The sequence below is a fragment of the Aureimonas phyllosphaerae genome (assembly GCF_047943035.1).
In the GTDB taxonomy this organism is placed as follows: Bacteria; Pseudomonadota; Alphaproteobacteria; order Rhizobiales; family Rhizobiaceae; genus Aureimonas; species Aureimonas phyllosphaerae.
Genome location: NZ_CP181348.1, coordinates 225197 through 677224 on the forward strand (window position 1 = coordinate 225197; position 452028 = coordinate 677224).

Annotated in this window: 382 protein-coding genes, 2 tRNA genes, 3 rRNA genes and 16 pseudogenes (2 of these 403 only partly in view); 190 read left to right on the top strand and 213 right to left on the bottom strand. The window is 68.4% G+C overall.

All coding sequences use genetic code 11. The features are described from left to right. The 4 genes from ACLNGM_RS01040 to ACLNGM_RS01055 form a co-directional block, all read left to right on the top strand. Positions 1–278: the 3' end of an FAD-dependent oxidoreductase gene (locus ACLNGM_RS01040; RefSeq protein WP_416356825.1), read on the top strand. 2632 nt of this gene lie to the left of the window's left edge; the window shows 278 of its 2910 coding nt (coding positions 2633–2910); its start codon lies beyond the left edge, outside the window; the stop codon is at positions 276–278. Next, positions 275–1003: an amino acid ABC transporter ATP-binding protein gene (locus ACLNGM_RS01045; protein ID WP_416356826.1), complete on the top strand. Its 729-nt coding sequence runs from the start codon at positions 275–277 to the stop codon at positions 1001–1003. Before ACLNGM_RS01040 ends, ACLNGM_RS01045 begins: the two co-directional genes overlap by 4 nt. Positions 1004–1047: 44 nt before the next feature. Next, entirely contained in the window at positions 1048–1461 is a 414-nt protein-coding gene (locus ACLNGM_RS01050) for a DUF3830 family protein (protein WP_416356827.1), read from the top strand. 84 nt (positions 1462–1545) lie between these two features. After that, entirely contained in the window at positions 1546–2868 is a 1323-nt protein-coding gene (locus ACLNGM_RS01055) for a M20 family metallopeptidase (protein WP_416356828.1), read from the top strand. Between the two features lie 42 nt (positions 2869–2910). Here the strand turns inward: ACLNGM_RS01055 and ACLNGM_RS01060 are convergent, their stop codons facing one another. From ACLNGM_RS01060 to ACLNGM_RS01070, 3 genes are read right to left on the bottom strand one after another with little or no spacing between them, the layout of a single operon-like run. After that, positions 2911–3264, bottom strand: coding sequence for a hypothetical protein (locus ACLNGM_RS01060; RefSeq protein WP_416356829.1), 354 nt, complete (start codon positions 3262–3264; stop codon positions 2911–2913). Continuing rightward, the gene (locus ACLNGM_RS01065) at positions 3257–4651 is read right to left on the bottom strand and encodes an acyclic terpene utilization AtuA family protein (protein WP_416356830.1); all 1395 of its coding nucleotides are present in this window, start codon (positions 4649–4651) and stop codon (positions 3257–3259) included. The genes ACLNGM_RS01060 and ACLNGM_RS01065 overlap by 8 nt, the downstream gene beginning before the upstream one ends. Further along, positions 4651–5940 (bottom strand): CitMHS family transporter, encoded by a 1290-nt coding sequence (locus tag ACLNGM_RS01070; protein WP_090965676.1) that lies wholly within the window; start codon positions 5938–5940, stop codon positions 4651–4653. The genes ACLNGM_RS01065 and ACLNGM_RS01070 overlap by 1 nt, the downstream gene beginning before the upstream one ends. A gap of 91 nt (positions 5941–6031) precedes the next feature. Here ACLNGM_RS01070 and ACLNGM_RS01075 point away from each other — a divergent pair, with 91 nt between their 5' ends. Next, positions 6032–6931: a LysR family transcriptional regulator gene (locus tag ACLNGM_RS01075; RefSeq protein ID WP_416356831.1), complete on the top strand. Its 900-nt coding sequence runs from the start codon at positions 6032–6034 to the stop codon at positions 6929–6931. Positions 6932–6990: 59 nt separating this feature from the next. Here the strand turns inward: ACLNGM_RS01075 and ACLNGM_RS01080 are convergent, their stop codons facing one another. Beyond that, on the bottom strand, positions 6991–8481 hold the full coding sequence (locus ACLNGM_RS01080) for an MDR family MFS transporter (RefSeq protein ID WP_416356832.1): 1491 nt from the start codon (positions 8479–8481) through the stop codon (positions 6991–6993). A gap of 314 nt (positions 8482–8795) precedes the next feature. Continuing rightward, positions 8796–9683 (bottom strand): LysR substrate-binding domain-containing protein, encoded by an 888-nt coding sequence (locus ACLNGM_RS01085; RefSeq protein ID WP_416356833.1) that lies wholly within the window; start codon positions 9681–9683, stop codon positions 8796–8798. Positions 9684–9787: 104 nt separating this feature from the next. On the opposite strand from ACLNGM_RS01085, the pseudogene ACLNGM_RS01090 reads away from it, so the two are divergent. From ACLNGM_RS01090 to ACLNGM_RS01100, 3 genes and pseudogenes are all read left to right on the top strand, one after another. Further along, positions 9788–9862, top strand: a pseudogene (locus tag ACLNGM_RS01090) (tautomerase family protein); the annotation flags it as partial. 100 nt (positions 9863–9962) lie between these two features. Continuing rightward, entirely contained in the window at positions 9963–10184 is a 222-nt protein-coding gene (locus ACLNGM_RS01095) for a tautomerase family protein (protein WP_416358530.1), read from the top strand. Between the two features lie 144 nt (positions 10185–10328). Further along, positions 10329–11219, top strand: a complete 891-nt coding sequence (locus ACLNGM_RS01100; RefSeq protein ID WP_416356834.1) for an SDR family oxidoreductase — start codon at positions 10329–10331, stop codon at positions 11217–11219. Between the two features lie 178 nt (positions 11220–11397). Here the strand turns inward: ACLNGM_RS01100 and ACLNGM_RS01105 are convergent, their stop codons facing one another. After that, entirely contained in the window at positions 11398–11649 is a 252-nt protein-coding gene (locus ACLNGM_RS01105) for a hypothetical protein (protein ID WP_090965667.1), read from the bottom strand. Then, positions 11646–12593, bottom strand: a complete 948-nt coding sequence (locus ACLNGM_RS01110) for a dihydrodipicolinate synthase family protein (protein WP_416356835.1) — start codon at positions 12591–12593, stop codon at positions 11646–11648. The genes ACLNGM_RS01105 and ACLNGM_RS01110 overlap by 4 nt, the downstream gene beginning before the upstream one ends. 409 nt (positions 12594–13002) lie before the next feature. On the opposite strand from ACLNGM_RS01110, the gene ACLNGM_RS01115 reads away from it, so the two are divergent. From ACLNGM_RS01115 to ACLNGM_RS01140, 6 genes are all read left to right on the top strand, one after another. Further along, the gene (locus tag ACLNGM_RS01115) at positions 13003–13965 is read left to right on the top strand and encodes a metallophosphoesterase (protein WP_416356836.1); all 963 of its coding nucleotides are present in this window, start codon (positions 13003–13005) and stop codon (positions 13963–13965) included. A 392-nt stretch (positions 13966–14357) separates the two neighbouring features. Continuing rightward, positions 14358–15341 (top strand): ABC transporter permease, encoded by a 984-nt coding sequence (locus ACLNGM_RS01120; RefSeq protein WP_416356837.1) that lies wholly within the window; start codon positions 14358–14360, stop codon positions 15339–15341. Between the two features lie 82 nt (positions 15342–15423). Beyond that, positions 15424–16422 (top strand): substrate-binding domain-containing protein, encoded by a 999-nt coding sequence (locus tag ACLNGM_RS01125; protein WP_090965659.1) that lies wholly within the window; start codon positions 15424–15426, stop codon positions 16420–16422. Between the two features lie 80 nt (positions 16423–16502). Next, entirely contained in the window at positions 16503–18074 is a 1572-nt protein-coding gene (locus ACLNGM_RS01130) for a sugar ABC transporter ATP-binding protein (protein ID WP_416356838.1), read from the top strand. Further along, complete coding sequence (locus ACLNGM_RS01135; RefSeq protein ID WP_416356839.1) at positions 18071–19096, top strand: ABC transporter permease; 1026 nt, start codon at positions 18071–18073, stop codon at positions 19094–19096. Before ACLNGM_RS01130 ends, ACLNGM_RS01135 begins: the two co-directional genes overlap by 4 nt. A gap of 41 nt (positions 19097–19137) precedes the next feature. Further along, a complete protein-coding gene (locus tag ACLNGM_RS01140; protein ID WP_416356840.1) occupies positions 19138–20097 on the top strand; it encodes a carbohydrate kinase family protein in 960 nt (319 codons plus the stop codon). Between the two features lie 66 nt (positions 20098–20163). Here ACLNGM_RS01140 and ACLNGM_RS01145 read toward each other — a convergent pair whose 3' ends face one another. Next, entirely contained in the window at positions 20164–21747 is a 1584-nt protein-coding gene (locus ACLNGM_RS01145; RefSeq protein WP_416356841.1) for a Na+/H+ antiporter, read from the bottom strand. Between the two features lie 241 nt (positions 21748–21988). Beyond that, a complete protein-coding gene (locus tag ACLNGM_RS01150; RefSeq protein WP_416356842.1) occupies positions 21989–22342 on the bottom strand; it encodes a winged helix-turn-helix transcriptional regulator in 354 nt (117 codons plus the stop codon). A gap of 86 nt (positions 22343–22428) precedes the next feature. Here ACLNGM_RS01150 and ACLNGM_RS01155 point away from each other — a divergent pair, with 86 nt between their 5' ends. Then, positions 22429–23178: an SDR family oxidoreductase gene (locus ACLNGM_RS01155; RefSeq protein ID WP_416356843.1), complete on the top strand. Its 750-nt coding sequence runs from the start codon at positions 22429–22431 to the stop codon at positions 23176–23178. A gap of 65 nt (positions 23179–23243) precedes the next feature. Here the strand turns inward: ACLNGM_RS01155 and ACLNGM_RS01160 are convergent, their stop codons facing one another. Further along, positions 23244–24302, bottom strand: a complete 1059-nt coding sequence (locus tag ACLNGM_RS01160; RefSeq protein WP_416356844.1) for an alanine racemase — start codon at positions 24300–24302, stop codon at positions 23244–23246. A gap of 142 nt (positions 24303–24444) precedes the next feature. On the opposite strand from ACLNGM_RS01160, the gene ACLNGM_RS01165 reads away from it, so the two are divergent. The 20 genes from ACLNGM_RS01165 to ACLNGM_RS01260 all read left to right on the top strand — a co-directional run bounded on the left by ACLNGM_RS01165 (position 24445) and on the right by ACLNGM_RS01260 (position 46397). Beyond that, complete coding sequence (locus ACLNGM_RS01165; protein WP_416358531.1) at positions 24445–25251, top strand: transporter substrate-binding domain-containing protein; 807 nt, start codon at positions 24445–24447, stop codon at positions 25249–25251. Between the two features lie 66 nt (positions 25252–25317). Further along, a complete protein-coding gene (locus tag ACLNGM_RS01170) occupies positions 25318–25980 on the top strand; it encodes an amino acid ABC transporter permease (protein WP_090965642.1) in 663 nt (220 codons plus the stop codon). Positions 25981–25986: 6 nt separating this feature from the next. Then, positions 25987–26649 carry an amino acid ABC transporter permease gene (locus ACLNGM_RS01175; RefSeq protein WP_416356845.1) on the top strand — a complete coding sequence of 221 codons (663 nt, stop codon included), beginning with the start codon at positions 25987–25989 and terminating at the stop codon, positions 26647–26649. Positions 26650–26660: 11 nt separating this feature from the next. Continuing rightward, positions 26661–27431 carry an amino acid ABC transporter ATP-binding protein gene (locus ACLNGM_RS01180; RefSeq protein ID WP_416356846.1) on the top strand — a complete coding sequence of 257 codons (771 nt, stop codon included), beginning with the start codon at positions 26661–26663 and terminating at the stop codon, positions 27429–27431. 19 nt (positions 27432–27450) lie between these two features. Continuing rightward, the gene (locus tag ACLNGM_RS01185) at positions 27451–27834 is read left to right on the top strand and encodes a RidA family protein (RefSeq protein ID WP_055887409.1); all 384 of its coding nucleotides are present in this window, start codon (positions 27451–27453) and stop codon (positions 27832–27834) included. A 35-nt stretch (positions 27835–27869) separates the two neighbouring features. Continuing rightward, positions 27870–28640, top strand: a complete 771-nt coding sequence (locus ACLNGM_RS01190; protein ID WP_416358532.1) for an IclR family transcriptional regulator — start codon at positions 27870–27872, stop codon at positions 28638–28640. A gap of 89 nt (positions 28641–28729) precedes the next feature. Next, positions 28730–29449: a class II aldolase/adducin family protein gene (locus ACLNGM_RS01195; protein ID WP_416356847.1), complete on the top strand. Its 720-nt coding sequence runs from the start codon at positions 28730–28732 to the stop codon at positions 29447–29449. A 381-nt stretch (positions 29450–29830) separates the two neighbouring features. Beyond that, positions 29831–30844, top strand: a complete 1014-nt coding sequence (locus ACLNGM_RS01200; RefSeq protein WP_416356848.1) for a helix-turn-helix domain-containing protein — start codon at positions 29831–29833, stop codon at positions 30842–30844. 237 nt (positions 30845–31081) lie between these two features. Further along, entirely contained in the window at positions 31082–33106 is a 2025-nt protein-coding gene (locus ACLNGM_RS01205; RefSeq protein WP_416356849.1) for a hydantoinase/oxoprolinase family protein, read from the top strand. Between the two features lie 5 nt (positions 33107–33111). Continuing rightward, positions 33112–35073 (top strand): hydantoinase B/oxoprolinase family protein, encoded by a 1962-nt coding sequence (locus tag ACLNGM_RS01210; protein WP_416356850.1) that lies wholly within the window; start codon positions 33112–33114, stop codon positions 35071–35073. 77 nt (positions 35074–35150) lie between these two features. Continuing rightward, positions 35151–36224 (top strand): TMAO reductase system periplasmic protein TorT, encoded by a 1074-nt coding sequence (gene torT, locus ACLNGM_RS01215; RefSeq protein ID WP_416356851.1) that lies wholly within the window; start codon positions 35151–35153, stop codon positions 36222–36224. 24 nt (positions 36225–36248) lie between these two features. Next, positions 36249–37790 carry a sugar ABC transporter ATP-binding protein gene (locus tag ACLNGM_RS01220; RefSeq protein ID WP_416356852.1) on the top strand — a complete coding sequence of 514 codons (1542 nt, stop codon included), beginning with the start codon at positions 36249–36251 and terminating at the stop codon, positions 37788–37790. Further along, entirely contained in the window at positions 37787–38782 is a 996-nt protein-coding gene (locus ACLNGM_RS01225) for an ABC transporter permease (protein ID WP_416356853.1), read from the top strand. Before ACLNGM_RS01220 ends, ACLNGM_RS01225 begins: the two co-directional genes overlap by 4 nt. After that, on the top strand, positions 38775–39788 hold the full coding sequence (locus ACLNGM_RS01230) for an ABC transporter permease (protein WP_416356854.1): 1014 nt from the start codon (positions 38775–38777) through the stop codon (positions 39786–39788). The genes ACLNGM_RS01225 and ACLNGM_RS01230 overlap by 8 nt, the downstream gene beginning before the upstream one ends. A 125-nt stretch (positions 39789–39913) precedes the next feature. Further along, positions 39914–40747, top strand: a complete 834-nt coding sequence (locus ACLNGM_RS01235) for an FAD binding domain-containing protein (protein WP_090965622.1) — start codon at positions 39914–39916, stop codon at positions 40745–40747. Beyond that, positions 40744–41232: a (2Fe-2S)-binding protein gene (locus ACLNGM_RS01240; protein ID WP_090965620.1), complete on the top strand. Its 489-nt coding sequence runs from the start codon at positions 40744–40746 to the stop codon at positions 41230–41232. Before ACLNGM_RS01235 ends, ACLNGM_RS01240 begins: the two co-directional genes overlap by 4 nt. Then, the gene (locus ACLNGM_RS01245; protein WP_416356855.1) at positions 41225–43570 is read left to right on the top strand and encodes a xanthine dehydrogenase family protein molybdopterin-binding subunit; all 2346 of its coding nucleotides are present in this window, start codon (positions 41225–41227) and stop codon (positions 43568–43570) included. The genes ACLNGM_RS01240 and ACLNGM_RS01245 overlap by 8 nt, the downstream gene beginning before the upstream one ends. A gap of 9 nt (positions 43571–43579) precedes the next feature. Next, complete coding sequence (locus ACLNGM_RS01250) at positions 43580–44299, top strand: LamB/YcsF family protein (RefSeq protein ID WP_416356856.1); 720 nt, start codon at positions 43580–43582, stop codon at positions 44297–44299. Between the two features lie 53 nt (positions 44300–44352). Then, complete coding sequence (locus ACLNGM_RS01255) at positions 44353–45735, top strand: aspartate aminotransferase family protein (RefSeq protein WP_416356857.1); 1383 nt, start codon at positions 44353–44355, stop codon at positions 45733–45735. Continuing rightward, a complete protein-coding gene (locus tag ACLNGM_RS01260) occupies positions 45732–46397 on the top strand; it encodes a nuclear transport factor 2 family protein (protein WP_416356858.1) in 666 nt (221 codons plus the stop codon). The genes ACLNGM_RS01255 and ACLNGM_RS01260 overlap by 4 nt, the downstream gene beginning before the upstream one ends. A 102-nt stretch (positions 46398–46499) precedes the next feature. Here ACLNGM_RS01260 and ACLNGM_RS01265 read toward each other — a convergent pair whose 3' ends face one another. The 10 genes from ACLNGM_RS01265 to ACLNGM_RS01310 all read right to left on the bottom strand — a co-directional run bounded on the left by ACLNGM_RS01265 (position 46500) and on the right by ACLNGM_RS01310 (position 55629). After that, positions 46500–47693, bottom strand: coding sequence for an ABC transporter substrate-binding protein (locus ACLNGM_RS01265; RefSeq protein WP_416356859.1), 1194 nt, complete (start codon positions 47691–47693; stop codon positions 46500–46502). A gap of 43 nt (positions 47694–47736) precedes the next feature. Further along, positions 47737–48825: a branched-chain amino acid ABC transporter permease gene (locus ACLNGM_RS01270; protein ID WP_416356860.1), complete on the bottom strand. Its 1089-nt coding sequence runs from the start codon at positions 48823–48825 to the stop codon at positions 47737–47739. 4 nt (positions 48826–48829) lie between these two features. After that, complete coding sequence (locus ACLNGM_RS01275; RefSeq protein ID WP_416356861.1) at positions 48830–49735, bottom strand: branched-chain amino acid ABC transporter permease; 906 nt, start codon at positions 49733–49735, stop codon at positions 48830–48832. A gap of 2 nt (positions 49736–49737) precedes the next feature. Beyond that, positions 49738–50472, bottom strand: coding sequence for an ABC transporter ATP-binding protein (locus ACLNGM_RS01280; RefSeq protein ID WP_090962745.1), 735 nt, complete (start codon positions 50470–50472; stop codon positions 49738–49740). Next, positions 50469–51227, bottom strand: coding sequence for an ABC transporter ATP-binding protein (locus ACLNGM_RS01285; RefSeq protein WP_416356862.1), 759 nt, complete (start codon positions 51225–51227; stop codon positions 50469–50471). The genes ACLNGM_RS01280 and ACLNGM_RS01285 overlap by 4 nt, the downstream gene beginning before the upstream one ends. A 188-nt stretch (positions 51228–51415) precedes the next feature. After that, positions 51416–52387 carry a biotin-dependent carboxyltransferase family protein gene (locus ACLNGM_RS01290; protein WP_416356863.1) on the bottom strand — a complete coding sequence of 324 codons (972 nt, stop codon included), beginning with the start codon at positions 52385–52387 and terminating at the stop codon, positions 51416–51418. Next, the gene (locus ACLNGM_RS01295) at positions 52377–53252 is read right to left on the bottom strand and encodes a 5-oxoprolinase subunit B family protein (RefSeq protein WP_416356864.1); all 876 of its coding nucleotides are present in this window, start codon (positions 53250–53252) and stop codon (positions 52377–52379) included. Before ACLNGM_RS01295 ends, ACLNGM_RS01290 begins: the two co-directional genes overlap by 11 nt. Positions 53253–53263: 11 nt before the next feature. After that, the gene (locus tag ACLNGM_RS01300; protein ID WP_416356865.1) at positions 53264–54628 is read right to left on the bottom strand and encodes an acetyl-CoA carboxylase biotin carboxylase subunit; all 1365 of its coding nucleotides are present in this window, start codon (positions 54626–54628) and stop codon (positions 53264–53266) included. Then, positions 54628–54861 carry an acetyl-CoA carboxylase gene (locus ACLNGM_RS01305; protein WP_090962735.1) on the bottom strand — a complete coding sequence of 78 codons (234 nt, stop codon included), beginning with the start codon at positions 54859–54861 and terminating at the stop codon, positions 54628–54630. Before ACLNGM_RS01305 ends, ACLNGM_RS01300 begins: the two co-directional genes overlap by 1 nt. A 45-nt stretch (positions 54862–54906) precedes the next feature. Further along, the gene (locus ACLNGM_RS01310) at positions 54907–55629 is read right to left on the bottom strand and encodes a LamB/YcsF family protein (RefSeq protein ID WP_416356866.1); all 723 of its coding nucleotides are present in this window, start codon (positions 55627–55629) and stop codon (positions 54907–54909) included. Positions 55630–55762: 133 nt separating this feature from the next. Here ACLNGM_RS01310 and ACLNGM_RS01315 point away from each other — a divergent pair, with 133 nt between their 5' ends. Then, positions 55763–56668, top strand: coding sequence for a LysR family transcriptional regulator (locus ACLNGM_RS01315; protein ID WP_416356867.1), 906 nt, complete (start codon positions 55763–55765; stop codon positions 56666–56668). Between the two features lie 18 nt (positions 56669–56686). Here the strand turns inward: ACLNGM_RS01315 and ACLNGM_RS01320 are convergent, their stop codons facing one another. Further along, on the bottom strand, positions 56687–57445 hold the full coding sequence (locus ACLNGM_RS01320; protein WP_416356868.1) for a Crp/Fnr family transcriptional regulator: 759 nt from the start codon (positions 57443–57445) through the stop codon (positions 56687–56689). 313 nt (positions 57446–57758) lie between these two features. Here ACLNGM_RS01320 and ACLNGM_RS01325 point away from each other — a divergent pair, with 313 nt between their 5' ends. From ACLNGM_RS01325 to ACLNGM_RS01350, 6 genes are all read left to right on the top strand, one after another. Beyond that, on the top strand, positions 57759–58847 hold the full coding sequence (locus ACLNGM_RS01325; RefSeq protein WP_416356869.1) for a glycosyltransferase: 1089 nt from the start codon (positions 57759–57761) through the stop codon (positions 58845–58847). Next, positions 58837–59934 (top strand): acyl-CoA dehydrogenase family protein, encoded by a 1098-nt coding sequence (locus tag ACLNGM_RS01330; protein ID WP_416356870.1) that lies wholly within the window; start codon positions 58837–58839, stop codon positions 59932–59934. The genes ACLNGM_RS01325 and ACLNGM_RS01330 overlap by 11 nt, the downstream gene beginning before the upstream one ends. Continuing rightward, the gene (locus tag ACLNGM_RS01335; RefSeq protein WP_416356871.1) at positions 59931–60641 is read left to right on the top strand and encodes a PIG-L deacetylase family protein; all 711 of its coding nucleotides are present in this window, start codon (positions 59931–59933) and stop codon (positions 60639–60641) included. Before ACLNGM_RS01330 ends, ACLNGM_RS01335 begins: the two co-directional genes overlap by 4 nt. Then, positions 60638–61258, top strand: coding sequence for a class I SAM-dependent methyltransferase (locus ACLNGM_RS01340; protein ID WP_416356872.1), 621 nt, complete (start codon positions 60638–60640; stop codon positions 61256–61258). The genes ACLNGM_RS01335 and ACLNGM_RS01340 overlap by 4 nt, the downstream gene beginning before the upstream one ends. A gap of 292 nt (positions 61259–61550) precedes the next feature. Beyond that, positions 61551–62324, top strand: a complete 774-nt coding sequence (locus tag ACLNGM_RS01345; RefSeq protein WP_416356873.1) for a phosphodiester glycosidase family protein — start codon at positions 61551–61553, stop codon at positions 62322–62324. 101 nt (positions 62325–62425) lie between these two features. Continuing rightward, a complete protein-coding gene (locus ACLNGM_RS01350; RefSeq protein ID WP_416356874.1) occupies positions 62426–63964 on the top strand; it encodes a cryptochrome/photolyase family protein in 1539 nt (512 codons plus the stop codon). Between the two features lie 13 nt (positions 63965–63977). Here ACLNGM_RS01350 and ACLNGM_RS01355 read toward each other — a convergent pair whose 3' ends face one another. Continuing rightward, on the bottom strand, positions 63978–64907 hold the full coding sequence (locus tag ACLNGM_RS01355; protein ID WP_416356875.1) for a LysR family transcriptional regulator: 930 nt from the start codon (positions 64905–64907) through the stop codon (positions 63978–63980). A 132-nt stretch (positions 64908–65039) separates the two neighbouring features. Here ACLNGM_RS01355 and ACLNGM_RS01360 point away from each other — a divergent pair, with 132 nt between their 5' ends. From ACLNGM_RS01360 to ACLNGM_RS01390, 7 genes are read left to right on the top strand one after another with little or no spacing between them, the layout of a single operon-like run. Continuing rightward, the gene (locus ACLNGM_RS01360; RefSeq protein ID WP_416356876.1) at positions 65040–66224 is read left to right on the top strand and encodes an aminotransferase; all 1185 of its coding nucleotides are present in this window, start codon (positions 65040–65042) and stop codon (positions 66222–66224) included. Next, entirely contained in the window at positions 66221–67273 is a 1053-nt protein-coding gene (speB, locus tag ACLNGM_RS01365) for an agmatinase (RefSeq protein ID WP_055890406.1), read from the top strand. The genes ACLNGM_RS01360 and speB overlap by 4 nt, the downstream gene beginning before the upstream one ends. Positions 67274–67299: 26 nt before the next feature. Further along, complete coding sequence (locus ACLNGM_RS01370) at positions 67300–68385, top strand: ABC transporter substrate-binding protein (protein ID WP_055890409.1); 1086 nt, start codon at positions 67300–67302, stop codon at positions 68383–68385. A 46-nt stretch (positions 68386–68431) separates the two neighbouring features. Then, positions 68432–69469, top strand: coding sequence for an ABC transporter ATP-binding protein (locus ACLNGM_RS01375; RefSeq protein ID WP_055890411.1), 1038 nt, complete (start codon positions 68432–68434; stop codon positions 69467–69469). Next, positions 69466–70326 (top strand): ABC transporter permease, encoded by an 861-nt coding sequence (locus ACLNGM_RS01380; protein ID WP_416356877.1) that lies wholly within the window; start codon positions 69466–69468, stop codon positions 70324–70326. The genes ACLNGM_RS01375 and ACLNGM_RS01380 overlap by 4 nt, the downstream gene beginning before the upstream one ends. After that, the gene (locus tag ACLNGM_RS01385) at positions 70323–71105 is read left to right on the top strand and encodes an ABC transporter permease (protein WP_416356878.1); all 783 of its coding nucleotides are present in this window, start codon (positions 70323–70325) and stop codon (positions 71103–71105) included. The genes ACLNGM_RS01380 and ACLNGM_RS01385 overlap by 4 nt, the downstream gene beginning before the upstream one ends. Further along, a complete protein-coding gene (locus ACLNGM_RS01390) occupies positions 71105–71890 on the top strand; it encodes a nitrilase-related carbon-nitrogen hydrolase (protein ID WP_416356879.1) in 786 nt (261 codons plus the stop codon). Before ACLNGM_RS01385 ends, ACLNGM_RS01390 begins: the two co-directional genes overlap by 1 nt. On the opposite strand, the gene ACLNGM_RS01395 is transcribed toward ACLNGM_RS01390, so the two are convergent. From ACLNGM_RS01395 to ACLNGM_RS01425, 7 genes are all read right to left on the bottom strand, one after another. After that, complete coding sequence (locus ACLNGM_RS01395) at positions 71857–72726, bottom strand: amidohydrolase family protein (protein ID WP_416356880.1); 870 nt, start codon at positions 72724–72726, stop codon at positions 71857–71859. The genes ACLNGM_RS01390 and ACLNGM_RS01395 overlap by 34 nt on opposite strands. Then, entirely contained in the window at positions 72723–73145 is a 423-nt protein-coding gene (locus ACLNGM_RS01400; protein WP_416356881.1) for an RbsD/FucU family protein, read from the bottom strand. The genes ACLNGM_RS01395 and ACLNGM_RS01400 overlap by 4 nt, the downstream gene beginning before the upstream one ends. A gap of 12 nt (positions 73146–73157) precedes the next feature. After that, the gene (locus ACLNGM_RS01405) at positions 73158–74141 is read right to left on the bottom strand and encodes an ABC transporter permease (RefSeq protein WP_416356882.1); all 984 of its coding nucleotides are present in this window, start codon (positions 74139–74141) and stop codon (positions 73158–73160) included. Between the two features lie 8 nt (positions 74142–74149). After that, positions 74150–75142, bottom strand: coding sequence for an ABC transporter permease (locus ACLNGM_RS01410; protein WP_416356883.1), 993 nt, complete (start codon positions 75140–75142; stop codon positions 74150–74152). Next, positions 75139–76650 carry a sugar ABC transporter ATP-binding protein gene (locus tag ACLNGM_RS01415; RefSeq protein ID WP_416356884.1) on the bottom strand — a complete coding sequence of 504 codons (1512 nt, stop codon included), beginning with the start codon at positions 76648–76650 and terminating at the stop codon, positions 75139–75141. The genes ACLNGM_RS01410 and ACLNGM_RS01415 overlap by 4 nt, the downstream gene beginning before the upstream one ends. A 68-nt stretch (positions 76651–76718) precedes the next feature. Then, positions 76719–77744 (bottom strand): sugar ABC transporter substrate-binding protein, encoded by a 1026-nt coding sequence (locus tag ACLNGM_RS01420; protein WP_090962697.1) that lies wholly within the window; start codon positions 77742–77744, stop codon positions 76719–76721. Positions 77745–77813: 69 nt separating this feature from the next. After that, entirely contained in the window at positions 77814–78926 is a 1113-nt protein-coding gene (locus ACLNGM_RS01425) for an iron-containing alcohol dehydrogenase (RefSeq protein ID WP_416356885.1), read from the bottom strand. Between the two features lie 416 nt (positions 78927–79342). Here ACLNGM_RS01425 and ACLNGM_RS01430 point away from each other — a divergent pair, with 416 nt between their 5' ends. The 13 genes from ACLNGM_RS01430 (at position 79343) to ACLNGM_RS01490 (ending at position 91827) form a co-directional block, all read left to right on the top strand. Continuing rightward, positions 79343–79975 (top strand): GntR family transcriptional regulator, encoded by a 633-nt coding sequence (locus ACLNGM_RS01430; protein WP_416356886.1) that lies wholly within the window; start codon positions 79343–79345, stop codon positions 79973–79975. Further along, positions 79975–80133: a hypothetical protein gene (locus ACLNGM_RS01435; RefSeq protein ID WP_416356887.1), complete on the top strand. Its 159-nt coding sequence runs from the start codon at positions 79975–79977 to the stop codon at positions 80131–80133. The genes ACLNGM_RS01430 and ACLNGM_RS01435 overlap by 1 nt, the downstream gene beginning before the upstream one ends. A gap of 63 nt (positions 80134–80196) precedes the next feature. Beyond that, positions 80197–81771: a GMC family oxidoreductase gene (locus tag ACLNGM_RS01440; RefSeq protein WP_416356888.1), complete on the top strand. Its 1575-nt coding sequence runs from the start codon at positions 80197–80199 to the stop codon at positions 81769–81771. Positions 81772–81816: 45 nt separating this feature from the next. Further along, the gene (locus ACLNGM_RS01445; RefSeq protein WP_416356889.1) at positions 81817–82611 is read left to right on the top strand and encodes an SDR family NAD(P)-dependent oxidoreductase; all 795 of its coding nucleotides are present in this window, start codon (positions 81817–81819) and stop codon (positions 82609–82611) included. Positions 82612–82634: 23 nt separating this feature from the next. Next, positions 82635–83768: a glycerol dehydrogenase gene (locus ACLNGM_RS01450; protein WP_416356890.1), complete on the top strand. Its 1134-nt coding sequence runs from the start codon at positions 82635–82637 to the stop codon at positions 83766–83768. Positions 83769–83903: 135 nt separating this feature from the next. Beyond that, entirely contained in the window at positions 83904–84062 is a 159-nt protein-coding gene (locus ACLNGM_RS01455; RefSeq protein WP_416356891.1) for a hypothetical protein, read from the top strand. Between the two features lie 57 nt (positions 84063–84119). Next, complete coding sequence (locus ACLNGM_RS01460; RefSeq protein ID WP_416356892.1) at positions 84120–85013, top strand: LysR family transcriptional regulator; 894 nt, start codon at positions 84120–84122, stop codon at positions 85011–85013. Positions 85014–85137: 124 nt separating this feature from the next. Then, positions 85138–86277: an isovaleryl-CoA dehydrogenase gene (locus tag ACLNGM_RS01465; protein ID WP_416358533.1), complete on the top strand. Its 1140-nt coding sequence runs from the start codon at positions 85138–85140 to the stop codon at positions 86275–86277. A gap of 7 nt (positions 86278–86284) precedes the next feature. Beyond that, positions 86285–87880 (top strand): carboxyl transferase domain-containing protein, encoded by a 1596-nt coding sequence (locus ACLNGM_RS01470; RefSeq protein ID WP_416356893.1) that lies wholly within the window; start codon positions 86285–86287, stop codon positions 87878–87880. A gap of 2 nt (positions 87881–87882) precedes the next feature. Beyond that, positions 87883–89736 carry an acetyl/propionyl/methylcrotonyl-CoA carboxylase subunit alpha gene (locus tag ACLNGM_RS01475; RefSeq protein ID WP_416356894.1) on the top strand — a complete coding sequence of 618 codons (1854 nt, stop codon included), beginning with the start codon at positions 87883–87885 and terminating at the stop codon, positions 89734–89736. Continuing rightward, positions 89736–90191 (top strand): MaoC family dehydratase, encoded by a 456-nt coding sequence (locus ACLNGM_RS01480; RefSeq protein WP_416356895.1) that lies wholly within the window; start codon positions 89736–89738, stop codon positions 90189–90191. The genes ACLNGM_RS01475 and ACLNGM_RS01480 overlap by 1 nt, the downstream gene beginning before the upstream one ends. Beyond that, complete coding sequence (locus ACLNGM_RS01485; RefSeq protein ID WP_416356896.1) at positions 90188–91039, top strand: HpcH/HpaI aldolase/citrate lyase family protein; 852 nt, start codon at positions 90188–90190, stop codon at positions 91037–91039. The genes ACLNGM_RS01480 and ACLNGM_RS01485 overlap by 4 nt, the downstream gene beginning before the upstream one ends. Then, positions 91036–91827 (top strand): thioesterase family protein, encoded by a 792-nt coding sequence (locus tag ACLNGM_RS01490; RefSeq protein WP_416356897.1) that lies wholly within the window; start codon positions 91036–91038, stop codon positions 91825–91827. Before ACLNGM_RS01485 ends, ACLNGM_RS01490 begins: the two co-directional genes overlap by 4 nt. A gap of 8 nt (positions 91828–91835) precedes the next feature. Here ACLNGM_RS01490 and ACLNGM_RS01495 read toward each other — a convergent pair whose 3' ends face one another. From ACLNGM_RS01495 to ACLNGM_RS01525, 7 genes are read right to left on the bottom strand one after another with little or no spacing between them, the layout of a single operon-like run. Continuing rightward, entirely contained in the window at positions 91836–93068 is a 1233-nt protein-coding gene (locus ACLNGM_RS01495; RefSeq protein ID WP_416356898.1) for a phenylacetate--CoA ligase family protein, read from the bottom strand. Positions 93069–93091: 23 nt separating this feature from the next. Next, positions 93092–93883 carry an ABC transporter ATP-binding protein gene (locus ACLNGM_RS01500; RefSeq protein WP_416356899.1) on the bottom strand — a complete coding sequence of 264 codons (792 nt, stop codon included), beginning with the start codon at positions 93881–93883 and terminating at the stop codon, positions 93092–93094. Between the two features lie 3 nt (positions 93884–93886). After that, positions 93887–95131 (bottom strand): ABC transporter substrate-binding protein, encoded by a 1245-nt coding sequence (locus ACLNGM_RS01505; protein WP_416356900.1) that lies wholly within the window; start codon positions 95129–95131, stop codon positions 93887–93889. A 37-nt stretch (positions 95132–95168) separates the two neighbouring features. Then, positions 95169–96242 carry a branched-chain amino acid ABC transporter permease gene (locus tag ACLNGM_RS01510; RefSeq protein ID WP_416356901.1) on the bottom strand — a complete coding sequence of 358 codons (1074 nt, stop codon included), beginning with the start codon at positions 96240–96242 and terminating at the stop codon, positions 95169–95171. A 3-nt stretch (positions 96243–96245) separates the two neighbouring features. Continuing rightward, positions 96246–97124 carry a branched-chain amino acid ABC transporter permease gene (locus ACLNGM_RS01515; RefSeq protein WP_416356902.1) on the bottom strand — a complete coding sequence of 293 codons (879 nt, stop codon included), beginning with the start codon at positions 97122–97124 and terminating at the stop codon, positions 96246–96248. Further along, a complete protein-coding gene (locus ACLNGM_RS01520) occupies positions 97121–99088 on the bottom strand; it encodes an AMP-dependent synthetase/ligase (protein ID WP_416356903.1) in 1968 nt (655 codons plus the stop codon). Before ACLNGM_RS01520 ends, ACLNGM_RS01515 begins: the two co-directional genes overlap by 4 nt. Next, complete coding sequence (locus ACLNGM_RS01525) at positions 99078–99914, bottom strand: ABC transporter ATP-binding protein (RefSeq protein ID WP_416356904.1); 837 nt, start codon at positions 99912–99914, stop codon at positions 99078–99080. The genes ACLNGM_RS01520 and ACLNGM_RS01525 overlap by 11 nt, the downstream gene beginning before the upstream one ends. A gap of 139 nt (positions 99915–100053) precedes the next feature. On the opposite strand from ACLNGM_RS01525, the gene ACLNGM_RS01530 reads away from it, so the two are divergent. Further along, on the top strand, positions 100054–100950 hold the full coding sequence (locus ACLNGM_RS01530) for a LysR family transcriptional regulator (RefSeq protein ID WP_416356905.1): 897 nt from the start codon (positions 100054–100056) through the stop codon (positions 100948–100950). Here ACLNGM_RS01530 and ACLNGM_RS01535 read toward each other — a convergent pair. From ACLNGM_RS01535 to tkt, 3 genes are read right to left on the bottom strand one after another with little or no spacing between them, the layout of a single operon-like run. Next, the gene (locus ACLNGM_RS01535; RefSeq protein ID WP_416356906.1) at positions 100947–101783 is read right to left on the bottom strand and encodes a Cof-type HAD-IIB family hydrolase; all 837 of its coding nucleotides are present in this window, start codon (positions 101781–101783) and stop codon (positions 100947–100949) included. The genes ACLNGM_RS01530 and ACLNGM_RS01535 overlap by 4 nt on opposite strands. 1 nt (position 101784) lies before the next feature. After that, positions 101785–102762 carry a phosphogluconate dehydrogenase (NAD(+)-dependent, decarboxylating) gene (gene gnd, locus ACLNGM_RS01540; protein ID WP_416356907.1) on the bottom strand — a complete coding sequence of 326 codons (978 nt, stop codon included), beginning with the start codon at positions 102760–102762 and terminating at the stop codon, positions 101785–101787. 49 nt (positions 102763–102811) lie between these two features. Next, entirely contained in the window at positions 102812–104908 is a 2097-nt protein-coding gene (gene tkt / locus ACLNGM_RS01545; protein ID WP_416356908.1) for a transketolase, read from the bottom strand. A gap of 353 nt (positions 104909–105261) precedes the next feature. On the opposite strand from tkt, the gene exbB reads away from it, so the two are divergent. From exbB to ACLNGM_RS01560, 3 genes are read left to right on the top strand one after another with little or no spacing between them, the layout of a single operon-like run. After that, the gene (exbB, locus tag ACLNGM_RS01550; RefSeq protein WP_416356909.1) at positions 105262–106293 is read left to right on the top strand and encodes a tonB-system energizer ExbB; all 1032 of its coding nucleotides are present in this window, start codon (positions 105262–105264) and stop codon (positions 106291–106293) included. Between the two features lie 6 nt (positions 106294–106299). Continuing rightward, a complete protein-coding gene (gene exbD, locus ACLNGM_RS01555; RefSeq protein ID WP_416356910.1) occupies positions 106300–106755 on the top strand; it encodes a TonB system transport protein ExbD in 456 nt (151 codons plus the stop codon). Further along, entirely contained in the window at positions 106752–107699 is a 948-nt protein-coding gene (locus ACLNGM_RS01560) for an energy transducer TonB family protein (RefSeq protein WP_416356911.1), read from the top strand. The genes exbD and ACLNGM_RS01560 overlap by 4 nt, the downstream gene beginning before the upstream one ends. A gap of 56 nt (positions 107700–107755) precedes the next feature. Here the strand turns inward: ACLNGM_RS01560 and ACLNGM_RS01565 are convergent, their stop codons facing one another. After that, positions 107756–108244 carry a lysozyme inhibitor LprI family protein gene (locus ACLNGM_RS01565; protein ID WP_416356912.1) on the bottom strand — a complete coding sequence of 163 codons (489 nt, stop codon included), beginning with the start codon at positions 108242–108244 and terminating at the stop codon, positions 107756–107758. A gap of 34 nt (positions 108245–108278) precedes the next feature. Next, complete coding sequence (locus ACLNGM_RS01570; RefSeq protein ID WP_416356913.1) at positions 108279–109610, bottom strand: NAD(P)H-dependent oxidoreductase; 1332 nt, start codon at positions 109608–109610, stop codon at positions 108279–108281. A 180-nt stretch (positions 109611–109790) separates the two neighbouring features. Here ACLNGM_RS01570 and ACLNGM_RS01575 point away from each other — a divergent pair, with 180 nt between their 5' ends. The 5 genes from ACLNGM_RS01575 (at position 109791) to ACLNGM_RS01595 (ending at position 116299) form a co-directional block, all read left to right on the top strand. Next, positions 109791–110465 carry a response regulator transcription factor gene (locus tag ACLNGM_RS01575; RefSeq protein WP_090962644.1) on the top strand — a complete coding sequence of 225 codons (675 nt, stop codon included), beginning with the start codon at positions 109791–109793 and terminating at the stop codon, positions 110463–110465. Beyond that, complete coding sequence (locus ACLNGM_RS01580) at positions 110455–112908, top strand: extracellular solute-binding protein (protein WP_416356914.1); 2454 nt, start codon at positions 110455–110457, stop codon at positions 112906–112908. Before ACLNGM_RS01575 ends, ACLNGM_RS01580 begins: the two co-directional genes overlap by 11 nt. A gap of 243 nt (positions 112909–113151) precedes the next feature. Further along, the gene (locus ACLNGM_RS01585) at positions 113152–114102 is read left to right on the top strand and encodes a Bug family tripartite tricarboxylate transporter substrate binding protein (RefSeq protein WP_090962641.1); all 951 of its coding nucleotides are present in this window, start codon (positions 113152–113154) and stop codon (positions 114100–114102) included. Continuing rightward, positions 114102–114590, top strand: coding sequence for a tripartite tricarboxylate transporter TctB family protein (locus ACLNGM_RS01590; protein ID WP_090962638.1), 489 nt, complete (start codon positions 114102–114104; stop codon positions 114588–114590). Before ACLNGM_RS01585 ends, ACLNGM_RS01590 begins: the two co-directional genes overlap by 1 nt. Positions 114591–114688: 98 nt before the next feature. Beyond that, on the top strand, positions 114689–116299 hold the full coding sequence (locus tag ACLNGM_RS01595; RefSeq protein WP_416356915.1) for a tripartite tricarboxylate transporter permease: 1611 nt from the start codon (positions 114689–114691) through the stop codon (positions 116297–116299). A gap of 86 nt (positions 116300–116385) precedes the next feature. On the opposite strand, the gene ACLNGM_RS01600 is transcribed toward ACLNGM_RS01595, so the two are convergent. Further along, the gene (locus ACLNGM_RS01600; protein ID WP_416356916.1) at positions 116386–116565 is read right to left on the bottom strand and encodes a hypothetical protein; all 180 of its coding nucleotides are present in this window, start codon (positions 116563–116565) and stop codon (positions 116386–116388) included. Between the two features lie 225 nt (positions 116566–116790). Here ACLNGM_RS01600 and ACLNGM_RS01605 point away from each other — a divergent pair, with 225 nt between their 5' ends. Continuing rightward, positions 116791–118791, top strand: coding sequence for an AI-2E family transporter (locus ACLNGM_RS01605; RefSeq protein WP_416356917.1), 2001 nt, complete (start codon positions 116791–116793; stop codon positions 118789–118791). Positions 118792–119044: 253 nt separating this feature from the next. Here ACLNGM_RS01605 and glgX (ACLNGM_RS01610) read toward each other — a convergent pair whose 3' ends face one another. Then, positions 119045–121315 (bottom strand): glycogen debranching protein GlgX, encoded by a 2271-nt coding sequence (glgX, locus tag ACLNGM_RS01610; protein ID WP_416358534.1) that lies wholly within the window; start codon positions 121313–121315, stop codon positions 119045–119047. 144 nt (positions 121316–121459) lie between these two features. Here glgX (ACLNGM_RS01610) and ACLNGM_RS01615 point away from each other — a divergent pair, with 144 nt between their 5' ends. After that, positions 121460–121888: a CBS domain-containing protein gene (locus tag ACLNGM_RS01615; protein WP_416356918.1), complete on the top strand. Its 429-nt coding sequence runs from the start codon at positions 121460–121462 to the stop codon at positions 121886–121888. Here ACLNGM_RS01615 and ACLNGM_RS01620 read toward each other — a convergent pair. The 3 genes from ACLNGM_RS01620 to ACLNGM_RS01630 are packed head-to-tail and all read right to left on the bottom strand — an operon-like array spanning position 121866 to position 126210. Continuing rightward, a complete protein-coding gene (locus ACLNGM_RS01620; RefSeq protein WP_416356919.1) occupies positions 121866–122453 on the bottom strand; it encodes a DUF533 domain-containing protein in 588 nt (195 codons plus the stop codon). The genes ACLNGM_RS01615 and ACLNGM_RS01620 overlap by 23 nt on opposite strands. Further along, the gene (locus ACLNGM_RS01625) at positions 122450–122833 is read right to left on the bottom strand and encodes a response regulator (protein ID WP_090962627.1); all 384 of its coding nucleotides are present in this window, start codon (positions 122831–122833) and stop codon (positions 122450–122452) included. The genes ACLNGM_RS01620 and ACLNGM_RS01625 overlap by 4 nt, the downstream gene beginning before the upstream one ends. Continuing rightward, a complete protein-coding gene (locus ACLNGM_RS01630; protein ID WP_416356920.1) occupies positions 122830–126210 on the bottom strand; it encodes a response regulator in 3381 nt (1126 codons plus the stop codon). The genes ACLNGM_RS01625 and ACLNGM_RS01630 overlap by 4 nt, the downstream gene beginning before the upstream one ends. A 140-nt stretch (positions 126211–126350) precedes the next feature. Here ACLNGM_RS01630 and ACLNGM_RS01635 point away from each other — a divergent pair, with 140 nt between their 5' ends. Further along, complete coding sequence (locus ACLNGM_RS01635; protein WP_090962621.1) at positions 126351–128120, top strand: SLC13 family permease; 1770 nt, start codon at positions 126351–126353, stop codon at positions 128118–128120. Between the two features lie 4 nt (positions 128121–128124). Here ACLNGM_RS01635 and ACLNGM_RS01640 read toward each other — a convergent pair whose 3' ends face one another. From ACLNGM_RS01640 to fni, 9 genes are all read right to left on the bottom strand, one after another. Continuing rightward, complete coding sequence (locus ACLNGM_RS01640) at positions 128125–129579, bottom strand: alkaline phosphatase D family protein (RefSeq protein ID WP_416356921.1); 1455 nt, start codon at positions 129577–129579, stop codon at positions 128125–128127. 88 nt (positions 129580–129667) lie between these two features. Continuing rightward, positions 129668–130789, bottom strand: coding sequence for an ABC transporter ATP-binding protein (locus ACLNGM_RS01645; protein WP_416356922.1), 1122 nt, complete (start codon positions 130787–130789; stop codon positions 129668–129670). Further along, positions 130786–131601, bottom strand: a complete 816-nt coding sequence (locus ACLNGM_RS01650; protein ID WP_416356923.1) for an ABC transporter permease — start codon at positions 131599–131601, stop codon at positions 130786–130788. The genes ACLNGM_RS01645 and ACLNGM_RS01650 overlap by 4 nt, the downstream gene beginning before the upstream one ends. Next, positions 131598–132488, bottom strand: coding sequence for an ABC transporter permease (locus ACLNGM_RS01655; protein ID WP_416358535.1), 891 nt, complete (start codon positions 132486–132488; stop codon positions 131598–131600). Before ACLNGM_RS01655 ends, ACLNGM_RS01650 begins: the two co-directional genes overlap by 4 nt. Before the next feature lie 123 nt (positions 132489–132611). Further along, entirely contained in the window at positions 132612–133637 is a 1026-nt protein-coding gene (locus ACLNGM_RS01660; protein ID WP_416358536.1) for an ABC transporter substrate-binding protein, read from the bottom strand. A gap of 363 nt (positions 133638–134000) precedes the next feature. Further along, a complete protein-coding gene (locus tag ACLNGM_RS01665) occupies positions 134001–135059 on the bottom strand; it encodes a TerC family protein (protein WP_210284080.1) in 1059 nt (352 codons plus the stop codon). Between the two features lie 281 nt (positions 135060–135340). After that, a complete protein-coding gene (gene rpe / locus ACLNGM_RS01670; RefSeq protein WP_416356924.1) occupies positions 135341–136012 on the bottom strand; it encodes a ribulose-phosphate 3-epimerase in 672 nt (223 codons plus the stop codon). A 1-nt stretch (position 136013) separates the two neighbouring features. Next, positions 136014–137057, bottom strand: a complete 1044-nt coding sequence (locus ACLNGM_RS01675; protein ID WP_416356925.1) for a class 1 fructose-bisphosphatase — start codon at positions 137055–137057, stop codon at positions 136014–136016. A gap of 73 nt (positions 137058–137130) precedes the next feature. Further along, a complete protein-coding gene (fni, locus tag ACLNGM_RS01680; RefSeq protein ID WP_416356926.1) occupies positions 137131–138174 on the bottom strand; it encodes a type 2 isopentenyl-diphosphate Delta-isomerase in 1044 nt (347 codons plus the stop codon). Between the two features lie 204 nt (positions 138175–138378). Between fni and ACLNGM_RS01685 the strand changes: the two genes are divergently transcribed. Next, positions 138379–139314 (top strand): polyprenyl synthetase family protein, encoded by a 936-nt coding sequence (locus ACLNGM_RS01685; RefSeq protein ID WP_090962598.1) that lies wholly within the window; start codon positions 138379–138381, stop codon positions 139312–139314. 120 nt (positions 139315–139434) lie between these two features. Further along, positions 139435–141438, top strand: a complete 2004-nt coding sequence (locus ACLNGM_RS01690; RefSeq protein WP_416356927.1) for a putative bifunctional diguanylate cyclase/phosphodiesterase — start codon at positions 139435–139437, stop codon at positions 141436–141438. A gap of 10 nt (positions 141439–141448) precedes the next feature. On the opposite strand, the gene ACLNGM_RS01695 is transcribed toward ACLNGM_RS01690, so the two are convergent. The 4 genes from ACLNGM_RS01695 to ACLNGM_RS01710 are packed head-to-tail and all read right to left on the bottom strand — an operon-like array spanning position 141449 to position 146286. Further along, on the bottom strand, positions 141449–142375 hold the full coding sequence (locus tag ACLNGM_RS01695; RefSeq protein WP_416356928.1) for a phytoene/squalene synthase family protein: 927 nt from the start codon (positions 142373–142375) through the stop codon (positions 141449–141451). After that, positions 142362–143864 (bottom strand): phytoene desaturase, encoded by a 1503-nt coding sequence (locus ACLNGM_RS01700; protein ID WP_416356929.1) that lies wholly within the window; start codon positions 143862–143864, stop codon positions 142362–142364. The genes ACLNGM_RS01695 and ACLNGM_RS01700 overlap by 14 nt, the downstream gene beginning before the upstream one ends. Further along, positions 143861–145024 (bottom strand): lycopene beta-cyclase CrtY, encoded by a 1164-nt coding sequence (gene crtY, locus ACLNGM_RS01705; protein ID WP_416356930.1) that lies wholly within the window; start codon positions 145022–145024, stop codon positions 143861–143863. Before crtY ends, ACLNGM_RS01700 begins: the two co-directional genes overlap by 4 nt. Beyond that, positions 145021–146286 carry a nucleotide disphospho-sugar-binding domain-containing protein gene (locus tag ACLNGM_RS01710; RefSeq protein WP_416356931.1) on the bottom strand — a complete coding sequence of 422 codons (1266 nt, stop codon included), beginning with the start codon at positions 146284–146286 and terminating at the stop codon, positions 145021–145023. The genes crtY and ACLNGM_RS01710 overlap by 4 nt, the downstream gene beginning before the upstream one ends. Positions 146287–146425: 139 nt before the next feature. Here ACLNGM_RS01710 and ACLNGM_RS01715 point away from each other — a divergent pair, with 139 nt between their 5' ends. Continuing rightward, on the top strand, positions 146426–147007 hold the full coding sequence (locus ACLNGM_RS01715; protein ID WP_416356932.1) for a DUF2585 family protein: 582 nt from the start codon (positions 146426–146428) through the stop codon (positions 147005–147007). A 3-nt stretch (positions 147008–147010) separates the two neighbouring features. Here the strand turns inward: ACLNGM_RS01715 and ACLNGM_RS01720 are convergent, their stop codons facing one another. The 5 genes from ACLNGM_RS01720 to ACLNGM_RS01740 all read right to left on the bottom strand — a co-directional run bounded on the left by ACLNGM_RS01720 (position 147011) and on the right by ACLNGM_RS01740 (position 152935). Next, positions 147011–147535 (bottom strand): GNAT family N-acetyltransferase, encoded by a 525-nt coding sequence (locus ACLNGM_RS01720; RefSeq protein WP_090962580.1) that lies wholly within the window; start codon positions 147533–147535, stop codon positions 147011–147013. Positions 147536–147589: 54 nt separating this feature from the next. Then, on the bottom strand, positions 147590–149056 hold the full coding sequence (locus ACLNGM_RS01725) for a helicase HerA domain-containing protein (RefSeq protein ID WP_416358537.1): 1467 nt from the start codon (positions 149054–149056) through the stop codon (positions 147590–147592). Between the two features lie 186 nt (positions 149057–149242). Beyond that, positions 149243–149941, bottom strand: coding sequence for a D-lyxose/D-mannose family sugar isomerase (locus tag ACLNGM_RS01730; RefSeq protein ID WP_416356933.1), 699 nt, complete (start codon positions 149939–149941; stop codon positions 149243–149245). 277 nt (positions 149942–150218) lie between these two features. Further along, positions 150219–151697, bottom strand: a complete 1479-nt coding sequence (locus tag ACLNGM_RS01735) for a UdgX family uracil-DNA binding protein (RefSeq protein ID WP_416356934.1) — start codon at positions 151695–151697, stop codon at positions 150219–150221. Continuing rightward, positions 151697–152935 carry a putative DNA modification/repair radical SAM protein gene (locus ACLNGM_RS01740; RefSeq protein ID WP_416356935.1) on the bottom strand — a complete coding sequence of 413 codons (1239 nt, stop codon included), beginning with the start codon at positions 152933–152935 and terminating at the stop codon, positions 151697–151699. The genes ACLNGM_RS01735 and ACLNGM_RS01740 overlap by 1 nt, the downstream gene beginning before the upstream one ends. Positions 152936–153158: 223 nt before the next feature. Between ACLNGM_RS01740 and ACLNGM_RS01745 the strand changes: the two genes are divergently transcribed. Further along, complete coding sequence (locus ACLNGM_RS01745; RefSeq protein WP_090962564.1) at positions 153159–153608, top strand: BA14K family protein; 450 nt, start codon at positions 153159–153161, stop codon at positions 153606–153608. A gap of 204 nt (positions 153609–153812) precedes the next feature. After that, the gene (locus ACLNGM_RS01750) at positions 153813–154256 is read left to right on the top strand and encodes a BA14K family protein (RefSeq protein WP_416356936.1); all 444 of its coding nucleotides are present in this window, start codon (positions 153813–153815) and stop codon (positions 154254–154256) included. Positions 154257–154328: 72 nt separating this feature from the next. Here ACLNGM_RS01750 and ACLNGM_RS01755 read toward each other — a convergent pair whose 3' ends face one another. The 3 genes from ACLNGM_RS01755 to ACLNGM_RS01765 all read right to left on the bottom strand — a co-directional run bounded on the left by ACLNGM_RS01755 (position 154329) and on the right by ACLNGM_RS01765 (position 158073). After that, the gene (locus ACLNGM_RS01755; RefSeq protein WP_416356937.1) at positions 154329–155132 is read right to left on the bottom strand and encodes an FAD binding domain-containing protein; all 804 of its coding nucleotides are present in this window, start codon (positions 155130–155132) and stop codon (positions 154329–154331) included. A 10-nt stretch (positions 155133–155142) separates the two neighbouring features. Continuing rightward, positions 155143–157497, bottom strand: a complete 2355-nt coding sequence (locus ACLNGM_RS01760; RefSeq protein ID WP_416356938.1) for a xanthine dehydrogenase family protein molybdopterin-binding subunit — start codon at positions 157495–157497, stop codon at positions 155143–155145. 75 nt (positions 157498–157572) lie between these two features. After that, entirely contained in the window at positions 157573–158073 is a 501-nt protein-coding gene (locus ACLNGM_RS01765) for a (2Fe-2S)-binding protein (protein ID WP_416356939.1), read from the bottom strand. Positions 158074–158562: 489 nt separating this feature from the next. Here ACLNGM_RS01765 and ACLNGM_RS01770 point away from each other — a divergent pair, with 489 nt between their 5' ends. From ACLNGM_RS01770 to ACLNGM_RS01825, 12 genes are all read left to right on the top strand, one after another. After that, positions 158563–160524 (top strand): autotransporter assembly complex protein TamA, encoded by a 1962-nt coding sequence (locus ACLNGM_RS01770; RefSeq protein ID WP_416356940.1) that lies wholly within the window; start codon positions 158563–158565, stop codon positions 160522–160524. Continuing rightward, positions 160525–165897, top strand: coding sequence for a translocation/assembly module TamB domain-containing protein (locus ACLNGM_RS01775; protein WP_416356941.1), 5373 nt, complete (start codon positions 160525–160527; stop codon positions 165895–165897). A 76-nt stretch (positions 165898–165973) separates the two neighbouring features. Beyond that, the gene (locus ACLNGM_RS01780) at positions 165974–166201 is read left to right on the top strand and encodes a hypothetical protein (RefSeq protein WP_090962544.1); all 228 of its coding nucleotides are present in this window, start codon (positions 165974–165976) and stop codon (positions 166199–166201) included. Between the two features lie 200 nt (positions 166202–166401). Then, complete coding sequence (gene pgi / locus ACLNGM_RS01785) at positions 166402–168051, top strand: glucose-6-phosphate isomerase (protein ID WP_416356942.1); 1650 nt, start codon at positions 166402–166404, stop codon at positions 168049–168051. Between the two features lie 8 nt (positions 168052–168059). After that, a complete protein-coding gene (locus ACLNGM_RS01790) occupies positions 168060–170552 on the top strand; it encodes a glycogen/starch/alpha-glucan phosphorylase (RefSeq protein WP_416356943.1) in 2493 nt (830 codons plus the stop codon). Between the two features lie 231 nt (positions 170553–170783). Then, positions 170784–172052, top strand: a complete 1269-nt coding sequence (gene glgC / locus ACLNGM_RS01795) for a glucose-1-phosphate adenylyltransferase (RefSeq protein WP_416356944.1) — start codon at positions 170784–170786, stop codon at positions 172050–172052. Then, the gene (gene glgA / locus ACLNGM_RS01800; RefSeq protein WP_416356945.1) at positions 172049–173494 is read left to right on the top strand and encodes a glycogen synthase GlgA; all 1446 of its coding nucleotides are present in this window, start codon (positions 172049–172051) and stop codon (positions 173492–173494) included. Before glgC ends, glgA begins: the two co-directional genes overlap by 4 nt. Beyond that, entirely contained in the window at positions 173494–175122 is a 1629-nt protein-coding gene (locus ACLNGM_RS01805) for an alpha-D-glucose phosphate-specific phosphoglucomutase (RefSeq protein ID WP_416356946.1), read from the top strand. Before glgA ends, ACLNGM_RS01805 begins: the two co-directional genes overlap by 1 nt. Beyond that, positions 175119–175709 carry a DUF2585 domain-containing protein gene (locus ACLNGM_RS01810; protein ID WP_416358538.1) on the top strand — a complete coding sequence of 197 codons (591 nt, stop codon included), beginning with the start codon at positions 175119–175121 and terminating at the stop codon, positions 175707–175709. The genes ACLNGM_RS01805 and ACLNGM_RS01810 overlap by 4 nt, the downstream gene beginning before the upstream one ends. Positions 175710–175724: 15 nt before the next feature. Continuing rightward, complete coding sequence (glgX, locus tag ACLNGM_RS01815) at positions 175725–177743, top strand: glycogen debranching protein GlgX (protein WP_416356947.1); 2019 nt, start codon at positions 175725–175727, stop codon at positions 177741–177743. Positions 177744–177815: 72 nt separating this feature from the next. Continuing rightward, positions 177816–179645 (top strand): DNA mismatch repair endonuclease MutL, encoded by a 1830-nt coding sequence (gene mutL, locus ACLNGM_RS01820; RefSeq protein ID WP_416356948.1) that lies wholly within the window; start codon positions 177816–177818, stop codon positions 179643–179645. A 60-nt stretch (positions 179646–179705) separates the two neighbouring features. Continuing rightward, complete coding sequence (locus tag ACLNGM_RS01825) at positions 179706–179921, top strand: DUF2093 domain-containing protein (protein WP_416356949.1); 216 nt, start codon at positions 179706–179708, stop codon at positions 179919–179921. On the opposite strand, the gene lpxK is transcribed toward ACLNGM_RS01825, so the two are convergent. The 6 genes from lpxK to ACLNGM_RS01855 are packed head-to-tail and all read right to left on the bottom strand — an operon-like array spanning position 179864 to position 185469. Further along, positions 179864–180949: a tetraacyldisaccharide 4'-kinase gene (gene lpxK, locus ACLNGM_RS01830; RefSeq protein ID WP_416356950.1), complete on the bottom strand. Its 1086-nt coding sequence runs from the start codon at positions 180947–180949 to the stop codon at positions 179864–179866. The two genes, ACLNGM_RS01825 and lpxK, sit on opposite strands and share 58 nt — an antisense overlap. Then, a complete protein-coding gene (locus ACLNGM_RS01835; protein WP_416356951.1) occupies positions 180946–182268 on the bottom strand; it encodes a 3-deoxy-D-manno-octulosonic acid transferase in 1323 nt (440 codons plus the stop codon). Before ACLNGM_RS01835 ends, lpxK begins: the two co-directional genes overlap by 4 nt. After that, a complete protein-coding gene (locus tag ACLNGM_RS01840) occupies positions 182265–183035 on the bottom strand; it encodes a lysophospholipid acyltransferase family protein (RefSeq protein WP_416356952.1) in 771 nt (256 codons plus the stop codon). The genes ACLNGM_RS01835 and ACLNGM_RS01840 overlap by 4 nt, the downstream gene beginning before the upstream one ends. Before the next feature lie 21 nt (positions 183036–183056). Beyond that, positions 183057–183293, bottom strand: coding sequence for a DUF4170 domain-containing protein (locus ACLNGM_RS01845; protein ID WP_416356953.1), 237 nt, complete (start codon positions 183291–183293; stop codon positions 183057–183059). Positions 183294–183343: 50 nt separating this feature from the next. Continuing rightward, complete coding sequence (locus ACLNGM_RS01850) at positions 183344–184129, bottom strand: 3'(2'),5'-bisphosphate nucleotidase CysQ (protein WP_416356954.1); 786 nt, start codon at positions 184127–184129, stop codon at positions 183344–183346. Between the two features lie 2 nt (positions 184130–184131). Then, a complete protein-coding gene (locus ACLNGM_RS01855; RefSeq protein WP_416356955.1) occupies positions 184132–185469 on the bottom strand; it encodes a TldD/PmbA family protein in 1338 nt (445 codons plus the stop codon). A gap of 117 nt (positions 185470–185586) precedes the next feature. On the opposite strand from ACLNGM_RS01855, the gene ACLNGM_RS01860 reads away from it, so the two are divergent. After that, the gene (locus tag ACLNGM_RS01860) at positions 185587–187425 is read left to right on the top strand and encodes a monovalent cation:proton antiporter-2 (CPA2) family protein (RefSeq protein ID WP_416356956.1); all 1839 of its coding nucleotides are present in this window, start codon (positions 185587–185589) and stop codon (positions 187423–187425) included. Positions 187426–187466: 41 nt separating this feature from the next. Here ACLNGM_RS01860 and ACLNGM_RS01865 read toward each other — a convergent pair whose 3' ends face one another. Next, on the bottom strand, positions 187467–187691 hold the full coding sequence (locus ACLNGM_RS01865) for a DUF2945 domain-containing protein (protein ID WP_090962506.1): 225 nt from the start codon (positions 187689–187691) through the stop codon (positions 187467–187469). Between the two features lie 170 nt (positions 187692–187861). On the opposite strand from ACLNGM_RS01865, the gene ACLNGM_RS01870 reads away from it, so the two are divergent. Beyond that, positions 187862–188905 (top strand): DNA topoisomerase IB, encoded by a 1044-nt coding sequence (locus ACLNGM_RS01870; RefSeq protein ID WP_416356957.1) that lies wholly within the window; start codon positions 187862–187864, stop codon positions 188903–188905. Here ACLNGM_RS01870 and ACLNGM_RS01875 read toward each other — a convergent pair. From ACLNGM_RS01875 to ACLNGM_RS01895, 5 genes are all read right to left on the bottom strand, one after another. Then, on the bottom strand, positions 188871–189788 hold the full coding sequence (locus tag ACLNGM_RS01875; protein WP_416356958.1) for a patatin-like phospholipase family protein: 918 nt from the start codon (positions 189786–189788) through the stop codon (positions 188871–188873). The genes ACLNGM_RS01870 and ACLNGM_RS01875 overlap by 35 nt on opposite strands. 8 nt (positions 189789–189796) lie before the next feature. Then, positions 189797–191128: a M16 family metallopeptidase gene (locus ACLNGM_RS01880; RefSeq protein ID WP_090962500.1), complete on the bottom strand. Its 1332-nt coding sequence runs from the start codon at positions 191126–191128 to the stop codon at positions 189797–189799. Between the two features lie 26 nt (positions 191129–191154). Beyond that, positions 191155–192681 carry a M16 family metallopeptidase gene (locus ACLNGM_RS01885; RefSeq protein WP_416356959.1) on the bottom strand — a complete coding sequence of 509 codons (1527 nt, stop codon included), beginning with the start codon at positions 192679–192681 and terminating at the stop codon, positions 191155–191157. A gap of 143 nt (positions 192682–192824) precedes the next feature. After that, entirely contained in the window at positions 192825–193382 is a 558-nt protein-coding gene (locus tag ACLNGM_RS01890) for an RsmD family RNA methyltransferase (protein ID WP_416356960.1), read from the bottom strand. Positions 193383–193394: 12 nt separating this feature from the next. Continuing rightward, a complete protein-coding gene (locus tag ACLNGM_RS01895; RefSeq protein WP_416356961.1) occupies positions 193395–195791 on the bottom strand; it encodes a pseudouridine synthase in 2397 nt (798 codons plus the stop codon). A 68-nt stretch (positions 195792–195859) separates the two neighbouring features. On the opposite strand from ACLNGM_RS01895, the gene ACLNGM_RS01900 reads away from it, so the two are divergent. Next, positions 195860–196309: a nucleoside deaminase gene (locus ACLNGM_RS01900; protein WP_244545948.1), complete on the top strand. Its 450-nt coding sequence runs from the start codon at positions 195860–195862 to the stop codon at positions 196307–196309. A 7-nt stretch (positions 196310–196316) separates the two neighbouring features. Here ACLNGM_RS01900 and ACLNGM_RS01905 read toward each other — a convergent pair whose 3' ends face one another. From ACLNGM_RS01905 to ACLNGM_RS01920, 4 genes are all read right to left on the bottom strand, one after another. Continuing rightward, positions 196317–196988, bottom strand: a complete 672-nt coding sequence (locus tag ACLNGM_RS01905) for a hypothetical protein (RefSeq protein WP_090962491.1) — start codon at positions 196986–196988, stop codon at positions 196317–196319. 180 nt (positions 196989–197168) lie between these two features. After that, positions 197169–200207: an isoleucine--tRNA ligase gene (ileS, locus tag ACLNGM_RS01910; RefSeq protein WP_416356962.1), complete on the bottom strand. Its 3039-nt coding sequence runs from the start codon at positions 200205–200207 to the stop codon at positions 197169–197171. Between the two features lie 290 nt (positions 200208–200497). Next, positions 200498–201478: a bifunctional riboflavin kinase/FAD synthetase gene (locus ACLNGM_RS01915; protein WP_090962485.1), complete on the bottom strand. Its 981-nt coding sequence runs from the start codon at positions 201476–201478 to the stop codon at positions 200498–200500. Next, positions 201475–202314, bottom strand: a complete 840-nt coding sequence (locus ACLNGM_RS01920) for a TIGR01459 family HAD-type hydrolase (RefSeq protein ID WP_416356963.1) — start codon at positions 202312–202314, stop codon at positions 201475–201477. Before ACLNGM_RS01920 ends, ACLNGM_RS01915 begins: the two co-directional genes overlap by 4 nt. Positions 202315–202556: 242 nt before the next feature. Here ACLNGM_RS01920 and groES point away from each other — a divergent pair, with 242 nt between their 5' ends. Both groES and groL read left to right on the top strand, forming a co-directional pair. Next, a complete protein-coding gene (gene groES / locus ACLNGM_RS01925; protein ID WP_019996686.1) occupies positions 202557–202853 on the top strand; it encodes a co-chaperone GroES in 297 nt (98 codons plus the stop codon). A 73-nt stretch (positions 202854–202926) separates the two neighbouring features. Then, positions 202927–204579, top strand: coding sequence for a chaperonin GroEL (gene groL, locus ACLNGM_RS01930; RefSeq protein WP_090962480.1), 1653 nt, complete (start codon positions 202927–202929; stop codon positions 204577–204579). Between the two features lie 199 nt (positions 204580–204778). On the opposite strand, the gene ACLNGM_RS01935 is transcribed toward groL, so the two are convergent. Next, positions 204779–205243, bottom strand: a complete 465-nt coding sequence (locus tag ACLNGM_RS01935; protein ID WP_416356964.1) for a DUF29 domain-containing protein — start codon at positions 205241–205243, stop codon at positions 204779–204781. A 128-nt stretch (positions 205244–205371) separates the two neighbouring features. On the opposite strand from ACLNGM_RS01935, the gene ACLNGM_RS01940 reads away from it, so the two are divergent. The 3 genes from ACLNGM_RS01940 to fumC all read left to right on the top strand — a co-directional run bounded on the left by ACLNGM_RS01940 (position 205372) and on the right by fumC (position 207962). After that, positions 205372–206142, top strand: coding sequence for a sulfite exporter TauE/SafE family protein (locus ACLNGM_RS01940; RefSeq protein WP_416356965.1), 771 nt, complete (start codon positions 205372–205374; stop codon positions 206140–206142). An 89-nt stretch (positions 206143–206231) separates the two neighbouring features. Then, positions 206232–206426, top strand: a complete 195-nt coding sequence (locus tag ACLNGM_RS01945) for a CsbD family protein (protein WP_055890594.1) — start codon at positions 206232–206234, stop codon at positions 206424–206426. A 144-nt stretch (positions 206427–206570) separates the two neighbouring features. After that, positions 206571–207962 (top strand): class II fumarate hydratase, encoded by a 1392-nt coding sequence (gene fumC / locus ACLNGM_RS01950; RefSeq protein WP_416356966.1) that lies wholly within the window; start codon positions 206571–206573, stop codon positions 207960–207962. A gap of 53 nt (positions 207963–208015) precedes the next feature. On the opposite strand, the gene ACLNGM_RS01955 is transcribed toward fumC, so the two are convergent. Beyond that, complete coding sequence (locus ACLNGM_RS01955) at positions 208016–210001, bottom strand: BCCT family transporter (protein WP_416356967.1); 1986 nt, start codon at positions 209999–210001, stop codon at positions 208016–208018. Between the two features lie 293 nt (positions 210002–210294). Between ACLNGM_RS01955 and ACLNGM_RS01960 the strand changes: the two genes are divergently transcribed. Then, positions 210295–210681: a DoxX family protein gene (locus tag ACLNGM_RS01960; protein WP_055890599.1), complete on the top strand. Its 387-nt coding sequence runs from the start codon at positions 210295–210297 to the stop codon at positions 210679–210681. A gap of 61 nt (positions 210682–210742) precedes the next feature. On the opposite strand, the gene hisG is transcribed toward ACLNGM_RS01960, so the two are convergent. The 4 genes from hisG to ACLNGM_RS01980 all read right to left on the bottom strand — a co-directional run bounded on the left by hisG (position 210743) and on the right by ACLNGM_RS01980 (position 214860). Beyond that, positions 210743–211432, bottom strand: coding sequence for an ATP phosphoribosyltransferase (gene hisG, locus ACLNGM_RS01965; protein ID WP_090962466.1), 690 nt, complete (start codon positions 211430–211432; stop codon positions 210743–210745). After that, positions 211429–212601: an ATP phosphoribosyltransferase regulatory subunit gene (locus ACLNGM_RS01970; protein ID WP_416356968.1), complete on the bottom strand. Its 1173-nt coding sequence runs from the start codon at positions 212599–212601 to the stop codon at positions 211429–211431. Before ACLNGM_RS01970 ends, hisG begins: the two co-directional genes overlap by 4 nt. Positions 212602–212605: 4 nt before the next feature. Beyond that, positions 212606–214108 carry a histidine--tRNA ligase gene (gene hisS, locus ACLNGM_RS01975; RefSeq protein WP_416356969.1) on the bottom strand — a complete coding sequence of 501 codons (1503 nt, stop codon included), beginning with the start codon at positions 214106–214108 and terminating at the stop codon, positions 212606–212608. A gap of 110 nt (positions 214109–214218) precedes the next feature. Next, a complete protein-coding gene (locus ACLNGM_RS01980; RefSeq protein WP_416356970.1) occupies positions 214219–214860 on the bottom strand; it encodes a DNA-3-methyladenine glycosylase I in 642 nt (213 codons plus the stop codon). 157 nt (positions 214861–215017) lie between these two features. Here ACLNGM_RS01980 and ACLNGM_RS01985 point away from each other — a divergent pair, with 157 nt between their 5' ends. From ACLNGM_RS01985 to ACLNGM_RS01995, 3 genes are all read left to right on the top strand, one after another. Next, on the top strand, positions 215018–215731 hold the full coding sequence (locus ACLNGM_RS01985; RefSeq protein WP_416356971.1) for a DUF2927 domain-containing protein: 714 nt from the start codon (positions 215018–215020) through the stop codon (positions 215729–215731). A 168-nt stretch (positions 215732–215899) separates the two neighbouring features. Beyond that, a complete protein-coding gene (locus ACLNGM_RS01990) occupies positions 215900–216778 on the top strand; it encodes a L,D-transpeptidase (protein WP_416356972.1) in 879 nt (292 codons plus the stop codon). Between the two features lie 119 nt (positions 216779–216897). Further along, positions 216898–217641 (top strand): L,D-transpeptidase, encoded by a 744-nt coding sequence (locus ACLNGM_RS01995; protein ID WP_416356973.1) that lies wholly within the window; start codon positions 216898–216900, stop codon positions 217639–217641. Between the two features lie 57 nt (positions 217642–217698). Here the strand turns inward: ACLNGM_RS01995 and glcF are convergent, their stop codons facing one another. Genes glcF through ACLNGM_RS02020 form a run of 5 tightly spaced genes read right to left on the bottom strand, consistent with a single transcriptional unit; the run spans position 217699 to position 222364 of the window. Then, positions 217699–219021 (bottom strand): glycolate oxidase subunit GlcF, encoded by a 1323-nt coding sequence (glcF, locus tag ACLNGM_RS02000; RefSeq protein ID WP_416356974.1) that lies wholly within the window; start codon positions 219019–219021, stop codon positions 217699–217701. A gap of 11 nt (positions 219022–219032) precedes the next feature. Further along, positions 219033–219395, bottom strand: coding sequence for a DUF5615 family PIN-like protein (locus ACLNGM_RS02005; RefSeq protein ID WP_416356975.1), 363 nt, complete (start codon positions 219393–219395; stop codon positions 219033–219035). Beyond that, on the bottom strand, positions 219395–219637 hold the full coding sequence (locus ACLNGM_RS02010; RefSeq protein WP_416356976.1) for a DUF433 domain-containing protein: 243 nt from the start codon (positions 219635–219637) through the stop codon (positions 219395–219397). Before ACLNGM_RS02010 ends, ACLNGM_RS02005 begins: the two co-directional genes overlap by 1 nt. A gap of 1 nt (position 219638) precedes the next feature. Further along, positions 219639–220871: a glycolate oxidase subunit GlcE gene (gene glcE, locus ACLNGM_RS02015; protein ID WP_416356977.1), complete on the bottom strand. Its 1233-nt coding sequence runs from the start codon at positions 220869–220871 to the stop codon at positions 219639–219641. Beyond that, positions 220871–222364: an FAD-linked oxidase C-terminal domain-containing protein gene (locus tag ACLNGM_RS02020; RefSeq protein ID WP_416356978.1), complete on the bottom strand. Its 1494-nt coding sequence runs from the start codon at positions 222362–222364 to the stop codon at positions 220871–220873. Before ACLNGM_RS02020 ends, glcE begins: the two co-directional genes overlap by 1 nt. A gap of 128 nt (positions 222365–222492) precedes the next feature. On the opposite strand from ACLNGM_RS02020, the gene ACLNGM_RS02025 reads away from it, so the two are divergent. Then, positions 222493–223026: an O-acetyl-ADP-ribose deacetylase gene (locus tag ACLNGM_RS02025; protein WP_416356979.1), complete on the top strand. Its 534-nt coding sequence runs from the start codon at positions 222493–222495 to the stop codon at positions 223024–223026. On the opposite strand, the gene ACLNGM_RS02030 is transcribed toward ACLNGM_RS02025, so the two are convergent. Both ACLNGM_RS02030 and ACLNGM_RS02035 read right to left on the bottom strand, forming a co-directional pair. Then, a complete protein-coding gene (locus tag ACLNGM_RS02030; protein ID WP_416356980.1) occupies positions 222993–224036 on the bottom strand; it encodes a phosphatase PAP2 family protein in 1044 nt (347 codons plus the stop codon). The genes ACLNGM_RS02025 and ACLNGM_RS02030 overlap by 34 nt on opposite strands. Before the next feature lie 316 nt (positions 224037–224352). Then, entirely contained in the window at positions 224353–225150 is a 798-nt protein-coding gene (locus ACLNGM_RS02035; protein ID WP_416356981.1) for an SDR family NAD(P)-dependent oxidoreductase, read from the bottom strand. Between the two features lie 154 nt (positions 225151–225304). Between ACLNGM_RS02035 and ACLNGM_RS02040 the strand changes: the two genes are divergently transcribed. From ACLNGM_RS02040 to ACLNGM_RS02055, 4 genes are all read left to right on the top strand, one after another. Then, positions 225305–226051 carry a 16S rRNA (uracil(1498)-N(3))-methyltransferase gene (locus tag ACLNGM_RS02040; RefSeq protein ID WP_416356982.1) on the top strand — a complete coding sequence of 249 codons (747 nt, stop codon included), beginning with the start codon at positions 225305–225307 and terminating at the stop codon, positions 226049–226051. Positions 226052–226169: 118 nt separating this feature from the next. Next, positions 226170–227543, top strand: a complete 1374-nt coding sequence (locus ACLNGM_RS02045) for a glutamate--cysteine ligase (protein ID WP_416356983.1) — start codon at positions 226170–226172, stop codon at positions 227541–227543. 113 nt (positions 227544–227656) lie between these two features. Further along, positions 227657–228499 carry a hypothetical protein gene (locus ACLNGM_RS02050; protein ID WP_416356984.1) on the top strand — a complete coding sequence of 281 codons (843 nt, stop codon included), beginning with the start codon at positions 227657–227659 and terminating at the stop codon, positions 228497–228499. Positions 228500–228643: 144 nt separating this feature from the next. Beyond that, the gene (locus tag ACLNGM_RS02055; RefSeq protein ID WP_090962431.1) at positions 228644–229957 is read left to right on the top strand and encodes a hemolysin family protein; all 1314 of its coding nucleotides are present in this window, start codon (positions 228644–228646) and stop codon (positions 229955–229957) included. A gap of 82 nt (positions 229958–230039) precedes the next feature. On the opposite strand, the gene ACLNGM_RS02060 is transcribed toward ACLNGM_RS02055, so the two are convergent. Beyond that, the gene (locus tag ACLNGM_RS02060) at positions 230040–230324 is read right to left on the bottom strand and encodes a DUF1127 domain-containing protein (RefSeq protein WP_416356985.1); all 285 of its coding nucleotides are present in this window, start codon (positions 230322–230324) and stop codon (positions 230040–230042) included. Between the two features lie 186 nt (positions 230325–230510). Here ACLNGM_RS02060 and ACLNGM_RS02065 point away from each other — a divergent pair, with 186 nt between their 5' ends. The 3 genes from ACLNGM_RS02065 to ACLNGM_RS02075 all read left to right on the top strand — a co-directional run bounded on the left by ACLNGM_RS02065 (position 230511) and on the right by ACLNGM_RS02075 (position 233745). Further along, positions 230511–231464, top strand: coding sequence for a LysR family transcriptional regulator (locus ACLNGM_RS02065; protein ID WP_090962427.1), 954 nt, complete (start codon positions 230511–230513; stop codon positions 231462–231464). After that, positions 231458–233077, top strand: coding sequence for an exodeoxyribonuclease VII large subunit (xseA, locus tag ACLNGM_RS02070; RefSeq protein WP_090962425.1), 1620 nt, complete (start codon positions 231458–231460; stop codon positions 233075–233077). The genes ACLNGM_RS02065 and xseA overlap by 7 nt, the downstream gene beginning before the upstream one ends. 200 nt (positions 233078–233277) lie before the next feature. Continuing rightward, entirely contained in the window at positions 233278–233745 is a 468-nt protein-coding gene (locus tag ACLNGM_RS02075; RefSeq protein ID WP_416356986.1) for a hypothetical protein, read from the top strand. Between the two features lie 21 nt (positions 233746–233766). Here ACLNGM_RS02075 and ACLNGM_RS02080 read toward each other — a convergent pair whose 3' ends face one another. After that, complete coding sequence (locus tag ACLNGM_RS02080) at positions 233767–234822, bottom strand: NAD(P)-dependent alcohol dehydrogenase (protein ID WP_416356987.1); 1056 nt, start codon at positions 234820–234822, stop codon at positions 233767–233769. Positions 234823–235016: 194 nt separating this feature from the next. Here ACLNGM_RS02080 and ACLNGM_RS02085 point away from each other — a divergent pair, with 194 nt between their 5' ends. Continuing rightward, the gene (locus tag ACLNGM_RS02085; RefSeq protein WP_416356988.1) at positions 235017–236384 is read left to right on the top strand and encodes an alpha/beta fold hydrolase; all 1368 of its coding nucleotides are present in this window, start codon (positions 235017–235019) and stop codon (positions 236382–236384) included. Next, positions 236381–237928: a GMC family oxidoreductase gene (locus tag ACLNGM_RS02090; RefSeq protein WP_416356989.1), complete on the top strand. Its 1548-nt coding sequence runs from the start codon at positions 236381–236383 to the stop codon at positions 237926–237928. The genes ACLNGM_RS02085 and ACLNGM_RS02090 overlap by 4 nt, the downstream gene beginning before the upstream one ends. Here ACLNGM_RS02090 and ACLNGM_RS02095 read toward each other — a convergent pair whose 3' ends face one another. Beyond that, positions 237929–239269, bottom strand: coding sequence for an aspartate aminotransferase family protein (locus ACLNGM_RS02095; protein ID WP_416356990.1), 1341 nt, complete (start codon positions 239267–239269; stop codon positions 237929–237931). 146 nt (positions 239270–239415) lie between these two features. Here ACLNGM_RS02095 and ACLNGM_RS02100 point away from each other — a divergent pair, with 146 nt between their 5' ends. Further along, on the top strand, positions 239416–239967 hold the full coding sequence (locus ACLNGM_RS02100; RefSeq protein ID WP_416356991.1) for a cupin domain-containing protein: 552 nt from the start codon (positions 239416–239418) through the stop codon (positions 239965–239967). Between the two features lie 9 nt (positions 239968–239976). Here the strand turns inward: ACLNGM_RS02100 and ACLNGM_RS02105 are convergent, their stop codons facing one another. Beyond that, complete coding sequence (locus ACLNGM_RS02105) at positions 239977–241431, bottom strand: NAD-dependent succinate-semialdehyde dehydrogenase (RefSeq protein ID WP_416356992.1); 1455 nt, start codon at positions 241429–241431, stop codon at positions 239977–239979. Between the two features lie 285 nt (positions 241432–241716). On the opposite strand from ACLNGM_RS02105, the gene ACLNGM_RS02110 reads away from it, so the two are divergent. The 3 genes from ACLNGM_RS02110 (at position 241717) to ACLNGM_RS02120 (ending at position 244725) form a co-directional block, all read left to right on the top strand. Beyond that, positions 241717–243120 (top strand): MFS transporter, encoded by a 1404-nt coding sequence (locus ACLNGM_RS02110; protein ID WP_416356993.1) that lies wholly within the window; start codon positions 241717–241719, stop codon positions 243118–243120. An 81-nt stretch (positions 243121–243201) separates the two neighbouring features. Beyond that, complete coding sequence (locus ACLNGM_RS02115) at positions 243202–244467, top strand: arsenic transporter (protein WP_416356994.1); 1266 nt, start codon at positions 243202–243204, stop codon at positions 244465–244467. Between the two features lie 78 nt (positions 244468–244545). Then, positions 244546–244725, top strand: coding sequence for a hypothetical protein (locus tag ACLNGM_RS02120; protein WP_090962407.1), 180 nt, complete (start codon positions 244546–244548; stop codon positions 244723–244725). Between the two features lie 12 nt (positions 244726–244737). Here the strand turns inward: ACLNGM_RS02120 and ACLNGM_RS02125 are convergent, their stop codons facing one another. After that, positions 244738–245232 (bottom strand): ferritin-like domain-containing protein, encoded by a 495-nt coding sequence (locus tag ACLNGM_RS02125; protein WP_416356995.1) that lies wholly within the window; start codon positions 245230–245232, stop codon positions 244738–244740. Positions 245233–245435: 203 nt separating this feature from the next. Here ACLNGM_RS02125 and ACLNGM_RS02130 point away from each other — a divergent pair, with 203 nt between their 5' ends. Then, entirely contained in the window at positions 245436–246281 is an 846-nt protein-coding gene (locus ACLNGM_RS02130) for a type 1 glutamine amidotransferase (protein ID WP_244545945.1), read from the top strand. 63 nt (positions 246282–246344) lie between these two features. Further along, the gene (locus tag ACLNGM_RS02135) at positions 246345–246650 is read left to right on the top strand and encodes a hypothetical protein (RefSeq protein ID WP_090962401.1); all 306 of its coding nucleotides are present in this window, start codon (positions 246345–246347) and stop codon (positions 246648–246650) included. 9 nt (positions 246651–246659) lie between these two features. Here ACLNGM_RS02135 and ACLNGM_RS02140 read toward each other — a convergent pair whose 3' ends face one another. Together ACLNGM_RS02140 and ACLNGM_RS02145 are read right to left on the bottom strand one after the other, a co-directional pair. Then, positions 246660–247901, bottom strand: a complete 1242-nt coding sequence (locus ACLNGM_RS02140; protein WP_416356996.1) for a glycerate kinase type-2 family protein — start codon at positions 247899–247901, stop codon at positions 246660–246662. After that, entirely contained in the window at positions 247888–248499 is a 612-nt protein-coding gene (locus tag ACLNGM_RS02145; RefSeq protein ID WP_416356997.1) for a TetR/AcrR family transcriptional regulator, read from the bottom strand. Before ACLNGM_RS02145 ends, ACLNGM_RS02140 begins: the two co-directional genes overlap by 14 nt. A 173-nt stretch (positions 248500–248672) precedes the next feature. Between ACLNGM_RS02145 and ACLNGM_RS02150 the strand changes: the two genes are divergently transcribed. From ACLNGM_RS02150 to ACLNGM_RS02165, 4 genes are all read left to right on the top strand, one after another. Further along, complete coding sequence (locus tag ACLNGM_RS02150; RefSeq protein WP_090962395.1) at positions 248673–249170, top strand: (2Fe-2S)-binding protein; 498 nt, start codon at positions 248673–248675, stop codon at positions 249168–249170. Next, the gene (locus ACLNGM_RS02155; protein ID WP_090962394.1) at positions 249167–250225 is read left to right on the top strand and encodes an FAD binding domain-containing protein; all 1059 of its coding nucleotides are present in this window, start codon (positions 249167–249169) and stop codon (positions 250223–250225) included. The genes ACLNGM_RS02150 and ACLNGM_RS02155 overlap by 4 nt, the downstream gene beginning before the upstream one ends. Continuing rightward, the gene (locus tag ACLNGM_RS02160; protein WP_416356998.1) at positions 250218–252473 is read left to right on the top strand and encodes a xanthine dehydrogenase family protein molybdopterin-binding subunit; all 2256 of its coding nucleotides are present in this window, start codon (positions 250218–250220) and stop codon (positions 252471–252473) included. Before ACLNGM_RS02155 ends, ACLNGM_RS02160 begins: the two co-directional genes overlap by 8 nt. A 77-nt stretch (positions 252474–252550) precedes the next feature. Then, entirely contained in the window at positions 252551–253036 is a 486-nt protein-coding gene (locus ACLNGM_RS02165) for an MgtC/SapB family protein (protein ID WP_416356999.1), read from the top strand. 3 nt (positions 253037–253039) lie between these two features. Here ACLNGM_RS02165 and ACLNGM_RS02170 read toward each other — a convergent pair whose 3' ends face one another. The 8 genes from ACLNGM_RS02170 to ACLNGM_RS02205 form a co-directional block, all read right to left on the bottom strand. After that, positions 253040–254032, bottom strand: a complete 993-nt coding sequence (locus ACLNGM_RS02170; RefSeq protein WP_416358539.1) for an MBL fold metallo-hydrolase — start codon at positions 254030–254032, stop codon at positions 253040–253042. A gap of 360 nt (positions 254033–254392) precedes the next feature. After that, entirely contained in the window at positions 254393–254773 is a 381-nt protein-coding gene (locus ACLNGM_RS02175; protein ID WP_244545944.1) for a response regulator, read from the bottom strand. Beyond that, positions 254766–258236 (bottom strand): CheR family methyltransferase, encoded by a 3471-nt coding sequence (locus tag ACLNGM_RS02180; protein WP_416357000.1) that lies wholly within the window; start codon positions 258234–258236, stop codon positions 254766–254768. Before ACLNGM_RS02180 ends, ACLNGM_RS02175 begins: the two co-directional genes overlap by 8 nt. Next, complete coding sequence (locus tag ACLNGM_RS02185) at positions 258229–258777, bottom strand: PAS domain-containing protein (RefSeq protein ID WP_416357001.1); 549 nt, start codon at positions 258775–258777, stop codon at positions 258229–258231. Before ACLNGM_RS02185 ends, ACLNGM_RS02180 begins: the two co-directional genes overlap by 8 nt. A gap of 557 nt (positions 258778–259334) precedes the next feature. Further along, positions 259335–261551: an AAA family ATPase gene (locus ACLNGM_RS02190; RefSeq protein ID WP_416357002.1), complete on the bottom strand. Its 2217-nt coding sequence runs from the start codon at positions 261549–261551 to the stop codon at positions 259335–259337. Next, entirely contained in the window at positions 261551–261841 is a 291-nt protein-coding gene (locus ACLNGM_RS02195; protein ID WP_416357003.1) for a hypothetical protein, read from the bottom strand. The genes ACLNGM_RS02190 and ACLNGM_RS02195 overlap by 1 nt, the downstream gene beginning before the upstream one ends. A 23-nt stretch (positions 261842–261864) precedes the next feature. After that, positions 261865–262755 carry a hypothetical protein gene (locus ACLNGM_RS02200; protein ID WP_416357004.1) on the bottom strand — a complete coding sequence of 297 codons (891 nt, stop codon included), beginning with the start codon at positions 262753–262755 and terminating at the stop codon, positions 261865–261867. A 256-nt stretch (positions 262756–263011) separates the two neighbouring features. Then, positions 263012–263197: a hypothetical protein gene (locus ACLNGM_RS02205; RefSeq protein ID WP_416357005.1), complete on the bottom strand. Its 186-nt coding sequence runs from the start codon at positions 263195–263197 to the stop codon at positions 263012–263014. Positions 263198–263428: 231 nt separating this feature from the next. On the opposite strand from ACLNGM_RS02205, the gene ACLNGM_RS02210 reads away from it, so the two are divergent. Beyond that, positions 263429–265468 (top strand): calcium-binding protein, encoded by a 2040-nt coding sequence (locus tag ACLNGM_RS02210; protein ID WP_416357006.1) that lies wholly within the window; start codon positions 263429–263431, stop codon positions 265466–265468. Positions 265469–265618: 150 nt separating this feature from the next. On the opposite strand, the pseudogene ACLNGM_RS02215 reads toward ACLNGM_RS02210, so the two are convergent. Continuing rightward, positions 265619–266530 (bottom strand): annotated as a pseudogene (locus tag ACLNGM_RS02215) (IS481 family transposase); the annotation flags it as partial. 21 nt (positions 266531–266551) lie between these two features. After that, positions 266552–267772: an IS3 family transposase gene (locus ACLNGM_RS02220; RefSeq protein ID WP_416358540.1), complete on the bottom strand. Its 1221-nt coding sequence runs from the start codon at positions 267770–267772 to the stop codon at positions 266552–266554. Between the two features lie 260 nt (positions 267773–268032). On the opposite strand from ACLNGM_RS02220, the pseudogene ACLNGM_RS02225 reads away from it, so the two are divergent. Continuing rightward, positions 268033–268305, top strand: a pseudogene (locus ACLNGM_RS02225) (transposase); the annotation flags it as partial. A 225-nt stretch (positions 268306–268530) separates the two neighbouring features. Here ACLNGM_RS02225 and ACLNGM_RS02230 read toward each other — a convergent pair. Continuing rightward, positions 268531–269547 (bottom strand): IS110 family transposase, encoded by a 1017-nt coding sequence (locus ACLNGM_RS02230; protein ID WP_416357007.1) that lies wholly within the window; start codon positions 269545–269547, stop codon positions 268531–268533. 72 nt (positions 269548–269619) lie between these two features. On the opposite strand from ACLNGM_RS02230, the pseudogene ACLNGM_RS02235 reads away from it, so the two are divergent. Further along, positions 269620–270552, top strand: a pseudogene (locus ACLNGM_RS02235) (IS3 family transposase); the annotation flags it as partial. 426 nt (positions 270553–270978) lie between these two features. After that, positions 270979–271254 carry a hypothetical protein gene (locus ACLNGM_RS02240; RefSeq protein WP_416357008.1) on the top strand — a complete coding sequence of 92 codons (276 nt, stop codon included), beginning with the start codon at positions 270979–270981 and terminating at the stop codon, positions 271252–271254. Between the two features lie 173 nt (positions 271255–271427). Here the strand turns inward: ACLNGM_RS02240 and ACLNGM_RS02245 are convergent. Beyond that, positions 271428–272086 (bottom strand): annotated as a pseudogene (locus tag ACLNGM_RS02245) (IS3 family transposase); the annotation flags it as partial. Positions 272087–272138: 52 nt separating this feature from the next. On the opposite strand from ACLNGM_RS02245, the pseudogene ACLNGM_RS02250 reads away from it, so the two are divergent. The 3 genes and pseudogenes from ACLNGM_RS02250 to ACLNGM_RS02260 all read left to right on the top strand — a co-directional run. Beyond that, a pseudogene (locus ACLNGM_RS02250) lies at positions 272139–272616 on the top strand (transposase); the annotation flags it as partial. A 124-nt stretch (positions 272617–272740) separates the two neighbouring features. Then, positions 272741–273184, top strand: a pseudogene (locus ACLNGM_RS02255) (integrase core domain-containing protein); the annotation flags it as partial. A gap of 528 nt (positions 273185–273712) precedes the next feature. After that, entirely contained in the window at positions 273713–274078 is a 366-nt protein-coding gene (locus ACLNGM_RS02260) for a VanZ family protein (RefSeq protein ID WP_416357009.1), read from the top strand. A gap of 776 nt (positions 274079–274854) precedes the next feature. Here the strand turns inward: ACLNGM_RS02260 and ACLNGM_RS02265 are convergent. Further along, positions 274855–276083, bottom strand: a protein-coding gene (locus ACLNGM_RS02265; protein ID WP_416357010.1) for an IS3 family transposase whose coding sequence is annotated in 2 segments (ribosomal slippage) — positions 274855–275735 and positions 275735–276083 — 1230 coding nt in all. Because the reading frame shifts where the segments join, the coding sequence is not laid out codon by codon here. Positions 276084–277304: 1221 nt separating this feature from the next. On the opposite strand from ACLNGM_RS02265, the gene ACLNGM_RS02270 reads away from it, so the two are divergent. Together ACLNGM_RS02270 and ACLNGM_RS02275 are read left to right on the top strand one after the other, a co-directional pair. Next, positions 277305–277520: a hypothetical protein gene (locus ACLNGM_RS02270; RefSeq protein ID WP_416357011.1), complete on the top strand. Its 216-nt coding sequence runs from the start codon at positions 277305–277307 to the stop codon at positions 277518–277520. A 568-nt stretch (positions 277521–278088) separates the two neighbouring features. Then, positions 278089–279423: pseudogene (locus ACLNGM_RS02275) on the top strand (IS701 family transposase). A gap of 1111 nt (positions 279424–280534) precedes the next feature. Here the strand turns inward: ACLNGM_RS02275 and ACLNGM_RS02280 are convergent. The 3 genes and pseudogenes from ACLNGM_RS02280 to ACLNGM_RS02290 form a co-directional block, all read right to left on the bottom strand. After that, a pseudogene (locus ACLNGM_RS02280) lies at positions 280535–280762 on the bottom strand (transposase); the annotation flags it as partial. Between the two features lie 171 nt (positions 280763–280933). Continuing rightward, the gene (locus tag ACLNGM_RS02285; protein ID WP_416357012.1) at positions 280934–282376 is read right to left on the bottom strand and encodes an oligosaccharide flippase family protein; all 1443 of its coding nucleotides are present in this window, start codon (positions 282374–282376) and stop codon (positions 280934–280936) included. A 135-nt stretch (positions 282377–282511) separates the two neighbouring features. Beyond that, positions 282512–282769 carry a hypothetical protein gene (locus ACLNGM_RS02290; protein WP_416357013.1) on the bottom strand — a complete coding sequence of 86 codons (258 nt, stop codon included), beginning with the start codon at positions 282767–282769 and terminating at the stop codon, positions 282512–282514. A 119-nt stretch (positions 282770–282888) separates the two neighbouring features. On the opposite strand from ACLNGM_RS02290, the gene ACLNGM_RS02295 reads away from it, so the two are divergent. Continuing rightward, positions 282889–283829 (top strand): IS630 family transposase gene (locus ACLNGM_RS02295; RefSeq protein ID WP_416357014.1). Its coding sequence is split into 2 segments (ribosomal slippage): positions 282889–283222 and positions 283222–283829, totalling 942 coding nucleotides; the frame shifts between segments, so codons are not numbered across the junction. A 1181-nt stretch (positions 283830–285010) separates the two neighbouring features. Here ACLNGM_RS02295 and ACLNGM_RS02300 read toward each other — a convergent pair. Together ACLNGM_RS02300 and ACLNGM_RS02305 are read right to left on the bottom strand one after the other, a co-directional pair. Further along, positions 285011–285463: pseudogene (locus tag ACLNGM_RS02300) on the bottom strand (integrase core domain-containing protein); the annotation flags it as partial. Between the two features lie 33 nt (positions 285464–285496). Beyond that, positions 285497–286665, bottom strand: a protein-coding gene (locus tag ACLNGM_RS02305; protein WP_416357015.1) for an IS3 family transposase whose coding sequence is annotated in 2 segments (ribosomal slippage) — positions 285497–286401 and positions 286401–286665 — 1170 coding nt in all. Because the reading frame shifts where the segments join, the coding sequence is not laid out codon by codon here. A 64-nt stretch (positions 286666–286729) separates the two neighbouring features. Here ACLNGM_RS02305 and ACLNGM_RS02310 point away from each other — a divergent pair. Together ACLNGM_RS02310 and ACLNGM_RS02315 are read left to right on the top strand one after the other, a co-directional pair. Continuing rightward, positions 286730–287272 (top strand): annotated as a pseudogene (locus ACLNGM_RS02310) (integrase core domain-containing protein); the annotation flags it as partial. Positions 287273–287285: 13 nt separating this feature from the next. Then, positions 287286–287924: pseudogene (locus tag ACLNGM_RS02315) on the top strand (IS5 family transposase); the annotation flags it as partial. 54 nt (positions 287925–287978) lie between these two features. On the opposite strand, the gene ACLNGM_RS02320 reads toward ACLNGM_RS02315, so the two are convergent. The 3 genes from ACLNGM_RS02320 to ACLNGM_RS02330 all read right to left on the bottom strand — a co-directional run bounded on the left by ACLNGM_RS02320 (position 287979) and on the right by ACLNGM_RS02330 (position 290560). Beyond that, positions 287979–289619, bottom strand: coding sequence for a pilus assembly protein TadG-related protein (locus tag ACLNGM_RS02320; protein WP_416357016.1), 1641 nt, complete (start codon positions 289617–289619; stop codon positions 287979–287981). After that, positions 289619–290056: a TadE/TadG family type IV pilus assembly protein gene (locus ACLNGM_RS02325; RefSeq protein ID WP_416357017.1), complete on the bottom strand. Its 438-nt coding sequence runs from the start codon at positions 290054–290056 to the stop codon at positions 289619–289621. Before ACLNGM_RS02325 ends, ACLNGM_RS02320 begins: the two co-directional genes overlap by 1 nt. Positions 290057–290245: 189 nt before the next feature. Then, positions 290246–290560: a helix-turn-helix domain-containing protein gene (locus ACLNGM_RS02330; RefSeq protein WP_416357018.1), complete on the bottom strand. Its 315-nt coding sequence runs from the start codon at positions 290558–290560 to the stop codon at positions 290246–290248. A 230-nt stretch (positions 290561–290790) separates the two neighbouring features. On the opposite strand from ACLNGM_RS02330, the gene ACLNGM_RS02335 reads away from it, so the two are divergent. Together ACLNGM_RS02335 and ACLNGM_RS02340 are read left to right on the top strand one after the other, a co-directional pair. Beyond that, positions 290791–291327 (top strand): PAS domain-containing protein, encoded by a 537-nt coding sequence (locus tag ACLNGM_RS02335; protein WP_416357019.1) that lies wholly within the window; start codon positions 290791–290793, stop codon positions 291325–291327. Between the two features lie 209 nt (positions 291328–291536). Further along, the gene (locus ACLNGM_RS02340) at positions 291537–291803 is read left to right on the top strand and encodes a hypothetical protein (protein WP_416357020.1); all 267 of its coding nucleotides are present in this window, start codon (positions 291537–291539) and stop codon (positions 291801–291803) included. 555 nt (positions 291804–292358) lie between these two features. On the opposite strand, the gene ACLNGM_RS02345 is transcribed toward ACLNGM_RS02340, so the two are convergent. From ACLNGM_RS02345 to ACLNGM_RS02355, 3 genes are all read right to left on the bottom strand, one after another. Next, the gene (locus tag ACLNGM_RS02345) at positions 292359–293774 is read right to left on the bottom strand and encodes an HD-GYP domain-containing protein (RefSeq protein WP_416357021.1); all 1416 of its coding nucleotides are present in this window, start codon (positions 293772–293774) and stop codon (positions 292359–292361) included. 328 nt (positions 293775–294102) lie between these two features. After that, entirely contained in the window at positions 294103–294987 is an 885-nt protein-coding gene (locus ACLNGM_RS02350) for a diguanylate cyclase domain-containing protein (RefSeq protein WP_416357022.1), read from the bottom strand. A gap of 217 nt (positions 294988–295204) precedes the next feature. Beyond that, positions 295205–295384: a hypothetical protein gene (locus ACLNGM_RS02355; RefSeq protein WP_416357023.1), complete on the bottom strand. Its 180-nt coding sequence runs from the start codon at positions 295382–295384 to the stop codon at positions 295205–295207. A gap of 162 nt (positions 295385–295546) precedes the next feature. Here ACLNGM_RS02355 and ACLNGM_RS02360 point away from each other — a divergent pair, with 162 nt between their 5' ends. Together ACLNGM_RS02360 and ACLNGM_RS02365 are read left to right on the top strand one after the other, a co-directional pair. Then, a complete protein-coding gene (locus tag ACLNGM_RS02360) occupies positions 295547–295690 on the top strand; it encodes a hypothetical protein (protein WP_416357024.1) in 144 nt (47 codons plus the stop codon). A gap of 110 nt (positions 295691–295800) precedes the next feature. Beyond that, the gene (locus ACLNGM_RS02365) at positions 295801–295977 is read left to right on the top strand and encodes a hypothetical protein (RefSeq protein ID WP_416357025.1); all 177 of its coding nucleotides are present in this window, start codon (positions 295801–295803) and stop codon (positions 295975–295977) included. Positions 295978–296400: 423 nt separating this feature from the next. Here ACLNGM_RS02365 and ACLNGM_RS02370 read toward each other — a convergent pair whose 3' ends face one another. From ACLNGM_RS02370 to ACLNGM_RS02390, 5 genes and pseudogenes are all read right to left on the bottom strand, one after another. After that, positions 296401–296673 (bottom strand): hypothetical protein, encoded by a 273-nt coding sequence (locus ACLNGM_RS02370; protein ID WP_416357026.1) that lies wholly within the window; start codon positions 296671–296673, stop codon positions 296401–296403. A gap of 103 nt (positions 296674–296776) precedes the next feature. Continuing rightward, positions 296777–298332 (bottom strand): annotated as a pseudogene (locus ACLNGM_RS02375) (ISL3 family transposase). A 384-nt stretch (positions 298333–298716) separates the two neighbouring features. Continuing rightward, positions 298717–298950: pseudogene (locus tag ACLNGM_RS02380) on the bottom strand (IS3 family transposase); the annotation flags it as partial. A gap of 15 nt (positions 298951–298965) precedes the next feature. Further along, positions 298966–299157, bottom strand: a complete 192-nt coding sequence (locus ACLNGM_RS02385) for a transposase (RefSeq protein ID WP_416358541.1) — start codon at positions 299155–299157, stop codon at positions 298966–298968. Between the two features lie 496 nt (positions 299158–299653). Further along, entirely contained in the window at positions 299654–300715 is a 1062-nt protein-coding gene (locus ACLNGM_RS02390; RefSeq protein ID WP_416357027.1) for a hypothetical protein, read from the bottom strand. 89 nt (positions 300716–300804) lie between these two features. Here ACLNGM_RS02390 and ACLNGM_RS02395 point away from each other — a divergent pair, with 89 nt between their 5' ends. The 3 genes and pseudogenes from ACLNGM_RS02395 to ACLNGM_RS02405 all read left to right on the top strand — a co-directional run bounded on the left by ACLNGM_RS02395 (position 300805) and on the right by ACLNGM_RS02405 (position 305746). Further along, positions 300805–303144 carry a helix-turn-helix domain-containing protein gene (locus ACLNGM_RS02395; protein ID WP_416357028.1) on the top strand — a complete coding sequence of 780 codons (2340 nt, stop codon included), beginning with the start codon at positions 300805–300807 and terminating at the stop codon, positions 303142–303144. 204 nt (positions 303145–303348) lie between these two features. Then, positions 303349–304555 (top strand): annotated as a pseudogene (locus ACLNGM_RS02400) (IS3 family transposase); the annotation flags it as partial. Positions 304556–304646: 91 nt separating this feature from the next. Next, positions 304647–305746 (top strand): IS3 family transposase gene (locus ACLNGM_RS02405; RefSeq protein ID WP_416356741.1). Its coding sequence is split into 2 segments (ribosomal slippage): positions 304647–304908 and positions 304908–305746, totalling 1101 coding nucleotides; the frame shifts between segments, so codons are not numbered across the junction. Between the two features lie 125 nt (positions 305747–305871). On the opposite strand, the gene ACLNGM_RS02410 is transcribed toward ACLNGM_RS02405, so the two are convergent. Continuing rightward, positions 305872–306801: a hypothetical protein gene (locus ACLNGM_RS02410; protein WP_416357029.1), complete on the bottom strand. Its 930-nt coding sequence runs from the start codon at positions 306799–306801 to the stop codon at positions 305872–305874. Positions 306802–307170: 369 nt separating this feature from the next. Between ACLNGM_RS02410 and ACLNGM_RS02415 the strand changes: the two genes are divergently transcribed. Continuing rightward, positions 307171–308256 (top strand): glycosyltransferase family 4 protein, encoded by a 1086-nt coding sequence (locus ACLNGM_RS02415; protein ID WP_416357030.1) that lies wholly within the window; start codon positions 307171–307173, stop codon positions 308254–308256. A gap of 31 nt (positions 308257–308287) precedes the next feature. Here the strand turns inward: ACLNGM_RS02415 and ACLNGM_RS02420 are convergent, their stop codons facing one another. After that, on the bottom strand, positions 308288–311038 hold the full coding sequence (locus ACLNGM_RS02420) for a M10 family metallopeptidase C-terminal domain-containing protein (RefSeq protein WP_416357031.1): 2751 nt from the start codon (positions 311036–311038) through the stop codon (positions 308288–308290). Positions 311039–311367: 329 nt separating this feature from the next. On the opposite strand from ACLNGM_RS02420, the gene ACLNGM_RS02425 reads away from it, so the two are divergent. Together ACLNGM_RS02425 and ACLNGM_RS02430 are read left to right on the top strand one after the other, a co-directional pair. Continuing rightward, positions 311368–312555 carry a polysaccharide pyruvyl transferase family protein gene (locus ACLNGM_RS02425; protein WP_416357032.1) on the top strand — a complete coding sequence of 396 codons (1188 nt, stop codon included), beginning with the start codon at positions 311368–311370 and terminating at the stop codon, positions 312553–312555. Positions 312556–312879: 324 nt separating this feature from the next. Further along, positions 312880–314037 (top strand): glycosyltransferase family 4 protein, encoded by a 1158-nt coding sequence (locus ACLNGM_RS02430; protein WP_416357033.1) that lies wholly within the window; start codon positions 312880–312882, stop codon positions 314035–314037. 199 nt (positions 314038–314236) lie between these two features. On the opposite strand, the gene ACLNGM_RS02435 is transcribed toward ACLNGM_RS02430, so the two are convergent. From ACLNGM_RS02435 to ACLNGM_RS02470, 8 genes are all read right to left on the bottom strand, one after another. After that, on the bottom strand, positions 314237–314800 hold the full coding sequence (locus ACLNGM_RS02435) for a hypothetical protein (RefSeq protein WP_416357034.1): 564 nt from the start codon (positions 314798–314800) through the stop codon (positions 314237–314239). 976 nt (positions 314801–315776) lie between these two features. Further along, positions 315777–318032 (bottom strand): polysaccharide biosynthesis tyrosine autokinase, encoded by a 2256-nt coding sequence (locus ACLNGM_RS02440; RefSeq protein WP_416357035.1) that lies wholly within the window; start codon positions 318030–318032, stop codon positions 315777–315779. Positions 318033–318190: 158 nt separating this feature from the next. Next, positions 318191–318706 (bottom strand): hypothetical protein, encoded by a 516-nt coding sequence (locus ACLNGM_RS02445; RefSeq protein ID WP_416357036.1) that lies wholly within the window; start codon positions 318704–318706, stop codon positions 318191–318193. Positions 318707–318791: 85 nt separating this feature from the next. Beyond that, the gene (locus ACLNGM_RS02450) at positions 318792–320036 is read right to left on the bottom strand and encodes a glycosyltransferase family 4 protein (RefSeq protein ID WP_416357037.1); all 1245 of its coding nucleotides are present in this window, start codon (positions 320034–320036) and stop codon (positions 318792–318794) included. Continuing rightward, positions 320033–321076: a polysaccharide pyruvyl transferase family protein gene (locus ACLNGM_RS02455; RefSeq protein ID WP_416357038.1), complete on the bottom strand. Its 1044-nt coding sequence runs from the start codon at positions 321074–321076 to the stop codon at positions 320033–320035. Before ACLNGM_RS02455 ends, ACLNGM_RS02450 begins: the two co-directional genes overlap by 4 nt. 960 nt (positions 321077–322036) lie before the next feature. Further along, complete coding sequence (locus tag ACLNGM_RS02460) at positions 322037–325825, bottom strand: S8 family serine peptidase (protein WP_416357039.1); 3789 nt, start codon at positions 325823–325825, stop codon at positions 322037–322039. 218 nt (positions 325826–326043) lie between these two features. Continuing rightward, positions 326044–327552 (bottom strand): lipopolysaccharide biosynthesis protein, encoded by a 1509-nt coding sequence (locus ACLNGM_RS02465; protein ID WP_416357040.1) that lies wholly within the window; start codon positions 327550–327552, stop codon positions 326044–326046. A 404-nt stretch (positions 327553–327956) separates the two neighbouring features. Beyond that, entirely contained in the window at positions 327957–328970 is a 1014-nt protein-coding gene (locus tag ACLNGM_RS02470) for an acyltransferase family protein (protein ID WP_416357041.1), read from the bottom strand. Positions 328971–329398: 428 nt separating this feature from the next. On the opposite strand from ACLNGM_RS02470, the gene ACLNGM_RS02475 reads away from it, so the two are divergent. The 6 genes from ACLNGM_RS02475 (at position 329399) to ACLNGM_RS02500 (ending at position 332588) form a co-directional block, all read left to right on the top strand. Beyond that, the gene (locus ACLNGM_RS02475; protein WP_416357042.1) at positions 329399–329530 is read left to right on the top strand and encodes a hypothetical protein; all 132 of its coding nucleotides are present in this window, start codon (positions 329399–329401) and stop codon (positions 329528–329530) included. 16 nt (positions 329531–329546) lie between these two features. Then, positions 329547–330089, top strand: coding sequence for a hypothetical protein (locus ACLNGM_RS02480; protein ID WP_416357043.1), 543 nt, complete (start codon positions 329547–329549; stop codon positions 330087–330089). Continuing rightward, entirely contained in the window at positions 330086–330265 is a 180-nt protein-coding gene (locus ACLNGM_RS02485; protein WP_416357044.1) for a KTSC domain-containing protein, read from the top strand. The genes ACLNGM_RS02480 and ACLNGM_RS02485 overlap by 4 nt, the downstream gene beginning before the upstream one ends. A gap of 126 nt (positions 330266–330391) precedes the next feature. Further along, on the top strand, positions 330392–330634 hold the full coding sequence (locus tag ACLNGM_RS02490; RefSeq protein ID WP_416357045.1) for a hypothetical protein: 243 nt from the start codon (positions 330392–330394) through the stop codon (positions 330632–330634). A 520-nt stretch (positions 330635–331154) separates the two neighbouring features. Beyond that, a complete protein-coding gene (locus ACLNGM_RS02495; RefSeq protein WP_416357046.1) occupies positions 331155–331325 on the top strand; it encodes a hypothetical protein in 171 nt (56 codons plus the stop codon). Positions 331326–331532: 207 nt separating this feature from the next. Then, positions 331533–332588 carry a sulfotransferase gene (locus ACLNGM_RS02500; protein ID WP_416357047.1) on the top strand — a complete coding sequence of 352 codons (1056 nt, stop codon included), beginning with the start codon at positions 331533–331535 and terminating at the stop codon, positions 332586–332588. Positions 332589–332761: 173 nt separating this feature from the next. Here ACLNGM_RS02500 and ACLNGM_RS02505 read toward each other — a convergent pair whose 3' ends face one another. From ACLNGM_RS02505 to ACLNGM_RS02540, 8 genes are all read right to left on the bottom strand, one after another. Then, entirely contained in the window at positions 332762–335332 is a 2571-nt protein-coding gene (locus ACLNGM_RS02505; RefSeq protein WP_416357048.1) for a VCBS domain-containing protein, read from the bottom strand. Between the two features lie 1105 nt (positions 335333–336437). After that, positions 336438–337856, bottom strand: coding sequence for an HlyD family type I secretion periplasmic adaptor subunit (locus ACLNGM_RS02510; RefSeq protein WP_416357049.1), 1419 nt, complete (start codon positions 337854–337856; stop codon positions 336438–336440). 8 nt (positions 337857–337864) lie between these two features. Further along, complete coding sequence (locus ACLNGM_RS02515; protein WP_416357050.1) at positions 337865–338140, bottom strand: hypothetical protein; 276 nt, start codon at positions 338138–338140, stop codon at positions 337865–337867. Between the two features lie 45 nt (positions 338141–338185). Then, positions 338186–339589 (bottom strand): type I secretion system permease/ATPase, encoded by a 1404-nt coding sequence (locus ACLNGM_RS02520; RefSeq protein WP_416357051.1) that lies wholly within the window; start codon positions 339587–339589, stop codon positions 338186–338188. 226 nt (positions 339590–339815) lie between these two features. Further along, positions 339816–341294, bottom strand: coding sequence for a hypothetical protein (locus tag ACLNGM_RS02525; protein ID WP_416357052.1), 1479 nt, complete (start codon positions 341292–341294; stop codon positions 339816–339818). Positions 341295–341453: 159 nt separating this feature from the next. Then, on the bottom strand, positions 341454–342563 hold the full coding sequence (locus ACLNGM_RS02530) for a glycosyltransferase (protein WP_416358542.1): 1110 nt from the start codon (positions 342561–342563) through the stop codon (positions 341454–341456). Between the two features lie 119 nt (positions 342564–342682). After that, a complete protein-coding gene (locus ACLNGM_RS02535; protein WP_416357053.1) occupies positions 342683–343987 on the bottom strand; it encodes a polysaccharide biosynthesis/export family protein in 1305 nt (434 codons plus the stop codon). 131 nt (positions 343988–344118) lie between these two features. Continuing rightward, positions 344119–344988, bottom strand: a complete 870-nt coding sequence (locus tag ACLNGM_RS02540; RefSeq protein ID WP_416357054.1) for a glycosyltransferase family 2 protein — start codon at positions 344986–344988, stop codon at positions 344119–344121. 330 nt (positions 344989–345318) lie between these two features. Between ACLNGM_RS02540 and ACLNGM_RS02545 the strand changes: the two genes are divergently transcribed. From ACLNGM_RS02545 to ACLNGM_RS02555, 3 genes and pseudogenes are all read left to right on the top strand, one after another. Next, positions 345319–346041, top strand: a complete 723-nt coding sequence (locus tag ACLNGM_RS02545) for a metallophosphoesterase (RefSeq protein WP_416357055.1) — start codon at positions 345319–345321, stop codon at positions 346039–346041. Between the two features lie 491 nt (positions 346042–346532). Beyond that, the gene (locus ACLNGM_RS02550; protein ID WP_416358543.1) at positions 346533–347345 is read left to right on the top strand and encodes an IS5 family transposase; all 813 of its coding nucleotides are present in this window, start codon (positions 346533–346535) and stop codon (positions 347343–347345) included. 77 nt (positions 347346–347422) lie between these two features. Beyond that, positions 347423–347737 (top strand): annotated as a pseudogene (locus tag ACLNGM_RS02555) (IS481 family transposase); the annotation flags it as partial. 29 nt (positions 347738–347766) lie between these two features. On the opposite strand, the gene ACLNGM_RS02560 reads toward ACLNGM_RS02555, so the two are convergent. From ACLNGM_RS02560 to ACLNGM_RS02575, 4 genes are read right to left on the bottom strand one after another with little or no spacing between them, the layout of a single operon-like run. After that, entirely contained in the window at positions 347767–348204 is a 438-nt protein-coding gene (locus tag ACLNGM_RS02560) for a transposase (protein WP_416357056.1), read from the bottom strand. 60 nt (positions 348205–348264) lie between these two features. Further along, positions 348265–348387: a hypothetical protein gene (locus ACLNGM_RS02565; protein WP_416357057.1), complete on the bottom strand. Its 123-nt coding sequence runs from the start codon at positions 348385–348387 to the stop codon at positions 348265–348267. Positions 348388–348416: 29 nt separating this feature from the next. Continuing rightward, complete coding sequence (locus tag ACLNGM_RS02570) at positions 348417–348563, bottom strand: hypothetical protein (RefSeq protein WP_416357058.1); 147 nt, start codon at positions 348561–348563, stop codon at positions 348417–348419. Next, positions 348563–348913, bottom strand: coding sequence for a transposase (locus tag ACLNGM_RS02575; RefSeq protein ID WP_416357059.1), 351 nt, complete (start codon positions 348911–348913; stop codon positions 348563–348565). Before ACLNGM_RS02575 ends, ACLNGM_RS02570 begins: the two co-directional genes overlap by 1 nt. Before the next feature lie 308 nt (positions 348914–349221). Here ACLNGM_RS02575 and ACLNGM_RS02580 point away from each other — a divergent pair, with 308 nt between their 5' ends. The 4 genes from ACLNGM_RS02580 (at position 349222) to ACLNGM_RS02595 (ending at position 353370) form a co-directional block, all read left to right on the top strand. Then, the gene (locus ACLNGM_RS02580) at positions 349222–349428 is read left to right on the top strand and encodes a hypothetical protein (protein ID WP_416357060.1); all 207 of its coding nucleotides are present in this window, start codon (positions 349222–349224) and stop codon (positions 349426–349428) included. Between the two features lie 24 nt (positions 349429–349452). Continuing rightward, on the top strand, positions 349453–350886 hold the full coding sequence (locus ACLNGM_RS02585) for a mannose-1-phosphate guanylyltransferase/mannose-6-phosphate isomerase (RefSeq protein ID WP_416357061.1): 1434 nt from the start codon (positions 349453–349455) through the stop codon (positions 350884–350886). A gap of 51 nt (positions 350887–350937) precedes the next feature. After that, positions 350938–352356: a phosphomannomutase gene (locus ACLNGM_RS02590; RefSeq protein ID WP_416357062.1), complete on the top strand. Its 1419-nt coding sequence runs from the start codon at positions 350938–350940 to the stop codon at positions 352354–352356. A 198-nt stretch (positions 352357–352554) separates the two neighbouring features. Continuing rightward, entirely contained in the window at positions 352555–353370 is an 816-nt protein-coding gene (locus ACLNGM_RS02595) for an N-acetylmuramic acid 6-phosphate etherase (protein WP_416357063.1), read from the top strand. A gap of 5 nt (positions 353371–353375) precedes the next feature. Here the strand turns inward: ACLNGM_RS02595 and ACLNGM_RS02600 are convergent, their stop codons facing one another. Both ACLNGM_RS02600 and ACLNGM_RS02605 read right to left on the bottom strand, forming a co-directional pair. Then, complete coding sequence (locus ACLNGM_RS02600; RefSeq protein WP_416357064.1) at positions 353376–354665, bottom strand: GNAT family N-acetyltransferase; 1290 nt, start codon at positions 354663–354665, stop codon at positions 353376–353378. A gap of 137 nt (positions 354666–354802) precedes the next feature. Then, positions 354803–355351, bottom strand: a complete 549-nt coding sequence (locus ACLNGM_RS02605; RefSeq protein ID WP_416357065.1) for a DUF924 family protein — start codon at positions 355349–355351, stop codon at positions 354803–354805. Between the two features lie 29 nt (positions 355352–355380). On the opposite strand from ACLNGM_RS02605, the gene ACLNGM_RS02610 reads away from it, so the two are divergent. Further along, positions 355381–355668: a sulfurtransferase TusA family protein gene (locus ACLNGM_RS02610; protein ID WP_416357066.1), complete on the top strand. Its 288-nt coding sequence runs from the start codon at positions 355381–355383 to the stop codon at positions 355666–355668. Here ACLNGM_RS02610 and ACLNGM_RS02615 read toward each other — a convergent pair. Then, a complete protein-coding gene (locus tag ACLNGM_RS02615; RefSeq protein ID WP_416357067.1) occupies positions 355665–356792 on the bottom strand; it encodes a CobW family GTP-binding protein in 1128 nt (375 codons plus the stop codon). The two genes, ACLNGM_RS02610 and ACLNGM_RS02615, sit on opposite strands and share 4 nt — an antisense overlap. Continuing rightward, positions 356789–358012, bottom strand: coding sequence for a D-alanyl-D-alanine carboxypeptidase family protein (locus ACLNGM_RS02620; RefSeq protein ID WP_416357068.1), 1224 nt, complete (start codon positions 358010–358012; stop codon positions 356789–356791). The genes ACLNGM_RS02615 and ACLNGM_RS02620 overlap by 4 nt, the downstream gene beginning before the upstream one ends. 135 nt (positions 358013–358147) lie before the next feature. On the opposite strand from ACLNGM_RS02620, the gene ACLNGM_RS02625 reads away from it, so the two are divergent. Further along, positions 358148–359314: a M20 aminoacylase family protein gene (locus ACLNGM_RS02625; protein WP_416357069.1), complete on the top strand. Its 1167-nt coding sequence runs from the start codon at positions 358148–358150 to the stop codon at positions 359312–359314. Positions 359315–359333: 19 nt separating this feature from the next. Here ACLNGM_RS02625 and ACLNGM_RS02630 read toward each other — a convergent pair whose 3' ends face one another. From ACLNGM_RS02630 to ACLNGM_RS02650, 5 genes are all read right to left on the bottom strand, one after another. Then, positions 359334–359705: a helix-turn-helix domain-containing protein gene (locus tag ACLNGM_RS02630; protein WP_244546090.1), complete on the bottom strand. Its 372-nt coding sequence runs from the start codon at positions 359703–359705 to the stop codon at positions 359334–359336. 165 nt (positions 359706–359870) lie between these two features. Further along, positions 359871–361214, bottom strand: coding sequence for an O-antigen ligase family protein (locus ACLNGM_RS02635; RefSeq protein ID WP_416357070.1), 1344 nt, complete (start codon positions 361212–361214; stop codon positions 359871–359873). Between the two features lie 66 nt (positions 361215–361280). Next, a complete protein-coding gene (locus ACLNGM_RS02640; protein WP_416357071.1) occupies positions 361281–361481 on the bottom strand; it encodes a hypothetical protein in 201 nt (66 codons plus the stop codon). A gap of 73 nt (positions 361482–361554) precedes the next feature. Continuing rightward, positions 361555–361809 carry a hypothetical protein gene (locus ACLNGM_RS02645; protein ID WP_416357072.1) on the bottom strand — a complete coding sequence of 85 codons (255 nt, stop codon included), beginning with the start codon at positions 361807–361809 and terminating at the stop codon, positions 361555–361557. A 169-nt stretch (positions 361810–361978) separates the two neighbouring features. Further along, entirely contained in the window at positions 361979–365461 is a 3483-nt protein-coding gene (locus tag ACLNGM_RS02650) for an indolepyruvate ferredoxin oxidoreductase family protein (RefSeq protein ID WP_416357073.1), read from the bottom strand. Positions 365462–365527: 66 nt separating this feature from the next. Here ACLNGM_RS02650 and ACLNGM_RS02655 point away from each other — a divergent pair, with 66 nt between their 5' ends. Next, a complete protein-coding gene (locus ACLNGM_RS02655) occupies positions 365528–366088 on the top strand; it encodes a hypothetical protein (protein WP_416357074.1) in 561 nt (186 codons plus the stop codon). Positions 366089–366163: 75 nt separating this feature from the next. On the opposite strand, the gene rrf is transcribed toward ACLNGM_RS02655, so the two are convergent. The 6 genes from rrf to ACLNGM_RS02685 form a co-directional block, all read right to left on the bottom strand. Continuing rightward, a 5S ribosomal RNA gene (gene rrf, locus ACLNGM_RS02660) occupies positions 366164–366278 on the bottom strand. A gap of 156 nt (positions 366279–366434) precedes the next feature. Next, positions 366435–369267 (bottom strand): 23S ribosomal RNA (locus ACLNGM_RS02665). Between the two features lie 522 nt (positions 369268–369789). Then, positions 369790–369865 (bottom strand) — tRNA-Ala (locus ACLNGM_RS02670). 71 nt (positions 369866–369936) lie between these two features. After that, positions 369937–370013: transfer RNA gene (locus tag ACLNGM_RS02675), tRNA-Ile, on the bottom strand. A gap of 258 nt (positions 370014–370271) precedes the next feature. Further along, positions 370272–371752 (bottom strand): 16S ribosomal RNA (locus ACLNGM_RS02680). Together the 16S, 23S and 5S rRNA genes with 2 tRNA genes alongside form the textbook arrangement of a ribosomal RNA operon. 458 nt (positions 371753–372210) lie before the next feature. Next, positions 372211–372420 carry a hypothetical protein gene (locus ACLNGM_RS02685; RefSeq protein ID WP_139224702.1) on the bottom strand — a complete coding sequence of 70 codons (210 nt, stop codon included), beginning with the start codon at positions 372418–372420 and terminating at the stop codon, positions 372211–372213. Positions 372421–372768: 348 nt separating this feature from the next. Here ACLNGM_RS02685 and ACLNGM_RS02690 point away from each other — a divergent pair, with 348 nt between their 5' ends. Further along, positions 372769–374700, top strand: coding sequence for a M23 family metallopeptidase (locus ACLNGM_RS02690; RefSeq protein ID WP_416357075.1), 1932 nt, complete (start codon positions 372769–372771; stop codon positions 374698–374700). A gap of 55 nt (positions 374701–374755) precedes the next feature. Here ACLNGM_RS02690 and mgrA read toward each other — a convergent pair whose 3' ends face one another. The 3 genes from mgrA to ACLNGM_RS02705 form a co-directional block, all read right to left on the bottom strand. Continuing rightward, complete coding sequence (gene mgrA / locus ACLNGM_RS02695; RefSeq protein WP_416357076.1) at positions 374756–375796, bottom strand: L-glyceraldehyde 3-phosphate reductase; 1041 nt, start codon at positions 375794–375796, stop codon at positions 374756–374758. A gap of 128 nt (positions 375797–375924) precedes the next feature. Next, positions 375925–376860 (bottom strand): extensin family protein, encoded by a 936-nt coding sequence (locus ACLNGM_RS02700; RefSeq protein ID WP_416357077.1) that lies wholly within the window; start codon positions 376858–376860, stop codon positions 375925–375927. 25 nt (positions 376861–376885) lie between these two features. Beyond that, entirely contained in the window at positions 376886–378265 is a 1380-nt protein-coding gene (locus ACLNGM_RS02705) for a L,D-transpeptidase family protein (RefSeq protein ID WP_416357078.1), read from the bottom strand. A 216-nt stretch (positions 378266–378481) separates the two neighbouring features. On the opposite strand from ACLNGM_RS02705, the gene ACLNGM_RS02710 reads away from it, so the two are divergent. Next, complete coding sequence (locus ACLNGM_RS02710) at positions 378482–378868, top strand: PRC-barrel domain-containing protein (protein WP_175526914.1); 387 nt, start codon at positions 378482–378484, stop codon at positions 378866–378868. A gap of 74 nt (positions 378869–378942) precedes the next feature. Here the strand turns inward: ACLNGM_RS02710 and clpB are convergent, their stop codons facing one another. Further along, positions 378943–381558: an ATP-dependent chaperone ClpB gene (clpB, locus tag ACLNGM_RS02715; protein ID WP_416357079.1), complete on the bottom strand. Its 2616-nt coding sequence runs from the start codon at positions 381556–381558 to the stop codon at positions 378943–378945. A 339-nt stretch (positions 381559–381897) separates the two neighbouring features. Between clpB and ACLNGM_RS02720 the strand changes: the two genes are divergently transcribed. Further along, positions 381898–382620 (top strand): transferase, encoded by a 723-nt coding sequence (locus tag ACLNGM_RS02720; protein WP_416357080.1) that lies wholly within the window; start codon positions 381898–381900, stop codon positions 382618–382620. Here the strand turns inward: ACLNGM_RS02720 and ACLNGM_RS02725 are convergent. Then, positions 382617–383084 carry a hypothetical protein gene (locus ACLNGM_RS02725; protein ID WP_416357081.1) on the bottom strand — a complete coding sequence of 156 codons (468 nt, stop codon included), beginning with the start codon at positions 383082–383084 and terminating at the stop codon, positions 382617–382619. The genes ACLNGM_RS02720 and ACLNGM_RS02725 overlap by 4 nt on opposite strands. 164 nt (positions 383085–383248) lie before the next feature. Here ACLNGM_RS02725 and ACLNGM_RS02730 point away from each other — a divergent pair, with 164 nt between their 5' ends. Continuing rightward, positions 383249–385519: a putative bifunctional diguanylate cyclase/phosphodiesterase gene (locus ACLNGM_RS02730; RefSeq protein ID WP_416357082.1), complete on the top strand. Its 2271-nt coding sequence runs from the start codon at positions 383249–383251 to the stop codon at positions 385517–385519. 93 nt (positions 385520–385612) lie between these two features. Beyond that, positions 385613–386368: a hypothetical protein gene (locus tag ACLNGM_RS02735; protein WP_416357083.1), complete on the top strand. Its 756-nt coding sequence runs from the start codon at positions 385613–385615 to the stop codon at positions 386366–386368. An 18-nt stretch (positions 386369–386386) separates the two neighbouring features. Here ACLNGM_RS02735 and fdhD read toward each other — a convergent pair whose 3' ends face one another. From fdhD to ACLNGM_RS02750, 3 genes are read right to left on the bottom strand one after another with little or no spacing between them, the layout of a single operon-like run. Further along, positions 386387–387223 (bottom strand): formate dehydrogenase accessory sulfurtransferase FdhD, encoded by an 837-nt coding sequence (fdhD, locus tag ACLNGM_RS02740; protein WP_416357084.1) that lies wholly within the window; start codon positions 387221–387223, stop codon positions 386387–386389. Between the two features lie 29 nt (positions 387224–387252). Then, a complete protein-coding gene (locus ACLNGM_RS02745; RefSeq protein ID WP_416357085.1) occupies positions 387253–388017 on the bottom strand; it encodes an anti-sigma factor domain-containing protein in 765 nt (254 codons plus the stop codon). Next, the gene (locus tag ACLNGM_RS02750; protein ID WP_416357086.1) at positions 388014–388583 is read right to left on the bottom strand and encodes a sigma-70 family RNA polymerase sigma factor; all 570 of its coding nucleotides are present in this window, start codon (positions 388581–388583) and stop codon (positions 388014–388016) included. Before ACLNGM_RS02750 ends, ACLNGM_RS02745 begins: the two co-directional genes overlap by 4 nt. Positions 388584–388670: 87 nt before the next feature. On the opposite strand from ACLNGM_RS02750, the gene ACLNGM_RS02755 reads away from it, so the two are divergent. Both ACLNGM_RS02755 and ACLNGM_RS02760 read left to right on the top strand, forming a co-directional pair. After that, complete coding sequence (locus tag ACLNGM_RS02755; RefSeq protein ID WP_416357087.1) at positions 388671–389033, top strand: DUF427 domain-containing protein; 363 nt, start codon at positions 388671–388673, stop codon at positions 389031–389033. 80 nt (positions 389034–389113) lie between these two features. Next, on the top strand, positions 389114–389548 hold the full coding sequence (locus tag ACLNGM_RS02760; protein WP_090965764.1) for a DUF1236 domain-containing protein: 435 nt from the start codon (positions 389114–389116) through the stop codon (positions 389546–389548). A 63-nt stretch (positions 389549–389611) separates the two neighbouring features. Here ACLNGM_RS02760 and ACLNGM_RS02765 read toward each other — a convergent pair whose 3' ends face one another. The 4 genes from ACLNGM_RS02765 to ACLNGM_RS02780 are packed head-to-tail and all read right to left on the bottom strand — an operon-like array spanning position 389612 to position 395944. Further along, a complete protein-coding gene (locus ACLNGM_RS02765; RefSeq protein WP_416357088.1) occupies positions 389612–389896 on the bottom strand; it encodes a SelT/SelW/SelH family protein in 285 nt (94 codons plus the stop codon). 36 nt (positions 389897–389932) lie between these two features. After that, positions 389933–393433 (bottom strand): error-prone DNA polymerase, encoded by a 3501-nt coding sequence (locus tag ACLNGM_RS02770; RefSeq protein ID WP_416357089.1) that lies wholly within the window; start codon positions 393431–393433, stop codon positions 389933–389935. Further along, the gene (locus ACLNGM_RS02775; protein ID WP_416358373.1) at positions 393430–395034 is read right to left on the bottom strand and encodes a Y-family DNA polymerase; all 1605 of its coding nucleotides are present in this window, start codon (positions 395032–395034) and stop codon (positions 393430–393432) included. The genes ACLNGM_RS02770 and ACLNGM_RS02775 overlap by 4 nt, the downstream gene beginning before the upstream one ends. Next, the gene (locus ACLNGM_RS02780; protein WP_416357090.1) at positions 395003–395944 is read right to left on the bottom strand and encodes an ImuA family protein; all 942 of its coding nucleotides are present in this window, start codon (positions 395942–395944) and stop codon (positions 395003–395005) included. The genes ACLNGM_RS02775 and ACLNGM_RS02780 overlap by 32 nt, the downstream gene beginning before the upstream one ends. 377 nt (positions 395945–396321) lie before the next feature. Between ACLNGM_RS02780 and ACLNGM_RS02785 the strand changes: the two genes are divergently transcribed. From ACLNGM_RS02785 to ACLNGM_RS02795, 3 genes are read left to right on the top strand one after another with little or no spacing between them, the layout of a single operon-like run. Continuing rightward, on the top strand, positions 396322–396990 hold the full coding sequence (locus ACLNGM_RS02785; protein ID WP_090965772.1) for a L,D-transpeptidase: 669 nt from the start codon (positions 396322–396324) through the stop codon (positions 396988–396990). Between the two features lie 44 nt (positions 396991–397034). Further along, the gene (locus ACLNGM_RS02790; RefSeq protein WP_090965774.1) at positions 397035–397457 is read left to right on the top strand and encodes a metallopeptidase family protein; all 423 of its coding nucleotides are present in this window, start codon (positions 397035–397037) and stop codon (positions 397455–397457) included. Between the two features lie 30 nt (positions 397458–397487). After that, complete coding sequence (locus ACLNGM_RS02795; RefSeq protein ID WP_416357091.1) at positions 397488–398348, top strand: MOSC domain-containing protein; 861 nt, start codon at positions 397488–397490, stop codon at positions 398346–398348. 75 nt (positions 398349–398423) lie between these two features. Here the strand turns inward: ACLNGM_RS02795 and ACLNGM_RS02800 are convergent, their stop codons facing one another. From ACLNGM_RS02800 to ACLNGM_RS02860, 13 genes are all read right to left on the bottom strand, one after another. Then, positions 398424–399746 carry a PQQ-dependent sugar dehydrogenase gene (locus ACLNGM_RS02800; RefSeq protein ID WP_416357092.1) on the bottom strand — a complete coding sequence of 441 codons (1323 nt, stop codon included), beginning with the start codon at positions 399744–399746 and terminating at the stop codon, positions 398424–398426. A gap of 147 nt (positions 399747–399893) precedes the next feature. Beyond that, the gene (gndA, locus tag ACLNGM_RS02805) at positions 399894–401321 is read right to left on the bottom strand and encodes an NADP-dependent phosphogluconate dehydrogenase (RefSeq protein ID WP_416357093.1); all 1428 of its coding nucleotides are present in this window, start codon (positions 401319–401321) and stop codon (positions 399894–399896) included. Positions 401322–401414: 93 nt separating this feature from the next. Next, on the bottom strand, positions 401415–402257 hold the full coding sequence (gene fghA / locus ACLNGM_RS02810; protein ID WP_416357094.1) for an S-formylglutathione hydrolase: 843 nt from the start codon (positions 402255–402257) through the stop codon (positions 401415–401417). 21 nt (positions 402258–402278) lie between these two features. Continuing rightward, positions 402279–402695: a GNAT family N-acetyltransferase gene (locus ACLNGM_RS02815; protein ID WP_416357095.1), complete on the bottom strand. Its 417-nt coding sequence runs from the start codon at positions 402693–402695 to the stop codon at positions 402279–402281. Positions 402696–402739: 44 nt separating this feature from the next. Next, a complete protein-coding gene (locus ACLNGM_RS02820) occupies positions 402740–403852 on the bottom strand; it encodes an S-(hydroxymethyl)glutathione dehydrogenase/class III alcohol dehydrogenase (protein ID WP_416357096.1) in 1113 nt (370 codons plus the stop codon). A gap of 77 nt (positions 403853–403929) precedes the next feature. Then, positions 403930–404814, bottom strand: a complete 885-nt coding sequence (locus ACLNGM_RS02825) for a BadF/BadG/BcrA/BcrD ATPase family protein (RefSeq protein ID WP_090965785.1) — start codon at positions 404812–404814, stop codon at positions 403930–403932. Positions 404815–404923: 109 nt separating this feature from the next. Then, a complete protein-coding gene (locus ACLNGM_RS02830; protein ID WP_416357097.1) occupies positions 404924–406189 on the bottom strand; it encodes a c-type cytochrome in 1266 nt (421 codons plus the stop codon). Next, on the bottom strand, positions 406186–406833 hold the full coding sequence (locus ACLNGM_RS02835) for a cytochrome c oxidase assembly protein (RefSeq protein WP_416357098.1): 648 nt from the start codon (positions 406831–406833) through the stop codon (positions 406186–406188). Before ACLNGM_RS02835 ends, ACLNGM_RS02830 begins: the two co-directional genes overlap by 4 nt. Further along, on the bottom strand, positions 406830–407210 hold the full coding sequence (locus ACLNGM_RS02840; protein ID WP_416357099.1) for a hypothetical protein: 381 nt from the start codon (positions 407208–407210) through the stop codon (positions 406830–406832). The genes ACLNGM_RS02835 and ACLNGM_RS02840 overlap by 4 nt, the downstream gene beginning before the upstream one ends. Continuing rightward, the gene (gene ctaD, locus ACLNGM_RS02845; protein WP_416358374.1) at positions 407210–409750 is read right to left on the bottom strand and encodes a cytochrome c oxidase subunit I; all 2541 of its coding nucleotides are present in this window, start codon (positions 409748–409750) and stop codon (positions 407210–407212) included. The genes ACLNGM_RS02840 and ctaD overlap by 1 nt, the downstream gene beginning before the upstream one ends. A gap of 23 nt (positions 409751–409773) precedes the next feature. Beyond that, entirely contained in the window at positions 409774–410784 is a 1011-nt protein-coding gene (locus ACLNGM_RS02850) for a cytochrome c oxidase subunit II (RefSeq protein WP_416357100.1), read from the bottom strand. 227 nt (positions 410785–411011) lie between these two features. Beyond that, positions 411012–411197 (bottom strand): Rmf/CrpP family protein, encoded by a 186-nt coding sequence (locus tag ACLNGM_RS02855; protein WP_055885364.1) that lies wholly within the window; start codon positions 411195–411197, stop codon positions 411012–411014. Positions 411198–411275: 78 nt separating this feature from the next. After that, positions 411276–411545 carry a hypothetical protein gene (locus ACLNGM_RS02860; RefSeq protein WP_090965798.1) on the bottom strand — a complete coding sequence of 90 codons (270 nt, stop codon included), beginning with the start codon at positions 411543–411545 and terminating at the stop codon, positions 411276–411278. Between the two features lie 185 nt (positions 411546–411730). On the opposite strand from ACLNGM_RS02860, the gene ACLNGM_RS02865 reads away from it, so the two are divergent. From ACLNGM_RS02865 to ACLNGM_RS02875, 3 genes are read left to right on the top strand one after another with little or no spacing between them, the layout of a single operon-like run. After that, the gene (locus ACLNGM_RS02865) at positions 411731–412552 is read left to right on the top strand and encodes a (Fe-S)-binding protein (RefSeq protein WP_416357101.1); all 822 of its coding nucleotides are present in this window, start codon (positions 411731–411733) and stop codon (positions 412550–412552) included. Beyond that, on the top strand, positions 412549–413994 hold the full coding sequence (locus tag ACLNGM_RS02870) for a LutB/LldF family L-lactate oxidation iron-sulfur protein (RefSeq protein ID WP_416357102.1): 1446 nt from the start codon (positions 412549–412551) through the stop codon (positions 413992–413994). The genes ACLNGM_RS02865 and ACLNGM_RS02870 overlap by 4 nt, the downstream gene beginning before the upstream one ends. Beyond that, the gene (locus ACLNGM_RS02875) at positions 413991–414632 is read left to right on the top strand and encodes a LutC/YkgG family protein (protein ID WP_416357103.1); all 642 of its coding nucleotides are present in this window, start codon (positions 413991–413993) and stop codon (positions 414630–414632) included. Before ACLNGM_RS02870 ends, ACLNGM_RS02875 begins: the two co-directional genes overlap by 4 nt. A gap of 19 nt (positions 414633–414651) precedes the next feature. Here the strand turns inward: ACLNGM_RS02875 and ACLNGM_RS02880 are convergent, their stop codons facing one another. Next, positions 414652–415038: a response regulator gene (locus ACLNGM_RS02880; RefSeq protein ID WP_416357104.1), complete on the bottom strand. Its 387-nt coding sequence runs from the start codon at positions 415036–415038 to the stop codon at positions 414652–414654. Between the two features lie 98 nt (positions 415039–415136). On the opposite strand from ACLNGM_RS02880, the gene ACLNGM_RS02885 reads away from it, so the two are divergent. From ACLNGM_RS02885 to ACLNGM_RS02895, 3 genes are read left to right on the top strand one after another with little or no spacing between them, the layout of a single operon-like run. Then, on the top strand, positions 415137–416765 hold the full coding sequence (locus tag ACLNGM_RS02885; protein ID WP_416357105.1) for a histidine kinase famiy protein: 1629 nt from the start codon (positions 415137–415139) through the stop codon (positions 416763–416765). 52 nt (positions 416766–416817) lie between these two features. Then, positions 416818–418212: an anthranilate synthase component I family protein gene (locus ACLNGM_RS02890; RefSeq protein WP_416357106.1), complete on the top strand. Its 1395-nt coding sequence runs from the start codon at positions 416818–416820 to the stop codon at positions 418210–418212. Beyond that, complete coding sequence (locus ACLNGM_RS02895) at positions 418209–418808, top strand: anthranilate synthase component II (protein WP_416357107.1); 600 nt, start codon at positions 418209–418211, stop codon at positions 418806–418808. The genes ACLNGM_RS02890 and ACLNGM_RS02895 overlap by 4 nt, the downstream gene beginning before the upstream one ends. Here the strand turns inward: ACLNGM_RS02895 and ACLNGM_RS02900 are convergent. Beyond that, the gene (locus tag ACLNGM_RS02900; protein WP_090965814.1) at positions 418793–419032 is read right to left on the bottom strand and encodes a hypothetical protein; all 240 of its coding nucleotides are present in this window, start codon (positions 419030–419032) and stop codon (positions 418793–418795) included. The two genes, ACLNGM_RS02895 and ACLNGM_RS02900, sit on opposite strands and share 16 nt — an antisense overlap. A 152-nt stretch (positions 419033–419184) precedes the next feature. On the opposite strand from ACLNGM_RS02900, the gene ACLNGM_RS02905 reads away from it, so the two are divergent. Then, positions 419185–419382 carry a hypothetical protein gene (locus ACLNGM_RS02905; RefSeq protein ID WP_416357108.1) on the top strand — a complete coding sequence of 66 codons (198 nt, stop codon included), beginning with the start codon at positions 419185–419187 and terminating at the stop codon, positions 419380–419382. A 28-nt stretch (positions 419383–419410) separates the two neighbouring features. Beyond that, positions 419411–419668 carry a hypothetical protein gene (locus ACLNGM_RS02910; RefSeq protein WP_416357109.1) on the top strand — a complete coding sequence of 86 codons (258 nt, stop codon included), beginning with the start codon at positions 419411–419413 and terminating at the stop codon, positions 419666–419668. Between the two features lie 40 nt (positions 419669–419708). Here ACLNGM_RS02910 and ACLNGM_RS02915 read toward each other — a convergent pair whose 3' ends face one another. Together ACLNGM_RS02915 and ACLNGM_RS02920 are read right to left on the bottom strand one after the other, a co-directional pair. Continuing rightward, positions 419709–420500: an endonuclease III domain-containing protein gene (locus ACLNGM_RS02915; RefSeq protein WP_416357110.1), complete on the bottom strand. Its 792-nt coding sequence runs from the start codon at positions 420498–420500 to the stop codon at positions 419709–419711. A 66-nt stretch (positions 420501–420566) separates the two neighbouring features. Continuing rightward, a complete protein-coding gene (locus tag ACLNGM_RS02920; RefSeq protein ID WP_416357111.1) occupies positions 420567–421448 on the bottom strand; it encodes a LysR family transcriptional regulator in 882 nt (293 codons plus the stop codon). Between the two features lie 122 nt (positions 421449–421570). Here ACLNGM_RS02920 and ACLNGM_RS02925 point away from each other — a divergent pair, with 122 nt between their 5' ends. The 5 genes from ACLNGM_RS02925 to ACLNGM_RS02945 all read left to right on the top strand — a co-directional run bounded on the left by ACLNGM_RS02925 (position 421571) and on the right by ACLNGM_RS02945 (position 427573). After that, entirely contained in the window at positions 421571–422512 is a 942-nt protein-coding gene (locus ACLNGM_RS02925; protein ID WP_416357112.1) for a VOC family protein, read from the top strand. Positions 422513–422568: 56 nt separating this feature from the next. Beyond that, on the top strand, positions 422569–423192 hold the full coding sequence (locus ACLNGM_RS02930) for an alpha/beta hydrolase (RefSeq protein ID WP_416357113.1): 624 nt from the start codon (positions 422569–422571) through the stop codon (positions 423190–423192). A gap of 70 nt (positions 423193–423262) precedes the next feature. Beyond that, positions 423263–423991 (top strand): ABC transporter ATP-binding protein, encoded by a 729-nt coding sequence (locus ACLNGM_RS02935; RefSeq protein WP_416357114.1) that lies wholly within the window; start codon positions 423263–423265, stop codon positions 423989–423991. Beyond that, positions 423984–426509 carry an FtsX-like permease family protein gene (locus tag ACLNGM_RS02940; protein WP_416357115.1) on the top strand — a complete coding sequence of 842 codons (2526 nt, stop codon included), beginning with the start codon at positions 423984–423986 and terminating at the stop codon, positions 426507–426509. Before ACLNGM_RS02935 ends, ACLNGM_RS02940 begins: the two co-directional genes overlap by 8 nt. After that, complete coding sequence (locus ACLNGM_RS02945; RefSeq protein WP_416357116.1) at positions 426509–427573, top strand: lipocalin-like domain-containing protein; 1065 nt, start codon at positions 426509–426511, stop codon at positions 427571–427573. Before ACLNGM_RS02940 ends, ACLNGM_RS02945 begins: the two co-directional genes overlap by 1 nt. A gap of 123 nt (positions 427574–427696) precedes the next feature. Here the strand turns inward: ACLNGM_RS02945 and ACLNGM_RS02950 are convergent, their stop codons facing one another. Both ACLNGM_RS02950 and ACLNGM_RS02955 read right to left on the bottom strand, forming a co-directional pair. After that, on the bottom strand, positions 427697–428338 hold the full coding sequence (locus tag ACLNGM_RS02950) for a 3-oxoacid CoA-transferase subunit B (protein ID WP_416357117.1): 642 nt from the start codon (positions 428336–428338) through the stop codon (positions 427697–427699). Then, positions 428338–429018 (bottom strand): CoA transferase subunit A, encoded by a 681-nt coding sequence (locus ACLNGM_RS02955; RefSeq protein ID WP_416358375.1) that lies wholly within the window; start codon positions 429016–429018, stop codon positions 428338–428340. The genes ACLNGM_RS02950 and ACLNGM_RS02955 overlap by 1 nt, the downstream gene beginning before the upstream one ends. A gap of 152 nt (positions 429019–429170) precedes the next feature. Between ACLNGM_RS02955 and ACLNGM_RS02960 the strand changes: the two genes are divergently transcribed. From ACLNGM_RS02960 to ACLNGM_RS02970, 3 genes are all read left to right on the top strand, one after another. Then, complete coding sequence (locus ACLNGM_RS02960) at positions 429171–429743, top strand: helix-turn-helix transcriptional regulator (RefSeq protein WP_416357118.1); 573 nt, start codon at positions 429171–429173, stop codon at positions 429741–429743. A 138-nt stretch (positions 429744–429881) separates the two neighbouring features. Then, positions 429882–430508: a ribonuclease D gene (locus tag ACLNGM_RS02965; RefSeq protein ID WP_090965835.1), complete on the top strand. Its 627-nt coding sequence runs from the start codon at positions 429882–429884 to the stop codon at positions 430506–430508. Positions 430509–430760: 252 nt separating this feature from the next. Beyond that, positions 430761–431054 carry an ATPase inhibitor subunit zeta gene (locus ACLNGM_RS02970; protein ID WP_416358376.1) on the top strand — a complete coding sequence of 98 codons (294 nt, stop codon included), beginning with the start codon at positions 430761–430763 and terminating at the stop codon, positions 431052–431054. Positions 431055–431076: 22 nt separating this feature from the next. Here the strand turns inward: ACLNGM_RS02970 and ACLNGM_RS02975 are convergent, their stop codons facing one another. Genes ACLNGM_RS02975 through ACLNGM_RS02995 form a run of 5 tightly spaced genes read right to left on the bottom strand, consistent with a single transcriptional unit; the run spans position 431077 to position 437304 of the window. Continuing rightward, complete coding sequence (locus tag ACLNGM_RS02975) at positions 431077–432810, bottom strand: acetyl/propionyl/methylcrotonyl-CoA carboxylase subunit alpha (RefSeq protein ID WP_416357119.1); 1734 nt, start codon at positions 432808–432810, stop codon at positions 431077–431079. Then, entirely contained in the window at positions 432807–434429 is a 1623-nt protein-coding gene (locus tag ACLNGM_RS02980; protein WP_416357120.1) for a carboxyltransferase domain-containing protein, read from the bottom strand. The genes ACLNGM_RS02975 and ACLNGM_RS02980 overlap by 4 nt, the downstream gene beginning before the upstream one ends. Positions 434430–434438: 9 nt before the next feature. Then, on the bottom strand, positions 434439–435242 hold the full coding sequence (locus tag ACLNGM_RS02985; RefSeq protein ID WP_416357121.1) for a putative hydro-lyase: 804 nt from the start codon (positions 435240–435242) through the stop codon (positions 434439–434441). After that, positions 435239–436018, bottom strand: a complete 780-nt coding sequence (locus ACLNGM_RS02990; protein WP_416357122.1) for a LamB/YcsF family protein — start codon at positions 436016–436018, stop codon at positions 435239–435241. Before ACLNGM_RS02990 ends, ACLNGM_RS02985 begins: the two co-directional genes overlap by 4 nt. A 17-nt stretch (positions 436019–436035) precedes the next feature. Beyond that, positions 436036–437304, bottom strand: a complete 1269-nt coding sequence (locus ACLNGM_RS02995) for an NRAMP family divalent metal transporter (RefSeq protein ID WP_416357123.1) — start codon at positions 437302–437304, stop codon at positions 436036–436038. A 337-nt stretch (positions 437305–437641) separates the two neighbouring features. On the opposite strand from ACLNGM_RS02995, the gene ACLNGM_RS03000 reads away from it, so the two are divergent. Both ACLNGM_RS03000 and ACLNGM_RS03005 read left to right on the top strand, forming a co-directional pair. Next, positions 437642–438316 (top strand): GntR family transcriptional regulator, encoded by a 675-nt coding sequence (locus tag ACLNGM_RS03000; RefSeq protein WP_416357124.1) that lies wholly within the window; start codon positions 437642–437644, stop codon positions 438314–438316. A gap of 166 nt (positions 438317–438482) precedes the next feature. After that, positions 438483–439490: an SDR family oxidoreductase gene (locus ACLNGM_RS03005; protein WP_416357125.1), complete on the top strand. Its 1008-nt coding sequence runs from the start codon at positions 438483–438485 to the stop codon at positions 439488–439490. Positions 439491–439594: 104 nt separating this feature from the next. Here ACLNGM_RS03005 and ACLNGM_RS03010 read toward each other — a convergent pair whose 3' ends face one another. From ACLNGM_RS03010 to ACLNGM_RS03045, 8 genes are all read right to left on the bottom strand, one after another. Next, positions 439595–441583 carry a methyl-accepting chemotaxis protein gene (locus ACLNGM_RS03010; RefSeq protein ID WP_416357126.1) on the bottom strand — a complete coding sequence of 663 codons (1989 nt, stop codon included), beginning with the start codon at positions 441581–441583 and terminating at the stop codon, positions 439595–439597. Positions 441584–441732: 149 nt separating this feature from the next. After that, positions 441733–442410, bottom strand: a complete 678-nt coding sequence (locus ACLNGM_RS03015) for a response regulator (protein WP_416357127.1) — start codon at positions 442408–442410, stop codon at positions 441733–441735. Then, positions 442407–445076, bottom strand: a complete 2670-nt coding sequence (locus tag ACLNGM_RS03020) for a DUF4118 domain-containing protein (protein ID WP_416357128.1) — start codon at positions 445074–445076, stop codon at positions 442407–442409. Before ACLNGM_RS03020 ends, ACLNGM_RS03015 begins: the two co-directional genes overlap by 4 nt. A 71-nt stretch (positions 445077–445147) precedes the next feature. Further along, complete coding sequence (gene kdpC / locus ACLNGM_RS03025; RefSeq protein ID WP_416357129.1) at positions 445148–445771, bottom strand: potassium-transporting ATPase subunit KdpC; 624 nt, start codon at positions 445769–445771, stop codon at positions 445148–445150. Between the two features lie 22 nt (positions 445772–445793). Then, a complete protein-coding gene (kdpB, locus tag ACLNGM_RS03030) occupies positions 445794–447848 on the bottom strand; it encodes a potassium-transporting ATPase subunit KdpB (RefSeq protein ID WP_416357130.1) in 2055 nt (684 codons plus the stop codon). A gap of 115 nt (positions 447849–447963) precedes the next feature. Continuing rightward, a complete protein-coding gene (gene kdpA, locus ACLNGM_RS03035) occupies positions 447964–449673 on the bottom strand; it encodes a potassium-transporting ATPase subunit KdpA (protein WP_416357131.1) in 1710 nt (569 codons plus the stop codon). 25 nt (positions 449674–449698) lie between these two features. Further along, positions 449699–449785, bottom strand: a complete 87-nt coding sequence (kdpF, locus tag ACLNGM_RS03040) for a K(+)-transporting ATPase subunit F (protein ID WP_416358377.1) — start codon at positions 449783–449785, stop codon at positions 449699–449701. Between the two features lie 179 nt (positions 449786–449964). After that, a complete protein-coding gene (locus ACLNGM_RS03045) occupies positions 449965–450864 on the bottom strand; it encodes a LysR family transcriptional regulator (protein ID WP_416357132.1) in 900 nt (299 codons plus the stop codon). A gap of 96 nt (positions 450865–450960) precedes the next feature. On the opposite strand from ACLNGM_RS03045, the gene ACLNGM_RS03050 reads away from it, so the two are divergent. Next, positions 450961–452028: the 5' portion of an aldo/keto reductase gene (locus ACLNGM_RS03050; protein ID WP_416357133.1), read on the top strand. It continues 24 nt past the right edge of the window; the window shows 1068 of its 1092 coding nt (coding positions 1–1068); it begins with the start codon at positions 450961–450963; its stop codon lies off the right edge, out of view.

Genomic DNA, 452028 nt, shown 5'->3' on the forward strand with positions numbered 1-452028 from the left:
GCTTGGAGGGCAACCTCTGGGTGGCGCAGCACGTCGTGCCTGCGCTTCGCAAGGCGCATGTCATCCGGAGCTGGGCGGCGATGAACATCAACATCGACGGCGCGCCGATCCTCGGCGAGCACCCCGACGCCCCCGGCTTCTTCAACGCCGTCACATCCAACGGCTACACCCTCGGGCCGCTCGTTGGCCGCATCACCGCCGATCTCGTGGCCGGAAGGCCCGCGACGCACGACATCGGCCCCTTCTCCGTCACGCGCTTCGCGAAAGGCCGCCCATGATCGAGATCCAAGGCGTCAACAAGTTCTACGGGAAGTTCCAGGTCCTCAAGAACTGCAGCACCCATGTCGCCAAGGGGGAGGTGGTCGTCGTCTGCGGCCCGTCGGGGTCGGGCAAGTCGACCCTCATCAAGTGCGTCAACGGGCTCGAGGGCTTCGACGAGGGCTCGATCCGGGTCCAGGGCATCGAGGTCGGCGACCCGAAGACCGACCTGCCGAACCTGCGCACGCGAATCGGCATGGTGTTCCAGAACTTCGAGCTGTTCCCGCACCTGTCGATCATCGAGAACCTGACGATCGCGCAGGAGATGGTCCTCCAGCGCACGCCCGACGTCGCGAAGGCCAAGGGATTGGCGCTGCTCGACCGGGTGGGGCTCGCCGACCACGCGGCCAAGTATCCCGGCCAGTTGTCGGGCGGCCAGCAGCAGCGCGTGGCGATCGCCCGCGCCCTGGCGATGGACCCGATGGCCATGCTCTTCGACGAGCCGACCTCCGCGCTCGACCCCGAAATGATCGCCGAAGTCCTCGACGTCATGGTCGGTCTCGCCCGCGAAGGCATGACCATGATGTGCGTGACCCACGAGATGGGCTTTGCCCGAAACGTCGCGACGCGGGTCGTCTTCATCGACCAGGGCGAGATCGTCGAGGACCGGCCGACCGAGGCCTTCTTTTCCGACGTCACCAATCCGAGGACGCAGACCTTCCTCGGCAAGATCCTGCGGCACTGAGCGACTCGTCCGCGCCGCGGCCCACCCTCAATCAGGACACATCCATGAGCGAGCTTATCGTCGAGATCGACGGCCACGCCTTTCCCGCGCGCTTCGAGACCGAGGCCGCCCCCCGGACCGTGGCGGCCTTTCGCGACCTCCTTCCCTATTCCGAACGCGTCATCCACGTGCGCTGGTCGGGCGAAGCCTGCTGGATCCCGCTCGGCGACAAGGACTTCGGCCTGCCGTACGAGAACGCGACCAGCCATCCCCATCCCGGCCAGATGATCCTTTATCCCGGCGGCGTGTCGGAGACCGAGATCCTTCTCGCCTACGGCCCGGTCGCCTTCGCGTCCAAGGCGGGGCCGCTGGCCGGCAACCATTTCCTGACGATCATCGACAAGCTGGACGCGCTGGCCGAACTCGGCCGCGGCACCTTGTGGACCGGCGCAAAGCCGATCCGTTTCCATCTGACGTGAGCGACAGAGGATGGAGCGGCAGCCGGGAGCGCCCGAACGGGCTGGCCGCCGCCCCATTCATCGTCCGACAGGGAGCCGCAATCGATGACGACCCTGGAAGCCGCGGCGTCCCGCGAGATCCCCCTTTCCCCGGCGGAACTCGACCTCCTGATGCGGCTTGTCGCGGCGGCGGGCGACGAGGCGACCTTCACCGGTCTCGTCGCGGAGCGAATGGAAGCCGTGGGCTGCGCGGTCGAGCCTCTCGTCTACGATCCGCAGGCCGTTCCGCTGATCGAGGAGTTCGCCTCCGGGGTGGATACCGCCGCCGGCGAACAGACATGCCTGATCGGGCGGATCGCCCCGTCGACGGCCGCGGACGGTGCCAGAAGCCTTCTCCTTTTCGCCCATCCCGACGTGGAAGCCTTCCAGGCGGATCACGGCTGGTCGCATGATCCCCGCGAGCCACGCGTCGAGAACGGCCGGCTGATCGGATGGGGCGTTGCCGACGACATCGCCGGGATCGTGATCATGCTGGCCTCGCTCGCTCGATTGCACGCCCGCGGCTGGACCCCGCCCGCGCCGGTCACCCTCGTTTCATCGCCCTCGAAGCGGCATCGTCGCGGGATCGCGGCAGCGCTCGCCGCCGGCCTTTCGGCGGATGCGGCGATCTACCTGCACCCGGCGGAATCGGGTGCCGGCCTCGACGAGATCAAGGCCTTCGCACCGGGGCAGATCGAGTTCGCGGTGGAGATCGCGGGGCGTCTCCCGCAGACGGACGAGCCGTCGCATGCGGCTTTCGCCCATCTGGCCCATCACCCGCTCGATGCGATGCGGGCCGTCCTCGACGCCCTCGCCTCGCTCGACCGCGCGCGAGGGAAAAGCGTCCAGCACCCGCTCCTGCAGGCGGCGGTCGGCCGCTCCACCAACCTCCTGGTGACGCGGATCGAGGCCGGGTCGGCCGGCGCCTCCGCGCGCATCCCCGCCTCGTGCCGGATCGCAGCGGTTCTGTCGCTGGTGCCGGGTGAGACCCTGGCGGAGGCGAAGGCGCTGGTGGAGGATGCCGTATCGGGCGCTTGGCAGGGCCTTCGATGGCCCGAGGCCACGCGGCCCGACGTGACATGGCTCTCCGGGGTTTCGGCCGCCGAAACCGACGTCGACGGCCCCCTCTACCGACTGGTCCGGGCGACGTTGCTGGAGGCCGGCGCGAATCCGAGGGTGAACCCGCTCCATACATCGAGCGACATCCGCAACCCGCTCGTCCAGCGCTCCATCCCGACGGTCGGCTACGGTCCGAGATGCGGCGATCTCACCATGGCGAAGGGGGTCGGCGAATGGGTCGACCTCGCGGATCTCTCCCGCGCGATCGATGTGACGGCCTCGGTCGTCGAGGCCTGGTGCGAGGCGCCGTCCAGCACGACGCAGCCATGATGCCGCGCGAGGGTCCTGTCGGAATGGCCGAATGGCCGTCCGTCACTCAGGCGACAAACGGATCCGCTCGACCGGGCGCTCTGCCGGCGGCAAGGGCGCGGACAGGAGCTGGAACGACAGGGACTTGCCGTGGCCGTCGAGCCCGAGGCTCGCATTGACGCCGCCCTCCAGCACGCCGTCGAGGACGAAGTTGAAGGCAGCCAGCCGCGGTAGTTCGTAGCGCACGATCCGCGTCGGCTGCCGCGCGGCGAAGACCCCGGCGACGAAGGCTTCCGTCACCACTTGCCGCAGGCGCTCGTAGTCCGCGGGATCGCGGCAGATCACCGCGATGTTGGCGCGGTTTCCCTTGTCGCCCGACCGGGCGTGGGCGAGGGATCGCAGCGTCGTCTCAGCCATGGTGCGGCTCCAGGATCTCCATACGGGGCTCGACGCGCTCGCGCTCCACGAGGCAGGACGCGCTGGCGACACGGTGGGTGAGGCGCGTGCGGATGCCCGCGCCGCCGCCCGGACCCGCGCAGTAGAGCGCCCGAACCTCGTGCAGGAGTTCCTCCGGTCCGGCGCGGTCGGGCGAGGCGGCGGCGAGGCGGACGCGGACGTCCTCGCAAGGCGAAACCGCAAGGGTCGGTCCGAGCGCCGCGGGACCGGCCGGGTGAAAGAGGCTGGCGACACCGATCGCATCGGCGCGCACAAGAAGATCCGGCCAGCGCCGCGCCATCCGCGCCTGCACGACCTCGATCGCCAGAGCCGCCCGGCGCGCGGCGTTCGCGCCGGCATAGGAAATCTCGCCTTCCGCCAGATGCCCGCCATCGACGCACACCGTCGCCTTCAGCCGCTCGGGCCTCGGCCGCCCGCGCGCGCCGGCCACCCTTACCCGGTCCTTGCCGACGACCTCGATCCCGACCTCGGTGAGGTCGAGGACGACGTCGGGGGTGAGATAGGCCGCGGGATCGTGGATCTCGTAGAGAAGCTGTTCGGTGACGGTCTCGCGGTCGACGCGCCCACCCGTTCCCGGCGGCTTGGTCAGCGTGATCGCGCCGTCGGAAAGGATTTCCGCGATGGGGTAGCCGACCTCGGCAAGGTTCGGGACGTCCGCCATCCCGGGGTCGGCGAAGTATCCGCCCGTGACCTGCGAGCCGCATTCGAGGAGGTGACCGGCGAGCGTTCCGGCGGCCAGGCGATCCCAGTCGTCGAGCCGCCAGCCGAAGGCATGGATCAGCGGCCCGAGCGCCAGCGACGGATCGGCGACGCGTCCCGCGACGACGACGTCGGCACCGGCGTCGAGGCCCTCGGCGATCGCTTCGGCGCCGATATAGGCGTTGGCCGAGACGATCCCGGCGGCATCGGCGAGGAGGTCGCCGTCCATCTCGCGCGCCCTCAGTTCCGCGTGCGAGAAGGCGCCGGAGATGTCGTCGCCCTCGACCACGGCGATCCGGATGTCGGGGTGGCCGAGTTCGGCCGCGAGGCGGCGGATGATCCGCGCGCCGCCCCGGGGGTTGGCGGCCCCGAAATTGCCGACGATACGGATGCCCGACGCCAGGCATTCGGCCAGCACGGGCCGAAGGAAGCGCTCGATCGCCTCGCTCGCGCCGGCCTCCGGGTCCTGCCGGCGCCGGAGCTGCGCCAGCGCCAGCGTGCGCTCGGCCAGCGTCTCGTAGAGCAGGAAGCGGGGCCCTTCGTGGCGGGCCAGTTCGCGCACGACGGGGAGGCCGGCATCCGAGCGATCGTCGGCAAAGCCGGATGCGCAGCCGATCCGCACGAGGGAAGGAAGGTCTGCGTCCGACATCAGATGGCTCCGGTGATCCAGGCGACGGCGGCCATGATCAGCGTCGTCGCGAAGGCCCATTTGAAGATGAAGCGCTGGTGCGCGCCAAGCGTGACGCCCGACAGGCCGATGAGGATGAAGGTCGAGGCGGTGAGCGGGCTGAGCGGGAAGCCCGTCGTCATCTGCCCGAGGATGGCGGCGCGTCCGACCTCGATGCCCTCGTGGCCGAGCGCCTCGGCGGTCTGGGCGAAGACCGGCAGCATTCCGAAGTAGAAGGCGTCCGGCGTGAAGGCGAGGCTGAGCGGCATGCTCGCGACGGCGACGACCTGCGGCAGGTAGGGCGCCATGCCGTTCGGCACCACGGCGACGAGCGAGGTCGCCATCGCCTCGATCATGCCGGTCCCCTGGAGGATACCGGTGAAGATGCCGGCGGCGAAGATCATGGTGGTGACGGTCACGACGCTGTCGGCATGCGCCACCAGCCGCTCGCGCTGGGCCTCCCAGCTCGGATAGTTCACGAGAAGCGCCACCGCGAAACCGATGATGAAGATCACGGCGAGCGGCAGGACATGCGTGAAGAGCATGACGAGAAGCACGAGCGTCAGCGCGACGTTGAACCAGAAGAGGTGGGGCCGCAGAGCCGCCGCGTCCTCCGCCGTCTCGGTGACGTGGGCGCCCGCGTCGAAGCTGTCGGCGACGCCGAGGCGGCGGCGCTCCTTCAGCCCGAGATAGGCCGCCACCAGGAAGACCCAGGCCAGGCCGACCAGCATCGCGGGGATCACGGGCTGGAAGATGTCCTGCGAACTCGTGCCGAGGACGCTCATCGCGCGGGCGGTCGGTCCGCCCCAGGGCAGGATGTTCATCGTGCCGGCCGCCAGCGCGACGATGCCCGGCAGCACCAGCGGGTTCATGCGCATGTGCCGGTGGATCGGCAGGAGTGCCGTGATCGAGATCAGGAAGGTCGTCGCGCCGTCGCCGTCGAGAGCGACCAGCATCGGCAGCGCCGCCGAGACGAGGCAGAGCCGCACCGGATCGCCGCGCACCAGCGACACGAGGCCGAGGATCATCGGCTTGAAGATCCCGGTGCCCATCATCAGGCCGAAATACAGGACCGCGAACATGATCATGATGCCGGTCGGCGCGACCCGCACGATCCCGTCCATCATCATCTTGCCGAGGTCGGCGCCGAAGCCGCCGAGAAGCCCCGCCGCGAGCGGCACGAGAACGAGGCCGACGAGCACGGACAGGCGTCCGCTCAAGGTGATCGCCAGGAAAACGGCGATCGTGCCAAAGCCGAGCACGGCAAGCATGAATTCCTCCCAAGGCCTTCTCCCGAGGCCGGTCGGCAAGTTCGCACCCGCCGACTTGTGCGTAAATTGAATTCGGTTCATGCATCGATGCATGAAGCGTATCGATCTCTCGCCCTTCGAGCTTCAGGTCTTCCTGGTTCTCGTCGAGACCGGCAGTTTCCGGGCGGTCGCCCATCACTTCGCTCTGTCGCAGCCAGCGGTCAGCCGGGCGGTCGCGCGCATCGAACAGCGGATCGGAGCGAGGCTTTTCGACCGGACGAGCCGGTCGGTGGCCCTGACGCCGCAGGGCGAGGCGCTGCTGCCGATCGCCCGGCGCGTGATCCACGACCTCACGACCTCGCTGGACGAGATCACGCAGTCGCTGTCGGCGATCGGCGGCCATGTCGCGATCGCCGCCCTGCCCTCGATTGCCTCGGCCATCCTGCCGCCGCTCTTCGCGCGGCTGCGCCGCGACGACCCCGAGATCCGGCTCTCGATCATCGATACGCTGCTCGACGGGGTCACCGGCGCGGTGGCTCAAGGGGAGGTCGATTTCGGCATTGCCGTCGAGCCGTCGCGGCGATTGCCCGATCTCGTCTTCGAACCCCTGACGACGGATCGCTTCGTGGCCGTCCTGTCCGCTCGCCATGCACTTATCAGCCTGCCGGACCTCTCATGGGCCGATCTGGCGACGCATCCCGTCGTCGCCATGAGAAGCCTGACCTCGGTGCGCCAGCTGACGGACGAAGGGTTCGCATCCGCCGGCTGCGCGGTGGTGCCGGCGTTCGAGGTCTCGCATCTCGCCTCGGCCGGCGCGCTCGTCGCGGCGGGGCTCGGCGTCACGGCCCTGCCGGAACTCGCGCTCAAGGCGTTCGACACGGAAGGGATCGTCACGCGCCCGCTGACCGCACCGGTGGTCCACCGCGCGATCTGTCTCGTGCAGCGGCGAGGACGAACGCTGTCGCCGACGGCGGCCCTGGTTCGCCAGCGGCTGCTGATGCTCGCGCCTTGAGGCTGCGACGCACTCTCGCCCGGCGCAGTCCGACCGAGCGCACCTCCGTCATGCGGCCGCTAGCGACCGTGCTCGAGCGCCTCGCTCGTCTCGGCGGCCGGACGCTTCACCGTCTCGGCGACGCGGCCGTGGCCGCTGATCTCGCGGCCGGCATCGGCGGAGAAGCGCAGGTTCCAGACCGTCGCCAGAAGCGAGATCGCCACCACGACCGCGAAGGCCACCGAGAAGTCGGACAGTTCTGGTGCGGCCTGGCCCTGCACACCCATCGAGCCGTGCAGGGCAAGCGCCGCCACGCAGATGCCGAGCGACAGCATCAGCTGCTGGAAGGTCGTGTAGAAGCTCGTCGCCGAACTCATCTGCGCCGGCGAGATCCGGTCGTAGGCCACCGTGTTGTAGGCGGTGAACTGGAACGACATGGAGAAGCCGCAGCAAACCAGCACCCCGAAGATCGCGGGCAGCGGCCAGTCCGGACGGAAGAAGGCGCAGGTGCCGTAGAGAAGCGCGGCGAGGATCCCGTTGACCACGAGCGCCTGGCGGAAGCCGAAGCGCCGCAGGATCCGAGGCGCCAGCGCCTTCATCATCAGCGAGCCGATCGCGGTCGCGATCGTGACGAGGCCGCTCGTCGCCGCCGAGAGCCCGAAGCCGAGCTGCATCATCAGCGGCAGGAGGAACGGCTGCGCCCCTTGCGTGATGCGGGTCAGCGATCCCGCGATCACCGAGGTGCCGAAGGACGGCACGCGCATCAGCGCGGGATCGAGGATCGGCGCGGCATGGCGCCGGGCATGGTGGAGATACGCCGCGCCCGCCACGAGGCCGACCGCAACGAGCGCGAGCGCCAGCATCCCCTCGCTGTCGCGGCTCGCCGTCTCGAAGCCGAACAGGAGCGAGCCGAGCGAGATGCCCGAGAGGATCATGCCGACGCCGTCGAACGGGCCGGTGCGCTCGCCCTTGGTTTCGTCGATGAAGAGACTGACGAGCACCATTCCGACGAGGCCGACCGGCACGTTGATGTAGAAGATCCAGCGCCAGTCCGCATAGGTGACGATGAAGCCGCCGACCGGCGGCCCGAGGATCGGGCCGATGAGGGCGGGCACGAGAAGCCAAGACATGGCCGAGACGAGATCGCGCCGCTCCACCGAGCGCAGGAGCACGAGGCGCCCGACCGGCATCATCATCGCACCGCCGAGCCCCTGGAGGAGACGCGCGGCGACGAGGAACCCGAGCGAGGGCGCCAGTGCGCAGAGGACCGATCCCGCGACGAAGACGCCGATGGCGGCCCGGAACACGGTGCGCGAGCCCCAGCGATCGGCCACCGCCCCGCTGACAGGAATGAAGACCGCGAGGCTGATGAGGTAGGAGGTGAGCGCGATGCTCATCGACGGCGCGCCGACGCCGAAGTCCCGCGCCATCGTCGGCAGCGCCGTGGCGAGGATGGTGGCGTCGAGCTGCTCCATGAACATGGCGCTGGCGACGATGAGGGCGATGGTGCGGAAATTGCGCCGGGCGGGCACGGCATCGGCAAGGCCGATGGCGGAAGACGGGACGGACATGGAAATCGAAACGAACGCTTCACGGGCGGCGACGAGCCGGGCCGCCGGGCGGCGTGATACCTTCGATGGGAATCGCAAGGGAGACATACGGTGTCGATCGACCGTTGGCCACCCCTTCCCCGTTCACAATGGTCGCGCTGCGGGGCCTGAACGGTGGGAACCCGCCTGGAACGCTCTCGCAGGAAAAGCGCGGTTTCCGGCCCGTCCCTTTCGGTCTCGGCGCCGTCCCTTCGCAAAGGGGGCTTCGCGCGCCTTCGACCTGCGGATGTCGGCCCTTCCATCCCCGCGTTCCGACGAAACGACGGCGACGACGATCAGACGGTCTTCAGCCGTTCCGCGATCACCCCGAGGACAATCTCGGCCAGCGCGCTCACGGTCGGATCCTCTTCGCTCTCCGCGCGCACCAGCGTCAGGGAGACGGCTGGAAGCGCCGGGAGACCCGATTCGGTGGGGTCGAGCGCGACGAGCCCGTCCGGCAGGCCGATGCGGGTGCGCATCGTGATGCCGAGGCCCGCGGACGCGGCGGCCCAGAGACCCGACAGACTGGGACTGGATACGGCGATCCGCCAGGGCAGGCCGGCTTGATCGAGAGCCCCGATGGCGGGATCGCGAAACGAGCACGGGGATTCGAACGCAACGAGCGGGACGGGCTCGCCCCGAGCGATGCGGCCGAGCCGCCAGTCGCGGCGCCCGATCCAGACGGTGGGGATCTCCGCGATTGGCGTGAGATGCGGTGCGTCGATCGAGGCGCCCCAGGCCAGCGACAGGTCCAGTTCCCCCTGCCGCGTCTTGTCCACGAGGGCATGGACCTTCTCGACCACGATCTCCACCAGGACGTTCGAATGGACGCGGGAGAACCGGCCGAGGACCTCGGGCAGCCAAGCCTCGGCAAAGTCCTGCGGCAGTCCGAGACGGACACGCCCAGCGAGTTCCGAACGACGCAGGCTGTCGATCGCCTCGTCGTTGAGGTCGAGGATGCGGCGTGCATAGCTGAGGAGCCGCTCCCCGGCGTCGGTCAGCGCCAGGCCCCTGCCGGCTCTCGTCACCAGTGGCTGCCCCACCTGTTCCTCGAGCTTGCGAAGCTGGGCGCTGACGGCCGATTGCGACCGCCCCACGCGATCGGCCGCGCGCGCGAAGCTGCCGAGCTCGAAGCCAAGGACGAAGGTGCGGAGCGCGTCGATGTCGAGATGGGGACGGACCACGTCGCTTCACTCATTCCGAACGGTTGGTGCGAAACTTCCAAATAGTCGATCGATCACGGCAGGAATAGACGTGGAAACCGATAAATCGCCCTTTGGAGCCCGACATGCCTCTCGTTCGCATCAGCCTTTTCCACGGCCGCTCGCCCGAAGCGGTCCGCAGCATCGCCGACGGCGTTCACGCGGCCCTCGTCGAGGCCTACGGCGTCCCCGAGGACGACCGCTTCCAGATCATCGAGCAACGCGCCGGGCGAGATCATCTACAGCCCGAACTATCTCGGCATCCAGCGCACGGACGGGATCGTCATCGTCCATGTGGTGGCCAGCAACTGGCGCGACACCGCGCAGAAGACGGCCTTCTACCAGGCCGTCGTCGACAGGCTGGCCGCCGATCCCGGCGTCCGCCGCGAAGACGTCCAGATCGTCATCAGCCCGAACGACAAGCCCGACTGGTCCTTCGGCAACGGCCTCGCGCCCTATGTCACCGTCTCGGCGGACAGCTGACCGTCACCGGGCGGGAACCGCCGCGCGCGTCGTTCCGACAGTGACGACCGCGTGCCTCGGCCGGGCGCCTCTCTCCCACGCCGTCGTTCGACGCCCTCGCATTCCTGCGACCGCCTTGCGGCCAGCGGCACGAAGGAGATCCTCATGCACCTATTCCTCACCGGAGCGAACGGCTGGATCGGCTCGGCGATCGCCGACGGCCTGATCGAGGCCGGGCATTCCGTCACCGGACTGGTCCGGTCCCGCGACAAGGCGGAGGCTCTGGCACGAAAGGGGATCCAGCCCCTCGTGGGAGGGCTGGCCGATCATGACGTGTTGCGGGCCGGAGCGTCCGCGAGCGACGGCATCATCCACACCGCCTTCGGCCTCGACCTGTCGAAGATCGCGGAACTGGCCGAGGAGGAGCGCCGCGCGATCGAGACCTTCGGCGAGGTGTTCCGGGGCTCCAGCCGCCCCGTGATCGTCACCGGCGGCGTTCTCCTGATGCCGAGGGGAGAGGTCTTCGACGAAAGCGCCCGGCCGCCCGTCGATCCGGCCTTCCCCCGCGCATCCGAGCAGACGGCCTTCACGCTCGCCGAGCGCGGCATCCACGCCTCCGTCGTCCGCAACCCGCGCTCCGTGCACGGGCAGGGCGAGCGCCACGGTTTCGTGCCGATGCTGGCCGCCGTGGCGCGGCGCACGGGCGTCTCCGCCTATGTCGAGGACGGAAGCAATCTCTGGCCCGCGGTCCATCGCCTGGACGCCGCGCGCGTCTATCGGCTTGCGCTGGAGCGCGGCGCCCGCGGAGAGGCCTTCCATGCCATTGCCGAGGAGGGCGTCCCGTTCAGGCAGATCGCCGAGGCGATCGGCCGGCAGGTCGGCGTCCCGGCCCGGTCCCTGTCGCCAGGGGAGGCCGAGGACCACTTCGGCGGCCTCGCGGTCTGGGTCGCCGGTCATGGACCGGCCTCCTCGGCCCGGACGAGAAAGGCGCTCGGCTGGGAGCCGAGGGAGATCGGCCTCGTCGCCGACATCGAGCGTCGGACCTACTCGGACTGACAATCGCACGCTCTCGAAACCCGCGCCGGAGCGGTCCGAAGCCGATCGGCCGGACGTCGGCCCTCGGCCGCGAGCCGGAAAAACCCGGCCGCCAGTTCATTCGGGATGACGGGTCGAGGATGCGGGGAGACCATTCAGGCTGGAAACGAGCATCCTCCTGCCCGATCGTCCGCCTCGGTCACGATGCCAACAGCCGGATCGCAGGTGCGGCTGCGACCTCGGCGGCGTCCCCGGGCGGCGTGTAGCAGATGTGGCGCGCCACCTCCTCCAGCGCGCGGCGTTCGCGCCGCGCGAACTCCAGCGCCGCCTCGCGCGAGACGAAGATGCCGCCGCAGCAGTTGCAGGGGCCCTCGACGATCCAGCTCCCGTGCCCGCCCGGACGCAGCGTGAACGCCAAGGGGTCGGGTTCGATCTTCGACACCGCGCTCATCGGGCGGCCTCCAGGCCGGCCACATGCAGCATGGGAACGCGCGGCGGGATCGCCTCCATCGTGTCCCTGACGCACGCCGCCTGACGGCGCGCGTCCCGGCACAGGGTGTGAAGCGGCAACCGGACGGTCGTCTCGCACCCGACGCTCTCGTGCAGCAGTTCCTTCAAGGCCGCGACGCCCTCGGCCTCGACGAGATCGACGAGCGGGCGAAGGCGGGACTGGAATTCGCGCGCCAAGGCGCCGTCGTTGCCCCGGATCGCATCCCACAGACCGACGACCAGCGTCGGCGCGACGTTCGCGACCGCGCTGAACAGGCCGTCCGCCCCGAGAAGGCCGCTGGCCGCTGCCGTCGGCTCGTGTCCTGCCAGGAAGGCGACACCGTCGCGGGCCCTTGCCATGCACTCGACATGCAAGGGGTTGGCGGAATGGTCGATGATCGCCGCGACGTTGGCGATCTCGGTCAGTTCCGCCATCTGGCATGACGACAGGTGAACCTTGGTTGCGGCCTCGTCGAACTCGAGGAACAGCGGCAGCTCCGTCGCGGACGCGACCGCCTGGACGTGCGCTCGAATTCCGGCGAACGAGGGCTTGTTGTAGAAGGGCATGACGAGGACGAGGCCGTCCGCGCCCGTCCTCTCGGCATCATAGGCGAGCGCGATCGAAGCGGCCGTGCTCGGCGTGCCGACATGGGCGAGAATGGACATCCGCCCCTTTGCCGATACCGCCGCCTCGATCACCTCGATGCGCTCGGCGCGGCTGAGGTTGGAGCCCTCGCCCGCCCAGCCGGCGACCGCGACGGCCGATACGCCGCTGCGGGCCTGCCAGCGCGTGAGCGCGGCGACGCGGAACATGTCCACTTCGGTGAACAGGCCGACGTCGGAATCGAAGTCGGACTTGAAGGGCGTGATCAGTGAGGTCACCACGCCGGAGAATGCGGAACCCATCGAAGGAGCTCGCTCCCGTTGTTTCGATGGGCGGAATGTCGTCCCAACCGCATAAAGGATCGATACGAGTTTTCGGCCGGTCGGCACCTGTCTCCAATTCCGTCCGAACGGATGGGCATCTCGAGAAGCCTGTCCGCCGATGCTCCGGCCCCGCCCCCCCCCGGGACGAGGCGACGGATCCGGCCGTTCGTTTCCGATGGTCCATCGCGGCGTCGGCTGGCGCAATCGGCGTCGCCCCCCCCGGTGGCCGGCCCGGAGCGGCGGCCGAGGTCGGCAGACCCGAGCTGCCGCCGCGCCCCATCTCGTCCGACCGCGTCATCGCTTCTGGCCACACGCCGCCCCGCCGTTCTAAAAGGTCGCCAGGGCATGGTCCTGCCCGCATCGTTTCTCCCGGTTGGCGTGGGTTCGCATGCCGTTTCTGACCCGTCGCCGCTTTCTTCGAACGCTCGGCCTCGGCGCCCTCGCGACGGGCGCGCTGGGCTCCTATGCCTTCGCGCTCGAGCCGATGTGGCGGTTGAGCGTCGCACGATACGCGTTCACGCCGCCCGGCTGGCCGAGGGGGCTTCGCCTGCGTCTGGCGCTCGTGGCGGACGTCCATGCCTGCCACCCCTGGATGCGGCCGGACCGCATCTCGGACATCGTCGATCGGACCAACGAGCTCGCGCCCGACGTGACGCTCCTTCTCGGCGACTATTCGGTCGGCATGCGCCGGTTCAAGACGGCCGATGTCCACCCGTCCGTCTGGGCGTCGATCCTGGCCGGGCTCCGGGCGCCGCTCGGGCGCTACGCGGTCCTCGGCAACCACGACTGGTGGGAGGACGAGGCGGCGCAGCAGCGAGGGCACGGACCCACATTCGGGCAGGACGCGCTGGAGCGGGCGGGCCTGCCTGTCCTGGAGAACCAGGCCGTCCGCCTGTCCAAGGACGGCCATCCGTTCTGGATCGCCGGCCTTGGGGACCAGCTCGCTCTTCTGCCCAAACGCCAGTACGGCCGCAGCGCCTGGCGGGGCGTCGATGACCTGCCGGCGACGCTGGCCGCCGTCACGGACGATGCGCCCGTGATCCTGATGGCGCATGAGCCGGACGTGTTTCCGGACGTACGGGCAGCGACGCGTCCGGTTGCCCTGACCGTGTCCGGCCATACGCATGGCGGCCAGATCCGGCTCCTCGGGCACTCGCCCGTGGTGCCCTCGCGATACGCCAATCGCTATGCCTACGGCCATGTGGTCGAGCCGCGATCCGACGGCCGCGACGCTCACCTCGTCGTGTCGGGAGGGCTCGGATGTTCCATCGCGCCGGTCCGGTTCGGGGTGCCGCCCGAGATCGTGGTGATCGACCTCGGGGACGACCACCCGCCCTCCGCAGGCGTGTAGCGCACGCCCGGAAAACGCCTGGCGGACAGCACCGCCGTTTGAGCGCGCGGCCGATGGTCGGCTCGAAAGCGGCGTCGGTCCGAAGCTTCTCGGCAGAACCCTGTTCCGCCACGCCAAGCCCTCCGCCATCGGGCATCCTTGGACAGGGCCTCGTCGGCTGCAATCGAAGGGCACGGTGCGTTTCGCAGGTCGCACGACGGCTTGCACCGGACGTCGTTCGGCTGACACCGACCGCCCGCTTGCCGGCTCGGCGAAAACATGTCGCTGACACCTGAGTCGAATTGACATTCGCCATAACCTTCGCGACAAATGTCAAAAATCGAAACGTGGGGAGGCCGGTTCGCTCAGCGAGTCGGTGACGTTTCGAGCCAGGATCGTACGGGAGGTGCGATTTGCTTCGCAGTTTCGACCGGCAGAGCGTCTTTCTCGGCCTGCTCAACGTCGCCCTTTTGACGGCGGGCGCGTGGCTGGCCGGCGCCAACTTCATCGACAGCTACAATCTCCAGTCGATGGCGGCGCAGGTCCCCGAACTCGGCCTCCTCGCCTTCGGGGTGATGCTCGCCATGACCTCGGGCAACGGCGGCATCGATCTGTCCGGTATCGCGCTTGCCAACCTGTCGGGCATCGCGGCCCTGATGCTGGCCAAGCTGTTCGTGGCGCCCGACGTGGCGCCGAACCTCTTCTCGTGGAGTTTCGCCGGTTTCGCGCTCGCGATCGGCCTCGTCGGCGGCCTCGCCAACGGGCTGGTGATCGCCTACGGCCGCCTGACCCCGCTGATCGCGACCCTCGGCACGCAGCTCCTCTTCACCGGCATCGCGGTGTTTCTGACCAACGGCTCGGCCTTGAGCCTCGGCTACATCCCGCCGCTCGACGACTTCGGCAACTCCCCGATCCTCGGCATGCCGATCTGCTTTGCCCTCTTCCTCGTCGTCGCTGCCGTGATCGCCTTCGTTCTGCGCTTCACGCCCTTCGGCGTTCGCCTGATGCTTCTCGGAAGCAACCCGAAGGCCGCCCGCTACGGCGGCATCGCGGAACACCGGATGATCGTCCTGACCTACACCGCGAGCGGCCTTCTGTCGGCGATCGCCGGTATCGTCATCGCAGCCCGCAACGCATCGGTGAAGTGGGACTACGGCGGCTCCTACGTCCTGATCGCGATCCTGATCGCGGTCATGGGCGGCGTGAAGCCGGAGGGAGGCTACGGGAAGGTCGGCTGCGTGCTTCTGGCCGCCACGGCCCTCCAGATCCTGTCGAGCCTCTTCAACTTCATGGACATCTCGAACTTCTTCAGGGACCTCGCCTGGGGCGTCCTGCTCCTCGCGCTCCTGGCCTTCGCCAGGTTCGATTTCGGCGCTTGGCTTCGGCCGAGCCGCTGAAGACACGCAGACCGCGCGGTTTTTCGGCGGGAGAAGGCCGGGAAACCGCGCTCGCATTAGCACATCCAACGGGAGGATCCGCATGACCACACTCCGCAAGCTCGCCGCCTGCACGGCGCTCGGCCTCGCCCTCGGGGCGGGTGCCGCCGCGGCCCAAGACAAGCCGACCATCGTCACCGTCGTGAAGGTGACCGGCGAGAACTGGTTCACCCGCATGAACCAGGGCGTCGACGCCTACGGCGCCGAGCACTCGAACGTCGCGACGAGCCAGGTCGGTCCGGCCAAGGCTGACGCCGCCCAGCAGGGCCGCATCATCGAGGATCTCGTCGCCAAGAACGTCTCGGCCATCGCCGTCGTACCGATGGATCCCTCCGCGCTCGAAGGCGTGCTGCGCCGCGCCGAGCAGCGTGGGATCAAGGTGATCACCCACGAGGGCGACAGCCTCGTCAACACCGCGGTCGACATCGAGGCCTTCGACAACAAGGCCTTCGGCACGCGCATCAACGAGAAGCTCGCGGCCTGCATGGGCCAGTCCGGCAAGTGGACGAGCTTCGTCGGCTCGCTCGGCAGCCTGACGCACAACCAGTGGGTGGATGCGGGCGCCGAGAACGCCAAGAAGTATTCCGGCATGGAACTCGTGGCCGCCAAGAACGAGTCCTTCAACGACGCCAACAAGGCCTACGAGAAGGCCAAGGAGATCCTGCGCCGCTATCCCGACATCAAGGGCTTCCAGGGCTCGTCCGCGATCGACGTGATCGGCATCGGCCGCGCGGTGGAAGAGGCCGGGCTCCAGGACAAGACCTGCGTCTACGGCCTCGGCCTGCCCAAGGACACCGGCCCCTATCTCGACACCGGCGCGGTCGACGAGATCTTCTTCTGGGACCCGAAGGATGCCGGCTACGTCATGAACGTCGTCGCCAACATGGTGCTCGACGGCAAGGAAGTGACCGACGGGATGGACCTCGGCGTGCCCGGCTACAACAAGGTGTCGGTGAAGAAGGGGCCCGGCAAGGGCGTTATCGTCCAAGGCGAGGCCTGGGTCGACGTCGATAAGGCCTCCTACAAGAACTATCCGTTCTAAGCCGCGGCGCGAGCGTCGCGTCCGATCGCTCCGGGGCCGTCCTGGCCCCGGAGCACGACCGCCTTCATCAGGATCCCATCATGTCCGTCGTTCCAGCGCCGCTCACGGTCGACGCCGCCCCTCCGCTCCTAGAGATCCGGGGCGTGCGCAAATCCTTCGGCGGCGTTCATGCACTGAAGGCGGTCGACCTCGTGATCGAAGCAGGCCGCGTCTACCATCTCATGGGCGAGAACGGCTGCGGCAAGAGCACGCTGATCAAGATCATCTCGGGCGCGCAGGCCGCGGATGAAGGCCAGATCCTGGTCGACGGCAAGGCGACGGGCGACCGGGCCGGAGACATCGGACCGATCGGCGCGCTGCGCGCCGGGATCGAGACGGTCTACCAGGACCTGTCCCTCCTGCCGAACCTTTCGGTCGCCGAGAACATCGCCTTCACGGGTCAGCTCGTGGCCGCCGACGGGCATCTTGCGCGCCGCCTCGATACGAGAGCCCTCTTCGACACGGCGCGCGCCGCGCTCGCCAAGGTGCAGCTGCCGACCGACCGCGAGTTCCTGACCCGGCGAACCGACACGCTGCCGCTCGCCGTGCGCCAGCTCGTCGCCATCGCCCGCGCGATCGCCGCCGATGCCCGGCTCGTCATCATGGACGAGCCGACGACCTCGCTGACGCGCCAGGAGGTCGACAATCTCCTGCGGGTCGTCGAACGGCTGCGCGCGGGCGGCGTCGCCGTGCTGTTCGTCACCCACAAGCTCGAGGAGTGCAAGGCGATCGGCGGGCGCGCCATCATCATGCGCGACGGGCGCAAGGTCGCCGAGCTCGACGTCGCGGACCATTCCAAGGCCGAGTTCATGCACTGGATGACGGGGCGCGAGATCAGCGAGGCGCGCTACCGCTCCGAGCCGACCCTCGGCGCGACACGTCTCGAGGTCGAGGCGCTCGGGTCGGACGCGTTCCACGACGTGTCCTTCTCGCTCCGGCGCGGCGAGATCCTCGGCTTCACGGGCCTTGCCGATTCCGGGCGCAACGAACTCGCGCTGGCGCTGGCGGGTGTCCGCCCGGCCCGCACCGGGCGCATCCGGCTCGACGGCGCCGCGATCGAGATCGGCACGCCGAGCGAGGCCATCGAGGCCGGCATCGGCTACGTGCCGGAGGACCGCCTCACCGAAGGGCTGTTTCTCGAGAAGTCCATCGAGGAGAACATCACCCTGCCGGTGCTGGAGCGCCTGCGCGGCGCGCTCGGCATCATCAGCGGCCGACGCGCCCGCAGGCTCGCGGAGGCCACGGTGGCCGACCTCCAGGTGGCGACACCGAGCGTCGATCTCCCGGTCCAGTCGCTCTCGGGCGGCAACCAGCAGCGCGTCCTGATCGGCCGCTGGCTGACGATCGAGCCGCGCCTCTTGATCCTCCACGGTCCCACCGTCGGCGTCGACGTCGGGTCGAAGGACACGATCTTCCGCATCATCCAGCGGCTCGCCGATCGCGGCATGGCCGTCATCATCATCAGCGACGACCTGCCCGAGCTTCTGCAGAACTGCGACCGGATCGCGGTCATGCGGCAGGGGGCGATCGTGGCCGAGCGACCGGCCGAGGCATGGAGCGAGGAGACGATCTATCGTGCGCTTGCCTCGGCGGGAGAGGGCAGCCAGCCATGACCGACATCGCCTCGACCCCGCCCGCCACGGTGCCTCCCCTCCATTCGCGCCTGTGGGAGCGGATGGTGCGCCGCCCGGAACTCTTCACGCTGGTCCTCGTGATCCTCACCTGCATCGCGGTGACGATCGCCAATCCGGACTTCCTGCAGGTCAACAACCTGTTCGATGTCCTGCGCGCCTCGGTCGTTCGCGGGCTCTTCGCCCTCGGGGTGCTGGTGGTGCTGGCGGCCGGCGGCATCGACGTGTCGTTCACCGCGATCGCCGCGCTCATGATGTACGCGCTGACGATGCTGGCGACGAACCATGTGCCGGACATGCCGCTTGCGGTGTTCTTCCTGCTGGCCGCAGGTGGTGGCGCGCTTCTGGGCGCGGCCAACGGCCTTCTCGTCCATACGCTTCGCGCGCCCTCGCTGATCGTCACGATCGGCACGCAGTACATCATCCGCAGCTTCCTTCTGACCTTTGTCGGGACCGCGCTGTTCATGAACATCCCGACCGCCATGGACGCCTTCGGCCGGGCCTCCCTCTACACCCACACGGCACCGGGCGGCGGCATTTCGCTTCTGCCGGCGACGGTTCTCGTCCTGCTGGTGGCCTCGGTCGTGACCTGGTTCATCCTGGAGCGCACGCTGATGGGTCGCGCGGTGTTCGCTGTCGGCGGCAATCCGGGCATCGCGGAGCGGCTCGGCATCAGCCTGTTCCGGGTGCGCGTGTTCGTCTTCGCCTATGCCGGGCTCCTGGCGGGGATCGCAGGCGTCGTCCACGTCGCCTCCAACCGCCTCGCCAATCCGTTCGATCTGGCCGGCATGGAGATCGACGTCATCGCCGCCGTGGTACTGGGCGGTGCGCGCATCACCGGCGGCTCCGGCAGCGTCGCCGGCACGCTGCTCGGCGTCTTCCTGATCACGCTGGTCAGCAACGTCCTGATCTTCGTCGGTATTCCGAGCACGCTGCAACTCGCCATCGTCGGCGGCTTCATCCTCCTCGCCGGCACGATCTTCGCGCTCGGTCAGCGCGACTGAACGCGCCTCATCCTCGTCCTCCCGCCCTCGAAGGGACCCCCATGTCGCACGACGTTTCCGTCATCGGTCTCTACATCCTCGACGTCCTCGGGCGCCCGGTGGACGCCATTCCGCCCGGCGGGCAGGTCGATTTCATCGACGAGATCCGGCTGACGGTGGCGGGCACGGCGGGCGGCACGGTGGTGGACCTCGCCAAGCTGGGCCTGAACTGCCTCGCCGTCGGCGCGGTCGGCGACGACGAGAAGGCGGATTTCGTCCTCTCGACGCTCCGGCGCTTCGGCGTCGACACGTCCGCCATGCAGCGGCTTTCGGGCGTGCCGACCTCGGCGACCATCCTCAACATCCGGCGCGACGGCAGCCGCCCGGCCCTTCATGCGCGCGGCGCCTCCGATCATTTCGAGGTGGCCGACGCGGCGCTCGACGCCGTGCTCGCGCCGCCGATCGTCCATCTCGGCGGCACCGGCCTCCTCGCAAGGCTCGACGGCGAGCCGAGCGCGCGGCTCCTCGCGGAGGCGAAGCGGCGCGGCCGGACCGTCACCTTCGATCTCCTGGGTGCGGGACCACAGACCCTCTCGCTCATCGAGCCGCTCCTGCCCCACATCGACTATTTCATGCCCTCGATCGAGGAAGCGCGCGACATTTCGGGCACCGCCGACGTGCGGGGCGCCGCCGCGTTCTTTCTCGATCGGGGCGTGGGGCAATGCGTCTTCACGCTCGGCGGCGACGGTGCCTGCTTCGTTTCGGCTGGCGGCGAAAGCGTCCGCCAGCCCGCCTTTGCGATCGAGGTCGTCGACACGACGGGTTGCGGCGACGCGTTCGACGCCGGCTTCATCACAGCGCTTCACCACCGGATGGACGTCGCGACCGCCCTCGCCTTCGCACAGGCCTCTGCCGCCCTCGTCGCGACCGGCCTCGGCTCGGATGCCGGCATCCGCTCGTTCGAAGATACGCTCGCCTTCATGAACGAGACACCGCGCCGGGACGCCGACGGACCGGTCTGAGAGGGCAAGGCGGCGACGGAGGGTCACCACGCCGACGCTCTTCACGCCCGGGACCCCGGACATGACTCATCCCCTCGCGGCGATGGCGCCGAGTTCCTCGAGGTCGAGGTCGCGCTCGAGGTCGTGCATCGTCTCGTCGTCGATCTGCTGCGTCCGGTGCAGCCGGATAAGTTCGGCGCGCCCCGCCGCGACGGCTGCGAGGATGACGTCGAAATGCGCGCCGATGCTCTCCTGGCGCTCGTCCATCGAGCCCTGGAACTCGGTCGAGATCGTCGCCCGGCGCCGGTAGCTGTCGAGAAGGCGCGGGTGAAGGAGCGTGCCGTCGTCGGAATAGGCGCGGCGCTCGACCGCCACCAGCTGCGCCCGCAGCATGGCGGCCTCGGCCGCGAAGAGGTCGAGCGGCGGATGGGCCCGCTCGTCCTCCCGCAGGCCCGCCCAGCGGATCACCAGACCGAGCGTCGTGCCCTGCACGAGCACGGTCGCGATGATCGCGGCAAAGGCGATCACCAGCATCAGGTCGCGCTCGGGCATGGTCTCGGGCAGGCTGAGCGCGACCGCGAGCGTGACCACCCCGCGCATGCCGGCCCAGCTCGCGACGGTCGCGGCCCGTGCGCCGAGCGGTTCGGCGGCGCGCCGGCCCGAGCGCTTCAGCTGCTTCAGGACGGCGTCGCCCGCGAACACATAGGCGAAGCGCGCGAGCGTCATGGCGGCGATCACCGCCGCGGCCGGCACCGCCATGTCCTGCCAGACGACGCCGATGCCGCCCACCCGCTCGAGCACCCCGCGCAGCGACAGGCCGATCAGAATGAAGACGGCCGCCTCCATCAGGAAGATCAGCGTCTGCCAGAAGGCCACCCCGCGCAGCCGCACGCTCGCGGTGAAGATCGTGTGCTGGTACCAGCCGCAGACGAGGCCGGCCGTCACCGTGGCGATGACACCCGAGACATGCAGCACCTCGCCCGCGATGTAGCTGACCCAGCAGACGAGGACGGAGGCGGCGATCATCAGGTAGTCGTCGCCGAGGCGTCGCAGCAGGAGCACCCAGATGGCCCCGATCGCGCCGCCGACGAGAAGGCCGCCCCCGACCAGGAACGCGAAGCTGCCAAGGGCCTCGCCAAGGCTGAACGTGCCCGTCAGCGTGGCGGCGACGGCGAAGCGGAAGAGAACGAGACCGGTCGCGTCGTTGAGAAGGCTCTCGCCCTCCAGAAGCGTGCCGAGCCGCCGCGGCAGCTTGACGCGCTGGAGAACCGCGCGCGCCGACACGGCGTCCGGCGGCGAGACGATGGCGCCGAGCGCGACGCAGGCCGCCCAGGGCAGGTCCGACACGACGATTTTGGCCGCCAGCGCCACGGCTGCCGCCGTGAACAAGACCGCGCCGACCGCCAGCGAGGCGATGCCCGCCAGGTGCCGACGGAAGGGGGCCAGCGCCGTGAACCAGGCTCCGTCCATCAGGAGCGGCGGCAGGAAGACGACGAGCACGAGCTCCGGGTCGAGCTCGACCTGCGGCAGTCCGGGCAGGAAGGCCAGGGTGCCCCCACCCACCATCAGCGCCACCGCCGGCGGCAGCGACAGGCGTTGCGCAACGTAGTGCAGCACCAGGACCGCCACGAACATCGCGACGATGAGTTCGAAGAGTTCAACGGGGTGCATCGAAATCCCGCGCGGTCGAGGAACAACTCGCGACATCCTTGCTGCAAAGCCGCGGGAATCGCCAGTGGACAGGCGGCGGGAGCCGGACAATCCACGGCTGAAGGCGCGGCGCCGGGCGCGCCAGCCGAACGTCGACGAGGTCGCGACAAAGATCCCCGCCCGCGACCGGATGCGGTCCAGCCCTGCCCTTTTCGCCTGACCGCGGTCGATGGGCGACTGCCACGGCCCCGGCGAGCGAGCGTCAGGCGGCCGGCGCGGATGCCGCCGCAAGGCGGCTTTCCACCGCGGCGCGATGGCGCGTTCCCCAGTCGCAGAGCGACATCAACGCCGCGACGAGCGTCAGGCCGAAGGGGGTGATCGTGTAGTCGACCCGGGGCGGCACCTCCCGGTAGTCGCGCCGCACCAGGACGCCCGCGCCCTCGAGGTCGCGCAGCTGCTGGATCAGCACCTTCTCGCTGATCCCCTCCACCAGCCGCTTGAGATCGCCGAATCGCCGGGGCCCGTTCTGGAGATGGTAGAGCACCAGCGGCTTCCACTTCCCGCCGACGACGGCCAGGGCGACGTCGAGACCACACTCGGAACTTCCCGCCGCCATCGCTTCCCTCGCTTACCTTTATGTCAGTACTAAATAAAACATCTGCGCCCGTCCACATCGCATCCGTCCAACGACAGGAGAACGAGATGGGCAGGCTGGACGGCAAGATCGCGGTCATCACGGGGGCCAACAGCGGCATCGGACTGGCGAGCGCCAGGCGTTTTGCCGAGGAGGGCGCTCGCGTCTTCATGACGGGCCGGCGGCAGGAGGAACTCGACCGGGCGGTGGCCGACGTCGGGCATGGCGCGCGCGGCATCCGGGGCGACATCGCCGACATGGGCGACCTCGACCGCCTCTTCGAGGCGGTCGGGGCGGACGCCGGTCGGATCGACGTCCTGTTCGCCAATGCGGGCGGCGGCGAGTTCGCCGCACTGCCCGACGCGACGGAGGCGCATTTCGATCGCACCTTCGCGATCAACGTGAAGGGCACTTTCTTCACGGTCCAGAAGGCCCTTCCGCTCCTTGCCGACGGCGCCTCGGTGATCCTGACCGGCTCCACCGCCGCGACCACCGGCATTCCGGCCTTCAGCGTCTACGCCGCCACCAAAGCCGCGATCCGCAGTTTCGCGCGCGGCTGGATCGTCGACCTCGCGCCGCGCGGCATCCGCGTGAACGTCCTCGTTCCCGGCGCGACCTCGACCCCTGGCTGGCACGCCCTTGCGCCGGGCGAGGAGGCTAACAAGGCCTTTGCCGCCGCATCCGAAGCGGCCTCGCCGCTCGGGCGCATGGGGCGGCCGGAGGAGATCGCCAACGCCGCGCTGTTCCTGGCGTCCGACGAGAGCAGCTTCGTCACGGGGAGCGAGCTGTTTGCCGACGGTGGCGCCGCGCAGATCTGACCGAAGCGCAATCGGCGTCCCGTCCGGCCGCGGCCCGACGGGACGCCCGCAAGGCGCAGGCCGCGTCAGGTCACCCGCCCTCTGGCGGTGACGGGCCACGGCTCCAGCGTGCCGTCCGGCAGGCGGACATGGACGGCGTCCATCATGTTGGTGACGACGCAGGCATGGTTCGGGACGATCTCCACCCGGTCGCCGACCGCGAGCGCGAGAGCTCCCTTGCCGGTGAGGCGGCCGTGCTCTTCCGACAACTGGTCGATCGCGACGTCCGGCAGCCCGACCACCATCCCGTAGCCGCCGAGGCCGAGGAGGTCGGAGGTCAGGACCTTCGACCCGGCGTCGATGATCGCGCGATCGGGCGTCGGCTTCGAGACGACGGTGGCGACGACGCGCAGCGCGCAGTCGGCAAGCTCGGCCGCACCGCGCGCGACCAGCGAGCGGTCGTTGTAGACATAGGTTCCCGGCCGGTACTCGGTGACGACGCCGTCGCTCGCGACCTGCCAGAGGTCGGGCGTGCCGCCGGACGTGACCACCGGCACCGTCAACCCTTCCGCCTCGATCGCGGCCTTGGCCTCGGCGAGGAAGGCGGCGGCGGCACCCCGTCCGCCGGCGAGTGGATAGGTCATCAGGCCGCCGAAGGCGAGGCCGGGCGCTCTCGCGATGCGCTGCGCGAGGCGTGCCGCGTCGGCCGGCGTCTGCACGCCGCACCGTCCCCCGCCGGTGTCGCACTCGACGAGAACGGCGAGGGGTCGCGGCTCGGCCGCGAAGGTGGCGGCAAGGCCGTCCACCACCGCGTCGCTGTCGGCGACGGTCGACAGGCGCACGCGCTGCGCAAGAGCCTTCAGCCGCTCGAGCTTGGCCGGACCGAGGACGGGATAGGTGAGAAGCACATCGGGGATCGCGGGGTCCTCGTCGAGGAGGGCCTCCACCTCGCCGATCTTCTGGCAGGTGATGCCGACCGCCCCGGCGTCGAGCTGCGCGCGCGCCAGCCGGGCGAGCTTGTGTGTCTTGATATGGGGCCGGATGGCCAGCCCAAGCGCCGCCAGATGGGCCTGCGCCCGGGCGATGTTTCGCAGCGCGGTGTCGAGATCGATCACCACCGCCGGTGTCTCCGGTTCGCCTGTCACGATCCCTCCCGCAAGCCTGTTGACAAATATCGAGGCATGTCCACTGATAAGGCAATCCGCTGTTGCGGTCAAATGTTCATTACAACGGACATCAGCTCTGGAGGGAATGGCAATGCGTGTGAAGGCTGTAGTTCTGGGGCTTATGGCGACGGCCACCGTCGCACTTCTCCCCGCGGGCGCCGAGGCCGCCAAGCTCGACGACGTTCTGGCACGCGGCACGCTCGTGGTCGGCACCGGCTCGACCAACGCGCCCTGGCATTTCAAGGACGCGTCCGACACGCTGCAGGGCTTCGACGTCGACATGGCCAAGATCGTCGCCAAGGCGCTCTTCGGCGACGCGGAGAAGGTCGAGTTCGTCAACCAGTCGTCGGACGCCCGCATCCCCAACATCACCACGGGCAAGGTCGACATGACCTGCCAGTTCATGACCGTGACCGGCGAGCGCGCCCAGCAGGTCAACTTCACCATCCCCTACTATCGCGAGGGCGTCGGCCTGATGCTGAAGGAGGGCAGCCAGTATGCCGACTACAACGCGCTGAAGGCGGCCGGTTCGTCGGTCACCATCGCGGTCCTCCAGAACGTCTACGCCGAGGAACTCGTCCACAAGGCCTTGCCGGAGGCGACCGTCGACCAGTACGAGGCGCAGGACCTTCTCTATCAGGCGCTCCAATCCGGCCGCGCGGATGCCGCGGCCACCGACCAGTCCTCGATCGCCTGGTACGTCACGCAGAACCCAGGCCAGTACAAGGACGCCGGCTACGGCTGGAGCCCGCAGACCTATGCCTGCGCCGTCGCCAAGGGCGACCAGGACTGGCTGAACTTCGTCAACACCGCGCTGCACGAGGCGATGACCGGCGTCGAGTTCGACACCTATGCCGCCTCGTTCAAGAAGTGGTTCGGCAAGGATCTGCCGCCCCCGGCGATCGGCTTCCCGGTCGAGTTCAAGTGATATCCGACGGTCCGGGCCACTGCGCCCGGACCGCCTCGCGCCCCACGCCCCAAACGAGCGATCCCGATGGGATACACCCTCAACTTCGACGCCGTCTGGCGGAACTTCGACGACCTCCTGTGGGGGCTCGGCCTCAGCCTCGGTCTCGCGGTCGTCGCGATCGGCATCGGCTGCGCCCTCGGGCTCGTGCTCGCCTTCGGCCGGGTCAGCCGGTCGCGGGCGCTGCGGATGCCGGCGGGCGCCTACGTGACGCTGTTCCGCAACCTGCCGCTTCTCGTGATCGTCCTGTTCTCGTTCTTCGCGCTGCCCCAGCTCGGTCTTCGCCTGTCGAAGCAGAGCTCGTTCGTCCTCGCTCTCGCACTCTACTCGGCGGCCTACCTTGCCGAGGTGTTCCGCGGCGGCCTCCTCGGCGTGCCGAAGGGCCTGCGCGAGGCAGGGCTCGCGATCGGCCTGACCGAGGGGCAGATCCGTCGCCGCATCGTCCTGCCGGTGATGCTGCGCGCCGTCCTACCGGCGCTGGGCTCGACCTTCATCGGCCTCTTCAAGGACACCTCGCTCGCCGCCGCGATCGCCGTGCCCGAACTCACCTTCGAGGCGCGCAAGATCAACGTCGAGACCTTCCGCGTCATCGAGACGTGGATCGTGGCGAGCGGGCTCTACATCGCGACCTGCTCGATCCTCGCCGCCCTCCTGCGCCGCGTCGAGGCGCGGCTCGCCGTGTCGAGGTAAGCTGCCGTGACCGCTCCTCCCACCTTCCTCGAGATCGTCTGGCTGGCGCGCTGGCCGCTCCTCTACGGCCTCGGCACCACGGTCGCCATCTCGGCGCTCGCCATCCTCGGCGGCACCGTCATCGGAACCCTTCTCGGCCTCGCGCTGACCTACGGCAACCGCGCCGCGCGCCTCCTCGCGCGCATCTATACCGATGTGATCCGCGGCACGCCGGTCCTCGTCCTGGTGCTCGCGAGCTTCTACATCCTCGGCACCGTCGGGCTCGACCTCTCGGCCTTCCAGGCCGGCGTCCTCGCGCTGACGCTGTTCTGCGCCTCGCATGTCGGCGAGATCACGCGCGGCGCCCTCGAGACCATTCACAAGGGCCAGACCGAGGCGGCCAAGGCGATCGGCCTCACCTTCGGCCAGACCTTCCGCTACGTGCTCGGGCCGCAGGCGCTGCGCCTCGCCCTGCCGCCGCTGATCAACACGGCGGCCGAGATGGTGAAGGCCTCGACGCTCCTCTCGGTGATCGGCGTCGCCGAGCTTCTCCTGCGCACGCAGGAGGTCATCAGCCGCGCCTTCCACAGCCTCGAGTTCTATCTCCTCGCCGGCCTTCTCTACTTCCTCGTCAATTTCGCCATCGAGCGTCTCGGCCGCTACGTCGAGCGCCGCGTGAGCGTCGCGTGAAAGGCGCCCCGATGACCGCGAACCTTCTGGAAATCCGGGACCTTCGCAAGAGCTACGGCCCGCTCGAGGTCCTGAAAGGGGTCGACTGCGACGTGCGCTCGGGCGAGGTGATCTCGATCATCGGCTCGTCGGGTTCCGGCAAGACGACCATGCTGCGCTGCGTCAACATGCTGGAGGAGTTCGAGGGCGGCTCGATCCGCATCGACGGCGAGGAGATCGGCTTCTCCACCGAGAGCGGCCAGCGCCGGCGCAAGAGCGAGCGGGAGATCGCCCGCCAGCGCGCGCTGACCGGCATGGCCTTCCAGCAGTTCAACCTCTTCCCGCACATGACCGCGCTCGAGAACGTCACGCTCGGCCTGACGCTGGTGCGACGGATGGGTCGGGACGAGGCACGCGCGCTCGGCGAGACCTGGCTCGACCGCGTCGGCCTCCTGGCTCGCAAGGACCAGTATCCGGCGAAACTTTCCGGCGGCCAGCAGCAGCGCGTGGCGATCGCGCGCGCCATCGCCATGAGCCCGCGCCTGATGCTGTTCGACGAGGTCACCTCCGCCCTCGACCCCGAGCTCGTCGCCGAGGTGCTTGCCGTCGTGCGCTCGCTCGCCGAGGACGGCATGACGATGCTCCTCGTCACCCACGAGATGCGCTTCGCCTACGAGGTCTCGAGCCGCGTCATCTTCATGAACGGCGGGCGCATCGGCGAAGAGGGGGACCCGCGCGAGATGTTCGCGTCCCCCAAGACCGAGCGCCTTGCCGCCTTCCTCCAGTCTTCCCGCTTCAACTGACAGAACAGGACACGCACGCATGACTCTCAAGCGCTATGGTGCCGGCGAGACCGGCGCCGGCGGCAAGCCGCTGCCCTTCGCCCGTGCGGTGGAAGCCGACGGCTGGCTCTATGTGTCCGGCCAGGTGGCCATGGAGAACGGCGAGATCGTGCCGGGCGGCATCGTCCAGCAGACGAAGAAGACGATGGAGAACGTCATCGCCATCCTCACCGAGGCGGGCTACGGGCTGGAGGACGTGGTGCGCGTCGGCGTCTGGCTCGACGACCCCCGGGACTTCTGGAGCTTCAACGGCGTCTATGCCGAATATTTCGGCGCGACGCCGCCGGCTAGGGCCTGCGTGCAGTCGTCGATGATGGTCGACTGCAAGGTCGAGATTGACTGCGTCGCCTTCAAGCGGAAATAAGCCGCGGGAGGCTTTTGAGCATCGGGGGCGAGAGGATGGACGTGCGCGTGGAGGAGACCGTCAACCGCCGGGCGCGCGGGCTCGACCGGGCCTTCGACATCCTCGACGCCCTGCGCGAGGCGGGCCGCCCGCTCCGCCCCAACGAGATCGCGGCCGCGATGGGCGCGCCGCGGTCGACGATCTACGAAGTCGTCGCGGCGCTCGTGAAGCTCGATGTCCTGGAAGCCGCCGACGCCGAGGGGCGCGTCTTCCTCGGCCGGCGCCTGTTCCTCTACGGGCAGGCCTACGGCCACCACTCCGACATGCCGAGCCGCGTGGCGATGGTGCTCGACCGTCTCGCGGCGGAGACGCAGGAGACCGCGCAGTTCTGCCTCCTCGACGGCAACAAGTACACGGTCGCCATGATGCGCGAAGGCTCGCGGCCCTTCCGCATCTCGTCGAGCGTCGGCGAGCGCACGCCCATTCCCTGGACGGCGTCCGGCCGCCTGCTCCTTGGCCATCTCGGCGAGGACGAGATCCGCGCCTTCGTGCCGCCGGCGGACTTCCAGCTCCCCTCGGGCGACTGGCTCGCACCGGCCGAGTTCGCGCGGCAGGCCCACAAGGCCGTCGCGGACGGCTATTTCACCTTCGATTCCATCGTCGACAGCTACACCCACTGCTTCGCCGTGCCGATCCGCCGGCCGGACGGAACGGCGGCGGCGACGCTCTGCCTCGTCGCGCCGAAGGCCGATGCCCTGCGCAACCATGCCGATTATCTGGCTCGGCTCGGCGCGGCCGCGGTGTCGCTCGAACCCTTCTTCGCCTGAGCCGCCGGGCGGCGCCCGCGCCGCTGGCGGCGGACACTCGGGCGGTGTAGGCCCTGATGCAACCTTCGCCGAGCCCCGGGAGACGCCTCATGACCCTTCGAACCGACGACGCCCTTCGCGAGGAGATGGTCGCGACCTGCCGCCGCATGAACGAGAGCGGCATCAACCAGGGCACCGCGGGCAACCTGTCGGTGCGCAACGCGGCGGGCTTCCTCATCACCCCGACCTCGCTGCCCTACGATCTCATGCAGCCGGGCGACCTCGTGCAGATGCACTTCGACGGCCGCTACGAAGGCCCCCGGCGCCCGTCGTCGGAATGGCGCTTCCACCGCGACATCCTCGCCGCCCGCCCCGACGTCGACTGCGTCCTCCACTGCCATTCCGTCTACGCCACGACGCTCGCCGTCCACCACAAGGAGATCCCGAGCTTCCACTACATGACCGCGGTCGCCGGCGGCACGACGATCCGCTGCTCGCGCTATGCGACCTTCGGGACGCAGGCGCTGTCGGACGCCGCGCTGGAAGCCTTGGAGGACCGGATGGCCTGCCTTCTCGGCCAGCACGGGCAGATCGCGCTCGGGCGCACCATGGCGGGCGCGCTGGCGCTGGCGATCGAGGTCGAGACGCTGTCGCGCCTCTATGTCCAGGCACGCATCCTCGGCGAGCCGCCGGTCCTCCCCGACGACGAGATGGCGCGCGTCATCCAGCAGATGAAGAACATGAGCTACGGCCAGGCCCCCGATCTCGACGGGGTGAACGACACGCCGAGCGCGACGGCCGGCGACGATCGCCCGGCGGCGAAGGCCTGAGGGGCGCGAGACCCTCCACGACGCGCGCGGCTGGCTGGATCCGGTCGGCCCGCCGCGTGGCCTCGGCCGTCGGGACCGGGGCTTCCTCATCCCCTGCCGTGCGAGAACCCCGCGCCCTGCCGCCGGGTGCATGACCGTCCCGCGAACCCCTGCCCTCGAATCACGCCGCCTGACGCAATCGTGGGCAGCGCGCCCCGGCGGACGGCGCGCCGAGGCGGATGCGCCAGCGTGCCAACGCCACGCCGTCATATGATATATCGCCTGCATCGCCGGGCTTCCCGCCCGCCTCGCCTGCCATCACCTTGATTTGGCACGCTTCCTGCTTTGCGATCCTGAACGGGCATTCGCCGCGTGGGGTCTTCAAACGCCGCGCGAATGGTGATGAACTGGCCGCCTCCGGACCGCGAGGCCGGCTGGAACCGGATGGGGATGCGTGCGATGCGATTGACCTATTCCACCGATCAGGCCCCGGGCGGCCAGCGCAAGCAGTTCTGGCAGGATGCGGTCTCGCGCACCTACTTCCCGCTCGATATCCAGTTCCGCAACGCGCAGGAGTTTTCCGGCGACCTCGACTTCTGGTCGCTCGGCCAGGTCTCGATCTCGCGCAACCACTGCGACGGGCTGCTCTACCGGCGGCAGGAGCGTCACCTCGTCTCGGAGCGCGAGGAAAGCTACCTGATCACGGTGCCCGACATCGCCGAGATCCGCTTCGCGCAGGACAACCAGGACGTCACCTGCCGGCCCGGCCAGTTCCTGATCGAGCGCAGCCACCTGCCCTACGAGTTCAGCCATCGCGAGCGGGCCGCGCTCTGGGTGATGAAGGTGCCGAGCGCGCTCCTTCGCTCGCGCATCCCCCGGCCCGAGCGGCTGGCGACGCTCCAGTTCGACGCCAGCCGCTCGGTCGGCGCTCTCTTCGTCGACATGCTGCGCATGACCGCGCCGCGGCTCGACGAGATGGACGAGGCGGCGCGAAGCCTGATGGGCGCCCATCTCGTCGACCTCCTCGCCATGGCGGTGGAGGCCGACCAGCGCGTCCTGTCGGGCTCGTCATCGTCGGTGCGCAACGCTCACCTTCATCGCGCCGAGCACTTCATCCGCTCGCACCTGCGCGAGACCGACCTGTCGCCGCAGCGCATCGCGGACGGCTGCGGCATCTCGCTGCGCTACCTCCACCAGCTCTTCGAGGCGGAGCGCACGACGGTCTGCGCCCATATCCGCACCCAGCGCCTCCTGATGTGCGACGCGCTCCTGAGGGACCCGCAGAACGGACGCCGCGCGATTTCCGAGATCGCCTACGAATGGGGCTTCGGCGATCAGGCGCAGTTCAGCCGCAACTACCGCGCCCAGTTCGGCTGCAGTCCGAGCCAGGCCCGGACGACGGCGCTGAAGGGCTGATCAGCGATAGTGCAGCGCACAAAGACGCCCAAGCTTTGTGCGGCCGATGCTCTCAGGCGCAAGGACTGATGCGCTCTCCGACAAGAGCGGGCACGCGAAAGCCCCTTTAATCCCCCCGCAACCTTTCGAAAAACCACCGACCGTCCTTGTCGAACGGGCGCGGATCGCACCGATCCGCCGCGCCATCGGGCACGCCTGTGCCGACATGAACGGTCGAAGCCTTGGGGATGGGCCGCCTTGCAGAATCTTCGCGTCGCCGTCGATGTCGGCGGCACCTTCACCGACATCTGCATCATGGACGAGGACACCGGCCTCATCCGCATCGAGAAGACGTCGTCCACCAAGGACCCGATCGAGGGGATCCTCGGCGGCGTCGGCAAGGCCGGCATCGATCTGTCCAAGGTGGCGCTCTTCAGCCACGGCACCACCGTCGCGACCAACGCGCTGATCACCCGTCGCCTGCCGCGCACCGCCATGGTCTGCAGCGCGGGCTTTCGCGACGTTCTCGAGATCCGCCGCGCCAACAAGGAAGATCTCTGGGACGTCTACAAGGACGTCGTGAAGCCCTACATCCCGCGCCGCGACCGGCTGACGGTGCCCGAGCGCGTCGACAGCGCCGGTACGGTCGTCGAGCCGCTGGACGAGGCGGCCGCGCGCGAGGTCGCGCGCATTCTCAAGAAGCGCGGCGTCGAGGCGATCGCGGTCTGCTTCATGAACGCCTACCTGAACGGCGACCACGAGCGCCGCATGCGCGAGATCCTGCTCGAGGCCATGCCCGACGTGCCGGTCTCGATCTCCTCGCAGGTGCTGCCGGAGATCTTCGAGCACGAGCGCTTCTCGACCACGGTCGCCAACGCCGCAGTCTCGCCGGTCGTCGTCAGCTACACGACGCGGCTCGGCGAGGAACTGGCGTCGGGCGGCTACACCCGCGACCTCCTCCTTCTCCACACCGGCGGCGGCGTGATGACGCCGGCGAGCGTCAAGGACTATGCCGCGCGGCTTGCGGGCTCAGGCATCGCGGCCGGCGCCATCGCGTCCCGCCACATCGCCTCGCTCTGCGGCTTCCCGAACTCGATCGGCCTCGACATGGGCGGCACATCCACCGACGTCTCGCTCGCCTACGAGGGCCAGTCGCGTGTCACCAAAGACTGGTACATCGAGTTCGGCTACCCCATCCGCTTCTCCTCGATCGAGGTGCTGACGATCGGGGCCGGCGGCGGCTCGCTTGCCTGGACCGACGAGGCGGGATCGCTTCGCAACGGCCCGCAGTCGGCCGGCGCCTTTCCCGGTCCTGCCTGCTACGGCAACGGCAACCGCCAGCCGACCAACACCGATGCCAACGTCACGCTCGGGCGCCTCGGCACGAGTCTCGCCGGCGGCAAGGTGCAGCTCGATCCCGCCCTCGCCCGCGAAGCGGTCGAGGACGGCGTCGCCAAGCCCTTCGGCCTGTCGGCCGAGGAAGCGTCGGATGCGATCCTGCGCGTCGCCAACGCCAACATGTCGGACGCCGTGCGCCTGATCTCGATCAGCCGCGGCTACGACCCGCGAGACTTCGCCCTCGTCGCCTTCGGCGGGGCCGGTGCGCTGCACGGGGTGGACGTCGCGCGCGAGCTCGCGATCCCCGCCGTGATCGTCCCGCCGAACCCCGGCGTCACCTCGGCGCTCGGCTGCCTCCTCGTCGACATGCAGCACGATTTCTCGGAAAACTGCATGGTGGAGGGCACTGAAGCCGAGCCCGCCGATATCGAGGCGCGCTTTGCCCGGATCGAGCGCGAGGCCCTCGACCGGCTGACGCACGAGGGCGTCGCGGAAGGCGACATCGTCCTCCAGCGCTCGATCGACATGATGTATCGCGGACAGTGGCGCTCGCTCGCGGTCTCCGTGCCGAGCCCGATCACCTCGATCGAGGCGCTGGTCGCCGACTTCCACCGCGAACACCAGCGCGAGTACAACTTCCGCCGCGACGACGCGCCGGTCTCGTTCTTCCGCGTCAACGTCAAGGCGATCGGCGTCGTGCCGAAGGCCGAACTCGCCGTCCACGAGCCGACGGGCGAGACCCCCGATCCCGTGTCGCGCCGCACCGTCTGGTTCGACAACGCACCGCACGACACGCCGGTCTTCCAGCGCGACGACCTGCCCTGCGGCTTCTCGTTCCGGGGCCCGGCGATCGTCGAGCAGGTGGACTCGACCGTCGTCGTGCCGCCCGGCTCGCTCGCCGAGGTCGACAAATTCCTGAACATCATCATCCGCGTGAAGGGCTGAACGAGATGGCCAGCGAACAGACGCTCGACCCTGTGACCTTCGAGGTCCTCAAGAACTCCTTCATCACCAGCGTCGACCAGATGGGCGAGCAGGTGCTGCGGACCTGCTACTCCTTCGTGATCTACAACCACGACTTCTCCTCGGCGCTGCACGATGCCGACGGCGAATGCGCGGCGCAGGGCAACCAGGACATCGCCGTCCACGTCGGCACCCTGCACTTCACCTGCAAGGACGTCATGCGCGCCTTCGAGGGCGACATGCACGACGGCGACGTCTTCGCCATCAACGACCCCTATGCCGGCGGCACGCATTTCTCGGACGTGCGCCTCATCCGCCCGATCTTCTCGGGCGGCGAGATCATCGCCTATGCCCAGTCCAACGGCCACTGGTCGGACATGGGCGGCTCGGTGCCGGGCTCCTTCGACGTCACGGCGCGCGACATGTTCCGCGAGGGCCTGCGCATCACGCCGGTCCGGCTCTACGACAAGGGCGTGTTCCGGCGCGACGTCGCCAACATGATCGCCTCCAACACGCGCGATCCGGCCTCGATCATCGGCGACATCCAGGCGCAGGCCCAGGGCACCGCCGTCTGCGCGCGCGAGATCCTGCGCCTCGTCGAGAAGTACGGGCGCGAGACCGTGAAGACGGGCCTTGCCGAAGTGCAGGACTATGTCGAACGGGCCGTGCGCCAGCGCATCGCGGCGCTCCCCGACGGCACCTGGGAGACGGTCGACTACATCGACCGCGACCCGGCCGGCGGCGAGGGCATGATCCCGATCCGCATCAAGATGACGATCCGGGGCGATAAGGCCTATTACGACTTCTCGGGCAGCCACCCGACCATCGCCTCGATCTACAACTCGGCCTTCGGCGCGACCTTCTCGGCGGTCGCGGCCGGCATGAAGACCTTCTTCCCCGACCTGCCGCTGAATTCCGGTTTCTACCGCGCCTTTGAGCTGACGGTGCCCGAGGGCTCGATCGTCGACGCCAAGTGGCCGGTGGCGGTCACCGGCTTCCTGATGCCCTTCGAGAAGATCATGAACTCGATCTACGAGATGTGGTCGGAGCTGATGCCCGAGCGCGCGCTCGCCTGCACCTTCAATCTCGAATACTTGCTCACCGGCGGGCGCGACGCCCGCTCCCCGGACAAGCCGATCTTCATGTTCTACGACTGGCTTCCCGGCGGCTGGGGCGGGCGCAACGGCAAGGACGGCGCCAACGTCACCACCTCGTGCTTCGGCACCGGCATGATGGCGCAGCCGATCGAGGGCCAGGAGCGCACGACGCCCATCCTGATGACCGAGTGCCAGATCCAGACCGATTCCGCCGGTCCCGGCGAATGGCGCGGCGGCGTCGGCGTCCTCAAGGGCTCCAAGATGCTGCAGTCCGAGGACACGGTGATCTCCTACATCTGCGACCGCGAGCGGGCGATCGTCTGGGGCATCGAAGGGGGCCTGCCCTCGATCCCGCACGGGCTGACGCTGAAGCGGGTCGGCACCGAGGAGACCGTGCGCCTCGGCACGATCTTCTCCGACGTGTCGCTCAAGGAGGGCGACCACTTCTGGCGACCCACCGGCGGCGGCGGCGGCTTCGGCGATCCGTTGAAGCGCGATCCCGCCCATGTCCTCGAGGACGTCGTCGACGACTACGTGTCGGTGAAGCGGGCCGCCAGCGACTACGGCGTCGTGATCCGCACGATCGACGCCGAACTTTGCGAGTACGAGATCGACGAGGCCGGCACGCAAGCCCTTCGCGCCGAGATCGCCAAGAGCCGCGTCGAGTGGGCCCGTGAAGACCCCGAAGCGATCGCCGGGAGGTTCCGGGCCGGCGAGATCGACATGATGGACGTGATCCGCCGCCACGCCGTGATCCTCCACTGGGGCACGGGCGAACTCCTGCCCGAGTCCACCCGGCAGTTCCGCGAGAGCTTCGAGCGCCGCTCGGTCGCCAAGTGGGCCGCCGCCTGACGAGACATGCCCGAACGGGCGGGGCCGGACGGCCCCGTCCCTCCCTCTCTCCTCCCGAAGCCTGAAGGATCGATGCCATGACGCCTTTTCAAGCCATGACCCGCGCACTCGGGCTTGCGACCGGCCTGTCGCTCGCCGCGCTCTCCCCCGCTTCGGCGCAGGAGAGCTGGTTCCCGATGAAGATCTTCGATTCCTCCTCCGGCACGCCGACCCCGGCCGAGTACACGCCGGTGGGCAAGGCCGAGAAACCCTACAATCTCTGCGTCCTCTTCCCGCACATGAAGGACAGCTTCTGGGTCGCGGTCGCCTACGGCGTCGTGAAACAGGCCGAGGCCGCCAACGTCAACATGACGCTCTACGAGGCGGGCGGCTACGAGAACCTGCCGCGCCAGCTCTCGCAGTTCGACGACTGCCTCGCGAGCGGCGCGGACGCCATCATCGTCGGCGCGATCTCCGGCGCGGGCCTCGCGCAGAAGTTCGACGAGGCCAAGGCCAAGGGCGTGCCGGTGATCGGCGTCGTCAATCCGGTGCCGATCGAGAAGCTGCCGGCCGCCAACTTCGTCGACTTCGCGGCGATGGGCGGGGTGACCGCCAAGGGCCTTCTGGCGAGCCTCGGCTCGGGCGAGACGGCGAATGTCGTCACCTTCCCCGGCCCCGCGGGCTCAGGGTGGGCGGAAAGCTTCAACGAGGGCTTCAAGAAGGAGGTCGCCGGCAACGCCAACGTCAAGATCCTGGACGAGAAGTTCGGCGACTCGGGCGTCGCCGTCCAGCTCCAGCTGATCCAGGACGCGCTCCAGACCTATCCCGACATGAACGTCATCTGGGGCACCGCGCCGACGGCGGAGGCCGCGATCGGCGCGGTGGCCGAGGCTGGCCGCACCGACATGAAGATCATCTCCTCCTACGAGAACCAGGCGATGCTCGACGCGCTGAACCGCGGCGACATCCTGGCCTTCGCCACCCAGTATCCTGTCGGCGAAGGCGCGATCGGCATCGACCAGGCGATCCGCCTCATCGAGAAGAAGCCGGTGGTCAAGCTCGTCCAGCCGGAAGCCGCCGTCATCGACAAGACCACGGTGCCGAACGTCAAGATGGACCTCGTCCTCGCCCCCGCCGACTGGACCCCGGTCTATTCGGTCAAGGCGAAGTAGGACCCGCGCGACATGGAGAACGGCATGGAGCGAGCCCACGCGCCCGCCGGACATGGGGAGCCCCTGCTTCGCCTGTCCGGCATCACCAAGCGCTTCACGGGCGTCCTCGCCCTCGACGGCGTCGATCTCGACGTGCGCGCGGGCGAGCTCCATGTCCTCTTCGGCGAGAACGGTGCCGGCAAGTCGACGCTGATCAACGTCATCTCCGGCACCTTCCCGCCCGACGCCGGCTCCTTCCGCTTCAACGGCGAGGAGATCGGCCGTCTCTCTCCGCACCGGGCGCGCCAGATCGGCATCAGCCCGGTGTTCCAGGAGTTCTCGCTGGTGCCGAGCCTCACGGTTGAGGAAAACCTCTTCCTCGGCCGCGAGGCGTCGAGCGCCGGCGTCCTGAAGTCGGGCGCCATGCGCCGGCGCGCGCGCGAACTGATCGACGAGCTCGGCTTCGACCTCGACCCGGGCGCGCGGGTCGACGACCTGTCGCGCGCCCACCAGCAGATGGCCGAGATCGCCAAAGCCCTCCTTGGCAACGTGAGGCTCCTCATCCTCGACGAGCCGACCGCCTCGCTCACCGAGCGCGAGACGGGACGGCTCTTCGAGCTGATCGCGCGGCTGAAGCGCGAGGGCGTCGGCATCATCTACGTCTCGCACCGGATGCGCGAGATCCGCACCCTTGCCGACCGCGTCACGGTGCTGCGCGACGGCCGCCATATCAAGACGCTGGATGCCGCCACGGTGACCGACGGCGAACTCGTCGAGCTGATGACCGGGCGTCGCATCGACGTCCTGTTTCCCGCCATCACCCACGCGCCCGGCGCGATGGCGCTCGATGTGGAGAACCTGTCCACCGCGGATGGCACGGTGGCCGGCGTCAACTTCCACGCGCGGGCCGGCGAGATCACCGGGATCGCCGGGCTCGTCGGCTGCGGCAAGTCGGAGTTGGTGCGTGCGGTCTACGGGCTCGAGCCGATCGCGGGCGGTCGCATCCGCCTGCATGGCAAGCCCTATGATCCCCCCTCCCCGCGCGCGAGCCTGCGCCGCGGCGCCGCCTACTTTCCCGCCAACCGCGTGGCCGAGGGCCTCGCCCTGTCGCGGCCGATCCGCGAGAACGCCTCCATGACGGCGCTCGACCTGCCGCGCTTCGCGCGCGCCGGCATCCTGAAGCGCCGGGCCGAGCGGGCGCTGGTCGGCCCGATCATGGAGCGGCTGAAGCTGCGTCCGGCGGGCATCGAGCGGGCGGTCGGCAACCTGTCCGGCGGCAACCGGCAGAAGGTGATGCTCGGCCGCGCCCTGACGCGCGAGCTGACGGTCTTCCTGTTCGACGAGCCGAGCGTCGGCATCGACGTCGGCGCCAAGCTCGAGGTCTACGACTTCATGAAGCGTCTCGTGGAAGCCGGGGCTGCGGTGGTGGTCGTGTCGTCCGAACTGCCGGAGGTGCTGGCCCTGTCGAACCGGCTCTACGTCATGCACCACGGCCGGATCGCCGCCGAGCTCGAGGGCCCCGACAAGACCGAGACCAACGTCCTTGCGAGCTTCTTCCGCGAGCAGCGCGCGGGAGCGGCCGCATGAGCGCGATCGCCGCCCGCCGCCCCGGCGGCCTCACCCTTCGCATCGGCATGCTGCCGGTCGCGCTCCTTCTCCTCGTCGTCGCCATGTCGCTGGTCTCGCCGCAGTTCTACGGGCCCGCCAACGTCCTCAACATCCTGCGCAACGCCTCCTTCCTGACGATCGTGGCGCTCGGCCAGGCGATCGTCATCATCGCCGGTGGCTTCGACCTGTCGGTCGGCGCCGTGGTGGCGCTGGCAAGCGTCGTCACCGCCAAGGTCATGGGATGGGCGGCCGGCATTTTCCCCGGAAACGATGCGGCGATCGTCGCGATCGGCGTGGCGGCCGGCCTCGGCTCGGGGCTCGTTGTGGGCCTCGTCAACGGCCTGTGCGTCTCGCGCCTCAAGGTGTCCGGCTTCGTGGTCACGCTCGGCACCATGTCGGCTACGGCCGGCGTCGGGCTGATGATCACGAGTGGCATCCCCGTCTACGGCATGCCAGACGGCTTCGTGAAAGGCTTCGGCCGCGGACAGGCCTTCGGCCTGCCCTACGCTGTCTTCATCGCGCTCGCGGTCCTCCTCGTCATGGTCTTCGTGCAGCGGCGCACGCTGTTCGGGCGCTATGTCCATGCGATCGGCGGCAATCCGGACGCCGCCGTCGTGTCGGGCGTCTCGATCGGACGCCATGTCGTCGGCACTTATGCGCTGTCGGGCGTCTTCGCGGCGGGTGCCGGCATCCTCTACACGGCGCTCGTCGGCTCCGGCCAGGCGAGCTTCGGCGGCGACCGGATGATGCTGCAGTCGATCGCGGCGGCCGTGATCGGCGGCGTGTCGCTGCGCGGCGGCGTCGGCCGGGTCGAGATCGTCGCCCTGTCGGCGCTGTTCCTGACGACGCTCGGCAACGCGCTCAACCTCCTTCATGTCGACGCCCGCCTGCAGCCGGTCTTCCTTGGGCTCATCATGGTGGCGGCGGTGGCGGTCGAGGAACTCGGACGACGGAGAAAGCCGCGTGTCTGACGCATCAAGCTCGCCCACCCTCGCGATGGCCGCCCCGTCCGACGCCCCTACACTGCGGCAGCGGCTCTGGCAGGCGGCCCTGCCGATCGCCCTCGTCGTCCTTCTTCTCGGCTTCTCGGCGGTCGATGCGCGGGTGCTCGGCCCGGCCAATCTCCTCAACGTCGCGCAGCAGACGAGCTACCTCGCCCTCTTCGCCATGGCGCAGACCGTGGTGATCCTGACGCGCGGCTTCGACCTGTCGCTCGGGCCGACGGTCTCGATGGTTTCGGTCGCCTCCGCCATGGCGCTGGCGGCCGCGGCGGCGGCCGGCCTGTCGCCGGTCGCGGTGCTCGTTCTCGGCCTCCTTGCGGGCCTCGGCATCGGCCTTGCGGCCGGCGCCTTCAACGGCATCGTCGTCGCGTTCCTCGGCGTCAGCCCCTTCGTCGCGACGCTCGGCTCCTACAACGTCGCCATCGGCGTCGCGACGACGATCTCCGGCGGCCGGCCGGTGCAGGGCGTGCCGGACCTCTTCTCCGACATGCTCTACCGCGGCAGCGTCTTCGGCGTGCCGGCGGCGATCGCGATCGCGATCCTCGTCGCGCTTCTTCTCCATCTCGTCCTGACCGGCACTGTCTTCGGTCGCTCGCTCTATCTCGTCGGCACCAATCCGCGCGCGGCCGCCGTCGCTGGCCTGCCGGTGAAGCGCATCCTCGCCCTCGCCTATCTCCTGTGCTCAGGCCTTGCCGCCCTCGGCGCCCTGATGATGACGGCGCGCACCGGATCGGGCGAGCCGAACCTCGGCGGCTCGCTCTCGCTCCAGGCGATCGCGGCGGCCGTGGTCGGCGGCACGAGCCTAGCCGGCGGGCGCGGCGGCGTCGGCACGGCGGTGCTCGGCGCGCTCTTCGTCACCATCCTGTCGAACGGCATGAACCTGACGCGGATCGACGGCTACGTGCAGATGATCGTGCTCGGGGTCATCGTGATCCTCGGCGTGGTCCTGGACCGGGCGCGCCTGTCCGGGCGGTGACACACGCCAGCGTTTTCGGTTTTTCCGATAAGCCAATCAAGGAAGTCGTATTTCACAAGGGCAATGCCTCCGGCGCACAGTCGAAGGCGACGCCCAGGACGGAAGCGGACGAAAGGGGCCCCGCCATGTTGAACACGCCGCAGCGGCATGTCGTCTTCGCCGACAGTCTCGACGGTGCGATCGAGGCGCTGGCTCGGGGCGCGAGCGTCATGGGGGGCGGAACCTGGATGATGCGCGCCGAGCGGCGGGGCGATCCCCTGCCCGCCTCCGTCGTCCTTCTCGACCGCATCCCCGCGCTCACCGAAGTGATGGTGACCGACAGCGCCGTCACGCTCGGCGCCGGCCTCAGCCATGCGGCGGTCGCGAGCGCGCTGAGAGGACTTTCGGGCCTCGAGGGCGTCGTCGCCGCGGCGTCGGGTTCCGCCAACCCGGCGATCCGCCATGCCGCGACGCTCGGCGGCAATCTGGCGACCGCCGATTTCCCTGCCGCCGACCTCGCCCCGGCGCTGCTGGCGCAGGGCGCCGAGGTCGAACTGGCCGCGAGCGGCGGCCCGCGGCGCCTGCCCCTCGACGCGTTCCTCGTCGATCGACCGGCGCATCTTGCCGACGCCATCCTCACCCGCGTCCACCTGCCGCGCGAGGCCGTCATGAGCGCCCATGCCCGCCTGCCCCTCAGAAAGGCCGGCGACTATCCGGTGGCGATCGTCTCCATCGCGCGCCGGGCCGACTGTACGCTGCGCATCGCGGTCGGCTCGGTCGAACCCGTCGCGCGTCGCTGGACGGCGCTGGAGGCGGCGATCGGCGCTCGGCCGGTCTCGCCCGACGAGGGCGCGCGTCTTGCCGCCGCGCATATGGATTTCGAGGGCCGCGACGGCGTCGAGGCCGAGGGCTGGTATCGCGTCACCGTCCTGCCCGCGCTGGTGAAGCGAGCGCTGGACGCGTTGGAGGCCCGGCCATGAGCGTTCGTTTCGAGCTGAACGGCGAGCCCTGCGGCTTTGCCGGCGATCCGCTCACCCCGCTCGTCGACGTCCTGCGCGGCGAGCGCTTCCTGACCGGCACCAAGGCCGTCTGCCGCGAGGGCTTCTGCGGCGCCTGCACCGTCCATGTCGACGGCGAGGCGCGCATGTCCTGCCTCGTTCCGATGGCCGGACTGGCCGGCCGGCGCGTCACCACGATCGAGGGGCTCGTCCCGCCGGGTGCCGCCCATCCGCTTCAGGCCGCCTTCGAGGCCGCCGACGTCGTCCAGTGCGGCATGTGCTTTCCCGGCATGGTCATGAGCCTGTCGGCCGCCTTCCGCGACCGGCCGCCCGCGAGCCGCGACGAGGTGAAGGCGGCGATGACCGGCAACATCTGCCGCTGCACCGGCTACGAGCGCATCGTCGATGCGGTGCTGGCGGGCCTCGCCCCGACGAATGCCTCAGGCGCAGGAGGCTCCGATGTCTGATCCGGCCGCCGTCATGGACCTGCCGCGGCGCGACGCGGGCGACAAGCTGCGCGGACGCACGAAATACACGATCGACCGGGTGAGCCCCGACACGCTCCATGCCGCGCTCCTGCGCGCCGAGGTGCCGGCCGGCCGCATCCTGCGGCTCGACGTCTCCGCGGCGCTCGCCATGCCCGGGGTGCGCGCCGTTGCCACGGGTCGCGATGCGCCCGGCCTCTACGGCATCGGCATCGCCGATCACCCGCTCCTTGCCGTCGACGCGATCCGCTACCACGGCGAGCCGATCGCGGCCGTCGCCGCCGAAACGGCGGCGCAGGCGCGTGCCGCCGTCGCGGCGATCGTCCTCGAGGTCGAGCCGCTCCCCCCGGTCCTCACCATGGCCGAGGCGCTCGAGCCCGGCGCGCGGCTCGTGCACGAGGGCTGGCGCGACTACGACGTCCTCACGGAAGGCGCGGCGCGCGGCGGCAACGTCGCCTGGGAGGCGCGGACCGTGCGCGGCGATGTCGAGGCGGCCTTCGCGCGGGACGACGTGAGCGTGATCGAGAGCCGCTTCACGGTCGGACGGCAGAGCCATGTTCCCTTCGAGCCACGCGTCGCCATCGGCACCTGGGAGGATGGGCGAGCCCATATCCAGACCTCGACGCAGGTGCCCTGGACGGTGCGCGGCGTCACCGGCCGGGCGCTCGGCCTCGGGCCGGGCCAGGTGCGCGTCACCGTTCCCCCCGTCGGCGGCGGCTTCGGTCTGAAGTTCGACGCGACGATCGAGCCGATCACCGCGCTCCTCGCCCGGATGAGCGGGCGCAGCGTGGTCCTTGAGAACTCGCGCCAGGAGGAGATGGCGACCTGCCTCTGCCGCGAGAACGCCGAGATCGTGATCCGCTCGGCAGTGACGCGAGAGGGCGAGATCGCCGGGCGCGAGGCCGTGGTCCTGATGGACTGCGGGGCCTATGGCGGCGAGCAGGTGTTCCTGACCACGATGACGGCCCACACGCTCGGCGGCAACTACCGCGTCGGCGCGATGCGGCTCGCGAGCCGCGCCGTCTACACCAACACGCCGCCGAACGGCGCCTTCCGGGCCTGCAACGGCGTCTACAACACGTTCGCGCTGGAGCGGCACACCGACGAGATCTGCGAGGCGCTCGGGTTCGATCCGCTGGCGTTCCGCCGGCAGAACGTCGTCGGCGACGGCGATCTCGGCGCCACCGGCCAGCGCTTCGAGGGCGACGTGCTGGCCCCGATGATCGACCGGATGGAGGCGCTGCGCGCCAGGACCGGCACGGCGGAGGCGCGGGCCGATGGCCGTCTCTACGGCATGGCGACCGTCGTCGGCACCTGGTTCGTCTTCACCGGCCCCTCGGCCGCCACGGTCCACCTCAACACGGACGGCGGCGCGGTGCTCGTCACCTCCGGCGTCGAGATCGGGTCCGGCACCATGGTGCAGGCGCTGCCGCAGATCGTGGCGGGCGAGCTCGGGCTCGATCCGGCCTCCGTCGTGGTGCGCGAGGCCGACACGGACGCCGCGGGCCTCGATGTCGGCGTCGGCGGCGGGCGCACCACGGTCTCGATCGGGGCGGCCAGCGTCTCGGCCTGTGCCGAGGTGCGCGAGAAGCTCCTGAAGACGGCCGCGGAGATGCTTCAGTCGCGCCCCGAGGACCTCGTGCTCGAACAGGGACGCGTCGCCATCCGCGGCCGGCCGGGTTCGGGCACCACGATCGCGGCCGTGGTCGCCCACGCGCACTGGACCACCGGCCCGATCAGCGGCTCGGGCGCCTTCACCGCGGCGGGAACGCCGGCCATGTCCGGCTGCGCGATGGGGCACTTCATCGACGCGCTCGATATTCCGGTCTTCGTGGTGCACGAGGCCGAGGTCGCGGTGGACCCCGACACCGGCCATGTCGAGGTTCTGGCCTATCGCGTGGTGCAGGACGTCGGCCGGGCGCTCAACCCCCGCGCCATCCTCGGACAGGTCCAGGGCGGCGTCGTGCAGGGTCTCGGCTATGCGCTCCACGAGGAGGTCACGATCACCGCGGACGGGCGGATCGCACAGGACGGTTTCGAGACCTATCGCGTGCCGCTCGCGGGCGACGCGGTGCCGGTCGCCGTCGATCTCTTCGAGGGCGCGCCCTCGATCGGGCCGCTCGGCACCAAGGGCGCAGGCGAGGTGCCGATCCTCGGCGTCGGCGCGGCGATCGCCTGCGCGGTCGCGCGCGCGACGGGCAAGCCCGTGCAGCGCCTGCCGCTGACGCCGCCGCGTGTCCTCAAGCTCCTGCACGGCCGCGAGCCCGCGCCGGCGCTCGATCACATCGCCCGCGACTTCCGCGACAACATCCTCGCCTGAGAGCCTCGTATGGTCACCCTGAACTGCGACATGGGCGAAAGCTACGGCAACTGGCGCTTCGGCGACGACGAGGGGATCATGCCCCGGATCGACTGCGCCAACATCGCCTGCGGCTTCCACGCCTCGGACCCGATGACCATGCTGCGGACGGTGCGCCTCGCGCTCCGGCTCGGCAAGCGCGTCGGCGCCCATCCCTCCCTGCCCGACCGCGAGGGGTTCGGCCGGCGCGAGATGAAGCTGCAGCCGGACGAACTCACCGCCGCCTTCCTCTACCAGATCGGGGCGCTGGCCGGCATCCTGCGCGCCGAGGGCGGCACGCTCACGCACGTCAAGCCGCACGGCATCGTCTACGGGATGGCGGCGCGCGACCTCGAGACGGCAAGCGCCATCGCGCGCGCCGTCCAGCCCTTCGGCGTGCCGCTCTTCGGCCTTGCCGGAACCCATCACGAGACGGCGGCCGCCGAGCTCGGCGTTCCCTTCGAGGGCGAGTTCTTCCCCGACCTCGCCTACGGGCCGGACGGCGGGCTGCTCATCCCGCGGGTGCAGAGCGAGATCGACCTCGCCCTCGTCGAGGCGCGCATGCGCCGCGCGCTCCGGGACGGGCAGCTCGAGACGTCGGACGGGACGTTGCGGCCGGTCCGCTTCGAGACCGTGTGCATGCATTCCGACCCGCCCAATGCCCGCGACGTCGCCGCCGTGCTGCGGCGCGTGATCGACGAACACGGGTAAAGCGCCCCGGCAGCGCTTAGCCCTTCCCTCCCGACCTGAAACCCGGTGACCCCATGGACACGCTTTCGAACTCGCTGGCTGCGGCCGACATGGCGCACACTTTGCATCCGAACACGAACCTTCGCGCGCACGAGGCGCAGGGGCCGATGGTGATACAGCGCGGCGAGGGCATCCGCGTCTTCGACGACAAGGGCAAGGAGTACATCGAGGGGCTGGCCGGCCTCTGGTCGGTCGGCGCCGGCTTCTCGCAGAAGCGCCTCGCGGACGTCGCCTACGCCCAGATGCTGAAGCTGCCCTACTACCACACGTTCACCCACAAATCGAACGAGCCCTCGATCCGGCTGGCCGAGAAGCTCGCCGAGATCACGCCGGGGCCGCTGACGCGCGCCTTCTTCACCTCGTCAGGGTCCGAGGCCAACGACACGATCGTCAAGATGGTCTGGTACCGCTCCAACGCGATGGGCCGGCCGGAGAAGAAGAAGTTCCTCGCCCGCACAAAGGCCTATCACGGCATCACCATCGCGTCGGGCTCGCTGACGGGTCTGCCGGTCAACCACCGCGACTTCGACCTGCCGGCGATCCCGGTGCGCCATCTCACCTGCCCGCACTACTGGCGCTTCGGCCAGGAGGGCGAGAGCGAGGCGGTGTTCACCGAGCGGCTGCTCGCCGAACTCGAGGCCGTGATCGCGGAAGAGGGCGCCGACACGATCGCCGCCTTCATCGGCGAGCCGCTGATGGCGGCCGGCGGCGTGATGCCGCCGCCCGCCGGCTACTGGGAGGGTGTCGAGCGCATCTGCCGGGCGAACGACATCCTTCTCGTCGCCGACGAGGTGATCTGCGGCTTCGGGCGGCTCGGCACGCCGTTCGGCTGCCAGAAGTACGGCTTCACGCCCGACATCATGACGCTGTCGAAGCAGATCACCTCCTCCTACATGCCGCTCGCGGCCGTCATGATCTCGGACCATGTCTACGCGCCGATCGCCGACAACTCGGCCAAGGTCGGCGTCTTCGGGCACGGCTTCACGGCGTCCGGCCATCCGGTCTCGACGGCCGTCGGGCTCGAGAACCTTGCCATCATGGAGGAGCAGGACTGGGCGGGGAACGCGGCGCGGCTGGAGGCGCAGTTCCAGGGCGGCCTTCGCTCGTTCGCCGATCATCCGCTGGTCGGCGAGGCGCGCGGCGACGGGCTGATCGGGGCGCTGGAGCTCGTGGCCGACAAGGCGACGAAGCGTCCCTTCGAGACGGTGGGCGCGGTCGGGCGCATGGCCGCAGTGATCGGCCACGACGAGGGGCTCATCTTCCGCGCCATCGGCGACCAGCTGGCGCTCTGCCCGCCGATGATCGTCACCGCCGACGACATCGACGAGATCATGGCCCGCATGGGACGAACGCTCGCGCGGCTGACCGACGCCGCGCACAAGGAGGGACTGCTGTGAGCCGGGCCAAGGCCGAGCCCGTCGTCCATATCGACGACGGGCGGTTCCGCGTCACGGAATGGCGGTTCCAGCCGGGCGCCGAGACCGGCTGGCACATCCACGGGCACGACTACGTCATCGTCCCCCTCACCGACGGACGCCTCGATCTCGGCCTGCCAGACGGCGGAGCGGCGAGCGCCGAGCTTCGGCAGGGCGTGCCCTATTCCCGGCGCACCGGGGTCGCCCACAACGTCGTCAACGGTGGCGACGGGCCCCTTTCCTTCCTGGAGGTCGAGGCGGTGGACAGCGACCTGTCGGCGCGCCGCCTCGCCGTGCTCGACCGATTCATGGCCGCCTGGAACGCCCACGACGTCGAGGCGCTGATGGCCTGCATGGCGGACGCCTGCGCCTTCCACGGCTCGGCGGGACCGGGACCGGACGGCGCGCGGCATGAGGGCCGCGACGCGGTGCGCGCCGCCTATGCCGCCCTGTTCGCGTCCTTCCCCGATGCGGCGTGGACGCGAGGGGCCCATGCCGTCTCCGGCGATAGGGGTCTCTCGTCCTGGCGCTTCGTCGGAACGTCGGCGGCGGGCGCGCGTGTCGAGGTCGACGGCTGCGACATCTTCCACTTCGACGGCGAGCTGATCTCGCTGAAGGATTCCTACCGCAAGAACCGGACCTGACGGCCGCTCGGCATCGGGCGGACGAAAAAGGCCCCGGCCGCATCGCGCGGCCGGGGCCTTTTTCGGTCGTCGGGGCGCCGTCCGAGGACGGCGCCCTCATCCTTACTTCATGATCGCGTCCATCGGCACGGGCTCGGACAGGGTCCACTTGCCGACGACGCCGGGCTTCCCCTTCTCGACGTCGACCACGAGATAGGTCGCGCTGTTCTGGTGGTGCAGCTCGGAGGTGAAGGTGCGCGGTCCGAAGAGGGTCGGCTCGTCCTTCATCTTCTCGAGTTCGGCCACCACGGCCTCGGCGTCGGTGGAGCCGGCGCGCTCGACGGCCTTCGCCCAGACGTCCACCATCACGTAGCCTGGATAGGCGTACTGGCTGGACGGGTCGGCGCCGGTCTTCTCCTTGAAGGCAGCGTTGAACTTCTTGACGTCCGGGTTCGGGTCGTCGCCGTAGATCGAGCCTTGGACCGGGATGAAGAAGTTCGACAGGTCGGGCACCGCGGGCAGCCAGTAGCTGCCGTCCATGCCCGAGCCGGTCAGGATCATCGAGTTGATGCCGGCCGCCCGGATCTGCTTCACCGCCGAGACGCCGCCCGGCATCATGGTGCAGAGCATGATCGCGTCGGGCTCCTTGGGCAGCGACTTGATGCGCGTGATCTGCGCGGCGATCGAGGCGTCCTCGTTCTTGAACGTGTCCTCGCCGACGAGCTTGGCCCCTTGCGCCTCGAGCTTGGGCATCATCCAGTCGAAGCCGTCGCAGATGCCCTTGTTGTAGACGGTCCAGGTGTCGAGGAGCTTGTAGAAGTCCTTGGCCCCCTTCTCCTTGAAGGCCCATTCCGACATCGCCGCGCCTTGTACCGGGGCGAGCACCGAGGCCGAGAAGGAGAGCGGGCCGACGCCCTGGATGCCGGCCTTGACGGACTCGGCGCACAGGAAGAACGACACCTTGCCGGCGTCCTCGGCGGCGAGCGCGGCGGGCGAGCCGAAGTCGTAGTCGCAGGAAACGACCACGAGGTCGGCGCCGTCGTCGATGACGGTCAGGCCCGCCTTGGCGCCCTCGGCGCGGTCGGATTTGGTGTCGGCCTTCACCACCTCGATCTGCTTGCCGAGGAGGCCACCGGCCTTGTTGATCTCGTCGATGCGGATGAGCGCCGCGTCGGTCGCCGGCTTGTCGTAGGCCTCCATGAAGCCGGACTCGGCCGTGGCGAAGCCGATCTTGATCGTGTCGTCGGCCGCAAAGGCCGGCGCGGTGAGAGTCACCGAGGCCAGGGCGGCTGCGACAAGGTGCTGGGTCTTTGTCATGCACGTCTCCTTTGCTGGACCGTCCGGCGTCATGCCGGCGGGATCAGATGTTGCGGGACTTTCGACGAAGCGTGATCTCGGCCCGGCCGAAGAGGCCGGCCGGCCGGAGCGCGAGGATCACGATCATGATGATGCCGAGGGCGATCTCCTGAAGGCCCTTCGGCAGAGCGATCTCGGTGCCGCCGACCGACACGCCCGCCTCGAACCAGCGCAGGATCTGGATCAGGGCGGAGAGGATGACGGTGCCGAGAACGGCTCCCGTCAGGCTGTTCATGCCGCCGACGACGAGCATCGACAGCGTGATGAAGGTGAGGCCGAGATAGAAGGTGTCGGGCGTGACGACGCCGACGGAATGGGCCATCAGCGCGCCGCCCATGCCCATCACCGCGCCCGAGATGGTGAAGGCGACGAGGCGCTCACGCGGGATGTCGACGCCCGACGCGCTGGCCGCCGTCGGCTCGTCGCGCGCGGCCCGGAGCGCCAGCCCCGAGCGCGAGATCGCGTGCGCCCAGGCGACGAAGACCGCGACCACGGCGCCGACGAGATAGGGCCAGAGGGTACGCACGATCGGAATGCCGACCACCGACGAGGTGCCGCCCGTTACTGAATCCCAGTTGGCGTAGATCGTGTTGATCATGGCGAGTACCGCGAAGGTCGCGATCGAGGCGGCAATGCCCGACAGGCGCATCAGCACCCGGCCGAAGACGAGGGCCGCCAGGCCCGCAAAGAGCGCCGCGATCGCCGCCGACTGCCAGTAGGGCAGACGCGCGGAGAGGATGAGGTCGGGCAGGCCCGGCAGCGCACTCGCCTTCATCACCGGATTGATGGTGAGCCAGGCCGCCATGTAGCCGCCGAGGCACGCGAAGCCGACATGGCCGAAGGACAGGACGCCGGAATTGCCGATGAAGATGTAGAGGCCGACCACGAAGATGACGCGCACGAAGACGTCGATCACCGTCTGGTTGAAGGGCCGCGAGCCGGTCCAGACCGTGGCCGCCGCGATGGCGATGAGGATCAGCGACAGAAGGATCGGCGTCAGGATCGTGCGCCCGGCGAGCGCGAAGCGCGCGGGCTTGCGCGCCTCACCGAGAGAGGCGGCCGCCATGGGGAGCGATGCGGAGGGCGTGGTCATGGGATCAGACCCTTTCCTTGGTGCCGCGCGCGGCGATCAGCCCTTGCGGGCGGAACAGGAGCACGAGGATCACGGCGGCGTAGACGAAGGCGTCGCGGAAGGCGCGGGCGTCGAGCGGCAGGGCGACCTGCATGACCACCGACGCGGCGCCGAGGAGGAAGCCCGCGAGCACCGCGCCCGCGAGACTCCCGAGCCCGCCGATCACCGTGGCGATGAAGGCCATCAGCATCAGCGAGGCGCCCATCTGGATGTCGACGGTGCCGGTCTGCGAGCCGAAGATCAGGCCGATCGCGGCGGCGAGCGCGCCCGACAGGGCGAAGGCCCCCATGATCACGCGGTTGGCCTTCACGCCCAGCATGCGGGCCATCGAGAAGTTCTCGGCCGCCGCGCGCATCTCCAGGCCGAAGCGCGTGCGGCGCAGGAAGAGGGTGAGGCCGACGAGGATCGCGACGGTCGCGAGGATCGTGATGAGCTGGAGGAGCGGCAGGCGGGCGCCGAGGATCTCGACGGGCTGGGACAGGCCCGGCAGCAGCGAGATCGACTTCGGCCGGCTCGTGAAGAGCATCAGGAGGAAGTAGCGGATCACGAAGCCGAGCGCGAAGGAGGCGATCATCATCGTGGCGGGGCTGGCGTGCCGGAAGCGCCGGAAGACGACGATCTCGCACAGGACCGAAAGCCCGGCGCCGACGAGCAGCACGAAGGGCACGAGGAGATACCAGGGCAGCTGGCCGGCGAAGACGACCGCCATCGCATCCGTCGAGGGCCAGAGCAGCGCGAAGATCGAGAAGGCGATGACGTCGCCATGGGCGAAGTTGACGAGGCGCATGACGCCGAAGATCAGCGCGATGCCGAGCGCGCCGAGGGCGTAGAGGGAGCCGAGCGAGAGCGCGTCGAAGACGACCTGCAGCATGATCAGTGCTCCTCGTAGCCGAAATAGGCGGCCTTGATGGCCTCGCTGTCGCCAAGCTCGCGCGCGTCGCCGTCGAGAAGGACGCGCCCGCCGCGCATCAGGATCATCCGCCCGCCGACCATCACCGCGCGGGTGGAGCTCTGCTCGACGACGAGGAGCGTCAGGGACCGCTCGCGCTGCAACGCGATCAGCCGCTCGTAGACCTGGTCGGTGATGTTGGGCGCGAGCCCGAGCGAGGGCTCGTCGATGGCGATGAGCTTCGGGCCCGTCATCAGGGCGCGGCCGATGACCAGCATCTGCTGCTGGCCGCCGGACAGGAGGCCGGCCTGCTGGTGGCGGCGCTCCTTCAGGATCGGGAACGTCGCGTAGACCGCCTCGAGCTCGGCCGCCGCCCGCGCCTTGGCGCCGGGGTCCCTGGCGCGCATGCCGGTGCCGACCATGAGGTTCTCCTCGATGGTGAGCGAGCCGAACACCTCGCGCCCTTCCGGCACCATGGAGACGCCGAGGCGCGCGATGCCTTCCGGCTTCTCGGCGGTGATGTCGGTGCCGGCGAGCCGGATCGTGCCCTCGGCGGGCCGGGTGACGCCCGCGATCGCCCGCATCAGCGAGGACTTGCCGGCGCCGTTCGGGCCGGTGACGAAGAGGATCTCGCCTTCGTCGAGCGAGAAGGACACCTCGCGCACGGCGGTGAGGCGTCCGTAGCGGATGGTGATGCCGGAGAGTTCGAGAAGGCTCACGGGGCGATCTCCAGCGCTTCGACGGGAACCGGGGCATCGGCGGCGGTGCCCATGTAGGCGTGGCGCACCTTCTCGCTGGCGCGGATGGCGGCTGGCGGCCCCTCCTCGATCACGGCGCCCGAATCCAGCACCACGATGTGCTCGCACAGGCCGAGAACCAGCCCGACATTGTGCTCGATGAGAAGGACGCCGCAGCCGAGATCGGCCGCGATGCGCCGGATCAGCGCCGAGAGCTCGGACGCCTCCGGCCCGCTCATGCCGGCCGCCGGCTCGTCGAGGAGGACGAAGGCCGGGCGGCCCATCAGCGCGCGCCCGATCGCGACGCGCCGCTCGTCGGTGTAGGGCAGCGTGCCGGCGATGCGGGACCCGAGCGCCGCGATGCCCATCCACTCGAGCATCGCCTCGGCTTCAGCGACCGCCTGACGGCGCGACAGGCCGAGCCCGACGCCGGTCACCTCGAGATTGTCGATCACCGGAAGATCACGAAACAGGCGCCCGCCCTGGAAGGTGCGCGCGATGCCGCGACGGCGGACCTGGAAGGGCTTGAGGCCGGACAAGCTCGCGCCGTCGAGCTGCACGGCGCCGCCCGTCGGCGCCTGGAAGCCGGTCAGCACGTTGACGAGCGTCGTCTTGCCGGCGCCGTTCGGCCCGATCAGGCCGGTGATGCGCCCCGGCACGATCTCGAGATCCACCGCCGACAGGGCCTTCAGCCCGGCAAAGGCGACGGAGACGGAATCCGCCCTCAAGCTTCGCATGCGCCATTCCCTTTCTCTCGCGATGGAAGGGCGCGACGCCCGGCCGGAAGGCCGGACCGTCGGCAATTCGCCAAGGCCCCCTTCGAACCGGCCGAGCGGGCCGGTCACTGCGGACGCCCGGCCGCGGCCGGACATCCCTCGTGGAGCTCCCCGCGCCGGCCCCCACCGGCGCGCCTCTCGGCAGGCGCTCAGCCCGCGACGTGATCCCTGGCGCGCTGGAGCGCCGTCCTGGCGTCGGCCCGCGCCGCCAGCGCCTCGTCCATCGTCACCGGCTGGAACCGGGCGGGCGTGTGCGGCTGGAGCTGCGCGATCAGGTCCATGTCGGCCGAGATCACGACGCCGAGCATCATGTAGCCGCCGCCCGAGACCGCATCGCGGTGGAGCACGATCGGCTCGGTGCCGCTCGGCACCTGGACGGAGCCATAAGGGTAGCAGGCGTCGACGATGTTGGACGGATCGGACCCGGCGCCGAAGGGCTGCTCGCGCTCCACGAACTCCAGCGGCGCCCCGCCGCGGAAGCGATAGCCGATGCGATCGGCCTCCGGGGCGACCTTCCAGGTATCCTCGAAGAAGCGCTGGCCGGCGGCTTCCGTGATGCGGTGCCAATAGATGCCGGGCAGCATGCGAAGCTCCGCCGGGTTGGCGGGCGCGCGCCGAAGATGGGCGGGCAGGCTGCGTCCCGTGGTGTTCGGCCCCTTGCCGACCGGCAGGACGTCGCCGGCCTTGATCGCCCGGCCCTCGAATCCACCGAGCGCGCCGAGGACGTAGGTCGTGCGCGAGCCGAGCACGACCGGCACGTCGATGCCACCGGAGATCGCGATATAGGCGCGCGCGCCCCCTTTCAGGAAGCCGAAGGACAGGCGGTCGCCCGCCTTCACGGGGAAGCTTTCCCAGGTCGGGCGCTCCTCGCCGTTGACCTTGGGCGGCAGCTCCCCGCCGGTGACGGCGACCGAGGCGTCCTCGGTGAACTCGAGCTCGGGCCCCATGAAGGTGGCCTCGAGCAGCGCCGCGTTCGCGTCGTTGCCGACGAGGAGATTGGCGATCACCGTCGCGAAGCGGTCCATGCCGCCGCCTTCCGGGATGCCGAGATGGTAGTAGCCGGGGCGGCCGAGGTCCTGGACGGTGGTGGCGAGACCCGGCGCAATGACGTTAACGCCCATCGAGAAGCTCCATCAGCTTGGCGTTGGTGCCCGCGATGTCGCGGTTGAACTTGGCGAGGTTGAAGCGGCAGGGACGGATCTTCGGCGCGAAGGTGTTGGCCTCGATCGCCTCCAGCGTCGCGTCGTATTCGGCCCGGTCGATCGCCTTGAACTTCACGATGTCGCCCGGCTTGAAGAGGCACATCTCGTCCCGGAGGTAGTTCACCTGTCGCGTCGGATCGTAGATCGGGGCCGGCGTCACGCCGTACATCTGGTAGCCGCCTGCCCCGCGCACCGAGTAGATGGCGGCAAAGCACCCGCCATGGCCGATGGTGAGCTTGGGCGTATCGGTGCGGGGCCGCAGGTATTTCGGCGCCTCGATCTGCCGTTGGCGTTCGACCATCTGGTAGAGCCAGGGCAGGCCCGCCACGAACCCGACCATGGAGACGAACCAGGGCTGGCCGGAATAGGCCGCGATGAACTCCTCGACGGTGGCGTAGCCGTTGATGCGCGCGGAATATTCGAGGTCGGTCGAGGACGGGTCCTGGTGCCGCTCGCGGAACCGCTGGCCGGTCTCGTGCGTCCAGGGGTCCTGGAAATAGACCGGCAGCTCGATGATGCGCGTCTCCAGCGTCTCGTCGGACTGGGCTGCCGCCGCCTCGAAGGACTGGAGCTCCTTCAGGAGGTCCTGCGGGCTGATCTTGTCGGGATCGAAGCGGATCTGGAAGCTGGCATTGGCCGGGCAGATCTCGGTGACGCCGGGAATCCTGGCGTCGCGCACGGCCTTGGTCATCGACAGGCCGGTGAAGAAGGAAGCGAGCGACATCTCTTCGGAGACTTCCCCGAAGATGTGTTCGTCGCCGCCGAAGCTGAAGCGTATCGACATCGATCCTCCCGTCAGGCGCCGAGCGCCGCCGAATTGTCGGTGAGCCAGCCTTCCAGCCAGCGGGTGTGCACGTCCCCGGCCCGGACGGCCGGATCGGCGGCGAGCGCCAGGAACAGGGGCTTGGTGGTCTTCAGGCCGCCGATCTCGGTCTCGCGGAGCGCCCGGACCAGCCGGTCGATCGCCGCCTCGCGCGTTTCGCCGTGGACGATAAGCTTGGCGAGAAGCGAGTCGTAGAAGGGCGGCACCCCGTAGCCGGGGTAGAGCATCGAATCGAACCGCACGCCGGGCCCGCCGGGAATACGAAGCGTTTCGACGGTTCCGGGGAACGGCGCGAAGTCGCGCGCGGGGTCCTCGGCGTTGAGGCGCACCTCGATCGCGTGGCCCTTCACCGCGACGTCCGCCTGCTTCAGCCGCAGCGGCTCGCCGCCCGCGATCCGCAGCATCTCGGCCACGAGGTCGATGCCGGTGATCGCTTCCGTCACCGGATGCTCCACCTGGATGCGGGTGTTCATCTCGATGAAGTAGAAGCGGTCGGCCGCGTCGTCGTAGAGATACTCGACCGTTCCGGCGCCGGAATAGTTGACGGCCTTTGCGAGCGCGACGGCCGAGGCGCAGAGCTCCTCGCGCAGCGCGGGCGACAAGGCGCGCGAGGGCGCCTCCTCCCAGACCTTCTGGCGGCGGCGCTGCAGCGAGCACTCGCGCTCGAAGCAGTGGATCGCATCCCGGCCGTCGGCGAGCACCTGCACCTCGATATGCCGGGCGCGGCCGATCACCTTCTCCATGTAGAGGCCGCCGTCGCCGAAGGCGGCGAGCGCCTCGGCCTCGGCCTGCGGAAACGCCTGGTCGAACTCGGCCTGGCTATTGGCGATGCGGATGCCGCGTCCGCCGCCGCCTGCCGCCGCCTTGATCATCACCGGGAAGCCGGTCTCGGCCAGCACCTCGCGCGCCGCCTCGATCCCCTCGACACGGCCCTTGGAGCCCGGCACCACCGGAACGCCCGCCCTCGCGGCGGCCTCCCGCGCGGACACCTTGTCGCCCATCAGGCGGATCGCATCCCCGGACGGCCCGACGAAGACGAGGCCCGCGGCCGTCACCGCGTCGGAGAACTCGGCGTTCTCGGCCAGGAAGCCATAGCCCGGATGAACGCTGTCGCAGCCTGTGTCCGCCGCCGCCTTCAGGAGCGCCGGAATGCTGAGATAGGACTTCTTGGGCGCCGGCGGCCCGATCGCGACGGCCTCGTCGGCAAGCTGCACATGAAGCGCGTCTGCGTCGGCCGCCGAGTGGACGGCGACCGTCGCGATGCCGAGATCCTTCGCGGCCCGGATGATGCGCACCGCGATCTCCCCGCGGTTGGCGACGAGGAGCTTGCCGATCATCAGTCGAGGTCCGCGAGCGGCGCGCCGGCCATCACCGGCTCCTCGTTGTCGGCGACGAAGCGCACGTTCTCGCCGGCGACCTCCGAGCGCACCTCGTGGAACGACTTCATGACCTCGACGAGGCCGATGACGTCGCCGACCGCCACCGCGTCGCCGTCGGCCTTGTAGGGCGGCTTGTCGGGCGAGGCGCTGCGATAGAACGTGCCGGGAAGCGGCGAGAGGATCTGCGGCATGTCAGGAACTCCGGGGAACGGGGGTTCGGGCGAAGGCTTGCAAGTTCAATGCCAGGAGGCGATCGCGGCGCGGACGGCGCGCGCGATGTCGACGGCGTTGGGCGTGTCGGAATGGACGCAGATCGTCTCGGCCTTGGCGGGGAAGCGGCTGCCGTCGCTGGCGGTGCCCTCCTCCTCGCGCAGCGCGCGCAGGCAGTACTCGGCCATCAGCGCCGGGTCCTTGGCGTCGTGCTCGCGCGTCACGATCAGCTTGCCGCCGGGCGCATAGTCGAGGTCGGCATAGAATTCATGCACGAAGGGGATGCCGCGCGCCTGGTAGACGGTCTCGTGCAGGGTGCCGGTCATGCCGAAGAGCGGCACCCCGAACACCGCCGCCGCGTCGCAGATGCCGTGCGCGACCTCCGCCTGCCGGGCGGCCATGCCGTAGAGGCTGCCGTGCGGCTTGATGTGGTTCAGCACCATGCCCTCGGCGTCGAGAAAGCCCTTCAGCGCGCCGGTCTGGTAGATCACGAGATTGGCGACCTCATCACGGCTGAGCTTCATCTCGCGTCGGCCGAAGCCCGCGAGATCGGGAAGCGAGGGATGGGCGCCGACCTTCACGCCGTTTTCCTTGGCGCGGCGCACCGTCTTGCGCATATGGTCGGGGTCCGAGGCGTGGAACCCGCAGGCGACGTTGGCGACGTCGATCAGCGGCATCAGCCCGGCGTCGTCGCCGAGGACGTAGAGGCCGAAGCCCTCGCCCATGTCGCAGTTGAGTGTGACCCCCATCGTCTCCCCCGCCTTCGCAACTGCCAAAATTTTGGCGTTGCAATTTTTTTGCGCAACTTCGGTTTGTTGTGAAATAGTCATTTTTTGAAAATGATATCGAAAAAACCGATACGTTGGTCGGGCAAGGGTTTCGATGACCATCACCTTGAGACAGCTCGACTATTTCATCGCCACCGCCGACAGCGGGCAGGTCAGCCATGCGGCCGTTGAGCTCAACATCTCGCAGTCGGCGGTGACGGCCGCCGTCAAGTCGCTCGAGATCGAGCTCGGCGTGAAGCTCTTCGAGCGCACCCATTCCGGTGTGCGGCTGACGATGGAGGGCACGCGCTTCCTGGAGCGGGCCCGCGCCATCACCGGCGCCGTCGCCGCCGCGCTCCAGAGCCCGCTTCGCGACCGAGAGGGCCAAGCCGGAACGTTGCGCCTCGGCATGACCTACACGGTGGTCGGCTATTTCATGTCACGGTACTACGCGCGCTTCCGAAAGCTCTATCCGCAGATCGAGGTGGAGGTGGCCGAGCTGCCGCGCGACGCGCTGGAGGCGGGCGTCGTCGACGGCGACGTCGACATGGCGGTGATGCTGGTCTCCAATCTCGCGCGCACTGGCGAAATCGACTGCGAGACCCTGGTGCGCTCGCGCCGCCGCCTGTGGCTGCCGGCCGACCACCATCTCCTGACGAGGCCCGCGATCACCCTCTCCGACGTCGCCGCCGAAAACTACGTGATGCTGACCGTGGACGAGGCCAAGACCACCGCCGTCCGCTACTGGGACGCCGCCGGCCTCCAGCCGCGACCCGTCCTCACCACCGCCTCCGTCGAGGCGGTGCGCTCGCTGGTGGCGTCGGGCATGGGCGTCACCATCCTGTCCGACATGGTCTACCGGCCGTGGTCGCTGGAGGGCCAGCGCATCGAGGTGCGCTCGCTGGTGGAGCCGATCCCCAGCATGGACGTCGGCCTTGCCTGGGCCCGCGCGCGCGAAATCCCGCCGCAGGCGGCCGTGTTTCGCGCCTTCATGTCGGTGACGATGGGCGGCGGCGGTTGAAGGCGCCGATCCCGACGATCAGCCGGTCGCCGCCAACGAGGCGTCCTTCTCCTCAAGGTGCAGGAACGCACCGTCGAACTGGCCGAGACGCGACAGCGAATTCCAGTTCAGGACGTCGACGTGCCCCTTTTCCATGCGGATGAGTTCGCGCGCGCGCAGCGCCTGCATCGCCTTGTTGATGCTGACGAGGGTCAGCCCGAGGACGTCGCCGATCAGCTGCTGCGACAGGGCGAGATCGAAGCCGCCGTCGTCGGCCAGCCCCACCGCCTTGTGCCGCAGATACATCTCGCACAGGAAGTGGGCGAGGCGCGCCTCGGCTTCCAGCTGGCCGTTGCGGAAGATTGCGGCACGATGAAGCGCCGCGTCGATCAGGCTCTCGCGCCACAGGGACGAGGCGAGCAGCGGCGAGGCATCGCAGACGCGGCGAAGCTCGGCATGCGGCACGAAGGCGATGCGCGAGGGCACCACCGTCTCGAGGTCGTGGTCCATGTGCGGCACCTGCAGGCTCTGCAGGTCGGGCATGTCGCCGGGCACGTGGATCGACAGGATCTGCCGCTGGCCCTCGACCGTGTAGCGGGCGCGCGCCAGAAGCCCCTGCAGGATGAGGCACGAGTGCTTCGGCTTGTCCCCCTCGCGCACGAAGCTGCGGCGGGCCGGCATGTCCTCGACGCGCCAGGGGAGGCTGGCGAGAAGCTCGCGCTCCGCCGCACCGAACGGCTTGTGGGCGCCGAGGCGCAACTGCAGGAGGCGCAGGGCATCGTCGTTTGCGGGGATCATCTCCGGCTCCTCACGAAATGATCGGGCTCGGGCCTGTATGTAGCCGACTGCGGAGGCTTGCGACAGCGCTGTTTCGACTGCGGCGAACACGAGATCGCAGCTCCGCTTCCCGCCACGGCGCGCTCGTCTTCTGTGACGCCACCCGGTGGCGAAACAGCCCCGGACGCGAGGTCGATAGCCGCACAGATCTTAGGGGCGACGGGAAACATTCGCCCGTCTACGCACCCAAAACCTCTGTCCCACCCCAAAGCTAACGCCACCTCAAGGATAAGGATCCGCGCCCCATCGCGGCCGATGGAAGGAGCGTTGCCGGATGACGGATTTCCCTGCCGCCGTTTCCTGGCAACCCGTGGTCGCCGTTCCCGTGCGCAACGAGGCGCGGCGGATCGCGGCGCTGCTTCGCGCCCTGGACGGCCAGTCGTGGGCCCGGACCGCCGGCACCGTGCCCGTGGTCCTCGTCCTCAACAACTGCACGGACGGCACGCGGGCCGTCTGCGAGAAGGCCCTGTCCGCTCTCGGGCGTTTGCGAGCCGAGGTGATCGACGTCGACCTGCCCAGCGCGAGCGCCCATGTCGGCACGGCGCGGCGCATGGCGATGGACCGCGCCGCCGATCTGTGCGCGCCGGGCGTCGGCATCGTCCTGACGACGGATGCCGACGCCGTGCCCGACCACGACTGGATCGCGGCCAGCGTGCGCGCGTTCGCCCGCGGCGCGGACCTCGTCGGCGGCAAGCTGACGGGCAACCGCGAGGAGGAGGAACGCCTCGGTCCTGCTTTCAACGCGCGGGCGGGCGCGGCGGCAGCCTATGCCACGCATTGCGATCGCCTCGCGGCGCTGATCGACCCGCTCGAACACGATCCGTGGCCCCGCCACGCCGACCATACGGGGGGAAGCCTTGCCATCCGCGCCGATCTCTACCGCGCCCTCGGCGGCCTGCCGCCCCTGCCGCGGCGCGAGGACCTTGCCCTCGTCAATCTGGCCCGCGCCGCCGGAGCGAAGCTCGTGCACCCGCTCGACGTGCGCGTCGAGGTGTCGGCGCGCCTTATCGGTCGGGCGCAAGGGGGCATGGCCGACTGTCTCAAGGCCTGGATGCGTGCCGAGAGCGAGGGGCGTCCCCACCTCGTGGAGGCGCCGGCGCGGGTCGAGCGCCGCCTGACGCGACGCCGGGCGGTCCGCGATCTCGCCGCCCTCGCCGGCCCCGCGCGCGATGCGGCGGCCCGCGCGCTCGGCCTCGACCCGCAGGCATTCAACGAAGCACCCCGCGATCACGCGGGGGCCTGGGCCGTGGAGCGCTTCGCGCCGGACGAACCGGACGCCGAGGCGCTCGTGCCCGTCGGCGAGGCGATCGCGACGATCCTCGGCATGATCGCCGTTCGCGAGGGAGCGATGCGTGCGGCCTGACCGCTTCGAGGCCGGCGAGACCGGCGACGACCTCCCCCGCGCCATCGCGGCGGACGCGGCCCTGCGCGACCGCGACGGCGCGTTTCCAGAGCGCTCCTTCGAGGCCCTGCGCAGCGCGGGCCTCGTCGCCGAACCGCCGCTGGGGGATGGGGAGATCGGCACGCTCCTGCGCGTGCTGGCGACGGTCGGCCGCGCGGACCTGCCGGTCGGGCGGATCTTCGAAGGCCACGTCAACGCCCTCGCACTGATGCGCCGGCACGGCACACCGGCCCAGCGCGCGCATTTCGATGCGCTGGCGCGCGACGGCGGCCTCTATGGCGTCTGGAACACCGACAAGCCGGACGACCCGCTGCGGCTCGATGGCGGGCGGCTGCGGGGCGCCAAGACCTATGCCTCAGGCGTCGACGGCCTGTCGCATGCGATCGTCACGGTCAGCGAGCCTCAGGGACGGGTGATGATCGCCGTGCCGCTCGCCGGGCTCCCGGTCGACCGGTCCTGGTGGCAACCGATGGGCATGCGCGCGTCGGGGAGCCACGTGGTCGATTTCACCGGGCTCGAGGTCACGCCCGACATGATCCTCGGCGTTCCCGACGCCTATCTCGAAGCGCCGTGGTTCTTTGCCGGCGCGATCCGTTTCGTGGCGGTGCAGGTCGGGGGCATGCACGCCGTCTTCGATGCCGCGGTCGCCCATCTCCGGGCAAGCGGCCGGATCGGCGATCCTTACCAGGCGCAACGCGTGGCCCGGATGGGCGCGGCGGTGGAAGGCGGCTACGGCTGGCTCGACCGGGCCGCCGCCGAATGGGACGCGGTGGCCGCCGGCAGGGCCCCGCCCGAGCCGCTCGTCGCCACGGCAAACGCCGCGCGCGGCGCGGTCGAGGCGGCGGCGCTCGGCGTGCTCGAAGAGGCCGAGCGTGGGGTCGGCGCCGCCGGCCTGATCGCGCCCCATCCGCTGGAGCGCCTCATGCGCGACCTTCGCACCTATCTGCGCCAGCCCAATCCCGACGGCGCGCTGGCCGGCCTCGGCGCGGCGATCGCCGACGGCCGCTGGGAGCCCGGCCGGCGTTTCGATGCCGGGCCATGCCGATGACCGAGGTTCTCGACCCCCGCGCGCTCGACGCCCGGCGCGTCATCGTGGTGGCGCCCCATCCCGACGACGAAGCGCTCGGCTGCGGCGGCCTCGTCTGGCACCTCGCGCGCCTCGGCCGCCTCGTCCACGTCCTGTTCGTGACCGACGGCGGCGCCTCGCACCTCCACTCGCCGACCTGGCCGCGCGCGAGACTGGCCGCGACGCGGGAGGCGGAGGCGGAAGCCGCCCTTTGCGAACTCGGCCTCGACGCGGCCGCGCGCACGTTCCTGCGCCTGCCCGACGCGGACATGCCCCTGCCGGGATCACCCGGCGACGCGGCGGCGCTTCGGGACGTCACGGCTCTCATGCGGGAGGTCGCGCCCGACCTCGTGCTCCTGCCCTGGCGGCGCGACCCGCACCGCGACCACCGCGACGCCTGGAGCCTCGTCACCCGCGCGCTGAGCGAGGCCGGGATGGCGCCCGCAACGCTGGAATACGCGATCTGGCTCGACGAGATCGGGGCGGCGGACGACCATCCCCGCCCCGGCGAGATGGAGCGCGTCGGCTTCGCGATCGGGGATGCGCTGCCGGCCAAGCGACGGGCCGTGGCCGCGCATCGCAGCCAGTGCGGCGCACTCATCCACGACGATCCGACAGCCTTCAGCCTGACGAAGGCGACCATCGAGCGCCTGACCGGCCCCGTGGAATTCTACTGGCGCCCGCTGTGACGAAGGCGATCGACCTTGCCGGCTTCGAGGCGAAATTCCGCGCCCTCAGCGATCCATGGGACTACCGGACCTCGCACTTCGAGGCGGTGAAGCGCGCCGTGCTCATCCGCGCCTGTGGGGCGGGCAAGCTCGGGCGCGGCCTCGAAATCGCCTGCGCGATCGGCGAGACCTCGCGGGCGCTCGCCTCGCGGTGCCTGACGCTGATCGCCACCGACGGCGCGCCGACGGCGCTCGCGACCGCGCAAGCCCTGACACCCCCCAACCTGCGGATCGACTACCGCCAAGCCGTCCTGCCGGCGGGGGTACCGCCGGGTCCGTTCGATCTCATCGTGGTGTCGGAGATCGCCTACTATCTTTCGGCCCGCGATCTCGACCGGCTGGCGGAACGCCTCGCCGGCACCTTGGCGCCGGGCGGCCGGATCGTGGTGCTGCACCACGTCGTCGCCTTCGACGACACCGCGCAGCCGCCGGCGCTTGCGCAAGACCGACTGTGCCGCCGGCTGGCGGCGCGCCTGACGCGCGTTCACGCGTGCCGCCACGGGCGATACGCGGTCGCGGTCTTCCGCCGGCCGCGCGCCGGATCTCGGGGAACCGGCCTTCGCAGGCCCGCCGGCTGATCAGGGCGGGTTGGACAATCCGTCCAGCTTACAGACCGCCGGGCGCGTGCTTTGAGGACGCCGCGGACGCCCGGCAGCATCCGGCCCGCTTCTTCGGAGACCTCCCATGACCAAAGCCCCGAACCTTCCCTTCATTCTCCTCGTCGCCGGCATTCTCGTTTTCGGCGCGGCCGTTCCCGCGACGGTGCTCTTGGGGCTCTGACGCGGGCCGGAGGGAACGCCTGCGATCCATGTTGCCCCGCCTGATGGCATCGGGCATGGATCAGCTCCAGACGCAGGCGGGAGTTCGGACATGCTGAGACGAGTGGCGGCGATCGGCCTCGTGTGTCAGGCGCTCTGGCTCCAGCCCGCAACGGCCGAGGAGGCCGGGGGTCCCTGCGCCCCCGACGCGTTCGAGGACGCACGCTATCTCGTCTGCACGGTGGACCCGGCCGCATCCGACCTTCGCCTGTTCTGGCGCGGCGCGGACGAGGCCCCGTTCCGCCGCTTCGAGCGTGTCGCGCAATCGCTGGAGGCCGAAGGGCACCGGCTCGTCTTTGCCGTCAATGCCGGCATGTACGACACGGACTTCTCGCCGATCGGCCTCTATGTCGAGAACGGACGCGAACTCCGACCGCTCGACCGGACGGTGATGACCGGCTCGCCCGGCAGCATTCCGAACTTCTACAAGCAGCCGAACGGCGTCTTCTTCCTTGGTGAGGCGGGCGCGGGCATCCTTTCGAGCGACGCCTTCGAGACGCAGCGCCCCGCGGTTCGCTTCGCCACCCAGTCCGGCCCGATGCTGGTGATCGGCGGGGCGCTGCACCCGGCTCTCATTCCCGGCTCCAGCGATCGCACGCGGCGCAGCGGCGTCGGCGTGTGCGCGAACGGCGCGGTACGCGTCGCGATCAGCGAGGGCCGCGTCAACTTCCACGACTTCGCGCGGCTGTTCCGCGACCATCTCGGCTGCCCCGACGCCCTCTTCCTCGACGGCGGCAACGGCACGGGGCTTTACGATCCCGCGCAGGGGCGCGACGACACGTCGTGGCACGGCGGCTACGGCCCGATGCTCGGGCTGGTGCGCTGATCCCCAACCCTCATGCGGCCTTGCGGCGCGGACGGGTTGAAGGGGACGCGGTTGCGGTCATCTAGCGGTGACCGCCGCCGTCCGAGGATCCCGCCGCCCCGATGACCATGATCCGCTTCGTTCTCGGCGACCAGCTGTCGCGCAACCTGTCGAGCCTGTCGGACTTGGCAGAAGGCGACATCGTGCTGATGGCGGAGGTCGACGACGAGGCGACCTATGTGCGCCATCACCAGCGCAAGATCGCCTTCCTGTTCGCCGCCATGCGCCACTTCGCGGCCGAACTGGAAGCGGACGGCGTCCACGTCGACTACCTCCGCCTCGACGGCAAGCGGAAGGCCGCGAGCTTCGGCGAGGCGCTTAGCGATGCCATCGCCCGCCACAAGGCAAGTCGCGTCGTCGTCACCGAGCCCGGCGAATGGCGCGTCCTCGAGATGATGAAGGGATGGGAGGCCGCGTTCGGCGTCCCCGTCGAAATCCGCCCCGACGACCGCTTCCTGTGCTCGCACGAGGCGTTCGAAACCTTCGCCGGGGACCGGTCGTCGCTCCTGATGGAGGCGTTCTATCGCGGCATGCGCGAGCGCACCGGCTACCTGATGGGCGCGAACGGCAAGCCGGAGGGCGGCCGCTGGAACTTCGACGCCGAGAACCGCAAGCCGCTGCCCAAACGCATCATCGTTCCCCGGCGGCCGCATTTCGAGCCGGACGAGACGACTCAAGGGGTGCTGGCGCTGGTCGCGCGCCGCTTCGGCAACCATTTCGGCTCGCTCGCCGACTTCGACTACCCGGTGACGCGAAGCGATGCGAAGCGCTACCTCGCGTGGTTCGCCGACAAGGCGCTGCCGGACTTCGGCGCCTACGAGGACGCGATGCGCCAGGGCGAGCCTCTTCTCTTTCACTCCCACCTGTCGGCGCTGATCAACTGCGGCCTTCTCGATCCGCGGGAATGCTGCGAGGCGGCGGAGGCCGCCTATCGCGCGGGCACGGTGCCGCTCAATGCCGCGGAGGGCTTCATCCGCCAGATCATCGGCTGGCGCGAGTTCGTGCGCGGCGTCTACTGGCGCGAGATGCCGGGCTACGGGGCGCGCAATGCGCTCGAGGCGACGCGCCCGCTGCCGGACTTCTTCTGGACCGCCGACACGGACATGAACTGCCTGAAGCAGTCGATCGGCGAGACCGCGGCCAACGCCTATGCCCACCACATCCAGCGCCTGATGGTGATCGGCAACTTCTGCCTGCTGGCCGGGCTCGACCCGGTGGAGGTGCAGGAATGGTATCTCCTCGTCTATCACGACGCCTACGAATGGGTGGAGATGCCGAACGTCGTCGGCATGATCCTCTATGCCGACGACGGCGTCTTCGCCACGAAGCCCTATGCCGCGTCGGGCAACTACATCAACAAGATGTCGAACTACTGCGGCCATTGCCGCTACGATGTGAAGCAGCGCACCGGCGAGGACGCCTGCCCGTTCAACTACCTCTACTGGGACTTCATCGCCCGCCACCGCGAGCGCTTCGAGGACAATCCGCGCATGAGCCGGACGGTCTATACGCTCGGGCATATGGACGAGGCGAAGATCGAGGCGATGCGCGGCGACGCCGCCCGCTTCCTCGACGCGCTCCAGCCCTATCGCGAAACTTGAGCGACGGCGCCCGTCACGCGCTGGGCGGCCACGCCGTCTCGATGCTGGCGAGAAACGCGGCGAGCACGTCGCTGCCGCGCCGCGCACGCGGCGTGTAGAGCTCGAACAGGCAGACATAGCCGACATCGCCCGGCCGGATGCGGCGCATGCGACCGGCGGCAAGATCGGCCTCGGCGGCATGATGCGGCAGGAAGCCGATGAAGCGGCCGGTGCGGATCAGGATGAGTTCGGGCTCGATCTGCTGCACGGTCGCCTCGATGCGCCAGCGGATGCGGCGCATACCGTCCTCCTCGCGCCAGTAGCCGCGATGGACATAGGGCGCGGCGGCCAGCACCTCGTCGGTCAGCTCGACGTCGGGACGCTCGAAGAACGGGTGGCCGGCGCCGCAGTAGAGGCCGTGGCTCTCCTCGTAGAGCGGGCGGTAGTCGAGCCCTTCGACGCGCGAGCGATGGCTGCCGATGCCGCAATGGTAGAGCCCTTCGGCGACCTTCGGCTGGATGTCCTGCGGCCGCTCCTGCACCAGCACCAGCCGCACGTCCGGCGCCGTGCGGCCAAAGGCGGCGATCACCTCGGTGATACGGTTGGCGGGATCGCTCGCGACCGAATCGAGGATGGCGACGCGAAGCTCGCCCCGCAGTTCCCCCTTCAGGGCCGCGACGTCGGCGGCGAAATCGCCGAGCGCCTGCGCGAGGCGACGCGAGGCCTCGTGCACGGCCTGGCCGCGCTCCGTCAGCCGGAAGCCGCCGCGCCCGCGCTGGCAGAGCGAGAAGCCGATGCGCTCCTCGAGCGCGGTCATGTGGTTGCTGATCGTCGACTGCCCGATGTTGAGTTCGGCCTCGGCGCCGGCATAGCCGCCGCCGCGCACCACGGCGTCGAACACCTGGAGAAGGCGAAGGTCACTTCCCGAGACACGCAGCGAAGCCGCCCTTCCATGGACAAACATCAAGGTGAACCTTGATAGAAGCCTATGGCGCGGGCGTCGATCCCGATCCTATGGTCAACAACACGCCACCGCCTCGATGTGATCATTCCGCATGCATACGGTCTCCCGCCTCCATTCGACGAAATGCCCGGCATGACGGCGGCGACGACGCGTCTCGCCCGTGTCGCGGTGCCGCCGATCGCGCAGGCGGGACGCTGGGCCGCGCTGTACGACGGCGCCCATGGGCCGCTCATCGACTGCAGCCAGGCGGTTCCGAACCGGCCGCCGCCGCCCGAACTCGCCGCGCGCCTCGCCGAGGCGGCGGGGGCGCCCGCGCAGGCCCGCTACGGCGACATTCTCGGCGATCCCGCGCTTCGCCGGGCCTATGCGGCGCATGTCTCGGAGCGCTACGGAACCCCGATCGACCCCTCGCAAGTCGCCATCACCAGCGGCTGCAACCAGGCCTTCTTCGCCACCATGGTCGCGCTGGCGGGCGCGGGCGACGCGGTGATCCTGCCGACGCCCTGGTACTTCAACCACCAGATGACGCTGGAGATGCTCGGCATCGAGCCACGTCCGCTGCCGCTCGACGCCGCCACGGGCTTCCTGCCCGATCCGGACGCTCTCGAGGCGATGATCGACGCGCGCACGCGCGCTGTCGTCCTCGTCTCGCCCAACAATCCGACCGGCGCCGTCTATCCGGACGCGCTGCTCGCCCGCATCCTCGAGATCGCGGCCCGCTCCGGCGTGACGCTCGTTCTCGACGAGACCTATCGCGACTTCCTGGACGGCGAGGCGCGCCCGCACACGCTGTTCGCGGCGCCGGAGGCGAAAGACCATCTCGTCGCGCTCTATTCCTTCTCCAAGAGCTACGCGATCCCCGGCCACCGCGTCGGCGCGCTGATCGCGGGCGCCGCCCTGATGGCCGACATCGAGAAGGTGATCGACTGCATCCAGATCTGCGCCCCGCGCCCGGCGCAGGCGGCGCTCCCCTGGGCGATCGAGGCGCTCGGCGACTATCGCCGCGCCAGCGCCGCCGCCATCGCCGAGAGGGCCGCCGCGTTCCGTGAGGCGTTCGCGGGTCTTGCCGGCTGGCGCATCCGGCAGATCGGCGCCTACTTCGCCTTCGTCGAACACCCGTTCGCGGGCAGGCCCTCGGCCGTCGTCGCCGAGCGCCTCGCGCGCGAGTTCGGCATCGTCACCCTGCCCGGCTCGTTCTTCGGGCCCGGCCAAGACCGGTTCCTGCGCATCGCCTTCGCCAATGTCGAGGCGCCGTCGATCGCCGAGATCGCCCGCCGCCTCGCCCTCGTTCCCGACGCACTGGACGCCCCCGCATGACCCTCGATCTCGAAGCCCTGCGCGCCCGCTTCGGCGGCGACAACGAACGCCGCATCTACGACGAGGGCTTCGCCCGCGTCGCCTCGAAGCTCTTCGATCCGAAGGGCACGCGCGTCGCCCCGTTCGCCGGCGTGCCGACGCTGCTCGACGCGCCGCACCGGCCGACCGACTGGTCGGCGCCGGACTTTTCCGGCCTCGACGTCGCGCTTCTCGGCGTGCCGATGGATCTCGGCGTCACCAACCGCAACGGCTGCCGCTTCGGGCCGCGGGCGCTGCGCACCATCGAGCGCGTCGGGCCCTACAACCACGTCCTGAAGACGATGCCGACGCTGGACCTTGCCGTCGCCGACATCGGCGACGTGCCCTTCCGCTCGCGCTTCGACCTCGCCACCTCGCACGAGGACATCGAGGCGACGCTGGCCAAGATCGCGGGCGCCGGCGTCATCCCGCTCTCGGTCGGCGGCGACCATTCGATCTCGCTGCCGATCCTTCGCGCGCTCGGGCGGGAGCGGCCCGTCGCGATGATCCACATCGACGCCCACTGCGACACGAGCGGCCCCTTCGACGGCTGCAAGTTCCACCACGGCGGGCCGTTCCGCCAGGCGGTGCTCGACGGCGTGCTCGATCCCACGCGCACCATTCAGATCGGCATCCGCGGCTCGTCCGACTACCTCTGGGAGTTCTCGACCGAGTCCGGCATGACCGTGATCCACGCCGAGGAGATCACGGAGCTCGGCATTCCCCGAATCGTCGAGATGGCGAAGCGGACGGTCGGCGACGCGCCGGTGTATCTCTCCTTCGACATCGACAGCCTCGACCCGGCCTTCGCGCCCGGCACCGGCACGCCCGAGATCGGCGGCCTGTCGACGCGCGAAGCGCAGAGCCTCCTGCGCGGGCTCGCCGGCATCCGCCTCGTCGGCGGCGACCTCGTCGAGGTCGCGCCGCAATACGACGCCACCACCAACACCGCCCATGCCGGCGCCCAGATGCTGTTCGAGATCCTGAGCCTCGTGCCCTTCTCGCCCGGCCGCGCCGGCGTCCCATCCTGACGATCCACCGAACGGAGACACGCGACATGACGACTTCCATCGCCCATCCGACCCGCCGCACGGTGCTTCTGGGCGCGGCCGCCGGCGCCGCGACGCTGGCCATGCCCGGCATCCTGCGCGCGCAGGACCGCTCGCTGAAGGTCGGCGTCTACGGCGGCTACTTCAAGGATTCCTTCGACGAGAACGTCTTCCCCGCCTTCACGAAGGCGACGGGCATCGCGGTGGAGGGCATCGCCGAGCCGACGGGCGAGGCTTGGCTCGTGCAGCTGGAGCAGGCGGCGCGCGCCAACATCGCGCCGGCCGACGTGTCGATGATCAGCCAGGTCGCCATGCGCAAGGGCCTGTCGACCGAGCTCTGGGCGCCGCTCGACCTCGCGCGCATCAAGAACGCCAAGGACATCCTGCCGCCGTTCCTCGTGAAGTACCCGGACGAGCGGGTAGCCGGCGTCGGCGCCGTCGCGTGGTACATCAACCTCGTCACCAATACCGAGGCCTACCCGACCGCACCCGACAGTTGGGCCGCCTTCTGGGATCCGGCGAACGAGGGCAAGCTCGGCCTTCTCGCCCTCGTCTCGAACTCGTTCCTCCTCGAGGTGACGGCCAAGACCTTCTTCGGCGGCACTGAGGTGCTCGACACCGAGGAAGGCATCCTCAAGGTGATGGACAAGCTGGCCGAGGTGAAGCCGAACGTGCAGCTCTGGTATCGCGACGAGGCGCAGTTCGAGGCGGCACTGAAGTCGGGCGAGATCCCGATGGGCCAGTACTACCACGACGTGACGGGCCTTGCGGCCTCCAAGGGCGCGCCGGTCCGCTCCACCTTCCCGAAGGAAGGCGGCATCTCGGATTCGGGCTGCTGGGCCGTCAGCAAGGCCTCGACGAAGCTCGACATCGCGCACGAGTTCATCGACTACATGACCCAGCCCGCGACGCAGGCGCTGCTCGCCCGCAAGGTCGGCACCGCGCCGGTGATCCAGCGCTCGCTCCTCGACCTGACGGACGCCGAGTTCGCGGCCGTCTCCTCCACCTCCGAGCCGATCGTGCCGCGCTACGACCTCTACGTGTCGAAGGCCGACTGGCTGAACCAGAAGTGGACCGAGCTGATCGTCGGCTGAGCGCGCCCGGCGCCCGCCTCACCCCGTCTCAGGAGTTTTCCAGCCCATGACCGCACTCGTGCTCTCCGGCGTGACGAAGCGCTACGGCGCGGCGACCGCCGTGGACGCCGTCGACCTCACGATCCCGGAGGGCACGTTCGTGTGTCTTCTGGGGCCGTCGGGCTGCGGCAAGACCACGCTGATGCGCATGATCGCCGGGCTGGAGACGCCGACCGCCGGCGACATCCGCTTCGGATCAGAGACGATCACCCATGTCCCGGTCCACAAGCGGGGCTTCGGCATGGTGTTCCAGTCGCTGGCGCTGTTCCCGCACCTGACGGTGGGCGACAACATCGCCTATCCCTTGCGCCTTCGGGGGACAAGCCGCGGCGCGGCGGAAGCGCGCGTGCGCGAACTTCTCGACCTCGTGCGCCTGCCCGGCGTCGAGGGCCGGGCGATCACGCAGCTTTCGGGCGGCCAGCGCCAGCGCGTGGCGATCGCCCGCGCGCTCGCCGTCGCGCCGCGCCTCTTCCTCCTCGACGAGCCGCTGTCGGCGCTCGACGCCAAGCTGCGCGAGGCCATGCAGGTGGAACTGCGCCTCCTGCAGGAGCGGCTCGGCATCACCACGATCGTCGTCACCCACGACCAGCGCGAGGCGATGACCATGGCCGATCAGGTCGTCGTCATGCAGAACGGCCGGGTGCTGCAGATGGACCGGCCGATCGAGGTCTATCGTCGACCGGCAACGCCGTTCGTCGCGGACTTTCTCGGCCAGACCAACCTCCTGGAAGCGCGCCGCGAGGCCGGCGGCGCGCGCCTTGCGTCGGGCGCCCTCCTGCCGGGTCTCGCCCTGCCGGGCGAGGCCGCGCTCGTGTCGGTGCGACCCGAGGACGTCGTCCTACTGCCCGAGGGCGACGGGCCGATCGCAGCCCGGGTCGAGTTCGTGCGCGACATGGGCTCGGCGGTCGAGATCTACCTGCGCTCGGGCGACCAGCGCATCATCGCGCACCGCGAGGCCGGCGCCGACGTGCCGCCCGCCGGCACGCCCGTATCGCTGACGCTGAAGCCCGGCACTGCGACCGTCTTTCCCGCCGGGGCCGCATGAGCGCGGCCACGTCCCGCCCCGCCGGCGGTCAGGGCGCCCTCGTCTTTCCCGGCCTGATGCTCGGCGCCTTCTTCGTCGTGCCGTTCGGCCTGATGATCGCCGTCTCGTTCTTCCAGCGCGTCCAGGGCGGATTCTACGAGCCGGTTCTGACCTCCGACAACTACGTACGCTTCCTGTCGCTGTTCTTCGGCGAAATCCTCCTCTTCTCGCTCGGCCTGTCGGCGCTGGTCGCGCTGATCTGCCTCGTGATCGGCGCGCCCTTCACCTATCTCCTGTCGCGCCTGCCCCGGCGCTCGCAGGTGCCCTGGCTGGTCGCGTTGCTCGCCGTCCTGTCCCTCTCCGAGGTGATCATCGGCTTTTCCTGGTCGACGCTCCTGTCGCGCACGGCCGGCATCTCCAACCTCCTCGTCGCGATCGGCCTGATGAAGACGCCCGCCGCCTTCACGCCGAGCTTTGCCGCCGTCCTTCTCGGCATGTCCTACCAGGCGCTGCCCTACTGCGTGCTGGTGCTCTACCCGTCCTTCTCGCGCCTCGACCCCTCGCTCGGAGAAGCCGCCGAAACGCTCGGCGCCTCGCCGGTGCGCGCCTTCCTCACCGTGATCCTGCCGGCGCTGCGCGGGGCGCTGGCCGCGACCTTCGTCGTCGTCTTCGTGTTCGCGCTCGGCTCCTACCTCCTGCCGCAGCTTCTCGGCCGGCCGCAGCACTGGACGCTGTCCGTCCTCATCACCGACCAGGCGATCTACCAGTCCAACATGCCGTTCGCCGCGGCGATGGCCGTGTTCCTGGTGCTGGCCAGCATCCTCCTCGTGTCGCTGACGGCGCTGTTCGGGGCGCGCCGCGTCGGGAGCGCGACATGAGCCGCCTGTTCCTCGCGCTGGTCGCCCTCTTCCTTGCCGCGCCCGTCGCGATCATCGCGGGCGTGTCGGTCAACGCGCAGCAGAGTCTCGTCTTCCCGACGAAGGGCCTGTCGCTGCGCTGGTATCAGGCGATCTTCACCGACCCGGACTGGCGCGGAGCGCTGTTCACGTCCGTTTCCATCGCGGTGCTGGCGGCGGCGCTCGCCGTCCTCATCGCCCTGCCGATCGCCTACGCCCTGTGGCGGCGGGCGACGCTTCCCGGCCGCATCGTGCAGCTTCTGGGCGTCTCGCCCTTCGTGCTGCCGCCGGTGATCACCGGGCTCGGCGCGCTCGCCTTCTGGTCGACCGTCGGCTTCTACGGCTCGTCCTTCACCGTCGTCGTCAGCCACGCGATCTTCTTCACCAGCCTGCCGCTCGTGACGCTGACGCTCGGCTTCTCCTCGATCGACCGCGAGATCGTGGAAGCCGCCCGCACGATGGGCGCCAGCGAGGCGGCGGTGCGGCGGACGATCGTCCTGCCGATGATCCGGCCCTACCTCGTGTCGGGCTTCGCCTTCGCCTTCGTGCTCTCGCTCAACGAATACATCATCGCCTACATGACGGTCGGCTTCACGATGGAGACCGTGCCGATCAAGATCTTCAACGCCCTTCGCTACGGCTACACGCCGGTGATGGCGTCGATCTCGGTGCTGTTCGTGGCGCTCGCAGCGCTCGTCTTCGGCCTCGTCGCGCGGTTCGGCGACTTGCCAAAACTGCTCGGCGCCTGGGAGCGCCGCTGATGCGTCTTGCCCTCTTCCAGCTCGATGCGGCGGCGGCCCGCTCTGGGGCAGACGGCCTCCTCGGGATCGACCGGTGCCTCGCCCGGGCGCGCGAGGCCGGCGCCGATCTCGCCCACCTGCCCGAACTCGCCCTGCCCGGCTACGGCGCCGGCGCGCAGGCGCTGCGGGCGGAGGCCGAGCGGGCGGCGGAGACGATCGCGCGCCTTCAGGAACGGGTCGAGGAGACCCGCGTCGCGCTGGCGCTCGGGCTCCCCGTCGCGGACGGCCCGGTGGTGCGCAACGCCGCCGTGTTCCTGCGGCCCGGCGAGGCGCCGGTCGTCTATGCCAAGCGCTTCCTCTACGGGGACTACGAGCGCAGCGCCTTTTCGCCTGGCACGGCCATATCCCCGGTCGTCGCCTTCGCGGGCTTCCGGGTCGGGCTTCTCGTCTGCTTCGACGTCGAGTTTCCCGAGACCGTGCGGGCGCTGGCACAGGCCGGCGCGGACCTCGTCCTCGTGCCGACGGCGCTGCCGGCGGGCGAGGGCGCGCGCTTCATCGCCCGCAGCCTCGTGCCGACGCGCGCCTTCGAGAACAGCGTGTTCCTGTCCTATGCCGACTGGTGCGGACAAGACGGAACGTTCGCCTATCAGGGCCTGTCGGTGATCGCCGGGCCGGACGGCACGGCGCTGGCGCGGGGCGGCGAGGCGCAAGCCGAGATGCTCGTCGCCGACCTCGACCCCGCCGCCTTCGCGGGGCCGCGGGCCGCCAACAACTATCTCGGCGAACTCGCCGACTCCACGCCGTAGAAGCGCGCGGCGTTGCCGCCGAAGATCTTGTCCATGTCCTCCGGCCCGAAGCGGCGGCCGAGCAGCGCGCGCGCCGCGTGGGCGACCTCGCCGTATTCGGCGGCCAGCGTCGCAACCGGCCAGTCCGAGCCGAACAGGAGCCGGTCCGCGCCGAAGCACGCGGCGACGTGGTCGACGTAAGGGGCGAGATCGTCCATCGCCCAGTCGGCCTTCGCCTCCGTCACCATGCCGGACACCTTGCACGAAACGTTCGGGAAGGCGGCGATGCGGGTGATGTCGTCACGCCAGGGATCGAGATCGCCGGCCGCGATCGGCGGCTTCGACAGATGGTCGACGACGGCCCGGAGGCCCGGCACCGCCGCCAGCGCCTCGGCCACATGGGGCAGATGCTTCGGGAAGGTCAGGACATCGAAGGCAAGGCCGCTGTCGGCGACGCGGCGCAGATTGTCGAGGACGCGCGGGCGCAGGATGAAGGCGTCGTCGTCGAGCCCCTGGAGCATCGGCCGCAGCCCGACGAATTTCGGCTGCGCGCGGTAGTGTGCGAGACGCTCGGCAAAGCCGTCCGCATCCATGTCGAGCCAGCCGACGACGCCCGCCACGAAGGGCGTTGCGGCGGCGATCTCGAGGAGAAAGTCCGTTTCGGCCTCCGTCTCGGCCGCCTGGACGAGGATCGTCCGGTCGATGCCGGCGCGGCGCAGGAGCGGCGCGAGGTCCTCCGGCATGAAGTCGCGCAGGAGCGGCTTCACATGCTCGCCCATCCAGCCGTAGTCACCGCGCGAGACGCGCCAGAAATGCTGGTGGCTGTCGATCGTGACCGGACGGGCGACGGATGTCATGGACGCAGCACTCCCTTGCGTAGCAGGACATTACCATACAGCCGCCGCTCGCCGCTGGCGATCACGGCATAGGCGCGGCGGGTGCGCTCGACGAACTCGGCCGGATCGATCTCGGCGATCGTGACGCGGCGTCCCTCCGCCTTGTCGGCGCTCGCCTGGAAGGCGTCGTACATCGGGCGCGTCTCGGGCGGCGCCCTCATCACCGCCATCGGGTCCTCGACGAAGTCGTCGAGCGGGAAGACGGAGAGGATCGCCTCGACGAGGTCGGTCGCGCTCGTGCCCGGCAGGTCGACGAGGCGCTGGGCGACGTTGGCCGCGCCGAAATTGGCGTCGGCGATGACGATCTCGTTGCCGTGGCCCATGTCGTCGAGGATCGCGAGGAGCTGGCCGTTGAGAAGCGGGTCGATATTCTTCAGCATGGATGTCTTCTTTCAGAGATGGGCGCGGGTCTTGCGGCGGGTCCAGACGACGAGGGCGACGCCGGCGATGAGGAGCGCGGCGCGCACGATCTGGCGTTGCGAGTCGGTCCAGCCGAGAAGCGCCGCGCCGGACAGGAGGACGGCGAGCAGCACGACGCCGACCAAGGTGCCGATCACGTTCGGCTTGCCCATCTTCAGCGCCATGCCGCCGAGCAGCACCGCGGTCAGCCCGTCGATGAAATAGGACGTGCCGATATAGGGCTGGCCGGACGAGAGGTCGGCGGCGAGAAGAGCACCCGCTACGGCCGACAGCGTGCCCGACAGGACGTAGAGCATCATCAGGATGCGGCTGGCGCGCACGCCCGCCTCCACCACGGCCCGGCGGTTCTGCTCCATCGCGTAGATGTAATGGCCGAAGGTCGTGCGATCCTGCAGCACCCAGGCGACGGCATAGAGCACGGCGACGACGATCGCGATCACCGGCACGATGCCGAGATCGGCGTCGACGATCGGCCCGACGAAGCCCGTCGTCGCCATCGGGATCGAGGTGCCCTTGCCGATCGCCGCCGCGATGGAACCGGCGAGACCGCCGGTCGCGATGGTGATGACGAGGGCGGGCAGGCCCATGCCGGCGACGAGAAAGCCGTTGAGGAGGCCGACGACGATGCCCGCACTGAGCGCCGCCACAACTGCCACCGGCCAGCCGAAACCGGACGAGACGAGCCCGGCGATGATCATGGTGGAGAGCGCGGCGACCGACATGAAGCTGACGTCGATCTCGCCGGCCGCGATGATCCAGGTGAGTCCGAGGAACATCACGGCCGAGATCGAGGCCGAACGCAGGATGTCGGTGACGTTGCCGGCGCTCGCAAAGCTCGGCCGCAGCCAGGAGAAGACGACGACGAGGATCGCAAGCAGGAAGAACAGGCCGTAGCGCACCACGAAGCGTCTGACGTCGAAGCCGGCGGCCGGCACGGGGCGGGAGGCGGTGGGCATGACGGCGCTCATGAACGGGCCTCGCGGAAGGCGGGTTTGCCGGCGTCCCGGAAGCGGCGGAAGCCTTCCGCGATCTTCGGGTCGAAGAGCGCGATGGCACTGATGAGGACGATCGAGACGATGGCGTCGGAGTAGTAGTAGGGGACCGCGAGCAGCGTGAAGCCGTTCAGCATCGCCGACATCAGGAGCGTGCCCGCGACGGTGGCGGGAACCGATGCCGCTCCGAAGAGGGCGGCGCCGAGATAGACCGCGGCATAGGCCGGCATCAGGAGCTGCGCGCCCGCCGTCACGTTGGCCGCGCCCGACGAAGCGACGAGGAGCGTGATCGCCAGGCACGAGAGCATGCCCGACAGCGCGAAGGCCGCCAAGACGTAGAGCCTGACGCGGATGCCGGAGAAGATCGCGGAGGTGCGGTTTTCGCCGGTCGCGTAGAAGGCCCGCCCGAAGCGCGAGCCGTGCAGCACGACGGCCGACAGGAGGGCCGCGAGGGCGAGAATCGCGACCGGCGCGTCGAGGCCGAGATACTTCGCGTCGTTGAGATCGAGGATCCCCGACGAGAAGAAGTTCTTCGAGAGCGATGTGCCGTTGGAATAGAAGTAGGAGAGGCCGACGGCCGCCCCGCCGGTCGCGATCGTCGCCACGATGTCGGGCAGGCGAAGGTAGGCGACCGCAAAGCCGTTGACGAGACCGCAGAGGAGCCCGACGGCGAGCGCGCCGGCGACGCCCATGCCCAAACCGTAGCGACCCGCGATCAGCCAGCCGAGCGTCATGGCGCCGAGCGAGGCGACGCCGGGAAACGACAGGTCGAACTGGCGCACCACGATCACGAAGGTGAGGCCGAGTGCGGCGAGCCCCTGCACCGCCATGTGGCGGAAGAGGCCGTGGAGGTTGCCGGCCGAGAGATAGGCCGGGCTAAGGCTCGCGAAGACCGCGGCGACGACGCCGAGCAAGACTGCAAAGGCGAGGATGCGCGGGACGAGCGGATTGGTGCGTCGTGTCATGCTGCGCGCGCTCCCATGATGCCGGCGGCGAGAAGTTGGTCGCGAGTGGGTTCAATGCCACCCGGCGCGATGGGGCGGCCCTTGTAGAGGGCGAGAACCCGGTCGGCGAGGCCGTGGACCTCGTCGCAGTCCGACGACACGACGATCACGGCGGCGCGCTGCGAGAGCTCGCGCATCAGGGCATAGAGCTTGGCGCGCGCGCCGATGTCGACGCCGACCGTCGGCTCGGCGAAGATATAGATGTCGGCGTCGCGGAAGAGGCCCTTGGCGATGACGATCTTCTGCTGGTTGCCGCCCGAGAAGGCGCTGACCGGACGATCCAGCTCGAAGGGCTGGAGGCCGACGTCGCGCGCCAGCCGCTCGCTCGCCTGCCGGTTGGCACGCATGCGCAGGAGGCCGCCAACCCAGGAGGCACGGCCGAGATGGGCGACGGTGGTGTTGAAGACGACGTCCTTGGTCATCGTCAGCCCTTCCGTCCGCCGGTCACCCGGGACGAGGAAGATGCCGGCGGCAAGACCGTCATGAGGTCCGCGGAAGGCCCGCTTCCCGCCCTTCACAATGAGTTCGCCCGCATCGTGGCGCATCGCGCCGTAGAGCACCTTGGAGAGTTCGTCGACGCCCGAGCCGACGAGACCGAAGATGCCGAGGATCTCGCCGCGCCGCGCGACGAGGTCGACGCCGGAGAAATGGGCGCCGCAGCCAAGGCCCTTCGCCTCGAGGAGCACGTCGCCGTCGGAGCGGCCGTCGCGAGCGGGATAGAGGTCGCCGGCCGCCTCGTCGAGCATCAGCTCGGGGATCGAGACGCCCGTGCGGCGCGCCTCACGAACTGTCATCGTCGCGACGTTGCGCCCGCCGCGAAACACGGTGAACCGGTCGGCGATCTCGTAGACCTCCTCCAGCCGGTGGGTGATGTAGATGATCGAGATGCCGCCCGCCTGAAGCGCCCGCATCATCTGGAAGAGCGAGGCCTTCTCGCGCTCGGTCAGCGTCGAGGTCGGCTCGTCAAGGATCAGGATCTTGATATGGTCGTGGCGCAGGGCGTGGAGGATCGCGACGATCTCGCGGTCCACCGCCGGCATCTCGCCGACCCGCACGTCGAGATCGATCTCGATCGGGAAGCGGACGAGAAGCTTCTGCGCCTTTTCGCGCATCGCGGCGCGGTTCATGCGGCGGAAGAGCCCGGGCGAGGCGCCCTCGCCGCCGAGGAAGATGTTCTCGACGCCGGTGCAGTCGGACACGAGTTCGGGATGCTGCTGGACGGTGGCGACGCCTGCCTCGATCGCCGCGCGCGGGGTGCCCAGCTCGACCGCCTCGCCGTCGATCGTGATCGTGCCTTCGTCCTTCACGTAGACGCCGGAGAGGATCTTGATCAGCGTCGACTTGCCCGCACCGTTGATGCCGAGCAGCGCGTGGATCTCGCCCCGGTCGAGATCGAAATCGACGCCGCCGAGCGCCTGCACTGGCCCGAACCGCTTGGCGATACCGCTCATGGTCAGGATCTTCGACATGGCCTCCCCTCCTCTTGCGCGGGAAGGACGGGCTTGACGCCCGTCCTCCCTCGATCCGTCGGCGTCGATCAGAGGACGCGGTTCCAGCCGAGCTTGGCGGCCTCGCCGGGCTGGTCGTAGGTGTCGGGAATGTCGATGTCGGCGAGGCTTTCCTGCGTCACCGCGTAGGACGGAGTGATGACGAAGCGCGGCGCCTTGCGCCCGGCGATCACCTCATGCGCGAAGAACGCGTTCATGTAGGCCATCTCGTAGAAGCTCTGCGCCATGGTGAGGGCAAAGGGCGAGCCGGCCTGGATGTATTCGAAGGACTGCGCACCGCCGTCGATGCCGGTGATGAAGACGTCGCGGCCCGACGCCTTGATGGCGAGCGTGCCCTCGGACGCCGCGCCGTCCCAGGCGCACCAGATGGCGTCGAGCTCGGGATTGGCGGTGAGGATGTTGTCGACCACCTGGCGCGGCGTCGTCGTGCCGCCGAGCGCGAAGGCGATCTCGGACACGACCTGGATATCGGGATAGCGCGTGAAGATCGATTTCGCGCCGAGCGTGCGCTGGTCCCAGGATTCGTTCGAGGGCAGGCAGACCATCGCGACCTTGCCCTTCCCCTTCAGGCGGTCGGCGATGTACTGCGCGCCGTAGGAGCCGAGGCCGAAATTGTTCGACATGGCGGTGGAGGTCACCGTCGTGTTGGGCACGTAGCTGTCGCCGCAGAAGATCGGGATGCCGGAGGCGACGGCGGCCTGCACGGCCGGGGCGATCGCGGCGGCGTCGGCGGGCGTGATGAAGATCGCGGCGGGCTTCGACGCCACGAAGGCGGCGATCTGGTCGGCCTGCTTCTTCACGTCGTAGTTGGCGTCGGCGATGGTCAGCGTGCCGCCGAGGCGCTTCACGGCGTCCTCGTAGCCGGCCACGATGTGGCGGCCCGATTCCCAGACCGTCCAGCCGAGCGAGGCGCAGAACTGCGCGTCCTGCGCGAAGGCGAAGTTCGGCCGGGCGAGCGCTGTGGCCACCGTCAACGCGGCGGCCCCGCTCAGGAACCCGCGGCGCGTCAGGCGCAGACGGGCCGCTTCCGGGCTGTTATCGTCGAAGTCGGTCATGTCGGTCCTCCCAGTGATGGATGAACGGAGCGGCCCCCCGCCGCTCCGATAGGCATGGCGCCGGCCGCCTCAGGCGGACTGGCGAAGCAGTTCGAGGTAGTCCTCGCGCGTCGGGATGCGCGGATTGGTGCCGTGGCAATGGTCCTTCAGCGCCTCGCCGGCGACGCGCTCCATCATCTCGTCGGTGACGCCCATGGCGCGAAGGCCGGACGGCATGCCGATGTCGCGCACGAGGCTGGCGATCACCGCGTCCGGCTCGCCGCCGAGGGTGCCCGCCAGCACCTGCCACTTCTCCCCGATCGTCTCGCGGTTGAACCGGAGGACCGCGGGCATCAGGACAGCGTTCAGCGTGCCGTGGTGGAGGTTCAACTCGCGCACCGCGCCGAGCGGATGGGTCAGCGCGTGCACCGCGCCGAGGCCCTTCTGGAAGGCCATCGCGCCCTCCAGCGCGCACATCATCATCTCCCAGCGGGCGCGGGCGTCGGAGCCGTCGCGCACGGCCTGCCGGATCGCCCCCATGCCGCGCTTCAGCCCGTCAAGCGCGATGGCGTCGGCGGGCGGGTTGACGGACGGTGCCATGAAGGTCTCGAGGCAGTGCGAGATCGCGTCCATGCCGGTCGCCGCCGTCAGAAACGGCGGCAGGCCGTAGGTCAGTTCGGGGTCGCAGAGTGCGACCGAGGGCAGCATGTGCGGCGAGACGATGCCGAGCTTGCGCCCTTCGGCCGTGATGATGACGGCGGCGCGACCGACCTCGGAGCCGGTGCCCGACGTCGTCGGGACGGCGACCAGCGGGCAGATCCGGCCGTGGATCCGGGCGGCTCCCCCCTCGACCGCGGTGTACTGCGCGAGCGGCCCCTCGTGGCCGCTCAAAAGCCGCACGGCCTTGGCGAGGTCGATCGACGAGCCGCCGCCGAGGCCGACGATCCCGTCGCAGCCTTCGGCGCGGTAGAGGGCGAACGCGGCCTCCGTCGCCGCTTCAGTCGGATTGGTGGGCGTGTCGGAGAAGACCACCGGACGCTCTGCGAAGAGGCCGAGCACCCGCTCCACGAGACCGCTCGCGACCAGCCCCCGATCGGTGACGACCAGCGGACGCGAGACGTTCAGCCCCTCCAGGATGGAGGGCAGCCTAGCGATCGCGCCTTCGTCGAACTCGATGCGGGTGAGGTATGTGATCAGGGCCATGACGGGCACTTCCGGACTTGTCGACATTCAGGATGCGCGGCACCGTTCGCGGCCGGGAAACCGGCCGCGCCGATCGAGCGCGATGGGTCTTGTCGGGGCATGCCGGGACGCTCGCCGACGAGGTGCCGGCGCTCGCCCGGAGGGCCCACGCGATCGGGTCTGCGATGATGGTTCGGGCGGGTCGGACCGGCCCTGCCGGTGCGTGTCGGCGGCCTCCTCCGCCGCTGTTCGATCTCGTATCGGATTGCGCCTTGCGCCGTCAACCGATATATGAGTTATTGAAGCCAGACCGGTTCCAGGTTGTCAACACCTCAACAGATCTGTCGGATTGATCCATGATTGCAGGGACTAGCGCCGCAAGAGACAGGCGCTCGCCGGCGGAAAAGCCGACGCTGAAAGCTGAACAGATATATGAGGTGCTGCGTCACGCCATCGTGCGCCTCCGGATGGAGCCGGGCTCGGTGATCTCGGAAAAGGAGCTGTGCCTCGCCTACGGCGTGTCGCGCACGCCGGTGCGCGAAGCGCTCAAGCGGCTCGCCGACGAGGACCTCGTCGACGTGTTTCCGCACTCGGGGACCTACGTCTCCAAGATTTCCTTCGAGGTCGCGGAAGAGGGCTTCGTGATCCGCCGCGCGCTCGAGATCGAGAGCATCCGCCGGGCCGTCGCCTATGCCACCGACGAGGACATCCGCCGGCTCGAGCGCCTGATCGGCGAGATGCGCGACATTCTGGAGCGCGGGGCGCTGCACGAATATATCGAGGTGGACGACGCCTTCCACGCGGCGATCGCCGGCATCAGCCGCTATCCGCGCATCTGGAAATTCATCAACCTCGTCAAGGCGCATCTCGACCGGATGCGACAGCTCTCGGCGCCCCTGCCGGGCCATCTCGCGGAGGTGACCGAGCAGCACGCCGCGATCGTGCGCGCGCTCGGCCGGCGCAATGCCGACCAGGCGGAGCTTGCGATGAAGATCCACCTGGAGTCCTCCTTCGCTGTGATGAGCGCGATGTACGAGGACGGCCGCTACTTCAGGCGCAAGGAGGTCTGATGCCGGTCGCTTCTGCTGGCGCTCGGCGCTGGAAAGAGGGCGGGACAGGCGCCCGGATTTTTGCCGCGATTCTGGCGGCTGCATCCGCCGAGCCGCCGACATCCGAGACCGTCGACGACAACGAATTCACGCCCCGACAGGTCGGCGCGGTGATGTGAGGACGGGACGTCGCGCCAGCGCGCCGGGAGGCGAGCGGCCGGACGTCCGGGAGGAATGAAGAGATGAGCGAACTCAAGAACAGCTACGACATCGTCATCATCGGCGCGGGCGTCGGCGGCGGCGCGCTGGCCAACGCCCTGGCCGCGCCCGGCCGCGAGATCCTGATGATCGAGCGCGGCCCCCGCCTGCCGCGCGAGAAGGACAACTGGAGCGTCGACGCCGTCTTCCACAAGAAGAAGTACGCCACCAAGGAGGAGTGGCGCGACCGCGACGGCAAGCTCTTCAATCCCTCGACCTACTACTATGTCGGCGGCAACTCGAAGTTCTTCGGGGCGGCCACGGTGCGCTTCCGCAAGGAGGATTTCGAGGACCTGCAGCACGAGGCGGGCGTCGCCCCGGCCTGGCCGGTGAACTACGACGCGTTCGAGCCCTACTACGCCCGCGCCGAGAAGCTGATGGGCACGCACGGCGAGGCGGGCGTCGATCCGATCGAGCCGCCGCGCTCGGGACCGATGCCCTATCCCGCGATCGGCCACGAGCCGGAGATCGCCTGGTTCGAGCGGAAGCTCCGCCAGAAGGGCCTGCGCCCCTTCCCGCTGCCGATCGCGATCGACTACCACGACGGGGGCGCCTGCGCGCGCTGCCGTACCTGCGACGGCTTCGCCTGCAAGATCGGCGCCAAGGGCGACGCCGAGGTGCGGCTCGTCAACCCGGCGCTCGCCAAGGGCGGCGTGACGCTGATCACCGAAGCCTTCGTCCACCGGCTCGTGACCGACCCGTCGGGCGCGCGGGTGACCGCGGTCGAGCTCGACTACCAGGGCGAGCGACGCACGGTCTCGGCGCAGATCTTCGTCTCGTCGGCCGGCGCCATCAACTCGTCCGCCCTTCTCCTGCGCTCGAAGAGCGACAAGCACCCGCGCGGCCTCGGCAACAACACGTCCGACCAGCTCGGCCGCAACTACATGGCCCATAACAATACGGCGATGATGGCGATCTCGCCGTTCAAGAAGAACCATGTCACCTTCCAGAAGTCGATGGCGATCAACGACTTCTATCTCGCCAATTCCGAGAAGCCCTACCCGCTCGGCAACATCCAGGGCCTTGGCAAGCTGCAGGCCGGCATGCTGACGGCCAACGCCAAGTGGGCGCCGGAATGGGCGATGGGCCTGTTCGCCGAGCGCTCGGTCGACTGGTGGCTGATGTCGGAGGACCTGCCCGATCCGGAGAACCGCGTCAGCGTCGATCCCGACGGCCGCATCCGCCTGTCCTACACGTCGAACAACCTGAAATCCCACGGCGAGCTGGTGAAGGTCTGGTCGAAGGTCATGCGCTCGCTCGGCTACCCCCTCATCATCACGCAGAAAATGGACATCAAGGTCTCGATGCATCAGTGCGGCACCGCGCGCTTCGGCAACGATCCGAAGACCTCGGTCCTCGACACGAACTGCAAGGTCTGGGACGTCGACAATCTCTACGTCGTCGACGCGTCCTTCCTGCCGTCCTCGACGGGCTTCAACCCGTCGCTGACCATCGTGGCGCAGGCGCTGCGCACCGCCGAGCACATCGAGCGGGAACTCGGCGAGCCGATGGCCGTGCCTGTCCCGCCGGTGCGGGTGGCCGAGACCGTGCCCGCCTGACGCCGCATCGAACGACAGAAGACTTTTCAAGGGAGGGGGACCACCATGGCGCCCAAGCGTGACTACGCGCGAATGTTCGACCTGACCGGCCGCAAGGCCATCGTGACCGGGGGCTCGCGCGGCATCGGCCGGGCGCTGACGGAGGCGCTCGCCGCGCACGGCGCGGACGTGTGCGTCGTCGTGCGCTCGACGCTGTCCCAGGCCGAGGAACTCGTGGCCGAGCTCAATGCCGGCGGCGGCGACAGCTTCGCGATCCAGGCCGACGTCGCCGACCCCGCCGACGTCGAGCGGCTGGCAGCGGGCGTCGAGGCGCGCTGGGGCCGCGCCGACATCCTCGTCAACAACGCCGGCACCATCTATCCCGGCGACGCCGAGACCTATGCGCTCTCCGATTGGCGCGCCACGATGGCGACCAATCTCGACGGCGTGTTCCTCGTCAGCCAGGCGATCGGGCGCCTGATGATCCGCCAGAAATCCGGCTCGATCATCAATATCGGCTCGATGTCCGGCCGTATCGTGAACTGGCCGTTCAAGCACTCCGCCTACAACGTCTCGAAGGCGGCGGTGCACATGCTGACCAAGTGTCTCGCCACCGAGTGGGCCGAGCACAACATCCGCGTCAACGCGCTCGCGCCCGGCTACATCCTCACCGAACTGACGGAAGAGGTGCTGCGCGAGAACCCGGACGTCGTGAACAACCACTGGGCGAAGAGCGCGGTGCAGAACCGCATCGGCACGGTGGACGAACTCGCCGGCTCGGTCGTCTATCTCGCGAGCGACGCCGCCTCCTTCACCACCGGCGAAATCCACACGGTCGACGGCGGCCTGACGCTGCGCTGACACTCCCCAAGGACAGTCCCATCATGACACAACGCGGATACGGCGGACCGCTTCGCTACGTCCAAGGCCCGGGCGTCGCCTCCGATCTCGGCCGCTACGTCGCCCCGCTCGGCGACCGGGCGCTGGTGGTGATCGACGGCTTCTTCTGGGACACGCTGCGCCCAGACCTCCAGTCGGCGCTCTCGGCCGCCGGGGTCGCGGCCGAGTTCGTGCGCTTCGGCGGCGAATCGTCGGACGCCGAGATCGAGCGCTGCGTGGCGGCCGGGCGCGCGGTTGGCGCGAAGTCCGTCGTCGGCATCGGCGGCGGCAAGGCGCTCGACACGGCCAAGATCACCGCCTTCCACATCGGCGCGCGGATCGTGACCGTGCCGACCATCGCATCGACCGATTCCCCGACGAGCTCGCTCGGCGTGATCTATTCGCCGGACGGCGTCTACGACCGCGTGGTGCGCTGCGGGCGCAACCCGGACGTGGTGCTGGTCGACAGCGAACTGATCGTGAAGGCGCCGGCGCGCTTCCTCGCCGCCGGCATGGGCGACGCGCTCTCGACCTTCTACGAGGCCCGCTCCAACGTCGAGTCGCGCTCCAACAACTACATCGGCGACGGCTATGCCACGACGGTCGGCGGCTACCAGATCGCGCGCGCCTGCCACGACACGCTCATGCGCGACGGGCGCGCGGCCTATGTCGCGGCACGCGACGGGCGCCTGACGGCCGCGGTCGAGAACATCATCGAGGCCAACACGCTTCTGTCCGGCCTCGGCTTCGAGAACTGTGGCGTCTCCGGCGCGCACGGCATCCACGACGCGCTGACCGTCCTCGAGCCGGTGCACCACTTCCTGCACGGCGAGAAGGTCGCCTTCGGGGTCCTCTGCCTCCTCGTCCTCGAGAACCGGCCGCCGGCCGAGTTTGCCGAGGCCCTGTCCTTCTGCCGCGACGTCGGCCTGCCGACGACGCTCGCCGACCTCGGCCTGAAGGACGCCAGCGCCGCCGACATCGCACGCGTCGGCGAAGCCGCGATGGCGCCGACCAACGTCATTCACTCGGTGCCCGTGAAGCTGACGGCGCGCGCGATCTCGGATGCGATCTGGACCGCGAGTCACCTCGCCGAGCGCGGTAGAGCCGTGGGTGGCGGAGGCTCGGCAACGGGTCACTGACCCCTCACCCCGCGACGCCGGTCGGCCGAGCGGGGCGGCGTCGCGGGGGCCGGCCGCATTAGGGTTAATCCTTTGTTGCATTTGCCGGCCGGCCGCGCTCGCGCGATATCACTCGCGACGCCACAGGAGGCCCCGATGCTGCCCCTCATGCCCGGACCCGATCCGACCGCCTTCGGGGCGATCGCCATCGCGCTGACCATCGGCGCCGGCGGCGCGGTCCTGGCCTTCGCCGGTCTTCTCGGCTGGACCGCTCTCGAACTCGTCTGCCTGATCGAGCACTACGGCGAAGCCTGACGGACGGGTGCCCTGTCGCCAGTTGTCGCAGAGCCGGGCGCTCCATAGACTGCGGCTATGATCGACCGCTATCACCTGCGCTACTTCCTCGCCGTGGTCGACACCGGCAACTTCTCGCGGGCGGCCGGCGCCTGCCATGTCTCGCAGCCGACCCTCTCGGTCGGCATCGCCAAGCTCGAGCAGGGGCTCGGCCAGACGCTCTTCCATCGCACGAACCGGCGCGTCGAACTGACCCCGGCCGGCGCCGCCCTTCTCGCCCATGCCCGGTCGATCGAGGCGGGCTTTGCGGCGGCCGAGCGCGCGGCCTCCGGCAGCGCGACCGTGCCGGTGCTGCGGCTCGGCATCCTCTCCACCGTGCCCCGCCGCTGGACGGAGGATTTCCTGCAGCGGCACGCGCAAGACGGGTTTCCCGAGCGGCTGGAGATCGTCGAAGGCGGCGAGCGCGACCTGCGCACGCGCCTCGCACGCGGTCGGATCGACATGGCGCTGACGATCCTGCGCGACGAGACCGATCGGACGAGCGGTCGCGCGGTCGTGTCGGAAGGCTATTCCCTGGCGCTCGCCGCGACGCACCCCTTGTCCGGCCGCCCCGCCCTTCGCGCCGAGGACCTCGTCCACGAGCCGATGCTGGTGCGCCGTCACTGCGAGCTTCTGCCCGAGACCAGCCGCTTCTTCACCGCGCGGGGCGTGCGTCCCTTCTTCGCCGCCCGCACCACCAGCGACGACAAGGCGCTCGCCTATGTCCGCGCGGGTCTTGGCCTCACGGTGATGCCGGACGGCTTCGTGGAAGCGGGCGTCGCGCGGGTGCCGATGGAGGACTTCGCCTTCCGGCGCGACCTCGGGCTCGTCGTCGCCCCCCACGCGGACGCCCGTTCGCTGACCTCGACACGCACCGCCGACCGGCTGGCGGACGCCTGCGCAGGAGCCGCATCGCCGACGCCACGTCGATGATAGATCGCGTCTATGATGAAGCCTTGCATCTTTCAATTTTGCCGGACGGGCGAAGCCACGTAGTCTCAGCCCTCGACAAGCTTGGGAGGGCGCGTTGGCGGACCTGGATTACGGCCTCGGCGAGATGGCGGACACGATCCGCGACACGACGCGGCGCTTTGCGACGGACAGGATCGAGCCCATCGCCGCCGCGGTCGACCGCGAGGACCGCTTCGCCCGCGAGCTCTGGCCGCAGATGGGCGCGCTCGGCCTCCACGGCATCACGGTGGAGGAGGCCGACGGCGGCCTCGGGCTCGGCTATCTCGAGCATCTCGTCGCCTGCGAGGAGGTGAGCCGCGCCTCGGCCGCAATTGGCTTGTCCTACGGCGCCCATTCGAACCTGTGCATCAACCAGATCCGCCGCTGGGCAAGCCCGGAGCAGAAGGCGAAGTATCTGCCGAAGCTCGTGTCGGGTGAGCATGTCGGGAGCCTCGCCATGTCGGAGACGGGCGCGGGCTCCGACGTCGTGTCGATGAAGCTCAGGGCCGACAAGGTGGACGGCGGCTGGCGCCTCAACGGCACCAAGTTCTGGATCACCAACGCCTCCCACGCCGATACGCTCGTCGTCTACGCCAAGACCGACCCGGAGGCGGGCTCGAAGGGCATCTCGACCTTCCTGATCGAGAAGGACTTTGCCGGCTTCTCGATCGGCCAGCGGATCGACAAGGTCGGCATGCGCGGCTCGCCGACGGCCGAACTCGTGTTCGACGACTGCTTCGTGCCCGACGAACAGCTGATGGGGCCGCTCAACGGCGGCGTGAAGGTGCTGATGTCGGGCCTCGACTACGAGCGCGTGGTCCTGTCCGGCATCCAGGTCGGCATCATGCAGGCCTGCCTCGACGTGGTGGTGCCCTATGTTCGCGAGCGCCGGCAGTTCGGCCGCCCGATCGGCGACTTCCAGCTGATGCAGGCCAAGGTCGCCGACATGTATGTCGCGCTCAACGCCTCGCGCTCCTACTGCTACGCCGTCGCAAGGGCGTGCGACTCGGGCCGCGTCACGCGGTTCGATGCGGCGGGCTGCATCCTGTTCGCGTCCGAGAGCGCGGTGCGCGTCGCCGGCGAAGCGATCCAGGCGCTCGGCGGCGCCGGCTACACGCGCGACTGGCCGGTGGAGCGCTTCTGGCGCGACGCCAAGCTCCTCGATATCGGCGCGGGCACCAACGAGATGCGGCGCATGCTGGTCGGCCGCGAGCTGATCAAGCACGACGCCCCGCGCGTCCAGTAGGCCGCCGATGCCGACGCTCCGCTCGCTCGCAGATACCGCCTCGCCGGCCTTCGCGTTCCAGGACGCCCACAACCGCGCCCTCGCCGCGACGCTTCGCGAGACGACGGCGAGAACCGCGCTCGGCGGATCGGCCGAGCACCGCGCCCGGCACGTCGCCCGCGGCAAGCTCCTGCCGCGCGACCGCGTCGCCCGGCTCCTCGACCCCGCCTCGCCCTTCCTTGAGATCGGGGCGCTCGCGGCGAACGGCCTCTATGGCGACGCCGCGCCCGGCGCCGGGATGATCGCCGGCATCGGCCGCGTATCGGGGCGCGAATGCATGATCGTCGCGCACGACCCCACGGTGAAGGGCGGCGCCTATTTCCCGATGACGGTGAAGAAGCACCTGCGGGCGCAGGAGATCGCCTTCGAGAACCATCTCCCCTGCATCTACCTCGTGGATTCGGGTGGCGCCAACCTGCCCCATCAGGCCGAGGTCTTTCCCGATCGCGACCATTTCGGCCGCATCTTCTTCAATCAGGCGCAGATGTCGGCGGCGGGCATCCCGCAGATCGCCTGCGTCATGGGCTCGTGCACGGCGGGTGGCGCCTATGTGCCGGCGATGTGCGACGAGACAGTGATCGTCCGGAACCAGGGCACGATCTTCCTCGCCGGCCCGCCCTTGGTGAAGGCCGCGACGGGCGAGGTGATCTCGGCCGAGGAACTCGGCGGCGCCGAGACCCATGGGCGGCGCTCGGGCGTCGTCGACCATGTCGCCGAGGACGATACCCACGCGCTCCTCATCGTTCGCGATATCGTCGCGACGCTGAACCGCGCGAAGGTGGTCGACATCGATCTCGCGCCCCCGCGCCCGCCGCTCCTCGATCCGGCCGAGCTCTACGGCATCGTGCCGACCGACCTTCGCACCACCTACGACGTGCGCGAGGTGATCGCGCGGCTCGTCGACGGGTCCGAGTTCCACGAGTTCAAGGCGCTTTACGGCACGACACTCGTCTGCGGCTTCGCGCGGATCTGGGGCATGCCGGTGGCGATCCTCGCCAACAACGGCGTCCTCTTTTCCGAGAGCGCGCTAAAGGGGGCGCATTTCATCGAGCTCGCCTGCCAGCGCCGCGTGCCGCTGTTGTTCCTTCAGAACATCTCCGGGTTCATGGTCGGCGGAAGATACGAGGGTGAGGGCATCGCCAAGAACGGCGCCAAGCTCGTGACCGCGGTCGCGACCGCCAGCGTCCCGAAGGTGACGGTCCTCATCGGCGGCAGCTTCGGTGCCGGCAACTACGGCATGTGCGGACGCGCCTACAGCCCGCGCTTCCTGTTCTCCTGGCCGAACGCGCGCATCTCGGTGATGGGCGGCGAACAGGCGGCCGCCGTGCTCGCGACCGTCCACCGCGACGCCGACACGTGGACGCCCGAGGAAGCCGAAGCCTTCAAGGCGCCGATCCGCCAGACATACGAGGACGAGGGCAACCCCTACTTTGCCACCGCCCGCCTTTGGGACGACGGCATCATCGATCCGGCCGACACCCGCGACGTCCTCGGCCTTGCCTTCTCGGCGACGCTCAACGCCCCCATCCCGGAGCGCCCGCGCGCCGGCCTGTTCCGGATGTGACGATGATCGACAGTCTCCTCATCGCCAATCGCGGCGAGATCGCCCGCCGCATCATCCGCACCGCAAGGCGTCTCAAGATCCGGACCATCGCGGTCCATTCCGACGTCGACGCCGGCATGCCCTTCGTGGGCGAAGCCGACGAGGCCGTCCTGATCGGCACGGCCGCCGCCAGCGACAGCTATCTCCGGCAGGACCGCATCCTCGAGGCCGCTCGGGCGACGGGCGCCGAGGCCATTCATCCCGGCTACGGCTTCCTGTCCGAGAACGCCGAATTCGCGGAGGCCGTGGTCGCGGCCGGGCTCGTGTGGGTCGGCGCGCCTGCCGCCGCGATCCGCGCCATGGGCCTGAAGGACGCCGCCAAGGCGCGGATGATCGAGGCCGGCGTGCCGGTGACGCCGGGCTATCTCGGCGCCGACCAGAGCCTCGAGCGCCTGACGCGCGAGGCCGAGACGATCGGCACGCCGCTCCTCATCAAGGCGGTCGCGGGCGGCGGCGGCAAGGGCATGCGCCGCGTCGACGCGCTGGCGGATTTTCCCGGCCTCCTGGAAAGCTGCCGGCGCGAGGCGGCGGCCTCGTTCGGCGACGATCGCGTGCTTCTGGAACGCTACATCACGGCCCCGCGCCATATCGAGGTGCAGGTCTTCGGCGACACGCATGGCAACGTCGTCCATCTCTTCGAGCGCGACTGCTCGCTCCAGCGCCGCCACCAGAAGGTGATCGAGGAGGCCCCCGCCCCCGGCATGGACGAGGCGACGCGCCGCACCGTCTGCGATGCCGCGGTGCGCGCCGCGAAAGCCGTCGACTATGTCGGCGCTGGCACGATCGAGTTCATCGCCGACGGATCGGAAGGACTTCGCGCCGACCGGATCTGGTTCATGGAGATGAACACGCGGCTGCAGGTCGAACACCCGGTCACGGAAGCGATCACCGGTCAGGACCTCGTGGAATGGCAGCTGCGCGTGGCGGGCGGCGAGCCGCTGCCTCTCGCGCAAAACGAGTTGCGGATCGACGGCTGGGCGATGGAGGCGCGGCTCTATGCCGAGAACCCGGCGACGGGTTTTCTCCCCTCGATCGGACCGGTCGAGCGCCTGCGGTTCCCGGCGAACATCCGGGTCGACAGCGGCGTCGAGGAAGGCGGCACGATCACGCCATTTTACGACCCGATGATCGCCAAGCTCGTCGTCCATGGCGCGACGCGCGAGACCGCGGCCGAACGCCTGTCGGACGCGGCGGGTGGTACGCAAGTCTGGCCGTTGAAGACCAATGCCGGCTTCCTCACGCGCGCGGCCGCCCATCCCGATTTCGTGGCAGGCCGGGTGGACACCGGCTTCATCGAGCGCCACGCCGCGGATCTCGTCCCGCCGGCCGAGCCGACGGCCGCGGTGGTGGAGGCGGCCGCCGCCGCCCTCCTGGCCGAACCGGGCCACGATCCCTGGAGCGCTCTCCAGGGCTTTCGCCTCAATGCCGCGCCCGACAGGGCCGTCGACGTGATGGTCGGCGGCACGGCCCATCGCGTCGTCCCCCGCCGCCATCCCGGCGTGACGACAGCGGACGGCGTCGTCTACTCGGCCGGCGATGCCTTCGCCTTCGGCCCGCCCCGGGCCGAGGTCGGGGGGACGGCACGCGAAGGGGACGGCGCGATCCTGTCGCCGATGCCGGGCGCGGTGATCGCCGTGCATGTCGGCGAGGGGCAGGCGGTCGCCAAGGGCGAGCCGCTCCTCGTCCTGGAGGCGATGAAGATGGAGCAGGCGCTGCTGGCGCCGTTCGCCGGCACCGTCGCCTTCCTCAAGGCGGAACGGGGCGCGCAGGTGCCGGAGGGCTTGCTGCTGGCCCGCATCGAACGGACGGGGGACTGATGGCCGGGCGCCGCTTCGACGACTGGACCGTGGGCGACCGGATCGTCCACGAGATCCGCCGCACGGTGACGGAGACCGACAATCTCCTGTTCACGGTGATGACCCACAATCCCCAGCCGCTGCATCTCGACGCGGAGGCCGCGCGCGCGAGCGAGTTCGGACAGATTCTCGTCAACGGGACCTACACGTTCGCGCTGATGGTTGGCCTGTCCGTCGGCGATACGACCCTCGGCACACTCATCGCCAATCTCGGCTACGACAAGCTGGCGATGCCCAGACCCGTCTTCATCGGCGACACGCTGCGGGCCGAGACCGAGGTGCATGCGCTGAAGGAGAGCCGGTCGCGCCCCGAAGCCGGTATCGTCACCTTCGCGCACCGCATGCTCAACCAGCGCGACGAGATCGTCTGCGAATGCCTGCGCACCGCGCTGGTCAAGCGGAGGGCCGCGCCATGACCCTGCGCTCGCTCCTTTTCGTGCCAGGCGACCGGCCGGACCGTTTCGCCAAGGCTGAAAGCAGCGGCGCCGATGCGCTGATCCTCGACCTCGAGGACGCCGTCGCCTCCGGCGCCAAGGATGCCGCGCGCCGGGCGGTGGCCGAACGCCTGCGGGCCCCGCGCGGGCGGTCGCGCCTCTTCGTGCGCGTCAATCCGCTCGGCACGCCGCTCTTCGACGCCGACATCGCGGCGCTCGAAGACCTTGAACCCGATGCCGTGGTGCTGCCCAAGGCCGAAGGGGCGCGAAGCGTCGTCGCCTGCGCCGAGTGCCTCTCCGGAAACCGCATCGCCGCGCCGATCCTGCCGATCGCCACCGAAACGCCCGCCGCGATCTTCGGCCTCGGCAGCTACGGCGAGGTGCGGGACCATCTCGCCGGTCTCACTTGGGGTGCGGAGGATCTGCCGGCGGCGATCGGGGCCAGCACGTCCCGCGAGTCCGACGGCCGCTTCACGCCCCCTTACGAGATCGCGCGCTCGCTGACGCTGTTTGCGGCGCATGCGGCCGGCACGGCGGCGATCGAGACGGTCTATCCGGCCTTCAAGGACGAGGCCGGGCTCGATGCCTTTGCGCGGCGGGCCGCGCGCGACGGGTTCACCGGCATGATGGCGATCCATCCGGCCCAGGTCCCGGCGATCAACGCCGCCTTCACCCCGAGCGTGGATGCCGTCGCCGCCGCCCGGCGCATCGTCGAGGCCTTCGCCGCCGCGCCCGACGCCGGGGCGCTCCAGGTGGACGGGCGGATGGTCGACGCGCCGCACCTCGCCCAGGCCCGCAAGCTTCTCGCCCGCATGGAAGGCCCCGCATGACATCCGACGAGCCCGCCTGCTTCTTCCAGCGCGAGGACGACCACGCCTTTCGCGCGACGCGCCTCACCGAGGGCGCCTGGAACCCGGCCGAGCAGCACATCGCACCGGCGCTCGGGCTGATCGGCCACGCGATCGAGGCGGACATGCGTGCGCGCCGCGGCGACGATCCGCTGGTCCTGTCGCGCCTGTCCTACGACATCCTCGGCGTCATCCCGATCGGCGTCGTCAGCATCGAGACCGCGGTCATCCGGCCGGGCCGGACGATCGAGCTCGTGGAAGCCAAGCTCCTCTACGAGGGGCGCGCCTGCGTCCTCGCGCGGGCCTGGGCGCTGAAGGCCTACGACACCGGCGCGATCGCCGGCACCGCGCTCGACCCGATCCCTGCGCACGAGACCTTGAGCGAACACACGTTCGACGGCGTCTGGGCGGGGGCCTGCGTGCGCACGCTGGACGGGCGGCGAGAGCAGTTGGGCCAGGGTCGCGCCCGGGGGTGGCTCAACACCGACGTCGCGCTGATCGGCGGCGAGGTGGTCGGCCCGACGGCGCGCACGTTGGGGCTCGTCGACTTCGCGAACGGGATCACGCCGCGCTGCGGCCCGGAAACCGCCCTCTTCCCCAATGTCGACCTGACGGTCCATCTCCTGCGCGAGCCCGTCGGCGAATGGCTCGGCTTCGACACGGCGGTGAGCTTCGGTTCAGTCGGCATCGGCCTCACCCACTCGATCCTGCACGATGCGCAGGGGCCGCTCGGCTCCGTGTCGCAGAGCCTGACGGTGCGCCCGCGCTGAGGCTTAATTCAGTCGTAGCGCCGCTCGTCGGCGATCACCTTGCCGTCGCGCGGCAGGGAGCCGGGCGCCACGACCCGCGCGGTGCCGCGCAGCTTGGTGACGCTCGCGAGCGTTTCGGCGAGGGCCGCGGCCACCGCCTCGTCCCGCCCTTCCGCGTGGAGGGTCATCACGTCGCGCTCGCCCTCGCGCGTGACCACGAGCCGGAGATGCCCGACCTCGGGGTGGCGCTTGCCGACCGTCGCCACCTGCTCGGGCCGCACGAACATGCCGCGCACCTTGGTGGTCTGGTCGGCGCGGCCCATCCAGCCGCGGATGCGCGGCGCGGTGCCGTCGCCGGCCACGGTGCCCGTGTGGATCGCCGAGAGATCGCCCGTCGCGAAGCGGAACAGCGGGTAGTCGGCGTTGAGGCGGGTGACGACGAGTTCGCCGATCTCGCCGTCCGGCACCGGGTCGCCCGTGCCGGGCGCGACGATCTCGACGATCGCCTCCTCGCTGACCGCCATGCCGTCCTCGGCCGCGCCCGTCTCGAAGGCGATGATGCCGAGATCGGCGGTGCCGTAGGCTTGGGCGAGCCGGAGCCCGCGCCCCTCCAGCTCGCGCTTCAGGGACGCCGGCAGCGCTGCGCCGGAGACGAGCGCCAGCTGGAGCGAGGACACGTCGCGCCCGAGCTCGGCCGCCTTGTCGAGGAGGACCTTCAGGAAGTCCGGCGTGCCGACATAGGCCCGCGCTCCGTATCGCGCGAGGGCGTCGACCTGCGCCTCCGAGCCCGCGGTGCCGGCCGGGATGACGGCGCAGCCGAGCGCATGGGCGCCGCTCTCGAACATCGCGCCGGCCGGGGTCAGGTGATAGGAAAAGCTGTTGTGCAGGACGTCGCCCGGCTCGAGGCCGAGGGCGTCGAGCGCGCGCGCCGCGCCCCACCAGTCCGCGCCGAAGCCCTCCGGGTCGAGGATCGGCCCCGGCGAGACGAAGAGACGCGCGAGTGCGCCGGGTGCCTTGAGCGCCAGCCCGCCGAAGGGCGGCCGCTCGTCCTGGAGACGCGGCAGGTCGGACTTGCGCAGCACCGGCAGGCGGGCGAGCGCCTCGCGCGAGGTGACGGTCGCGGGGTCGAGGGCGCCGAGATGCGCCTGCCAGCCGGGCGCCGTGTCGAGCGCTTGGCCGAGAAGCGTGCGAAGGGTCGCGAACTGCGCAGCCGCGCGCGCCGCCGGCTCGCGCCGGGCGAGGGTCCTGTCATAGACCGTCATGGGAGTGTCCTTCCGATCCCGCGTCAGGCCAGCCAGCGCTTGCGCCGGCGGTAGTGCTTGACGTTGTGGTAGTCGACCTTGCCGCCGCCCCCGAGGTAGAACTCCTGCACGTCCGGGTTGGCGCGCAGCGTCTCGGCCGAGCCGTCCATCACGACATGGCCGTTCTCGATGAGATAGGCGTGGTCGACGATGGCGAGCGCAGCGGCCGCGTTCTGCTCGACGAGAAGTACGGTCAGCTTCTCCGCGCGGTTGATCTCGCCGATCATGGCGAAGATCTCCGAGACGAGAAGCGGCGACAGGCCGAGGCTCGGCTCGTCCAGCATGATGAGGCGGGGGCTCGTCATCATGGCGCGCCCGATCGCCAGCATCTGCTGCTCGCCGCCCGACAGATATCCCGCCTTGTGCCGCGCCCGTTCCTTGAGGCGCGGGAAGTAGGTGTAGACGCGGTCGCGCAGGGCATCGAGCTCGCCGCGCGAGCCTTTCAGCGGAAAGGCGGCGACGAGGTTCTCGTCCGGCGTCAGGTGCCCAAAGATGCGCCGCCCCTCAAGCACATGGACGATGCCGGCGCCCACCCGGTCGGGCGGGCCCATGGCGCGCACGTCGCGCCCGTCGAAAGTGATCTCGCCGCGCGTCACCTGTCCGCGCTCCGGGCCCAGAAGCCCCGAGATGGCTTTCAGCGTCGTCGACTTGCCCGCTCCGTTGGCGCCGAGCAGCGCCACCATGCCGCCCTCCTCCAGCCGGAGCGACACGCCCTTGATCGCAAGGAACACGCGGTCGTAGATCACCTCGACATTGGACAGCGACAGGAGGCTCATGGTTCAGCGCCCCTCGCGGAAGCCCTTGGCGCCGGCGTCGATCTCCTTCTGGACGACCTCGCCGTAATGCGCACCCCAGTCGGTGACCGGCACCCAGGCCTCGCCGTTCCATTCCGACACGCGGCCGAAGCCACCGCCCTGGTGGTCCTTGGCGGTGATGGTGATCGGCGGCATCAGCCCTTCGGCGTTGAAGTTGGCGATCTTCTCGAAGCCCGCCTTGAGGCGCTCGCCGGTCAGCTCGCCGCCCGCGCCGTCGGCAAGACCAAGGCGCGCGGCTTCCACCGCGACCGCCATGGTCGCGACGCCGAGATTGTAGAGCGACGAGCCGACGAGCCCGGCATCGCCGGCGCCCTGGCCGGGTTTGACGACCTTCTCCTCGATGCGCTGGATGATCGGATGGTCGCGGCCCGGCGCCACCGCCTCGAAGCGCTTGACGCCCTTCATGACGTCGGGCCCGACGGTGCGCGCGTCGGTCTCGGTCAGCCAGACGACGGACAGGATCCTGTCGGCTGCGATGCCGTTGCGTATGGCCTCGCGCACCGACACGGCCTGACCGCCGCCCGCACCCCAGATCAGCGCGTAGTCGGGTCGGTAGCGGCGCACCTCGGTCCAGGTCGAGCCCTGCTCGTTGCCGGGGCTCGCATAGGCGAAGGTCGAGACCTCGAAGCCCTTCTCGGCGGCGAGGTCCTTCAGGACGTTGATCGGCTCGCGCCCGAACGGGCTGTCGATGTGAACGAGGGCGATCTTCTTGCCGGCGAGCCCGCCGCCCTTCGTCTCGATCCAGTCGGCAAGAACGGTCGCCTGGCTCCAGTAGGTCGCCATCATCGGGAAGATGTAGGGGAAGGTCTCGCCGTCCGAGGCGTCGCCGCGCCCGTGCACCGGCGTGATCATCACCACCTTGTCCTGCAGCGCCTGCGGCACGAGGGCGCGCGAGACCGGCGTCGACAGGAAGTCGAAGAGGATCGCGCCTTGGTCGCGCGCCCGGTTGTAGGCCTCGATGCCGCGCTGCGGCTGGTTGCCGGTGTCCGACACCAGCGCCTCGAACTTGCGGCCGTCGATGCCGCCCTCGGCGTTGACGAGGCTGAGATAGTCGCGCTGGCCCTGATTGTATTCGCCGGTCACGAACGTATAGACCGCCGTGAAGTCCTGGGGCATCGCGAACTTGATCGTCTCCTGCGCGAGCGCCGCGCCGGAGAGACCGGCCGCGAGGGCGAGCCCTCCCAGGATCGATGCGAGACTGCGTTTCATGTGGGTCTCCTCCGGTTGCTTCTTGGGTTTTCGGCGGTCAGCGCCTCGCGTGGCGGAAGGGCCAGACGAGGAAGGTGTTGCGGATGTTGTCGTAGATCTTGGCCATCCCGAGCGGCTCCAGGAGCAGGAAGGCGACGATCAGCGCGCCGTAGGCCATCATCGGGATGTGCGAAAGAAGGTTGGTCGAGACCGACAGCCAGCCGGCCGACGACAGGGCGATCACGAGATTGGTGAGGACGATCGGGGCGAGCAGCACGAAGCCCGCGCCGAGGAACGCGCCGATCACCGAGCCGAGGCCGCCGACCAGCACCATGGCGACGAGCTGGATCGAGACGTTGAAGGTGAACTGCTCGGGCGTGACCGCCCGGTAGTAGCAGAAGGCCAGCACCGCGCCCGACACGCCGCCCATGAACGACGAGGTGAAGAAGGCGACGAGCTTGGTGCGGAACGGATCGACGCCGATGACGGCCGCCGCGAAGTCCTTCTCGCGGATGGCGATGAGCGCGCGTCCGAACGCCGTGCGCTTGACGTTGAGGAGGAAGAGCGCGGCCACGACCGCCCAGGCGAGCGCCGCCCAGTAGCGGGCCCAAGGGCCGTCGAGCGGCAGGAAGAGGAGCGAGACGCGCGGGGTCTGGAGCGTTGCCTGCGCGCCGCCGGAGATCGCCGGCACGTTGATGATCACCCAGTCCACGAGGTACTGCATGGCGAGCGTCGCCATCACGAGGTAGAGCCCCTTCACCCGGAGCGCCGCCGCGCCGAAGACGCAGCCGACCACCGCCGAGACGAGCCCGGCACCGATCAGCGCGAGCTCGAACGGCAGGCCGGCGCGCGTCAGGTGGATCGAGGTGTAGGCGCCGATCGCCATGACGGCCGCGAAGCCGAAATGGAGCTGGCCGGCAAGGCCCATCAGAAGCGTCAGCGACAGGGTCGCCGCGCTCCAGACCAGCCAGGGCAGGAGGTAGGAGCCGAGATAGAGCGGCGACACGAGGAACGGTGCGGCGACACCGAGCGCCAGCACGAGGGCAAGGGCATACCGATCGGCCGGCACGCGCCAGAGCCGGGCGTCGGAGCGGTAGGACGTGTGGTGGACGCCGGCGAGACGGTAGAACATCGGTCAGATCCTTTCGATGTCCTCGCGGCCGAAGATGCCGTAGGGCCGGACCATGATGGTGAAGAGGATGATCAGCGAGGTCACGACGTCGCGCGTGCCGCCGCCGACGAGACTGTCGAGATAGCCCGGCACGACCGAGCCGAGGATGCCGACGAGAAGCCCGCCGACGAGGACGCCGACGATGGAATCCACCCCGCCGAGGATGACGACCGCGACCGCCGGGAAGAGCAGCGCCGAGAGCGTCCAGTCGACGCCCTGCACCGAGCCCCAGAGCGTGCCGGCCGCGACCGCGGCGACCGCCGCGAGCCCCCAGGAGATGCCGATCGCCCGCTCCACCGAGATGCCGACCGCCCAGGACGAGACGTGGTCGTCCGAGACCGCACGCAGCTTGGTGCCGAGGCGCGTGCGGAAGAAGAGGAGCGAGGCGCCGATCAGGAGAAGCGCGATCACGCCGCCGTAGAGGTAGTCGCGGTTGATGAAGACGTCGCCGACGATGATCGGCGAGAGGTCGATGCCGAGATCGAGTGATTTCGGCGCGGCGCCCAGAAGCCCCGGCCCGAGGCCGCGCAGGAAGATCTCGAGGCCGAGGGTGAGCATCACCACCATGATGATCGGCTGGCCGACCATGCGCCGGAGGAGCAGGCGTTCCACGGCGAGGCCGAAGCCGAACATCACCGCGCAGGCGATCGGCACGGCGGCGAGAAGCGGCAGGCCGGCGGCCACCAGCAGCCAGACCACGTAGGCGCCGATCAGCACCACCGCGCCTTGCGCAAGGTTCGGCACGCCCGACGACTTGTAGATGAGGACGATGCCGAGCGCGACGAGCGAGTACATCAGGCCCGTCAGCGCGCCGTTGACCAGAAGCTCCGCGAAGTAGCTCATGCCGCGGCCCTCCCCTCGCCCACGGTTCGCAGGGCGAGGTCGCGCTTCAAGACGCCTTCCGCGCCGGTCTCGTAGGCGACGCGCGCCTCGAAGGCGATCTCGCCCGCGCCGGCATAGAGCGCCTCGATGATCGGGGCGTAGTGGGCGTCGATCACGTCGCGCTTCAGCTTGCGCGTGCGCGTCACCTCGCCGTCGTCGGGATCGAACTCCTTGTGGAGGTTGACGAAGCGGGTGATCGCCAGCCCGTCGGGCAGGCGCTTGTTGAGGGTCGCGATCGTGCGCTCGACGAGATCGTAGACTTCGGGCTTCTGCGACAGGTCGGCGTAGGACGTGTAGGAGACCGCGTTTTCCTGCGCGAAGTGGCCGACCGCCTCGAAGTCGATGCACACGATCGCGGCGAGCGACGGCCGCCCGCGCCCGACGACGCACACGTCGCGGATATAGGGCGAGAACTTCAGCCGGTTCTCGATATAGGTCGGGATGTAGCGGGTGCCGCTGCCCGTGTGGACGACCTCGGACACGCGGCCGAGCACCACGATCTGCCCGTCGGGCTCGACCTGGCCAGCGTCGCCGGTGCGCAGCCAGCCGCGGTCGAGCGCCTTGGCGCTTGCCGCCTCGTCGCCATGGTAGCCGTCGAAGACGTTGTCGCCGCGCATCAGGATCTCGCCGGTCTCGTCGATCCGGACCTCGATGCCGGGAAAGGGACGGCCGACCGTGTGGAGCTGGAGATCGCCCGCCCCTTGGGCGACGGCGAGCGCGCAGTTCTCGGTCTGGCCGTAGAACTGGCGAAGGTTGAGGCCGAGCGCCCGGAAGAACAGGAACACGTCCTCGCCGATCGCCTCGCCCGCCGTATAGGGGCGCTCGACGCGCGACAGTCCGAGCTGGTCGAGAAGCGGCCCGAAGACGAGGAGCCGGCCGATCTGCCAGCGCAGGCGCTTCAGCGCAGAAGGCTCGCGACCCTCCAGCCGACGGCGTTCAAGCTCCACCGCGAAGGGCACGAAATGCTCGAAGAGGCCGCGCTTCAGCCACGTCGACTCTTCCATGCCGACTTGGACGCGCGTCAGCATGTTCGACCAGGCGCGGGGCGAGGAGAAGTAGATGGTCGGCGCGATCTCGCGCAGGTCGTGCTGGGCGGTCTCCTGCCGCTCGGGAATGGCGACCACGAAGCGCAGCGTGATGGCGGCGGCGAGCGAGAACAGGAAGTCGCCGACCCAGGCCATGGGCAGATAGGCCATATGGACCTCGCCCTCGCGGAAGTAGCCGGCCGCGGCCGCGTTGCGCACGCCCGACAGGACATGGCCGTGCTTCAACGGGATGCCCTTCGGCGCGCCGGTCGTGCCGGACGAATGGAGGAGCACGGCGACATCGTGGACGCCGGCGCGCTTCAGGAGATCGTCGCGAAGGGCTGGCTCGCGCGTCAGCCGCTCGCGTCCTTTCGCCAGCAGCGCCTCCAGCGCGACGACGCCCGGCGGCTCGCGGCCCTTCAGGCCGCGCGGGTCGTCATAGGCGATCGTGGCAAGCTCCGGCACGCCTTCGCGGACGACCAGGAGCTTGTCGACCTGTTCCTGGTCCTCGGCGATGGCGAAACGGATGCCTTCGCGGCGGATCTGGCCGGCGAGTTCCTCCGGCGCGACCTCGGAATAGGCGGGCGAGGGCACGGCGCGCAGCGCGATCACCGCGAGCATCGCGACATAGAGGTTCGCGCGGTTGTCGCCGATCACCAGCACGATGTCGCCGGCTTTCAGGCCCGCCGCCTCGAAGCCGGCGGCCTGCTCGAGGACGAGGTCGCGATACTGCCCCCACGTCCATTCCTGCCAGATGCCGCGGTCGCGCTCGCGGATGGCGACGGTGGTCCCGTGCGTGCGCGCATTCTCGTCGAGCGCGGCGATCAGCGTGTCGCCGTCCCGCCAGTCCGGATGGAGGGCCCGCGCGCCGGCCTCGATCGTCGCCCCGTCATGCAGCATGGGCGGCCCCTCCGATATAGGCGGCGACCACGGCCGGGTCGCTCATCGCCTCGCGCGCCGGCCCCTCGGCGATCGCCTTGCCATTGTTGAGGACGACGACCCGGTCGCAGATCGCCGTCACCACATCGAGGTGATGCTCGATCAGGAGCACGGTCAGGCCGAGTTCCTCGCGTGCGTCGAGGATGAAGCGGACCATGTATTCCTTCTCCTCCTGGTTCATGCCGGCCATCGGCTCGTCCAGCACCAGGAGGCGCGGCTCGGCGGCGAGCGCGCGGGCGAGTTCGACGCGCTTCTGCAGCCCCAGCGGAATGGTGTCGACATGCTCGTCGCGCACGCTCTGGAGCTGCAGGAGGTCGATCACGTCCTCCACCTTGCGGCGGTTCTCGATCTCGGCGCGCTCGGCCCATACGGGATAGAAGAAGGCAGCCAGCGCCGACGGGCGCATGAAGATGTGCCGGCCCATCAGGATGTTGTCGAGAACGCTCATGCCGCGGAACAGGGCGACGTTCTGGAAGGTGCGGGCGACGCCCATCCGGGCGACCTTGTGCGGCCGCGTGCCTTCGATCCGGTCCCCGTGGAGGCGGATCGAACCTTCCTGCGGCGGATAGAAGCCGGTGATGGCGTTGACGAGCGTCGTCTTGCCGGAGCCGTTCGGCCCGACGAGGCCGAAGATCTCGCCCTGGCCGACACGGATCGACACGGATTTCAGCGCCTGCAGCCCGCCGAACCAGCGGCTGACGTTTTCGCAGGTCAGCGCTTCCGGCCGGACTGCCGCGCTGTCGGACGCGCGAGCGCTTGCGGCGACGAGCGCCGTTGGATGCTGCATGACCCGCCTCCTCCCAGAGCCTGTCAGTGCCGATACGGGTTGGTCCGATCTCCCAATCGGCACAACCAGAAGGAGGCTAGCAAAGCGAAACGCTTTCAGGAATACGTAATCGATCGCACAGATCGTTCGGATCCTTCGAATGAATCCCAATCTGATCGACCAGCTCCGCACCTTCGTGACGGTGGTGGAGGAGGGCAGCTTCACCGGGGCGGCGCGCCGCCTCAACCGGGCGGTCTCCTCGGTGTCCTATGCGGTCGCCCAGATCGAGCGGCACTGCGGCTTCCCGCTTCTGGAGCGCGCCACGCGCCAGCCCGAGCTCACGCGCCGCGGCCGGGCGGTGTTTGCGGAAGCCAGCTTCCTCGTGGAAAGCGCGCGCCGCCTGACGGCCCACATGAAGGCGCTGGAGAAGGGCGAGGAAACGCGCATCCGCATCGCCGTCGACGTCCTCTTCCCGCTCGACCATCTCCACGCCGCACTCCAGCGCTTCGACGCGGCGCGCCCGCGTGCCCGTGTCCAGCTCTTCACGAGTTCGCTCAACACGCTCTGGGAAACCCTGCGCAGCGGCGACGTCGACTTCGCGCTGACCTTTCTCGCCAACGTGCCGGCCGACATGACGGCCCGCTCATTCCGCAACGTGACGATGTGGCCGGTGGCCGCCGCGACCCATCCGCTCGCCCGGATGGCGCAGCCGATCCCGATCGAGGCCTTCCAGTCGGAGCGGCAGATCTACTTCATCGGCGATCCCGGCGTCGACGTGGAGCGCCTGGGCCGCGTGTTCGGCCCGGACGTCTGGACCTCCAACGACCTCGAACACATCCGGATGCTGGTGACGGGCGGCTTTGGCTGGTGCTTCACCAACGAGGCGTTCTTCGCGCGCGAGGAGGCATCGGGCGCGGTGAAGCGCCTGCGCAGCGCGGACAACCGGCTGCATCCTGTGCGTGCGCTCGGCGCCGCCTGGTCGATCGACCGCGCGCCGGGCCCGCTCGGCGGCCAGATCGTCGACTTTCTGGCCGGCGCCCTCGGCGAGGCGGACTAGCTCCGCCGCGCCTCCACGAGCCGGTCGAGGAACTTCGCCACCCCGTCCTCCTCGTTGGAGGCGGTGACGTAGCCAGCGGCGCGGCGGACCGCCTCGCTTCCCTGCCCCATCGCGACGCCGAGGGCGGCGCGCCGGAGCATCGGAATGTCGTTGGGCATGTCGCCGACCGCCGCGGTCTCCTCCAACGGCACGCCGTGGGCCTTGGCGAGGAAGGCCGCGCCGTCGCCCTTGTTGGCGACTTTGGCGGTCACGTCGAGGAAATAGAGCTGCGAGCGCACGACGTTGGCGGTCTCGCCGAGAAGATCGCCGATCTCGCGTTCCATGCGCTCGACCAGCGGATGATCGTCCGACACGCCGACGACCTTGTCGGTGCGATCGAACCAGGGCGAGAAGTCCTGGACGATCGTCGGGTCGAGCTGGGCCGCCTTGCGCTCGCGGTCGCCGTGCAGCGCGTCCTCGCTGCGGGCGAGCCAGAGCCCGTCCGCGAACACCCAGACGGGCACCCCGGCCCCGTCCAGCGCCTCGACCGCACGCCTGGCGTCGCCCGGCGCGAGGCGATGCGCCTCGATCACGTCGCCGCCGGCCTCGAACAGCGTGCCGCCGTTGAAGGCGCCGACCGCGCCCTCGATCCCGAGGTCTCCGACGATGCGCCCGAGCCCGCTCGCGGGCCGCGCGCTGATGAGGGTCACCGCGATGCCGGCCTCGCGCGCCCGCGCGACGGCCGCGACCGTCGCGTCCGACAGGGTCTTGTCGTCGCGCACGATCGTGCCGTCGATGTCGCAGATCACGAGGCGGATCGCCCTCGCCTTGGCCGGATCGAGCGCGTCCGCCATGCTATTGCGGAATCTCGACGTGGCCGCCGAAGCCGTAGCGCATCGCCGACAGCATCTTGTCGCCGAAGGTCGCCATCTGGCGCGAGCGGTAGCGCGCGTAGAGCGCGGCCGACAGGACGTTGACCGGCACCGCCTCCTCCATCGCCGCCTCCAGCGTCCAGCGCCCCTCGCCACTATCGGCGACGTTGCCGGAGAAATGGTCGAGGTTTCGGTCGCCAGCCAGCGCGATCGCGGTGAGGTCGAGAAGCCAGGACGAGATCACCGAACCGCGGCGCCAGACCTCGGCGATGTCGGGGAGGTTGAGGTCGAAGCGCTCGTCCGGCGGCAGGGCTGAAGAGTTCTTGGTCTTGAGGATGTCGAACCCTTCGGCATAGGCCTGCATCAGTCCGTACTCGATGCCGTTGTGCACCATCTTGACGAAGTGGCCCGCGCCCGCAGGCCCGGCATGGATATAGCCGCGCTCGGCGCGGTCGTCGGCCGCGTGCCGGCCGCGTGTGCGCTCGATGTCGCCGTATCCCGGCGCCAGCGCGTCGAAGACGGGATCGAGTTCGCGCACCGTGTCCTCCGGTCCGCCGATCATCATGCAGTAGCCGCGCTCCAGCCCCCAGACGCCGCCCGAGGTGCCGACGTCGACGTAAGCAATGCCCTTCGGCTCCAGTTCCTTGGCGCGGCGGATGTCGTCCTTATAGAAGGAGTTGCCGCCGTCGATCACGACGTCGCCGGGCGAGGCGAGATCGCTGAGTTCGCGGATCGTGGCCTCCGTCGGCTCGCCGGCCGGCAGCATGACCCAGAAGACGCGGCGCCCGGAAAACTGGCCGGCGAGGTCCGCGAGCGACGACGCGCCCTTGGCGCCCTCGCCTTGGAGGCCCGACACGGCCTCCGCGTTGCGGTCGAAGACGAGGCATTCGTGGCCGTGCGCCATGAGGCGCCGGGCGATGTTGCCGCCCATGCGGCCGAGGCCGATGATCGCGATCTGCATGTGGGTCCTGCGATGTTCGTTGCGTCGGTTGGTGAGGGCAGCGGGCGGCTCAGCGGCCGGCCGCCACCTGTTCGCGCGCGAGCTTGACGACGTTGTCGACCGTGAAGCCGAACTTCTCCTGGAGCTTGGCGATCGGGGCCGAGGCGCCGAAGGTCTTCATGACGATCTTGGCGCCCTTGGAGCCGGCATACTGGTCCCAGCCAAGCGACCCGCCCTGCTCCACCGCGACACGGGCCATGACGTCCGGCGGCAGCACTTCGTCGCGGTAGCTCTCGTCCTGTCGCTCGAAGAGGTGCCACGACGGCATCGAGACGACCCGCGCCTTGATGCCCTCCCCCACGAGCGTCTCGCGCGCGGCAATGCAGAGCGAGACCTCCGAGCCGGTGGCGAGAAGGATCACGTCCGGCTTGCCGCCTTCGGCTTCCGCCAGGATATAGGCGCCCTTGCGAAGACCGGAGGCCGGCGCGAACTTGGAGCGGTCGAGCGTCGGCAGCGGCTGGCGCGACAGGACGAGCGCGGTCGGCTCGTGCCGCTGCTCCATTGCGACCCGCCAGGCTTCCGCCGTCTCGTTGGCGTCGCAAGGGCGGATCGTGTTGAGGCCCGGGATCGCGCGAAGCGAGGCGAGGTGCTCCACCGGCTGGTGGGTCGGCCCATCCTCGCCGACGCCGATCGAATCGTGCGTGAAGACCCAGACCGCCGGGATCTCCATGATCGCCGACAGGCGCACGGGCGCGCGCATGTAGTCGGAGAAGACGAGGAACGTCGCGCCGTAGGGGCGCACATAGGAGAGCGCCATGCCGTTGACGACGGCGCCCATGCCGTGTTCGCGGATGCCGAAATGGAGGTTCCGCCCGGCATAGTCGTCCGCCGAGAAGCTGCCCGCTCCCTCGAAGCCGAGCTTGGACTTGTTGGACGGCGCAAGGTCCGCCGAGCCGCCGACAAGGAAAGGCACGCGTTCGGCGATCGCGTTCAGCACCTTGCCGGACGCGTCGCGCGAGGCGATGCCCTTGGCGTCCGCCTCGAAGCTCGGGATCGAGGCATCCCAGCCGTCCGGCAACCGGCCGTCGCGCATGGCGTCGATCTCGGCCGCAAGCTCGGGATGGGCCTGTCGATAGCGGGCGAAATCGGCCTCCCAAGCCTCGCGCGCGGCCTTGCCGCGTGTCTCGACGCGGCCGCGGAAATCGCCGGCAACACCATCCGGCACGTAGAAGTCCTTGTCCTCCGGCCAGCCGTAGGAGCGCTTGGCGCCCTTCACGTCCTCCGCGTCGAAGGCCTCGCCGTGGGCGGCGGCCGTGCCCTGCTGCTTCGCGAGGCCGTAGCCGATCACGCTGTCGACGACGACGAGCGTCGGCCGGTCGTCGGTCGCGCGGAATTCCTCCATGGCGCGGCGGATCGCCGACCGGTCGTTGGCGTCGGACACGTGCAGCGTCTTCCAGCCGTAGCCGCGGAAGCGCTTGGCCACGTCTTCGGAGAAGGCAAGGCTGGTGAAGCCCTCGATCGAGACCTTGTTGTTGTCGTAGATCCAGAGAAGGTTCGAGAGCTTCAGATGGCCGGCGAGCGAGGCGGCCTCGGAGGACACGCCCTCCATCATGTCGCCGTCGCCGCAGAGCACGATCACGTCGTGATCGAAGACGGTGGCCTCCGGCTTGTTGTAGCGCGCGGCGAGCCAGCGCTCGGCGATCGCCATGCCGACCGAGTTGCCGCAGCCCTGCCCGAGCGGGCCGGTCGTCGTCTCGACGCCTGTGGTCATCCGGTATTCGGGGTGGCCCGGCGTCTTGGACGAGAGCTGCCGGAACGCCTTGATGTCGTCGAGCGAGACGGCCGGCTTGCCGGTCTTCTTGCCGTGCGCGTCGATCTCCTCGACGCCCGCCAGATGCAGCACCGAGTAGAGCAGCATCGAGCCGTGGCCGACCGACAGCACGAAGCGGTCGCGGTTCGGCCAGTCCGGCCGGCCGGGGTCGTAGCGCATGAACTCGGTCCACAGCGTGTAGGCGACCGGCGCGAGGCCGAGCGGCGCGCCGACATGGCCGGAATGCGCCTTCAGGACGGCGTCCATCGACAGGGTGCGGATCGTGTCGATCGCCAGTTGTTCGGGCGAGCCGCGCTCGCTGGATCCGGCGTCGGCGGCTACGGGGTTCGCGCTCATGGGGCGTTCCTTGTGGTTCGAGGCCGGGCGCGTCGCGGGGGTCCGACCCCGAGCGTCGCGGCGTCCCGCTCATCTCCCGCCTAATGGTGGAGCGCGCGGCGCCGGTGTCGATGGGGGCGCGCGACGCGCCGTCGCCCCGAAGCGAGAAGACGGCCTCGCACAGGGGCTTGTGCGATCGGGACCCGATGCGTATGGAAAACATGACTTAGATGTTCATGTATTGCCGATCGGCAGCTGGCCCTCCCTCCGGCTGTCATCGAGGCACGGGCGCTCCCCCGCCCGATCGGCGAAAAAGGTCGACGATGGCACACGATACCGTCCCTCCGGCAGCGCAGCGCCGGACCGGCAGATCCATGATCCTGGCGACCCTCCTCGCCCTGCCGCTCCTCGCCGGCGGTGCGCAGGCGCAGACGGCGACAGGCGAGCCCACGGCACCGCAGGCCGCACCGGTCGAACCGGCGCAGAGTCTCGTTCCCGCCGCACCGGCCGACCAGGTGCCCGGCACCGTCTTCCCGTCCGGCCAGCCGAGCACGATCGCGCCGCTCGGCAGCCCCGCACCCGGCGCAGAGCCGGCGAGCGCGCCGACCCCGGCAGCGCCGGCCGAGGCCACCGACGTCTCGATCGCGCCCGGCGAGGCGCCATCCGCCACCGGCGCCGCCACGCTCCCCCACGACTTGTCCCCCTGGGGCATGTTCATGGCGGCGGACTACGTTGTGAAGGCGGTGATGATCGGCCTGGCCTTCGCGTCCGTCGTCACCTGGACCATCTGGCTCGCCAAGGCGCTGGAGCTCACCGCCGCCAAGACGCGCGCGGGCCGGGGCGTCCGGCGCCTGGGCGAGGCGGAAGGTCTGCCCTCCGCCGACGCGGTGGACGCCGAGGGCTGGCGGCGCGGACCCGTCGCCGCGATGGTGCAGACGGCCGCGGCCGAGCGCGCCCGTTCCGCGGGCCTGCCGGCCGACGGCGTCAAGGAGCGCGTCGCGATCGCGCTTCAGCGCATCGAGGCGCGCGCCGGCCGGCGCATGGCCCGCGGCACGGGGCTCCTCGCCACGATCGGATCGACCGCCCCCTTCGTCGGCCTCTTCGGCACGGTCTGGGGCATCATGAACTCGTTCATCGGCATCAGCCAGGCCAACACCACCAACCTCGCCGTGGTCGCGCCGGGCATCGCCGAGGCGCTGCTTGCCACCGCGATCGGCCTCGTTGCGGCGATCCCCGCCGTGATCATCTACAACGTCTTCGCGCGCGCCATCGCGGGCTACCGCGCCGTCCTGTCGGACGCCTCCGCCGCCGTCCTCCAGCATCTCTCGCGCGATCTCGACCGTGCCAAAGTCGCGGCCGGCGCCGGCCCGCAGCGGGCACCTTACGCCCGCGCAGCGGCGGAGTAACGGGCCATGGGTGTCAGCCTGAAAAGCTCCGACGACGACGATTCCGGCGAAGTCTCCGAGATCAACGTCACGCCCTTCATCGACGTCGTCCTCGTGCTCCTCATCATCTTCATGGTGGCCGCGCCGCTTTCCACGGTCGACGTACCGGTGGACCTTCCCGTCTCCAACGCGCTGCCCCAGCCGCGCACCGACGAGCCGCTCTATCTCACCGTGCAGGACGACCTGAACCTCGTGCTCGGGGAGGAGGCGATCGCCCGCGAGGCCTTGCGGGCGGCGATCGACGCGCGCACCGGGGGCAACCGGGACGAGCGCATCTTCCTGCGCGCCGATGCCGCCGTCGACTACGGCGACCTCATGGAGGTGATGAACGCGCTGCGGGACGCGGGCTATCTCAAGATCGCGCTGGTCGGGCTCGAGAACACGGGCGCCGCGCCCGCCGCCGGGGCCGCCCCGCAACCATGACGCTCGCCCGTCCCGACGATCTCGAACGCGGCTCCACCACGATGAGCGTCGCGCGCTGGGGCGCGGCGATGCTGTGCATCGCCACCGCCCATGCCACGGCTGCCTGGTTCTTCGTGCAGATCCCCCCGATCGCGACCCCGCCGGCCGGCGCGCCCGAGGCGCCGATCCTGATGGAACTCGCGCCGCCGGAGGCCGCGCCGCCGGCCGCGCCTGCCGTGGAAGCGCCGGAGCCCACCGAAGAGCCGCAGGAAACGCCGCCCGAACCGCTGCCGCCGGAGCCGGAACCCGAGCCACCCCCGCCCGAGCCCGTCCCGCCGCCCCCCGAACCCGATCCCCCGCCACCCGTCGAGGAGCCGCCCCCGGCGGTGGAGGAGCCACCCCCGGTCGTGGACCCCGAGCCCCTGCCCGAGCCGCCGCCGGAACCCCAGCCCGAGCCGCCGCCCGCCGTTGAGACGCCGGCGGAAGCCGTGATCAATGCGCCGGTCCCGCGCGCCCGACCTCGCCCGCCCGAGCCGCGGCGGGAGGTCGCCGAGCGCCGGCCGGAACGCCCGCGCGAGGTGGAGCGGCCGCGCGAACGCGAGCGGCCCCGCACCGAACGCCGACAGGCGGCCGCCCCGGCCTCCAGCGCCTCGCGCGCCGCGTCGGAGACCTCGCAGGGTCAGCGCGCGCGGCCGAGCGTATCGCCGGCGCGATGGCAGTCGCAGGTGTCGGCGCGGCTCAACCGCTTCAAGCGCACCCCGCGCGGGGGCGGCGCGGGCACGGTGCGCGTGTCCTTCACGATCACCGCCAGCGGCGCCGCCACCGGCATCCGCCTGTCGGGCTCGTCCGGCAATCCGGCTCTCGACGAGGCCGCGCTGTCCCTGGTGCGCCGCGCCAGCCCATTTCCGGCGCCGCCGGAGGGCGGGAGCGTCCCGATGACCGTGCCGATCGCTTATACGCGCTGACGGCGCATGGACGGAGACACCCGCGGAGGCGGTCCGAAGTCCCGTTCGGGAGCCTGTCAGTCGAGGCTGAGGTCGATGGCGCGGCGCGCCGTCATCTCCAGTCCGACCGTCTCGACGTTGGCGGTCATCCACACCGAGTTTGCTCCGTGCGAATTGGCGCGCTCCCGCTCCATCTCCGCATCCCGGAACTGGATCCACAAGCGTTGGGCGGTGCGCAGGGCTTCCATCTGATCGCGCCGGACGGAGCCGTCCGGCTCATCGGCGCGTTCGATGCTCCGTAGCTGCCCGGCGTAGTTCTCGTTGAGAACCACGTCCCACGCCGCCAACTCCCGCGCCGTGCAGAAGTAGGTTTGTACAGACACTGGTCCCGCGGAGTTTTCGCGCCGGCATGACGTTGCGATCTCGCCGATGCAGGTCGCTTGCTCGCGCCTGTTCCAGTGACCCGCAAGGCACGTCCCGATCGTCGTAGCATCGGTCGATGGTTCGGACCCGGCTTGCACGGACGAGGCCTGCCCCAAGGTGGGAAGGAGGCCGATACCGCCCATTACGACGGTCATGAGGAAACCTCGGAGTCTCACATCAGGCGACCCGGCCGACGAACCGCTCGTCCGCCGCGTCCAACTCGCGGCGCACGCGGGTGATCTCGAGGCTCTCGTCGGGGGCGGCGTTGGCGTAGGTGATCTTCTCGCCGGCCTTGATCGGGGCGGTCACCCGTGCGCCCTCGGCCAGGCCGAGCGGCAGGCCGCCGGCGGCCCGCGCCTGCCCCCACGTCATCGCGAAGCCGCGATACTGCGTCTCGCCGATGCGCCCGAGCCGCTCGCCGGGGGCGAGGTCGCGCTTGGCGACGGCGATGCACTCGGCGACCGGCCGATCCAGGGGTTCCATGTGCGGGCGGCGGTGGACGGCCGCATGGATCACCGACAGCGGCACCTCGATCGAGGTGAGGTGGAAGGGGCGCAGGAGCGAGAAGCAGGGGCCGGGGCCGACCTTCAGGTCGGCGATGCGCTCGGTGACGCGCGGATGGCGGCCCTTCACCACGCAGAAGACGCCCGGCGCGACGCCGCGCCCGATCGTGTAGTCGACGCAGCCCATGCGCGACAGGATGCCCCCATCCTCCTTCGGGCAGAGCACCTGCGCAAGGTCGTCGGCGGTGGCGTTCGGGCCGTGCATGCCCGGAACGTCCGGTACGAGGCCGGTGGCGTTGGCGATCGCCACCATCTCGACCATGGTCTTCGATCCGTCCACGAACTCGACCAGCATGCGCGCGTTCATGTTGCGCCGCGCCGCTTCCGCCTCGTAGTCGGCGGGCACGGCGTTGAAGTCGAGCGGGTTGTTCTTGCCCTTGCCCGCGCACACGATGTCGAGGCCGAGCGACTGGGCGAGGCCGATCAGCTCGATCGTCGCGTGCGGCTCGTCGCCCGCCGCACCCGTATAGACGACGCCCGCCCGCTTCGCCGCGGCGTTGAGATGGCGGCCGACGGCGATATCGGCCTCGACGTTCAGCATCACGACGTGCTTGCCGGCCGCAAAGGCCTTCAGCGCCAGCGTCGTGCCGAAGCTCGGGCTGCCCGTCGCGTCCACCACGACGTCGATGCGACCCGCCTCGCACAGGAGCGAGGCGTCCGGCACGATCGCCGCGCGGCCCGCCTCGATCGCGGCGTCGACATCCGCGGCGCGCTTGGCGCGCGCGCTTTCCCCCGGCGCATAGCCGGCATAGGCGAGCGCGGCCTCGGTCTCGGCGGGGCGCGAGGTCGACACGGCACCGAGCCGGACGCCCGGCATCAGCCTCAGCTGGACGAGGAGGTCGATGCCCATCTGCCCCGCGCCCGCGACACCCACTGTCACCGCCCCGTGCTTGTCCGCATAGGCGTGGAGGTCGGCGGCAAGGCCGACGCGTGCGATGGAGTGCATGGGGGCCGGTCCTTCGGATGGGCGCCGCGATGGCGGCGCTGTCAGCTTCGACCGATAGCGGCAGGGCGGCGGCGGAATCAACCGGCCGCTACGTCACGTCTTCGCTTGTGTTTCCAAGGAGGGCCCAAGGCCCTATGGTCGGACCTCTGCGACCTTCTAGAGCGGCGGAACCGGCCTTTCATGCGCATGCTCCTGGTGGAGGACAACGAGGGACTGGGCGATGCCGTCAATCGCCACCTGCGCGGCGCCGGCCATGCGGTGGAATGGGTGAAGAGCGCCGAGGACGCGGTGGAGGCCTTCGGGCTCGACACGTTCGACGCGGTGATCCTCGACCTCACGCTGCCCGGCCGCGACGGGCTCTGGGTAATCTCGCAGCTGCGCCGCGCGCGCTCCAGCGTCCCCGTCCTCGTGATGACGGCGCGCTCCGAAATCGACGACAAGGTCAGTCTCCTCGACCAGGGCGCCGACGACTACCTGACCAAACCCTTCGACCTGCGCGAGCTCGACGCGCGGCTGCGCGCGCTCCTGCGCCGCCCGGCCGGGCAGACCACCAGCGTCTCGGCCTTCGGCGACGTGACGGTGGATCTCGCCGGCCACGCGGTGAGCCGGGGCGGCGAACGGCTCGACATCGGCCGGCGCGAGTTCCGCCTGCTCGAGATCCTCCTGTCGCGGCCCGGGGTCGTCGTCGGCAAGGAGCAACTGATGGCGCAGCTCTTCTCCTTCGACGAGGCGGTCTCGATCAACGCGCTCGAACTCTACGTCTCGCGCCTGCGCCGCAAGCTGGAGGGCTCGGCCCTGGAGATCGCGACGGTGCGCGGGTCCGGCTATGTCGCGCGGGTGCGCGATGGCGGATAGGACGGTCTCGATCCGGCGTCGCGTGCTGGTCGCCGCGACGCTCCTTCTGCTGCTCGCCGCCTTCGTCCTCGTCGCCTTCATCCGCGACTATGCCGAGCGGGCGTCCGAGCGCGCCTTCGACAGCCTGCTCGGCGCCTCGGCCCTCATCATCGCGGGCGCCGTCCAGCTCGAGGAGGGCGAGGTGACGGTGGAACTGCCGCTTGCCTCCTTCTCGATGTTCTCCGGCCGCGACCGCATCTTCTACGCGGTGGAAGCGCCGGACGGCACCAACGTCACCGGCTATCCCGACCTGTCGGAGGGCCTCGTCCCCGAGGACGACAGCGAGCCGACCTTCGCCGACGCCGTCTACCGCGGCGAGCCGGTGCGCGTGGCGAGCGCCGGGCGGCTCGTCTCTACCGCGTCCGGCACGGGCTGGGCGACGGTGCGCGTCGCCGAAACGCTCGGTGAGCGGCGCGCGCTCGCCCGCGAGATCTTCCAGAACGCGCTCCTGCCGGTGGTGGCGCTCCTCCTCCTGGCGCTGGTGATCCTGTGGTTCGGCATCGGCCGCGCCTTCCGCCCGCTCCTGTCGCTGGAGCGGCACCTGCGCGCCCGCGCCCCGGAGAACCTGTCGCCCGTCGACCTGCCGGTGCCGCAGGAAGCGGTGCAACTGGTCGGGGCGCTGAACGATTTCATGGGCCGGCTGGCGCTGGCGCGCGAGCGCCTGGAGGCCCTCGTCGCCGAAGCCGCACACGAGGTGCGCACGCCGCTCGCCTCGCTGCGCCTCCAGGCCGAGGTGGCGCGCGGCGAGAGCGACCCCGAGGCGCTGCGCACCCAAGTCGCGCGCATCCACGACGAGGCGGTGCAGGCGAGCCAGCTCGTCTCCCAGCTCCTGATGGACGCGACGATCTCGCACCGCCTCGACACCGCGCCGGCGGGCGCGACGCCGGTCGGCGCGGTGGTGACCGAGGTCGTGCGACGGCTCGACCCCGACACCGCCGACCGCGTGCGCGTATCGATCGCGCCCGGCATGGCCGAGGCCTCGCTCGGCGCCGATCGCGTGGTGCTGCGCGAGATGCTGCGCAACCTCGTCGACAACGCGCTCACCTACAGCCGCGGCCCGGTGGAGATCGCGGTCGCGGCCCGCGCCGACGGGTCCGTCGGCATCGATGTCGCCGACCAGGGGCCGGGCATTGCGCCGGAGGAGCGCGAGGCCGTGTTCCAGCGCTTCCGGCGTGGCGGGGCCTCGACCGGCACCAACGGCTCGGGTCTGGGACTGGCGATCGTACGCCGCGCGGTCGAGGCCCAGCGCGGACGCATCGATCTCGAGGACCGGCCGGGCGGCGGGTTGCTTGTCCGGCTCGTGCTGCCGCGCGTCGACCTTCGCACCGGCCGCCCGGCCGCGAGAGCCCTCGCCTCGCTGGCCTTTCTTGCGATCCTGTGGTGGCCGATCGCGAGCGCGGGCGCCACCGAAGTCGTCTACCCCGCGCCGGACGGCTCCGGCGAAACACGCATCCAGATCCTCGGCGCTACCGACACGGGTCTCTTCGCCCATCTCGTGCGCGGCTTCCAGGCGCGCCGGCCCGACGTCACCGTCACCTACGAGGAGGGCGAGACGCTCGCCATCTTCGAGGCCTTCGCCTCCGGATCCCGCTCGCCGCCGGACGTGATGATCAGCTCGGCCTCCGACCTTCAGGTCAAGCTCGTCAACGACGGCTTCGCGCAGCCCTTGAACCTTGCGGGCGCTGCCAATCTCCCCGGCTGGGCGCAGTGGCGCTCCGAGCTGTTCGGCTTCTCCTTCGAGCCGGCGGTAATCGTCTACAATCCCGACATCCTCGCCGAGAACGAGGTGCCGCGCAGCCATCTGGAACTCGCCGAGCTTCTCGAAAAGCAGGCCGTGCGGCTGGCCGGCAAGATCGCGACCTACGACGTCGCGCGCTCGGGCGTCGGCTACATGCTGGCGGCACAGGACCAGTCGGTGTCGTCCTATTTCTGGCGCCTCGCCAGCGCCTTCGGCCGGGCGGGCGTGCGCCTGTCGGGGGCGAGCCCCGCGATCCTCGACGGCGTCGAGCGCGGCGATCTCGCGCTCGGCTACAACGTCCTCGGCTCCTACGCCTTCGCGCGCCAGGCGGCGGGCGCGCGCATCGGCATCGTGGTGCCCGACGACTACGTGCTCGTCGTGACCCGCTCGATGTTCGTGCCGGTCGGGGCGCAGCGCGCCGATCTCGGCGAAGCCTTCCTCGAGTTCGCGCTGTCCGACGAGGGCCAGTCGATCCTCGCCGGTCCCGCCGCACTCGGCGCCGTGGTGCCGGGGACGCAAGGAAGCTGGACGGCCGAGCGCATCGCGGCGCGCGGTCGCGGTGCCGTGCAACCGGTGCCGCTCGGCCCCTCCCTCCTCGTCGGGCTCGACCGCCAGCGCCGTGCCCGGTTTCTGGACACCTGGATGGAGATCGTTGCACCGCAATAAGGCAGGCTGGCTTCGTGACAGGTTTTTGACAGGAACCCTTTGTTAGGATGTTTCCAGACGGCCGGGGAGGCTGGATGCGACCGTGGGCGGGCTTCTCGAAGCTCTCGCCCATCGACCGGACGGCCTGGAGGGGCAAGACGGTCTTTCTGGGCAGCCGACGCGCGCCGCCACTCTCCCCGCGACCATCGTGAAGGTTTTGCAGGACGACGCGATGGAAGCGTCGCCACCAGGGAGGATCCAGCCATGAAGTCGATCATCTTCGGCGCGCTCGCCGCGCTTCTCGTCTCCACCAGCGCCTTCGCCCAGGCGCCCGCCTACGAGATCATGGCCCCGGCCTCGCCCGGCGGCGGCTGGGACCAGACCGCCCGCGCCATGCAGAACGTCCTGCAGGAGACCAAGCTCGCCAGCAACGTGCAGGTCGTCAACGTTCCGGGCGCCGGCGGCACGATCGGTCTCGCGCAGTTCGTCTCGACGAAGTCCGGCAACCCGAACGCGCTGCTCGTCGGCGGCTACGTGATGGTCGGCGCGATCCTCACCAACAAGTCGCCGGTCACGCTCGACCAGGTGACGCCGCTCGCCCGCCTCACCGGCGAGGACGAGGCCATCGTGGTCCCGGCGTCCTCGCCCTACCAGACCATCGCCGACCTCGCGAAGGCGATGAAGGAGAACCCGGGTGCCGTGGCGATCGCCGGCGGCTCGGCCGGCGGCACCGACCACATCGCGGCCGGCCTTCTCGCGCAGGCCGTCGGCGCCGACCCGAAGGCGATCAACTACATCGCGTTCTCCGGCGGCGGCGAGGCCCTCGCGGCCATCCTCGGCCAGCAGGTCGCGGCCGGCATCTCCGGCTACGGCGAGTTCGAGAGCCAGGTGAAGGCCGGCACGCTCCGTCTTCTCGCCACGACGGGCGGCCAGCGGGTGCCGGGCTCCGAGGCGCCGACGCTGAAGGAAGCCGGCATCGACATGGAGCTGCAGAACTGGCGTATGGTCGCCGGCGCGCCGGGCCTCACGGCCGACGAGCAGGCCGCCACCATCGCCAACATGCAGAAGATGGTCGACAGCCCCGAATGGAAGGCGGTCCTCGAGCGCAACAACTGGCAGAACACGTTCCTCGCCGGCGACGCCTTCAAGACCGAGCTCGCCAAGAACATCGAGGACACCAAGGAAGTCCTCACCGCGATCGGCCTCGTCCAGTAATGAGCGCCCCGTCGGACCACGTGCCGACCGAACGCCGCCCCGACCGGGCGGCGTTTGCCATCGGCTTGGGGCTGGGGATCATCGGCCTCCTCGTGCTGCTCGACGCCAGCCAGATCGGCGGCGGCGCCTATGCCCGCATCGGGCCGGCGACCTTTCCGACCCTGATCGGGTTCGCGCTCCTCGGCCTGTCCGGCTGGACCATGGTCGAGGCGTGGCGCGGCGACTTTCCCGAGCGCGACCATGACGAGTTCGCCCCGATCGTCTGGATCGTCGGCGGGCTGGCGGCCCAGCTCCTGCTCCTGACCACCGCCGGCTTCTCGATCGCCACGGGCCTCCTCTTCGCGGCGACCGCGCGGGCCTTCGGCAAGCGCAAGCTCTACGTGTCGATCCCGGTCGGCATCCTCCTGAGCCTCGCGATCTGGCTGATGTTCACGAAGGTCCTGAACCTCGCACTGCCGGCCGGCCCGCTGGAACGCCTGTTCGGCTGAGCCTCTTCGCCTCCGGCTCGGCGCCGAAGGCTTCTCCCCTCCAGCGCGCGCCTCCCGACGGATCGGCCCGCGCCCGCTCGAACCATGGGTTGCCAGCGATGGATACCTTCGCGCTTCTCGGTCAGGGCCTGGCGACCGCCGCCCAGCCGATGAACCTCCTCTACGCGCTGATCGGCGTGACGCTCGGCACCGCGGTCGGCGTCCTGCCGGGCATCGGGCCGGCGCTCACCGTCGCGCTGCTCCTGCCGGTCACCTACCAGCTCGATGCCGCGGGCTCGCTCATCATGTTCGCGGGCATCTACTACGGCGGCATGTATGGCGGGTCGACGACCTCGATCCTCCTCAACACGCCGGGCGAAAGCGCCTCGATCATCACGGCGCTCGAGGGCAACAAGATGGCCCGCAAGGGCCGCGGCGGACCGGCTCTGGCAACGGCCGCGATCGGCTCCTTCGTGGCCGGCCTGATCGCGACGCTCGGCCTCGCCTTCCTCGCGCCCGTCATCGTCTCCTTTGCGCTCTCGTTCGGCCCCGCCGAGTACTTCGCGCTGATGCTGCTCGCCTTCGTCACCGTCTCGGCGGCCTTCGGCGACTCGGCGCTGCGCGGCCTGACGGCGCTCGTCCTCGGCCTGACGCTCGGCCTCGTCGGCATCGACCTCCAGACCGGCCAGGCGCGCCTGACGCTGACCCCGATCGCTCAAGTTTTCCAGGGCATGGCCGCCGACCCCGCCGCCCCCATGCACGGGCTCTGGGCCGCGCTCGCCAGCTTCTTCGGTGGCATCTCGGCCAACCTCCTCGACGGCATCGAGGTGACGACGCTCGCCGTCGCGCTCTTTGCGATCGGCGAATGCCTCGTGGTGGCGGCCGCCGCCAACCGCACGCCGGACACGATCGAGGCGGTGAAGGGCTCGCTCTGGATGACCAAGGAGGACTGGAAGCGCTCGTGGAAGCCATGGCTGCGCGGCACCGCGGTCGGCTTCCCGATCGGCGCGATGCCCGCCGGCGGCGCCGAGATCGGCACCTTCCTCTCCTATTCGATGGAGAAGAACCTCACGAAATACCCGGAAGAGTTCGGCAACGGCGCGATCGAGGGCGTCGCGGGTCCCGAGGCCGCCAACAATGCCTCGGCCGCCGGGACGCTCGTGCCGCTCCTGACGCTCGGCCTGCCGACCTCGGCGACCGCCGCGATCATGCTGGCCGCCTTCCAGCAGTTCGGCCTCCAGCCGGGCCCGCTCCTCTTCATCACCTCGCCGCAGATCGTCTGGGGCCTCGTCGCCAGCCTCCTCATCGCCAACCTGATGCTGGTGGTGCTGAACCTGCCGCTGATCGGCCTCTGGGTGCGGCTCCTCACGATCCCCCGCCCCTGGCTCTATGCCGGCATCCTCGTCTTCGCGACGCTCGGCTGCATCGGCGCCAACCCCTCGCCGGTCGAGCTCGGCATGCTGCTGCTCTTCGGCCTGATGGGCTACATGCTGCGCCGCTTCGGCTATCCGATCGCTCCCGTCGTAGTCGGCCTGATCCTCGGGCCGATGGCCGAGCAGCAACTGCGCCGCGCGCTCGCCATCAGCCAGGGCGACCCGACGATCCTCGTCCACTCCTGGCTCGCCGTCGCGCTCCTGACGCTCGCGCTGCTCGCCCTCGTGGTGCCGATGATCCTGCGCGCTCGCGGTCGCGGCCAGATCCTGTCGCAGATGGCGGCCGACGAGGACTGACCGGGCCTCGCACGGAGCGAACGAAAAAGGGCGGCTTCCGCGAGGAAGCCGCCCTTTTCATGCATGGGTCGTTAAGGTTTCGGCCGTCAGCCGAGCTTGATCTCGTCGAAGGCGTTCGGCGCGATGCCGGCAGCCTTGAGAGCCGCGCGCGAGGGACGCTTGCCGGCCTCGGCCGCCGCCGCGCATGCAGCGATGCCACCGAAAGCTTCGGTCATGCTGCGGATCCGCTGGCCGAAGGAGCGCGTGCGGTTGTTGCGGGGGGTCATCGAGGTCGTCCTTTCGAGGTGTCTGTCTCGTTTCGATGACCAGAAGATGGGCCTTCGCCCTCCGGACTTGAAGCGTCGATTCGGCGCGTCAGCCATGCGATTTTCGCATATCGAGGCCCTCAGCCATTCTAAAGCGATTGAAGCCGTAGGCGGGAACCTATCGAGGGACGCGGCATTCCTCACGGTTCGCGTCGCATGGGTCCGGCGCTGGGGGAGCGTGAAGCGTTGGATATCGTCACTTCGCAGATGCTGCGTCGCGCCTTGCCCCTGTTCACGGCGTTGGCGATCGGCGTCCTGACGCTGTCGATCGCCGCGATCCTGACGCTCGGGCGCGAGATCTTCGTGCCCTTCGCCCTCGGCATTCTCCTCGCCTTCATCCTCGCCCCGATCGTGATCGGGCTGCAGCGCCGCCGCGTGCCGCGGATGCTGGCGATCTCGGGCGCGATCCTCGCCGCCACCCTCGCCATCGTGGCCCTCGGCTTCATCATCGCGCTGCAGATCACCTCGCTGGTCGGCGAGATCCCGTCCTACCGCCTGACGGTCCAAGAGAAGCTGCAATCGCTGTCGGCCTCCGCGCAGGCCAGCGGCAACGGCCCGTTCAGCCGGGCCGCCGTCGCGCTCGAGGAGATGGCGGCCGACATCCAGCACCTCGCGGCGCCCGCCGAGACGACGCGGGGCAACGGCGCCGACGGGACCCCGGCGCCACACCCGATCCCGGTGACGGTCGAGAACGAGACCTCACTCTTCGACACGATCGGCGCCATCGCCCTGCCGCTCCTCCAGCCGCTCGCGACCTTCGGCGTCGTGATCATCTTCGCGATCTTCATTCTCCTGCAGCGCGAGGACCTCCGGAACCGCTTCATCCGCCTCGCCGGCACCGACGATCTCCAGCAGACGACGGCCGCGATCGACGACGCCGCGCGCCGCCTGTCGAAGCTCCTCCTGTTCCAGCTCGGCGTGAACGCCGCCTTCGGCGTGGTGACTGCGCTCGGCCTCTGGCTCCTCGGCGTGCCGAGCCCGGCGCTCTGGGGCATTCTCGGCGGCATCCTGCGGTTCATCCCCTATGTCGGCGGCTTCGTCGGCGCGGGTCTGCCGATGCTGCTCGCCTTCGCGGTCGATCCCGGCTGGTCGATGGTGATCTGGACCGCCGTCCTCTATCTCGGCGCCGAGGCGCTTCTGTCCAACGTCGTTGAGCCGGTGCTCTACGGACATTCCACCGGCCTGTCGCCGGTCGCCATCCTGCTCGCCGCGACGATCTGGGCCTTCCTCTGGGGCCCGGTCGGCCTGATCCTCGCCACCCCTTTGACCATCTGCCTCGTGGTCATGGGCCGGCACGTGCCGCGCCTTGCCTTCATCGACGTCATGTTCGGCGACCGGCCAGCGCTGTCGCCGCCGCAGATCTTCTACCAACGCATGCTGGCCGGCGCGCCCGACGAGGCGATCGACCAGGCGCACGACTTCCTGCGCCAGCGCGAGCTTGCGACCTATTACGACGAGGTAGCGCTCGAGGGCCTGCGCATCGCCCACGAGGACGTTGCGCGCTTTGCGGTCGAAGGCGAGCGGCTGGAAACGCTCCAGCGCTCGACGCTCGAACTCGTCGAAGGCTTGAAGTCCGTGCGCACCTCAGCCCTCGGCGGCCGGCGCGGCAAGAAGGCGATGTCGGCGGAAGCCGCTGCCGCGGTCGATGCGGCGGGTCCCGATCAGGAGGTCACGCGCATCGTCCAGCGCCAGCAGGATCTGGCGCCGGCCTGGCGCGGCGACCGGCCCGTCGTCTGCCTGTCCGGCTCGAACGCGCTCGACGGCGCCGTCACCGCCATGCTCGCGCAGGTCCTCACCCGCCACGGTCTTCGGGCGGAGGCGGTCAGCCTCGCCTCGCTGATCCAGAACCCGCCGAGCCGCGAGGATGCCGAAGGCGTCGCGCTGGTCTGCTTGTCCTTCGTGGAGCCCCTGTCCACGGTGCACCTGAGGCAGGCGGTTCGACGCGTCCACCGTTTCGCACCGCGCGCGCGCATTCTGATCGGCATTTGGCGTCAGCGCGACCCGGCGATGCTGCAGGAACTGAAGCGCCGCGTCCATGCCGACGCTCTGGTGACGACGCTGAACGGAGCGCTCGCCGCCGCGCTCGACATGTCCGGTCAGGCGATGCACGTGCCGGCGCCGGAGACGCACGCCGCCCCCAACGTGACCGACGAGACCAAGGTCGAGGCCGCCGTCGAAGCAGTATGACTGAGGCCGCCCACAGCACAAGCCGGCACGGTTTGCGGCCGTTTGGCGGAGAGCCATCGGTGACTTGGGTTCTTGCCGTCCGGGTAACTGCCGCGCTTTAGGAGCGCCTTGATTCCCGTGAGCGTCCAGTCGATCCCGCCCGCTTCGCGCCCGCATGGAACACGCCTCGAGCCGACATGAAAAAGGGCCGCCTCCTTTCGGAAGCGGCCCTCTTCGTTGCCGGCCGGCGCCGGCAAGGCGCCGGAGTGGTCGATCAGCCCTTGTCGGGCCGCACGATGTGCACGCGTTCGGCGGCGGCGCGGCGGAAGGCTTCCGACACGTGCTGGAAGGCTTGGTGCGCCTCGTCCGACAGGGAGTAGCCATCCTCGGGCTCGAGGATGAAGGCGAGCAGCGAGCGGCCGGTCGCCATGTAGTCGGTGTCGAACTCAAAGGGCACGAGCTCGTCGCGGTTCGGCATGTTGGTGTCGATGATGCAGTGCCAGCGGCGGCCGCCAGGGGCCTGCGGCAGCTTGAAATTCACGACGTCATGATGCGCGTTGAGGACGAGGAGCATCGTCGCGTCCGAGCCGATGCGCTTGATACCCTCGGCCTGCGCCCGGCCGTCGAGAAGGACGCCGAAGCAGCGTGCGCCGGCATCGTCCCATTCCGCCTGCTGCATCTCGCCGCCCGACGGCGACATCCACGTCACGTCCTTGGCACCGATCTCCTGGTCGAACCGACCCTGCAGAAAGCGGCCGCGACGCAGCATCGGAAGCGCCTGACGCAGCATGATGAGCTTCTGGACGAATTCGGCGAGATCCTCGCCGTCCTGCGTGACGTTCCAGTCGACCCAGCCGATCTCGTTGTCCTGCGCGTAGGCGTTGTTGTTGCCCCCTTGCGTGCGGGCGAACTCGTCGCCCGCCAGGATCATCGGTGTGCCGCGCGACAGGAGGAGCGTCGCGAAGAAATTGCGCAACTGGCGGAAGCGGACGTTGTTGATCTCCGCATCCTCGGTCGGCCCCTCGACGCCGTAATTGTTCGAGAGGTTGTGCGAGTGGCCGTCGCGGTTGTCCTCGCCGTTCGCCTCGTTGTGCTTGTCGTTGTAGCAGACGAGGTCGTGCAGCGTGAAACCGTCGTGCGCGGTGATGAAGTTGACGCTCGACCAAGGCTGGCGGCCACGGTTGTTGAAGAGGTCGGCCGAGGCCGAGATCTTGCCTGCGACCGCCGGAACCTTGCCCTCGTCACCGCGCCAGTAGGCACGCACCGTGTCGCGGTAGCCGTCGTTCCACTCGGCCCAGCCCGGCGGGAAGCGGCCGACCTGATAGCCGCCCGGACCGCAGTCCCAGGGCTCGGCGATCAGCTTGACCTGGGACAGCAGCGGGTCCTGCATCGTGGCGTGGAGGAAGGAGGACTCCTCCGAGAAGCCCGTCGGCTCGCGCGCCAGGATGGTCGCGAGATCGAAGCGGAAGCCGTCGACACGCATCTCGCCGGCCCAGTAGCGAAGGCTGTCCATCACCAGCTGCATCACGCGCGGATGCGAGGTGTTGACGGTGTTCCCGGTGCCGGTGTCGTTGATGTAGTAGCGCTTGTTGTCCAGCAGGAGCCGGTAGTAGGTCGCGTTGTCGATGCCCTTGAACGAGAGGGTCGGCCCGTTCTCGTTGCCTTCGGCCGTGTGGTTGTAGACGACGTCGAGGATCACCTCGAGCCCGTTGTGGTGGAAGGTCGAGACGAGTTCCTTGAACTCGTTGACGAAGGGCGAGCCCATGTAGCGCGGATCGGGCGCGAAGAAGCCGAGGGTGTTGTAGCCCCAGAAGTTCCGCAGGCCCTTCTCGACGAGGTAGCTGTCGTCGACGAAGGCGTGGATCGGCAGGAGCTCGACCGACGTGATGCCGAGGCTCTTGATGTACTGGACGACGTCGTGGTGGGCGAGGCCCGAGAACTTGCCGCGGTCACGGTCCGGCACGCTCGGGTGGCGCTGGGTGAAGCCCTTGACGTGGGTCTCGTAGAAGACGGTCCGCTCCCACGGCACGTTCGGACGGCGATCGTTGCCCCAGGTGAAGGCCGGGTCGACGATCTGCGACTTCGGTACGAAGGCCGCCGAGTCGCGTTCGTCGAACGACAGGTCGCCGTCGGCGTGGCCGATCGTGTAGCCAAAGAGGGCGTGATCCCACTTCAGTTCGCCGACATGCTGCTTTGCGTAAGGGTCGAGGAGAAGCTTGTTCGGGTTGAAGCGATGGCCGGCGTCGGGCTCGTAGGGGCCATGGACGCGATAGCCGTAGACGAGGCCGGGGCGCGCGTCCGGCAGATAGCCGTGGAACACCTCGTTGGTGTATTCCGGCAGCACGATGCGCTCGAGCTCGGTGGTGCCGGTCTGGTCGAAGATGCAGAGCTCGACCTTCGTGGCATTGGCGGAGAACAGGGCGAAGTTGACGCCCAGTCCGTCCCATGTGGCGCCGCGCGGGAACGGCCGGCCAGCCTCGACACGTGATTTGTGGAGGCCGGGCTTCGCGAGAGTGGACGCGAAGTCGGAGGCATTCGGTTGAATGTTCAAGGGATGGATCCCGTCATGAAGTGAGACACGCCGGATCGGGAAAGGGGATGGAAGCGCATTTGGTTCCCGCACCTGCGAACCGTTTGGCGGCGTCCCCGTTATGTCCCGGCGATCAATGCGCGACGAGGAAGCGACATCTTGAAGATCCAGGACGTGATGAACCGGCACGTGGAGTTTGCCGGGCTCGACGACCCCGTGTCGGAGCTTGCCGTCATGATGGGGGATCTCGACGTCGGATCGCTGCCCATCGGCACGGCGGACGACGCCAGGGGCGTCGTCACCGATCGCGACATCCTCTATCGCGTCGTGGCGCGTGGGCTCGATCCGGCGCAGACGCGGGCACGCGACGTCATGTCGTCGCCGATCCTAGCCTGCCGTCCGTCCGACAGCCTGCAGGCCGCGATGGACCTGATGACCGCACACCGCGTCCGGCGCCTTGCCGTCACGCAAGGCGACGGGGCCGTGGTCGGCTGGGTGACGCTCGCCGACCTGTCGCGCGTGCTTCTTCTGGAGTCGGGCACGGTTCAGTCGGCGCTGCGCGAGATCACGCGCGAAAGCGCCGGTTGAGGCTGCCGACGACATTGGCCGTCAGCCCGAGGCGGGCGGCGAGATAGGTGAGGTAGGCCTGCGCGACCGCTGAGCGCTGGCCGATCACGAGAAGCGACACGGCATAGGCATGCGCCGCCTTGTCGAGCCGGCGTGCCGTATCTGTGAGGGCGCCGATCGAGACTGGCGCTGCCGTGTCGTGCTCCAGCGGCGCAAGATGCGAGGGCGTTGCGCCGAGCCGCGTCAGCGTCTCCCTCGCGCGCTCGCGCCGCGTGGCGTCCGCCCAACCGCCCTCGTCGGCTTCGAGCGCCAGCGCCGCCGCATCGACGGCGAGCGCGGCCTCCTCGGCCGAGAAGGAGCGGAAGTCGAGGGTCAGCGGAAACGAGACCTGCCGAAAGTTTGCCAGATGCGCCGACAGCACTTTCAGCGCCAGCGTCGCTTCCACGCCGTCGCGGCGCGTCGAGGTCGGCGTCGGCGCTGCGGCACCGTCCATCGCGGGCAGGTCGAGGGCCTCGAGGTTCAGGCCCTGCCCGTCGCGTGGTCCCGCCTGGCGCCCGGCCAGGCGCCAGAGCCATTCGACGCTCAAGCCTGCGCCGCCGCGGGCTGCTGCAGCAGCGCCTCGATCTGGCCGAGGAGCTTGGAGAAGTCGACGGGCTTGGCGTGGTAGTCGTCGCAGCCGGCCGCCAGCGTCTTCTCCTTGTCGCCCGACATGGCGTGAGCGGTCAGCGCGATGATCGGAATCCGGGGCATCGAGGCGTCGGCCCGCATGGTGCGCGCGGCGGTCCAGCCGTCGAGAACCGGCAGGTTCATGTCGAGGAGGATGATGTCGGGCGCCGTGCCGCGGGCCTTCTCGATGCCGTCCTGCCCGTCATGGGCCAGCACCACCTCGTAGCCGCGCCGCTGCAGGCGGCGGGACAGGAAGTCCCAGATTTCCTCGTGGTCCTCGACCAGCAGGATGCGTGTCATGATGTCGGCTCCGATGCGGACTGTCCCGTCTGTGCAGGCTGCGTTGCCTCGGCGTGCGCCCCCTGACCGACCATAACGCGGATCTGGGCCGCAAGGTCCCTGAGGTCGACATCGCCTTTCGAGAAGACGTCCTCGGCCTGACCCTGCAGGAAGCGCTTCTCGTCGGCGTTGAGATCCTTGGAGGTGAGGACGACGACGGGGATCTCGCGCCAGTCCGCCCGTTCGCGCATGGCCTTGATGAAGGCGAAACCGTCCATCTCGGGCATCACGAGGTCGAGGAGGATGAGGCTCGGGCGCTCGGTCTCCATGCGCGCCAGCGCCTCGCGCCCGTTCAGCGCTGTGATCACCTTCAGTCCCTCGCGCTCCAGCATGGTGGCGGTGCGGTGCAGGCCGTCCTCGTCGTCGTCGACCGCAAGGATCAACCCGTTGTCGCTGGTGCGGAAGCGATCGAGCACCGCCTTCAGGCGGTTCCATTCGACCGGCTTCAGAAGATAGTCCGCCGCGCCCAAGGCATAGCCGAGGCTATGCTCGTCGATGATGGTGATCATCACGACCGGGATCGCCGATACCTCGGGATCGCCCTTCAGCTCGGTCAGGACGGCCCAGCCGTCCATCTTGGGCATCGTCACGTCGAGAAGGATCACGTCGGGCTTGAGGAGCCGCGCCATCTCGAGGCCGCTGAGGCCGTCGGCGGCGGTGCGCACCGAAAAGCCCTCGCGCATCAGGAAGCGGGTGACAAGCTCGCGCGCATGCGGGTCGTCGTCGATCGCCAGCACGAGCCCCGCGCCCGCCTCCGCGGGCGGCTTGACGTCGGTCGTGTCCGGCAGGACCTCCTCGGCAGGCTTCTCGACCTCGGCGGGAATGCGGATGGTGAAGGTCGTCCCCTGCCCCTCGGCGCTGGTGACGCCGATGTCGCCGCCGAGCAGGCGGCAGAAGGCGCGGGTGATGGCGAGCCCGAGGCCGGTACCGCCGAACTTGCGCGTCGTCGATTCGTCGGCCTGCGCGAAGCGCTCGAACAGGCGCTCGACCTGCTCGGGCGTCATGCCGATGCCGGTATCGGTCACTTCGAGCCGGATCCAGTCGCCGCCGTCCTGCGGTTCGCGGCTGGCCGACAGGGTGATCGTGCCCTCCTCGGTGAATTTGGCGGCATTCGACAGGAGATTGATCAGGCACTGACGCAGCTTCACCTGATCGGTGTGCATCTCGCCGAGATCGCCGTCCTTCTCCACCGCCAGACGGTTGTTCTTCTTGGTGATCAGCGAGCCGACCGTCGAGGCCACCTCGTCCAGCACGTCGGAGAGCCGGAAGCTCTCGGCATAGACATCCATCCGCTCGGCCTCGATCTTCGACAGGTCGAGGACGTCATTGATCAGGCTGAGAAGATGCCGGGCGTTCTGCTCGATCTTCTTCAGGTCGGTGAGAAGGTGGGCCTCGCCGAGATCCTCGACCTCCTCCTCCAGCATCTCGGCATAGCCGATCACGGCCGAGAGCGGCGTGCGCAACTCATGGCTCATGTTGGCGATGAACTGCGACTTGGCGCGGTTGGCGTTCTCGGCCGCCTCCTTGGCCGCGGCAAGCTCCTGCTCGGCGGCGCGCTGCGAGGTGATGTCGGTGTTGGTGCCGAACCAGCGCGTAATCGTGCCCGTTTCGTCGCGGATCGGGATCGCCTGGGAGAGGAACCAACGATACTGCCCGTCGGCGCCGCGCAGCGGAAAACTGTCCTCCCATTTCACGCCTTCCGCAAAGCGCCGTGCCAGCTCCTGGCGCACCCGTTCGATATGGTCGGGGTGGTGGACCTTGGTCCAGCCGTGCCCGCGCATCTCCTCGAGTGTCGTTCCGGTGTAGTCGAACCAGCGCTGGTTGTACCAGTCGATGTCGCCACTGGGATCGGCGATCCAAGCGAACTGCGGGATGTTGTCGGCGATGATGCGGAACTGCTCGTTGGAATGACCGAGCTCGGCGGCGATCCGCTTCTGGTCGGTGATGTCGGTGTGGGTGCCCACCCATTCGGTGAGGCTCCCGTCCGGTCCGCGGATCGGCACGGCGCGGGCCAGCATGTCGCGCCACTCGCCGTCGTGGCGGCGCACGCGGTGCTCGATCTTGTACGTCCCCTCGCGCTCCACCGCCTCCTTCCAGGCCTTGGCGCTGCGCTCGCGGTCCTCGGGATGGAGGGCCTCGGTCCAGCCGAAACCCGAATACTGCGCCTCCGACTGGCCGGTGAACGCGGCCCAGCCTGGCTGGGCGCCGGAGAAGCGGCCGGAACTCGGCGCGGACCAGACGATTGCCGAGGTCGCCTCGATCAGCGAGCGGAAGCGCGTCTCCGAATAGGCGAGCTGCCGCTCGGCGCGCAGGCGCTTGGTGGCGTTGGTGAGGACGACGCCCGCGCCCACCGTCTCGTGCGCAATACGCCCCTCGGCGCGCAGCGGATAGATGCTCGCGAGATAGATCTGCTCGTCCGCGCCCTCGCCCGCCCGCAGCTCGACGCCGTTGTGCGTGCGGCCCCAGCGCAGGGTCTCGTCCAGCATGCGCTCCAGCATCACGCGGTCGTGCGGGAAGAGGTCGAGCAGCGAATCCGAGACCGCGACCTCGCGCTTCAGGCTGGCGCCGGCCTGCGCGAAGGCGGGGTTGAGGCGCCCGAGCCGGCCGTCGCGGCCGACGAAGCCGATCGCCACCGGCGAGTTCTCGAGCACCGCTGACAGCATGCCGCTCGCCCGTCGGCTCTCGACATGGCGGCGGAAGGCGATGACGGCGAGCGAGGCGGCCGACAGGATGGCGGCGAGAAAGGCGATGTTGGAGATCAGCGCGTCGCGATGCGCCGTCGCCTCGGCGAGATCGACGCGCTTCTGCGCGTTCGTCTGCGCGAGTCCGACCTCCATGCGGATATCGTCCATCAGCCGCTTGCCGGTGCCCGAACGCACGAGGTCGGAGGCGGCCTCGATCCCCTCCTCGTTGCGCAGGCGCACCGTCTCGGTCTCGATCGCGATCTCCTGTTCGGCCAGCTCGCGCAGGCGCGCCAGCCGGGCGGGATCGCCGCCGCCCTCCGCCCAGACATTCTCCATCCGTACGAGCTGCGCCGGCAGATCGGCGACGTTCTGGCGGAACGGGGACAGGAACTCCTCCGTGCCGGCGATGACGAAGCCGCGCGTCGAGGTCTCGATGCTGGTCATCATCGACAGGTAGCGCTCAGCCTCGGCGATGATGGCGGCATTGCCGCTCGCCGCTTCCTCGCGGCGCGTGTCCTGCCAGATGGTCCAGACGAAGGCCGCGGTCGCCAGCGCCAGCAGCAGTCCGGCCAGAACCGCCGTGCGTCCGAGGGCCGCTTGGACCGTCGCCACGCCCTTATTGCCGGATGCGATCCCGGCGCCACCTTGTGTCATGCTTGGAAGTCCCCCGAATGCGGACGGAGGCGCCGCATCCCTCGCGTAACGGCGCGCGCCGGATTTCGTTCGACGGGCACGGGCCGCCGTGCCGCTTTTTGTCGCCTTCCGCCTTACGCCGTTCCCTCCGCGAGCCCCCCATGACCCTCGACCAAGCCCTCGCCTTCGGCCTCGTCGGCCTCACCGTCGCCGGCTTCGTCTGGGGGCGCCTGCCCTACGATCTCATCGCGCTCCTCGGGCTGCTCGCCGGCGTCGTCACCGGCATCGTGCCGGTCAAGAGCGCCTTTTCCGGGTTTGCCGACGACGTGGTGGTGATCGTCGTCGCCGCACTCCTCGTCAGCGCCGCGATCGCGCGCTCGGGCGTCGTGGAGGACATCATGCGCCCGCTGATGCCGCACATGCGCACGGCGCGCCGGCAGGTCTTCGTCTTGGTCGGCGCCGTCACGCTGCTCTCGATGGTGACGAAGAACGTCGGCGCGCTCGCCATGTTCATGCCGATCGCCGCGCAGGTCTCGCGCAAGAACGGCACGTCCGTCTCGCAGCTCCTGATGCCGATGGCCTTCGGCTCGCTGATCGGCGGTCTCGTCACCCTCGTCGGCACCTCGCCCAACATCATCGTCTCGAAGATCCGCCAAGACATGACGGGCCAGCCCTTCGCCATGTTCGACTACGCGCCGGTCGGCATCGGGGTCGTGGTCTGCGGCTTCCTGTTCCTGTCGCTCGCCTCCGGCCTCATCCCGAAGCGGAAGCCGGCCGGCGGCATGGGCGAGGCCTTCGCGCTCGACGCCTACACGGCCGAGGCCGAGATCCCGGAAGGCTCGACCATCGCCGGGCGCAGCGTCGCCGAGCTGGAGGCGGCCGCCGACAACGACATCGCCGTGCGCCTCGTGATCCGCGAGCGGTTCCGACGCCATGAGCCGACGCCCGGCATGGTGCTGAAGGCGGGCGACCTCCTGCTCCTCGGCGGCGAGCCGGAGGGCATCGAGCGGGCCGTGGCGCGCGCCGGCCTCAGCCTCACGGGCGACCTGTCGACGCGCGCCGACATCGAGACCGAGAGCGTCGTCGAGGGCGTCGTGACGCCGCAGTCGCCGGCGATCGGCTCGCGTCTCGGCAAGCTGGCGCTGGAGACGGCGCACGGGGTGGCGGTGCTCGCCGTCAGCCGCTCCGGGCGGCCGATCGAGCAGCGGCTCGCAACGCTCCGCCTCCGCGAGGGCGACGTCCTCGTCCTGAAGGGAACCAGCGAAAGCGTGCCGGCGGCGCTCGCCGAGCTGCGCATCCTGCCGCTCGCCGAGCGTTCGATCGTGCTCGGCCGCTCGCGCCGCTCGTTCATCCCGCTCGGGGTGCTGATGGCCGCGATGATCCTGACCGCCGCGGGTATCGTCAGCGCGGTCGCCGCCTTCTTCGGCGCGGCCGTGATCCTCCTTCTCCTGCGCGTCATGAGCATGCACGAGGCCTACGGCACGGTGGAAGCGTCGGTGATCGTGCTCCTCGCCGCGCTGATCCCGCTGTCGGAGGCGATCCAGACCACCGGCGGCACCGACCTCATCGCGGGCTGGCTGTCGACCGCCCTGCACGGGCTGTCGCCGCTCACCTCGCTCTTCATGGTGACGCTGCTCGCCATGGCGGTCACCCCGTTCCTCAACAACGCGGCGACCGTCCTGATGCTCGGGCCCATCGCCGGCAGCCTCGCGGTGCGGCTGGGGCTGAACCCCGACCCGTTCCTGATGGCGGTGGCGCTGGGGGCGGCCTGCGACTTCCTCACGCCGATCGGCCACCAGTGCAACACGATCGTCATGGCGCCGGGCGGCTACCGGTTCGGCGACTACTGGCGCCTCGGCCTGCCGCTCTCGGCTATCGTGCTCTTCGTCGGCGTGCCGCTGATCGCACTGTTCTGGCCGGTCGGGGGCTGATCTCTCAAAGCCCGAGCTCGGCGGTGCGCCCGCTGTCCTCCAGTTCCCAGGACGCGGTCCAGTGTCCGGCGCGCCGGCGCAGCACGAGATAGTTGCGCTCGGCGGTGTAGACCGTGCGCTGGCCCGGCAGGCGCTTCAGCCGGATCGGCCGCCTCGGCAGCGGCGAGTGGCCGAGCCGCGACAGGAGTCCGAGGCCGAGACCGAGGGCCGCCGGGGGCTTGGGGTGGGTGATGCCCGAGGCGACCAGCTGGTGCAGCGACGAGCCGTCGCGCAGGCGCATCTCGCCGCGCGTCGCCAGATGGATCTCGCCCGACACGACGGTGACCGGGCCGCCGCGTTCCACCGCCTCGCGCTCGAGGCTCGAGAGAAGGCGCACCCATTCCGCCCGGTGGCCGCGGCTCTGCCACTGGTCGCGCAGGTCGTCCTCGTATTGCTGCTGGCCGGGATAGAGGTCGAGCAGCGCCTCCACCAGCGACAGGCGCGGGCCCAGCGCCGGCACGCTGGAGACGACGATCCGCCGGTCGCCGCCGGGCGCCGCCGCAAGCCCCGCCTCGAACGCCGTCCAGCCCTCGTCTCCCATGACGCGCCCCGGCGTTCGCTCCGAGCGCAGGTCGGGCAGGAGGACCGAGAAGCCGGGAAAGAGGGCGTCCTGCGAGAAGCTCGTGCCGGTCCGGTCGCGGCAGGTGGCCGGCAGCGCGGCCGGATCGGCGCCGATCTGGAACAGCACGAACATCTCGCGCGCCGCCCGGAAGAGGCCGAGCGCGACGGGGCTCTCCTGCAGGCCGACGGGATGGCTGCCCCAGCCGTCGAAGATGTCGTGGTCGTCCCAGATCATCAGCGAGGGCACGCGCGCGCCGAGTTCGGCAAAGGCCGGCTGGCGGATCAGCGCGAGATAGCGGCGGAAGAAGTAGCCGCGAACGGCCTCCTCCATATCGGGCGTCCACGCGACGGCCGGCTTCCCGTCGATGGGAAGATCCGCCCAGCGCCGCGTCTCGGCATGGGCGTCCACCGCCTCGTCGGCATAGAGCTGGTCGCCGCCGTGGAGGAGCAGCGCGAAGGGCCGCGTCCGGTGCTCGGCGGCCAGCCGCCGCCACATGACGTCGCGATCCTCGTGGCTGCGCGCCTCGTCACCGTTCTCCTGCCCGTTGCAGGAGACGAAGCCGACCGCGAGATCCCCGGAGAGGTCGGTCACGACGGGAAAGCGCCGCCCGTCCAGCCAGTAGCCCGTCTCCGGCCCGACCGGCAGCACGAACTCGGCGCCCCACACGGCGTGGCCGAAGAGCTCGGCGCGAAGCGCGAGCGGCACCGCGTCCGCCCCGTCCGCTTCCAGCCGGGGCGCCTCGGCGCCCTGCCGCGTGACCGCGACGACGCCGAGCCGGACCGCGGCCGCGTCCGCACCACGCGCATAGAGGATGGGGCCGGCGACCAGCGCCGACGCGTGCAAGGGGGTGGTGCTCAACGTCCTCGGGTTCCTCGTCCGGCCGCTTCTCGACGCCCGACATGTCGTGCGCGAGCGGGCCGCGACAAGGCTTGGGCGCGCGGCAAGCTCAGACGGCGAGCGGCATCCGGAGGCCCGTGACCGGCGTCGATGGGCGCGCACCGGCGCCGGGCGCGCCGGCCTCGGCGCCGAGGCACAGGACATCGGCCGGCGCGAAATGCACCTTCACGGTCGAGCCGAGGTTCGGGGGCGGCAGGGCCGGATCGTTGAACGTGTCGATCATCAGCTCGTCCCGGCCGAAGCGGGCGCGCAGGCGCACCACCGAGCCGAGGAAGGCGACGGACGTGATCTCGCCGCGCAGCTCGTTGGAGCGCTCGCGGCTGGGATGGAGCGACAGGGCCTCGGGGCGCAGCGCCAGCGTCACGGTGTCGCCGACCCGCGCCTCGCCGGCATGGGCCTCGATCTCCTGCCCATCGACGACGACGCGGTCCCCGTGTGCGACCTCGCCCTTGAGGAGGCCGAGCGTGCCGACGAAGGAGGCGACGAAGCGCGTGCGGGGGCGGTTGTAGATCTCGAACGGCGTGCCGACCTGCTCGATGCGCCCTTCCGACATGACGACGATGCGGTCCGACATGGAGAGCGCCTCCTCCTGGTCGTGCGTCACGAAGATCGTGGTGATGCCGAGCTCGCGCTGGAGGTCGCGGATCTCGGTGCGCAGCGACACGCGGATCTTAGCGTCGAGCGCCGACAGGGGCTCGTCGAGGAGGAGGACGCGCGGGCGCGGCGCGATGGCGCGCGCCAGCGCCACGCGCTGCTGCTGGCCGCCCGACAGCTGGTAGGGATAGCGGTCGGCGATGTGAGGCAGGCCGATGAGGCGCAGCATGTCCTCGACGCGCGAGCGGCGCTCCGCCTTCGGAACGCCGGCGACCTTGAGGCCGAAGGCGACGTTGTCGGCGACGCTCATGTTGGGGAACAGGGCGTAGGCCTGGAACACCATGCCGATGCGCCGGGCGTTGGGCGCCAGGTCGGTGACGTCCTGGCCGTCGATGCGCACGGTGCCGCGGCTCGCCGTCTCGAAACCGGCGACGATGCGCAGCATCGTGGTCTTGCCGCAGCCCGACGGCCCGAGGAAGGTGACGAACTCGCCCTTCTCCACCGCGAGGTCGAAGCCGTGCAGCACGGTGTTGGCGCCGAAGCTCTTGGCGACGCCCGCGATCTCGAGAAAGCTCATGGAACGGCCTTCGCCTTGGGTTTGAGGAAGGAGCGCGCGCGACCCGGCCCCGCGCCGCCCGCCACGTACAGAAGCACCATGCAACCCCAGGTGACCGCGAAGGCGATCATCGCGAGCGCGGCGGGCTCGTAGGCCCGGTTGGCGCCGACATTCTGGAGATAGGGGCCGAAGGCCGGGCGGTTGAGGAGGCTCGCCAGCACGAACTCGCCGATCACGATGGCGAAGGTCAGGAAGGCACCGGACAGGACCGCCGCGCGCACGTTCGGCAGGATCACTTGGCTCATGATGGTGGAGCGTTTCGCCCCGAGGCTTTCGGCGGCCTCCGTCAGGGTGCGGATGTCGATCGCCTGCAGGCCGGTGTCGACGGCGCGGTACATGTAGGGCAGCGCCAGCACCGTGTAGCCGAAGACGAGGATGACGTTGGTGCCCGCGACCGTGCCCGTGAAGGGCAGCCAGGACGAGGAGTTGTAGAGCCTCAGATACCCGAACACGAGGACGATCGGCGGGATCACCAGCGGCAGGAGGGTGATGAACTCGACCACCGGGCGCAGCCGCGGCAGGCGCAGGCGCACCCAGTAGGCCGTCGGCACGACGAGGAGCGTGCCGAGCACGATGGTCGTCACGGCGCAGATGCCGGAGAAGAGGAAGGTCTCCTGGAAGCGGTTGTCGGCGAAGACGACCCGGTAGGCCTCGAAGCTCCACTGGCCGCGCAGCATGGAGAGCGAGAACTGGAACGTCGCCCAGAGCGGCAGGAGGAAGTAGAGTGCGGCCAGAACCACCGCGATCCAGGCCAGAACCCGCGGCGCCTTCATCGCAGCCACCGCTCGGCGCGCGAGCGCAGCCAGATGTAGAGGAGGTTGGAGCAGCCGGTGATCACGATCATGCCGAAGGCGAGCGCGTAGCCGAGATTGGGGTTGTAGAGGACGTCGCCGCGGATCTGCGCGTAGAGGAGGATCGGCACGATGTTGAGCGAGGAGCCGGTCAGCGCGTAGGCCGTGGCGATGGCGCCGAAGGCGTTGGCGAAGAGGAGCAGGAAGCAGCCCATGAGGCTCGGGAACAGAACGGGTAGCGCCACCATGCGCCAGTACTGCCAGTTAGAGGCGCCGAGGATCGAGGAGGCCTCGCGCCATTCCCGCTTCAGCCCGTCCAGCGCCGGCGTGATGATCAGCACCATCAGCGGGATCTGGAAGTAGAGATAGGTGATCGTCAGGCCCCAGAAGCTCAAGAGATTGAAGCCGAGCCGGTAGATGTTGAGGCCGAAGGCCTCGTTCAGGAACCAGGTGACGAGGCCGATGCGCCCGAGCGTCGCGAGGAAGGCGAAGGCGAGCGGGATGCCGGCGAAGTTCGAGGCGACGCCCGAGAAGGTGACGACGGACGAGCGGATCCAGGACGGCAGGCCGCCGTGCACGATCGCATAGGCGAGGAAGAAGCCGAGCAGCGCGCCGAGGCCCGCCGAGGCGAGGCTGATGCGGATCGAGATCCAGTAGGCCGCCACGATCTGCGACTGGAAGAGCCCGGCGATGTTGGCGAGCGTAAAGCTGCCCGCAGGGTCCTGGAAGGCGCCGACCACGAGGTAGAAGGTCGGGGCGATCAGGAACAGGATCGCGAAGGCGAAGAACGGCACGACGCCGAGCCAGGCCAGCGAGCCTTTCCTGGCGCGCTCGGCCGGCGGCCCGGCTGCGGCGGCGACACCCGTCATGGGCTCGAGGGCCTGGACACTCAACGCGGGGACCCCTTCGCGCAGGACGCCGCGGGCGGCGTGTTGGGAGGACGATGGACCGCCGCCGCGAGGCGACGGTCCGCACGCGTGGCCGATCGGCGCTTACTGGACGTTGGCGCCCACGACCTGATCCCACTTGGTGGTGATCTCGGCCTTGGCGGCGTTCTGGTCGTCGAGCGTCGGGAACTTCGCAGCCTCGTAGGAGGCGGCCGGCGGCAGGCGGTCGAGGAGATCCTTCGGGATCTTGCCGGCCTTGGCCATCTCGTTGAAGCGGATCGGGTGGCAGTAGCCCTTGAGGTAGGTCAGTTGGCCCTCGTCGGAGTAGATGTACTCCATCCAGAGCTTGGCGGCGTTCGGGTGCGGCGCGTAGGCGCTGATCGCCTGGACGTAGACGCCGGCCAGCACGCCCGTCTTCGGCACCACGACCTCGACGGCCGGGTTGCCGTTCAGGGTGTCGCGGCTCGACAGGGCATTGTAGTCCCAACGGATCATGATCGGCGTCGTGCCCTGCGCAAGCGATGCCGGCTTGCCGATCACGGGCACGAAGTTGCCGGCCGCGTTCAGCTGCTTGAAGAAGTCGAGGCCGGCATCGGCGATCTCGGTGGCCGAGCCGTTCGGCGACTTCGAGAGACCCGCGGCGTAGACGGCCTGGATGGCCTGCGCCGAGGCGCGCGGATCACCGGCAAGCGCGACCGAGTTGGCGTAGTCGGACTTCAGGAGGTCGGCCCAGTCCTGCGGCACCTCGGACACGATGTCCTTGTTCACCTCGAAGGTGAGCACGCCGTAATAGTCGCCGTACCAGTAGCCGTCGGCGTCCTTGGCGTCGGCCGGGATCTCGTCCCAGGTCGCGACCTTGTAGGGCTGGATCAGCTTGTCGGTCTTGGCCTGCGGGCCGAAGGACAGGCCGACGTCGATCACGTCGGGGGCCTGCGGGCCGGTGTTGCCCTGGTTGGCCTTGATGGCCTCGATCTCGTCGGCGGAGCCCGCGTCGGGATTGAGCTCGTTGACCTGGAGGCCGTACTTCGCCTTGAAGCCGGAGATCATCTCGCCGTAGTTGCACCAGTCGTGCGGCAGGGCGATCGTGGTGAGCGAGCCTTCCTTCTTGGCGGCCTCGACCAGCGCGTCCATGCCCTGCGCACTCGCGCCGGTCGCGGCCGCGCCCAGCGCAAAGCTCGCGAGCACCGCAAGCGACACGCCCTGTTTCATAATCCCGATCATCCAGCTCTCCTGACGTTGTCCTGCAGTGGGCGTGCCGCGCAACCGGCGCTCAGCCATCGGCCGAGCGGGGACTATCACCGACGCGTGACAGTTCCGTGTCGCTCGCACCGGGCGGAGATGCCGTTGCGTCCGACGGCTATGTGAACGGGAAAGCGCTGGCGGAGCAAGAGGCTCAAGGTGTGCCGTCCCCGGCTTTGGCACCCTCGCGAGCGTGACACGAAAAAGCCGGCCGCGAGGGCCGGCTTCGTTCGGTGCGGTTCGGCTGTCCGGGCGCTACTGGATCTTGCGCCCGTCCGCCCGGCTCTTGATGAGGCTCGCCACCGTGGTCACCACGAGGATGCCGATGATGACCATCAGCGACTGCTCGATCTCGATGTGCATCCAGGACGGCACCTCGATCGGCTGGCCGCCGTTCAGGAAGGGCAGCGTGTTGGCCTCGACGGCGTGGACGATGAGCTTCAGGCCGATGAAGGCGAGAATCAGCGACAGGCCGATGCCGAGATAGACGAGGCGATCGAGAAGGCCGCCGATCAGGAAGTAGAGCTGCAGGAGGCCGAGCAGCGCGAAGGCGTTCGCCGTGAAGACGATGTAGGGCGCGTCCGTCAGACCGTAGATCGCCGGGATCGAATCCAGCGCGAACAGGAGATCGGTCATGCCGAGCGCGAGGATCACGATGAACATCGGCGTGAACAGGCGCTTGCCGTTCTCGATCACCCACAGCTGGTTGCCGCGGAAGTCGTCCGTGGTCGGCAGGTGACGCTGGAAGTACTTCACGATCGAGTTCGGCTCGTACTCCTCGTCGGTCGACTTCTGATGCTTCAGGCTCTCGACGATGAGCTTCCACGCCGTCCACAGGAGGAACAGGCCGAAGAGGTAGAACACCCAGGAGAAGCGCTCGATCGCCGCCGCGCCCAGCGCGATGAAGATGCCGCGCATGACGAGCGCGATCACAATGCCGATGAGGAGCGCCTTCTGCTGGTAGGCGCGCGGCACCAGGAAGCTCTTCATGATGATGACGAACACGAAGAGGTTGTCGACCGAGAGCGACTTCTCGGTGACGAAGCCGGCGAAATACTCGATGCCGTGCTGGCGGTCCCAGAAGTGCCAGACGCCCCAGCCGAACAGAAGCGCCAGGCCGACGTAGAAGGTGGACCACAGGGCCGATTCCTTGAAGGTCGGCTCATGGGGCTTTCGGACGTGGGTGAGGAAGTCGAAGACGAAGAGGGCGCCGATGGCGGCGATGGTGGCCAGCCACACCCAGGTCGGCACGACGTCGGGCGAGACGCCCGTCACGGCCGTTTGTGCCGCCGCATCCGAAAGTGTTTGCTCCAACGATCCCTCCTGAGCGCCGCCCGTCCTGGATGCGGCTTCGAAACTGAAAAAGGCCGCGAGGGCCGTGCTATCGCCTGCATAGCTGGGACGATCGCGAGACCTCGCAACTCCCCGAACCCATGCATGCGGCCGCTTAGGTGTGCAATCGCTGCCGCAATGCAACATCCCGGCGCCACAAATCTTGGCGACGGAAGAGCGCCGGAGAAACGCCCGCGCCGAAAGTCTGCGACTAACCGGTTGAATCCAAGGGATTGCGCCTCGTTACTTCGGCGCCATCACGCTTAGTTGAGACCGGCGTGTTCGCGAAGCTTGGCGATATTGTCACGGTAGCTTACTTCCGTGCCGCCGCGGTAGACCGCCGAGCCCGCGACGAACGTGTCGGCACCGGCCGCCCGGATCGCGCCGATCGTGTCGGGCGCGACGCCGCCGTCCACCTGCAGTCGGATCGGCCGGTCGCCGATCAGCGTGCGCAGGCGCCGGATCTTCTCCAGCGTCGCCGGAATGAAGCTCTGCCCGCCGAAGCCGGGGTTCACCGTCATCACGAGGACGAGGTCGACCCGGTCGAGGACGTATTCGATCGCGGTCTCGGGCGTCGCCGGATTGATCGCAACGCCGGGCTTGCACCCGAGCCCGCGGATCGCCTGCAGCGTCCGGTCGAGGTGGGTCGAGGCCTCGGCATGCACGGTGATCCCGTCGCAGCCCGCCTTGGCGAAGGCCTCGAGATACGGATCGGCCGGATCGATCATCAGATGCGCGTCGAAGAATTTGCGTGAGGCGCCGCGCACGGCCGCCACGACCGGCGGTCCGAAGGTGATGTTGGGCACGAAGTGCCCGTCCATCACGTCGAGATGGATCCAGTCCGCGCCCGCCCGGTCGACGGCGGCGATCTCCTCGCCGAGCCGCGAGAAGTCGGACGACAGGATCGACGGCGCGATGAGAATGTCGCCGCCCACCTCAGATGCCCCCGATCGGGCGCTGGCCGAACAGCGACGAGGTCTCGGTGAGGCTGGAGGGATCGGCCATCACCCGTGCGAACTCGACGACCTCCTCGCGCGAGCCGAAGACGACGGGCGTGCGCTGGTGCAGGCCGTCCGGCACGATGTCGAGGATCGGCTGGAGGCCGTCGCTCGCCGCACCGCCCGCCTGCTCGGCGCAGAAGCCGACCGGGTTCGCCTCGTAGACGAGGCGGATACGGCCGCGATCGTAGCCCTTCCGCCGGTCGCCGGTGTAGATGTAGATGCCGCCGCGCACGAAGATGCGATAGGCGTCGGCCACCATCGAGGCGACCCAGCGCATGTTGAAGTCGCGCCCGCGCGGGCCCTCCGCCCCCTCCTGGCAGCGCTCGATATAGAGGCGCACCGGCTCGTCCCAGTGGCGCGCGTTCGAGGCGTTGATCGAGTATTCCTTGGCGACGGCCGGAATGTTGAGCGGTCCCATGCGCGTGAAGACGCCGGTTTCGGGCGACCAGCCGAAGGCGTGGGTGCCCGCTCCCAGCGTCACCACCAGCATCAGGCGCGGGCCGTAGACGAAGAAGCCCGCGGCCAGCTGCGCGCGGCCCGGCTGGCGGAAGACGCCCGCGGGATCGGCGCGGTGCGCGTCGGTGACCGGCAGGATCGAGAAGATCGTGCCGATCGATACGTTGGTCTCGATGTTGGACGAGCCGTCGAGCGGGTCGATCGCCATGGCAAGGCTCGCGCCCTCGTTCAGCACCACCGCCTCGTCCTGCTCCTCCGAGCCGTAGAAGGCGACGGGCGCGGCGCGCGCAGCCTCGAGGAACAGGCGGTCCGCCTCGCGGTCGAGCACCTTCTGGATGTCGCCGCCGCCGTTGGGATCGCCCGCTGGGCCCGTGGCCGCGCCGGCATCCCCGGTCGCACCGGTCGAGATGAGCCGCTGCAGCGATCCGGCGGCCTCGGCCAGCCGCTCGATCAGCGCGGCGACGTCGCGCTGCCGGGGATCGGCCGCCGCATGGGCCTCGAGATACTGGGTCAGCGTGCTCATGCGTCCTCCATCGAAACCGTGATCGGCCCGGATTAGCGGATGGGACACGCCCGCGGCAAACGGAAAGCGGCCCTCAGCCGTCCGAGGGCAAAAGGGGCGCGCGGCAAAGCGCTGCGAGATCGGCCGAACCCGTGCAGAAGCAGGCGATCCGCAACTCCTCGATCACCTGCGTGAAATGGGCGACCACCGCCTCACTCGAGCGGTCCGCCGCGGGCAGTCCGGCCGCCGCCTGGCCGACGAGGTCGGCGCCGAGCCGAATCGCGCGCGCGGCATCGAGGCCGTTGCGCACGCCCCCTGAGCCGATCACCACGGCCTCGGGACAGGCAACTCGGACGTCCCGGATGGCGCGGGCGGTCGGAATGCCCCAGTCGGAGAACAGGAGCGCGGCGGCGCGTGCGCGCGGGTCGCTCGTCCGTTCGGCCTCGATCGCCGCCCAGCTGGTGCCGCCTGCGCCCGCGACGTCGATCGCCGCCACCCCGGCATCGACCAGCCGGCGTGCGAGCCGGCCGGAGATGCCAGCACCGACCTCCTTGACCACGACCGGAAACTCCACGGCCTCGACCAGCGCCGCGATCGCGGCGAGGACCCCGCTCCAGCGCCGGTCGCCGCCCGGCTGCAGGGCCTCCTGCAGGGGATTGAGGTGGACGATCAGCGCGTCGGCCTCGATCATCGCGACGGCGCGCCGCGCCTCGTCCGGCCCCCAGCCCGCGACGAGCTGCGCCGCGCCGATATTGGCGAGGATCGGCGCGTTCGGCGCGCGGCGGCGAAGGTCGGCGTCGAGCCCGCCCGCGCCCCGCCCTTCCAGCGCGATGCGTTGCGAGCCTACAGCAAGCGCAAGGCCGAGGTGATCGGCGGCCTCGGCAAGGCGCGCATTGATCGCGCCGGCGCGCTCCGGCCCGCCGGTCATCGAGGAGATGAGGATCGGCGCGCGCAATGTCCGGCCGAGAAACCGCGTTCCGAGATCGATCGCGTCGAGGTCCACCTCGGGCAACGCGACATGCTCGAAGCGCACGGCGTCGAAGCCGGTCTCCGCCTGGCGTCCCTTGAGGCGCGGCGACAGGACGATGTCGAGATGATCGCCCTTGCGCGCGGCGATGCCGCCGGTCTCCTCGCCCATGCCCGTCCCGTTCCTCGTCCCACCGTCCAATCGAGCCTCCCGCATGCCACCGACGGCACCGGCGCGCTCTACGTCGATTCGTCGCATTCCGTCCCGCTCCCGGCCCGGCGGGTTCCAGTGGCGCGGCCCCGTGCTACAACTTCGTACAGAACTCCGCCCACGGTGACATCAGGGATGTCCCGCGCCGAAAGTGACGAAGACGCGATGACCCTTTCCACCGACGGCCCGAACACCCTCCTTCTTGCCCGGATCGAAGCGCGGCTGGCTGAGCTCGTGCCCGTGGTCCTGGCGGGCCAGCAGGGGCTGGAGGCGGCGATGCGCGACAGCTTGCTCGCGCCGGGCAAGCGCCTGCGCCCGCTGATCGCGGCGATCGTGGCGCAGGATCTCGGCGGCCCGCTCGACGCCGCGCTCGACGCCGGCTGCGCGGTGGAGATGGTGCACGCCGCCTCGCTGATTCTCGACGACCTGCCCTGCATGGACGACGCGGCGCTGCGGCGTGGCCGCCCGGCGATCCACCGCGGCCATGGCGAGGACGTCGCAGTGCTGGCCTCGATCGCCATGCTGACGGAAGCCTTCGCCGTCCTGTCGCGGATCGAGGGGCTGGCGCCCGAACGGCGCAACGCCGCCGTCGGCGTCCTTGCCTCGGCGGTCGGCTCGCTCGGCCTCGTCGGCGGCCAGTACCAGGACCTTCGCGGCGGCCGGGGTCCCCGGTCGGCGCAGGACATCGGCGACGCCAACGGACGCAAGACCGGCGCCCTGTTCCTGTCGGCCGTCGAGCTCGGCGCGATCGTGGCCGGCGCGACGCCGGGCCAACGCGCGAATCTCTCCGCCTTCGCGGGCGAACTCGGCCTCGCCTTCCAGTTGATGGACGACCTCCTCGACCTGACGTCGGACCCGGCCGCGATCGGCAAGGATGTCGGGCGCGACGCCGGCAAGTCGACGGTGGTGGCGCTGGTCGGCGTCGAGCGCACGCAGCGGCTGGTGGAGCGTCACATCGGCACCGCACGCGCCCATCTCGAGACCGTCTTCGGCGCCAGCTCGCGCCTCGATGCCCTGGTGGTGCGGCTGGCGGGCCTCGGCCGCCCGCCGCAGCCGGCCGCGCTTCCGCCGGCGATCGAGCAGGAAGGCGGTCGCCGCTGACCGGCCGGGGTCGCGACACGCCGGATCGTACCTGCGACTGACCGTTCGGATTTTCCGACACACGCTACGGTTTCTTTCAGATCGGCATGACAATGATTGGCTGTCAACGGAGAGCCGTTCATGGTCCTGTCCACATGCCTCGTCCTGGAACATCAGCTGACGCTGCTGCTCCTTGCGGCCATCGTGTGCGCCAGTGGCGCCTTCGTCACCATGACGCTATTCGTGCGCAGCCGCTCGTTCGACGGGCGGGCGCGGATCGGCTGGCTGTTCCTTGCGGCGATCAGCACGGGCATCTCGACCTGGACGACGCATTTCGTCGCGATGCTCGGCTACCGCCCCGATGTTCCCGCGACGTTCGACCCGCTGCTCACCGTCCTGTCCACGCTGGTCGCGATCGCGGGCTCCGGCATCGCGCTGGCGCTGGCGGGCCGCGTGCCGACGCGGATGCGCACGCTCGCAGGTGGTGCCATGCTCGGCGTGTCGATCACCGGCATGCACTATCTCGGCATGTTCGGGTATCAGGTCCCGGGCGTCCTGCACTGGGACGGCTTCGCGGCGGCCTTGTCGCTCGCCGCATCCATCGCCTTCAGCACCGGCGCCCTGTGGACGCTCCGCGGCTCGGCCGGCCTGCGCCGCGAAGCGCTCGCGGCCGGGCTTCTGGCGCTCGGCATCATCACCCTCCACCTCTCCGGCATGCAGGCGCTGACGCTGACGCCCATCGCGAGCGAGACGACGGCGGCCGGCGTCGGATCGACCGGCATGGCGCTCGCGATCGCGATCGTGGCGCTGCTCATCGTGGGCACCGGCCTGTCGACCTCGATCATCGACATGGACGAGCGGACGCGGGCGGACCGGTCGCTTCTCGACATGGCCTACCGCGATCCCCTGACCGGCCTTCCCAACCGGCGCGCGCTCCAGCTCAAGATGGACCAGGCGCTGGCCGAAGGCCGCTGGTTCAAGCTGATGATGATCGACCTCGATCATTTCAAGGCGATCAACGACACCTACGGCCACGCGACGGGCGACAAGCTCCTGTGCGAAGTGTCGCGGCGCTTCCAAGCCTCGATGGGTCCGGGCACCTACGGCTACCGCATCGGCGGTGACGAACTGGCGGCGCTCGTCTTCGACAACCCGGAATCGGCGGCGCAGATGGCGCACGAGTTCGGCGCGGCGCTGCGCGAGCCGATGGACATCGACGGACGCCAGATCCTGTCGGGCTGCTCGATCGGCATCTGCAGCATCGAGAATGCCGAGGATGCCGAGACGATCACGCGCTGGGCCGATGCGGCCCTCTACGAGGCCAAGCGTCGCGGCCGCGGGCAGGTTGTGCGCTTCACGCCCGGCATGCGCGAGGCCGACCGCCAACGGGCCGAGTTGGAGAGCGATCTCCAGTCCGCGGTCGAGCGCGACGAGTTCCGCCTGCACTTCCAGTCGATCGTCAACCCCGAGACGCTTTCCATCCTCGGATACGAGGCGCTCCTGCGCTGGACGCATCCGGTGCGCGGGCCGGTGTCGCCGGCCGAGTTCATTCCCCTGGCCGAAGCCTCCGGCGCGATCGGTCCCATCGGGGAGTGGGTCCTGAAGGACGCTTGCCTGAAAGCGTCCGCCTGGCCCTCGGATCTCTATGTCGCGGTGAACGTCTCGGCACTGCAGCTGCGCTCGGCGCGGTTTCCGGCGCTGGTCGCACGGATCCTGGCTGAAACCGGCTTGCCGCCGCAGCGCCTGACGATCGAACTGACGGAAACCGCGATCGTGGCCAACCACGACGAGGTCGCCGCCATCCTGAACGCGGTGCGTGCCCTCGGGGTCAGGGTCGCCATGGACGACTTCGGCACCGGCTTCTCGTCCCTGTCCCACCTCCGGCGCCTTCCGGTCGACGTGATCAAGATCGACCGCAGCTTCGTCACGTCGGCGGAAATCGACCGCAACTCCATGGCGGTCCTGAAGGGCATCGCGCAGATGGGCCGCGACATGGAGATCGCGATCGTCGGCGAAGGCGTCGAGACGCCCGCCCAGCGCGACATCCTGCGCCGCATCGGCTGCGACGGGGCGCAGGGCTACCTGTTCGGCAAGCCGACGCCCTTCGTTCTGCCGACGACGCCGATGCTGGCCCGCGCCGTCTGACCGCGAGGCGTCAGCGCGGCCGCGTCCACAGGAGCGGCGAGCGCGGCGCGGTCCCGCCCGCGCGCAGCACCATCGCCGCGCCGCGGCCGATCTCGGCGATCTTCTCGCCGGTCGTCGTCGACACGCGCTCAGGGAGCGGCTGCGGCCCGATGGCGACGAGCTTCAACCCGATCCGCCGATAGACCCCGTGCGCGGTGCCGACCGCCCAGGCGGAGCGGCGCGGCAGGGCGTCGATTCCAATTCGCGCGGAAGCGTAAAAGGGCTCCGCCGCCTCGACCAGACGACGCCGCAGCCGGAACACCGCCTCGGCGCGCCGCGGATCGGTGAGATCGGCGACGTCGAGCCCCTCCTGGGTCAGCCAGTCGAGCGGCAGGTAGACGCGGCCGGCCACCGCGTCGTCGACGACGTCGCGCGCGATGTTGGTCAGCTGGAAGGCGAGCCCGAGGTCGCTTGCCCGGTCGAGCACGGCCTCGTCCCGGACGCCCATGATCCGCGCCATCATCACGCCGACGACGCCCGCCACGCGCCAGCAGTAGACGAGGAGTTCGTCGAGGGTGCGGTAGCGCACCTCGTCGACGTCCATCGCAAAGCCCGCAAGATGCTCGGCCGCGTCCGAGCGGGGAATGGCGTGCCGCCGCACGACTTCGGCGAGCGCCGCGAACGCGGGATGCAGGCCTTGCGTGCGCCCTTCGAAGGCGGCCTCCGTATCGGCCCGGAGCGCGGCGATGCGCTCATGCGCCGGGCGCTCGTCGAGGTGGCGGACGGCCGATCCCGCCTCCTGCCCGTCCACCACGTCGTCGCAGTGCCGGCACCAGGCGTAGAGCATCACGACGCTCGAGCGCGTCTTCCGGTCGAAGAGGCGCGAGGCGGCGGCGAAACTCTTCGATCCCTTGGCGATCGACGCGGCCGAGACGGCCGCGAGGTCAGGCTGCCTCATGCCCGAGAATCAGACCCGCCGTCGCCTTGGCCGAGCCGACGACGCCCGGCACGCCGGCGCCCGGATGGGTCCCGGCGCCGACGAAGTAGAGGTTCGGGATCCAGTCGTCGCGATTGTGCGCGCGGAACCAGGCGGACTGCGTCAGCACCGGGTCGAGCGAGAAGGCCGACCCGTGATGGGCGTTGAGTTCCGACACGAAGTCGTTCGGTGTGAAGATGCGCTGGGTGACGAGGTCGGCGCGCAGGCCCGGCATGTAGCGGGCCTCGAGATAGTCGAGGATGCGGTCGGCATAGCGCGGCCCCTCGACCGACCAGTCGATCGGGGCGTTGCCGAGATGGGGCACCGGCGAGAGCACGTAGTAGCTGCCCATGCCCGGCGGGGCGAGCGACGGGTCGGTGGCGCAGGGGCTGTGGAGATAGAGCGAGAAGTCGCCCGCCAGTTCGCGGCCCTTGAAGATCTCGTCGATCAGCGCCCGGTAGCGCGCCCCGAAGAGGACCGTATGGTGCTGCAGCTGCGTCTGGTGCCGCTTCAGGCCGAAATAGAGGACGAAGAGCGACATCGAGAAGCGCTTGCGCTTCAGCTTGGCGGCCTGCGCCGCGCCGCGCGTCGTGCCGCGCAGGAGCTTGTCGTAGGTGTGGACGACGTCGGCATTCGAGGCGACGATATCGGAGTCGAAGGTGCGCCCGTCATGCAGCACGACGCCGGTCGCGCGCCGCCCGTCCACCTCGATGCGCGAGACCTCGGCGTTGAGTTCGATCCGCCCGCCGATGTCGGTGAAGAGCTTCACCATGCCCTGGATCAGCGCGCCGGTGCCGCCCTTCGGGAACCAGACGCCCCATTCGCGCTCCAGCGCGTGGATCAGGGCGTAGATCGAGGAGGTCGCGAAGGGGTTGCCGCCGACCAGCAGCGAGTGGAACGAGAAGGCCTGCCGAAGCTGGTCGTCCTTGATGAACTCCGACACCTTCGCATAGACCGAGCGCCAGGCCTGGAGCTTGGCGAGCTGGGGACCGGCGCGCACCATATCGCGGAACTGCAGGAACGGCACGGTGCCGAGCTTGAGGTAGCCCTCCTCGAAGACAGCCCTGGAATAGGCGAGGAAGCGGCGGTAGCCCTCGACGTCCTCGGGGCTCTTCGCGCCGATCTGCCGGTCGAGCTCGGCCTGGTCGTTGGCATAGTCGAACGCGTAGCCGTCCTCCCAGCAGAGCCGGTAGAACGGGCTGACGGGCAGGAGCGTCACGTAGTCCGACAACTTCTTGCCGGCCGCCTCATAAAGCTCCTCGAGCGCCGACGGATCGGTGATCACGGTCGGACCGGCGTCGAACACGAAGCCCTGATCCTCGTAGACGTAGGCGCGGCCGCCCGGCTTGTCGCGCTTTTCCAGAAGCACCGTCTGGATGCCGGCGGCCTGAAGCCGGATCGCCAGCGCCAGTCCGCCGAAGCCCGAACCGATGACGATCGCGGACCGGGCGGGCGGGGGTACGTGCTTCATGCGGTTTCCTTGGGACGGCGGGCGGCGAGGACCCGGAGGGCGCTCAGGACCGGAACCGGGGGCTTGCCGGCGAGAATGCGCACCTTGTCGCCAAAGTCCAGCCGTGCGGCATAGAACCGCGCCACCAGATCGTCCGGCAGACGATGGAAATGCTCAAGGATCCGGTAGCGCTCCTCCGGCCGTCCGGCCTGGAACAGGAGGCGGTTCAACATCCGGAAATAGCTGCGGTCGGACCAGATGTTGCGCGCGTGGGCATCGAGGAGACGCGACAGGCCTTGCGGCGAGACGTCCGGCGCGCGCGAGACGAGATCGGCGACATGGACGGCGTCGGGCAGCGAGTAGCCGGTGGTCGGGTGGAACAGCGCGTGGGCGAGGCCCACCGTCGGCATGCCGCCGGCGGCCGCGATGAGGGCGTCGATGTCGCCGCCGAGCGCGATCGGCAGGATGCCGTGCTCCTCGCGCACGAGGCGCCCCTCGCCCCAGTTCGCCGCCGCGGCATAGTCGGCGAGATGCCCGCGCAAGGTCTCGACATCGAGATCGCCGCGGTCGGCATAGTAGGTGTCCTCGACGAGAAGGCGCGTCGGCGAGAACGGCAGGAGGTAGACGAAGCGGTAACCGTCGCGCTGGGGTACGGTGGCATCCATGATCACCGGACGCTCGACGCCGTGCGGGCGGTCGAACTCCCATTCCTGGCCGAGGAACTTCTGGAAGCCGAGGTCGAGATGCGGGCTCTTTCGCGCGCCCCGCCCGTCGATCACGGCGCGCGCGGTCAGCGTGCGCTGGTCGGCGAGCGTCACGCCGGTCGGGGTGACCGCCACCGCCGGAACGCCGGTCAGGAGGCGCTCGCCGAGCCGCGCGGCGATCACCTCGCGGAAACGCTCCGACGAGACCGAGGCGTAGCCGGTTGCAAAGCGGCGGCGCCGGCCGGGAAAGCGCACGTCGTAGTCGGCCCAGCGAGCCGAGACGAGCGGGGCGACCCAGTCCTGTTCGGCGGTCGACAGGTCGCCGTCGTGGAAGCTCCAGGTGTGGTTGCCGCCGAGCGCCTCGCCGCCCTCGACGACGAGGACCTTGAGGTCCGGCCGCCGCATCGCGAGGCGATAGGCGATCAGCCCGTTGGCGAGGCCGCCGCCGAGGAGAATGACGTCGGCGTCGAGGCTCATGCCACCTCCCGCGCGAGAGGCGGCCAGGTGGTTACAAGGGCATGCGTCACCCAGGCCTCGACCGCCTCGGCCGCACGCGTCGCGCCCCCCGCCTCGCCGATCGCCGCGCCGATAGCGGCGGCCTCCGAACGGAATTCCGCCTCGCCAAGAAGACGCACGAGCGCGCGCTCCACCGCGTCCGGCGTCAGGCGGCGACGCGAGAGCTTCAGCCCCGCGCCGTGGTGGACGAGACGGGCGGCGACGCCCGGCTGGTCGTAGGCGATCGGGATGGCGAGCGCCGGCACGCCGGCTTCCATCGCGTCGAGCGCGGTGTTCAGCCCGCCATGCGTCACGCAGACGCTCGCCGCGCGCAGCATGGTGCGCTGGGGCAGGAAGTCGGTCACGAGATCCGCATCGATGGTGGCCGCCTCCCGTGCCGTCAGACGTCCGCAATGAGCCACGACCAGACCGAGGTCAAGCCGGCGGCAGGCCTCGGCGACCACCCGGAAGAGACCGACGCGATGCCCCTGCAGCGTGCCGAGCGAGGCGAAGACGAGCGGCCGGGCGGGATCGGGCACGAACGGCAGCGGCGCCTGCCCCTCGCCGGGCGAGCGCAACGGCCCGACGCCGAGGATCCGCCGCGCGCCGCCATAGGGAAAATCGAAGGCGGGCAGCGTCTGCGAGATCGTGCCGAGCGGCGACAGCCAGTCCTCCAGGCCCCCGAGCGGCTGGAGGCCGAGCGAGAGGGCGCAGCGACGAATCGTCTCGGCCTGCCGGCGCATCAGGAGGCCCGCGACGTAGCGCCCGCCGCGGTTGCGCTTCAGCCCGTCGACACTGTCGTCGAACGGCCAGTCGAGATAGGGCGGCGGCAGGGCCGCGTCGGGATCGATCGGCAGCGCCGAGGCGAGCGACACGAAGGGCAAGCCGAGATGCGTGGCGAGAAGACCGGTCGCCGGCTCCATCTGGTCGCCGACGAGGGCTTCGACGCCGGCCTCGCGCAGAACCGCCACGCCGCCCGATACCAGTCCTTGCGTCCGCTCCGCGCTCTCGGCCACCGTACGCAGGATGCCGAAGAGGCCGGTGGAGCCGGCCCTCGCCGTCGGACGCGGCGCTGCGCCCAGCCCCGCCTCTCGGACGTCCCACGGTCCGGCGCGCACCATCTCGCCGCAGCCCGCGTTCATCAGGAAGGTCGAGCGATGGCCGCGCTGGGCGAGCGCCAGCGCAAGAGCCTCGAACGCGCGCGCATGGCTCGGAAACGGGGGGCAGACGAGGCCGAAATGCAAAGCGATATGCCGAGGTTGGTGCGGGCGACGACACCACAGATAGCGTGAAACGCCCGAAGGGCGACGCACAAGACTGTGGACGGCACGCGAGCCGTCGCAACCTGTAGCCATGGCCGCGCGTTCAGCCGCCATGACAGACATGGCCCCACGCCCCGCCGACCGCGCCTCGAACGTGCTTCTGTCCACGAAGGCGGGGCAGGTCATCGTGGGAGCGGCCATCGTCCTCGTGATGGCCGGCATCCTCGACCTGATGGGCCGGCCCCTGGTCTGCGACTGCGGCACCGTTCGGCTCTGGGACGGCGACCCGCACTCGCCGGGGTCCTCGCAGCAGTTCTCGGACTGGTATTCCGCTCTGCACGTCGTCTTCGGCATCGGCCTCTATCTGGCGCTCCACCGCGTCAGGCCGCACTGGCCGACGCGCTGGCTCCTCCTCACCGCCCTCGCCTCCAGCGCCGTCTGGGAGGTCATGGAGAACTCGCCCTGGATCATCGCGATGTTCGGCCAGGCGGTCGGCGCGCCGGAGTACCACGGCGACAGCGTCTTCAACGCGCTCGGCGACACCGTGTTCGTGGCGCTCGGCTTCCTCGCCGCGCGGGCGCTTCCCCTGAAGGGCACGATCGGGCTGGCGCTCCTCCTCGAACTCGCCATCGCGCTCGCCATCCGCGACGGCTTCGTCCTCGGCACGCTGCGGCTTCTCGGGGTTTCCGTGCCGCCGGTCTGAGCCTCAGCGGGCCTTGGCGAACATCCAGCAGTCGCGCGGCGTATCCTCGATGTTCGGATGCACCATCCAGCGCTTGAGAAGCCCCTCGCGCTCGAGACCCGCCTTCTCCATGACGCGCGCGGACGCCACGTTGTCGACGTCGCAGGTGGCGCCGATGCGCCAGACGTCGCGCTGCTTCATCGCCCAGGCGACGACTTCGGTCAGCGCCTCGGTCATCAGGCCCTGGTTCCACGAGCGGCGCGACAGGACGTAGCCGAAGCCGATGCGGCCCGGCACGTCGCGCCGGATCGTCAGCGCTCCGCGCAGCTGCCGGTCGCGCCGCCCGAGAAGCGTGAAGGTGCGCGACGTCTCGCTGGCGATGCAGCCGGTGATGAACTCCTCGGTCTCGCGCACCGAGGTGTGCGGCGCCCAAGTCAGGTAGCGCGTGACCTCCGGGTCCTGCGCGTACTCGTCGAAGATCGCGCCCGTGTCGCCAAGGGCGATGGGGCGGAGGATCAGGTCTTCGGTCCAGAGCGTCTCGGGAAACATGGGGCCCTTCTGGCACGGATCGCGGGCGGGGACGAGCCCTTGCGGACCCGCGCCTTATTTCACCCGGCGCAGGCGCGGCGCGGCGCTGGCCCCGCGCGGCTTGGCACTGCCCGCGCCCGTTCGCCAGTTGTTGCCGGCGATGGTCACGACGCGGTTGCCCCGGAAGTCGGTCTCGGCCGCGATATAGCCGCGCTCGGCCATCCAGGTCAGAAGGAAGCGCCCGCGCGAGGGCGAATGGCTGCCGTAGGCGCGCGCCAGCACCTCGTCGCCGGGGCAGGGCTCGGCGTCGCGCGCCGCCTTCGCCAGAAGGAGATAGACCCCCTGCATGTCCTCCGGCAGCTCCTCCGAACGTGCCACGACCTCGGCCCAGGCTTCATCCTCGCCGTCGGCCCCGACCCCGGCGCGCGCCAGCGCGAGCTTGCGCCGGAAGGAGGCCAAATCCAGCGCGCCCGGTGACAGGCGCTTCAGCCGGCAATGGGTCAGGAAGTCCTGATAAAGGGTCTGGACGGGGCGGAACGCGGCTTCCGGATCGGCCATCAGCTCGGTGAAGATCGCATCGATCCGCTCCTGGCGCTCGGCCAGCGTCTCCTCGTCCTCCTCCGGCTCCTCGTCCGGCGGCGCGGGCGCGGCAAGGCGCGGCGCGGAGACGCGTTCCAGAAGCTCGCGCGTCGCCACCGCCGGCTCGCGCCGAACCGGCGCCGGCAGGGCGACCGGCTCGTCCGCGCCAGCGGTGAAGATGAGGTCGGCCATCTCGGCCGGGCTCGCCTCGGGCAGCGCCATCAGCACCGGGCGGCCCGAGCGCCCGGCCGTCTCCACGGGACCGATCCGCAACGGGATGGGTTTGCGCGACAGCGCCGGCCCGAGCGCCACGAAATGGCCGGGCTCGAGATCGCGGAAGCGCTCGGCCTGCCGCCGGTCCATGCCGAGAAGATCGGCGGCGCGCGCCATGTCGATGTCGAGAAAGGTGCGGCCCATCAGGAAGTTCGAGGCTTCCGCCGCCACGTTCTTGGCGAGCTTGGCGAGGCGCTGCGTCGCGATCATGCCGGCGAGCCCGCGCTTGCGGCCGCGGCACATGAGGTTGGTCATCGCGCCGAGCGAGATGCGACGCGCCTCGTCCCCCACTTCGCCGGCGATCGCCGGCGCGAAGATCTGCGCCTCGTCCACCGCGATCAGCATCGGGAACCAGTGGTGCCGGTCGGCGTCGAACAGGCCGTTCAGGAAGGCGGCGGCGCAATTCATCTGCACCTCGGCGTCGAGCCCTTCGAGGTTAAGGACGACGGAGGCGCGGTGCTGGCGGATGCGCGTCGCGATGCGGGCGAGCTCGGCCGGCGTCCGGTCGGCATCCACCACGACATGGCCGAACCGGTCGGAGAAGGACACGAAGTCGCCTTCCGGATCGATGATCGCCTGCTGCACCCAGCCGGCGCTCTGCTCCAGGATGCGGCGGAAGAGGTGCGACTTCCCCGAGCCGGAATTGCCCTGCACCAGAAGGCGCGTGGACAGGAGCTCCTCCAGGTCCATCTCCGCCGGCTCGCCCGTGGCGGTCGTTCCGAGATCGACGGCGACCTTGGTCAAACGGCTTCACTCCGAGAATGCGAACGGCCCCGCACGGCTCAGCGCACGGGCCCGCGATGTTCATGGTCGAGGAAGCCCTAATCTAGCGGAGCGGGTCCCCGATCAGGAGCCCGCGCCGCCCGGCGTCCACAGTTATCGCTGGTTGCCCAGCCACTTGTCGTAGTCGGACACAAGGAGGTGCAGCGGTGCCTCGTCCTCCTCGATCTCGGCGAAGCGCCCGATCGGCTCGGCGAAGACGTTGTCGGTCAGGTCGTCGTTGACGGTCGAGACCTCGCCGATGAGGACGTCCCCGCCCTCGCCCCAGAAGGCGTGCCAGTCGGTGCGCGGCATCAAGGTCACGCTCTCGCCCGGCGACAGACGCAGGATGTCGCCGCCCTTCATCTGGCGCCGCATGCCGTCGGTCACGACGTTGACCGGCAGCGACTTGTCGATCTCGCCGTCCGGCCCCGCCGTGTAGAGCTTCAGCGCCAGCGTCGCCCCGCCCCGGTTGATGATGTCCTCGGCCTTGAGATCGTGCCGATGCATCGGCGACAGCTGATCTTGCCGCGAGATCATGATCTTCTCGGCGTAGAGCATCCCGCGCCCCGCCTTCAGGTCGGCATTGTCGCCGTTGCGCGTCGTGAACAGGAACAGGCCGAGATTGTCGAAGTCGCCTCGTCCGTAGTCCGTGATGTCCCAGCCGAGCCGCCGATCGACGACCGCCTGGAGGTCCGCCTGCCGCGCCTGCATTTCGGCCGGCGAGAGATAGGCGAACGGCGGCATCACGTATCCGAACGAGCGGATGAACTCGTCGCTCTGCCGGATGATCTCGTTGACCCGCGATCTCTTCATGCTGCCCTCCTCCGGCACGCTCTCGTCGCCGATGCCCTAGCACGAGACGGGGCCGGGGCGAGAGGGGCGTGGCGTCGATAGCAGGGGCGCTGCCCCTGCACCCCGTCAGGGGAAATGATTTCCCCTGAACCCCTCCTCATTTGAGGCTTGTCCGAGATCGGAACGGGCCAACGGCCCGTCCCGATCTCGGAAGAGGTCATAAACGAAAAGAAGGGTTCGGGAATTCTTTCCCGAGCGGGGCTCGGGGCGGCAGCCCCGCCAACCCACGCGCGCGCCCTCACCCCAGCGCGATCTCCGGCACGTAGGCCTTGGCGCGGTCCATGTCGGCGTGGAAGGCTTCGCGCTCGCGCGCCTGGGCCTCCGGGTCCGGCAGGCGCAGGATGTAAGCGGGGTGGACGGTGACGAGGAGCTTGGTGGTGCCGTCGGGCAGGTCGATGAGCTTGGAACGCGTGTCGCGGATCGTCACGGTCTTGCCCAGCACCGATGCCGCGGCCGTGGCGCCCAGCGCCACGATGAGCTTCGGCTTGATGAGCTCGCGCTCCTGTTCGAGCCACCAGCGGCAGACCTTGACCTCGCCCATGTTGGGCTTGGCGTGGATACGCCGCTTGCCGCGCGGCTCGAATTTGAAGTGCTTCACGGCATTCGTGACATAGGCCTGGGAGCGGTCGATGCCGGCGGCGGCGAGCGCCTCGTCGAAGACCTTGCCGGCCGGGCCGATGAAGGGCTCGCCCGCCAGATCCTCCTGGTCGCCCGGCTGCTCGCCGACGAAGATCACGGGTGCATCGGCGGGACCCTTGCCGAAGACGGTCTGGGTCGCGGGCTCCCAGAGTGGGCAGGCCTTGCAGTGCTTTGCCTGTTCGCGGGCCTCCTCGATGTCTTCCGGCGGCTTGTTGAAGCCGTTGAAGGCCGGAGCCTGTGATGCCGCACGTGCCATGTCGTTCCGCTCCGCCTGTTTCTCGTGGCGGAAACTCGGGAGCGTCGGCTGGGTTTCGATCATGCGGCGCTGCGCCGCCTCCGCGCCCCGGATCAGCGGCTCGATCAGGGTCGCTTCGGGCAGGTTGTGCCAATATTTCTTCGGCATCTCGGCCTGCATCGCCTTCACCTTCAGCCGTGCCGGGTTGAAGATCGAGGCGTAGTAGGTGAGCCAGAGCGCCTCCATGTCGTCGTCGGCGGGCTTCTGCGAGGGGTCGGCGCCCGGCGCGAAGACCATCTCGACGCCGTCCCAGTGGACGGAGCGCTTGGGCGTCAGGATGCTCCAGATCATGCCGGGGAAGCGGCGCATGAAGAACGGGGCGGTGAGTTCGACGACGTGGTGGAAGGGCTCGAACCAGGCGATGTACTGGCGCTGGCCCTCGGCGTCCTCGATCTCGCGGAAGCGTACGAAGGCCTTCATCTTGTGGCTGTCGCGATAGACCGCCTTCTGCATCTCGACGGCGCGGCGCGTGTCGGGGTCGGAGACGATCTCGAGGAGCTTCTTCTCGTCCTGCAGGCGCCAGAGGAGGCGATAGGCGAAGACGAAGCGCTCAGGGTCGGCGTGGCAGATGAGCTTGCGCGCGACGTCCGGAAACGCCTTCGGAACGTTGAAGGGCGCGGCGTCGGCAGGGCGGTCCGGCAGGGGCTCGGCAAAGAGCGGCGCCGGATCCTCACTGACGGCGAAGGCCATCTCCTCCGGCGGGACGTGCAGCGCCAGCGCCGTGCGGGCCGCTTCGCGCCAGCCGTCGAAATCCGCCGGGTGGTTGAGGCGTGCCAGAAACATCAGAAGAGGCTCAGCTGCTCGGCCTTGGGCGCCACCAGCCCGCGCAGGTTCTCCCGGTCGGTGAGGCCCCCCGGCGTCCAGTCCAGCGCCTGCACGAAGGGGCGTACCTTTTCCACCGAGTGGCAGAGCCGGGCGACGTCGTTGAGGCGCAGCGACCGGTGGCGGCGCGTCGACAGGATGCGGTCGACCGCCTTTGTGCCGAAGCCCGGCACGCGCAGGAGCATCTCGCGATCCGCCTTGTTGACGTCGACCGGGAAGCGCCCGCGGTTCTTCAGCGCCCAGGCGAGCTTCGGGTCGATGGCAAGGTCCAGCATCCCGTCGGCCGAGCCGCCCGACACGATCTCGTCGCGCCCGAACCCGTAGAAGCGCATCAGCCAGTCCGCCTGGTAGAGGCGGTGCTCGCGCATCAGGGGCGGCTTGGCGAGCGGCAGGCGCGAGGAGGCATCCGGGATCGGCGAGAAGGCGGAATAATAGACGCGGCGCAGCCGGTAGTTGCCGTAGAGGTTCTCGGACCGGCCGAGGATCAGGTCGTCGTTCGCCCCGTCGGCGCCGATGATCATCTGCGTCGACTGGCCGCCCGGCGCGAACTTGGCCGGCTTGGCGCGGTCCCTCGCCTCGCCCTTGTGCTCGTCGATCTTGAGCCGCAGGTGCCCCATCGAGCGCTTGATGTCGCGCGGCTTCTTCTCGGGCGCCAGCGCCTCCAGCGCGATGTCGGTCGGCAGCTCGATGTTGATCGACAGGCGGTCGGCGAAGAGGCCGGCCTCCTCGATCAGCTTCGGCGACGCGTCGGGGATGGTCTTCAGGTGGATGTAGCCCGCGAAGTTCTCCTCCATCCGCAGCTTTCGCGCGATACGGACCATCTCCTCCATCGTATAGTCGGAGTTGCGGATGATGCCGGAGGAGAGGAACAGGCCCTCGATGTAGTTCCGCTTGTAGAACTCCATCGTCAGTTTCACGACCTCCTCCACCGAGAAGCGCGCCCGCGCGACGTTGGAGGACGAGCGGTTCACGCAGTAGACGCAGTCGTAGATGCAGAAGTTGGTCATCAGGATCTTGAGCAGCGAGATGCACCGCCCGTCCGGCGCATAGGCGTGGCAGATCCCCGAGCCTTCGGTCGAGCCGATGCCCTTGGACTTCGTCGAATCCCGTTTCGACGTCCCGCTGGAAGCGCAGGACGCGTCGTACTTGGCGGCGTCCGAGAGGATCGCCAGCTTCTGCATCAGGGTCGGCTTGCTCATTCTCTCTATATAGTGTTCCCGCTTCGTTCAGGCCATGCGCGGCGACGGCTTTTCCACCGTCTGCGACCGGAGCGTTTGAACCCAATGCGTTCAGGTCGCGTTCAGGTTGCGACGCTCATTTTGGATCATGGATGGAACCGGATGACAGATCCCCGGTTCCTGCGGTCCGTCACTCCGGTCTGTAGCCGCGACGCTACCGCCAACTTTTGGGAGAAAGCCCTTCATGCGTAAGCTGTTCCAGTCCTTCATGGCCGCCGCGGTGCTGGCCACTGGCGTCGTCACCTTCTCGGCTCCGCAGGCCGAGGCCCAGAGCTTCCGCGAGCGTCAGCGTTTCGTCGAGCGCTTCTGCGCCCGCAACCCCGGTGCGCGCGACTGCCGCGACTTCCGCCGCGACGGCCGTCGCTGGGACGACCGCCGCTATAATCGCTGGTATCGCGAGAGCTATCGCGACCGGAACCGCGGCGATGCCGCCGCCGCCGCGATCTTCGGCTTCGCCGCCGGCGCTGCCGTGGGTGCCGCCGCCAACGCGAACCGCGGGCCCGCCTATCGCGAAGGCGTCGTGGTGAGCCGCTCGCAGGCCGCCCGTTGCGCCGCGCGCTACCGCACCTACGATCCGCGCACCAACACCTATGTCGCCAACAGCGCGGGCGAACGTCGCTACTGCAACCTCTAAGTCGCAGCGATCTCCTCCAGGAAAAGGCGTCGGGCACCCACCCGGCGCCTTTTTCGCGTGGCGGCACCTTTCCGTCTTTTAAGGGCTCGGGGCCGAAACTTCCGCGTTCAGCTATCGTTCATGTGCGATCGTGCTTCATCACCGTCGACAGCCGGGCGAGCGCCCGGCATTGAACGAACCGGCGGTGCCGGATGGGAGCTTTCCATGCGCAAGACGTTTCTTGCTCTCGTAACCTCTGCCCTGGCCCTGACCGCCGCCGTGCCGGCGGCGCAGGCCGATCCCTGGCGCCATCGCGACCGAGGCAATGCGGGCGACGTGCTGCTTGGCGGCGCGGTGGGCCTCGCCGCCGGTGCGTTGCTCGGCTCGGCCCTGTCGCAGCCGCAGCAGCCCCGCTACTACGAGCCCGCGCCGCGCTACTACGAGCCGCCGCCGCGCCCGGTCTATGTCGCGCCGCCCTCCTACGAGGACACGATCCCCGCGCCGCCGCGCTACTATCAGGTGCCGCGCCAGGCCCGTTACTACGACGACTACGGCACCTACACGCGTTCGAGCCACGTGGACCGCTGCCTCGCGCGCTATCGCTCCTATGACCCGCGGACCGACACCTATGTCGGCTATGACGGCTACGAGCGGCGCTGCAATCTCTGACGGGCCTGCCCGGCGCGCATGAAAAAGGGGCGGCCCCGTCGGGCCGCCCCTTTTCGTTGGTCGAGAGATCCGTCAGCCGCGCGCCGAGCGCACCGCCCGCTTGGTGACGACCGGCACGAGGTTGGCGCGATAGGCCGACGAGCCGTGGAGATCGCCGATCATCTCGCCCTCGTCGACCGAGACGCCGTCGAGCGCCTCAGGCTCGAAGCGCGCGGACAGGGCGGCCTCGCCCTCCTGCCAGCGGAAGGCGCCGTTCGAACCCGCGCCCGTGACGGCAACGCGGGCCTCGCCACCGCGCCGGGCGACGAAGACACCGCACATGGCATAGCGAGAGGCGGGGTTGCGGAATTTCTCCCAACCCGCGGCATCCGGCGCCTCGAACGAGACGCCCGTCACGATCTCGTCCTCCTCGAGCGCCGTCTCGAACAGGCCGAGAAAGAAGTCGTCCGCGCCGATCTCGCGCCGGTCGGTGTGGATCGTGCCATTGAGCGCGAGAAGCGCCGCCGGATAGTCGGCCGCCGGGTCGAAATTGGCGACGACGCCGCCAATCGTGCCCATGTGGCGCACGGCGGGATCGCCGATGAGGTTGGCGAGTTCGCAGAAGGTCGGGCAGACCGCCTCGATCTCCTCGGACGCTGCGACCTCGGCATGGGTGACGCCGCCGCCGATGCGCACGCGCCGTCCCTCGACGGAGATGCCCTTGAGATCGGCGATGTGGCGCAGGTCGATCAGCGCCGAGGGGCTGGCGAGCCGCGCCTTCATCGTCGGGATCAGCGTCATGCCGCCCGACAGGTACTTGCCCTCGCCGCCCGAGGCGCCGACCAGCGCCTTGGCCTCGTCGAGCGATCCGGCACGCTTGTATTGCGTCTGGTACATGCGTCCCTCCTCAGGCCTTGGCCGCGACGGCGTTCAGGGCGCGCCAGACATTTTCCGGCGTCGCGGGCATCGACAGCGCGTTGTTGCCGATGGCGTCGGTGATGGCGTTGATGACGGCCGGCGGCGAGCCGATCGCGCCCGCCTCGCCGCAGCCCTTGATGCCGAGCGGATTGGTGGTGCACGGCGTCTCGGTGGTCAGCACTTGGAACATCGGCAGGTCCCAGGCGCGGGGCATGGCGTAGTCGTTGTAGGAGGCGGTCACGAGCTGTCCCGAGTCGTCGTAGTGGACGCCTTCCAGGAGCGCCTGCCCGATCCCCTGGGCGAGGCCGCCGTGGACCTGACCCTCGACGATCATCGGGTTGACCACGGTGCCGAAGTCGTCGGCAGCGACGAACTGGACGATCTCGGTCTTGCCCGTCTCGGGGTCGACCTCGACCTCGCAGATGTAGCAGCCGGCCGGGAAGGTGAAGTTCTGCGGGTCGTAGAACGCCCCCTCCTTGAGGCCCGGCTCCATGCCGTCCGGCAGGTTGTGGCCGGTGTAGGCGCCGAGCGCGACCTCGTGCCAGGCGAGCTTGCGGTCGGTGCCCGCGACCTTCACCTCGCCGCCCTCGATCACGATGTCCTCGTCGGCGGCCTCGAGGAGATGCGCCGCGATCTTCTTGGCCTTCGCCTCCACCTTGTCCAGCGCCTTGGCGATGGCCGACATGCCGACCGCGCCCGAGCGCGAGCCGTAGGTGCCCATGCCGAACTGCACCTTGTCGGTGTCGCCGTGGATCACCTGGACGTTGTCGACCGGCAGCCCGAGCCGCTGCGAGACGAGCTGGGCGAAGGTGGTCTCGTGCCCCTGGCCGTGGCTGTGCGATCCGGTGAGGATCTCGATCGTGCCGACGGGATTGACCCGCACCTCGGCCGATTCCCACAAGCCCACACCCGCGCCGAGCGAGCCGACCGCTTTCGAGGGCGCGATGCCGCAGGCCTCGATATAGCAGCTCATGCCCAATCCCCGCAGCTTGCCCTTGGCCTTGGCCTCCGCGCGCCGGCCCTCGAAGCCCGCGACGTCGGCCGCCTTCATGCCGGCCTCGAGCGAGGCGTTGAAGTCGCCCGTGTCGTAATTCATGATCACGGGGGTCTGGTGCGGGAAAGCGGTGATGAAGTTCTTCCGGCGGAATTCGGCCGGCGACTGGTTCAATGCGCGCGCCGCCGTCTCGACGAGGCGTTCGACGACATAGGTCGCCTCCGGGCGCCCCGCTCCGCGATAGGCGTCCACCGGCACGGTGTTGGTGTAGACGGCCTTCACGTTGGCGTAGATCGCCGGGATGTCGTACTGGCCGGACAGGAGCGTCGCGTAGAGGTAGGTCGGCGTCGCCGAGGAGAAAAGCGACATGTAGGCGCCGAGATTGGCGATCGTGTCGACGCGAAGCGCCGTGATCTTGCCGTTCTCGTCGGTGGCGAGCTCCGCCTTCGTCTGGTGATCGCGCCCGTGCGCGTCCGTCAGGAAGGCTTCGGAGCGGTCGGACGTCCATTTCACCGGAACGCCGGTGCGCTTGGACGCCCAGAGGCAGACGATCTCTTCCGGGTAGATGTAGATCTTGGAGCCGAAGCCACCGCCGACATCGGGCGCGATGACGCGCAGCTTGTGCTCGGGCGCGACGTTGTAGAAGGCGCTCATCACGAGCCGCGCCACATGCGGGTTCTGCGAGGTCGTCCAGACCGTGTAGTGGTCGTCGGCGGGGTCGTACTGCCCAAGCGCCGCGCGCGGCTCCATCGCATTGGGCACGAGGCGGTTGTTGACGATGTCGAGGCGCGTCACGTGCGCGGCCTTCGCGAAGGCGGCCTCGGTCGCGGCCTTGTCACCGAGTTCCCAGTCGAAGCACAGGTTGCCCTCCGCCTCCGGGTGGAGCTGCGGCGCGCCGGCTTCCAGCGCCTTCGCGCCATCCACCACGGCGTCGAGCACCGCGTAGTCGACCTCGACGGCTTCGGCCGCGTCGCGCGCCTGCGCCCGCGTCTCGGCCACCACCACGGCGACGGCCTGGCCGACATGGCGCACGGTGCCGACGGCGAGCGCCGGCCAGGCGCCCATCTTCATGCCCGTGCCGTCCTTCGACGTCACCGCCCAGCCGCAGATCAGGTTGCCGATGCCGTCGCCCGTCAGCTGCTCGCCGTCGAGCACGTCGATCACGCCCGGCATCTCGCGCGCCGCCGAGGCGTCGATGCCCCGGATCGTCGCATGCGCATGCGGCGAACGGACGAAGGCGGCGTATTTCATGCCGGGGACGACCATGTCGTCCGTGTAGCGGCCGCGACCGGTGATGAAGCGCCGGTCTTCCTTGCGCAGGACGCGCGCGCCGATGCCCTCGATACCCATGAGATCCTCCCGAGATCGAAACTGGTAGGCCGGCACGCGTGCGGCGTGCCGGAACGGTCGGCCCTGACGCCGGCCCTATTCGGCCGCGACGCGCTGCGGCTCGGCGGATGCACCCGAGCGCTCGGCGGCGGCTAGGATCGCCTTGACGATGTTGTGGTAGCCGGTGCAGCGGCAGATGTTGCCGTCGAGCTCGTCGCGCACCGTCTTCTCGTCGAGCGAGGCGCCGTGCCGCGCGATCATGTCGACCGCCGTCATGATCATGCCCGGCGTGCAGTAGCCGCACTGCAGTCCGTGATGCTCGCGGAACGCCGCCTGCACCGGATGGAGGTCCTGACCCTTGGCGATGCCCTCGATCGTGGTCACCTCGGACCCCGACGCCTGCACCGCGAGCACCGAGCAGGACTTCACCGCCCGGCCGTCGAGATGCACCACGCAGGCGCCGCACTGCGACGTGTCGCAGCCGACATGGGTGCCGGTGAGCCCGAGGCCCTCGCGCAGGAACTGGACGAGCAGCGTGCGGTCCTCGACCGCCCCCGTCATCCTGCGCCCGTTCACCACCATGGAGACTTCGGTCATACGCGTCCTCCCGAGACGACCTTGCCAAAGCGCCCGAAAACCGGGCCCTGCCCGCCGCGCGGCTCGAGGGCGCATGGGGCGCCGCCGCGTTCTCTTGTCGGGCAGGCCGAGACTGCAACGGCGGGCTGCCGGGCCGCAAGCGAATTCTGGAAACATTCCAGCGCGGGCGGCGGAATGCCCGGGGCACGGGCCACCCACGGCCCACGCGACGCAAGGTCGCGGATGCCCTGCCGGGAGGGCCCGGTGCCGGGACCGGGAGTGTGGCGCAACTCCCACAAAACCTCTCGTGAATCTTGCGCGAGGCTCACCAAGCGGTTGTTATTTGAGCCCGGTCCGGCATTTTGAACCAGTGTCGCTCGGGGACGGCGGCCAGGGTTTTCCCGCCTCGAGAGGCGGGTCGCGGCGGCTCGAAACCGTTGCGCAACCGGCCTCTGCCCCGAACCCGAAAAGACCGCCTGGGCGAAGAGAGCATCCGCGTTGATTTCTGGATTGACCCGTCTTGCCCGCCCCGTGGCGGTGATCGCGTCCCTGACCGTGGCGCTCGGCCTCGGCCTCGGCGCGCCCGCCGCCCGCGCCCTCGACCTCGGCTTCCTCGATCCGTTCAACCTCTTCGGCCCGTCGGAAGAGGAGAAGGCCGCGGCCGAACTGCCGGATCCCGTCCGCTACGAGGTGACGATCAACGTCTCGCCCAACGAGGACGATCTCCAGGACACGCTGGAGGCCGCCTCGACGCTGAAGGCCGACGAGGACGAGCCGGTGTCGGGCTCGCTCGGCCTCCTCGCGAAAGCCAAGGGCGACCGGCGTCGCCTCGTCGGCACGCTGTACGAGAACGCGCGCTACGACGGGCTCGTGACCATCCGCATCGAAGGCCAGGACATCGCGACGCTGGCTCCCGACGCGACCTTCGACACCTCGCGCCCCGTGCCGGTGACGATCGACGTCAATCCCGGCCCGCTCTTCCAGGTCGGCACCGTTCGCCTCGACGCCAATGGCGTGCCGCTCGACCCGGCGACCTACGATCTGACGCCGGGCTCCTCGGCCGATTCGGTGCGCATCCTGCAGATCGAGAACCGTATCGTGCAGGACCTGCGCAACGAGGGGCGCCCCTTCGTCGCCGTGACCCGCCGCGACATCGTCGCCGATTCCGCGACGCAGCGACTCGACATCGCGATCACCCTCTCGCCCGGCGAGGCGATCCCGTTCGGCCAGACCTTCGTGACCGGAACCGAGCGGATGGAGCCCGGCTTCGTCGCCTACATGACCGGCATCCGCCCCGGCGAGACCTACTCGCCGCAGGCACTGGAAAAGGCGCGCGAGCGGCTGCGCAAGCTCAACGTCTTCTCCACCGCTACGATCCGCGAGGCGGACGCGCAGGCGCCCGACGGCACGCTGCCGATCCAGGTGACCGTCGCCGAGCGGCCGCGCCGCGTCATCGGCGCGGGCGCCACCTTCTCCAACACCGAAGGCGCGGGTGCCAACGCCTACTGGGAGCATCGCAACCTGTTCGGCCGGGCCGAGAGCCTTCGCATCGAGGGCTCGGTCTCGCGCATCGGCGCCAATACCCTGTCCGACACCGGCCGCGAGACCGACGGCTTCGACTACAAGGCCTCGGCGGTGTTCCGCAAACCCGGCGTCCTCGGCCCGGACTCGGTCTATGTCGGCTCCATCACCGGCCTTCGCGAGCAGCCGCTCGCCTACGACCGTCAGTCGATCGCGGTGAGCAACGGCGTCGAGTACATGATCGACGACCAGCAGACGGTCGCCGTAAGCCTCCTTGCCGAATACGAGACCGTCGGCACCTATCTCGGCGAGAACGAGTTCCTGCTCGCCTCCGTGCCCTTCACCTACACCTATGACGGGCGCGACAACGAGCTGAACCCGACCAAGGGCTTCCTCGCCAAGCTCTATGCCGAGCCGACCTACGAGATCGAGGACGGCACGCCCTTCATCAAGGCGCGCGGCGACGTGTCGGCCTACCTGTCGCTCGACGAGCGCGACCGGTTCGTCGTCGCGGGGCGCGTCGGCTACGGCGTGATCGCCGGGGCGGACCTCGCCGACGTGCCGACCGACCGGCGCTTCTTCGCCGGCGGCGGCGGCTCGGTGCGCGGCTACGTCTTCCAATCGATCGGCCCCTACTATCCGCCCTTCCCCCTGCCCGGCACCGATCCCGACTTCGTCAACACCCCGACCGGCGGCCTGTCGGTGTTCGAGGCCTCGGCCGAGCTGCGCTTCAACGTCACCGACAAGATCCAGGTCGTGCCCTTCGTCGACGCCGGCACGGTCGGCGACGACTTCGCGCCCGACTTCGGCAACCTGAAGATCGGCGCGGGCGTCGGCGCCCGATACCTCACCGGCTTCGGCCCGATCCGCGTCGATGTCGGCATCCCGCTCGACCCTGGCCCGCGCGACGGTTCGTTCCAGATCTACGCCGGCATCGGACAGGCCTTCTGAATGATCGCGATGCGCCTCCTCTCCGCCCTTCTCCTGAAGCTGCGCCTCCTCGCGCTGGTCGTGGCCGCGCTTCTTGCGGCGCAGCCCGCGCACGCGCAGTTCCTCGCCGGCCAGCTCGAGAACCTCCTGTCGACCGAAGACCGGCAGGTGAAGATCCAGGGTCTGTCCGGCGCCTTCAGCGGCGAGGTGCGGATCGACGAGGTGACCGTCGCCGACCGCGACGGCGTCTGGCTCACCCTTCGCAATCTCGCGCTCGACTGGTCGCCGCTGGCCCTGGTGCGCAAGACCGTCGAGGTGCAGAACCTGTCGGCCGGGCAGGTGGTGATGGACCGCCTGCCGCGCGCGGCCCCGCCGACCACCGAGGAAAGCTCCGAGCCCTTCTCCCTCCCCTCGATCACCGCCCGCATCAACCGCATCGCGATCAACGAGTTCGTCCTGAACGAGGCGGTTGCCGGCATCCCGGCGCGCCTGGCCGCCGAGGCCGCGCTCAACCTCTCGCCCGATCCGACGCAGCTCGACGCCTCCGCCACGATCCGCCGCCTCGATCAGGGCGGCGACATCGCGCTGAAGATCGGCTTCCAGCCGGACGCCAATCGTCTGGAGATCGCGGTCAATGCCAGCGAGCCGGCCGGCGGCCTCGTCGCCGGGCTCCTGAAGCTGCCCGGCGCGCCACCCGTCAGCCTGTCGATCAATGGCACCGGCCCGTTCGACAACTTCGCCGCCGACGGCACGCTGGACCTCGGCTCCGAGCGGGCCGCGACCCTGCGCGCCACCGTCCAGAACGGCGCGGACGGCCGGCGCATCGGCGTCGACCTCACCGCACTCTCCGCGCCCTTCGTGCCGCTCGCCTACCAGGGCGTCGTCGGCGACAACCTCCAGCTCGCAGCCAATGTCCTCCTGCGGACCGACGGGGTGATCGCGATCGACAGCGGCCGTCTCCAGTCCGGCCCGCTCGACCTGACGGCATCCGGCACGTTCGACCGGACGGGCGCCGGCAACGACCTGACGCTCGCCCTGCGCACGGATGCCGCCAACCCGGTGCCGCTCGCCTTCGGCAGCCAAGGCGCGCGCACCGCTCTCGAGATCTCCTCGATCGACGCGACGCTGCGCGGCAGCCTGTCGGTGGCACGGCTCGACGTCGCGGCCACAGCGCGCACCGCCGGCTTCGAGGACTACGTCGCCAACGCGGTGACGCTGAAGGCGACGAGCCCGGGCTTTGATCTCAACAACCTGATCGGGCAGGTCGTCATCGATCTCGGCGCTCAGTCCGCCTCGGTGCCGGACGGCATCGCCGCGCGCGTCCTCGAAGGGCCGATCGCCGTCAATGTCGACGGCGCGCTGACGGCGGACGGCTACACGTTCAACACGGCGAAGCTCACCACCGGGACCGCGAACCTTGCCCTTTCGGGCAACGCCGCCTCCAACTTCTCGACCTTCCAGCTGCGGGTCGACAGCGACATCGAGACCGCCGCCCTGTCGAGCGACGCCGTGCCCTATGTCGGCCCGCGCGTCGCGATCGCGGGCTTTGCCCGGCGCGCGGCGGACGGCTCGTTCGGCGTCGACAACCTGCGCGTCGACGGCGACGCGCTCGACCTGTCGGGGTCGGTCAACCTCACCGGCGAGGAGATCGCCGCCGCGATCACCGGCCAGATCAACCAGGCCGCGATCGCCGACGCCGCCCTCAACGGCCAGGCGCAGTTCGACCTCAAGGCCTCCGGCACCACCAGCGCGCCGGTAATCGACCTGACCGCCAGCGCCGCCAATCTCGAGGTCGTCGGCCGGCAGCTGACCGATCTCCAGGCCCGCATCCAGGGCACTTTCGCGCCCGATGCGCCGGCCGGGACCGTCGCCGTCGACGGCACGTTCGACGGCGCGCCGCTCTCGCTCTCGGCCGATCTCGCGACCGAGGGCGACGTGCGACGCCTGCGAAACCTTCTCCTGCGACAGGGCCAGAACCGCGTGGAGGGCGAGGTCGCGCTCGACGGCGAGAACCGGGCGACCGGTGCGATCCGCCTCGCGATCCAGGATGCGACGACGCTTCTCGCGCTCGCGGGCCAGGACGGCTCGGGCGATCTCAACGGCACCGTGTCGCTCGCGGTCGGCAACGGCGGCACCCCGGTCGCCGATCTCGACCTCACCAGCAACGCGCTGACGCTGACGCGCAACAATGCCGAGACGGCGCTGCGCGGCGCCCGCATCCAGCTGCGCGCGACGGACTACCTTACCGCGCCGCGCGCCACCGGCACCGTGGCCGCCACATCGATCACGGCCGGCGGCCTGACGGTCGAGCGGCTGAACGCCGCACTGGAGGAGATCAACAACGCGACGGCCCTGAACGCCTCGGCCCGGATCAACGACGTGCCGACCGAGCTGTCTGGCGATCTCGCCTTCACCGACGCCGGGACCGTGATCGAGCTTCGACGCCTGACGGCCGCGATCCCCAATGCCCCGGTCGAACTCGCCGCTCCCGCAGCGGTGACGCTCGGAAGCCTGCGCACGACCTTAAGCGAAATCCGCCTCAATGCCGGTTCCGGCGTCCTCACCCTGTCCGGCTCGGCCGGCGACCAGCTTGACCTCGATCTCGCGCTCGACCGTTTCCCGCTCGCCATCGCCAATCCGTTCGTGGCAGGCCTCGATGCCGCCGGTACGGCCAGCGGCACGGTGGCGGTGGGCGGCCTGTCGTCGGCGCCCGACCTCGACTTCGATCTTCGCGCCGAGGGCGTGGCCACCGCGCAGACGCGCGCCGCCAATCTGCAAGGCGTGAACGCCGCCTTCGCCGGCCAGTACCGCGACGGAACGGCGACCCTGTCGGCCGCGCGCGTCGATCTCGGTTCCGGCTTTATCGAAGCCACCGGCACGGTCGGCGAGGCGCTGGACCTCGACCTCAACATCTCGAACCTGCCGGTCGCCCTCGCCAACGGCTTCGTCGACGGGCTGGGCGCGGAAGGCACGATCAACGGCACGGCCTCGGCCACGGGATCCCTGGAAAATCCGGCCGTCACCTTCGATCTTGCGGGACGCGGCATCACCGCGGCCGAAATCCGGCGCGCGGGTGTCGAGCCGGTCTCGCTCGACCTTGCGGGTCTCTATCGCGGCGGCACCGCACGGCTCGACCGGGCCCTCCTGACCACGGGCACCGGACGGATCGAGGCGACGGGTACGGTCGGCCGGGCGCTCGACCTCCGCCTCCAGATCGTCGACCTGCCGGCGGCGCTTGCCAACGGCCTGCGCCCCGGCCTCGACGCGCGAGGCACGCTGAACGGGCAGGCCACCGCGACCGGGACGCTCACCGCCCCGAACGCGACCTTCACCCTCACCGGCAATGGCCTCTCCGCCGCGCCGCTGCGCCAGGGCGGGGTCGAGACGGTCACGCTCGACATCGCCGGCACGTTTGCCGACGGCACGGCCCGTTTCGACCGGGCGCGGGTGGACACGGGCACCGGGTCGCTGGACGCCAGCGGCACGGTCGGGCGCGCGCTCGACCTGCGCGTCGCCCTCGACCGGCTCCCGGTGGCGCTCGCCAACGCCGTACAGCCGAGCCTCGACGCGCGCGGCACCCTGTCGGGCAACCTGGCGGCTACGGGATCGATCGCGGCACCCCGCGCGACCTTCGACCTTCGAGCCGCCGACGTCTCGGTGGCGCAGACGCGCGCCGCCGGCGCCCCGGCGATCAACGCCACGGCCGCCGGCACCTATGCCGACGGCAGCGTCCAGTTGCAGACTGCCCGCGTCGACCTCGGCACCGGCTCGGTGACGGCGTCCGGCACGGTCGGTCAGCGTCTCGACCTCAACGTCGCCTTCGACAACGTGCCGGCGTCGCTCGCCGCGGCCGCGGCGAGCGGCATCGATCCGCAGGGCACGCTGAACGGGACGGCGCGCGCGACTGGCACCTTGTCCGCGCCGCGCGCCGATTACGACCTTCGCCTCAGCGGCTTCTCGGTGACGCAGACGCGCGATGCCGGCGTCGGCCCGCTCGACATCGCCGCGCGCGGCACCTACGCCGACAACCGCGTGACGGTGGACAGTTCGCTGTCCGGCTCCGGCCTCGCCTTCACCGCCAACGGCTCGGTCGGCCTGTCCGGCACGCCGACCTTCGATCTTGCCCTCAACGGCACCGCCCCGCTCTCGATCGCCAACCGGATCCTCGCCGAGGGCGGCCGTTCGGTGCAGGGCACGGTGCGCGTGGATGCCCGCGTGCAGGGCACGGCGGCAGCGCCCAACGTCACCGGCACGATCTCGACCGCCGGCGCGTCCTTCGTCGATACCGGCGCCAACCTGTCCTTGAACAACATCAACGCGCAGGTCTCCCTCAATGGGCAGACCGCGACCCTGACCAGCGTCACGGCCCAGCTCGGCGCCGGCGGCACCGTCAGCGTCGCGGGCACGATCGGCATCGGCGCCGGCTTCCCGGCAGACCTGCGCATCCAGGTCGCGGACGGCCGCTACGGCGACGGCGAACTCTTCACCGTGCGCCTCGACGCGGGGCTGACCCTGACCGGCCCGCTCACCGGTAACGCGCTTCTCGCCGGCACGGTGAACGCGCAGGAGATCGCGATCCTCGTGCCGGACAACCTGCCGAGCTCGGTCGCCGAGATCGACCTGAAGCGTCGCAACACGCCGCCCGCCGTGCAGCAGCAGATCCGCGAGATCAACCCGCCGAGCAGGGGGGGCGGCGGTGCGAGCGGCGGCATCCGTCTCGACGTGACGCTGAACGCGCCGAACCGCGTCTTCGTGCGCGGCCGCGGTCTCGATCTCGAGCTCGGCGGCACAATCCGCGTCACCGGCCCGATCTCCGATATCGCGGTGAGCGGCGGGTTCGAGCTGCAGCGCGGGCGCTTCCAGCTCCTGTCGCGCCGCCTCGACTTCCAGCGGGCGACGCTGACCTTCGACGACGGCCTCGTGCCGACGCTGGACTTCCTCGCCGCGTCCGACACCGGCGAGGTGACCGTCTATATCGCGATCACCGGCCCGGCCAACGATCCCGCTTTCAACTTCACCTCCTCCCCGGCCCTGCCGCAGGACGAGGTGCTGGCGCGGCTCATCTTCGGTCAGGGTACGGCCGATCTGTCGCCGTTGCAGATCGCCCAGCTCGCTTCGGCCGCAGCCCAGCTATCGGGTGTCGGCGGCTCGACCGGCCTTCTCGACAACCTGCGCTCGCAGCTCGGCGTCGACGATCTCGACATCCGCACGACGTCGGACGGCAAGACGTCGGTCGGCGTCGGCCGCTACCTCAACGAGAACACCTATGTCGGCGTCGATTCCACCGGTCGCGTCTCGATCGACCTCGAACTCGGGGCCGACATCAAGGCGCGCGGCGCGGTAACGGCGAACGGCGGCGGCGAGGTCGGCATCTTCTACGAAAAGGAATACTGAGGCGGGCAACCGGGACCGGGCGTTCCACGTTTCCAACGCTGTCCCCGACAGGGGTGTAATTGTGAGGAGTGGACCCATGAGCACCGAGTCTCTGAAGCACGCCAAGTTCGACCGCGACGACGGCACGTCGTTCGATTCGCCGATGGCGGTGGTCGAGGACGGGTTCCTGGACGGCCACGAGAAGCGCTCGATCCTCGGGGAATGGAAGCGCCGCGTCGACGCCGAGAACCGCGCCGACGGCATCGACCCGATGTCGCAGACACTCGACCACGCCATCGAGAAGCTGGCAGGACTGAAGACCTGAGCCCCCTCACGGGGCCGTGACGCGATTGGCGATTGTGTAACGGCTTTGCGCTATCGTCTCCACGCTTCGGGCACGAAGCGGGAGACGGTCCCCAGGCAGGCTTTTCGGGAAACTGTTGGGCACTGCGGCAAAACGCTCTATCCTTCGGCGCCCAAGCGCGAGCCTGTCGGCTCGGCCCACTGAAGCCATGGATCGACCGCGTGACCGACCAGTCCTCGAACGACGCATCCCTCGACCAGTTGAAAGCGCGCGGCGAGGCCGCCGCGGCCAAGGGGATCCGGGCCCTTTTTAAGGCCGACGCCGACCGCTTTCGCCATTTCTCGTTCCGCCACGACGACCTTCTCCTCGACGTCTCGAAGACCGCTCTTTCGGCCGACGACCTCTCGGCCCTCCATGCCTACGCCGAGACGGTCGGCGTCCTCGAGCGCCGCGACGCGATGTTCGCGGGCGCCCGGATCAACACGACCGAGAACCGTGCCGTCCTCCATGTCGCCCTGCGCGCCCGACCCGAGGACGGGTTCGCGGTCGAGGGACAGGCGGTCGGCGGCGAGGTCGAGGCCGTGCTCGCCGCGATGGCGCGCTTTGCGGGCGGCGTCCGCGACGGCTCGATCCGGGGCGCGACCGGCGAACGGATCACCGACATCGTCAATATCGGCATCGGCGGCTCGGATCTCGGGCCCGTCATGGCCGCGATCGCCCTCTCGCCCTACCACGACGGCCCGCGCGCCCATTTCGTGTCGAACATCGACGGCGCCCACATGGCCGACACGCTGGAGGGGCTCGACCCGGCGAAGACGCTCTTCATCGTCGCCTCCAAGACCTTCACGACCATCGAGACCATGACCAACGCGCAGACCGCGCGCGCCTGGGTCGCCGGCAAGCTCGGCGAGGCCGCGGTCGGTGCTCATTTCTGCGCGGTCTCGACGGCACTCGACAAGATCGGCGCCTTCGGCATCGGCGAGGACCGCACCTTCGGCTTCTGGGACTGGGTGGGCGGACGCTATTCTGTCTGGTCGGCGATCGGCCTGCCGCTGATGATCGCGATCGGGCCCGAGCGTTTCCGCGAGTTCCTGGCCGGCGCGCGCGACATGGACCGCCATTTCCGGCAGGCGCCGGCGGCGGAGAACCTTCCGCTCATCCTCGGGCTCATCGGCTGGTGGCACCGCGTGCCGCAGAAGCACCGCACCCGCGCCGTGATCCCCTACGATCAGCGCCTCGCCCGCCTGCCAGCCTATCTCCAGCAGCTCGACATGGAATCGAACGGCAAGCATGTCGGCCTCGACGGGCGCCGCGTCGAAACCGCGACCGGCCCGGTGGTCTGGGGCGAGCCCGGCACCAACGGCCAGCACGCCTTCTTCCAGCTCCTGCACCAGGGCACCGACATCATCCCGGTCGAGTTCATCGTGGGCGCCAACGCGCACGAGACGAGCCCGGAGATGCGCGTCCACCAGGACCTGCTTCTGGCCAACTGCCTCGCCCAGTCGGAGGCCCTGATGAAGGGCCGCACGCTGGAGGAGGCCAGGCAGCAGCTTCTGGACGCCGGCCGCCCGGCCGACGAGGCCGAGCGCATCGCCCCGCACCGCGAGTTCTCGGGCGACCGTCCGTCGCTGACGATCCTCTACGACAAGCTCACGCCCTTCGCCTTCGGCCGCCTCGTCGCGCTCTACGAGCACCGCGTCTTCGTCGAGGCCCAGCTCTTCGGGATCAACGCCTTCGACCAGTGGGGCGTCGAGCTCGGCAAGGAGCTTGCAACGGGCCTCCTTCCGGTCGTTCGCGGCGAAGCCTCGACCGACGGGCGCGATTCCTCCACCGCGGGCCTCGTGTCCGCGATCGCCACCTTGAGAACCTGAGACCCGCCATGACGCCATCCAGCCTCGCCGTCCGCCAGGATCGTCTCGAGCCCGGTGACAAGTCGCAGCCCCGGCTCAACGATACCGACACGATCGCCAAGGAGATCGTGGAGAAGCTGACCTATTCGATCGGCAAGACCACCGGCGCCGCGCGCCTGCACGACTGGCTCGAAGCCACGACGCTGGTGGTGCGCGACCGTATCATCGACAACTGGTTCAACTCGACGATCGAGACGCGCCGCTCCGAAGCCAAGCGCGTCTGCTACCTGTCGATGGAGTTCCTGATCGGCCGCCTCCTGCGCGACGCGATCTCGAACCTCGGCCTCACCGATCCGATCCGCGAGGCGCTGGCGCGCTACGACGTCGAGCTCGACCTCGTCGAGCTCCTCGAGCCGGACGCCGCGCTCGGCAACGGCGGCCTCGGTCGTCTCGCCGCCTGCTTCATGGAATCCATGGCCTCCACCGGCGTGCCCGGCTACGGCTACGGCATCCGTTACGTGCACGGCTTCTTCCGCCAGGAGATCGTCGACAGCGCGCAGGTCGAGCTGCCCGAGACTTGGCTGAAGCACGGCAACCCGTGGGAGTTCGAGCGCCGCGAAAGCTCCTACGAGATCGGCTTCGGCGGCAAGGTCACCTCGATCGAGGAGAACGGGCGCACCCGCTCCGTCTGGCGCCCGGCCGAGCGCGTGCTCGCTGTCGCCTACGACACGCCGGCGGTCGGCTGGCGCGGCAACCACGTCAACACGCTACGCCTCTGGTCGGCCCAGTCGCTCGACCCGATCCTGCTCGACGCCTTCAATGCAGGCGACCACATCGGCGCGCTTCTCGAATCCAACAAGGCGGAGGCGATCACCCGCGTCCTCTACCCCGCCGATTCCCATCAGGCCGGCCAGGAGCTGCGCCTGCGCCAGGAGTTCTTCTTCTCCTCGGCCTCGCTGCAGGACATAATTCGCCACCACCTCGCCCAGTACGACGACCTCACCAACCTCGCCGACAAGGTCGCCATCCAGTTGAACGACACCCATCCGGCGGTGTCGGTCGCCGAGTTGATGCGCCTCCTCGTCGACGTGCACGGCATGGAATGGGACGCGGCCTGGACGATCACCCGCGCGACCTTCTCCTACACCAACCACACGCTCCTGCCGGAAGCGCTGGAGACCTGGCCGATCCATCTCTTCGAGCGGCTCCTGCCGCGCCAGATGCAGATCATCTACCAGATCAACGCGGGCGTCCTGCGCGAGGCGACGCAGGGCCAAGGCTTCGACGAACGCACGATCTCGGCGATCTCCCTGATCGATGAGGGCAACGGGCGGCGCGTGCGCATGGGCCAGCTCGCCTTCGTCGGCAGCCACGCCGTCAACGGTGTGTCGGCGCTGCATACCGAGCTGATGAAGCAGACCGTGTTCCACGACCTGCATCGCCTCTACCCCTCGCGCATCGAGAACAAGACCAACGGCGTGACGCCGCGCCGCTGGCTGCACCAAGCCAATCCCGGCCTGTCGAAGCTGCTCGACGAGACCATCGGGCCGGGCTTCCGCGACAATATCGAGGAGATCGCCAAGCTCGACGCGCATGCGGACGACGCCGCGTTCGGAGAGCGCTTCGCCGCGGTGAAGCGCGAGAACAAGCAGCGTCTGGCGACGCTGGTGCAGGAGCGCCTCGCGATCACGCTCGACCCGGACGCGATGTTCGACATCCAGGTCAAGCGCATCCACGAGTACAAGCGCCAGCTCCTCAACATCCTCGAGACGGTGGCGCTCTACGAGCAGATCCGCTCGCTGCCCCATCTCGACTGGACGCCGCGGGTCAAGATCTTCGCCGGCAAGGCCGCGCCGTCCTACGTGCAGGCCAAGGAGATCATTCATCTGGCAGGCGACGTGGCGCGCGTCGTCAACTCCGACCCGACGGTGCGCGGGCTCCTGAAGGTCGTCTTCATCCCGAACTACAACGTCTCGCTCGCCGAGATCATCATGCCGGCGGCGGACCTGTCGGAGCAGATCTCGACGGCCGGCCTCGAGGCGTCGGGCACCGGCAACATGAAGTTCGCCCTCAACGGCGCGCTCACCATCGGCACGCTCGACGGCGCGAACGTCGAGATGCTGGAGCATATCGGCGAGGACAACATCTTCATCTTCGGCCTCAAGGCCGACGAGGTGGCCAAGATGCGGGCCGAAGGGCATGGCGGCCAGGCGGTGATCAACAGCCAGCCGCTTCTGCGCTCGGCGATCGATTCCATCTCCGCCGGCGTCTTCAGTCAGGGCGATCCCGGCCGCTACGCCAACCTGATGAACTCGATCCGCGACCGCGACTGGTGGATGATCGCCGCCGACTTCCGCGCCTACTGGGACAAGCAGCGCCAGCTCGACGTCCTTTGGAAGGACCGGGGCGCCTGGAACCGGGTCGCCGCCCGCAACACGGCGCGCATGTCCTGGTTCTCCTCCGACCGGTCGATCCGCGAATACGCGCGCGACATCTGGAAGGCGGGTCCGGGCGCCCGCTGAGGCGGCGCCCCATCCGCCGTCCCGCCTGACCCGGAGGGCCGATGCCGCGCATCGGCCCTCTTTTTTCGTGCGCGAGGCGCCCAGCCCATGCAAAATCTCTGTGCAAAGGGCGAAGACCGATAGTTGCCGCGCGATCTTCGGCTCTATCTTTCCACGCTGGAAACGAAGAAGACTGGCAGTCGGCATGCCCTTTGCGCGGGAGCGAGGGGAACTGCGCAGGAGGAGACGAGGATGGCAGATCACCGGCGCGCGGGGCCGATCTCGCGTGACACGATGGCCTATGTGCTGGCCGGCGGGCGCGGATCGCGCCTGATGGAGCTGACCGACGACCGCGCCAAGCCGGCCGTCTACTTCGGCGGCAAGTCGCGCATCATCGATTTTGCCCTCTCCAACGCGATCAACTCGGGCATCCGGCGCATCGGCGTCGCCACGCAGTACAAGGCGCACTCGCTGATCCGCCACCTCAACCGGGGCTGGAACTTCCTGCGTCCGGGCCGCAACGAGAGCTTCGACGTCCTGCCCGCCTCACAGCGCGTGTCGGAGGACCAGTGGTATGCCGGCACCGCGGACGCGGTGTACCAGAACATCGACATCATCGAGGCCTACGCGCCCGAATACATCGTGATCCTTGCAGGCGACCACGTCTACAAGATGGATTACGAGATCATGCTGCAGCAGCATGTCGACACCGGCGCCGACGTGACGATCGGCTGCCTCGAGGTGCCGCGCATGGAGGCTGTCGCCTTCGGCGTCATGCATGTCGACGAGAAGAACCAGATCACCGCCTTCGTCGAGAAGCCGGCCGATCCGCCGTCGATTCCCGGCCGTCCCGACACGGCGCTCGCCTCGATGGGCATCTACGTCTTCAACACCAGGTTCCTCGCCGAGCAGCTGCGCCGCGACGCGGCCGACCCCAATTCCAGCCGCGACTTCGGCCACGACATCGTGCCCTATGTCGTCAAGAACGGCACCGCCTACGCCCATACCTTCTCCTCCTCGGTGGTCCGCTCGGAGGCCGAGTACGGTTCCTACTGGCGGGACGTCGGCACGGTGGACGCCTACTGGCAGGCCAATATCGACCTCACCGACGTCGTGCCGCAGCTCGACATCTACGACCGCGACTGGCCGATCTGGACCTATGCCGACGTGACGCCGCCGGCCAAGTTCGTCCATGACGAGGACGGGCGCCGCGGCATGGCGATCTCCTCGCTCGTCTCGGGCGACTGCATCATCTCCGGCGGCTCGCTGCACCGCTCGCTCCTGTTCACGGGCGTGCGCCAGAACTCCTATTCCGTGCTCAACGAGGCCGTGGTGCTGCCGCACTGCCACATCGGGCGGGGCGCGCGCGTCACGCGCGCCATCCTCGACCGGGGCGTCCACATCCCGGACGGACTGGTGATCGGCGAGGATCCCGAGCTCGACGCCAGCCGCTTCCGGCGCTCGGCCGGTGGCGTCTGCCTCGTCACGCAGTCGATGATCGACCGGCTCAGCCAGGGATGACCACGGTCCTCTCCGTCGCGTCGGAGGTCTTTCCGCTGATCAAGACGGGCGGGCTCGCCGACGTGGCAGGGGCGCTGCCCCTGGCGCTCGGCGCGATCGGCGTCGACGTGACGACGCTGATGCCCGCCTATCCGTCGGTGCTCGCCCAGATCGAGGGTGCCGAAACGGTCGCCGCGATCGACGATCTCTTCGGCGGGCCGGCGCGCATCCTCGCCGCCGACGTCGCGGGGCTCTCGATGCTCGCGCTCGACGCGCCGCATCTCTTCGACCGGCCGGGCGGCCCCTATGTCGGGGCGACGGGCTACGATCATCCCGACAACTGGGCGCGCTTTGCCGCGCTCGGCCGCGCGGCGGCGCTGATCGGCACGGGCCTCATGCCGGGCTACCGGCCCGACATCGTCCACGCGCACGACTGGCAGGCGGCGCTCGCGCCGGTGTATCTCGAGCAGGCCGGCGTCGATCGGCCGCGCACCGTCATCACCATCCACAACCTCGCCTTTCAGGGCGCCTTCCCGCAGACGATCTTTCCCGAGCTCGGACTGCCGCAGAGCGCCTGGGGCGTCGACGGCGTCGAGTACTACGGCTCGGTCGGCTTCCTGAAAGGTGGCCTCAGGGCCAGCGACCGGATCACCACGGTCAGCCCGAACTACGCGCGCGAGATCCTGACCGCCGAGGGCGGCATGGGTCTCGACGGCCTGCTGCGCGGCCGCGAGGACCGCCTGTCGGGCATCGTCAACGGGATCGACGTCGAGACCTGGGACCCGAACGCCGACCCGCATGTCGCGGCGACCTTCGACCGCGACGCGCTGTTCCGTCGCGTCATCAACAAGCGGGCGCTCGAAGCCGAGTTCGCGCTGGAGGAGGACGACACGCCGCTTCTTGCCGTCGTCAGCCGCCTGACCTGGCAGAAGGGCCTCGATATCCTCGCCGAGAGCTGCGACGACATCATCGCGGCGGGCTGTCGCCTCGCGGTCGTCGGCTCGGGCGACCGGATGCTGGAAGGCGCGTTCCTGTCGGCTGCCGCGCGTCACGCCGGGCGCATGGGCGTTCGCATCGGCTACGACGAGGTCCTGTCGCACAGGGTGCAGGCGGGCGCCGACGCGCTGCTCGTGCCGTCGCGCTTCGAGCCTTGCGGGCTCACCCAGCTTTATGCGCTGCGCTACGGCTGCCTGCCGGTGGTCAGCCGCGTCGGCGGGCTTGCCGATACGGTGATCGACGCCAACTTCGCCGCGCAGACGGCGGGTGTCGCCACCGGCATCATCTTCGCGCCCGTCACGCGCGAGGCGCTGATGGAGGGCGTCCAGCGCCTCATTGCCCTCTACGCCGACGCGCCGCTGTGGCGCGACATGCAGCGCACCGCAATGGCGAGCGACGTGTCCTGGACCGCCAGCGCACGGCGCTACGCCGACCTTTACCAGAGCCTCCTCCAGGAACGAGCCTGATGATCCGAACCGTCGCGACCAAGCCCTTCGACGACCAGAAGCCCGGCACGTCGGGCCTGCGCAAGAAGGTCCCGCATTTCGCGCAAGGTAACTACGCCGAGAACTTCCTGCAGGCGATCTTCGATGCGACGGAGCGCCCGGCGGGCTCGGCGGTCGTGATCGGCGGCGACGGGCGCTATCTCAACGCCACCGTGATCCGCAAGGCGATCCGCATGGCGGCGGCCAACGGCGTCGCCAAGGTGATCGTCGGGCAGAACGGGCTCCTGTCGACGCCCGCTGCCTCCAACCTCATCCGCCAGCGCAAGGCGGCCGGCGGCATCGTCCTCTCGGCCTCGCACAATCCCGGCGGCCCGGACGGCGACTTCGGCATCAAGTACAACATCGCCAACGGCGGCCCGGCGCCCGAAGGCGTCACCGACGCGATCTACCGCCGCACCAAGGAGATCCAGGACTACCGGATCTGGGACGGCGAGGCGCCGGACCTCTCGGTGATCGGCACGAGCCGATTGGGCGACATGGAGGTCGAGATCGTCGATCCCGTCGTTGACTATGCCAGCCTGATGGAGACGCTCTTCGACTTCGGCAAGATCCGGCAGGCGATCGAAGGGGGCCTCACGCTGCGCTTCGACGCCATGCACGCCGTCACGGGTCCCTATGCCAAGGAAATCCTGGAGAAGCGTCTCGGTGCGCCGGACGGCACCGTCCTCAACGGCGTGCCCTCCGAGGACTTCGGCGGCGGCCATCCCGATCCCAACGTCGTCTGGGCGGCCCCGCTGGTCGACCTGATGATGGGCCCGACGGCGCCCGACTTCGGCGCGGCCTCGGACGGCGACGGCGACCGCAACATGATCCTCGGGCGCGGCATCGTCGTCACGCCCTCCGATTCGCTCGCAGTTCTCGCCGCCAACGCGCATCTGGCGCCCGGCTACGCCAAGGGCATCGCCGGCATCGCCCGTTCGATGCCGACCAGCGGCGCGGCCGACCGCGTCGCGCAGAAACGCGGCATCGGCATCTACGAGACGCCGACCGGCTGGAAGTTCTTCGGCAACTTGCTGGACGCCGGCAAGGTGACGATCTGCGGCGAGGAGAGCGCGGGCACCGGCTCCGACCACGTGCGCGAGAAGGACGGGCTCTGGGCAGTGCTCCTGTGGCTCAACATCCTCGCCGAGCGGGGCCAGTCGGTGGCCGACATCGTCAAGGCGCACTGGGCCGAGTTCGGGCGCAACTACTATCAGCGCCACGACTACGAAGAGGTCGACAAGGCGGCGGCCGAGGAGCTGATGAACTCGCTTCGCGGTCGCCTCGCCTCCATGGCCGGCCAGCGCTTCGGCACGCTCGTCGTCTCCGAGGCCGACGACTTCTCCTACAAGGACCCGATCGACGGTTCCGTGTCGACCGGCCAGGGCGTGCGCATCGTCTTCTCGGGCGGCTCGCGCATCGTCTTCCGCCTGTCGGGCACCGGCACCGTCGGGGCGACCTTGCGCGTCTATCTCGAACGCTTCGAGCCGGACGCCTCGCGCCACGACCTCCCCGTAGAAGAGGCCTTGAAGGAGCTCGTCGAGACGGCGGACGCGATCGGCGAGATCAAGGCGCGCACCGGCCGCGCCGAGCCGGACGTTCGCACCTGAGCGCAGCCGCATCTCCGGCCGGCACGCGGCGGATCCCGCCGCGTGCCGTCTGCCTCGTCGCTCTGATCGTGGCCGTGACGGCCGCGATCCTCCTGGCCATGGGCCGCGTGCCGATCTGCCAATGCGGCACCGTCAAGCTCTGGCACGGCGCGGTGGCGAGTTCGGAAAACTCGCAGCACCTCTCGGACTGGTATTCGCCGTCCCACCTCATCCATGGCTTCCTGTTCTACGGGCTGACGCATCTCCTGATGCGGCGCTGGTCGCTCGGCCCGCGCCTTGTGGTGGCGACGGCGATCGAGGCGGCGTGGGAGATTGCCGAGAATACCGACGCCGTGATCAACCGCTACCGCGAGGCGACGATCGCGCTCGACTATTTCGGCGACAGCGTGGTGAACTCGCTCGCCGACATCGGCTTCATGATCGCGGGCTTCCTCCTGGCCTCGCGCCTGCCGGTCTCCGTCACGGTCGCGATCGCGGTGGGCTTCGAGCTCCTCACCGCCTGGCTGATCCGCGATAACCTCACCTTGAACGTCCTGATGCTTCTCTATCCTCTCGAGGCGGTGCGCGACTGGCAGGGCGCCGTGTAGGGACGGGCAGGCGATATGACGATGATCACAGCGGAACGGGGCGCTCCCCAGCGGCTCGGCGCGAGCGTTGCGGCGGACGGCGTCCATGTCGCGGTCTTCTCCGCCCATGCGAGCCGCATCGAGCTCTGCCTCTTCGATCCGGCCGGCATCAGCGAGCGCGAGCGCCTGGCGCTGCCGGGTCGCGCGGGCGACGTCCATTTCGGCTTCCTGCCGGGGCTGGCGGAGGGCGCGCTCTACGGCCTTCGCGCCCACGGGCCCTTCGATGTCGCAAAGGGGCATCGCTTCGATCCGGCCAAGCTCCTCGTCGACCCCTACGCCCTCCGGCTCGACCGGCCCTTCGTCTACCACGCGGCACTCGGCGCGCCGGTGGCGCGGCAGCTCGACACTGCCGCCCTCGTGCCGCGCGCCGTGGTCTGTCGCCCCGACGCCGGTGCTTTGGTGCTGCCGTCCCAGGCGCCCGGTTTCACCTACGAGCTTCTGGTGCGCGCCTATACGCAGCGCCACGAGGGCGTGCCGGCCCCCTTGCGCGGCACGCTCGGTGCCCTCGCCGAGCCCGCCGTCCTCGACCATCTCGAGCGCCTCGGCGTCGAGACGTTGGAACTGATGCCGCTCACGGCGGCGATCGACGAGCGGCATCTCGTCCGGCTCGGCCTGTCCAACGCCTGGGGCTACAACCCCGTCTGCCAGATGGCGCCCGACCCGCGCCTCGTGCCGGGCGGATGGGCGGAGGTGCGGCGGGTGACGGAGGCGCTGCACGCGCGCGGCATCCGCGTCCTTCTCGACATGGTGCTGAACCATTCGGGCGAAAGCGACCACGGCGGGCCGACGCTCAGCTATCGCGGCCTCGACAACGCCACCTATTACGCCGCCGACCCGAACGAACCGGACCGGCTCGTCAACGACACGGGCACCGGCAACACCTTCGCCTTCTGGCGCGAGCCCGTGATGCAGCTCGGGATCGACGCGCTGCGCGCCTGGGTCGAGTTCGGTGGCATCGCCGGGTTCCGCTACGATCTCGGCACCATCCTCGGGCGCGGCCCCGGGGGCTTCTCGCCCGACGCGCCGTTCCTCCGGCGCCTCGCCGGCGATCCGGTGCTGAAGGACCGCCTCCACGTGATGGAGCCGTGGGACATCGGCCCCGGCGGCTATCAGGTCGGCCGGTTCCCGGCGCCCTTCCTCGAATGGCAGGACCGGTTCCGCGACGATGTCAGGCGCTTCTGGCGCGGCGAGAAGGGGCTCCTGTCGGCGCTCGCCACGCGGCTGTCGGGCTCGCCCGACCTCTTCGCCGGGCCCGGCCGCGATGCGGCATCCGGCGTCAATTTCGTCGCCGCCCATGACGGGTTCACGCTCGCCGACGTCGTCGCCTACGAGGACAAGCACAACGAGGCCAACGGCGAGGGAAACCGCGACGGCCACAACGAGAACCATTCCTGGAACAACGGCGCGGAAGGGGCGAGCGCCGACCCCGCGATCCTCGCGGCGCGGCGGCGCGACATCCGCGCGCTTCTCGCCACGCTCTTCGTCTCGCGCGGCAACCCGATGATCGTCGCAGGCGACGAGATGGGCCGAAGCCAGGGCGGCAACAACAACGCCTATGCGCAGGACAACGAGACGGTCTGGGTCGACTGGGCGGCGGCGGACGACGGGCTCGTCGCCTTCACCGCGCGCCTTGCCCGGCTGCGGGCGGACACGCCGGCGCTCCGCTCCCCGGCCTTCCTGACGGGAGCCGAGATGGAGGACGGCCCCGACGTCACCTGGCTCGGGGCGGACGGCGCGGCGATGGCTCCCGCCGACTGGCAGGACGGGGAGCGGCATTGGCTCGGCGCGCGCATTGCGGTGGACGGCTCGGTGGCGACCGTCGTATTGAACGCTGGCCACGAGGCGCTTTCACTCCCGCTTCCCCCTCCCTCGCCCGGTCGCGCGCATCGCCTCGCGCTGGCTTCCGACCAGCCGGTCGCGCCCGAGCGAACGCTGTCGGCGGGCGCTCCGCTTCTTGTCGGCGCGCGCTCCGTCGCGATCGTCGTGGAAGGCTGAGCCCGGCCGTTTGCCCCGGCGCGCCGAGGCGCCTATGTGACGGCGAACAGAATGCCGGCCGAAGGGGCCCGAATGCCGATCCGCCAGCTCACCGAGACCCTGATCGACCAGATCGCCGCCGGCGAGGTGGTGGAACGGCCGGCGAGCGTCGTGAAGGAGCTCGTCGAGAACGCGCTGGACGCCGGGGCGCGCCGCATCGAGATCGCGACGGCCGGCGGTGGCAAGAGCCTCATCCGCATCACCGACGACGGCTGCGGCATTCCGGAGGCCGAGCTGCCGCTCGCCGTCCGGCGCCACTGCACCTCCAAGATGGAGGGCGGCCTACAGCGGATCGAGACGCTCGGCTTTCGCGGCGAGGCGCTGCCCTCGATCGGCTCGGTGGCGCGGCTGTCCCTCCGCTCGCGAGCGCGCGGCTCGGACGGTGCGCACGAGATCCTCGTCCATGGGGGACGGCAGGAGGGGCCGCGCCCGGCCGCGCTGTCGGCCGGCACGGTGATCGAGGTGCGCGACCTCTTCCACGCCGTGCCCGCACGCCTCAAGTTCCTGAAAAGCGACCGGGCGGAGTCGGCGGCGATCACCGAGGTCGTCCGGCGCATCGCCATCGCCTTTCCCGCCGTGCGCTTCGAGCTGACCGGCGAGGACCGCAGCCCTCTGGTCCTTCCGGCTGTCGACGAGGCGGCGGCGCTCCAGCGCATCGGCGAGATCGTCGGCGAGAGCTTCTCCGACAACGCCTTCTCGCTCGACGCGGGGCGCGAGGGCGTCTTTCTCGCCGGTCATGCGGGCCTGCCGAGCTTTCATCGCGGCACGGCGCAGCACCAGTATGTCTACGTCAACGGGCGTCCGGTGCGCGACCGGCTGATCCTGTCGGCGATCCGCGGCGCCTATGCCGACGTCATGCCGCGCGACCGGCATCCGGTCTGCGTCCTCTTCCTGCAGGTCGATCCGCGCGACGTCGATGTCAACGTTCATCCGGCCAAGGCCGACGTGCGCTTCCGCGACCCCGGCCTCGTGCGCGGGCTCGTCGTCGGCGCGATCCGGGCGGAACTCGCGCGACTGTCGCTTCGCGGCTCGACGGAGGGCGCGGACGGGCTGATGGCGCGCTTTCGCGCCGGTGGCGGGAACGAGCCGGCGACAGCCCCCACGGATGCGGCCTATGCCCCGCGGCCGGCTTTCAGCTTTTCCGAACGGCCCGCAGCGCCTTACGATCCCGCCCGCTCCCCCTCGCGCCCGCTGGACGACCGCCCGGCCAATTTCGGCGGCTTCCAGCCCTCCGCCCGCACCGACCGCTCCGAGGAGGCGGCACCCGCCCCGATCCGGGCGGAGTTTCCGCTCGGCGCCGCGCGAGCCCAGATCGGCCGCGCCTTCATCGTCGCCGAGACCGAGGACAGCCTCGTCCTCATCGACCAGCATGCCGCCCACGAGCGCCTTGTCTACGAGGCGTTGAAGGAGGCGATGCATGCCAAGGCCCTGCCCTCGCAGATGCTCCTGATCCCGGAAGTGGTCGACCTCACCGAGGCCGAGGTCGAGCGCCTCGTGGCGGAAGAGGCGGTGCTGCAGCGCTTCGGCCTCCATCTCGAGCGCTTCGGGCCGGGCGCGGTGATGGTGCGCGAGACGCCGGCGATCCTCGGCGAGGTGGATGCGCCGGCGCTGGTGCGCGAGATCGCCGACGAACTGACGGAAACGGGCTCGGGCTCGGGGCTCGGCTCGCGCGTCGACCATATCGCCGCCACCATGGCCTGCCATGGGTCGGTGCGCGCCGGCCGTCGCCTGCAGGCGAGCGAGATGAACGCGCTCCTACGCCGCATGGAGGCGGTGCCGGCGTCGGCGACCTGCAACCACGGGCGCCCGACCTTCATCGAACTGAAGCTTGCCGACATCGAACGCCTGTTCGGGCGGCGTTGACACGGACGCCCGTTTGGCCCGAACAACGCCACCATAGATGTCCGGAAGAAGACCTATCCCATGATGAACCGAATGGACGGCGGCGGCGAAGCGAAGCTGCGCTACGGAGACGGCGACTTCGAGGTGATCCGCCCCGGCGCCTTCGTGCGCTGCGCGGTGACCGGCGAGGCGATCGCGCTGGACCTTCTGAAATATTGGAGCGTCGAGCGCCAGGAGCCCTATGCAGACGCCGCGGCCTCGCTCAAGGCCGAGACGGGCGCGGCGACCAAGGGCTGAACCGCGGGCGGACGCGCGCGGAACGCCGCCTCGGCCGCCAGAAGGATCGTCTCGGGCGCGGCGGGATCCTCGAAACGCAGCGCGACACGCAGAACCCGCGCGGCCTCGCCAAGCAAGCGCGCCTGCGGGCCGCCGGCCAGGAGCCGGACATGGTCCTTGGCCGTCGTCACCGGCACTAGGCCCTTGGCCTCAGCGTCCGACAGGATCGCGTGCGCCTCGGCTTCCGTGAAGGGGTGGTGGTCGGGAAAATCGCGCCGCGTCTCGACCGCGGCCCCGGCCTCCTCCAGCGAGGCATGGAACTTACCGGGGTTGGCGATGCCGGCAAAGGCGAGGCAGCGCGCGCCGCGGAGCCCTGCCGCGTCGACCGTCGCAAGGCGCGCGCGATGGACCGGCTTGCCGTCGGCGGCCGCACGGCGCGCCACGGCGTCGCCGGGCTCGCCCGCGCCGATCACGAGAAGCGCGTCGGCGTGCGGCCACTGAACGCCGAGCGGCGCGCGCAAGGGGCCGGCGGGAAAGGTGCGCCCGTTGCCGAGGCCGGTCGCCCCGTCGACCACGAGAAGCGCCAGGTCCGGCTGGAGCTGCGCGCTCTGGAAGCCGTCGTCCATCAGGAAGAGGTCGCAGCCGGCGTGGCGCAGGAGAAGTGCGCCGGCCGCGCGGTCGGGCGAGGCGGCGGTCGGCGCGCGCTCCGCCAGAAGCAGCGCCTCGTCGCCGACGAGCGCCGCGCCGTGGCGGTCGGGCTCGACCAGAAGCGGCAGGCGCGATGCGCCGCCATGGCCGCGCGTCAGGAAGCCGGGCGTCCGCCCGAGCGCCCGCGCGGCCTCCGCGAGCGCCATCGCCGTCGGCGTCTTGCCGCCGCCGCCCAGCGTAAAGTTGCCGATGCAGATGACCGGTGCCGCAGCCTGTCGGCGCGGCGCCTCCGCCATTCGGCGCGCGGCGACGCGCCCGTAGACGAAGGCGGCGGGCTCGAGGAACGCCGCCTGCCAGCCGAACGGCTCGAACCAGAAGCGGGGCGCGCGCCAAGGGATCAACGCCGGTCTCCCCCACGGTCCATCGAGACGGCAAGGCGCAGCGGCAGGAGATAGGGGTCGAGGGCGCCGAGCGTCCGGCGCAGCGCTCCGCCCATCTCCTCGACGCTCTGATGGGCCGCGCTCGCCATGGCGCGCCGCGTCTCGGGATGGGCGAAGAGCTCGGCGACCGCCGCCTCGAGCGCCGGCGCGTCCGGCACGATGCGCGCGCCGCCGCGCTCGATCAGCCGGCCGTAGATGTCGCGGAAGTTCTGCACGAGCCGTCCCGACAGGATCGCGGTGTTGAGGCGGGCGGCCTCGAGCGGGTTCTGGCCGCCCTCCGAATGGATCGACTTGCCGATGAAGGCGATGTCGGTGAGGCGGAGATAGAAGCCCATGTCGCCGATCGTGTCGCCGAGCAGCACGTCGGCGGTCGGATCGGGCAGATCGCCCCGGCTCCAGCGCGCGACGCTGAGGCCGCGCCCGGTCAGCATCCGGAATACGGCATCGGCGCGCTCGACATGGCGCGGCACGATCACGGTGAGAAGCCGCGGCCGGTCCTCGCGAAGGCGCAAATGGATGTCGGCGGCCATCGCCTCCTCGCCCTCGTGGGTCGAGACGGCGGCCCAGACGGGCCGCAGGCCGATCATCCGGCGCGCCTCGTCGAGGTCCTCGCGGTTCACCGGCGGGGCGGCGATGTCGGCCTTGAGGTTGCCGACCGTCGTCACCGCGCGCGCGCCGAGGAGATGATAGCGCTCGGCATCGACCTCGGACTGCGCGGCCACCAGCGCGAAGCTTTCCATGATGGATTCGGCGAGGCGCGGCGCCGCGCGCCAGCGCTGGAACGAGCGGTCCGACAGGCGGGCGTTTACGAGCACCTGCGGCACGCGCCGGCGGGCCAGCTCGCTGAGCGTCACCGGCCAGATCTCGCTTTCGGCGACCAGCGCGAGATCGGGCTGCCAGTGGTCGAGGAAGCGCGCGACGCAGGGGCGAAGGTCGAGCGGCACGTATTGATGGATCATGCCGGGCACCAGCCGCTCGGCGATCATGTTGGCCGAGGTCACGGTGCCGGTGGTGACGAGGACGCCGATGCCCTCGCCGGCCAGCGTCTGGGCGAGCGGCATGATGGCGAGACTCTCGCCGACGCTCGCCGCGTGGACCCAGACCAGCGGCCGGTCGTGCGGGCGGATCTCGGACGGGAAGCCGTAGCGCTCGCGCCGGCGCGGACGCTCCTCCTTGCCCTTGGACGCCCGCCAGGCGACGTAGGGGCCGATCACCGGATAGGCGAGCGAGCCGGCGACGCGGTAGGCGCCGAGCGCCCGTCGGGCCCAGAAGTCGCTCATGGCCGGTCTCCGTCGGCCAGGGCGAGGGCCTTCTCGTTGGCGGCCTCAATGGCGCGCGTGATGACAGCGCGCAGGCGCTCCATCTCCTCCGGCTCCGCGTCGGGTGGCACGGTGATCGGATCGCCCATGACGACGGCGATGCGCCCGAACGGCAGGGGCAGCGTCGTCTTGTCCCAGCTGCGTTTCACGACATGGCGCCGGCTGGTGACCGCCGCGCTCGGGATGATCGGGCGCCCCGACAGCTTGGCGAGCGTGACGATGCCGAGACCCGCTTCGCGCGGCGTGCCCTTCGGCACATCGGCGATCATGCAGACGCCGAAGCCCTGGCCCAGGCTGCGACGCAGCTGGATCAGCGCCCTCGCCCCGCCCTTTTCGCGCACCGCCTCGCGCACGCGGCCGCCGGACCCGCGCACCGTGCCGATGCCAAAGCGCTCCACCACGGCGGCGTTCATCTCGGCGTCGGCGCTGCGCGACAGGAGGGCGACATAGGGGAGTTCGATCGGCCGGAAAAAGGGAGCCAGGAGATGCTGCCCATGCCACAGGCCGACGATGGCGGGATGATGGCGGGTGAGGATGGCGCGAAAGTCGCTGGAGCCGGGCGCGGTGCGCTGGGCGAGGCGGATGAAGCGCAGCGCGCCGTGGATGACACCGGCGCCGAGGCCGACGGCCGCGCGCGAGCGCAGCCAGGCCTTCGAGCGCCGCTGCAGGCGTACGCGCCAGCGCTTGCGCGGCGCCTTGCCCCCGCCCGAACCCGCAATCTCGTCCACGCGCGCCGGCGCCCCGGCCCGTCAGACCGTCTCGGGGTCGAGCAGGCGGTGAAGATGGACGATGAAGTAGCGCATCGAGGCGTTGTCGACGGTGGCCTGCGCCTTGCCGCGCCAGGCGGTGAGTGCCGAGGCGTAGTCGGGGAAGATGCCGACGACGTCGATCGCCGACAGGTCGCGGAAATCGACGCCCTGGAGGGAGGAAAGCTCGCCGCCGAACACGAGGTGGAGGCGCTGGCGGGGCTCGGCTTCGCTGACCATGAAACGGGATCCGATGTTGCGGGCGGGCCGGGGCGCCGCCGGGAGTTTCGTCAGGCCGCGAGAGCGGCGTAGGCGCGCAGGCGCTCCACGATGTCCGGCGCGCCGGCGACCAGAACGCCATGCCTTCTGGGGACGGGATTGTAAAGGTGGGGCCCGGTGTCCAGCCCCGCGAGGACCCCGCCGGCCCGCTCGAGGATCAGGTCGGCGGCGGCGATGTCCCAGTCGTTGGCGCGCGCGCCGACGAGCGTCCCGTCGAGCCGGCCGCAGGCGACCATGGCGAGCCGCAGCGCCAGGGAGGGGATGTTGGGCGCGTAGTCGACCGGCGCCTGCGTGCGGCCCGCGATCTGCCGGCGCATCGGCTCGGGCATCGACAGGCGCAGCGTCTCGCTGGGCTCGCCGCTTGAGCGCACCGCGATCGCCGTGCCGTTCAGCTCGGCCGTGCCGCCGGCGGACGCGGCGAAGACCTCGCCGAGCGAGGGCGCGTCGAGGACACCCGCCACCGGCCGGCCGCCCGACACCACGGCGATCGACACGCACCAGGTCGGCTCGCCGCGCAGAAAAGCCCGCGTGCCATCGATCGGGTCCACCACGAAGAAGCGCTCCTCGCCGCCGTCCGAGGGGCGCGCGGCGGTTTCCTCCGAGATCCAGCCGTAGCCGGGCCGGGCCGAAAGGAGGGCGGAACTGAGATAGGCGTCGACCGCGAGGTCGGCCTCGGAGACCGGGGATTGCCCCTTCCACCAGACGCGGGGGTCGCGGCGCCAGAAGCGCGCGGCGATCCGCCCGGCTTCCGCCGCGACCTCGCGCAGGAGGTCGAGATCATCCTCCGCGTCGGCCACCCTCAGCGCCCCGCGACCGTCATCTCGCCGATGCGCAGCGTCGGCACCACGACCGAGAAGCGCTCGTCGCGATCGTCGGCCGGCTCGATGGCGGCAAGCATGTCGAGGAGGTTGCCGGCGACGGTGAACTCCGACACGGGACCGGCCATACGGCCGTTCTCGATCAGGAAGCCGGACGCGCCGCGCGAATAGTCGCCGGTCACGAGATTGGCGCCGGAGCCGATCATCTCGGTGACGTAGATGCCCGAATGCGTGTCGGCGACGAGCGCCTCCGGCGACCGGGCGCCCGGCGTCAGCGTGACGTTGGTCGAGGAGGGCGAGACGCCGGACGACGAGCGCGAGGCGCGGCCGTTGGTCTGAAGCTTCAATTCGCGCCCCGTGGCGCTGTCGAGGATCCAGTGGCGCAGCACGCCGTCCTCGACGAGGGCGAGGCGTTCGCCCGCGACACCCTCGCCGTCGAACGGACGCGATCCGGCGCGGCGCTGAAGGCGCGGCTCGTCCACGAGGTCGAGGCCGGGCGGCAGCACGCGCTCGCCCATGCGGTTCTTCAGGAAGCTCGTGCCGCGCGCGATCGCCGCGCCGTTGATCGCGCCGAGAAGGCTACCGATCAGCCCGCGCGAGACGCGCGGATCGAGCACGATCGGGTAGCGGCCCGTCGCCACCTTCTGCGGGTTCACCCGGCGCACCGCCCGCTCGCCGGCCCGCCGGCCGATGGCCGCCGCGTCCTCGAGATCGGCGGCGTGGATGCGCGAATCGAAGTCGTAGTCCCGCTCCATGCCGGTACCCTCGCCCGCCACCGCGCTGACCGAGCGCGAGAAGCCGGAGCGCTGGCGCGAGCCGGAAAAGCCGGTCGAGGTGACGAGCACGAGCCCGGTGACGCCACAGCTCGCCGAGGCGCTGCCCGATTTCGTGACGCCCGGCACGCCGAGCGCGGCCGCCTCCATCTCGCGCGCCGTCTCGATCAGCGCCTCGCTCGAAATCTCGGTCGGGTCGAAGAGGTCGAGGTCGGGCCGGTCGGGGGCAAGCAGCGCCGGGTCGGCAAGGCCGGCATAGGGATCTTCGGGCGAGACGCGCGCCATGGCGACGGCGCGCTCAGCCAGGCGATCCATGTCGGCGCGAAGGTCGGCCGAGACGGTCGCGACCCGCCCGCCGACGAAGACGCGCAGCGACAGGTCGTCGCTCTCCGAGGATTCCAGCTCCTCCAGCTTGCCCATGCGCACCTGCGCGCCCTGCGAGCGCGAGCGCACCACGGCGGCATCCGCCGCATCCGCACCGGCCCGCCTCGCGGCCCCGATCAGGCGTACCCCGAGGTCTTCGAGCCGTCCGATGTCGTCATTCATGGGGAAACCGCCGAACCTTTTGCATCCGCACCATCTATTATGCCATTGGCTGCCTTCAAGCCGTCGTCAAGCCGCCGCGCCCGGCGCGCCCGCGCCGGTCATCCTCCGGAGCCGGCCATGGCAGAGACCGCACCGCTGTTTCTCGAGATCCTCCTGATCCTCGGCGGCGGCATCGTGGCCGGCACGCTGTTCAAGCGGATCGGGCTCGGCACCATCCTCGGCTATCTCTTCGCCGGCATCGTCATGGGGCCGATCCTTCGCCTCGTGCAGCACGGGCAGGACGAGATTCTGCATATCGGCGAGCTCGGCGTCGTGTTCCTCCTCTTCATCATCGGGCTGGAGCTGAAGCTCTCGCGCCTCTGGGCGCTGCGGCGGCAGATCTTCGGCCTCGGCCTCGCGCAGGTCGTGGTGACGGGCGGCATCCTGACGGCGGGCCTGTCCTTCATCCTGCCCGGCTGGAACGCGGCGGTCGTGATCGGCTTCGGCCTCGCCCTCTCGTCCACCGCCTTCGCGCTGCAGCTTCTGGAGGAATCGGGCGAGATTAACCTGCGTTTCGGCCAGACCTCGTTCTCGATCCTCCTGTTCCAGGATCTCGCGATCGTGCCGCTGCTCGCCATCCTGCCGGTGCTGGCGCCCGGCACCGACAGCACCGCCGCCTTCGACCCGTGGGCGATGGCGCGCTCGGTGGGCGCACTAGTGGCGCTCGTCGTGGTCGGCCGCTACCTGATCAACCCCCTGTTCCGGGTGCTGGCGAATTCCGGCGCGCGCGAGGTGATGATCGCGGCCGCACTCTTCGTGGTGCTGGCTTCGGCGCTCCTGATGGGCCTTGCGGGCTTTTCGATGGCGATGGGCGCCTTCATCGCAGGCGTCCTTCTGGCCGAGTCCTCCTATCGCCACGAACTCGAAGCCAATATCGACCCATTCCGCGGCCTGCTGCTCGGCCTGTTCTTCATCGCCGTCGGCCTGACGCTCGATCTCACTGTCATCGCCGACTACGCCTGGATCGTGCTTCTGGGTGCTCCTGCGCTGATGGCGGCCAAGGCCGCGATCCTCTACCCGCTCTGCCGCCTGTTCGGCGAAAGCCACGCCGTGGCGCTGCGCACGTCGCTGGTGCTGCCGCAGGGCGGCGAGTTCGCCTTCGTCCTGTTCTCGGCGGCAACCGCCTCGGCGATCCTCGACGGGGCGACCGGATCGATCCTCGTCTCCATCGTGACGCTCTCCATGGCGCTGACGCCGCTCGCCGACCGGCTGGCGCGCCGCCTCGTGCCGGACGAGGAGCGGGCCGACGAGATGGTGGAGGACTTCTCCGGCGCCGAGCAGTCCGACGTCCTGATGATCGGCTTCTCGCGCTTCGGCCAGATGGCCGCGCAGGTCATGCTGTCGAGCGGGCTGGAGATGACGATCATCGACTCCTCGGCCGAGCGCATCCGTGCCGCCGGCCGCTTCGGCTTCCGGATCTATTTCGGCTCGGGGCTCCGGCGCTCGGTGCTGGAGGCGGCGGGCATCCGGCAGGTCAAGATCGTCGCCGTCTGCACCAACAAGCCGGAAACGACAAACGCCATCGTCGACCTCATCCATTCGGAGTTCCCGAACGTCGCGATCTTCGCGCGCTCCTACGACCGCAACCACTCGCTCTCGCTGCGCGAGCGCGGGGTGACGTTCGAACTCCGCGAAACATTGGAATCGGCGCTGCGCTTCGGCGGCAAGACGCTTGAAGCGCTGGGGCTGGGTCGCGAGGAGGCCGGCCGCATCGTCGAGGACGTGCGCCGGCGCGACGCCGAGCGCCTCGCCCTCCAGCAGGCCCGTACCGCCGGAACCGGCTCGACGGTGCTCGGCCGCGGCCGCGTGTCGCCCGAGCCCCTCACCAAGCCGAAGGGTGACGGCGCGCGGGTGCGCCAGCCGCGGGGCGCGGCGCCCGCCCATCTCGCCAACTCGAGCGAGAGCCGGCCGACCTGAAGGCCGGCCGGCTCGGTCTTCGCCAAGCCGTCAGGCGCGGCTCAGTGCGCCTTCTTCTTGTGAACCTCGCTCTCGCTCTTCAGCGCCTTCGAGCCGGTCTTGGCCTTCACCAGGACGGCGGGCTCGTCCTTCGACGCGTTGCGCGTGATCTCCTTGCCCTTGATCGTCTTCGTCACCTTCTTGGTGAAGCGCGCCTCGACCTTCCCCTCGGCCTTGCCCTTGCCGTAGGACCACTCGACCGTGTCACCCTTGGAAACCGTGCTCATCTGAAGCTCTCGCTGATCCGTTTCGATGGGTGGGCAAGTCGCAAGCCTGCCGTCGCGTTCCCTCCCGCGAGCGGTCGTCCACCGACATTCGGTCGCACCCAACGAGACAGGAACCGCGCTTCGTCACGCCGCGTTCCGGACGGCTGATCCGCCACGTGAACCCCGCCCCCATGAACAAGCGCCTCGACTTCCATGCCGAACGGTTCGGCCTCACCATTGTCGATCCGGCCGACTTCGGCGTCGAGATCCATCCGCACGGGCGCGGGCAGCGCATCTGCTTCACCAATGGCGAGACGATCACCGACAAGACGCTCAAGGCGCGGATCAAGAAGCTGGTGCTGCCGCCGGCCTGGCGAGACGTGAAGATCTGCGTCGAGGAGAACGGCCATATCCAGGCAACCGGGCGCGACGAGAAGGGGCGCCTGCAGTACCGCTACCACGACGACTGGGTGAACGTGCGCAACGCGGTCAAGACCGAGCGGCTCCTGCGCTTCGGCCGGGCGCTACCAAAGCTGCGCAAGCGCATCGCCCGCGACCTGAAACGCCAGGGCACCGACCGGCGCGGCACGGCGGCGGTGGCCGCGCGCCTCATCGATGTCGCCGCCATGCGCCCCGGCCACGAGAAATACGCCAAGGACGGCGGGCGCGGCGTCGCCTCGCTGCGCCGCGAGAACCTGAAGATCGCCAAGAAGCGCGCGGTGCTGCGCTTCGTCGGCAAGTCCAACAAGGCGCATGTCATCGAGATCGCCGAACCGGCGCTGGTGCGCTCGCTCGACCGGATGCGCCGCGAGCGCGGCGCCAAGCGCCTGTTCCGCTTCCGCGAGAAGGGCGCGACGGCGGCCAAGGACCTGACGGCCACGCTCCTCAACGAATACCTGCGGGATTCGTCCGGCAAGAAGGTCTCGGCCAAGGACTTCCGCACCTTCCACGGCTCGGCCGAGGCGCTGCGCTTCCTTCTGGAGGAGGTGCCGCCGGAGAAGGCGGACACGGCGCCCAAGCGCAAGCGCGCGGTGGCGAAAGCGATGAAGTCGGTGTCGGAACTCCTGCGCAACACGCCGACCGTGGCGCGCGCCTCCTACGTTCACCCCGAGATCGTCGCGGCCTTCGAGGAGGAGCGCCTGCCGGCGGACCTGATGAAGGGGCGGGTGCGCGAGGGGCTGACGCGGGTCGAGACCGGCCTCATGCGCTTTCTGGAAGAGACGGCGACGCAGTAGCGCCGCGGCCGTCGAGAAGGTCGCCGAGCCGGCGCTTCACCTCCTCGCGCACGCCGCGCGTCTCGAGAAGGATCGTGCGCGCGCGCAGGAAATCGAGCACGCGGTACGGCGAGACCGGCGGCTGCACGAGGATGTCGGGCGCGGTGCAGGCGAGCTTCGCCCGGATCACCGCCGACATCATCAGCTGCGAGGCCCCGAACATCGCCTCGACCGGCGTCGGCAGCGGCAGCACCCCGCGCTCCGGCCCGCCGGTGACGTCGCAGGCGACGACATGGGTCGCCGATCCGCCGAAGACGTCGAACGGCAGAGGATTGGTGATGCCGCCGTCGACCAGCACGAGACCGTCGCGCCGCACCGGCCGGAACAGCGCCGGGAGCGCCGCCGAGGCGGCGAGCGCGCTGACGAGGTCGCCCGCCTCGATGGCGCATTCGAGCCCGCCGTAGAAATCCGTCGCCATTACGGTCAGCGGGATGGCGAGCCTGTCGAAGCCGATGGGCAGCCCGAGCGGCAGGAAGGCGCCGACGACCCGCTCGGCATTGAGCTGGCCGAGACGAAAGCCCCCCTCGGCCCGGAATTCGGCGAGCGTCGGCGGCCGGGTGCGCCAGAGCGTGCCGAAGACGTGCCGGCGCGTGGCGAGCACCGCGAGGACGTGGTCCTCGATCGCGGCGGCCGAGAAGCCGCTCGCGGCCGCCGCCCCGACGATCGCGCCGATCGAGGCGCCGGCGATGCGGCTCGGCCGCAGGCCAAGGTCCTCGAAGGCGGCGAGCACATGGAGATGGGCGAGCCCTCGCGCCCCGCCCCCGCCGAGCGCCAGCCCGATCCGGGTCTCGGACGCGGATCGGCCGTCCACGAGGGACGGCCGCCGGGTGTCGGGAGGGGTCACGCCGCCGCTCAGGCGTCGGCCGGGCCGACCGTGATGATCGTCGGATCGACCGACAGGAGCCGCTTGGCCTCGGCCTTCACCTGGTCCAGCGTCACCGCGTCGATCAGGCCCTGGCGCCGCTCGATATAGTCGGTGCCGAGATCGTCGAGCTGGATGCCGACCAGCGTCGAGGCGATCGAGAGCGACGACGAGAGGTTCTGGACGGCGTAGGAGCCCTTCACGAAAGCCTTGGCGCGGTCGAGCTCTTCCTGGCTCGGGCCCTCGTCGGCGAGGCGCTTCAGCTCGGCCCGGATGATCGCGATGCTCTCCTGCGCCTTGTCGGCACGGGTGGCGGTGGAGCCCGCCAGCATCGCGGCATGGTCGTAGTTGGTGAGATACGAGCCCGCGCCGTAGGCGAGACCGCGCTTCTCACGGATCTCCTTGTAGAGGCGCGAATCGAAGGTGCCGCCGCCGAGGATGTGGTTGGCAAGATAGGCCGCAAAGAACTCCGGCGCATCGCGCTTCACACCCGGCAGCGCGAACTGGATCTGCGTCTGCGGCAGGTTGAGCGCGACGTTGTCCTGCTTGCCGGTCACCGGCTGGATGTCGGCGACCGGGACGAGGTCTGCCTTCTCGCGCAGCGGCAGGAAGATTTCGTCGAGGCGCCTCTTCAGCGTCGCCTCGTCGATCGCCCCGACGACGCCGACGACGAGGTTGTCGCGGCCGAACGTCTTCTGGCGGAAGGCCCGCAGGTCGTCGGCGGTCACGGTCTTCAGCGTGTCCACCGTGCCTTCCGAGGGGCGCGCATAGGGATGGCCGGGGAAGACGGTCGAGCGGAAGGCCTTGGCCGCCAGCGTGCCGGGATCCTGCTCGTTGGCCACGATGCCGGCGAGAAGCTGGCCGCGGATGCGCTCGACGGGCTCCTGATCGAAGCGCGGCTCGTTGACCGCAAGGCGCAGGAGGTCGAAGGCCGCGTCCTCGTTCTCGACGATGGTGCGGAAGTTGCCGGAGAAGTTGTCGTAGCTCGAATCGAACGAAAGCGAGACGCCGAGTTCATCGAGCTTGGCCTGGAACGCCGCGCTGTCGATGTCGCCCGCGCCCTCGTCGAGGAGACCGGACAGGAGGTTCGCCGTGCCCTCCTTGCCGGGCGCGTCCTGCGTCGAGCCCGCGCCCTTGAAGGCGAAGCGCATGGCGATCAACGGGTTGGTATAGTCCTCAACGAGGAGGGCGTGGATGCCGCCGGGGCTCGTCACCTCCTTGATCTCGACGGCCTGGGCCAGCGAGACGAGGCTGCAGGACAGGCCGGCGACCAGGCCGAACACGGCGGTGGCGCGGCGGAAAGGCTTGAAAAGCGCGTTCATGGCTGGGGATCCGTCGTCGCGAAGGGTCAGGAGCGGGTGTCGCCGGGGACCGGCGCGCCGTCGGTGGGGGCCACCGCGCCGGCCGCCTCGGGCGATCCGGCAGGGGCCTTCGCCTCGGCGCTGGTCTCGGCATCCGCCGGCAGAAGGTAGCCGGTGACCGAGCGCTTCGGCTGGAGATAGGCCTTGGCGGCCGCGTTCACCTGATCGACCGTCACCGCCTCGATGCGGTCCGGCCAGCTCTCGACCTTCTCGATCGTGCCGCCGGTGGAGAGCGCTGCGCCATAGCGCCGCGCCATCGAGGTCTGGTTGTCGCGCTGGTAGATCAGCGCCTTGCGCACGCGGTTCTTGGCAGCCTCGAGCTCGGCCGCCGTCACGCCGTCGCGGGCGATCTTCTCGACTTCCGCATTCACCGCCTTCTCGACCTGATCGAGCGTGGCGTCCCCTCGCGGCGTGCCGTAGGTCATGAACTGGCCGTCGTCGAGCGCGGTGCCCTGGTAGTAGGAACCCGTGCCGGCCGCGATTCCCTGGTCGACCACCAGCGCGCGGTAGAGGCGGCTCGTCGTGCCGCCGCCGAGAATGTCGGCGAGGAGATCGAGCGCCTCGGACTCGCCGGGCTTGGCGTTGTTGTCGGATGGCACGAGGTAGGTCGTCTGAACGCTCGGCTGGGTGACGCGCGCGTCGCGCAAGGTGACGCTGCGCGCGGCCAGCGGCTCGGGCTCCTGCGGGCGCTGGCGCAGGCCGGGATCGGCGCGGCGCGGCACCTTGCCGAAGGTCTCCTCGGCATAGGCCTTCACCTGATCGAGCGTCACGTCGCCGGCGATCAGGAGGGTCGCGTTGTTCGGCGTATAGAAGCGGTCGTAGAAGGCGATGGCGTCCTGCCTCGACAGCTTCTCCATCTCGTTGCGCCAGCCGATCACCGGCGTGCCGTAGGGGTGGTTCTGGAAGAGCGCGGCGTCGACGGCCTCCGAAAGCTGGGCGCCCGGCTCGTTGTCGATCCGCATGCGGCGCTCTTCGAGGATCACGTCGCGCTCGGGCAGCACCACCTCGTCGGTGAGGACGAGGTTCTCCATCCGGTCGGCTTCGAAGCCCATCATCTCCTTCAGGGCCTCGACCGGCACCTGCTGGTAGTAGGCGGTGTAGTCGTAGGAGGTGAAGGCGTTCTCCTCGCCGCCGATCGCGGCAACCGCAGCCGAGAACTCGCCCTGCTTGTGGGTCTTCGTGCCCTTGAACATCAGGTGCTCGAGGAAGTGGGCGATGCCCGACACGCCTTTCGGCTCGTCGGCGGAGCCGACCTTGTACCAGATCATCTGGGTGGCGATCGGCGCGCGGTGGTCGGGCAGCACCACGACCTGCAGCCCGTTGTCGAGCGTGAAGCTCTCGATCGCCGGGCGCATCGCCTCGGCCTTGGCGGCGGCCGCCTCGCCGGCGGGGCTCGCCGCTGTCGCGGGCGCGGGGGCGGGCGCCGGCTGCGTGCCTTGCGCGAAGACCGGGGTCGACAGCGCGATCGCCAGTGCGATCGCGGATACGCCGGCACGTCGGATCGGGAAGCTCATCGAGGCGGGTGTCCTTGGGCTCGGGAAATCCGGGGGGCTCGGGAATTCCGGGGGCTCGGAATGCCCGGTTCCTCCGGGGATATGGAGGAGCGCGAGAAAAGGCACCAATTACGATTTTGTAAGGGCGTGCCTTGGTCCCGGCGTCAGCCCGCGGGCCGCAGGAAGCGAAGGCGCGTCTCGCCCATCGCCCGCTCGTCGAGGAGATCGAGGCCGGGCACCGGCTCGAACGGCGCGTCGAGCGCCTCCTCAAGGACGACGACCGCTTGGGAGGCCAGCCAGCCGCCGGCGAGGGCGCCCGCCAGCGCCGCTTCGCCGAGACGCCGGCCATAGGGCGGGTCCGCAAGCACGAGGTCGAACGGATCGATCGTGCCGGCGTCGCCCAGCCGCGTGGCATCGCGCCGCAGGATCTTGGTGCGGCCGCCAAGGCCGAAGGCCTCGATATTGGTGCGGATCAGCCCGCGCCCATCGGCGCTTTCCTCGACGAAGACGCCGTAGCGGCAGCCGCGCGACATCGCCTCCAGCCCGAGCGCCCCGGTGCCGGCGAAAAGGTCGAGGACGCGCCCGTCCTCGAAGCGCACCCCGAGCCCATGGGCGAGAATGTCGAACAGCGCCCCGCGATGACGCTCCGAGGTCGGCCGGATCGCGTCGGTCGAGGGGGTAGCGAGCGGACGCCCTTTCAGGGCGCCCGCCACGATGCGCATGCCCACCGGCCGTCAGCCCTTGCGCGGGCCGGACCGGGGTCCGGAGCGCGGACCATCGCCCTTCGGCCGGAACGGCTTGTCGCCGCCCGTGCGCGGACGATCGCCGCCGCGCCCTTCGCCGGAGCGCTCACCGCCGAAGCGTCCCTCGCCCGAGCGTCCTTCGCCCCGGGGCGGACGGCTGCCGCGGCCCTCGTCCTCGGCCGCGCGCCGCGCGGCACGCTCCTCGCGGGCAGCTTTCGTCTTCTCGCCGACCGCACGGGCGCCCGGCGCCATCCAGACATTGGCGGTGCGCTTGGGCGCCGAGGGCGGACGGCGCGCCGGCCGATCGCCCGCGTCCGCGCCGTCGCGGTCCCGCCCGTCGGCGGGCTTGTCGCCGAAGGCGCGCGGCTTGCGCTCGCCAAACGGCTTGGTCTCGCGCTTCTCGAACGGCCGCTTCTCGCCGTCGTCGCGGCGCGCGCGCGGCGCCTGCGTGTCGAGGCGGCCAAGGGCCTCCTCGCGCTTGGCGTTGCCGAACTTCTTCCGGTTCGGGCGCGGGCTGTCGGGCGAGTTGCTCACCCATTCGCTCTTCGCCCCGGCCGCGCGCTTCTGCGTCTCCTCGCCCTCCTCTGGCCGGCGGCGCTCGGCGGCCACCGGCTTGTTGGAGAACGGGTTGACGATCGGCGCGTCGAAGTCGGCGCCCGCTTCCTCGATCAGGGTCGGCCCGAGCTGATCCTTCAGCATGCGCCCCTTGATCTCCTGCACCGCGCCCTCTTCGAGCTCGCCGAGCTGGAACGGTCCGAAGGACAGGCGGATCAGGCGGTTCACGTCGAGGCCGAGATGGCCCAGCACGCGCTTCACCTCACGGTTCTTGCCCTCGCGCAGGCCGATCGTCATCCAGACGTTCGATCCTTGCGTGCGGTCGAGCGTCGCCTCGATCGCGCCGTAGAAGACGCCGTCGACCGCGATGCCCTGGCGCAGCTCGTCGAGCTTCTCCTGCGTGATCTCGCCATGCGCGCGCACCCGGTAGCGCCGCAGCCAGCCGGTGGAGGGAAGCTCCAGGATGCGGGCGAGACCGCCGTCGTTGGTGAGAAGGAGGAGCCCCTCGGTGTTGATGTCGAGCCGACCGACGGTCAGGACGCGCGGCATGTCCTCCGGCAGGCGGTCGAACACGGTCGGGCGCCCTTCCGGGTCGCGATTGGTGGTGACGCTGCCGGCCGGCTTGTGGAAGAGCCAGAGGCGCGTGCGCTCGATCGGCGGCAGGGGCTTGCCGTCGATCTCGATGCGATCCGAATTCGTGACGTCCTGCGCCGGGCTGTCGAGACGCTTGCCGTTCAAGGTCACGCGCCCGTCGGCGATCATCCCTTCCGCGTCGCGGCGCGAGGCGATGCCGGCACGTGCCAGCCGCTTGGCGATGCGCATCGTGCCGGGTGCGCCGTCCTCGCCGTCCGTCGCCCCGCTGCGGGGCCGCTCGCCCATCGGGCGCGCACGGCGCTCGGTCTCGGCGCCGTCGTGGCTGAGGCGGCCGTAGGAGCGCGGACGCTCGCCGCCCTCGCCCTCGCGCTTGGCGCCGGCATGCGAGAACATGCCGCGCGAGCGGGGCGTGAAGGGCTTGACGCCGTCGCGGCGGGGCGCGCGCTCGCCGCCCTCGGAACGCTCCTCGCGCGGGCGGACGGCACGGGCCGGACGCTCGCCCCCGGCCTCCTCGCGCGGGCGGAACGGACGGTCGCCGCGAGGCGGCCGATCGCCGCCCTTGGTGCGGGGCTTGAAGCTGCGGGCGGGACGATCGCCGCCCTCGCTCCGGTCGCGGAACGGACGCTCGCCACTTTCGGCGCGGTCACCGCGTGGCTTGAACGACCGGGCGGGACGCTCGCCCCCGTTCTCCTCGCGCGGGCGGAACGGACGGTCGCCGCGCGGCGGCCGATCGCCGCCCTCGGTGCGCGGCTTGAAGCTGCGGGCGGGACGATCACCACCCTCGCTCCGGTCGCGGGACGGGCGCTCGCCACCCTCCGCGCGGTCACCACGCGGCTTGAAGGACCGGGCGGGGCGCTCTCCACCGGCCTCCTCGCGCGGGCGGAACGGGCGGTCACCGCGCGGCGGCCGATCGCCGCCCTCGGCGCGCTCGCCGCGCGGCTTGAAGGCGCGGGCCGGACGCTCGCCTCCGCCGCCCTCGCCCTCGCGCGGGCGGAACGGCTTGGCGCCGAACCGCTTCGGGCCGGAGCGCTCGCCGCGCGCCTCGCCTTCGGCGCCCTCGGGGCGCGGCCGGAAGGGACGGGCCGGCCGATCGCCGCCCGCGCCGCCCGGCTTGCCCTTGAATCCGCCGGGCTTGCCGCCGCGCGGACCCGAACCGCCCCCGGACCCGCCCTTGGATCCGCCTAGGCCGCGGCCCGCACCGCTGCGGCCCGAACGGCCGCCCTGGTTCTCGTCGCTCATCTTTTCGCTATGCCTTGTGTTCTCCGGCACGCATAGCAAACTCCCGCCGATCAAACGAGAGACCTTGCATGTCGCGCTTGAATTCCATGGATGAGGCGCTCGTCGAGGCCAGGTCCGCCGAGGCCCGCGGCGAGACGCCGGTCGGTGCCGTGGTGGTGCTGGACGGGCAGGTCATCGGCCGCGGGGGCAACGAGACCCGCGCCCTCTTCGACCCCACGGCCCATGCCGAGATCCTGGCGATCCGGCGGGCCTGCGAGGCGATCGGCTCGGAGCGGCTGATCGGCGCCGACCTCTACGTGACGCTGGAGCCCTGCGCCATGTGTGCGGCGGCGATCTCGTTCGCGCGCATCCGGCGGCTCTACTTCGGCGCGGGCGACGCGAAGGGCGGCGCGGTGGAACACGGTCCCCGCTTCTACGCCCAGCCGACCTGCCACCACGCGCCGGAGGTCTATTCCGGCATCGGTGAAACGGAGTCCGCCGCGCTCCTGCGCGACTTCTTCCGCGCGCGGCGCGACTAGCGCCGCGTCAGAAGGGCCAGAGGCTCTTCAGCTTCGAGCCAAGGGTCTTCGTGCCGTTGGCGTTGCGAGCCTTGGCATCCTCGTCGACGCCGGGATCGCCGGCGGGCGCCGTCGCGGCAGGCTGGCGGTAGGTCAGCGGCGGCTCCGACAGGTAGCGGCGCTGGGTCGGATCGCCCTGGCGTCCGACGCGGGCGCGCTCGTTGGCGGCGACGCGCTGGCCGGCCATCTGCTTGGACGAGATCCAGCTGCCTTCCATCTCGGCGCGCTTGCCGACGGTCGAGCTGACGGTCGCCTCCTCGCGCGTCATGCCCTCCTTGTCGGCGGTCATGAAGGCGACCGGAAGGGCGCCGTCGCTGCCATCGGGCGCTGCGGCGCGCAGCCGGGCGCGGCGCTGCTCGGGCGATTCCGGCCAGTTCGCATCCGTGCTCGCGCTTGCCGCGACGCGCGGCGGTGGCAGCACGTCGCGCTTCTGCGACTTCACGAGTTCGGGGCGGGGCGAGTAGTCGACGCGCGTCCGGTTGGAGGAGCCCAGCGTCAGCATGCCGTCGAGGTCGTTGAACAGCTGCTGGCCCTGGCTGGTGCCCGTGCCGTAGGTCGGACCCATGCAGCCGCTGAGCGCCAGCGCGGCAGCGCCGAGAGCCAGCATGCGCGAGCCGACGCGAACGGTGGTGTGTGTCATGCCGGGCGTTTCCCCTTGTGTCTCGTGACCGCTCGGGCCCCATCGAGGTCGCGCGGGGACCCCTCCCCCCGCGCCTTTGCTCAGGACAATCCGGCGATTTTACGAAGAGCTTCTAGGCGAGAGCACGGTCCGAGTCCAGAAACGGCAAAGATTCCGTTACCACCGGGCAACGGCCGCCCATCAGGCGGCCGCCGCTTTGAGTTCGCGCAGCGCCTCGGCGTCGCGCGGCGTGACGTCGGGATACTCGGGGTCCGTGCCGACGAGCGGCGAGACCTTCCAGGAGCGGGCGCATTTGCGCCCCTCCGCCCGTGCCGGCACCACCGCGATGCCCGGCGTGTCGGGCAGCGTGAAGGCGCCCTCCGGCGCAGGCTGGCCGATGAGGGCGATGTCGCTGGTGATCGCGATCTCGGCGAGGTCGATCTCGCCGAGAAGCCTGCGCAGGTCCGCGTCCGCGACATGCACCACGGGGGCCGCCTCCAGCGAGGAGCCGATGCGCTTGGCGCGGCGCTCGTCTTCGAGGGCGCCGGTGACGACGCGGCGCACGCGCCGGATCTGCCGCCAGCGCTCCGCCAGCGCCTCGTCGACCCAGACGGGATCACAGCCGCGGAACGCTTCCAGATGCACCGAGCGTGCTTCCGGATAGCGGCTCAGCCACGCCTCCTCCATCGTGAACGGCAGGAGCGGCGCCAGCCACGTTACCAAGCGGTCGAAGAGGATGCGCACGACCTGGAGCGCCGCCCGGCGGCGCACCGAGGACGGCGCGTCGCAGTAGAGCGCGTCCTTGCGGATGTCGAAGTAGAAGGCCGAAAGCTCCACCACCATGAAGTCGAGAAGCGTGCGGGCAATGCGCTTGAAGTCGAAGGCGTCGTAGCTCTTCAGGACCACGCCCTCGATCTCGGCGAGGCGGTGGAGCATCAGGCGCTCGAGCTCGGGCATCTCGGCAAGCGGCACGTCGTCGCCCCGGTCGTGCGCCAGGGTGCCGAGCATCCAGCGCACCGTGTTGCGCAGCTTGCGATAGGCGTCGACATTGGTCTGGAGGATCGTCTTGCCGAGGCGCAGGTCCTCCGAATAGTCGGACGAGACCACCCAGAGGCGCAGGATGTCGGCGCCGGACTGCGAGATCACCTCCTGCGGCGTCACGACGTTGCCGAGCGACTTCGACATCTTGCGCCCGTCCTCGTCCATCACGAAGCCGTGCGTCAGCACCGCGTCGTAGGGCGCGCGGCCGCGCGTGCCGCAGGCTTCAAGCAGCGAGGAATGGAACCAGCCGCGATGCTGGTCGGAGCCTTCGAGATAGAGGTCGGCCGGCCACTTCAGGTCGGGGCGCTTCTCCAGGCAGAAGGCGTGGGTCGAGCCGGAATCGAACCAGACGTCGAGGATGTCGCGCACCATCGACCAGCGCGACGCGTCGTGCTCGTTGCCGAGGAAGCGCTCCTTGGCGCCCTCGGCGAACCAGGCGTCGGCGCCCTCCTTCTCGAAGGCTTCGCGGATCCGCGCGTTGACCGCCTCGTCCTTCAGAACCTCGCCGTCCTCGTCGACGAAGACGCAGATCGGCACGCCCCAGGCGCGCTGGCGCGACAGGACCCAGTCCGGCCGGTCAGCGATCATGCCGCGCAGGCGGTTCTGCCCGCTGGCCGGCACGAAGCGCGTGTCGTCGATCGCCGCAAGGGCGCGCCCGCGGAGCGTGTCGCCGCCCGACGGCCTGGCCCCGTCGAGCCCGAAGCCGGCCAGGTCCTTGTCCATGTGGACGAACCATTGCGGCGTGTTGCGGAAGATCACCGGCTTCTTGGAGCGCCAGGAATGGGGATAGGAATGCTTGAGGCGTCCGCGCGCCAGCAGCCGGCCGGCCGCCACCAGCGCGTCGATCACCCGCTTGTTGGCGTCACCCTTCTTGCCCTTGTCGTCGATGACGCGGCCGGCCCCGCCCTCGGCGTCCGGTCCGAAGCCTGGCGCGTCCTTGGTGTAGAAGCCGTCGTCGTCCACCGGGAAGGGGATCGACGCGTCGATGCCGCGCGCCTCGATGTCGCGGCGCGCGCCGGTCCAAGCCTCGAAGTCCTCGCGGCCGTGGCTCGGCGCGGTGTGCACGAAGCCCGTGCCCGCGTCGTCGGTCACGTGGTCGCCGGCCAGAAGCGGCACGGCGAAGGCGTAGCCGCCGCCGAGACCCTTCAGCGGATGGTCGCAGAGGAGGGCGGCAAGATCGGCGGCGGACACGTCGCGCAGGCGACGGAAGCCGCCGTCCGGCACCCGCGCCTTCGCGAAGACGTCGGCGGCCAGCGCATCGGCGATCACCAGACGCTCGCCATGGGCGGCCCAGCGCGGGTTCTCCGCCTCGTCCGGCGCGCTCACCTCGTAGAGGCCGTAGGCGATGCGGTCGGAGTAGGCGATGGCGCGGTTGCCGGGGATGGTCCAGGGGGTCGTCGTCCAGATCACGATGCTCGCGCCGTCGAGCGGACCGACATCGGGCGAGCCCGCCTTCGGGAAGCTTGATACGCCGCCGTTGAAGGCGGGCGTGAAGCCGTTGGCAGCCGGACGGACAGCGAACTTCACCCAGATCGTGTCGGACTCGTAGTCCTGGTACTCGACCTCGGCCTCGGCGAGCGCGGTCTTCTCGACCACCGACCACATCACCGGCTTCGAGCCGCGGTAGAGCTGGCCCGACATGGCGAACTTCAGAAGCTCGCCCGCGATCACCGCCTCGGCCCCGTAGTTCATCGTGAGGTAGGGGTTCTTGAAGTCGCCCTCGACGCCGAGGCGGCGGAACTCGGCCGACTGGACGCCGACCCAGTGTTCGGCATAGGCGCGGCACTCGCGGCGGAAGGCGATCATCGCGGACGCGTCCTGCAGGTCCGGCTTCTGCCGACCCTTGGCGCGGTAGTTCTCCTCCTCGATCTTCCACTCGATCGGCAGACCGTGGCAGTCCCAGCCGGGCACGTAGTTGGAGTCATAGCCCCGCATCTGGAAGGAGCGGGTGATGACGTCCTTCAGCACCTTGTTCAGCGCATGCCCGATGTGGAGATGGCCGTTGGCGTAAGGGGGGCCGTCGTGGAGGACGTATTTCGGACGACCGGCGGATTCGCGGCGCAGCGTGCCGTAGAGGTCCATCTCGTCCCATTTGGCGATCCACCACGGCTCGGCCTGAGGCAGGCCCGCCCGCATCGGAAACTCGGTCTCCGGCAGGAACAGGGTCTTGGAATAGTCGGTCTCGGGACGCTCGGTCATGGCGGCAAACTCGTTCAGGGCTGCATCGCGGCGCGGACACGGGAAGCCTCATGGCTTCGGGGCGGCGACGCATCAGGGCATGGGATGGGGCATGGGGAAGGCCCGGAAGACTTGCGGTCCGGGCGCGGCACGTCGTCCCGGCTCCGGCGGCACCTGTCAGCGCCGGCGCGGAACCGGGCGGCTAATTCGCGATCCGGCATGCGCGGAGGCGCCGGGCGGCAGGGCGGCCGTTCTGTCCATTGCCGCTTCCTATCAAAGGGAGTGGCCCGGTTCCAAGGACTTTTCTCGGATCAGAAGGTGAGCGCGGCGTCCAGCGGCGACAGGGGGCGGGCGCCGGCGAGAAGCGCGCGCGCTTCCGCGGCATCGATGTCCATGCGCGCGATCAGCGCCTCGGCCGAGTCGAAGCGTTCCTCGCCGCGGATGAAGCCGAACAGCGAGACCGAGACCGCCTCGCCGTAGAGATCGCCGGAAAAGTCGAACAGAAAGGTCTCGAACAGCGCCGCGCCGTTGTCAAAGGTCGGGCGGCGGCCGTAGCTCGCCACCCCGTCGTGGAGCGAGCCGTCGGCGCGGCGCAGGCGCACGGCATAGATGCCGTGGGCGAGCAGTCCGTCGTCCGGCAGAACCATGTTGGCGGTAGGATAGCCGAGCGTGCGCCCGAGCTTCGCCCCGTGGCTGACCGTGCCCTCGATCGTCCAGCGATAGCCGAGGAGCCCGGCGGCGGCGGCCGCATCGCCGTTCATCAGGTCTTCGCGGATGCGGCTCGAGGAGACCGTGTTGGCGCCCTCGTCGACGAAGGGCGCGATCGAGGTGACGCCGATGCCGAGTTCGGCCCCGCGCGCGCGCAGGAAATCGAGATCGCCCTGCCGGCGTGCGCCGAAACGGAAATCATAGCCGACGACGACGTGGCGCGCGCCGAGATCGCGATGCAGCGTCTCGGCGACGAAGGCTTCGGCGGGATGGGCGGCATAGTCGAGATCGAAGGGCTGCTCGACCACCGCCTCGACGCCGAGGAGGCCGAAGAGCCGGGCCTTCAAGGGCGCGGGGGTCAGGCGCTGCACCGGATGCTGCGGCCGGAACACGGTGCGCGGATGCGGCTCGAAGGTGAGCGCGAGGCGCGGCGCGCCGGTCTCGGCGGCGAGCGCCGCGAGCGTCTCGACCACCGCCTGGTGGCCGCGATGGACGCCGTCGAAATTGCCGATCGCGACGACCCCGCCGCGAAGCTCGCGCGGCAGCGCCGCCGCACCCGGAATGCGCTGGGCCGGCCCCGTCATCGGAGCGCGGGCATCACGTAGCGGGCATGGACGCCCCGCGCCAGAAGCTCGGCCGACAGGAGAACGGGATCGCCGATCACCTCGGCCAGTTCGTCGCGGTGGATGCCGTGCGAGATGAAGAGGCAGTCGGCGCCATGGTTCACCGCGCCGAGGACGTCAGTCATCAAGCCATCGCCGATGCACAGGACACGCGCCCCCTCCCCCACGACGCGGCGGGCGACGTCATAGATCGGGGCATGCGGCTTGCCGGCGAGGTGAACCGTGCCGCCGATCGAGGCGTAGACGGCCGCGACGGCCCCGGCGCAGGGGATCAGCTGGTCGCCGATATGGACCACGAGGTCCGGGTTGGCGCAGATCATCGGCAGGCCGCGGCCGGCGCAGCGCTCCAGGAGCGGGCGATAGGTCTCGGGATCTTCCGTGCGGTCGTCGAAGAGGCCGGTGCAGACGATCGCCTCGGCGCCTGTCTCGTCCTCCAGCTGCAGGCCGAGCCCGTCGAAGATGTCGAGGTCGCGCTCAGGGCCGATATGGAGCACGCGGCGCGAACCCGCCTCGATCAGCGCCCGCGTCGCGTCGCCCGAGGTGACGATCGCGTCGAAGCTGTCGCGCGTGACGCCGAGCGCCGCGATCTGGCGCTCGACGCCGCCGGCAAGACGCGGCGAGTTGGTGAGGAGCACGACCCTCTTGCCGGCGCGGCGCGCGCCTGCCAGCGCCGAGACCGCCGCCGCGTGGCTCGCCACCCCGTCGTGGACGACGCCCCAGACGTCGCAGAACAGGGCGTCGTAGCCCGCCAGCACCTCGTCGAGGCTGCGGATCGCGCGCATCGCGCCCTCGGTCATCGGGTGGCTCCGGCTCATGTCCATCGAAGGCCCCCGCGATATCGGAGCGCGGGGGGCGGGGTCAAGCAAGCGGCGGTCTTCCGCGACCTTGTGCGAAGCTGGCGGCACCCTTGACACAGGCGGGGCCGATCTCCTATCTCCCCACTCGTTAGCACTCGCCCACGTCGAGTGCCAGAGATCGGAACGGGTGCGCTCCGGCGGCCCGTTTCTTGTATCAAGCCTTTTGAGAAGGTTCGACTGAGATGGCCAATGTGAACTTCCGCCCCCTGCATGACCGCGTCGTCGTGCGGCGCGTCGAGTCCGAATCGAAGACCGCCGGCGGGATCATCATTCCGGACACCGCCAAGGAGAAGCCGCAGGAAGGCGAAATCGTGGCGGTCGGCGCCGGCGCGCGCGACGAGACCGGCAAGGTCAACCCGCTCGAGGTCAAGGCCGGCGACCGCATCCTGTTCGGCAAGTGGTCGGGCACCGAGATCAAGCTCGGCGGCGAGGACCTCCTGATCATGAAGGAATCCGACATCCTCGGGATCGTCGGCTGACCTCGTCGCCCCAACACATCCTTTCTTTTGAAACGGCGCGAGGCTTCATGAGCCGCGCCGAGGAGACAAGACCATGGCAGCCAAGGACGTAAAGTTCGGTCGTGATGCCCGCGAGCGCATGCTGCGCGGCGTTGACATTCTCGCCGATGCGGTGAAGGTCACGCTCGGCCCCAAGGGCCGCAACGTCGTGATCGACAAGTCGTTCGGCGCTCCGCGGATCACCAAGGACGGCGTGTCCGTCGCCAAGGAGATCGAGCTGGAGGACAAGTTCGAGAACATGGGCGCCCAGATGGTGCGCGAAGTGGCCTCGAAGACCAACGACAAGGCCGGTGACGGCACCACCACCGCGACGGTTCTCGCCCAGGCGATCGTCCGTGAGGGCGCCAAGGCGGTGGCCGCCGGCATGAACCCGATGGACGTCAAGCGCGGCATCGACCAGGCCGTCGCCAAGGTCGTCGAGACGCTCGTCTCCTCGGCCCGCAAGATCGAGACCTCCGACGAGGTCGCCCAGGTCGGCACCATCTCGGCCAACGGCGAGAAGGAAATCGGCCAGATGATCGCCTCGGCGATGCAGAAGGTCGGCAACGAGGGCGTCATCACCGTCGAGGAAGCCAAGACCGCCGAGACCGAGCTCGAGGTCGTCGAGGGCATGCAGTTCGACCGCGGCTACCTCTCGCCGTACTTCGTGACCAACGCCGAGAAGATGGTGGCCGACCTCGAGGACGCCTACATCCTCCTGCACGAGAAGAAGCTCTCCAACCTCCAGGCGATGCTCCCGGTCCTCGAGGCCGTCGTGCAGTCGTCGCGTCCGCTCGTCATCATCGCCGAGGACGTCGAGGGCGAGGCGCTCGCCACGCTCGTCGTCAACAAGCTGCGTGGCGGCCTGAAGATCGCCGCCGTCAAGGCGCCGGGCTTCGGCGATCGCCGCAAGGCGATGCTCGAGGACATCGCGATCCTCACCGGCGGTCAGGTCATCTCCGAAGACCTCGGCATCAAGCTCGAGAACGTCACGCTCGACATGCTCGGCCGCGCCAAGAAGGTCTCCATCACCAAGGAGAACACCACGATCGTCGACGGCAACGGTGAAGCCGACGGCATCAAGGCCCGCGTCTCGCAGATCAAGCAGCAGATCGAGGAGACCACGTCGGACTACGACCGCGAGAAGCTCCAGGAGCGCCTGGCCAAGCTCGCGGGCGGCGTTGCGGTGATCCGCGTCGGCGGCTCGACCGAGGTCGAGGTCAAGGAGAAGAAGGACCGCGTCGACGACGCGCTCAACGCGACCCGCGCGGCCGTGGAAGAGGGCATCGTTCCGGGCGGCGGCGTGGCGCTCCTGCGCGCTTCGAACGCCGTGGACCTCAAGGGCGAGAACGCCGACCAGGACGCCGGCATCGCCATCGTACGCAAGGCGCTCCAGGCCCCGATCCGTCAGATCGTCCAGAACGCCGGTGGCGAGGGCTCGATCGTGGTCGGCAAGATCCTCGACAACTCGTCGCTGACCTACGGCTACAACGCCCAGACCAGCGAGTACGGCGACATGATCCAGGCCGGCATCGTCGACCCGGTCAAGGTCGTGCGTTCGGCGCTGCAGGACGCGGCCTCGGTCGCGGGTCTCCTCGTCACCACCGAAGCCATGATCTCCGAGGCCCCCAAGAAGGACTCGGGCGCCGGCGGCATGCCGGGCGGCATGGGCGGCGGCATGGGCGGCATGGGCGGCATGGACTTCTAAGTCCGTCAGGACACGGAAGGCCATAAAGCCGCCGATCCCGAAGGGTGCCGAAACCGGGCAGGTCCGGTTTCGGGTGGCGGCATGGACTTCCAAGTCCCGCTGTTCAGCTCAGCTGAATGCAGGAAGGCCCGGCGGAGCGATCCGCTGGGCCTTTTCGGTTTGTGAGAGGGAAGGCACCGACCCGTTCCACCAGGGAAACTCACTCCGGCAGGAAGTCCTGGTCGCGAAGCTGGTCCAGCGAATAGGGGCAGCCGAGCGGAAAGGTTTCGAGCGGGAGGCGCGTTTCGATCGCAGCTTCCCGGCGTGCGACCCGGTAGGCTTCGTCCGCGATCGCCTCCGCACCGGCTTTCAGGGACGGATTATCCTGCTCGCGATCGAGGATGTTGCCGCGCTCCCGCAGGATCGTCAGCTGCCACGAGCGAGACCGACGCGAGGGCTGGAACTGCCATTTGAGAAGGTGTGCGATCAGGACGCGGTAGCTCGACCGAAGGGCATGCCGCTGTTCTCGTCCCATGCTCTCCACCTCCTCCACCAGATTCGCCAGATCGAGTTCCCCGAAGCGCTTGAGGCGCAGGAGCTCGGCCTGTTCGAAGGCCCAGGCGTGGAAGTCGTCCTCGTAGTCGGTGGGCGAGGCGAAGTAGGGCTTCTCTTTGGCGAGGCTCATCGCAGGCCTTTCCGGTGACCGTCGAAAAGGAAACTAGCGTTCCGACGACGGATTTGCACGCGGGCGTGCATTGTCACCGCCTTCCTCCGCTCCCATAAGCCCTCGGATCGGATCGCGGGGGCGGGCATTTGAGCGAGTTCTTCATCTTCTTCTTCGTCGGCGCGCTGGCGCAGCTCGTCGACGGCGCTCTCGGCATGGCCTACGGCGTCATCTCCTCGACCGTGCTCCTCGGTTTCGGCGTCCCGCCCTCCGTCGCCTCGGCCTCGGTGCATACGGCCGAGCTCTTCACCACGGCGGCGTCGGGCACCGCCCACATCGCCAACCGCAACATCGACTGGAAGCTGTTCTGGCGGCTCGTGCCCTTCGGCATCCTCGGCGGCGTGCTGGGGACCTATGTCCTGACCTCGGTGGACGGATCGACGATCCGCCCCTTCGTCGCCGCCTATCTCGGCATCATCGGCGTGATGCTGACCCTGCGCTCGTTCCGCAAGATGCCGCGGGCGCAGACGCCGATGGGCCTCGTGCCGCCGCTGGGCGCCGCCGGCGGCTTCCTCGATTCGGTCGGAGGCGGCGGCTGGGGGCCGATCGTCACCTCGGGGCTCCTGGGTGCCGGCGGCCAGCCGCGCTTCGTCATCGGCACGGTGAACGCGGCGGAATTCCTCGTCACCCTCGCCGTCTCGCTGTCGTTCCTCCTCGCCCTCGTGACCGGCCATTGGGAGGAAGCCGGAGACCTCTCGACCCATGCCCTTTCGGTGCTGGGGCTGATCGCCGGCGGCATCCTCGCCGCACCGCTCGCGGGCTACGCCGTCCGGAAGATTCCCGAACGCCTGCTCCTGCGCATTGTCGGCATCCTGATCTGCGTCCTCTGCCTCCAGCAGATCGTCACGCTTCTTACATAAATGTAATCCTTGGCCAGGAACCTAATTTCTCGACTCCCGTTTTTTCCCCGACGCCAGCATGAGCTGGCCCAACGAAACGGAGCAATTCCATGGTCGACAAGAATCAGGTCCAGGGCGGCGCGAAGGAAATCGGCGGCAAGATCAAGGAAGCCGCTGGCAAGCTGGTCGGCAACGACCGCCTCCAGGCCGACGGCATGGCGGACCAGGCCGAGGGCAAGACCCAGAAGAACTACGGCAAGGTCAAGGACGCCATGAAGGACCAGGTCGGCCTGAAGAAGCACTGACCCGCGTACGAATCGTTTGAGTGGAAAAAGCCGGCCGAAAGGCCGGCTTTTTCGTGTGCGCGACGGGTTTCTCGGCGCCGCACGGCATGGTAACGCCGCCCGGACGGCCCGGCGTTCCGCGGGCGGCTTTCCGAGGGGAATGCGATGACCAAGACCCGCCGCGAGACCGATTCCATCGGCGCGATCGACGTGGCCACCGATCGCTACTGGGGCGCCCAGACCGAGCGCTCGCTGAACAACTTCCGCATCGGCACCGACCGGCAGCCGATCGCCGTGATCCACGCGCTCGCCACCGTCAAGAAGGCCGCTGCGCGCGTCAACCAGGGCTACGGCAAGCTCGACGCGACGCTCGCCGACGCGATCGTCACGGCCGCCGACGAGGTGATCTCGGGCAAGCTCGACGACCATTTCCCGCTCGTCGTCTACCAGACGGGATCGGGCACCCAGACCAACATGAACGTCAACGAGGTCATCTCGAACCGCGCCATCGAGGCGCTGGGCGGCGAGATGGGCTCCAAGAAGCCGGTTCATCCGAACGACCACGTCAACATGGGCCAGTCGTCCAACGACGTGTTCCCGACCGCGATCCACGTCGCCGTCGCGATCGAGGCCACGAACCGCATCCTGCCGGCGATCGACAAGCTCCATGCCGCGCTCGACGCGAAGGCGAAGGCGTTCGACCACATCATCAAGATCGGCCGCACCCACACGCAGGATGCGACGCCGATCACGCTCGGCCAGGAATTCTCGGGCTACGCCGCCGCGCTCAAGCTCGGCAAGCGCCGCATCGAGCAGGCGATCGAGGACGTCTACGCGCTGGCGCAAGGGGGCACGGCCGTCGGCACGGGCCTGAACGCCCCGGTCGGCTTTGACGTGAAGATCGCCGACGAGATCGCCAAGCTCACGGGCCTGCCCTTCCGCACGGCCGAGAACAAGTTCGAGGCGCTCGCCTCGCATGGCGCGCTGACCTTCTTCCACGGGAGCCTCAACGCGCTGGCGACCGATCTTTTCAAGATCGCCAACGACATCCGCTTCTTGGGGAGCGGCCCGCGCTCGGGCCTCGGCGAACTCTCGTTGCCCGAGAACGAGCCCGGCTCCTCGATCATGCCGGGCAAGGTGAACCCGACGCAGGCCGAGGCCCTCACCATGCTCTGCGCCGAGGTGTTCGGTCACGAGACCACGGTGACGGTCGCCTCGAGCCAGGGCCATTTCGAGCTCAACGTCTTCAAGCCGGTGATCGCCAATGCGGTCCTCTCCTCGATCCGGCTCCTGGCCGACGGCATGGACTCCTTCCGTGAGCACTGCGTCGACGGCATCAAGGCCAACGAGGACCGCATCCGGTCGCTGATGGAACAGTCGCTGATGCTGGTAACGGCACTCGCCCCGACGATCGGCTACGACAACGCCGCGACGATCGCCAAGACCGCTCACAAGAAGGGCACGACCCTGCGCGAGGAGGCTCTCGCCTCCGGCCTCGTGTCGGGCGAGGACTACGACCGGATCGTCGACCCGGCGGCGATGACGCGTCCGGGCTGAGAGGGCGCGGCGGACATGACGACAAGGGCCGCCTCGCGCGGCCCTTTCCGGTTTCAGGCGCGCGCTGCGGGCGAGCCGGTGTAGAGCTGCGTGCTCTCGGCCTGCGTCAGGATCTGGTAGCGCTCGAACTGGGCGAGGACGTCGGACAGGACGTCGGCCTTGGTGAAGCCGGTCACGTCGTAGCCGCGACTGCCGTCGGAAAAGATCGTCCGGGCCGCCCAGATCATCCGCCGTCCGTCCAACGAGGTGCGCGTGTCGGCCGCCGAGAAGACCATCGCCGGCTGCGCCACCGGCTCGACCCCGTAGACGAAGTCCCGCGCGCTCTCGGCCGGAACGGTCAGGACCACCGGGCCATCGCCCTCCCCGTCGAGCCGCGCATCGAGCCCGCGCCGCACGAGTTCGTCGCGCACGTCCGACAGGGCGGGTCGGGCGGTGCTGTCGATGAAGCGGCGCACGTCTCGCTTGTTTGGCTCGTGCAGGATCGCGCCGAGCCGCGCCTGCCAGCTCGCCCCGCGCACGAGAACCGCCGGCTGGGCCTGCCGGTGCTCCATCGCCCGCGCGACGTCGGCCTGCATGCCGCGCAGAAGGCCGAAAGCCAGAAGCAGGAGAATGACGGCGAAGGGCAGCGCGGCGATCAGTGTCATCGTCTGCAGACCGACAAGCCCACCGGCGAGCAGAAGCAGCGCCGCGACCGTCCCTTGCACGACGCACCAGTAGATGCGCTGCCAGACGGGCGTGTCGTCACGGCCGCCCGAAGCGAGGGCATCGACGACGAGCGAGCCGGAATCGGCCGAGGTGACGAAGAAGATACCGACGAGGATGACAGCCAGCGTCGATGTGATGCCGCTCAGCGGCAGGTACTCGAAAAACTGGAACAGGGCGACCGGCAGGTTCTCCTGCACCTCGCGCGCAAGGGCACCCGCCGCCGGGCCGAGGTCGAGGGAAATGGCCGAGTTGCCGAAGACGGTCATCCAGAAGAACGTGAAGGTCGAGGGCACGAACAGGACGCCGAGAACGAACTCGCGCACCGTGCGCCCGCGCGAGATGCGCGCGATGAACATGCCGACGAACGGCGACCAGGAGATCCACCAAGCCCAGTAGAACAGCGTCCAGTCGCTGATCCAGGCGCGCGGCTCGTAGGCGTAGAGCGTGAAGGTGCGCGGCAGGAGGTCGTCGAGATAGGCTCCGATGTTCTGGACGAAGGCCTTGAAGATGAAGGTCGTCGGCCCGACCACGAGCACGAAGAGCATCAGGACGATGGCGACGACGAGGTTGCCCTCCGACAGGCGCCTCACCCCGGTGTCGAGGCCGGAGACGACCGACACCGTCGCTGCGCCCATCACCACGGCAATCAGCAGGATCTGCACCCAGACCGTGTTGGGCACGCCGAGGAGATGGTTGAGGCCGGCGTTCATCTGAAGGACGCCAAGGCCGAGCGAGGTCGCGATGCCGAACACCGTGCCGCAGATGGCGAAGACGTCCACCGCATGGCCGACGGGGCCGTCGATGCGCTCGCGGATCAGCGGATAGAAGCCGGAGCGGATCGTCAGCGGCAGGTTGTAGCGGAACGAGAAATAGGCGAGCGACAGGCCTACGACGGCATAGATCGCCCAGGCATGAAGCCCCCAGTGGAAGAAGGTGAACTCCATCGCCTGGCGCGCGGCCTCGAGGGTGCGCGGCTCTGCCTCGGGCGGCACGGAATAGTGCAGGACAGGCTCGGCGACCGCATAGAACATGAGGCCGATGCCCATGCCGGCGGCAAACAGCATCGCCAGCCATGACGCATAGGGGTAGTCCGGCTCGGCATCGTCCGGCCCGAGCTTCAGCCGGCCGAAGCGGCTCAGCGCAAAGAACAGGACCGAGAACAGGAGAATGCCGACCGTCAGGAGGTAGAACCATCCGAACGTGTCGAGCACGAAGGCCTGAGCCGCGCCGAAGAGACGCTCCGCGTCGCGTGGGAAGAGGACGCCGACGAGCACCAGCGCCGCGATGATCGCGCTGGCGGGAAAGAACACGGGCGGACGGATCTTGGATGTCATGGCAGGCTGGAACTCGGTACACAAAGAAACGGCGGATGGCTGCGGATGCAGCGCCGAACGCGCGTCCGACTTTCCCGCCTAAGATTCAGCTAGGGCATAACCCGCGCGAACCCAGCGATTGTGGCCGCTCTTCGACGCGTACGCCGAGATTGTCGTGCATCCGGCAGCCAATCGCGTCGATTGGTCTTCCCGGCGTTGACGATCAGTCGCGTTTCGCTAGCCTATGCCGCGCTCGCGCGCTGCGTCAGAAGTTCGCTCACGGATTTCTTCAACGCACCCACGGAGCCAGCCTCATGAATTCCGCCGCCCTTCTCGCCGGACGCGTCCTCCTCTCGATCCTCTTCATCGTGTCCGGCTTCGGCAAGCTGACGGGCGCAGCCGGCTTTGCCGGTTATCTCGCCAGCCTCGGCGTGCCCGGCGGCATCGCCATGGCCTATCTCGTCGGCGCGGTGGAGTTCTTCGGCGGCCTTGCGATCCTCGTCGGCTTTCAGACCCGCATCGTCGCCTATGTGCTCGCCGTCTTCACGGTCGGCACGATCCTGACCGCCCACATGGGCGACGCCACGCAGGCGATGAAGAACCTGTCGATCGTCGGCGGCTTCCTGGTGCTCGGCGCGGTCGGCGCCGGCGCCTACTCGGTGGACGCACGCCGCGGCACCCCGACGCTCGCCCGCGTCTGATCGCCCGACGTCATCGGCCGTTCTTAAGCGGCCGCCCTTAGGGGCGGCCGTTTTGCGTGGGTCAGAACCGCGCGATGAGCGCGTCCAGCGCGGCCGCACGGCCCGCATCCCCTTCAGAGCGATGGGCGAGCGCCAGGCAGGCCTCGGAGCGCAGGATCACGCCGTCCTTCAGGACGCGCAGCCGGTTGGCGGTCAGCGTCGATCCAGTGGAGGTGATGTCCACGATGATGTCGGCCGAACCCGCTGCGGGCGCCCCTTCGGTGGCGCCGAGGCTCTCGACGATCCGGTAGCTCTGGATGCCGTGGCTCCTCGTGAAGAACCCTTGCGTCAGCCGCCAGTATTTGGTCGCAATGCGAAGGCGCCGGCCGTGGCGCTGGCGGAACGAGGCGGCGACGTCGCCGAGATCTTCCATCGTCTCGACGTCGATCCAGCTGTCGGGTACGGCCACCACCACGTCGGCATGGCCGAAGCCGAGCCGTGAGACGATGCGCCCGCGCCGGTCGAAGTCGGGCATCGTCTCGCGCAGGAGGTCCTCGCCGGTGACGCCGAGGTCGATCGCCCCGTCGCGCAGTTCGCGCGCGATCTCGGACGCCGAGAGAAGCAGGACCTCTAGCCCCTCGGCCCCCTCGACGCGGGTGCGGTAGGAGCGCGCGTCATCGCTCGGGTGGACCGTGATGCCGGCTTCACCGAGCGCGGCGACGCACTGATCCTTGAGGCGGCCCTTGGACGGAATGGCAAGCGTTAGGGTCATGGCCGGCCCTCCCCCCCGGCGGCCATGGCAGCCGCGATCCGGTCGAGATCGAGCGCGAAGCCGACCGCCGGGATCGGCGTCGGCGCGCCGAGATAGGAGACGAGCCGGTCGTAGCGCCCGCCGCCGACAAGCGGTTCGGCGCCGGGCGCAGCGGCGATCTCGAAGACGAGGCCGGTGTAGTAGTCGAGCGTGCGCCCGAAGGCGGCGCGATAACGGATGGAGCCGAGATCGACGCCGGCCGCCCGCAGCGACGCGGCACGGTCACGGAAGAGATCCAGCGCCGGTCCGAACTCGACGCCCGACTGTGCCTCCATCGTCTCCAGCCGTGCGGGCGCCTCGCTCAGCGGGCAGTCCAGCGCGAGAAACGCCCGCAAGCGGTCGAGATAGGTCGAGCGCAGCCGCGTGTTGGCGAGCGCCATCTTCTCGACCAGCCGCTCGGCAATCTCCTCAGGGGTGCGCCCGCGGTTCGGCGGCAGGCCGCCCGCGTCCATCAGGGTCCGCACGTGTTCGGCCAGCGCCACCGTGTCGCCGCCGCGCAGAAGCGCGCGCACCGCCGGATCGAGATCGAGCGGGTCGCTGTCCGCCTCGCGCGACAGGGCGGCGAGCGCGGCCTCCAGAAGATCGTCGCGGCCGAAGCAACGCACGAGCCTGCGCTGCCAGCCGGCCGGCAGGTCGAGTGCGGTCAGGAACGCCTCGAACAGCGCCTGATCGCCGACGGTGACCGCGGCCGGCTCCGGCAGCCCGCAGGCGCGCAAGGCGGCCAGCGCTTCCGCCAGCGCCTGCGAGTCGGCGGCCGCGCGGTTCTCTTCACCGAGATTTTCGATGCCGGCTTGACGGAACTCGGCCGGCTCGCCCCGGCGCTGGCGGAACACCGGTCCGTTGTAGGCATAGCGCCGCGGCAGGCCGGCGGCCCCTTCGATATGGGCCAGGCAGACGGGGATCGTGAAGTCTGGGCGCAGGCACAAGGTCTCGCCCCCCTCGCCGCGCGTCAGAAAGATGCGCCGGCGCAGGTCCTCGCCGGCCGTGTCGAGATAGGGCTCGGCGCGCTGCAGGAGCGGCGTCTCCACCGTCACCGCGCCGAGATCGGCAAACAGGGCTGCGAGCGCGGCGTCGGAGGGCGCCGGGCTGCCGCCCGGCCGCGCGGCGCCCGATCCGGTCAGAAGGCTCATCGCGTCAGGCCGCCCCGCCGGCGCGCTCGAGGATCGCCCGGACGGCGGCCACCAGATCGGCCTCGTCGACGAGTTCCTGACCGGCACGCATCTCGCGCCATTCGGCGTTGTCCTCGACGCCGGCCGAGAGCTCCTTGCCAAGCGCGAGGTCCTTGACCTGCACCTTGCCGGCCGCCTTCTCGTCGCCGCCCTGGATGACGACGACGGGCGCGCCGCGCCGGTCGGCATATTGCAGCTGCTTGCCGAACTGCTTCGGATTGCCCTGGAAGACCTCGACCGGCACGACGGGCTGGCCCGGACCGTTCAGCGCGGCCCGCAGCTGCGTGGCCATCGCCTGGTAGTCGGCCATCCGGTCGCGGTCCATCACGGTGACGACCACCGGGCCGGTGCGCCGCTCGCCTTCGAGGCGCCCGAGGTTCTTCAGCGCGGTCTGGAGGCGCGAGACGCCGATCGAGAAGCCGGTCGCCGGCACCGGCGTCGCAAGGAAGCGCGAGACAAGGCCGTCGTAGCGCCCGCCGCCGCCGACCGAGCCGAACTGCACCTTCTGGCCCTTCTCGTTGACGACGTCAAAGAGAAGCTCGGCCTCGAAAACGGGACCGGTGTAGTATTCGAGGCCGCGAACTACGGAGGGGTCGATCCTGACGCGATCGGCCTCGTAGCCGGCGGTGCGCGCGAAGCTCTCGATCTGGGAGAGTTCGTCGAGACCGCCATCGACACCCGCATGGCCGCCGAAGGCTTGGCGCACGCCCAACAGCCCGTCCGCGTCGAAGATCCTGAGGACGCGTGCGATCGTCTCGCCATCGAGCTCCGCGCCCTTGGTGAAGTCGCCCTTGCCGCCGCTCTCGTCGAGGCGACCGGCCCCGAGCAGAAGCCTCACCCCATCCGCGCCGAACTTGTCGAACTTGTCGAGCGCGCGCAGCACGGTCAGCCGCCGCCCCTGGTCGCCCTCGAGGCCGATCGCGTCGAGAATGCCGTCCAGCACCTTCCGGTTGTTGACCCGGATCACGTACTGGCCCCGCGCGATGCCCAGCGCTTCCATCGTGTCGGCCATCATCATCGCCATCTCGGCGTCGGCCGAGACGTTCGGCGCGCCGACGATGTCGGCGTCGAACTGCATGAACTGGCGGAAGCGGCCGGGACCCGGCTTCTCGTTGCGGAAGACGTAGCCCGCCCGGTAGGAGCGGTAGGGCTTCGGCAGGTCCTCGAAATTCTCGGCGACATGGCGTGCCAGCGGCGCGGTCAGGTCGTAGCGCAGGCTCAGCCACTCCTCGTCGTCGTCCTGCAGCGAGAAGACGCCCTCGTTCGGGCGGTCCGAATCGGGCAGGAACTTGCCGAGCGCGTCGGTGTATTCGAAGAAGGGCGTCTCGACCGGCTCGAATCCGTAGGTCTCGTAGACGTGGCGGATGGTGGCGAGCATCCGGTCCTGCGCGTAGAGGTCGCTCGCGCTGCGATCCACGAAGCCGCGCGGCTGGCGCGCCTTGACGCGGGAGGGCTTCTTCGGGGCCATGGGTCGTTCCAGACGTGACGGGGCGGAGCCCATCGGGGGCCCCGCGAGACGATGTGCGAATAGCACGCCTCCTAGCCCATCCCCGCCCCGAGCGGCAAGGTTTGCAGGACTTATGCGGGCCGCGCGAACGCCGCCCGCGCCTGCTCGCACTCGTCCCTGATGCAGCAGCCCTCCAGATGGTCGTTCACGAAGCCCATGGACTGCATGAAGGCATAGGCCGTGGTCGGGCCGAAGAAGGTGAAGCCTTTCGCCTTCAGCGCCTTGGCGAGCCGTCGGGAGGCGGGCGTCTGCGGGTTGGCGCGCGCCCAATCGAGCGTGATGCGGCCGGGCCGCTCCTCCGCCGGGGGCTCGAAGCGCCAGAGGAAGGCGGCGAGCGAGGCGCCGGTCTCGTCCCGCAGACGCCGCGCCGCCCTGGCGTTGTTGATGGCGGACGCGATCTTGCCGCGATGGCGCACCACGCCGGGGTCGGCGAGGATGCGCTCGACGTCGGCCTCGCCCATCTCGGCCACCGCCTCGATCGCGAAGCCCGCGAACTGGCGGCGGAAGGCCTCGCGCTTGCGCAGGATGGTGATCCAGGACAGGCCCGACTGGAACCCTTCGAGGCAGATCTTCTCGTAGAGCCGGTCGTCGTCGGCGCTCGGCCGGCCCCATTCGCGGTCGTGATAGGCGACGTAGTCCGCCCCCTCGCCCGCCCAGGCACAGCGCGCCGCGCCGTCGGCGCCGATCCGGAGGCCCTCCGCCGTCGTCTCCATCCCGCGCTCCCTCGTCCCCGATCGTGATGCGGCACATTTGCCGTGGACTGTCGCCGGTCCCGGCTTGCGCGTCGCCCTCCCCGCCCGCCAACTGGCGGCAGGCCGGCAGCATGGGCATGTGAGCGCGATGGTTTGGGGCAAGCGGGGCAGAAGGGCAATGGCAGGTCGCCTCGGCGGCGCCGTGCTCGTCGCCGTTATCCTGTCCGCCGGCCCGGCGGCGGCCCAGCGCCTGCCGCCCGACGCCGCGCTGATCGACGGGTTCGAGCGCGTGGTGTTCGGGGCGGAGATCACCGGGTCCTTCAGCGATTCGAGCTATCTCAAGCGCTTCGCCGGCCCGGTGCGCTACCGGATCGACAACACCGCGGCGACCGATCGCCGCGCGGCCGTGCGCGCCTTCATGCGCCAGATCCGCCGGCAGATCGGCGGGCTAGAGACCCTGGAAGCCAGACCCGGCGAGGACGCGAACTTCGTCGTCCACGTCGTCGACCGCCGCGACTACCAGCGCGTCGGCCGCGAGGTCTATCGCAGCCCGTTCATGCGCGTGCCCGGCAACTGCGTGGTGCGCGCCTCCTACGGGCGCGCCGGCATCACGCGCTCGGACGCGATCATCGTGTCGAACGAGGGCGACGCGCTGTTCCGCCGCTGCCTGATCGAGGAGGTCCTGCAGGGGCTCGGGCCCCTCAACGACAATGCCGGCGCCCCCGACAGCGTCTTCAACGACACCTCGAAGCTGACGAACTTCGGCCCCTACGACCGGGTGCTGATGAACATGCTCTACGATCCCCGGTTGAAGCCCGGCATGAGCCAGGCCGAGGCCGCGCCGCTCCTGCCGGCCGTCCTGCGGGACGCGCGCCGCCGCGCGCGCGGCTGAGGCACCGGAGGCTTTACCGCCCGTTCACCCTGCCCTGCGGAAGCGCGGGACAGCGAACCTCCGGGGCCTCGCGATTCACCTTTCGCTGGCGATTGGCCCGGCATCCTCGACCCAAGGTTTCCGCGCTTCTCCCCAAGGGTCGCTGCGCCGTTTGAACGAGGTCCCCGGATGCGCCTGCTCCTCGCGTTCTCAGCCCTGTCGCTGATCGGCTCCCTGACGCTTGCGGCCGAAGCCCGCGACCGCCGCCCGCTCGCCGTGCCGCCCAGCGTCGCCGAGCCCTGGGTGCGCCAGCTCTCGCCGGGCTCGGGCGTCGTGCCGGGCTATGCCCGCCGCCATCTCGCGCCCCCGACCGCGCCGGGCACCGTGGTCTTCGAGGGCAACATCCCGGTCGGCGTGATCCCCGAGGGCGGCGGTCCGATGCAGCCGCTGGGCGCCTATCGCGAAGGCCGCGCGCCGGTCGTCTTCGGGGAACCCGCCCGCCGCGCCGCGCCCGTGTTCGGGAGCGCGCGCCGCTCCAGTGCTCCCGTCTACGCCTCGGCGTTCGCGGCCCCGCGCACGGCCGCCCGGCGCGAAGTCGCACCGCGGGGCATGGACCCGGCCTTCCTGCCGCAGCGCGTCGACTATGCCGGCGGCTACGCGCCCGGCACGATCGTCGTCGATACGCGCTCGCACTACCTCTACCATGTCGAGACCGGCGGTCGGGCGATGCGCTACGGCGTCGGCGTCGGCAAGGAGGGCTTCGGCTGGTCCGGCAGCCACAAGGTCACCCGCAAGGCCGAATGGCCCGGCTGGACGCCGCCGGCCGAGATGATCGCCCGCGAACGCGCCAAGGGCCGCATTCTGCCGGCTTACATGCCGGGCGGCGAGGCGAACCCGCTCGGCGCGCGCGCGCTCTATCTCGGCTCGACGCTCTACCGCATCCACGGCACCAACCAGCCCTGGACCATCGGCCAGTCGGTCTCCTCCGGCTGCATCCGCATGCGCAACGAGGACGTCATCGACCTCTTCGATCACGTCGACGTCGGCACCCGCGTCGTCGTGCTCTGACTGCAACAGAGAGTTGCAAATCCGCGACCGGGGACTCGGCATGGGCGACGACGCGCTCCACCATTGTCCGTGACCCTTATCGAACCCATCCTCCGCTCTCCTGCCAAGGGAACCCGCCCATGAAGACGACGCCTTTCCTCCTCGCCCTCATGGTGGGCCTCGCGCCCTTCGCGGCCCCGTCCGCCGCCAACGCGCAGGCGCAGGTGCGGGTCTACGACCACGCCAGCGGCCAGTGGATCTCGGGCGACCGCGCCCGCATCCGCACCGAGACCGTGCAGCGCAAGACGCAGATGATGAAGAAGCCGGACGCGCGCTTCGCCCGCCAGTCGGTGCGCATCGCGACGAAGGAGAAGCCCGGCACGATCGTGATCGATACCGACCGGAAGTTCCTCTACTTCGTCGAGGGCAACGGCATGGCGACGCGCTACGGCGTGGGCGTCGGCAAGGAGGGCTTCTCCTGGGGCGGCACCATGTCGATCGGCCGCAAGGCCGAATGGCCGGGCTGGACGCCGCCGGCCGCCATGCGCGTGCGCGAGAAGGCCAAGGGCCGCATCCTGCCGGCCTACATGCCGGGCGGCCCGGAAAATCCGCTCGGCGCGCGCGCCATGTATCTCTATCGCGGCGGCGGCGACTCGATGTTTCGCATCCACGGCACCAACCAACCCTGGACGATCGGCCTCAACATGTCGTCGGGCTGCATCCGCATGATGAACGACGACGTCGCCCATCTCTACGAGCGGGCCAAGCGCGGCACCAAGGTCGTCGTCATCGGCCCGGGCCAGCCGAACCGCCTCGTGCAGGAGACCGGCACCGTGCGGCCGGCCGGCCGGAAGCCCGGCCTGTTCGCCGGCGTCTTCGGCTGATCGCCACCCGGCAAGACATATCGAACGGCCCGCCTCTGCGCGGGCCGTTTGCCGTTTCTACTCTGCCGCGACCGCGAGCGGACGGGGCGTAAACGATTCGAGCGCGGCAGGCTTCTCGCCGCCGAACGCCCAGTCGAGAAGCTCGACCGTGTGGACGATCGGGATCGCGGTGGCCGAGCCGATCTGCGTCATGCAGCCGATGTTGCCGGTCGCGATGATGTCGGGGTGGATGCGTTCGATATTGGCGACCTTCCGGTCGCGAAGCCTGGCCGAGATCTCCGGCTGCAGGATGTTGTAGGTCCCGGCCGAACCGCAGCACAGGTGCCCCTCCGGCACGTCGCGCACCGTGAAGCCGGCCTGCGCCAGAAGCACCTTCGGCGCCTGGCTGATCTTCTGCCCGTGCTGCATCGAGCAGGCGGAATGATAGGCGACGACGGCGTCCACCGGCCGCTCGGGCAGGGGCAGGTCGAGCGTCGCCAGATACTCCGTCACGTCCTTGGCCAGCGCCGAGACGCGCGCGGCCTTCTCGGCATAGGCCGGATCGAGCCGCAGCATATGGCCGTAGTCCTTGATCGTCGTGCCGCAGCCCGACGCCGTGATCACGATGGCCTCGAGCCCCCGCCCCTCGATCTCGGCGGTCCAGGCGTCGACGAGGCGCCGCGCGAAGCCGAGCGCCTCGTCCTCGCGCCCCATGTGGTGGACGAGCGCCCCGCAGCACCCCTCGCCCGGCGGCGAGACGACCTCGATGCCGAGCCGCCCCAGGAGCCGGACGGTTGCCGCGTTGATGCCGGGATCGAGCACCGACTGGGCACAGCCTCCGAGGATCGCGACGCGCCGCCCTGCGGACGCAGGCGCAGAGGGCCGCACCGGCGCGGCCGGCAGGTGCGCCGGCGCAAGCCTCAGCATCGCCGCCAGGGGCTTCAGCGGCTTGATCCCGTCGAGCACGCCCGCCAACGGTCGCCCGAGCCGCGCGGCCCGGAGCGCGAAGCGGAAGCGGCGGGGATAGGGCAGGACCTTGGCGAGTAACCACCGGATCAGACGGTCGGGGACCGGGCGCCGGTAAGTCCGCTCGATATGCACCCGGGCATGGTCCACGAGATGCATGTAGTTCACGCCGGACGGGCAGGTCGTCATGCAGGCGAGGCAGGACAGGCAGCGATCGATGTGGGTGACGGTCTTCTCGTCCGCAGGCCGGTTGTTCTCCAGCATCTCCTTGACGAGGTAGATGCGCCCGCGCGGGGAATCGAGCTCGTTGCCGAGCGTGACATAGGTCGGACAGGTTGCCGTGCAGAAGCCGCAATGCACGCACTTGCGCACGATCCCTTCCGTATGGGCCGTGTCCGGATCGCGCAGGGCTTCGGGGGTGAAGGCGGTTTGCATGGTGACCCCTGTCAGGCCTTGAACGGTTTGACGGGCGGCTCGGGCAGACTGCCGTCCAGTCCCAGAAGCGCGTAACGTCTCATCTCCAGCTTTGGAATGCGCTCTGCAATGGCGTCGGCTTTTGCAAGCGATGACTTCCGATCCAACTCCGGGACGATCAACACTGAAATCTCGACCTGTTTCAGCGGGCGCTGAAAAGGCATGTTGCGATCCTGGGTTATCAGGATCGAGAAGCCACTGCTGACCGCAGCATCCAACATCTGCCTGTCGGAAAGACCTCGCCAGGCATCTGGAAAGGCGGTTGTGTCGAAGCCGCGCTCGGTGAGAAGACTTGCGAGACTCCGCGGAATGCCCTCGTCGAGAACGATCCGCATCAAGCTGCTTTAAGACGAAGCGAACGCACCGCGAGGCGCACGGCCGCTTCGGCGCGGCCTCGACCGATCGAGGGGAAGTCGTCGAGGATCTCATCTAGGGTAGAGCCACCGAGAAGGCTCTCGAACAGCACATCGACCGGTATCCGCGTCCCCTTGAAGACAAGCGCACCGCTCATGACATCGCGGTTCTCTTCGAACAGGTCTTCCTCTGTCACGCCGGTCTCCATCGATTGCTCGGCCACGTTAGCCCATCCGCCCCGGATTGAGGATGCCCTTCGGGTCGAACTGATCCTTCAGCCGCTGCGATAGGGCCGCGAGGGGGCCGGGCTGCGGCTGGAACACTGGCACGGCCGCCCGGTCGGCGAGGCTCGCGCGCACGAGGGTCGCGTGGCCGCCGCCGTGGCGGGCAAGCTCGGCGCGGACCGTCTCGGCTTCCGGCCCGCCGTCGAGGCGCAGCCAGACGAGGCCGCCCTGCCAGTCGTAGAAGGCGTCGGCGGCGAGCCGCATCCGCAGCGCCATGACGAAGCCCGGCGCACGCGTCGGCGTCATCGAGATGCGCCAGACCGGTCGCTCGGTGCCGTCGGCAAACGGCATGACGTCGCGCACGTCGCGCCAGAAGGCGGCGGACGCCTCGCCGTCCAGCCGCTCGAGCGGCCCGACGCGCTGGAGGCCCGCGCCGAGGTGCGCGGCGCGCGCCTCGACCGACGGGCCGAACCCGTCGAGCCGGATCGCGGTCGCCGCCTCGCGCCCGAGCACGCCCTCGCCGACGCGAGCGGGAATGCCGTAGGGCAGGTGCGCGGCGCCGGACGCCTCCGCCGAGGAGCCCATTGCGGCGGCCATCGCGCCGGCCGCCGCCTCGTCGTCGAGCCCGCGCACCACCAGCGTCGTCTCGGCCGGGGGCTTCGGCATCACCTTGATCGTGAGGTCGGTGAGGACGGCGAGCGTGCCGAAGGAGCCGGTCATCCCCTTGGACAGGTCGTAGCCCGTCACGTTCTTGACGACGCGCCCGCCCGCCTTGAAGGCCTCGGCCCGGCCCGAGACGGCCGACAGGCCGAGGATGTGGTCGCGCGCAGCGCCCTGTTTCAGACGGCGCGGGCCGGACAGGTTGCAGGCGATCGCGCCGCCAAGAGTGCCGAGGCCGCGGGGAAGGCCGTGCAGCGGGCCGTAGTCCATCGGCTCGAAGTCGAGGCGCTGCCCCTTCGCCTCGACCAGCGCCTCGACCTCGGCGATCGGCGTGCCGGCGCGGGCCGACAGGACGAGCTCCTCCGGCTCGTAGAAATGAAGGCCGGACAGCGCCGACAGCGACAGCGTGCGGGCAGCCTGGACCGGACGCCCGAGCCCGGCCTTCGAGCCCGAGCCCTCGACGGCGAGCGGCGTCTCGTCGGCGAGCGCCGCCGCCACGATCTCGAGGACCTCTTCCGGCGAGCGCGGACGGAGAGTGTCGCCAGCCGGAGACGCGAGGGATGCAGAGGACATCAGAACCGGGGAAGCTCGGGAAAGGGCAGCTGCCCCTTGTGGACATGGAGCCGGCCCAGTTCGGCGCAGCGGTGCAGCACCGGGAACATCTTGCCGGGATTGAGGAGATGCCTCGGGTCGAAGGCGCACTTCACCCGCTGCTGATGCTTGAGATCGTCCTCGCCGAACATTTCCGGCATCAGGTCACGCTTCTCGATGCCCACGCCGTGCTCGCCCGTCAGAACGCCGCCGACCTCGACGCACAGACGCAGGATGTCGGCGCCGAAATCCTCGGCGCGCTGCAGTTCGTCGTCCTTCGAGGCATCGTAGAGGATCAGGGGATGGAGATTGCCGTCGCCGGCATGGAAGACGTTGGCCACCGCCAGCCGATGCTTCTGCGACAGGGCGCGCATGCCGGCCAGCACCCGCGGCAGCTCCTTGCGCGGGATCGTGCCGTCCATGCAGAGATAGTCCGGCGAGATGCGCCCGACCGCGGGGAACGCGGCCTTGCGGCCCGCCCAGAAGGTCATGCGCTCGGCATCCGACTGCGAGACGCGCGCGGTGGTGGCGCCGTTCTCGCGCGCGATGCCCTCGACCTCGCTCAGGAGATGGTCGACCTCGGCGCCCGGCCCGTCGAGTTCGACGATCAGGAGCGCCTCGACGTCGAGCGGATAGCCGGCATGGACGAAGTCCTCCGCCGCGCGGATCGCGGGCGCGTCCATCATCTCCATGCCGCCGGGAATGATGCCGCGCGCGATGATCGCGGCGACGCAGGTGCCCGCCTGTTCCGAGGTCGGGAAGCCGATCAGAACGGCGCGCGCCGTCTCGGGCTTCTGCAGGATGCGCACGGTGACCTCGGTCACGACGCCGAGCAACCCTTCCGAGCCCGTGAGGAGGCCGAGGAGGTCGTAGCCTTCCGAGTCGAGATGCTTGCCGCCGAGGCGGATCACCTCGCCCTCGATGGTGACGAACTCGACGCCGAGAAGGTTGTTGGCCGTGAGGCCGTATTTCAGGCAGTGCACCCCGCCCGAGTTCTCCGCGACGTTGCCGCCGATCGAGCAGGCGATCTGCGAGGACGGGTCGGGCGCGTAGTAGAAGCCGGCGTGTTCGACCGCTTTGGTGATCCCGAGGTTCGTCACACCCGGCTGCACCACGGCGCAGCGGTTGTCGAAGTCGACCTCGAGGATGCGGTTGAAGCGCGAGAGGACGAGGAGCACCCCGTCTTCCAGCGGCAGCGAGCCGCCGGACAGCGACGTGCCCGCCCCGCGCGGCACGACGGGCACCTCGTTCTCGTGGCAGTAGCGCAAGACGGCCGCCACTTGGCTCACCGTTTCGGGCAGCACCACGACGAGCGGCATCTGGCGATAGGCGGTCAGGGCATCGGTCTCGAAGACGCGCATCTCGACGCCGGCGTCGACCACGCCCTCGCCCGGCACGATGGCGCGCATGGCGGCCACGATCGTGGCGCGCCGCGCCATGATCTTCGCGTTCGGCTTTGGCATCGCGATGGTCATCGGCGCCTCCCGTCGGTATGCTTCTTGTCGGTCTTGAACGCAGATTAGAGCAATTCCGAGCCGCCACGAAACCCGGACGCCGCAATTTGTGGAGCAATGCTCGGGGACCGGCGGCCGAGGAGGACGTCATGGCGAGGATCGAGCGGGCCGGCACAGTGATCGAGGTCACGGTCGGCGACATCACGGACTGCAGGGTCGATGCGATCGTCAACGCGGCCAACCCGAGCCTTCTGGGCGGCGGGGGTGTCGACGGGGCGATCCATCGCGCGGCCGGCCCAAAGCTTCTGGAGGAATGCCGCACGATCGGCGGCTGCCCGCCGGGCGAGGCCCGGATCACCTTCGGCTACGATCTGCCCGCGGCACGCGTGATCCATACGGTCGGCCCGGTCTGGCATGGCGGAACGCAGGGCGAGGACGAGGTGCTGGCGAGCGCCTACCGCTCGTCCTTCGCCCTGGCGCGCGAGAACGGCCTCCGCTCGATCGCGTTTCCGGCGATCTCCACCGGCGTCTACGGCTTCCCGAAATGCCGGGCCGCCCACATCGCGGTGCACGAGGCGCTGGTGGCGGCCGCGACCGGCCATTTCCGGCGCATCGCCCTCGTCTGCTTCTCCGAGGGCGACGCCGCGACCTACGGCCGGGCGCTGGAGGTGGCCGCGAACTGATCCACAGGCCGCCGCATGGCCGGACGACGCTCGGCGATGAACCGATCCCACCGGTCCGCGAGCGGGCCGAGACCGAACCAGACGACAAGGGTCAGGGCGAAGGACGCATAGGCATCCACGGCGTAGTGCCAGCCGAGATGGATCGACCCGAGGAACACGAGACCAAAATGAATGGCGAAGGCGAGGCGCACCCACGGCGCGAGCCTGGCGGTGGCGAGAAACATGAGAAGGGCCACCGCGTTGTGGAGGCTCGGCATCGCCGAAATGCCGGCTCCTTGAACTCCGGCGGACTTCATCGCCCAGAGCAGGTCCTGGATGTCGAGCGCCATCAGCGGAAGCACGGCATCGGCTTGCCGGAGATAGGCCATCAGCGGCTGATACGGGTCTGGCTCCGCCGTCACGAGGCCGAAATAGCAGGGCCCGGCCGACGAGAAGAGCGTCGCGAGAAGCGTGCCGCCCACCGTCCAGAGCAGCACGAAGCTGACGAGGAAACGGGTGCGGCCGAGCGTTCCCGGTCGCATCGTCTGATGGAAGAAGAACATGCCCCACATCAGCGTGAACCACAGGCTGTAGTTCAGGCTGAGGAGATAGGTGACGACGGGATAGCCGAGGACGGGATGCAGCAGTTCCCAAGGGGCGATGCCGCCATGGAGGGTGCGGTCGAGAGCCTCGAACGTCCCGTCCCACCGGAAGCCGCCGGCAAGCGCCGGGATTTCGGTCTTGGTGTCGCCGAAGACGACCATCATCAGCGAGCCGGCGAGCGCCATGGGCAGCCATCGCTCGATCCAGCCATCTTTCAGCGCGTCGCGCGCCTCTCCCAGCATCTGCCGGATCGGGCTCTTCGGCCGGGTCACGGCAAGGCAGCGGACCGCGCCGAGCGCGATCGCAGTCACGACCGTCATGCCCAGCATGGCGAGGAAAGGCGTGGGAAGCCTGACCACCAGATCGAAGAAGCTCTCGCGCGTCATGGCCAGAGTGCACAGGACGTAAAGAGTGATCAGCGCGATCACGGGCGCTTCGGTCAGGACCCCGAAACGAAGACGCGCAGGATCAAGGACGGTGCTACGCCGTCTGGCAGGAAAAGCGTCGGCGATGACGGACATGGGGCTTCCTCAAGGGCGACCGATCGTTCAGCCGAGCGGAACCATGGAGCCGGCCCCTGAAGAAACCGCTTCTCACCCTGCCTGACGGATGAGACGCGGGGCGCTTCATGCGAGAATGGTGAACACCGCCTTTCGCCTCGCAAGGAAAAACCTCAAACCCCGGAGCGGGACCGCCTCACAGGCGACCCGCCCCAGGGCCTTGCGGCATGGCGACCCGCCCCCGTCAGTTCTGCACGGCCTGCACCGATCCGCCGTCGACGCGCATGTTCGCGCCGTTCACGAAGGAGGCGCGTTCCGAGACGAGGAGCGCGATGACGGCGGCGACCTCCTCGGCCTCGCCGCGCCGCTTCTGGACGATGCCGGGACGCTCCTCCTCGAGGAAGCTCTCGATCGCCTCGTCGAAGGAGACGCCCTTCTCCTCCGCGCGCTTCTTCATCATCTCGTCGGTCATCGGCGTCGCGATGAAGGCGGGCGCGACCGTGTTGACGAGGACGCCGTCGGCCGCGAGCTTGTAGGACAGGCCCTTCATGAAGACGGCGAGCGCCGCCTTGGCCGTGTTGTAGGTCGCCTCCTCCCAGTAGGGCTGGACGACGTTCTCCGACGCGACGCAGACGAAACGCCCCCAGCCGCCCCGCTTCATCACCGGCACGGCAGCCCGCGCCATGCGCACGGCCGACAGGAAATCGGTCCGGTAGGCCTCCTCGTAGTCCGCGTCGGTCATCTCGAGCGGGTCGCCCTTGGCGCCGGTGATCCCGGCGGTGTGGACCACGATGTCGACCGTTCCGAACCGCTCGACTGCCGCTGCGACGAGCGCATCGACCTCGGCCTGGCTCGTGACGTCCGCCTTCACCGCGATCGCCTCGCCGCCGAGCGTGGCGACCTCGCGTTCCAGCGCGTCGGTCTTGACGTCGCTGAGGACGAGCCGCACGCCCTCCTGCGCCAGGAGCCTGGCCGTCGCCCAGCCCATGCCGTCGCTGGCGCCGGTGATGATGGCGACGCGCCCGCCGATCTGAAGATCCATGTCGTGTTCCTCGAGGGTTTCCCGCGCGCGCACGGTCGCGCGGGTGGAAATCGGGGGAGCGCTCGCTACAACGAAGGAAGCTTGGTCGGCCCGATGGGGTCACGGCTAACCGTTCGCAGCCCGTTTGGCTCCGCCCGACGCCTCGAGGAATTGGATGCCCGACTACGATTTTTCCGGTCAGCGCCTGTTCCTCGACGCGCCGCTTGCCGCAGGTGACGCCGTGGAGGCGGACGCCGGCCAGACCAACTACCTCCTCAACGTCCTGCGGCTCGACGACGGCGCGGGCGTCCTCGTCTTCAACGGGCGCGACGGGGAATGGCGCGCGCGGCTGAAGCGCGAGGGCAAGAAGCGCCTGTCGCTCGTTCCCGAAAGCCGCGTGCGCGAGCAGACCGAGGCCGCCGATCTTCATTACTGCTTCGCGCCGCTGAAGAGCGCACGCCTCGACTACATGGTCCAGAAGGCGGTGGAGATGGGCGCGGGCGTCCTGCAGCCGGTCCTGACGCAGCACTGCCAGGCGCCGCGCGTCAACGTCGAACGCATGGCGGCAAACGCCGTGGAGGCCGCCGAGCAGTGCGGCATCCTGTCCGTGCCCGAATGCCGCGAGCCCCTGCGCTTCGACCGGTTCCTGGCGGAGCGGGACGCTGCACGGGCCCTCATCTTCTGCGACGAGCGCGCGGACGCGGCGAGCCCGCTCGACACGCTCGGGGCGCTGAAAGGGCAACCGCTCGCGCTCCTGATCGGCCCGGAAGGCGGGTTCTCGGCGGGCGAGCGCGAGACGCTCCTCGCCCTTCCGAACGTCCACCGCATCTCGCTCGGCCCCCGCATCCTGCGCGCCGATACGGCGGCCGTGGCCGCCCTTGCCGCCATCCAGGCGAGCGCGGGCGACTGGATCGCCACGTGACGCGGCCGCACCGTTCACCGGATGCCCCTTGCCTGCCGCCCGGAAAGCGGACAGACACCGCCCCAACGCGCCGGGGTCCCCAGACCTCGGCGATCCCGACTCCTGGCTGGAGCCCCTGATGGCGCGCGACACCACCGACCTGACCCCGATCCGCTCCGTCGACGAACTTGTCGCCCATATCGCCGAGGGCGAGAAGCCGCGGGAGGACTTCCGCATCGGCACCGAGCACGAGAAGTTCGGCTTCTACACGGCCGACCTGCGGCCCGTGCCCTACGAGGGCGATCGCGGTATCCGCCGCGTCCTCGAGGGCATGGCCGCGCTGTCCGGCTGGGAGCCGATCCTCGACGAGGGTCGCATCATCGGGCTGGCGGGCGCCAGCGGCCAGGGCGCGATCTCGCTGGAGCCGGGCGGGCAGTTCGAACTGTCGGGCGCCCCGCTGGAGACGCTGCACGAGACCTGCGTCGAGACCGGGCGCCATCTCGCCGATGTCAGGGAGATCGCCGATCCGCTCGGCATCCGCTTCCTCGGGATCGGATCGAGCCCGCTCTGGCGGCTCGGCGAGACGCCGGTCATGCCGAAGTCGCGCTACGCCATCATGGCACGCTACATGCCGAAGGTCGGGACGCGCGGCCTCGACATGATGTTCCGCACCGCGACGATCCAGGTCAACCTCGACTTCGCCTCCGAAGCCGACATGCGCGCCAAGATGCAGGTCGGCATGCGCCTGCAGGCCGTCGCCTCGGCGCTGTTCGCCAATTCGCCCTTCACTGAGGGGCAGCCGAACGGCCTCCTGTCCTGGCGCTCCGACGTCTGGTCCGATGTCGACAACCAGCGGTCCGGCCTCCTGCCCTTCGTGTTCGAGGAGGGCTTCGGCTATCGCGACTATGTCGAATGGGCGCTCGACGTTCCGATGTATTTCGTGATGCGCGAGGGGCGCTATCGCGACGCGACCGACATCACCTTCCGCCAGTTCCTCGACGGCGCGCTCGGGGGACGGGTCGCACGGCCCGAGCCCAACATGGGCGACTGGGCGAACCACTTGTCGACGCTGTTTCCGGACGTGCGGCTCAAGCGTTTCATCGAGATGCGCGGCGCCGATGGCGGACCCTGGCACGGCATCTGCGCCCTGCCCGCCTACTGGACCGGCCTTCTCTACGACGAGGGTGCGCTCGACGCCGTGATGGCGCTGACACGCGACATCGGCTTCGAGGAGGCCGCGCGCCTGCGGGCCGAGGTGCCGCGCCTCGGCCTCGCGACCCCGTTCCGGGACGGGACCGTCCTCGACCTCGCGCGCGAGACGCTGGAGATCGCCCGGCAGGGCCTTGCCGCGCGCGCACGCCTCAACGAGGACGGCCACGACGAGACGATCTTCCTCGCGCCGCTCGCCGACATCCTGGCGCGCGGCGAGACGGCGGCGGAGGAACTCCTGCGCCTCCATCGCGGGCCCTGGGGCGGCCGGATCGATCCTCTCTTCCAGCATCTCGCCTACTGAAACGGCACGCGCGGGCGGCGAGTTGCTGCCCGACGGCTTGGCAGCGCCGCCGGGCCGCGTCATGCTGTCCCCCGCGCCGTGCGGCGTTTTGCACGGGGAATACGGGGACCGGAATGACCGATTTCTTCGACTGGCTCACCGCGACCGACGCGGGCGTCCTGGCCGACCGGCTGGCGACGCAGTTCCGCCTCAGCCAGGAGGAGATGCGCCGCACGACGGATGCGCTGGTGCCGGCCTTCATGCTCGGCTTCCAGCGCTCGATGCTCGACCCCGACGCCTGGGGCAAGCTCTTGCGGGGCTTTGCGCCGTCGCTCCCCGCAAGCTCCACCTCCGCCCTGCCCTCGCAGGAGGTGGGCGAGGCCTTCGTGCGCACCCTGTTCGGGCCCGAGCTTGCGGGCGCGGTGGCGCGCCAGGCCTCGCTTCTCAGCGGCCAGGCACCGGACGTGATCGAGAAGATGATGCCGGCCCTCGGGCTCCTGTCGTTCCAGTCGATGCTGCAGACCATGGCGGCATTCGGCCGGCAGGCGCCGGGATCGTACCCGACCGACCCGGCGGGACAGGCGATGGCGGAAGCCATGCGCCGCTCGGCCAACGCGCTGGAAGCCTTCAGCCGCCCGGCCGACGCGCCGCGCTCGCAGCAGCAGGCGATGACCGACCTCTTTGCCGGGGCGCTCCGCGGCTGGCCCTGGATGAACGCGGCGGCCGCCCAGCCGATGGACCCGATGGCGCTGATGACGGCCTGGACCACCGGCTGGATGCGCCCGCCCGCCCCCGCCGCGCCCCCGCCGCCGCGCCAGCCCTCCCCGGCGCCGGAGCGCGGGAGCACTGCGCCGTCCGGTCCCTTCGCGTTCGCCGGGATGCTGGCCAACGCCCAGTCGCTGCAGGCCGAATACATGCGCGAGATGCTGGGGCTGTTCGACCGGTACGGCGCCGGCCCTCGCGCGCCCGGAAGCTGAACCGGCGGGAGACGCCCGAGCCTGCAAGGCTTCAGCCGCCCCGACGCAAGTTTGCACGCGAACGCTATTGGAAGAGTGGGGCCCTGCCGCCTATAATCCCGTGCATCGTCAATCGAGGGACCCGAGTTCCCTCACGGATACCGGATGCTAGTCGCTAACCTTCTGATCGTCGTCTTTCTGATTCTTCTCAACGGCTTTTTTGCGATGTCGGAACTGGCGGTGGTCTCATCCCGCCGCGCCCGTCTCCAGCAGATGGCACAAAGCGGGAAGCGAGGGGCGGAAGGGGCGATCAAGCTGATCGACGACCCGACGAGCTTCCTGTCCACCGTCCAGATCGGCATCACGCTCGTCGGCATCTTCGCCGGCGCCTATGGTGGCTCGGTGTTCTCCGGCCCGCTTGCCGAGTTCCTGGCACCGCTTCCCGTGATCGGCGCCTATGCGGAAGGCTTCGCCTTCGGCCTCGTGGTCGTCCTCATCACCTATTTCTCGCTGATCCTCGGCGAACTGGTCCCCAAGCGCTTTGCGCTGGCCAATCCGGAAGCGATCGCCTGTTTCGTGTCCTCGCCGATGCGAGCGCTCGCCAAGATCGGCGCGCCGATCGTCTGGTTCCTGCGCGTCTCGACCGAAACGGTCGGCAAGCTCGTCGGCGCCAACGAGAAGAACGAGAACGCCGTGACCGAGGAGGAGGTCAAGGCGATGATCGCGGAAGGCACCGAATCGGGCGTCTTCGAGGAGAAGGAGCGCGAGATGATCGAGGGGGTGCTGCGCATCGCCGATCGCAACGTGCGCTCCATCATGGTGCCGCGCCCCGACGTCGCCTGGATCTCGCTGGCCGATTCGCCGGACGCGATCCTGGACGAGATCCATTCGAGCGGCCACTCGCGCTTCCCCGTCGCCTCCGAGGATGTCGACGACCTGATCGGCGTGGTGCAGGCCAAGGAGCTTCTGGAGCAGTACCGCAAGACCGGCTCGATCGACGTGCGAACGGCCGTGCGCGAGCCGCTCTATGTCAACGAGACCATGCCGGTCCTCAAGCTTCTCGACCGGTTCCGCGCCGTCAACATCCACATGGCGATCGTGCTCGACGAGTACGGCTCGTTCGAGGGCGTGGTGACGCCGACCGACATCCTTGCCGCCATCGCGGGCTCGCTGCCCGAGGGCGCCGAGGAGGACTACGCGGCCGTGCGCCGCGACGACGGCTCCTATCTCATCGATGCCGGCATGCCGATCGACGACGTCGAGCGGACGCTCGGCTCGGCGCAGCTACCGCGCGAGCGCGACTACGAGACGCTGGCCGGCTTCATCCTCGACCAGTTCGGACACATTCCGGAGGTCGGCGAATCGATCCAGTACGGCGCCTGGCGCTTCGAGGTCGTCGACCTCGACGGGCGGCGTGTCGACAAGATCCTCGCCGTGCAGACCGGCGAACTCGTGGGCGCGCTGCGCGAGGACGCCTGACCGCACCACGCAGATGGACGTCGGAACACGAAAAAGGCCGCCGCGATCCCTCGCGGCGGCCTTTTCGATGGGCTTGCGGAGCTCAATCCCGGCGCGGGCTGACGCGGCCGCGCCGACGGGCGGCGGCGAGCGCCAGCTTGAAGGTTGGATCCTCGCGCCAGTCGGCGTGCAGCGCCTCGTGCACGTCGTCCCGCTTCAGCCCGATGTCCTTCAGGAGGTAGTCGGGAAGCTCGGACACGCGATAGGCCGCGCGGCGATTGAGGAGCGTGCGGACGATCGCGCGGAAGGCGGGAAAGGCCAGGCCACCCTTGGTCGGGGCGAGCATGTCCATCACGGACGAGCGGGGCGTCTTCGTGGCGAGCGTCATGGCGGGGTCTCCTTTCGAGGGCCATACGGTGCGTCGGGACAAGGCGGGGCCGTTCCGCCGGACGGAGGGTCCGGCGGCGGAAACGATCGGCGCGGTGTTGACGAGGATGGAAATAGATCGGCTTGACGGATCAGGCCAACGAATGTTCCTTATGAACAGCATCATCAATCCTGATGGGTCGCCGCCATGGCCTCGCCGCTCGATCTCGACCAGCTCCGCACCTTCGTCGCCATCGTCGACACGGGCAGCTTCACCCGCGCGGCGGAGGAGGTCTTCAAGACACAGTCCGCCGTCTCCATGCAGGTGCGCCGGCTGGAGGAGCGGCTCGGTGCCGATCTCTTCGAGCGCAACGGGCGGACCGTGAAGCTCACCGACGACGGGGCTCGGCTCCTGACCTATGCCCGGCGGATGCTCTGCCTCAGCCAGGAAACGCTCTCGGCCTTCGACGAGGAGACGATCGAGGGCCACGTGCGCATCGGCCTGCCCGACGACTATGCCGAGCGCTTCCTGCCCGAGATCATGGCCCGCTTCGTGCGCTCCAACCCAAGGGTGGAACTGCAGATCGCCTGCGAGACGACTTCGAGCCTCATCGAGCATGTCGAGAAGAACCATCTCGATGTCGCCCTCGTCTGTCCGACGAAGACCCACGCCTGGTCCGAGATCGTGCGCACCGAACCGCTCCACTTCGTCACCTCGGCCGCCCATTCGGTCCATGAGGAGCCCGTACTGCCGCTCGCGATCGGGCGGGCGGATTGCGGCTGGCGTCAGCAGGGCATCGAGGCACTGCGGCGCGTCGGGCGCGAACATCGTATCCTCTTCACCTCGTGGTCGGCACAGATCGTGACCTCCGCCGTGCTCGCCGGGCTGGCGGTCAGCGTCCTGCCGGAATGCGCGCTGCGGCCGGGCATGCGCGTCCTTACCGAAGCCGAGGGCTTTCCGCGGCTCGCGGACGCGCAGATCGCCCTCATGCGCGGGCGCAACAGCCAGTCCTCGGCGGTCGCAGCGCTCGTCCAGCACATCCGCGAAAGCCTGCAGAACCTGCCGGTGACGCCGCGCGAGACCATCACGACACGCCTGCCGGAGACGCGGATGATCCGCTCGCAGCGCCTGCGTCCGGGCGTGGGGCTCGCCGGATGGTGAAGCGTGCGCGCGCGGCGATCGCGCCGGTCGAGGACGTCGCGGAGACCGAGGCCGGCAGCAACGTCGCGGAATATTCGGTCTCCGAGATTTCCGGCGCCTTGAAGCGCACGGTGGAGGACACGTACGGACATGTGCGGGTGCGCGGCGAGGTGTCGGGCTATCGCGGGCCGCATTCCTCGGGGCACGCCTATTTCGCCTTGAAGGACGACCGCTCGCGGCTCGAGGCCGTGGTCTGGCGCACGACCTTCTCCAAGCTCGCCTTCAAGCCCGAGGAAGGGCTCGAGGTCGTCGTCACCGGCAAGCTGACGACGTTCCCGGGCTCCTCGAAGTATCAGATCGTGGTGGAAGCCATGCAGCCGGCAGGTGCCGGCGCGCTGATGGCGCTCCTCAACGAGCGCCGATTGAAACTGGAGGCCGAGGGGCTGTTTGCAGCGGAGCGGAAGCGCCCGCTGCCCTTCATGCCGCGCGTCATCGGCGTCGTGACCTCGCCGACCGGCGCGGTGATCCGCGACATCCGCCATCGCATCGCCGACCGCTTCCCGCTCCATGTCCTCGTCTGGCCGGTGCGCGTGCAAGGCGAGACCTGCGGCGAGGAGGTCGCGGCCGCGATCGACGGGTTCAACGCCATCGAGCCGGGCGGCCCGGTTCCAAGGCCCGACGTCCTCATCGTGGCGCGCGGCGGCGGCAGCCTCGAGGACCTCTGGGGCTTCAACGACGAGGGCGTGGTGCGCGCCGCCGCCCGCTCCGCCATCCCGCTGATCTCGGCGGTCGGCCACGAGACGGACTGGACGCTGATCGACCATGCGGCCGACCGCCGGGCGCCGACGCCGACCGGAGCCGCCGAGATGGCCGTACCGGTGCGCGCCGATCTCGTGGCGACGCTCGCCGCGATGGACGCGCGCGCATCGGCCGCCGTCTCGCGCACCCTGCAGGCCGAACGCCGCGCCGTTGCCCATCTCGCCCGCGCCCTGCCCTCGCCCGACCTTCTTCTGTCGCTGCCGCGCCGCCGTCTGGACGAGGCGGAGACCGGGCTTGGACGCGCCCTGCGCTTCTACACCGCCGAGCGGCGGCGGATGCTCGGCGACGCGGCGGCCGAACTCTCGCCCACGCGGCTCGAGGCGGCGATCCGCGACCGCCGCGCCGATCTGCGCCACGCCGAGGCCGGTATCTTCCACGCCCTCACCCATGCGCTCACGCGGCGTCGCCATCAGCTGGAACGGCTGGAGGGATCGCTGCGCCCGCATGTCGTCGCCGCGCGCTCCGACCAGGCGCGCCTACGCCTCGCACAGGCCGGCGAGCGCATGGACCGGGCGTTCGGCGATCTCGTCTCGCGCCGCAAGGTGGCGCTTTCGGGCGCGTGGCGCGTCGCCGCCAGCCTCGATCCGCGGCAGGTCCTGGAGCGGGGCTACGCCATCGTGCGCGGCGCCGACAATACGCCGATCACGAGGGCCGAGGACCTGAAGCCGGGCACCGCGTTCGAGGTCGAGTTCGCACACGGCCACCGCCGTGCGGCGGTCGCGACCGAGGTGGAAGGCGAGGCGCCGCGGCTTGCAAAGCCGGGACGCCGCAAGGCGACGACGCTGCCGGCGACGGCGCAGGGCGACCTGTTCTGAGCCCAGCCATGCGGCCGGCGCATGCATGTCGTGCCGTCTATCGATCTTGAATTGAAAACGTGATTCTCATACGCGTGATGGTTGACGGCTGAACGCCCGATCGATCTGATCAGACCCGAAACGATCCCGCCTGTCCGGAGCTTCCCGTGTCCGTCGAGCCGCCTCCCACAGATCAGCCGAGCGATCGGGGACCGGGACGGATGCTGACCGGGGAACTGGTGTGGGAGTTCGGCCAGAACACCCTGTCCTTGAGCCCCGACTTCGCCGAGCGGCTGGGTTTCCCCCGCGCGAGCGCGGATACGATCGGCATTACGAGCTTTCGCGATCGCATCGTCCGCGAGGATCTCGACCTCGTCTACGAGCGCATGTCGCGCAGCTTCCTGCGTTCGGAACCGATGGTCAACGTCTACGGACTTCATCTCGCCGACGGGACCGTGCGCCGGGTGCGCAGCCTTGGGCAGTGGAAGATGAGCGACGCCGGCAAGCCGACGCTCTTCACCGCCTCCATCGCGGAGGTGCAGAGCCGGATTCATACGGCGATCGAGGACGAGTTCATCGAACGGGTGATCGACCTGCGCTTCCTGGCGGAACGGGCGGAGGACGATCGCTACCGGCAGATCGTCGATCGGATGCTGCGCGAGATCTGGATGCAGCGCCGCCCGACCTGAAGCCGGGCGGCGCTGCTGCGATCAGGCGGCCTTCTTCAGGGTCGCCATGTCGATCACGAAGCGGTACTTCACGTCGCTCTTCAGCATCCGCGCGTAGGCCGCCTCGATGTCGTTGATGTCGATCATCTCGATGTCCGAGGTGATGTTGTGCTCGGCGCAGAAGTCGAGCATCTCCTGCGTCTCCGCGATGCCGCCGATCAAGGATCCCGCGAACGAGCGGCGCTTCCAGATCACCGAGAAGGCGGCGACCGAGAGCGGCTTCTCCGGCGCGCCGACCTGGCACATCGTGCCGTCGCGCTTCAGGAGGTTGAGGTAGGCGTTGACGTCGTGGTCGGCGGCGACGCAATCGAGGATGAAGTCGAAGGAGGTCGCGTGCGCCTCCATCTGCTTCGGGTCGGTCGAGACGATCACCTCGTCGGCGCCGAGGCGCTTCGCGTCGTCGGCCTTCTTCGGCGAGGTCGTGAAGAGGACGACATGCGCGCCCATCGCATGGGCGAGCTTCACGCCCATGTGGCCGAGACCGCCGAGACCCACGATGCCGACCTTCTGGCCCGGCTGGACGTTCCAGCGGCGCAGCGGCGAATAGGTCGTGATCCCCGCGCACAGGAGCGGCGCGACGGCGGCCAGCTCGAGGTTCTCCGGGATCCGCAGCGTGAAGCCTTCGTCCACCACGATGGCGTCGGAATAGCCGCCCATCGTGACCTTGCCAGTCTCCTTCTCGATCCCGTTATAGGTGCCGACAAAGCCGTTGTCGCAATACTGCTCGAGACCGTCGGCGCAGTTCGGGCAGTTCTGGCACGAGCCGACCATGCAACCGACGCCGGCGAGGTCGCCGACCTTGAACTTGGTGACGGCGGAGCCGACCTCCGACACGCGGCCGACGATCTCGTGGCCGGGCAGGCAGGGGTAGATCGTGTTCTGCCACTCGTTGCGGGCCTGGTGCAGGTCGGAATGGCAGACGCCGCAGAACAGGATATCGATCTTGACGTCCCGCTCGCCGACGTCGCGGCGCTCGAACGTCGTGCGCGACAGCGGCTTGTCGGCGGAGTCCGTGGCAAAGCCTTCGCAGCGGAACATGGGCAATTCTCCGTTGATGGATGCGGGCGCGCAAATAGGTTCGACCGGTCGCACGCAAAGGGTCATATCGCGATTGCGCCGACAGGGGCGTGACAGCCGCGCGGGGCGACAGTTTGCAGCAGGCGCGGCCGGAACCCGTTGGCCGCCCAAACTTTAGACGGGCTCGAAGATTCCAATTCGGTCCTGCGGAGCCCATGCCCCCATTATCTTCAGCCGACCGTCCGGCGCTGGTCTTTCTCCACGCCCTCGGCTCGAGCCGCCATGCCATCGACGGCGTCGCCGCGCGTCTTGCCGATCGTTTCGATGTCATCGGCATCGACCTGCCGGGTTTCGGCGAAACCCCTCTGAGCCAAGGCACCAGCGTCGAGGACATGGTTCGTCACGTGGCGGGCGAACTGTCCGGACGCCTGCCCTCCCGCTGGCTGCTCGCCGGCCACTCGATGGGCGGCAAGATCGCCACCGTTCTGACCGCGCGGACGCTCGCCGGAGACGAGCCTCTGTTCGGCCTCGCCGGCATCGTTCTCCTGGCGGGCTCGCCGCCGAGCTCTGAGCCGATGGACGAGGCGCGGCGCGAGGACATGCTGCGTTGGGTCCGCGACGGGCAGGGGCTCGGCGACGACGCCATCCGCCAGTTCATCGATGCCAATGTCGGCGCGCCGCTGGCCGCCGAGGACGACGCACGGATGGAGCAGGACCTTCGCCGCACGACGGGCGAAGCTTGGGCCGCCTGGCTTGAGCGCGGCAGCCGCGAGGACTGGTCGGAGACGGTCGGAACCCTGCCGCTGCCGGCCCTGATCCTGGCCGGCGGCGCGGACGGCGACCTCGGGCCGGACGGGCAGCGCGAGACCAATGGCCGCGTCTATCCGCAGGCGGTGATGGAGGTTCTGGACGGCGCCGGGCACCTCCTGCCGCTGGAGCGCACGGACGCGGTGGCGGACGCCATCATCCGCTTCTGGGACGAGCGCGCGGGCCTCGGCCCCGTGGTGCCTCCGGAAATGACGCAGCTCATCGCCTCGCCGCGCGTCAGCGCCCGCACTCGCGGCATCCTAGCCCACCGGCTGCTGCCGGCGGGCGCCGCGCCGCGGTTCCTGAGCGACACGCAGCGCCGGACGCTGCGGGCGCTGGCGAGCCGCGTCGTGCCGCAGGACGACCCGGCGATCGACCTTGCGGCCCTCGTCGAGGGGCAGGTCGCGGCAGGAAAGGGCGACGGCTGGCGCCCTGCCGTTCTACCGAACGACCGCGAGGCCTACACCCGCGCGCTCGATGCGCTGGAGGGGCTCGACGCGATGTCGGAAGCGGAACAGGACGCGCGCATCGCTGCGGTCGCCGAAGGGCGCTTCGCGCCGCCCGCCGGAGGCTTGAGTTCTGACCAGATGTCGGCCTGGTTCGAGGACGCACGGGTCGATCTCGTGCGCCACTGGCTCGCCCATCCCGCCACGATGGCGCGGATCGGCTTCGATGGAATTGCCAACGGCGGCGACGGCGCGCGCAAGCAGGGCTTCGAGCGCCTGGGCGCCGGCGAGCGCGAAGGCTGGGAACCGGTTCTGGAGACGGCCCGATGAAACTCGACAACATGCGCACCCATGGCGTCAACGACACGGTCGACGTCGTGGTCGTCGGCACGGGTGCGGGCGGCGCGCCGCTTCTCGCCATGCTGGCCGCCAAGGGCCTCAGCGTCGTGGCGCTGGAGGCCGGCCGCAACTTCGAGCCCGGCGAGCATACGCCGGACGAGATGGAAGGCTCCGACATCAACTGGATGGAGGAGCGCCTGTCGGGCGGCGACACGCCGACCGCCTTCGGTCCCAACAATTCAGGGATGGGCGTCGGCGGCTCGACGCTGCACTGGGGCGCCTTCACGCCCCGCCCGAGCGAAGCCGACCTGACGCTGCGCTCGGGCAGCGGCGAGGGCCTCGACTGGCCGATCGCCCATGCCGAGGTGATCCGCTACATCGAACGGGTCGAGCGCTTCATCGGCGTGTCCGGCCCTTCCGACTACCCGTGGGATCCCGCACGCCGCTATCCCCTGCCGCCGGCCAAGCGCAACGCCTCGGCCGACATGATGGCGCGCGGCTGCGAGGCGCTCGGCATCCGCGCCGCCGACGCGCCGGCCGCCCTCGTCTCGCGCGACTGGGCCCAGGAGGCTGCACCCCTTCGGCAGGCCTGCGTCAACTGCGGCTCGTGCCACCAGGGATGCCGCAACGGCTCCAAGGCGAGCATGGACACGACCTACCTGCCGCTCGCGGTCTCGATGGGCGCCGAAATCCGGCCGGAGGCGCGCGTCCACACGATCGAGCGCGACGCCGCAGGCCGTGTCACGGCTGTCGTCTACCGCCGCAACGGGCGCGACGAGCGCCAGCGATGCCGGCACCTGATCCTCGCCGCCGGCGGCGTCGAGACGCCACGCCTTCTCCTCCATACGGGGATCGCCAACGGCAGCGGCCAGGTCGGGCGCAACTTCATGGCGCACGGGGCGACGCAGGTCTGGGGCCGCTTCGACACTGAGATGCGCGGCTGGCGCGGCTATCCGTCCTCGCTCCTGACCGAAGACACGATCCGGCCCGCGGACGCGGACTTTGCCGGCGGCTATCTCATCCAGAGCCTCGGCGTCATGCCGCTGACGATCGCGACGACGATGACGCGCGGCGCCGGCCTCTGGGGCAAGAAGCTTATCGAGGCGATGGACCAGTACCGCTTCATGGCGGGCGTCGGCATCAACACCGAGTGCCTGCCGTACGACGACAACCGCCTGGAGATTTCGGACGAGGTCGACGACTTCGGCGTGCCGAAGGCGAAGGTCACCTTCAGCCTCAAGGACAACGAGCAGCGGATCGACCGGCACGCCGTGCGCACGATGAAGGCCATCGTGGAGGCGGCCGGCGGGCGCGACATCCGCGTCCTGCCGCGCACCGCCCACACGATCGGCACCTGCCGGATGGGCACCGATCCGTCCGCGTCGGTGGTCGATCCGGACGGTCGCAGCCACGAGATCGACAATCTCTGGATCTGCGACAACTCCATCTTCCCGAGCGCGGTGATCGCCAACCCGGCCCTCACCATCATGGCCCTTTCGCTGCGAACCGCCGAGCGGTTCCTCGCACGGGCCTGATCAGGCAGCGGCGCCGATCACGTCAGCGAGCGTCGCCGCCATCTCGTCGATCTGCCCCGCCTCCACGATGAGCGGCGGGGACAGGGCAATGATGTCGCCGGTGACGCGGATCAGAAGACCGCGCGCCAGGCACTCGGTGAAGACGTCGTAGGCGCGCGTGCCCGGCGCGCCGTCGCGGGGCTGAAGTTCGATGCCGGCGACGAGGCCGATCGTGCGCACGTCGACGACATGCGGAGCATCGGCCAGGGCGTGCATCGCCGTCGCGAAGTGGGCGGCGAGTTCCCCCGCCCGGGTCAGGAGGCCCTCGCTCTCGTAGATGTCGAGGGTCGCAAGGCCCGCGGCACAGGCGGCCGGATGCCCGGAATAGGTGTAGCCGTGGAAGAGCTCGATCGCGCCCTCCGGCCCGTGCATCAGAGCGTCGTGGACATGACGCCCGGCAAACACCGCGCCCATCGGGATGACGCCGTTGGTCAGGCCCTTGGCGGTCGTCACGAGGTCCGGCACGACGCCGAAATGGTCGGTCGCGAAGGGCGAGCCAAGACGGCCGAAGCCGGTGATCACCTCGTCGAAGATCAGAAGGATGCCGTGGCGCGTGGCAATCTCGCGCAGGCGCTGGAGGTAGCCCTCCGGCGGCAGGAGGACGCCGGTCGAGCCGGCCACCGGCTCGACGATCACTGCGGCGATCGTCTCCGCGCCGTGCAACGCGACGAGGCGCTCCAGATCGTCGGCAAGCTCGGCGCCGTACTTCGGCAGCCCGTCCGTCGTGAAGGCGTTGCGGGCGATGTCGTGCGTGTGGCGGAGGTGATCGGTGCCCGGCAGGGTTGGAAAGACGCGGCGGTTGTTGACGAGACCGCCGACCGAGATGCCCCCGAAGCCGACGCCGTGATAGCCGCGCTCGCGCCCGATGAGCCGCGTGCGCGTGCCCTGCCCGATCGCGCGCTGGTAGGCGACCGCGATCTTCAGGGCGGTGTCGACGGACTCCGAGCCAGAGCCGGTGAAGAACACGCGGTCGAGCTTGTGGCCCTCCGGTCCCGGCGCGATGGCCGCGAGGCGCTCGGCGAACTCGAAGGCGATCGGGTGCCCCATCTGGAAGGACGGCGCGTAGTCGAGCGTCATCAGCTGGCGCTCCACCGCGCTCGCGATCTCGCGGCGCCCGTGCCCGGCATTGACGCACCAGAGGCCGGCCGTGCCGTCGAGGACGCTTCGCCCGTCCATGTCGGCGTAGTACATTCCGTTCGCGCTCGCGAGGAGCCGCGGCGCCTGCTTGAACTGCCTGTTGGCCGTGAACGGCATCCAGTAGCTGTCGAGGGCGGGCATGTTCGGGCGGGCGTGATGGTTCATGGGATCGGCTCCTGACGATGCCGAAGGGAAACCCGGATCGCTCGCCGCAACAAGTCCTTTTCTGGCGGTCGCCAAGCCCTTGATCGCGTTGACCCGGCCCGCCGGCGTGTTCGATATGTCGAACGGCTGCAACGGGGAGGATGGTCATGGACGCAATCGATATCGGCGGCCGACTGCGCCAACTCCGCCTCGCCCACGGCCTGTCGCAGCGCCAACTCGCCAAGCGCGCCGGGGTGACCAACTCCACCGTCTCGCTGATCGAGGCGAACGCCACGAATCCGTCGGTCGGCGCGCTGAAGCGTATTCTCGATGGGCTGCCGGTGGGTCTGGCGGAGTTCTTCGCCTTCGAGCCGGCGCCGGACGCGCGCGTGTTCTTCCGTGCGGACGAACTCGTCGAGATCGGCAAGGGTCCGATCTCCTACCGGCAGGTCGGCGAGAGCCTGTTCGGCCGGGCGCTGCAGATCCTGAAGGAATGCTACCAGCCGGGCGCCGATACCGGACAGGTGCCCCTCATCCACGAGGGCGAGGAGGGCGGCATCGTCCTGTCCGGCCGGCTGGAGGTGACGGTGGGCGAGGAGCGCCGGATCCTCGGACCCGGCGACGCCTATTACTTCGAGAGCCGCAGACCGCACCGCTTCCGCTGCGTCGGCCCCAACCCTTGCGAGGTCGTCAGCGCCTGCACGCCGCCGACCTTCTGACGACCGGCCTTACAGACCGCCCATGTGGAGCGACTTCAGCTCCAGATACTCGTCGATGCCGTAGGCCGAGCCTTCGCGCCCGAGGCCCGACTGCTTCACGCCGCCGAACGGCGCCGATTCCATCGACACGGTGCCCGTGTTGAGGCCGACCATGCCGAACTCCAGCGCCTCGCCGACGCGCCACGCGCGGCTGATGTCGCGCGTGTAGAAGTACGACGCGAGGCCGAACGGCGTGTCGTTGGCGATCCGCACCGCCTCGTCCTCGGCGCCGAAGCGGATGAGCGGGGCGAGCGGTCCGAACGTCTCCTCGTTGGCGATCAGCATCGAGGTGTCGGCGCCGGTGAGAACGGTCGGCGCGACGAAACGGCCCTTCGTCGCGTCGCGGCCGCCCGTCACGAGCTTCGCCCCCTTCGACAGCGCGTCCTCCATGTGGCGGACCACCTTCTCGGCCGCCGCATCGTTGATCAGCGGGCCGACGGTCACGCCGTCGTCGAAGCCGTTGCCGAGCTTCAGCTTGGCGGTCTCGGCGCCCAAGCGTTCGGCGAAGCGGTCGTAGATCCCGTCCTGCACCAGGATGCGGTTGGCGCAGACGCAGGTCTGGCCGGCATTGCGGAACTTCGACATCATCGCCCCGGCCACCGCCTGGTCGAGGTCGGCATCGTCGAACACGATGAAAGGCGCGTTGCCGCCAAGTTCGAGCGAGAGCCGCTTCAGCGTCTTGGCGGACTGCTCCATCAGCAGGCGGCCGACCGGGGTCGAACCGGTGAAGGAGAGCTTGCGCACCGTCTGGTTGCCGGTCATCTCGCCGCCAATCGGCGCGGCCTTGCCGGTGACGACGCTGAAGACACCGTTCGGGATGCCGGCGCGCTCGGCAAGGACAGCGAGAGCCAGAGCGCAGAAGGGCGTGAGGTCGGCGGGCTTGAGCACGATCGGGCAGCCGGCGGCAAAGGCCGGGGCGGCCTTGCGGGTGATCATCGCGATCGGAAAGTTCCACGGGGTGATGGCGACGCACACGCCCACCGGCTCGCGCAGGACGAGGATGCGCCGGTCGCCCGTCGGGCCGGTGAAGGCGTCGCCGTAGATTCGCCGCGCCTCTTCGGCGAACCATTTGGCGAAGCTCGCGCCATAGGCCACCTCGCCCCTGGCCTCGGCGAGCGGCTTGCCCTGCTCGGCCGTCATGATGGCGGCGAGGTCGTCGGCGTTCTCGAGAATGAGATCGTTCCAGCGCTCCAGGATCGCGGCGCGCTTGGCGGGCGGCGTGCGGCGCCAGGCCGGAAACGCCTTCTCGGCCGCTTCGATCGCGGCTCGCGTCTCGGCCGCGCCGCAGTCCGGCACGGTGGCGATCACCTCGCCGGTCGCCGGGTTGATGACGTCGATCGTTCCGGCCGTGTCGATCCATTCGCCGGCCACGAGAGCCTGCGTGCGCAGGAGGGACGGGTCTTTCAGGCGGCTCTGGAGCTGCATGCCGGCTTTCCTTCCAAGTCTGTTCACAACGAAATGTGGGACGCGTGCGCCGATGTTGCCCTTTCGCAGGCGCATCGCAAGCGCGAAAGCGGCACCGGATCTCAACGGGCGATGCGGGACGGCCCGGCCAGTTTTCCCACGTGGCGACTCGTTCGTGAAGCCAGAGGATGCGACGCGACGAAATCGCGCGGCGGGGACGCAACCAAACCACCTCACGCGGACTTGATAGCCGGCTGAACGCAGGTGGCGCGCTCCGGCGCGACGGTCATTCGGGGACGAAAACGCATGAGCACGATCGCCGCCGCGCCGAGTGCGCAGGTCAAGTCCACGCCCTCGCGCTCGATCCGCGCGCTGGGGGCGGTCAACTTCTTTCTGGCCGACGTGCGCGACGGTCTCGGGCCATTTCTCGGCATCTTCCTTGTCGGTCAGGGCTGGAGCGCGGCGCAGATCGGCCTCGTGATGACGATCGGCGGCATCGCCGGCATGCTGGCGACGACGCCGCTCGGAGCGCTTGCCGACGCCTCGCGCGCCAAGCGCTTCATGGTCGGCTTCTGCGCCGCTCTCGTGATCGTCGCATCGCTCGCCATCCTCTTCGTGCCGACCTTCGCCTTCGTGACCGCGTCGCAGATCGCGACCGGCATCGCGGGTGCCGCGATCGGCCCGGCGCTTGCCGGCCTGACGCTCGGCCTCGTCGGCCAGAAGGGCCTCGCCCCGCAGCTCGGGCGCAACGAAGCCTGGAACCACGGCGGCAACGTCTTCGCCGCGGCCGGCGCCGGCTTCTTCGGCTACGAGTTCGGCCTGCCGGCGGTGTTCATCCTGATGACGATGATGGCGGTCGGATCGATCGTCGCCGTCCTGATGATCCGCCCGGACGACATCGACCACGACGTCGCGCGCGGTCTCGACCGCAAGGAGGGCGCGGAGCGCGAGGCGCCGTCGGGTTTCAGCGTCCTGTGGAAGTCCCGCCCGCTCCTGATCCTCGCCGCGACCCTCATGCTCTTCCACTTCGGCAACGGCGCGATGCTGCCGCTTCTCGGCCAACAGGTGGCGGCCCAGGCCGAGCAGGACACGACCACGGGAGCGGCAACCAGCACGGCCAGCGCAACGCCGAACACCGCAGCCGACACCACCACGACGGCCGTCGCACCCGGCCAGTCGACCGCCGGTCGTCCGGCGTCGGAGCCGGTGCGCCAGCCCTCGACGCTGCAGGCGCTTATGTCCGACCCTGTGTCCTACACGGCGGCCACCGTCATTATCGCGCAGCTGACCATGATCCCCATCGCGCTGCTCGCCGCCGGGTTCGCCAGCCGGCGCGGCTACTTCCTGCTCTTGGTGGCCGCCCTCGTGGCGCTGCCGGTCCGCGGCCTCATCGCCGGCCTCTGGCCGAACCCCTATGCGCTGATCCCCGTGCAGATGCTGGATGGCGTCGGTGCCGGCCTCCTGGGTGTCGCGGTGCCCGGCCTCGTCGCGCGGATGCTGCGCGGCACCGGGCACATCAATGCAGGGCTGGGCGCGGTGATGACGGTCCAAGGCGTCGGCGCGTCGCTAAGCCCCGCGATCGCCGGCGCGATCGTCACGAGTTTCGGCTATTCCACCGCCTATCTGTCGCTCGCGGCCTTTGCGATGTGCGGATTGGTGCTATGGCTCGTCTCCTCGCCCAAGGTCGCGGCCGCCTGTTCGGGCGACTGACGAGACCTCAAGGCAGCCCACGCCCGTTTCCGACCACCGCCTCGGGGCCTGCCGCCCGCGAGCCACACGACCCTGCGGCCCATGACCTCGAGCCTCCCCATCGTCACCTGGGTCATCAGCACCCTTACCGTCTTCGGCGTGATCTTCCGGCCGGGAAACTGGCCGGAGTGGATCTTCGCGGTGGCGGGCGCCGCGCTTCTCGTCGTGCTCGGCCTCCTGCCCTGGCAGGAAGCCGCCCACGGCGTCGAGATGGGGACCGACGTCTACCTGTTCCTCGCCGGCATGATGCTTCTGGCCGGCACCGCGCGGCGCGAGGGGCTGTTCAACTATCTCGCAGCCTTTGCCGCCCGCTCCGCGAAGGGCTCGCCGCAGCGCCTGTTCCTCCTCGTCTACCTGATCGGCACGCTCGTCACCGTGTTCCTGTCGAACGACGCGACGGCCGTCGTGCTGACCCCGGCGGTGATCGCGGTCGCCAGAGCTGCCAAGGTCGCCTCGCCGCTGCCTTATCTCCTGATCTGCGCCTTCGTCGCCAATGCCGCTTCGTTCGTGCTGCCGATCTCCAATCCCGCCAACCTCGTGGTGTTCGGCTCGGACATGCCGGCGCTCGGCGAATGGCTGGCGCGCTTCACGCTGCCTTCGGTCCTGTCGATCCTCGCGACGTTCTGGCTCCTGCGCTGGACGCAGCGGAACGAGCTTGTCGGCACCACCGACACCAATGTCGCCATTCCGGCCCTTTCGCTCGGCGGCCGGATCGCGGCGATCGGCCTCGTCGCCGCCGCACTCGTGCTTCTCGTTTCCTCGGCGATCGGACTGGAGCTCGGACCACCGACGCTGGTCGCGGGCCTTCTCACCGCTCTTGCGGTGACGATCGGCGAGCGCTCGAGCCCGCTGCCGCTCGTCCGGGAAGTCTCCTGGGACACGCTGGTGATGGTGGCGGGCCTCTTCGTGATCGTGCGTGCGCTCGAGGTCAGCGGATTGCAGGCGACGCTGATCGACACACTGCAGGGCCCGCTGAACGCGGCGCCCGATGCCGGCGCCTTCGCCTCCGGCGCCGCGCTCGCCTTCGGTACCAACCTCACCAACAACCTGCCGCTCGGTCTTCTGGCCGGCGCCTTCACGACGGCGGCGGACCTGCCGCAGAAGGTGGTGGATGCGATCCTCGTCGGCATCGACATCGGGCCGAACCTGTCGGTCACCGGTTCGCTGGCGACGATCCTCTGGCTGACGGCGCTGCGCCGCGAAAACCTCGATTTCGGTGCCATGGCCTTCCTGAGGCTCGGCTTCGTGGTCATGCCGCCCGCGCTCGTCCTCGCGCTCCTGGCGGTCGTCTACCAGCCCTGGGGCTGATCGCCACAACGGGGCGGGACCGGGTTGCGGGCGGGACGAAGCGGGCGCATTCTCGATCCTTCACCGGGGAGACCGTCGATGTTCCTCGAATACCGAAACTGGCGACCGCCCGAGCCGATCAAGCCCACCCCCCGCCTGTCGAAGCGCGGGGAGCGGGTGCTGATGTGGGTCCTTGCAGTCAATTTCGCGATGCTGCTCTTCGGCCCGCTGGCGGGAACCAGCGTCTTCCAAGGCCTCTGGGCGCTCGTCTTCGGCTGACGGCGCACCCCGTCAGGCGTCGCTTGCTTGCGCGTTCACCGAGCTCTCGGCAAGGTCCGACAGGATGTCGTCGGTGTTCTCCTCCTCGATCAGCGTTTCCTTGAGGAGATCGGCGGCCTCGTCGAGCCCGAGTTGGCCGGCCCAGGCGTAGAGCGTGCCGTAACGCGTGATCTCGTAGTGCTCGACGGCCTGTGCGGCGGCGATGATCCCGGCATCGAGCGCCTCGGACCCTCCGAACTCCTCCATCACCTCCTGCCCTTCCGCGATGATGCCGAGAATCGCCTGGCACTCGACGCCCTCGGGCTTGGTGTTCAGAAGCCCGAACACCTCGTCGAGGCGCGCGACCTGCCCCTTGGTCTCGTCGAGATGGACGCCGAGCGCCGACTTGAGATCGGTGGAGACGGCAGCCTCCATCATCTTCGGCAGCGCCTTCAGGATCTGGTTCTCCGCGAAGTAGGTGTCCTTCAGCTGGTGGAGGAAGAGGTCGTGCAGCGTCTTGTCGGCCATGGGGCGCCTCGATGTCGTTTGCGGACCGGGCGTTGTCGCCCGGATCGTCGGCGGGTGAAGCCGCCGTCCGCCGCCCGCGTTCCCCGCCGTCTTCGTAGCCGTCTGCCAACATGGGCGGCCCTGCGACATTCCGGCCCGTGCCCGATACAGGCGCCCTCGCGTTGCCTCATGAGCCAATTCCGCATGACCCGAAGAGATCCGCCTTGCCCCTTCGCTTCCTGATCGTCGCCAGCGAGACCCCCGACCAGCGGGAGGCCCGGCGAAACGACGTCGGCGCCGCGTCCGACGAGACCTATGCCGATACGCTGCGGACGATCCGACCGGAGATCGAGTGCGAGACCGTCTCCTGCGTCGACGGGGCGACACCGCCCTCGCCGGAGGCTCTCGGCGCGTTCGACGGCATCGTCCTGTCGGGATCGCCGATCCAGATGCATGCCGACACGGTGGAAACGCGCTCGGCGGCCGCGTTCATGACGCGCGTCTTCGAGGCAGGCGTGCCCGCCTTCGGCTCCTGCGCGGGTCTTCAGATCGCGAGCGTCGCGGCTGGGGGACGCTGCCAGCCACGCTCGCCGCGCATGGAAGCCGGGTTCGTGCGCGGGATCGTCGCGACCGATGCCGGGCGCGTCCATCCGCTGCTCGCCGGTCGCCCGCTGACCTGGGACGCGCCGGCCATGCATTCCGACGAAGTGTCCGTCCTGCCCGACGGGGCGAGGATCCTTGCCGGCACCCGCACGACACCCGTCCAGGCGGTCGAGATCCGCCACGGGGCCGGCACGTTCTGGGGCGTACAGTACCACCCCGAACTCTCGCTCGCCGAGATCGCCGCCGCGCTTCGCCGCCAGAAGGACGACCTTCTGGAGGAAAAGCTCGTCGCCGACGAGGCGGCGCTGGAAGCCCATGCCCGGCGGATCGAGGCGCTCGATGCCGAGCCGGAGCGGCGCGACCTCGCCTGGCAGCTGGGTCTCGACCGGGAGGTGACGGAGCCCGAGCGGCGCATGCGCGAAATCCGCAATTTCATCGCCCACACGGCGTCCCGGAAAGCCTCATAATCGTTGCAGATCAACGGTTTGATACCCATATCAGGGAGACGAAACGAACCCCTGGATCCCCTGATGAAACCCGACCTTCTCCATGCCCTTTTCCACGACCTCCAAGCCTACGGCTCGGTGCGCCTCAAGAAATCGAAGCTCCTCTGGATGCTCGGCCGGGTCCTCGAAACGCCGACCGTTTGGGACATGCTGATGCGCGAATGGGCCGAGTTCGGCCAGACGAAGCCGCTTTACGGCTTCCAGCACGGCGACGAGATCACGCTCGCGGTGCAGGCGAGCGAGGACATCGGCGCGCGCTGGACGACGCGGCGCGAGCCGGCCCAGCGTCCCGTCCCGCTCCTCCAGCATCTCGAGCCGGCGGCGGCCTGAGGCCGCCGCTCAGCGCACGAGGATCGCGCGGAAATCGTTGACGTTGGTGAAGGTCGGACCCGTCACCACCAGCCGATCCAGCGCCGCGAACGGCGTGTAGGAGTCGTGGTCGCGAAGGTGCCGCGCGAGATCGATCCCGCGCTCTGCGGCGTCCGCCACCAGCGAGGCGTCGAACCACGCGCCGGCATTGTCCTCCGACCCGTCGATCCCGTCGGTGTCGCAGGCGATCGCGGACATGCCGGGTTGCCCGTCGAGGGCATGGGCCAGCGACAGGAGATACTCGCTGTTGCGCCCGCCGCGCCCGCCCCGTTCATTGGCTCCCACCGTCACCGTGGTCTCGCCGCCCGACAGGAAGAGGGTCGGCCGGTCGACTGGCGCGGCGCGAACGCGGGCCGCGTGCTCGGCGCCGACCGCACTCGCCTCCCCCTCGATCGCATCGCCCCAGATCACCGGCTCGAGCCCGAGGCCGCGCGCCGCCTCGGCCGCCGCTTCCAGCGCCATCATCGGCGTCGCCAGCATGTGGAAATCGCCGCGGTCCTCGCGCAGCGCAGTCTCTGCATTGGCAAGGATGGCATCGCGGATGCGATCCTCCAGCGCGATCTTGTATCGATCGAGGATCGCAAAGGCCTCGTCGGGGCCGCTCGCTGTCGCAACGGTCGGTCCCGAACCGATCGTGCCGGGATCATCGCCCGGCACGTCCGATATCGCGTAGGTGACGAGGCGGGCCGGGGCGACGGCCCGGGCGAGACGCCCACCCTTGATTCGCGAGAGCGCCTTGCGGACGGTGTTCATCGCGTCGATCGGTGCGCCGCTGAGAAGCAGCGCGCGGTTGATAGCCTGCTTGTCGGCGAGCGTCACGCCGGGCGCCGGCAGGGCGAGAAGCGACGACGCGCCGCCCGAGATCAGGACCACCACGAGATCGTCGCGACCCGCGCCTTCGGCAAGGTCGAGGATGCGCCGTGCGGCCGCCTCGCCGGCCGCGTCCGGCACGGGATGGGAGGCCTCCACGACCTCGATTCGACGGGTCGGAACCGCATGATGGTAGCGGGTGACGACGAGCCCCTCGCAAGGGCTGTCCCAGGCATCCTCAAAGGCGGCGGCCATCGACGCCGCGGCCTTGCCGGCGCCCAGCACCAGCGTGCGCCCGCGCGGGCGCTCCGGCAGAAGCCCCTCGAACCGTCCGGCCGGCATCGCATGGCGCAGCGCCGCCTCGAAGACCTCGCGCAGGATCGCGCCGTCACCCTCGTTCATGAATCCCCTCCCCCTTCCGCCCGCCGGCCCGCATGCCGTCGACGAAGACGTCCATCAGGCGGATCACGTTGTCCTCCCAGTCCGCCTGCTTGGCCATCAGGCAGAGGCCGATCAGGGTCTGGAGAAGGTCTTCCGCTCCGACGTCGCCCCGGATCTCGCCCGCCTCGACGCAGCGCTCGAGCAGCATGCCGACGGCACGTGTCAGGTGCCGGAAGGAAAAGGCGTAGATCTCCGAACCGCTGTCGATGGCGAGCGCCAGCGTCGTCAGCATGCCGCGCTTGGTGGCGACGAGGCGAACCTCCTCGCGCAGCCACAGGCGGAGCGCGGACAGCGGCGGCTCGCTCAGAGCCAGCGTCTCGGCGAGTTGCGCGAGTTGTTCGACCTCGCGACGGTAGACCGCCTCGAACAGGGCTTCGCGCGTCGGGAAATGGCGATAGAGCGTCCCGATGCCGACGCCCGCACGGCGCGCCACGGCCTCGAGGCTCGCGCTCCCGTCGGCGACGCGGAAGACTTCCGCCGCCGCCGTCAGCAGACGATCGCGGTTTTTCGCCGCGTCTGCCCGGATCTTGCGCGTTGCCTTCGGAGCGTCAGTTTCCATCTCCGGAATTGGAATGCCTCCAGTCTTGTAAACGGAGGTCGCCTCCGTATAATTGGCCTGCGGTGCATCGGCCTTCGAAGAAAGGCCGGCCCGCCTCCGCCCGATCGGCGCCGAGCCCCTTGGCTCCCGGTTCCGACACATCCGGTTCGACATATCACCGAAAGGGTGACGGCATGAACCACTCGATTCAACTGACCATCAACGGGGAACGGCGCGAGGTGATCTTCGACGATCCCCGGGTCACCCTCCTCGACCTCCTGCGCGAGCGCGAGGGCCTCACCGGCACCAAGAAGGGCTGCGATCGCGGCCAGTGCGGCGCCTGCACCATCCTCGTCGACGGGCGGCGCGTCGTGTCGTGCCTGTCGCTCGCCCTCTCCCACGACGGCGCCGACATCGTCACCATCGAGGGCCTGGCGAAGGACGGCGAACTGCATCCCGTCCAGGCCGCCTTCATCGCCCATGACGGCTTCCAGTGCGGCTACTGCACGCCCGGCCAGATCATGAGCGCGGTGGGCCTCATCGGGGAAGCGCAGACCGACGGCGACCCCGAGCGCATCCGCGAAGGGATGAGCGGAAACCTCTGCCGTTGTGGCGCCTATGCCGGCATCACCGAGGCGGTGATCGAGGCCGAGGCCACGATCGCGGGCACGCGCCAGGAGAAGGCGGCATGAACCGCTTCGACTACATTCGCCCCGAGACCGTCGCCGAAGCGGTGGCGGCTGCCGCGCGGCCGGGCTCGGCGTGCCTTGCCGGCGGCACCAACCTCCTTGACCTGATGAAGGGCGGCGTCACGCTTCCCGAACGGATCGTCGACCTCACCCGCCTGCCGGGCCTGTCGACGGTCGAGACCCAAACCGACGGCAGCGTCCGGATCGGCGCCCTCGTGCGCAACGCAGATCTCGCGCACGACCGCGCCTTCGCCACGCGCTTCCCGGCCATCGCCGAGGCGCTGCTGTCGGGCGCCTCGGGACAGTTGCGCAACGCGGCGACCGCCGGCGGCAACATCCTGCAACGCACGCGCTGCCCCTATTTCGCCGACACCGCAAGCGCCTGCAACAAGCGCGAGCCGGGCTCCGGCTGCGATGCACGCGGCGGCGAGAACCGCTCGCACGCCATCCTCGGATGGAGCGACAGCTGCATCGCCACCCACCCGTCGGACTTCTGCGTGCCGCTGGCAGCGCTCGGTGCCGTGGTCGAACTCGAAGGGCCGGAGGGCCGGCGCGAGGTGCCGCTCGTCGACTTCCACCGCCTGCCCGGCGACACGCCCGAGATCGAGACCGAGCGGCGCGCGGGCGAGATCGTCACGGCGCTGCGCCTGCCGGCGGACGCCGCCGGCTTTGCCGCGCACGCCCGCTATCTCAAGCTGCGCGAGCGCACCTCCTACGCCTTTGCCGTGGTCTCCACCGCCGCCATGCTGCGGATCGAGAACGGACGGATCGCGGAGGCGCGGATCGCGCTCGGCGGTGTCGCGCTGAAGCCCTGGCGCGCGGTGGAGGCGGAAACGCTTCTCCACGGTGCCGAGCCCGGCACGGCGGCCTTCGAGCAAGCCGCCGAAGCGGCGCTCGCGGGCGCCCGCCCGTCCGGCGACAACGCGCACAAGATCGAACTCGCCCGCCGCCTCGTCGCGCGGGCCCTGCAGCTGGCGGCGGCCGGCACGCCCGAGCGCGTGCCCGCCCTGCCCGGCTCCCCCTTCGCCCCGGTTCCGGAAGGAATGCTCCATGTCTGAGATCGGCCTCACCAACGATCCGGCGCGCATGCGCCACGGCTCCAACATCGGCCAGCCGATGACGCGCCGCGAGGGCGTCCTGAAGGTGACGGGCGCCGCGACGTTTGCCGCCGATAACCATCCGCCCGGCATGCTCTACGCCGTGCCGGCCACCGCCACGGTGGCGCGCGGGCGGCTCGTCTCCATGGACGAGGCGGCGGCGCGCGCCCATCCCGGCGTCGTCGACGTGATGACCACCGCCAACCGGCCGAAGCTGGCGATGGACCCGGACGCCAAGACCAACCCGTTCATGTTCCGGCTCGACCTCCTGCAGAACGATCACGTGCGCTATGCCGGCCAGCCGATCGCGGTGGTGATCGCCGAGACGCTGGAAGCCGCGACGGAAGGCGCGCGGCTCCTGAAGCCGCGCTTCGAGGCCGAGCCGGCGCGCGTGACCCTCGACGACGCCGAGAGCTTCGTGCCCGAGGTCGTCGGCGCCGGAAACCCGGCCGAGGCGGCGATCGGCGACGTCGAGGCCGGGATCGGCGAGGCCGCGCTCGTGGTGGACACGACCTACGAGACGCCCGCCCAGTACCACAATGCGATGGAGCCGCACGGGGTCGTGGCGCGCTGGGAGGGCGACAAGCTCATTCTCGACATGCCGACGCAGGCGCTCGCGATGGCGCAGCAGCGCCTTGCCGGCCTGTTCGGCATCGCACCGACCGACATCTACATCCGCAGCCCGTATCTCGGCGGCGGTTTCGGCTCCAAGGGCTTTCCGGCCGGTCCCCAGGTGCTCGGCATCATGGCGGCGCGCCTGACCGGGCGTCCGGTCAAGCTGGTGCTCCGCCGCGACCAGATGTACGGCCCCGTCGGCCATCGCGGGCCGACCCGCCAGCACATCCGCGTCGGTCTCCAGTCCGACGGCGCGCTGACGGCGATCGAGAACCGCACCCGCACGGCGTCCTCGACCTTCGACGACTTCTTCGAGCCGGCGGCCGACATCGCCCATACGCTCTACGCTGCGCCCGCGATCCGCACCGCGCACGAGGGCGTGCGCCTCGACACCGGCACCCCGCTCTTCATGCGCGCGCCGGGCGAAGCGTCGGGCTCGATCGCGCTCGAATGCGCCATCGACGAGGCGGCCGAGGCGGCTGGTATGGATCCGCTGGCCTTCCGGCTGAAGAACTATGCCGAGCATGAGCCCATCTCCGGCAAGCCCTTCTCCTCGAAGGCGCTGCGCACCTGCTACGAGGAGGGCGCCCGCCGCTTCGGCTGGGCGGGGCGGCCATCGGAGCCCCGTTCGATGCGCGACAAGGCGGGACGTCTTCTCGGCTGGGGCATGGGCACGGCGACCTTCCCGGCGCTGATGTTCCAGGCCAAGGCCCGCGCCACCCTGCGCGCCGACGGCTCTGGGCTTCTGGAAACGGGTGCCCACGACATGGGCCAGGGCGCCTGGACGGCGCTCGCCCAGATCGCGGCCGACGCCGTCGGCCTGCCGATCGAACGCGTCGAGTTCCGCGCCGGCACGTCGGACCTGCCGGACGCCGGCATCGCGGGCGGCTCGGGCCACACGGCGACCGCCGGCATGGCGCTCCATTCGGCCGGCCAGGCGGTGATCGCCAAGCTTGCCGAGATCGCCACCGCCGACGAGGCCTCGCCGCTGTTCGGGGCGGGCAACATCGGCACGCTCGCGCGCGACGGTCGCCTCGTGCGCCGGGACGACGAGAGCCGGGGCGAGGTGTTCGGCGCGATCCTCAGCCGGGCCGGTCTGGAGACGATCGAGGCCGACGGCCAGGCGGCCGCCGACCCCGCGGCCCAGGAGACCTACGCCATGCACGCCCACGGCGCGGTGTTCGCCGAGGTCAGCGTCGATCCCGACCTCGGCCAGATCCGGGTGATGCGCCTCGTCGGCGCGTTCGCCGCCGGCCGCGTGATCAATCCGCGCATGGTGCAGAGCCAGCTCTATGGCGGCATGATCTGGGGCCTCTCCTTCGCCCTGCATGAACACGCCGTGATGGATCGCCGGACGGGCCGCGTCATGAACGCGGACCTTGCCGAGTACCGCATCCCCGTGAATGCCGACGTGCCGCCGATGGAGGCGATCCTCGTCCACGAGGACGACCCGCACGTCAACGCGCTCGGCATCAAGGGCGTCGGCGAGATCGGCATCACCGGCACCGGGGGCGCCATCGCCAATGCGGTGCGCCATGCCACCGGTCGCCGCATCCGCCGCTTCCCGATCGGCCTCGCCGATCTCGTCGGCTAGCCGTCTAGCGGTTGAGGAACGGCCGCCCCCGCCTTGCCGTTGGCATCCTCGATGCAACGGGATGGCGGGGGCGACCCATGACGGACTGGGACATCGTCTGGCGGCTCGGACTGGCGTCCCTTTCGGGGCTGCTGCTCGGTCTCGACCGCGAGCTGCGCGGCATCTCGGCCGGCGTGCGCACCCATGCCCTCGTCGCTCTCAGTTCTGCCTTCATCACCGTTTCGGCGCTCGAGCTCCAGGCCAGCCTTTCGGCAGCGGGCGAAAGTGGGCTCGACCCCTTGCGGGTGATCCAGGGACTGGCGCAGGCTGTCGGCTTCGTCGCGGCCGGCGCGATCTTCGTCTCGCGCGGCAGCGTCCACAACCTCACCTCGGCCGCCAACATCTGGCTCGCCGCCGCGCTCGGCATCGCATCGGGCGCCGGTCAGTTCCGGCTCGTCGCCATCGGGCTGGCGTTCGGGACCGTGATCCTCACCGTCGTTCGCATGTCCGAACGCTTCCTCCCCCGAAGCGACCGGCGCAACGGGAGAGCCGAGGACGGGGCGCGGGGTCCGGACCGCGGCTGACCGTCAGGCCTTCGGCACGTCCCAGACCTCGCCCGGCAGCATCGGGCGAAAGCGCTCGCGCGCGATGCCGCGTTGACGCAGCGTCTCGGCGAGGAGCCGGCCGGGCTCGTCGATCGGCTCGTCGGTCAGCTGGAAGGTCGACCAGTGGTGGCCGGCCGCATATTGCGCCTTCGCCAGCACCATGCCCGCCACGGCGTCTTCCGGCCCCTGGTGCTGGCCGGCCATGAACCATCGGGGCTCGTAGGCGCCGATCGGCAGGATCGCGAGGCGGAAATCGCCGTGCTTGGCGGCGGCCGCGCGGTAGTTGATGCCCTCGTGAAAGCCGGTGTCGCCGATATGGTAGATGCGGCCGGCTGCCGTCTCCACGACGAACGCCGCCCACAGCGCCATGCGCCGGTCGCGAAGGCCCCGCGCCGACCAGTGGTGCGCGGGCTCGACATGGATCACCGCATCCGGCGTCTCGATCCGGTCGCCCCAGTCGCCGACCTGAAGCCGCATGCCCGGCACCGCGTCGAGCACGATGCGGTCGTTGCCGAGCGGCGTGACCATCAGCGGATCGTGCTCGGCCTTCAGCCGCGCCAGCGTCTCGACGTCGAGATGGTCGTAGTGATTGTGACTGAGAAGGACGAGGTCGATCTTGGGCAGGCGCTCGAAGGCGATCCCCGGCTCGACGACGCGCCGTGGCCCGAGGAAGGAGACCGGCGAGACGCGCTCCGACCAGACCGGGTCCGTCAGGATGTTGAGACCGGCGACCTGCACGAGAAGCGTCGCATGCCCGACCATGGTAAGCCTGAGGTCCTCGACCCGCGCGTCGGGCACGGCCGCCGGGAACGGGCTTGCGACCCGCTCCGGCCAGACGGCGCGCTCGCCGCCCCCGCCGAAGCGCCAGCGCAGGACGTCGGTGAAGGGGCGTGGCTCGATGCCGCCCGGATTGAAGAAGCGCGTCCCGTCGAAATGGTCGCTCGATGGGCCGTCGTAATAGCGATTGCCGGCCATCGCGGTCCTCGTGCCTGCGACCGTGGCGGTCGCCGCGGCGCCGAGCCCCAGGAGCTGAAAGATCTGTCGTCGGTTCATCGGGCTCAAGATGAGGCGGCCCGGCGGGCAGAGCAAGGGCGACAGACCGATCGTGGCCACCGACTGCGGTTCTGCGACGATCCGACCGGCGATTGCAAGGTGCGACGGCCCGGGCGTCGGGTCACGCGGTGGGATCGATGGGGCGGTCGATCGGCACAGGTTCCGAGCATCGGTCGTCCGCACAAGATGGTCCGCCATCGCGGCGACACGGTCCGGCGCCGTGCGTGATTAACGATAGAGCTGCGGGCGGAATTGCGCGGCGAGCGTTCACCTCCACCTGTCTTAGCCGGCGGACGCTCGCGCCGCGCGGCTTGCCGCCATCGCATCCTCGATCGCCGCCTGCAGCGAGGAGGGCGAGGAGGGTTTGGAGCAGATGCGGGCCGAGGGGTAGCGCTTGCGAAGCTGCTGGTCGTCGGCATGGCCGGAATGGAAGATGATCGGAACCGCGGCGGCGTGCAGCGCATCGGCCACCGGGAACACGTCGCCGTCCTTCAGGCGGACGTCGAGGATGGCGCAGTCGGGGGTCTTGGCCGACAGCCCGTCGCCGGCCTCGCGGACCGTCGGATAGGGGCCGTCCATCTCGTAGCCGAGGCCGGTGAGCACATCCTCGATATCCAGCGCCACGAAGAACTCGTCTTCCACCACCATCACGACGCTAGACACCAGCCAGGACCTCCACGGGTAAACGCATCTTGATCTGGAAACGCCCCTCCCCGGTCGAACGGTGGATCTGCGTGTCCAGCTGACGGGAAGACGTCTCCACCAGAAGCGTTCCGAACCCAGGCTCGCCATCGTCGGCCTTGGTCCGGTCCGAGCGCTCCAGCCAGGAGAAGTCCAACCCGTCCGCACGCATCGCCCACGACACGCGCAACCGTCCGTTATCTGCTCCCAGCGCGCCGTATTTGTAGGAGTTGGTCGCCCATTCGTGCAGAAGAAGGGCGAGCGGTGACAGGTAGCGCCCGTCGATCGTGGCGCTCGGGCCCTCGAGTTCGATGTCGGCCTGGCCGCGATAGGCGGCCAGCGTCGTCTCCAGAAGCTCCCGAAGATCGATCGCGTACTGCTCGCCCGAAGGGGCCGCCAGCGAATGCGCCTGCCCGAGGGCGGCGATCCGCTCGCGCATCCCGCGCGAGAAGGCCTTCACGTCCGAATGCGTGCGCGAGCCTGCCGTGATCATGCCGCCGATGATGGCGAAGAGGTTCTTCACCCGGTGGTTCATCTCACGCAGCATGATCTCGCGCGTGTTGGTGGCCTCCCGTTCGGTGGTCACGTCGATCGAGACGCCGACGAGGCGGCGCGGGGCGGAGTCGGCGACGAGACGCCCGAAGCCCTTGAGGTAGCGCGTCGCGCCGTCCTGCGCGATCACGCGGAAGCTCGCCTCGAAGTCGGCCTCGCCCGAGGCGGCGCGGCGAAGCTCCTCCTCGATGCGCTGGCGGTCGTCCGGCTCGATCGTCGTCATCAAACCTTCGATCTCGTGCGTCTCGGTGTCGTCCACGCCGAAGAGATCGCGCTCGGTGGGGTCGAGGACGACCTCGCCGCTGTCGGGGAAATACTCCCAGATGCCGATGCCGCCCGCCTTCACCGCAAGGTCCAGGCGCTCGCGCTCGGCGGTGAGTTCGCGTTCCAGCGACAGGGCGTCGGTGATGTCGGTGAAGACCAGCGTCACGCCGTCGACGCTGTCGGTCTGCGTGCGATAGGGCATGATGCGCAAGGAGAGCGTCCGGTCGGCCTTGCGCAGGGTAACGCGCCTCTGCATCGGCGCGTGGCCCTGCAGCACGGCCTCGGCGTCGCCGAGATAGGCGTCGTCGTCGAGCCGGCTCGTCATGTCGCCGAGCGGGCGACCGCGATCGGACGGCTGGAACGGAAAGAGCTTCAGGGCCGCGGCCGTGAACGAACGCAGGCACAGGTTGCGGTCGAGGACGACGACGGCGAGCTCGGTCGATTCGAAGAAGTTGCGAAGGTCCGAATTGGCGACCGTGATCTGGTCGACCTTGCCCTTCAGCTCGTCGTTGACGGTGGACAGCTCCTCGTTGGTCGACTGGAGCTCCTCGTTCATCGACATCATTTCTTCGTTGGAGCTCTTCAGCTCCTCGTTCGCCGTCTCCAGTTCCTCCACGGTCGAACGGAGCCGGTGGCGCGTCACGCGCAGCTCGTGCTCCAGCGTTTCCAGGTGATCGTCGCCGTCGCTCATCGCCACGAGATCGGGGTCCGAGGTCGGGCGGAAGGGTGCGGTCTCGCGGAACACGAAGAGGAACGTGCCGTCGGGCAGCGGATCGCAGACGACCTGCACCTCCTGCGCCCCGTATTCCGACTTCACCTCGACCGAGTTCACGACGAGGCGCTTGCCGTTGTCGCGGACCTGGCGCAGCAGCGGGCCGACCACGCTGCGCAGACCCGGCTTGGCGAGCGAGGTCGCGCTGGAGCCGCCCGCGCGCGAGACGGGAAAGTCGAAGAAGCGGCTGAGCGGCCCGTGCGCGGCGGCGATGTTGCCGTCCTGATCGAGGACGAGGGTCGCGGGGGCATAGCGGTCGACGATGCGGCGCAGGAGCGCCATCTCGTCGCTTTCCGAGCTTCCGAGCCGTCGCCCGCCGGCATCCGCATGGCGCACCGGACGGCGCACGCCGCTGCCCGGCAGGTCGATCGGATATTGCGGGGCGCCCGGCGAGCGCTCGAAGAGGCGCGCCTGATGGTCGATCGTCGGAAACAGGTACTCGAAGCGGCTGACGCTCTCCGAGGGCCCGAGAAACAGGTAGCCGCCTGGCCGCACGGCATAGTGCATCAGCGGGATCACCGACTGCTGCAGGCGGTCGTCGAAGTAGATCAGGAGGTTCCGGCACGACAGGAGGTCGATGCGCGAGAACGGCGGATCCTTGACGAGGCTGTGCGGCGAGAAGCGGATCAGGTCGCGGATCGCCGGGGCGATCGAGAAGCTTTCCGCGTGGGGCACGACGTAGCGCTCGCGCCAGTCGTTCGGAATGTCGGCCAGCGCCGAGGCGGGATAGACCCCGTCGCGGGCGATGCGCAGCATGCGCTCGTCGATGTCGGTGGCGAAGATCTGGACACCGAGCGGCTGGCCGGTCTCGCGCGCGACTTCCGCAAAGATCATCGCGATCGAATAGGCCTCCTCGCCGCTCGAGCAGCCCGGCACCCAGACGCGCAGATCCTCCTCGCCCGCATGCTCGCGCATCAGGGGCTCGATCGCCTTCTCGCGCAGGACCTTAAAATGCTCGGCGTCGCGGAAGAAGCGCGTGACGTTGATCAGGAGGTCACGAAACAGCGCCTCGCATTCGGCGCCGTCGGCGCGAAGGCGCGCGACGTAGCTGCGGCCCGTGTCGAGGCCGAGAACGTGCATGCGCCGCTCCACCCGTCGCACGAGGGTCGAGCGCTTGTAGCCGGAAAAATCGTGTCCCACCGTGGTGCGCAGGACGCGCGTCAGGTCGTCCACGAGATCGGCGCCGAAGCCGGCCTCCGTCTCCGTCGCCTCGCTCTCGCGCCGGCGGAAGAACGAGGAGAGGCACGCGAGGATCTCGCCCGGCGCCTTGATGAAGTCGACGAGACCCGTGCCGACCGCCGAAACCGGCATTCCATCGTATTTCGCGGTCGAGGGATCCTGCACGACGCAGAGGCCGCCGTGCTCCTTGACGGCGCGCAGGCCCGTCGTGCCGTCCCCCCCTGTGCCCGACAGGATCACGCAGGCCGCGCGGGTCTGCTGGTCGCCGGCCAGCGAGACGAAGAAATCGTCGATCGGACGCCGCAGACCCCGAGGCTGGGCGAATTCGGTCAGTTCGAGCACCCCGTCGCTGACGATGAGACCGTGGCCCGGCGGGATGATGTAGACGGTTTCCGCCTGCAGGCGCTCGCCGCCCTCGCTCTGCACGACGGTCAGCGGCGTGTGCCGGTCGAGAAGCTGCGCCAGCATACTCTCGTGATAGGGGTCGAGGTGTTGCACCACGACGAAGGCCATGCCGGTCGGTACCTTGGCCGCGCCCAGCATCTCGCGCAGCGCCTCGAGACCGCCGGCGGACGCCCCGACCCCGATGATCGGCAGAAAGGGAATACCCTCCTGCCCCTCGATCTCGGTCACGCTTCCGGACGGCCCGCGATCCATGTCCTGCGGCAGCTCAACCATCGAGTTCGGCGAGCCTCAGCTTGGCCTGGGCGACCGTGGAGGCCGTGTTGGCAATCGTCATCAGGGTGCCTTCGATGACGATTCCCGTGTCGGCAAGCTTCGGCTTCAGATCGAGAAGCGTGCGTGCGAGTTCGCGGTCGTAGGCGGCCAGGAGCTCCGGCTGCGAGCGGCTGACGTCGAACTGCGAGGCGAAGATGAATTCGCAGCGGCTGGACTGATTGCGCAGCTTCGACATGAAGAGAAGATTGACGAAGGGATGGCCGTCCTTGTGGAAGTTCACGATCGGCGTGCGGACGCTGTCCTGGGTGTCGGAGGCAAGGAACGCGCGGATCCGCTCGCGCGCCTCGCCGTTGTCGGCGTCTCGCTGGAGCATGCGGCAATTGCGTCCGACGACATCGGCTGCCGTATAACCCGTCAGTTCCTCGAAGGCGGCATTCACGCGAAGGAGCGGATTGTCGTCGCCGCAGGCCGCCAGCGCGATGGCCACGCTGGCACGCTCGAAATAGGTTTCGAGCTGTGGCGGAATGGAGTGCGACTGCAAGTCAACGACCTCTTGGAACGGCGGCGCTTTCGCGATGCCCTAGCATGGATGCGCGCGGTACCCCATGCGGCCTAACGCATCGCGCGCCAACACTTAGGGTTTTTTACAGTCGAATGCGAGGATCGCATCGGCGCCTGCGGCTCACTCATTGAGACGAACAAGAGATGTCACCGGTGCACAAATGTTCGTCGCTGCACTCAGCGCAAGATTTTTGACGCGTCTCCGGCCCCGTGCCGTCACCTCGATCAGATCCGTGAACCCCAATCGCGACAGCGGCGAGCCAGAAGGTGTTCAGCGTTGAGAGGTCAGGCGCCAAACGTGACGCCAATGTGGGTGTCCATCCATTCGTGAAAGCCTTGGCGATTTTTCGGCAACGCTACACTTGGTTACTCTCCAATGATTGGAATAATCTCTTGAGTTCAGGTATTAACCGCATAAATATTCCAGTCAACTCTAGTATTTATTTCTCCCTCTTGAGCGATTTGCGCAAAAACAGGCATTCGCAAATTCCTTTTGAAACGCCTAATTGTTGCAACACATTATCATTTTTGCGTGATTTATATTTTTATTATGTGCGCAGCATTTGCACATACTTCTTGCTTGTGCAAAATATCTTTAAAATCTGCATTGTTTAGGATCCGCTTTGCAACAAGCTTGTCGGCTATCCTGCGAACGGCTGCCTGATACCGCAGCACGATCATCTGCGCCTCCCCGTAGAGGCGCTGGAGACGCCGTTCGATGTCCCGCACATCGGCCTGCTGTTGATGAACGAGCGAGCGGCCCAAACCCATTTGGCTTTCCAGATGGGCCAGGCGCTGCGTTGCCTGCGCAAGATCGGACAGGTCCCCACCACCGGCGCCTGCCGAAGCCTCGCCGAGGATGATCTCCTCCGCCGCCCGGCCAGCCAAGGCGACGATAACCGCAGCTTCGGCGTCCTGAAGAAGCCCCTCCCCTGAGCCGATCGAGTTGATCCTGACCTGCCCACCGGATCCGTTGGGTCCCGGCAGGATCGACACAATGGACGGACAGAGCCCCATCGACAGCAACGCCACCGCGTGGCCCGCCTCGTGCACGGCGATGCGCCGCCGTAGGGCTGGAGAGCGGTTGTCCGGCGGCATGGCGACCTGCAGGACGTCACGGGACGTGACCGGGCGCCGGTCCCGCCTCGCCAGCTGCCGCGCCTCGCGCGCCATGCGAGCGATGTCCGCGCCGGTCGTCCTGCCCGCCAGCGCGTGACCGATCTGCATGACTTCCGCTTCGCCAACCATCGGCAGGTAATGGCGCACGATCTCGCAAAGGTCCTGAGCCGTCGGGAGATCGATGAGGACAACGCGATCGAGGCGGCCGGATCGGACTAGAGCCGGGTCCAAGTGATCAGCGTCGTTACAGGCGGCGAGAACGGTCAAACCCTCACGGTCGCCGGTCCCGTCCAGCTCCTCCAAGAGGGCGTTGACGATTGCCCGCCAGTAGCTGTCGTGACGCCGGCTGCTGTCACGCTTTGGAACGGAGTCGATCTCGTCGATGAACAGAACCGTCGGCGACTGGCTGCGCGCCTCCTCGAACGCGTGCCGGATGCCCTGAAGCGTCGAGCCGAGATGCCCGTCGCCCATGGCCTGCCAGTCGGCGAACGATGTCGCAATGAAGCGTGCACCGGCGCTCTTGGCGATCGCCGCCGCCAGGAGCGTTTTACCCGTCCCCGGCGGCCCGGTGAGAAGCGCACCGGGGTCGACGTCCTGCCAGGCCAACGTGCCTGCGGCAAAGGAGTGGATGTCGTCGGCGAGCGCCTGCGCCCAATCCCGTACCGCCTCGTATCCCGGTAGCTCATCCAGCGCGAGGTTCTGAACAGTGCCTTCCCTCCCGCCCGCAGACGTTCCACGCCGCGACGCCGACCACAGGCCGCGAGCGAGGATCGCTTCGGCGACCTCCATGCGGCCCGCCTTGGTGCATGCGAGATCCAGAAGGTCCGGCGTCAGGGCCGACAGCCCGATCGTGGCCAGGCGCTCCGCACAACCCTTTGCCTGCTGGTACAACGGATCATCGATCGGGATGCGACCTGCAGAGCGTGGACCAGCATGCTCGTCACGGTTATCGCCGCCCTCCTCCCCTTCGTCCGGCATGGGCTGGAAGGGTCCCGCCTGCACCGCAAAGTGGTGGTAGAGCCCCGTCGCCACCGCGTCCGCATCGAAGCCGTCGATGCGAAGGCGCAGATCGGCGAGGTCATCGAGGGGATCGTGGCCGTTGTCGAGGATCGCGGCCACCGTCCGGCTCGCCGTGAAGGCGCCGGTCACCGCATGCCAGCGGTCGCCCGTCTGCGACAGGATGCGGTCGACCTCGGTCTGGCGCAGCACGCTCCAGAACGAATGGCTCGGCAGGAATGTGGCGGGATCGGCGGGCAGCGCATAGGTCTGGAGGAACGCGGACAGCGCCGTCTCGACCACATCCCGCCAGCCTTTCGGGTCGGCAAGATGCACGGTGACGAGACAGCGGTCGGGACCGGCGAGATCGGCCAATGCGCCATCGTCCATCTGCGCTTCGAGCAGGGCGAGAACGGCCGCTTCGCTGGCGGAGAGCTCGGCCCTCATCGACACCGCAAGGCGCCGATGATCGTCGCGGCGATAGCGCACCACCTCAGGGATAGCGGACCGGGTCGTCGCGTCGCCCGTAACGGCATCGCCAACATGTCCGTCGCCGCCAGCGACCGTCGGGCCAGCCGGATCATCCGGCTGGCCCGTGCTGTGCAACGCTTCCGCCTTCGTTAGGGACGAGCGCGCCATCAGAGGTCGCCTCCCCTCTGCCCGGACACCGAAGGCGACAGACCCGTGAGGTGCCTCGCGAGCCAGTCCGCCGTCAGGCGCACGGCGGCATCCGGACGGCGCGCGTCGTACTGGCGCAGCGCGAGAAGGTGCAACCCGAGCTCGCACGGGTCAGCACCGCGACGAGCCGCCCGGATGGCAGCCCCGATCAGGGCGGCAGGCTCGATCGAGCGGCAGGCATTCCAGACCTTCCCGGACGGCCTATTGCTCTTCGCGCCCGGGTTCTCCGGCAGCGTGGATCCAGCACTCATCGCATTGAAATCGGAAGTGCGGCTCACGACAGGCGCCCTCCCGCGTTGCCGATCGACGGTCCGGGGAATGCCTCTTCGAACGAGGCAGACAGGATCGGACGGACACGGAACAAGTCAGCCGGCCGCGTGCTGGGCAGGACCTCCGTCTCGCCCCTTCCCGCGTGACCGTCACCGAAGCCGGCCGATGCACCCTCAGCCGATCGGCCGGCACCCCGATGGGCGGACGCCTCGACGATATCGGTTAACGCGAGATCGCTGCGCACGCGCGATCCGAGCTCGCGCTCGACCATCGCCCGATAGGCCGCATCCAACCGATCGAGTTCGGCTTCGACCGGCAGGCCGAAGAACTGGTCGAGCGACCGACGGTCGAGAATGTCGGGACACGAGGAGTCGCCGTAGAGCGAGACGAGAAGGCTTTCGACGCGCGAGATGCGATAGGAGCCGCGCAGGATCGGCAACGCCGACAGGCGGGCGATATCGAGCTGGCGCAGCATGCCCTTGAGGCGATGCCCTTTCGTTGCCGCGTTCGCTCGTTTGACCTCGACGATCCATGCGATGCCGAGCTCTTCGCTGATAACGACGAGGTCGAGGCGATACGTCCCCGTCCACGTCGCCTCGGGCGGCAGGTCGATCGTGGCGAGACGCTCACGAGCGTTTGCCGACACGAGATCGGCGGCGACGCGCGTCAGCGGTACGGTGAACTCGTGCAGCACCTCCAGGCGACCGGCCGACAGGTGGTCGATCGTGTGGCCGAGGACCGTCGCCGCGAGCATGCCGTGGCGACGCACGAAGGCCTGCGCCATGGAACTTACTCTCGAGACGGCGCCGAGCACCGGATCGGGGGGATAGATCGTAGCGGCAACCGAAGCGCGGACGGCTTCGACCTCACGGTCGACCAGGGCTTCGATGGACATGGGAAGGCGCTGGAGCGGGGACGCTCCGGTCGGGGTGATACGAACGGACAAGGGATGTCTCCGCGCGTCAGGCACGATGGGCCTGCGCGATCAATCGGACGAAACAAGACGGACACCTTGACCTGATCGCGGCGCGAGCGGACGAGCGGGCGCGATCGCCCACGCAGGGTGACGGCGCAGCGCAGGGCAACCTGCGTTCGCGGGATCAGTCGGTCGGTGTCGGCCGGACGAAGTGGCCTGCGGTCGCGCCCTGGCGCTAGCGGACCTGCGGCACCGTCGCGCTCGGTGCGTCCGGCAAGCCGGCGATCATCAGACCGCGTCCGACAGCGGGCGGCGTGCCGACAGCCGGATCGGCATCGGCGCGGGACCAGCCCGGGGTCAGCTTCGTATCGCGAACAGGATTGATTGCGCGCGGAGGCGCGGCGTAAATGGCGTCAGCCATGGCGAATGCTCCAACTCAGCTTCGTTGTGGTCAGATCGCCTTGGGGCCGCTAACCCCTTGGCGATCGCCTGTGAACGGCGCAGCGCGCCGGCAGGACGTGAGCCTGCACCCAGCAACTTAGCACGCATCGACGCCTGAGCCAGATCTGAGCGCGCTAAGTTGTGTCAGTGGTTAACGCATGGTTCGCTACGCTGCCACCTGGCTGGTATGATCTAATATTGGAGGTGCGCGATGGGGAACCAACATGCGGAGCGCGCGGCAGATTTAGTTGATACCTTTGGGGTCGTCGCTCACATCAACTTCACCGATGGGGTTTATGCCCCGATCGGAAAGGTCATCGATGCCATTGAGTATCTCGGCATTGACCACGTCCGAGCCCGCGCGCCCAATCCCGACTATGCACTGGTCGGTCAGAAGAACCTCGCGCAGGCGGCGGATGCCGGTCTCGAGTTTGTCTTCCATCCCGTCAGCGGCGAGGATCCGCGGGAGGTGGTTCAAAACCTGCGGGCATTCGAAGACGTACACCCTGGATCAGTTGTCGGTATCGAGGGGCTGAACGAGGTCAATAATTTCGCAGCCTCCTACAAGGGGCTGGCCGGAACGACGGCGGCAAAAGCCTATCAGCTCGACCTCTTCAACGGCGTGAACGCAGACGCTTTGCTGCGTTCTGTTCCTGTGCTGGGGTTCACCGATTGGCCCAACAGCGCATCTGCTTCGGACTGGAGCAATGAACACATCTACCCGAAAAACGGCGATCAACCGTTCAACGCGATCGCTGGAGCGAAGGCGCGATTAGCCGCGCTGGAACCGACAAAGTCATTCGCCATTACGGAACTCGGCTACCATAACTCCTTCGGAGCAGACACGGCTGGCGGCTGGGAAGGTGTTGACCAAAAGTCCCAAGCGAAGCTCCTGCTCAACGCCTACATGGATGCTGCCAAACTCGGGTCAAAAGGAACCTATCTATTCCAGCTGCTGGACTCACCAGCAGATGGATCAGGTTCCGACCAGGAGAACCACTTCGGCCTCTTTGACGCTCGATATAATCCGAAACTGGCCGCAACGAGCATTCACAATCTGACGTCGATCTTAGAAGACGATGACAGCGCCGCGTCGAGTTTCATCAGCGGCTCCTTGGACTACTCGATCACCGGCTTGCCGATAGGTGCACAGAGCTACCTCACGCAAAAGGCGGATGGAACTTTCCAAATTGTTATTTGGGCAGAGCCTGACGTCTGGGATCAGACCGCAGACAGAGCGATAACCTCGTCGGCCCAGAACGTCACCGTTACGTTTGCGGAAACAATCGAGAATATCAGCGTTTACGACCCGCTCCTTGGCACGAGTCCGATCACGTCGCTCGATGGGCGAGCCAGCATCACCGTAGCCCTGGCCGACCATCCTATCGTGATCGATATCGATGATGTTGATCCATCAGTCCCGGGGATGGGCGACGACACGTACATCGTCAAAATCTCGGGTCAGATCGGCAAAGAAGCTGCTGGGGGTGGCACCGATACGGTGAAGACGTCTCTCGCCAGCTACTCGCTGCCGGAGAACTTTGAGGACCTCGTTTTTACAGGAAGCGGCTCTTTTGCTGGCCGTGGCAACGGGTCAGCCAACGTAATAACCGGCGGGGCTGGTTCAGATACGCTAGACGGTGGGATTGGTCCCGACACACTCATTGGCGGCGCCGGGAACGATCGATATTTTATCGACGATCCGGGCGATGTGATTGTTGAAGCGGCTAATGGTGGGCGCGATAAAGTATCCTCGACAGTCGATTATCGCCTAGCCGAACACGTTGAGAACCTGACACTTGTCGGTGGCGCGCATCTGGACGGTTATGGAAACGCATTAGACAACACGATCGTCGGCACGACGGGGAACAACGTACTGTCTGGAGGACTTGGATCCGACATCCTGACTGGGCGTAGCGGGAACGATACGTTCGTTTTCGATACTGCGCTCGGACGCTCCAACGTCGACACGATCGTCGACTTCGGCACAGCACCAGGTGACGATGATCGCATCAGCTTGGATCTTGAGATCTTCGCGATGGCAGGCATGGCGGGCGTATTGCGCAAAGCGGCGTTTGCGTCCAACTCAAGCGGGCTTGCAGCCGATCGTGATGATCGGATCATCTACGAGACCGATACCGGCAAACTACTCTACGATCCCGATGGATCGGAGGCTACTCCGGCGGTTCTCTTCGCGAAGCTCAGCCGCCATCTTGATCTCGGCTACGGTGACTTCGTCCTAACATCGTAGGCGTAGGTCCGCAAAGCAACGATCGACCGCCTTCCCACCATTTAGCTCTTGCTAGCGATTTGGCCAAAGAGCAGGTCATTTCAGGGTTAGGACTCATAGTTCAGAGCCAGAAGAGGATGGTGGCTGCGATGACGTGACCCCCATTTTCTTCTAGGTGTTCAGTCCCAGCATTTGGTGGATCGGATTGACGATGAACCGGTCTGGCTCTGAGGATCCAGATCCGGGCGATGTATTCGTAGGGTGTCAGACCACCGAGCGTCTTGAGCCGAGGGGCGAAGTTGTAGGCCGCCATGAAGTCGGCAAGATGCGCTCGAAGCTGATCGTGGCTCTCGTAGTGGAAGCGTTTGACGGTGGCTTCCTTGATCGTCCGGTTCATCCGCTCGACCTGACCGTTCTCAGGGGAACGATTCACTGGATCGTTTCCTGATCCTTCGAACTCCAAGGATGGTTCGGCTTGGTGAGGCGGTGCTTGATGCCGTTTGCCTCACAGATCATGTCGAAGCGCATCTGCCGGGACCAGGCCGTGTTGCGGTTCCGCGGCTGCTCGGCGAACTGGATGCCGTTGTCGGTTAGGATCGTGTAGATCCGATATGGCACGGCTTGCAGCAGGTGTTCCAGGAACTCCCAAGCCGTTTGCCTGTCCGCCTTGTCGACCAACTGGGTGACCGCAAATTTGCTCGTTCGATCGATGGCCACGAACAGGAAGAGCTTGCCTTCGCCCGTCTGCACCTCGGCCATTTCCATGTGAAAGAAGCCAATTGGATAGCGCTTGAACCGCTGGCGCTTCGGCTTGTCGCCATCAACATCTGGCAATCTGGATATGCCATGCCGCTGGAGGCACCGGTGCAGCGCTGAGCGGGTCAGGTGCGGGACCGCCGGCTGCAGGGCGTAGAGGCAGTCATCCAACGGCAGCAGCGTGTGCCGTCAAAACGCCACGACCATCGCCTCCTCGGCCTCGCTCGATGTCGTTAAGCGTGGCTCCTTCGGTCCGGTCTTCATGTCCTCCAGGGTCTGGCGTTTGCACCACTTGGCCCCCGTCTTCGGATTGATGCCGTGTTGTTGCCCCCGAATGATCGGACAGGATCAGAGGGATTGCCGGGACGCGATGAACTCGCGCGGTGAGAGATAGCCGAGCGCCCTGTGCGGGTGAACGGTATTGTAGTGTTCGAACCAGACCGGCAGCGTGTCGATGACGGTTCGGGCATCCGGCAAGGAAGAGACGCGGACATAGTCGCGTTTGATCGTGCGCACGAAGGCCTCGGCCATGCCATTGGATTGCGGGCTCTGCACGGGCGTGGTTCTAGGTTCGAGACCGATGTCGCGTGCCAGGCGTCTGGTCTCGCCGGCAATGTAACCCGAGCCGTTGTCGGTGAGCCATTCGATCGTCTGCGGCAGGCGGTTTACGCAGCCGAAGCGGGCCTCGACGGCCAGCAGCATGAGATCCTGGACGTCCTCGCCCTTGATGCCCTCGGTGGTCGCGATAAAGCCGATGCTCTCGCGGTCGCAGCAATCGAGAGCGAAGGCGATGCGGACCTTCTCGCCGTTGTCGCAGCCAATCTCGAAGCCGTCCGAGCACCAGCGAAGGTTCGAGCGGTCGACGACGACGCGTCCGTCGTGGCGTCGTGCGTCGGGATCGCCGGCATGGCGCTGGAGAAGCAGGCCGTGCGCCTTCATCACGCGGTAGGCGCGCTTGTGGTTGGGCAGGGGCTCCCCCGCGGCCCGAGCCTTGCGGCAGAGGATGGCGTGGACCCGCCTGTATCCGTAGGTCGGCATGTCGGCGATCACCGCCTTGATCGCGGCTAGAAGACCGTCGTCCGGCTGCGGCGGACGACCCAAACGCTTGCGAGGACGCCCCGCCATGCGTTCAGCGATGTTCGATCGGGCGACATCGAGCACCGTGCAGATGGCGCTCATCGTGAACCGTCCTTCGGCCACGAAAGCGAGCGCAACAGCGCTTTTTTTTGGGCCCGCAGCGACCTCGAGCGCCTCCTTCAGGATCTCGGTCTCCAGCGTCCTCTTGCCAAGAAGGCGATGCAACTCGCGCACCTGCGCTTGAAGAGCGCGATACTCCGAGGCCGCGACGACGTCCTCCTGCGCTCGCGTGGCGACCAGCGCACCTTGGGCTGCAAGACGGCGGCAACGGAAGAGTTGGTTCGGTGCAACCCCATGACGACGTGCCACGAGGCTCACCGTCACGTCGGCCTCGTAGGTCTCCTGGACGATCGACAGCTTCTCCGCCGTCGACCACGATCGACGACGCTCGGAGCCGGGCAGAACCTCTACCTTCGGATAAGAACCAGTCATAGACACAACACTACTCCTAACCCTTGCGGGAGTGGGAGATCGTGTCCGGGTCATTCGGGGGCTATTTCATGCCGAGCTTCCGGCTCCGCGTCGCGAGGAAAACAAGCGATCGCTGTATGGCTGCTCGGATGGCGTGCGTGGTCGTGGCGCTGCCATGACGAACCTGTCCCATAGGGCCTCCTTCCATTCAACGGAAAGGATCAACCATCAAACCCTGGGATCAAACACCTAGAGTCCGCCCAACGACGAGGGACGGACGGATGAAGAAGTCACGGTTCACGGAAGAGCAGATCATTTCGATCCTGCGGGAGCAGGAGGCGGGTGTTGCGACGGCCGAGGTCTGCCGAAGACACGGCGTCAGCACGGCGACGTTCTACAAATGGAAGGCCAAGTTCGGCGGTCTCGACGTGTCGGAGGTCCGGCGGCTGAAGGGGCTGGAGGACGAGAACGGCCGCCGGAAGCGGATGTTGGCGGATGCCATGCTCGACAATGCCGCGCTGAAGGGTCTCCTGGGAAAATGTATGGTCCGCCCCCGTCTGGCAAGCCTAGGAAGTGGTTGGCAGCACAGTCTGCATAAATGTATCCGGCCTGTTTGTGGGACATGTCGATCCCTGGCCATGATGGGATACGCGCCGCGGTCGTCCTTCCAAGTGGTTCAGCCTTCGACGGCTGCATTTTTGCTCAGGCTTCGACCACGTCACCATCGACTGCTTGCCATCACTCCTCTGCTGCAGACCTCTTCGTGCGGATGCCGGGCGTCAGGCTGCGATCGGCGTCAGTGGCCGATAAAGCTCGTTGCGGGCAAGCACCGCCCAACTGATCCGGACGATCTTGTTCGCAAGCGCCACGACGGCGACGTTCTTGTGCACGCGCGTCTCGAGCTGATCGAGCCACGGACCGAGACCCTGCTCGCGCTTCATGTGCATGCTCGCCGACCTCGCCCCGTGAATGAACAAACGCCGTAGATGGCTGTTGCCGCGCTTGGACATGCCAAGCAGCGTCGACTTGCCGCCGGTGGAATGCTGGCGTGGAATGAGGCCGAGCCAAGCCGCGAGGTCGCGGCCCCGCTTGAAGCCCGTGCCATCGGCTACGGCCGCGACCAGCGCCGTGGCAACCAGCGGTCCGACACCTGGTATGGCGAGCAGACGCTGGCAGCCCTCGTCCGCATTGGCGATCGCCTCGATCTCCTTGGTCACGGTGGCGATGTCGGTCTCGAGGCCGCACCACTCGTTCCAGAGCTGCTGCAGGATGGTGCGCATCCGCGGGGACAACGTCGAGCGTTCGTCGGTGAACAGCTTTGGCATCTCGCGTGCCATGTGGCGCCGTCCCTTGCGGAACACGATGCCTCTCTCCAGAAGAAAGGCCCGGATCTGGTTGATCACCGCGGTCCGGCGGCTCACCAGCCGCTCGCGCACACGGTGCAGCGCCTGCAGATCGAGCTGCTCGACCGACTTTGCCGGCACGAAGCGCATCGTCGGTCGCTGGACAGCTTCCGCGATCGCCTCGGCGTCGAGGTAGTCGTTCTTGTTGGACTTCAGGAACGGCTTGACGAACTGGGGCGCCATCAGCCGCACGTCGTGATCGAAGGTCGCCAGCTCACGCGCCAGGTGATGAGCGCCGCAACACGCTTCCATTCCGACTAGGCAGCGAGGCAGCGCCTCCATCTGCCGCATCAGCTGCGTGCGGCTGACCTTCTTCTTCCACAGGATCGCACCCGTGGCGTTCAACGCCACGAGGTGGAACGATGTCTTGCCGATTACCGCTACCTCTGTCATGACGGTCCTCCTCGGTGAAGGCGATCAGGATGCGCCTGACCAAGCCGCTCCGTAAGGGGGCGGACCATCCCACAAGTGGTGACGCCCGCCGCCCGACGGGAGGCCGTGGCGTATCTCGCCGCGACGTTCCAGATGAGTGAGCGGCGGGCGTGCCGGGTCATTGGCGCAGATCGAGCCAGCGTGCGCTACGAGGGAACGCGGCCCGACGATGGCCTGCTTCGGCGACGGTTGAAGGAGTTGGCGGGCGAACGCCGACGCTTCGGCTACAGGTGGTTGCACGTCCTGCTGAAGCGGGAGGGCCATGCCGTCAACCGCAAGCGCATCCAGCGGTTCTAACGCGAGGAGAAGTTGACCGTCCGACGCCGTGGCGGGCGCAAGCGTGCCATGGGAACCCGTCGCCCGATCGAGGCACCCGTGACCGCCAACCAGCGCTGGAGCCTGGACTTCCTGTCCGACCAGCTCACGGACGGTCGCCGCTTCCGGATCCTGGCCGTGGTGGACGACTGCACCCGCGAATGCCTGGTGCTGGCCGCCGACACGTCGCTATCAGGTCTGCGGGTTGCGCGTGAACTCGACGCCGTCGTGCGTCATCGCGGGCGCCCGACGACCATCGTCAGCGACAACGGCACGGAGTTCACCTCCAACGCGATCCTGGCCTGGGCAGACGAAGCCTGCATCGGCTGGCACTACATCGCTCCCGGCAAGCCGCAGCAGAACGGCTTCATCGAGAGCTTCAACGGCCGTCTGCGCGATGAACTTCTGAACGAGACGCTGTCCCGATCGCTGCCGTCTGCCCGTGCCGTGCTGGAAGCCTGGCGGCGGGACTACAACGAGGAACGGCCGCATTCGAAGCTCGGCTGGATGACGCCTCGGGACTACGCTCGCACCATCATGGACACCACCGGCCGAAACGCTGCGCTCATCGATGGCTCCGCGCTTCGGCCTCTTGCAACCGCCATCGCCGATGGCTCAGATCACGACAGGACTCTCGCTCCCGCTGGATGAAAAAGGGGGTCACGTCAACTCCAGTAAACTCGGAGCGGCTCAGACCAGTTGGAAAATTTGTTTCCATGTGAGCGGATAAAAGGTGCACTTTATGGAGTTTTTAGATACGCGTGAACGCTCAACAGGAGGAAGGTCATGGGTCGACCGCCAATGTATGTGACAAAGGTTACCGTGAACCTACCTGACGATGTGCCAGCTCGGATTGATGCCATCGTTGGAAAACAACGACGCGCTCGATTCATACGCGATGCTGTGGAGCAAGCCCTACGGGTTGCTGAAACCGCGATCGCACATGAGCGCCACCGCAATAGCCTCGTTCGCAGATGAAGCGGATGTCGATGGACAGTAGGAGGCCTTCCTTAGGTCCGATCAGGTTCACGTCAGTGGTTCTTGAAAGTTTTCCAACAAATTGAAGTGGAGCATTCGATGGCGATCGTTCTGGAAGCGAATGATGATGGTGAGTTCGAAATCCCGGTCGTGGGTAGCGTTCCTCGACTGCATATGGCCATGCATAAGAATGGCGTGGCACTGATTGGACAGACGACCAAGGTCCTTGATAACGGCAGACTGGCCACACTCCGGATCCAGCTGACAAACCGGGCTATCGAAGAGGCACTTGGCCTACTGCTGCATTACGCAGAAGAAATCAACCTTGAACCGAAGCCCGGTGCGGGACCAAGAAAGGGACCCCCCTTCAACTGAGTGAACTGGCAACGTCAGAACGCCCATCTAAGGCAGAAGGGGCTTGGCAACGCCTCCTTCCCAAGACATAAGCGACACATGTTTCAGCGTCTGTTGCAGATCGCGGCATGGCTTACGCTTGCGGTTGTTGTCCTACTCACTGGCCTGCCCCCGTTAGGTGGCCCGGTTCAAATCTAATGCATGGTTGGCTTGTCGGCGACGTTTGAGGTGGCCGGCGAAGCGGGTTGGGGTGGCGCAGCGGGCCACGGCACGACGGCAGGAGTGGGTGGACGGTAGCCCAGGCTCGAGTGTGGACGCCGGGTGTTGTAGTGCTTGCGCCAGCTTTCGATCACGATCCGGGCCTCGGCCAGGCTGTAGAAGATCTCGCCGTTCAGGAGTTCGTCCCGGAGCTTCGAGTTGAAGCTCTCGCAGTATCCATTCTCCCACGGACTGCCCGGCGCGATGAAGGCAGTCCTGGTGCCAACCGCCGCGATCCACTCGCGCACGGCCTTTGCGATGAACTCGGGACCGTTGTCGGAACGGATGTGTCCCGGCACGCCGCGCAGGATGAAGAGGTCGGACAGAACGTCGATGACGTCTGCGGATTTCAGCTTCCGGTCGATCCGGATGGCGAGGCACTCGCGGGTGAACTCGTCGATCACGTCGGCGCAAACGCGCAGCGTTTGTCGCTGAGCATCCGGAACTTGCGGCCATTGTGAGTGCGGTCCTCGACGAAGTCATAGGACCAGACATGATTGGGCCGTTCGGGTCGAAGCCGAACGCAGGATCCGTCGTTCAGCCAGAGCCGACCGCGCTTGGGCTGGCGAGCGGGGACCTTCAGATGGTCCGCCTCTGAAAAGCGGCCCTCCGTGAAGTAGGCTTTTGAGCCGCTGGAGGACACGAGAATGGGACAGAAGAAACACAAGCCTGAAAAGATCGTCGCCAAGCTGAGGCAGGTTGATGTGTTGCTCTCGCAGGGCCGCCCGGTAGCGGAGGCGATCCGCACGATCAGCGTGACGCCGTTCACCTATTACCGATGGCGCAAGGAGTTCGGCGGGCTGAAGTCGGACCAAGTGAAGCGGCTGAAGGATCTGGAGAAGGAGAACAAGTGGCTGCGCAAGGCCGTGTCGGCCTGACGTTTGAGAAGCTGATCCCGAAGAGTGAGGCTTTGCCGAACGCTTCGGGAAACTGGTGAGCCCCGCCCGGCGCCGTCGCTGCATCGCCCATACTATGCGCAAGTTCGGTGTGTTGGAGCGGCTGGCTTACCGGGTTCTAAGGCAGCACCGATCGACACAGCGCAAGGTGCCACGGGGACATTCCGACGATGCGGCGCTGACGGCTGACGTCATTGAGTTGGCGACGCAGTATGGACGCTATGGGCACCCGCTCCAGCCGCCATGCCGTGGCCGGCTGCGCTACCCCAACCCGCTTCGCCGGCCACCTTGAACGTCGCCGACAAGCCCACCATGCATTAGATTGAAACCGGGCCACCTAACGGGGGCAGGCCAGGCCGTTCCGGATCCTGACGATCCCCGATTGCCATACGAGGGAAGCTCTCGCGACCTGTGCGAGGACGAACTTCCGAGCCTATCAGGTCGCTGAGGAACTCGACCGGTTGGTCGCCCTTCGTGGCAAGCCGACGAGCATTCGGGTGGACAATGGCCCGGAGTTCGCCGGTCGGATGCTGGACCAGTGAGCTTATCTGAACAAGGTCGAACTGGACTTCTCGAGGTCGGGAAAGCCAACGGACAACGCATTTATCGAAGCCTTCAACGCCCGTCTGCGCAGCGAATGCCTCAACGCCTCCTGGTTCCTGTCCATGGCGGACGCCCGGTCACGGATCGACGCCTGGCGGGAGGACTACAATCACCACCGTCCGCATACGAGCTTGGGCAACTTGACCCCGGGCGAGTTCGCGGATCAACTCAGAACAGCCCGAGAACTCTCATGACGGCTGGGCCAAAATCCGGGTCAGGACCAAGCCCACCATGCATCAGATTCCGACCGGGCCACCTAATGGGGGAGGCCACACCCGTCGGTCATTAGAGCTCCCGGCGGGTCGCCTTAATTTTGGGAGAGCGCGGTGCGGAAAGGCCAGATGATACTCGTCCTGCTCGTTGGCGCGTCCAGCATGGACACGGTTTCAAGCCAGGCTGCAAATCTCACTTTCACTGCAAGCAGAATTGCCGACGCCTCTATCACTTATGCCGGCCCTTTTCATGAGTCCCAAGACGTCTCTAAATTGCTGCGAATGATTGAGACAGAAACTGCAGACCGTTTTCGGAATGAGGTGCTGACAGTGCCCCGCACTGGTAGAACGACATGGTCGATCCTCTTGCCTCGATGCCTCCCGAGTGTTGAAAGCGTCGAAGCACGTTCTCAAGCGGTCAACCTGCGTCAACTGTGGCGTTGACCACGTCATTTGAGGCGAAGGCGACGGGGACTTGGCACCGCCTCAATCGGCGTGCATGGGCTGCCGATGATCAACCGTCTCTTTCAGATCGCCGCTTGGCTCGCGCTCGCGGTGATCGTCTTTATCACCGTGTCGCCGATCGGCCTGAGGCCGCACGACATGCTTTCAGTCAGTTACGATCGGGCTTTCGCATTCACCATCCTAACGGCACTCTTCGTGCTAGCCTATCCCAAGCGTTGGTTGCCGGTCGGCCTGACGATCATCGTGAGTGCCGGGGGTATCGAGCTGCTGCAGGAGCTTTCGCCCTCCCGACACGCCAAGGTGAGCGATGCTCTCGTGAAGGCAGGAGGGGCTGCCCTTGGAGTTGCCTTGGCTTGGGCGTTCAATGCAATGCGTGAACGGCGCCAACAAAGAATTGCCAGTGGTGTTTGAGGCGGGGGCAATGGGTCCGTCAGCTTGCGGCCAGCGTTGACCTTTAGAGACAAGCCTCGATCAATGGGGATGTCGGTGATGAGCGTTGAGGCAAAGCAGGCATCCAACCAGTCGACCGTGCATCATATACGTCCGACTTGGAAGTTCGTCCTTAGCGCGGCCGTTGCGGCAGCTTGGATCGGGCTTTTTGCGTTGACGGCTGCGTCATTCGTCGAAGCGGCTCGCTACTGGTAGGATCGCAATCATAGGCTTGTTAAACCGAGATACCGCCGACAGATCGCGTCTACCCCATCGCGTCGATAACTCGGGTCGTCGATGCGAAGACCCGCCCGGTATCTAGGGCTGAGGGCGGGTCGCCCTTCGTAACCGAAGTGACGCTCAGGCAACACGCTTACCTCGGTCTGAAACCAACAGTAGAAGCTGCGCCACAAATGGATATGTTGCGGCGCAGCGACAAGCATGTTGGGGAACCGGCTTGTTGTCAGGCCCGGGTGCGATCCAACACCGTTGCCCGGGCCGCCTTAATAGGCAAGCGATTAAGCTGCCCAAATAGCATCACCATAATGTTGACGAATATCACCACCGCGGCCCCGATCGTGTAACGTACCCTGAACTCGATCTCCTGCGCTTGGTGTTTGATCCCGGGGTTTCACAGTGTGATCCTTTCCGTAGAATGGAAGGATGCCCTATGGGACAGGTTCGTCACGGCAGCGCCACGACAACGCATGGCCTGCCCTGGAGTGGACCCCGTTTCACCGGACAGGCGGCGGTTGGGTTTAGGCACTCAGCCTGATAAACTCGCGGGGCGAGCGGAACTTCAGTCCTGAGTGCGGGTGGACCTCGCAATAGTCCTCGATCCAGAGCGGCCGCAATGCAAGAATGGTGTCGGCGTCGGGCAGGATCGTCACCCGAGCATAGTCCCGCTTCAGCGTCTTGACGAAGGCTTCCGACATGCCGTTCGACTCCGGGCTGCGGACGGGCGTGAAGAGCAGCGTCAAGCCGAGGGCACGCGCCGTGTCGGCGGTGTCCCTGGCGATGTAGGCGCTGCCGTTGTCCGATAGCCATTCGACGGCGTGCGGCGCCTTGGTCGTGCCGAAGCGACGCTCGACGGCGGCGACCATGAGATCGCGCACCATCTCTCCAGAGATGCCGGCATTGGCGACGGCAGACCAGGCGATGACCTCTCGGTCGCAGGCGTCCAACACGAAGAGGACGCGCACGACCTCGCGGTTGCGGGCGTGGATCTCCAGATGGTCCGAGCACCAGCGGATGTTGGAGCGCAGCGCGATGACGATGCCGTCGTGGGTTCGACCGGGCCGCGAGGCGGTATGGCGTTCGAGCGTCAGCCCGTGATGCTGCATGATCCGCAGCACCCGCTTGGCGTTGACCGTCGGCTGCCCTCGCAGGCGCAACTCCCGGTTCAGAAGTGCCGTGACCCGCCGGTAGCCGTAGGTCGGCCGGGCATCGACGATGGCACGGATGGCGGGCAGGAACCCGGCATCCTCGGCCTTGCGATACGGTCCCCGCCGCTTCACCGTCGTGCCGCGTCGCTCGCTGATGTGAGAGCGAGCGACGTTCAACGTTCGCGCCACGGCACTCACCGGGAACCGTCCGTCGGATCGCTCCAGGACAGCAAGGGCAACATCCGTTTTTTTGGGCGGGCGACGTCGAGCGCCTCTTTGAGGATCTCGTTCTCCATCGTCTTGCGGCCGAGCAGACGCTCGAGGTCACGGACCCGCTTCTCCAGCTCGCGGACCCTCGACGTGCCGACGACATCTTCGTCGGCCTGGACGGCCGCATGGCCGCCTTCCAGCATCCGGCGCTTCCAGGCGAAGAGCTGCGAGGGTGAGACGCCAGCCTGACGTGCCACGAAGGACACGCTCATGCCCGGCTGCATCGCCTCCTCGACGAGCCGGACCTTCTCGGCGGTCGACCAGCGACGCCGCCGTTGCACCGAGGTGATCACTTCGACCCTCGAGATCGGGCCGTCAGGAGCTTTCGACATAGTCGTACTCATAGGCGAATGCCTATGCCTTATCGGCTATGCCGCCTGTCCGGTCGAAACGGGGTGCGCTCCAGGGGCCGATGGGGTAGAACGTCACCCTCATTAAGTCGCCGAATAATTAATTGTATCTTAAGATGGCAGTGGGAGGCGTTTGAGAACTGCCCTATCCTCGGTTGTGCAAACTAGGCGTTCTAGCGCGCCCTTCCCGAGGTTCGTCTGCCATGCTCTTGAGGACGTCAGCACGCCGCCTGCCTGCTTGGGAGCGGTGGTTCGCTTGGCGTCCCGTAGTCGCGTTCACAGGTAACCCGAACGCGCCCCACCAGCGCCTATGGCTCCGTTATTGTTACCGCCGGCGCCACCATCGTGGCCATTGGCAGTACAAGACGGCCGAATACCCGAAGTCAGCTGGTGAAGTGCAACCACGCCACCAGGCCGCTGAGCCAGAGGATCGTTGATAAGGTCAACCCGATCGCTAACCCGCGTGCGGGGCTCTGCGCGGCTCGATACTGCCGACGCTCGAACGCCTTACGATTGAACTTCGCGTGCTGAACTGCGTATGCCATGGCTCGATCCCTTCACGCTTAGAATGATCATGGGGCACGAGAGTTCACCGAACCTTACTATCTTTAATCACGCCCTTTCGAGGCGGAGTTAACTCCACCGTTCGATGCGAGCGAACTCAACTGATCGCGGACGCCTTCCTGAGGTTTCACCGCGAAGACCCTCCCGGTAATTAGAGCTCCGGGCGGGTCGCCTCGATTTTGGGAGGGCGCGGTGCGGGAAGGCCAGATAATACTCGCCCTGTTGGTTGGCGCGTCCAGCATGGTCACATTTTCCAGCCAGGCTGCGGATCTCACCTTCACTGCACACAGGATTGCAGACGCCTCTATCACTTTCTCCGGCCCGTTTCATAAGTCTCAAGACGTCCCTAGATTGCTGAGAACCATTGGGACAGAAACTGCAGACCGTTTTCGTAAAGAGGTGCTAGCAGTACCCCGCGTCGGTAGAGCGACATGGTCGATTCTCTTACCTCGCCGCCTCCCGGATGTTGAAAGCGTCGAAGCACGTTCTCAGGCGATCAACCTGCGTCATCTGCGGCGCTGACCAAGTCATTTGATGCTGGAGAGAGTCCAGCTACAAACATAATCCGCGGTCGTGGTTGGACGCTTAGCTACAACCAACGCAAGTTTTCAAGACGTCTAATTACGTCAGGAACGTACGGTGACTCAACCGCTCCTCCTCACAGCCATCCAGCGCCAGGCCATTCGTGTGCTGGTGGAGAACACCGATACCGTCTCCCCATCAATCAGCAGCAGGGATCTCGAAGACGATCTCTTGGTTGCCATCTTTGATCTCGTCCGAATGGGCCTTGCTATCGAGCGCGTCGAAGGAGGTGAAGCCATGTTCTTTCGCGCAAACCAATCGGCGATTAGCTAGAACGCCCGCACCATTTGAGGTGCAGTTGACTCTGAACCATGCCACTGGCGTATTCAGCGGATCGCGCAGACTTCCCAAACGAAGCGCGAAGACCCGCTCGGCAATCGACCCCCTAAGTTGACGTCGAGCGGGTCGCCCTTCGAGGTAGGGGCATCAATGATAGTCAGGTTGACTAACTAGCCTGCGGAAGCGCCTGCTCAGAATGTGCCGGCATTCTGCCTCGTACGCGGGCGCGGTTCAGTGGCTTGCCAGTTACGACGACCGCGCCCTCTGATGCAAAAGAAGGGCCAAGCTCACTTCAGGACAGATGATGATGGATCGCTCGGACGACACGCGGCTCGAAATGGTGGGCTGCGATCGCGACATTCAGCAGCCCGAGCCATATCACAGCCGACACGATTAGCCCATTCACAAGGCCGACTGAAAACCGCCCCATCAGAATCACTCGCATGAGAACCAGCAGACCACCTAGCACTACTTTGGCAGAATGTGTCTAGCAGGGATTCCCTCGGCATCTGAACGGTGATTCACAGGAGGTCGGCTTACGGAGGGCCGACCATGGGATCGGATTGGCGAGTGGAACGTGGAACGGTGGCTGGCGCCGTTCCTGACGGCGCTGGGGCATAAGGCGCGGACCAGAATATGCCCGGCCTATGTGGCAGGCCTGATCGCGATTGGTGAGCGCAAGAGCATTCAGCCGATGGCGCTGCGCGACGGCGTCGTCGGCTACGATCAGTTGCATCATTTTGTCGGCGCCGGTGTGTGGGACGCAGCGCCCCTGGAGCAGGAACTGGCACGTCAGGCCGATGCGATGCTGGGCGGGGACAAGGCCTTCCTGATCGTCGACGACACGGCGCTGCCGAAGAAGGGCGCGCACTCGGTCGGCGTGGCGCCGCAATACGCTTCGGCGCTGGGCAAGAATGCCAACTGCCAGACGCTGGCGTCGCTGACGCTCGCGTCTCGTGAGGTGCCGGTCATGGTGGGCTTGCGGCTGTTCCTGCCCGAGAGCTGGACGAGTGACGAGGCGCGGCTCGCCAGAACCGGTGTGCCGGAGCATCGCAGAGCCTACAGGACCAAACCCGAGATCGCGATCGAGGAGATCGATCGGCTGCGCGCCGCCGGTGTTCGCTTCGGCTGCGTTCTGGCGGATGCGGGATACGGCCTGTCGGCACCGTTCCGACAGGCTCTGAGCGACCGCGGCCTGTCCTGGGCGGTCGGCATCCCCGAACACAAAAGGTCTACCCGTCCGACGTGGCGATGATCTTCCCCGTCGCAAGCCGCGGGCGACCCAGGAAGAACCATATGCCCGACGTCGTCTCGGTTCCGGTCCAGGCCATGCTGGAGAGCGTGCGATGGCGCAAGCTCTCCTGGCGGCGCGGCGTGAAGGGCCCGCTGGCCGCCCGCTTCGCTGCCATCCGCGTGCGCGTGGCAGACGGCCCGCCCCAGCGCATCGGCGCCATGGGCGCACAGCACCTGCCGGGCCAGGAGGTCTGGCTTGTCGGCGAGCATCGCTCGTCGGGCGAGAGGAAGTACTATCTCGCCAATCTGCCACCCGAGACGCCGTTGACGCGCCTCGCCGGCGCCATCAAGGCGCGCTGGGTGTGCGAGCCAAGCGCACCAGCAGATGAAGGAGGAGCTCGGCCTCGACCACTTCGAGGGCCGATCATGGAAAGGCCTTCACCGGCACGCGCTCATGAGCATGATCGCCTTGCTGTTCCTTTAATCTCGCTGCCTGACCGAGGCGAGGCGGGAAAAAAAGAACGGCGCGCCCATCACCGTCGGGACCACCGCAACCGAGCTTGCCAGCCGTTCGGGCCGCGCTCATCCAAGCCTTCGCCCAACCGCCCCAGACATATGCCCGCATTGCAGGCTCCCGCTCATCACCAATGATCTGCCAAAGTAGTGCTAGTGTCTGAGGTAGATGGCCAAGATGCGGCTCCCTTCAATCGAGGCCGAATTGACTCCGCTTTCGTGAGCGGGTCACGTCTGCACATCGCGTCTACGCCTTGGGGTGGTCGGCACTAAGACCCGTCCGGGAGGTCGAAGAACCGGGCGGGTCATCTCCCCTCATCAGGGGCAGGGGCTTCGCCGGTCGTCAAGTTGACGAACTAGCTTGCTGTAGCGCTCAATCGTAGCGTGCCGGCATTCTGCCTCGCACGAGGGCGCGGTCTAGTGGCTTGCCGGTTACGACAGCCGCGCCCTCCGAGGCAGAGGCTAATGGAACTAGCTAGCCACGTTTCTCCCACGCTGATGTGAATCAAGGTCCACGGCAGCGTCGGGCATTCTGCCCGCATGGTTCTATCGCTTTTCTACACCTTCATTGCCGCCGCTCGCTCGAACGATGGCTGCCTCGAATGGCAAGTGATGACCCACCCAAAATACCAAAATGCGACGGGTAATGAGCCGTTGCCCATGTCAACCTGCGAACGCCGCTGGCGTGGCCGCTCGTGGGAGTACCGAATGCCCCCCGAAAGCGAGGACGATTTCCTGGCGAGGCAGTATTAGGCCGGGCAGAAGTCGCCGTCTGGCGGGTGGCCGAGGTTGAACGTGCCGATGCGCTTGACCTTACCGATGGTCGCGATGCCGTAGTGGGAGCCTTTCGGCCAATCCAGCCAGGCATTGCGAAACTCGATAGAGGCCTGGCGCGATTGGCAGGCGGCGAACATGAGCGCGACGGACTGTTGAACACAAGCCTCAGCGAAGTCGCGGATATTCGTGTCCTGGACGATGATCCGCTTCACCCCCGTTCCGTCATCGCGCAGCTTCGCCATCACCGCTTGGTAAGCGCTTTGGAGCGTCGAGCGACGGATCATCAAGAGGTCGACCGAGGCACCGTCGAAGACCTGCATGCAGTCGCCGTGCGCGCCCGCTTGCCGCCCCTTCACGCCTGTAAGCCGGCAGCGGTCCACCACTATCGTTCCGATCTTGCCGGCCACGTTGACGATGTCGCGAGGATCGCCCTCGGACACGTCGCTCCGGACGTTAAAGATGTCGAGGCGTTTGACCAGCCCGGACATCCGGACGAAGACGCCTGCCTCGCCCCAACGCTTCCAACGGTTGTAGAGCGTCTTCGCTGGACCGTAGTCCTTCGGCGCATCGCGCCATCTCAAGCCGTTGCGGTTGACGAAGATAATGCCACTAAGAACCCGCCGGTCGTCGACACGTGGTCTTCCGTGGCTTTTGGGAAAGAACGGACGAAGCCGCTCCATCTGCTCGTCCGTCAGCCAGTAAAGATCGCTCATATCCAGTCCCCCCGGACAGAGCCTGAATCAGACGACGCGCCTCAAATCAATGGGTCCTGCCGCTCTACGTCGCTTTCAATGACGTGCTGAATCTCGCGGCCGGCGTATAAAACCCGTTTCTAGTGGGCTCACATCAAGCGAACGACGGGTCAAGCCCCCGGCTGGCCACTGCTACGGATCGACCTTATTGATCGCAGCAACAGTGCTGGCAATTTCACGCCGCAGAATCACTGCTGTCACGCCAAAGACTGCGATAGCCACGAGAATGCAGGCAGCCAAGGCAACGATGACGTCGGTGTGGGGTAGCAAGGCGTGCAGCGACACAAGCGCTGCTCCGTTCCCCAGAAGCGCACATGCCAGTGGGGGTGTTAGGCTACGCCACGCCGAGGTTTTGTTGGATTCGGCTGTTTTAAAGGCGAGACCAGTGATGACCAAGCCTCCGATCGCTGCGGAGATGGTGAAAGCCCACGCCGCTTCTGTAACCCCATATTGTGCCGCAAACAGGAGTCCTCCGACGAGGATGGCCGAGAAGACGAGCTGGGTCGGGAACAGGACGTTCTGCCGCCCGTAGGCGATAAGCAGTGGTGTTGATACCGCCTGGACGATGGAGAAGAAGCGCCCGAGGCAGAGGTAGACGACGATCATCTCAACCCCGTTCCAATCCGGACGAACCGCAATCGGAATCGCAACCGGCGCCAAAATGGCCAGACCCATCAGCACCGTGCCCGGGAGCAGGATCGTCAGGGCGAGGATCCGGACATAGGCTTCGTCCGATTTAAGGCCCTTGGACGTGCGGCGCGAGAATAGGGTGAGCGCAATGATCCGGATCGGTTGCCCGCAAACATCCCCCACTGCCGTCACGATACGGTTTGCGGCTCGGAAGACACCAGTTGCCGCCGGCGAGAGAACCGCGCCCACGATAAAGTCGGCGCCATAGGCCGAGACAAGTCCCGTTGTCATCGATCCGTATTGTGGCAGGGACCATCTTGAGACCTCGATCAAATTTCGCCATGACAGGCGATCTGACAGTACGGGACGGCTGAGCAGGCGGTAGCCAATGACGAGCAGGAGGGATCGGAGGTAGATCTGCCATGCAAGAGCGATCAGCCCAGTTCCTGAGAAAAGTAGGCCTATGGCGACGAACGCACTAGCAAACTCAGTTGCCGCGGTGATGCCGTAGTAGCCTTTCAGCTTTCCACTCCGCAGCAGTTGTGCCTCCTGCCAAGCAGAAAAGACGGACAGGATGTTGGAAGGAGCCAGGATGAGGAAGAAGTGCAGGAGTTGAGGGCTACCGAACGGGTCGGCGAAGAACAGGAGAGCCAGCGTGGCACCAGTGACCAACAGGGCCACAAGGGAGCTAACAACGATGCACTCCGAGGAATATTCCGTCAGCTTGTCGGTCTGGATGATATATTGAAATGTCGCACTGTAAAGCAGCGTTCGGGCAATCGCAACGAACGACGAAGCCAAGGCGAAAATACCAAACTCAGTTGGGCTCAAGATCGGTATGGCTACGATCGTAATGAGCAGGCCGACAATTTGGTTGGACGATCTCGATACCATCCCAACAGCCAAGTCGGCATAAACCCCCAGCTGAGAAAACTTGGATTTCATACAATTCTGGCTTTCAGTGCGGCGGGCGGCGAGCGGCGGAATATGTCTCTATCCCGTTGTTACTAGCCTCGAGCCGCCGCATCCGCAATGCGACCCCTTCTTATAGGTCAATCACCCGCTGGAGTTGCAACCGCATCATAACGATGTCCATCTGCGCGCGCAGGTTGCCAAGGAGTCGGTCGCAGCGATCGATGTACGGCATGGACGGATGGCTCGCCTGGCGTTCGGCAGAACGTTATTGCGGAGCAGCCGGTAGGCGAACTCGCCCGGCGCGCTGACCTTGCGCAGGAAGTAGAACGGATTGGGTGTCTGCGAGCAGGTCAGGCGCCAGCCGGACATCCTGCCCTTCTGCGAATTCATTTGAACGCCCGTCCGCGCGCGATTGCGGATCATGTGCCCGTTCGTGTTCGGCAGGCAGGTGGAGTCGACATCCTCGAGCTAGAGCATGTCCGGCCTGCATTGAGTCAAAGCAGTGCTTGTGATTCACGTTCTCCCTTGGGTGGAGGTGGACGATGGGACGGCCCTACAGCGACGATCTGCGTGAGCGTGTTCTGAAGGAAGCGGAGCGGTCATCGGCTCGGCGCGCTGCGGTCCGGTTCGCGATCAGCGCAGCGACGGCGGTACGATGGGCGGCTCGTGCCCGACTTGGAGAGCGTTTGGCTCATCCTTGGGGCGGACGGCGGGGTTCGCGCCTGGGCGCCCATGCCGAGTTCGTCGAGACGACGATCCAAGACCGCAAGGACATCACACTGAACGAGATGGTGGAGCGCCTGGCGGCCGAACGTGGCCTGCATGTGGGCCGTTCGGCGCTGAGCGCCTGGCTCCGCCGGCAGGGCTGGACGTTCAAAAAAAGACCGCACACGCACTGGAGCAGGACCGTCCGGACGTCCTGAGGCGTCGGCAGGCTTGGTTCGAGGGCCAGCTTGATCTCGACCCGGCCCGCCTGGTGTTCATCGATGAGACGGGGCTCTCGACAAAGATGACGAGGCTGCGCGGTCGGGCGCTTCGCGGCGAACGGTGCCGATCCGGCGTGCCCCATGGTCACTGGAAGACCACCACCTTCGTCGGCGCTCTGCGCCTCACCGGCATGTCGGCTCCGTTCGTCTGTGACGGCGCCATGAATGGCACGGTGTTCCTGGCCTATGTCGCGCAGGTGCTCGTGCCCATCCTCTCGCACGGTGATGTCGTCGTCTTGGACAATCTGCCGGCCCACAAGGCCGAAGGCGTTCGGACGGCCATCGAAGCGGCTGGGGCAAGCCTGCGCTTCCTGCCGCCCTACTCACCCGACTTCAACCCGATCGAGAACGCCTTCGCTAAGCTGAAGGCCCTGCTCCGTGCACGTGCTGAGCGCACCGTCGATGCCCTATGGCGAACCGTCGACGAGATCGTCCCGGTCTTCACACCAACGGAATGCGCCAACTGCTTCCAGGCCGCAGGGTACGAAGCAACGTGAACCGGATCTGCTCTAGAGGCATGGTGCCTGAAGCGGGCAAAGGCGTCCGGGTTCGAGAAGGCGAGGATTGCCGTGGCACGCAAGATGGCCGTGATTCTACACGCCATTTGGAAGACCAACACACCATTCCGTTGGAGCTAGGAAGCGGCGGCATAGTCACCACCATGCCGCTCCCTTGACTTCGACGGATGCGTCCCCGCCGGGACGTATGGCGCGGATCAGGCCATCTCTAAAGATGCGGTGCCATCAGCAACCGCGGGGACCACTTCGGTCGATTCAACCATCTGACGCCAACATGCGGCGGTCCACCGAGACCGACCGCGGAGAGAACCATGTACCCGGCGTGTGCGCAGACACCAATTAGCCAGCTTGACGGATGCGATCAGAGAACTTTTCAGGGGCAGGCCAGGCGGAGATCGATCAGCTCGAATGATCCGTTAACGATAAAGTCTTAGATTCCAATATCTATAAACGGGGCACCGAGCATGCGTCCAATCTTACTAATGGTGGTGATTGCGGTGCTATCAGTGTCCGCATGCGACTACCAGGATCGCGCGAAAATCGTACGTGGTTCGGATGGAGCTCGTATGCGCGTTGCTGCCAAGAATGCGAACGGCACCGTTGATTCCGTGAATCAAGAACAGAGCACATCAAGATTTGCGTCGGTTGAGCAGGCGTCCCTTAGGGTATCTCGTGCCGATCCGCTTCTTGTTAGAGGTGATACACTTCGCCGAGACCGTGTTGAACAAATGCTTACGCGAGATCTGCAACGACGCGTCGCGGGCGTGCAAAATGTATTCTCTGCGCCCGCACCACAACCGCGCCCAAACGACCTCGCGCTATCCACCAGCCTTCAGTCCGCCAATGCTTCGATGGATGCTGATTTGCTAGTGGGCCCTCGCATGCCCCGGTTTATGGAAGCGCGTCGATCAACCCTGCTGGTGATTGACGCCCCACCTATCATTGACATCGCTGATATTAGGCTCGCACTCAGAGGGCCACTCGATTGACCTTTAGGCTTCGCCTGTGGGAAACCGATCGTTAAGCGTACTGTGGTGATCTATGGCCTAGCAGTCGGGCGCGTTGCGTAGATCCGGCAAGAGAAAGGCGCCTAGCACTACTTTGGCAGATCATTGGTGATGAGCGGGTGGCCTGCCCCCGTTAGGTGGCCCGGTTCAAATCTAATGCATGGTTGGCTTGTCGGCGACGTTTGAGGTGGCCGGCGAAGCGGGTTGGGGTGGCGCAGCGGGCCACGGCACGACGGCAGGAGTGGGTGGACGGTAGCCCAGGCTCGAGTGTGGACGCCGGGTGTTGTAGTGCTTGCGCCAGCTTTCGATCACGATCCGGGCCTCGGCCAGGCTGTAGAAGATCTCGCCGTTCAGGAGTTCGTCCCGGAGCTTCGAGTTGAAGCTCTCGCAGTATCCATTCTCCCACGGACTGCCCGGCGCGATGAAGGCAGTCCTGGTGCCAACCGCCGCGATCCACTCGCGCACGGCCTTTGCGATGAACTCGGGACCGTTGTCGGAACGGATGTGTCCCGGCACGCCGCGCAGGATGAAGAGGTCGGACAGAACGTCGATGACGTCTGCGGACTTCAGCTTCCGGTCGATCCGGATGGCGAGGCACTCGCGGGTTGGCCTGCTCCCAACAGGTGGCCCGGTTCAAATCTAATGCATGGTGGGCTTGCCGACGACGTTTAAGATGGCCGGCGAAGCGGGTTGGGGTGGCGCAGCCGGCCACGGCACGACGGCTGGTGCCGGCGGGCGGTAACCCAGGCTCGAGTGCGGGCGTTTGGTATTGTAGTGCTGACGCCAACCTTCGATGACGATGCGCGCCTCCGCAAGGCTGTAGAAGATCTCGCCGTTCAAGAGTTCGTCCCGAAGCTTGGAGTTGAAGCTCTCGCAGTACCCGTTCTCCCAAGGGCTGCCCGGCTCGATGAATGCGGTCCTGGCGCCGACCGCCGTGATCCACTCGCGAACGGCTTTGGCGATGAACTCGGGACCGTTGTCGGAGCGAACGTGTCCCGGCACGCCGCGCAGGATGAAGAGATCCGACAACACGTCGATGACGTCGGTGGACTTCAGCTTACGGTCGATCCGGATACACAAGCACTCCCGGGTGAACTCATCAATGACGTTCAGCAGGCGGAACTTGCGACCGTTGTGGGTGCGGTCCTCCACGAAGTCATAGGACCACACGTGATTAGGATGCTTAGGTCGAAGCCGAACACACGAGCCATCGTTCAGCCAGAGCCGACCGCGCTTGGGCTGCCTGGCCGGTACCTTCAGACCTTCCTGGCGCCAGATGCGCTCGACGCGCTTTACGTTGACCACCCACCCGGCATCTCGCAGCAGGGCCGTGATCCGGCGATACCCGTAGCGCCCATACTGCGTCGCCAGCTCGATGATGTCGGCAGTTAGTGCCGCATCGTCGGCTCGCCCCTTGGGCGCCTTGCGCTGCGTCGATCGGTGCTGCCCCAGGACTCGGCACGCCAGCCGCTCCGACACACCGAACTTGCGCACAGTGTGGTCGATGCAGCGGCGACGCCGGGCGGGGCTCACCAGTTTCCCGAGGCGGCCTCTTTCAAGATCAGCTTCTCCAGCGTCAGGTCCGACACGGCCTTGCGCAGGCGCTCGTTCTCCTTCTCGAGGTCCTTCAAACGCTTCACCTGGTCGGACTTCAGCCCACCGAACTCCTTGCGCCACCGGTAGTAGGTGAACGGCGTCACGCTGATCGTACGGATCGCTTCCGCAACCGGGCGGCCTTGCGACAGCAACACGTCGACCTGCCTCAGCTTGGCGACGATCTCTTCCGGCTTGTGCTTCTTCTGTCCCATTCTCGTGTCCTCCAGCGGCTCAAAAGCCTACTTCACGGAGGGCCACTTTTCAGGGGGCAGGCCAACGGACGGTCGCCGCTTCCGGATCCTGGCGGTGGTCGACGACTGCACTCGTGAGTGTCTGGTGCTTGCTGCCGACACGTCGCTGTCGGGTCTGCGGGTTGCGCGTGAGCTCGACGCCATCGTGCGTCATCGCGGGCGCCCGACGACCATTGTCAGCGACAACGGCACAGAGTTCATCTCCAACGCGATCCTGACATGGGCGGACGAGACCTGTGTTGGCTGGCATTACATTGCGCCCGGCAAGCCGCAGCAGAACGGCTTCATCGAGAGCTTCAACGGACGGCTGCGCGACGAGCTTCTGAACGAGACGTTGTTCCGATCCCTGCCGCATGCCCGCGCTGTGCTGGAAGCCTGGCGGCGGGATTACAACGAGGAACGACCGCACTCCAGGCTCGGCTGGATGACGCCTCGGGACTTTGCCCGCACCATTACCAAAACCACCGGCCGAAACGCTGCGCTCAACAACAGCTCCGCGCTTCGGCCTCTTGCAACCGCCATCGACGATGGCTCAGATCACGACAGGACTCTCGTTCCCGCTGGATGAAAATTGGGGGTCACGTCACGGCTGCCCGTGGCGCATGCTGCCGGACCACTTTCCGCCGCGCAGCACGGTCTGGGACTGGTTCCGCCGGTTCCGTGACGAGCGCCTGTTCGAAGGTCTGGGCCATCGTCTGGTTCTGGCCGATAGGGAGCGATGCAGCCGCCCAGCCTCGCCCAGCGCGGCGGTCATGGACAGCCAGACCGCACGGACCTGCGAGAGCGGCGGGCCGCGCGGTTACGACGGTGCCAAGCGCATCGTCGGTCGCAAGCGCCACGCGCTGGTCGATACCGACGGCCGATTGCTGACGGTCGTCGTCGGCGCAGCGTCGGTTCAGGACCGTGACGGCGCCGGTCCGCTTGCCCGCGCCTCGCGTCACCGCTTCCCTTTCGTCGAGCGCATCTTCGCCGATCGAGGCTATCAGGGCGAAAGGGTTCGGCGAACCAGCCCGGTGCCGGTCGAGATCGTGCGACCAAGACCCGGCCAGATCGGCTTCGCTGTGCAGCCAAGGCGCTGGGTGGTCGAGAGAACCTTCGCCTGGCTAGGCCGCAATCGGCGGCTTTGGAAGGACACTGAGACGACAATCGCCTCCTCGACTGCTTTCCTTCACGCTGCAGCCGCAAACGTCCTCATTCGCCGCATCGCCTCGGCAGAATGAGTTTCCAGACGGACTCTTACGACCCGTCGTGTTCCGCACGCGGTCCGTTCGCGATCAACTTGCGATCTTCGGCTGATCGCAGACGACATCGTCGACCCTGACGTCGATCGCGCCGATCTTGACCCCGAGCGCCTCCAGCAGACCGTCGAGGATCGTGTCGAGTGGTCCGGACAGAGCCAGAAGCGCTGTCCGAACGATACTGGTGACGAGACTATCTCCCAACCCAAGGCCCAGCCCCAGCACCCGAACCTCGAGGCGCAAGGACCGAAAGAGATCGTCGACCAGCGCCGATACCATGCGCGTCGAACCGATCTGGCGGATCGTCCCGTTGCCGATCTCGCGCCCGGTGAAGGTCAAGGTCGTTGGATTGGCTGCGCGGACCGTTGCCAGCGCATGCGCCCGAACGGTGAGAAGCGGCAGACGTAGCAGATCCGCCATCCTGTTGTTGGGGGTAAGGCCTACGCTTTCGAGCTTGGAGGCGCTCTCTCCCAGTTCCAGCCGCACGGCGCCCGGCTGCACCACGACCGTCACGCTGCGCTTCAAAGGATCCGCATGGCAGACGGCCTTCGTCACACTGGCGGTCCCTGCGGCGACCGCCATCTCTAGGGGAACCTCGAGCTTGGTCGACAGAAGACCAAGGACGACCCCGGTCTCGACACGGACCCGACTTCGGACCTGCGACGTCTCCAGCGAGACGCCGGCATTCGTGACGGAGACAGACGGATGCTGCACCATCGGCTCGCCGACCAGAAGAGCGACGGACGCCGATGCAAGTCCCGGGATCGTCAGGTTCGTCGACAGCGCGCTTCCGGATCGGCGCGGCGTCAGTGCGGCCGAGAGCAGACCGGACACCGAGACGTCCGCCGACAGATAGCTCGACGGAGTACCGATCTTCAGGTCGCGAACATCCTTTGGCAGATCCAGAACGTCGCTGAGCCGGACGCGGGCATTGGCCGATGCCAGGTTGTAGCCGAGATGCGCGACGTCGGCAGCCGGTGCCGGCTTGCCCGCACTGCGCAGCGCTCCGCCGACGGCCTGCACCAGGACCTTGACCGTGATCTCGCGCTCCAGAAGCTCACCGATCGTCCCGGACGTCGCACCGACAGCGTCTGCGAGCGCGGCGACGAGATCCGAGGCTTGCAGGGTGGATCGTACGAGACCGTCATACCCCAGGATCGACAGATCGACCCGGCTGCCGAGAAGCGATTGCGTCAGCGCCGCCGGAATGCCGCCGGATACGGCCGTCAGCTTGGAGCCGATGGCGAACGAGACCGCCGGCCGCACCACAGCGGTCGCCGCGACGTGGAGCAGCGGCGCCTCGCTGAGATAGAGGGCGGATAAGAAGAGGCTCGTCGGCCGCTTCGCCCTCACATGGACCGCGCCGCCGCTGGCCCCCTCCTGGAAGATCGTCCTGCCGTCCGCTGCTTCGACGAGGCCGCCAAGAAGCACCTCGACGTCGGCCGATGGATCGCCATTGTCGATCACGATGCGGCGCGCCGTCTCGTCCTCACGCCCCGCGGCAGCCGCCGCAGACAGGGCCGCCAGATCTACGGTGTTCTGCATCCGCTGCCGGTCATAGAGGAAGTAGCCGTAGTCGGTCCCGAGGGCTGCGAACCCGATCACGATCGGCATGGTCAGGGCGGCCACCACACCGACTGCGCCAGAGGTCTCGCGAAGGAAGATGCGCCAGACCATCAGTGCTGAACCGCGATGACGGCACTGGCCGATTGCTGGGCGGGAAAGCGGAAGGCGGCCGAGACGATCGGAATGTCGGGGATATGCGAGACATCCATCGAGACCCTGACGACGAGGGATGAGGACGTCTCGTTGACGGCAAGGTCGATGCGCGATGGGTCGAGAAGCGCAAAGGATCCGGCGCTGTCCCGGATGAAGGTTCGTACGGCGCCCTCCCGGTCCTCAGCATTCCCGCTGGGCAGAGCTTGCCTGGCGGCCGATGCGGCGAGCTGGGACAGCGCGTGCTGAACGCCGATCGCGTGACCGATGCGCAGGGTCCCGAAGATGAGAAGGAGAAGAAGCGGCGCAAGGGCCGCAAACTCGATGGCGATCGACCCGGAACGCTCGCGCTGGATGAACTGGCGAAAGCCGGAGCGCGATCGGTGCTGCGTGGCCATGAGCCCCTCCTGCAACCTTTAAGGAGGTCATCACAACTCACGCGACAAACGTTGTCCATAAGGTTGTATGCACACGCGCAAGTTATAGATTATAAAGCTATAACGGTACGGTAGCGTCGCATTGGATAGCCGGTAGAATCGATGGCAATCAACCTGCAGCCACAGACCACGCCTGCACCATCCGTCTCTCTACGAAGACGAGCGCAGGCGATCCGACTTCGTGATGGCTTCAAGCAGGCGTAACAGCTTCTCCCGCACGTCGGGATCCTCGATCCGCAGGAGAGCGGCGGTCAGGTCGTCGTCCGCCCCCGTCATCGGAGGAGAAGCGAGCGTATCGCCTCGCTCTGCCGGCCCACAAAACGCAAAGAAGAACGAAAGCTCGACGCCCAGCGTCTCGGCTGCCTTGAAGAGGGTGCTGGCGCTGATGCGGTTGCGTCCGCTCTCGTATTTATGGACCTGCTGGTACGTCAACCCGAGTTCGTCCGCGAGTGCCGCAAGCGTCATCTGGCGTCGCAGCCGTGCCGCTCTCAGCCGCTCCCCGATGCTGTGATCAACCTCATCGATGGGAGGCATGGGTGAGCCCGATCTTCAAACGCGTGACGGTATCTGCGGGCAAGAGAATGCACCCGGCGGGTCTTCATGTCGCATCATATATCAGTGTCGTACGGTTTCGACATTCAATCCACGATTGAATATGATGCCGTCCACGTAGTGCAAGCTGGCAGGGAGGCGCAATGAAGAAACAAGCAGCGCCGCCCGCCACGACGTCCGACGCGTTTCTCGGCGTCTGGACCTGGAACGCCAAGACCGGGATCGTTGTCGCCTGCTCCGACGTGTGTCGCTATCTGAACATTCCGACCGAGGTTGGGATTCACGGCGTTCCGGCCGAACGCTTCTACGAGGCGATCCATCCCGACGATATGAGAGGGCTCATTCAGGCGGTGGAGAAGGCTCTGCATGGTGACGACCCCTTCCTGGCCGAGTACCGCATCGTCAGCGTGGAGCATGGCACGGTCCGCGTCCGCTCCAACGGTCGATGCTTCCGGGACAGCGCCGGACGGCCGACGCACATCTCAGGCTATCTCAGCCGCATTGATCTTGCTCCGGTCGCAGCACCCGATGACGAGGCGGTGCTCAACGACGTGATCGAGCACCTCAGCGCGGCGTTCGAGGCTGCAGCAGGCCTGTCGAAGCCCGTCCTGTCCAAGCTGATCTCGGCTGTGCTGCTGGAAGCCGGCACGCAGCTTGCGGCGTTTCTGCGCCGACATTGAGACGGTTTGGCACGCGCCAGGGGCCTCCAACCCATTGGGGAATGCCGCTCCTGTGATGCGGCAAATCCGCCAACCAGGCGTGTACGTGGCGGCAAGATAGGGCGCACCCATCAACTTCAAGTCGATCCTCTCAATCCGGACGTGTGGAGTTAAGCTTCACTTAAGGCGTGGTCGGGATGCTGGCCATGGGGAACCAAGGATGAACCCTCATGGACACGACATCGAACTCGCAAACGATCACCGACGTGTGCACAGCGACCGCCCGCATCGTCGGCATCGCGTCCCTCTCGATCCAACAGGTCGCGGAAAGCGGCGGCGACATCCCGCTGGAAGCTGCGGAGTTGTTCGAGCAACTGGCCAACGACCTTCTCGACCTGACGGCGATGATCTGCGCGCACAACCGGCTGGCTCGCAGTCGCAGCGCCGCAGAGAGCCCACCTTCAGCAACAGCCGTTCCTACGAAGGACGTCGCTTAACGGTTGTGCTACACATAACCAATTAGTGTGCAGCTTCAACCTGAGGGAGAAGCCGCATGACGAGTTACTACGTGATCGTCAGCCTGCTCGCCGGCGCCAATATCGCAGTCGCAGCGATCGTCATCTTCATCGCTCGGGACTACGAGGACCCGAACGATCCAGCCAAGTGGTGATGCCATGGAACGCGTCGGCGATGACGGAGGCGAGGCACTTGGTCCGTGCGGCCACCTCGTACGTGAAGCGGAACTACCTGCCGAGCGACTTGCCTGGCTAAGGGAAACAGCCAGCCCGTCGTCCGATCCTCGGGACGAGGTTGCCCCCTACCCCCTCTGGTTTTGTGTCCTCGTGCAGGTCCTCGGGTTCTTGGCGATCGCAGCGGCGATCTACGGGTTGTGCTAAGCCACCACGCAGTTCGTGGGCTGGATGGTCCGCTGACGACCCAACCCGGTCGACCGAACTGCGATGGGTCGCTCTCGAAAGCAGACACATCTCCATGCTGGCGTGCGGACGGCCAGCTACGCACGCCAGTCGTATCCGGATCAGCCACTCAACGGACTATGCCGCGAGTTCAGTGTCGCCCTGTGTCGCAAACCCAATGCGTGTGAGATCGCTTCCGATCGCCGTGATCGCTCGCTTCAGCGCTTCGAAGCAGAGCGTGTCGAAGGCTGCGCCGACATCGGCGTGCATGATCGACAGGGCCTTCTCGACGGACATGGCAGCACGGTACGGCCGATCGGCGGTCAGCGCGTCGAAGACGTCGGCGACCGAGACAATCCGGGTGTCGAGTTCGATTTGCGCTCCCGCAAGGCCCCGCGGATACCCCTTCCCGTCCAGTCGCTCATGATGCGCGCCGCCGATCCGCGCCATCTCCTGGAACACGGGAACGCGGGAGAGAACGCTTTCCGACAGCGATGCATGGGCACGCATCTCGCGCCATTCCTCGTCGTCGAGCTTGCCGTTCTTGTCGAGAATCGCGTTCGAGACGCCGAGCTTGCCGATGTCGTGCAGGAGGGCGGCGCGCCGCAGCCAGCGCCTCCGGTCGGGTGCGTATCCCAGCTCGGCAGCGATCATGTCGGCGTAGATCGACACGCGCTCGGAATGACCGGAAGTGAACGGGCTCTTGGAATCGATGATCTGCGCGAACGCTCGCGCGATGTCGTCGAGATACGCTTCATCGACGGCGATCAGACTGCGGCCGGGCTCCAGCGCGAACACAGCATCCGCAACGCCGTCGGATGCAAGCGTCGCCCAGACGTCCGGCTCGGCCGCGACGCGCTCGAAGCATGCCACCGCATGAGGATCGAACCAGGTGCCCGATCGGGCTCGCGCTTCGCTGATCGCCGCCTCCGGGCCGGCGGCCGTGTGAAAGACGTCGACGACCTGCGCGAGAAGCGCGATGCGGCTGTAGATCGGAATGGCCGGCCCCGCGAGGCGATCGGGCCGTCCTTCGCCGTTCCAGTGCTCGTCGAGCGCCTGGATCCCGTCGGAAACGGAGGGCGGGAAGCGCAGGCTGGCCGCGATCTCGGCGCCGCGGTGACACCGCGTCTGGATGAGATCGTCGACGATCGCCTCGCCGTTCTGGACGATGTTGAGAACGGCGCGCAGGCGATCGCCGAGCTTGGATCGCCGGCCCGTATGCGACAGGATGAAGCCGAGGACCTTCGGAAGGCTGTCGCCCAGCGTCTTGGAGTCTCGTTTGAAGGCGATATCGTCGGAGAGGTAGAGCTCGCAGATCCGCGCGGCATTGCTGGAGCAGCCGAGGTCCTTCAGCATGACGGTGTAGTACAGCTCCCAAAGCTGCATGTCGGGCAGACCCATCGCCCGGCCGATGCGCATGCCGATCCAGGTCGAGCGAATGCAGTGGCCAACCGGCTGGCCTTCCGTGAGATCGAGAGCGTAGCTCAAAGCGCCGAGCAGGTTGGCCAGCGAGATGACCCCATCCGCTTGCTCGTATTCGCGAACCTGCTGCATTGTTCAAAACTCTCGCCCAACTGCCGTTCACGGATCAGACCATCATGGCCTTGCCAGTTCGTTGTCTGTGTCCCGGCCATCCGGCGTACCCGTGAACAGACACCGAATGGCAGACATCAAAGCTGATGCAACTGCTCCTTTCCGCCGGCTTGTGAAAAGCCCATTGGTTGAGCCGAACCGTCGGCCGTGGTGATCCTAGCCTACCGGAACCGACAAGTTACTGGCGCAAAGTCTGGTGCGGATACGCCTCTCGGATGGAGATCCGTGCATCGTCAGTTCTACGGCGACAGAGTAGCCTCCGATGAATGATCGCAGCCGACTGCGACATCTAAACCGTTTGCGGTTCACAGGCTTGTACGTCAGCCCAACCGAAACGCTCCCGCTTGGCGCCATACATGGCAGCGTCGGCAGCCGATCGCAGATCGTCCCCGGTCATGCCCGGCTCCCAAAGCGCGGCACCGAGGCTGACCCCGATCGGAACGCGAACCTGCCCGAGATCGACCGGTTCAACGAACTGACGGCGGATCCGATCAAGGGCGACCGCGATAGCCCCCTCGGTTGCGGACGACAGGATCGCGGCGAACTCGTCGCCGCCGACTCGTGCAATGCGATCCTTCTCGCGCAGCCCTGACCGCAGCCGCTTTGCCGTATGCCGCAAAACTTCGTCGCCGACCCCATGCCCGTAGGTATCGTTGATCGACTTGAAACGATCGAGATCGGCGAGGATCAGCGTGAACGGAACACCGCTATCTACTGATTGCGCCATGGCCGCAGCAAGATCGAGCTCGAAACGGCGGCGGTTCGCAATACCCGTTACTGCATCGACGAAGACAGCGGACTGAAGCTCGATCTCAGCCCGCTTCCGGTCATTGATGTCGGCAGCCAGCCCAAGAAGCTGGACGATCTTGCCCGTCTCGTCGACGACCGGCGACAGGATCGTGCGCCACCAGCGAAGTCCCGAGGGTGTTTCCGCCAGTTCTTCGTACTCGTCCATGAACCCGGAGGCGAGGCAGCGGCGATAGTTGGCCTCCCAGGCCTCAGCCCCTTCGCAGGACATGAACTCGGCCGCCGTCTTGCCGATGAACATCTCCTTCGTCAGACCCGAGATCTGACACAGGATATCGTTGATGCCGTCGTAGCGCAGGATGCCGTCGTCGGTGATGGCCACCGAGAATGCCGGAACGGCGAGCGAATCCACGTTGATCTTCGACACCGAGCCCAGCCCCATTCCGCAACGTCAGACTGACGTGGAAGGGTGAATAACAACCTAATCTCATAGCCTCTACCAAGGGACGGATCCTTGGAACTCAACCCTCGCCAAGCCAATGAGCGGCCGTGGTTTGATGCAGGAGAGAGTCCGGTTGTTGATCAGCGACAGAAAGGTGACTGGACCGAAGATCGCAACCGTTGCAGGTTCCTTCGACATCTGATTACGTCAGGAACGTACAGTGATGCGACTGCCGGAAGTTACAACCGCCCGTGGTAAAGCCTTGGGCCTGCTCATCGACGACATTGGCATTGGGCGTCCAGGGATCAGTAGCCAGGATCTGGACGATGTTACGCTCGTCGCCTTCTTCGATCTCGTGCGTGCTGGCCTTGCTGCCGAACATCAGAACCCCGACGGCACGGTCCGTTTCCGAGCGACTGCAACAGTGTAAACGACGGGACCGCGCGCCTTAAGGTTGGGGCTGGGAATCTTAACCGTTGTTGAGACTAAAGTTTGAAGCCTACCGGCCGGCTTGGTATCGCCTGAGTCCACAAGGAGCAGAGCGATGGAAGCATTTGATGAGAAACCGGTCACGCCTTGGCCGCTTTGGCTTTGCATCGCTATTCAGGCTGCCCTTCTCCTTGCGATAGGAGCCGGCCTGCTTTTCGCATTGAAGCTTGCTGTCAGCGCAGCCTTCCAACTCGTTTGAGGTGCAGGTGACGGTAGGCCGAGGAGATGCGGGCGTCATAACGGTTCCTTAGCGGAACACATTGCATTTTACCGGAGTGAATTCGCACTAGCTCCGAGGGGGAGCCTGCAATGATCCTTAAATCCGCAATGCTGCGCGTGCCCGCATTTGCATTTGCATTTGTTGCAACCTGCTTCACCTACTTCGCGATCTCTCGCTTTCTAATCATTGCGCTTGAGGAGCCGTATCGAGATTTTGCGCTCAAGGTGTGGATGCTCTTCGGCGCCACTGCGGTTCTGTTCCTCTGAACCTTGAGCCACGGCGCGTATGATACCGGGAAACTCTCCCCAGCAAACGAACCATTGCGTGACGATGGTGGTGCGCCGCCTTATACGCGGCGCAGCGACAAGCATGTTGGGGAACCGGCTTGTTGTCAGGTCCGGGGGGAGCACCGTCGCCCGAGCCGCCTTGATCCTACTAACGGGGTGGCCATACAAGCCACGACCCGATCGCGACGACTAGAGTACCAATCGCGAAGCATAGTCGAAACTCAATTCGCTGCGCCAATGTGGGCGGGGCGAGTTCGGTAATGTCTCCCATCCGGCGGGCACTCCGTCTTGCAAGCCTCATCTGGTAATACGCCGACTGCATATCGGCCTCGCTAAGGTTAACCCTGAGTGGTGTTGCAGCAATCCCAAGTTTTTAGGATTGTCGCCTGCGGACCGAGCGCATCATCCCGCAACGCGCATGCCGTCGTCGAGCGGCGGCTCAGGTGGGAACGCTTTCTCGATGGCGAGGCATACAACCGTCAGCATGCGGAAAGCGTGGCGCCGATCCTCGAACGCCGGGTCAAAGATGACACGCTCCGGCAGGACGAACTTCTTGATGTGCGAACCGCCGCGCACCAGCACCGGATCAAGACGGTTCTCATCGTTCGCCGTCTCCTCGCGGAAACAGGCAGCCTGCAGTTTGTCCATGGGCAGGAACGGGCGAAGGTTGGCCATCAGACGGCTCCAACGTTGGTGAGTGTCATTCGGCGTGCAACTTTGACCCCGTAACGGGGGGTATCGGCCTGCAAATTTGGGTCTGACGCATTCTCGATGACGATCAGGGCGCTCCGATGAGGCGGGCCTCAAGGAGATCAAGGTTGGCGCGGCCGTACATCTGGCGTTTGACGAGATCCAGGCGGTTGACATGGCCCTCGGTCTGGCCGTTCAACCAAGGCTCGGTGACAGCAGCACGCACAGCCGCGAGATCCCTGGTGATGCCCCGGACGAAGGAGGTGATGAGGCTGAAGCCGGCGTCCTGGAGCCAAGGGTCGAGATCGGCATCGGCCTTGCGACGGACGATGGACTGGAAGCGGGCGACCAGGGTTCGCGCTCTGGCTACGGCTGGTGCGCCTTCCTCGATCGCGGCGACGGTGTGGGTCTCAGCCTTTATGAGGTGGTCGCGCATCAGCGTCATCAGACGGGCGATCGTCCGATCTAATGGCGGCCTGTGGGGTTGGGTGCTCGTCATGCGTTCCGACCGGCGCCGGCGCGTCGTCCACTCTCGGACGACGCGCTTTGAACCACTGAAGCCGAGCGCTCGTAGGCAACGCCAGAGTTCTGCGCTGTTACTCCAGCCTGCCTCCCATTGCGCGTCAAAGGACGGCAAATGCGGGTCGAGCGAGCCCTGTCGCGTACGGAACATATCCGTGCGCTGGCCTTCGTAAGATCAGGCGGACGAGTTTGCGGCTGCGGCCCGTTCGGCGAACGATCTCCTTGATCGAGGCACCGTTCGCCGCCAGCTCCGCGACGATGGCGTTCGTTTCCTCCCGGCGGAGGTAGCCTTCGTACTGGAGCCGCTCGGCACAGGTCAGCAGCTTGGGATCAACGACCGTCACGCCGAGAGCTGTTCGGATTGGCTTCATCGACTTGGCTACCGCCTAGAGGAAGGTGCTGCTGGCATTCTCCATCAGGTGCCAACGGTCGGCGACCTGGATCGCATCGGGCAGTGCCCGTGCCGCCGCTTCTCCGTAGCCGCCGCCTCGGTCGCGGGAGAGCACGCGAATGCCGGGGATGAGCGGCGAGCCATGCGGCGACAGTTGCGATCTCGCGGTCGGGCAGAAGCTTGACGATCCGGCGCCGCTCCAGATCGCAGACGTTCGTGCCGTAACGGTGGTTACGCCTGAACGCCCAGTCGTCGACGCCGACCACGGTCAGGGATTCGGTGCGCGGATGCGCTCGGCGCCGCGCGACGCGCGGCAGCGTATCGTTGCTGACCGGCAACACGAGCCGTGGGGCGAAGACGGCACCCGGCCTGCCGCCAAGCGCGAGGCCGAGATGATGGACAATTCCTTCCATGCGATCGGTACGACGGGCCCGTTCCGACACGCCTGTCCCGAAGCGCTCGGCAAAGATCCGTCGCCGACAACCCCGTTCGTCACACCGGAAGCGCCTCGTCACCAATCGAAGCTGAACGGCGCGACCGCCCAAGGGCAGGTCTGCGACGCGCCGGTGATAGCGGCTGTGAACCCGGTGCGAGAGACGATCGCAGGACGGGCAAGCTGCCGATGACGCTCGCGCCGAGGCGGTGACGATCAGGACGCCGTCCGCGAGCTCTTGATGATCGACGGCGAGTCCGGTTGGAACGACGGTTGAGAGCGAAAGGCGGCACGACATGGCAGCGATCCCCATCGGAAATCGCCACTCCCACCGCCAAACTGCACCGAAGATGAGTCAAACTCAGTTTTGTAGGCCGTTTGACAACGATGCCGCCGATCGCGATCTCGTCACCGCCTCGATCGACCACGATGTTCGTAACAACGGAGTCTTTGGCAAGTCGGGCCATGGCTCTTGTCTGCGCCTCGTCGAGTTCGACGAACAGCCGCGCTCCTTCGATGCGCGTGAAGGCCGCTGCCAGGACCAAGCGGTCCGGTGCGTACTGGCGGAACTCCGCCCGGACCTGATCGCCCGGCTGGAAGAAGCCTTCGGGGAAGTCGAAGGCTTAGGGCACATCGAAGCCGATCGCGATGGGATTGATCGTCGCGGCACCGGCCGTCGCTTACGCTTCGGCGTTTTGACGAAGGTCTCAGACATGCCGTTCGACTCCGGGCTGCGAACGGGCGTGGAGAACATCAGCAGGCTGAGGGCTCAGGCCATAGCGGCGGTGTCCCTGGCAATGTTGGCGCTGCCGTTGTCCGATAGCCATTCGACGGCATGCGGGACCTTGATGGTACCGAAGCGACGTTCGACAGTCGTCACTGTCAGATCGCGAACCGTCTCGCTGGAGATGCCGGCATTGGCAATGGCCGGTCAAGCGAAGAGCTGCGAGGGTGAGACGCCAGCCTGATGTGCCACGCAGGACACGCTCATGCCCGGCTGCATCGCCTCCTCGACGAGCCGGATCTTATCGGCGGTCGACCAGCGCCGCCGCCGTTGCACCAAGATAATGACTTCGAACCTTGAGATCGGGCCGTCAGACGCTTTCGACGTAGTCATACTCATAGGCGAATCCCTATGCCTTATCAGCCATGCCGCCTGTCCGGTCAAAATGGAATGCGCTCCACTTCCCGTCTTCAGGATATGGAGAATGCCCGAGATCACCCTCCAGTCATCAGCGCGCGCTCTTCAAGGCTGATTGTCCGGTAGGCGCGGCTCCAGCACAGCCCATGCCTCGCCCACGGCCAGAACAGATCGCACGTGATCGCCTCCATCCAAAGGACCCAGTGCCGGATGCAGTCTACCAATCTGGCGATATGTTGGTTGGGTTCTTTACCTCGGCGCACATGGACCTGAACTGTCCAAGCTGCCCCGATCCGGACTTCATACGGCAACCCCAGCCACAGGCGAGCCCCTGCAGGCTTCTGCCTTGCACGTTCGATCCGCTGGCTTAACGGCCGGGCCTTTGCTTACAACCCACCCTTGAGCAGGTCACTTTGCCATGCCATCGACAGTATAATACCCTCGTTCATGCTGTAGAATGAGAAGCGGGATTCCCTTTCTACTTCTGACGCTTACCAGCTTCATCCTGCTGCCTGCGCAGCTCAGCGCCCTGCCAGACCAGATCTTCGAGCGCGGTCTGCGGGCACGTGATGACGACGGCTCCCTGCCCCCGCCCCGGGTGCAGGACAGGTCCTCTCTTGCGACGCTTCGAGGTCCCCTTCCCGCTCGTCGCCTCGATACCCAGGCGGTCGTACGGCAGAGGTGGGATCGCGGCCAGCATCTCGTCGCGCGCTGCCTGGCTCGGCATCAGAATGACGACGCCTGGATAGATCGCACTGGCCGCGGCCGCCTTGAGATAGCGTGTCTTTGCCTGTCGCCGGTGCTGCTCGATCACCGGATGATCCGCGATCTCCATGATGCCGAGTACAGGACTGCCAGCGTCATCTTTTGCCTCCACATTTTCGACGCGTACGAGAAGCGCATTGAGATCCGCATCGTCGACGAATGGCCGCCCGATGAGCGATCGATATCGGCGCCAGTTCGCGACCTTTTGGGCATCGATCACAGCACGCGCCGTCAGGCCGCACATGGCGTCGTACCGATCGAGTTTGCGCACGATACTAAGCAAGTCCAGCGGAAACGGCGGAACGCCGAGGCGTCGCATGCCCTGTTCGAGTGCCTCGGCAGGCGTGGTTTCGAACTGAAAGCCGCCAGCCTGCTCGAGTGACGCAAGGACATCCTCTGCCCGCGGTGCCACTGCCACGGTGTTGCGTGACTCGTGTTCCGCTGCCACGAATCCGCGGACCGAGAGTTTGTGCAGCGCGGCGAGTTCCAGAGCCTCGTTGGCCGAGGTGGGATCCCGGCGCTGCCAACGGTCGTAGGCCCGTACGATATCAATGGGCAACGTCATCAGCAGCGATCCGCGCTTCGCGTCCTGCCTGAGGATATGATCGACAACCGTAACCGCCGCGAGAGCATTCCGCACAGTGGCGCGGGTCGTACCAAGCGTCGTCGCGACCTCCGTTTCCCGTCGAAGCCCCGATCCACGCGGGACACCGGACGCAAGCAACTCCTTCGCCGCGTGAGCCAGCTGCACCCAATTTTGAACGTTCGTCGTCATGGGCAAGGCGTAGCACGAAACCGCCTTCCACCAGCCAGCCTTGTTTTGTGGTTTTATTTGAACTACAATGGCTGCGAAGGAGAGTTTCGATGCCCAACCATCAGTCCATGACCTGCCCGCCTGCCGACATGCGCGAAGCGGACGACAGGGTTCGTGCTCATCTCACAGAATTGCGCCGACGCGGTCAGCAATTGCCCGCTCGCCCCGGCCACCCTGACAAGGTTCATTACGGCGCGATTGAAGAGGCGGCGGGGGTTTACAACGGCTATCTGGCGAAGCCCGCGGGACGGGCTGCCCGCTTAGAGGTCGACGCAGCGGTGCTGGAACTCGGACTGCAGGACGCTCGCGCCGAACTCGAGCGAGAAGTCGTGACCTTGGCTGCGGCGGGCGGGTTGCTGTGCGATGCTGTGCGGCGCCGTCAGGAGGAACGCAGCGAGTACAGTGGCCCGACACTCAAAAGGGCACGCGCCTTGATCAAGCTTCTCATCGAACGTGACGCAATGGGTGCCGGAGGCTCGGCCGCGGCGGCAGCGGTCGCGTTCCGGGAGGCGCTCGCAGCCGGTAAGATCAAGAATGGCGCAGACTTCGAAGACATTCTGGGCGAACTGGAAACGCTACTCGAAGCTCAGTCGGCAGGCCTCTGCCTGCCGTCGAGTTTTTGTGGCGCACTCGAAGTCGTCATGGCTGCCAAGGGAGTTTCCGCCGGGGAACTCGCGAAGCGGGTCGATTTGAAGGAGATGCAGATCGTACGCTGGCGCTCGGGGGAACGCGTGCCGGATGAACGCAGTGAGCCGAGGGTCCGTGAGATCGAGCGCGAGCTCGGCCTCGAACCGGAGGAGCTCGTGAAGCGGATCGAGCGCCGCCGTGCGGGGCGTGGACGGGTTGCCAAGGGTCGCTACCCCGTCGATCTCCAGACTCCCGAAAAGGCCGTGCGCCGCAGCGAGATCTCCCGTCGTCTGAAGCCGGAGGCTCTCTTCTGGGATACGGCGTCCCTGCACGCCTTGATACGAGACATCGACAAGACCATCGAGAACGAGACCCAAGAACGCTGCGCACGGAACGCACTGCGACAGGACAGTTATGCCCTGAAGGAATGGCCTGTGGAGGCAAACACGGAATTTACAGCGTTTACCGCTTTTAAAAGCGACTTGATCGTGCCGCTCGGAATGAAGCGTGCTCTCGCCAAGAATCGTTCTTCGACGATCGCCGTACGCCGGCAGCAACAGAGCCTGTTCTTCGGCTGGCTGGCCGAGCGGCGCACCAATGGCATCATTCCAGTCTCCGATCTGTCCATGACGCTCCTGATGGTCCCGTCGCTTCTGCACGAGTACATGCAGTGGAAGGCGCAGCGGAGCGTCGGAGAGGCGCGGGTAAGCGCAACAGATGTCGATCTGGTTACGCTCGCCGGAGCGCTCACCAACGCGGCGGACGGATTTCTGACCCAGAGACCCGATCTCGCGCCAAGGCTTACGGCTTTACTGCAGCAACATCATCTTTCCGTCCGCCGTCGCGACGGAACCCTCTGGACGATGGTCACCGCTGTCGACTGGCTCCGGTTCTGCGAGGATGCCTACCGGGAAATCAAGGCGGTGGAATCGACCCTGCGGCGAGTCCAGACGAAAAACAGGCGCTTTCAGGAACTGATGCCGGTTCTTGCAATGCCGGATCCGCTCATCGTCGTCTACCGGGCCATTGATGCCATGAGGATCGATCTGAACAAGCTCGAGCGTAGCACGACGGCCTACGCTCGGGCTCAGCGCGGGCTGATGATGATGCACATCTCGACGCAGGTCGCGCTGCGGGCGGAAACCTGGACTCAGGTAACGGCAAGCGGCGCTGAGCCAGACCTCCATTTCGAACAGGGGCGCTGGCAATTTAAGATCCCGGCGAGGAAAATCAAAACCGGAGACTTGGCGGAACGCTTCAAGAGTGATCCCTTCTATCGTCGAGAGCTCCTCGACGACAATGGTCTATACGACGACATTTCCGAGTATCTCGACCACTCCCGCCCGCTACTCCTTGGGGACAGCGATTGCGACCGCCTGATTGTCAACAACGAAGCGCGCCCCGTCTTCAGCAAGGCGTATCTGCAGAATGTCTTCAGGGCCATCGTGCGTCGAAACATCAGTCGTTATGCGGAAAACGAAAACGCTCAGCGGAATCTCGACGATTTCTCTTTTCATCCGCTTCGCCACATTTTGGCGACAGCAATTCTAAAACGTAGCGGCAGTTTTGAACTCGCCGGCGACGCTTTGGCAGACGATCCCGAAACCGTTCGTGAATACTATGGCTTTTGGCGCGCGAGTGATCGATCGAAAGACCTGCTTAAAGCACTTGGGCGCCGAGCAATGCTCACCAAGAGTTCACCGACCCAAAAGAGACGGAGATCGAAAGCTTATCGCAAAGCGCCGTTCGTTCGCCTCCGTTAGGTGGCCTGCTTCAAATCTAATGCATGCTGAGCTTGGTCCTGACCCGGACTTTGACCCGGCATGATATGATAGTTCTTGGGCTCTTCTGAGTTGATCCGCGAACTTGGCCGGGGTCAAGCTTCCTGATCCGCACCCGAAAAACTGGATCGTTCTGAACTGGAGTTTTCCGTGGTAGTATCCCTTGGCCGGAAGGAGCGGAGAACGATGAAGGCATCGAAGTTTTCGGACGCCCAGAAGGCGTTCATTTCGAAGCAGGGAGCCGATGGGATTCCGGTGGCCGAGATATGCCGGCGAGCTGGGATCAGCCAGGCGACCTACTTCAACTGGAAGAAGAAGCATGGCGGCCTGCTGCCGACGGAGATGAAGCGGCTGAAGCAGCTCGAGGACGAGAACGGGAAGCTTCGCAAGCTCGTCGCGGACCTGTCGTTGGACAAGGAGATGCTGCAGGACATCATCCACTAACAAACTGTGAGGCCTCGTCGCAAACGCGAGCTGGTGGCGAAGACGTGCAAGGAATGGGGTGTCTCGATCCGGCGGGCCTGCCGGGTCCTGGAGTTCGACACCTCGACCTATCACTACAAGTCCCGTCGCCCCGATCAGGCCGGTTTGGCGGCTCGTATCAAGGACATCTGCATGGTGCGGGTCCGCTACGGATTTCCCCTGGCCGACAGGCGACTGCTTGCAATCGCTGAGAGGCGTCGCGTTCACGTGCTGCTCCGGCGCGAGGGCTGGGCCGGCAACATCAAGCGAACCTATCGGATCTACCGGGACCTCGCCCTTCAACTGCGGAACACTGAGGCGGGTTAGCCATCGATCCAGTGAATCGATGGCCCGCCGAAGGCCGAAGCGTCGAGTGAAGGCCAAACCCCGGGATGATCGGCAAACAGCCATCGGCCCGAACGACATGTGGCCTATGGACTTCGTCCACGATCAACGCGCGACAGGCAGAAAGATCCAGGTTCTCAGCGACAAACGCTTTGCGTTTGCGCAGAGATCGTCGACACGTTATCCCGCTACGTGCCCGCACTCGATCCTCGGTTCAGTTATCGAGCCGAGGACGTCGTGCGGACGCTTGAGCAGATCTCCCCATCATCGGCTATCCCAAGACCATCCGCGTTGATCAGGGCATCGAGTTCGTATCCCGCGATCTCGACCTGTGGGCCTACACAAAGGGGGTGACGCTGGACTTCTCCCGACAGGGCAAGCCCACCGTCAACGCCTACATCGAAGCCTTCAACGGACGCTTCCGAGCGGAATGCCTCAACCAGTACTGCGTCCCAGCGCTTGCCGACGCGGCGGAAAAGTTGGAGGGTTGGCGCAGATACTACAACGAGGAGCGCCCGCCTGGGGCGAGATCGGGAACAAGGTCCCGATCTCGTTCATCAATCACGACGGCGCCAACGGCCCGCCGTCGTGTTGGAGTGACGTGCCTCCTGAAAAACGGACCGTTTTGAGCTGGAATTTTCCACTTATGATCCCGTGAGCGGGACGAGGAGAATTCCATGAAGAAGTCGAAGTTCACCGAGGCGCAGGTCGCGTTCGTCCTGAAGCAGGCTGACGAGGGAACGGCGATTGCGGAGGTCTGCCGGAAGGCCGGGATCTCGGAGGCGACGTTCTACAACTGGCGCAAGCGGTACGGCGGGATGATGCCGTCCGAGGTGAGGAAGCTGCGCCAGATCGAGGAGGAGAACGCCAAGCTGAAGCGGCTCGTCGCGGACCTGTCTCTGGACAAGGCCATGCTGCAGGCTGTGCTTTCAAAAAAGCTCTGAGGCCTGCTCGCCGACGCCAGTTGGTGGACGAGGTTCGAGCGTCCTGGAAGGTGTCGATCAGACGGGCCTGCTCGGCCCTGAAGGTCGGGCGCTCGCTCTACACCTACAAGTCCCGGCGCGGCGATCAGGCCGATCTGAAGACCCGAATCCAAGAGATCACGCGGACGCGGGTGCGATATGGGTACCGTCGTGTCCACGTGCTGCTACGACGGGAAGGATGGGCCGTGAACCCGAAGCGGATCTACCGTCTTTACAAGGAGATGGACCTGCAGCTTCGGAACAAGGTGCCGAAGCGGCGCGTGAAGGCCAAGCTGCGGGACGACCGGACGGTGGCGACCCATGTGAACCAGACATGGGCGATGGACTTCGTTCACGACCAGCTCGCAACGGGCCGCAAGCTGCGCATCCTGACGGTCGTCGACACCTTCTCGCGGTTCTCACCGGCGATCGATCCGCGCTTCAGCTACCGTGGCGAGGATGTGGTCCGGGCGCTGGAGCGCATCTGTGGCGAGGTTGGCTACCCCAAGGCCATCCGGGTCGACCAGGGATCGGAGTTCATCTCGCGAGACCTCGATCTCTGGGCGTATCAGAAAGACGTCGTTCTCGACTTCTCGCGGCCCGGCAAGCCGACCGACAACGCGTTCATCGAAAGCTTCAACGGGAAGTTCCGAGCTGAGTGCCTGAACACCCACTGGTTCATGAGCCTTGACGACGCGAAGGCCAAGATGGAGGCTTGGCGTAGAGACTACAACGAAGTCCGCCCTCACAGCTCGATCGGCCACAAGACCCCGATCGAGATGATGAAACGCTCGGAAGGCAGCCCGCCCGCCTGAGCAATCACCCCCGGAAATACTCCAGCCGGGCGGTCCAAAAACAGGGGGCACGTCAGGAGCCCGGAAACTCCAGCTTCCGGCGGTCCAACGATCGGGAGCGGATCAGCCTTCACGCAGCACGATAACTAAGAAACGATTGCGCGGATCGCATCCACCACCGGCCGGGGCGAAAGATCGGCATTGAACAGGCCGAAATTGTTTTGTTCGCTGTCGCCCGGCCAGCTGAGCAGCTCGTAGAGACTGACCGTGGCGACCGTGGGCTCCGCTAGAATAGATCGGAGGTCGGCTGAGAGGAGTTCGGCCTGTTGATCGAGGGAAACTGGCGGCGCGACCGGGTTCGAGGCGTCGCCCCCAGTGGTGCGGCCCCATTCGGTAATCATGCCTTGCTTGTGCCCGCTTTCAGCTAGTAAGGCGCGCCAGCCTGGCAGCCAAGCATCCACCGGCGTCGTTGGTTTGGGATAAATGTGCGAGTTGGCGTAGGCGACGAGATCGCTTTGCTCGGCCTGCATCCAGTCGTTGAAGGAGACGCGCGGGATCTCCTTCAATTCCTCGGTCTGCGACAAAATCTGCGTGATATCGCGGCAAAAGGCCATGAGGGCGGGCGCATCGCCTTCGCGGGCTCCGAGACGGACATCCTTCATGGATTTGTAGGAAACCGGATTGAGATCCGGCTCGTTCGGAAATTCGATGGCGAAGATCGAACCGGGATGCAGCCGGACAAAGGCGACCATGTCGTCAACGAGAACGGTGGGGTCCTTGATCGGGAGCGTGAAGCAGAACCGCACGCCCTCGTTCGCCAATCCCTCGTAGCTCTGCCATCCCGGCGTTCCGGAGAACGGCGCCCGGCAGCGCATCCTGCGCAGGCCCCCGAGCGCATCAAGGGCCGGCATAATGTTGCGGACCTTATAGGGCGAGCCCGTATCCTGCGGGCGCCCCTGCACCATCACGCGGTCGAGCAGGGACGGTATCGCGTTCGCCGGGCGCACGAAGGGCACCACCGCCGCGGCGGCCAGAAATTGACGTCTCGTGAATGCAGCACCAGAACGATCGCTCACGGCTCGAACTCCCTGTTCGTCGGATTAGCGAGGGATACGTGAAATTGCGTCGATACGGCGACCCCGCATCGAAATAAGGGGGTTCACGCTTACATGCAACGAGGTCGCCTCAAGAAGCAGTCGACCCCTCGTCTCTCGCTGGCAGGTGCCGCGCAGGCAAGGACCTGCTAAGAGCGTTTGACTAGACCTCTAGGTGGAGGGCTGACGAGGGATTTGTCACTGAAGCGAGGAGCCGAACGGAAGCCATGCAACGCATAGGCGAGCATCGGCAACGACGCATCGGCGGCAAAGACCCCGCATGCCGACCCCACGAGGTTTTTTAGGCTCTTTAAGAGCGCCCCGAGACCCACACGATGTCCAGCAGGATTCATGCGCCCTATCGTCTTCAACGGGAAATTCTACGGTGCCGGCCTGAATGGCGTTCACCGAGTCGCCGATCTCTTGATCCGGGAAATCGACGGCCTGCTCGGTGCAATGGACGAGGCGTCCCGTCCTGCGGTCAGCGTGATCCTGCCCCGACGCCGGGACTGGACGCCCGAACTGTCCACGATCCGCCTTGTCGAGAACGACAAGGCGAATTCGCAGCTGTGGGAACAATTCTCGCTCCCGGGCCTCGCCAGGGACGCCGTTCTCGTTAACCTCTGCAATCTTGCCCCCGTCCTACATCGCAGGAAGCTCCTGATGCTGCACGACGTGCAGTTTCTGTTCTCGGACAGCTCCTATCCGGCTCGGCAGCGCTGGGGATACCGACTGGTCACTCCTTGGATGGCGCGCACGAGCTGCGAGGTTCTGACTGTCTCGGAGTTCTCGCGCCAGATGCTGGACCTGTGCCGCGTCTCGCACCGGGACCGAACGGTGGTGATCTACAACGGTGTCGACCACCTCCACGCGCAGGCCGCCGATCCCACGGTGATCGACCGGCTCGGCCTCGTCCCCGGCCGCTATGCCGTCCATATCGGCAGCCCCAAAGCCTATAAGAACACCCGTATTATCGCCGAGGCGTTCGCCGGCGGCCAGCTCGACGACGTGGTGCCCGTGGTCGTGGGAACCACGCGTGAGGCGCTGGAGCGCGTCGGCCTGTCGCTGCCGGCCCATGTCATGATGCCGGGCCGTGTCAGCGACGCCGAACTTCGGACGCTCTACGAGCAGGCGCTTTGCGTGCTGATGCCCTCGCGCACGGAGGGCTTCGGCCTGCCCCCGCTGGAGGCCATGAGCATCGGCTGCCCGGCGGTCGTCTCGCCGGCCGGCGCCATGCCCGAAGTATGCCGCGACGCGGTGCAATATGCCGATGTCGACAGCGCCGGGGACTGGACCCTGGCCGTTCGCCGCCTGGCGGACGATGCGCAGGTGCGCGCCGACTTCGTCCGGCGCGGCCGGGAGCGGGCGGGTGCGTTCCGGTGGTCGAACGCGGGGCAGAAGCTGATGGCGAGCATCCTGCGCGCCGCCGCCGACTGAGACGCGCCGCGCCGCCGGCCCGGCGGGCGGATCAGAGGATGAAGGCGGCTTCCGTCAAGGGTGCGGACGAGACGACCCGCAACGCGAAGTCGGCGACACCATCGCCGTTCACGTCGCCCGAAACGAGGTACTCCGCTCCCCTCGCCTCGACGAGGAGCTGGTCCGGATGGCAGTCGAACGCGGTCACGAGCGTGAAGGCGTCGTTGCCTGCCGTTCGGCTGTTGGCGTCGATGGCGGACAGGGAAATCCTGTCGCCCTCCGCGGCGGAGAAGTCGAGGATGAGGTCCATCGCCTTCGGACGGCTGTCGGAGACCGACAGGTAGACGAACGTGTCCGCCCCCGCCCCGCCCGCCAGCGTGTCGGCACCGGCGCCCCCGATGATGACGTCGGCACCCGCCCCGCCGCTGATCCGGTCGGCGTCCTTGCTGCCGGTGAGGAAGTCGTCGTGACTGGAGCCGACGAGGCCCTGGAAGCGGCGGATCGTATCGACGCCCGCTCCCCGCGTGTCCTGCGGCCCTTCGAGACCGAGCGTGACGACCACGCCGGAAGCGGCCGTCTCGTAGGAGATGGTGTTGCTTCCCGCCCCGCCGTCCAGCGTGTCGTTTCCGGCGCCGCCGATCACGAGATCGTCGCCGCGCAGCGCCAGGATGGTGCTCCCCGAATCTCCGGCGCGTAAGGTGTCGGCATGTTCCGAACCCGTCAGCGCCTCGATCGAGACGATGCGCAGGCTCGTGCCGGCGGCCACCTCCTGGCGCGCCTCCGTCGACAGGTCGGCGCTCACCCCGCTCGCGAAGGCCTGGAACGACAGGGTGTCCCGGCCCGCGCCCCCATCGACAAGGTCGCTGCCGCGCGAGGCGTGGAACAGGTCGTCGCCGTCGCCGCCGAAGAAGTGCTCGTCGCGATCGGTTCCAGAAAAGCGGTCGTCAAACCGCGAGCCGATCACGGCCTCGATGCCGACGAGCCTGTCCTGCGTCCCGACCGAGACGGTCTGCGGCAGGGTGTTCCCGAGGCGCACGTCCACTGCGCCGGAAGCGTCGGCGTAGGACACCGTGTCGAAGCCCTCGCCTCCGTCCAGGAGGTTGCGTCCCTCCCCGCCCGAGAGCGTGTCGTCGCCCGCGCCGCCGAGGAGCCGGTCGTCGCCGCCCTGGCCGATGAGACGGTCCGCGGACGCCGTGCCCTGCAGGAGTTCCCCGCCGGCATGCGCCGTCCGCTCGATGCCGGCCACGACTGGCGGCACCTTCTGGACCGGCTGGTCCGAGATGCGCGTCAGCGTGATCTGCCGAAGGGTCGAGTCGCCTTCCACGGTCTGATTGGGCCCGAGCGAGAAGTCGAGGCGATCGCCCGCGCGCAGCGTGACCTTGAAGCCCTCCAGCTCGAAGAGGCCTGTGAAAGACTTCGAGAAGATGTCGACGCCGTTCAAGGCGATGCGCAGGTCGACGCCGTCGCCCACGCCGGTACGCCAGAAGGCGTCCACGCCGACGACTTGGTCGTCGTCGGACACGTAACGCTCCACGACGCGGACCGGATTGGCCCCGTTGCCGGCCGGCGCGATGGAATCGGCGTTCACGCGCAGCGGCTTGGTGTACTGGCTGCCGTAGTAGGACGTCCAATCCCAGTCCACGAGCGACAGCTCCGTCAGCTTGCCGTTGCGATCCTGCGCGAAATACTGCCAGTCGCCCTCGCCGAACTCCATCAGCGTGTCGGCGATCACGGTCTTCTCGCCGAGCGCGAAGCCCTCGCCCTTAAAGACGACCGGCTCAGCCGACAAGGCGGTGGGCCGTGCGATCTCGTTGCCGCGCGCGTCGAAGAAGCGTCCGGCGCCGAAATCGACGCCGCGGGCGGCGCCCCACATGACGTAGGTGTCCTGGCCGTAGCGGTAGACGAGCGTCAGGTCGTCGCCCGTATCGACGCGGACCGGGTTTCCGAGGGGCAGAAGCTCCTTCTTCAGGAACTCGAAGGTCGCCGCCGCCGGCTTCTCCTCGCCCGACCGGGTCAGGAGCCCCATGTTCTCGAAATGACTCTGGTCGATCAGGGCGTACCAGTAGCTTTCCTTGACGTCGACCGAGGCCATCAGGGTCGCCATCTTGAGCATGAAGGCCGGCACCTCGGCGGGGTCGGTGAACTCGCGCCCGAACTCGGTGGCGTAGATCGGCTTGACCTCGCCATGGCCCGCCATGACGTCGCGCAGGTGCTGGATCTCGTCGTCGACATGCTCGGCTTCGCGCCGATAGGGATGGATGGAGACGCCGTCCATGTAGCGCAGCGCGCCAAGCTCGAAGATGTCCTCCAGCGCGCCGGTACCAACGACGTTGACCGATCCGCCGAGGATCTTCACCTCGGGGAACTCGGGCTTGACGGTCTCGTAGACGACCTTCAGCAACTCGGTGTAGTAGCGCGCGTCATCCTGGGCCGCCGGGCCCTTGAAGTTGCCCGTGTTGAACTCGTTCCAGACCTCGATCTCCTCGACCTGCGACCCGTACTGGCGCAGCACCGCCAGGATGTGCTGCGCATAGGCGGCCCGTCCCTCGGCCGTATGGGGCGTGAGGCCGCTGTCGTAGAGCGCATTGGCGCTGGCGAAGGTCAGGAGCGAGCTCATGCCCTTGGCTTCCGCGGCATCCATGTAGTTCACGAGCTGCGTCGGGAAGACGTAGGAGCCCTTCTGCGTCTCGATCTTGGCCCAGGGCTGGGAATCGCGGATGTCGTCGACCCCGAGCTCCTTCGCCTTGTCGAGAAGCTTGATGTTCCACCCTTGTGAGAAGTGAGTCTGGACGTTGAGTTTCATGACGGCGGATCCCTTGCACGCGATCGATCATCGCCCTGCCGCGTGAAATTGCCGTTATCTTTCAGAGTGTTCGATCCCTTTACCGAATAGCGAAAATGCGATCCATCGGGGTGGCACCGCCGCGTTGGGCGGGCTGGATCAAATTCCCGTCGGCAACGCGAGGGAAGGAGCGGCCCTCGCTTGGTCTTTGCACGAGCCTGGGATAGAAGGGCGGTCGAATTTCTTCCCGTCCGCACGAACCGGGCGCCGGCTGATCGAGATGTCGGACCGGCGCGTGCCGGGCCGAGCGCGGTGGGCCGAGCCGCGACGCCAGAACTCGAGAGACGGCCATGACCGACCGCAAGCCTCGCATCCGCCTCTTCAACGTCAAGTTCAGCCCCAATCTCGGCGACGGGCTGTTGTCGGAATGCCTGGAGATGGCGGCCAGGGAATGCGGCAGCGATGCCGAGGGCACATACTCGATCGACCTCAGCGCACGCACGGCCTACGAGCGCGGCGCCGCCTCGCGCTCGATGGTGCTGAAGGTCCTGGCGGGTCTCCCCGCCCCCTTGCGCCAGGTCGCCACGTCCGTGCCGCGCGAGCTGCTGCTGCGCCGAAAATGGCGCCCCCACTACGAGAGGCATTCCGCAGACGCCGACGCGGTGGTCGTGGGCGGCGGCAACCTCCTGACCGACATGGACCTCAACTTTCCGGTCAAGGTCGCGAGCGCCCTCGATCTCGCCCATCGCCGGCGCCTGCCCTCGGCGATCTACGGGGTCGGCGTCTCGTCGAAATGGTCGGAGAAGGGCACAAGGATCATGCGCGCGGCGCTGTCGCGCGCGCGGCCCGTCTACATCTCCGTCCGCGACGACAGCTCCAAGCGCAACTTCGACCGCCTGTTCGCCGACGCCGCGCAGCGCGAGGCGTCCGTGGTGCGCGATCCGGGGCTGATGATCGCGCGCTACGTGACGGCGGAGGCCTCCGGCGCCCCTGCCCGCATCGGTGTCTGCGTCACGAGTTCGGTCGCCATCCGCTACCATTCCGCCGAGACGGTCTCGGACACGGACATGGCCGCCTGGTACGGCAATCTCTGCGCGCGTCTGGCCGAGAGGGGCCACGCGGTCCTCGCCTTCACCAACGGCAGTCCCGAGGACGAAACGGTGCTCGACGAGATCGAAGCCGATCTGCGCTCCAGGTCGGGACCCGGCTTCGAACGGCGGCGCCCCGTTTCGCCGAGCGAGCTCGCCGCGCTGATCGGCTCTCTGTCCGGCCTCGTCGCCCACCGCATGCACGCGATCATCGCCGGCGTCTCGTTCGAGGTGCCGGTCTACGCCCTTCTCTGGGACGAGAAGCTCGAAGCCTTCATGCGCTCGATCGGGGAAGACGACGCGATGGCCTTCGCCCGGCCGGGCAACGAGGCCGAGGTGATCGACGGCCTGGAGCGCCGCCTCGCGCGTCCCGCGCGCAAGCCCGCAGGCGAGCTCATCGACGAGACCTTCGCCAGCGCACGCGATCTTTTCGCGCGTTTCACCCGCTGATCGCTTCGTGCGCGATACTCGCCCCTGATGGTAATATTCCGACGCTCGGCCTAAGGTTGAGTCGACGTGGAGGCGTCTTGTGTTCGAGCCATGCCTGCGGCGATATCGCCGTCGCCCGTCCGTGGGAGGAGGTTTAAACGGATGGCCAACCCGGCCTGCTCCCTGATGAGCGCACGCATCGAAATCACCAAGACAGCCGTCCGGAGAGCGCCCCACACATCCTCAGGCGATGTCGGGGCCGCGCCGCGTCACGAGCCGTCCCGCATGGCCACAACGAACATGTCCGACACGCGTCGCCATGTGCGGCGGGGGAGCGGCGGCTAGGTGGGCGAGCGGATTCCCATCGCGATCAACGGGCGCTTCGTCGGCCAGCGCATCACCGGCGTCCAGCGCGTTGCGCGGGAGCTGACCTGCGAGATCGACCGCATGCTGGGCGAAGGCGACGATCGGTTCCGCGTCCGGTTGATCTGCGAGCCCGACGCCGATCTCCAGGGCATGGACCTTTCGCATATCGACGTCGTCGAAGCGCCGGGAACGCACGGCTGGATGTGGGAGCAGACGGTGCTTCCGAGGGCGGCACGCGGGAGCATCCTGCTCTGCCTCGGCAACACGGCGCCGCTCCTCAGCCTCCTCTTCCAGCAGCCCTGCGGGCTGATGATCCACGATCTATCCTACCGCAAGTTCCCGTCGGCCTATCGCCTGCGCTACCGGCTCTTCCACGCCTCGCTGCTGCCGGTTCTCCTGGCACGGGCGCGCCCGATCTTCACCGTCTCGAAGACCGAGGAGGAGGTGCTGCGCCGGCTGGCGCCGAAGCTCGGGTCCGATCTGACCGTCGCGCAGAACGGCGGCTGGCGCGGCAACCGCGCGCCGCAGACGGCCGAGGATGCGGTCCGCCCGCCGCGAAACTACGCGCTGTATGTCGGATCGCTGTCACTTCGCAAGAACTTCGCGGGGCTGCGGGACGTCGCCATCCGTCTGGCGAGCGAGGACGACCTCGACTTCGTCTTCGTCGGGAGCGCCGGGCGCATCCTCACCCCCGTCGTCCGGGACATTCCCGAACACGTTCGCCACCGCATCCACTTCGTCGGCCAGATCGAGGACCCGGCCAAGCTCGGGGAGTTCTACAAGAGCGCCCGCTGCCTGGTGTTCCCATCCTTCTACGAGGCCTCAGCGATCCCGCCGCTGGAGGCCATGCACTTCGGCTGCCCGGTCGTCACGTCCCACCTGCCGTCGATGATAGAGCGCTGCGGGGACGCCGCCGAGTATTGCGATCCCTACGACGTGGAGTCGATCATAGCATCGGTCCGGCGCATTCTCTACGACCCTTCACGGGCGGCGGAACTGGTTCGCCTGGGCTACGAGCGCAACCAGCGCTTCTCCTGGCGCACGCAGGCGCAGACGATCCTCGACGCGATCAGCGCCGCGCATGCGGCCGAGGCACTCGGAGGAAACAGCCGCGAGTCGGTCGGGCTGCCCTCTTGAGGCGAATCCTTCTGAAAGACGGGGCGGCTAGCGTTTCATCCATACCGCCCGCAAATAAGGTCGGACAACGACGGCCTTTGAATAGGATCAAAATGGAAATGGAGGACGGAATCTAATCCCGCCCTCCATATTATATATTCTAACCCCATACTCATGTGTAAGATACGCACTCTCGGTCCGCACACATGAGTATTAACCATTACATCATGTGATCGAAGGTAACGCCCAGCTCCTTCATGAGCTCAGCATAGGTAAAAGTCTGAGACTCGCGGAACGTCATGCCATCGTCCGAGATATTGCGGAACGTGAACTGCTCAGCACCGTTAAAGGTGATCGCCGCGTTGTCGGTCTGACCGTTGCCGACGTACTCGAACTTGATGCTGCCATTCTCACGGAACGTGATTTGATAGTCGGAAATCTCGTTCGCCAGGACAACATGATCGTTGCTGCCCGTGCCCATGTCAACCACGGCGTTACGCAGCTTCGAATTGGTCGCGTCATCCGCTCGGAAGATGAAGACGTCGTCGCCAGCGCCCAGATTGATGACGTGATCGCTGTCGCGCAGCAGGTCCTTTGTGCTGACGCGGTCAGCCTCCGCAGACCCCTTGACCTTCACGTCATCGCCGTTCTGAACGACCGTCGCGTTCTTATAAGTCACACCATTGCCCGAAGTCGGGGTAGCGTCCGGACGGCTCTGCGTCGGCGCGCTCTGGACCGGGGTTGCAGTGTCGGGATTGGACGGATCGTTAACTACAACTGCCATTGTCTTAGTCTCCGTAGGTAAGGGAACCGGAGCTCCTTTAAGCACTTTTTAACCAGCTCCACCAGCGTCACTTGCGGACGTTTTAAGTCTTCGTTAACTGCGAGATCGCGCTGGTTGAGGACAGAGATTGATAACTCTCTTTAAAGTTGCATTTACGGCATTCTAGAAATGGTGCCGGCCCGTTCAAGTGCGCTTAGGCCGCGTCTACACGTCTGAGAGCCCGCGCGACGCCAACTATCATTTTTTCGTGATATTGAAGTGATTTGGGTTCAGTTCTCCGATTCGAGGCCGCGAAGAACCGATTCGCGGCTCGGCGCTTCCCGCGGGCATCGGACGGCGAATCAGGAGGAAGCGACCTAACGAAAACGATCGCGCTCCAGCGATAGCCGGAGCCGTGTCTTCGAACCCGTTCGAAGAGGCGGCATTTGCGACGAGGCCCCGTCGCTGCAGCCGCCTCCGGAAGACGGCGATTCCCAATAGAGCAAGCGTTTGGCGGCCCAGTACCGGCTTTGACGATTCGAGATTGCCGGGGGGAAAGCTCTGGGACATTACCGTTCGCGGCAGGCGTCCTGCCGGATGACGCCGTGTCGTCTCATGCTCGCGTCCGCGAGGACTCCGGGGCTATGGTCCGACGTCGACCGCCTGGCGATCACTGAGCTCTCGGAAGGTGTTGCACAAAAAACAATCGAAAATTGTCAAGGCGTCAGAGGCGGAGAACGAGGTCGCCTGGCAAGATCACGCAGGCCCCGAATTGTCGGGCACGGGGGTCGAAGCGGCGGGTCCCGGCTTATCAACCCCCAATAGTAAGCCGGTCCCGCTTCCCCTACGTTCGAGGCTGCCCGACGGACCTTCCAGCAACCGGCGACGGCGTAGAGAATGGCGGGTCCAGACTTCGGACACGAGACAGGCAGCGCACGACGTTTCCCGTCGCGCGCTGCCTGGACGTCATGCCGGCCCCGTCAAGAGGGAGACCGGGTTACTGGTGGTAATAGTCTTTGTAGCTGTTGATGTAGTAATCGCTGCTGTCGCTGGTGCGATAGAGCTGCATCTTCTTCTCGTCGGCCTTGTTAAAGATGACGCCTAGGACCTTGTCGTGCAGTCCGGGATTGTCGCTCAGGATTGTACGGACGAGCTTGCGCGAGGTGGCGCCCCATTCGACGACCATGACAAGGCCGTCGACCTTCTGGACCATCGCCCGCGCATCGACGATGGGCCCGAGCGGCGGCAGGTCGATGATGATGTAGTCGAAACCGCCGTGGAACTGCTCGAAGATCCGCGACATGCCGGAGGACAGCAGCACGTCGCTGGAGTGCAGGACGGAGCGCCCGAGGGCCACCGGCAGGACCGCCAGTTCGCCGCTGCGATCCCAGACGAGACAGTCCTCCAGCCGGGCCGTGCCCTGCACCGCTTCGACCAGCCCCACGTTGGGCTTGATGTTCAGGGTGCGCGAGAGGCCGGGATTGCGCAGGTCGGCGTCGATCAGGAGCACGCGGCTGCCGCGGGAGGCGAGCAGCGTGGCGAAGTTCGCCGAGATCGTCGTCTTGCCCTCCCGCGGGAGGCAGGAGACGACGCCGATGACCTTGGTCTGCCGGGTGCCCATCACGGTGTCGGCGGCGAACTTGGCGTTGCGCAGGGTTTCGGCGAACGGCGTCAGGGGCGCGCGGGCAGAGTGGTCGTTCAGGCTTCCGATCCGCCACAGCCCGGCCCGGAACTCGCCGCCCTGTGACATCACGTCCTCGACCGGGTCCGGCGACTGCAGGGCGCTGGTCGCTCCCAGGAACTCGACGCCGAGCTCTAGCCGGACCTGGCTGCCGGTCCGGAAGAAGCGGTCGCGATGCTCGCGGATCGCCGCCAGCCCGATGCCGGACGCCGCGCCCAGGATGGTGGCGAGGGCCAGCACGATCGGAACCTTCGGGAAGCTCGGGCGAGAGGGCATGCGCGCCGGCGTGATGATCCGCGCTTCGGTGATCGGGAACGACTTCTCCTGCAGGGTTTCCTGATAGCGCTGGAGGAAGACGTTGTAGAGATTGCGGAAGGCGTCCGCCTCCCGCTCGAGTTCCCGCAGCTGGACGCTGGAGGTATTGGCGGTGGCATTCACGCCGACCGCCCCCTGGAGGCTGGCGTCCAGCGACTCTTCTCGGCGCAGGGCGACGTTGTAGGTGCTCTCGTAGCTCTCCGCGATCCGGCGCAGCTCACCCAAAATCTGCGCCTGATAGCCCTTCATTTCCTCGGCCAGACGCTGCGCCTGCAGGTGGTTCTCTCCGAGCGACTGGACGATCAGGTCCCGACGCCGCATTGCGTCGAGGTAGCGCTGCCGCAGATTAACGATCGTCGCGTTCTGGAGCGCATCGCCTACCACCGCGTCGGGCTGGCCGCTCGCGATGATGCTTCGGATCTGGTCCAGCCGCGCCTTGGCCTCGGCCGTACTCGCGCGAGCCTCGATCAGCTGCGTGTTGAGGCCGCCGAGCTGCTGCTCGGACAGGAGCTGGTTGTTCGTGGAAAGAAGCCGGTTGTCCCGCCGGTAGTTCTGGACGGCCAGATCGGCGTTGAAGGACTGCTGGCGCAGCTCGGCCAGGCGCTCCTCCAGCCAGCCCGCGGCCCGGCGCGTGGCCTCGTATTTCGCCTCGAGCTGGTCGTTGAGATAGGCCGCGCCGTAGGCCTGGGCGATCTTGCTGGCGAGGGTGCGATCGGAATCGGTGTAGCTGAGGCGCAGCACGTAGGTCTTGTCGACGCGCTCCACGGTCAGGTTGTTGCGCAGGACCGCGGTCGCGTAGGCGAGCTTCGCCTCCGGGCTCAGCTCCTCGTCGTCCGTGCCGAAGGACACGAAGGGCAGAACGGTCTGGAGGATGCCGGTGACGCCCGACTGAATCCGCGAGAAGACCGACGGATCGCTGTTCATGAAGGCCGGATCATCGGTCAGGCGGGCGTCCTGAGCCACCGAGGTCGCGAGCTGCTGCGAGCTCAGGATCTGCACCTGCGTCATCATGTCGGCGTCGTCCTGGAAGACGTCCGTCGCCATGCTGACGCTGCCGATGACGCCCGACGTGCCCTTGTCGATCATGATGTCGGTGGAGGATGTGTAGAGCGGCGAGGTCAGCGCAACATAGGCGACACCCACGGTGGCACCGGCCAGGGTGCAGAAGGCGATCGTCCACATCCTGCGGCGAAGCGCGGCCAGAATGAAGTCCAGAGCGATCGGCTCGAACCCGGACACGTTCTCGGGTACGCTCACGCCATGGCCGGCCTGCCGTTCCTGATGCAGCATACTGTCACTGGCCCTTAGGTTGAGCAGGGGCATCTAGATCCGATCTATGGCAGATTGAAGGACATCGTTCTCGGACATCCTGCGAATATGGTTTTCGCTTCGATGCCCTGTGGATGATGACGCGCCTATGTCGTCGGCTCGTTCAAGCTCGCGTCTTTTCTCAGCCGGTCCATGAGATCGCGGAACACGGCGTCGTCGAGCGTGGAGCGGTCGTCCCCCGAGGCTCGGCGCCAGAGACGCTCCCTGTCGAGTTCGAACGTCGCGGCGGTCAGCTTGCGATCCTTCTCCTCCACCGACCGGCCGAGCCGCAGGTTGCGAAGCCGGTTTTCGCGCGCCGCCATGCAGAGCAGGAAGCCTGCCGCCCATGCCGCCAGGAACTGCAGGGCTCCGATGGCGGGAACGCCGGCCTGCAGCAGGGCGATGGACGCGATCCAGGCCAGAACCGCGAGGGCGAGGACAAGCGCCACGCCCCGCAGAACCGCGGCCCAGAGGATCAGCGGCGCGAAGACGAGGGCGGGGTAGAGGGCCGGCGCGACCGGCCAGCCGAGAGCGGACGTGGGCAGGGCCGCGATTTGCGCGCGCACGATCCCGATCAGCCCGTCGAGATCGGTGAGCACGCCGAACGCGTGAACAGCATCCATCTTGCCTAAGCCCTTCGGATCGAGAACGACTACGTGCGAGTCAGCGGGTTCCGGCGGAGCGCGACGCTCCGTCGGGGCATGAGATCTATGCGCTTTCCAGCAAGGCCGGACGGCCCATGATCGCAGCGTCGTACGATGCGAGCAGTGCGTCAATCCACTGGTCGGACGTCAGCGAAAGCCGCGCCACGTTCGAATGGGCCCGCTCGCTCATCGCCTGCAGGCGCTCGCGCGGCAGGTCGGCCAGCATGCGCAACGCGCCTGCGATCGCGGATTCGTCGTTGTCAAACTCGAAGCCGATGCGGTGCGTGACGATCTCCTCGGACAGAAAGGAGCTGCGCGACAGGAGGACCGGCAGGCCGCTCTGCGAGGCCTCGGCCGCCACGAGGCCGAAGGGCTCGGGATAGCGCGACGGCATGATGACGCCCCTGGCCGCCGAAAGAAGCGTCGCGATCTCCGCGCGGGTCCGCCAGCCGTGGAACTGGACGTTCGGATACTCCTTCGTGAGCTGGTCGCGCAGCGGGCCGTCGCCGATCACTGCCACCGGCACCTTGGCGCGCTTGGCCGCACTCAAGAGTTCGGCCACGCCCTTCTCCGCCTCGACGCGGCCGATGAAGAAGACGGTCTCGTTGTCCTCGCAGCGGATGCGCTGGCGCGAGAAGGGCTCGGCGGGATTGCGCACGGTGAACATATGCCGCGAGCGGCGAACGCCCTTTTCGAGATAATGGCGCATCCGAGGGTGGATCATCATGACGCCGGCCCAGGGGTCCTTGTCGGTCAGGACCGAGTCCAGGACCCGAAGCCGGCCGACGCGCCAGAGCTTCTGCGCATAGTTGCGCTTGTCGCACTGGGTGGCGAGGCAGGACGTGGAGAGCGGGACCAGCTCGCAGGGCGTTCCCTTCGGATAATTCATGAAAGCGCCGTTCGGGCAGGCCAGGAAGAAGTCGTGCGCGTGGAGGAAGGTGCGCAAGGCGACCTTGCGCAGAGGTGGGAAGATCGCGGGCGTCAGGATCTTCGACCAGCCGTGGACGTGGTAGACGGTGGTCGGGTTGTCGTTCTCGGCGATCCAGGCCGCGACCTTGGCCCCGGCCGAACGGTTGTAGAGGCCGCGACCGAGAGCCATGACGGGGTTCTGCTTGACGAGGGGCTTGCCCCCGACGGCAACGACCTCGACCCCCAGCCGCTCCAGTTCCTCGTTCTTGCCCTCGTCGCCGACGAGGTAGGTGACGGCAATGCCGCGCGCCCGCATCAGTCCGATGGACAAGAGAGCCAGCCCCGTCGCGCCCCCGCGGGCGATGGATGCATCGTTGATGACGACGACGCGCGATATCATGCCAAGGTTCCGTCTTCGATGTTGCGCCGGGCCCCGGCGGCGGCCGTTTCGAGGGCCGCGTGTCGGGCCGCGCGATCGAAGCCGAGCGCCCGTTCGATGGCGCCTTCCGCCTCGGCCGCGGCCTCCAGCGGGACCGTCGACACCGAGAAGGCCCGGGCGACGGCGTCGATCTTCGGCGAGCCGTCGTTCACCGCCAGAACGGGCCGGCCGCTCAGAAGGGCGAAGACCACCGAGTGCAGCCGGTTGGTGATCACGAGTTCCGCGCTCTTGTAGTCCTGCAGGAAGGCCTTCAGATCGTGGGGCGCGGACTTGCGGGCTCGAAGCCCGTGGCGGCGGATCAAGGTGTCGGCGGCCTCCCCGTCCATGCCGGGGCGCGCGTCGTGGCAGGCGAAGACGAGTTCGGCCTTGGGAAAGCGCGCCTGCGCGAGCTCGACGAGCGCCAGGAACACCGCGCCGTCGAGCGAACGGCCTTCGCTCGGATCGATGCAGGGCGCGATCAGGATGGTGGAGGCAGGCCGCAGCGAAGACCCCGCATGCTCGTGGAGGCGGCTCGGGTAGAAGGCCATGTCGGCGGTCAGGAGGACCTTGGCGCGCGGGGCGATCTGTCGGGCATTGCGAAACGAGGCTTCGTCGCGAACGCGCACGTCGTCGGCCAGGGTCAGCACGGAACGCCAGAGAAGAAGTGGGAGTCCCCGGCCGATGGGGCTTACGCCGAGCCCGCGCGTCGTGACCCGACCGCCGCTCGATCTGGCCGCCAGAACCGCGGCCAGGAGAAGGGCGAGGCTCTTGGGCGAGACGTTGGCGCGAACCAGCTGCCCGCCGCCGATCACGATATCGCTGCCGCGCGCGGCGGTCAGGAGCTTTGCCGGGTTGCGGCCGTCGACGAATGTCCCGCCCGCTTCCTCGACCTGCGCCTCGATCTCGCGAGGCAGCGCCCCCCAGCGGCGAACGAAGGCCCGCCGGCCGAGCGAGCGGGCGATCTCGAGATTCTGGAGCAGGAGCGCGAGATCGCCCAGGTTCCAGAGATCCCCGCAAATCATTAGAAGATGTCGATCGTGGCGAGGACGGCTCATATCGGGCGACTACCATGCGAGGGGAGAAGGTGGCATTGCGATCGGACGCGAGAGCGCCTCGCCGCTCCATCGGACTCCGATCGGCGGCCGGCGGCCGCCGAACCCGCCCCGGCGATGCGCGACGGATCCGCAAGCGCGGCGCGTGGGGGCGCGGCCGCCGGACGGCCCAAACCCGATCGGCGGGCCGGCCGGCTTAAAGGGGCGCGCGCGGCGGACTGCTCGCGGGCAACCGGTAGGGGAAGTCCAGAAACGGGCATCGGGTTCCGCAGAGGTGGTTGAACAGCGGCAGACGCTTATAGCCGATGCTGCACACAACCTCCATGATGCTGTGACCGCTTGCAGGCCGAAGGTCCAGAAGGCTTAACCGGATCGTCGGATCGTTTTCCCGAAACCGAAAAACGGCCACTGCGCCGTTGGCCACTACAGGCACACGAAGCGTGTGGGCTCCGGACCGGAGGCGATAGGACCGCCGGGCGCTCCGCAAGGTGTTGGAATTGAGGGGCCCGGCCGCCTGGTCGAATACACGCCTATCCGCGTCGCGAGCCTGAGGCCCGGAGCATTTCCCGTGAAAGCCGAGTCGGCTGTCACGCCCGGATCATGCGGCAAAAGAGGAAAGCACATCCGGCGAACCCACGTTCGCCGGATGTGCTCCGGGCGGTCCGCACGAACAGGTGCCGCGCGTAAGGCCCGTGCCTTGTCGGTTTCCGGACGCTCGCCGGTCGAGATCATCCGCGAAGGCCTCGTCGGGGGCCCGCGGACCTGCGCCGGCCGATCGGCCGCCTCGCGGACGGCGTTCGAGACGGCACCCGGATCAGGAAAGCGCCGCCAGCGGAGGGATCCGTGGCGGCGCGTCCAGGTGTCGTTCATCCCGGTCGGGACCGGTGCCTCGCGCGGGGTCCCGCCCGGCGCCGATCCGTCCGGTGCGCCTCAGATCACCAGAATGTCCGAGCCCATCAGGTTGGCGCCGGAGCCCAGCGTTGCGATGGCGACGGCGCCGCCGGCCCGCCCGTCGTCGTCCCAGCTCAGCGTTCCCGTGCGGGCGTCGAACAGGAACTGCGCATGTCCGAGACTGGCGGACGTGCCGACCTGGAAGCGGTCCGCCGCGAGGGTGGTGGCGTGGGCGGGGGTCGACAGGCCGAAGTCCGCTCCCACGATCACTATGCGGTCGCCGTCCGCGCTACGGAAGTCCGTGACCTTATCGGCACCGCCGAGCGCGGTCTTGTCGAAGACGAACCAGTCCGCACCAGCGCCGCCCGTCAGGACGTCGCGACCCGCACCGCCGTGGAGCTGATCGTTGCCGGCACCGCCGGACAGCGTGTCGTTGCCCGCGCCGCCGATCAGGATGTTGTTCAGCTCGTTGCCGACGATCTTGTTGGCAAGCTCGTTGCCCGCACCGCGCACCGCCCCGTCCTTCAGGGTGAGGTTCTCGACGAAGCGGCCGAGCGTGTAGTCGACCGTGGCGATCACCGTGTCGACCGCACCATCGTCCGCGGCCTGGCCGAAGGTCTCGTCCACCACGTCGTTGATGTCGTCGACGAGATACTTGTCCGCGCCGGCGCCGCCCCGCATGACGTCGGCGCCGTTTCCACCGTCCAGCGTGTCGAGGCCCGAGCCGCCTTCCAGCGTGTCGTTGCCCGCGCCACCGCTCAGGCGGTCGTTGCCCTCGTCTCCGCGCAGGACGTCATGGCCGTTGCTGCCCACGATCGTGTCGTCGCCGGCGCCGCCGATCAGAACGTTGCCCAGGTCGTTGCCGACAATGCGGTTGTCCAGCTCGTTGCCGACGCCCTTCACGGCGTTGCCGGCAAGCGAGAGGGTCTCGACGAAGCGGCCGAGCGTGTAGTCGACCGATGCGACCACCATGTCGATGGAGCCGTCGTCTACCGCCTGACCGAAGGTCTCGTCGACGACGTCGCCGATGTGATCGACGAAATACTTGTCGGCTCCCGCACCGCCGCGAAGGAGATCCGCGCCCGCATTGCCGTCGAGCGTATCCTTGCCGTCGCCACCGTCGATCGTGTCGTTGCCGTCACCGCCGAGCAGCGTATCGTTGCCCGCACCGCCAACCAGGATGTTGTCGCGAGCGTTGCCAACGATCTTGTTGGCAAGGGCGTTGCCCGTGCCGGCGACGGCCGCGCCGGTCAGGCTCAGATGCTGGTCGAGGGCACCCAGCAGATGGTCGATGGCCGAAACCGTCTGCCGCTTGCCGGGCGCCGGGGCGGAGACGACCGGCGGCGCTTCCTCCTCCTCCTTGGGAGCCTCGATGGTGGGCGGCGTCGTCTCCTTCACCGGATTTTCCGGCGCCGACGGCTCGGTCGGCTCCGCGCCGGAGACGGGGGAGTCGTCCTTCGCGCTCTCCTCGCCGGGCGCGGCGGTGTCGGGAGACGTCGCATGGTCCGGCCCCGTCTTGACATCGTCGTCGATGAAGTCGAGCGCGGTGAGCGCTCGGCCGAGCTTGGTGAACTGGATGCCGATCTGCGAGCCGACCGATCCGACCCAGGCGAAGAGGTTCGAACTCACCCATTCGAAAACGAAGCTTGAATAGGAGTAGCCGCTGCCGCGAAGGTCGACCTTGTCCGTGCCCGTTGTGAAGTCCGTGATCGTGTCGCGGCCGAACTTGGCGCTGTCGTAGACGAAGACGTCGCTGCCCGCACCGCCCGTCAGGACGTCTTCGCCGCCGCCTCCGCTCAGCGTGTCGTCGCCGCGCCCACCCAGAAGCTCGTCATTGCCGTCACCCCCGTGAAGACTGTCGTTGCCATCCTCGCCGGACAGGCGGTTGGCTCCGGCATCGCCCATCAGCACGTCATCGAACTTCGATCCGATCACGGCCTGGATCGAGATCAGGGCATCGCCCTCGGCGTCTCCGCCGATCTGGAGCTGACGCTCCAGGCGCACGTCCACCCCCTGACCGGATGAGAGGTAGCTCGCCGTGTCGAAGCCGGCGCCGCCGTCCAACGTGTCGGCGCCGCCCAGCCCTTCCAGCTGGTCGTCGCCGCGCATGCCGACGAGGACGTTGTTGTGGGCGTTGCCCCTGAGCGTGTCGGCGCCGTCGCCGGTGACGGCGTTCTCCATCACCGTGCCGGCCGCGATCGTGAGCGTGCGCCCGCCGATCTTCGACGTCGCCCCCTCCGAGAGATCGATGACCGAGTTGGTGACGAGGCCCGAGGCGTTGATCCAGTCGACGCCGCCGTCGGCATCGTGCAGCATGGCACGGTCGCCGTCGGCGGCCGCGGCCTTCTGGAAATCGCTGGTGTAGTGATAGACGTCGTTGACGCCCTTGGCGCTGCCGAACGCATCGAATGCGAAGGCCGAGACCGAGCCCGTCGGGCCGCCGTTCGGATCGGAGATGCGGACCGTCCATTCACCCTTGGCGCTCTCGCCGCGCAAGGCGTCCGATCCGAAGATCCAGGACCAGTCCACCGCCTTCACGCCGGTTCCGCCGGCGCTCTGCACCACCGTCGTGGTGCCGTCCGGCGAGACGAGCTCGATCTGCAGGTCGGCGACATTGCCGTGGGTGAGGGTCAGCTTGAGATCGACATGCTCGAGCAGGATGTCGTCGTTGACAGAGAAGGTGAATTCGGTCGGCGCCTTGCCAATCGAGAGGTCCTGAAGCTTGCCGCCGGCAGAGACCTGGATCTCGTTCGCTGAGGTCTGGCTTTCGGCGAAGCGGTTCCACACTTCCGCGTAGCGCACCGCCTCGAAGAGGTCGACGCGGCCGTAGCCGACATCGTTGGAGTAGTGGAGGCCGCCGCCGTCGACATTGTCGGCGCCGTTGATCGTCCAGCCGAACTGCATCCGCCCGACCACCGAGCCGTCCAAGCCGGACTTGCCGGTATGGTCCGCGGTGATCGCCAGGATGTTCTGGACGTCGCGCCAGCCGAGCTTGTCGTTCGCGTCGAGCATCAGGTTGACGACGCCGGTCACGACCGGAGCCGCGGCTGAGGTGCCTCCGAACGAGGAGTTGTAGTTGGTGGCGTTGAAGCCGCTCAGCCCCATCGAGTCGGCGGTCGCCAGACCTCCGCCGCTGCCCGAGGACGGCGCGCTGACCAGGAGGCTCGCGCCGCGCGCGCTGTAGTCGGAAACGTCGCCGTCGCGTCCGACCGCGCCCACCGTGATCGTGTGCCGGCTCTGGCTGAAGGCCGAGCTGTTCGTCTCTTGGTGCTGCGAGGTCCAGTAGTTGCCCGCCGAGTTGACGAGGACGGTCCCGAGGCCCTCGCGCCCTTCAACCGCGCCCTTTTCGAGCGCGGACACGAAGGCCTTGCCGAAACTGCCGTCCGCGGTCGCGTTGTCCTCGTAACGCTTGCTCCAGCCCCACGACATGTTGACGGTGTCGAACCGGAAGGTCTCGTTCATCGCCGCGACGAGGTTGTTGCCGCCCGCGACGCCACCGAAGATGTCGACGCCCGTCAGCGACACGCCGTGCGAGACGCCGACGCCGCCGAGGCCGTTCACCTGGGCGGCCATGACACCCGCAACCGCCGTTCCGTGGAAGCCGGGACGAGCGCCGGGATCGGCGAGGACGCCGTTGATGCGGATCTCGTGGGTCGCATCGTAGCCGCCGGCCAGATCCTCGTGCTTCTTCTGCAAACCGTCGTCATAGACCGCCGAATGAATGCCGGCGCCCGTGTACTCGCTCCAGATCTTCTCGATGCTCCCCCCCAGGACACGCAGGTGCCATTGCTGGGAGTAAAGAGGATCAGTGATCGAGGTCGCGGCCATTCCATGCTCCACAACTAAAGACAATCTTCAGTCGAAGAAACCGCAGATACTTGAAGCTTTCTGTGCCAGAAACGCTACGACTTTAATGAATCTTGCATTTTCCTTACACCGCAGTGCGTCGCGGCTAACAAGCTGACTTGGCACTGGGCGTCCGGGACGAGATTTCGACGGCGGAGGGGCCCGGCGCACGCGTCATCATCCACCGCGGACGACGCTCGCTATTGCCAGCTTCGGGCCAGGTTCGAGAACGACGCCGCACCGATGGCGGCGAGCGCCCGAAGCCTTTCCCGGCCGGTGGTCGTGCAGAGGAGAACGGCCCCGAGCACGACGTAGGACGTCAGGGCGACGGAGGCGATCCACACGATCGCCGGCATGCCCAGATGCGCTTTGCCGGCAATCGACAGACCGAACGTGAGCGCCGCGGCCACGAAGACGGGGGCCTGGATGGACCATAGATCGCGGGCCGAAACCGGTCCCCGGCGGCCGACGAAGGCGAACAGGATCGGCGTCTGCAACAGGACGATGTTCAGCGCATAGCCGGCCGCGACCCCCGGCAGGCCCCAAGGCAGGCCGGCCACGAAGGAGAGGATGGTCATCGCCGAGCTGAGAAGGCTCCAGCGCAGGAGGTCGCGGGTGCGATGCTGCGTGACGAAGAGCCAGATCGTGGTGTGGACGAGCGGATTGCACAGGCCGGCGACCGACAGCCAGAAGAGAGCCGGTCCGGCCCCGTGCCACTGGTCGCCGAGAACCACGTCGATGAATTCGGGGGTTGTGAAGGCGAGCGCGCCGACCGCGGGCGCGATGGTCCAGATGGTGGCGGAGGCCACTAGGAGATAGCCCCGTTGATAGCGCTCCGGCTCGTTGCGGATCCGCCCAAGCAGCGGCTGCAGGACGCGCCCGATCGGTCCGTTCACATGACTGATCGGCAGGAGCACGAGCTTGTAGGAGAGATCGAAAAGGCCGAGCTTCGTCGCGCCGAAGACGGTCGCGATGATGACGTTGCCGACGTTCCGGGAGAGGTAGCGCAGGACGTCCGAGCCGGTGAGCTCCGCTCCGAAGCGGATGAGATGGCCGATCTGGGCGGACAGCACGGGGGAGCCCGGAACCCACCGGGTCGCGTTCCATGCCAGGAGGACCATCAGGACCGCGCCGGCCGTCGTCGACGCCAGCATCGCCCAATAGTTGGCGAACAGGAACGCCCCCGCGATGGCGGCGATCGACGTTCCAAAGGACACCGCGATCTCGATCATCGCGATGGCGCGGAACCGCAGATGTCGATTAAGAAGTCCGACGTGATGGATGCCGATCGAGGTCAGCATGACCGGGGTCGCCCAGAGCGCCAGAAGAGGCTCGACGCGCGGCTCTCCGTAGAACCTCGCCACGAAGGGTGCCGCGGCGACGAGCACCGCGCCCGTTGTGATCGCGATGGCGACGTTGACCCAGAAGATCCGGTTCACCTGCGCTTCGCTGACGCTATGCGCCTGGATCAGCGCCTGCTGGAGACCGAAATCCTGGAGGAGCGGCAGGATGCCGACGATCGGCATCACCATGGCGACCACGCCGAAATCGTCGGGCTTCAGGAGACGCGAGACGACGAGAAGCGTGGCGAATTGCAGCGTGATCTTGCAGATCTGGCTGACGGCGATGAAGGCCGTGCCGCTGATCGCGGTACGACGCAGATCGGCCGATGGTGCGCGATCCGACAGGTCCGTCTCGGCCTTGCTCAACGACTGCCGGCGTCCCGCATGCGGCGCACTCGATCCTTATGGATTTCGGAAGTTACGGGAAACAGTGCCGTCCGGCAAGGCGGCAGCCGTTTTGCGCCGTCCCGACCCCGCCACTTCCGACAGGTCGGTCGGCTTGGGACGGAAGCGCCGCCCCGGCCCCAGACCTGCAACGAGCCGGTTCCCAATCGTGCCAGTTGCTGCATTGCAAAATATCCTCAGCCTTCCGGAGGAGCAAACCAATTTGTTCGAAGGAGAATAAGTGGACTCTTCACGGCGTTCGGCCAAACACTTTGCCGGCGTACCCTATCCGTATATACCCGCCGATATTGCAAGCACGAACGATCTGCAACAGCTCGCGAACGCCCAATCAGGACCGCCGTCCGCCGCAGAGGTCCGGATCCGCGTCAGGCGGCGAGCCGGGTGGTGGAGCGTCGCAACGAGGGCGGCAGGGCACCGGACCATCTGCCGAGCGCGGTCAGGCAGGCACGGAGCATGCCGTAGGCGCGTGATTCGAGCCATTGCGCCGACACGTAGGCCGCCGCCAGCGACGAGACGATGGCCGCGAGCAAGGCCATGGCGGGCGGTGCCCCGAGTTCGTCCGCGGCGATCATCGCGGAGCCGCCGACGTGGTAATGCAGCAGATAGAGCGGATAGGTCATGATGCCGAGCAGCCGGATCGTCGGGCCGGCCTTCGGCGCGAGACGCACGATGGCCGGATTGAACCGCACGCTGGTCGCCATCGGCAGGACCATCGCCAACCACCACAGGAAGGGAACGAGCGGCTGGTCGCCCAGACCATAGCTGGGCCGTTCCGCGACGAGCGTCGCATCGATCTGGAACCAGGCCGTAGCGACGCAGAGGGCGCAGAGCAGGAGGCGCCCGGTGGTCGCGCCGAGCCGGCTGATCAGCCAGATGGCGAGGCCGGGGGCGAAGTAGCAGCCGTGCTGGAGGAGTAGAAGCTGCGTGATCCGTCCGGCCGTATCGGCCACGGTGCCGGAGGCGACCACCAGCCAATAGAGCGCGCTGACGCCGACCAGCACCCAGCCGAGGAGTTGGACGCGGCGGAACGAATCCGCCAGGAGCAGAAACGCGATCGCGGCGTAGAAGACGACTTCGATCCCCAGCGTCCAAATCTGTCCGGCGATCCAGGGACCCTTCGGCGCCAGAACCGCCGTCTTGGCCGCCAGCCAGACGACATTGGCGATCGGGCTTCCCCATGCGACGAGCGCGATCGCGCAGACCGGAATGCTGATCCAAAGGGCGGGGGCAAGCCGAAGCACCCGGCTGCGAACGAATCTCGCCACCGACGCGCCTTTGCTGGAGAAGGCGATCACGAAGCCAGACAGCACGAAGAAGACCTGGACGCCCACCCATCCGAACCACGAGACGGACCACCACGGCTGGAGGGATGACGCCACATCCATCTGCTCCCCGATCGCATAGTTCGCTATCGATCAGGCCTTGAAGCCGAGATGGTAGAAAAGCACCGCCATGGCAGCGATGAAACGGATGATGTCCAATTCGTAGACTGTCTTCGACACAGGCTGGGCAGGCGCATCAGACGGTCTGGTCAAAACGGCAACCTCGCGTCACGTCGATGTGATGCTTACTGTTTGGCTAAGGGGTTCTTGTCAACCGACCGTGCTCCGCCGGTCTCGATGATCGGCCACTCCGGTGCCGGCGTTCGAACGGCTCGGGCTTCGCGACGCGATCTCGAAAAGAGGACATCGGGAGCCAGGATTTTATGGACAATTCTCGACACCTGGGGAGGTCGTTCGAAATCAATTCGCGTAACAATGATCGGATCAGAAGAGATCCATCGTTCCCACTTGCTTGGACGCACGAGATGAGCCGCACCATCCATAGGCCGACTTCCATCGACCAAAGGCTTTACGAGGAGAGCAATTGGGACCAGAAGTACGACGACCGCGAACATACTCCGCGCCTTTTCGTGCCAAACCAGATCGAGCAGGAGTGACGCATCCCCCCGGCTCGTGCGGGTCTACGAAACGGCCAAGCAGCTCTTCCTCACGGTGGAGAACCGCCCGCTTCCCGCGACGATCGTGAAGGGCCTGTCGGACGACAAGGGGCACCTCCTCGTGACCGTATCGGGGGCGGGCTGGCAGGCCTTCCTGGCCCCGTTCTTCCAGCTCGTCTGGCGGGCGGAGAACGAAAAGCCCGATGCCGTCTCGTTCGAGATGTCTGCGCCGAATATATCCTGGATCTCGCCTCGAGCGGGCGCACGGCGCATCGGACAGGCGCCCTGTTCGTACGCACCACCGGCAGGTGGCTACGGCCCTTTTCCAGACGCCGGCCGGAAAGCCTTGGACGCGACATCCAACTCGGTCCGCGAAAGTCCCAGGTTTCGTCGTCGTTCTTCCTGCGGGCATACGCCCTTCACGGCCGGCGGACACGATCCGGCAACTGCATCGAATTTTAGATTTCCCTCTGACGGCTCGTCAGCACCCGTCGCCTATCATGATCGCATCGATAAACGGGGTCCGCCATGCTTCCCATCGCCGTTCGATCTCGCATGATCAAATCGATCTATTTCAGCCCGGAAGACGGCCGTCTTCGGCTTTGCCTGTCCAGCGGCGAGGAGCGCGTCTTTACCGACGTCTCGGTCGAAGCGGTGACCGAACTGGTCGAAGCCCCCTCGCCCGGACATCACTACGTTCAGAACTTCCGACACCAGCAACGGCGCGCCGCCTGACAGCGGCTCGTTTCACGAACGGTATCGTCGAGCCCGCTCGATCGATGCCTCGCGACGTCGTCATCGCTTCGCTAGGGGCCGACACGATCGTCGCCTTGCGGGAAGCCACCCTTACCGAGCCACGTCATGTTGCTGAAATCTCATCTGCGCCCGGTCGCTCCGTGGGAGACATGGTTCGCCTGGTTCCCGGTGATGGCGTTCACCGGCGACGCCCAGCGGCCCTATCGCCGGGTCTGGCTGGCGGACATCTGCCGCCGGCGCCACCACAGGGGAGACTGGCAGTACAAACTCCTGCTTGATCCCGCCTCAGGCTCCGAACTGCAGCCACAGGACGAAAGCCGTGAGCCACAGGATGGTGGAAAGGGCTAGCCCCGTGGCCAAGCCCCTGGCCGGCCCCCTCGCCGCTCGGTGCTGGCGGCGCTGGTGAATCTGCTTGGCTGATCTCGCGTGATGGATTGCCTGCGTCATGCGAACCTCCTGTCATAGAAATCACAAATTTCGAAAGAGGTTGCCTCTGCCATCCAGCTGGCCGAAGCTTTATAATGACTTGCCGGACGTAAGAGCCGGCAAGGATCGGGGGCGGTACGCCGATGACGCTCGGCAGGGCCGGCCCGCCGTCTTGTTCGCGACAAGGACCTATGGTTTACGCTCCGCAAGGTTCACGCTAGTGAGCGGTCGGCAAACCGAAGGGGGCACCGTGCGAGTTGAACTGTTGGGCGTTCTATGCGTTCTCGCGCTCTCGGGTTGCCAGATCGCGAGCAGCACCCATGAGGAACTCGGCGAGCCACCGGTTCGCCCCGCGCTGCCCCAGGTGGCCGCCCCGAGCGAGCCACCGCCTCCGGCCGCTACACCTTCCGACCCCGCGGACGCGCCGGCGTTCGAAGCGCCAGTGTTCGAGAATACCAAGGGCGAGAACCGGATGCTGCCGACGATGAAGGCGCTGTCGATCGTCGATCTCGATCCGATCCGCGACGCGCTGCTCCCCTCCAGGCAGGCGACCGCTGCCACCGTGCCCGTTTCGCCCGCCCCGGCCTTGGCCCCGACGGTCGGCTTCTACTGAGATCGCGACTCGGCCGAGAGGCTTTCAGCCCCAGGCCAGCGGAAGAGACGGCAGGGGGCCGCGCCCGTCATGGGACGCAGGGCTCGGAAGCCGCCGGTCCCCGCATCGCCCTTTGAAAAAGCCCTCGCGGGCCTTTCATCGCCGCTGGAAAGATGCATGCTCGGCGCGAGAGCCCAGCCCGCTTTCAGCGAAACGAAAAGGGGCGTCATGCCGGAATCCGACGGCCACGGTCGCGGCACGCAGTTCATCACGGTCCTCTACGTCAATCGCTCGGGATCGACGCTTTTCTCGCGACTTGTTAGCGAGCGTTTTCCCGGAGCGTGCATGTTCCCGGAACTGTCGTTCCCGCTTCATCTACTGGCCCTTCGCTCGCGCGGACACAGCGTGACCGGCCAGGCGCTGCATGAGCTGATCCGGCGCGATCCGCGGATCGAGGCGCTCGGCATTCCGGACGCCGAACTGAAGGCCGTCTGCGAGACCAATTCGTCCGACGACCTCGGCGCCCTCTTCGACGCCCTGGCGGGCGCCATGCGGGGCGGGCGCCCTCATCGCGTCGTGCTGTTCAAGCTGGAAACACTGCTTGGGATGGCCGGCGCGCTCGTCAACGCCTTTCCCGGCATCAAGTTCATCCATGTCGTGCGCGATCCCCGCGCGGTGGCGAGTTCGATGCTCCGCACGCCCGTGCCCGAAAAGCCGGGCTTCGACATGGCGCGGGGAAGCGCGGTGCACGCGGCGCGACACTGGCGCCGCTACATCCGGCAGGTCGAGACGCTGGCCGGGTCCGCCCCGGTCCTGACGATCGGCTACGAGTCGCTCGGCGCCGACTTGCCCACGGTAGCCGCCCGGCTGGAGGCCTATCTCAACCTGTCAGCCGAGGAGCCGGACGCGGCGCAGCGCTTGAACGCCTATGCCACCGCCGCCATCGACGCCAAGCTTCACCAGAACATCCACAAGCCCTTCATGCGCGACCGGGTTGACGGCTGGTCCGACGAGCTGTCGCCGCGCGACGTCTTCGTCATCGAGATGATCTGCCAAGCGGAAATGGCCGGGCTCGGCTACGAACCCGCCCGGCCCAGGATCGGCAATCGGCGGGTGGCGATGGCGTGGGCGCAGGCGCGCCACATGACGGCGACGATTCGGCACGCCGTCCTGACGCTGCGGCATTATATGAGACGCGAGGACGCGCTTCAGGCCCTAAAGCAGCGGGCACGACTGGCCCTCGCCCAGCGCATATCCAGGAAGGCGGCACCGAAGAACCTTTGAAGGCGGAGCGGTTTCGCGCTTCTAGTCCAAGGCGCCGAAGCGGGCGACGATCGATGCGATCGACCGTGTCCCGGAACGGATCTGGCGACGGCCGCCCGTTCCAAACGCAGACGTCCGACGCCCGGCCTTCGCCGGACGTTGGACCTGCAGCCTTCAGGATCGACGGGTGGTCCTCAGATGAGGAAGTCGGTCGTCGTCGTCGGCAGGACGCCGTCGATCACGAGCTCGGTGCTGATGATCGTGTGGTCGGAGAACTCGACCTCCGCAAAGACCTTGTTCGTGTCGCCGAGGATCGGCTTGAGGCTCGCCACGTCGAAGCGGATGGCCAGGCCGTTCGGCGTCTGGACGAAGCGATCGATGCCCAGGTCGCTGATCTCGACGCCGTTGACGAAGATGTCGACGTCGATCACGTCGGCGCGCGACAGAAGCGGCCTCATGATGGTGGAGCTGAACTGGTCCGTGGACGTGACCCGTTCCGCGCCGTCGGTATTGTCGATGATGTCGAGATACTGGAGCGGCACGGTGGGTCCGAGGCCGATCGCCGAGATCTGGGCACGGTAGTCGTTCTTCAGGATCGCCGCCTCGTCGGCGAAGCTGTTGACCGGGTTCGGCGCGCCGTCCGAAAGGAAGTAGACGTAGTTCCCTTCCGTCTTGTGCGGGTCCAGAATCTTCAGGCGGTCGATCACGGCCTGAAGCGCTTCCTCGTAGTTCGTGCCGCCGCCGTTATCGAGCGAGCGCAGGAAGTTGTCGATCGACGCGCTGCCGAGGTCAAAGGTGGTCGTCTTAAGGTTGGGGGTCGGGCCGGAGCTTACCCAGTCGGCCGGATCGGCCTTCGAGTTGAATGGCACGACGGTGATCGTCACGTCGTCCGGGTTGTAGCCGCTGTCGGTGATCAGCTTGTTCAGCTTGAGAAGACCGTCGATCTCGGCATCTAGGATCGTGTTGGCCCCGCCCTTTCCATTGAGGTCGCCGACGGCCGTGCCGCCGAACTTGTCATTGGTGCTGCCGGAGATGTCGACGACGTAGAAGAAGTTCTTCTTCACGCTTCCAACAGCGCCGAGGCTCAGATCGAGATCAATCTTACCATCGACGAAGCCGGTCTGCGCGGGTCCCGTCATCGACAGCGTCGTCGGCGCGCCGCTCTTGAGGGCGACGGTCTGGAACTGGGTCTGGAGCGGGGAGACGAAGAGGCCGGCGCCCTCGACATGGATGGTCGCGGTCGCAGTGCTCGTGCCCCCGAAGCCGTCGGCTACCTTGTAGTCGAACGAGACGTCCGCGGCCTGGCCGGTCGAGAGCTTGGCGAAGGTCGTGCCGGGGTCGAACACGACTCGGCCCGACGCGTCGATGCTGATCGTGCCTTCCTTGGGCTGCGACAGAATCTGGACCGCGAGGGGGCCGCCGTCGATGTTGGTGTCGTTGGCGAGCACGTCGAGCGTCACGCGGCCCTCGTCGGCGACGGTGAACGCGTCGTCCTTGGCGACGGGCGCGTCGTTGGTGCCGACGATCTTGAACTCGACCACCTTCGTAGTGCCGTCCACGGACGTGACGGTGAAGCTGTCGACCTTCACCTCGCCTTCCGCCAGATGCTGGACCAGCGCGTTCTTCACGGCGTAGTCGTACTCGCCGTTCGCCTCGAGGACCAAGCTTCCGAGATTGCCGGAGGCGCCGGTCACGACGGTCGAGAACGCCGCTTCGCCCTGATCGACGTCCGAGATCGAGATCGTGCCCTTGGAGACCAGGTTGCCGTCGACGACGTCCTTGTCTTCAACGAGCGTGGCGGACGCATTGCCGATGATCGCAGCGTCGTTGGTGCCGACGACCTTAAACTCGACCATCTTGGTCGTGCCGTCGACGGACTTGATGGTGAAGCTGTCGACCTTGACCTGGCCTTCCGCCAGATATTGGACCTGCACGTTCTTCACCGAGTAGGCGTATTCGCCGTTCGCCTTGAGCACCAAGGTTCCGACGTTACCGGAAGCGCCGGTGACGGCGGTCGAGAACTCCGCCTCGCACTGGTCGAGATCCGAGATCGAGATCTTGCCCTTGGCGACCAGGTTGCCGTCGGCGACGTTCTTGTCCTCGACGACGATGGCGTTGGTCACGTTGCCGATGACCGCCGCGTCGTTGGTGCCGACCACGGTGATGGCGACCTTCGCGACGTCGCAGTCGCCGTCCGCGTCCGTCACCTTGTAGGAGAAGTAGACGGTCGTCTTCTCGCCCGCCCGAAGGTAGTCGAAGCTGTTGCCGGCCGTGAACTCGAACGTGCCGTCCGTCTGGAAGTTGAGCTGGCCGGCGCTGGGCTTGTCGAGAAGCACGACGTTGCGGACCAGATCGGGCACGGAGTCGTTGGCGACGACGGAGCCGCGCACCGACGTGTTTTCCGTCACGGTGAAGCTGTCGTCACGCGCCCGGACGGCGTCGTCGGCGAGCGAGAGCTCGCGGCCGTCCACGATGATCTTGGCCTTCTCGATACTGTCGATGTCGAGGTTGAAGTTGTTGAACGAGAAGCTTTTGCAGCTGTACGAGCTATCCAGATAGCTCTTGAGCCGCGCCATGTCGGACTGGACCGTGCTCGACATCCACTGTTCGCGCGTGAACTCGAGGGTCAGCGTATCGCAGCCCCAGCCGCCGTCGATACTGTACTTCTTCGACTGCGAGTTCGTCATGTTGTAGGTGAAATTGTCATCCCACCAGGAGCCGTTAACGAAGACGCGCTTACCTAAGTTAATCGTGCTTCCAAACATGACGCTTCACCAACCCGATCAGTTTTAACAGTTGATAATGGCTAACGGTTTATTAATCCAAGGTTGTTCATAACGGACGCCATCGACTCGCGTCAATATGAAAGACGATGAACTTTTCTTATTAGGATTTGCATTTATCTAAATTGGAAACGGATGCTTCGAAAGCTATAATTATAAAATTTTACACAATTGACATGTGGCGCTTCCCGTCGATTTGCGAAACGACGCTACGGAAACAGGGGAACGGGCAGGAGGCGGGTTCGGCGGTGCCGGTCGGCGACCGGGAAACCCGCGATGCCGAAGACTGCGCAAACACGTCAAGCGCCTGAAATCATGGCATCGTCCGCCGGGAGCGGCGTCCTTTCAGGGCGTGCGGGCGCTCGACCTGAGCGGCGACGGCACTCGGGAAGCCCGATTGCGCGGCACGAGACCGTGTGGGATCGGTGAGTCGTAAAGGTCCGCAGGCACTGGTCCATGCGCACGCTTCGAGGACGAACGCCTGCACGCTCCGCTGGTGGCGGACGCGTCCAACGTTAAGGTTGACACTGGAAGGGCTGCTGGGCGGGGCTTGGGAGGCAGGAATCGGCGGCTGAAGCGAAGCGCTCAAGCGACGGGCGGCGTCGATCGGAGATGTCGTCGGACGTGGCGCGGCCGGCCCGATTCGGGAAGTCCGACGAAGCTTCTTTGGGGCGCCGCTCCCTTGGCGCAGGCGGCAAGGTCATCGGCCCGCCGACGCGGCGATCTCGCGCCCGTGTTCCCGGCAAGGGCCGACCGAGTCGCTCGGAGTGCTTGATGGATTTCGGATGCAGGGGGCCGACGACGACGGCAGGCGGCCCTACTCGCGTCGCGCACAGCCTATGCCGCGTTCAAGGCCATGCGACGATGGCGGAGGGCGAGGCCAGGAGAGTGAACGGATCGATCCCTCAGGGTTCCGTTGGGGCGCTGTATAGGCTCGTCCGAGATCGTCTTCAGGCCGGCTGCCGGGTTTTCGGCCGCTCGCTGGGTTACGCCTGAGGCAAGCCGCCGGCTTCACTTTCCTGTGAACCTCCGATGCGCTCCTGCATCGGCGGTGCCCGGCGCCTCGCGCCGGGCTGGCTCTGAGCCTCTAGCGGAACGCGCGGTTCAGCTGGTCCGTCAGCGGCTTCGACAGATAGGAGATGATCGTGCGCTCGTTGGTTTGGATGAACACTTCGAGCGGCATGCCCGGCACGATCTGGAGCGAGCCGAGGCGGTTCATCTCCTCGTGCGACACGCTGATGCGCGCGGTGTAGAAGCTCGCCCCAGAGCGTTGATCGCGTTCGAGGTCGGGCGAGATGCGGCTCAGCGCTCCGTTGATCACCGGCGTGGTGCCGCGGTCGAAGGCGGAGAAGTGGATCTCAGCCTTCTGTCCGGGGAACACCTGGTCGATGTCGGTCGGCCGGATGTGCACCTCGCCGACGAGCGCGTCGTTGCCTGGCACGATCCGCATCAGCACCTCGGCCGGCTGGACGACCCCGCCCACGGTGTGGATCGCCAGTTCGTGCACGGTGCCGCTCTGGGGCGCGACGATGACGCTACGCAGCTTGGACTCCTGCGCGATGATCCGGCGCTCGGCATATTCCGAGACTTCCTGCTGCGTCTGCGCGATCTGGTCGGTGAGCTCGGCGCGAAGCGACTGGTCGACCTGGAGGATCTGAAGTCGGATCTCGGAGACCCGTCCCTTGTTGGAGGCGATTGCCGAAACGAGCGCGGCGCGGCGCCCCTGAAGCTGCGTGAGGCTGCGCTCGACTTCCGAAAGGCGCTCGTAGGCGATGAGCTTACGCTTGAAGAGGTTGCGCAGGCCGTTGACCTCGTTCTCGGTGAAGGCCAGCTCGTCCGAGGCGGCGGCGAGCTGGGCTTCCTGGCCTCTCGCCTCTTCCTCGGTCTGGCTGATGCGCTCGCCGAGCTGCTCGCGCTGCCCTTCGCGGCTTTCCCGCCGCAGTTCGAACTGGCGCCGCTCCACGTCTAGGAAACGGTCCGTGTGCGGCTCGAGCGCGTGCATCTCGGGGGTCACGCCCGGAAACGTCAGCTCGGTGAGCCCGTCGCGCTCGGCGATCAGACGGTCGAGGCGTGCCTGCTTCTGGACGAGGCTGCTGGTCGCCGCGCGAAGCTGCGCGTCCGCGACCACCTGGTCGAGGACGACGAGCGTCTGGCCTGCCTTGACGACGTCGCCGTCGGCCACCAGCAGCTCGCGCACGATGCCGCCCGTCTGATGCTGGACGGCCTTCGGGCCGGTCTCGACGACGATGACGCCCGAGCTGACCACGGCGCCGGCGATCACCGTCTTGGTCAGGAACACCGCAATCGCGGTGGTGAAGCCGAGGGTGATCAGGACGGCACCGCGCATGCTGCGGCGCAGCCGCTGGTAGCTGCCGGTGTTCCCCGCCTCCACGACGTCGAGCGACGCCAGCGGCTGTTCCTGCGACGACAGGCGCGAGACCGAACCTCCCGACTTCGTGGTGGCGATCTGGGAACCGGTGTCGCGGGCGGGCAACTTGTCGTCCATGATGACCCTCAGGCAGCCGTGACGGCGGGGACGGGCGTGGCTGCGGGGACCGGCGCGGGAGCGGGCGCCGGGCGTACCAGCATGTTTTCCAGGATCTCGTCGCGCGGCCCCATGCGCAGGACCCGCCCCTCCTGCATGACCATGACCTGGCTGACGGCGGCTAACGCGCTCGGACGGTGCGCGACGATGACGACGATGCCGCCCCTTTCGCGCGTCGCCATCATGGCGTTCTGCAGCGCCGCCTCGCCGTCCTGGTCGAGATTGGAGTTCGGCTCATCGAGCACCAGGAGGAACGGGTTGCCGTAGAGCGCGCGCGCCAGGCCGATGCGCTAGCTCTGGCCGCCCGACAGTCCGCTTCCGGTCTCGTCGATCATCGTGTCGTAGCCGTCCGGCAGACGGGCGATCATCTCGTGGACACCGCACAGGCGTGCGGCGGCCACGACGCTCGCAGGCTCGGCGTTCGGCTCGAAGCGGGCGATGTTCTGCGCGATCGTCCCCTCGAACAGCGCGACGCGCTGGGGAAGATAGCCGAGGAACTTTCCGCGTTGCGTGGACGCCCACTGACTCGCGAGGCTTCCGTCGAAGCGCACCGTGCCGTTCTGCGGCGGCAGGAGGCCGACCAGGGCGCGCACGAGCGTGGACTTGCCCGAACCCGTGGCGCCGATGATGCCGAGCCCCTCGCCAGCACGCAGGCCGAACGAGACGTCGCGCACCACCAGCCGGTTGACGTTGAACGGGGAGAGCGACACGTTCTCGCAGGTCAGGGTCCGCGTCGGGTTGGGAACGGTGAAGCGCGCGGTCTCCGCCGGATGCTCGCGCAACAGCTTGTCCAGGCGGGTCCGGCTCTGCCGGGCGTTGACGAAGGATTTCCAGTGCTGAATCGACAGCTCGATCGGCGCGAGCGCGCGGGCCGACAGGATGGAGCTGGCGATCATGATGCCGCCCGTCGCGTCCTGGTTGATGACGAGATACGCGCCCAGCGCCAGCACGAAGGACTGAAGCATCATGCGGAACGAGCGCGACATCGAGCTCAGGAGGGTCTGGATGTCGGACAGGCCGCGGCTTGTCTCGACGATCCTGTCGCCGACCTTGCGCCAAGACGAAGACATGGCCAGCGTCATGCCCATGGACTGCAGCGTCTCGGCATTGGTCTGGCTGGCCTGCATCAGGCTCGACCGGCGGCTCATCGCATCGTGCAGGTTCTGCGAGGGACGCTTGTTCAGCATCTCGCTCGCGATCGTCAGCGCGATCAGGAAGAGCGCGCCCACGACAACCGCCGTGCCGATCGCCCAGTGGAACGCGAAGCAGATGCCGATGTAGATCGGAATCCAGGGAAGGTCGAATAGCGCGGTCGGACCCATCGACGACAGGAACGAGCGCAGCTGATCAAGATCGCGGACCGCTCCGCCCGCCTCGTTGCTTCCGGCGGCCGCGCGGCGCACGAGAAGATCGTAGGCCCGCCCGTTCAGCGATTCCTTGATTACCAGTCCGACGCGCGTCAGCATCCGGCCGCGTGCGATGTCGACGAAGGCCTGGAAGATGTAGACGACGATGACGATCAGGCCGAGGGCGATCAGAGTCGGGACGCTGCCGCTGGGAATGACGCGGTCGTACACCGCGAGCATGAAGATCGAGCCCGTCAGCGCCAGGATGTTGGCCACGCCGCTCAGGAGACCGACAGAAAGAAACGCGCTCCGGCACTGGCCGAGGCATTTGGAAATCTCTGATTCCATCGAGTCTGAGCCCGTTCCACTTACGGAGCGCAGCCGGCGAACTCCGGCTCGCCGACCCGCTCCAGCTCGTTGTTCTGTTGCCTTGTCCGGCGGCGAAGCGGCCTCGCTTCGCAAAGGAAACGCTCCAGCCGCTCGCATCCTATTGGGGAGGGCATAAAACTTCCCTAAGGAAACTGCAATCAGACGACGTATAGCAACTTGATAATAGTCCTCCGACAACCGGCCTCTATCGAAGCATCGTGCCGGAAACATGGCGCCGCGAAAGCGCCGGCGCCGTGGATTGCGGCGGCGGGCTCAGCGCCGGTGCGCCGCCCCGCTGGCGCAAGGTATCGCCCCGGATTCCGATGGCCATGAGGAGCCCGAACTGGAAGGCCCAGAAGGCGCCGAAGTCCGCGCTGGTGCCCACGAGCAGGTTAACCGTGAACAGCGGCAGGAAGGCCCAGCGGACCGCGCTGACGATCGCCGTCCCTTCGCTGTCGGACGGATGGGCCCTGCGGGCCAGGAGTTGCAGCAGGAAGCCGTAGAAAAGGAGGGCGCCCACCACGCCGGTGCTGCTGAGCACCGCGACCAGCGCGTTCGAGGGACGCGTGGAGCCGACGCCGACGCCGATCCCGTAGGTATCGATCATCGCCTGCAGCGAGACCGCGGTCCACATGTTGCGCTCCTCGAAGGAATGCGACGTCGTCTTCTGCAGGACCATTCGGTCGAACATCGCGGTGATCGGGTCGAGCAGCGACGGGGCGACGAAGATGACGGCCAGAAGCGCGAAGACGCCGCCGAAGGCCAGCCAGAACTCCGGCACCAGCCCCCGTCCCCGACGCGGGTCCCGGCCCGAGGAGTAGGCGCGCCAGAACCATTCGCCCCCGAGAAGGCCGAGAAGCATGACCAGCGCGACATAGGTCGACGAGGACGTCGACAGCCAGCAGAACAGCGTGAGCCCGCCGATGAGCGCGAAGAAGATATGGCTGGGAACGAGCCGTCCGCTGACCCAGTGCCGCAGGAAGACCAGCATGCACAGGAAGTTCAGGCAGAGATTGCCGTAGGTCGAAGCCTCCGGCATCAGGCCGATGACCCTCTTGGCGCCGAGCACTTCGACGTCGGTCAGAAGCGCGTAGGTCGCCGTGCGGAACGGCTCCAGGAGAGGGGTGATTGGGGCGTACTGGCTGGCGAAGTCCAGAAAGCCCGTGCCGACCGCCACGCAGCCGCCGACGAAGAGGCCCATCAGCGCGTGGCGCCTCAGGCTCTCGTTCTGCAGGAGGCGTGCGAAGGCGACGACGGTGATGACGGAAATCGTGAGATAGGCGAGCTGCGAGATGTTCTGCGGCGTCGGATACAGCGGATAGGAGGCATTCAGCGTGCCGCGCACGGGAATGATCTCGATCTGCCCGATGAAGATCCTCGGCATGAAGATCGTCGTCAGCGTCGCCACGACCCAGAACAGGAAGAGCAGCAGGCCGCGCTTCGGCATCAGCGCGCTGGCGATGGTGAAGTTGAGGCCCTTGAGATGTGCAAGGGTCCGCAGGGCGATCAGCAGCGCCACGATCGGCGTCGGGGTGAAGGTAAGGCCGGCGGTCATCGCGGGCGGAAGAACCGCCATGGAGCCGAACGACATGGTGCCGAAGAAGAGATAGATGAGGACCGGCCGCGGGCTGAACAGGCCCCAAATCGCCAGGATCCAAAAGATCGCGATCGGAATCACGAACATCGCCAGCTTATCCCTTGGCAAGGCAGCCCGGCCGGTCCACGGCCCGTGCGGGGCGCGCGAACTCGCGCCCGGACCCCATGCCGATCGCCAGTCGGCATGCTATCCGATTGCTGCGTCAATTGAAACGCATCGTTTGAAGGACCGGCGGCCCCTCCCGGCTCATTCGCCGGGAAGGGTGTCCTGCTCCTTGGCGGCCGGGGCGATCGACATGCCGCCGCGCGAGGCGTGCAGGGCCGACTCGATCAGCGCGATCATGTTCCTGCGGAACTTCTCCGGCCCGAAGGTCTCGGCATGCGCGCGGATGGTCTGCGGGTTGAACCAGCCCTGCGAGGCTTCGAAACGGTCGATCGCGTCGTTCAAGGAATCGATCGTCTGCGCCTTAAAGCGCACTCCCGTCTCGGGCGTCACCGTTTCGCGGGCGCCGCCGGAATCGAAGGCGATCACCGGCGCCCCGGCGGCCATCGCTTCCACCGGCAGGATTCCGAAGTCTTCCTCGCCGGGGAAGATCAGGGCACGGCAGCGCTGCAGATGATCGCGCAGGACCGGGAAGGATTGGTAGCCGGTGAAGACGATGTTGGACCCGGCGATGCGCTGCAGGCGCTCGCGCTGCGGCCCTTCGCCGATCACGATGAGGCGGCGCCCGGACTTGGTGAAGGCCTCGACGGCGATGTCCACCCGCTTGTAGCCGACGATCTGCCCGGCGCAGAGGTAGAAGTCCTCGCGCGGCTGCTGCCAGTCGAAGTCCTGAACCGCCACGGGCGGATGAACCACCATGCTGTCGCGCCGGTAGAACTTGCGGATGCGCCGCCCGACATGGGCGGAATTGGCGGCGAAGGCGTCGACGCGCGCCGAGGTCGTCACGTCCCAGATGCGCAGGAGCGGCGCGAACAGGTTCATCATGAAGCGGCCGACACGGCCGAGATCGCCCTGGTAGACGTGGAAGTGGTCCCAGATGTAGCGCATCGGCGAGTGGCAGTAGCAGATGTGCAGCGCGTCGGGGCGGGTGATGACGGCCTTGGCCGGGCCGGACTCGCTGGAGATCACCAGATCGAACGCCTGGAGGTCGAACTGCTCCAGCGCGAACGGCATGAGCGGCAGCATCTTGGTGTAGTTGCGGCGGGCCGTCGGGATGCGCTGCAGGAAGGACGTGTGGATGGTCTTGCTCTGGAGGAGCGGCGACAGCTTCTCGCGGTCGCAGACGAGCGTAAAGATTTCCGCGTCGGGGAACATCCTGCACAGTTCCTCAACGACCTTCTCGCCGCCGCGCATCGTGACAAGCCAGTAGTGAACGATCGCGACCTTCACGGCCTCTCCTCTATGATGCCGACATCGTCTGGGGACCCGTCCGCGCCCGCCGGCTGGCGGCGGGGACAACGGGCGCGTAGCGCCTAGCGCTTCTTGGGGGTGGGCTTGGGAACAGGCTTGGACGCGGTGTTCGAGGCGGTCTTGGCCTCGGCCGGAGCGGACGCCTCGCGCGCGGCACCGGAAGCCGCCGGCACGTCGTTCAGCCTCACCACGACCGTGTCGCCGGGCATGACGGCCGTGTCGAGCGTGGCGGCGACGACGCCCTGCGTTTCTCCGCGCACGAGTTCCACGGTCGGCTCGGAGTCGCGGGGCTGGAAGAACTGAAGGCGCTGGCGCAGCCGCTCGAGTTCGGCCTGCGTCGACAGGAGATCCAGCGACGCCTGCTTCTGGTTGGCGAGGTTCTGCATCCGGCGATCGGTCGAGGCTTCCTCGTAGGAGCGGCGCATCTCGACGAGCTCGCGGTCGAGGCGGGCGACCTCGGCCGATGTGTCGAGCGCGCGGCTCGCCACGAGAAAGACCAGCCGCTGCGCATCGTTCAGGCGCCCGACCTGCACGAGGCCCTTGGAGAAGAGCGCTTCGACGCGCTCCAGTTCCTCGTGATAGGAGCGGTTCTCCTCCTCGAGGTTCTTCTGCGATTCGGCCAAGAGTTCGGACCGCTTCTCGATGGTGAGGATGCCCTGCGAGATCGTGTTCCGGTGCTCGGTGAAGTCCTGCCGGCGCGTGTCGAAGAGGTCCTGCTCGCTCTGCCGCAGGGCCGCGCGCTTTCCCGCGTCCAGCCCGTTGTCGGGCACGGCGTCGAAGGCGGGAGCTTCGGCCTCGGCGAGTTCGGCTTCGATCCGGGCCGCCTGGAAGCGCAGGGACGTCTCGCGTGCGAGAAGCGCCAGCTCCTGCTCCTTGGCGCCCAGAAGTTCAAGGGACGGATCCTGGCGCGTGCGGAAGGGGCTCGCCCCGCCCGCCACGGAGATCGCCTGGCGGACCGTCATGCCGGGCCGGAAGGGTTGCGCGCCGGGCGTCAGGATATCGCCGGACATGAACACGGGGCGATATTCGGCGATGTCGAGGACGATCGCCTCGGGAAAGACGGCATCCCAGACCGCGCGCCCGTTCTCGTCCCGCCCGATTGGGAAGGACCCCACCTTCAGGCGGCCAACGACGGCCTGACGGAGCTCTTCGAGCGTCAGGCCGCCTGCCTCGAAGCGGCCGCCGACCGGCACGTTGATCTGGCCGCCGAGATCAATCACCAGGCGCTCGCTGATCGGGTTGGCGCTCAGGATCGAGAACTGGAGGACGTCGCCCGGCTGTAGACGATAATCTTCCGCGAAAGCCGGCCCCGCGAAGAGCAGGGCGACAAACCCGGCAAGCGGAAACAGTCTTTTGAGATGGCGCATCGGACGTCCGTGGCGGAACATGATCGTATCATATCTCCAGCTTATATTGCGCTGCAAGATGAAATCCTCCCGCCGCTCAACGGAAAGAACAGCCATTGGAGCGCTAGATCCTACGTGATCTGGAGGAATGACTACAGCTTCATGACCTTTTCGGGATCGATCCTGCTGCGCGCCACGTCCATCAGGGCCAGGAGATTGCCCTTCAACCGGCCGACGCGGTCGATTCGCGGTTCGGGCCTGATGCTGCGCACTAGGTTGGAGAGGAGGTTCTGGCGCATCAGCCGATAGGCGAGGTGACGCGGGATGCTGCCCTTGCGCAGGAGATATACGGGGTTGGCGATCTGCGAATAGCCCAGCCGCCGCCCCGATGTGCGTCCGCCCTTGACCCCCATATGGACACCGACGAACGCGTCGCTCTTCACCAGCTTTCCGCGCTTGGCGAGGCGATGGGTGAAGTCGATGTCCTCGAGCCAGCCGTAAAGGGGAAGCCGTTCGTCAAACTCCATCCCGCCGCAGGCGGACAGCCGCACGGTCATGTTGCAGCCGTACAGGGCCTCGATCGGCCGCTCGCGGCATTCCGCACCGGCGGCGTACCCCTCGGCGAGCCGCACCGCCTCGCCGAACGTGATGGCCTCGCCATGGATGCCGTCGGCGATCAGCATGCCGGTCGCGCCTGCCAGATCGGGGTCCGAATCGAAGCGTGTCTCGATCGCGCGGAGATAATCGCGATGGGGAACGAAGTCGTCGTCGAAGAAGACGAGGATGTCGGCCCGTCCGGCGACGTGGGCGAGGGCGCGGTTCCGCTGCCGGCACAGGCCGGCCTGCCCGAAGATCGTCTCGATCTGCGGCGCGATGCGCTCCAAGCCCTCGACGTCCTTGTCCGAGACGGCGGAAACGACGATGCCGTCCGCCGGCCGGGATTGCCAGCCCAGCCATTCCACGACGCGCGCGACGGTTTCGGGCCGGCCGATGGTAGCGATGGCAACGAAGATGCGGGTCACGTCGGGCCCTTTGATCCGTTCGAACAAGCGGTCATGCGAACTCTCGGGCAAGTCGGACGCGAACGCGGCCGGCCGGCTAGAGCATGGTGCCTTGAGTAGCGAGGAACACGCTGCTGCGGGCGGCCTCGACTATCACAATCCTCCGGTGGTTGAGAAGCATCCTTCTCCCTACGACGTACGCCCTTGCTTCCCGCACTTGACGGCGCCTCCGGCCGACGCGAAGACATTCGGCGAACCGAGCGGCAGCCGAATTCTATGAGACGTGTGCTCCAGCGCTTCAATCCCTTCGCACAAGCCGCGCGGGGCTCGCAGAAGTGGCGGAGCCGCCCCGTGCTCCCCAGCGATCCCGACGTCATCTACGCGATCGGCGACGTTCACGGCTGTCTCGGCGCTCTCCTGGACTTGGAACGGGCCATCGTGAAGGACAGCGCCCGTTGGCCCGGCTTCAAGCTGATCGTCATGCTGGGCGACTATGTAGATCGGGGACCGGAAAGCGCCGGCGTGTTGGCGCATCTGTCGAAGGGGCCGCCGGTAGGCTTTCGGCGCGTCTGCCTCTGCGGAAATCACGATGATCTCTTCCTGCGGATATTTCAGGAACCCTCCTCGCTCCACGCTTGGCTGGATATCGGCGGATCGAAGACGCTGCAGTCCTACGGCATCGATTTCCCGCAGCTACAGCAAGAGTTGCGCAATGGTTCGGTCTGGGCGACCGACTTCATTCGTTCGACCGTGCCGCCTGAGCACCTCCATGGCCTCGCTCGACTTCCAGTAAGCTTGACAACCCCCACTTGGTTTTTCGCGCATGCCGGTGCGCGTCCTGGCATTGCTTTAGAGCGTCAGACGGATGAGGATCTGATGTGGATCCGACGAGAGTTTCTGGAAGCGCCCGCGGGCTCCTTCGACCGTATAGTGGTTCATGGCCATACACCGACTGCTGTCCCTTACTATGACGCCTTCCGGATTGGGGTAGATACTGGCGCCTTCGGCGGCGGCAGACTAACAGCAGCACGCTTGACGCGCGATGCAGTGTCATTTCTCCACATCGATGCCTAAATATATGATCCAAAATGACCTGATAGATGCTTTATTTTTGCCTTAGAGGGGAAGATTTATAAATATCGGTATTCGGAAATTTATTCAGGAACGAAGAGATCGAATCTACCACAGCCGCGGATTATTTTATAGGGATCAGAGTTTTTGCTATTCAATGACTCCCTCCATTGACAGAGGGGGGGCTGCGAAGGGGCGGGGGTTATCGATTGATCTCCGGCATCGAGCTTTGCAGACGCTTCGTGATGGTGCCCAGATGTACCCGGTGGCCGAGCGGTTTGAGATTACGATTGCCTTGCCTGGGTGTTCGCGCTTGCAGGATCGGCAGGCTGCAGCGAAGTAATGCCGATGGACGTGGACGATTGCTTAAGTCGCATCGATGAGGAGGCCACGTTCCTGCAAGCTTATGTGTTTAGAGCCCGTCCGGAAAGGGTTGAGTGGCCGGCGTCCGGCTGATTCCGTGGAGGTGTTCGAAGCCTTCCTTGGAGCCAGGCATGTGGACGCCAGCCACCCGCGCCCAGCATAACAGAGACCATCTTCGCTATTCGAGCGATCTGACCGACGCTGAATGGGCGTTGATCGAACCCGTGCTGCCGAAGGCGGCCGCAACCGGTCGGCCTCGAGCCTGGCCGATGCGCGAGATCGTCAACGCGGTTCTGTTCATCCTGCGTTCCGGCTGCCCGTGGCGCATGCTGCCGGACCACTTTCCGCCGCGCAGCACGGTCTGGGACTGGTTCCGCCGGTTCCGTGACGAGCGCCTGTTCGAAGGTCTGGGCCATCGTCTGGTTCTGGCCGATAGGGAGCGATGCAGCCGCCCAGCCTCGCCCAGCGCGGCGGTCATGGACAGCCAGACCGCACGGACCTGCGAGAGCGGCGGGCCGCGCGGTTACGACGGTGCCAAGCGCATCGTCGGTCGCAAGCGCCACGCGCTGGTCGATACCGACGGCCGATTGCTGACGGTCGTCGTCGGCGCAGCGTCGGTTCAGGACCGTGACGGCGCCGGTCCGCTTGCCCGCGCCTCGCGTCACCGCTTCCCTTTCGTCGAGCGCATCTTCGCCGATCGAGGCTATCAGGGCGAAAGGGTTCGGCGAACCAGCCCGGTGCCGGTCGAGATCGTGCGACCAAGACCCGGCCAGATCGGCTTCGCTGTGCAGCCAAGGCGCTGGGTGGTCGAGAGAACCTTCGCCTGGCTAGGCCGCAATCGGCGGCTTTGGAAGGACGCTGAGACGACAATCGCCTCCTCGACTGCTTTCCTTCACGCTGCAGCCGCAAACGTCCTCATTCGCCGCATCGCCTCGGCAGAATGAGTTTCCAGACGGACTCTTAGGTGTTTGATCCCAGGGTTTGATGGTGTGATCCTTTCCGTAGAATGGAAGGAGGCCCTATGGGACAGGTTCGTCACGGCAGCGCCACGACCACGCACGCCGTCCGAGCAGCCATACAGTGATCGCTTGTTTTCCTCGCGACGCTGAGCCGGGAGCTCGGCATCAATCCGAAGACGGTGGCCAAGTGGCGCAAACGTCAGACCCTGGAGGACAGGAAGACCGGACCGAAGGAGCCGCGTTCGACGACATTAAGCGAGGCCGAGGAGGCGATGGTCGTGGCGTTCCGCCGGCAGACGCTGCTGCCACTGGATGATTGCCTCTACGCCTTGCAGCCGGCGGTCCCGCATCTGACCCGGTCAGCGTTGCACCGGTGCCCGGAGTGGGCCCCTCGGGCCGGACAGGATCAGGTGCTTTCTTTGACCGTCCGGCGATCGTGTTGAATCTCGAACTGCACGGGGCTGAGATAACCGGGGGCTGAATGGAGGCTTCGGTAGTTGTAGATCCCGTCTATGAAGCGAGGAAGGTGCTCGACGACATCGGCGAAGGTTTCGAAGGCCATCGGGTAGACGCCCTCGACCTTCAGCGTCTTCATGAAGCTTTCCGCCTTTGCGTTGTAGTACGGGTTTCCGCGCCGTCCCATCGAGCCGACAAGACCATAAGCCAAGAGGAGTTGCCGATAGGACCCGGCCGCATATTGCGAGCCGCGATCAAAGTGATGAAGACAGCCAGGCGGCGGTTTGCGGCCTTCGACCGCCACGTGGAGAGCGGCCGACGTTAGCCGAGCGTCGATGGAACGGCTGATGGCGTAGCCGACGACACGGCGCGACCAGGCATCGAGCACCACCGCGACGTAGGCGAACCCGCTAGGGATCGTGACATAGGTTATGTCGGCGACCCAAAGCTAATCGGGGCCGTCCGGCACCACCCCGACAGTCAGGTTTGGGAAGATCGGCTGATCGTGATCGCTGTTCGTCGTCGTCGCGAACCTTCGACGCATTCGAGGCTGAAGGTCGTGTTCGCGCATCAGGCGACGGATCTTCTTGTGGTTGACGATCAGCCTCCGGCACGAAGAGCGGCACGGACACGACGCCAGCCGTAATGCTCGAACTCCTCGCAGATGGTGCCGATCACCTCGACGACCGCGGTGTCGTCGGAGCGACAGGCGGGTTCATCGTAGGAGGTAGAGCGCGGCAGATCCATCAGCCGGCATCCTTCGGCAACCCCGATGCCCGCGGGCCGGCAATGGCGGACATGGTCCCGCTTCTCGACGATGCTCCTGGTCGAAGAGCCCCTTTTGGAAACTCCAGCTCGAGCGACTGTTTGCCTACAAGGCGCTCCAAGGCCGCAATCCGTGCTTCGTAGTCCTGGAGAAGATCGGCGGCGAGAATATCCTCGTCCAGTGCTCCTGCCTGAAACTTCTCCACCCAGATCCGGATCAGGTTACGAGAAACGTCGTGCCGCTTCGAGAGCCCGTGCAGGGTCTCGCCGAGAAGGTACTCCTGCGCCACCTGCCGTTTGAACTCGACGCTGTGGGTGCGATGCTTGGTCATGGCCTTCATCCTCTAAAAGCCCGTCAGCACGGTCAATTACGAGACGCGATCCTGTCCGGCTCGAGGGGCCCCACTCCATTAGTCCGGTATTTTTGAACTCCGTTCCCCTGCTGTCACGTCCGCATAGGCGAAGTGCGACGTGTCGGGGTCGCGCAGGATGTCAGGTGTCAGAAGGGGGCGCTTGACCATGGTCGGCTCCGGGATCGTTCGAGGCATGCGGCGCTACGCCGATCCCAAGGGGATCGTCGCGATGGTTCAGCGCCGTATGGTCATCGTCCTGATCATGCCGGAGCCCTATCTGGGAGCGGATGAGCGTGTCGATTGAAATCGTAGCAGGCGGTTACGAAGGCGTAAACGACCGCAACTTCGGCGGGCCGAGCGGCAATGAAAGCCTTTGGTGGCGGTTGCTACCTAATGGCGAACTTTTCAAAGGGCAGACCATTCGCCAGCGAGCTGGCCGCAACCGTCCTGTTCTAGCTATCAGCTATCAGCTATCAGCTATCAGCCTAGTTTAGTCAGATTCAAAAGGGTAGATAAATATGACAGAGAGTTCCCCGAGTTTCCTAGTTCATCCCGTCGTGATCGCCGGCGGCTCGGGAACGCGGCTCTGGCCGGTGTCGCGCGACACGATGCCCAAGCAGTTCGTCTCGCTTCTGGATTCCGGCCGCTCGACCTTCGAGGAGACGATCCTGCGCGTGTCCGGCCAGGGCTTCGCGCGCCCCGTCGTCGTCACCCATTCCGACTTCCGCTTCGTGGTCGCCGAGCAGCTCGCCGGCCTCGGGGTCGAGGCCGACATCGTGCTCGAGCCGGAGCGCCGCGATTCGGCGGCAGCCATCGCCGTCGGTGCGCTGATCGCGGCCGGGCGTGACGAAGACGCCGTCTGCCTGGTGCTCGCCGCGGACCATCTGATCCCCGACGGCGACCTCTTCACCGCCGACTGTCAGGAGGCCGCCGCGGCCGCGGCCGGCTTCGAGCGCATCATGCTCCTCGGCATCGAGCCGACCGGCCCGTCCACCGCCTACGGCTACATCGCGCCCGGCGCCCCGCTCGGCGACAGCGGCGCCTTCACGGTCGAGCGCTTCGCCGAGAAGCCGAACCGCGAGACGGCCGAGACCTATGTCGCGGAAGGCTATCGCTGGAACTCGGGCAACTTCGTCTTCCCGGCGCGCCTGATGCAGGAAGAGCTGTCGACCTATGCGCCCGAGGTCCTGAATGCCGCACGCAGCGCGCTGGAGGCCGCCGTGCGCGACCTCGACTTCCTGCGCCTCGACGCCGACGCCTTCGCGAAGGCCCCGCGCATCTCGATCGACTACGCCGTCATGGAGAAGACGCGGCGCGCCGGCGTTCTGAAGACGCGCTTCCGCTGGTCAGACATCGGCTCCTGGGACGCCATGTTCGACGTCAAGGACAAGGACGAGGCCGGCAACGTCCTCGAGGGCGCCGTCAGCGTCCTCGACACGCACGGCTCCTTCGTGCGCTCCGACGAGGTGCTGACGACCGTCGTCGGCCTCGACGACGTCGTCGTGGTGACGACGCCCGACGCCGTTCTCGTCACCTCGCGCGAGCGGGCCGGCGAGGTGAAGTCGCTGGTCGCCAAGCTTCATGCCGAGAAGCGTCCCGAGGCCGGGCAGCACCACCGCATCCACCGCCCCTGGGGCTGGTACCAGCGGATCGACATCGGCGACCGGTTCCAGGTCAAGCATATCTGCGTCAAGCCGGGCGGCATCCTCAGCCTGCAGCGCCATTACCACCGCGCCGAGCACTGGGTCGTCGTGCGCGGCACCGCCGAGGTGACGGTCGACGGCGCGGTCAAGCTCTTCCACGAGAACGAGGCGGCCTACCTGCCGATCGGCTGCACCCACCGCCTGCACAATCCCGGCAAGATTCCGCTGAAGCTCATCGAGGTCCAGGTCGGCTCCTATACCGGCGAGGACGACATCGTGCGCATTGAGGACATCTACGCCCGCAACTGAGCCCGGCGGCTCCTGTTGCGTGCGGAACGAAGCTGAAGGGCAGGCCGGCGGATGAGCAGCTTGAAGTTCGGAACCAGCGGCCTGCGCGGCCTGGTGGTGGATCTCGTCGGCGGTCCGGCGGCCACCTGGACCGCGGCGTTCCTCGCCCATCTCGACGCGGCGGGCCTGAGCCCGGCCACGCGCGAGGTGATCGTCGGGCAGGACCTGCGCTCGTCGAGCCCGCAGATCGCCGCCGATTGCCTGCGCGCCGCCAGCGCCAGGGGTTGGCACGCGCTCGACGCCGGCGCGCTGCCGACGCCGGCGCTCGCGCAGGAGGCGATCCGGCGCGGCGCGGCCGCGGTGATGGTGACGGGCAGCCATATCCCGGACGATCGCAACGGCCTGAAGTTCTACCGCCCCGACGGCGAGATCACCAAGGCCGACGAGATCGGCATCCGCGCCGCCTTCGAGGCGGGGGAGCAGGCCGGTGAGGCGGGTGGGGAGCCCCGGACGCTCGAAGGCCTCACCGAGACCTATATCGACCGCATCGTCGGCTTCTTCGGGCCAGAATCCCTCTCCGGTCTGCGGGTCGGCGTCTACCAGCAGAGCTCGGTCGCCCGCGACGTGCTCGTCGAGGCGCTGGGCCGCCTTGGTGCCTCGTCCGAGCCGCTCGCCCGTGCCGACCGCTTCATTCCCGTCGACACCGAGGCGCATCGCCCGGAGGATCTCGACCTCATCGCCGGCTGGACGGCGGACGGTCGGTTCGACGCCGTCGTCTCGACCGATGGCGACGCGGACCGGCCGCTTCTGGCTGACGAGCGCGGCCGCATCGTGCGCGGCGATCTTCTTGGGCTCCTGACCGCCCGCCGGCTCGGCGCCGACATCGTGGTAACGCCGGTCACCTCGTCGTCGAGCCTCGAGCGCGCGCCGTTCCTCTCGCAGGTCGTGCGCACCCGCGTCGGCTCGCCCTTCGTGATCGAGGGAATGGAAGGCGCGGCGGGATCGGGCACCGTCGTCGGTTTCGAGGCGAACGGCGGCGTCCTCGTCGGTTCGGACGTGGAGCGGGACGGGCGCCGTCTGTCCGCGTTGAAGACGCGCGATGCGCTGCTTCCGATCGTCGCGACGCTCGCCGAGGCGAAGGCCGCCGGCCAGTCCGTGTCGCGTGTCGTCGAGGGCCTGGAGGCGGGCGCGGCGGCGGCCGATCGCCTGCCCGAAATCGCGGCTGACAAGAGCACGCCCTTCCTCGCCATGCTGGCGGCGGGGGGCGAGGATGCCCGGGCCTTCTTTGCCGAGCGCGGCACGATCGAGGACGTCAACACGTTCGACGGCGTGCGCACGACGCTCGCCGATGGCTCGACCGTCCACTACCGCGCCTCCGGCAACGCGCCGGAGCTGCGCTGCTATGTCGAGGCTGGGAGCGAGCCCGCCGCGGCCGAGCTTCTCGCTTGGGGTCTCGAAGCCGCCCGGCGTCGCCTCGCTGAAAAATCTTGAATGATAACGCCCAGCGCACCTAGGATGCCCTGCTCTAGCAGAACTCCGTTACTTGGCATAATTTGCGGATTATTTATATTGTCTTGCATCTTGTATGAGAAATTGCTAAATAATTTAAGTACACATCGTTTATTAATAATCATGAATCTACATACGATGGATTTATTCTTCCTAAAATAACACGCTAGGACGTTGAAGATGGATGAGACTGAACTATCGGATCCGTCATTTCGAAATATTGATATTATTTCGCCTGACGAAGTTCTGCGAGCCTTGTTAAGGAGTCAACACGAAGCACTCAACGCCGTAGATATCGCTCGACCAAGCATTGAAGCCGCGGTGCAAGCAGCAATCGATCGGCTTGGAGACCATGGCCGGCTCGTCTATTGCGGAGCCGGAACATCCGGACGAATCGGCCTTCTCGACGCAGTCGAGCTCGGGCCGACGTTCAATTGGCCAGACGAACGACGCGTCGTTCTCCTCGCCGGTGGCGAGACCAGTCTCTGGCGCGCCCGCGAGGGTGCAGAGGATGATGGTGCTGCCGGGCGAGAAGCGATCGAGGCGATCGAGCCCCAACCCTCGGACGTCGTCTTGGGGCTTGCGGCCAGCGGGCGTACGCCTTTTACCATCGCAGCCATCGCAACCGCCCGCAAAGCAGGTTCTCTGACGCTCGGCTTTGCCAACAATCCGGGCGCGCCGCTGCTGTCGGCCAGCGAGCACCCGATCCTCTTGCGCACTGGGCCGGAAGTGCTCGCCGGCTCGACGCGGCTTGCGGCCGGGACCGCGCAGAAGGCGGCTCTCAACCTCTTCTCGACGCTTCTGATGATCCGCCTCGGTAAGGTCTTTCGCGGACGGATGGTCGACATGCGGCCAACCAACGCCAAGTTGAAGCAGCGGGCCTGTCGGATCGTGCAGGATGTCGTCGGATGCTCGCCCGACGAGGCGGCCCGCGCACTGGAGGCCGCCGGGGGATCGATCCGGGAGGCGATCCTCGCGCTCGAGGCCGCTCGCTGACGCGATCAGTCTCTGGAGGGAAGGAGGCGCGCGAGGCGTTCGCGCCAGATGCGACGGCGGTTGAGGCGCCGGCGCGCCGCCTCGACCGCGGCTACCGCATCGGCGATTGCATCGCTCCGGACGCTGCCGACGCCGATCACGAGGGCTCCGATCGCAAGCCGATCGCGCCAAAGGCGGTTCATGATCCGATTGTCGGGCACCGTGCAGGAATCTATGAGCGCCACATCGGGATCGGCGACCAGCATCTCGGTGGCGAGGGCAACTACGATCGCGCCGGGTCCGAACCGCTTCAGCTCCTCATTGTAGGCCGTCTTCCAGGCAACGGCGTGGTCCCTCGATTTTAGGACGATGAGGCTAGCGGCCGCATCCGCCCCGACACGCAACGTGAAGACGCGCGCCGCGCCGCGTTCGGCCAGACCGTTGACCGCCTCGCGTGCGAAGGCCGCGCGGTGGCGGTCCATCAGGAGAGCACTGCGACGCTGCCCCTTCCAGCCCGACGCCTCGAGGTGCAGGAAATCCTCCAGCGCCATGCGCACCGCGTCCGGTGTGCTCGCGCATTCGAAGGTGACCGGACCGATCGCGGACAGCTGACGGAGGCGGCGGCGATGGTCGCGATAGCCCGAAGACCCAAGCGCCCGGCGAAGATAGGTCGATGGATCGCCGGCAGTGGCAGGCCGCAGGCAGGCGCGCTGGGTTCGATCCGCCCAGGCAAAGGGCAGCCCGGCCTGACGGGCCGCCGCGATGAGGGTGCGGGCGAGTTCGCCGTCCACCGGGAGATCCGGCAGGACGAGGATGGGCGGAAGCCCATGTTCGGCCGCCTTCAAGGCATCGAAGAGACTGCGGGCCGTGCCGGCGGGATCGTCGCGATCGAGCGGCAGGGCACCGAGCGGACCGAACGGATGCGTCCAGGCGCGCACCACGGAGCGACGCGACGGCCGCTGGAGGCGCTCCACCGAGAACGGCATCAGGAAGCGCAGGCGGCTCCGGCGCTCGTCTTCGTCGCGCGCGACCATCAGGCGAACACGGCGCTCGTCGAGACGCGGCATGGCGGGCGCGAGGAAGCGCGGCGTGAAGAAGACGTTGGGCTCGATCACCCGACCTGCGAGATGCTCGAGTTCCTCGACGAGGCCAAAGACGGCATGGGGATCGTAGATCGCGATCCGCCGGAAGTCTCGGCTGACTTGGGCGGCCGTCGAACCATCCAGCGGCGGGGCATCAAGGTGCTGATGTGGGTGAACGCCCGGTCCGGCATCGCCAGCCCGATCGGCCGGTTTCGTCAGGGTCAGGTTCGCCACGGTGCATGCCTCGGACTGGGGGTGGCAGGCGCGTGTCGCCCGCCGATGGCCTGCCCTCAGATCTAGACTTTGCAGCTTAAACGTTGGTGTTCATCGCCCAGACGATTGGCGTGGAAACGGTGGAAAACGGGACCACCTCAACCGGCAAAGCCGCCTTGATCGAGAAACACCTGCTCCTCCGGCGTGGCATCACGACCAAGCACCGCATTGCGATGGGGAAACCGGCCGAACCGTGCGACGATGTCGCGATGCTCCACCGCGAAAGGGACGTTCTCCTCACCGATCTCGTTCATCCAGCGCACGCATTCGTCCTGGTCGGCCAGATTCTCCGAATGCATCAGCGGCATGGCGAAGAACTGATTGATGTCCTCGCCGACATGCCACTGATCGCCACGAGCGAGCGCCGCCTTGGCGATACCAAGCGCCTTCTCATCGGTCGCGAAGGCTTCCGGACGGCCGCGGAACATGTTGCGCGGGAACTGATCGAGCAGGATCACGAGGGCGAGCGCCCCGTTCGGCTCCTCGGCCCAGTCGTCGAGGTCGCCGAGGGCCGCGCGCTCGTAGACGTCGCCGAACCGATGCGTGATCGTCTCGTCGAGCTCGTCATCCTTGACGAACCACCGCTCCGGGCCGAGATCGCGCCAGAAGTCGACGATGGTCTGGGGATCGATCGAGTAGTCGCTCATGAAACCGTTCGGCAGTTGGAGGAGATCAGTTGGCGGAGCCGGAAGATAGGACGGCGGCGCTGTCTGCAAAAGGGCGAAACCCGACCGCGAGGCTCGACCTTCGCGGATTGAAATGCCCGCTGCCGGCCCTCCGGACCGAGAAGGCGCTCGCCGGCGCGTCGGTGGCCGTCGACCTCGTCGTGCTCGCCGACGATCCCCTTGCCCGGCTGGACATCGCCCATGTCTGCCGCAAGAGCGGCCATGCCCTCATCGCCGCCGAGCCGATCGAGACCGGCGGATGGGCGTTTTGGATCCGGACCGGGCAGACGGATCGCTAGAAGCCGCGCGACGATAGGCTGAGCGGATTGTCGACGAGGGCGGCGCGATCCGGCGCGTCGATGCGCGGCGCGCGGGCGAAGGCGGCGAAGAGGTCGCGGATCACCCGCTCGTCGAGCCCCTCGCCGATCAGCACGAAGGCGGTGCGCGGTGCCTCGCCATCCGGCCAGGTCGCCAGGCGTACGGGCGGGTGAAGGTAGGTCCGCACCCCGTGCAGAACCAATGGACGGCCCGGCATCTCGACGGTCCAGACCACGGCCTTGAGGCGCAGGAGCCCCGCGCCGAACCGCATCAACACGAGGTCGAGAAACCCCTCGGCATCAGCCTCCGCCATCGGTGCGTCGTGTGTGAGTGACAGAGAGCGGATCGCGCCATGTACGGATCCATGATGGCCATGGGAGTGGTCGTGGTCGCAATGGGGATCGTGACAGGTGTCCGTCACGCCGGCTCCCGCCTCCTCTCCCAGCCAGCGCGCCACGTCGGCGCGCCGGATCTCCGGGTCGACGAGGCCGCAGCCGAAAAGGTCACCCGGGCCCGCGGCACCAACCTCGACGAGCGGCGCGCGCGCGTTGAGATGGCGGAGGGAATGCCGGAGCGCTACGGTCTCGGGCGAGAGATCGGTCTTCGTCAGGACGAGGCGATCGGCACAGGCGACCTGCCGTCGCGCTTCCCGCCGGTCGGCGAGCGATGCCGCGCCGCTCAGCGCGTCGACCAGGGTCACGACGCCGTCGAGCGCAAAATGCTGGACGAGGACGGGATGGCCCATCAGCGAGGCCAGGATCGGCGTCGGGTCGGCAAGCCCGGTGGTCTCGATCACGACGCGGCGGATCGCGCCGAGGCGACCGGTCTGCACGCGGTCCACGAGATCGGCGAGAGTATCCACGAGATCGCCGCGCACCGTGCAGCAGATGCAACCGTCGGAGAGTTCAACGATCCCCTCGCCCGAGGATTCCACGAGAAGATGGTCGAGGCCGACCGCTCCGAACTCGTTGACGATCACGACGGTATCGCGGAGCGCCGGATCGCGCAGGAGGCGGTTGAGGAGGGTCGTCTTGCCGCTGCCGAGAAACCCCGTCAGCACCGTGACGGGGACAGGACTTGGCAGGACGCCGGGCCGCGCGGTCATTCTGCGCTCGGGGCCGCCGTCTCGGGGCTCTCGGCGACGGCTGCCGGCGAGGCGGGATGCTCCGCGCCGGCGTCCGAGCCGACGGGCAGCTCGCCCTCGAAGCCCGGCTCGCCGGGACGCGCCGGCCGCCAGGTCGGAACCGGGATACCGTATGCCGCGATCATGCGGGTGCCGGCCTCGACGCCCGGCCCCGCCGCTGCGCTGCCGAGGTCGACGGGGAAAGCCACGGCCGGCCGCTGCAGATCGGTCATGTAGGGCGAGCCGAACGTGTCCTCGCGCTTGTCCTCTTCCTGCCGCTCGTTCGCGCGGGCCGTGCGCCCCTTGGGCGAGCAGATCTCCGCGCTGATGTCGGCGGGCGGCCCGCTCGACACGGGCAGATCCGTCACCGTGTCGCGGATCGAGCGCGGATTGGTGTTGAAACCGTTCTCGAGGATTTCGGCGGCGGTGCGCTCGCGCACGATCGGGCCCTCGGCACCGAGCACCACGGCGATCAGCGTGCGGTTGTCGCGCGTGGCGGAGGCCACGAGATTGAAGCCCGCGGCGCAGATGTAGCCGGTCTTCATGCCGTCGGCGCCGTTGTAGCGACCGAGAAGCCCGTTGTGGTTCTTCATCGTCCCCTTGCCGACGGCGATCGCCTCGGTGGCGAAGTAGTTGCTGAACTCGGGGAACTCCTTGCGCAACGCGACGCCGAGGATCGCGAGATCCTTGGCGCTGGAATACTGGCCAGGCGCCGGCAGGCCGTTCGGATTGACGAAATGCGTGTCCTTCATGCCGAGCGCGGCCGCCTCCGCATTCATCCGCTCGACGAAGGTCTCCATCGACCCTTTGCCGAGCGTCTGGCCGATCGCGTAGGTCACATCGTTGGCCGACTTCACCAGCATCATACGCAGCGCCATGTCGAGGCGCATCACGGAGCCGGCGGGATAGGCCATCTTGGAGGGCGGCTCGGCGGCGGCCGCGCGCGACATGACGACCGGCGTGTCGAGCGAGACCTCCTGCGACTTGAGCGCCTTCAGCGCGACATAGGTCGTCATCAGCTTGGTGGTCGAAGCCGGATACCAGCGCTGCGTGGCATTGTTTTCCGACAGCACCTTGCCGGTCGCGACGTCCACCACGATCGTGTTCATGGCCTCGGCCGGCCCCGCCATGAGAGCCGCGGTGCTCAAGCCCAGGAGAACGGCAAGCGCGCGGATCGACGGCAGCGGACGGATGATTGTCATGGGACCCTTCTCGCGGAAGCGCGAAGACGCTTTGCGTTCTCTTCGCACCTGCGTTCATATCATGGCAAGGTGATTCCAGCCCTCCTTCTGGCGGGCGAATTCCGCCTTTTGATGGCGCGAGACCGAAAGATATCGATGCTCCTCGTTCCCGAGATCGCGGCAGGCGCCGCCGACATCACAGAATGGCGCCGGACGCTCCATGCGATGCCGGAAATCCTCTACGACCTGCCCGAGACGGCCGCCTTCGTGGCCGGGAAGCTGCGGGACTTCGGCTGCGACGAGGTGGTGACGGGCATCGGCCAGACGGGGGTCGTCGGGATCGTCACCGGCCGTCTCGGCGAGGGTGGCCGCACCGTCGGTCTGCGCGCCGACATGGACGCGCTGCCGATCGCGGAAGCGACGCCCCGCCCCTATGCCTCACGCCGACCAGGCGTGATGCATGCCTGCGGTCACGACGGACACATGGCGATGCTGCTGGGCGCCGCCCGCCACCTCTGCCGCACCCGCACCTTCCGGGGCCGCGTCGCCTTCGTGTTCCAGCCCGCGGAAGAAGGGGGTGCGGGAGCGCTGGCGATGATCGAGGACGGCCTGATGGAGCGCTTCGGCATCGAAGCGATCTACGGGATGCACAACCTGCCGGGCCTCTCGGTCGGACAGATCGCGCTGCGTCCCGGCCCGATCATGGCGGCGACCGACGAGTTCGAGATCGCGATCCGCGGCAAGGCCAGCCATGCCGCCCTGCCCCACGAGGGCGCCGATCCGATCCTGGCGGGCGCAGCGCTCGTGCAGGCGCTGCAGCAGATTTCGGCCCGCAACGTCGACCCTCTGGATTCGCTCGTCCTTTCGGTCACGCGCTTCCATTCCGGTTTCGCCCGCAACATCATCCCGGACGAAGCGCATGTCTCGGGCACCGTGCGCTCGCTGACGGCACCGTCGCAGGATCTGGCCGAGCGCCGGATCGAGGCGATCGCGCAAGGGGTTGCCGCCGCGCACGGCGCGAGCGCCAGCGTCGTTTACAAGCGGAACTATCCAGTGACGGTGAACGACGTTCGCGAGGCCGCCTTCTGCGCCGCCGTCGCGGCCGACGTCTGCGGCGCGGGTGCGGTGAATGCCGCGGCACCGCCGCTGATGGCGGCCGAGGACTTTTCCTACATGCTGGAAGCGCGGCCCGGCGCGTTTATCTTTCTCGGCAACGGGGCGAGTGCCGGGCTTCACAATCCCGGCTACGACTTCGACGATGCCGCGATCCCGTTCGGGTCGTCCTACTGGGTCCGGCTTGTGGAGCGCGCGCTCGCCAACTGAGGCAGGCGGCTGATCGTCTTCAGTTGTCGCGGGATGGCGCCAAGGCGTCGATCAAAAGACGCAAGCGGTGGCGGATCTCGCCATCCGGGATCCGACCGAGAGCCAGCGACGACTGGACGACCTCGGGGCTCGGCGTCGCCGCCTCGTCCGTCTCGCCCTGCGAGGTCAGCCCCTCGAAGAAGAAGGTCGGGCTGATCTCGAACAGCTGCGAGATCCGATAGAGCGTCGCCGCGCTAATTCGGTTGCTGCCGGTCTCGTACTTCTGGATCTGCTGGTAGGTCACGCCGATCTGGCGGCCGAGCTCTTCCAGCGACAGGCGCCGGGATGTGCGCACGAGGCGCAGCCGGGCGCCGACATGCACGTCGATCGGATCTCGCTCATTCTTCGTCATCGTCACGAAAATGCACCTGCTACAGGACGAACCGGGAAACGGCTCATCAGGAACTCAACCCAACCACTTGAGCACTAGATTGTAGCCCACCAACAATCAACACTCTTGCGTACCATTAATACGCAAATCTGTGTTGCGCGAATCCGATAGTCGGTCCCGGATCCTTCAGGCGATCGTCCGGCCCTTGGGCAGGAGATGCAACCCGGCAACGGCGAGCCACGTCGTCATCCAGACAGGATTTCCCCGCGCAAACAAGAAGGATTCGAGAAAGGCGTTGAGGAGGGTGAACGCGAGAACCATCAGGAAAAAGTCCGCAACCCGTGTCGCGGCAGGGCCTTGCGCCCCAATCCGTACGAAATCGACCAAGGGCAGGATGACGAGGACAACGATCCCGAATCCCATTCCCGGCCAGCCCAGCGCGATCGCAAGATCGAGATAGCCGTTGTGCGCGTTGACGATACCACGCGGATCCCAGCTCGAGCCGAACGGCGGTTCGGCATGCCGTACCACCGGCGTCGACCAGAAGGCCTCGAACCCCGTACCGGTCCATGCCTGAGGTCCCAGCGCATGAATGGCGAAGCGCCAGAGGTCGAGGCGACCCGTGAAGGTCGTTCCCGGCATCGCCCATTGCAGGAGATCGTAGAGCACCGGCGACAGGACCGTGCCGAGCGTCATCAGCGCGGCCCCGGCAAAGGTCGCCCCTAGAACGATGACGGGCAGCCGACGCCCGCCGAAGACGCGTCCCGCAAAGATCAGGACGGCCACCAGCGGCAGGAGGCCGAGCGTCGTCTTCGATCCCGTCTTCAGAACGAAGAAGGCCGAAAGCAGCGCGATGGCGACGCCGGTCACCCATTGGCCGCTGCGCACGAGATAAAGCCCCGCAAAGCACAGGGCGGCCATAACCGGTCCCGCGACGTTTTTGTGGGAGTAGATGCCGCGCCACAGACCGACATTGGCGGCTTCCAGCGCCTCGTTGTGGATCGCCGCCGAGGGCATCAGCACGATGCCGGCATAGGACAGGACGAGCACCACGAGGGCCGCCACCGTCAGGGCACGGCGAAAGGCCCGCTCGTCCGGCACCAGGCAGAGGGCTCCGGTCATCGCGAGCATCGCGGCCAGCGAGAACACCACGGCTCGGAACGAGGCGTCGGGCCAGATCGACTGGGTCGAGGACAAGAGGAGTAACAGGGCCATTACGACCCAGGCGGGACGCAGTAGCCGCATCGCCACTGCGCGGGGCGTGATACAGACGTGGATCAGGAGGGCCGCGAGACCGAGGCCGCCATATCCCAGCTGGTTGGTGATGTTTCCCGATCCTGCAGGTCCCGCGAACACCGCCTGATAGGGCTCGAAGGTCACGAGGAGCAGCGTCAGGATCAGCGCCGCGAGAGCCGTGCGGAGCGCTCGTCCTTCAGCAGCGCTCCACCACGGCGCGGCATCCGGCGCCGCGCTCATGGTGGCGGCCAGGCGAGAGTGTCCGAGGCGAAGGGTCGAGAGGTGACGCATCATCCACGATCATCGCCCCGGACGCTGAAAGCCGCGTTAAGGCCCTGCCATCCGAGCGATCATCGTGGATCAGGCGGCGCGCTCGATGTCGCCGGGGAGATGACCTGGCCCCTCCTCGGGATCGGGCTCGACCGGAACGGGCGTGTCTGAGGGCTCGCGGATCTCGTCCGGCTCCACCATGGGTTCGGGGGGCTCGCCCATCGGCGGGGGGCTGTCGGGCGGGCCGGGATCGCGGCCCGGCCCGGTCGGAACGTCTTCGATGTTGGACATGGCGTTTCTCCCTGTCGAATTCGACGGAGAACCGCCGGTCCGTTCCGGCGTTCCAAGGCTCGCGAAAACGCGATCAGTTCTGCGGCTTGGCGTCCGCGTCGTCCTCGTCCTCTTCCTCCTCGCCGAAGGGGAAGGACTCGACCATCTGCTCGACGTCCTCGTAGATCTCGTCGAGGAACTCCATGGCGCCGTCGGCGTCCTCGCTACCCTGCGTGACCAGCATGGCAAGCTGGATCTTCAGGACGTTGGCGACGTCGTCGAGCTCCATGCCCTGGAAGAGGGTCGAGATCTTCTCGGAGATTTCGTCGGTCTGGGCGTCGGTCAGCATGCTGTGCTCTCCTGTGTGCGGGAAGGAGACGAGTGCGGATGCCTCGTGGTTCCCCCGGAATACGCCCGAGCGGGGCATGCCACCGCAAAGGCGCGTTCCGCGCTTCGTCGCGCCCTCCGCTCCTAGCACGGAACGATGACGGGTGAAGCGTACCCCACCGCTGCGATCCTCATTCAGCCGGCGTCGGCACCTCCATCTTTTCGATGCCGCGGGTCCCCTCGCCCATAAGGGCGAGGAGCTCGTCGCGGCGGCGTGCCGCCTTTTCCATCGCCTGATGCTTGACGGGGCCGAAGCCACGGATACCGGCCGGCAGGGACAGGAGCTCCACCGCGACATCCCGGTCGGCGGGGCGTGCGCGCGAGAAGAGCACACGGCAATCCGCCTCGTAATCGGCAATCAGACGGCGCTCGGCGATCCGCTCGGCACTGCGCGCGAAGGGATCGAACAGGGTGCCGCGCAGGCGCTTCAGACGCGCCAACCCACGCAGCAGCGGCAGGATCCAGGGACCGAACGCACGCTTCTTCGGCCGCCCGTTCGCGTCGAGCCCACCGAGGAACGGCGGAGCGAAATGGTAGACGCGCCGACGTACCCCATCGAACTCTCCCTCCAGCCGGCGCTCGAAGCGGCCATCGGTATGAAGTCGGGCGACCTCGTACTCGTCCTTGACCGCCAGAAGCTTGGCGTAGTTCTCGGCGACGGCCCGCTCGATGCGGCCATGCGCCTCAGCCTTGGCATCGGCCTGCCGGGCCCGCTCCACCAGCGCGCGGTACCGTGCAGCGAGCGCGGCGTCCTGATAGTCGGTGAGGAAGCTTGAGCGGTGCTCGACCAGTTCGTCCGTGGACATCTCACCGAGCGTTCTCGTCGCATCACGCTGCCCGACGATCCTCGCCATGTCGTCCGGTCTTGCGGCGGCGAAGCGTCCCCAGGCGAAGGCGTCGAGATTGGCCTTCACGGCCACGCCGTTGAGCTCGATCGCCTGCCGGAGGCTGTCGAGCGTGACCGGCACCAGCCCTTTCTGCCAGGCATAGCCGAGCATCATGATGTTGGTGGCGATGGCGTCTCCGCTGACCGTCTCGGCGAGTTCGGTGAAGTTGACGAAGTCGGCGCCGTCCCCGACCGACGTCCGGATCGCGCCCGCGACGAGCGTGCGCCGGAAATCGAAGTCGGGATCGCGCACGAACTGGGCGACCGGCGTCAGATGGGTGTTGACGACGGCGCGGGTGCGCTCGGGCGACAAGAGACCGGCCGCATCCTTCGAGGTCGCGACCACGTCGTCGGCCGCGATCAGGACATCCGCCGAACCCGAGACGATCCGGGGGCAGGTGACGTCTTCCGCGCGGCGTCCGATGCGGACGTGACTGAGAACCGCGCCGCCCTTCTGCGCCAGTCCCGCCATGTCGAGAAGCATCGGCGCGTTGCCGTCGAGATGAGCCGCCATGCCTAGCACCGCGCCGATCGTCAGGACGCCCGTTCCGCCGACGCCGGTGATCGCGATGTTGCAGGGCTCGGCGAGATCGGGAAGAACGGGGTCCGGAATGCCGGCGAGATCCGGAGCCGCCCGCGCGGCGCGCGTTTTCGGCTTCGCCCCTTCCAGCGTGACGAAGGATGGGCAGAACCCCTTCAGGCAGGACGTGTCCTTGTTGCAGGTCGACTGGTTGATCTGTCGCTTGCGGCCCCACTCGGTTTCCAACGGCTCGACCGAGAGGCAGTTCGACTGGACCGAACAGTCGCCGCAGCCCTCGCAGACCGCCGGATTGATGGCGATGCGCAGGTCCGGATCGGGCAGGAGGCCGCGCTTGCGCCGGCGGCGCTTCTCCGACGCGCAGGTCTGATCGTAGACGATCGCAGAAACACCCGGCACGTCGCGCAGCACCAGCATCGCCGCCTCGACATCGTCGCGGTGATGGATCTCGGTGCCGGGCGCCAGCTGCGAGGCGTGGTAGCGCTCGGGGAATTCCGAGACCAGCCAGATCGGCGCGACGCCCTCGCGGTGCAGCTGATGCGTGATCTTGGCGGGATCGAGCGGTCCGTCGACCGTCTGACCGCCGGTCATCGCGACGGCATCGTTGTAGAGGATCTTGTAGGTGGCGTTGACGCCGGCGGCGACCGCCTGGCGGATCGCCAGCTGGCCGGAATGGAAGTATGTCCCGTCGCCGAGGTTGACGAAGACGTGGCGCTCGTCGGTGAAGGGGGCCGTGCCCACCCAGGCGACGCCCTCGCCGCCCATCTGGCTGAACGTCTCGGTGCGGCGTCCCATCCAGGTGACCATGAAATGGCAGCCGATGCCAGCAAGCCCGCGCGAGCCTTCCGGCACCTTGGTGGACGAGTTGTGCGGGCAACCCGAACAGTAGAAGGGCGTGCGCGCGAGCGGCGGCTCCAGTTGCCCGGCAGCCTCGCCGCGCTGCTGAAAGTGCCTCACGCGCGCCTCGATGAAACTGCGATGCGCCTCGTCGAGATCGCTCAGGGCGAGGATACGCTCCCCGATCACGACGGCGGCCGTCGCCACCGTCAGCTCGCGGGCCAACGACAGGACGGGACGGTCGTTGTGATCGAACTTGCCGATGATGCGCGGGCGCACGTCCGCACGCCAGTTGAAGAGCTGCTGCTTGATCTGGTTCTCGATGATCTCGCGCCGCTCCTCGACGACGAGGATTTCCTCGAGTTCGACGGAGAACTCGCGCACTCCTTCCGGCTCCAGCGGCCAGGGCATGCCGACCTTGTAGAGGCGAAGGCCCGCGAGATGCGCCGTGTCCTCGTCGACGCCAAGCTCGCGGAGCGCTTGGCGCACGTCCTCGTAGGCCTTGCCCGACGCGATGATGCCGAGGCGCGCATTCGGCGAATCGAGCGTCACGCGGTCGACACGGTTGGCGCGCGCGAAGGCGATCGCGGCATAAGCTTTGTACGTCTGGAGCCGGTTGTCCTGGCTCCAGCGATCGTCGGGCACGCGAAGGTTGAGGCCGTCGGGCGGCAGGACGAAGTCCGTCGGCGTCACGAACGCCCGCCGCTCGCCTGAAAGGTCGACCGAGGCGGTCGTCTCGACGGTATCGGCGATGACCTTCATGCCGACCCAGCAGCCGGAATAACGCGACATGGCGATCCCGAGCAGCCCGAACTCGACGAACTCGTGGATCGACGACGGGTAGAGCATCGGGATGACGGCCGCCATGAAGGCGTGGTCGGACTGGTGAGGCACGGTGGACGATTTCGCGCCATGATCGTCGCCGGCGATCGCGAGGACACCGCCGAGACGGGATGAACCTGCGGCATTGGCATGCTTGAAGACATCGCCTGAGCGATCGACGCCGGGGCCCTTGCCGTACCAGATGCCGACGACGCCCTCTTTGCGGGCGCCCGGCGACAATCCCACCTGCTGCGAGCCCCAGACGGCGGTCGCCGCGAGATCCTCGTTGATTCCCGGCTGGAAGTGGACATCCTCGGCGAGGAGAAGCTCGCGATTGGCCTGAAGCTGCTGGTCGTAGGCGCCGAGCGGCGATCCCCGGTAGCCCGATACGAAGGCGCCGGTTTCCAGCCCCGCTTCCCGATCACGCCGCATCTGGACGAGCGGCAGGCGGACCAGCGCCTGTGTCCCGTTCATGAAGACGCGCCCGCAGGTGGCGGTGTATTTCCGGTCGAGTTCGCCGCGGCGGCTCATGAGGATCCTCCCGATCCGACTGCTGTCTGGCGGTTTGTCCGCTCTTGTCGGCCAGACTTAAGGCATGTGCACCGCACCGGCACGCTGCAGCGCGGGAGGATGCTGCGGCATGATGGCCCCGGGCTTCACGCCCGGACGGGAGTACGCCTTGTGTTTGACCACCAGCATTTCTGGTGCCTGAACCCGGACGGTTTGGATCTGCGGGAGACGGTGTCGCGGATGCTTTCGACGTGGCCGGCTGGCGAGGTCGCCAAGATCCACTATTCGTCGCCGCGCACGGAGTTGCGCGAGCAGCGGGTGGTGGATCGGGCGACGGGGCGCAAGGTCTTGCGGCCTGTTGCGCCGGTGATGACGGGCCATGCGGATTTCATCAACCCGTTCGAGTTCGTGATGTTTCTGGAGCGGGTGGCGGGTCTCGACTTCGATGTGATGCTGGAGGCGAAGGCGAAGGACCTGGCGCTGTTCCGGCTGCGCGAGGACCTGCGGCGCTATGGCGGGGCCCTGGCGGCGCGCTTCGGCCTCTCAGCGGCTGGGCGGGGTGCCGATCGCGCGGCGAGCGGTGAGGCCGGTGCCGATCGCGCGGCGGCCGACGCAGGTGCGACCGACGCGACCGACGCGGGTGCCTGAACGCCAGAACGCCCGCCTCGGGGTGACCGGGGCGGGCGTTGAAGGGCATGAAGAGAGGGAGGATGCGATTGGCAGACCTGGCAGCGACCGACTTTCCCGCGTCTTAAGACGAAGTATCATGGGCGCTGAGGCGTTTCACGGCCGAGTTCGGAATGGGATCGGGTGCGGCCGCCCCGCTAGAACCACCAGGTCGGCCAATCGCATCAGTCTGGAAGCTGGATTTCGAAGAGAATGAGCTCATGATCTATGCCACCTGGAGCGACAATTCCTATCGGAATTGCGCCGGTATGGCGCCTCGCGACAATCGCTTTGGCGATTGCGCGGGGATGATCATGGGCGAATGAGAACGATCAAGCCGATCGGGCGATTAGTACCGGTCAGCTTCACGCGTTACCGCGCTTCCACATCCGGCCTATCAACGTGGTCGTCTTCCACGGCCCTGATAGGGAATACTCGTTTCCAGGTGGGTTTCCCGCTTAGATGCCTTCAGCGGTTATCCCGTCCATACATAGCTACCCTGCACTGCGGCTGGCGCCACAACAGGTCCACCAGAGGTATGTCCATCCCGGTCCTCTCGTACTAGGGACAGATCCTGTCAATATTCCTGCACCCACGGCAGATAGGGACCGAACTGTCTCACGACGTTCTGAACCCAGCTCACGTACCGCTTTAATTGGCGAACAGCCAAACCCTTGGGACCTGCTCCAGCCCCAGGATGCGATGAGCCGACATCGAGGTGCCAAACAACCCCGTCGATATGGACTCTTGGGGGTCATCAGCCTGTTATCCCCGGCGTACCTTTTATCCGTTGAGCGATGGCCCTTCCACGCGGGACCACCGGATCACTATGACCGACTTTCGTCTCTGCTCGACTTGTCTGTCTCGCAGTCAGGCGGGCTTATGCCATTGCACTCGACGACCGATTTCCGACCGGTCTGAGCCCACCATCGCGCGCCTCCGTTACTCTTTGGGAGGCGACCGCCCCAGTCAAACTACCCACCATACACTGTCCCGGACCCGGATGACGGGCCGCGGTTAGACATCCATGACGATAAGGGTGGTATTTCAAGGATGGCTCCACGCGAGCTGGCGCCCACGCTTCAAAGCCTACCACCTATCCTACACATGCCGACACGAATGCCAGTGTAAAGCTATAGTAAAGGTGCACGGGGTCTTTCCGTCTGACCGCAGGAACCCCGCATCTTCACGGGGAATTCAATTTCACTGAGTCTGCGTTGGAGACAGCGGGGAAGTCGTTACGCCATTCGTGCAGGTCGGAACTTACCCGACAAGGAATTTCGCTACCTTAGGACCGTTATAGTTACGGCCGCCGTTTACTGGGGCTTCGATTCAGAGCTTGCACCCCTCCTCTTAACCTTCCAGCACCGGGCAGGCGTCAGACCCTATACGTCGTCTTGCGACTTCGCAGAGCCCTGTGTTTTTGATAAACAGTCGCTACCCCCTGGTCTGTGCCACCACCACAAGCTTGCGCCCGTGGAGGTCACGCTTCTTCCGAAGTTACGCGTGCAATTTGCCGAGTTCCTTCAACGCAGTTCTCTCAAGCGCCTTGGTATGCTCTACCAGTCCACCTGTGTCGGTTTCGGGTACGGTCTATACGGTGGGGCTATTTCCTGGGACCCCTTCGCAGCCGACCCAATCCAATAAGGGTCGACAACACACGGGATCCGTCACTCACCACCAGGCCCACGACTATTAACGTGGTTCCCATCGACTACGCCTTTCGGCCTCGCCTTAGGGGCCGGCTCACCCTGCTCAGATTAACTTTAAGCAGGAACCCTTGGACTTTCGGCGAGGGTGTCTCTCACACCCTTTATCGTTACTCATGTCAGCATTCGCACTTCCCATACCTCCAGAGGTCCTCACGGATCCTCCTTCAACGGCCTAGGGAACGCTCCGCTACCGCTTACGCCAGAGGCGTAAACCCGAAGCTTCGGTGTATGGCTTGAGCCCCGTTACATTTTCGGCGCAAGAACCCTTAAATCTAGACCAGTGAGCTGTTACGCTTTCTTTAAATGATGGCTGCTTCTAAGCCAACATCCTGGTTGTTTTGGGATTCTCACATCCTTTCCCACTTAGCCATAACTTGGGGACCTTAGCTGTCGGTCAGGGTTGTTTCCCTCTTCACGACGGACGTTAGCACCCGCCGTGTGTCTGCCGACTAGTACTTCCAGGTATTCGGAGTTTGATTGGGTTTGGTAAGACGGTGAGTCCCCCTAGCCCATTCAGTGCTCTACCCCCTGGAGTATTCGGTCGACGCTCTACCTAAATAGATTTCGCGGAGAACCAGCTATTTCCGAGTTTGATTGGCCTTTCACCCCTAGCCACAAGTCATCCCAATCTATTGCAACAGATGCGGGTTCGGTCCTCCAGTGCGTGTTACCGCACCTTCAACCTGCTCATGGCTAGATCACTCGGTTTCGGGTCTAATCCGACGAACTGAACGCCCTGTTCAGACTCGCTTTCGCTGCGCCTACACCTATCGGCTTAAGCTCGCTCGCCAGACTAAGTCGCTGACCCATTATACAAAAGGTACGCAGTCACCCAGGACAAACCTTGGGCTCCTACTGTTTGTAGGCATCCGGTTTCAGGTTCTCTTTCACTCCCCTTGTCGGGGTGCTTTTCACCTTTCCCTCACGGTACTGGTTCACTATCGGTCATGCACGAGTACTTAGGCTTGGAGGGTGGTCCCCCCAATTTCAGACAGGATTTCACGTGTCCCGCCCTACTCATGGACCATCTCAGACATTGCGCCTACGGGACTATCACCCACTCTTGTCAGGCTTTCCAACCTGTTCGGCTTCTTCTCAAGATGGTCACTGGCCTGGTCCGCGTTCGCTCGCCACTACTAACGGAGTCTCGGTTGATGTCCTTTCCTTCGGGTACTTAGATGTTTCAGTTCCCCGAGTTCGCTTCTAACCCCTATGTATTCGAAGGTTAGATACCTCGCTGTTGAACCTTGGTCACCGCAACACCACCGGACAGCTCATCGCCATCCAGTGCCGTTCCGATCTGACCAAGGCTCGGAGGTGGGTTGCCCCATTCGGAAATCCACGGATCAAAGCTTATTCGCAGCTCCCCATGGCTTATCGCAGCGTATCACGTCCTTCATCGCCTGTGCATGCCAAGGCATTCACCAGATGCCCTTAAGACACTTGATCGTTCTCATCGCCCATGATCATCAGTTCTCAGCTCCGCTCACGCCGATCGCCTATCGAGGCGATCGTCTGCGCGGGGCGCGCCGCACGAGCGGCGACGGCCGGTCGGCCTTGCGAACCCTCATCGGGTTCGGGGCGTCTCGTTCGTCATCGTCGGCTTTGCTGCTGAGAAGAGAGAGATGCTCATGTGCGCTTCATTCTCTTCGAGCCATGCAAACACCGGCCCGCGTGCAACGGGGATCGGCGTCCTGCAGCATGGCTCATGCCAATCCCACCCCGGCTAGAGGCGGAACTGGCGAAAGACCAGCTTCCAGAGACGAACCCCAAGGGCGGCGGTCAGGCACACCCATCCAACAGAAGCCCTCGTTTGACCCGGTCGGGCGATGAACCCTTCCAGCGAGGAACCTCGGACCAGTCCACCCGTGCGTTGCCGCCAGGTGACCCGTCAGGATCCGTCTTCTCTTCACATGTTCAAGAACGGGCGACACAACCAAAGCCGTGCCGCAAACTTTGCTTTCTTCCGAATGGTGGAGCTTGTCGGGTTCGAACCGACGACCCCCTGCTTGCAAAGCAGGTGCTCTCCCAGCTGAGCTAAAGCCCCTATTCGAGGACCAAACCGCAACCCTGGGAGGGACCCCCGGGTCCACCACGCCCCTTCCTCACGAAGAAGCATGGTGGGCCCGGGTAGATTCGAACTACCGACCTCACCCTTATCAGGGGTGCGCTCTAACCAACTGAGCTACGGGCCCGAACTCTCGTCCGTCATCGGCACCGCATCGCTCTATCAGCGCTGCGGCCACCACCACCATTCGAGGAAGAAAGAGAAACATGGGCGGCGATGCCGGCCATCACCCCAATCCCACAACCGAAGCTGCTTGGACAGGGCCTAGTCTATGTCGACAACAGCCTGACTGGCCGTCGTCTTGTTCTAAAACAGACCGATACGGTGGTCCCGGGCGCCGATCCGAGGATCGGGGGCCAAGAGGCCGTCAAAGGTCCATCCTTAGAAAGGAGGTGATCCAGCCGCAGGTTCCCCTACGGCTACCTTGTTACGACTTCACCCCAGTCGCTGACCCTACCGTGGTCGCCTGCCTCCCTCGCGGGTTAGCGCAACGCCTTCGGGTAGAACCAACTCCCATGGTGTGACGGGCGGTGTGTACAAGGCCCGGGAACGTATTCACCGTGGCATGCTGATCCACGATTACTAGCGATTCCAACTTCATGCACTCGAGTTGCAGAGTGCAATCCGAACTGAGACGGCTTTTGGGGATTAGCTCACCATCGCTGGCTGGCTGCCCACTGTCACCGCCATTGTAGCACGTGTGTAGCCCAGCCCGTAAGGGCCATGAGGACTTGACGTCATCCCCACCTTCCTCCGGCTTATCACCGGCAGTCCCCCTAGAGTGCCCAACCAAATGCTGGCAACTAGGGGCGAGGGTTGCGCTCGTTGCGGGACTTAACCCAACATCTCACGACACGAGCTGACGACAGCCATGCAGCACCTGTGTCCACGTCCCGAAGGAATGACCCCATCTCTGAGGACGTCGTGGCATGTCAAGGGCTGGTAAGGTTCTGCGCGTTGCTTCGAATTAAACCACATGCTCCACCGCTTGTGCGGGCCCCCGTCAATTCCTTTGAGTTTTAATCTTGCGACCGTACTCCCCAGGCGGGAAGCTTAATGCGTTGGCTGCGCCACCGAAAGGTAAACCCCCCGACGGCTAGCTTCCATCGTTTACGGCGTGGACTACCAGGGTATCTAATCCTGTTTGCTCCCCACGCTTTCGCACCTCAGCGTCAGTATCGGACCAGTGAGCCGCCTTCGCCACTGGTGTTCCTGCGAATATCTACGAATTTCACCTCTACACTCGCAATTCCACTCACCTCTTCCGAACTCAAGACACCCAGTATCAAAGGCCGTTCCGGGGTTGAGCCCCGGGATTTCACCCCTGACTTAAATGTCCGCCTACGTGCGCTTTACGCCCAGTAATTCCGAACAACGCTAGCCCCCTTCGTATTACCGCGGCTGCTGGCACGAAGTTAGCCGGGGCTTCTTCTCCGGGTACCGTCATTATCGTCCCCGGTGAAAGAGCTTTACAACCCTAGGGCCTTCATCACTCACGCGGCATGGCTGGATCAGGCTTGCGCCCATTGTCCAATATTCCCCACTGCTGCCTCCCGTAGGAGTTTGGGCCGTGTCTCAGTCCCAATGTGGCTGATCATCCTCTTAGACCAGCTACCGATCGTCGCCTTGGTAGGCCTTTACCCCACCAACTAGCTAATCGGACGCGGGCTCATCCTGAACCGATAAATCTTTGCCCCTCAGGGCACATGCGGTATTAATTCCAGTTTCCCGGAGCTATCCCGCAGTTCAGGGTAGATTCCCACGCGTTACTCACCCGTCTGCCACTCCCCTTGCGGGGCGTTCGACTTGCATGTGTTAAGCCTGCCGCCAGCGTTCGTTCTGAGCCAGGATCAAACTCTCAGGTTTGATAAGAGTTATCCCGACTTCAAGTCACTGTCTCAAAGCATCAACGAGAGTTTGTACCGGACAACACAAACCAGCCAGCCAGGCTCACGCCCAACCAGCCAGCAAACATGCCGTCCGCTCTCATCTCAACGAAACGTGTCTATCGTCGGTTCAGCTCTCGGACATAACCCAGGGCGAAAAGGATATCGCCCCAAGCCGTCCTCGGCCAACACCGCCGTCCACGTCTCTCTTTCTTCCGTTCTCTCTTCAATTCTCAAAGAACCCGGCAAACCACAACAGTCCGCCGCTCGGGTGACCAACCTGGCCAGCCACCCTTCAAGCATGCCAGAAGCAAACTCGAAAAAACTCGTCCGACACTCACAAGAGGCGCAAAACCGAGCCAGCCAGCCATCCCCTCCCAGAAATCCCGGAAGAACACAACCGCCAACCCAACTTCCCGGCAAACCAACCAGACCGCCTCAGCCGTCCAACCCGTCCGCCCCGGCGCCACCGCCGTCGTCGATGAGCGGCTTATAGGGGGAGATACGCAGGAAGGTCAACAGGGAAATGCGGGAAATCGCGAAGAAAATGCAGATCGCCAGCAATTGCAGCAGCTTGCCACCGCGCAAAACCGTCAGACCAGTGTCACGACAACGATATGCAAACGGTACCGCGAGGCGCGGGTCCAAGCTCTCGAAGCGATTGGGTGCTCGATAGACCTATCCGGAAGCGACACTCTGAATGGAGGCGCGACCAGGATGTCGAAGGCGCGGCTTCTGGTTTCCGGCAGCCGCGGCCTCGGGAGGCTTTCAGTCTGTGTATTCGGCCGGAGGCGAAGTGTCCGTCCCCAGCTTCCCCAGGAGCTGAACTGGCCAATTGGTTGACATCTCCTGATCGCCGCCTCTCTATCTCCCCCAACGATCGTCCCTGTGGCCGCCCCGCAACAGAGGACGGTCCGGGGATGCCCCTTGCGCGTCGCCTTCGCTTTTCGGCCGCTTTGTTGAGGCCAGGGGAAGGCGGACCAGCATGAGACCGGAATGAATCACGAGCGTTACGCCAAGCCGAACTTCGGGAACCAGCCTGCGCTCGTCGCCGACGTCCGTCGCAAGCCGGACCGCCGCCAGGTCTCGGCCCGCTGGCTCGCCGGCACCCTTCTGACCGGCCTGACCTCGAGCGCGATGATGGGCATCGCGCTCTCGGCCGCCCACGATGGTCGCCGCATGCTGGTCTTTCCGGCGGTCGTCGGCGAGATCGCGGTGCCCCAGGCCGATATCGTCGAGCGCGGCGAGCGGGTGTTTGCGACCCCGATTCCGATCGACCGCAATCGCTCGACCATCGAAGTGCCGACGCTGATGCGCGAGGGCGATCGCGAGGTCATCCGCTCCCTCCCCTTCGCCTACGCCTCCATGCTTTTAGGCGCGCGCCATCCGACCACCGTCTCCTATCCCGCCTTCGATGCCATGAATGTCATCGGCAGCGACGACGACGAGCCGGAGCCCGCGCAGGCCCCCGAGACCGGACAGATCTACGATGCCAAGGTCGAGGGCGACGTCGATCTCGCCGTCGAGCCGTTCGAGTTCGACGGCGCGACCTATGACGACGCGCCCGATATCGGGACGCGCGAGGCTGAGCTTCTCGTGCGCGAGGCCGTGCCGCGGCTCGCCTCCGCGCCGGTCCAGGTCGCCGCCTATCAGGCCTTCGACACCTCCCGCTTCGGCGGTTCGCTTACGGACGCGTCGGAATATGTGCCCGGCTCGGCCGCGCGCGTGACGGCCGAGAACGTATCGATGTCGCCCGCCGAGGAGCGACAGGAACGGGTCTCCCGATATTTCGAGGAGATCGTGCCGTTCCGCGAAACGCTCGAGATTTCCGGCGCTCTCGCCGAGAACGGGCACGAGGACGGCGAGGCCGCCGCTTCGCGCCTTTCGGCGCTTCTCGGGCGAAGCGCGCTCGATGCCGGAGAGGTGCTGCGTCTCGGACTCGAGCCGTCCGGCGATGGATCGCGGATCGTGCGCCTCTCGGCCTATCGGGGCGAGCGGCATCTGGCGACCGTGGCGCTCGCCGACGACGGGTCCTTCGAGGAAGGGCCGGAGCCCGCGCTCAGCCGCTCCGTCGCCCAGGCCTTCGACGAGAATGCCACCGAGGCGCCGCTGCGCCAGAACATGCCGACCGTCTACGACGGGATCTATCAGGCGGCCCTCGCCTACGGTCTCGACGACCGCCTTTGCCGCAAGCTCCTGAAAATCCTCTCGTCAGACGTCGACTTCCAGGCGCGGCTCGATCCGACCGATCGGCTCACACTCCTCTATTCTTTGAAGGAAGGCGAGGAGGAGGCGAGTGCCGACTCGCAGATCCTCTTCGTCGAAGCCAAGTTCGGCGACACCACCAAGCGCTACTACCGCTTCTTCACCTCCGACGACGACCAGACCGACTACTACGACGACGACGGGCGCAGCGCGAAGCAGTTCCTCCTGCGCAACCCGGTGCCCAAGGGCCGGTTCACCTCGCCCTTCGGCTCGCGCCGCCATCCCGTGCTCGGCTACGCCCGCATGCACTGGGGCGTCGACTGGGCGGCGCCGCGCGGCACGCCGATCCTGGCGTCGGGCTCCGGCATCGTGGAGCAGGCGGGCTGGTCGACGGGCTTCGGCCAGCAGACCATCATCCGCCATGCCAACGGCTACGAGACGTCCTATTCCCACCAGAGCAAGATCGCCGGCGGCGTCGTGAAGGGCGCGCGCGTCCGTCAGGGGCAGATCATCGGATATATCGGCTCGACGGGCCTGTCGACCGGCAACCACCTGCATTACGAGGTCACCGTCAACGGCACGCGCGTCGACCCGATGCGCATCCGTCTCCCGTCGGGCCGGCAGCTTTCCGGCGATCAGCTCGTCGCCTTCCAGCGCGAGCGCGAGCGGATCGACAACCTCTTGAAGGACAGCGTCGACGAGATGCGCGTCGCCGCGCACTAGATCCGAAGAAGGGCGAGCCGCTTCGGCCCGCCCTCCTCTCTTCTCTCTTCGGGCGTCAGGCCGGCTGGCGACCGATCGACGACTGCGAGCGCCACAGGTCGATACCGCCTTCGGTGGCCGAGCGGTCGATGGCGGCGAGTTCCTCACCCGAGAACTCGAGATTGTCGAGGGCGTCCAGCGAGGAGTCGAGCTGCGCCACCGTGCGTGCGCCGATCAGCGCCGAGGTGACGGCCGGGTTCCGGAGCACCCAGGCGATCGCCATCTGCGCCAGCGACTGGCCGCGCGCCTTAGCGATCTCGTTGAGAGCGCGGATGCGCGCGACGTTCTCGTCGGTGACGAGATCGGGCGAGAAGGACTTCGCCTTTGCCGCACGCGATCCTTCCGGCACGCCGCCGAGATACTTGTCGGTCAGCAGACCCTGCGCCAGCGGCGAGAAGGCGATGCAGCCGACGCCGAGCGTGGTCAGCGTGTCGAGGAGTTTCTCCTCCACCCAGCGGTTCAGCATCGAGTAGGACGGCTGGTGGATCAGCATCGGCGTGCCCATGGCCTTCAGCATGGCATGGGCTTCGCGCGTGCGGTCCGGACCGTAGGAGGACACGCCGACATAGAGCGCCTTGCCCGAGCGCACGATCGCATCGAGCGCGCCCATCGTCTCCTCCAGCGGCGTCTTCGGGTCGGGCCGGTGGTGGTAGAAGATGTCGACATAGTCGAGCCCCATGCGCTTCAGGCCCTGGTCGAGCGAAGCGACGAGATACTTGCGCGAGCCGAAGTTGCCGTAGGGGCCCGGCCACATGTCCCAGCCCGCCTTGGTCGAGATCACGAGTTCGTCGCGATAGGGGCGGAAGTCGAGATCCATCCAGCGGCCGAAATTCTCCTCGGCGGAACCCGGAGGCGGCCCGTAGTTGTTGGCGAGATCGAAATGCGTGACGCCGCGGTCGAAGGCCCGGCGCAGGATCGCCCGGCCCGTCTCGAACACATCGGTGCCGCCGAAGTTCTGCCAGAGGCCAAGCGAGATGGCGGGCAGGTCGAGCCCGGAGCGGCCGCAGCGGCGGAAGTTGGCGCGGGCATAGCGTTGGTCGTCGGCGGTATAGGGCATGGTATCCTCCTCTGGGCCACCGGACCCGGCAGCGCGCGCGGACTATAGACGCAAGTCCTGCGGAGGAAAGACGCGACGGGGGCCCGGACGGCAAAAGGTCCGAAGAATTGCGTGCCTGCCGAACGGCGTCAGCGGCAATAGGTGGCGTCGCCGTTGCGGGCCGCGATATCGAGATGAAGATGGGTGCCGTGATCGCTGTCGGTGCCAGGTCCCAGAACCGTGCGGAACGGCCCGCAGGCGGCACGGCGCACGGCGGCCGCGAACCGGTCGGCCGGCGTTCCCGCGTCCTTCGCCTCCACCGGCTGCGTCGTGCCGTCGGAAAGCTCGAAGCCCGCGATGTCGATGGCGCTGCCGCGCGAATGCTCCGAGATCTTCTGTTCGCTCGCCCGTGCGCGGCAGACATAGGTGGAGGCCTGCGTCAGTGCCTTGACCTTCGCCCCCTTGAACTCGGCCTTGGCGGCGGGCGCCACCCCTTCCGACACCCAGACGTCGAGCGCCAGCGCCGTCCGGCACAACATCACCGTGCCGGGCTCGACGCTCGTGCCGTTGGAAAGCCTCTTCACCGACACCGGGCGCAGCACGCCGCAGTCGCCCTCGGCGATCGTCTCGCCCACGGTGAAATCGGCGCCGCGCGCCTTGAGTTCGCCCTCGCACTGGATGGCATCCTCGACGGCCGCCGCGGCCTCGACGGTTTCGGCCGGCGTCACGGCCATCGGCGGCACGTCCGGCGCGCCGGGCTCGGGCTCGGTGCGGGCCTTCTCGGGAGACACGTAGGCGGGCTGCGGCGCGTCACGCGCGGGCGCTGGCGCTGGCGGCGCAGTGGGTGGGGCCTCGGGCTCGGCCGGCGCCTCGGGCGGTGCCGGGCGCTCCTCCGGGACTGGCACGCTTGCGGGATCGGGGGTCGCGGCTTCGCTCGCCGGGTTCGACGGCGCGCCCGGCGCCACGTCGGCTGCGGCCGGCCGCTCGCCAGGTGCTTCGGTCGGCACGGGCACGGTCTGCGCCGCGGCGGGTGCGGCGGCAAGGAAGCCCAGCATCGCCAGCTGGAAGATCAACCGGTCTGCCATCCGCGGCCCCCGCTTCATGCCGTTGTCAGTCCACGAACTCGACGGTGACGCCCGGCTTCACCAGCTTGGCGAGTTCGGCCGCGTCCCAGTTGGTCAGTCGCACGCAGCCGTGGCTGTTGGTCTTGCCGATCTTCGAGGGCTCGGGCGTGCCGTGGATGCCGTAGGTCGGCTTCGACAGCGCGATCCAGATCGTGCCCACAGGCCCGTTGGGGCCGGGCGGGATGGTCAGCACCTTGTCGTTGGCGCCCTGCTTGAAGTTGATCTTCGGATTGTAGGTGTAGTTCGGATCGAAGGCGATACGGGCGACCTCCACCGTACCGGAGGGCGAGGGCGTCGAGGTCGAGCCGATCGAGGACGGGTAGGCGGCAACGAGCCGCCCGCTCGCATCGTAGGCGCGCACCTGCTCGCGCCCCTTGTCGGCGATGATCTTGGCGACCTCCTGGCCGGTCACGTTCTCGCCGGTCGCCATGACCTTGATCTGCGTGCCGGGCCGGGTGAAGTCGGCGCCGGGGTTGATCTCCTTGAGGTAGCCCTCGTCCATGTGGAAGCGCTCGGCCAGCATTTCGGTGACGCGCTCGTAGCTCATCGCCGGCAGCATCGCCTTGTGGGCGTAATCCTCGGGGATCGCCGCGACATAGGGGCCGCCGACATCCTCGTTGGTGATCTCGTAGGTGACGACGGCGGGACCGCCGGTCGCCATCAGCTCTTCCATCAGCGACTGGGCGTTGGTCGCGTCGATCGAGCGGCCGGTCATCTCGGCATAGGCGGCGACCGCCTTGTCGACATTGCCGCCCATGCGCCCGTCGATCACGCCCGGCGAGGCGCCGGCGCGGTCGAGGAGCACCTGCAGCGCCGCGATCTCGATCTTGGCGTTCTTGCCGGTCGGCCCGGCGACCTTCGGCGCCGGGTTCGATTCGATCATGGTCTGGCCTTCGAGGCGCGGACCGGAATTCGGATAGGCGGCGGCGCCCTCTCCCGGCGCGATCGAACCGGTGATGCCCTGGTCGGGCAGTCCGGCCTGGTCCCAGGCGCCCGGCGGCGGCAGCGGCTGGCTCTCGACCGGCGCATCGCCATAGGTGTCGTAGTCGTCGTAGGGGTTCTGCGGCGCGCCATAGCCATAGTCGGCCGGCGGCACCTCGCCGACCCGGCCTTCCAGCACCACCGGCCCGGACGGCGCGTTGCCGCGCTGCCCCCGCCGCTGCCGCCGGTCGCCCGGCCGCTCCACCGCGATCACCCGGCCGTAGGAATCCACGGTGACGATGTTGCCGAACTCGTCGCGAAAGCTTTCCGTGCCGGGACCGTAGTCCTCGTAGGCCGGGTCATAGCCCTGCGCCGCGACCGGTAGGACGCCGGCCGACAGGCCGGCCAGAACGAGGGCCACCGCCCCCACCGCACCCTTTGCCATGTCCCTGCCTCCTTCGCTCAAGCCTCGCGGGCGACGCCCGGACGGCGAACGCCTGACAGGCAAATAGGGCGCAATGCTGGTCCGAAGATGGTTAACGAAGCGCAAATGAACCTGGCGTTAACGAGAGGCGCAACCGTCCCGCACCCAGCCTTTTTCGGAACACGCCGCGGCGCTTGCCGTTTCCCCGGTCACGAGCAACCGAAGGGAGAAGGTACGATGTCCTCCACTCTGGGAACCGGCGCCACGTCCGAGATCGAGGTCGGGGCCGACGCCATCGAGGCGAGCCGCGTCAACGGCACGCGCGTCTACAACACCGACGGCGACAATCTCGGCCACATCTACGATATCGTGATCGGCAAGCGCGACGGGCGCGTCAAATACGCCATCATGTCGTTCGGCGGCTTCCTCGGCATCGGCGAGGAATACCACCCCCTGCCTTGGGAGGTGCTGAAATACGACGAGCGCCAGGGTGGCTACGTCGTCGGCATCACCATCGACCAGTTGAAGGACGCGCCCCGCTTCGGCGCGGCCGAGCGCCCGAACTGGGTCGATGCCGACTATGGCCGGCGCATCAACGACTATTACGGTGTCGCCTACTACTGAGCGGCGACCCACAGGCAAAAAAAAGGGGGCGGCTCGGCGGGCCGCCCCCTTTCTCGTTTCCGATCGTCGGTCCGTCAGGCCGCGACCCGGTCTCCCGCCGTGCCGGCCTTTGAGCCGACGACGTAGAAGTTGAGCCGGTCGGTGCCGGACGAGATCTTCACCCGGTCCTCGTCCTTCACCTCGCCGAGCAGGATCTTCTCGGCGAGCGGGTCCTGCACCTCGCGCTGGATCACCCGCTTCAGGGGCCGCGCGCCGTAGGCGGGGTCGTAGCCCTTGTCTGCCAGCCACTCGCGCCCGCTCTCGTCGAGCTCGAGCACGATCTTGCGCTCCTCCAGAAGCTTCTCGAGGCGGCCCATCTGGATGTCGACGATCGCGCCCATCTCCGCTCGCTTCAGGCGGTGGAACAGGATGATCTCGTCGACGCGGTTGAGGAACTCCGGCCGGAAGGCCGAGCGCACGACGTCCATCACCTGCGGCCGGGCGCTCGCGACATCCTCGTCGTCGCGGAGTGCCGTCAGGTACTCCGAGCCGAGGTTCGAGGTCATCACGATCAGCGTGTTGCGGAAGTCGACCGTGCGCCCCTGCCCGTCCGTCAGGCGCCCGTCGTCGAGCACCTGGAGGAGGACGTTGAAGACGTCCGGGTGGGCCTTCTCGATCTCGTCGAACAGGATCACCTGGTAGGGCCGCCGCCGGACCGCCTCGGTCAGGACGCCGCCCTCCTCGTAGCCGACATAGCCCGGAGGGGCGCCGATCAGCCGGGCCACGGAGTGCTTCTCCATGAACTCCGACATGTCGATGCGCACCATCGCGGTCTCCTCGTCGAAGAGGAAGCGCGCGAGCGCCTTGGTCAGCTCCGTCTTGCCGACGCCCGTCGGGCCGAGGAAGATGAACGAACCGATCGGCCGGTTCGGGTCCTGGAGGCCAGCGCGCGCGCGCCGCACGGCGCGGCTGACGGCCTGCACCGCCTCGCCCTGTCCGACGACGCGCTTGGCCAGCGCGTCCTCCATCGACAAGAGCTTCTCGCGCTCGCCCTGCATCATCCGGTCGACCGGAATGCCGGTCCAGCGCGAGACGACCTGTGCGACATGGTCGGCCGTCACGGTCTCCTCGACCATCGACGCCTTGCCATCGGAGCCTTCCGCCTCTGCGAGCTCACGCTCCAGCTGCGGGATCTCGCCATAGGCGAGCTCGCCCGCGCGCTGGAACTCGCCGCGGCGCTGCGCGATCGCCAGATCGTTGCGCGCCTCGTCGAGCCGCCGCTTGAGATCGGCGGCTAAGCCCAGCTTCGACTTCTCGGCCTGCCAGGAGGTGGTGAGCCGGTCGCTCTCCTCCTCGAGGTTGGCAAGCTCGGCCTCCAGACGTTCGAGGCGCGAGCGCGCCCCGTCATCGTGTTCCTTCTTCAGGGCCTCGCGCTCGATCTTCAGCTGCACGACGCGCCGGTCGATCTCGTCGAGGGCCTCGGGCTTGGAGTCCACCGCCATGCGCAAGCGCGCGGCGCCCTCGTCCACGAGGTCGATCGCCTTGTCGGGCAGGAAGCGGTCGGTGATGTAGCGGTTCGACAGCTGCGCGGCGGCCACGAGCGCCGAGTCCGAGATGCGCACCTTGTGGTGCTGCTCGTACTTCTCCTTCAGGCCGCGCAGGATTGAGATCGTGTCCTCGACCGTCGGCTCCGACACGAAGACCGGCTGGAAGCGGCGGGCAAGCGCCGGGTCCTTCTCGACATGCTTGCGGTACTCGTCGAGCGTCGTCGCGCCGACGCAGTGCAACTCGCCGCGGGCGAGCGCGGGCTTCAGAAGGTTGGAGGCGTCCATCGCCCCGTCCGCCTTGCCGGCACCGACCAGCGTGTGCATCTCGTCGATGAAGAGGATGATGCCGCCATCGGCGGACGTCACCTCCGACAGGACGGCCTTCAGCCGCTCCTCGAACTCGCCGCGATACTTCGCACCCGCGATCAGCGCGCCCATGTCGAGCGCCATCAGCTGCTTGTCGCGCAGGGATTCGGGCACGTCGCCGTTGACGAGGCGCAGCGCCAAGCCTTCCGCGATCGCGGTCTTGCCGACGCCCGGCTCGCCGATCAGCACCGGGTTGTTCTTGGTGCGGCGGGACAGGACCTGGATCGTGCGGCGGATTTCGTCGTCGCGCCCGATCACCGGGTCGAGCTTGCCCTCGCGCGCGTCCTTGGTCAGATCGCGGGCATATTTCTTCAGGGCGTCGTAACCCTGCTCTGCCGACGCCGTGTCGGCCGTGCGACCCTTGCGCAGGCTCTCGATCGCCGTGTTGAGGCCCTGCGGGGTGACGCCGGCCTTGGCGAGAATCTCCGACGTCTTGGCGCTCTTCTCCAGCGCGAGGGCGAGCAGCAGCCGCTCGGCGGTGACGTAGATGTCGCCCGCCTTCTTGGCGATCTCCTCGGCGGTCGCGAAGACCTTGGCGGTCGGAGCGGCGAGATAGATCTGCCCGTTGCCCCCGGACACCTTCGGCAGCGCGTCCAGCGCCGCCTCGACGCCGAGGCGCACATCCTTCGGCCGGCCGCCGGCGCGCTCGATGAGGCCGGAGGCAAGCCCCTCCGAATCGTCCACCAGCACCTTCAGAAGGTGCTCAGGGACAAAGTGCTGGTGATCGCGCGCCATCGCCGCGGTCTGGGCGGCCTGGATGAAGCCGCGGACCCGGTCGGTATATTTTTCCATGTCCATTCGTCGTCTCCTTGTCTCGCGCGTCACCCGGCAAACGGCATGCGCGCGAAAAAGCGTGGAGTCGGCCGCTCGAAAGCCGGCCGCTGGAGAGAGATATGGGACGCTCCCGCCTGTGGCAAAAGGGCATCAGGTGGGGGTGCCGAAATTTTTCGCGAGACGCGCGGAGCCCCGGAGTGATGCCCGTTCACCGCACCCGCCGAACAAGTTTGCGTGACGGCTAAGGGCCACGATTGTCCGTTCATGGAAGGTCGTTAATGGTTTGTTAGACAAATCATTCGGATGCTCCCTCACCCCATGCCCGAGTCATTCAGTATCCGCCCCCGCAGCGAAAGCGCCGCCGTGGCTGAAGCCGCCTGCCGGCTCGAGGACGAGGTCTGGGGGCATCTCGGATATCTCAATTTCACCGATGCCCATCATCGGCACTACGACACGATCCTGACCCGTTTCGCCGACCTCCAGCTCTGCCTCGTCGACGATGCGACGGGCGAGATGGTGGCGCTCGCCAACTGCACGCCGATCGCTTGGGACGGCGCGGCGCTGCCGGCGAGGGGCTGGGACTGGCTGGTCGAGGAAGGGGCGCGCGACGACGCGCCGGCGCCCAACACGCTCGGGGCGCTCGCGATCTCCGTACCGCCGCGCCATCGCGGCGCGGGACACGCGCAGCGCATGATCGGCGAGCTGAAGACGCTCTGCGAGCGCCAGGGCTTCTCCTCCCTCATCGCTCCCGTGCGCCCGTCCCGCAAGTTCGGCCACCCGAGCGTCCGCATGCAGGACTATGTCGGCTGGCAGGACCCGCAAGGCCGCTGCTTCGACCCCTGGCTGCGCAGCCATCTCCATCAGGGCGCGCGCCTCGTCGGCGTGTGCGACCGCTCCATGGTGGTGGAACAGCCCGTCGCCTTCTGGGAGACGTGGGCCGGCCGCCGCTTCGAGACCTCCGGCCCGTTCGAGATCGAGGGCGGGCTCGTGCCGCTCCAGATCGATCTCGAGCGCGGCGTCGGCCTCTACGAGGAGCCGAACGTCTGGGTGCGCTACGACGGCGTGTCGGGCACTCCGCTCAACTAGTTTCGGCGCGCGCGAAGCGCGCTCGCGGCGCGGCGCCAGGATCGAGGCTCCCTCGCCCATTCCGGCGGCAGCCGTTCCACCTGCGGCAGGGCGCCCTCCGCGAGGCGGCGGCTCATCCAAAGGGCGCGCGCGCAGCGTCCGTTGGCGTGCATGAACGGGGCGAGGTCGCGGAACGCCGCATAGAGCTGCCAGGGCGACAGATCGGCGGCGAGAAGTTCGTCGATGCCGCAAAGCGTCGAGGCGTCGGGACGCTCCTCGACCGCCGATCGCCCGTCCGGTCCGCTGAGGTGCGCCCGGAGGAGCAGGACGTTGCCGGCCTCCACCCGCCGGCGTGCGAAGAAACCGCGATGGGCGGCGATTTCACTGGCTGTCGCAGTTCGCCCAATTCCCGACAGCCGGTTGCTGGCCGCCACGAAGTCGGCGACCCAGGGCTCGAATGCGCATGCCGCCAGATCCAGACCCATGTCGCTTCCCCGACGAGGCGAACGACCGATCCGACGCTTCGTCCCGGCAAATTGCAACAGGAAAGATGAAGTCTTTCGAAAGGATGCAGCGCTTAAGGTCGTCGTTCGAGCGGCGTCCTCGCCGTGCCTTTTGCTCCGGAGCCGGGTCGGCCATGCAAAACAGGATGGCTCTTCCTCAGTCCCACGCGCGATCGACGGCGATCGCGATCCGCATCCTGATCTTCGCGCTCGGCGTCGCCCTCGTCGGGCTGACGGCCTGGCTCGGCTGGTCGGCCAACCACAACGAGGTCAAGGCGGAGCGCCGGCGCATCGACAATGCGCTCGACCAGACCATCGCCGGTGTCCTCGACCAGCAGCGCAGCGTCGCCTGGTGGGACGACGCGGTGCGCAAGGTCGCCATGGATTACGACGCGGAGTTCACCGCCTCCAACTTCGGTCTGTTCCTGACGGAGACCTACCAGCAGGACGAAGTCTACATCGTCGACGGCATGAACCGCCCGGTCTACACGCATCGGCGCGACGCTTCGGAGACCGAAGCGCCGTCGCCGGCCGAGGTGTCCTCGCGCCTCGCCAGACTGAAGCCCGTCCTCGACGGCGTCCGGCGGGGCGAGCGATCCTTCTCCAGCCGACGCCCCGACCTCTTCCTCGATCGACAGGCCGCCTATCAGAAGCTCGGCGGCGTGCGCACCACGGCCAACTGGTTCAGTGCCGTGATGATGATCGACGACCAGCCCTCGATCGTCACAGCGATCACGATCGGCCCGAACGTCGACATGTCGCTCGTCATGGACCGGCCGTATCTTCTCGTCAGCATCGTCAGGATCACCCCGGAGGTGCTCGAGCAGGTCGGACGCTCGCTCCTGATCTCCGACCTGCGGCTGACCCCGGAGATCGGCGAAGGACCGCTCACCGCCTCCGAGCCTTTCGTCACGGACGAGGGCCACACCGCGGGATATCTGACATGGAAGACGGCGGCCCCCGGCCAGCCGATCCTCTCGGTCATCCTGCCACTCGCCGCGATCCTGTCGATCATCGGCGGCGTCATGGCTGGCCGCATGCTGACGCGCATCGAGGTCGCGACCGACGCGCTGGCCGTGCGCGAGGAAAAGGCCCGTCACGACGCCCGCCACGACGACCTCTCGTCCCTGCCCAACCGGTCGGCCTTCCACGACGAGGCCGGTCACAGGGTGGAGGACGCGCTCGCCTCGTCCGGTCGCCTTCGCATCGGCTATATCGACATCGATCGCTTCAAGGACATCAACGACACGCTCGGCCACCACAAGGGCGACATCCTGATCCGCGAGTTCGGCGCCCGGCTGCGGCGGACCCTGCCGCAGGACATCTTTCTCGCGCGCATCGGCGGCGACGAGTTCGCGATGGTGGAAAGCGGCCATGCGGTGGAGCGCAACGACATCGGCGCCCTGATCGCCGAGGCGCTCGCGACGCCGCTGCAGGTCGAGGACCTTGCGGTGACCATAACGTCCTCGGTCGGCATGGCGTCGCTGCCCCAGCACGGCACGACGCTCGACGACCTGACCCGCCACGCCGACATCGCGCTCTACGAGGCCAAGCGCCAAGGCCGCAACCGCGCCGTGACGTTCGACGGCTCGATGGCGAAGGACCTGTCCGAGCGCCACCGCATCGAGACCAGCCTGCGCGAGGCGATCCGCACCGAGAGCCTCGAACTCTACTACCAGCCGCTGGTCGACGCGCGCAGCGGCCGGATCGAGGAGGCGGAGGCGCTCCTGCGCTGGCATCATCCCGAGCTCGGAACGGTGCCCCCCTCGGTGTTCGTGCCGATCGCCGAAGAGGGTGGCCTGATGCCCGAGCTCGGCGACTTCGTCCTGCGCCGCGCCGTGCGGCAGGCGCGCGACTGGCCCGACCTGTCGATCGCGATCAACCTGTCGCCGCTTCAGTTCCGCCATCGCAACCTGACCGACACGCTCCTGACCCTCACCGATGCCGACGGCGTCGATCCGCGCCGCATCATTCTCGAGGTGACGGAAAGCCTGCTGCTCAACGTCAACACGCAGACCGCCGACACGCTGAAACGCCTGCGCCGCGCCGGCTTTCGCATCGCACTCGACGATTTCGGCACGGGCTATTCCAGCCTGCGCTACCTCCTCGACCTGTCGTTCGACCTCATCAAGATCGACCGCTCCTTCGTCAGCGGTACGTCGCAGCAGATGGCCGCCCACACGATCGTCGCCGCGATCGTCGAGATGGGCCACGCGCTCGGCAGCCGCATCGTGGCGGAGGGCGTCGAGACCGAGGAGGAACGCCGGACCATTGCGGCGCTCGGCTGCGACCTCCTGCAGGGCTACCTCTTCGCCAAGCCGCTGCCGGCGCCGGGCCTCGCCGGCTTCGTCGCCTCGTTCAACGCCGACGTCCAGCGGCGTCTCGACGACGGGCCGGAGGCGGCGCGGGTGGTCTGAACCCGAAAGGCGTCGTTCGCTCGAGGGCCTCCGGCCTTTCGGTCGTCGGCCGTTCGTGGCAAGAGCGGGCTTAGCGTTTGGGGAACCGCGGCGATGACGAGAGCGAACGGCGCTTACAGCTGGGATCAGTTCGATTCCGAGAGCTACTTCCAGCACTATTACGGCGAGCCGCATGTCGACGACGAGGTGCTGGTCGGGCTGGTGAGCCGGGCCATCGCCCGTGGCGAGCCGGCGGGCCGGGCGCTCGAGACGATCGACATCGGCACCGGTCCGAACCTCTTTCCGCTGCTGTGCGCCCTGCCGCGCGCGAGCCGCCTGACGGCCTGGGAATTCTCGGCCAGCAACGTCGCGTGGCTCGAGGCCGAACTGCGCGCATCGCAGCTTCGGCCCCAGTGGAGCCACTTCTGGCGCGTGGTGGAAACCTCCGTCGGGGGCGACGTCGCGCTTCCCGCCGATCCGCTTCGCGAGCTCGAGGCCCGCACCACGATCCGCCAGGGATCGGTCTACGACCTGCCGGAAGCAGGGTGGGATCTCGCCACCATGTTCTTCTGCGCCGAATCGATCACCGGCGACGAGGTTGAGTTCGACCGCGCCTGCGCGCGCTTTGCCGGCTGCGTGCGTCCCGGCGGCACGGTGGTCGGCGCCTTCCTCGTCGGCTCTTCGGACTACGAGGTGGCCGGGCGCCCGTTCCCGATCCTCGACGTGTCGCCGGAGCGCGTGCGCGCCGTGCTGGAGCCGGCGGTGCGCGACCTCCAGTGCGAGACGATCGGGCTCGTCGATCGAGAGATCCGCAGCGGCTATTCCGGCATGCTGTTCGTCTCGGGGGTCCGCCGCGACGACCGCGCCTGACGGCGCTCTAGGTTCAATCTACCCCAACGACGGCAAAGCGCTTGCGCCCGCGATCCGGCCGGGATGGGTGAACACCTCGAACTCCTCGCCGCGCACCACGGCAACGAGCGTGATGCCGGCCCGCTCGGCCTCCCCGACCGCCAGCAGCGTCGGCACCGATACGGCAGCGAGCAGGCCGCAGCCCATCATCGCCGCCTTCTGGATGAGTTCCACCGAGACCCGGCTGGTTAGCACCAGGAACCCACCCGCGGGGTCGATGCCCGCGGAGGCGAGGTGCCCCGCGACCTTGTCGAGCGCGTTGTGCCGGCCGACGTCCTCGCGCACCACGACGAGTTCGCCGTTCGCGGTGGCGAAGGCTGCAGCATGAGCCGCCCGCGTGCGCCGGCCAAGGCGCTGCTCGTCCCCCATGGCGTCCATCGCCGCGACGATCACCTCCGGCCCGATCGCCAGTCGCCCGGCCACCGTCGGCAGGGCGCGGGCCGCGAGTTCCAGGCTTTCGACGCCGCAAAGGCCGCAGCCCACCGGCCCGGTCATCTGACGCTTGCGGGCAACATAGCCGGCCGCGCGCTCCGGGGTGAGCCACAACCGGCAGTCGATCCCGACCTCGGTCGCCTCGACGTCGAGCCGCTCGATTTCGGCCGGGTTCGCCGCGATGCCCTCGTTCAGGGCGAGGCCGAGCGCGAGATCGGGAAGGTCGGCGGGCGTCGCCATCATCACGGCATGGGTCGAGCCGTTGACGGAGACCGCGACCGCGACCTCCGCCGGCAGGTCGCGCATGGCCGCCTCGAACCGACCGGCCCGAAACCGTACCGTCGCGGCCGGCCGGGCCTGGCTGTGCGCCGACGTTTCCGGCATTCCCGGCTCCTCCGGCCGCATCCCGCGCCTCAGACGGCGCGCAGCATGCCGTGCCCCACCACGGGCCCGGTGGGCTGGCCGGTGGGCGAGCCACCCTCCGGCTCCATCGACACGGCGAGCGCCGTGCCCGGCGTGCGCACCATTCCCATGCCGACGCCCGAGCGGGCGCGCAGGTCGACCCGCAGCGGCGCCGACGGATCGACGAGGCCGAGCGAGATCGGAGTGCCGCCGGCCGGCACCAGCCAGAGTTCCGGCACCCGCCCTTCCTGCGCCTGCAGCGAGACCGGCATCAGCGTCGCGTGGCCGCCGTCCGGATCCACCACGGCCACGAAGAGCGGCGCCCCGCCGTTGGCGGCGATCGACGCCATCATCGGGGCGGCGGCGGGGCGGAGGTCGAGCGCGAGTCCGGCAAGGCTCGCGGCGGCGAGCGCCATGGAGCCGATCGCCAGCCACTGCCAGACGGCCGACACGCGACGCCCGCCGGAGCGGGGCGACCTACGGGCCTTAGCGGACGGCGCGCGACCGGGCGACGCATCCCGAACGTCGCGCCTCGTCGCCGCAGGCCCGAGTTCGGCTTCGATCGCCTGCCAGAGACGCGCGGGCGGCGACACCGCCGGTGTCTCGCCGATAAGCGGCTGGAGCCGCTCCTCCCAGAGCCCAGCCTCGCGCGAAAGCGCGGGGTCGATGCGCAGCCGTCGCTCGAAGGCGCGGCGCTCGGCCGGCGCCAGGAGGCCGAGCGCATACTCGCCGGCCAGGGCCTCGTCGCCGCCATCCCGTTCGTCGCCCGCGCTCATTCTTCCAGGCATCCCTTCAATCGGATCAGGCCGCGCCGGATCACGCTCTTCATGGTTCCGAGCGGTACGCCCGCTCCCTGCGCCAGGTCCTCGTAGGTCCGCCCTCCGAAGAAGGCGGCCCGGATCGCCTGAGCCGCGCGCGGCTCCAGCCCGTCGAGACAGGCGGCCAGACGCCGCGCCTCGCCGTCGGCTTCGAGTTGCGACAAGGCGTCGGGCGCCTCGTCCGCCACCTCGTCGGCTGCCTCGAGATCGGTTCCCGCGCGATGGTGCCGGAGCGCCCGCAGGCGGTCGATCGCCCGGTTGCGTGCCAGCGTGCACAGCCAGGTGATCGGGCTGGCGCGCGCGGGGTCGAAGCCGGAGGCCCGGTTCCAGACGGTGACGAAGACGTCCTGGAGGACGTCCTCGGCTTCCGCCTCGTCGTTCAAGATACGCAGCGTGACGCCGAATAGCTTCGCGCTCGTGAGATCATAAACGGTGCGCAGCGCGTCGCGTTCGCCGTCCGCCACGCGGCCGAGGGCCAGGACAAGGCGCTGGCGCGCGTCTTCGGTCGAGGGGCCGTGCAGCATACGTCTCCGGGGCGTCGAACAGGGAACCGGACGGCAGGCCGCCGGATTGCTCGGAACCAGTCATACCGGCCCTCGAGGAGGAAAGCCATGTCCGCCGTCTCCCAGCCCACCCTGCGCGTCGAGCGCGAGCCGCAGCCCGTGAACGTCACCTTCCACGACACCGTCATCGCCTCGACCACCGAGGCGGTGCGGCTCTACGAGGGCAACCGCGAGCCCGTTCTCTACATCCCGCGCGAGCATGTCGAGATGGCCTATTTCGACGATTCCGACAAACGCACGACCTGCCCGCACAAGGGCGAGGCGCGCTACTGGTCGATCTCGGCGGGCGGCTACGGCGAGACCGACGCCGTCTGGTCCTACGAGGATCCCAAGCCCGCCGCGCGCGCGATCGCCGGCTATCTCGCCTTCTATCCCGACAAGGTGCGGATCATCGTCGGCGAGGGCAAATAGGCGTCGTCAGGCGGATGGAACGGATGGACGCCCAGGTTGTTAAGGCGGCCACAGGGACGTTCTTTCAAGGACACACAACCATGCGTCGTTTCATTCTCGCCACCGCTGCCCTTGGCCTGCTGGCCGGTCCGGTCCTCGCCCAGACCACCGTCGTGACCACCACCGAGCCGAAGAGCGAAGGCGAGCAGGCGGCCGGCACGCTGGCCGGCGCCGGCACTGGCGCGGTGGCCGGTGCGCTCGTCGGCGGCCCGGTGGGCGCTGCGATCGGCGGCGTCGCGGGTCTTGCGATCGGCGGTGCGGCCTCCGCGCCAGACGAGGTGCGCCAGTACGTCGTCGCCAACCCGACCCAGCCGGTCGTGGTGGAAGGCGAGATCACGCAAGGGTCGGTCATCCCCGGCTCCGTGACGCTCGTGCCGGTGCCGTCGAACCCGGACTACGAGTATTTCTACACCTCGAACAACCAGCCGGTGATCGTCTCGAAGGCCGACCGCAAGGTCATCTACTACGCCAACTGAGCATCGCTCGGCTGATCGAAAAGGGCCGCCGCGCGTCTTCCGCGCGGTGGCCCTTTTTTCGTGTCAGCGGTCGCTGTGCCCGAGGCTGCGCTCCGGGTCGAGCCGGTCCCGCACGCGCTGCTTCAGCACCTTGGCTTCGGGAAAGCCGCCGTCGGCCTTGCGCTCCCAGATCATCTCGCCGTCGTAGGCGATCTCGAACACCCCGCCGGTGCCGGGCAGGAGCGCCACTTCGCCGAGGTCTGGCCCGAAGGTCTGCAGGAGTTCCTGCGCGAGCCAGGCGGAGCGCAGGAGCCACTGGCACTGCGTGCAGTAGCGGATGGTGATGCGGGGGGCCGGGTTCGGTTCCATCGGCGTCCTTCCAGCGGCTGTGCCTCGCTCCAGCCTCTAGTGAAAATTGCGCCCCTTGGGCAAGACGGCGCGCATGCCTCTCACCGTCTCCTCGTCGACGTCGCGCGTCGAGGGCAGGACGACACGGGCCGGGCGGCGCACCTCGTCGGCCGAGGCCAGCACGGCGCCGAGCGCCGCGGCGGCCTCGGTCAGGTCGTCGTCCGGCATCGCGGCCGCGTGCCGCGGCTCCGGATGGCGGCGGAGCGGGCTCTTCACGTGGTCGGTCGGCTGCAGGATGCGTGCGCCCTCCAGCCCACGGTCGGCGAGGCGCGACAGGAGCGGCGTCAGGTCCTCGATCGTCTCGGCGACGAGATGGATCACGCCGCGGTCGGCCTGGACCCGCCCCGAGACGCGCACCAGCCGGGCGCCGAGTACCACCGGTCGGAAGCGCTCGAAGACCTTGGTCCAGACCACGATGTTGGCGACGCCCGTCTCGTCCTCCACGGTCATGAAGATGACGCCCTTGGCCGAGCCCGGCCGCTGGCGCACCAGGACGAGCCCGGCGATGGAGGCGCGCCGGCCGGAGCGCACGGTGTCGAGCGTCTGCGCGGGGGCGATGCCGCGCGCCCGAAGGTCCTCGCGCAGGAAGGACACGGGATGCGCCTTCAGGGACAGGGACAGGAAGCGGTAGTCGTTGACCACCGCCTCGCCGAGCGGCATCGCGGGAAGCGTGACCTCGGGCTCGGCCGTCACCTCGCCGAGCCCCTCAAAGAGCGGCAGGCGTTCGGCCGCCGCGCCTTCGCTCAAGCCCCGCGCCGCCCAGAGCGCGTCGCGGCGCGCCAGACCGAGGCTTGCGAAGGCGTCGGCGTCGGCCAGCCGCTCCACCGCCTGCCGCGACAGGCCGGTGCGCAGCCACAGTTCGCGCACCGAATCGAACGGACCCGACGTGTCGCGCACCCAGACGAGGCGCCGGATCTCGGTCTCCGACAGGCCCTTCACCTGCCGGAAGCCGAGCCGCACCGCATGGCGCGTTCGGATCGCGGCCGCCGCCTCGCGGTGGCGTGGAAAGACGGCGGCGGGATCGAAGGCGCAGGGCTCCAGCGCCGAGTCCCAAGACGAGGCGTTGACGCAGACGGGGCGCATCTCCACCCCGTGCTCGCGCGCGTCGCGCACCAGCTGGGCCGGCGCGTAGAAGCCCATCGGCTGCGCGTTCAGGATCGCGGCGCAGAAGACATCGGGATAGTGGCACTTGATGAAGGCCGAGGCGTAGACAAGGAGCGCGAAGGACGCCGCATGGCTTTCGGGAAAGCCGTATTCGCCGAAGCCCTCGATCTGGCTGAAGCAGCGCTCGGCGAACTCCTCAGTGTAGCCGTTCCGCAGCATGCCGGAGACCATGCGCTCGCGAAAATCCTTCACCTGCCCCGTACGCCGGAACGTCGCCATGGCGCGGCGCAGCTTGTCGGCCTCCGCCCCGGTGAAGCCGCCGGCCACCATGGCGATGCGCATCGCCTGCTCCTGGAACAGCGGGACGCCGCAGGTGCGCTCCAGAATCTCGCGCAACTCCTCCTTCGGATAGTCGACGGGCTCCAGTTTCATGCGCCGGCGCAGGTAGGGGTGCACCATGTCGCCCTGGATCGGGCCGGGCCGCACGATCGCGACCTGGATCACGAGGTCGTAGAAGACGTTGGGCTTCAGCTTCGGCAGCATCGTCATCTGCGCTCTGGACTCGATCTGGAACGTGCCGAGCGTGTCGGCGCGATGGGTCATCCGCCAGACCGGCTCGTCCGGCGCCTCCATCGGCAGCGTGTCGAGCGAGGCCGCGCGCCCGTCCAGCGTCGCCTCGCCGGGGTAGAGCGTGTTCAGCATGTCGAAGGCGCGGCGCAGGGCGCTCAGCATGCCGAGCGCCAGGATGTCGATCTTGAGGATCTTCAGCTCGTCGAGATCGTCCTTGTCCCATTCCACGATGATCCGGCCCTTGGAGCCGGTGTTGTGGATCGGCACCGTCTCGTCGACGCGCCCGCGCGTCAGCACGAAGCCGCCGACATGCTGCGAGAGATGGCGGGGAAACTCGTTCAGCGCCCGCGCATAGGCGAGGACATTCTGCGTCGTCGGGTCCTCCGCCGACAGGCCGGCGGCATCGGTCTCGCGCGTGCCCATGTCGGCGGGGCCGTAGCCCCAGACCGAGCCCGACAGGGCCGAGACGGCATCCTCCGACAGGCCGAAAGCCTTGCCGACCTCGCGCAAGGAGGAGCGCGCGCGATAGGAGATGACGGTCGCCGCGATCGCCGCCGAATCGCGCCCGTAGGCGTCGTAGATCCAGTTAATCACCTCGTCGCGGCGCTCGTGCTCGAAGTCGACGTCGATGTCGGGCGGCTCGTCGCGCTCGTCCGACAGGAACCGGTCGAAGAGGAGGCCGGCCTTTTCGGGGTCCACCTCGGTGATGCCGATGCAGTAGCAAACCGTGGAATTGGCCGCCGATCCGCGCCCTTGGCACAGGATGCCCATCCCGCGCGCGGCCTGGACGATGCGATGGACGGTGAGAAAGTAGGGCTCGTATTTCTTCTTCGCGATGAGCGCGAGCTCGCGCTCGATCTGCGGAAAGATCCGCGCCGGCACGCCGCCGGGATAGCGCCAGTGTGCGCCCTCATAGGCCAGGCGCCGCAGCTCCTCCAGCGGCGAGACGCCGAGGCGCAGCGCCTCGTCGGGATAGTCGTACTGGAGGGTCGCGAGATCGAAGCGAAGCTCCTCGAAAAAGCGGCGCGCCTCGACGATCGCCGGCTCGAAGCCGCGAAACAGACGCAGCATCTCGCCTTCGTGCTTCAGCCGCCGCTCGGCATGGGCCGAGAGGATCGCCCGGCCGGCTCCCGCCAGCGGCACGTGCTCGCGGATCGCCGCCACGACGTCGGCGAGCGGGCGCCGCTCGGCCCCGTGGAACAGGGCGTCGTTAGTGGCGAGAAGCGGCGTGCCCCACGTCCTGGCGAGCGCCGCCGCCCGGCCGAGGCGGCGCGCGTCGCCCCCGTCGTGGCGCGGGGCGACGGCGAGGCGGACGGCACGGGGAAAGGCCGCGCGCAAGGGGCCGAGCGCCGCCTCGAGCCGCTCGGTGGCGCCCGTCCCCGCCGGTCCGTCGCGCCCCAGCCCGTCGGGGGCGAGGACGGCGAGGTTGATCCCCTCGCCCCGTTCCAGAAGATCGGAAAGGCGCAGGATGCAGTCGCCCTTGCGAGCCCTGAGGTTGCCGGTGGTCAGGAGGCGGCAGAGCTGCGCCCAGCCGGCACGGTCGCGCGGGTAGGCGAAGACGTCGGGCGTCGCGTCGGCAAAGACCAGCCGCGCGCCGGGACGGAAAGGGAACCGCTGCACCCGCGCCTGCCCATGCGCGCGCACCACGCCGGCCACCGTGTTGCGGTCGGCCAAGCCGAGCCCGCCGAGCCGCAGCGCCTCGGCCGCGACCACCATCTCGCCGGGCTTGGAGGCGCCGCGCAGGAAGGAGAAGTTCGAGGCCGCCCCGATCTCGCAGAAGCCGGGACCGGGCGCGAGCGGCTCGACCGGCGGCTCGCCGTTCATGCGAAGAGACCGTGCAGGAACCAGCCGGATGGTGCGCCCTCGCCCGCGCCTTGGCGAAACAGCCAGTAGCGCCGACCGGCCTCGTCCTCGACGCGGAAGTAGTCGCGGCTCGCGCCCACATCCCCGAGCCACCATTCCGGCGCGATCCGCTCGGGACCCTCGATCCGGCCGACACGGTAGAAGGCGCGGCGCCAGCGGAACTGGCGGATCGGCCCGTCCGGCACCTCGGCCGTCGCCTCCACCGCTTCCGGCCGGGCGAAGAGGCGCAAGGGGCGCGGCGCGAGATCGGCCTCCACGCCGGAACCGCCCGTCCCGATCGGGGCGACGCGCCGCTGCGCGGCCTCCGGCCGGTGCCGGTCCTCGGGCGCCAAGGCGAACACCGCCGCCTCGCCGAGCCGCGTCCCCAAGCGATCGATCAGCGCGCCGAGTTCCTCGGCGGGCCGCGCGCCCGCGTCCTCGAGGTCCTCCTGCCGGTCCGCCATCGCATCCGCCGCCAGAACCGACAGGCGCAGGAGGTCGAAGCCGAAGCCGGCGTCGATCTCGTCCCCGCAGGCCTTCAGCCGCTCGGCGAAGAGACGCGCGATCCGGGCGGGATCGCGCAACGGGGCCCCCGAGCGCACCAGGAGGCGCTCGACATGCCCGTCGACGCGAAACAGCGCGAGCTCCGCCTCGCGCAGGCCCTCGCCGCGCTCGGCCAAGGTCTCGCACAGCCGGGCGGCCAGGTGGGTCGCGATGCGCAGGATGTCTTCGGGCAAGCTCACCGGCTCGAACAGGCGGCGCTCGCGGATGAGGAGCGCGACCGCCCGGCGCGGCTCGATCGGACGGCGGGCGGCGCCCGTCGCCTCGTCCAGCCGGCGGGCGATGTCGGGGCCGAAGCGGCGGTGGAGGGCAGCGCGCGGCAGCGCAAGGAGATCGCGCACCCGGCGAAGGCCGAGCCGGTGGAGCCGTGCGGCGGTCTCCGTGTCGAGCCGCAGGCCGCTTCCCACGGGCAGGCCCTCCACGGCGGCGCGCTCGTCTCCGCTCGCCACGAGGCGCGCCGCCCCGGCCACGCCGACGCAGGCGCGCGCCGTGCCGGGATGGGCGGCGACCGCTGCCTCGACCGCAAAGCCCTGGCGCTCCAGCCGAGAGACGAGATCGTCTCGGAGAGCGCCCGCTCCGCCGAAGAGGTGGGACGCGCCCGTCAGATCGAGAACGAGGCCGTCGGCACCGTCGAGGGCGACGAGGGGCGTGTAGCGGTCGCACCAGTCTGCCACCGCGTCGAGGAGGCGCCGGTCGGCCGCCGCGTCGGCCGGCCGGTAGTCCACGTGGGGAAAGCGGGCGCGCGCTTCCGCAAGGCCGAGGCCGGGTACGAGGCCGAGCGCCTCGGCGCGCTCGCACGAGGACACGATCCGCTCGGCCCGGTCTTCGCGCGCGAAGAGGGCGAGCGGCGGGATGTCGGCGTCCGGCCTGTCCGCCCGCTGCCCCGCATCAGACGGAGTATGTCCCCTGCCCGCGTCCGGCGGGGTGTATCCCCTGCCCGCGTCCGGCGGGCGATGCCCGTTGCCCGCACCGAGCGGCACCGGCAGGAGGTCAGGCCGCGCCGAAGCGTCGGTGCGCGGCATCCTCCCCCGCCGCGCCGCCGCGAAGGGACCGCAGCGCCACGAGCGCCCCAGTTCCTCGCGCCGGATCCGGTCGCTGGGCAGCCGCGTCAGCCGGATCGCCAGGAATTCGCCCGGCCGCACGGACGAGGGGGTCGTGGTCGAGGAAGCGTCGGTCATGGGGATCCCACTCCAGGCAGAGCGTTCGGGGCGACAGTCCCCGCGCCTTTTCAAGCGCCAGGGAAAAACGGGGGCGGCCGATCAAGGGCAGCAATTCCAGCCCCGGCACGGGGGCGGCGCGCACCGGCTCGACCAGCAGGCGGACGGGGGCGGCGGTGGCTTCCGGCTCGCCGCCCTGGCGCAAGAGCATCACCGCGCCGCCCGCCTCCCGGGCGCGGGTGTGGAGGCGCCGCGTGCCCTCCAGCCCGAGAAGCGTCGGATTGCCGCGCAGTTCGACCACGACCAGCGCGGCGGCGCCCGAACGCGCGGCTTCCTCGCCCGCCCAGGCCGCATCCACGATGCGCCGGGCGCGCACCACGACCAGGGCATCGGGGTCGAGACCGAAATGGGCGAGCCCCTCGCGATAGGGCATGCCGCCCTCGGCGAGCGCGTCGGCCGCCGCGATCCAGAGGAGCGGACGGCGCGCTGAGGCGCCGAGGCGGATGCCGAGCGCCAGCGCGAAGCCGACGCCTGCCCCGCCGTCGCGCATGGCGAGCGTGCGCGCCTCCACCAGCCCCGCGCGCGGCAGCCCGCCTCCGAGCGCGGCGTCGAAGGCCGGCGCGCCCAGCGCCAGACGATCGTCGTCATTGGGTTTTTCGTCCTCGCCATCCGGCACGCCGCGCGCGAACGGCGCCCCTTCGATCCGCCCAATCGCCTGGCGCAGCGCCGAAAGCGTCGCGGCGCGTGCGCGGTCGGGCTCACCGCCCGGCCCCACCCCAGCGTCCTCTGTCGCGTCGGTTGCGGGACGCCTTTCATCCGGGGTATCTACGGGCTCTAGGCCCGGTCGTCGTCGCGGTCCAGTGGTCCAGGTCATGCCGGTCTCCATCGGCGGATGGGTTCATGGCCGCCTTCGTGTTCCTCATATGTTCTAGGAAATTTCCGAGTCGCCCCCCGGAGTCAAGGAGACGGCGGCCAAGATTATTTTCCTGTTGATAGGGAACGAATTCCGGTGGACGACGGCAGCCGCCTCTTGGGCCCGGCGTCACGCTGTCACGATCGCGTCAGGACCAGCGATGCGGCGTTGCGGTGTGGCGTGACCGACAGGCAGGAGGAGCCCTCCACCCGTTGTCACCAATCCGAAGACGCCCGCCCATGCCCCTGACCCGTCGATCCCTCCTTGCCGGCGCGCCGCTGTTTCTGGCCGGCTGCGTGTCAGGACGCCTCGGCGACGTGGCGCCCGCTGCGCCCAGACGTGTCGTCGATCCCTACTATCTTGCCATGTACGCGCCGGTGACAGGCGAGCCCTTCCCGGTTCCCGCTCCCGACCTGACGAAGATCGACCCGCGCTTCTACCGGCAGGAGGTCGCCTACCGGAGCGGCGAAATCCCCGGGACGCTGATCGTCGATACGCCCGCGCGCTTCCTCTACCTTCAGATGGAGGGCGACCGGGCGCTGCGTTACGGGATCGGCGTCGGCAAGGCGGGTCTTGCCTTCGAGGGCGAGGCGCGGGTCCAGTACAAGCGCGCCTGGCCGCGCTGGCGCCCGACCGACGCGATGATGGCGCGCGAGCCCGCCCGCTACGGCCACCTCGGCGCGGGCATGGAGCCGGGGCCTACCAACCCGCTCGGCGCGCGGGCGCTCTACCTCTTCCGGGGCGGCGAGGACACGCTCTACCGCATCCACGGCACCAACGAGGACTGGTCGATCGGCCAGTCCGTCTCGTCGGGCTGCATACGGCTTCTCAACCAGGATGTGATCGACCTCCATCGCCGCGTCCTCGACGGCACCAAGGTCGTGGTGCTCCAGGGCGCGATGGCTTAAGACGCGGGGGGCTACGGATGGGAACCGCCAGGGAGGAGAGCCGCATGGGCCAAAGGGACCAGACCGGCGACTGGGCGCGAAGGCTGTCGCCGAGCCTCGAGGAGATCGAGGCGCTGGCGATCGAGGCCTATGCCGCGCTGCCGTCGGAATTCCGCGCCCTGTCGGGCGAGATCCGCTTCCACGTCGCCGACTTTCCCGAGGACGAGGTGGTGGAGGAGATGGGCCTCGAAAGCCCCTTCGACATTCTCGGCCTCTTCGAGGGCCGCGCCGTCGGCGCGCTCGGCACGCCCCAGACCGGTGAGATGCCCAACCGCATCCTCCTGTACCGCCGCCCGATCCTCGACTATTGGGCGGAGCATGAGGAAAGCCTCGGCACGCTGGTCGCCCATGTTCTGATCCACGAGATCGGGCACCATTTCGGCCTGTCGGACGACGACATGGAAGCACTGGAAGCGGCGACCGACTGAAACGGCATTCCGGAAGAAAAGGGACGACCGATGCAGGTCTCGACGCTCGCCATCCATCCGGTCAAGGGCGGGCGCGCCCGCCATCCCGCGAGCGTGCGGCTCGAGCCGATGGGGCTCCGGGGCGACCGGCGCTGGATGCTGGTCGATGCCACGGGGCGCTTCCTGTCGCAGCGCGAGCATCCGCCGCTCGCGCTCCTCGACGCCGAGCCCGACGAGGACGGGCTGCACCTGTCGTTTCCCGGCATCGGCGGGTCGGACGGCGGCGAGCGCTTCGTGGCGACGCCGGACGGCGAGGAGCGCGTGACGGTCACCGTCTGGAGCGACACCGTGGACGCCGCCGCCGCCGGCGCGGACACCGATGCCGCCCTGTCGCGCTGGCTCGGCCTCCCCGTGCGGCTCGTCCATTTCGACGCGCACTCGCAGCGCACCGTCTCGCGCGACTGGACCGCCGAGGATCATCCGGTCGGCTTTGCCGACGGCTTCCCGCTGCTGGTCGCCACCACGGCCTCGCTGCGCGATCTCAACCGGCGGATCGTCGCCGCGGGCGGCGAGGCCGTGCCGATGGGCCGCTTCCGACCCAACGTCGTGATCGACGGCACCGAGCCCTTCGCCGAGGACGGCTGGGCGCAGATCGCGGTCGGCGACGTGGTGCTCGATCTCGTGAAACCCTGCGCGCGCTGCGCGGTGACGACCGTCGATCAGGACGAGGGCCGGCGCACGGGCAAGGAGCCGCTCGCGACGCTCGGGCGCTTCCGCCGCTCCGGCGTCCAGCGCGCGCCGGGCGTCCTGTTCGGCTGGAACGCCGTGGTACAGGGCGCCGGCACGCTTCGCGTCGGCGACCCCGTTCGCATTCTGGAGATGCGCGAGGGCGGCTGGCCCCTCGCGCTCTGACCGCCGCGAAACGACGATGGCCCGGAACCGGCTGCCGCGGTTCCGGGCCATCGTCTCGGCGCTCCCTTGCGGGGATCAGGCCTTGGTCAGCCGCACGATCGTCGAGCCGCCGCCGCCCCGCGTCTCGGTCACGGCATAGACCGCCCCGTCCGGACCGACCTTGACGTCGCGGATGCGCGCCTCGAGCGGCACGCGCGCCTCGGTCGCCACCCGACCTTCGCCGTTCATGGACAGCACCACGAGGCCCTGCGTCACCAGACCGCCGACCAGGAAAGCGTTCTCCCACTCGGGGAACTCGGAGCCCTGATAGAGTGCCATGCCGGACGGGCCGATGACCGGATCCCAGTAGTAGGCCGGCTGTTCCATGCCGTCCTTGGCGGTAATGCCCTCGTTCACCTCGGCGCCGCCGTACTCGATGCCGTAGGTGATCACCGGCCAGCCGTAGTTCTTGCCAGCTTCCGGCGCGTTCAGCTCGTCGCCGCCGCGCGGCCCGTGCTCGATCGTCCAGAGACGGCCGTCGGCGTCGAGCGCAGCGGACTGGATGTTGCGGTGACCGTAGCTCCAGATCGCGTCCTGCGCATTGTCCTGGTTAACGAACGGGTTGTCGGCCGGGATCGAACCGTCGGCATTGATCCGGAACACCTTGCCAAGGCCCGAATCGAGGTTCTGCGCCTGATCCCGGATCGGGTCGTCGGACCGCTCGCCGACGCCGAGGAAGATCTTGCCCTCGCCATCAAAGACGATGCGCGAGCCGAAGTGCTTGTTGCCCTCGTAGCTCGGCATCTGCTGGAAGATGACCTTGACGTCGTCGAGCTTGGCCGAGCCGTCCGCCGTCGTCAGCTTCGCGCTGGCGAGCGCGGTGCCGTTGCCCACCGCCCCGCGCGGCTCGGAGAAGGTGAAGTAGATCATGCCGTCCGAGGCGAAGTTCGGCCCGAGCGCCACGTCGAGGAGGCCGCCCTGCTCGCGCGAATCGACTTCGGGCACGCCGGACACCTCGATCGGCTCGCCCTCCTGCCCCATCGCGGGCAGGATCATCAGCTTGCCTTCCTTGGCGGTGACGAGCATGCGCCCGTCCGGCATGAACTCCAGCGCCCAGAGGTTGGGCAGGCCTTCGGCCACCGTCTCGGTGGTCACCTCGGGCTGTTCGGTCGGCTGGGGCGCGCGGGTCTGGCCGGCAAAGGCCGGCTGCTGATCGGGAGCGTTGGCCGCTTCCGTCTCGATCGGCTGGCCGGCGGCCGCCCCTTGCGTCGAGGAGGCGGTGCCGGTGGCCGGCGCGTTGCCGTCCACGTGTGGCAGGCGTTCGCCCTGGCTGTTGGTGTCCTGCGCCAAGGCGCCGGTGGCAAGCATAGTGCCGGCCAGAAGGAGGCCGAGGCCACCGGATCGAAGGGTCAGTCGCATCGTCGCGTTCCTCGTCGTCGAATGAAATCGAAGACCGGGGCGGTCTTCCCATGGACGGCGAACTAATCGGGCGCGACGAGCGGACAACGCCGCTCCCGTTTAGTTGACGAAACGTGAGCGGCGCTGCAAGGGCGGGTCTCGGCGTTCCTACGCCTGCGGCCACCTATGGTGGAAGGTCCCCTCGCGATCGAGGCGATGGAAGGTGTGGGCGCCGAAGAGGTCGCGCTGGCCTTGTGTGAGGTTCGTGGTGCCACGCGCCCGGCGGTAGTCGTCGAAATAGGCGAGGGCCGCCGAGAGCGCCGGCACCGGGATGCCGGCGAGCGAGGCCTTGGCGACGACGCGCCGCAGCGCCTCTTGGGCCCCCTCGATGCGGCTCGTGAAGCTCGGCGCGAGCAGGAGGTTGACGACGTCGCCCGCCTCGTAGGCCCGCGTGATGTCATCGAGAAAGCGCGAGCGGATGATGCAGCCGGCGCGCCAGATGCGCGCGATCTCGCCAAGCGGCAGGTTCCAGCCGAACTCCTTCGAGGCCTCAGTGAGCGTCGCATAGCCCTGCGCATAGGCGATGATCTTGGCGGCGACGAGCGCGGCCTCGAGTTCCGCCAGCCCCTCGTGATCGGCGTGGAACTCGGCGCGTGCGGTCTTCACGCCGCCGAAGATGCGCGCGGCCTCCGCCCGCTCGGCGCGGCGGGAGGATATGCCGCGCGCCGAGACCGCCGCTTCCAGCGTCGTCGCGCCGACGCCGAGCTTCTGCGCCTCGATCACCGACCAGCGCCCGGTGCCCTTCTGGCCGGCCTCGTCGACGATCTGGTCGACCAGCGCCCCGCCGGTCTCGGGGTCGCGCTCGGCCAGCACCAGCGACGAGATCTCGATGAGGTAGGACTGGAGATCGCGCGTGTTCCAGTCGGCGAAGATGTCGGCCATCTCCTGCGGCCGGAGCCCGACCGCATCGCGCAGGATGCCGTAGACTTCGGCGATCATCTGCATGTCGGCATATTCGATGCCGTTGTGGATCGTCTTGACGAAATGGCCGGCGCCGTCGGGGCCGAGCCAGTCGACGCAGGGCGAGCCGTCGAACTTGGCGGCGATCGGCTCGAGAAGCGGCTTCAGGCGCTGCCACACCGCCTGGTCGCCGCCGACCATGATCGAGGGGCCGTTGCGCGCGCCGACCTCGCCGCCCGACACGCCCATGCCGACGAAGTGGACGCCGGTCGGCTTGACCGCCTTCTCGCGGCGCACCGTGTCGTTGAAGTCGGCGTTGCCGGCGTCGATCAGGATGTCGCCGGGAGCGAGATGCGGCAGGACGAGCGCCATCTGGTCGTCGACCGGCTTGCCGGCATTGACCATCAGCACCACGACGCGCGGGCTTTTGAGCACCCCGACGAAGTGCTCGATCGAATCGGTCGGAACGAGGCGCTCGGCCAGATCGGGGTTGTCTTCGCGCACCCCGTAGGCCTTCTCGGTTGTCCGGTTGCCGAGGGCGACCGTGAACCCGCCGTTGTCGGCGAAGTTCAGCGCCAAGCTCGCGCCCATCGTGCCCATGCCCAAGACGCCGAGATCCGCCTGGTTGCCGCTCATCCGATTCGCCCTCCACGTGCCTGTTCGGGCCACGGGTTTAACGGATGACGGGCGGACGTTCCATCGAAACGGTTGAAACGCCCGAGAGGGCGCTCAGCGCTTCAAGCGCTCGGCGTGCCAGGCGATGTGGTCGTCCATGAAGGTCGAGATGAAGTTGTAGGAGTGGTCGTAGCCCTCGCGCATGTTGAGCGCGAGGCGGATACCCGCCTTGTCGCAGGCCTCCTTGAGAAGCTGCGGGCGGAGGCCGTCGTCAAGATACGGGTCGGCTGTTCCCTGATCGACCAGAAACTCCGGGAAGCGGTGCCCATCCTCGATCAGGAGCGTCGCGTCGTAGGGCCGCCACGTCGACCGGTCGCGGCCGAGATACTTCTCGAAGGCGGGGCGCGACCAGTCGGCCGTCGACGGCTGGACGATCGGCGCGAAGGCCGACGCGCTCTTGTAAGCCTCCGGATTGCGCAGGGCGGCGACGAGCGCCCCGTGCCCACCCATGGAATGGCCGAAGATGCCCTGCCGGTTCATGTCGGCTGGAAAGTGCGTCGCGACATAGCCCGGCAGTTCGTCGGTCACGTAGGAATACATGCGGTAGTTGGCGGCGTAGGGGGCCTGCGTCGCGTCGACATAGAAGCCGGCGCCCGAGCCGAACTGCCAGTTGTCCGCCTCGTCCGGCACGCCCGGGCCCCGTGGGCTGGTGTCGGAGAGGACGATCATCACGCCGTGCTCGGCCGCCGCGCGGCGGAATTCGCCCTTGTCCATCGCGTTCTGGTGCGTGCAGGTCAGGCCCGACAGGTACCAGAGGACCGGCACCTTCCCGTCCCGCACCTGCGGCGGGGTGAAGACGGCAAAAGTCATCGGCGTGTCGGTGGTGCGGGACTGGTGGCGGTACACTCCTTGCGTTCCACCATGGGCCTTCGCTTCCGAGATCACGTCGAGGGGCATGGGCGGTCCTTTCGGTTGGGCTTACGTCGCCGGCGCGCGGCGCATGTCGAGATGGGGGATGCCGTCTTCCAGATAGGCACCCGATATCGTGACGAACCCATGACGCGCATAGAAGGTTTCCAGATGCGCCTGTGCCGACAGGTCGATCGCGGCCTCCGGCCAGCGCTCCGCACAGAGCCGGAGCGCCTCAGCCATCATTCTGTGGCCGAGGCCGCTGCCGCGAAAGCCGGCTGCGGTCGCGATCCGTCCGATCCGGGCCTGGCCCTCACTGTCCGGCGCGAAGACGCGCAGGACCCCGGCGAGGTCGTCGCCCGAGAGGGCCCGCAGATGCAGCGCCTCGCCGTCGCGGCCGTCGATCTCGGCGAAGGCGCAGGCCTGCTCCACCACGAAGACGTCCTGCCGGAGCTTCAGGAGGTCGTGGACTTGCACCCCGGTCAAATCGCGGAACTCCGACCAGTGCCAGCGCGTCCCGGCGGTCACGCTCAGTAGACGACGACCGAGCGGATCGACTTGCCCTCGTGCATGAGGTCGAAGGCGGTGTTGATCTCGTCCAGCGGCATCGTGTGGGTGATGAGGTCGTCGATGTTGATCTTGCCGTCCATGTACCAGTCGACGATCTTCGGCACGTCGGTTCGGCCGCGCGCGCCGCCGAAGGCCGTGCCGCGCCAGACGCGGCCGGTGACGAGCTGGAACGGCCGGGTCGAGATTTCCTTGCCGGCTTCCGCCACGCCGATGATGATCGATTCGCCCCAGCCGCGATGGCAGCATTCCAGCGCCTGGCGCATGACGTCGGTGTTGCCGGTCGCATCGAACGAGAAGTCGGCGCCGCCGCCGGTGAGGTCGAGGATGGCCTGCACCACCTTGTCGTTGCCGACCTCGCGCGGGTTGACGAAGTCGGTCATGCCGAACTTCCTGGCCATCTCGACCTTGCCGGGATTGATGTCGACGCCGATGATCTTGTCGGCGCCGACCATGCGCGCGCCCTGGATCACGTTGAGGCCGATGCCGCCGAGCCCGAACACCACGACGTTGGCGCCCGGCCAGACCTTGGCGGTGTAGATCACGGCGCCGATGCCCGTCGTCACGCCGCAGCCGATGTAGCAGATCTTGTCGAAGGGCGCGTCCTCGCGCACCTTGGCCACCGCGATCTCGGGCAGGACGGTGAAGTTCGAGAAGGTCGAGCAGCCCATGTAGTGGAAGACCGTCGTCTCGTCGCAGCGGAAGCGCGAGGAGCCGTCCGGCATGACGCCCTGGCCTTGGCTAGAGCGGATCGCGGTGCACAGGTTCGTGCGCTGCGACAGGCAGCTCTTACAGTTGCGGCATTCCGGCGTGTAGAGCGGGATGACGTGGTCGCCGGGCTTCACGGAGGTGACGCCCGCGCCCACCTCGCGCACGATGCCCGCGCCCTCGTGGCCGAGGATCGCCGGGAACTTGCCTTCGGAATCGAGGCCCGACAGCGTGTAGGCGTCGGTGTGGCAGACGCCCGTCGCCATGATCTCGACCAGCACCTCACCCGGCTGCGGCCCCCGGATGTCGACCGTCTCGATCGTGAGCGGCTTGCCTGCTTCCCAGGCGACGGCGGCGCGTGACTTCATCGGGTCCAGTCCTTGCTGTCGGGCGATTCGGATCGGGCCTGACTATAGGCCGAGGGGGGAGCGGCGCCAGTCTTCGTTCAGCGATCCCCGGCGCCGGGCGGCTCGAGGCCGGCGAGGATCAGCGCGCCGTCGAGCGGATCGCCGAGCGGCTCGTCCAGCGTCTCGGCAAGGCCCTCGGGCAGATAGGGGATCAGTGGAGCCCCGAGCCCGCCGGTCAGCGCCACGCGCTCGCAGCCGGCATCGCGCAGCGTGTCAGCGAGATCGCCGATCGCCTGGGCGGCCGCGCGCAGGATCACGTCGGCCGCGCGGTCGCCGTTTGCTGCCGCCTCGACGACGAGCGGGGCCAGCGCCGCGTAGTCGCTCGCCGAGGCGCCGTCGCACCAGCGCGTCAGCGCGTGCGCCTCGCCGCCGAAGCGCTGGAGAAGGGCGTCGGCGAGGTCGGAGCCCGACAGGCGACCGTCGACCGCCCGGAACGCCGCTTCCACCGCCGCCAGCCCGATGCGGGCGCCCGAGCCCTCGTCGGAGCCGGGAAAGCCGTAGCCGCCGAACCGCAGGAGGCGCCCTTCGAGAAGGCCGAAGCCGATCGACCCGGTGCCCGCCACGACGATGCCGCCGTCCTCGCCGCCGTGGGCCCCGAGGCAGGCGATCGCGCCGTCACCGGAAAAAACGAGGCTGGCGAAGGGATGCGGCCGCGCGGCGAAGGTGTCGGCGACGCCGATCCGTTCGATCCCGGCGACGCCGGCCCCGACATGGAGGCGGGCGAAGTCGAAGGGCCCGAGACCGGCCGCGCGCCACGCCTCGCGGGCCGCGGTCAGCATCGCCTCGAAGCTCGCCTCGACGCCGAGCCGCGCCTGCCCCGGTCCGGCATGCCCCTCGCCGAAGACGAGGCCGGACGCATCCACCAGCCGCGCGCGGCAGGCGGTGCCGCCGGCGTCGAGGCCGAGGAACAGGGGACCCGTCACGTGGCGGCGTCCGTCGGGCGGTCGTCCATCGGGTCCCGGTCCTTCTCCCGCGAATCGGTCGGACCTTCTTCATGCCGGAAAGGGCGCGCCTTCGGAAGCGCCCGCCCCGTCAGTCGCCGCGCCGCGAGTACCAGAGCGCCAGTGCGTCGATCTGCTCCTCGGTGAGGTTGATCGCGATCGTCTCCATGATGTGGGCGAGCGGCGTGCCGCCGCGATGGCGGTCCTTCCACATCTGGAGATGGGTCGCGGTGTACCATTCCGGCAGGCCGTCGAGGCGCGGATAGAGCGGGTTGGTGGCAGCCGCATCGGCGCCGTGGCAGGTCTGGCAGGCGGCGAGCTTCTGGCGCGGCAGGCCCTCTTCGGCGATCCGGCGGCCAAGCTCCATCAGGCCGCTCGTCGAGACGGGGTAGCCGTGGGCGGCTGACGGATCGACCGCCGCCTCCGGGCCCGTCGGCACCGGCTCGTCCGCGGGCGCGTCCGGCCCGATCGAGCCGCGCGGCAGGCGCACGGCGCCCTCGTAGCCGATCGCGACGCCCGCCGGGGGCCCGAGCGGCCCCGCCGGTGCCGGGATCGGCGCCTGCGCGGCATAGTGGGCAGCCAGGCGTCGCAGCGTCGCCTCGTCGTGGATACCGGCGGCGGGCGTCATGATGCCGCTCTGGCGCGTGCCGGACGAGAAGGCCTGGAGCGTGCGGAAGAGATACTCCTCCGACTGGCCGCCGATCGGCGGGAAGCTGCCCGCGGGACCGACGCCACGCCCGTCCTCGCCATGGCAGCGGGCGCAGTCGGCGAGCGCCGTGTCGTCCGCCTGCCCCAGCGCCTGGAGGCCGGGGCGACCCGGCTCGGCGCTCGGCCGTCCATAGGCGAGCTCGCGGTAGCGCTCAGGCGTCATGTCGGGCAGCGCGCGCAGGAAGGCGACCAGCGCCCAGACCTCGTCGGGGCGGTCCTGCGTCGACCAGGACGGCATGCCGGAATACTTGATGCCGTGCCGGCCGATCCAGAACAGTTCGCGGTCGCGCCATTCGCCGACCTGGTTCTCAAGACGTGGCACGGGCGGCATCATCGCGCGCGCGACCGGTGTCTGGAGTTCGCCCGGCGCACCGTGGCAAGGCGCGCAGCCGCTGGCGAAGTGGCCGGCGACGCGCTGCACGAGGAGCGGGTCCTCGAGCGACACGTCGTCGGGCTTGGAGATCGGCAGCGACTGTGTGTCGACGGCGCGCTGCAGCGTCCAGTGCAGGAACCACTCGACGGGCGCGAAATGGCCGGTATTGGCGGCGACCGACACGAGGCCCGAGCCGCCGACGAGAAGGGCGGCCCCGACCGCCGCAAAGGGCGCGGCCACGAGGTGCCAGGGGCGGATCGTCAGCGTCCACTTCATGCCGGCACCTGCGCGTCGCGCTTTTCGTTGAGGAGACGGGCGAGCAGCGACAGGCCGCCCACGAGATAGGCCGAGCCGCCGACGATCAGCATCAGGACGCCGCCGAGCTGCTGGTCCTCGAGCGGCGTCAGGGTGCTGAGCGGCGAGCAGAGATCGCCGCAGGCATAGAGCGGGCGGGGCGCGAAGAGGAGAAGAGCGCCGAGAAGGGTCATGTGCATCGAGGTCATCAGGAGGGCGGCGACTCCGGCCGCCCGGGCCCCGCGCGCGCCCTCGGCCGTGCCGAAGGCGGCCGTCCAGACGAGGAGGCCCGCCGTCAGGAATGAGGCCTGCTCGATCACGAGCACCCATGTCTCGCGGCGCGCCGCGTCGTGCAGTGCCGGGGCGTGCCAGGACCAGACCAGCACGAACTCGGCGAGGGCGGCGAGGATCGCAAAGCGCGGCGAGATGCGCGCGCCGAGCGCCGGCACCGAGCGCGTCAGCCCGAAGGCGAGGATGGGGGCCGCGACGGCGACGAGGCCCATGTGGAGGATCATGTGCGCGGCGAACGAGGTCTCGGCACGCCCGACCAACGGTCCCGCCCAAAGGAACAGGAGAAGCGCGAGGCCGGCCGCGAGCGGCCCGTGGCGGCTGAGGGCGGGGCTCACCGGCAGTCCGCCACGAGCAGCGCCGGCAGCGCGGTGAAGATGATGGCGAGGAACGACAGGCCCGAGAGGAGCACGGAGGCCAGTTCCATCTGCCGTTCGCGGTCGTCGTCGGTCGGCTTGTCGTGCGGCGGCTTGCCGCCCGCCTGCTTCCACTCGCGCCAGGCCCGGATCCCGGCGAACCAGCAGAAGACGAGGCTGGCGAAGGTCGCCACCGCGATCGTCGCGCGCACGCCGCCGATCGGCTCGAAGATATTGGTGTTGGGCGCGCAGACCACCGCGGCCGCGATGTAGCAGAACAGGAAATGCAGCGCCCACACCGTGGGCGTCGCGATCATGGTGATGAGACTGTCGCGCGTGCCGCGTCGCAGACCGAGCATCAGACGCCTCCACCGGCGACAAGCGGGAAGTAGGCGATGGTGGCCACCGTCACGAGGCCGGTCGCCATGGCGAAGTGCCAGTAGAGCGTCACGTTTGACAGGTCGATGTCGTGGCGCGGCGTGAGGAAGCCCCGGAACGAGCGGGCGAGGCAGTAGCCGACCATCAGCGTTCCGACGAAGGCGTGGATCGCGGTCCAGATGGCGAGGATCCAGACGGTCGCGGGATAGACGTGGGCGGTCGGCTGGAGCCCTGTCGCATGCGGCCCCCAGAGAAGCGCTGCACCCGCGCCGAGCGAGGCGAGGAACGAGAGCCCGAGGAGCGCGCGGGCGCCCATGACGCCGCCGCCCTTCAGGACGCGGTGCGAGACGAGGCAGGCGCCCCAGGCGAGCGCGAAGAGCGCCAGCGAGACGGTCGGCCACAGGACGCCGGGGCCTTGCGTCCCGGCCGGCGGGAAGTCGGCATGGACGGTGAAGAAGAAATAGTAGCCGAAGCACAGCGACAGGAAGGCCGTCGCGTCGCCCAGCATGGTGATGAACATCGCCCACCACGACACCGAATGCGGCCCCGACACGTAGATCGGGAGTTCCAGTCCGAGGCCGACGTATTTCGTCTCCTTCTCCGGGACGACGGCCGTCGCCTTCCAGAGCCAGAACAGGATCACCGCGATCGCGATGACGAGCGCCGCGATCGTCACCGTCCAGAGGTGGAAGGTCGCGGCGATGAAGCAGGAGCCGAGGAAGATCGCCGCCCACATCGGCACGAACGAGGGTCCCGGCACGCGCAGGCACTGGATCGGCTCGGCATCGAGGACGCTGGTCACCAGCGTCTCGCGCTTTCCCTCCTCGGCGTCCGGCAGGTAGAAGCGCCCCTTGTCCATGTCGTCGACGAAGCCCGGCTGATCCCAGAGGGGATAGCGCGACTTGACGATCGGCACCGAGCGCACGCCCCAGGGCTGGTCCGGGATCTCGCCCGACCACTCGATGGTGCCGGCGTTCCAGGGGTTGCGGTCGGCGTAGGGGTCCTTGCGTGGCCGCAGCATGTCGGCGACGACGACGAGGAAGCCGGCGGCGAAGACGAAGGCGCCGACGGTGGAGATGAGGTTCGGGATCTCGAGCCCCAGCGCCGCGGGGTAGGTGTAGACCCGTCGCGGCATGCCGATCATGCCGGAATAGTGCATCGGGAAGAACGCGACGTTGAAGCCGATGAACATCAGCCAGAACGCGATCTTGCCCGCCTTGTCGTGGAGCTTCCGCGAGGAGACGATCGGCCAGTAATAGTAGATGCCGGCGACGATCGGAAAGAGGACACCTCCGAGGATCACGTAGTGGAGGTGGGCCACCACGAAGTAGGTGTCGTGCACCTGCCAGTCGAAAGGCGCCAGCGCCACCATGACGCCGGTGAGGCCGCCGAGCACGAAGATGCCGAGCGCGCCCGACACGAAGAGCATCGGCACGGAATAGATGACGTTGCCGGCAAGGCAGGTGGCGAGGAACACGAAGATCTGGACGCCCGTGGGGATCGCGACGGCCTCGGACGCCGCCGAGAAGAAACCGAGCGAGATCGCCGGAAGGCCCGTCGTGAACATGTGGTGGACCCAGAGCCCGAAGCTCAAGAAGCCGGTGCCGACCGCCGCCAGCACGATCCAGGAATAGCCGAGCAGCGGGCGCCGCGCGAAGGTCGGGATGATCATCGCCAGCAGCGCGATCGCCGGCAGGAAGATGATGTAGACCTCCGGATGGCCGAAGATCCAGAACAGATGCTGCCACAGCATCGGGTCGCCGCCGCGCGTCGGGTCGAAGAAGGGCCAGTCGAACAGGCGCTCCATTTCGAACAGGATGTCGCCGGCGATCAGCGGCGGGAAGGCGAAGAGGATCATCGCCGCGACGACCAGGACGTACCAGGCGTAGAGCGGCATGAGGTTGAGGCGCATGCCCGGCGGGCGGCACTTCAGCGCGCCGACGATGAGCTCCACCGCTGCCGCGATCGAGGCGACCTCGATGAAGGACAGGCCGAGCAGCCAGATGTCGGCGCCGTAGCCCGGCGTGAAACGCGCCTGCGTGGTCAGCGGCGGATACATGAACCAGCCGGAATTGGGCGCCTGTCCGAAGAAGATCGAGCCGCACACGAAGATGCCGCCGATCAGGAAGCACCAGTAGCCGAAGGCTGACAGGCGCGGGAACGGCAGGTCGCGCGCGCCCAGCATCTGTGGCAGGAGGATCACCGCCACCGCCTCGAAGATCGGGACGGCGAAGAGGAACATCATCACCGTGCCGTGCAGCGTGTACACCTGGTTGTACATCGTCGCCGACAGGAAGTCGTTTTCGGGCACCGCCAGCTGCACCCGGATCATCAGGCCGAGGACGCCCGCGAACAGCATGAAGGCGAAGGAGGTGACCGTGTACCAGACGCCGACCGTCGTGTTGTTGACGTCGGACCAGTAGCGCCAGCCGGGCGGGGTGTCCCAGACCTTGATCAGGCGCTCCTGCTGCCCCTTGCGGACGGCCTCGTCCTCCTGATCCGGGTCTCCCGGACGACGCATGGCGTTGAGTTCGACGGCCGCGCTCATTTCAGAGTCTCCAGCCATTCGGCCATGGAACGGGTCTCGGCCTGCGGCAGCGTCGCGAACGACGGCATCTGGACGCCCGGCTTCTCGTGTTCGGTGAGCGCAATGAAGCGCTGGATGTTGTCGACGGTCATCGGCAGGATGCCGGCGCCCAGTGTTTCACGTGAAGCCAGATGCGTGAGGTCGGGGCCGACGAGGCCCACCGAGCCCGTGCCGCGCACCTGATGGCAGGCGCCGCAGCCGTTCGCCTCGAAGGCGGTGCGGCCGGGATGATCGAGGACGGCGGCGGGCGCCCGCTCGGCCTCGACGCGCGCGGCGAAGTCGGCCTCCGAGACGACCTTCACCACGAAGCGCATCTGCGCGTGCGCGTCGCCGCAGAACTCGGCGCAGATGCCGTGGAACGTACCGGTGCGGGTCGGATCGAGGACGATGCGCGTGATGCGGCCGGGGATCGTGTCGACCTTGCCGGCGATGTTGGGCACCCAGAAGGAATGGATGACGTCGGGGCTCGACAGCAGGATCTCGGTACGCTTGCCGACCGGGATCCAGAGTTCGTTGGCCGAAGGCACGCCCTTGCCCGACAGGAACTTGGCGACGCCCGGCGTGTCGGGCGCCTCGTAGTGCACCCGCCACCAGAAGCGCTCGCCCGAGACCGCGATGCGCGGCCCATCAGCGGGCGCGCGAAAGCCCGGCATCATCTGGAGGCCGAAGACGAGAAGCGCGGTGAGGACGACCACGGGAAAGGCGACGCCGCCCCAAAGGATCAACTTGGTGCCGGTCCGCTCGCTATGCGCCTTGGGATGCGCTTTCGTCGCATAGACCGACAGGCCCATGACGAAGAGCCAGATCAGGACGGCGCCGCCCAGCATCCACCAGAAGAGGTGAAGGACCTCGGCGGACTCGGTGCCCGCCGGATCGAAGGTCGACTGCGGGCCTCGACAGGCGGCAAGCACGAGGGCGGCCCCGGCCAGGGCAACCGATCGGGCGATCCACGCAGATTGGGTGTGCAAGCGTTTCAGGTCGGCCCCCATGCTCGGACCGACAAGGCGCCCCCGCGCCGCGATCCCCCTCGAAGGTCGACATGCTCAAGGAGCCGTCGCCCGTCTCTTCAGAACCTATGGCGCGCGACACATCCGGCCAGTGTATGGCCGGCGGCTTCAGGCAGAATGCCGCAAGGCCGACGGATCGCTCCGCCAGCCTCACGAGGACGTGATGAGATAAGGGGTCGGGTGAGCCGTCAGTGGCGCGTTTCGCCCTCGTGACCGGCGTCGTGGGAATGGTCCGCCGGGCGTGCGTTCAGCCCCTGCGTCCAACCCTCCATCCATTCATTGCGCAGCGTCGAGCCGGCCGGATATTCGCAGGCCGACTTCGGCACGTTGTTCTGGAAGGCGAGCTTGCCTTGCTGGAATGCATCGGTTGCCATGGGAAACGGCTCCTGTCCGGTTGCAGGTGAGCAAAACGGACAGAACGCCGCAGCGTTCCCAAACAGTGCGACAGATCGTCAGATCCGCAGGCCGGTTCCGAGCCCCATCGAGGCGAGGATCAGCGCCGCGTCGGGCTCCGCCTCGCCGACCGGAATGCCCAGCCCGTCGCGCACCGCCATCACCGCGATCTCGGCGTCCACCGTGTCGGGCACGTCGAAGATGCGGATGCCGACCTCGCCGAGGTCGTCTTCCTGACGGCAGCGGCGGGCATGGGCGCGCGCGTCCACCACCGAGCGGAAGGCCTGAAACTTGCGGACGTCCTCGTAGTCCATGCGCACAACGAACATTTCTTGGGCCTCCGTTGCTGTTGAGGAAAAGTTAAGCATGGGTTGCGCCGATCGCCAAGCGAAACTCTCATGACAGACGGAGGCATCCCCGGGCATGGTGTACGGGGCGCTTGAGAAGCGGCTTGCAACGCCGGGCGGCCGGCTCCACAACCGAAGCGGATCGCTGGGGAGGACTGGCCGAGGACATGACCGCGCAGACCCATCCGACGCCGGGGCGCCCGCCCGCCGGCGAAGCGCCGCGCGTCGCGCTCTTCGTGACCTGCCTCGTCAACGTGATGCGCCCGGCCGTCGCCGAGGCGACGCGCGAGCTGCTGCTCACGGCCGGCGCCCATGTCGAGGTGCCCCTCGACCAGACCTGCTGCGGCCAGCCCGCCTTCAACTCCGGCGACGAGGCGGACGGCCGGGCGATGGCCCGCCGCCAGATCGAGGCGCTGGACGGCTACGACTACGTCGTCGCCCCGTCCGGCTCCTGCATCGGCACGATCCGCCACACCTATCCCGAGACCTTCGCGGGCGATGCGGTCTGGGGCCCGCGTGCCGAGCGGCTGGCCGCGCGCGCCTTCGAGATCACGAGCTTCCTCGTCGACGTCCTCGGCTTCCATCCCGAGCCGACCCGTCCGGCCGTCGCGCGCGCGACCTATCACGACACCTGCTCGGGCCTGCGCGAACTTGGCGTCCACGACCAGCCGCGCCGGCTCTTGGGAAGCGTTCCGGGACTGAAGATGGTGCCGCTGCCCGATGCCAACGTGTGCTGCGGCTTCGGCGGCACGTTCTGCGTGAAATATCCGGCGATCTCCAACGCCGTGGTCGACGAGAAGGCGCGCGCGATCGAGGCCACCGGGGCCGACATCCTCCTCGGCGGCGATCTCGGCTGCCTCATGAACATGGCCGGGCGCCTCGGGCGGCGTGGCTCGAGCGTCCGGGCCTTCCACACGGTGGAGGCGCTGACCGGGCGGCTCGCGACGCCCGCGATCGGCGAGGCGCCCGGCCGGGAGACGAAGCGATGAGCGCCACCAGCCAGCGGGCCGAACTCGATTTCCACGCCCGCACCCGCGAGGCGCTCGCCGACGACTGGCTGAAGGTCGCGATCGACCGGACCACGGGCACCGCCCGCACCAAGCGCGCGGCGATCGTCGGCCAGTGGCCGGACTTCGCGGTGGCGCGCGAGCGCGGCCGCCAGATCAAGGACCACGTCGTCGCCAACCTCGGCCACTACCTCGCCGAGTTCGAGCGCAACGCCGCGGCGAACGGGGCGGTCGTTCATTACGCCGCGACCTCGGACGAGGCCTGCCGCATCGTCGTCGATCTCTGCCGCAAGGCGGGGGCGAAGAGCGCGACGCGCTCCAAATCCATGCTCGGCGAGGAGATCGGCCTGCCGCACGCGCTGGAGGCGGCCGGCATCAGCCGGGTCGAGACGGATCTTGCCGAGCATATCGTCCAGCTGGCGGGCGAGCGGCCGAGCCACATCATCTGGCCGGCCATGCACAAGACGCGCGAGCAGATCTCCGAACTCTTCAAGGCGTCCCACGCCGAGCCGCACCGCGAGGAAACGCCGGAAGCCATGGCCGCCTCCGCCAGGCGGCACCTGCGCCAGCGCTTCCTCACCGCCGAGGTCGGCATCTCCGGCGCCAATTTCCTCGTCGCCGACACGGGCTCGGTCTGCACCGTGACCAACGAGGGCAATGCCGAGATGACGACGACGCCGCCGCGCGTCCACATCGTGACGGCCGGCATCGAGAAGCTGGTGCCCTCGATGGGCCATGCGGCGATGATGCTGCGGCTTCTCGTGCGCTCGGCGACGGGCGCGGCGCTCACGCAGTACACGACCTTCCACACCGGGCCGAAGCGGGCGGGCGATCTCGACGGGCCGGAGGAGATGCACATCGTCCTCGTCGACAACGGGCGCACGAGGATGCTCGCCGACCACGCGCTGCGCGACATGCTCCGCTGCATCCGCTGCGGCGCCTGCATGAACCATTGCCCGGTCTTCAACCAGATCGGCGGCCACGCCTATGGCGGCACCTATCCCGGCCCGATGGGCGCGGTGCTCACCCCGGTCTTCGACGGGCTGACGGAGAAGACCCGGGATCTCGCCCACGCCTGCACCCTGAACGGACGCTGCCGCGAGGTCTGCCCGGTCGACATTCCGCTGCCGACGCTCATCAAGGGCTGGCGCGAGCGGAGCTGGCGCGAAGGGCTGGAGCCGCGCTCGATGCGCTACGGATTGAGCCTCTTCACCCTCGCCGCCACCCGTCCGCGCCTCTATCGCCTCGGCACGGCGATGGCCGGTCGGGTGCTGCGCTTCATGGGCGGCCGGCGCGGCGCGATCGCGAAGCTTCCGGGTCTTGCCGGCGCCTGGACGCTCCACCGCGACATGCCGGCGCCCCCTCCGGGGCCGACCTTCCTAGAGCGGGAGGCCGCGCGGCAGAAGCGCGAGGGCGGACGGTGAGCGCGCGCGATGCGATCTTCAGCGCGATCGGGCGAGCCCTCGGCCAGCCGGCGGACCCCGCCGCCATCCGGGCCGAGGCCGACGCGCTGCTGTCAGAGCCCGAGCGCGTGCGCCCGCGTCTGCCGGAAGACGATCTCGTCACCCTGTTCGAGGCGGCCGTGAAGCGCCTGCCGCCGGGCGCATCCTCCGAGCGCCTCGCAAGCCTCGGCGACGTGCCGGCGGCCTGCGCGCGGCGCCTCGCCGCGCTTGGCATTGCGCCCACGCTGAAAATCCAGCCGCTGCCCGACCTCGAGCGCCTCGACTGGCCGGCGGCCGGCCTTGCCGCCTCCGTCGAGGTCGACGATCGCGTGTCCGTGTCGTTGGCGGAGCGGGGGATCGCCGAGACGGCGAGCCTCGTCCTGCGCTCGGGGCCGGAGATGGCGATCCTCGATGCCTTCCTGCCGCTGCATCACATCGCGGTGCTGCGCGCGGGCGACATCGTCGCCTATCTCGAGGATGCGGTGGCCGGGGCGGATCTCGCCCGCTCGCGCAACCTCGTCGTCGTCACCGGCCCGAGCGGCACCACCGACATCGAGGGCAGCCTCGTGATCGGCGTCCACGGACCGGCCACGCTGCACATCCTTCTGGTCGAGGACTGAGGATGCCCGGCGCGGCCACTCAGGCCGCGAGGCTCCCGATCGCCTCGGCGAGGTCGCGGGCTGAATAGGGCTTGCGCAGGACCCCGGTGCGCGGCCCCTCGAGCGCCGCCGCCGACAGGTCGTCGACATTGCCGGTCGCAAACAGAAGCCCGAGATCGGGCTGCAGCGCACGCAGCGCCTGCGCCAGATCGTCGCCGCGCATGTCTGGCAGCGACAGGTCGAGCACCGCCACATGGCAGGTCCCGTCGCGGCGGAGGGCACGCAAGGCCTCGCCACCATTGGCAAATTCGGAGACGGTGTAGCCGGCGTCCTCGATCCACTCGGCAGTGAGCGCGCGGATCATCGGATCGTCCTCGACCAGCATGACCTTGCCCTGCTCCGACAGATTGTGTTCGAAAACGCTCATCACCGCCTTTCCCGTTCGCATCGCGCGAACATGTCTCGCTCGCAAGCCATATCAGACCGGACGGCTCCCGTCCCCCGTCTCGTCGTCACAGGGCCGCCATGACCAACCGTTTCGACAGCCCCCCGCCTTTCGACGGTCCGCGGCCGACGGTGCGCTCCAGCGCCGCGGGGCGGCTGGACGGCCATGACGACATCTTCTTTGCCGCCGTCGAGACGACGCGCATGCCGATGACGGTGACCGATCCCTACCAGCCCGACAACCCCATCGTCTTCGCCAACAACGCCTTCATCCAGATGACGGGCTACTCGCGCGAGGAGATCGTCGGCAACAACTGCCGCTTCCTGCAGGGGCCGGACACCGATCGCGCGACGATCGCCGAGGTGCGGGCTGCGATCGAAAGCCGCAGCGAGATGGCGACGGAGATCCTGAACTACCGCAAGGACGGCTCGACCTTCTGGAACGCGCTCTTCATCTCGCCGGTCTACGACCCCGACGGAAAGCTCGTCTATTTCTTCGGCTCGCAGCTCGACGTGTCGCGCCGGCGCGACGCCGAGGAAGGGCTGCGGCAGGCGCAGAAGATGGAGGCGCTCGGGCAGCTCACGGGCGGCATCGCGCACGATTTCAACAACCTCCTGCAGATCGTCACCGGCTATGTCGAGGTGATCGCGGCCCAGCTCGACCGGCCGGAAATCGACCGGGCCCGTACGGTGCGCGCGGTGGAGAACGTGCGCTCCGCCTCGGCCCGCGCCGTCACGCTGACGCAGCAGCTCTTGGCGTTCGCCCGCAAGCAGCGGCTGGAGGGGCGGCTTGTCAACCTCAATGGCCTCGTCAAGGGCATGAGCGACATCGCCGCGCGCACGCTCGGCGACCAGATCACGGTCGAGACCGATCTCGCGTCCGATCTCGTCACCTGCCGCATCGACCCGACGCAGGCCGAGGTCGCGCTCCTCAACATCCTGATCAACGCGCGCGACGCCATGTCGGCGTCTGCCGGGGGCACGGTGCGCATCCGCACGCGCAACCGGCAGGTCTCGATCGAGGACGCCGTCCATCTCGACGGCGTGGTGCCGGGCGCCTTCGTCTCGGTCTGCGTCGAGGACACGGGATCGGGCATGCCGCGCGAGGTGCTGGCCCGCGTCCTCGACCCGTTCTTCACCACCAAGGAGGAGGGCAAGGGCACGGGCCTCGGCCTCTCGATGGTCTACGGCTTCGCCAAGCAGTCCGGCGGCACGGTGCACATCACCTCGCGCGAGGGCGAGGGCACGACGGTCGAGCTCCTGTTTCCCGCGGCGGTCGGCGACGAGACGGTCTCGCCCCAGCGCGTGCGCATCACCGAGCGGCAGGGCCACGAGCGCATCCTCGTGGTGGACGACCGGGCCGAGGTCGCCGAACTCGCGCGCGACATGCTGGAGGACCAGGGCTACACGGTCACGGTCGAAACGACGCCGCTCGCCGCGCTCCGCCGCCTCGAAGCGGGCGAGCCTTTCGACATGCTGTTCTCCGACCTCGTGATGCCCGGCGGGATGAACGGCGTCGTGCTGGCGCGCGAGGCGCGGCGGCTGCGCCCGCGCATCCGCATCCTCCTCACCACCGGCTACGCGCAGGCGTCGCTGGAGCGCTCGGACGCCGGCGGCACCGAGTTCGACATCATCAACAAGCCCTATTCGCGCCACGACCTCACCCGCAAGGTGCGCGTCGTGCTCGACGGTCCGACCGGGGTCGGCTGAGGCCAACTTCGCCATACCGGTTTGTCGGGGGATGCTGTAGGAGCCTCGCTCCATGTGGCAGCGGACGATCGACATCCCCTCTCCCGCCGAGGCGGCGGCGCGGCTGCGCGGGCTCGGCGGCCTCGCATGGCTGGATTCGGCCCGCCCGCATCCGCGAAACGGCCGCTGGTCGATCCTGGCCGCCGCACCCTTCGCCCGCTTCGACGCCGACCTTTCCGGCGCCCGGCTTGACGGCGCCCACCTCGCCCCACCGCCGTTCGAAGCGCTCGACGCGCTGCTCCGGCGCTACCGGAGCGAGCGGGAGGCCGGCGCCCCACCCTTCGCCGGGGGTCTCGTCGGCACGATCGACTTCGAGGCCGGCCATCTCCTCGAGAACCTGCACCGGCCGGCGGGCTTCGATCCGCGGCGCTCCCTCCTCGGCTTCGGCCTCTACGACACCGCCCTCGTCATCGACCATGAGGATGGCACGGCCCGCCTCGTCTCCGCCGGCTTCTCGCCCGCGCTCGATGCGGCGGCCCCCTTTGCCGACCGGCAGCGGCGGGCCGGGGAACGGCTCGATCTCTTCGAGGCCGCGCTGGCCGCTCCCGCGCCCGCCCTCAACGCCCTGCCCGCCACCGCCCCCCTCTGGCGTTCGAGCCGCGACGCTGCCGCTTATGCCGCTGATGTCGAGCGCGTGAAGGCGCTGATCCTCGACGGCGAGGTCTATCAGGCCAACCTGTCGCGCCGGCTCCGCGCGGTGCTGCCAAAGGGCTTTGACCCGTTCGCCCTGTATCTGCGGCTGCGCGCCGTGAACCCCGCGCCCTACGCCGCCTTCCTCGAGGAGCCGCACCGCACGGTCGCCTCCGCTTCGCCCGAGCTCTTCCTGCGCCTTCGCGACGGCCATGTGGAGACGCGGCCGATCAAAGGGACGATCCGGCGTGCGGGCGACGAGGCCGCCGACCGGGCCGCGGCCGAGGCCCTCCTCGCCTCGACGAAGGACCGGGCCGAGAACGTCATGATCGTCGATCTCCTGCGCAACGACCTGTCGCGGGTGTGCGAGCCGGATTCGGTCGACGTGCCCGAGCTTTGCGCGCTGGAATCCTATGCCGGGCTGCACCACCTCGTGTCGGCCGTCACTGGGCGTCTCCGGCCGGGCCTCGGCGTCGGGGCGCTGATCGCCGCGGCCTTTCCCGGCGGCTCGATCACCGGCGCGCCGAAGATCCGCGCGACCGATATCGTGGCCACGATCGAAGGCGCACCGCGCGGGCTCTATTGCGGCTCGGTCGCCGCACTTTCGTTTTGCGGCGTGGCGGACCTGTCGATCTCGATCCGCACGCTGGAGTTTGAGTTGGGCACCGTCTCGTTCGGCACCGGCGGCGGCGTGACGATCCTGTCCGACGGGCCGGCGGAATGGGCGGAGACCGAGACCAAGGCCGCGCGCATCCTCGCCGCGTTCGAGGCCCCATGATCCTCGTTCTCGACAACTACGACAGCTTCACCCACAACCTCGCGCGCTATCTCGAGCGGCACGGCGCGGCGGTCTCGGTGGTGCGCAGCGACCGGGTCGATCTCGCCGGCATCCGTGCGCTCGCACCGCGCGCGCTCGTCCTGTCGCCCGGCCCCTGCGGCCCGGCGGAGGCGGGCATCTGCCTGGAGGCCGTCGGCGCGCTGTCGGGCCGGATCCCGATCCTCGGCGTGTGCCTCGGGCATCAGGTGATCGGCCTGCGGTTCGGCGGTCGCGTCGAGCGCGCCGAGGAGCCCATGCACGGGCGCGCCTCGCTGCTCGAGCACGACGGCGAGGACCTGTTCGAGGGTCTCGCCCGGCCGCTCGAGGCCGGGCGCTACCACTCGCTGATCGTGCGCGAAACGGACGAGATGGCGGAGCACCTTCGGGTCACCGCCCGCTCGCCCGCCGGCGAGATCATGGCCCTGTCGCACCGCACCCATCCGACCTTCGGGATCCAGTTCCATCCCGAGTCCGTGCTGACGCCGGACGGCGATCGTCTTCTCCGGCGGTTTCTCGATCGCTCCAGCGCCTGGTGGGACGATCAGGCCGGCAGCTGACGCCCGAGGCGACGGCCCGATGCCGTCAGGCGGAACCAGCACGTATCGCGCCATCCGATCGCCACCGACACGAGACCCAGCGCATGAAGCTCGAGGCAGCGGCGCAGTTCGTCGGTGGCGAGGTCCCCGGTGTGGAGGCCGACGCTGTCGCGCGCCGGGCCGTCGTCGAGCCGTCGCAGCATCTCGCCCTGACCCTCGGTGATCTCGCTCAGGCGTATCCTCATGGCGGCCTCCTGCCGGCGGTTGGGTGGGTGCCGGCATGCCAGCGTTCCCCGCGAGCCTTGCGCGAACGTGTGGCTGCATTGCGAACACGGCGGGAACCCCGACCGGCCCGCCGGCGTCCTTCTCCCGAAGAGGTCAGCGGAGGACAGGCAGCATGAGCGGAGAGACACACGGTGCGCCCCCCCATTCCGGTCGCGCCGAGCCCAAGATCCGTCAGGATCCGAAGGACGAGGCCAAGACGCCCGGCGCCGGCCCCCACGCCAAGCCGGAACTCACCAACCCCGATGCCACCCCCGGCGCGGGAAGCCTGCCGGACGATGGCGAGATCGGAGACGACGCCGGTGCCGGCTGACCGCGACAATCTCGAAGAAGGACGACCCATGTCGATGCAAGAGAACGACGCCGACCGCCCCAACCCGATCCTGCCCGAGCCGATCGGCGAGGATGGACTCGTCCAGACCGGCGACAAGGCGCGGCCCGATGACACGCCACCCTTGCCGCCGATCGCCGAGGACAAGCGCACGCCGGGCGATCAGGAACGGCCGATGACGGAGGAAGAGGAACTCGACGAGGCACTCGACGACACGTTCCCGGCCTCCGACCCGATCGCCCCCAGCCGGATCGACGGGCCGCTCTGACCGAACGATGACCGCCGGGCCCCATCGAGAGGCCCGGCGGTCAGTCCACCTGGAAGGCGCTCGGGCAGATGTCTGCGAGCGTGCAGCGGCCGCAGGCCGGACGCCGGTGGTGGCAGACCTTCTGCCCGTGCAGCATCAGCACCTCGTGGTTGTCGTAGAGGTCCTGCGCGCTCCAGTCGCCGGGCAGTTGCGCGCGCAGAACGGGATGCGACGGGCCGACCGCGACCTCCGCGCCGATCAGTCCGAGCCGGATGGCGACCCGGTGGTGATGGCTGTCCACCGGCAGGGCCGGCATGCGCAGCGCCGAGAAGGAGAGGACCGCGGCGCTGGTCTTCGGCCCGACACCCGGCAGCGCCTCCAGCCACGCCCGCGCCGCTTCGGGCGCCATCTCGGCGAGAAAGCCGAGATCGAGATTGCCCGTCCGCTCGCGCACGCCGGCCAGGATCGCCTGGATGCGTGGCGCCTTGAGCTCCGGCCATCGCACCCCGTGGATCAGCGCCTCCACCTCTCGGGTCGGCGCGGCGATCACGTCGGCCCAGTCGGGAAACCGCAGCCGCAGCGCCTTGAAGGCGCGCCCCGAGTCGGCGTTGCGCGTCCGGTGCGACAGGAGCGAGGACACGAGTTCGCTTAAAGGATCGAGGTCGTGGAAGTAGCCGATCGGGCAGCCGTAGACGGCGCAGAGCCGGTCGTGGACGAGGCGCGCCTTGGCGACAAGCTCGGTCGGGGCCTCCCCCGCCGGGGCGGAGGACGCACGGCGTGGCGAGCGGCGCCTCTGCGGCGCGCCGCCGTCCGGGGTCGGGGTTGGGGTCGGGACGGTGGATTTCTGTTCCATTCGAATCGAATCCACCGCGATTCCGGGAGGTTCCCGGTTTTCGAGCCTGCGGCGATCGGCGCTTCGTTAGCCGGGCTGCGGCCGCTCGCCTTCGAGAAGCGGGCGCTCGGCCGCGACCCGCTCGGCGAGGTAGTCCATCAGCGCGCGCACGCGCGGCACGTGACGAAGGTCGGCATGGGTCAGGAGCCAGAGGTCGGTCGCGAAGCGCTCGTCCGGGTCTCCGAGCCGCCGCAGCGAGGCGCGCGCGTCGCCGACGAAGCAGGGCAGGTAGCCGCGCCCGAGCCCGGCCTCGACCGCCTCGGCGAGCCCCAGCACCGTGTTGACGCGGTAGCCGATCCGCTCTGGGGGAATTGTCGCCGCGACATGCCGCACCACGGCCATGCCGCCCATCGCGTCGCCGAGCGACACGAAATCCTCCGTCGTCCCCGTTCGCCCCTCGTAGAGTGCCCAGGCGATGCGGGCGCTCTTGCGGCCGACCAGCGTGTCGGGCGGCCGGTCGGTGGCGCGGATCGCGACGTCCGCATCGCGCTTCGACAGGTTCAGCGCCGGATTGCCGAGCACGACATCGAGCCGCACCGCCGGGCAATGGCGCCGGAAGCCGGCAAACAGCGGCGTCAGGAAATGGACGAGGAGCGAATCGTTGGTCGTCACCCGCACATCGCCGGACGGCAGCGGCTCGCGGCCCGCGAAGCGGAGCGCGGCGGCGTCCACCGCCTCCGCCACAGTGCGCGCTACCGCCGCGATTTCCTCGCCGGCGCTCGTCGGCACGAGCCGCGCGCCCCCGCGCTCGAACAGCGCGCAGCCCATCGCGGCCTCGATCTGGCGCAGCCGCCGGAACACGGTGGAGTGGGCGACATGAAGCCGGTCGGCCGCCGCCGGCAACGTCCCCGTCTCGGCCACCGCGCCGACGAGCCGCAGGTCGTCCCACGCCAGTCGATCGAGATCCATGCCTCCTGCCCTTCCCAAAGCTGCAAGCGCAGCATTGCACGGATGCAATCATGCTGCACCTGACGCAGGGCCGCCATTGCGATTATGTTGGGTCCACGCAACGAGATCCATGGAGATCCGACATGAGCCACGGCATCCACCACGTCACCGCCATCGCCGGTCCCGCCGCGCGCAACGTGCGGTTCTACACCGACACGCTCGGGCTTCGCTTGGTGAAGCGGACCGTCAATTTCGACGATCCCGGCACCTGGCACCTCTACTACGGCGACGAGGCCGGCAGCCCCGGCACGATCCTGACCTTTTTCCCCTGGGAGCACGCGGCGCCCGGCCGGCTCGGCGTCGGCGAGACGCAGGAGACCGTGTTCCGCGTGCCGGAGGGCTCGATCGGCTTCTGGACGCACCGCTTCATCGAGCGCGGCGTCGCCTTCGACCCGCCGGTCAAGCGCTTCGGCGAGACGGCGCTCGCCTTCCGCGACCCGGACGGCATGCACCTGGCGCTCGTCGCCGTACCCGGCGCGGAGACCGAGCCCGGCTGGACCGGGGGCGGCATCTCGCCGGAGGTCGCGATCCGCGGCTTCCATTCGGTGAGCCTCCTTTTGGAGGAGAAGGCGCCGACCGGCGCGGTGCTGACCGACGTCCTCGGCTTCCGGGAACTCGGATCGGAGGGCTCGACCACGCGCTTCCAGGTGGACGGTGTTTCGGTCGGCGGCATCGTCGACATCCGGGACGTCGGCGGCTTCCTGAAGCCCCGACCGGGGGCCGGCTCGGTCCATCACGTCGCCTTCCGAGCGGCGGACGATGCGGCGGAGGCGGCGATGGCGAGGCGTCTCGTCGAGAACCACAGGATCGGGGTCACCGAGCAGCGCGACCGCAACTACTTCCGCTCGGTCTATTTCCGTGAGCCGGGCCATGTCCTGTTCGAGATCGCGACCGACGCGCCGGGCTTTGCCGTGGACGAGCCGGTGGCGACGCTCGGGCAGACCCTGAAGCTGCCGGCGGGGCTCGAGTCCCACCGCGCCCGCATCGAGAGCGTGCTGCCCGATCTCGGCACCGAGGCGGCCTGACGAAACCTTGAGCGGGGCGGCCGAAAGCCGCCCCGCGCCTTTCCCCGGAGGACGCCATGAGCGAGACGACCCTGTCGCATATCCACCGCTTCGTGCCCGCCGGCGACGGGTCCGGGGCGCCGCTCCTCCTCCTGCACGGGACCGGCGGCGATGAGAGCGATCTTCTCGGGCTCGGCGCGGCGCTGAGCCCCGGCGCCGCGCTCCTGTCGCCGCGCGGCCGGGTGCTGGAAAACGGCATGCCGCGTTTCTTCCGGCGCCTGGCCGAGGGCGTCTTCGACGAGGCGGACGTCGTCGCGCGCGCCCACGAGCTCGCCGCGTTCGTGGCGGAGGCGCGCGCGGCCTATGGTCTTCCCGCCCCGATCGCGATCGGGTTCTCCAACGGCGCCAACATCGCGGCCGCGCTCCTGATGCTGGCGCCGGGCGCGCTGGCCGCGGCCGCGCTGATCCGCCCGATGGTGCCGCTGGCCCGGCCGCCCGCCTTCGCGCTTGGCGGGACGCCCGTCCTGATGCTGTCGGGCGCGATGGACCCGATCGTGCCGGCCGCCAACGCCGAGCGTCTGGCCGCGATGCTGGACGAGGGCGGCGCCCGGGTGCGGCACGAGGTCCTTCCCGTCGGCCACGGCCTGTCGCAGATGGACCTCGCGCTTGCACGGGACTGGCTGCGACAGGTCGACGCCTAACCACCCTGCGGCGTCCGGCGACAGGCCGCGTGGCTGGATCGCCGGGCGCCACGCCCCAGTTTCCGGCGCGATGCCGAACGATCTCGCCCCCGATCCGACCCGCGGCCACGCCGCCGACCACGCAGCCGATGCCCGCCTTGTCGTTCGAGGCCTCGCCAAGACCGTGCCGGGCGGCCGCGAGCTGTTTTCCGGTCTCGATCTTGCGGTCGCCGGCGGCGAGCTCGTCGCGATCGTCGGCGAATCGGGCACCGGCAAGTCGACGCTTCTCAACATCCTCGCCGGCCTCGACGAGGCGGATCGCGGCGTCGTCGAGGTCGGCGGCACCGCGCTTGGGCCCCTCGACGAGACGGCGCGCACGACGCTTCGTCGCGAGCGGATCGGCTTCGTCTTCCAGGCCTTCCACATCCTGCCCTATCTCACGCTCGGCCAGAACGTCGCGCTGCCGCTGGCGCTCGTCTCGCCCGATGCGGCGCGGGCGACGTCGGAGGCCGAGCGGCTTCTCGACGCCGTTGGGCTCGGCGGGCGGGCGGGCGACTATGCGCGCGATCTATCGGGCGGCGAGTTGCAGCGCGTCGCCATCGCGCGCGCCCTCGTCCACCGCCCGGCCCTGATCCTCGCCGACGAGCCGACCGGCAATCTCGACCCCGACACCGCAGCGCGGGTCCTGAAGCTCTTCGCTTCGGCGGTGCGCGAAGGCGCCGCCGCGGCCGTGATCGTCACCCATTCGCCCGCGACCGCCGCGGTCGCCGACCGCGTCCTGACCCTGACCGCGACAGGCCTGAAGGCCTCCGATGACTGACGCCGGCCTCGGGGCGGCCCGCCTCGCCCTGCGCTGGCTGATCGTCGGCGAGGCGCGCGCGCACCCCGCGCGCTTCCTCCTGACAGCGCTCGCGATCGCCGTCGGCGTCGCGCTCGGCTTTGCCGTCCATCTCGTCAACGGCTCGGCGCTCGCCTCCTTCGAGGGCGCGGTGCGCTCGGTCAACGGGGCGGCGGATCTCCAGGTGCGGGCGGCGAGCCCCCTCGGCTTCGACGAGGCGGCCTACGGGCCGATCGCGCTGGCGGATGGGGTCGCGGACGCGAGCCCGGTCGTCGCGCTCGACGCGCGGGCGGGCGGCGCAGCCTTCACCCTTCTCGGCCTCGACGTCCTGCGCGCCGCCCGCGTCACACCGACGCTGATCGGGCTGAACGCGCAAGGCGTCGACCAGAACCGCGCCGAGGTCTTTTCGGCGGACGCCCTCTTCCTGTCGCGCGCGGCGCTCGCCGGCATCGGCGCCGGGATCGGCGACACGATCGAGGTCTCGGCCAACGGGAGCACCGTGCCGCTGCGCATCGCCGGCACGCTGGATGGGGCGGGCGACACGGAGCGGCTCGGGACGATTGACATCGCGGCCGCGCAATGGCGCTTCGACCGGCTGGGCCGCCTCGACCGCATCGACCTGTCGGTGAGCGACCGGGCAGCCGCCGAGGCCGCCCTCCCCGCGATCCTGCCGGCCAACGCCAGCCTCGGCACGGACGAGACGGAAGCGCGCCAGGGCTCAGCCCTCAGCCGCGCCTACCGCGTCAATCTCGACATGCTGGCGCTCGTCGCGCTCCTGACCGGCGGCTTCCTGGTCTTCTCGGCGCAGGCGCTCTCGGTTGCCCGGCGCCTGCGCACCTTCGCGCTCCTGCGCACGCTCGGCCTGCCGCGCGGCGGCGTCGTCGCCGCGGTCACGCTGGAAGGTCTGGTGATCGGGATCGTCGGCGCGGGTCTCGGCCTCCTCCTCGGCTATGGGCTCGCGACGCTCGCGCTGCGGCTTCTCGGCGGCGATCTCGGCGCCGGCTACTTCGAGGGTGGCGCGGCGCGCGTCGTGTTCCAGCCGGTCGCCGCCGGCGTGTTCTTTGCGCTCGGGCTCCTCGCCGCGCTTCTCGGCAGCGCCCTGCCGGCGCGGGCCGCTTCGCGCGCGGCGCCCGCCGCCAGCCTCAAGAACGCCGGCGACCTCGTCGATCCGCGCTCCCGCGTGCCCATCATCCCCGCCGCGGCTCTCCTCGGCGTCGGCGTCCTCGCCAGCCTCGCGCCGCCGATCGCGAACCTGCCCATCCTCGGCTTTGCCGGCATGGCGCTGATGCTGGCGGGCGGCGTCGCCGGCGTGCCGTGGCTCGCGCGCCAGCTCCTGAAGCCGCTGGTGCGCCGCCCGCCGCGCGCCGTCCCCGCGCAGCTGGCCGTCCGCCACGTTCAGGGCAGCCCCGGCGAGGCGGCGACGGCGCTTTGCGGCATCGTCGCCTCGACGGCCCTCGTGATCGCCATGGCGACCATGGTCACGAGCTTCCGCACTGCCGTCGACGACTGGCTCGGCGACGTGCTCTCGGCCGACCTCTATCTTCGCGCAGGCGCCGGCAGCGGCTTCGATCCGCAGACGCAGGCGCGCCTTCTCGAGGTGCCGGGCGTCGGCACGATCCGGTTCAGCCGCCAGCTCCCCCTCTCGGTCGCGCCGGATCGCCCGCCCGTGGTGCTGATCGCCCGCGACATCCGCGACGGCGAGACGGGCGGGCTCCTGCGCTCGGTGGAAACGACACAGGTGCCGGCCCCGACCGGGAGCCTGCCGGTCTACGTCTCCGAGCCCGCCGCGCGGCTCTACGACTGGCGGCCGGGCGCCACCATCATGCTGCCGATCGGGCAGGACGCCCGCTTCTTCGTGGCCGGCATCTGGCGCGACTATGCGCGCCAGCAAGGCGCCGTGGCGATCGCGAGCGACGACTACACCCGGCTCACCGGTGATCCGACGCGCGACGAGGCGGCCGTGACGCTCGCGCCCGGCGCGGACGGCGATGCCGTCGGCCGTGCGCTTCTCGCCGCCCTGCCGCCGGGAAGCCCCGCCAACCTCGCCCGGCCCGCCGAGCTGCGCGCCTTCGCGCTCGACCTCTTCGACCGCTCCTTCACTGTCACCTACGTCCTGCAGGCGGTCGCGATGCTCGTCGGCCTGTCGGGCGTCGCGGCGACGATCTCGGCGCAGACGCTGGCGCGCACCCGCGAGTTCGGCATGCTGCGCCATCTCGGCGTCTCGCGGCCGCAGATCCGCGCCATGCTGGGTCTGGAAGGGGCGCTCCTCGGGACCGTCGGCGCGGTCGCCGGCACCGTTCTCGGCCTCGCGCTGGCCCAGGTGCTCATCCACGTCATCAACCCGCAGAGCTTCAATTGGACCATGGGCACGCGCGTCCCATGGGGGACGCTGGCACTTGTCGCCGCCGTGCTGGTCGCCGCCGCGGCGCTGACGGCCGTGCTCGCGGGCCACCGCGCGACAGCGCAAGGGGCGGTGCAGGCCGTTCGGGAGGATTGGTGATGCGCGTGGCTCTGGCTCTTTTCCTGTCGCTTGCCGTCCTCGTCTTGCCGGCGCGGGCGCAGGAGTATCCGGTGGTGCGACCCGGCGTGCCGCTCTCCTTTCCCGCCGACCACGGCGCTCATCCCGATTTCCGCACCGAATGGTGGTACGTCACCGGCTGGCTCCGGACGGGCACGGGCGAGGAGCTCGGCTTTCAGGTGACCTTCTTCCGCACCCGGCCGAGCATCGACCCGGCCAATCCCAGCCGCTTCGCGCCGGCCCAGGTCCTCTTCGCCCACGCCGCCCTGTCGGACCCCGGCGTCGGACGGCTCCTGCACGGCGAGCGCTCGGCCCGCGAGGGTTTCGGGCTCGCCGAGGCGGCGACGGGGGATGCCGCGATCGCGATCCGCGACTGGCGGCTCGCGCGCCAGCCGGACGGGCGCTGGACTACGCAGGTCACGACACCGGACTTCGCCTACACGCTCGCCTTCCAGCCGACGCAGGAAATCTTTCTGCAAGGCGACGCGGGCTTCAGCCGCAAGGGCACGGGCGAGGGCGAGGCGAGCTACTACTATTCCCTGCCGCAGCTGGTCGTCGCCGGCACGCTCACCCGCGACGGGCGCACCCGCGAGGTGACGGGCCGCGCCTGGCTCGATCGCGAATGGTCCTCGCAGTTCCTCTCGCCCGGCGCGACGGGCTGGGACTGGACCGGGCTGAACTTCGACGACGGCGGCGCGCTCGTCGCCTTCCGCATCCGGGGGCGCGAGGAGGACACGATCTTTGCCGGCGGCTCGTATCGCCGCCCGGACGGCATGATCGTGCGCCTCGGGCCGGACGACATCCGCTTCGAGCCGGTGCGGCGCTGGCGCTCGGGAGCCACCGGGGCGACCTATCCGGTGGAGCAGGTGCTGGTGGTCCGCCTGCCCGAGGGCGAGCGACGCCTGCCCCTCCAGCCCCTCTTCGACGACCAGGAACTCGACGGGCGGGCCGGCGGTCTGCCCGTCTACTGGGAGGGGGCGGTAAGGACGGATGGCGGCCGGGGCTACCTGGAGCTCACCGGCTACACCACGCCGCTGTCGCTCTGAGGCGGACGGGACGTTATCCCGGCCGTCTCGCCGTCGTGTTATGCGTCGGTGCGGCGAGCCGGAGGATGCTGTCCGGCCGGCGACCGCCAAGGCAGCCGATAGCACCCCCGTCGCGCCGCGCCCCTACAGCCCGACCTCGAAACTCGCCGCGGTCTTCGCCCGGATCTCGTCGAGCGTCACGCCGTCGGCAAGCTCGATCAGCGTCAACCGCTCCGGCCCCTTGCGCTCCACCGTGAAGACGCCGAGATCGGTGATCACGAGGTCGGCGACGCGCGCGCCCGTCAGCGGCAGGGTGCATTCGGGCAGGAGCTTCGATTCGCCCTTGGCCTCGTGCTCCATCACCACGACGACGCGCTTGACGCCGGCGACGAGGTCCATCGCCCCGCCCATGCCCTTCACCATCTTGCCGGGGATCATCCAGTTGGCGAGATCGCCGTTGGCCGCCACCTGCATGGCGCCGAGGATGGAAAGGTCGATGTGCCCGCCCCGGATCATCGCGAAACTGTCGGCCGAGGAGAAGAAGCTCGTCATCGGCAGTTCGGTGATGGTCTGCTTGCCGGCGTTGATGAGATCGGCGTCCTCTTCGCCCTCATAGGGGAAGGGACCCATGCCGAGCATGCCGTTCTCGGACTGGAGCACCACCTCGATCCCCTCCGGGATGTGATTGGCAACCAGCGTCGGGATGCCGATGCCGAGGTTGACGTAGAACCCGTCCTCGAGTTCGCGGGCGGCGCGGGCCGCCATCTGGTCGCGCGTCCAGGCCATCAGATTTCCTCCCCTGCGGCGGCCGGTGCGCCGGCCGTCTCGCGCTTTCGCACGGTGCGCTGCTCGATGTGCTTGTCCGGGTTCGGCACGTGGACGACCCGCTGCACGAAGATGCCAGGCGTGTGGATGTGGTCGGCGTCGATCGAGCCGACCGGCACCATGTGCTCGACCTCGGCGACCGTCACCTTGGCCGCCGTCGCCATCATCGGATTGAAGTTGCGCGCGGTCTTTCGATAGACGAGGTTGCCCTGCGCGTCGCCCGTATGGGCGTGGACGATCGCGAGATCCGCAAAGAGCCCGCGCTCCATGACGTAGGCTTCGCCGTCGAACTCGCGCACCTCCTTGCCTTCCGCGATCAGGGTGCCGACGCCGGTCTTGGTGAAGAAGGCGGGAATGCCGGCGCCGCCGGCCCGGATGCGCTCGGCGAGCGTGCCCTGCGGGTTGAACTCCAGCTCCAGTTCGCCGGACAGGTACTGCTGCGCGAAGAGCTTGTTCTCGCCGACATAGGACGAGATCATCTTGGCGATCTGGCGTGTCGCCAGAAGCCGCCCGAGGCCGATCCCGTCGACGCCCGCATTGTTGGAGATGACCGTCAGGCCCTTCACGCCCGACTCCTGCACGGCGTCGATCAGGGCTTCGGGAATGCCGCAGAGGCCGAAGCCGCCGGCCATGACCACCATGTCGTCGCGCAGGAGCCCGGCTAGGGCCTCCGTCGCCGTGGAATGAACTTTTCGCAACGCTCCGTGCCTCCCCGTCGCCGGCCCCGCCGGACCTGTCTTGTGAGCCAAGCTAGGGCTTGCCCGCCGGGCGGGGCGAGTCGTATTTCTACGGCATGCCCGCACGCGCCCTGTCCGACGACGCCGCCCCACGCTTCGCGCTCGCCGAACTGCCGGTGCCCCTCGTCTTTGCGACCCATCGCATCATCCGCGACTGCAACGCGGAGTTCGCGGCGCTCTTCGGTTTCGAGCGGCGGGATCTGATCGACGCCAGCTTCTCGCGCCTCTATCCGGCGCTCGACGACTTCGTGCGCACCGGCGAGATGTGGCGCAGCCATCTGCCGGGCGGCCAAGTCTATCAGGACGAGCGCATCATGCGGGGCGCCATGGGCCGGCGCTTCTGGGCGCGCGTCAACGGGCGATCGCGCCGCGCGGCCGATCCGTTCGCTGAGGCGATTTACGCCTTCCAGCCGTTGAACCGGCCGGTCACCGGCGCGACGCTGCAACTGACCGGCCGCCAGCGCCAGATCCTCGCGCTGGTCGCGCAAGGGCGCACCAATGGCGAGATCGCAGCGGCGATCGGCCTGTCGCCGCGCACGATCGAGGCACATCGCCTGCGCCTGTCGCGGGCTGTCGGCGTGCGCAACGGCGCCGAGCTCGTCGCCTGGTTCTTGGCCGAAGGCGGCTGACACGGGCCCGACGTGCGCGTTTTTGGGTCGCCGCCCGCAACGCGGGGTTTGGCCGGGGCGCGAAATCCGCTATGCCCCGCGCACGAAACGCATCCACCCGACATACGCCCCGCCCGAAGGGGCCTGGAGACCGCAGCCATGACGATCCGCGTCCACAAGGGAGACCTTCCCGACCTCGCTCGCTACACCGGATCGGTCGCCATCGACACCGAGACGCTCGGCCTCGACACCCGGCGCGACCGTCTCTGCGTGGTGCAGCTGTCGCCGGGCGACGGCACCGCCGACATCGTGCAGATCGCAAAGGGCCAGCGCGAGGCGCCCAACCTCTGCGCGCTTCTGGCCGACACGACGAAGCGCAAGATCTTCCACTATGCCCGCTTCGACATCGCCGCGCTCTACCACGCGTTCGGCGTGATGACGCAGCCGGTCTTCTGCACCAAGATCGCCTCGCGACTGACGCGCACCTATACCGACCGGCACGGCCTCAAGGACCTGTCGAAGGAGCTGATCGGGGTCGATCTGTCGAAGCAGCAGCAGTCGTCGGACTGGGCGGCCGAGACGCTCACCCCCGCCCAGCTCGACTACGCCGCCTCGGACGTCCTCTATCTCCACGACCTGATGGGCGTGCTCCTGAAGCGTCTCGAGCGCGAGGACCGGCTTGAGATCGCCGAAGCCGCCTTCGCCTTCCTGCCGACGCGTGCCAAGCTCGACCTCCTCGGCTGGGACGAGGAGGACATCTTCTCGCACTCCGTGGCGCGGTCCTGATCGCGGGAGCGTGATCGAATCCTCGCGAGATCGTAAGCGCACAAGCCGGTTTCGCGGGGCCGCGTTAACGGCCCGGCAACACTTTTCCCGGCCGTTCGATTCAATTGTCGTCTTGAGATTCGCGCTCCCTTGAGAGCCGTCGCCTAGCCTCGTCCCTGTCGCCCGAGATGCCGGCGACGGGGATCAACGAGGGGAAGCGGACTCATACAGGACATCGATCGTCTCCACGAACTGTCGGAAACCCGCCACGCGCTGGCCGAGCGCCGGTCCTTCTGCGACCGCGCGCGCGCCGACCGGCTGGTCGGCCTGTGGGCCGCCGGCCATCTCGGCCTCTCGGAGGACGACGCGGACGCCTATGCCGACGCAGTGGTGCGGGCGGGCGTCACGGGACGGGGCGGGCGCGGCGGGTTCGACCGCATCGCCGCCGACCTCGCCGCCACGCCGGTCCATATCGAGACGATCCGCTCGCGCTACGCCATCGCGATGGCCGATCTCGACCGCCCCTTCGGCGCGGCGACGATCCACGCCTACGCCCTCGGCGCCTGATGTCCCGGCAGGCGGACCGGCGTCAGGCCGGTCCCGCCTCGATCCGGGCGAGCGCCTCGCCCGCCTGGAGATAGGCGCCGGGCTCGGCGACAAGCGCGATGGTCCCGGCCGCATGGGCCGTCACCTGCGTTTCCATCTTCATCGCCTCCATCACGGCGACGACCTGCCCGGCTTCGACGCGAGCGCCGTCCTCGACGCGCCAGCCCTGCAACGTCCCGGCGACGGGCGCCGCGAGACGCGCGGCATCCGCCGGCGTCTCCTCGGCGGCGGCGACCGGCGCGCCGCCGGTCGTGCCGAGCCGGGCCAGAAAGGCCGCCGGCAATCCCAGCATGTGACGGCGCCCGTCGATCTCGACCGGCAGCCGCACAGTCGCCATCTCGTCGAGCGGCTCGGGACGAGCGGCTGCGGCCAGTTCGCCGGCAAACTCCGTCTCGATCCAGCGGGTGTGGACGCGCAGCGCGTCGCCCGCGAAATCCGGCGCGTCCAGAACCGCCCGGTGGAACGGCAGCACGGTCGCGACGCCCTCGATGCGGAACTCGGAGAGGGCGCGGCGCGCGCGCGCGATCGCCGCCGCGCGCGTCGGCCCGGTGACGACGAGTTTCGCCATCATCGAATCGAAGTGTCCCGGCACGACCGAGCCCGACACGACGCCGGCATCCACCCGAACGCCCGGCCCCGAGGGCGGATCGAACAGGGTGACGGGACCCGGCGTCGGCAGGAAGCCGCGAGCGGGATCTTCGGCATTGATGCGGAATTCGATCGAGTGACCACGCGGCTCGGGCGTCGAGGAGATCCGCAGCGGCTCGCCGTCTGCGATTCGAAGCTGCTCCACCACGAGATCGAGGCCGGTCGTCTCCTCCGTCACGGGGTGCTCGACCTGCAGCCGCGTGTTGACCTCGAGGAACGAGATGGTGCCGTCCTGCCCCAGGAGGAACTCCACCGTGCCGGCGCCGACATAGCCGGCTTCGGCGCACACGGCGCGCGCGCCCTCGTGGATCCGCTCGCGCTGTTCAAGGCTGAGGAAGGGCGCGGGCGCCTCCTCCACCAGCTTCTGGTTCCGGCGCTGCAGCGAGCAATCGCGCGTGCCGACGACGAGCACCGTGCCATGGCGATCGGCAAGGATCTGCGCCTCGACATGGCGGGGCCGGTCGAGGAAGCGCTCGACGAAGCATTCGCCGCGCCCGAAGGCGGCTTCTGCCTCGCGCGTCGCGGAGGCGAAGAGTTCTTCCACCTCTTCGAGCCTCCAGGCGACCTTCATGCCGCGCCCACCGCCGCCGAAGGCCGCCTTGATCGCGATCGGCAGCCCGTGCGCCTCGGCAAAGCGCAGCGCCTCGCCCGCGTCCTTCACCGGCCCGTCGGAGCCCGGCACCAGCGGTGCGCCGACGCGGGCGGCGATCTCGCGCGCGCGCGTCTTGTCCCCGAGCGCCTCGATCACACCGGCGTCTGGGCCGATCCAGTTGATGCCGGCCTCCGTCACCGCGCGGGCGAATTCCGGCCGCTCGGACAGGAAGCCGTAGCCGGGATGGACGGCGTCGGCGCCCGCACGCCGCGCGACGTCGAGCAGTTTCTCGATGTGGAGATAGGTGTCGGCGGGCGCGTTGCCGCCAAGCGGATAGGCCTCGTCCGCAAAGCGCACGAAAGGTGCGTCGGCGTCGACGTCGGCATAGACGGCGACGGAGGCGACGCCGTGGTCGCGGCAGGCCCGTGCGATGCGAAGCGCGATCTCGCCGCGATTGGCGATCAGGACTTTTCTCATGGACGACCTTCGCTGCGTTCGGGTTCGATCTCGGCAAAGGGCCGGATCACGTTGAAGCGGATGCGCGCGCCGACCGGGATCTGCCCGGCCCGGTCGAGATGGTGCTCGGCGAGCGTCGCGATGACGGGATAGCCGCCGGTCAGCGGATGATCGGCGAGGAAGAGGACGGGCTGGCCGTTGTGCGGCACCTGGATCGCGCCGTTGGCCGTGCCCTCGCTCGGCAGTTCGGCCTTGGAATCGCGGCGCTCCAGCGGCACCGCACCCTCGATGCGCAGGCCGACGCGGTTGGACAGCGGCGTCACCGTCCACGTCTGCGCCGTCAGAGTTTGGATGCCGGCATCGGTGAACCATTCGGTGCGGGGGCCCATGACGACGTCGAGCACCACGGTCTCGCCGGGCGCTGGGAGATCGGCCGGGGGCACCTCCGGCGCGCCGACGGGGCGACGGGGCGGCCGGGCGTTCACCGCCAGCCGGTCGCCGACGCCAACGGCGGGCGGACCGAGGCGGGCGAGAGAATCCACCGACGCCGACCCCAGCACCGGCTCGACGGCAAAGCCGCCGCGGACCGCGAGATAGGTGCGAAGGCCGCGCCGGGGCGCCTGGAGCGTGACACGGTCACCGGGTTCGAGCGAGACCGGGCGATAGGCCTCGGCGATCTGCCGGCGGCCTGCCGCGTCGCGGATCTCGAGCGCCGCATCCGTGCCGGCGATGGCGACGACTGCGGGTCCCTCCGCCGTGACGGCGAAGCCCCCGCCGACGATCTCGAGCGCCGGCTCGCCCGGCTCGTTGCCGACGAGCCGGTTGGCGGCATGGAGCGCGGCGCGGTCGAGCGCGCCGGAGGCGGAAACCCCTTGCGCCGCCTGCCCCGGTCGTCCGTCGTCCTGGAACAGCGGCGGCATCGGCGCGGCGGTCACGAGCAAGCGCGTGCCGCCGGGGAGCGCGGGCGCGGCAACGGCCTGCACGCGCGCCGCTTCCCGCGCGGCGATGGCATCGAACGCCGCCCGGTCGGCCAGCCGCGTGAAGCGCACGCGCGTGCCCGGCTGGAACAGGGTCGAGGGGTCGCGCGCGAGGTCGAACATCTTGAGCGGCGTCGTGCCGATCAGCTGCCAGCCGCCCGGCCCCTCCTGCGGGTAGACTCCGGCGAACGGGCCGGCCAGCGCCACGGTGCCGGCGGGAATGCGGGTGCGCGGGCTCTGGCGCCGCGCGACATGGAGCGCGGGATCGCCGCCGACAAGATAACCGAAGCCCGGCGCAAAGCCGGTGAAGGCGACGGTGAACTCGGATGCGGTGTGCCGGGCAATCACCGCCTCCGGCGCGAGGCCCGTCAGCCGCGCGACGTCGTCGAGATCCTCGCCGTCGTAGAGCGTCGGGATCTCGACGAGGCGCTCGGAGGCCGCTGCCTTCGCCGAGATGTCGCGGCTGCGAAGGTCGGCGGCAAAGGCCGCCATATCGGGGAGCGTTCCCGGCCGGAAGCGCACGAGAAGCGTGCGCGCGGCCGGCACGATCTCCTCGACCGCGGCCACGGGTTGCGCCTCCAGGGAGGCGAAGAGCGCCAGCGTCTCGTCGAGGTCGGCAAGCTCGACCAGCACGACCCGCAGGCTGACGGGAAGGATGCGCATCCGGGATCCTCAGACGTGGTAGGCAGCGTCGGGCACGTCGGTGACGAACATGTGCCCCGGTGCGTGGGTGACGGCAAAGGGCACGCGCGAGGCCATCACCGCCGCCTGCGGCGTCACCCCGCAGGCCCAGAAGACCGGGATCTCGCCGGGCTCGATCGGCACGGCGTCGCCGAAGTCGGGCTTGGCGAGGTCGGCGATGCCGAGGCTCTGGGGGTCGCCGACATGCACCGGCGCACCGTGGACGGCGGGAAAGCGACCCGAGATCAGGGCGGCGTCCGCCACGCGGTTCGCCGGGATCGGCCGCATGGACACGACCATCGGGCCCGACAGGCGCCCGGCCGGGCGGCAGGGGCGGTTGGTCAGGTACATCGGCACGTTGGTGCCGCCCGTGATGTGGCGCACCTCGATGCCGGCCTCCTGAAGCGGCGCCTCGAAGGTGAAGGAGCAGCCGATCAGGAAGGTGACGAGGTCGCCGGCCTCCTCGTAGGCGGCGGCGGCATCGGGTACCTCGTCTGCCAGCCGGCCGTCGCGCCAGACGCGGTAGAGCGGGATGTCGCGTGCGACGTCCGCCCCGTCGGCCAGCACCGTCTCGCGCGAACCCGCCTCCAGTACGTCGAGGACGGGGCAGCTCTTCGGGTTGCGCTGGGCATAGAGCAGGAAGTCGAAGGCCCAGTCGCGCGGCAGGGCGATCATGTTGGCCTGGGTCAGGCCGGGCGCGACGCCAGCCGTCGGCTGGACGAGGCCGGCGCGGTAGCGCGCACGGGCCGCGCGGCCCGCCTCGCGCAAGGCGTCCAGCGTGCCGGAGCCGCTCATGACATGTCTCCCCGGGCGGATGCGAAGGGCGAGATCGTGATGCCGTCGGCCTCCAGGCGCTCGCGCACGGCGCGGGCGATCGAGACCGCGCCGGGACTGTCGCCATGGACGCAGATCGACTGGGCGTGCAGGCGAACGACGGAGCCGTCCACCGCCTCGATCTCGCCGGCGGAGGCGAGGCGCGCCATGCGGGCCGCGACCACGGCGGGATCGTGGATCACGGCGCCCGGCTCGCGGCGGGAGACCAGGGTGCCCTCCGGCGTATAGGCGCGGTCGGCGAAGGCTTCCGAGACGGTCTCGAGGCCCGCGGCCTCGGCGAGCCGCACCAGCGGCGCGTTGGCGAGGCACATCAGGACCAGCGACCGGTCGACGGCGAGGATCGCCTCCACCACGTCGCGGCCCTGCCGGGGGTCGCTCGCGATCGTGTTGTAGAGCGCCCCGTGCGGCTTGACGTAGGTGACGTGGGTGCCCGCCACCTCCGCGAGGCTCTTCAGCGCGCCGATCTGGTAGATGACGTCGGCGACGAGGTCCTCGGACGCGACGTCCATGTTGCGGCGGCCGAAGCCGCCGCGGTCGGGATAGGAGACGTGGGCGCCGATCGCGACGCCCCGCGCGGCCGCGCTCTTCAGCGTGCGCAGGATGCCGGCCGGGTCGCCTGCGTGAAACCCGCAGGCGACGTTGGCGGAGGAGACGAGGCCGAGCATGGTCTCGTCCTCGCCCATCGTCCAGGCACCGTAGCTTTCGCCGAGATCGCTGTTGAGGTCGATCGAACGCATGGAATGCTCCTGTCGCGTCAGCGGCCGAGGAAGGCGAAGATGGGGCCTATCGAGCGATAGCCCATCCACCAGGTGAGTGCGGCCGTCGCGACGCCGAGCGCGAAGAGCCAGGCAGGATGACGATAGTCGCCCATCAGGTCGCGCCGAGCCCAGGCGGCGTAGAGGATGATGGTGAGGCCGATCGGCAGCACCAGCCCGTTGAAGCCGCCGACGAAGACGAGGAGCGCGGCTGGCGTCGTGCCGATCAGCAGGAACACGGCGAGCGAGATGGCGATGAAGACGACGGTCGCCCACGAGCGGGCGCGGTCACCCATGCCCGGCTTGAAGGCGGTCATGAAGGAGACCGACGTATAGGCCGCGCCGATGATCGAGCTCATGCCGGCGGCCCAGAAGATCAGGCCGAAGACGCGGAAGCCGAATTCGCCGACAGCATGACCGAAGGCCTGTGCGGCCGGATTGGCGGTGCGACCCGACAGATCCAGCGTCACGCCCGACGACACGACGCCGAGAATGCCGAGGAACAGGATGAAGCGCATGATGCCCGTCACCGTGATGCCGTTCAGCGCGGCCTTGGTGACGGACGGAATGTTATCGCGGCCGACCAGCCCCTTGTCGAGGAGGCGATGCGCGCCGGCATAGGTGAGGTAGCCGCCGACCGTGCCGCCGACGATGGTGGTGATGGTCGGGAAGTCGATCGTGTCCGGCCAGACCGTCTGGCGCAGCGCCTCGCCGACCGGCGGGCTCGCCGAATAGGCGACGAAGAGGATCAGCGCGATCTTGACCGTGCCGAGCGCGATCATGGTGCGGTCCATGACGCCGCCCGCGCGCTTGTTAAGGAAGATGCCGATGGCCAGCAGCGCCGAGAGCGCGCCGCCGATCTTGGGATCGAGGCCGACCAGCGCGTTGAGGCCGAGGCCGGCGCCCGCCACGTTGGCGATGTTGAAGAACAGGCCGCCGAGGATGACGAGGAAGGCGAGGAGGTAGCCCGAGCCGGGAATTGCCGCGTTGGCGATGTCGGAGGCGCGCATGCGCGTCGCGGCGACGATCCGCCAGATGTTGATCTGGACGATGTAGTCGATGATCACCGAGGCGAGGATGCCGAAGGCGAAGGCGGCGCCCATGGTCTGGGTGAAGGTCGCCGTCTGGGTGATGAAGCCCGGACCGCTGGCGGCCGTCGCCATCAGGAACACGGCCGAGATCAGCGCGAAGCGCTTCGATTCGTTGCCCCGCCCGAAGGTGGTGGAGGCAGCCGGCTGGGGCTGCCGGGAAGAGGTGGCTGGATCCATCGTTCGGGCTTCCTTGGGGCGGCGCGCGCCGGAGAATTGAGGCCGAATTGCGAGAGCAGCTTCGTTGGATTGAACTTCGACGTCAATATTGTTCAACGATTATTGCATGACTGCCCTTCAAAATGTGCAGGGTCTGGGCAAACTGCCGTCTGTGGGCGCAGGCGATCGCCCACTGGTTGAACAATTTTCTTCACATCCTTCGCCTCGGGCGCGGCCGCCCTGCTTGATCGCGCCGGCTGTATGGCCGATGGTCGCGGCGTCTTCGAACGGAGCAGGAAAGCGCGATGACGATGCGAGGAGCGACTGGGAGCCTCGGCTTCGCGGCAGGCCGGGTCGCATGAGCGCGCCGGACATCGCATTGTCCGCGCTCACCGGGCGGCTCGCCGAGCGGCTGCGCGACCGCATCATCGCGGGCGAACTCCTGCCGGGTCAGCGCCTGTCGGAAAACGCGCTCGCGGCCGAGCTGTCGGTGTCGCGCAACACGCTGCGCGAGGCGTTCCGGCTCCTCACCAAGGACGGGCTGCTGCGCCACGAGCCCCATCGCGGCGTCTTCGTCACCACGCCCGACCATGCCGCGGTGATCGACATCTACCGCGTCCGGCGGCTGGTGGAGTGCCGGGCGCTGGCCGGCGCCGAGCCCCGCCATCCCGCGATCGCGCGCATGCGCTCGGCGGTGGAGCGGGCCGAGGCGGCGCGCGAGCGCGCGGACTGGCAGGGCGTCGGCAGCGCCAACATGGCGTTCCATGCCGCGATCGTGGATCTCGCCGATAGCGCGCGGCTCGCCGTCTTCTACGCGCAGGTCGCCGCCGAACTCCGCCTCGCCTTTGGCCTCCTCGACACGCCGGAAGCCCTGCACGCGCCCTTCATCGACGGCAACCGGGCGATCCTGGAAGCGCTGGAGGCCGGTCGACCGAGGGACGCCGCCGACCTTCTGGACGCCTATCTCGGGCGGGCCGAGCGCATCATCCTCGGCGCCCTGTCGCGGCGCACGGCCCCCTCGCCCGCCGTCTGACGGCACGCTCCCGGCTAACGAGATCGCTGCGCCGGCAGGGCCGCGAATTGCCGCGGCGGCGGAACCTCGGCGCGCACGGCCCGCTTCCAGACGCGGGAACGCCGGCGTCGCGGCCGTGGCGTCGGAGGCGGTCCCGTCGTCGCACCAGCCGGGAAAGCCTTCAGCCATGACCGATCGAACCCTGTCACGCCGCACAGTCCTCGGCGGCGCAGTCCTCGGCGCCGCCGCCATCGCGGCGCCGGCCGGCGCCCAGACCCAGAACGAGGGGAGCGTTGCCGCGGCCGACGGGTCGCCGCGCCTCAGCGATCCGCGCACGCGCTATACCAGCGAGCCTTTCCCCGAGCAGAAGCAGCCCTGGCCCGGCCTCCAGTCGCAGATGACGCCGGTGCCCGACTGCGGCGAGACGAGCTATCGCGGCTCCGGCCGGCTCAGCGGGCGCCGGGCACTGGTGACGGGCGGCGACAGCGGCATCGGCCGGGCGGCGGCGATCGCCTTCGCACGCGAGGGAGCGGACGTCGCGATCAACTACCATCCCGACGAGCAGCCGGACGCCGAGGACGTCGCGAAGCTCATCCGTGAGGCCGGGCGCAAGGCCGTGCTTCTGCCCGCCGACATCCGGACGCTGGACGCCTGCGAGGGCATCGTGCGGCAGGCGGTGGAGGCGCTCGGCGGGCTCGACCTCCTCGTCAACAACGCGGCCTACCAGCAGTCCAAGGCCGACATTTCCGAGATTTCCGACGAGCAGTTCGTGCGGACCTACGAGACCAACGTCTTCCACACGTTCCGCGTCTCGAAGGCTGCGATCCCGAGCCTGCCGCCGGGCAGCGTCATCATCAACACGATCTCGGTCAATTCCTACGACCCCGGCGAGGAGCTGATCGACTACGCCTCGACCAAGGCCGCGATCCTGAACCTCACCAAGGGCATGGCCAAGCAGCTCGCCAAGAAGGGGATCCGGGTCAATGCCGTGGCGCCGGGTCCCGTCTGGACGCCGCTGCAGGTCGCCGGCGGCCAGATCGAGGGCACCATGGGCGAGTTCGGGCAGGACACGCCGCTCGGCCGCGCCGGGCAGCCGGCCGAACTCGCGCCGCTCTACGTGGCGCTGGCCGAGGACGGCACCAGCTTCTCGACCGGCACGGCGGTCGGCGCGCACGGCGGCAAGGGCAATCCCTGATCCGAGGGGCAAGCGCGCCGAACCCGTCCAACGCAAGACCGCCGCGTCCCTTCTGGAAGTGCGGCGGTCTTAGAACAGTCGGATCGTCGCTCCGGCGGGAACCCTTAGAACTCCTCCCACCCCTCCTCCACGGCCGCGGCCTTGGGAGCCGCCCCGCCATGACCCGCGGTGCGCATCTGCGCAACCGGACGTGACGTCGCGTGTGCGGCGTGCGAAGCGGGACCAGCGTGTGCGCGGGTCCCCGCCGGTCGAGCCGGCTGGATCGCGGCGCGCTTCATGGCCGCCGACGCCGCCGGGCGCATCGCAGCCACACGGTGCCCCGCCCCCGTCGCAAACCCCGACACCAAGCCCGCCAGACCCTCCGTCTCGCCCGACAGCGCCTGCGCCGCCGCCGTCGTCTCCTCCACCATCGCCGCGTTCTGCTGCGTGACCTTGTCCATCTGGTCGGCCGCGACCGACACCTCGCGAAGCGCCACCGCCTGCTCGCGTGCCGCATCCGCCATCTCCGCGATCGACTGCGCGACGCCGCCGACCTGCGCGACGATCGCCTCCAGCGAGCGGCCCGACGCCGAGACGAGCTCGACGCCCGAGCCCACCTGATGGCCGGACGCCTCGATCAGCGCCTTGATCTCCTTTGCCGCCTCCGCCGAGCGCTGGGCAAGACCGCGCACTTCCTGTGCGACGACGGCAAAGCCCCGGCCGGCCTCCCCGGCGCGCGCGGCCTCGACGCCCGCGTTGAGCGCCAGAAGGTTCGTCTGGAAGGCGATCTCGTCGATGACGCCGATGATGTTGCCGATGCGCGCCGAGGACTGTTCGATCTCAGCCATCGCCGAGACCGCGCGGCCGACGATCTCGCCGCCCCGCTCGGCCTCGCGGCAGGCGGTGGAGGCCGACTGGCGGGCGGCGTCGGCGCGCGCCGCCGTCTCGCCGACGCCGCGCGTCACCTGACCAAGCGCCGCGACCGTCTGCTCCAGATTGGCCGCCTGCTGCTCGGTGCGCTGGGAGAGGTCGCCCGCCGCGACCGTGATCTCCGACAGGCCCGAGCGCATCGCGCCGACCGCCGAGACCACCTGACCGATGGTGGCCTCGAGCTTGGCCACCGACTGGTTGAACTGGGCGCGGATCGGCTCGAACTCGGGCGCCACGGCCTCGCCCATGCGCACCGTCAGGTCGCCGGCCGACAGGCGTGCGAAGCCCGCTTCTACCGCATGCACGAAGGCGCGAAGGTCCTCCGCCTTCGCGTTGTCGAGGGCATGCTGGCGCTCGGCGCTGGCGGCCTGCGTCTGGCGCGAGGCGTCGGCGTCGATCTCCAGCTGGCGCTGCGCGATTCGCGCCTCGCGCAGCTTCTCGACCGAGCGGGCGATCCGGCCGATCTCGTCGCCGCGATCCATGCCCGTCACCGTGCCGTCCGTGCGGCCTTCTGCGACGTCGCCGATCGTCTCGATCAGGGGCTTCAGCGGCGCCATCATCCGGCGCACCGTCCAGTAGTAGAGCGCGCCGACGAGAAGCGCCGAGACGATGCTGACCGCGATCAGCGTGCGCTGGAGGGTCTCGATCGAGGCGAGGAACTCGGCCTGCGGTATGCCGACATAGAGGACGCCGATCGTCTCGCCGTTGGCGTTGCGGATCGGATCGTAGGCGGTGAAATAGGAGGTGCCGAGAATGTCGGCCTCGCCGCGGAAGGAGGTGCCGGCCTTCAGCACCGCGTCGTAGACGGGGCCGGCCGCCAGCGTCGTGCCGACCGCGCGCGAGCCGTCCGGCTTCTTGACGTTGGTCGCCACGCGCTTGTCGCCCATGAAGATCGTCGCCGTGCCGCCGACGAGCGCCTTGATGCGGTCCACCGCGTCGGACGCGTCGTTCAGCGGCGTGTCGTCGGCGTAGAGCACGTCGCCCCGCCGCGCATAGGTCTTGCCGTAGGACGACAGGACGTCCCAGGCGACGCGCATGTTCACCTCCTGGCGATCGCGCGCCCGGCCGACGGCGTCGGAATGGAGAAGGAAGATACCGGAGACGCTGACGAGAACCGTCACCAGCAGAAGGCTGAACGCCAGCATCATGGTCAGCTTTACCGGCAGCGATCGGTTGCGCAGCATTATGGACCCCACAGGAAAGGAGCGTCCACGATAGATCGCCTGGGTTGAAGAGCCGCTAATGGCGTCAACTTGCGTGTGTCAGAAACGTACGCTTTCAAGATCCGTCGAACACGAAACCGCGATCTTGCCGCCGTGGTTGTCCCGATCGGTCACACCAGCCGGTAGCCGACGCCCGGCTCGGTGAGGACGCGGCGCGGCGCGCTCGGGTCGTCCTCCAGCTTCTGGCGGAGATGGCCGATATAGACCCGCAGATATTGCGTGTCGTGCTCGTTGGCCTTGCCCCAGACCTCGCGCAAGAGCGTGCGGTGCGTGACGACCTTGCCGAGGTTCTGGAAGAGGACGGTGAGGAGCGCGAGCTCGCGGCGCGTCAGGCGCACCTCGGCCTCGCCCTTGCGCACCACCCGCGCCTCGAGGTCGAGCGACAGGTCGCCGGCCTGGAAGGGCCCGGCGCTCGCGGCCTTCTGCCGGTGGCGCAGCGCGGCGCGCAGGCGCGCCATCAGTTCGCCGATGCCGAACGGCTTCTCGACATAGTCGTCGGCGCCGAGATCCAGCGCCCGGATCTTTTCCGACTCGCGGTCGCGCGCCGACAGGACGACGATCGGAACGTCCGAGTGGAGGCGCAGCCGCTCGATGACCACGAGACCGTCGATGTCGGGCAGGCCGAGATCGAGCACCACGGCATCGGGCGCGCTCGTCGTGGCGATCCGCAACCCTTCCGCGCCGTTGGCGGCCTGGAGGACGGCATAGCCCTCGGCCGTCAGCGAGGGCTTCAGGAAGCGATGGATCGCCGGCTCGTCGTCCACCACGAGAATCGTCGCACGGCTCATGCGCCTCCCCCGCCCGGCAGCCGGATCTCGAACGCGGCGCCCTTCGTTCCCGGCTCCAGGGGCAGGAGCGCCAGCGTGCCGCCCTGGGCTTCCACGATCCCCTTGGCGATGGCAAGGCCGAGCCCCGCGCTGTCGCCGCCATCGGCGCCCGTCGGCGCGCGGGCCCGCGTGAACTTTTCGAAGACGAAGGGCGCGAGATCCTCCGGCACGCCGGGCCCGTCGTCGGCGATGCGGATCGCGACCGATTCTCCGTCGCGTCGCGCCGACAGCGTCACCTTCGCTCCCGCTCCCGCGTGGCGCACAGCGTTGCCGACGATGTTGGCGAGCGCCTGGTCGAGGAGGTTCCCGTCGACGAAGGCGAGGATGCGCTCGGCCGTCTCGACGAGCCGGAAATGCTGGGTGGCTCCGCGCCGGCGGGCGAGGTCGACCTGCCGCTCCAGCGCCTCGGTGACGTCGATCCAGTCGCGACGCACCTCGAGCGCGCCGGCCTCGAGCCGCGTCATCGACAGGAGGTTGCGCACCATCGTGTCGAGCCGGCTCGCCTCGTCGCGGATCTCGGCAAGGAGGTCCTGGCGCGCGTCGCGCTCCAGCCGCTCCTCGTATTCGATGAGCGCGGTGGCCGATCCGAGGATCGAGGCGAGCGGGGTGCGGAAGTCGTGGCTGATCGAGGCGAGGAGGATGTTGCGAACGCGCTCGGTCTCGGCCGCCGTGCGGGCGCGGCGCACCTCGGTCGACAAGAGCGCGCGGTGGAGCGCGGCGGCGGTCTGCTCGGCAAGGGCGGCGAGCAGCGTGCGCGTCTCGACGTCGAGCGGCCCGAGATCTGCCGGGTGCTCCAGCCCCAGCGCCCCGACGGTCCCGTCGGGCGCCTGCAGCGGCAGGAACGACCAGCCGCTCGACGGCAGCGTGCCCGTCCCTGCGCCCGCCGGCTCGCCCTTCTCGAACGCCCAGCGGGCGGCGGTGCGGGCGGGCGTGTCGAGCCGGTCGTCCGGCGGCCAGGCGCTGGCGATCGCAAGGTCCGGCCCCGACGGTCGAAGAATGACGCAAGCGCGCCCGGTCGCCGCGTTGATCTCGCTCGCCGCCGCCTCCATCACGCGGTCCGCATCGGCCAGCGCCGAAAGGGTGCGGGTGAACTCGTAGAGCCGGCGCGCGGCGCGCGTACGCGACGCCGAGGCCTTCATCTGCTCGCGCGCCTGCCCCGCCACAGCCGAGATCGACACGGCGATGATCAGGAAGATCGCGAGCGCCAGGAGTTCGTGCGGGCGCGCGACCGTGAAGGTGCCGGTCGGGTCGATGAAGAAGAAATTGTAGGCCGCGAACGACAGGAACGAGGCGAGGATCGCCGGCCAGACGCCGCTGCGCAGCGCCGGCAGGAGCACCGCGAGGAGGTAGAGCATCGAGACGTTCGGCAGCGCCACGAAATGGCGCATCACCGAGCCGAGGAGCGTCGCGACGGCGACGCCGACGGCCGCCGTCGCATAGCCGGTGAGCGGCCCCCGCTCCGGCATCGGCCGGCGCACCCGAGCCGCGGCCGTTTCCTCCGTCAGGACATGGATCGCGATCCCCGAGGCCCGGCGCACCAGTGCGTCGGCAAGGTTCGGCCGAAGCGGCCAGGACCAGCGGCCGCGCGCGCGCGCCTGCCCTACGACGATCTGCGTGACGTTCTCGAAGCGCGCGAAGCGCAGGAGCTCGCCGGGAAAATCGGTGCCGACGAGGCTCTGCGTCGCGGCGCCGAGCGTGCGCGCAAGCTGCAGCGCGGCCTCGACGCGGGCGGCGTCCGCCGGCGCCAGCGACAGGCCGGGCCGCTCGATCGTGACCGCGAACCAGGGGGCGTCCAGCCGGTCGGCGAGGCGCTTGGCCTCGCGCACCAGGCGCTCCGGCGTGCCGGTTGCCCCGAGGCAGACGAGAAGCCGCTCGCCCGCCGGCCAGGGACCCTCGATCGCGCCGCCCTGCATGCGCTCCAGAAGGTCGCTGTCGACGCGGGCGGCCACCTGACGGAGCGCCAGCTCGCGCAGCGCGGTGAGATTGGACGGCTTGAAGAAGTTCTGCGTGGCGCGGGTGGCCGTGTCCTCGACATAGACCTTGCCCTCGGCGAGCCGCCGGATCAGCTCGTCGGATGGCAGGTCGACGAGCACGATCTCGTCGGCGACCTTCAGCGTCGTGTCGGGCACCGTCTCGCGTACCCGCACGCCCGTGATCCGCTGGACCACCTCGTTGAGGCTCTCGACATGCTGAACGTTCATCGTGGTCCAGACGTCGATCCCCGCTTGGAGGAGTTCCGCGACGTCCTGCCAGCGCTTCGGGTGGCGCGAGCCCGGCACGTTGGAATGGGCGTATTCATCGACGAGAAGAAGCTGCGGGCGGCGGGCGAGCGCGGCGTCGATGTCGAACTCGGGGACGAGCCGCCCCTTGTAGGGGATGGACTTGCGCGGCAGGACCTCGAGCCCCGCCAGCATGGCTTCCGTCTCCGCGCGGCCGTGCGTCTCGACGATGCCGACGAGAACGCAGCGCCCCGTGCCCGCCGCGCCGTGGGCGGCCTGCAGCATGGCGAAGGTCTTGCCGACGCCGGGCGCGGCGCCGAGAAACAGGCGAAGACGGCCGCGCCCCTCCCGTTCGGCCCCAGCCAGTAGGGCGTCCGCAGAGGCGCGGGGTCCGTCTCCCTTGATCATCGCATGTCCGTTCCTGTCGGATCCGCCATAGCAGATCGGGGCCCGGCGGTCTCCCGCCGGGCGCGTTCGCGTCAGCCGGCCGGCTGGTCGGCGGAGGCCGTCGGCGTGCCCGCAGCGGGTGCGGGCGTTGCGGGGGCCGCCGCATCGAGCGCGAGATTCACCGCCAGGACGTTGACGCGCGGCTCGCCGAGGACGAGGAGCGTGCGGCCCGCCGTGTTCTCGGCGATGGCGCGGCGCACGAGATCAGCGTCGACGCCGCGCGCGCCGGCGATGCGGGCGACCTGAAGCTCGGCGAAGGCCGGCGAGACGTCGGGATCGAGGCCCGAGCCGGACGTGGTGATGGCGTCGGCGGGCAGCGTGCTCGCGCCGGTCGCCGCCTTCATCGCCTCGCCGTCCGTCTTCAGGCGCTCGGCGAGCTTGGCGCTGGTGGGGCCAAGGTTGGTGCCCGACGAGGAGGCGCCGTCGTAGCCGTTGCCGGCGGCGGACGGACGACCCTGGAGGTAGCGGGCATCCGTGAAGGCCTGGCCGATCAGCGAGGAGCCGACCGGCTGGCCGTCGCGGCTGACGAGACTGCCCGACGCCTGCGCCGGGAAGACGGCACCCGCGATCGCCGTCATCGCCATGGGGTAGAGGATCCCGAGGAGGATCGTGAGGATGCCGAGGAGCGTCGCCGCGGCGCGAAGTTGCGAGAGCATGGATGCTATCCTTGGAAAGGGTTCAGGCGAGGCCGAGGGCGGAGACCGCAAGGTCGATGATCTTGATGCCGACGAAGGGCACCAAGATGCCGCCGAGGCCGTAGATCAGGAGGTTCCGCCGCAGCACCGTCGCGGCGTCCATCGCCCGGTAGGGCACGCCGCGCAGCGCCAGCGGGATGAGCGCGACGATGACGAGGGCGTTGAAGATCACTGCCGACAGGATCGCGCTTTCGGGCGTGGCGAGCCGCATGACGTTGAGGACGCCGAGCTCGGGGATCGCCGCGATGAACAGCGCCGGGATGATGGCGAAGTATTTCGCGACGTCGTTGGCGATCGAGAAGGTCGTCAGGCTCCCGCGCGTCATCAGGAGCTGCTTGCCGATGCCGACGATCTCGATGAGCTTGGTCGGATCCGAATCGAGATCCAGCATGTTGCCGGCCTCGCGGGCGGCCTGTGTGCCGGTCTGCATGGCCACGCCGACATCGGCCTGGGCGAGCGCCGGCGCATCGTTGGTGCCGTCGCCGCACATGGCGACCAGGCGCCCCTGGCGCTGCTCGTTGCGGATGTAGTTCAGCTTGTCCTGCGGGGTGGCTTCCGCGATGAAGTCGTCGACGCCCGCCTCGCCCGCGATCGCGGCGGCCGTGACCGGGTTGTCGCCCGTCACCATGACGGTGCGGATGCCCATGCGGCGAAGCTCGGCGAAGCGCTCCTTGATGTCGGGCTTCACGACGTCCTTCAGGTGGATGACGCCGATGTAGCGGCCGTTCTCGGCCAGCCCCAGCGGCGTGCCGCCGGATTTCGCGATGCGCTCGACGGCCTCGGTGAACGCTCGCGGCTCCTCGACGTCGCGGCCGGCGGTCTCGCGCACGAAGCGGCGGATGGCGTCGACCGCGCCCTTGCGGATGGTCTTGCCCCCCGTGTCGACGCCCGACAGGCGGGTGGCCGCCGAGAAGGGGATGAATGTCGCCCCGTCCCGCGCCGTCTCGGGGACGGCAATCCCGTACTTCTCGCGCGCCAGCACCAGGATCGAGCGCCCTTCCGCCGTCTCGTCGGCAAGCGAGGCCTCGACCGCGATCTGGGCGGCCTCCGTGTCGGTGACACCCGGCACCGCGACGAACTCCGAGGCCATGCGGTTGCCGAAGGTGATCGTGCCGGTCTTGTCGAGAAGCAGCGTGTCGACGTCGCCCGACGCCTCGACGGCCTTGCCCGACATGGCGAGGACGTTGTGGCGGATCAGGCGGTCCATGCCGGCGATGCCGATGGCCGACAGGAGGCCGCCGATCGTCGTCGGGATGAGGGTGACGAGAAGCGCGACGAGGATCGGCACGGAGACCGCGGCGCCCGCGTAGGACGAGAGGCCGGTCAGCGTGACGACGGCGATCAGGAAGATCAGCGTCATGCCGACGAGGAGGATGGTGAGCGCGAGCTCGTTCGGCGTCTTCTGGCGCTCGGCGCCCTCGACAAGCGCGATCATGCGGTCGAGGAAGGAGGAGCCGGGGGCGGCGGTGATGCGCACGACCAGCCAGTCGGAGACGACGGTGGTGCCGCCGGTGACCGCCGAGCGGTCGCCGCCCGCCTCGCGGATCACGGGGGCGGATTCGCCCGTCACGGCCGCCTCGTTCACCGAGGCGATGCCCTCGACGATCTCGCCGTCGCCCGGCACGAGGTCGCCGGTCTCGACGAGGATGTGGTCGCCGACCTTGAGGTCGAGCGCGGAGACGGACTGGATGGCGGTACGGTCTTTCGCCGAGGCCATGCGCTTGGCCATCGTGTCGGTGCGCGCCTTGCGCAAGCTATCCGCCTGCGCCCGGCCGCGCCCTTCCGCGATGGCTTCGGCGAAGTTGGCGAACAGCACCGTGAACCAGAGCCAGGCCATGATCTGGCCGATGAAGAGGAGCGGGTTGCCGGCGAGGAGGTCGCGCACGAAGAGGACGGTGACGACCGCCGCCACGACCTCGGTGACGAAGATCACCGGGTTGCGCATCAGCGCTGCGGGATTGAGCTTTTTGAAGGCGTCGACCGTGGCCCGGCCGACGAGGTCGGGCCGGAAGGTGGACGTTGCGGCCTTGGCAGCCATGGGAAATGTCCTTGTGGTCGGGTCCTCGATGGGGACCGACGAAGAATGGGTGACGGTTCGTGAGGGGCGGCCCGGCGTAGGGGCCGAGCCGCGCCAGGGTGTCGTCAGGACGTCGTCAGAAGGTCTTGCCCGCCAGCATCTGCACCTGCTCGGCGATCGGGCCGAGGGCGAGCGCGGGGAAGAACTGGAGGCCGCCGAGGATCAGGATGATGCCGGCCAAGAGCCCCACGAAGAGCGGCCCGTGCGTCGGGAACGTGCCGGCCGAGGGCGCGAGCTTGGTCTTGGCCACCAGCGAGCCCGCGATCGCCATCATCGGCACGATGTAGGCGAAGCGGCCGAGCAGCATGGCCAGCCCCAGCGTCGTGTTCCACCAGGGCGAGTTCGCTGACAGGCCTCCGAAGGCCGAGCCGTTGTTGCCGGCTGCCGACGTGTAGGCATAGTAAATCTCCGACAGGCCATGCGGCCCGGCGTTGCCGAGGCCCGACAGCGCCGCCGGCAACACCGCCGAGACTGCCGAGAAGCCGAGGATCGTGGCCGGCAGGATGAGGATCGCGAGCACCGCCATCTTCATCTCCTTGGCCTCGATCTTCTTGCCGAGATATTCGGGCGTGCGGCCGACCATGAGGCCCGCCACGAAGACCGAGATGATCGCGATCACGAGGATGCCGTAGAGGCCCGAGCCGACGCCGCCCGGCAGGATCTCGCCGAGCATGATCAAGACCATCGGCACCATGCCGCCGATTGGCGTGAAGGAGCCGTGCATCGAGTTCACCGCGCCGTCCGACAGGCCGGTGGTGACCGCCGCGAACATCGAGGACGCGGACAACCCGAAGCGGACCTCCTTGCCCTCCATGTTGCCGCCGGTCGGGTCGAGGCCGGCGGCGGCCAGAACCGGCGTGCCGGCGCTCTCGGCCCAGTAGCAGATCGCCGTCGCGGAGACGAGGAGAAGGCCCATGACCGAGAGGATGGCCACGGCCTGACGCCGGTCGCCGATCAGCCGGCCGAAGGCGAAGACGAGCGCGGTGGAGACCACCAGCATCTGCCAGATCGTCAGCGCGTTCGAGAGCGGTGTCGGGTTCTCGTAGGGGTGGGCGGCGTTGGCGTTGTAGAAGCCGCCGCCGTTGGTGCCGAGCTGCTTGATCGCGAGCTGCGAGGCGACGGGCCCGAGCGCCAGCGTCTGGGGCTGGCCTTCCAGCGTCTGAACGGTCGCCGAGGCTTCGAGCGTCTGCGGCGTGCCCATCGAGACCTGCCAGAGACCGGTCGCGATCGCGAGCGGCAGGAGGACGTAGAGCGTGGCGCGCGTCATGTCGGTGAAGAAGTTGCCGACGGTCTGGGCGCCCGAGCGCGCGAAGGCGCGCACCAGCGCGACGGCCAGCGCGATGCCGGTCGCCGCCGACAGGAAGTTCTGCACCGTGAGGCCGGCCATCTGCGAGAGATGACTCATGGTCGTCTCGCCGCCGTAGGACTGCCAGTTCGTGTTGGTCACGAAGGACACGGCCGTGTTGAAAGCGAGATGCGGCGACAGGCCCGAAAACCCTTGCGGGTTCAGCGGCAGGAAGGCCTGCGCGCGCAGGATCGCATAGAGGAGCACGAAGCCGGCCGCGTTGAAGGCGAGCATGGCCAGCGTATAGGCGAGCCAGCCCTGTTCGCGCGCCGGGTCGATGCCGGCGAGGCGATAGAAGCCGCGCTCGACCGGGCCCAGAATGGGGGTGAGGATGGTCCGCTCGCCTGCGAAGACGCGGCCCATGAAGGCGCCGAGCGGAATGGCGAACGCGACCACGGCCGCGAGGATGAGGATGATTTGCAGCCAGCCATTGAGCGTCATGGCATCGGACTTTCAGGACAGGGGATCAGAACCGCTCGGGACGCGCGAGCGCGTAGACGAGGTAGGCGGCAAGGGCGAAGGCGACGGCGCCGCCAAGGACGAGGTCGAACATCGTCAGGCCCGGACGGCCCAGCGCGCGTAGGCGCCCATCAACGCGAAAAAGCCCAGCCCCACGGCCAGGTAGATCAGATCGAACATGCGAACCCTCCTTTCGGGATCGCCCATTCGATTGCGCCGGGCCCGCGTAAAAAATCCATATGAGTTTGCGGGGCGCCGGGCCCGCGGTGGCGGTCAGCCCGCCGGGCGGGGCCAGCGAAACGCCTCGATCAGGGCGCGCAGCGCCGGCGCGGCCTGCCGGCTCGGATAATAGAGGCGGCATCCGTCGAACGGCGCGCACCACGCGTCCAAAACCTGAACGAGACGTCCGGCGGCGATGTCCTCGGCGACGTCGTCCTCCATCATGTAGCCAAGCCCGGCGCCAGCCCGCACGGCCCCCGCCGCCAACCGCTCGTCGTTGACGATGAGCTGGCCGCCGACCTTGACCCGCAGCGCCTGCCCGTCCCGCTCGAACTCCCAGGGCAGAAGCCCGCCGCCGCCGACGAGGCGGTAGTTGACGCAGACGTGGTCCTTGAGGTCGGCGGGCGTCGCGGGCGCCGGGCGGACGGCGAAGTAGGAGGGCGTCGCCACCACCACGGTGCGCAACGGCGGCCCGACCGGAACCGTCACCATGTCGAGTTCGACGCTCTCGCCGAGCCGGATGCCGGCGTCGAAACCGCCCGCCACGAGGTCCACCAGCCGGTCGTCCACCACCACCTCGACGGCGATGTCGGGATGGTCGACGAGGAACTGCGGCAGACGGGGGCTCAAGATCGTGCGGGCGGCATAGGAGAAGGTGGTGAGGCGGAGCGTGCCGGAGGGCGCGTCGCGCCAGTCGGCGAGCGCCGCGATCCCGCCCTCCACCGCGTCGAGCGCCGGGCGAAGCGCGGCCAGCAGCCGCTCGCCCGCCGCCGTCGGCGCGACGCTGCGCGTCGTGCGCGCCAGAAGGCGGACGCCGAGCCGGGCCTCCAGCTGGCGCATGGCGTGGCTGAGCGCCGAGGGCGACAGGCCGAGCTCGGCGCCCGCGCGGGTGAAGCTGCGCGCCCGCGCGATCGCGGCGAACAGGGCGAGATCGTCGAGGTCGCCACGCCGCATTGATGAACCCCGCTCACAAGCCCTTGGCCCGGACGCATCCTAATCCGGCTCGGCACCGCCCGCTATGTTCGTCTCACCTTACGACAGGAGACACAAATGGACCTCACCCATTTTCGCGCGCTCGGGCGCTCCGGCCTTCTCGTCAGCCCGCTGGCGCTCGGCACCATGACCTTCGGCGCGGGGCGCTGGGGCGCCGACGAGGCGGGCGCCGCCGCCATCCTCGACGCCTATCTCGAGCGCGGCGGCAACTTCGTGGATACGGCGGACATCTATTCCGGGGGCGCCAGCGAGACGATGCTCGGCCGCCTCGTCGCCGAGCGGGGGGTGCGCGACCGGCTGGTGATCGCGACCAAGTCCGGCTTTCCGGAAAGCGGCGGCGTGCCGCTGATGGGCGGCAACGGCGCGCGCCACATCCGCCGGGCCCTGGAAGGCTCGCTGAAGCGCCTCGGCACCGAACGGATCGACCTCTACTGGACCCATGTCTGGGACCGCACGACGCCGCCGGAGGAGGTGCTGCGCGCGCTGACCGACGCCGTGCGGCGCGGCGACATCCTGCACTACGGCTTCTCCAACGCGCCGGCCTGGTATGCCGCCCGCATCGCGACCTTGGCGCGCGCCCACGGCCTGCCCGAGCCGATCGGCCTGCAATACGCCTATTCGCTGATCGACCGGGGCGTGGAACTCGAAATCCTGCCGGCGGGCGAGGCGCTCGGCCTCGGCCTCGTGCCTTGGAGCCCGCTCGCCGCAGGGCTCCTCACCGGCAAGTACGGCCGCGACAAGCTCGACGCTCATGGACCCGCCGGCGCCGTGCCCAACCAGGCCAGCGGCACGAGCGACGGCGGCAACCGGCTCGACGGCGACAACCCGTTCGGCGGGATGCTGTTCACCGAGCGCAACTTCGCTGTGGTGGACGAGGTGCGCAGCATTGCGGGCGAGATCGGCCGCTCGATGGCGGAGGTGGCGCTCGCCTGGGTGACGGGGCGGCCCGGCGTCTCCAGCGTCCTGATCGGCGCAAGCCGCGCCGAACAGGTGCACGCCAACGTCGCCTCGCTTGACGTCGCGCTCTCGGACGACCAACGCGCCCGGCTGGATGCCGTGAGTGCGCTGCCGATGATCAACCCCTACTTCATCTTCCAGATCCCGCGCGAGCAGCTCTTCGGCGGG

Bases quoted from the DNA above. Each gene is read 5' to 3' on its own strand.
- ACLNGM_RS01045 (WP_416356826.1), top strand. From the start codon at position 275: ATGATCGAGATCCAAGGCGTCAACAAGTTCTACGGGAAGTTCCAGGTC.
- ACLNGM_RS01050 (WP_416356827.1), top strand. From the start codon at position 1,048: ATGAGCGAGCTTATCGTCGAGATCGACGGCCACGCCTTTCCCGCGCGC.
- ACLNGM_RS01055 (WP_416356828.1), top strand. From the start codon at position 1,546: ATGACGACCCTGGAAGCCGCGGCGTCCCGCGAGATCCCCCTTTCCCCG.
- ACLNGM_RS01060 (WP_416356829.1), bottom strand. From the start codon at position 3,264: ATGGCTGAGACGACGCTGCGATCCCTCGCCCACGCCCGGTCGGGCGAC.
- ACLNGM_RS01065 (WP_416356830.1), bottom strand. From the start codon at position 4,651: ATGTCGGACGCAGACCTTCCTTCCCTCGTGCGGATCGGCTGCGCATCC.
- ACLNGM_RS01070 (WP_090965676.1), bottom strand. From the start codon at position 5,940: ATGCTTGCCGTGCTCGGCTTTGGCACGATCGCCGTTTTCCTGGCGATC.
- ACLNGM_RS01075 (WP_416356831.1), top strand. From the start codon at position 6,032: ATGAAGCGTATCGATCTCTCGCCCTTCGAGCTTCAGGTCTTCCTGGTT.
- ACLNGM_RS01080 (WP_416356832.1), bottom strand. From the start codon at position 8,481: ATGTCCGTCCCGTCTTCCGCCATCGGCCTTGCCGATGCCGTGCCCGCC.
- ACLNGM_RS01100 (WP_416356834.1), top strand. From the start codon at position 10,329: ATGCACCTATTCCTCACCGGAGCGAACGGCTGGATCGGCTCGGCGATC.
- ACLNGM_RS01105 (WP_090965667.1), bottom strand. From the start codon at position 11,649: ATGAGCGCGGTGTCGAAGATCGAACCCGACCCCTTGGCGTTCACGCTG.
- ACLNGM_RS01110 (WP_416356835.1), bottom strand. From the start codon at position 12,593: ATGGGTTCCGCATTCTCCGGCGTGGTGACCTCACTGATCACGCCCTTC.
- ACLNGM_RS01115 (WP_416356836.1), top strand. From the start codon at position 13,003: ATGCCGTTTCTGACCCGTCGCCGCTTTCTTCGAACGCTCGGCCTCGGC.
- ACLNGM_RS01125 (WP_090965659.1), top strand. From the start codon at position 15,424: ATGACCACACTCCGCAAGCTCGCCGCCTGCACGGCGCTCGGCCTCGCC.
- ACLNGM_RS01130 (WP_416356838.1), top strand. From the start codon at position 16,503: ATGTCCGTCGTTCCAGCGCCGCTCACGGTCGACGCCGCCCCTCCGCTC.
- ACLNGM_RS01135 (WP_416356839.1), top strand. From the start codon at position 18,071: ATGACCGACATCGCCTCGACCCCGCCCGCCACGGTGCCTCCCCTCCAT.
- ACLNGM_RS01140 (WP_416356840.1), top strand. From the start codon at position 19,138: ATGTCGCACGACGTTTCCGTCATCGGTCTCTACATCCTCGACGTCCTC.
- ACLNGM_RS01145 (WP_416356841.1), bottom strand. From the start codon at position 21,747: ATGCACCCCGTTGAACTCTTCGAACTCATCGTCGCGATGTTCGTGGCG.
- ACLNGM_RS01150 (WP_416356842.1), bottom strand. From the start codon at position 22,342: ATGGCGGCGGGAAGTTCCGAGTGTGGTCTCGACGTCGCCCTGGCCGTC.
- ACLNGM_RS01155 (WP_416356843.1), top strand. From the start codon at position 22,429: ATGGGCAGGCTGGACGGCAAGATCGCGGTCATCACGGGGGCCAACAGC.
- ACLNGM_RS01165 (WP_416358531.1), top strand. From the start codon at position 24,445: ATGGCGACGGCCACCGTCGCACTTCTCCCCGCGGGCGCCGAGGCCGCC.
- ACLNGM_RS01170 (WP_090965642.1), top strand. From the start codon at position 25,318: ATGGGATACACCCTCAACTTCGACGCCGTCTGGCGGAACTTCGACGAC.
- ACLNGM_RS01180 (WP_416356846.1), top strand. From the start codon at position 26,661: ATGACCGCGAACCTTCTGGAAATCCGGGACCTTCGCAAGAGCTACGGC.
- ACLNGM_RS01185 (WP_055887409.1), top strand. From the start codon at position 27,451: ATGACTCTCAAGCGCTATGGTGCCGGCGAGACCGGCGCCGGCGGCAAG.
- ACLNGM_RS01190 (WP_416358532.1), top strand. From the start codon at position 27,870: ATGGACGTGCGCGTGGAGGAGACCGTCAACCGCCGGGCGCGCGGGCTC.
- ACLNGM_RS01195 (WP_416356847.1), top strand. From the start codon at position 28,730: ATGACCCTTCGAACCGACGACGCCCTTCGCGAGGAGATGGTCGCGACC.
- ACLNGM_RS01200 (WP_416356848.1), top strand. From the start codon at position 29,831: ATGAACTGGCCGCCTCCGGACCGCGAGGCCGGCTGGAACCGGATGGGG.
- ACLNGM_RS01210 (WP_416356850.1), top strand. From the start codon at position 33,112: ATGGCCAGCGAACAGACGCTCGACCCTGTGACCTTCGAGGTCCTCAAG.
- torT (WP_416356851.1), top strand. From the start codon at position 35,151: ATGACGCCTTTTCAAGCCATGACCCGCGCACTCGGGCTTGCGACCGGC.
- ACLNGM_RS01220 (WP_416356852.1), top strand. From the start codon at position 36,249: ATGGAGCGAGCCCACGCGCCCGCCGGACATGGGGAGCCCCTGCTTCGC.
- ACLNGM_RS01225 (WP_416356853.1), top strand. From the start codon at position 37,787: ATGAGCGCGATCGCCGCCCGCCGCCCCGGCGGCCTCACCCTTCGCATC.
- ACLNGM_RS01235 (WP_090965622.1), top strand. From the start codon at position 39,914: ATGTTGAACACGCCGCAGCGGCATGTCGTCTTCGCCGACAGTCTCGAC.
- ACLNGM_RS01240 (WP_090965620.1), top strand. From the start codon at position 40,744: ATGAGCGTTCGTTTCGAGCTGAACGGCGAGCCCTGCGGCTTTGCCGGC.
- ACLNGM_RS01245 (WP_416356855.1), top strand. From the start codon at position 41,225: ATGTCTGATCCGGCCGCCGTCATGGACCTGCCGCGGCGCGACGCGGGC.
- ACLNGM_RS01250 (WP_416356856.1), top strand. From the start codon at position 43,580: ATGGTCACCCTGAACTGCGACATGGGCGAAAGCTACGGCAACTGGCGC.
- ACLNGM_RS01255 (WP_416356857.1), top strand. From the start codon at position 44,353: ATGGACACGCTTTCGAACTCGCTGGCTGCGGCCGACATGGCGCACACT.
- ACLNGM_RS01265 (WP_416356859.1), bottom strand. From the start codon at position 47,693: ATGACAAAGACCCAGCACCTTGTCGCAGCCGCCCTGGCCTCGGTGACT.
- ACLNGM_RS01270 (WP_416356860.1), bottom strand. From the start codon at position 48,825: ATGACCACGCCCTCCGCATCGCTCCCCATGGCGGCCGCCTCTCTCGGT.
- ACLNGM_RS01275 (WP_416356861.1), bottom strand. From the start codon at position 49,735: ATGCTGCAGGTCGTCTTCGACGCGCTCTCGCTCGGCTCCCTCTACGCC.
- ACLNGM_RS01285 (WP_416356862.1), bottom strand. From the start codon at position 51,227: ATGCGAAGCTTGAGGGCGGATTCCGTCTCCGTCGCCTTTGCCGGGCTG.
- ACLNGM_RS01290 (WP_416356863.1), bottom strand. From the start codon at position 52,387: ATGGGCGTTAACGTCATTGCGCCGGGTCTCGCCACCACCGTCCAGGAC.
- ACLNGM_RS01295 (WP_416356864.1), bottom strand. From the start codon at position 53,252: ATGTCGATACGCTTCAGCTTCGGCGGCGACGAACACATCTTCGGGGAA.
- ACLNGM_RS01300 (WP_416356865.1), bottom strand. From the start codon at position 54,628: ATGATCGGCAAGCTCCTCGTCGCCAACCGCGGGGAGATCGCGGTGCGC.
- ACLNGM_RS01305 (WP_090962735.1), bottom strand. From the start codon at position 54,861: ATGCCGCAGATCCTCTCGCCGCTTCCCGGCACGTTCTATCGCAGCGCC.
- ACLNGM_RS01310 (WP_416356866.1), bottom strand. From the start codon at position 55,629: ATGGGGGTCACACTCAACTGCGACATGGGCGAGGGCTTCGGCCTCTAC.
- ACLNGM_RS01315 (WP_416356867.1), top strand. From the start codon at position 55,763: ATGACCATCACCTTGAGACAGCTCGACTATTTCATCGCCACCGCCGAC.
- ACLNGM_RS01320 (WP_416356868.1), bottom strand. From the start codon at position 57,445: ATGATCCCCGCAAACGACGATGCCCTGCGCCTCCTGCAGTTGCGCCTC.
- ACLNGM_RS01325 (WP_416356869.1), top strand. From the start codon at position 57,759: ATGACGGATTTCCCTGCCGCCGTTTCCTGGCAACCCGTGGTCGCCGTT.
- ACLNGM_RS01335 (WP_416356871.1), top strand. From the start codon at position 59,931: ATGACCGAGGTTCTCGACCCCCGCGCGCTCGACGCCCGGCGCGTCATC.
- ACLNGM_RS01345 (WP_416356873.1), top strand. From the start codon at position 61,551: ATGCTGAGACGAGTGGCGGCGATCGGCCTCGTGTGTCAGGCGCTCTGG.
- ACLNGM_RS01350 (WP_416356874.1), top strand. From the start codon at position 62,426: ATGACCATGATCCGCTTCGTTCTCGGCGACCAGCTGTCGCGCAACCTG.
- ACLNGM_RS01355 (WP_416356875.1), bottom strand. From the start codon at position 64,907: ATGTTTGTCCATGGAAGGGCGGCTTCGCTGCGTGTCTCGGGAAGTGAC.
- ACLNGM_RS01360 (WP_416356876.1), top strand. From the start codon at position 65,040: ATGACGGCGGCGACGACGCGTCTCGCCCGTGTCGCGGTGCCGCCGATC.
- speB (WP_055890406.1), top strand. From the start codon at position 66,221: ATGACCCTCGATCTCGAAGCCCTGCGCGCCCGCTTCGGCGGCGACAAC.
- ACLNGM_RS01370 (WP_055890409.1), top strand. From the start codon at position 67,300: ATGACGACTTCCATCGCCCATCCGACCCGCCGCACGGTGCTTCTGGGC.
- ACLNGM_RS01375 (WP_055890411.1), top strand. From the start codon at position 68,432: ATGACCGCACTCGTGCTCTCCGGCGTGACGAAGCGCTACGGCGCGGCG.
- ACLNGM_RS01380 (WP_416356877.1), top strand. From the start codon at position 69,466: ATGAGCGCGGCCACGTCCCGCCCCGCCGGCGGTCAGGGCGCCCTCGTC.
- ACLNGM_RS01385 (WP_416356878.1), top strand. From the start codon at position 70,323: ATGAGCCGCCTGTTCCTCGCGCTGGTCGCCCTCTTCCTTGCCGCGCCC.
- ACLNGM_RS01390 (WP_416356879.1), top strand. From the start codon at position 71,105: ATGCGTCTTGCCCTCTTCCAGCTCGATGCGGCGGCGGCCCGCTCTGGG.
- ACLNGM_RS01395 (WP_416356880.1), bottom strand. From the start codon at position 72,726: ATGACATCCGTCGCCCGTCCGGTCACGATCGACAGCCACCAGCATTTC.
- ACLNGM_RS01400 (WP_416356881.1), bottom strand. From the start codon at position 73,145: ATGCTGAAGAATATCGACCCGCTTCTCAACGGCCAGCTCCTCGCGATC.
- ACLNGM_RS01405 (WP_416356882.1), bottom strand. From the start codon at position 74,141: ATGCCCACCGCCTCCCGCCCCGTGCCGGCCGCCGGCTTCGACGTCAGA.
- ACLNGM_RS01410 (WP_416356883.1), bottom strand. From the start codon at position 75,142: ATGACACGACGCACCAATCCGCTCGTCCCGCGCATCCTCGCCTTTGCA.
- ACLNGM_RS01415 (WP_416356884.1), bottom strand. From the start codon at position 76,650: ATGTCGAAGATCCTGACCATGAGCGGTATCGCCAAGCGGTTCGGGCCA.
- ACLNGM_RS01420 (WP_090962697.1), bottom strand. From the start codon at position 77,744: ATGACCGACTTCGACGATAACAGCCCGGAAGCGGCCCGTCTGCGCCTG.
- ACLNGM_RS01425 (WP_416356885.1), bottom strand. From the start codon at position 78,926: ATGGCCCTGATCACATACCTCACCCGCATCGAGTTCGACGAAGGCGCG.
- ACLNGM_RS01435 (WP_416356887.1), top strand. From the start codon at position 79,975: ATGCCGGTCGCTTCTGCTGGCGCTCGGCGCTGGAAAGAGGGCGGGACA.
- ACLNGM_RS01440 (WP_416356888.1), top strand. From the start codon at position 80,197: ATGAGCGAACTCAAGAACAGCTACGACATCGTCATCATCGGCGCGGGC.
- ACLNGM_RS01445 (WP_416356889.1), top strand. From the start codon at position 81,817: ATGGCGCCCAAGCGTGACTACGCGCGAATGTTCGACCTGACCGGCCGC.
- ACLNGM_RS01450 (WP_416356890.1), top strand. From the start codon at position 82,635: ATGACACAACGCGGATACGGCGGACCGCTTCGCTACGTCCAAGGCCCG.
- ACLNGM_RS01455 (WP_416356891.1), top strand. From the start codon at position 83,904: ATGCTGCCCCTCATGCCCGGACCCGATCCGACCGCCTTCGGGGCGATC.
- ACLNGM_RS01460 (WP_416356892.1), top strand. From the start codon at position 84,120: ATGATCGACCGCTATCACCTGCGCTACTTCCTCGCCGTGGTCGACACC.
- ACLNGM_RS01465 (WP_416358533.1), top strand. From the start codon at position 85,138: ATGGCGGACACGATCCGCGACACGACGCGGCGCTTTGCGACGGACAGG.
- ACLNGM_RS01470 (WP_416356893.1), top strand. From the start codon at position 86,285: ATGCCGACGCTCCGCTCGCTCGCAGATACCGCCTCGCCGGCCTTCGCG.
- ACLNGM_RS01475 (WP_416356894.1), top strand. From the start codon at position 87,883: ATGATCGACAGTCTCCTCATCGCCAATCGCGGCGAGATCGCCCGCCGC.
- ACLNGM_RS01480 (WP_416356895.1), top strand. From the start codon at position 89,736: ATGGCCGGGCGCCGCTTCGACGACTGGACCGTGGGCGACCGGATCGTC.
- ACLNGM_RS01485 (WP_416356896.1), top strand. From the start codon at position 90,188: ATGACCCTGCGCTCGCTCCTTTTCGTGCCAGGCGACCGGCCGGACCGT.
- ACLNGM_RS01490 (WP_416356897.1), top strand. From the start codon at position 91,036: ATGACATCCGACGAGCCCGCCTGCTTCTTCCAGCGCGAGGACGACCAC.
- ACLNGM_RS01495 (WP_416356898.1), bottom strand. From the start codon at position 93,068: ATGACGGTCTATGACAGGACCCTCGCCCGGCGCGAGCCGGCGGCGCGC.
- ACLNGM_RS01500 (WP_416356899.1), bottom strand. From the start codon at position 93,883: ATGAGCCTCCTGTCGCTGTCCAATGTCGAGGTGATCTACGACCGCGTG.
- ACLNGM_RS01505 (WP_416356900.1), bottom strand. From the start codon at position 95,131: ATGAAACGCAGTCTCGCATCGATCCTGGGAGGGCTCGCCCTCGCGGCC.
- ACLNGM_RS01510 (WP_416356901.1), bottom strand. From the start codon at position 96,242: ATGTTCTACCGTCTCGCCGGCGTCCACCACACGTCCTACCGCTCCGAC.
- ACLNGM_RS01515 (WP_416356902.1), bottom strand. From the start codon at position 97,124: ATGAGCTACTTCGCGGAGCTTCTGGTCAACGGCGCGCTGACGGGCCTG.
- ACLNGM_RS01520 (WP_416356903.1), bottom strand. From the start codon at position 99,088: ATGCTGCATGACGGGGCGACGATCGAGGCCGGCGCGCGGGCCCTCCAT.
- ACLNGM_RS01525 (WP_416356904.1), bottom strand. From the start codon at position 99,914: ATGCAGCATCCAACGGCGCTCGTCGCCGCAAGCGCTCGCGCGTCCGAC.
- ACLNGM_RS01530 (WP_416356905.1), top strand. From the start codon at position 100,054: ATGAATCCCAATCTGATCGACCAGCTCCGCACCTTCGTGACGGTGGTG.
- ACLNGM_RS01535 (WP_416356906.1), bottom strand. From the start codon at position 101,783: ATGGCGGACGCGCTCGATCCGGCCAAGGCGAGGGCGATCCGCCTCGTG.
- gnd (WP_416356907.1), bottom strand. From the start codon at position 102,762: ATGCAGATCGCGATCATCGGCCTCGGCCGCATGGGCGGCAACATCGCC.
- tkt (WP_416356908.1), bottom strand. From the start codon at position 104,908: ATGAGCGCGAACCCCGTAGCCGCCGACGCCGGATCCAGCGAGCGCGGC.
- exbB (WP_416356909.1), top strand. From the start codon at position 105,262: ATGATCCTGGCGACCCTCCTCGCCCTGCCGCTCCTCGCCGGCGGTGCG.
- exbD (WP_416356910.1), top strand. From the start codon at position 106,300: ATGGGTGTCAGCCTGAAAAGCTCCGACGACGACGATTCCGGCGAAGTC.
- ACLNGM_RS01560 (WP_416356911.1), top strand. From the start codon at position 106,752: ATGACGCTCGCCCGTCCCGACGATCTCGAACGCGGCTCCACCACGATG.
- ACLNGM_RS01565 (WP_416356912.1), bottom strand. From the start codon at position 108,244: ATGGGCGGTATCGGCCTCCTTCCCACCTTGGGGCAGGCCTCGTCCGTG.
- ACLNGM_RS01570 (WP_416356913.1), bottom strand. From the start codon at position 109,610: ATGCACTCCATCGCACGCGTCGGCCTTGCCGCCGACCTCCACGCCTAT.
- ACLNGM_RS01575 (WP_090962644.1), top strand. From the start codon at position 109,791: ATGCGCATGCTCCTGGTGGAGGACAACGAGGGACTGGGCGATGCCGTC.
- ACLNGM_RS01580 (WP_416356914.1), top strand. From the start codon at position 110,455: ATGGCGGATAGGACGGTCTCGATCCGGCGTCGCGTGCTGGTCGCCGCG.
- ACLNGM_RS01585 (WP_090962641.1), top strand. From the start codon at position 113,152: ATGAAGTCGATCATCTTCGGCGCGCTCGCCGCGCTTCTCGTCTCCACC.
- ACLNGM_RS01590 (WP_090962638.1), top strand. From the start codon at position 114,102: ATGAGCGCCCCGTCGGACCACGTGCCGACCGAACGCCGCCCCGACCGG.
- ACLNGM_RS01595 (WP_416356915.1), top strand. From the start codon at position 114,689: ATGGATACCTTCGCGCTTCTCGGTCAGGGCCTGGCGACCGCCGCCCAG.
- ACLNGM_RS01600 (WP_416356916.1), bottom strand. From the start codon at position 116,565: ATGACCCCCCGCAACAACCGCACGCGCTCCTTCGGCCAGCGGATCCGC.
- ACLNGM_RS01625 (WP_090962627.1), bottom strand. From the start codon at position 122,833: ATGACACGCATCCTGCTGGTCGAGGACCACGAGGAAATCTGGGACTTC.
- ACLNGM_RS01630 (WP_416356920.1), bottom strand. From the start codon at position 126,210: ATGACACAAGGTGGCGCCGGGATCGCATCCGGCAATAAGGGCGTGGCG.
- ACLNGM_RS01635 (WP_090962621.1), top strand. From the start codon at position 126,351: ATGACCCTCGACCAAGCCCTCGCCTTCGGCCTCGTCGGCCTCACCGTC.
- ACLNGM_RS01645 (WP_416356922.1), bottom strand. From the start codon at position 130,789: ATGAGCTTTCTCGAGATCGCGGGCGTCGCCAAGAGCTTCGGCGCCAAC.
- ACLNGM_RS01650 (WP_416356923.1), bottom strand. From the start codon at position 131,601: ATGAAGGCGCCGCGGGTTCTGGCCTGGATCGCGGTGGTTCTGGCCGCA.
- ACLNGM_RS01655 (WP_416358535.1), bottom strand. From the start codon at position 132,488: ATGACGGGTGTCGCCGCCGCAGCCGGGCCGCCGGCCGAGCGCGCCAGG.
- ACLNGM_RS01660 (WP_416358536.1), bottom strand. From the start codon at position 133,637: ATGGACGCGCTGGTCGAGGCCGCCAAGAAGGAAGGCTCGCTCACCACG.
- ACLNGM_RS01675 (WP_416356925.1), bottom strand. From the start codon at position 137,057: ATGAGCACGCTGACCCAGTATCTCGAGGCCCATGCGGCGGCCGATCCC.
- fni (WP_416356926.1), bottom strand. From the start codon at position 138,174: ATGGGCGAGGAGACCGGCGGCATCGCCGCGCGCAAGGGCGATCATCTC.
- ACLNGM_RS01685 (WP_090962598.1), top strand. From the start codon at position 138,379: ATGACCCTTTCCACCGACGGCCCGAACACCCTCCTTCTTGCCCGGATC.
- ACLNGM_RS01690 (WP_416356927.1), top strand. From the start codon at position 139,435: ATGGTCCTGTCCACATGCCTCGTCCTGGAACATCAGCTGACGCTGCTG.
- ACLNGM_RS01695 (WP_416356928.1), bottom strand. From the start codon at position 142,375: ATGAGGCAGCCTGACCTCGCGGCCGTCTCGGCCGCGTCGATCGCCAAG.
- ACLNGM_RS01700 (WP_416356929.1), bottom strand. From the start codon at position 143,864: ATGAAGCACGTACCCCCGCCCGCCCGGTCCGCGATCGTCATCGGTTCG.
- crtY (WP_416356930.1), bottom strand. From the start codon at position 145,024: ATGAGCCTCGACGCCGACGTCATTCTCCTCGGCGGCGGCCTCGCCAAC.
- ACLNGM_RS01715 (WP_416356932.1), top strand. From the start codon at position 146,426: ATGGCCCCACGCCCCGCCGACCGCGCCTCGAACGTGCTTCTGTCCACG.
- ACLNGM_RS01720 (WP_090962580.1), bottom strand. From the start codon at position 147,535: ATGTTTCCCGAGACGCTCTGGACCGAAGACCTGATCCTCCGCCCCATC.
- ACLNGM_RS01725 (WP_416358537.1), bottom strand. From the start codon at position 149,056: ATGGACCTGGAGGAGCTCCTGTCCACGCGCCTTCTGGTGCAGGGCAAT.
- ACLNGM_RS01730 (WP_416356933.1), bottom strand. From the start codon at position 149,941: ATGAAGAGATCGCGGGTCAACGAGATCATCCGGCAGAGCGACGAGTTC.
- ACLNGM_RS01735 (WP_416356934.1), bottom strand. From the start codon at position 151,697: ATGTTTCTGGCACGCCTCAACCACCCGGCGGATTTCGACGGCTGGCGC.
- ACLNGM_RS01740 (WP_416356935.1), bottom strand. From the start codon at position 152,935: ATGAGCAAGCCGACCCTGATGCAGAAGCTGGCGATCCTCTCGGACGCC.
- ACLNGM_RS01745 (WP_090962564.1), top strand. From the start codon at position 153,159: ATGCGTAAGCTGTTCCAGTCCTTCATGGCCGCCGCGGTGCTGGCCACT.
- ACLNGM_RS01750 (WP_416356936.1), top strand. From the start codon at position 153,813: ATGCGCAAGACGTTTCTTGCTCTCGTAACCTCTGCCCTGGCCCTGACC.
- ACLNGM_RS01755 (WP_416356937.1), bottom strand. From the start codon at position 155,132: ATGTACCAGACGCAATACAAGCGTGCCGGATCGCTCGACGAGGCCAAG.
- ACLNGM_RS01760 (WP_416356938.1), bottom strand. From the start codon at position 157,497: ATGGGTATCGAGGGCATCGGCGCGCGCGTCCTGCGCAAGGAAGACCGG.
- ACLNGM_RS01765 (WP_416356939.1), bottom strand. From the start codon at position 158,073: ATGACCGAAGTCTCCATGGTGGTGAACGGGCGCAGGATGACGGGGGCG.
- ACLNGM_RS01775 (WP_416356941.1), top strand. From the start codon at position 160,525: ATGATCGCGATGCGCCTCCTCTCCGCCCTTCTCCTGAAGCTGCGCCTC.
- ACLNGM_RS01780 (WP_090962544.1), top strand. From the start codon at position 165,974: ATGAGCACCGAGTCTCTGAAGCACGCCAAGTTCGACCGCGACGACGGC.
- ACLNGM_RS01790 (WP_416356943.1), top strand. From the start codon at position 168,060: ATGACGCCATCCAGCCTCGCCGTCCGCCAGGATCGTCTCGAGCCCGGT.
- glgC (WP_416356944.1), top strand. From the start codon at position 170,784: ATGGCAGATCACCGGCGCGCGGGGCCGATCTCGCGTGACACGATGGCC.
- glgA (WP_416356945.1), top strand. From the start codon at position 172,049: ATGACCACGGTCCTCTCCGTCGCGTCGGAGGTCTTTCCGCTGATCAAG.
- ACLNGM_RS01805 (WP_416356946.1), top strand. From the start codon at position 173,494: ATGATCCGAACCGTCGCGACCAAGCCCTTCGACGACCAGAAGCCCGGC.
- glgX (WP_416356947.1), top strand. From the start codon at position 175,725: ATGACGATGATCACAGCGGAACGGGGCGCTCCCCAGCGGCTCGGCGCG.
- mutL (WP_416356948.1), top strand. From the start codon at position 177,816: ATGCCGATCCGCCAGCTCACCGAGACCCTGATCGACCAGATCGCCGCC.
- ACLNGM_RS01825 (WP_416356949.1), top strand. From the start codon at position 179,706: ATGATGAACCGAATGGACGGCGGCGGCGAAGCGAAGCTGCGCTACGGA.
- ACLNGM_RS01835 (WP_416356951.1), bottom strand. From the start codon at position 182,268: ATGAGCGACTTCTGGGCCCGACGGGCGCTCGGCGCCTACCGCGTCGCC.
- ACLNGM_RS01845 (WP_416356953.1), bottom strand. From the start codon at position 183,293: ATGGTCAGCGAAGCCGAGCCCCGCCAGCGCCTCCACCTCGTGTTCGGC.
- ACLNGM_RS01855 (WP_416356955.1), bottom strand. From the start codon at position 185,469: ATGAATGACGACATCGGACGGCTCGAAGACCTCGGGGTACGCCTGATC.
- ACLNGM_RS01860 (WP_416356956.1), top strand. From the start codon at position 185,587: ATGGCAGAGACCGCACCGCTGTTTCTCGAGATCCTCCTGATCCTCGGC.
- ACLNGM_RS01865 (WP_090962506.1), bottom strand. From the start codon at position 187,691: ATGAGCACGGTTTCCAAGGGTGACACGGTCGAGTGGTCCTACGGCAAG.
- ACLNGM_RS01870 (WP_416356957.1), top strand. From the start codon at position 187,862: ATGAACAAGCGCCTCGACTTCCATGCCGAACGGTTCGGCCTCACCATT.
- ACLNGM_RS01880 (WP_090962500.1), bottom strand. From the start codon at position 191,128: ATGAACGCGCTTTTCAAGCCTTTCCGCCGCGCCACCGCCGTGTTCGGC.
- ACLNGM_RS01885 (WP_416356959.1), bottom strand. From the start codon at position 192,681: ATGAGCTTCCCGATCCGACGTGCCGGCGTATCCGCGATCGCACTGGCG.
- ACLNGM_RS01890 (WP_416356960.1), bottom strand. From the start codon at position 193,382: ATGCGCATCGTGGCGGGCGCCCTGAAAGGGCGTCCGCTCGCTACCCCC.
- ACLNGM_RS01895 (WP_416356961.1), bottom strand. From the start codon at position 195,791: ATGAGCGACGAGAACCAGGGCGGCCGTTCGGGCCGCAGCGGTGCGGGC.
- ACLNGM_RS01900 (WP_244545948.1), top strand. From the start codon at position 195,860: ATGTCGCGCTTGAATTCCATGGATGAGGCGCTCGTCGAGGCCAGGTCC.
- ACLNGM_RS01905 (WP_090962491.1), bottom strand. From the start codon at position 196,988: ATGACACACACCACCGTTCGCGTCGGCTCGCGCATGCTGGCTCTCGGC.
- ileS (WP_416356962.1), bottom strand. From the start codon at position 200,207: ATGACCGAGCGTCCCGAGACCGACTATTCCAAGACCCTGTTCCTGCCG.
- ACLNGM_RS01915 (WP_090962485.1), bottom strand. From the start codon at position 201,478: ATGACGGGGCCGGCCCAGCGCATTCCGGGTGCGGCGGCGCTGCCGCGC.
- ACLNGM_RS01920 (WP_416356963.1), bottom strand. From the start codon at position 202,314: ATGACCGAGGGCGCGATGCGCGCGATCCGCAGCCTCGACGAGGTGCTG.
- groES (WP_019996686.1), top strand. From the start codon at position 202,557: ATGGCCAATGTGAACTTCCGCCCCCTGCATGACCGCGTCGTCGTGCGG.
- groL (WP_090962480.1), top strand. From the start codon at position 202,927: ATGGCAGCCAAGGACGTAAAGTTCGGTCGTGATGCCCGCGAGCGCATG.
- ACLNGM_RS01935 (WP_416356964.1), bottom strand. From the start codon at position 205,243: ATGAGCCTCGCCAAAGAGAAGCCCTACTTCGCCTCGCCCACCGACTAC.
- ACLNGM_RS01945 (WP_055890594.1), top strand. From the start codon at position 206,232: ATGGTCGACAAGAATCAGGTCCAGGGCGGCGCGAAGGAAATCGGCGGC.
- fumC (WP_416356966.1), top strand. From the start codon at position 206,571: ATGACCAAGACCCGCCGCGAGACCGATTCCATCGGCGCGATCGACGTG.
- ACLNGM_RS01955 (WP_416356967.1), bottom strand. From the start codon at position 210,001: ATGACATCCAAGATCCGTCCGCCCGTGTTCTTTCCCGCCAGCGCGATC.
- ACLNGM_RS01960 (WP_055890599.1), top strand. From the start codon at position 210,295: ATGAATTCCGCCGCCCTTCTCGCCGGACGCGTCCTCCTCTCGATCCTC.
- hisG (WP_090962466.1), bottom strand. From the start codon at position 211,432: ATGACCCTAACGCTTGCCATTCCGTCCAAGGGCCGCCTCAAGGATCAG.
- ACLNGM_RS01970 (WP_416356968.1), bottom strand. From the start codon at position 212,601: ATGAGCCTTCTGACCGGATCGGGCGCCGCGCGGCCGGGCGGCAGCCCG.
- hisS (WP_416356969.1), bottom strand. From the start codon at position 214,108: ATGGCCCCGAAGAAGCCCTCCCGCGTCAAGGCGCGCCAGCCGCGCGGC.
- ACLNGM_RS01980 (WP_416356970.1), bottom strand. From the start codon at position 214,860: ATGGAGACGACGGCGGAGGGCCTCCGGATCGGCGCCGACGGCGCGGCG.
- ACLNGM_RS01985 (WP_416356971.1), top strand. From the start codon at position 215,018: ATGGCAGGTCGCCTCGGCGGCGCCGTGCTCGTCGCCGTTATCCTGTCC.
- ACLNGM_RS01990 (WP_416356972.1), top strand. From the start codon at position 215,900: ATGCGCCTGCTCCTCGCGTTCTCAGCCCTGTCGCTGATCGGCTCCCTG.
- ACLNGM_RS01995 (WP_416356973.1), top strand. From the start codon at position 216,898: ATGAAGACGACGCCTTTCCTCCTCGCCCTCATGGTGGGCCTCGCGCCC.
- glcF (WP_416356974.1), bottom strand. From the start codon at position 219,021: ATGCAAACCGCCTTCACCCCCGAAGCCCTGCGCGATCCGGACACGGCC.
- ACLNGM_RS02005 (WP_416356975.1), bottom strand. From the start codon at position 219,395: ATGCGGATCGTTCTCGACGAGGGCATTCCGCGGAGTCTCGCAAGTCTT.
- glcE (WP_416356977.1), bottom strand. From the start codon at position 220,871: ATGTCCTCTGCATCCCTCGCGTCTCCGGCTGGCGACACTCTCCGTCCG.
- ACLNGM_RS02020 (WP_416356978.1), bottom strand. From the start codon at position 222,364: ATGACCATCGCGATGCCAAAGCCGAACGCGAAGATCATGGCGCGGCGC.
- ACLNGM_RS02025 (WP_416356979.1), top strand. From the start codon at position 222,493: ATGGCGAGGATCGAGCGGGCCGGCACAGTGATCGAGGTCACGGTCGGC.
- ACLNGM_RS02035 (WP_416356981.1), bottom strand. From the start codon at position 225,150: ATGGATCTTCAGATCGGCGGGCGCGTCGCCATCATCACCGGCGCCAGC.
- ACLNGM_RS02040 (WP_416356982.1), top strand. From the start codon at position 225,305: ATGCCCGACTACGATTTTTCCGGTCAGCGCCTGTTCCTCGACGCGCCG.
- ACLNGM_RS02045 (WP_416356983.1), top strand. From the start codon at position 226,170: ATGGCGCGCGACACCACCGACCTGACCCCGATCCGCTCCGTCGACGAA.
- ACLNGM_RS02050 (WP_416356984.1), top strand. From the start codon at position 227,657: ATGACCGATTTCTTCGACTGGCTCACCGCGACCGACGCGGGCGTCCTG.
- ACLNGM_RS02055 (WP_090962431.1), top strand. From the start codon at position 228,644: ATGCTAGTCGCTAACCTTCTGATCGTCGTCTTTCTGATTCTTCTCAAC.
- ACLNGM_RS02060 (WP_416356985.1), bottom strand. From the start codon at position 230,324: ATGACGCTCGCCACGAAGACGCCCCGCTCGTCCGTGATGGACATGCTC.
- ACLNGM_RS02065 (WP_090962427.1), top strand. From the start codon at position 230,511: ATGGCCTCGCCGCTCGATCTCGACCAGCTCCGCACCTTCGTCGCCATC.
- xseA (WP_090962425.1), top strand. From the start codon at position 231,458: ATGGTGAAGCGTGCGCGCGCGGCGATCGCGCCGGTCGAGGACGTCGCG.
- ACLNGM_RS02075 (WP_416356986.1), top strand. From the start codon at position 233,278: ATGCTGACCGGGGAACTGGTGTGGGAGTTCGGCCAGAACACCCTGTCC.
- ACLNGM_RS02080 (WP_416356987.1), bottom strand. From the start codon at position 234,822: ATGTTCCGCTGCGAAGGCTTTGCCACGGACTCCGCCGACAAGCCGCTG.
- ACLNGM_RS02085 (WP_416356988.1), top strand. From the start codon at position 235,017: ATGCCCCCATTATCTTCAGCCGACCGTCCGGCGCTGGTCTTTCTCCAC.
- ACLNGM_RS02090 (WP_416356989.1), top strand. From the start codon at position 236,381: ATGAAACTCGACAACATGCGCACCCATGGCGTCAACGACACGGTCGAC.
- ACLNGM_RS02095 (WP_416356990.1), bottom strand. From the start codon at position 239,269: ATGAACCATCACGCCCGCCCGAACATGCCCGCCCTCGACAGCTACTGG.
- ACLNGM_RS02100 (WP_416356991.1), top strand. From the start codon at position 239,416: ATGGACGCAATCGATATCGGCGGCCGACTGCGCCAACTCCGCCTCGCC.
- ACLNGM_RS02105 (WP_416356992.1), bottom strand. From the start codon at position 241,431: ATGCAGCTCCAGAGCCGCCTGAAAGACCCGTCCCTCCTGCGCACGCAG.
- ACLNGM_RS02110 (WP_416356993.1), top strand. From the start codon at position 241,717: ATGAGCACGATCGCCGCCGCGCCGAGTGCGCAGGTCAAGTCCACGCCC.
- ACLNGM_RS02115 (WP_416356994.1), top strand. From the start codon at position 243,202: ATGACCTCGAGCCTCCCCATCGTCACCTGGGTCATCAGCACCCTTACC.
- ACLNGM_RS02120 (WP_090962407.1), top strand. From the start codon at position 244,546: ATGTTCCTCGAATACCGAAACTGGCGACCGCCCGAGCCGATCAAGCCC.
- ACLNGM_RS02125 (WP_416356995.1), bottom strand. From the start codon at position 245,232: ATGGCCGACAAGACGCTGCACGACCTCTTCCTCCACCAGCTGAAGGAC.
- ACLNGM_RS02135 (WP_090962401.1), top strand. From the start codon at position 246,345: ATGAAACCCGACCTTCTCCATGCCCTTTTCCACGACCTCCAAGCCTAC.
- ACLNGM_RS02140 (WP_416356996.1), bottom strand. From the start codon at position 247,901: ATGAACGAGGGTGACGGCGCGATCCTGCGCGAGGTCTTCGAGGCGGCG.
- ACLNGM_RS02145 (WP_416356997.1), bottom strand. From the start codon at position 248,499: ATGGAAACTGACGCTCCGAAGGCAACGCGCAAGATCCGGGCAGACGCG.
- ACLNGM_RS02150 (WP_090962395.1), top strand. From the start codon at position 248,673: ATGAACCACTCGATTCAACTGACCATCAACGGGGAACGGCGCGAGGTG.
- ACLNGM_RS02155 (WP_090962394.1), top strand. From the start codon at position 249,167: ATGAACCGCTTCGACTACATTCGCCCCGAGACCGTCGCCGAAGCGGTG.
- ACLNGM_RS02160 (WP_416356998.1), top strand. From the start codon at position 250,218: ATGTCTGAGATCGGCCTCACCAACGATCCGGCGCGCATGCGCCACGGC.
- ACLNGM_RS02165 (WP_416356999.1), top strand. From the start codon at position 252,551: ATGACGGACTGGGACATCGTCTGGCGGCTCGGACTGGCGTCCCTTTCG.
- ACLNGM_RS02170 (WP_416358539.1), bottom strand. From the start codon at position 254,032: ATGGCCGGCAATCGCTATTACGACGGCCCATCGAGCGACCATTTCGAC.
- ACLNGM_RS02180 (WP_416357000.1), bottom strand. From the start codon at position 258,236: ATGGTTGAGCTGCCGCAGGACATGGATCGCGGGCCGTCCGGAAGCGTG.
- ACLNGM_RS02190 (WP_416357002.1), bottom strand. From the start codon at position 261,551: ATGGCGCGCTCGTCCCTAACGAAGGCGGAAGCGTTGCACAGCACGGGC.
- ACLNGM_RS02195 (WP_416357003.1), bottom strand. From the start codon at position 261,841: ATGAGTGCTGGATCCACGCTGCCGGAGAACCCGGGCGCGAAGAGCAAT.
- ACLNGM_RS02200 (WP_416357004.1), bottom strand. From the start codon at position 262,755: ATGTCCATCGAAGCCCTGGTCGACCGTGAGGTCGAAGCCGTCCGCGCT.
- ACLNGM_RS02205 (WP_416357005.1), bottom strand. From the start codon at position 263,197: ATGGCTGACGCCATTTACGCCGCGCCTCCGCGCGCAATCAATCCTGTT.
- ACLNGM_RS02210 (WP_416357006.1), top strand. From the start codon at position 263,429: ATGGGGAACCAACATGCGGAGCGCGCGGCAGATTTAGTTGATACCTTT.
- ACLNGM_RS02220 (WP_416358540.1), bottom strand. From the start codon at position 267,772: ATGACTGGTTCTTATCCGAAGGTAGAGGTTCTGCCCGGCTCCGAGCGT.
- ACLNGM_RS02230 (WP_416357007.1), bottom strand. From the start codon at position 269,547: ATGACAGAGGTAGCGGTAATCGGCAAGACATCGTTCCACCTCGTGGCG.
- ACLNGM_RS02240 (WP_416357008.1), top strand. From the start codon at position 270,979: ATGGCGATCGTTCTGGAAGCGAATGATGATGGTGAGTTCGAAATCCCG.
- ACLNGM_RS02260 (WP_416357009.1), top strand. From the start codon at position 273,713: ATGATCAACCGTCTCTTTCAGATCGCCGCTTGGCTCGCGCTCGCGGTG.
- ACLNGM_RS02285 (WP_416357012.1), bottom strand. From the start codon at position 282,376: ATGAAATCCAAGTTTTCTCAGCTGGGGGTTTATGCCGACTTGGCTGTT.
- ACLNGM_RS02290 (WP_416357013.1), bottom strand. From the start codon at position 282,769: ATGATCCGCAATCGCGCGCGGACGGGCGTTCAAATGAATTCGCAGAAG.
- ACLNGM_RS02320 (WP_416357016.1), bottom strand. From the start codon at position 289,619: ATGGTCTGGCGCATCTTCCTTCGCGAGACCTCTGGCGCAGTCGGTGTG.
- ACLNGM_RS02325 (WP_416357017.1), bottom strand. From the start codon at position 290,056: ATGGCCACGCAGCACCGATCGCGCTCCGGCTTTCGCCAGTTCATCCAG.
- ACLNGM_RS02330 (WP_416357018.1), bottom strand. From the start codon at position 290,560: ATGACGCTTGCGGCACTCGCGGACGAACTCGGGTTGACGTACCAGCAG.
- ACLNGM_RS02335 (WP_416357019.1), top strand. From the start codon at position 290,791: ATGAAGAAACAAGCAGCGCCGCCCGCCACGACGTCCGACGCGTTTCTC.
- ACLNGM_RS02340 (WP_416357020.1), top strand. From the start codon at position 291,537: ATGGACACGACATCGAACTCGCAAACGATCACCGACGTGTGCACAGCG.
- ACLNGM_RS02345 (WP_416357021.1), bottom strand. From the start codon at position 293,774: ATGCAGCAGGTTCGCGAATACGAGCAAGCGGATGGGGTCATCTCGCTG.
- ACLNGM_RS02355 (WP_416357023.1), bottom strand. From the start codon at position 295,384: ATGTTCGGCAGCAAGGCCAGCACGCACGAGATCGAAGAAGGCGACGAG.
- ACLNGM_RS02360 (WP_416357024.1), top strand. From the start codon at position 295,547: ATGGAAGCATTTGATGAGAAACCGGTCACGCCTTGGCCGCTTTGGCTT.
- ACLNGM_RS02365 (WP_416357025.1), top strand. From the start codon at position 295,801: ATGATCCTTAAATCCGCAATGCTGCGCGTGCCCGCATTTGCATTTGCA.
- ACLNGM_RS02370 (WP_416357026.1), bottom strand. From the start codon at position 296,673: ATGGCCAACCTTCGCCCGTTCCTGCCCATGGACAAACTGCAGGCTGCC.
- ACLNGM_RS02385 (WP_416358541.1), bottom strand. From the start codon at position 299,157: ATGAGTATGACTACGTCGAAAGCGTCTGACGGCCCGATCTCAAGGTTC.
- ACLNGM_RS02390 (WP_416357027.1), bottom strand. From the start codon at position 300,715: ATGACGACGAACGTTCAAAATTGGGTGCAGCTGGCTCACGCGGCGAAG.
- ACLNGM_RS02395 (WP_416357028.1), top strand. From the start codon at position 300,805: ATGCCCAACCATCAGTCCATGACCTGCCCGCCTGCCGACATGCGCGAA.
- ACLNGM_RS02415 (WP_416357030.1), top strand. From the start codon at position 307,171: ATGCGCCCTATCGTCTTCAACGGGAAATTCTACGGTGCCGGCCTGAAT.
- ACLNGM_RS02420 (WP_416357031.1), bottom strand. From the start codon at position 311,038: ATGAAACTCAACGTCCAGACTCACTTCTCACAAGGGTGGAACATCAAG.
- ACLNGM_RS02425 (WP_416357032.1), top strand. From the start codon at position 311,368: ATGACCGACCGCAAGCCTCGCATCCGCCTCTTCAACGTCAAGTTCAGC.
- ACLNGM_RS02435 (WP_416357034.1), bottom strand. From the start codon at position 314,800: ATGGCAGTTGTAGTTAACGATCCGTCCAATCCCGACACTGCAACCCCG.
- ACLNGM_RS02445 (WP_416357036.1), bottom strand. From the start codon at position 318,706: ATGGATGCTGTTCACGCGTTCGGCGTGCTCACCGATCTCGACGGGCTG.
- ACLNGM_RS02450 (WP_416357037.1), bottom strand. From the start codon at position 320,036: ATGATATCGCGCGTCGTCGTCATCAACGATGCATCCATCGCCCGCGGG.
- ACLNGM_RS02455 (WP_416357038.1), bottom strand. From the start codon at position 321,076: ATGATTTGCGGGGATCTCTGGAACCTGGGCGATCTCGCGCTCCTGCTC.
- ACLNGM_RS02460 (WP_416357039.1), bottom strand. From the start codon at position 325,825: ATGGCCGCGACCTCGATCACTGATCCTCTTTACTCCCAGCAATGGCAC.
- ACLNGM_RS02475 (WP_416357042.1), top strand. From the start codon at position 329,399: ATGAGCCGCACCATCCATAGGCCGACTTCCATCGACCAAAGGCTTTAC.
- ACLNGM_RS02485 (WP_416357044.1), top strand. From the start codon at position 330,086: ATGATCAAATCGATCTATTTCAGCCCGGAAGACGGCCGTCTTCGGCTT.
- ACLNGM_RS02490 (WP_416357045.1), top strand. From the start codon at position 330,392: ATGTTGCTGAAATCTCATCTGCGCCCGGTCGCTCCGTGGGAGACATGG.
- ACLNGM_RS02500 (WP_416357047.1), top strand. From the start codon at position 331,533: ATGCCGGAATCCGACGGCCACGGTCGCGGCACGCAGTTCATCACGGTC.
- ACLNGM_RS02505 (WP_416357048.1), bottom strand. From the start codon at position 335,332: ATGTTTGGAAGCACGATTAACTTAGGTAAGCGCGTCTTCGTTAACGGC.
- ACLNGM_RS02510 (WP_416357049.1), bottom strand. From the start codon at position 337,856: ATGGACGACAAGTTGCCCGCCCGCGACACCGGTTCCCAGATCGCCACC.
- ACLNGM_RS02520 (WP_416357051.1), bottom strand. From the start codon at position 339,589: ATGGAATCAGAGATTTCCAAATGCCTCGGCCAGTGCCGGAGCGCGTTT.
- ACLNGM_RS02525 (WP_416357052.1), bottom strand. From the start codon at position 341,294: ATGTTCGTGATTCCGATCGCGATCTTTTGGATCCTGGCGATTTGGGGC.
- ACLNGM_RS02530 (WP_416358542.1), bottom strand. From the start codon at position 342,563: ATGCGCGGCGGCGAGAAGGTCGTTGAGGAACTGTGCAGGATGTTCCCC.
- ACLNGM_RS02535 (WP_416357053.1), bottom strand. From the start codon at position 343,987: ATGCGCCATCTCAAAAGACTGTTTCCGCTTGCCGGGTTTGTCGCCCTG.
- ACLNGM_RS02550 (WP_416358543.1), top strand. From the start codon at position 346,533: ATGTGGACGCCAGCCACCCGCGCCCAGCATAACAGAGACCATCTTCGC.
- ACLNGM_RS02565 (WP_416357057.1), bottom strand. From the start codon at position 348,387: ATGCGCGAACACGACCTTCAGCCTCGAATGCGTCGAAGGTTCGCGACG.
- ACLNGM_RS02570 (WP_416357058.1), bottom strand. From the start codon at position 348,563: ATGGATCTGCCGCGCTCTACCTCCTACGATGAACCCGCCTGTCGCTCC.
- ACLNGM_RS02575 (WP_416357059.1), bottom strand. From the start codon at position 348,913: ATGACCAAGCATCGCACCCACAGCGTCGAGTTCAAACGGCAGGTGGCG.
- ACLNGM_RS02580 (WP_416357060.1), top strand. From the start codon at position 349,222: ATGAGCGTGTCGATTGAAATCGTAGCAGGCGGTTACGAAGGCGTAAAC.
- ACLNGM_RS02585 (WP_416357061.1), top strand. From the start codon at position 349,453: ATGACAGAGAGTTCCCCGAGTTTCCTAGTTCATCCCGTCGTGATCGCC.
- ACLNGM_RS02590 (WP_416357062.1), top strand. From the start codon at position 350,938: ATGAGCAGCTTGAAGTTCGGAACCAGCGGCCTGCGCGGCCTGGTGGTG.
- ACLNGM_RS02595 (WP_416357063.1), top strand. From the start codon at position 352,555: ATGGATGAGACTGAACTATCGGATCCGTCATTTCGAAATATTGATATT.
- ACLNGM_RS02605 (WP_416357065.1), bottom strand. From the start codon at position 355,351: ATGAGCGACTACTCGATCGATCCCCAGACCATCGTCGACTTCTGGCGC.
- ACLNGM_RS02615 (WP_416357067.1), bottom strand. From the start codon at position 356,792: ATGACCGCGCGGCCCGGCGTCCTGCCAAGTCCTGTCCCCGTCACGGTG.
- ACLNGM_RS02620 (WP_416357068.1), bottom strand. From the start codon at position 358,012: ATGACAATCATCCGTCCGCTGCCGTCGATCCGCGCGCTTGCCGTTCTC.
- ACLNGM_RS02625 (WP_416357069.1), top strand. From the start codon at position 358,148: ATGCTCCTCGTTCCCGAGATCGCGGCAGGCGCCGCCGACATCACAGAA.
- ACLNGM_RS02630 (WP_244546090.1), bottom strand. From the start codon at position 359,705: ATGACGAAGAATGAGCGAGATCCGATCGACGTGCATGTCGGCGCCCGG.
- ACLNGM_RS02635 (WP_416357070.1), bottom strand. From the start codon at position 361,214: ATGATGCGTCACCTCTCGACCCTTCGCCTCGGACACTCTCGCCTGGCC.
- ACLNGM_RS02640 (WP_416357071.1), bottom strand. From the start codon at position 361,481: ATGTCCAACATCGAAGACGTTCCGACCGGGCCGGGCCGCGATCCCGGC.
- ACLNGM_RS02645 (WP_416357072.1), bottom strand. From the start codon at position 361,809: ATGCTGACCGACGCCCAGACCGACGAAATCTCCGAGAAGATCTCGACC.
- ACLNGM_RS02650 (WP_416357073.1), bottom strand. From the start codon at position 365,461: ATGAGCCGCCGCGGCGAACTCGACCGGAAATACACCGCCACCTGCGGG.
- ACLNGM_RS02690 (WP_416357075.1), top strand. From the start codon at position 372,769: ATGAATCACGAGCGTTACGCCAAGCCGAACTTCGGGAACCAGCCTGCG.
- mgrA (WP_416357076.1), bottom strand. From the start codon at position 375,796: ATGCCCTATACCGCCGACGACCAACGCTATGCCCGCGCCAACTTCCGC.
- ACLNGM_RS02700 (WP_416357077.1), bottom strand. From the start codon at position 376,860: ATGGCAGACCGGTTGATCTTCCAGCTGGCGATGCTGGGCTTCCTTGCC.
- ACLNGM_RS02705 (WP_416357078.1), bottom strand. From the start codon at position 378,265: ATGGCAAAGGGTGCGGTGGGGGCGGTGGCCCTCGTTCTGGCCGGCCTG.
- ACLNGM_RS02710 (WP_175526914.1), top strand. From the start codon at position 378,482: ATGTCCTCCACTCTGGGAACCGGCGCCACGTCCGAGATCGAGGTCGGG.
- clpB (WP_416357079.1), bottom strand. From the start codon at position 381,558: ATGGACATGGAAAAATATACCGACCGGGTCCGCGGCTTCATCCAGGCC.
- ACLNGM_RS02725 (WP_416357081.1), bottom strand. From the start codon at position 383,084: ATGGGTCTGGATCTGGCGGCATGCGCATTCGAGCCCTGGGTCGCCGAC.
- ACLNGM_RS02730 (WP_416357082.1), top strand. From the start codon at position 383,249: ATGGCTCTTCCTCAGTCCCACGCGCGATCGACGGCGATCGCGATCCGC.
- ACLNGM_RS02735 (WP_416357083.1), top strand. From the start codon at position 385,613: ATGACGAGAGCGAACGGCGCTTACAGCTGGGATCAGTTCGATTCCGAG.
- fdhD (WP_416357084.1), bottom strand. From the start codon at position 387,223: ATGCCGGAAACGTCGGCGCACAGCCAGGCCCGGCCGGCCGCGACGGTA.
- ACLNGM_RS02745 (WP_416357085.1), bottom strand. From the start codon at position 388,017: ATGAGCGCGGGCGACGAACGGGATGGCGGCGACGAGGCCCTGGCCGGC.
- ACLNGM_RS02750 (WP_416357086.1), bottom strand. From the start codon at position 388,583: ATGCTGCACGGCCCCTCGACCGAAGACGCGCGCCAGCGCCTTGTCCTG.
- ACLNGM_RS02755 (WP_416357087.1), top strand. From the start codon at position 388,671: ATGTCCGCCGTCTCCCAGCCCACCCTGCGCGTCGAGCGCGAGCCGCAG.
- ACLNGM_RS02760 (WP_090965764.1), top strand. From the start codon at position 389,114: ATGCGTCGTTTCATTCTCGCCACCGCTGCCCTTGGCCTGCTGGCCGGT.
- ACLNGM_RS02765 (WP_416357088.1), bottom strand. From the start codon at position 389,896: ATGGAACCGAACCCGGCCCCCCGCATCACCATCCGCTACTGCACGCAG.
- ACLNGM_RS02770 (WP_416357089.1), bottom strand. From the start codon at position 393,433: ATGAACGGCGAGCCGCCGGTCGAGCCGCTCGCGCCCGGTCCCGGCTTC.
- ACLNGM_RS02775 (WP_416358373.1), bottom strand. From the start codon at position 395,034: ATGCCGCGCACCGACGCTTCGGCGCGGCCTGACCTCCTGCCGGTGCCG.
- ACLNGM_RS02785 (WP_090965772.1), top strand. From the start codon at position 396,322: ATGCCCCTGACCCGTCGATCCCTCCTTGCCGGCGCGCCGCTGTTTCTG.
- ACLNGM_RS02790 (WP_090965774.1), top strand. From the start codon at position 397,035: ATGGGCCAAAGGGACCAGACCGGCGACTGGGCGCGAAGGCTGTCGCCG.
- ACLNGM_RS02795 (WP_416357091.1), top strand. From the start codon at position 397,488: ATGCAGGTCTCGACGCTCGCCATCCATCCGGTCAAGGGCGGGCGCGCC.
- ACLNGM_RS02800 (WP_416357092.1), bottom strand. From the start codon at position 399,746: ATGCGACTGACCCTTCGATCCGGTGGCCTCGGCCTCCTTCTGGCCGGC.
- gndA (WP_416357093.1), bottom strand. From the start codon at position 401,321: ATGAGCGGCAACCAGGCGGATCTCGGCGTCTTGGGCATGGGCACGATG.
- fghA (WP_416357094.1), bottom strand. From the start codon at position 402,257: ATGCCCCTCGACGTGATCTCGGAAGCGAAGGCCCATGGTGGAACGCAA.
- ACLNGM_RS02820 (WP_416357096.1), bottom strand. From the start codon at position 403,852: ATGAAGTCACGCGCCGCCGTCGCCTGGGAAGCAGGCAAGCCGCTCACG.
- ACLNGM_RS02830 (WP_416357097.1), bottom strand. From the start codon at position 406,189: ATGAAGTGGACGCTGACGATCCGCCCCTGGCACCTCGTGGCCGCGCCC.
- ACLNGM_RS02840 (WP_416357099.1), bottom strand. From the start codon at position 407,210: ATGCTCGGTCTGCGACGCGGCACGCGCGACAGTCTCATCACCATGATC.
- ctaD (WP_416358374.1), bottom strand. From the start codon at position 409,750: ATGCGTCGTCCGGGAGACCCGGATCAGGAGGACGAGGCCGTCCGCAAG.
- ACLNGM_RS02855 (WP_055885364.1), bottom strand. From the start codon at position 411,197: ATGGCAACCGATGCATTCCAGCAAGGCAAGCTCGCCTTCCAGAACAAC.
- ACLNGM_RS02860 (WP_090965798.1), bottom strand. From the start codon at position 411,545: ATGTTCGTTGTGCGCATGGACTACGAGGACGTCCGCAAGTTTCAGGCC.
- ACLNGM_RS02865 (WP_416357101.1), top strand. From the start codon at position 411,731: ATGACCGCGCAGACCCATCCGACGCCGGGGCGCCCGCCCGCCGGCGAA.
- ACLNGM_RS02870 (WP_416357102.1), top strand. From the start codon at position 412,549: ATGAGCGCCACCAGCCAGCGGGCCGAACTCGATTTCCACGCCCGCACC.
- ACLNGM_RS02880 (WP_416357104.1), bottom strand. From the start codon at position 415,038: ATGAGCGTTTTCGAACACAATCTGTCGGAGCAGGGCAAGGTCATGCTG.
- ACLNGM_RS02885 (WP_416357105.1), top strand. From the start codon at position 415,137: ATGACCAACCGTTTCGACAGCCCCCCGCCTTTCGACGGTCCGCGGCCG.
- ACLNGM_RS02890 (WP_416357106.1), top strand. From the start codon at position 416,818: ATGTGGCAGCGGACGATCGACATCCCCTCTCCCGCCGAGGCGGCGGCG.
- ACLNGM_RS02895 (WP_416357107.1), top strand. From the start codon at position 418,209: ATGATCCTCGTTCTCGACAACTACGACAGCTTCACCCACAACCTCGCG.
- ACLNGM_RS02900 (WP_090965814.1), bottom strand. From the start codon at position 419,032: ATGAGGATACGCCTGAGCGAGATCACCGAGGGTCAGGGCGAGATGCTG.
- ACLNGM_RS02905 (WP_416357108.1), top strand. From the start codon at position 419,185: ATGAGCGGAGAGACACACGGTGCGCCCCCCCATTCCGGTCGCGCCGAG.
- ACLNGM_RS02910 (WP_416357109.1), top strand. From the start codon at position 419,411: ATGTCGATGCAAGAGAACGACGCCGACCGCCCCAACCCGATCCTGCCC.
- ACLNGM_RS02915 (WP_416357110.1), bottom strand. From the start codon at position 420,500: ATGGAACAGAAATCCACCGTCCCGACCCCAACCCCGACCCCGGACGGC.
- ACLNGM_RS02920 (WP_416357111.1), bottom strand. From the start codon at position 421,448: ATGGATCTCGATCGACTGGCGTGGGACGACCTGCGGCTCGTCGGCGCG.
- ACLNGM_RS02925 (WP_416357112.1), top strand. From the start codon at position 421,571: ATGAGCCACGGCATCCACCACGTCACCGCCATCGCCGGTCCCGCCGCG.
- ACLNGM_RS02930 (WP_416357113.1), top strand. From the start codon at position 422,569: ATGAGCGAGACGACCCTGTCGCATATCCACCGCTTCGTGCCCGCCGGC.
- ACLNGM_RS02935 (WP_416357114.1), top strand. From the start codon at position 423,263: ATGCCGAACGATCTCGCCCCCGATCCGACCCGCGGCCACGCCGCCGAC.
- ACLNGM_RS02940 (WP_416357115.1), top strand. From the start codon at position 423,984: ATGACTGACGCCGGCCTCGGGGCGGCCCGCCTCGCCCTGCGCTGGCTG.
- ACLNGM_RS02945 (WP_416357116.1), top strand. From the start codon at position 426,509: ATGCGCGTGGCTCTGGCTCTTTTCCTGTCGCTTGCCGTCCTCGTCTTG.
- ACLNGM_RS02950 (WP_416357117.1), bottom strand. From the start codon at position 428,338: ATGGCCTGGACGCGCGACCAGATGGCGGCCCGCGCCGCCCGCGAACTC.
- ACLNGM_RS02955 (WP_416358375.1), bottom strand. From the start codon at position 429,018: ATGGTGGTCATGGCCGGCGGCTTCGGCCTCTGCGGCATTCCCGAAGCC.
- ACLNGM_RS02960 (WP_416357118.1), top strand. From the start codon at position 429,171: ATGCCCGCACGCGCCCTGTCCGACGACGCCGCCCCACGCTTCGCGCTC.
- ACLNGM_RS02965 (WP_090965835.1), top strand. From the start codon at position 429,882: ATGACGATCCGCGTCCACAAGGGAGACCTTCCCGACCTCGCTCGCTAC.
- ACLNGM_RS02975 (WP_416357119.1), bottom strand. From the start codon at position 432,810: ATGAGAAAAGTCCTGATCGCCAATCGCGGCGAGATCGCGCTTCGCATC.
- ACLNGM_RS02980 (WP_416357120.1), bottom strand. From the start codon at position 434,429: ATGCGCATCCTTCCCGTCAGCCTGCGGGTCGTGCTGGTCGAGCTTGCC.
- ACLNGM_RS02985 (WP_416357121.1), bottom strand. From the start codon at position 435,242: ATGAGCGGCTCCGGCACGCTGGACGCCTTGCGCGAGGCGGGCCGCGCG.
- ACLNGM_RS02990 (WP_416357122.1), bottom strand. From the start codon at position 436,018: ATGCGTTCGATCGACCTCAACAGCGATCTCGGCGAAAGCTACGGTGCC.
- ACLNGM_RS02995 (WP_416357123.1), bottom strand. From the start codon at position 437,304: ATGGATCCAGCCACCTCTTCCCGGCAGCCCCAGCCGGCTGCCTCCACC.
- ACLNGM_RS03000 (WP_416357124.1), top strand. From the start codon at position 437,642: ATGAGCGCGCCGGACATCGCATTGTCCGCGCTCACCGGGCGGCTCGCC.
- ACLNGM_RS03005 (WP_416357125.1), top strand. From the start codon at position 438,483: ATGACCGATCGAACCCTGTCACGCCGCACAGTCCTCGGCGGCGCAGTC.
- ACLNGM_RS03010 (WP_416357126.1), bottom strand. From the start codon at position 441,583: ATGCTGCGCAACCGATCGCTGCCGGTAAAGCTGACCATGATGCTGGCG.
- ACLNGM_RS03015 (WP_416357127.1), bottom strand. From the start codon at position 442,410: ATGAGCCGTGCGACGATTCTCGTGGTGGACGACGAGCCGGCGATCCAT.
- ACLNGM_RS03020 (WP_416357128.1), bottom strand. From the start codon at position 445,076: ATGATCAAGGGAGACGGACCCCGCGCCTCTGCGGACGCCCTACTGGCT.
- kdpC (WP_416357129.1), bottom strand. From the start codon at position 445,771: ATGCTCTCGCAACTTCGCGCCGCGGCGACGCTCCTCGGCATCCTCACG.
- kdpB (WP_416357130.1), bottom strand. From the start codon at position 447,848: ATGGCTGCCAAGGCCGCAACGTCCACCTTCCGGCCCGACCTCGTCGGC.
- kdpA (WP_416357131.1), bottom strand. From the start codon at position 449,673: ATGACGCTCAATGGCTGGCTGCAAATCATCCTCATCCTCGCGGCCGTG.
- kdpF (WP_416358377.1), bottom strand. From the start codon at position 449,785: ATGTTCGACCTCGTCCTTGGCGGCGCCGTCGCCTTCGCCCTTGCCGCC.
- ACLNGM_RS03045 (WP_416357132.1), bottom strand. From the start codon at position 450,864: ATGCGGCGTGGCGACCTCGACGATCTCGCCCTGTTCGCCGCGATCGCG.